Source organism: Spiribacter sp. 1M189 (genome assembly GCF_040838345.1).
Classification (GTDB): domain Bacteria; phylum Pseudomonadota; class Gammaproteobacteria; order Nitrococcales; family Nitrococcaceae; genus Spiribacter; species Spiribacter insolitus.
Genome location: NZ_JBAKFF010000001.1, coordinates 1,355,946 through 1,804,482 on the forward strand (window position 1 = coordinate 1,355,946; position 448,537 = coordinate 1,804,482).

Below are 448,537 nucleotides of genomic sequence, written 5' to 3' on the forward strand. Positions count from 1 at the left end.
GCATGCGTCCCGCCATCCAGCATGTCCACACGGCCACCCCGGTGCGCTCGGTCACGCGCCTGGCATCGGGCGTACGCCTGGCCGGGGATGCCGGCGAGCTGGGCGAATACGACGCCGTGGTCATGGCGGCGCATGGTGATCAGACCCTGGCCATGCTCGATCAGCCGAGCGAAGCCGAAGCGCGCCTGCTGGGCGCCTTCGGCTATCAGGCCAACGATGCCTGGCTGCATACCGACCCGGCCCTCATGCCAAAACGCCGGGCGGTCTGGTCATCATGGAACCATCTCACCGCACAAAGCGTCGACGGGAGACAGCCCGTTTCGGTGACTTACTGGATGAATCGACTGCAATCGCTTGCCACCGACACCGACGTGATGGTCACGCTCAACCCCTTGCAGGACCCGGCTCCGGAGACCGTTATCCGTCGCCAGCACTACGACCATCCGGTCTTCGATCAGGCGGCGGTGGCCGCCCAGACGGCGCTACCGGAGATTCAGGGCGTCGACCGGGTCTGGTACTGCGGCAGCTATCACGGCTACGGCTTCCACGAAGACGCCTTCAGCAGCGCCGTCCGCGTCGCCGAGCGGCTCGGTGCACCGCCGCCCTGGGCCGGCGACGCCAGGCCGATCGACTCGCAGGTCCCGCTGAACACGCCCGCACCGCTGGGGGCCGGGGCCACGCCCTGATGCAGGACGACGACCTCGTCATCTACACCGGTCGGCTGATCCATGAGCGTCGCGTGGCACCGCGCTATCGGTTTGCCTATCGCGTCTTCAGCCTGCTGCTGGACATTGACCGGCTCGACGAGGCCGACCGGCGATATCGGCTCTTTTCGCACAACCGCTTCAACCTGATCGGATTCCGTGACCGCGACCATGGCCCCAAGGATGGCTCGCCACTGCGCCCCTGGATTGATGACCAGCTGGCGGCCGCCGGGATTGATCTGGACGGTGGCCGTGTGCAGATCCTTTGTTACCCGCGGGTGCTGGGCTACGTCTTCAACCCACTGACGCTGTGGTTCTGCCGACACGCGGACGGCAGCCTGCGGGCGGTGCTCTGCGAGGTGCGCAACACCTTCGGCGACTGGCACGGCTATCTGCTGCATGACAACGGCACGGCGCTGCCGGAGCGTCTGCGCGACCAGGCCGGCAAGGTGTTCCATGTCTCGCCGTTCCTCCCCAAAGAGGGTCATTACCGCTTTCGCCTCCAGACGCCGGGCGAGCATTACGGCGCGACGGTCAACTGGCATAATGCCGAGGATCCAGACCAGCCGGCCCTGATCGCCGTGCAGTCCGGTGAACGTTGCCTGGGCGGCGATCGGGGCTTGCTCCGCGTGGCGCTCACGGTACCTTTGTTAACGCTGAAGGTGATCGCCGCCATACACTGGCAGGCGCTCAAAATCTGGCTCCGGGGCGGTCGATTCCATCGCCGACCGGCGCCGCCGGATTCGGAGATCAGCCAATGACAAGCACCCAGCAGGCGGTCATCGACCTGCCCTCTCCGCTGCCGCTCGCCGGACGCATCCTGCTCGGCTGGTTCAGCCGCCTCAAGCGCGGGCGCATGGAAGGTCAGATGCCCGGCGGCGAACCGTTTCTGATCCAGGGCGCCGAGGCGGGGCCAACCGGCGTGATGCGACTGCACCGCCCGGGCCGGATGGTTGCGCGCATCGCCACCCGGGGCTCGGTGGGCTTCGCCGAGAGCTACATGGCCGGCGATTGGTCAAGCCCGGACACCGCCCATCTGCTGGAGCTGATGCTGCGCAATGAGGACGCCTTCCAGCGCCGAATGGAGCCCTCATGGCTGCATCGGCTGCGACTCGCGCTTCATCATCGCGGTCGCCGTAATACCCAGCGCGGCAGCCGCCGCAACATCGCCGCACATTATGATCTGGGTAACGAGTTCTACCGGCACTGGCTGGACGACACGATGACCTACTCGGCGGCCATCTTCGAGCATCCCGACCAGCCCCTCGCCGAGGCCCAGCAGAACAAGTACGACCAGCTGCTCGACACCCTCGGCGCCCGGCCGGGCGATCACATCCTGGAGATCGGTTGTGGCTGGGGCGGGTTTGCCATGGCGGCTGCCCGGCGGGGCATGCGGGTCACCGGGCTGACCCTGTCCACCGAGCAGCTCGCCTGGGCACGACGGCGCATCGCCGAGGCCGGATACGCGGAGCAGGTGGAGCTGCGGCTGGAGGACTACCGCGACACCCGCGGTCGGTTCGACCATGCCGTCTCCATCGAGATGCTCGAGGCCGTGGGCGAAGACTACTGGCCGGCCTACTTCCGCATGCTGCACGACCGGGTGCGACCCGGCGGGCATATCGGCCTGCACGGCATCACCATCGCCGAGGAGCGGTTCGAGGAATACCGCCGGCGACCCGATTTCATCCAGCGCTATATCTTCCCGGGCGGAATGCTGCCCACGCCACAGCGGCTCGCTGATGAGAGCGAGCACGCCGGGCTCACTGTCATGGAGTCCACCGGTCTCGGTCAGCACTACGCCACCACGCTGCTGCAGTGGGATGCCCGGTTTGTCCGGGCGCTGCCGGAGATCCAGCGGTTGGGCTTCGACGAGCACTTCATCAACATGTGGCGCTACTACCTCGCCTACTGTTACGCCGGTTTCCGCACCGGCAGCATCGACGTCAAACGCGTCCTGCTACGCCGGCCGTGAGCCTCGGGCGCGGAACGATCCTCCTCTATGGTCTGCCGGCCATGCCGCTGGCCGTCATGGGCGTACCCATGTACATCTTTCTGCCCGGGTTCTATGGCGAGACGCTCGGCCTCGCGGCGGTGGGAACGGCACTGCTGGTGGCGAGGCTCTGGGATGTGGTGACCGACCCGCTGATCGGCAGCCTGGGCGATCGCCTGCATACGCGATGGGGCCGCCGCCGGCCACTGATCGCCGCCGGCATGCCACTGCTGCTGATCAGTGCCTGGGCGCTTTTCCGGCCGCCCGAGGCGGTTGGCATCGGCTATCTGCTGGGCTGGGGGCTGGCCGCGTACCTGGGCTGGACCCTGATGTCACTGCCCTACACAGCCTGGGGCGCGGAGCTCTCCGAGGACTACGACCGCCGCGCCAGCCTGACCGCGAGCCGGGAGGGGTTCATGCTCGCCGGCACCCTCCTTGCCATTGCCTGGCCCACCGTGGTCGGCGCGGGCCGCGCGGATGCCGCCACCCTGTCGGGACTCGCCTGGCTGCTGGTGCTGGTGCTGCCGCCGGTGGTGGTGCTGACGCTCTGGCGGGTGCCGGAATACCGCCTGCCCTCCCACGCGGTGGGCTGGCGCGAGGGCTGGCGGCTGTTGAAGCGCAACCGGCCGTTTATGAGGCTGCTGGCCGCCTATGTGATGAACGGACTCGCCAACGGACTGCCGGCCTCGCTGTTCACCCTGTTTGTTGCCCATGTCCTGCGTGCCGAGGGCTGGACCGGCCCGCTGCTGCTGGTCTACTTCGTGGTGGGCATCCTTGCCCTGCCCGGCTGGCTATGGCTGTCGCGGCGCATTGGCAAGCATCGGGCGTGGGCCATGTCGATGCTCTGGACCTCACTGGTGTTCGCCTGGGTGCCGTTCCTGGGGCCGGGGGACACCTGGGCATTCCTGCTGATCTGTGTGCTCTCGGGCGTCGGCGTGGCGGTCGATATGGCGCTGCCCGCGGCGATTCAGGCCGACCTGGTCGATCTGGACACTGCGGGCGGTGGGGGCCGTCGCACCGGGCTTTATTTCGGCATCTGGAACATGGCCACCAAGCTGGCACTGGCACTGGCGGTGGGCATCGCCTTTCCGCTGCTTCAGTGGTTCGGATTCGATGCCACACAGGTCGATGACCGCGATGGCACGCTGGCGCTGGCACTCTTCTACGGCGCCGTGCCGATCGCCTTCAAGCTCGCCGCGACCGCGCTGATGTGGCGCTTTCCCCACGACCGTCGCGCCCAGCAGGCGACCCGGGCCCGGGTGCACGACGTGGAGGGAGCGCCGGGCGAGGGGACGGCTCACTAACCACCGGAGTCTACGGCAAGGCGGGATCGCAACCAGCGCATCAGCCCGCCAATTAGCGGGAACTGTTCATATAACTCCCCGGCGGCGTCCCAGTAGTCGACATGCTCGCGCACCCGGCCGTCCTCGGCAAAAACCACCCGGGATACGCCTTCCAACGGCCGTCGCGCCGCCTTGTCGCGCTTGAGGCGGAAATGGAAACGCCAGCGCAGGTACCCCACCTGCCCATCGCCGACTGATTCCAGCACCTCGAAGCGGGCCTCGGCGCAGTTCGCGTACATATGCTCGAACACGGCACGAATACCGCCGATACCGCTGACCTCGTTGAACGGATCCCGGAAGCGCGCGTTCTCGACGAACACCGCATCCAGGCGGTCGAGGTCGTCGGCCTGCATCTCGGCGAAGAATTCGCCGTAGCGCTGCAGGGCCGTCACGCCTGCACCATCCGGCGGGTCAGCGCGAAGTAGAGCCGATAGGGAAGCAGCCGAAGGAGCTTCAGTGTCCAGGCGAAGCGCTTGGGGAAGATGATCTCGAAGCCGGCGTCATCGATCTCGCGATGGATGTAGTCGGCGGCCTGCTCCGGGGTGATGAGCTGAGGCATGTGAAAGCGGTTTTTCTCGGTGAGGCGCGTCTTCACGAACCCGGGATTGATCACCCGCAGGCTCACGCCACTGCCCGCCAGGGCCGGCCGCAGGGACTCGGCCATGTTGAGCACGGCCGCCTTGCTGGCACCGTAGGGTGCGGCCTGCGGCAGGCCGCGGTAAGCCGACAGACTGGCGGTGACAAGGATCTGACCACGGCCGCGGGCCCGCATGGGTCCCAGCGCGGCACCGACACCATTGACGGCCCCCAGATAGTTGACCTCGGCCAGACGCCGGAACAGCGCGGGATCGAACTCGTCCAGCGTCATGGGATCGTAGTCGCCGGCGTTGAGGATGACGGTGTCGATCTCGCCAATCTCCGCCTCCACCGCACTGAAGACCTGCTGGCAGGCCTCGGGGTCGGTCACATCGAGGGGATAGGGATGGAGCCGGTCGGCCAGGTCCGTGTATTCCTCACCAATGGCATGTAACGCCGCCTCGCGCCGCGCCGATACCGCCACCCGCCAGCCGTCGCGGGCCAGCTTGATGGCGAGCGCACGGCCAATGCCGGCACTCGCCCCCGTGATCAGCACCACCCGTCCGCCGTCTGTTGTCTCTGCCGCCATGGGCCATCCTGTGCCGTTGAGTTACCTGTGAGTACAATCTTACGGTCTGACCATCATGATCCGCCAACGACTCCGCGACTGCTACCAGGAGCGCCCGACATGGCCCCGGCCCTTTACTGGATACGGCGCGACCTGCGCCTCGCCGACAACCCGGCCCTCACCGCCGCCGCGCAGGGCGGCCGACCGGTGATCCCCGTCTACCTCCATGCCCCCGACGAGGCCGGTGCCTGGGCACCCGGAGAGGCCAGCAACTGGTGGCTACATCACAGCCTGGAAGCGCTCGCCGGTGACCTGGCAGCCCGCGGTCTGCCACTGGTGATCCGCCACGGCGACAGCCTGGCGGCACTGGAGTCGCTCATTGCGGCGACGGGTGCCGAGGCGGTGCATTGGAACCGGCTCTATGAGCCCGCACTCATTCGCCGTGACAAGGGCATTAAACAGCAGCTCAAGGCCCGCGGGCTCGAAGTGCACAGTCACAATGCCGCCCTGCTGCATGAGCCCTGGACGGTACAGACCGGCACCGGCGGCGACTACAAGGCATTCACGCCATTCTGGCGCGCCTGCCGCCGCCGCGCCGAGCCCGCGTCGCCATTGCCGGTACCCGAGCGTCTGCAGGCGCCTGCCGGTGTCGAACGGCTCGATGGCGCCGTTATGCCGCTGGACCCTGGCAACGGACCGCTGACCGCGCTGCAACTGCTGCCGCAGGTCGACTGGGCCGGCGGTCTGCGGGCGCGCTGGCAGCCCGGCGAGGGCGGCGCTACCCAGCGACTCGAGGCATTTCTGGAGGCGGCATTGGCCGCCTACGACGAGGGTCGTGACCTACCCGCCATCGCCGGCACCTCGCGCCTGTCACCGCATCTGCATTTCGGCGAGATCGGCCCGCGACAGATCTGGCAGGCGGTGCAGGCCAAGCTCGCCCGCCACGGCGCCGAAGGCTGGCTGGTGACTGGGGCGGAGTCGTTCCTCGCCGAGATCGGCTGGCGGGAATTTGCCCACCATGTGCTCTATCACCACCCTGACTTTCCGGATGCACCACTCAATCCCCGATTCGCCGATTTCCCATGGCAGGCGGACCCGGGTGAGCGGTTACTGAGCGCCTGGCAGCGCGGCGAGACCGGCATTCCTCTGGTCGATGCCGGCATGCGCGAGCTCTATACCACCGGCTGGATGCACAACCGCGTGCGCATGGTGGTGGGCTCGTTTCTGGTCAAGAACCTGCGACTGCCCTGGCAGGCCGGCGAGGGCTGGTTCTGGGATACCCTGGTGGATGCCGATCTGGCCAGCAACAGCCTTGGCTGGCAGTGGGTGGCGGGCAGCGGCGCCGACGCCGCACCCTATTTCCGGGTCTTCAACCCTGTGCGCCAGGGCGAGCGCTTCGATGCCAGCGGCGATTACGTTGCCCATTGGATCCCAGCCCTGGCCCGGCTGTCGGCAAAACACCGCCATGCACCCTGGCAGGCGCCGGACGGAGTCCTCGCCGACGCCGGCCTGACCCTGGGTGTGGACTACCCGCACCCCATGGTCGATCTCAAGGCGAGCCGGCAGGCCGCCCTGGCGGCCTTCGAGCAGATCAAGAAGCCGGGTTGACGCGACGCCCGGCCTGATATCATGGGGTTTTGCATCAGCGGCCGCCAGGAGTCCATCTTGCCCCCCGAGCGCCTTTACGAAAGCGAGATCACCAGCCTGCCCCTGCTCCAGCGCGGCAAGGTCCGGGATGTCTATGCCGTGGATGATGAGACCCTGTTGGTGGTGACCACCGACCGACTATCCGCCTTCGATGTCATCCTGCCCGACCCGATCCCCGGCAAGGGCGCCGTGCTGACCCGGCTGTCGGACTTCTGGTTCGACCGTCTGGGCGGAGTGATTGCCAACCAGTGCCTCGATGTGCCGCTAGAGGCGGTGCTGAGCGACCCGGAGGAGCGCGAACAGGTGACCGGCCGAGCCGTGGTGGTGCGCCGCCTGGCCCCACTGCCCTTCGAGGCCATCGCCCGGGGCTACCTGATCGGTTCGGGCTGGAAGGACTATCAGGCAAGCGGCCGTCTTTGCGGCATTGCGCTGCCCGCGGGGCTGTGCCAGGCGGATCGCCTGCCGGAGGCCCTTTTCACGCCGTCCACCAAGGCGGAAGTCGGTGGCCACGACGAGAACGTCGCCTTCGAGGCCGTGGTCAGCGAGCTGGGCCGCGACATGGCGGAACAGCTGCGCGATATCACCCTGACCCTCTACACCGAGGCCGCTCGCCATGCGCGGGATCGCGGCATCATCATCGCCGATACCAAGTTCGAATTCGGCCTGGATGCCGCGGGCGACCTGGTGTGGATCGACGAAGCCCTGACGCCCGACTCGAGCCGCTTCTGGCCGGCCGACGCCTATCGGCCGGGTCATTCACCGCCGAGTTTCGACAAGCAGTTCATCCGCGATTATCTCGAAACTCTGAATTGGGACAAGACACCGCCCGCCCCCCGCCTACCCGATGACATCATCGAGCAGACGGCGGGCAAATACCGAGAGGCGGAACAGCGGCTGCGTGGTTAGAGGATCTCGTTGACCCGGACCACCTTGAGGGCGTTGGTACCCCCCCGGACGCCAGCGAGGTCGCCCTTGGTGATGACCACCAGATCATCGCCGCTGACCACATCCCGGCTTTGCAGCTCGGCGACCGCCTCGCGGTTCACCGCGTCGTGCTCACGCTGGGTGGGGTCGAAGCTGATCGGGTTCACGCCGCGGTACAGCGTCACCCGGCGCCGCGTGCGCGGCTGCTCGGAGAGCGCGTAGATGGGAATATCCGTGCCGATGCGCGACATCCACATCGCAGTGGCGCCGGACTCGGTCATCGCCGCGATCGCCTTGGCCCCGAGGCTGTTGGCGGTGGTCATGGCGGTCTTGGCGATGGCCTCGTCGATCCGATCGAAATGCACCCCGGGCGCCAGACCGGCCATGGGCCGGGTTTCGTCGGCGTAGGTCTCGGCCCCCACGCAGACCCGCGCCATGGCCGCCACCGTCTCCGCCGGATACTGGCCCATGGCGGTTTCTTCCGAGAGCATGACCGCATCCGTGCCATCCAGCACGGCATTGGCCACGTCCAGCACCTCGGCGCGGGTGGGCATGGGGTTATCGACCATGGACTGCATCATCTGCGTGGCCGTAATCACTACACAGTCACGCTCGCGGGCCATGCGCATGATCCGCTTCTGCACGCCGGGCAGCTCGGCATCGCCAATTTCGACGGCCAGGTCGCCGCGGGCGATCATCACCGCGTCGGCGGCTTCCATGATCTCGGCCAGCGCATCAACCGCCTCATGGCGCTCGATCTTGGCGACGATGCCGCCATGCCCGCCGGCATCGCGCAGTAGCGAGCGGGCCTCGTCGATGTCCGCGCCATCGCGGGGGAAGGACACCGCCACGTAGTCGGCCTCGAGTTCCGCGGCGAGCTTGATATCCACCCGGTCCTTGTCGGTGAGCGCCCGCACCGAAAGTCCACCACCCAGCCGGTTGATGCCCTTGCGATCCGACAGCATGCCGCCCACCACCACGGTCGTGTGGATGCGCGTCCCCTCGATGCGTTCCACCCGCAGGCGGATCAGCCCATCGGCCAGGAGCAGGATGTCGCCCGGAGCGACGTCGTCAGGCAGCCCGGCGTAGGCGACACCGACACCCTCGGCACTGCCGGCATCGCTACCCAGGGCGGGGTCGAGGAAAAAGGCCGCGCCCTCTTCCAGTTCCGCCGGCCCGTTGGCAAAGCGCTCGACACGGATCTTCGGGCCCTGGAGGTCGCAGAGCATACCCACCACCCGACCGGCGTCCTGGGCCGCCTGATGCAGCGCCTGGGCTCGCCCGCGGTGCTCGTCGTGATCTCCGTGGGAGAGGTTCATGCGCACCACGTCGACACCGGCATCAACGATGTCGCGCAGCGATTCGGGACTGGTCGTGGCGGGACCAAGGGTAGCCACAATCTTTGTCTGACGGCTCATTACCGATCCTCCTTAACGATCCAGCACCGCCACGGCCGGCAGCTCGCGCCCCTCGAGAAACTCGAGGAAGGCACCACCCCCCGTGGAGATGTAGGAAATACGATCGCTCACGCCATACTTGGCCACCGCGGCGAGGGTGTCGCCCCCACCGGCAATGGAGAAGGCGGGAGACTCGGCAATCGCTTCGGCAAGCGCCCGCGTGCCGCCGCCGAAGGCGTCGATCTCGAACACACCCACCGGGCCGTTCCAGACGATGGTGCCGGCCTGACGCAGGCGCTCAGCATAGGCCGCCGCCGTTTTCGGGCCGACGTCGAGAATCATCTCGTCGTCACCAACCGCATCGACGTCACGCACCCGCGCCTCGGCGGTTTCGCTGAGCTCGTCCGCGACCACCAGATCCTCCGGGATCGGAATCTCGCCACCCGCCGCACGGGCCTTATCCATGAGCGCCCGGGCGGTATCCACCAGGTCGGCTTCGATCAGCGATCTGCCCACCGGATAACCCGCTGCAGCGATGAAGGTATTGGCAATGCCGCCACCGACGATCAACTGATCCACTCGGTCGGTAAGCTGCTCGAGCACGGTCAGCTTGGTGGAGACCTTGGAGCCGCCGATGATGGCCACCAGCGGCCGGGCCGGTGACTCCAGCGCCTTGCCCAGGGCTTCCAGCTCGGCGGCGAGCAATGGTCCGGCCACGGCGTCCGGTGCGAAGCGCGCGACCCCATGGGTGGAGGCCTGGGCCCGATGCGCCGTGCCGAAGGCATCCATGACGAACAGGTCGCAGAGCGCGGCCATACGGCGGGAGAGGTCCTCGTCATTATCCGTCTCGCCGGCATTGAAGCGCACGTTCTCGCAGAGCACGAGCTCGCCGTCGGCCGGCGCCGGATCACCGTCCAGCCAATCACGCACCACCGGTACGTCGCGGCCCAGGAGTTCACCGAGCCGCGCCGCCACGGGCGCAAGGGAGGCATCGGGGTCAAAGGCACCCGCCTTCGGGCGGCCGAGATGGCTCATCACCATGACCCGGGCGCCTGCCTCCAGCAGGCGCTGGAGGGTGGGCAGTGCCGCCCTCAGCCGTGCTTCGTCTCCAACCTCGCCATCCTTGAGCGGCACGTTGAGGTCTTCACGCACCAATACACGCTGGCCCGCAAGGACCACGTCATCCAGTGTCCGTACCGCCATTACTTGGCCTTCATCATGGCCAGGGCCGTATCCAGCATGCGGTTGGAGAAGCCCCACTCATTGTCGTACCAGGCGCAGGCCTTCACCAGCCGGCCGCTGACCTTGGTCAGGGTCGCGTCAAAGGTGGAGGAATGCGGGTCGTGGTTGAAGTCCACCGAGACGTAGGGGCCGTCGCTATAGCCCAGCACCCCCTTGAGCGGCCCCTCCGCGGCGGCCTTGACCACCTCGTTGACCTCATCCACCGAGGTATCGCGCGAGGCGATGAAGGACAGATCGACACTGGAGACGTTGATGGTGGGAATGCGCATGGCGTAGCCATCCAGGCGTCCATCAAGCTCCGGGAGCACCAGGCCGACCATGGCGGCCGCACCGGTCTTGGTCGGGATCTGCGACATGGTGGCGCTGCGGGCGCGGCGCAGATCCTTGTGGTAGACGTCGGTGAGCACCTGGTCGTTGGTGTAGGCATGGATCGTGGTCATCAGACCCTGCTCGAGGCCAATGGCGTCGTTGAGCGGCTTGACCATCGGTGCCAGGCAGTTCGTGGTGCAGGAGGCGTTGGAGACGATGGCGTCATCGGCACGCAGCACGTCATGGTTGACGCCGTAGACCACCGAGGCGTCGACGTCCTTGCCGGCCGGCGCGGAGATGAGCACCTTCTTCGCGCCACCCTGGAGATGGGCCGAGGCCTTCTCCTTGCTGGCGAAAAGCCCGGTGCACTCCATGACCACATCGACCCCAAGTTCTCCCCAGGGGAGCTTGGCCGGATCCCGCTCGGCGAGCACCTTGATCTCGTCGCCGTTGACCACCAGGTTGCCGTCGCGCACCTCGACCGTTCCGGGGAAGCGGCCGTGCGCGGTATCAACGCGGGTCAGATGGGCGTTGGTCTCGGCATCGCCGAGGTCGTTGACTGCCACTACCCGGATCTCGTCGCTACGGCCCGCCTCGTAAATCGCGCGCAGCACGTTTCGGCCAATGCGGCCATAGCCGTTGATTCCAACCTTGATCGCCATGTTGTCGACTCCTGATTATTGCTCTGATCTTCGCTGATCGTGTCGTGATGAACGCCGGCGGTTTCAGTTCGCCAGCTGTTGCTCGAGGGCCGCCACCACTGCCTCGGTGGTCAGCCCCATATGCTCATAGACCGTGCCGCCGGGTGCCGAGGCGCCGAAGTGACGCAGCCCGACCAGTCCCGATTCACTGGCCACCAGGGCCCGCCAGCTGTCGGGGGTGGCCGCCTCCACGGCCACCCGCGCCTGAATAGCGCTGGGCAGCACGGCCTCGCGGTAGTCCTTCGGCTGCGCCAGGAACCGCTCCAGGCAGGGAACCGAGACAACGCGGACAGCGTGTCCGCGCGCCTCGAGCGCCTCCGCGGCCGCCACCGCCATGCCCACCTCCGAGCCGCTGGCCATGACGATCGCCTCCGGAACGGCGCCGGGCTCACGCAGGACATAGCCACCGCGGCGAATGGCCTCGATTTCGTCGTTCTGACGCGGCTGATGCGGCAGCTTCTGCCGCGACAGCGCCAGTGCGCTGGGGCCGTCGGTCCGCTCCAGCGAGGCCTGCCAGGCCACCGCCGTTTCGGTGAGATCGCACGGCCGCCAGACATCCAGATTGGGGATCAGGCGCAGGCTCGGCAGCTGCTCGATGGGCTGATGCGTGGGTCCGTCCTCGCCCAGGCCAATGGAGTCATGGGTATAGACGATAATGCTGCGCACACCCATGAGCGCCGCCATGCGCACGGCATTGCGCGCATAGTCCGAGAACACCAGGAAGGTCCCGCCGTAGGGGATGATCCCGCCATGCAGGGCAAGGCCGTTCATGATGGCCGTCATGCCGAATTCGCGAACGCCGTAGAAGAGATAGTTGCCGTCGGCATCCTCCGCGCTCACCGGGGTGCAGTCGGACCACCAGGTGTTGTTGGAACCGGTCAGATCAGCCGATCCGCCGACCAGCTCCGGCAGGTACGGACCGAAACCGTTCAGCACCGCCTGCGAGTGCTTGCGGCTTGCATCGTCCTTACCCGTCGCCTGGGCCTTTTCGATGAACGCCCGGGCATGCTCGGCGAAGTGCGCCGGCAGGTCGCCGGTCATGCGCCGCTCGAAATCGGCGGCCAACTCCGGATGCGCCTCTCGATAGGCCGCCAGCGTCTCACGCCACTCGACCTCGGCAGCGGAACCGCGGGCGCGGGCATCCCAGCCCTCGTAGATGTCGTCGGGAATCTCGAAGGGGCCATGCTCCCAGCCCAGGAACTCCCGGCTTGCCTGAATCTCGTCCTCGCCCAGCGGCGCCCCGTGCACGCCATGCGTGCCACAGACATTGGGCGCTCCGAATCCGATGGTGGTTTTCGCGCAGATCAGCGAGGGCCGATCAGTCACGGCCCGGGTCTGCTCGATGGCGGCGCGCACGGCATCGGCATCGTGGCCGTCGACCTCCTCCACCAAATGCCAGCCGTAGGCACGGAACCGGGCCGGGGTGTCATCGGTGAACCAGCCCCGCACCTTGCCGTCGATGGAGATGCCGTTGTCATCGTAGATGCCGATGAGCTTGCCGAGACCCAGGGTGCCCGCCAGCGAGCAGGCCTCGTGGGAGATGCCCTCCATCAAGCAGCCATCGCCGAGGAAACAGTAGGTGTGGTGGTCCACCAGCATATGGCCGGGGCGGTTGAACTGGCCGGCAAGGATGCGCTCGGCGAGCGCCATGCCCACCGCGTTGGCCAGCCCCTGACCCAACGGCCCCGTGGTGGTCTCGACGCCGGGTGTGTCACCGACCTCCGGATGACCCGGCGTGCCCGATTCGAGCTGACGGAAGTTGCGCAGCGTATCCAGTGTCAGGTCATAGCCGCTCAGGTGCAACAGCGAGTAGATGAGCATGGAGCCATGGCCGTTCGAGAGAACAAAGCGGTCACGGTTGGGCCAGTGAGGGTTGGCGGGGTTGTGTCGAAGGAAGTCGTTCCAGAGGACTTCGGCGATATCGGCCATGCCCATGGGCGCGCCGGGATGGCCGGATTGGGCCTGCTGGACGGCGTCCATGGCGAGGGCGCGGATCGCGTTGGCGAGTTGACGGCGACTGGGCATGGGGCGGTTTCTCCGGGGCAGATGCAAGCGGTTATGTGGGCGGCAATTCTCCAGAACTTCCCGCATGCAGGCAACCGACTGTACAATCGTGCGAGTTTTTGTGCCGGCGACAAGGAGTGCACTGCCAGCAATGGGCAACCAGTATCTGTTCACCTCCGAATCGGTCTCCGAGGGTCATCCGGACAAGGTCGCGGACCAGATCTCCGATGCGGTGCTCGATGCCATCCTCGCTGATGACCAGTCGGCCCGGGTGGCCTGTGAGACCTTGGTCAAGACGGGTATGGTCATCGTCGCCGGCGAGATTACGACCTCGGCCTGGATCGATCTCGAGGACCTGGTCCGCCGGACCATTCTGGAGATCGGCTATGACAGTGCCGAGGTGGGTTTTGATGGCGCCACCTGCGCGGTGCTGAACGCCATCGGCAAGCAGAGCCCGGACATCAACCAGGGAGTTGACCGGGAGGATCCGGAAGAACAGGGCGCGGGCGACCAGGGCATGATGTTCGGTTATGCCTGCCGTGAGACGGATGTGCTTATGCCAGCCCCCATCACCTACGCACACCGGCTGGTCAAGCGCCATAGCGACATCCGCCGTCGCGGCGTACTGCCGTGGCTGCGGCCCGATGCCAAGTCGCAGGTGAGCTTCGTCTACGAGGACGGCGAGCCGGTGGCCGTGGATACGATCGTGCTGTCCAGCCAGCATGACGACACGGTATCCCAGGACGACATCAAGGAAGCGATCATGGAGGAGGTGATCCGGCCGGTGATCCCCGAGCACTGGATCAGCGACCGGACGCGTTTCTTCATCAACCCCACGGGCAAGTTCGTCATTGGCGGGCCGGTGGGTGACTGCGGCCTGACCGGCCGCAAGATCATCGTCGACACCTATGGCGGCATGTCGCGCCATGGTGGCGGCGCCTTCTCGGGCAAGGACCCGTCCAAGGTGGACCGCTCGGCGGCCTATGCCTGTCGTTATGTGGCCAAGAACATTGTCGCCGCCGGCCTTGCCGAGAAGTGCGAGATCCAGCTCGCCTACGCCATCGGCGTGGCCGAGCCGATGTCGATCTTCGTCGACACCTTTGGCACCGGCCGGGTCTCCGAAGCCCGCCTGGTGGAACTGGTCCGCGAGCACTTCGATCTACGTCCCTACGGCATCCTGAAGATGCTGGATCTGGTCCGCCCCATCTATCGGCCGACGGCCAGCTTCGGCCACTTCGGCCGCGAGGAGGACGGCTTCCCCTGGGAGCGGACCGACCGGGCGGAGGCCCTGCGCAGCGCCGCGGGCCTGTAACCGCCGCCATACCGGTCCGCGTGTCGAGGAGCGCTGCACTTCGCCGAGAGGCGGGGGAGGCTCGGCTCACGGACCCAACCGACAACGGCGCTCGACGGAACACATGGAGTTGAACCATGAACGCTGTCGTTGAAACCAAGCTCTCCGGCTCGATCATTGCCGATGCAAGCCTTGCCCCCTGGGGCCGGCGCGAGATCGAGATCGCCGAGACGGAAATGCCCGGCCTGATGGCCCTGCGCGAGAAGTATGCCGACGAGCAGCCGCTGAAGGGCGCTCGCGTCGCCGGGTCGATCCACATGACCATCCAGACCGCGGTACTCATCCAGACGCTGGAGGCCCTGGGCGCGGAATGCCGCTGGGCAAGCTGCAACATTTACTCCACCCAGGACCATGCGGCGGCGGCCATCGCCGAGGCCGGCACCCCGGTTTTCGCTTTCAAGGGCGAGTCGCTGGAGGAGTACTGGGAATTCACTCATCGTATCCTCGAGTGGCCCAACGGCGAACCCAACATGATCCTCGACGATGGTGGCGATGCCACTCTGGCCGTGACGCTGGGCGCGAAGGCCGAGCAGGATCCCTCCATTCTGGATAATCCTGGCAGTGATGAGGAGCGGGCGCTGTTCGCGGCCATCCAGCGACGGCTCAAGGACAACCCCGGTTTCTACGCCCGCACCCAGGCCGCCATCAAGGGCGTGACCGAGGAGACCACCACCGGTGCAAAGCGTCTGTACGAAATGCAGCAGACCGGAGAGCTGCCCTTCCCGGCGATGAACGTCAATGACTCGGTGACCAAAACCAAATTCGACAACCTCTACGGCTGCCGCGAATCGCTGGTGGACGGCCTGAAGCGCGCCACCGACGTCATGATCGCCGGCAAGATCGCCGTGGTCGTCGGCTATGGCGATGTGGGCAAGGGCTGTGCCCAGAGCCTGAAGGCCCTGGGTGCCAGCGTCTGGGTCACCGAGGTCGACCCCATCTGCGCCCTGCAGGCGGCGATGGAGGGGTACCGCGTGGTCACCATGGAGGAGGCGGCGGACAAGGCCGACATCTTCTGCAGTGCCACCGGCAACTACAACGTCATCAACCATGACCACATGGCGGCCATGAAGAACGAGGCCATCGTCTGCAACATCGGCCATTTCGACAACGAGATCGATGTCGCCGGGCTGCGTCAGTACGAGTGGGAGAACATCAAGCCGCAGGTGGATCACATCACTTTCCCCGACGGCAAAAAGATCATCCTCCTGGCACAGGGCCGGCTGATGAATCTCGGCTGCGCGACCGGCCATCCCAGCTTCGTGATGTCGGCGAGCTTCACCAACCAGGTGCTCGCGCAGATGGCGTTGTTCAACAATGATGGCAGCTACGGCAACGAGGTCTACGTCCTGCCGAAGCATCTGGACGAAGAGGTGGCACGGTTGCATCTGGAGAAGATCGGCGCCCACCTGACCACTCTGCGTGAGGAGCAGGCGAAGTACATCGGCGTTCCGGTGGAAGGCCCGTACAAGCCTGAGCACTATCGCTACTGATCACGCCACGCGCCTGCATGTAACAGGCATACCACCGGTCGGGGAGGTCATGGACCTGCCCGATGCGGTGGTTCGACATATCCAGGCCCGTCGTCTGCGCCGCAGCGACGGGCTTGTGCTTTTTGACGGTACCGGCGGCGAATACGCGGCCCGGCTCGAGACGCTCGAGAAGCGCCGGGCCCGGGCCTTTATCGAATCGTTCTCACCCCGCGAGGCCGAGTCCCCGGTGGCCGTGACCATCCTGCAGGGGATCAGCAAGGGCGAACGCATGGACTACTCGGTGCAGAAGGCCACCGAGCTGGGCGTCGCCCGCCTCATCCCGGTCATCACCGAGCGCTGCGTGGTACGGCTCGACGCCGATCGCTGGGCGAAGAAGCAGCGCCACTGGCAGGCCGTGGCGGTGGCCGCCTGTGAGCAGTGCGGCCGCAACCGGATTCCCCCGGTGGACATGCCCTGTGCATTGGAAGATGCGCTGACGGCGGTCGAGGGCCTCGCCGGCGTGATCTTTGATACCGAGGGCGATCGTGCGGCGCATGAGCTTGACCCCACCCCGCAGATCGCCACGTTGATCGGTCCGGAGGGCGGGCTGGCGCCCGCCGAGATCCAGCGCGTCGCCGATCTCGGCTGGCAGCGCATCCGCCTCGGCCCACGCATCCTGCGCAGCGACACCGCTCCGGTGGCGGCGCTTGCGGTCATTCAGACGGTGATCGGGGACCTGGGCTGAACCGGCCTCAAGGAGCCATGATGCCCCGGCTTGCCCGTCAGCCACTCACCGTCATCGTCATTGCCCAGCTGTTCGGCACCTCGCTTTGGTTCAGCATCAACGGTGTCTGGTTCTCGCTTGCCGGCGAGCTGGGACTGGCTGAGGCGGATCTGGGCCGGCTTACGCTGAGCATCCAGGCGGGATTCATTCTGGGTACGCTGGTGCTGGCCACCACGGGGCTTGCCGACCGGTTTTCCGCGAGTCGGATCTTTGCGACGGCGAGTCTCGTCGGTGCGCTCATGAACGCGGGATTCATCCTCGCCGCCACCAGTCCGACGCTGGCTGTTATGCTGCGCTTTCTTACCGGACTCTGCCTTGCCGGCATCTATCCGCTGGGCATGAAGATGGTCATCGCCTGGACGCCGTCGCACGCCGGCGCCGCACTCGCCTGGCTGGTCGGCATGCTGACGCTGGGCACCGCCACGCCGCATCTCATGCGCGGGCTTACGCTGGGGCTGCCTTGGGAAGGGGCACTGCTGGGGGCATCGGCGCTGGCACTGGTTGGCGGGGCGTTGGTATTGCGCCTGGGTGACGGGCCCCATCTGCCATCCACCGCCGGTCCCATCGCTCTGCGCGGCGGTCTCGAGGCCCTGCGCATGCCCGCTTTCCGGGCGGCGGCCGGCGGTTATTTCGGGCATATGTGGGAGCTCTACGCGGTCTGGATGCTGGTGCCGTTGCTGGTGGCCCGCGAGATCGACCGGATGGGGGCGACCACTAGTGTCATCCCCCTCCTTTCCTGGCTGATCATCGGCATCGGGCTGGTGGGCTGCGTCATCGGCGGGCATCTCAGTCGCCGCCTTGGCAGTGCCTGGGTAGCGTCCCGGGCACTCAGCGTCTCCGGCGGCCTGTGCCTTGGCTATCCCCTGCTGGCCGCCATCGGCACACCGTCGCTTATCCTGATCGCCCTGCTGTTCATCTGGGGGCTGACGGTGATCGCCGACTCGCCACAATTCTCGGCGCTGGCCTCGGCGAGCGCCCCCTCCCATCGGGTGGGCGCCTCGCTGGCCATCATGAACGCCATCGGCTTTGGCCTGAGCATCCCGGCCATCTGGCTGACCAGTCATTTCTGGGCGATCCAGGGCCCCTGGGTGGTTATCTGGCTACTACCCGGGCCGTTACTCGGCCTGTCCGCACTTCGTCATTTTTCCGCTGAGAAATGAAAGAATTCGTCGGTTAATTATTCATTACTTTACTGGATTTACCCCCCTTAAGTCGGTACAACATCGGGCGGTTCGAATCGGAACTTTTGCGGGAGAATGGACTCATGATGGTGTTACCCTTCCTGCTCGTCGCGATCGCGCTCGGGCTGGCCTTTTTCGAAAAACCCGGTGCGGGCTATGTCGTCTGGGGCGGAGGCGTTCTCTGGACCCTCTGGCTGCTGAACGTGCACGCCACCGACAAACTCAATCTCAACTTCTAGGGGGCGGAGATGACGGATTCACTCGCGAAAACGCTCAACGCCCTTGGTCTGCTGGCCATAACGACCGTGCTGACCTTTGCGTTTGCCGACCAGCTCGTCAAGGACGACCTGCCCTGCCCGCTCTGCCTGCTGCAGCGTGCCGGCTTCGCGCTCGCTGGCTTTGGTCTGGCACTGAATCTCTTCCAGGGGCAGCGCGCCCGGCACTTCGCCCTTGTCATTCTGGGTGCGGCGACCGGGTTCATGGTCTCGGTAAGGCAGATCTTTTTGCACATCGCACCGACCTCGCCGTACGGATCGGGCTACGGTGACACGTTCATGGGGCTGCACTTCTACACCTGGGCAGCGCTTTTGTTCGGGGTTATTATCATCGGCTCGGCGCTGATGATGATCTTTGACAACGGCTACAAGGCCGATGGCACGGATCGGGCCCGCAACACGGTGCGGCCGACCGGCCTCGCCCTGTTTGCATTCGGTGCTTTCAGCCTGCTGGTCATCGCCAATGCCGGCTCCACGCTGCTCGAGTGCGAGCTGGGGCTCTGCGCTGATAACCCGACCGCCTACGAGATGCTCGAAAACTCATAGCCCGGTCGCACTGAATCCGGGAAGAATGCTGGAGGCTTGAGCCATGCTGGAACTTGATCCTGTTATTCTTTCCCGGATTCAGTTTGCCTTTACGATCACGTTCCACGTCATCTTCCCGTCGTTCACGATCGGGCTGGCGGCGTGGTTGACCACGCTCGAAGGCCTCTCGATGGCAACGGGCCGACCGGTATACCGGCGGCTTTTCGATTTCTGGCTCAAGATTTTCGTGGTCGCCTTTGTCATGGGCGTCGTCTCGGGCATCGTCATGGCATTCCAGTTCGGCACCAACTGGAGCGAACTGGCTGCCCGCACCGGCCCCATTCAGGGCCCCCTGCTCGCCTACGAATCCTTCACGGCCTTCCTGCTGGAAGCGACCTTCTTCGGCGTCATGCTGTTCGGACGCCATCGGGTACCGCCTTGGTTCTACTTCGTCTCCTGCCTCATGGTGGCTTTCGGCACGTCGCTGTCGACCTTCTGGATCCTCGCCAATAACAGCTGGATGCAGGTGCCGGTCGGCTATGCGCTGGAGGGCCAGCAGTTCGTCCCCACCAGCTGGAGCGCCATTCTCACCAACGAGGTCCTCTGGGTCCGCTTCCCGCACATGCTGCTCGCGGCCTATCTCACCACGGCCTTCTGTGTCGCGGCGGTGGGTGCCTGGTACGCACTCCGTCGCCTCTACGCGGAGGACAGCCGGGTCATGCTGCGCATGGGGCTGGGACTGGCGGCGCTGCTGATTCCCTTCCAACTGGTGATCGGCCACCTCAACGGCGAATACGTCGAGAAACATCAGCCCAGCAAGTTCACGGCCATCGAAGGCCGCTGGGAGACCGAGCAGCCCGCCCGACTGCTGCTGCTGGCCTGGCCTGATGAGGCCGCCGAGCGCAACAGCTTCGAGATTGGCGTCCCGGTACTCGGCAGCTTCTTTGACAGCCTGACCTTCGATTCCAGAGAACCGGGCATCCGGACCGTGGCCGCGGATGAGCGGCCGCCGTTCCTGATTCCGTTTTACGGGTTCCGGGCCATGGTGGGCATGGGGCTGGTCATGCTGTTCATCTCCTGGACCGGGTCCGTTCTCGTCAGGCGCCGGCGAATGGATGCCGGTAAGCTGCCACCAAAATGGTTCCTCTGGGCCACCGCGCTGAGCTTCCCGAGCGGGTTCATCGCCGTGGTCGCCGGCTGGTTCACCGCCGAGGTAGGGCGCCAGCCGTGGGTGGTGTTCGGAGCGCTGCGAACCGCCGATGCGGTGACGCCGTCGCTGGGGACGGCCACGGCACTGACTTCGCTACTCATCTACATCGGCTTGTACTCGATCATCTTCCCGGCGGGCACCTACTACATTCACCGGACCATCCAGCGGGGGCCCGGTAACGAGACCGAGGCCGACGAATCCACCGCTGTGAAGGTCCATCGGCGGGTCCTCCCGCTCGGGCAATAACGCCCTTGCGACTGACCTGAGAAAAGAGGAACCCGGGTTTGGAAACCATCTGGCAATTTGATCTGGTGCATTTCTGGGCGGCCGCCCTGGCCTTTTCGATCCTGATGTATGTGCTGCTGGATGGTTTCGATCTGGGCGTCGGAATGCTTTTCGGCATCAGCGGTGACGCCGGTCTGCGCGACCGGATGCTGCGCACCATCGCACCGGTCTGGGACGGCAATGAGACCTGGCTGGTGGTGATCGGCACCGTGCTGTTCGGTGCCTTCCCGGCGGTCTATGCCATCTTCCTGTCCGCCTTCTACCTGCCTGTCGCCTTTCTCCTCGGCGCGTTGATCCTGCGCGGCGTCTCCATGGAATTCCGCGGCCGCAGCAGCGTCAGGCGGCGCTGGTTCTGGAACCTCGGCTTCAGTGGTGGATCCTTCGCCGCGGCATTCGTGCAGGGCGCCGCCGTTGGCGCGCTGGTCAAGGGCATCGACGTCGAAAGCGGGCAGTACGTCGGTGGCCCCTGGGACTGGCTATCGCCCTTCGCGGTTTTCTGTGGGTTGGGACTGGTGGCCGGCTACGCGCTGCTGGGTGCCAGCTGGCTCGTCATGAAAACCCGCGACGACCTGCGGGAGTGGAGCTACCACTGGCTGTTGCGCCTGCTCGCGGTCAGCATCGTCTTCATCGCGATCAGCTTTGTCTGGACCCTGCTGGCGCGGCTGAACATCACCGATCGCTGGTTTCAGGCGCCGATGCTGCTCATCGTCCCGACGTTATTACTCATTGCGGGCGTGGGAGGGTTACTCTGGAGCTGGCGTCAACGGCTGGACCGGCTCGCCTACCCGATGGCGGCGCTGATCTTCTTCGCGGCGTTCATCGCGTTCCTGCTCAGTTTCTGGCCCTGGGTACTGCCGGGCGATCTGCGCTTCGACCAGGCCGCGGCACCGCCCAAATCCCTCGAGTTCCTGTTCTATGGGGCCGGCATGATCGTCCTGCCGATCGTCGTTCTCTACACCGTCGGGGTATACTGGATCTTTAGAGGCAAATCCCGGCCGCTGGATGAATGAACCCCCGATCCTGGCGATTCTATCTGGCCGCCGCCCTGGTCGGCGCACTGGCTGGCCTGATCGGTGCGGCGTTTCACGCCATGCTCGATCTCGCGGTCAGCGAGCGGCCGGCCCTCGAACATTGGCTTGACACCCTCCCCGTCCCGTCATGGCTGTCACTCATGCTGCTCTGTGCGCTCATGCTGATGGGCGCACTATGGCTGGTCCTGCGTTTCGCCCCCGAGACCGCCGGTAGCGGTATTCAGGAAGTCGAGGCCATCCTCGGAACACACCGCCGCCTGCGCTGGCACCGGGTGTTGCCGGTCAAATTCACGGGTGGACTGCTGGCCGTCGGCTCGGGCCTGGCCCTGGGCCGCGAAGGCCCGACCATTCACGCGGGCGCCGCCTTCGGCCAGATGATCAGCGACTGGCTGGGGCGCGACCGCGCCGAGGCGCGTGCCCTGATCGCCGCCGGGGCCGGGGCCGGCCTGGCCGCCGCGTTCAACGCCCCGCTCGCGGCCATCATCTTTGTCACCGAAGAATTACGCGAGGAGTTCGACTACCGCTTCACCACGCTGCAGGCCGTTACCCTGGCCAGTTGTCTGGCGGTCATCGTCAGCGGCGCACTGATGGGGCAGGGGCCCCAGTTGCCGATTCCCCTCGCGGACGCCGGTCCGGTGCCCGTGGAGGCCCTACCGCTGTTCCTGATCCTCGGCGTGGTGGTGGGCATGATCGGCGTGTTGTTCAATCGTCTGCTCCTCGCCGGTGTGCGTTCCGTTCGTGCCCTGCCCACGAGCCGGCATTACCTGCTGGTCGGCGGAGTCGGCCTGGCTCTTGGTCTGCTGCTGTCGTATCTGCCCTCGGTGGTTGGCGAGGGGGACACGCTGGTCGCGACGCTGCTCCGGGATCAAACGGCCCTGCTGATCCTGGTCGGACTGCTGACGCTGCGCCTGATCACTACGGTCACCAGCTACAGCCTCGGGCTACCCGGCGGCATCTTCGCGCCCATGCTCGCGCTGGGCACACTGATCGGGGCGGCTTTCGCGGGCTTGATCGGCATTGTCGCGCCCGCCCTCGACCTCGCACCAACCTTCTTCGCCGTGGCCGCAATGGGGGCGCTTTTCGCCGCCACCGTGCGGGCGCCGCTGACGGGTATCGTGCTGGTCATCGAGCTCACGGGGGATGTCGCCCTGGCGCTGCCCATCATCGTGGCCTGCCTCACCGCCACGTTCACGGCACAGGCGATGGGCGGCCGACCGATCTATAGCGAACTCCGGGCGTTGAACTCGAACGCGGGCTGATAGACTACCCGCCGTCGGCACGTTGCAACGAGGAGCCTCCCATGGCCTATCGCCTCGGGGTCGTCATGGACCCCATCGAGGGCATTACCCCGTACAAGGACACCACGCTGGCGATGTTGCTGGAAGCCCAGCGACGCGGCTGGGAGATCCGCTATCTGACGCTGGCCGATCTCTCGCTGCGGGATGGCACGGCCTATGGCGATGGCGCGTTGCTCGAGGTTCGCGACGACAACCATGACTGGTTCAGCCTCGGCGAACGCGACGAGGAGCCGCTCGAGAACCTCGATGCCATTCTCATGCGCAAGGACCCGCCGGTGGACAGCGCCTATGTCTACGCCACCCATATCCTCGAGGTCGCCGAGCGCGCCGGCGTGCTGGTGGTCAACCGACCACGGGGCCTGCGCGATGTGCAGGAGAAGCTGTCCATCGCGCACTTCCCGCAGTGCTGCACGCCCACTGTTGTGGAAATGAAGGCCGAGCCATTGAAGGCCTTCATCAATGCCCAGGAACGCGCGGTGCTCAAACCGCTGCACGGCATGGGGGGCGAGGCCATATTCGTGGTGCACGCCGGTGATCCCAATACCAGCGTGATCATCGAGCAGCTCTCCGAGCGCGGCACGCGTTACGTGATGGCGCAGCGCTATCTGCCCGAGATCAGCGACGGCGACCGGCGCATCCTGGTGATCGATGGTCAGCCCGTGGACTTCGCCCTGGCCCGGCTGCCCGCCGCCGGGGAGAGCCGTGGCAACCTCGCGGCCGGTGGACGTGGTGTCGCCCGCCCCCTCACCGAGCGTGAGCACTGGATCGTCGAGCAGGTTCGCCCCCTGCTCGCGGAGCACGGCATCCTCTTCGCCGGTCTCGACGTGATTGGCGGCTACCTCACCGAGGTCAATGTCACCAGCCCGACCTGTGTGCGCGAAATCGACGCCCAGCAGGGGACGAACATCGCCGCGGAGCTTTTCACGGTGATCGAACACCGGCTCATGGGACGCCCCTGATCCAGCATGGACGATGCCACCCTCGCCCGCGATCGTCTGCTCATGGCGATCCTACTGTCGGTGGTGGTGCATATTCTGGTGTTGTTCGGGCCGTTGGGGCCGGGCAGCCTATCGAAACCCCGGATGAGCGCCGAGATGCCGCTCACCCTCGAGCTGCAGCGCTCGACCCCGCAACGCAGTCAACCCATGCGCCTGGTCACCGGCACAGCGCCCGACGCCTGGCAGACGATTGACGAACCACCCCGCGAGCACCAGCGGCATATCGACGGGACGACGCGTGACGAGCCAGCCGCACGGTATCTTCGCGAGTGGATCCTGCAGGCCGAGGCCGTGGGCAATCAGGCCTATCCACCGGCCCTGATCGAAGCGGATATCAGGGGTCGTGTTGTCATGGCGGTGACGCTCAATGCCGACGGCGAGATTCTCGCCACGAGGATGCTTGGGGACGGAGGGCAGCCTATCCTGCAACAAGCCGCGCGGCGCCTCGTCGAGGCCGCTGCGCCGTTCCCGGCGATACCGCCAGCCGTGCTGCAGGGTCGCGATGAGCTCGTCATCACGCGCACCTGGTCATTTGGGGAAACCACGCCATGAGCAAAGACGCCACCTACCTCGGCTTCGATGCCGGAGAGAAACGATTGGGGGTGGCCATCGGGCAGTCGATCACCGGCCAGGCCCGTGCGCTGGCTGTTCTGCCATGCCGCGCCGGCCGCCCGGACTGGTCGGCGGTGCAAGCCGTTGTTGACGATTGGCGCCCGGCGGCGCTGATCGTCGGTATCCCTCGCCATGCCGACGGCAGCGCCTCGGACAGCACGCGTCTTGCCGAACGCTTCGCGGGAGAGCTGGCCCGGCGCACCGGGGTCAGCGTCCATCGCATCGACGAGCAGCTCTCGAGCCATGCCGCCGAGGCCGCCCTGCATGAGCGCGGCGCGAGGGCGGACGTGATCGATGCCGAGGCGGCGCGTATCATTCTCGAAACCTGGATAAGCGAGCAGCCCCCGTGACGAGAGAATTGCCTGATATCGAACCGCTGCTGGCCAAGCTCACCGAGCAGGTGGCCACCCTGCTGTCGGCCGAGGGCCGGGAGCGCTGCGCGCTGGTGGGGATCCACCAGGGCGGCGCGTGGCTGGCACAGCACCTGCAGGCGCGCCTCGAACTACCCGGCGAGCCCGGCGCGGTGGACATCGCGTTCTACCGCGATGACCTGGCCCGTGGCGGCCTGCAGGCCGAGGTCCGGCCTACCCGAATGCCCATCGATATCGAGGACCGTGTCATCGTCCTGGTGGACGACATCCTCTACACCGGCCGGACCATTCGGGCGGCGCTTAACGAAATCTTCGACTACGGGCGCCCCGCCGCCGTGCGTCTCGCCGTCCTGCTGGATCGACCGGGACGCGAACTGCCCATCCAGGCCGATATCGCCGCCCACTACATCGATCTGCCACCGCGGCAGCGGGTCAAGCTGCGCGGCCCCGACCCCCTGCATCTGGTCATTGAGGAGGCCCATTCATGAGCGTCCAGCTGGATGACCAGGGGCGGCTGCGGCATTTTCTCACCACCGAGGGTCTCGATCCGCGGCTGCTCACGCGCATCCTGGATACCGCCGAGTCGTTTGCCGGTGTGATCGGCAAATCGGTCAAGAAGGTCCCGCTACTGCGCGGCCGGACCGTGATCAATCTGTTCTTCGAGTCGAGCACACGCACACGGACCACCTTTGAACTGGCGGCCAAACGCCTGTCCGCCGACGTGCTCAACGTCGCGGTGGACACGACGACAACAAAAGGCGAAAGCCTGCTGGACATGCTCCGCAACCTGCAGGCAATGCAGGCCGACATGTTCGTGATCCGCCACAACCAGAGCGGAGCGGCGGAGTACTTCGCCCGCCACGTCGACCCGGGCGTGGCGGTACTGAACGCCGGCGACGGCTGGCATGCCCATCCCACCCAGGCCATGCTCGATGCCTTCACCATCCGTCGCCATAAGGGCCCGTTCGAGCAACTGCGCATCGCCATCGTCGGTGACATCCGCCATTCGCGGGTGGCGCGCTCCCAGATCCATGCCTTCAATGGACTGGGCGCCGGCGAAGTACGCGTCATCGCACCCAACACGCTGCTGCCCTCGGACGTGGACACCCTGGGTGTGCAGGTCTATAACGACCTCAGCGCCGGGCTGCGCGATGTGGACGTGGTCATCGCCCTGCGCCTGCAGCATGAGCGCATGCAGGGGGCGCTCCTGCCGGGCGAATCGGAGTACTTCCGGCACTACGGGCTGACCGAATCCCGCCTGGCCAGCGCACATCTCGAGGCCATCGTAATGCATCCCGGACCCATTAACCGCGGCGTGGAGATCGATTCTGCCCTGGCCGACGGCCCGCGCTCGGTCATCCTCGATCAGGTGACCAACGGCATCGCCGTGCGCATGGCGGTCATGACCATGGTGCTCGGTGTCCAGGCGGACACGGCACGGGAGGTCTCATGAGTCGGATCCTCATCGTCAACGGTCGCCTGATCGATCCCGCCAGCGGCTTTGATGAAACCGGGGACGTCGCCGTCGCCGATGGACGCATCGTCCGGCTCGGGGGACAGATCGAGGACTTCACGCCGGATCAGCGCATCGACGCCAGCGGCCAATGGGTCATCCCCGGGCTGATCGACCTCAGCGCACGCCTGCGCGAACCGGGCGCCACCCGCAAGGCCGACATCACCAGCGAGAGCCGAGCGGCGGCGGCAGCCGGCATCACCACCCTGGTCATGCCACCGGACACCGCGCCGGTCATGGATACACCCTCCGTTGTGGAGCTGGTGACGCATCGGGCCGATGCCGCCGGCGCCGCCCGGGTGGTGCCGCTGGGTGCGCTGACGCAGAAACTGGCCGGCGAGCAGCTCTCCGGCATGGCGGGCCTGGCCGCCGCCGGATGCCCCGCGCTGTCCGACGGCAACCGGCCGATCCGGGATTCGCTGGTACTGCGGCGGGCGCTGGAATACGCCAGCACTTTCTCCCTGCCCTGTCTGCTCACACCGGTGGACTCGAGCCTGGCCCAGGGCTGCCTGAACGAGGGTCCGACGGCCACCCGGCTGGGCCTGCCCGGGATTCCCGCCGCGGCCGAAACCGCCGGGCTCGGCCGACAACTCGCGGTTGCCGGTGCCACCCAGGCCCGAGTCCACTTCGGACGGCTCTCCAGTGCTGATGGCGCGCGGCTGCTCACCACCGCGCTTGGCGAGAATCGCAAGCTGACGGCGGATGTGGCTATCCATCACCTGTTTCTGACCGATCAGGATGCGATGGAATACGACACGCGATTCCATCTGGAGCCGCCGCTGAGAGACATTATCGATCGAGAGGCCCTGCGGCAGGCCGTGGCCGACCGAGTGATCCGCATCATCTGCTCCGACCATCAGCCCCATGACCAGGATGCCAAGGATGGGCCGTTCGCCAGCACCGCACCCGGCGCCAGCGGCCTCGACACACTGCTGGCGCTGGTGCTGCGACTGGTCGAAGAGGAGGTGCTCCCACTGCATCGGGCACTGGCGACAGTGACCCTGGAGCCGGCCCGACTGCTGGGACTGGAGGGTGGCCGCCTTGATGAGGGCGCCGCCGCCGATCTGGTCGTTGTGGACCCGGTTGACCCGTGGTTCTGCAGCGAGGAGCGCCTGCGCAGCCGCGGCCTTAACTCCCCATTCCTCGGCTGGGAGTTCAGCGCCCGCGCCACGCATACCCTCGTGGCCGGACGGCTGGTCCATCAACCCGACGGCCCATGAAACCCGACCGCCTGATCGACGCGACACCGGTCATGGACGACTGGTGGCTCCTGCGGATTGGCTGGAATGCCGCCGCACCCGCGCCGGGCCAGTGGCTGTGGCTGGAGCTGGCGGGCCGACGCTGCTGTCTGCCAGTCCGTGATGCCGACGAGAGCGAAGGCTGGGTCGCCGGCATCCTGCCCCAGGGCTGCTTGCCCGCAAACATCGGGCCAGGTACCCCCGTCGTGGTCTCCGCTCTACAGGGCGAACCCATCGTGCCCGCATCCGCCGAGCGCCTGCTGGTGCTCGGCGAGGATCTCGGCATCGGCCCCGCCATGGCACTTGCCGAGCGCTATTCAGATCAGGTTCGCCTGCTGTTGCTGGGCGGGCATTACGGCCTGCCGGCCCGACTGATACCCTCGCGCTTTTTCATCCCCGCGCTCGCCGACAGCGCAATCGCCGGCATCGGCAGCCTGGAACAGGCCGGTGTGCCCGCCCGCGTCGCGCTCGATGATGACCGACCCGGTGTTTACGAGGGCAGTGTCATGGATCTGCTCGGCCGCTACCTCAGCGATACCCCCGATGCCGAACGCCAGTCGCTGCGACTGATCGCCTTTGGCCCGTGGGGCGAACTCCATCAATGCCGCCAGGGGCTCCGCGCCAGCGTCGGCGCGGTGGAGCTGGTGGAACTACCGGGGGTTCAGGAACGCGGTTGATGCAGGGATCGCCGTGCGGTGCCCTGTCGGTCCCGTCGCCTTGTCCCGGGCTCGCGCGGTGCGCGCGGCGCTTCACGCGGTGGATAACACACCGAAACGCGCCCCGAGGTCGCCCGGGACAAGGCGACGGGACCGACAAGCCATGACACACCACCAGATCCTGGGCTTATCGGCTCCCTACCTGTCCACCGGGCGATCTTGAGACGCCCGTCTGTGTGATATCCACCACGTTCCAGGCCCCGCGTCTCGCGTGAGCCCGGGGGACAGGTAGGGAGTCGATCCCCACCGCATCAAATTCGACGCCATCACACCTCCCGCCGTATCATTCCGAGGATGATCACCGAGCCGAAAGCCGAAATCGCTCAGCGCCTCGCCGCAGTGCGCCAGCGGATTCGTGATGCCGAGGTTGCCTATGGGCGTGAGGCGGGCAGTGTGAAGCTGCTGGCGGTGAGCAAACGCCAGCCCATCGAGGCGATCCGGGCGGCAATCGCCGAGGGACAGCATGCATTTGGCGAGAATTATCTGCAGGAGGGTGCGGAGAAACGCGAAGCCCTCGCGGGGGAGTCGGTCGAATGGCATTTCATCGGCGCCCTGCAGTCGAACAAGACCCGGGCAGTGGCGGAAGGCTTTGACTGGGTGCATACCATCGATCGGCTGAAGATCGCCCGGCGGCTGTCTGAGCAGCGTCCGGCGGACGCCGCGCCGCTGCAATGCTGTCTGCAGGTCAATGTCAGCGGCGAGGCCAGCAAGTCGGGGGTTGCGCCCGAACAGGCGCCGGATCTGGCCAATGAGATCGCCAGCCTGCCCAACCTGCAGTTGCGCGGCTTGATGACGCTGCCGGAGGCGGTCCCCGATTTTGAATCCCAGCGGGCTGCGTTCCGGCAGTTACGCGAGCTGCAGGCACGACTCGTTGCCGACGGACTGGCGCTCGATACGCTGTCCATGGGCATGTCCAATGATCTGGAGGCGGCGGTGGCCGAGGGGGCGACGATGGTTCGCCTGGGCACCGCCGTTTTCGGACCCCGACCGGAGAAAACGCCGTGAGCGAGAAGATCATTGCCTTTATCGGTGGCGGCAATATGGCCCGCAGCCTGATCGGCGGACTGATTGCCGATGGCCACCCCCATGCGGGTCTGCGCATCGCCGAACCGGATGCCCGGCGCCGCGAGGCGCTGATCGAGGACTTCGGCATTCAGGCCTTCGAGGAGAACGCCACCGCGATTCGCGGCGCCGATGCGGTGATCCTGGCAGTCAAACCACCGCTGATCGCGGATGTAATCCGCGATCTGGCCGGGCAGATCCGCGAGCAGGAGAGCCTCGTCATCTCTGTCGCGGCGGGGGTGCGCTGCGTCGATATCGCCTCATGGCTGGGCGGGGATGCGCCGGTGGTCCGGGCCATGCCCAACACCCCCGCCCTGGTCCAGACCGGTGCCACCGCCCTTTACGCCAACGAGGCGGTCACCGCCGGGCAGCATGACCTTGCCGAGAGCATCCTGCGGGCGGTGGGCATGGTGGTCTGGCTGCCCGATGAGCAGCAGATGGATGCCGTCACCGCCGTTTCCGGCAGCGGTCCGGCCTATTTCTTCCTGACCATGGAGGCCATGCAGGCGGCCGGCGAGTCGATGGGCCTGAGCAGCGAGACGGCTCGGCTGCTGACCCTTGAGACCGCCCTCGGAGCGGCCCGGATGGCCCTCGAGAGTAGTGAGGATGCCGCCTCCCTGCGCCAGCGGGTCACCTCCCCCGGCGGCACGACGGCGGCGGCAACGCAGGTCCTCGAGGACGGCGATCTGGCCGGGCTGTATCGTCGCGCCCTCCAGGCCGCGGCGCGTCGTGCCCACGAAATCGGCGACGAACTGGGAGATCAGTAAGCATGGGGCCGGGTTATCTCAGCAGTCCACTGGCTTTTCTGGTGGATACGCTGTTCAGCCTCTACATCATGGCGGTTATGTTGCGGTTTCTGCTGCAGTGGTCGAGGGCGGATTTCTACAACCCGCTCTCGCAGTTTCTGGTCCGGGTCACCCAACCGCTGCTACAGCCCCTGCGCCGCGTCATTCCCGGCTGGGGCGGCATCGACTTTCCGGCCATCGTTCTGATGGTGGTGCTCCAGGCGTTGGCGCTGGCACTCCTGATGATGATCGCCGGCGTCACGCCACGTATCGATTACCTGTTGCTGCGCACGCCGGCCGAGCTCATCAGCCTGCTGCTCAACGTCTACCTGATTGCGATCGTCGTGCGGGCGATCCTCTCCTGGGTCAATCCGAGCGACTACAACCCGGCCACCACAGTCCTGCTGGGGCTGACCGAGCCCGTGATCCGGCCATTCCGGGCGATCATCCCGCCAATCGGGGGCGTCGATCTCTCCCCGCTGGCGGCCATCATCGCCATCCAGATCCTGAAGATGCTGATCATGCCACCGCTCGACCGCATCGCACCGGCATTGATGATGTAACCATGGCCGGATCATTCGCTGACGATTCGGTGGGTCTGGTCACCCCTCGGACGGTCCATTTCGATGAATCCCTCGCCCTCGATTCGGGGCGGGTACTGCCGGGCTATACCCTCGCCTACGAGACCTACGGCGAACTCAACGCCGATGCCAGCAACGCCGTGCTGGTCTGTCACGCCCTGTCCGGCAATCATCACGCCGCCGGCTACAACGCGCCGGATGAACGCAAGCCCGGCTGGTGGGAGGCCTGCATCGGTCCCGGCAAACCCCTCGACACCAACCGCTTTTTCGTCGTCTGCAGCAACAACCTTGGCGGCTGTCACGGCTCCACCGGCCCGACGACCCATAATCCGGAAACCGGCGAGCCCTACGGCGCCGACTTTCCCCTGGTGACCGTCCGCGACTGGGTCCGCAGCCAGGCTCGGCTGGCCGATCATCTGGGCATTACCCGCTGGGCCGCCGTGGCCGGTGGCAGCCTGGGCGGGATGCAGGCGCTACAGTGGGCCATCGATCTGCCCGAGCGTCTGGCTCACGCCATCGTCATCGCCGCCGCCCCACGACTCTCGGCGCAGAACATCGCGTTCAACGAGGTCGCCCGACAGGCGATCCGCTCCGATCCGGATTTCCAGGAGGGTCACTACGCAACCACCGGGGATCGACCGCGCACCGGCCTGATGCTCGCGCGCATGCTCGGCCACATCACCTATCTGTCGGAGGCGGCCATGGGTGAGAAATTCGGCAGGGACCGGCGCGGCAAACCCAACGACTACGGCTTCAATTACGACGTGGAATTCGAGGTGGAGAGCTACCTGCGCTATCAGGGGCAGTCATTCGTGGATCGCTTCGATGCCAACACCTACCTGCTCATGACCCGCGCGCTGGACTACTTCGACCCGGCGGCGGCCTGCGAGGGCGATCTGGCGGAGGCCCTGCGTGGCGTCACCGCCCCCTGCTTCGTCGCCTCGTTCACCAGTGACTGGCGTTTCCCGCCGGCGGCCAGCCGCGAGATCGTGCGGGCGCTCCTCGACACCAACAAACGGGTCAGCTACGCCGAGATACGAGCCAGTCACGGCCACGATGCCTTTCTGATGCCGGTCCCCCGCTATCGCGAGGTGTTCACCACCTACATGCAGCGGGTCGCCGCGGAGGTCGGTGTATGAGCCCGCTTCGCGCCGACCTCGAGATCGTCGCCGACTGGGTCGGCGCGGGCGACCGTGTGCTCGATCTCGGTTGCGGTGATGGCCGGCTACTGCGCTATCTGTTCGACAGCCGTCAGGCGACCGGCTACGGGCTGGAGATCGATCCGGCCGGGATCACGCAGAGCATTGCCAACGGCATCAACGTCATTGAGAGCGATCTCGACGAGGGGCTCTCCGACTTCGACGACGATGCCTTCGACCAGGTCATCCTCACCCAGACGCTGCAGGCGGTGCAGCGCCCGGACCAGCTACTGCGGGAGATGCTGCGGGTTGGCCATACCGGAATCGTGACCTTCCCCAATTTCGCCTACTACCGCCTGCGCTACCACCTGGCGATCCGCGGGCGCATGCCCATGAGCGAGGCCTTATCGTACGCATGGTACGAGACGCCGAATATCCATTTCTGCACGATTCACGATTTTGAGGCGCTCTGCGACGAGCTGGGTATTCACATTCTGGAGCGCCGCGTGTTATCTCATGACTTCAAGCGGCCACTGCTGGCAAGCCTGATACCCAACCTCTTCGGAGAAGTGGCGCTTTACCGCATCTGTCGAGCCTGAAGGAGAGCATCATGCCGCACTGCCCACGCCGGATCGCTGGATGGATCGCCGGACTGCTGATGGTGCTGCCCCTGCTCGCCAGCGCCCAGCAGGCGGACCGTTTCGGCGACTATGAAATCCACTACAGCGCCATGCCCACCGGCATGCTCAATGCCACAGTGGCCGATGAATATCAGATCATGCGCAGCCGCACCCGCGGCATGATCATGGTGACGGTGCTGCGCGAGGGCCAGCCCGTGGGAGCCCGGGTGGATATCGTTGCCCGTGACAAGAATGACGATCTGGCCGAGATCGGTGCGCGACGCGTGCGGGACGACGGCTGGACATCTTATGTTGGCACCTTCCCGGTGGAAGATGGCGAAGCGCTGACCTTTGAAATCGAAGTCAACCCCCACCAGGGCGGTGGACCGTTCAAGGTCGCCTTCCGCCAGACCTTCTTCACCGGGGAGTAGGCATCGTGTCGACCTGGCTGATCACCCACCGCGACTGTCTGGCACACGACACCGGTAGCGACCATCCCGAGCGCATCGAGCGCCTCGAGGCCATCCTGACGGCGCTGGAGGCGCCGGAGTTTGCCGCACTGGTCCGTCACGAGGCGCAGGCGGCGCCCCGGGAGGCGCTGGAGCGGGCGCATGACACGGACTATATCGATGCCGTATTCGACGCCATCCCGACCAGCGGCCGCAGGCACTTCAATGCGGACACGGTGGTCTCTCCGGGCTCGGGCGAGGCGGCACTCCGGGCCGTCGGCGCCGCACTGCAGGGCGTGGATGCCATCCAGGCCGGCGAGGCCCGGCGCGTGTTCTGCGCCACAAGGCCCCCCGGCCATCATGCCGAGCCCGACGAGTCGATGGGATTCTGCCTGTTCAGCAATGCCGCGATCGCGGCACTGCACGCCCAGGCCGTTCACGGGGTACAACGCGTCGCGGTCGTCGATTTCGACGTCCACCACGGCAACGGGACGCAGAGCATTTTCAGCGGGCGCGAAGGGCTCTTCTATCTCTCTCTGCATCAGCATCCGCTGTTTCCGGGCACCGGAACCCGCAAGGACAACATCCCCGGCAACATCCTCAATCTCCCCTTGCCGGAGGGCACCGGCTCGGCCGCCTATCGGCAGCAATTCCATGGCGAAGCCATCTCGGCGCTCATCGATTTCGACCCGGAACTGCTGATCCTCTCGGCGGGTTTTGACGCGGCGGCCGAGGATCCCCTCGCCGGCCTTGAGCTGACAGCCGATGACTTCAGCTGGATTACCGACGAGCTGGTCGCCGTCGCCAATTACTGTTGCGGCGGCCACATCTGCTCGGTGCTCGAGGGAGGCTATGACCTCGAGGCCCTGTCACGCGGCGTGGCAGGGCATGTCGCCGGGTTGATGCGATAAGGCTTGACAGATTCGGTTATGCACATGGCATCCGCCAAAGCGCCTGCGATAGAGCCTGTAACTGACTGATTGCACGGCACAAATCGTAAGTTACTGATTGTTATAGCAATTAAGTCCTGATCAAGGATTCACCGATCCGGACACAACCGCACCATCATCGCTTCCGCGCCCCCGATCCCCCAGCTCCTCCACAAACTTATCCACAGGTTGTGGGGACAAACTCAGGGCCGATGGGGCATGGCGAGATACTCGTGGGACTGCATCTCCTGCAAGCGCGAGACCGTGCGACGGAATTCAAAACGCAGCCGCATGCCCCGATACAACCAATCGATATCGGCCATCGCCGAGATGAGGAGCTTGACGCCCCGGTCGTAGAACTCATCCACCAGGGCAATGAACCGGCGGGCGGCATCCTCGCGCTCACGATCCAGGATGGGAACGCCGGAGATGAGCACCGTGTGGAACTGCCGGGCGATCTCGATATAGTCATCCTGGCTCCGCGGGCCTTCGCAGAGGGCATCGAAGCCACACCACAGTACACCGTCGCCGACGCCGCGGGCCGGGATCTCGCGGTGATTGACCCGGAGCACCGGTTCAGCATGGTCCCGTTCCGGGGACAGCTGCTCGAAGGCAGCCGCCAGGGCCGCTTCGGCACGGGCATCCGGCGGCACATGATAGATGGGCGCCCGGCTGAGCAGCCGCAACCGGTAATCCGTCCCGCCGTCCACGTTCATAACCCGGGTATGCCGCTGGAGCAGGTCGATGGCGGGCAGAAAGCGCTCCCGCTGCAACCCGCCCTCGTAGAGCCCCTCGGGCGGCACATTGGAGGTGGCGACCAGTGCCACCCCCTCATCGATCAGCCCATGCAGCAATCCCGAGAGGATCATGGCATCGGCGATATCGCTGACGAAGAATTCGTCGAAACAGATGACGTGGGTATCGGCGGCCCACTCGGCGGCCAGGCGCCGAAGCGGATCGGGCTGATCACGCAGCACGCGCAGGCGCTCGTGGGCGGACTGCATAAACCGGTGGAAATGCGCCCGTCGCTTGCCTACCGTTGGCGGCAGACACTCGAAGAACATGTCCATAAGGTAGGTCTTGCCGCGCCCTACCCCACCCCAGAAATAGAGACCCGTCGGGCCGATGTCGGCGCCGCCGCGACGCCGAGCCCACCAGCCACGCAGACCACCGGGCGTCTCCGGCGTCTCGAGCAGCGTCTGGTAGAGGTCGTCAAGCGCCTCCACCGCAATCCGTTGTTCGGCATCATCGAGAAAGTCCCCGCTATCCAGGTCGGCCTGGTAGCGCTCACTTGGCGTTGTCACCGCAACTGCCCGTTATGTCGCCCGCTCCCGGGGGCAGAGTATGCCATGTTGTCGGCCGTTGACGATTGCCAGCCGGGCAGGAGTTTCGTATTTTGCTCCCCAAGTCCATTTAACTGACGACTCGAGGATTGAACATGGCCGACAACCGCCGCAGCCGCGTCGTGACACAGGGACTCGCCCGCACACCCAACCGCGCGATGATGCGGGCGGCCGGCTTCCGCGACGAGGATTTCGACAAGCCCATCGTCGGTGTCGGCAATGCGCACAGCACCATCACCCCCTGCAACATGGGCATCGGTGCCCAGGCCGAACGCGCCAGCGAGGCCCTGCGCGAGGCGGGCGCCATGCCGGTGAGCTTCGGTACGATCACCATCTCTGATGGGATCTCCATGGGCACCGAGGGGATGAAATACTCCCTCGTCTCCCGCGAGGTCATCGCCGACTCCATCGAAACCGTCTGCAACGGCCAGAGCCTCGACGGTGTGCTCGCCACCGGCGGCTGCGACAAGAACATGCCAGGGGCGATGATCGGTATCGCCCGACTCAACATCCCGTCGATCTTCGTCTATGGCGGCACCATCAAGCCGGGCCATTACAAGGGCGAGGACCTGACCATCGTCAGCGCCTTTGAGGCCGTCGGCCAGGCCGCCGCCGGCAACCTCTCCGATGAAGACCTTAAAGGCGTGGAGAAAAATGCCTGCCCCGGCGCCGGCTCCTGTGGTGGCATGTACACCGCCAACACCATGTCCAGCGCCTTCGAGGCCATGGGCATGAGCATCATGGGCTCGAGCACCGTCTCGGCCGTCGACGAAGAGGCGCACACCGTTGCCGCCCGCGCCGCCGAGGTCCTCGTGGACGCAATCCGGCATCAGCGCCTGCCGCGCGACATTATGACCCGCAAGGCGTTCGAGAATGCCGCCAGCGTCCTCATGGCGGTCGGCGGTTCAACCAACGCAGTGCTGCACTTCATGGCCATCGCCAGTGCCTGCGAGGTTGATTTCTCCATCGATGACATCGAGCGGATCCGTCAGCGCGTGCCCGTACTCTGCGACCTCAAGCCATCGGGTCGATACGTGACCAGCGAGTTCCATGAGGTGGGCGGAACGCCCCAGGTCATGAAGATGCTGCTGGCGAAAGGACTGCTGCACGGCGAGTGCATGACCATTACCGGTCAGACCATTGAGGAACTGCTGGCCGACGTGCCGGCGACTCCGCCCGCGGATCAGGACATCATCCGCGACTTCGACAACCCGGTGTATGCCGAGGGACACCTGGCCATCCTGCGTGGCAATCTGGCCGAGGAAGGCGCGGTCGCCAAGGTGAGCGGCATCAAGAAGCGCCGCATCGAGGGGCCGGCCCGGGTGTTCGACTCCGAGGAGATCGCCATGGAGGCGATCCTCAGCGACAGCATCCAGGCCGGTGATGTCCTCATCATCCGATACGAAGGGCCAAAGGGCGGCCCCGGCATGCGTGAGATGCTGGCGCCGACCTCGGCGATTATCGGTCGCGGCCTGGGCGACGCGGTCGGCCTGATCACCGACGGCCGGTTCTCTGGCGGCACCTACGGCATGGTGGTCGGTCACGTCGCGCCGGAAGCCGCGGTCGGCGGCAATATCGCGCTGGTCGAGGAAGGCGACACCGTGGTGATCGATGCCGACCATAACCTGCTTGAGGTCAAGCTGAGCGACGAGGCACTGGCCGAGCGTCGGCAGCGGTGGCAGCCGCGCCCGCCCAATTACCGTCGCGGTGTCCTTGGCAAGTTCGCGAAACTGGTGAGCTCGGCCTCCTATGGCGCCGTCACTGACAAGGACCTGTTCGAGGACTAGCTCCCGGCGATCCGCCGCAGGTCCGCGGCCATGGCGGCGACACTGTCGCTCGGGCGGAACAACGCCCGGGCGTCACCCTCGGCGTCGAACACGTACATGGCACTCGAGTGCGAGACGTTGTAATCGCCGAACTCATTGGGCTCGTCATAGCCAAAGGTGGCCCGATAGCGCTTGGTGAGTTCGCGCAGCGTCTCGACATCCGCCGTGGCACCAGTGACCCGCTCGCTGAAGAAATCCGTATAGCGGGCCAGCTTCCCGGGATCGTCCCGGCCGGGATCCACTGAGACGAACAGCACCCGCAGATCGCTGTCGAGCCCCTCACCCGCTGCCTCCGTCGCCGCAGCAATGCGGGCCATGGCGGTCGGGCAGACATCGGGACAGTGGGTGAAACCGAAGAACATCACCGTCGGCGCACCCGCGAGATCGGCCTCGGTCAGCGTCTCACCGTCCTCGCCGGTCAGCTGGAAGGCCAGATCCGGCAGCAGCCCCTCGATCCCCTTGGTCTGGTAGTCACGCCCACCACAGGCCACCAGCAGAAGACCCAGGGCCAGTACGAGCAGCCGCGGCAGGAGCCGCCGGTCAAGCCTTTTCATCATCCCTCTCCAGACGGAATGCCAGCACAATGATCGCGGCGGCGACACTCATCATGGCCGCCGGAATCCAGGTAATCAGCCCACCAATCTGCTGATCAAGCATCGGGTCGATGGGGAACGCTCGCCCGCAGACATCGTAGATCTCGAACAGGTTCTGACCACTGAAGGTGATATAGGCGCCCAGCGCGATCTGTGGCGGCATGATCAACGCCAGCACCAGAATACGACGCCCGGGGCTGAGCCGGGGCGTGATGCCACGATCGCCACGCTCGAAGATCAGCCACCAGAAAAGCAGGCCGTCCACCACCATTGTCCAGTTCATGAACCAGTAGAGGTCGATGCTGAGCATGGCGTCGAAGTGGATCTCCGGTGTGAGCCAGAAATAGATCAACCCCACGAAAAGAAAACCTGCAATGAACGGCTGCTGCAGGATCCGGTAGACCACCCGCAGCGCTCGAAACAGCGGCCGCAGCCGACCATCAGGCAGCCGCCGCACGGCGGCCGGAAGGCCCGCCGCCAGCACGGCAGTCGGCATGGACAGCGCGATCAGGAAGGGCCCCAGGTGATGCAGTATGAGATGCTGCAGGCGGTGGGCGGCGAACAGGAACTGCGAGTAGTAATCGTAATGGGTCTGGGTGACCGCATAGATCAGCCCCACGCCCGCAAAATAGGACAGCGCCGGCCAGAAGCCCGGCCGGGCACCGCGCATCATCCCCGCCGCATAGATCACCACCGCCAGCGCGCAGGCGATGAAAACCGGCGCCGAGGGCTCCCACGGCCGCAACCACTCCACCAGGGTGTTCATTGAGACTCAAGCCTAGCAACGCCCTGCATGCGGGCATAGGCCTCGGCGGTGATCAGCACCGCCACCCGACTGGCCGGATAGAGCGCAGCGGCTTCCTGCATGGCGCGCAGGAGTTGCGCCGATGCCGTATCACCGGGCTCGCCAATATCCACCACAAAGAAGTCCCGATCCTCTCGCAGTTCATGGCGGACGCGCTTGAAGGCGCGGAAAGCCGTGCCCTTGGCGACTCCGTTCATCCGATCAATCTGGCGCAGACCGAGCACGGATGCACCCCGGTACTCGAACGGCGGGTCGCTGGCCTGGTGGGTCATCCGGGACACCTCCAAAGGCTTACCTCGGGCATTGGCTCGCGTAAACTCTGCGGTTTGCAGTGATCCGCATTCGATCAAGGAGAATGCAATGGAGTTCATTCAGGATTATGCCCTGTTCCTCGCCCGCGTGCTTACCCTGCTGGTCGCCTTCGCGGTCATTCTGGGCATGCTCGGTGGCATGGCCGGCAAGCGCCGTGGCCGGCAGCGCGAACAGCTCGAGGTGGAGCCGCTTAACCGGCGCTATGAGGCGATGAGCCGCCGCATCGAGCAGGGCATCCAGACCGCCCGCCCCCGGCTGTTGCAGCGCCTGCGCGAGCGGCGTCGCGGGAAAAGGCGCGGCCAGGGGGGTGAGGGACGTCTGCCGCGGCTTTTTGTGCTCGATTTCGATGGCGATATCCGGGCCACGGCCGTGGATGCACTGCGCGAGGAGGTGAGCGCCATCATCGCCACCGCCAAGCGTGACGACGAAGTGCTGCTGCGACTGGAAAGCCCGGGCGGCATGGTGCCGGGATACGGATTGGCGGCCAGTCAGCTCGCGCGTCTGCGCGAGGCGAACATCCGGCTGACCATCGCCGTGGATCGCGTCGCCGCCAGCGGCGGATATCTGATGGCCTGCGTGGCCGACCGCATCGTCGCGGCCCCATTCGCCGTGATTGGCTCCATCGGGGTGGTCGGCCAGCTGCCCAATTTCCATGGCCTGCTCAAGCGCCACGATATCGAGTTCGAGCTGCATACCGCCGGCGAACACAAGCGGGATCTCACGGTGTTCGGCGAGAACACCGACGAGGGTCGGGCGAAATTCCGCGAATCACTCCAGGAGGTGCACGACCTGTTCAAGCACCACATCGGCCGCTACCGCCCGCGTCTCAAGCTCGACGACGTGGCCACCGGCGAACACTGGCTGGGAGAACGCGCCCTGGAGCTAGGGCTGGTGGATGACCTCGGCACCAGCGATGACTTATTGCTTGAGCGCCGTGAGCGCATGGAGCTGATCGGCCTGACCTGGCACCCGACACCCTCATTCCGCCGCCGGCTCTCGGTGGTGGTGGAATCGCTGGTCGCGCGGCTCAGCGGCCTTTCTCGAGCCAGAATGTAAAGACGCCTTCGCTTTCCTCGTGCTGCAACAACGTGGTGGTGCTGGTGTCACAGAAGCCGCGGAAGTCGATCACCGAGTGCGGATCGGTGGCACGGACGCGAAGGCGCTCGCCCGGGGCCATCTCACGCAGCGCCTGCTTCGTGCGCAGGATGGGAAGCGGACAGTTGAGCCCGCGCAGGTCCAGATCGCGATGGTCATCAACCTGTGAAACGGAGGCCATGGAGACGGTCCTGTTACGGCGCGTATACTGGACGCCAGTATACGTGAACAGCATCGGGAGACGCCGTCATGAATGATGAGCGCCAGGCGGAGGACACCCCCCGCGACGAACAACCATCGGAAACCCGGCCGGGGCACGATCCGCGACCAGTGAGCGATGCCCGCCTGCGTGAAGAGGTAAGCCGGGAGGAGGTCGAGGGCTATCGCAAGCAGGCCGACGAGGCGCATGCGAACTGGTTCTCGGTCATGAACAACCCTTACGGCAAGGACTGAGTCAGCAAGGAGCCCGAGATGTCCGAATTGAAGGGGATCCCTGTCGTGGTCAGTGGCCAGAAGGTCAGCAAACCCAATGGCGTGCGGGCCATCAAGAACGGCATCAAGACCCGGCGCGACACCGCCCCCGTTGGCCGCGGTGACAAGCCCGACTGGCTGCGGGTCAAGATCCCGACCGGTGAGACCTACCAGAAGGTCCGCCAGACCGTGCGCGAGCACAAGCTCGCCACGGTCTGCGAGGAATCCATGTGCCCGAACATGGGCGAGTGCTGGAGTGCCGGCACAGCCACCATCATGCTCATGGGTGATGTCTGCACCCGCGCCTGCCGGTTCTGCGCCGTCGACACCGGCAATCCGCGCGGCTGGCTGGACGAGAATGAACCAGCCGGCGCCGCGGAGACGGTGGAGCTCATGGGCCTGAAATACGTCGTGCTCACCTCGGTGGACCGCGATGACCTCGACGACGGAGGGGCGAGCCATTACGCCGCCTGCATCCGCGAGATCAAGCGTCGCAATCCCCAGACGGCGGTGGAGGCACTGACACCGGACTTCAACGGTCGGCATGAGGCGATCAACACGGTGGTCGACACCGGCCTCGAAGTCTTCGCCCAGAACGTCGAGACGGTCAAACGGCTGACCCATCCGGTCCGCGACCCCCGTGCCGGCTATCAGCAGACGCTGGATGTGCTCGCGCACGCCAAGCAGCGGCGGCCGGATGTCCTCACCAAGACCAGCCTCATGCTGGGGCTGGGCGAGACGGACGAGGAAATCATAGAGACCATGGACGACCTGCGCGCCATTGGTGTCGACATCGTCACTTTCGGCCAGTACCTGCGGCCCACGGTCAACCACCTGCCGGTGGACCGCTATGTCACGCCCGAGCAGTTCAACCGCTACCGCGAGATCGGTCTCGGCAAGGGCTTTCTGGAAGTGGTCTCGGGTCCACTGGTGCGCTCCAGCTACCGCGCCGACCGCGTACTCGAGAAAAACAACGTCGGCCTCGACCGCGCGGCTGGCGAGGGCTGAAGGCCGCTTAATAGCGGCCCTCGGCGCGCTCCTCCGGGGCGATATGCGGAATGGGTGTGCGCTGGGCCTCGCGCGCACCGCAGATGAGGTCCACCGCCCGGTCCGCCGCATCCTGGAACGGCTCCAGCACCGTATCAGCGCCACGGCGCTGCAGCTCCTCGGTCTCCAGGTCGTTGTGTGAGGCCACGGCGATCTTCCCGCCGAACGGCTCCGCCCGGATGATCTGCATCAGGGTGTGACGGCTGTCCTCATGGCTCAGCCCCGTGGGATGCCGGGGTACGGTGCTGACCACCCAGCGGGCGTTTTCGAGGGGCAGTGAGCTGATGAACTCGGGGTCGGTCGCATCCCCGTATTCGGCAGGCAGGCCGAGCTGCTTCGCGCGTCGGATTGCACTGGGGTTGAAGTCCACCCCCAGAACGGCAAACCCCCGTTGCTGCAGCCGAAGCCCCATGGCCGTCCCGAAACGTCCCATCCCGAAAATGAGGATATCGACGCCGCCCACATGCTCGTCGGCCTGTCCGCCGGGCTCACGCGGCGTCTCGGCGCGCTCGAACATCCACAGATGCCGTCCGAAATGGTCATAGAGCCAGTGCGAGTAGGTGATCATATAAACCGATACAGCGATGGTGACCAACCCGACCAGCGTCACCAGGCCCAGCGCTTCCTCTCCAACATGGCCCAGGGCGAGCCCCATGCTGATGAAGATCAGCGAGAATTCCGAGATCTGGGCGACCGTCAGCCCGGCCAGAAAGCCGGTTCGCCGCCGGTAACCCATGGCCCCCATGATGGCCAGGACGATCAGCGGATTGCCGATCAGCACGAAGGCGGAGAAGATCAGCGCCTCGCCAAGACTGTCCCCCAGCAACCCCAGATCGAGTGTGGACCCGAGGGAAATAAAGAAGAACAACAGCAGGAAATCCCGCAGCGGCGCCAGCCGCGCCGAGATGGTCTCGCGATAGGGCGTTGAGGCCAGTGAAATCCCCGCCAGCAGCCCACCGAGCTCCTTACCGAGACCGATGGCATCCGCCACCGTTGCGAATACCGTTGCTTGGGCAATGGCGAAGACCACCAGCAGCTCCGGCGCACGGGCCAGGCGGGCACTGAGCGGGTTGGCCACATAGCGCACGAACAGAATCACCAGACCGACCAGGGCGATTCCGGCCAGCAGCACCATGGCGATCTCTCCGGCGCCACCGCCGTCCGATCGGCCGCCAATGCCCACCGTGGACAGGACGATCATGGCCAGAACCACCACCAGATCCTGGACGATCAGAAAGCCCAGCGCGATCTGGCCGTGCAGCGAATCGATCTCGCGCTTGTCCGAAAGCAGCTTGACGATGATGATCGTGCTGGAGAAGGTAAGCGCTACGGCCACATACAGGGCGGTGACCGCATCCATCCCCAGGGCCAGGCCGATCAGAAAACCGATGCCGGCGGTGAAGGCCACCTGGCCGAGGCCGGTGACAAGGGCGACCGCGCCCAGGGAGCGAATGAGCTTGATGTCGAGCTTGATGCCAACAAGGAATAACAGCACGGCGATGCCGAGTGCCGAGAGCAGCTCGATCTGGGCCTCGGCATGGACGACATCCAGCATGGAGGGGCCCGCCATGATGCCCACCGCGATGAAACTCACGATCAGCGGCTGGCGTAGAAGGATACCGGCAAAGCCCACAACGGCCGCGAGCATGAGCAGAGCAGCAACCTCTGCAAAAGCGGAATTCAGCATCAAATCCATGAGCCCGCGCCTCTTGGCTGAATCGACGCCCCCCGACCGCTCTGGAAGGCCATCCTCGTGAGCCAAATCGTCCTTGCCACCGATCTGAGCGATCGCGCCGAGCGTGCCCAGCGGATGGCGCTGCTCATCGCCCGGGAGACCGGGTTCTCGCTCAAGCTGGTCTACGCCATTGATGCCGACCAACCCGCTGCGATGATCGAGGCCCAGCGCAACGAAGCAGACTCAATGTTACAGCGCCTGGCGGCCACGATCGAGAAGGCCGATCAGGTGGCCTGTTCGGCCGAGGTGACGACCGGCAGCGGCGTCGACGCGGCGATACAGGCCGCCGTGGATCACGGGACGACGCTCATCGTGCTCGGTAGCCATCGCAAGCGCCAGATCCGCGATCTGTTCCTCGGCGGCACCTCGGAACGGATCCTGGCCCACACCGATGTGCCGATCCTTGTCGTACGGGCGGCACCGGTGGCGCGTTATCGCAGGCTGCTGTTCGCGACGGATCTCTCGGATGCATCCCTGGAGGCCGCCAGAAAGCTGCCCACCCATCCGGTCACGGCTGGCGTGTCCACAACGATTCTGCATCTGGTCGGCACCGAGGAGCAGTCACCGGTGGCGCAGAATCAGATGAGTGACAGAGTCCGTGACGCGCTGTTGTCCAACGAGCAGGCCGTGGCTTTACAGCGGCTTGAGCGATTCGTCGACCGCGCGGGGCTGGATGTGGTCTCGCAGCGGGTTGAGGCGGACAGCCGGCCGACGGCCACTGCCCTCATCGAGTTGGCTTCGCGGGAAGGCGCCGACCTGATCGCTCTCAACCCGAGGCGGGCGACGGGCGTTGAAGGGTTCCTGCGCTACAGCGTGACCACCCGCCTGCTGAATTCATCACCGGTGGATCTGCTGCTTTTCTGATCAACCGATGAACGGTGCCAACACCACCGGCAGATAGGCATCCACAAGCAGAACCGCGAACAGGGCCATCAGATAGACGATGCTGTAGCCGAACGAGCGCATCGGCAGGGAACGATCCTCGGGTCGGGCCAGCAGGGCATAACCGAACCACAGATAACGCGCGCCCAGCGCCAGCGCCCCGATCAGATAGATGGGCCCGCTCATTCCGGTCGCAAAGGGCAGCATCGTCACGCCCACCAGCAATACCGTGTAGAACAGGATCTGCCAGCGGGTGTAGCGATCACCGTGGGTCACCGGAAGCATCGGAATATCGACGCTGGCATATTCCTCGCGTCGGTGGATCGCCAGCGCCCAGAAGTGCGGCGGTGTCCACGTAAAGATGATGAGGAACAGGAGCAACGCGTGCGGGTCGATGCTACCCGTCACCGCCACCCAGCCAAGCACCGGCGGCGCAGCGCCGGCGGCCCCGCCGATGACGATGTTCTGCGGGGTTGCACGCTTGAGAAAGAGCGTATAGACAAAGGCGTAACCCATGAGCGAGCCGGCGGTCAGCCACGCGGTCAGCGGGTTGACGGCAAAGTAGAGCAACGCAAGCCCGCTGATGCCGAGGGTGCCGGCGAAGACGCTGGCATGGGCGGTGCGCAGGTGGCCGGTCGGCAATGGCCGCCCCTGGGTGCGCTTCATTCGGGCATCCACGCGGCGATCGACCAGATGATTGATGGCGGCCGCGGAACCTGCCGCCAGCGCAATGCCGATATTACCAACAATAAGCGCGTTCCAGGGCAGGCTGCCGGGGCTCGCCAGCAGGTTACCCACCACGGCGGTGAACACCATCAGTGCCACGACGCCCGGTTTGGTCAGCTCATAGTAATCACGCCAGTGGTGCAGCAGATGCTGCAGCGGTGGCGCGTCATCGGCGGCCCGGGTTGTGCTCGCTTCCAGCGTGCGGCTCATGTTTCTGCCAGCGGTCGATTCACGTGAATGACGGTTACCAGTACGAGGAGTAGTACTGCAGCCCCGGCATTGTGCGCGACCGCCAGCGCCAGAGGCAAGCTGTAGACCACGTTGCCAATGCCGATCGCCAGCTGCAGCGTCAGCGCCAGCCCCACGGCGATGCCCAGTGCATGACCGATACCGCCGGCACGCCAAAGCCGCCAGGCGAGGAAACCGAGCACCAACGTCACCAGGATCGCGCCGACGCGGTGGACGAGGTGGATCGCCATGCGCGCGGGGTGGTCGAGCACCCCGAATTCATAGTTCACCCCGAGGCCTCGCCAGAGCACGAAACCCTCCGAGAAATCGGCGCGTTCGGGCCAGTATTCGCCCAGGCTGCAGGCCGGAAACTCGTTACAGGCCAGTGCCGCATAGTTCGTACTGGTCCAGCCGCCAAGCGTGATCTGTCCGACCGTGACCAGAACGGCGACCCCGATGAGCCCGCCAAGTCCCGCATTGCCGGCTAGTCGGCCGGTTCCCCCCAGATAATTGCAGCGCAGGGTGACCCACCAGAGCAGTGAGAGCGTCGTCAGGCCGCCCAGCAGATGGGCCGTGACCACCGCCGGCTTGAGCTGCCAGGTGACGGTCCATGCGCCAAGGATCGCCTGAAAGGTCACCAGCGCGACCAGAAACAGCGGAACCCGCCAGGGCTGCCCTGGCCGATGGCGCTGACGCCAGCCGAAAATGCCGAGGGCGAGAATCATCAGCCCCAGAATGCCCGCGAGGTAGCGATGCACCATCTCGCGCCATCCCTTGCCGATATGCACCGGCGTATCCGGGAAGGCCTCGTTGGCCGCCGCGATGGCATCCGGCGTATTGGGGACATCCCATTGCCCGTAGCAACCGGGCCAATCCGGGCATCCGAGGCCCGCATCCGTCAGTCGTACCCAGGCGCCCAGCACCACCACGCAGAGCGTGACGGCCGTCGTCAGAAGGCTCAGGCGGAAAAACCAGGGATGGGCTTTCATTGGGCTGTGGCCTCCTCAAGGGCACGGCGCTCCGCCTCTTCCTTGGCCAGGCGCAGGAGTTTTTCGAGATCGTCCAGGAGTCCCGAGGCATCCAGGGGCACCGGATAGCGCATCACCTGATAACCGCGATAATCGACAACCTGGGCGGCGATCGGTTCACCGTCGTGCACGGCGAGCCGCTCCACGATTGCCGCGGGCGCCGCGAGGTTAAGGATCCCGGCGGCCGGTTCCACCACCGGTTCGAGCTGGTCCTGCGGCTGCAGAACGATCAGGCGGACACGCTCGATATCGCGATCGAGGGCGACGCGCACACGGTTCAATTTGTCGAGACGTTGCAGACAGGCCTCTCCACAGGCCTGCATCTGCGGCATGACCACCAGCCAGTCGCCCGCCAGCGTCGGCGCCGCCCCTTCCACGGCCTGCCACTGCCCGGGTTCGAGCTGCACCGGCGGCTGGACCAGGTCGCCATTGTTCGTGAATGTCCCCGGCCGCCAGTCGCTGAACACCATCACCATGGCAGCCACTGTCGGCAGAATGAAAATCGCGAGCAGTACAATGAGCTGCCAGCGGCCTTTGACCCATCCCATCAGGCGGCGCCTCCTCGTTTTTCGCGTCGCGTGTTCACGATCAGCCAGATCAGGGTGAGCGCCCCGGCCAGTGAAAACCACTGCACCGCGTACCCCTCGTGCCGTTCCGGACCAAAGCGCCAGGCGTCGCGTCCGGTCCGCTGCGCCACCACTTCATTGGTCAGTGGCCCCGCCACCAGCAGATAGTCGCTGAGGGGGTAGTCGAGCGTTGACTGCATGTAGTCGAAGTCCATGTACTGAATGCGTCTTGGCCACTGCGTCGGCTGATCCGAAGGATCTCCCAGTCGCAGGCCCACCGAGGGACCTCGACCAACCCGCCCGGTCACCCGCTCCTGCGGCTCGACGGGCGGGAGATCCGGCAGCGTCTGTCGATCACCGACGATGGGGACGAAGCCCCGGTCGACGAGGACCGCGGCATCACGGTCATCCAGCCGCAGTGGCGTCAACACCCGATAACCGACCTGCCCGTCCTGAATACGGTTGTCGAGCAGGAACTGGTGGGCCTCATCGAACGTCCCACTGGCCGCTACCCGGCGATATTCATGGGTGCCCAGCGTCGCGGCCACCTCATTCAGATCCACCACCGGCGCCCGCGTTGCCGCCGCCCGTTCGGCCAGCGCGGTCCGCTTCTGATCGGCCCGGTCAAGCTGCCAGTTCCCGAGCGTGAGGAGCAGCACCAGCAGCACCAGATAGGCGACGGTCGGCAGCAGCCTCGGTGCGAAAACGTAGCCGGCAAAACGCATGCCTCTGGAAGCGGAGGCCAACTCGGTCAGCACCCCGATCTTGCTTTATACTCGCCCGACGCCGAAAAGGACTGCCCCATGGACCTCGCAATTCGTATCGCCATCCTGATCACACTCTTCGTCATCATTGCGAGCCTCGGTTCGGGTCTTTTCTACCTGATCCGGGACCGCGGTCAGTCCAGGCGCACCTTGAATGCGCTGACGCTGCGCATCACGCTCTCTGTCATCCTCTTCCTGTTGATCCTCATCGGCTACGCCACCGGCGTCATTACGCCCAACCTGACACCCTGAAACCGGGGCGCCATGGCTGGGCGAGGATCGATCAGAGGATGTAGACGAAGATGTAGAGCCCCAGCCAAACCACATCCACGAAGTGCCAGTACCAGGCGGTCGCTTCGAACCCGAAATGCGCCTCCGGCCGGAAATGGCCCTTCATGCATCGCACGGCGATGACACCCAGCATGAGCGTGCCGATCAGCACATGCATGCCATGGAATCCGGTGAGCATGAAGAACGTCGAGCCGTAGATACCGGTCTCAAGGCGGAGATTCAGGTGGGCATAGGCCTCGTAATACTCGTAGGCCTGCAGACCGATGAACAGCACACCGAGGGCGATGGTGGCCCACATATAGGCCACCAGCTTCTGGCGGTTGCCATCCTTCAGCGCGTGATGCGCCGTGGTCAGCGTGACACCCGAGGTCAGCAGGATCAGCGTGTTGATGGTCGGCAGCGGCCAGGGACCCATCGGCCGCCATTCCATGGCCGCATTGGCCGGCCCGGCCGTGGGCCAGGTGAGTGCCACCGAGTCCCAGATCAGACGACTGGTGGCCGGATCCTCGCCGGAGAGCCACGGCACGGAGAGCACCCGAGCGTAGAACAGCGCGCCAAAGAAGGCCGCGAACAGCATGACCTCGGAGAAGATGAAAAAGATCATTCCCCAGCGCAGCGACCGGTCGACCTGGTCGCTGTAGAGCCCCTTGAGGCCCTCCCGCACGACATCGCCAAACCAGCCCACCACCATCCAGAGTGTGATCAGCAGCCCGGCGCCGAGCACCCACGGACCGGCACCGATTCCCTCGAGGTAGAGCGCGATCCCCACCACCAGGGTCGTTACGCCCACGCTACCGATAATCGGCCAACTGCTTTGGTGCGGTACGTAGTAGCCGCCTTCTGCCTGCGCCATGCGCTGTCCTCTCTCTCCCTAGCCCCGACCGCTAGAGGCGGTCGAGGAAAACACCCAGGTAAATGCCCAGAACGAGCAGCACGAGCAGGAACACCGTCCAGCGGATGTTCCTGCGTGTGCGCCGCCCCACTTCACGATTGATCATGGATCAGCGGATGACCGGCGGGGTGTCAAAGGTGTGATGCGGCGCCGGCGACGGCACCTCCCACTCAAGCCCCTCGGCGCCCTCCCAGGCACGTGCCTCGGCTTCCTGGCCGCCGCGGATGCACTTGTAGAGCAGCCAGACGAAGATCAGCTGGGCAAACCCAAAGCCAAAGCCGCCAATGCTGGAGACCATATTCCAGTCGGCGAACTGCACCGAGTAGTCCGGGATGCGCCGCGGCATGCCCGCCAGACCCAGGAAGTGCTGCGGGAAGAACAGCACGTTCACGAAGATCACCGACAGCCAGAAATGCCACTGCCCAAGCCGCTCGCTGTACATATGCCCGGTCCACTTGGGCAGCCAGTAGTAGGCGGCGGCAAGAATGGCGAATACGGCACCGGTCACCAGCACATAGTGGAAATGCGCGACCACGAAATACGTGTCGTGGTACTGGAAGTCAGCCGGCGCGATGGCCAGCATCAGCCCCGAGAAACCACCGATGGTGAACAGGAACACGAACGCCAGGGCGAACAGCATGGGGGTCTCGAAGGTCATCGCCCCGCGCCACATGGTCGCCACCCAGTTGAACACCTTCACACCGGTCGGCACGGCAATCAGCATGGTGGCGTACATGAAGAACAGCTGTCCGGCCAGCGGCATGCCCACGGTGAACATGTGGTGGGCCCAGACGATGAACGACAGGAACGCGATGGACGCCGTGGCGTAGACCATCGAGCTGTAGCCGAAAAGCGGCTTGCGGGCGAACGTCGGAATGATCGTCGAGATGATGCCGAACGCCGGCAGGATGAGAATGTAGACCTCGGGATGCCCGAAGAACCAGAAAATATGCTGATACAGCACGGGGTCACCGCCGCCGGCCGCGCTGAAGAACGAGGTGCCGAAGTACTGATCCGTGAGCAGCATTGTGATGGCACCCGCCAGCACCGGCATGACGGCGATCATGAGGTAGGCCGTGATCAGCCAGGTCCAGACGAACAGCGGCATCTTCATCAGCGTCATGCCGGGTGCACGCATGTTCAGGATCGTGGCGATGACGTTGATCGATCCCATGATCGAGCTGATGCCCAGCACATGGATCGCGAAGATCACGAACGGGAATGCGGTGCCGGTCTGGAGCATGAGCGGCGGGTACATCGTCCAGCCACCCGCCGGACCACCACCCGGCATGAACAGCGTCGACAGCAGGATGGCGAAGCCGAACGGCAGCAGCCAGAAGCTCCAGTTGTTCATGCGCGGCAGGGCCATGTCCGGCGCCCCGACCATGAGCGGGATCATCCAGTTGGCCAGGCCGGTGAAGGCCGGCATGACCGCGCCGAAAATCATCACCAGCGCATGCATGGTGGTCATCTGGTTGAAGAAGTAGGGATCCACCACCTGGAGCCCGGGCTGGAAGAGCTCAGCTCGAATGACCAGCGCCATGGCGCCGCCGACCAGGAACATGGCCAGCGAGAACAGCAGATACATTGATCCGATGTCCTTGTGATTGGTCGTCACCAGCCAGCGCTTGAACCCGGTGGGCTCCTCGGCGTGATGTGCGTGATCCTGGGTTGTTGCCGTCATCTCAACCGTCTCCCCTGAATGATTCCCGCTTACCGCGCGGCCAGCTCTTCACCGGCCTCGGCTGCATCCGTACCCTCAGCCGTCGTGCCAGCCTCGCCACCGGCCTGCTGCTCGGCAAGCCAGGCTTCGAATTCGTCCTTCTCGAGCGCCTCGACGACGATCGGCATAAAGCCATGATCCCGACCGCAGAGCTCGGCGCAGCGGCCGCGGTACACACCCGGCTCCTCGATCACGGTCCAGGTCTCGTTGACGAAGCCCGGAATCGCGTCCTTCTTCCAGCCAAGGTCGGGCATCCACCAGGAGTGGATCACGTCCGCCGCCGTAATCTGGAACTTGATGCGCGTATCCACCGGCAACACCAGCCGCCGGTCGACGTTCTGCAGATAGTTGGGAACCGAGGCGGGGTTGATGCCGGAGTCGAGCCGCCGCGCCCGATCACTGTCGGTGGCCAGACGGCTGAGGAACTGCACATCCTCACCCATGTACTCATAGCCCCAGAACCACTGGTAACCGGTGATCTTGACCGCCATCTCCGACTCGCTGGTGTCGTCGAGATCGATCAGGACGCCGGTCGCCGGCACCGCCATCCCCACCAGGATGACGAGCGGAATCACCGTCCAGACGATCTCGACGGCGGTGCTGTGATGGAACTTCGCCGGCTTGACACCCCGCGACTTCCGGTGACGGAAGATCGAGTAGAACATCGCACCAAACACGCCAACACCAATCACCACGGTGATGGTGAAAATGGTCATGTGCAGGTTATAGATCTCCTGGCTCGATTCGGTGACACCGCGGGTCATGTTGATCAGGCTGAAGTCCGCGAATGCCGGTGTCGCCAGCAGCATAAGGGCTGCCAGCAAGCCGAAGCGCCCGAATCCCCTCATGGCGGTCATGTTTGTCATCCCGTTCTGTCTCCCAGACTGTGCGAGGGGCCGACGGAAGGCGCTGCCTGCGCTTCGTCGGCCGCGGTGGCCGAAACGATGCCGTCATCACCACAGCGCGCCATCGGCCCGATACAACGGCCGAGTTCCCGGGCCAGGCTGCGCCGCTCTTCGGCCTCCAGGAAATCGCCAATGATCAGTTCCTGGCCCCGCGAGCGCAGGAGAAGCTGCGTCTCTCCCCAGCGCCGCGGCAGCCGCCGCAGGACCACTTCGGTCCAGGCCCGGTTCAGGTCCCAGGCCTGCTCGACGCGACCGCGGCCCTTTTCCACGCGGACCGCATTGCCGTCCACGTGAATGATCTCGCGATCCAGCGACCGACGGGCCGACGTGTACAGCGCAATCCCCAGCGCGGTCAGCTCCAGGCCGGCGAAAGGCAGAACCGGCCAGAAGCCCATCCACGTGCAGACCAGGGCGATGCCCAGGCACACCGCGCTCAGGCCCGCGAAAATCCGCATCGTCTGACCCCAATCCGGGGCAATGTTGGGCGCCAGAACAAACTGACGTCCGCTGGATCCCTCGCTTGTGCTCCGGGTGCTCATGTCAACGCTCGCGGTCGCGCATCGAATTGACGACCATCAAGTTTAGATAACTCCGCGCCTGGAGAAAAGCAGAATTCCTGCTCATCGCGGTTTTCAGCGCGTCCGGCGTGGCACTGAAAGGGTATCGAGCGGCACTCGCACCTCCCCGCTTTCGGCCATCATCTGGGTCTGCGCGTCGGTGCCCCAGGCATGGCCATAGGCCACCTCCCAGGTGGCCGGCAGACGGCCGTCGGCATCCCGCAGGCCGTTATAGGCCGCCTCCATGGCCCGCCAGCGGCGGGGGGTAGTGAGCCCGCGATACCGGCCGACGAGCGCATTGCGCAGGCCCAATGCGTCCAGGTCGCCCACCAGATCCGCCACGGCATCGTAAGTGAGGGTGAAATGCTCCATATCCATCACCGGATCCGCGAGGCGGGCATTGACCAGCGCATCGCCGATGTCATGCATGTCGACGAAACCGTGCACATGGGGATCCACATCCACCGCCTGCCAGGCGCGCCGGAGCTCGTCGAGCGTATCCGGGCCGAAGGTGGCGAACATCAGCACACCGTCCGGTCGCAGGATGCGCTGCAGCTCCCGGGCCGTCGCGCTCAGGTCGGGAACGCGATGGAATGCCAGGCTGGAGAAGACCAGATCGAAACTGTCATTGCGGAACGGCAACTGCTCGAGCCCGCCACAGACACCGGGTGGACGGCGCCAGCGCCCGCCCCGGCGACGAGCCTGCTCGACCATGGGCAGGGCCAGATCCATCGCCACGAAACGGGCCTTGGGATAGCGCCTACGGAGTGCCTCGGTGTTGACGCCGGTGGCACAGCCTAGATCGAGGATGGCCTGCGGCTGGAGACGAATGTAGTCGAGCCGCTCCACGAGTCGTCGACCGACCTCGCGATGCAGAACGGCCGTCCCGTCGAATCGTGGCGCGGCGCGCTCCAGGCGGCGGCGAAGGACTCGTGGGTCAAGTCGAAGTGGATCGTCCTGAGCGTCTTTCATCCATTCATGCTGCCATATTCCGCCGCCGGTCGGCAGGCCGGCGCCCGGTGCTGGCGCCCTCCCGACCGTGGCGGCAGTCTGCGGCCGTGCATCGCATTCGACACGCCCGACCTCACCACTCGACCTGGCGCTCAACGACGCCGCTAGAACACTGGCTACACAATCTGCTGGACGGCCGCTGCCGGTTCTGCGCCGCGCGCAGCCTTCAACACCCCCTGTGTGCGGGCTGCCGCGAGGATCTGCCCTGGATCACCGCCGCCTGCCGGCGCTGCGCCCTGCCGCTGGCAAGTGGGGCAAGCCAGTGCGCCGGCTGCCTGAGTAACCCGCCGCCCTTCGACCGCACCCATGCGCTATGGACCTATACCCACGGGGTGGACCGGCTGATTCGCGCCTTCAAGCTGCGCGAAGACTTCTCCGCCGGGCGTCTGCTCACGAGCCTCGCGGCCAATGCCATGCGCGAGCGGAAAAAGCCCTGTCACGGACCGCTCCTGCCCATGCCGCTCCACCCGAAACGCTATCGCCAAAGAGGATTCAATCAGTCGGCACTGATTGCCGGCTGGTTGGGTCCGCCGGTCATCATGCGACTGGTCCATCGCCGGCGACATACGCCACCGCAACGCGGCCTCGATGCGGCCGCCCGACAGCGCAATCTCGAGGGGGCCTTTCGCCTGCAATGCCCGCCCCCGCGATCCGTGGTCCTCGTGGACGATGTGCTGACCACCGGGGCCAGCCTCGCGGAGTTGGCGAACTGCCTACGGGCCGGCGGGACCGAACGCATCGAGGTCATCGTCCTCGCCCGGGCAATCTAGCCGGCGATCAGATAGGACAACACGATCCCGACGAAGATGATTCCGCCGTAGACGTTGTTGTTGAGGAAGGCCCGAAAACTGCCCTCTCGACTGCGATCACGAATCAACCATTGCTGATAGGCGAATAGCCCCGTGGCCAGGGTGAGGCCAGCGAAGTAAACCACCCCGAACCCGGCACGCCAGCCAATCAGCGCCAGCAGCAGGGTCATCAGCACCTGCAGCACGCCGATCATCAGCCGGTCCTGACGGCCGAAGAGAATGGCGGTGGATTTGATGCCGATCTTCAGGTCATCATCCCGGTCGACCATGGCGTACTCGGTGTCATAAATCGTCGCCCAGACAACCGCCGCCGCGAACACCAGCCAGGCCATCACCGGAACCTCACCGGCCTGAGCGGCAAAGGCCATGGGCGCGGCCCAGCCGAAAGCAGCGCCCAGATGAACCTGTGGAAGATGCGTATGGCGCTTCATGAAGGGATAACTGGCGGCCAGTGCGACCCCGGCCAGAGACAGCAGGATGGTCAGACGATTCATGAGCAGCACCAGCCCGAACGCCAGCAGGCAGAGCACCACGAATAGCGTCAGCGCTTCTCGCTCCGTCACGGCCCCAGTGGTCAGCGGACGCTCGCGGGTCCGTTTGACGTGACGGTCGAAATCGCGGTCGGCATAGTCGTTGATGACACAGCCGGCGGCGCGCATCACCAGCACCCCCAGCACGAAAACCACCAGCACGCCCGGCCTCGGCCAGCCCTCGGCGGCCAGCCACAGTGCCCAGAGCATCGGCCAGAGCAACAGGAAATTGCCGATGGGCCGATCCAGCCGGGCGAGCCTTGCATAGAGCAGAAGCCGCTGGCGCAGATCAGTCGCTGGCATGGGAGAGCTCCTCGAGCAGGGGTTGCAGAAACACTTCGGTCACCAGCAGCGGCCGGCCGGCGATCCGGAAGACCGAACGACGGGCCCAGCGGGGGTCATCGCCGCGGGCTGCGGCGCGGGCGCCCAGGCGTGAGCGAGCGTCCAGCGGCGCCACTTCGATGGCGCCCCGGACCACGGGATAGCGGCCAAACAGCAAAGCGCCCAGGGGCTGGCGGCCCAGCGAACGCAGCCGGCGGAGCGGGCCGCGCAGGCTGGTGCCCGGAATGACGCTGCGCGCGTAGACCAGCGGCCGATCCGCCTGGCAGAGCAGCACCTCTCGCAGCCAGAACCACTCGTTGACGGGACGGCCCAGACGCCGGCGCTCATCCGGCCAGGCACGCCCCCAGCGCTCTTCCATCACGCGGACCCGAAAGGCTTCACCGGCCAGCGCTCGGAGGCGACGGGTGAGCGACCCGGGCTCGTCCAGCCAGTCACGCAGCGGTCCATTCCCCGGACGTGCACTCGGCACGCCCCGCGGGCGCCAGTCACGGAGCCCGGGCTCACTCATGCGTTCTTCGTCCTCATACCTGGGCGTATCGCTCGCCCTCCCCTACCCAGCGGCGGATCAGTTCGCTCACCGCCTCGGGATCATCACGCAACAGCCCCGGTGCGGCGGATTGCACCGAATCCAGCAAATCACCATCACGCAGCAGATCCGCGATCCGATAGGAAAGCGCACCCGTCTGCCGCGTGCCAAGCACCTCGCCCGGACCGCGTATCTCAAGGTCGCGCCGGGCGATGCGAAAGCCGTCATTGCTCTCGCGCAGGATGCCCAGTCGAGCCCGAGCGGTCTCACCGAGCGGGCCATGATACAGAAGCACGCAGCTGCTCCGGGTCTCCCCCCGCCCAACCCGGCCACGGAGCTGGTGGAGCTGCGCGAGGCCCAGGCGCTCGGCATTCTCGATGATCATCAACGAGGCATTGGGGACGTTGACGCCGACCTCGATCACCGTGGTGGCGACCAGCAGGTCGACATCACCGGACTCGAAGTGGCGCATGATCGCCTCTTTATCCGCCGCCGCCATGCGGCCATGCACGAGGCCCACCCTGATATCGGGGAGCTGCTCCTGCAGACGCGCCGCGGTTCCCTCAGCGGCCTCGGCCTCCAGCACATCCGAATCCTCCACCAGGGTGCAGACCCAGTAGGCCTGACGGCCCTCGGCGCAGGCAGCGCGGATGCGATCAATGACCTCCTCACGGCGGGTATCCGGCAGCGCCACGGTCTTCACCGGCGTTCGCCCGGGGGGTAATTCATCGATCACCGAGGTATCGAGGTCCGCGTAGGCCGTCATGGCGAGTGTGCGCGGAATGGGTGTCGCGGTCATCACCAGCTGATGCGGCTGGCTCTCACCATTGCCCTTATCGCGAAGGGCAAGGCGCTGATGCACCCCAAAACGATGCTGCTCGTCGATCACCACCAGCCCCAGGGCCCGGAACACCACATCGTCCTGGAACAGCGCATGCGTTCCGATCACCACCTGGATATCGCCGGAGGCCAGGCCCGCCAGCGTCTCGCGCCGTCGCGCTGCGGTACTGCGTCCGCTCAGCCAGCCGACGCGGATCCCCAATGGCTCGAGCCAGTTCCGGAAGCTGCGTTCATGCTGCTCGGCGAGCAATTCGGTGGGTGCCATGATGGCCACCTGCCAGTCGGCGGAAACCGCATGCAGCCCGGCCAGTGCGGCAACGACGGTCTTGCCCGACCCCACATCACCCTGCACCAGGCGGAGCATCGGTGCGGCCATTGATAGATCGGCCACCACCTCGTCGTGCACGCGGGACTGCGCCGCAGTGAGCGCAAAGCCCAATTGCTCCAGAAACCGCCGTGCCAGGGCAGTGTCCGCCTTGATGATAGGTGCCGGCGCCGACTGCCGCTGTACCGCACGCAACCGCAAAAGACTCAGTCGGTGGGCCAACAGCTCCTCAAAAGCCAGTCGGCGCACGGCCGGATGCTGGCCATCGAGCAGCGCCTGGGTATCGGCCTGCGGCGGCGGCGCATGCACTGTGGCAAGGGCGTCGACCAGGTCAGGCAAACCCATTGCGGCGCGCAATGTCTCGGGTAGCCATTCGGTCACCGCGCCGGGATGGGCCAGTGCGGCGGCGATGACGCGACGCAGGGCATGCTGGGTCAGCCCGTCCGTCGCTGGATAGACCGGCTTGAACTCGCCGTCCGACATCGGCGCATCGGCGTCGACACGCACCCAGTCGGGGTGGACGATCTGCAGCGTGACGGGGCCGTGCCGGGCCTCGCCGAAGACACGCAGCCGGACACCCCGCGCCAGCTGACGCTGCTGGTTGCCGTAGAAGTGAAAGAAGACCAGCTCCAGGCTACCGGTCCCATCGCTCAGGCGACAGACCAGCCGCCGCCTGCGACCGGCAACGACTTCGCTGGCGGTGACCTCGCCCTCAACCAGCGCGGAGGTACCGGGCCTCAGCTCGCCGATATTAAGGACCCGCGTGCGGTCCTCGTAGCGTAACGGCAGATGGAAAGGCAGATCCTCAAGTCGGACCAGCCCCAGCCGGGCAAGCTTCTCGGCGAGCCGGGGCCCGACCCCCGCGAGCCGGGTGACGGGCATACCCCCTGCGGCGGCGGCCTCGGCCACGGACTAGCCGGCGTCGGCCAGACTCAGAATGGCCTCGACCTCGACGAGGGCGCCTTTCGGCAACTCGGAGACGCCGATCGCCGCCCGGGCGGGATAGGGCTCGCTGAAATACTCTGCCATGATGCCGTTCACGGTGGCGAAATGCCCGAGATCGGTCAGGAAAATCGACAGCTTGCAGATCGATGACAGATCGCCACCGGCCGCCATGCAGACATTGTGCAAGTTATCGAATACCCGCCGCGTCTGGGTGTCGATATCCGCGCCCGCCATATCCATGGTTACCGGGTCCAGCGGGATCTGCCCCGAAATGAACACCAGCTCCCCCACCTGGACCGCCTGGGAGTAGGGGCCAATGGCGGCGGGGGCCTGATCAGTCTGAACGATTCGGCGGGTCATGGTGGCTCCTTGCGAGGTGCGGCCGGGCGTTCAGCCCCGCCGGCGGGTGATACGCAGCACGGCGGAGAGCCCGCGCAGGCGGCGCATGATTCGCGCCAGGTGGACACGACCGCGTACACCCAGCACCAGCTTCATGGTGGCAATCATGCCTTCCTTTTCCTCGATTTCAACGGCATCGATGTTCGAGTCGAGATCGGAGATCACCGCCGCCACACTGGCCAGGACCCCTCGCCGGTTCATGACCTCCAGATCAATCGCCACTGGGTAATCGCCCTCGGCCACCGCATCCCACTGCACATCGACCCATTTCTCGGGGTGATTACGGTATTCACGGATGTTGTTACAGGTCTGGTGATGGATGACCACACCCCGGCCGGCACTGGCAAAGCCGACGATGGGATCACCGGGAATCGGCCGGCAGCACCGGGCAAACGTGACCACGGCGCCCTCGTTGCCGCGAATGGTCAGCGCTCCGCTCGCCGTGGCATGGCGTGACTCGTCCGGCTGCTCTTCGGCACCGGCCAGGTACCGGGCCACCAGCCAGGGCATGCGACGCCCCAGCCCCACTTCCTCGAAGACCGCATCGAGGCCTTTCACGCCGAGAGATTCCAGCGCTTCCCCCACCTTGTCACCATCCAGGCTGGCGAGCGTGAGCCCCATGGCATTGAGCGCCTGTTCCACCAGTCGCCGACCAAGGTCCACGGCCTCGACGCCCTGCAGGCGCTTGAGGCTATGGCGAATCGCCGCACGGGCCTTCGCAGTCACCACGAAATCGAGCCAGGCGGGATTAGGCCGGGCGATGGGGGCGGTGATGATTTCTACCGTCTGGCCCGTCTCCAGCGGTGTCCGCAGCGGTGCCAGCCGATTGTCGATATTCGCGGCAATACAGGCGTCGCCGATCTCCGAGTGCACGGCGTAGGCGAAATCGACCACCGTGGCACCCTTGGGCAGCTCCATGATGTCGCCACCCGGCGTGAAGACATAGACCTCATCGGGCAGCAGATCGATCTTGACGTTCTCGATGAACTCGATCGAATTGCCGGCATTCTCCTGCATCTCCATCAGGCCATGCACCCATTCCCGGGCCCGGCTCTGGGCGACGCTGGTGGGCCCTCCGGCATCCTTGTAAAGCCAATGGGCGGCGATCCCGGCCTCGGCCACACGGTCCATCTCGGCGGTGCGAATCTGCACTTCCAACTGGATGCGCCGGGGTCCGAGCAGTGTCGTGTGGAGACTCTGGTAACCGTTGACCTTGGGGATGGCGATGTAGTCCTTGATACGACCGGGCAGCGGTTTATAGAGCCCATGACAATGGCCGAGCACCCGATAGCAGGTGTCCACATCGGCGACGACCACGCGAAAGCCGTAGACATCGAAGATGTCATCGAAACCCGCCTGCTTGTTGCGCATCTTCTGGTAGATGCTCCAGAGATGCTTCTGCCGGGCAATGACGCGGGCCTCGATACCGCCCTCAGCCAGACTGTCGCAGAGCTCGTCGCGGACGCTATCGAGCAGTTCACGCCGGGAGCCGCGCTGCTGGCGCACACGCTCCTTGAGCACGCGGTAACGCATGGGATAGAGCGCTGCGAAACCAAGATCCTCGAGCTCCACCCGGACGCTGTTGATGCCAAGCCGCTGGGCAATCGGTGCATAGATTTCCAGGGTTTCGCGGGCGATGCGTGCGCGCTTGCTCGGCGGCATCACGAAGATGGTGCGCATGTTGTGCAGGCGGTCGGCGAGCTTGATCAGGATGACCCGGATGTCTTGGGACATCGCCATGACCATCTTGCGGAAATTTTCCGCCTGCGCCTCGGCCTTGCTGCGGAAATTGATCTGCGTGAGCTTGGAGACGCCATCGACCAGCTGCGCCACTTCGGCACCAAAGGCCTCGGCGATTTCCGCCTTGGCGGTGGGCGTATCCTCGATCACGTCATGAAGGATGGCCGCGCAGAGGCTCTCGGCATCCAGCCCCATCTCGCCGAGCGTCCTGGCCACGGCAAGCGGATGCGTGATGTAGGGTTCTCCGGAGAGGCGGCGCTGGCCGTCGTGGGCGGCTGCGCCGAACTGGTAGGCCCGATAGACCTGCTGGACCTGGCGTGGCTCGAGGTAATCCTCAAGCAGCGAACAAAGGTCGGCCGCGCGGGTTGCGGAATCAGAACCCACTGCCTCCCGTTTCACCGCCGCCTCGCTGCTTGCCATGGATGCCGGGTCAGTCGGCCGGCTTCTCCTCGTCGGGGGTCACCCCGGGTGCATCGACGCCCGCTTCGGTGGGCATCGCAGCCGCGTCGGCGGCCTCGCCTGCGGCGGCCTCGGCGGCGTCGTCGAGCGCACCCAGCGCCTCGGCGGCTTCCGCTTCGACATTGAGGATCTCCGACGTGACATAGCCGTCGGCAATCTCGCGCAGCGCGACGACCGTGGGCTTGTCATTCTCCCAGGCAACAAATGGCTGGCTGCCATGGGCCACCTGACGGGCACGACGCGTCGCGGCCAGCACCAGTTCAAATCGATTGTCGATCGTATCGAGGCAATCCTCGACCGTCACTCGCGCCATGCCGGCAACCTCCAGATTTCGCTGAACTCTTTACTGCAGTGCAGTGTAGCGTGAAAGCCGACAACCAACCAAGCTTTATTGGGCTAGCGCCGGCAGGCGGTCCGTCGGCCAGGGCCTCCATCCATATCATGGACTGCCGACTGCGCCGTCGGTCAATGCCGCCAGGGCATCGGCGTTGACATCAATCTGATGGGCGAGCCCCAGGCGACGGGCACGGACAATGGCATCGAGATCGGCGAGTGCCGTAGCAAAGTCATCATTCCAGACCAGGTAGTCATATTCTCCGCAATGGCTCATCTCGCTTACCGCGGCGGCCATGCGCGAGGCGATCACCTCGTCGCTGTCCTGCCCACGGCCACGCAGACGTTGCTCGAGGGCATCGCGCGAGGGCGGCAGGATAAAGATCGACACCGTTTGCGCCATGCGCTCGCGGATCTGCCGGGCACCCTGCCAATCGATCTCCACGAGCACGTCGCGGCCGGCGGCAAGATCCGCCTCCACGGCGGCATAGGTCGTGCCGTAGCGGCGGTCGAACACCTGAGCGTGTTCCAGGAAAGCGTCTGCCTCGATCAAACGCAGGAATTCGCTGTCATCCACAAAATGATAGTCCCGGCCCGCCTGCTCGCCGGGGCGCGGCGCCCGCGTCGTGTGAGAGACCGAGATCACCAGCTTCGGATCTTGCTCCATGAGCGCGCGCAGTAGTGACGTCTTGCCCGCCCCGGAGGCCGCCGAGACGATGTAGAGCGTGCCTTTCATGCCCGTATTCATTCGGTTGATGCTACCCTGTGCGGTCTTTTTCCGTACTTTCGTGAATACTGCAGGAGAACGCAATGCGCCCCAGTGGCCGAGCCGCCGATCAACTTCGCTCCATCCGTCTTACCCGCGGCTTTACGCGACATGCCGAGGGCTCGGTTCTGGTGGAGTTCGGCGACACGCGGGTGCTTTGTACGGCCTCGGTGGAGGAGCGCGTGCCGCCGTGGCTGCGCAACAGCAACCGCGGCTGGGTCACGGCGGAATACGGCATGCTGCCACGTGCCACCGGCAGCCGGACCGACCGTGAGGCAGCCCGCGGACGCCAGCAGGGGCGAACGGTGGAAATCCAGCGGCTGATCGGTCGAGCACTGCGGGCGGTGGTTGACCTGGAGGCCCTGGGCGAGCGCCGGGTGGTCATCGACTGCGATGTCCTGCAGGCCGACGGTGGCACGCGCACCGCATCGATCACCGGTGGCTATGTCGCCCTGGCCGACGCGGTGGGCACGCTGATGAAGTCGGGCAAAGTCCGCCGCAACCCGCTACACGGCCAGGTCGCCGCGATTTCGGTGGGCATTCACCAGGGTACGCCGGTACTCGACCTTGACTATGCCGAGGATTCCGAGGCAGAAACCGACATGAACGTGGTCATGAATGACGCCGGTCATTTCATCGAGGTCCAGGGCACCGCCGAAGGCCATGCCTTCCGGCGCGCGGAACTGGACAGCATGCTCGATCTCGCCAGCGACGGCATCGAGCGACTCATTGCCGAACAGCGCACCGCCCTGGAGGGCTGAGATGGCACTGATCCCGCGTCTGGTCGTCGCCAGTGGCAATCGCGGCAAACTGGCGGAGCTCGAATCGCTATTGACCGGGCTGGTCGACGAGGTACTTCCGCAGTCCTTTTACTATGTGCCCGAGGCCGAGGAAACCGGCAGCACGTTCGTCGAAAACGCCATCATCAAGGCACGGAATGCCGCAGCACACACCGGCCTGCCGGCCATTGCCGATGACTCCGGCCTCGAGATCCCGGCGCTCGACGGGGCACCCGGTGTGCGATCCGCGCGCTGGGCTGGCGAGGATGCGGACGACGCCGCCAACAACGCCAGGCTGCGGGATGAACTGATCGATCTGGGCGACGCGGACCGCGCCGCCGCCTATCGCTGCGTGCTGGTGTTCATGCGGCATGCCGGGGATCCGGCGCCGATCATCGCCGAGGGCGTATGGCACGGCCACCTGGTCGACGAACCGACGGGAGACCAGGGGTTCGGTTACGACCCGCATTTCTTTCTGCCCGAAGCGGGCTGCACGGCGGCGCAACTCCCGGGCGAGACCAAGAATATGCTGAGCCACCGCGGTCAGGCACTGGCCTCGATGCGACGCCGCCTGGAGACGGAATGAGCGGTGTCCTGACCCCACCGCCACTGGGCCTCTACGTGCATCTGCCGTGGTGTGTCCAGAAATGCCCCTACTGCGACTTCAACTCCCATGCCCTGCGCGGCGATCTGCCCGAATCGGACTATATTGGCGCCCTGTTGCGCGACGCCGAAGGGGAGGCGGCGCGGGCGAACGGGCGCACGGTGGAGACGATTTTCATCGGCGGGGGCACGCCCAGCCTGTTCAGCGCAGAGGCGATCACCCGGCTGCTGCGGGGACTCGGCGAGCGGCTGCCCATCGCGGCGAATGCCGAGATCACCCTCGAGGCGAATCCGGGCACACTCGAGGCCGGCCGGTTCAAGGGATTTCTCGACGCCGGCATCAACCGCCTCTCCATTGGTGTTCAAAGCTTCGACGACGCACATCTCCGGCGGCTCGGCCGCATTCACGGCGGTGGCGAGGCGAGCCGCGCCGTCGAGGCGGCTCAACGCGCCGGTTTCGAGCGCATCAATCTGGATCTGATGCATGGCCTCCCGGCGCAGTCCGGCGGCGAGGCGCTTGCCGATGTCGAGCAGGCGTTGGCACTGGGCATCCGCCATCTTTCGCATTATCAGCTCACGCTGGAGCCCGGCACGGCCTTCCATGCCCGGCCGCCAACGCTTCCAGACGAAGACCGGCTGGCCGACATCGAGGCGGCCTGCGCGGAACGGATCGCGGAAAGACAGCTGCAGCGCTATGAGGTATCCGCCTGGGCGGTCCCCGGCGAAGAATGCCGCCACAACCTCAATTACTGGCGGTTTGGCGACTATCTAGCCATCGGCGCCGGCGCCCATGGCAAGGTCAGTCAGGCCGATGGCCGGATCCAGCGATACAGCAAACTGCGTATGCCCCGTCAATACCAGACACATGCCGGGACGCCGCCCGCAACGGCAGAGACGCGCCCGGTGACGATGGCCGAGCGACCATTGGAATATCTGATGAATGCCCTTCGATTGACCGCCGGCGTGCCAATGAACGAAGCCCTTGCCCGCACCGGACTGACGCGGGACGCCTTTGAGCCTGCTCTGAGCGAGGCACGGGAGCAGGCGCTGCTGGTGGATGACCCGGCCTGGCTGCAGGCGACTCCACACGGCCAGCGATTCCTCGATGATTTACTGAGCCGATTCCTCTACGTGGCCCCCGGCACTGCGGAGGTACGCTCCGGATGATCGAGACGCTTACCATCGAATGCCCGTACTGTGGCGAGGCGTTCACCACCGTCGTCGACTGCTCCGCCGGCGATCAGGCCTATATCGAGGACTGCGTGGTCTGCTGCCGGCCGATTGAATGCCGCCTCAGCGTGACCGAGGAAGGACCGGCACTCGAAGTCGGGCGCGACGACGACTGACCGCGCCGGAGCGCATGCCAATCAGAAGGGCAGCGGCGTCTTGTTGAGCGCCACCAGGACGATGTAACCGTACACCGCGAGTGCGCCAAAGAAGGCGCCGAAACGTACCGGCGCGGGACGGCCGCGCTTGAACACCATGAAACCAAGCATGATGTAGATGACCAGGGCGATGATCTTGGCGGTAATCCAGCCATGCAAATCAACCGGATAGCGCCAGCCGATCCAGGCCACGGCGAAACCGGTCAGCAGCAGCAGGGTGTTGATGATATGCGGAAGGATCCTAACCCAACGACGCTTCAGCATGCTGGAGCCGGCCACCAACCAACCGCCCCGAAGGATGAAAAGCAAGACGGTCAGTGTCGCCACCGTCGTGTGCAGATGCTTCAGCGCGATGTAGAGCATGAAACCTTCCCCTGGGCCCGAACCTTTGAATGCGGCGAATGTTACCGGGCCGGCCCGCGCCTGTCACAGGCCGCCAGGAGCTCATGCCTTGAATGCAGCGCAACATCGTCTCTTGTACCCATGGCCGCAAGCGCCTAAGATATCGCGGTTCCGAATCTAGCGTTTCGAGATACGCCATGAAGAAAGACATTCATCCCAATTATCGCCAGGTCGTTTTCCAGGATATTTCCTCGGATTTCTCGTTCCTGACCCGCTCGACGGTGCAGACCGATGACACGATCCAGTGGGAGGACGGCAACGAGTACCCGCTCGTGAAGGTGGAGATCTCCAGCGCCAGTCATCCCTTCTATACCGGTAAGCAGCGCGTCCTCTCCAGCGGCGGCCGCGTGGATCAGTTCCGTCGCCGTTACGGGGCGATGGCAAAGGGTGCCAAGGACTGAAACGCCCACGTCGGGCATTCCGCTGATCGGAGTGCCTTGACCTGACAATGCCAGCACCTGGCGCCACCAGGAGTCGTTTCATGGCCGACAAAACCGTCACCATCACCGATAACGCGACCGGAAAGCAGTCTGAAATGCCGGTCCGCGAGGGCACACATGGGCCCGACCTGATCGACATTCGCTCACTGCAGGGCGATCTGGGCTACTTCACATACGACCCCGGTTATAGCTCCACGGGCAGCTGCCAGAGTGACATCACTTTCATCGACGGCGATCAGGGCGTTCTGCTCTACCGTGGTTATCCCATCGAACAGCTCGCCGAGCAGAGCTCGTTCCTCGAGGTCTCGCGCCTGCTGATCCATGGTGATCTGCCGAACAAGGCCGAACTCGAGGCTTTCGAGGAGGCCATCACGCGGCACACGATGGTGAACGAAAGCCTGCGGATCTTCTTCAACGGCTTTCACTACGACGCCCACCCGATGGCTATGCTCACCGGTGTTGTCGGCTCGCTGTCGGCGTTCTATCACGACACCATCGATATCAATGATCCTGAGAATCGCCTGCTCTGCGCGCACCGGATCATCGCCAAGATGCCGACCATTGCCGCGGCAGCATTCAAGCACATGGTGGGTGAGCCGTTCGTGCACCCGCTCAACCGCCTCTCCTACACCGGTAATCTGCTGAACATGCTGTTCGCCCGGCCCAGCGAGGATTTCGAGATCAATCCGGTGGCCGAACGCGCCCTGGATCAGCTGCTGATCCTGCACGCTGATCATGAGCAGAACGCCAGCACCTCCACGGTCCGTCTGGCAGGCAGCACCGGGACGAACCCGTTTGCGGCCATTGCATCCGGCTGTGCCGCACTCTGGGGCCCTGCACACGGCGGCGCCAACGAGGCGGTTCTGCGGATGCTCAGCGAGATCGGTACGGTCGAGCAGGTACCGAAATTCATTGAGAAGGCCAAGGATAAGAACGATCCATTCCGCCTCATGGGCTTCGGGCACCGCGTTTACAAGAACTACGATCCCCGTGCCACCATCATCCGCAAGACCTGTCATGAGGTGCTGGACGAGTTAGGCGTTGCCAATGATCCGCAACTCGAACTGGCCATGAAGCTCGAAGAGATCGCCCTGGCCGATGATTATTTCGTGGAGCGAAAGCTCTACCCCAACGTCGACTTCTACTCGGGCATCATCTATCGGGCGCTCGGCATTCCGACCGAGTTCTTCACGGTACTGTTCGCCATCGGCCGCACGCCGGGCTGGATCGCGCAGTGGATGGAGATGCTCTCCGATCCGGAGCAGCGCATCGGCCGCCCACGCCAGCTTTATACCGGCGCCGCACGGCGCGACTACGTGCCACTCCACCGCCGCCGCTGATAAGCCGGTTCAGGCGCTGGCGCCCTCGGCGACCAGCGCCTCCACCTCTGCCCTTCCCGCCCGTTGCATGGGACGTCCGTCCACCGGACTGCGGGGTGGATGGTGCCGGTCCCGGCCAGTAAACACCGCCAGTTTTACCGGCGTATCCCCGGCCATGAAGTGGTGCACCGGCACGAACTCGTATTCATCATCAAACCGAAGGCGCTTTTCCTCGGTATCGAAGGGGATATCGTGATCCATCAGGAAAAACACGACATCCTCCGGTGTCTCCGCGAAGCAGTGGAGCTCGACCGCACTATCCAGACCCGCCGTACCATCCAGTACCTGCCCGACGAGACGGGGTCGGAATGCCGCGAAGAACTCCATGGCCTCCAGGGCCGCTCGACGCAGCGACTGGAGCGCCGACTGCTGACGATCGCCACCGAAGAGGCGCTGATAGTCCTGTAGCGCGGCCTGGATCTCGCGGTTCTGGGGCAGATTCGTCGTCCGGGGCGCATTGAGCTGGAGTGCCGCCTTGCGCTTGGCCTGGGAGAAATCCCGGATGCCCTCCACCGCCATGATGCGCGCCGCCTCCTGGACCAATCGCTCGCGCATCCGTGCGTCACGGCTTGCCTTTCCCCTTGCCATTGGAAAATGTCCCCCGTTCAGAAAATCGGTTGCTCGCTCGAGGCGCCGCCTCCGTCCACCCGACTGCTGTCCGCCGAGGCATTGCTACTGGGCAGATTGGCTTCCCGGAAGGTCTCAAAAATGGCACCCGGCGTATCCGCGCCGGCAAGCTCTCCACTCTCCGGGTCAATTCGCACCGTCACCAGCCCGTCCGGTCGCGGCCATTCCGACTCGGGCCGACTCTCCAGCGCCGCGCCCATGAAATCCGTCCAGATCGGCAAAGCGGCCCGGCCGCCCGTTTCATAACGGCCCAACGTCTGTAACTCGTCGAAGCCCACCCAGGCGGTCACCACCAGATCGCCGTTGAAACCCGAGAACCAGGCATCCCGCTGCTCGTTGGTGGTGCCGGTCTTGCCGCCCAGATCGCTCCGGCCCAAGGCGCGCGCGGCACGGGCTGTCCCCTCCTGAACCACGTTCTGCAGCATGGAGCGCATCAGCCAGGCGTTCTCGGCACTGATCGCCCGCTCGGCGGGCCGGGCCGCGGGGCGTCGGGGCCCCTCCGGGCCCGGTTCGGGCGGCTCAATGGCCTCGGCGGTCACGGCACGCGCCGGCCAGCTTTCGTAAACCACGATCCCATCGCCGTCCACGGCGCGCTCGATGTAGTAAGGGTTGACCCGGTATCCCCCGTTGGCAAACACGGCATAGGCCTGAGCGAGCTCCAGCGGCGTCACCTCCGCGGCGCCGAGCGCCAGGGACAGATTAGGTGCCAGACGGTCGGCGGGAATCCCGAACTGCTCGATGTGATCAATAGCGGTTCGCACGCCCACCTGGCGTAGCAGCCGGATGGACACCAGATTGCGGGAGTAGGTCAGGGCCTCGCGCAGCCGGGTCGGCCCGAAGATCCGTCCGCTGTAGTTCTCCGGCCGCCAGACATCCTCAAGCGAGGCATCCTCGAACACCACCGGGGCGTCGTTGACGAGGGTTGCAGGCGTAAAGCCATTGGCCAGCGCCGCGGAGTAGATCAGCGGCTTGAACGCCGATCCGGGCTGCCGGGCTGCCTGCGTAACCCGGTTGAACTTGCTCAGCGAGAAGTCATACCCCCCCACCAGCGCCTCGATGCGGCCATCATCCGGACTCAAAGCCACCAGGCCGGCCTGGGGCTCGGGCAGCTGTGCCAGCCGCCACTCCCCGTCACTGCGCCGGAGGTAGACCACATCGCCGGCCACCAGAATATCGGCCGCCTGCTCGGGCTGCGGCCCCATGGCGTTACGACCCAGCTGGGGACGGGCCCATTCGATGCCCTGCCAGCCCAGCTCCAGCGTTGAACCATCAGCGGTGACCAGCGTCGCGGAGCGCTCGTCAAGCGCCGTCACGACGGCGACCTCCAGATCGCCGGGCGTGTTGAAGTCGGACAGGCGTTCCGCCAGCACCGCGCGTTCACCCTCGAGCAGGGCGGGGTCGAGTTGCGTCAGCGGACCGCGGTATCCGTGCCGTTCATCGTAACCATGCAACCCTAGCCGCAACGCGTCACGCGCCTGATGCTGTCGTTCCGCCGAAATGGTCGTGTAGATCTCGTAGCCGCTCGTGTAGGCGGCCTCGGCACCATACCGCGCCACCGCCCAGGACCGTGCCATCTCGGCGATGAAGGGGGCGTTCACACTGCGACGCCGACGATGACGCTCCGCGGTAATCGGAGCGGCCATGGCCTGTTCATAACTGGCCTTATCGATGAAGCCGCTATCGAGCATGCGTCCGAGTACATAGGCTCGCCGCTGCAGTGCGCGCTCGGGGTCGGCCAGCGGGTTCCAGGCGGAGGGTGCCTTGGGTAGACCGGCAATCATCGCCTGCTGGGCCAGGGTGAGTTCCTGCAGGGGCCGGCCGTAGTAGACCTCAGCCGCGGCCGCTACGCCGTAGGCACGCTGGCCGAGATAAATCTTGTTGAGATAGAGCTCGAGAATCTTGTCCTTCTCGAACTGGCGCTCGATACGCAGGGCGAGGAGGATTTCCCGGAGTTTACGCAGATAGGTCCGCTCGGAACTGAGAAAGAGGTTCCGTGCCAGCTGCATGGTGATGGTGCTGCCACCCGGCCCCTTTTCGCCAGTGCGAACCAGGTACCAGACCGCCCTCGCAAGGCCTTGATAATCTACTCCCGGATGCTGACGGAAGCGCTGATCCTCAGCGGCGATAAAGGCCTGCTGCAGACTGGCGGGCACCGCCGAGAGGGTCACCGGAGTACGCCGCATCTCGCCGAATTCATCGATCAACTCGCCATCGGTCGTGTAGACCCGAAGCGGGACCTGCAGCTCGACGTTGCGAACGGCCTCGACGCTCGGCAGACCGGGGGCGAGCACGATGTAGGAGACGACCAGTCCGCCGACGGCAAGGAGGCCAAGCGCCGCGAGGCCGGCTAATGTCTGCAGGGAGCGCCTGATGATGCGTGACATGAAACCCCATAAGTGCAGGGACGCTGTCCTTACCGAGTATAGCACCGGGCGACGGGAGTTCCGCATGCGACGAAATTCGGACTTCTGACGCCATGTTCGGTCCGATAAGACGAGACCGGACGATACTGGGCGTCGACATCGGAACCACCGCCATCAAGGTGGCCGCCGTGCATTTCCGGGAAATGACACCCAATCTCAGCGGGTTTGCCATCGAGACCCGCCCGGCCGGCGCTGAGGCCTCGAGCGAGCTGATCCGCAGGGCGGTCGCTGCCAGTGCCCCGCATGGACGCATCGCCGCCACCGCCGTTCCGGCCGAGGCGGCCATCACCCGGGTGATTGAGCTTCCCCACGGCCTTGATGAGAATGCGTTGCGCGCCCGCGTCTGCCTCGATATCGAGGACTCCCTCAGACAGCCCTGCGATGGAGTCGCCCACGATTTTCGAACATTAGACGACGGCGAGAGCGGGGATAAACAATCGGTACTCGTGGTCGCGACACGCCGCGACGAGCTGCAGACCCGCCGGCAATTGCTTGAGGCCAGTGGACTGCGTTGCCGGCTGATTGATATCGATACCCATGCCCTGACCAGGGCAGCCCTGGCAGATGCCCGACTCCGCCCGCCGGACGCCAGCCACCCGACGGCGTTGCTCGACCTCGGCAGCCGTCTTCGCCTGACGGTGTTCGAGGGCCGGCGGATCCTCTATCAGCAGGACCATGGCATCAAAGCCGACGCCGGCACCGGTGAACGCCTGCAGGTCATCGAGCGCGCCTTCGCGGTGCATCACGGCAGCCAGGAATCGCGGATGCCGGCTGCCATCGCCCTCGCCGGAGGCGGCTCGGACCAGCAACTTGCCGAGACCCTCAGCGAGCAGTTCGACATCCCGGCCTACTGCGTTGACCCGCGTCCGGCAGTCGGTGTCGATGGAACGCTCGGCAATGACAGGCTCACCGCCCGGCTGCCCCGTCTGCTGACCGCCATCGGCCTTGCGCTGCATGCCGGAGATCGCAATGCCCATTGGCGTTAACCTGCTGCCCTGGCGTACCGAGCGCGACCGGCGCGAACGACGCCGGATGGGGTTGGCGATGCCGACCGCTACCTTGATCGGCCTGGGCATCATGCTGACCGCCGCCGTGATCGCGCAGGAAATGCGCCAGGAACTGCTGGACGCCAACAGGCAGGTGCGCCATCAGATCAAAGCGCTGGCAGACCGGCGGGCTGCCACTGAGCAGCTGGAGCGGACCCACAAGGTTCTGAGCCAGCGCATGACGGCCATGGAAGCGCTCCTGGAAGGCCGGACCCGAGCCCTTGATGAACTTGCGGGTCTGACCAAGGCACTGCCCACAGACGTGCGTCTCGTGCGCATTGAGCGTGGTGCGGAGCGCATGGTGATCGAGGGTGTTGCCCCCCAGGCCGCCTCGGTCTCAGCGCTGGTCACGGCACTTCGGGCGTCACCGCGGTTTCCGGACCTGCGATTCGAGCGCCTCGGCACCCGCGCTGCGCAGGGCGGGCACGGCGACCGTTTCCGCATCGTCGTTCGCAATGCGGTTGAGCGAACCGCGGAGGAACGCCGCGCACAGGGGGCGATGCAGTGAACGGTGGGGCATGGCGAGGTATCACCCTCATGCTGCTGGTGGGCCTGATCGCCGGATGGTTCGCGATCCTTCAACCCGCAATGAGCGAACGACAGGGGGCAGAGAATGAGGCGGAACGGCTTGCATCCCGCCTCGCGGCCCATCGCGCCGCGGCGGCGCGACACGATGAATGGCGTGATCAGGTAGAGCGTCTCAACCGGCAAATCCATGCGCACCCGATGCGACTGCCCCCTGAAGCCGATCTCTCCGGGCTGCTGGACCATATTGCCGGCGTTGCCACGGCCAGCGGCACGCGACTGATCGGCGTGGAGCCGGCGAGCCCGATCACCACAGCGGATTATCGGCAGCGCACGCTGACGGTGCGCCTCGAAGGGGACTGGAACGGGCTGGTCAGCTTGCTGACAAGGCTTGGCCATGAGACTCGGGCCGTTACGATGAACCGCTTGACCCTGGCGCGCCAAAACTCCGACGCCGAGGGTCTGCCACTGACACTCACGTTGACCATCACCGGTTACTGGCAGACCGGTGACGCCGACTCCCCGGCGACCGGAACCCATCCGATGGGCTGGGTGGCATCCGATCCAGTCACCGCCAACGATCAGCTCGCGGCCCTCGACCGCAATCCGTTCCGATCCGGAGCCGTCACGCCGGGCAGCGCGGCTTACGGATTGAGCTACCTCGGCCGAATCGAGGTCGGCGACCGGGTCTGGGCGCTGCTCCGCGACGCCGACGGCACCATCCACTCCCGTCTGACCGGCGCCATCCTCCCTGGCGGCGGAAGGCTCGAGCGGGTGACGCCGGCCGCCATCATCGTGCACCACCCCAGCGGCGATGAAGACCAGGGCAAGTCGGTCGTCCGGCAGCGGATTGCACTCGATAACTCAGGAGGATGATCATGCCGGCGGTCACCAACCGGTTGCGCCACCGCATCGCTGCCCTGATTCTGATGCTGGGCGCCATGGCAGCCCACGCGGCAGCGGATCCGCCGGCACCCGTGCGTCTGGATATCCGCGACATGACGCTGCCCGAGGTCATGAACCAGGTCCGGGCCGTGACCGGAGAAAACCCTTCCGTCCTGCAGAACGACGGCCAGTCGGACCGGCCACTTCCGGCCGACACCGATGAGCCCGGCTTGCTGCCCACGGTCTTCCTGCCGGTGAAATACGCCACGGCAGCGGACCTGGCCGACCTGATCCAGGCGCCCCGGGTCCGCGTGGACAGTCGTACCAATACACTGATCGTGGGCGGCACCCAAAGCGATCTGGAACGCGCCCGCGCGCTGGTGGAGCGGCTGGATGTGCCGGTACGCCAGGTGCTGATCGAGGCTCGACTCGTCATTGCCAGCGAGGACTTCAGCGATGAGATCGGTGTTCAATTCCGTGCCTCACGGCGCAATCAGGCCGGTGACAGTGTGATCATCAGCGGCGGCACCCTCGACGAGGAAGGCCTGATGGTCGATCTGCCGGTGGGCAACGCGGCGGGCTCGGCGGGCCTCGCCATCGGCAAGGTCGGCAGCTATCTGCTGCAGCTAGAACTCTCGGCCATGGAGAGTGAGAACCGCGGCGAGATCATCTCCAGCCCGCGGGTCGTCACCGCCAGCAACCAGCAGGCCGAAATCAAGCAGGGTGTGCAGATTCCTTTCGAGCAGGCGACCTCCAGTGGCGCCACCAGCATCGCCTTTCGCGATGCGGTGCTTGGCCTGACGGTCACGCCGCAGATCACGCCGGATGACCAGATTCAACTCGCTCTGGCGGTCAATCAGGACAGCCGCGGCGAGGAAACGCCTGAGGGCCCCGCCATCAACACTCAGTCCGTGCGCACTCATGTTCTGGTCGCCGACGGCGAGACCGTTGTGCTGGGCGGGGTCTTCGAGCAGACCCGACGCAATGGCGTGCGTCGGGTTCCCTTGCTCTCCGATCTGCCGGTGGTGGGCGGGCTTTTCGAGCGCCGCATGCGGGTCGATGACCGCAGCGAGTTGCTGATCTTCGTCACACCCCGCATTCTCGAGGCCCCGACGGCAATAACAAACACGGTAGAATCCGGCGGATGACAACCATTGACCGCGTCTTTCTCATCGGTCCGATGGGGGCCGGCAAGAGCACCATCGGCCGACGCCTTGCCGAGCGGCTTGGCCTTGCCTTCGTCGACCTCGACACCGCCATCGAGACCCGGACTGGCGTCGACATTCCGCGGATCTTCGACATCGAGGGAGAAGCCGGTTTCCGCCGCCGGGAGGCGGAGCTGCTGGATGAACTCACCCTACGCCATGACCTCGTCCTGGCCACCGGAGGCGGTGCCGTGCTCGACGAAGCGAATCGTCAGCACCTGGGACAGCGCGGACTGGTCGTCTACCTGCGTGCCGACGTCGCAACCCAGCTGGCCCGCACCCGAAACAGCCAGCGGCCACTCCTGCAGGGCGAGGACCCGGAAGGCCGACTACGATCCATTCTCGAGACCCGGGCCCCGATCTACGAATCCCTTGCCGATATCGCCATCGATACGGAAGATGGCATGCCCGATCGCATTGCAGAGCGCGTGGCGCACCAAATTCTCAATCCGGGGGTCATCCCATGAAACATGATCGGCGTCTGGTCGAGGTGGCCCTCGGCAATCGCAGCTACCCCATCCATATCGGCCGAGGGCTGCTGCAGGATGCCGCGCTGATACGCGAGAGCGTACCGGCCCGGCAGGTCATGATCATCAGCAACGAAACCGTCGCCCCCCTCTACCTCGCCGCCCTCAAGACGGCGCTGGGAGAGCGCCGCATCACGGCCGTGTCGCTGCCGGATGGCGAGCAGGAAAAATGCCTGGAATCGATGCTGCCGGTCTTCGACGAAATGCTGGTCAATGGCTTCGGCCGTGACTGTCAGGTGGTCGCCCTGGGTGGTGGCGTGATCGGGGATCTGGCCGGCTTCGTGGCGGCCACCTACCAGCGCGGTGTGAATTTCGTGCAGATTCCCACCACGCTGCTGGCGATGGTCGACTCGTCGGTGGGCGGCAAGACCGGCGTCAACCATCCGCGGGGCAAGAACATGATCGGCGCGTTCCATCAACCCCGGGCGGTCATCGCCGATCTTGAGGTACTCGGGACACTACCGGACCGCGAGCTGCGTGCAGGCATGGCGGAAGTCGTCAAATATGCCCTGCTCGGTGACCGCGAATTCCTCGACTGGCTGGACGGGCATGTCGATGCGGCCCTGGCCCGTGAACCGGACGCCCTCGCCTTCATCGTCGAGCGCTGCTGCCGGAACAAGGCGGCCATCGTCGCCGCGGACGAGCGCGAGGCGGGTCAGCGCGCCCTGCTCAACCTCGGTCATACCTTCGGCCATGCCATCGAGGCCGCCCGGGGCTATGGCGACTGGCTCCATGGCGAAGCCATTGCCGCCGGCATGTGCATGGCCGCTTGCCTGTCGGCCCGCCAGGGCTGGATCAGTCGGGAAGAGCGGGACCGGGCCGTGGATCTGATCGGCCGGGTCGGCCTGCCGACCTCTCCTCCAACCGACCTGGGCGCGGAGCGCTTCCGTGAGTTCATGGCGCGGGACAAGAAAAACCGGGATGGCGAACTGCGACTGGTGCTCCTGCGCGGGTTGGGTGATGCCGTGGTGACAGCGGACTATGACGAGGCCGCATTGACCGCAACATTGGAGGGCGAGGCGGATGACTGAGGTTCCGGTCGATCCGCCGGGCCTGGCGCACTATGCCTCTCGACCCTCGGCCAGTCGCGGTCGACGGCACGCCGATGATCGGCCCGACCTGCGTAACGCCTTTCAGCGAGACCGCGACCGGATCATTCACAGTTCTGCGTTCCGGCGGCTCGAGTACAAGACGCAGGTGTTCGTCAATCACGAAGGCGATCTGTTCCGCACCCGCCTGACCCATAGCCTCGAGGTGGCTCAGATCGCCCGCACCATCGCCCGTGCGCTGGGCCTCAACGAGGATCTCACCGAAGCGATCGCCCTCGCCCACGACCTAGGCCATACCCCTTTCGGCCATGCGGGCCAGGAGGCCCTGAACACCTGCATGTCCGAATATGGCGGCTTCGAGCACAATCTGCAGTCGCTGCGCGTCGTCGACGTGCTCGAGGGCCGTTACCCGGACTTCGATGGACTCAATCTCACCTTCGAGACGCGCGAAGGGCTGGTCAAGCGCTGCCCGCTGGAGCAGGCGGAACGCCTGGGTGAGATCGGAAAACGTTTTCTCGAAGGGACCCAGCCCTCGCTGGAGGCCCAGCTCACGAATATCGCCGATGAAATCGCCTACAACAGCCACGACGTCGACGATGGGCTGCGGGCCGGCCTCCTTGAGCTCAATGCCTTGCGCGAGGTCCAGTGGATCGACTGGCTGTACACCGATATCCAGGCCAAGCACCCGGGGCTGAGTGGACGACGGCTCGTCTACCGTATCGTCCGCGAGCTGATCGCCGGTCAGGTCAATGATCTGCTGGCAGTGAGCCGCGACCGGATCGGCGATGCCGATCCGGACGGGCCCGAGGCGGTGCGGACCCTTGAGCGTCCACTCATCGCATTCAGCCCGCAGATGCAGCAGCGCCATCGGGATCTCAAGGGTTATCTGCTCGAGCACCTCTACCGTCACTATCGCGTACACCGCATGACCACGAAGGCCGCCCACGTGATCGAGTCGCTCTTCGAGATCTTCATGGGCGATGTCCGGCTACTGCCGCCGCAGTTCCGTCAGGCCGCGGAAGAGCGGGCCCGGCGGGATGGTGAGCGTGGCCGGGCGCGGGCCGTGGCCGACTACATCGCCGGCATGACCGATCGTTTCGCCATCGACGAACATGAACGCCTGACGACACCGAAAAGGCTCACCTGAAGTTGCCGGAAAAAGGCCTGCGCGCTATATTGTCAGCCCATTTGCCCAGTGAAACGGGAGCGGACAGAGGCCAGACGGTCCGGCCCCGGGATCCCCGCAGCACCGAGGAGAGCACGCCGCCCGCAAGGTGGCGAGCACTCGGCGCGGCCCGCTCCCCGCAAACAATGGAGAGGCAGTTCGCGTGAGGCAACTACCCTTTAACGCCCCGACGCTTTACCGGCCAGAGTTTGAACGTGACAACTGCGGCTTCGGCCTCATTGCACACATGGATGGCCAACCGAGTCACTGGCTGCTGGAAACGGCCATCTCGGCACTCGCCCGTTTAACCCATCGCGGCGCCGTGGCGGCCGATGGCAAGAGCGGAGATGGTTGCGGACTCCTCATCAAGCCGCCGGTGGCCTTCCTGCGGCGCGCCGCGGATGCCGAGGGCGTCGAGCTCGCAGAGCATTTCGCGGCCGGCTGCGTCTTTCTATCCGAGGATGAATACATCGCCGGCCACACCCGGTCGGTGCTCGAGGAAGCCCTGGCGCACTACGAGGTGCCGGCGGCCGGCTGGCGGGAGGTTCCCGTGGACACCAGCGCATGCGGCGAGCAGGCGCTGGCGACGTTGCCGGCGATCGCCCAGGTCTTCGTCAATGCCCCGACGGGCATGGACGAGCCGGAGTTCGAGCGGCGGCTTTTCATGGCCCGGCGGCGGGCTGAAAAGGCGCTGGACGGCCATGATGAGGACTTCTATATCCCCAGCCTGTCGGGCCGCGTGCTGTCCTACAAGGGGCTGGTGATGCCGGAGAACCTGCCGGTCTTCTACAAGGATCTGCAGGATCCGACGCTGGAGACGTCGCTGGCGGTCTTCCATCAGCGCTTCTCCACCAACACGCTGCCGCAGTGGCGGCTGGCACAGCCGTTCCGGTATCTCGCCCACAACGGCGAGATCAACACCATCCAGGGCAACCGCAACTGGGCCCTGGCGAGGGCGTACCGTTTCAACACGCCCCTGCTGCCCGACATCGAGGCCATCCAGCCGCTGGTCAACCTCACCGGGTCCGACTCCTCCAGCCTCGACAACATGCTGGATGTGCTCATCACCGGCGGCATGGACATCTTCCGCGCGCTGCGGCTGCTGATCCCGCCGGCCTGGCAGAACGTTGAGACGATGGATGCGGACCTGCGGGCGTTCTACGAATTCCACTCCCAGCACATCGAGCCCTGGGATGGGCCGGCGGGCATCGTGCTCACCGATGGCCGGCATGCCGCCTGCGCGCTTGATCGCAACGGCCTGCGGCCGGCGCGCTGGGTGATCACGAAGGACCGGCATATCACACTGGCCTCGGAAGTGGGCGTCTGGGACTACGACCCCGCCGACGTGGTCCAGAAAGGCCGCCTGCGACCGGGCGAAATGCTGGCCGCCGACACCGAGACCGGCGAGCTCCTGCTGCCGGAGACCATCGACGAGCGTCTCAAGAATCGGGCCCCCTACAAGCGCTGGCTGGCCGAGCACTCCCGGGATGTGCCGTCACGCCTGAAGGCGGGTGCGGCGCGCGAGCCCATGGATCCGCACAGGCTGGACGTCTACCAGAAACAGTTCGGCGTGACTTTCGAAGAGCGCGACATCGTCACCCGGGCGCTGGCTCAGGGCGGCCAGGAAGCCGTGGGCTCCATGGGGGACGACACCCCCATGCCCGTGCTCTCGAAGCAGGTCCGCCCGCTCTACGACAACTTCCGCCAGCAGTTCGCCCAGGTCACGAACCCGGCCATCGACCCGCTCCGTGAGCAGATCGTGATGTCGCTGGAGACCGTATTCGGACCGGAGAAGAACCTGTTCGAGGAGGTCGAGGATCACGCCAGGCGCCTTGTGCTGGACTCCCCCATCCTCTCTGATGGCAAGTTCCTTGGTCTGCTCGACGAGCATGAGGACGCGGAACGGGTCCATCGCATCGACCTGAGCTACCCGGCCGACGGCGATCTGCGCGCTGCTGTCGAGGCCATCCGCGAGGAGGCCGCCAATGCCGTGCGCAACGGCGCCAGCCTGCTGGTGCTCTCCGATCGAGCGCTCAGCCGCGAGCGGATCCCGGTGCATGCCCTACTGGCCACCGGCGCGGTGCACCACCACCTGGTCCGCACGGGTCTGCGCTGCGACACCAACCTGGTGATCGAAACGGGCACGGCCCGCAACAGCCACGAATGCGCCGTTCTGATCGGTTATGGCGCCACCGCGGTCTATCCCTATCTGGCCTACGACGTCGTCCAGGACCAGCTGCGCACCGGTGAGATCAAGGGCGCCGAGCTGGCGGATCTGCTGCGGAACTACCGCAAGGGCCTGAACAAGGGGCTCTACAAGATCCTCTCCAAGATGGGCATTTCCACGATCACCAGCTATCGCGGGGCCCAGCTGTTCGAGATCGTCGGCATGAGTGATGATGTGGTGGATCTGTGCTTCAACGGCACGACATCCCGCATCCAGGGCGCAGACTTCGCCGACCTCGAGGAAGACCAGCGCACCCTGCACGAGAATGCCTGGCGCCGCAGTCAGGCGCTGACCCAGGGCGGCCTGCTCAAGTATGTCCATGGGGGTGAGTACCACGCCTACAACCCCGACGTGGTGGCGGCGCTCCAGGAGGCGGCCTATAGCGGCGATTACGAGCGCTACAAGGTCTACGCCGAAACAGTCAACACCCGGCCGGTGGCAGCGCTTCGCGATCTGCTGTGCGTCCGTGAGACCGAAGCCATTCCGCTGGACGAGGTCGAGCCGCTGGAGAACATCCTCAAGCGCTTCGACTCCGCCGGCATGTCACTGGGCGCGCTCTCGCCGGAGGCGCACGAGGCGCTGTCCATCGCCATGAACCGCCTCGGCGGCCGCTCCAACTCCGGCGAAGGCGGCGAGGACGCGCATCGCTTCGGCAACGAGCGCATGTCCAAGATCAAGCAGGTCGCATCGGGCCGGTTCGGTGTCACACCGCATTACCTGCGCAACGCCGAGGTCCTGCAGATCAAGGTCGCTCAGGGGGCCAAGCCCGGTGAGGGCGGGCAGCTGCCCGGCCACAAGGTCAATGAGATGATTGCCCGGCTGCGCTACTCCAAGCCCGGGGTCGCGTTGATCTCGCCGCCGCCGCACCACGACATCTACTCCATTGAGGATCTGGCGCAGCTCATCTACGACCTCAAGCAGGTCAACCCCGAGGCGCTGGTCTCGGTGAAGCTGGTTGCCGAACCCGGTGTCGGTACCGTGGCGGCCGGCGTGGCCAAGGCCTATGCCGATCTCATCACCATTTCCGGTTACGACGGCGGCACGGGTGCCAGCCCGCTGACTTCGGTGAAGTATGCCGGTACCCCCTGGGAGCTCGGGCTGACCGAGACCCACCAGACGCTGCGTGCCAACGATCTGCGCGACAAGATCCGGCTGCAGACCGACGGCGGCCTGAAGACCGGGCTGGACGTCATCAAGGCGGCCATCCTGGGTGCCGAGAGCTTCGGCTTCGGCACCGCACCGATGGTGGCGATGGGGTGCAAGTACCTGCGTGTCTGCCATCTCAACAACTGTCCCACCGGTGTCGCGACACAGGAGAAGGTGCTTCGCATGAAGCATTTCATCGGCACGCCCGAGCGGGTGGCGAACTTCTTCACCTTCGTCGCGATGGAAACGCGCGAATGGCTGGCGAGGCTGGGCGTGCGTTCCCTGGAGGAGCTCATCGGTCGGCTCGATCTGCTCGAGCAGCGTGAACCCGAAACCGCCCGTCAGGCCAAGCTCGATCTGAGTCCGATCCTCTCCGATGGCGGACTGGACACGTCACTGCCCACACACTGCATGACGCCGAGCAACGTTCCCTTCGATCGGGGCGAGCTGGCTGAGCGCATGGTGGCCGATGCCCTCCCCACCATCGAGGCGGCCACGGGGGGAGACTTCGAGTACTCGGTCCGCAATGACGACCGCTCCATCGGCGCTCGCCTCTCCGGCGAGATCGCCCTGCGCCACGGCAACCTGGGCATGAGCGGCTCGCCGCTGCGGCTGCACCTGAAGGGCAGCGCCGGACAGAGCTTCGGCGTATGGAACGCCGGCGGCCTGGAGATGTTCCTGCACGGCGATGCCAACGACTACGTGGGCAAGGGAATGGCCGGCGGCAAGCTGGTGATCCGGCCGCCGCAGGAGAGTCAATTCGCGAGTCATGAGACCACCATCATCGGCAACACATGCCTCTATGGCGCTACCGGCGGCAAACTGTTTGCCGCCGGCCTGGCCGGGGAACGATTTGCCGTGCGCAATTCCGGCGCGCATGCGGTCGTGGAGGGCGTGGGCGACCACGGTTGCGAGTACATGACCGACGGCGTCGTCTGCGTCCTCGGCTCCACCGGGCTGAACTTCGGTGCCGGTATGACCGGCGGAATCGCCTTCGTACTGGATATGGAGAACCAGTTCGTCGATCGCTACAACCACGAGCTCATCGACATCCGGCGCATCCAGACCGAGCCGATGACAGCGCACCGCGAATTCCTTCGCGAGACGATTGCCGAGTTCGTCGACGAGACCGGCTCCCGCTGGGGTCAGGAGATCCTCGATAACTTCCGCGATTACGTCGGCTGCTTCTGGCTCGTGAAGCCACGGGCCGCCGATATCAATGAGGTACTGAGCACGCTGCGCCAGGCAGCTTGAGCACGTTATGGGTAACTACTTCCAGTTCATTGACGTCCCCCGCCAGGACACCGAAAAAGAGCCGGCGCGGGCACGGGTCCAGAAGTTCACCGAAATCTACGGCGACTTCAGCAGCGAGCATGCAGCGGCCCAGGCGGACCGCTGCGTGGAGTGCGGCAATCCCTACTGCGAGTGGAAATGCCCGGTCCATAATTACATCCCCAACTGGCTCAAGCTGATCGCTGAGGGCAACCTCTTCGAGGCCGCCGAGCTCTCCCACAAGACCAACAGCCTGCCGGAGGTCTGCGGTCGCGTCTGTCCGCAGGATCGGCTGTGCGAGGGGGCCTGTACGCTCAACGACGGTTTCGGTGCGGTCACCATCGGTTCGGTGGAGAAATACATCACCGACGAGGCCTTCAAACAGGGCTGGCGACCGGACATGTCCGGCGTCGTGCCGACCGGGCGACGGGTCGCGGTTGTGGGCGCCGGGCCAGCGGGCCTCGGAGCCGCCGATATCCTGGTGCGCAACGGGGTCGAGGCAGTGGTCTTCGACCGCTACCCGGAGATCGGTGGTCTGCTGACCTTCGGCATCCCGCCATTCAAGCTTGAAAAAGAGATCATCGCCAAGCGCCGCGAGATCATGGAATACATGGGCGTGGAGTTCCGACTTGGCGTGAATATCGGCACCGATATCACCTACGAGGAGCTGGAGCGCGACTTTGATGCCGTTTTCCTGGGCATGGGGACCTACACGACCATGCGCGGCGGCTTCCCCGGCGAGGACATGGATGGCGTCTACGAGGCCCTCCCCTATCTGGTCTCCAACATCAATCGCCTGATGGGCTTCGAGAGGGATCCAGCCGATTACGTCGACATGGCCGACCAGCGCGTCGTAGTGCTGGGTGGTGGCGACACGGCCATGGATTGCAACCGCACTGCCCTGAGACAGGGCGCGGCCAGCGTGACCTGTGCCTATCGGCGCGACGAGCAGAACATGCCCGGCTCACGGCGCGAGGTTTACAACGCCCGCGAAGAAGGTGTCGATTTCCGCTTCAACCGCCAGCCGGTGGAGATTGTCGGCGATGGTCGGGTGGAAGGCGTCAAGGTAGTAGAAACCCGCCTGGGTGCGCCGGATGAGCGGGGCCGACGCCGGCCCGAGGCGGTCCCCGGCAGCGAGGAGATCATCCCCGCCGACCGGGTTGTCATGGCCTTCGGCTTCCGTCCGGATCCCCCCGAGTGGTTCGACGAGCATGGCATCGCTGTCGATGAGCGGGAGCGCGTCAAGGTCAAGAAGGGCGGCAAGCACCCCTTCCAGACCGACAACCCCAACGTCTTCGCCGGGGGCGACATGGTGCGCGGCTCCGACCTGGTGGTCACCGCCGTCTGGGAAGGCCGCGAGGCCGCCAAGGGTATGCTCGCCTACATGGGCGTATAGGACCGACGCCGGATGAGCGAACTGCAGAACGACCGATTCCTTCGCGCGTTGGCCCGCGAGCCGGTGGACCGCACGCCAGTCTGGATCATGCGCCAGGCGGGACGCTATCTGCCCGAGTACCGGGAAATCCGGGCTCAGGCCGGCAGCTTCATGAACCTGTGCCAGAACCCGGCGCTCGCCTGCGAGGTCACCCTGCAGCCACTCCGGCGTTTCGAACTGGATGCGGCCATCCTCTTCTCCGACATCCTGACCGTACCCGACGCCATGGGCCTCGGGCTCTACTTCGAGCCGGGTGAAGGGCCGCGTTTCGAGACCACCATCCGTGATGCGGCGGCCGTGGATGCGCTTCCGGTGCCCGATGTGGACAGCGAGCTTCGCTACGTCACCGATGCGGTCAGCCTGATCCGCCGCGAACTCAACGGACGGGTGCCGCTGATCGGCTTCTCGGGTAGCCCCTGGACGCTGGCCACCTACATGGTGGAGGGCGGCAGCAGCAAGGACTTCCGGCATATCAAGGCCCTCGCCTATGACCAGCCGGCGGTGCTGGAGCGCCTGCTGGGTAAAATTGCCGCTGCGGTGACCGCCTATCTCAACGCCCAGGTCGAAGCCGGAGCGCAGGCACTGATGATTTTTGACACCTGGGGCGGCGCGCTGGCCCACGATGCCTATCCGCGTTTTTCCCTGGCGTTCGCGCAGCAGATCACCGACGGGCTGATCCGGGAGCGCGACGGACGCCGGATCCCGGTCATTTTCTTCACCAAGGGCGGTGGGATCTGGCTCGAGCGCATCGCCGAATGCGGCGCCGATGCCCTTGGCGTGGACTGGACCCTGTCAATGACTGAAGCCCGCCGGCGGGTGGGTGATCGGGTCGCTCTGCAGGGCAATCTCGACCCCAGTATCCTTTATGCGGGTCCCGAGGTGATCGAGCGCGAGGTTGGCCGGGTACTAGCGGAATACGGCCATGGCAGCGGTCACGTCTTCAACCTCGGCCATGGCGTCCATCCGCAGATCCCGCCGGATCATGTCGCCGCCATGGTCGAAGCCGTCAAGAACCTGAGCCCAGCCTGGCATGGGTAGGAAAAAGCCGCGCATCCTCTCCGCCGGTGTCGTCATCGTGCGCGCCGAGGGCGGGGAATGGCGGTTCCTGCTGCTGCGGGCCTATCAGTACTGGGATTTCCCGAAGGGCCGGACAGAAGACGGGGAAACCCCTCTGCAGGCGGCCCGTCGCGAGGTGACCGAAGAGACCGGCATTACCGATCTGCAGTTCAACTGGGGCGAGGACTACACCGAAACCGGGCCCTACGCCCGTGGCAAGGTCGCGCGGTATTACCTGGCGGAGACCACCACACGGGAGGTCATCCTTGGAATCGCGCCCGAGCTGGGCACCCCAGAGCATCACGAATGGCGATGGGTTGACCGTCGCACGGCCTATCGACTCACCGCGCCCCGCGTACGCCAGGTGCTCGACTGGGCCCTGGAGCGGCTCCCGCCGACCCCCGCCAACTGATCTTCCCTCTTGGGCATGCCGCCTCCTCAGCGGCATACTGGCCCTTGTACTGGATTGGAGCAGGAGACCACCGTGAAGCACGATCCCGTCACCGGACTCGGTTACCCGGCGACTCGTCCGAGGCGCCTGCGCCGCGACGAAGCCACCCGACGACTGGTGCGAGAGAACCAACTGAGCGTCGATGATCTGATCCAGCCGGTATTCGTCATCGAGGGGACGGACCGAACCGAAGCGGTCCCCTCCATGCCCGGCGTCGAGCGCATGAGCATCGATCGGGTGGCGGCGGAAGCCGAGACGCTGGCCGGGCTCGGCATCCCAGCCATGACCCTGTTCCCGGTCACGCCTGACGAGGCCAAAAGTGACGATGCCGCCGAGGCCTGGAATCCGCAGGGGCTCGCACAACGCGCCGTCCGGGCGATCAAGTCACGCGTGCCGGAAATGGCCGTCATCACCGATGTCGCTCTGGACCCGTTCACCCGCCATGGTCAGGACGGACTCCTCGATGAAGCCGGCTATGTCGCCAACGACATCACGCTCGAGGCGCTGGTCCGCCAGGCCCGCTCGCACGCCGAGGCGGGAGCCGATATCGTGGCGCCCTCCGACATGATGGATGGACGCGTTGCGGCCATCCGCGCCGCCCTTGAGGCAGACGGCTATTCCGAGACCCGCATTCTCGCCTACGCCGCAAAGTACGCCTCGGCCTTTTATGGCCCGTTCCGTGATGCCGTGGGATCGGCCGGCAACCTGGGCAGCGGCGACAAACGCACCTACCAGATGGATCCGGGCAACGGCGCGGAGGCGCTCCGCGAGGTCGGAATGGACCTCGCGGAGGGCGCCGACATGGTCATGATCAAGCCCGGCATGCCCTACCTCGACGTCATTCGCCGGGTCCGGGAGCACTTCGACGTGCCGACATTCGCGTATCAGGTCAGCGGCGAATACGCCATGCTGAACGCCGCCTTCGAGCAGGGCTGGCTGGAGCGCAGGGCCTGCGTGATGGAGGCGCTGCTGGGTTTCAAGCGGGCCGGCGCCGACGCCATCCTGACTTATTTCGCGCGGGAAGTGGCCGGCTGGCTCGCCGACCGCTGAGACCGTCCACATACGGAGGTGAACATGGATCTCTATGCCGTTTTCGGCCATCCCGTCGGGCACTCCCTCTCGCCTCGCATCCACCGGATGTTCGCCGAGGAGACCGCCCAACAGATTGAATACGAGCGCCGCGAACCGCCGCTGGACGGATTTGCCGACGCCCTGCAAAGCTTTCGTGAAGAGGGCGGCCACGGGGCCAACGTCACGGTACCGTTCAAGGAGGAAGCCTGGTCACTGGCCGATCAGCGCAGCGAGCGGGCCGAGCGGGCTGGCGCAGTCAACACGCTGGTCTGCGGCGAAATCCTCTACGGTGACAACACCGATGGCGAGGGGCTGATCAACGACCTGCGTAACAACCTGGGCGTCGGGCTCGCCGGCAAACGCCTTCTCGTCGTCGGGGCGGGGGGCGCAGCGCGGGGTGTCCTCGGCCCGCTGCTTGCCGAGCAGCCGGCCAGCCTGGTGATTGCCAACCGGACTGCCGACCGGGCAAGGGTGCTGGCCAAGGCGTTCGATGACATCGGCAATATCGAGGGCTGCGGTCTGGATGCCCTCGAGGGCGAGCGCTTTGAGGTGGTGATCAATGCCACCTCCAGCGGGCTCGAGGGCGAAGTGCCCGACCTGCCCGAGAGCATCGTCAGCGACGGCGCCACGGCCTACGACATGCTCTACGGCGCCGAGCCGACACCGTTCCTGCGCTGGGCGGAGCGTCATGGTGCCTTTCGCGTCCGCGACGGCCTGGGCATGCTGGTGGAGCAGGCGGCCGGCGCATTCGAGCTCTGGCGCCGTATCAGGCCCAGCACGGAATCCGTGATCGAGACACTGCGCCACGACACCCGGCCCTGATCCCCATGGCCTGGGAGGCCAACGCGACGCCGGATGCGCTATTGGTGCTCCTGGTGGGTGGCGCCACCCTGCTCGCGGTCGTCCTCCGCCACCTCTGCGAGCGCATCAAGCTGCCGCCGCTAGTGGGCTATATCCTCATCGGTCTCGGCCTGCGTCTCACCGACGGCGTCCTGCCAATCCTCCAGCCGACCGTGCTGGCCGCCTTCGAACTACTGGCGGCACTCGGTCTGGTCGCCCTACTGTTCCGGGTCGGCCTCGGCAGTGATCCTTATCGACTGCTGGAAAAGCTGCCCGGCGCCAGCCTGATCTGGGCGGTGAGCGTGATGATCTCAGGTGTCGCCGGCTACACCGCCGCCCGCTGGGCCGGATTCGAGCCGATTCCGGCCTTGGTCGCGGGCGTCGCGCTGACGGCCACCAGCATCGGTGTTTCGCTACCACCCTGGCAGGCGGCTGGGGCCCTGCGTAGCGACCGGGGTTCGCTGGTGCTGGATGTCGCCGAACTGGATGACATTTCCGGCGTCGTGCTGATGGCGCTTCTCATCAGCCTTATCCCGACGCTGAGTGCGGGCGGTGCCATTGACTGGCCGGGCGTGGGCATGACCACCGTCAGCCTCCTGGCCAGCCTCGCCGCCTTCAGCGTCGCCTGCTGGCTTTTTGCGCACTGGCTTGAACCGCCGCTGGCACGCTTGCTTGCCACGCGCGAACGCTCGCCGGCGCGGATGCTCATTGTGGTGGCCATCGGCAGCCTGATCGCCGCCCTCGCCGGCATGCTCGGCTTCTCCCTCGCCGTGGGTGCCCTGTTTGCCGGATTGGTTTTCAGCAAGGCACCCCGCCGGGTTCGCCAGGATCGCGCCTATATCGTGCTCTACGACTTCCTGGCGCCGTTTTTCTTCATTGGTATCGGCATCAAGCTCGAGCCGGCGGCGCTGGCGGGGGCGCTGGGCGCCGGCGGCATTCTGCTGATCGCCGCGGTGGCGGGCAAATTCATTGGAACGGCCCTTCCGGCCTTATGGACGGCGCCCAAAGGCAGCGCCCTGGTCATTGGCATGAGCATGGTGCCGCGCGCGGAAATCGCCATGGTCATCGTCGACCAGGCCGGCCGTTATGGCGACGATGTCGTCCCACCAGCGCTCTACGGCGCGATGACCATGGTCACCCTGATCACCTGCGCGGTGACGCCCAGTATGGTCCAGCACATGCTCGAGAACGGGGGTGCCGGACGGGGTCAGTCCCGATCCTCGCGGTGACGATCCATCAGCCGCATGTAATGACTTGCCGAGTAGGCCAGTTGCTGGCGTTCCGTCTCCGTCAGTGCCCGGACTGGCCGCGCCGGACTTCCCAGGTAGAGTTGCCCGCCGGCCAGGTGCTTGCCCGGCGGCACAAGGGCGCCAGCGCCGAGGATGACCTCGTCCTCGACCACCGCCCCATCCAGCACCATCGCCCCCATGCCCACCAGCACCCGGCTGCCGATCCGACAGGCATGGATGACCGCGCGATGGCCCACCGTGACCGACTCGCCGACGATGGCGGGATAGCCGGACTGGTAGGGCCCCTCGTGGGCGACATGCACAATGCTGCCATCCTGAATGTTACTGCCCGCGCCGATCTCGATGCGGTGGACGTCGCCGCGCAACACCGCCGTTGGCCAGACCGATACGGAATCCCCGAGGGTGACATCACCGATCACCACGGCGCTCTCATGGACGAACGCCGACGCCGGGATGCCGGGGTAAATCCCCTGATAGGCCTCGATCATCGATTGTCTCCGTGACGCATCACGTCATGGTGACCAGCTCTTCGGCGCTGGTCGGATGAATGGCCACGGTGTCATCGAGATCCTGCTTGGTCGCGCCCATGCGAAGCGCCACCGCAAAGCCCTGCAGCATCTCATCACTGCCGACACCGAAAAGGTGGATGCCGACCACGCGCTCTTCTTCGCCCACGCAGACCAGCTTCATGGTGCTGCGCTGCTTCGCCTCGGCCGGCGAGAGCGCGAAGTCCATGGGCACGAAGCCGGTCTGATAGACACGCACGGCATCGCCGTAGCGAGCGCGCGCGTCGGCCTCGGTGAGGCCAACGGTCCCGATCGGGGGGTGGGTGAAAACCACCGTCGGCACATCGCGATACTCGAGCCGGCGATCGCTCTGCCCGCCCCAGAGCCGATCCGCCAGCCGGCGCCCGGCAGCGATCGCCACGGGCGTGAGCGGATAGGGGTTATCCGTCACGTCACCGAGCGCAAAGATATGCGGCTGATTGCTGGCCTGCCAGTCGTCCACCGGTATCGTGCCCTGCTCGCTCAGCCGCACTCCGGCCGCCTCCAGGCCGAGTCCGTCGGTATTGGGGAGGCGACCCACCGCCCAGATCACCTGGTCCAGTCCTTCCAGACTGCGGCCATCCTCGGCATGCAATGCATAACCGCCCCAGGCGGCCTCCAGGCCCACCGGGGTGAAATGATTCACCAGGGTGGGTCCATGCTGGCCGATGGCGTCGACGTAGGCGTTCTGAATGGCCTCGTCAAAGTCGCGCAGGGGGCGTTCCCGCCGCACCACCAGCTGGACGTCGCTGCCCAACTGATGCAGCACCCCGGCAAGCTCCACCGCGATATAACCGGCACCCACGACAGCCACTTTCTCGGGGCGGTCGGCCATCTCGAAGAACCCGTCGGAGTCGATACCGAGGTCACCGCCGGGGATACCCGGCCGACCGGGTACGCCACCGGTGGCGATCACAAAGCGCTCGGCTCGATAGCGCTCGCCGTTCACTTCCACGGTATGCGGGTCGACGAAGCGGGCATGACCGCGGATGGTGTCCACGCCGGAGTTGCCCAGGTTACGGTCGTAAATGCCGTTGAGGCGCTCGATGTAGGCATCCCGGGCCGCGACCAGCGCTGACCAGTCGAGACGGGGACTGACGCCACTGAAGCCGTAGTCGCCGGCGCGCTCCATGACCTCGGCGGCATGCGCCGCCTGCCACATGACCTTTTTCGGCACGCAGCCCACATTCACGCAGGTCCCCCCGAGACGGGCCGATTCGACGACCGCACAGCGGGCTCCGTGCGCGGCCGCGCGTCGAGCGGTGGCGATCCCGCCGCTGCCGCCGCCAATGCAGATCAGATCATACTGGTTTTGCTCGCCGCTCATTCCCGGCTCCTGCTGTCGATGAATGTCTCCGCCACCATTCTGGCAGAGCCACGTACGCGTGGCCTATCGACCGCAATCAATGCGTGCCGCCCTGGCTCAGGACTCCGCCCTCGGATCAGACAGCGGTGAGGCCATGGACATTATTAACGCCCGGAAGCGACCCCGTCGAACTTCCGCCCCGGGTTCCGGCTCGAATATCCTGATCCGCATCGGCTACCCTGCCGGTTATCGAACACGGGGAACTTCCTCACCGACGCACGGAGCACAACGGCATCATCATGACCAATCCATTGCTCGCTGAATCCGGCCTGCCGCGCTTCTCGGAGATTCGCCCCGAGCACATCCAGCCCGCCGTGGAACAGGTGCTTGCGGACAATCGCGCCGCCATTGACGAGATCACCGCCGATAGCGCGCCGCATACCTGGCAGAGCCTGGTCGCGCCACTCGAACGGCTTGAAGACCGGCTCGAGAAGGTCTGGTCACCGGTCTCGCACCTTAACGCCGTGATGAACAGCGAGGCCCTGCGCGAGGCCTACAACGCCTGCCTGCCGCTGCTGTCCGCCTATCACACGGAGATGGGTCAGAACGCGGCACTTTACGGCGCCTTTCGCGAGCTGCGCGAGAGCGACGACTACGAGCGCCTGGAGCAGGATCAGCGCCAGACCGTGGACAATGCCCTGCGTGACTTCGAGCTGGCTGGCGTCGCCCTTGAGGACAGCGCCAAGCGTCGCTACGCGGCGATCGCCGCGCGTCTGGCCGAACTCTCCTCGAAGTTCCAGGAAAACCTGCTGGATGCCACGGATGCCTGGCACCGCGACACGACCGATCGCGAGGAACTGGCCGGCATCCCGGAAAGCGCCCTGGGCGTGATGCAGCAGAACGCCCGGCAGGCTGGTGTCGACGGCTGGCGCATCAGCCTCGACATGCCGGTGGTGCAGGCCGTTCTGGCCCACGCCCATGGCCATGAACTGCGTCGCGAGGTCTACGAGGCCTTCACCACCCGGGCCTCGGATACCGGACCCCATGCCGGACGCTGGGACAACCACCCCATCATGGCGGAGATACTGGATCTGCGGCAGGAGCAGGCCGAGATCCTGGGGTATCCGAATTACGCGGAGCTCTCGCTGGCGCCGAAGATGGCGGATTCCGCCGCGCAGGTCGTCGCCTTTCTGGAGGATCTCGCGGGGCGCGCGAAACCCGTGGCGGAGCGGGAATACACGGAACTGCTCGCCTTTGCCCGGGAACGCGACGGCCTGGAGGTACTCGAGGCCTGGGACGTGGGCTATTACAGCGAACGGCTGCGCGAGGCCCGTTATCAGCTCTCACCCGAGGATCTGCGACCCTGGTTCCAGGCCGACCGAGTGATGGCGGGACTGTTCGCGGTGGTCGAGCGGCTGTTCGGTATCCATATCGTCGAGCGCGATGACGTCGAGACCTGGCACCCGGATGTGCGCTTCTACGAAATCCATGACGGCGAGGGAGACCTGCGCGGACAGTTCTACACCGATCTCTATGCCCGCGCCCACAAACGCGGTGGTGCCTGGATGGCCACGGCCCGGGGTCGGATGGCCCACGACGGGCGACTGCAGACGCCGGTGGCATTCTTGACCTGCAACTTCACGCCGCCCGTTGACGGTCAGCCGGCGCTCATCACCCACGGCGAGGTCGAGACGCTATTTCATGAATTCGGCCATGGCCTGCACCACATGCTCACGCAGGTGAATGCCGCCAGCGTTGCCGGCATAAATGGCGTGGCCTGGGACGCGGTGGAACTGCCGAGCCAGTTTCTCGAGAACTGGTGCTGGGAGCGGGAGGCGCTGGATCTCTTCGCTCGCCACCACGAGACCGGCGAGCCCATTCCCGAGGCGCTCTTCGCACGCATGACCGAGGCCCGCAACTTCCAGGCCGCCATGCAGATGGTGCGTCAGCTCGAATTCTCGCTGTTCGACCTGCGACTGCATGTCGAGCACGACCGGGCGGTTGGTGAACGGATCCTCGCACTGCTCGAGGCCGTGCGCGACCAGGTCGCCGTGGTGCGGCCACCGGCCTTCAACCGCTTTCCCAACAGCTTTGCGCACATCTTCGCCGGCGGCTATGCCGCGGGCTACTACAGCTACAAGTGGGCGGAGGTGCTCTCGGCGGATGCCTTCGCCCGCTTCACCGAAGAGGGCATCTTCAATCCCGTCACCGGCCGCGCTTTCCTCGAGCACATTCTCGAGCGGGGCGGCTCGGAGGATGCCGCCAAGCTCTTTCGCGACTTCCGGGGCCGCGAGCCGAGTATCGAGCCGCTGCTTCGGGCGAGCGGGCTTGCCGCCTGAGGACACCCACGATCAAAGCACCCGGCACTAGGGCGTGACCCACACGGCAGCCTCCTCCGGGCCGGGCACGGGCCGGAAACTGTTGCTGATCGGTGGCGGCCATAGCCATGTCGAGGTGTTGCGACGATTTGGCCGACATCCAGTCGCGGACATGGCGCTCACCCTGCTTTCGCGCGATCGGCATACGCCTTACTCCGGCATGCTGCCGGGGTATGTGGCGGGCCACTATCGCTGGGCCGATGTGCATATCGATCTGGCCCGGCTGGCCCGATTCGCCGGGGCCCGCTTCATCCAGGACACCGCAACGGGACTGATGCTTGAGGACCGGACCGTGCGTTGCGAGAGCGGGTATGTCCTCCCCTGGGACCGCCTGTCCCTCAATATTGGTTCGACCCCGAGTCTGGAGGCGACGGGGGCTGCCGAGCATGCCGTGGCTGTCAAACCCATTCATCGCTTCAACGACCGCTGGCTGGCCCTGCTGGCGCGGGTCCGTGAGGGCAGCAGGCGGCTGCGGATCGCCGTCGTTGGCGGTGGCGCCGGAGGCGTGGAACTGCTGCTCGCCATGCAGTATCGGCTGCGTCGGGAATGCCACGCGCTCGGCCAGGATCCGGACCGACTTGCATTCGCGCTGTTCACCCGCGGGCGGACGATCCTGCCCACGCATCCCACCGGCGTGCAGCGACGCTTCCTGCATGTGTTGGCGGAACGCGGCATCGGGCTGCATTGCGGCACGGCCGTCAGTGCCGTCGACGCGACCGGCCTTGAGACCGAGGACGGCCGGCATCATCGCGCCGATGAAGTGGTCTGGGTTACCCGCGCCGGCGGGCCCGAGTGGCTTTGCGAGACGGGGCTGGCGCTCGATTCCCAGGGCTTCATCAAGGTCCGTGAGAGCCTTCAGACCGTTACCGACCCGGACGTTTTCGCCGCGGGTGACATCGCCAGCATGGTCCGTCACCCGCGGGAAAAGGCCGGTGTGGTCGCAGTGCGTCAGGGCCCGCCACTGGCCGCCAACCTGCGCCGGTCGCTGACCGGTCGGCCAGTCCGGGCCTGGCGTCCGCAGCGTCATTGGTTGGCCCTGATCAGTACCGGTGATCGCTACGCGGTCGCCTCCCGGGGCTGGCTGGGTTTCGGCGGTCGGTGGCTGTGGCATTGCAAGGACTGGATCGACCGCCGGTTCATGCGGCGATACCGCACACGGGACGATTGAACCTGCGGCACGAACCGAGCGCTCGAGCGGCCCTGCACGCCGGGCCATCACCCAGTACAATCGGCGCACTGTTCGTCATGCCAACCGGAGAGCGCCCGTGAAGCTCGCCTCGTGGAACGTCAACTCACTCAATGTGCGTCTGCCGCAGGTACTGCAATGGCTTGAGACTGCACAGCCGGATGTCCTCGGGCTGCAAGAGACCAAGCTCATCGACGAGAAATTCCCCGCCGAGGCCATTCGGGAAGTCGGCTATGAGGTCGCTTTCTCCGGCCAGAAAACCTACAACGGCGTGGCCGTCCTGGCCCGCGCGCCGCTCCAGGAGATCGCCCTCGACATACCGGGTTTCGAGGATCCGCAGCGCCGCGTCCTCGCGACCACCATCGACGGGCTGCGTTTCATCAATCTGTATGTCCCCAACGGCAAGGCGGTGGGGACGGACAAGTACGACTACAAGCTGGCCTGGCTCGCCCATCTGCGGGAATGGCTGCGCGACGAACTCGACCGCCATGAACGCGTCGCCGTCGTCGGCGATTTCAACATCGCGCCGGCCGATGCCGATGTCCATGCCCCGGCCGAGTGGGAGGAGCAGATCCTTTGCTCCACACCCGAGCGAGAGGCCCTAGCCGCCATCCTCGAGCTCGGATTCACGGACACCTTCCGTCGCTTTGACCACCCCGAGGGCACCTTCTCGTGGTGGGATTACCGGATGAACAACTTCAAACGCAACCGCGGCCTGCGCATCGATCTGATCCTGACCAGCCCGGCGTTGACCCGGGCGCTGGAGCAAAGCGTTGTGGATGCCGTGCCACGAGGCTGGGAACGGCCATCCGACCATGCCCCCGTTGTTGCCGAGTTCCGCGCTGTCTGAACCGCCGGCACGTCCATCAGGAGCCCCCATGCAATACCGCGACCTGCGCGACTTCATTGACCAGCTCGAGGCCCGCGGCGAACTGAAACGGGTCTCGGCCGAGGTCGACCCGAACCTCGAGATGACCGAGATCTGCGACCGCACCCTGCGCCGAGGCGGCCCGGCCATCCTGTTCGAGAACCCCACCGGCCATTCCATGCCGGTGCTCGGCAACCTCTTCGGAACGCCGGAACGGGTCGCACTGGGCATGGGGGCCGAGAGCGTCGATGCCCTCCGGGAAATCGGCGAACTGCTGGCCTTCCTGAAGTCGCCGGAACCCCCCAAGGGCATGCGCGAGGCCTGGCAGAACCTGCCGGTGTTCCGCAAGGTGCTCGATATGGCGCCCAAGGTCCGGCGCAGCGCGCCATGCCAGAAAAACGTCATCGAGGGTGACGACGTCGATCTGGGGCAGCTGCCTATCCAGACCTGCTGGCCCGGCGATGCGGGCCCTCTCATCACCTGGGCACTGGTGATCACCCGCGGGCCCGGACAGAAACGCCAGAATCTGGGCATTTACCGCCAGCAGGTCATCGGCCGCAACCGGGTCATCATGCGCTGGCTCTCGCACCGTGGCGGCGCATTGGACTTCCGCGACTGGCAGCAGGCCCACCCCGGCGAGCCGTTCCCCATCACCGTCGCGCTGGGCGCCGACCCGGCCACCCTCCTCGGCGCCGTCACCCCGGTACCGGACAGCCTCTCCGAGTATGCCTTCGCCGGCCTGCTGCGCGGCAGCCGCACGGAACTGGTCAACTGCATGGGCTCCGACCTGCAGGTGCCGGCGTCGGCGGAGATCGTCCTCGAGGGCCATATCCAACCTGATGACATGGCCCCCGAGGGCCCCTTCGGCGACCACACCGGCTATTACAACGAGGTGGACGACTTCCCCGTGTTCACCGTCGACCGGATCACCCATCGCGACGATCCGATCTACCACAGCACCTATACGGGCCGGCCGCCGGACGAGCCGGCGATACTGGGCGTGGCGCTGAACGAGGTATTCGTGCCCATCCTCCAGCGTCAGTTTCCGGAGATCGTCGATTTCTACCTGCCGCCGGAGGGCTGCAGCTACCGTATGGCGGTGGTCACCATGCGCAAGCAGTATCCCGGGCATGCCAAGCGCGTCATGATGGGTGTCTGGTCGTTCCTGCGGCAGTTCATGTACACCAAATTCATTATTGTCACCGACGATGATGTGAACGCGAGGTGCTGGGAAGATGTCATTTGGGCGATGACCACGCGCATGGATCCTGCCCGGGATACGGTCTTAGTGGAGAATACGCCCATCGACTACCTGGATTTCGCTTCTCCGGTGTCGGGTCTGGGTTCGAAGATGGGCATGGATGCCACCAGCAAGTGGCCGGGCGAAACCGAGCGCGAGTGGGGCCGGGCCATTCAGATGGACCCGGCGGTCAGCGACCGAGTGGACCAACTCTGGCCCGATCTGGGCATTGACGGAGACAGCCGATGACGCACCGCGTACGTATCGCCGATAGCGATCATGCCTTCGACGTGGAAGAGGGTGAGAGCGTGATTGATGCCGCCTTGCGGGCGGGGCTCATGCTGCCCTACAGCTGCCGCAGCGGCACCTGCGGCACGTGCATGGGCGATATTGTGGAGGGCAGCATCACCTATCCCGACGGACTGCCCGCGGCGATCGACAGCGAACAGGACAGCAACGGCAAGGCACTCTTCTGCCAGGCTCGTCCCGCCAGTGACCTGGTCATCCGTGTCAATGAAGTCCACGACGCCGGCGACATCCGACCCCGGCGACTGCCGGCGCGGGTGGAGCGTATGGAGGAATGCGCCGCGGACGTGCGTCGACTGTTCCTCAAACTACCCCGCGACAAACGCCTGCCCTTCCTGGCCGGCCAGTACATCGACTTCCTGCTACGCGGGGGCCAGCGCCGGAGTTTTTCCCTGGCGAACGCACCCCACGACGATGAACTCCTCGAACTGCACATCCGGCACCTGCCCGGTGGTGTCTTCTCCGGCTACGTCTTCAACGAGATGCGCGAGGGGGCCCTGCTGCGTTTCGAGGGACCACTGGGCAATTTCTTCCTCCGCGAGGACAGCGACCGCCCCATGATCCTGATGGGGGGTGGCACCGGGTTCGGTCCGATCAAGGGTATCGTCGAGCATGCCCTCTACACCGGCGTGGAACGCCCAATGCATATCTACTGGGGTGCCCGTGCCTGGCCGGATCTCTACCTCGACCATCTGCCGAGGGAGTGGGCGGCGCAGCATCCGCAGATCAGCTACACGCCGGTCCTGTCAGAGCCGGCCGAGTCCGATGGCTGGAAGGGCGCGACGGGGTTCGTGCACCAGCAGGTCGTCAAGGATTACCCCGAACTCGGCGACTTCGACATTTACATGAGCGGACCACCACCGATGATCAACGCGGCCAGGACGGCATTCGCCGACGCCGGTCTGCCGCCGGATCGGCTATATTATGATTCCTTCGAGGCAGCACCGGAGTAGCCGTCATGACGGCGGCCCGGCAAGCGGAGCAACGTTCATGAACCTGTCCAGAACCATCGCCGTGCTGCTACTTGCCGCCTTGCTGGCGGGCTGCGCCAGTAGCGGCAACCAGGCCTCCAATGATCCCCTTGAGGGCTTCAACCGGGGCGTCTATGTGTTCAACGACGAGCTGGACAACTACGTCATCGGACCGGCAAGTCGGGGCTGGACCCGCGTGACGTCGCAGGATGTCCGAAACAGCGTCAGCAACTTCTTCCACAACCTGGAATCGCCGGGCTACATTCTCAACGACCTGCTGCAGGGCAAGCCGGGCGGTGCGGGTAAGGAAACCGTGCGCTTTGTAGTCAACAGCACGGTTGGCATTCTCGGCTTCTTCGATCCGGCGTCATCCTGGCTCGGGATTGAGGGCCGGCCCGAGGACTTCGGCCAGACCCTTGGCACATGGGGCGTCGACTCGGGCCCTTACCTCGTACTGCCGCTTTTCGGGCCCTCCAGTCCGCGGGATGCCACCAGCTATCCGGTGGCCTACTACACCAACGTACTCACCTACGTGGCGATCGACACACTGACGTTCGGTACCCTTACCGCCCTGAATATCGTCAACAGCCGGGCCGAACTGGAGGGTGCGGCGCGGTTCCGCGACGACGCCGCGATTGATCCGTACGTGTTCACGCGATCGGCCTATCGCCAGTACCGCCGCAACGCCATATATGACGGCAACCCGCCGATGGACGAGGACCCCTACTCGGATTTCCTAGAGGACATGAACGAGGACCCGGATATCTAGTGCGATTGCACCGTCGGGTCGTCAGCGCCGCTCGCGGCCAGGCGCTCCAGGCGCTGTCTGAGGGGGCTTCGGCGGGGGAAATGCGCGCGCAGGAAGGCCATCTGGTCCGCCAGTATCCGCCGTCCCTGGAGATAAACGTACTCGGCATGGGTTGGCGCAAAGGGCACTGCCAGTAGTTGCATCCCGGCCTGCTCCGGCGTCCGGTTGCCCTTGAGGTTGTTGCACCGCTTGCAGGCCGTGACCACGTTGGTCCAGGTGTCGACACCGCCGCGACTGATCGGCTTGATGTGATCCCGCGACAACTCCCGGACCCGCCGGCTCTCTCCGCAGTAGAGGCAGATATGATCATCACGCCGAAACAGCGTGGCGTTGTTCAGCGGCGGCCGGTAGCCGGGGTTGCCCTTGAGCGAGGCCTGCATGGCGCCGGCGGTGGCGATGATGGAGTTGACGTCGATCACGCTGCGGCGCCCGGTGCGGGCACTGTAGCCGCCGCGGATCCGGTACAGCCGCCGACCGCAGGTATAGGCCACCTGATCGAGATGGTAGAGCCGGACCGCATCCTGATAGGTGATCCACTCCAGTGGCATCCCCGATATATCGGTCCGCAGGATATGATGCTGCAGCGTTATCACGCCGTTAGCCCTCGTATCACGCGCCGCGATCGCGCACAGATCGATCAATCCAGATCATCCAGCGCTTCAGCCTGATGTGCAAGCATGACAGGATAATGACCGCGCGCGGGTGGATGACCCGACACAGGCAAGGGTGTTTTACTGTCCCTTTGTTGTAGAATCGCCGGTCCGCCGGTCGAGATAGACCGCCTAAGGACAGGAGAAAACCCGATGAGCATCACCATCGCCGTACCCAAGGAAACGGCCAACGGAGAGCGCCGGGTCGCCATCGTCCCCAGCGTCCTCAAACAGCTGGACAAGCTGGGCGCCGAGGTTCGCGTACAGCGGGGCGCCGGCGAGAGCGCCGGATTTACCGACGATCTCTACGAGGGGGTCAGCTGGGCCGACGGCGCCGAGGATCTCTACAAGGGCGCCGACATCGTGCTGCGCGTTCAGCCGCCGAGCGTTGAGGAGGCCGGAAAGCTGCCGGAAGGATCGCTGCTACTGGGTTTCATGAGCCCGCACGAAGGCGACAGCCGGATTCGTAACCTCAACAAGCGCAAGGTAACGAGTTTCGCGCTGGAGCTGGTGCCGCGAATCACCCGGGCACAGTCCATTGACGCACTGTCCTCCCAGGCCAACATCGCCGGGTACAAGTGCTCGCTCATGGCGGCGCACCTCTCGCCCAAGCTCTTCCCGATGCTCACCACCGCAGCCGGCACGGTCCGGCCCGCCCGCGTGGTCATTATCGGCGCCGGCGTGGCCGGTCTGCAGGCCATCGCCACCGCCAAGCGCCTGGGCGCCATCGTGGAGGCCTACGACGTCCGGTCAGCGACCAAGGAGCAGGTCGAGTCATTGGGCGGCAAGTTCATCGACACCGGCGTCAGCGCCGAGGGTGAGGGCGGATACGCCCGGGAGCTGACCGAAGAAGAGAAGGCTCAGCAGGCCGAGGTCCTCGCTCAGCATATCGCGCAGGCGGATGCTGTGGTCACCACCGCATCGATTCCGGGACGGCCGGCGCCGAAGATCATCGACAAGGCCACGGTAGAGCGCATGAAGGCCGGCTCGGTGATCGTCGACATGGCCGCGGAGACTGGTGGCAACTGCGAGTTGACCGAGGCCGGTAAGGAAGTCAACCATCAGGGCGTCACGATCGCCGGCCCCAGGAACATCCCCAGCATGGCGGCCACCCACGCCAGCGAGATGTATGCACGCAACCTCTGCAACCTGCTGGCGCTGATCATCAAAGACGGCGAAATCCAGCTGGACTGGGAAGACCAGGTGGTCGCGGACAGCTGTCTCACCCACGAGGGCGAAATCCGGCATGCGCCCACCCGCGAGCGCATGGAAGGAGACAAGTAATGGCGATCGAAGGCTTTGTCGCAATCTACATTTTCATGCTGGCGGGTTTCGCCGGCTTCGAGGTCATCAGTCGGGTTCCGGTCATCCTGCATACGCCGCTGATGTCCGGCTCCAACTTTGTTCACGGCATCGTCGTGGTCGGCGCCATGGTGGTGCTGGGCCATGCCGAGACCGTCGCCGAACAGGTGGTCGGCTTCATCGCGGTCGTGCTTGCCGCCGGCAATGCGGTGGGTGGCTACGTGGTCACCGAGCGCATGCTGGAGATGTTCAAGAGCAAGGATGAGCAGAAGAAGGGGGCGCAGGAATGAATTTCATCGTCCAGCTGAGTTACCTCCTCGCGGCCATCCTCTTCATCGTCGGCCTGAAGGCCATGAGCTCGCCGAGAACGGCGCGCAAGGGCATCATCTGGGCAGGCGTCGGCATGGTCCTCGCCACCCTGGTGACTTTCCTGCACCCGGCGGTCCATGGCGTGACCAACTATGTGCTCATCGTCATCGGCATCGCCGTGGCCGGCGCACTCGCCTGGTGGTCGGGGCGGCGCGTTGGCATGACCGAAATGCCGCAGATGGTCGCGCTCTACAACGGCATGGGTGGTGGCGCCGCCGCAGCTATCGCGGGCGTCGAGATGCTGCGCGCACTCCGTACCCTGCCGGGTGATCTGCAGAATCAGGCGCAGGCCCTGGCCGCTGATGCGGGCATCAGCGTCAACGCCGCCACTGCCGCCCTGCGTGCCGACGGCGCCGGCAGCGCCGGCGTGGCGGGCGCCCTTGGCACCGACGTGGCGATCCTCGCCATCCTCGGTGCGTTCATTGGCACCGTGGCCTTTTCCGGCTCCCTTGTGGCCTGGGCCAAGCTCGACGGGCGCATGAAGCGTAATCGCCTGGTGCCGGCGCAGCAGCTGGTCAATATCCTGGTGTTCGCGCTCGCGATCATCTTCGGGATCATGACCTTCTTCACCGACAGCCTGGCGGTCGTGGCGATCTTCTTCGCCCTCGGCCTGCTCTTCGGCGTGTTCGTGGCCGTTCCCATCGGCGGCGCCGACATGCCGGTGATCATCTCGCTGTTCAACGCGCTCACGGGCCTGGCGGTGGCATTCGAGGGTTACGCCATCGGCAACCCGGCCATGATCATCGCCGGTACGGTGGTGGGCGCCGCGGGCACGCTGCTCACGCAGCTCATGGCCAAGGCCATGAACCGGCCGATCACCAACGTCCTGTTCGCCGGCTGGGGTGCCGAGGAGGGCGCCACCAGCGAGGGGCCGGAAGGCGAGATGAAGGACGTCTCGGCCGAGGACGCCGGCATCATGATGGCCTATGCCGAACGGGTCATCATCGTGCCCGGTTACGGCATGGCCGTGGCGCAGGCGCAGCACAAGATCTGGGAGCTCGTCGAGCTTCTTCAGGACCGCGGTGTGGAGGTCAAATTCGCCATTCATCCGGTGGCGGGACGCATGCCCGGACACATGAATGTGCTTCTGGCCGAGGCCGGCGTGCCCTACGACATGATCTTCGACATGGAAGACATCAACGAAGAATTCGCCACCACCGATGTCGCCGTGGTGATCGGCGCCAACGACGTGGTCAACCCCGCCGCCCGGGACGATCCCTCCAGCCCGATCTACGGCATGCCCATCCTCAATGTGGATGAAGCCGAGAACGTGCTGGTGATCAAGCGTGGCCGTGGCACCGGATTCTCAGGGGTGGAAAACGCACTGTTCTTCGGTGAGAACACGCGGATGGTCTTCGGCGACGGCCAGAAGGTCGCCGGTGGCATGGTTCAGGCCGTCAAGGGCCTGTAAGAACAGCGGGAGCGAACATGACGGACGCGGAAACCCAGGAAACCATGGAACAGCTCACGGTGGATGCCGACGGGCTGTACCAGGAAGAAAACTTCACCGACCGCCGCGTCGGCAGCATCCAGCGGCTCACACCGGTCACCCGGGACGGCCGGCCGGACGAAAGCCGTCCGGTGCTCTACCTTGGCAACACGCAGGTGATGACACCCGTGGGAGGGCTGCCGCTCAACTTCGAGCTCGATGCCAGCAGTCTGGAGGAGGCCGTGGCGGCATTCCCGGCGGCCGCGCAGGCGGCGCTGGAACAGACCATGGAGCAGCTCAAGGAGATGCAGCGCGAACAGGCCTCCCGCATCATGACGCCGGACCAGATGGGCGGCGGCATGGGTGGCATGGGTGGTGGCGGCGCTCCCGGCGGTGGTGTGCCGGGCGGCGGCATCCAGCTGGGCTAATGCGGCGACGGCCCGGCGCGGTCGCCCGCCATCGCGTCGAGGAGGCACTGCAGCGCTGCCTCCTCGACGTCACTCCAGACCTCGACAAAGCGGGCCAGGTATAGCCTGGCCACGCTCTCCGCCGAACGCACCCGCTCGACATCGGTGGATACTCCTGCCATCCCGGTCACGTTGTGCAGAACGTCGGTGACGACGAGTTCCTGCTGCAGGCGCTCGGTCTCGATCTCCTGGTTGAGAAGTGCCCGCCGGACATCCCTTGCGGCCTTCTCAATCTCCGCCGGCGCGGCATCCGGAAGCTCGCGCCGCACCCCGCGCAGGGGGTCAATGACCCTCTCCTGCCAGGCCTCGGCCCTTCGCAAGACCCTGTCCATGGTGTGGGCATCTCTCACGGGGTAGCCCACGGCAGACAGCCCCATGAGTGCAAGAAGGTTACTGACGCCAACCCCGTGGCGATCCTGGAGCCCAATGCAGGCCGCCGCCACCCCCTCACCAGCGTAGGTGGCGAGTGTCAGCGACCAGACTTCAGCGGCGGTCTCTTTGCTCTGCCTCGACATACGCTGGATTCTAGCAGCCTCGATTATCGGGCTTGCGCCGAATCGGCAGGCGACGAACAATCCATGGCATGACCAAGACCATTCGCGTCGCTGTGCCCGGGCCCTTTCCCGAACCACTCGATTACCTGGTGCCCTTGCGTATGCCCCTGCCCCCGCGTGGCTCACGGGTTCGTGTGCCGCTGGGCCGCCGCGAACTGGTCGGTGTCGTGACCGCTGCGCCGACCACCAGCAACCTCCCGTCGGATCGTCTGAGAACAATCATCACGGTGCTCGACGACGAGCCGCTGCTCGATGAGGAGATGACGAGCCTGATCGAATGGGCGGCGCATTACTATCATCATCCCCCGGGTGACGCCTATCTGGCTGCCTTGCCGGTCCGCCTGCGACAGGGCCAGCCGGCCGAGCCTGCCATTGAGTCCGCTTGGGCGATCACCGCCGAGGGCCGGGAGATCAATCCGCACGCCCTGGAACGCCGCGCCCCGCGGCAGGCCGCACTGCTGGAGGCGCTACAGGCGGAGGGGAGCCTGTCGACGGCCCGGCTTGCCGGGTTTGACGGCGACGCCCGTGGCGCGTTGCAGCGCCTTGTCGAGCGCGGTCTGGCCTCGCTCACGCAGGCTCCCGACTATGGGCTGATCCTCGGCCGCGGCGAAGAATCGAACCTGACACTCAATGAGGAGCAGGTCGAGGCGGCTCGAGCGATTCAACCCGGTCCGGGTCACGAGGTCGTCCTCATCGACGGCGTCACCGGCAGCGGCAAGACCGAGGTCTATCTGGATGCCATCGCCCGCGCCCTGACCCAGGGTCTTCAGACACTGATCATCGTGCCCGAGATCGGACTCACGCCACAGCTCGTCCGCCGCTTCCAGCAGCGACTGTCGGGCCGTATCGCCGTACTGCATTCCGGACTGGGGGACGGTGAGCGCCTCAACGCCTGGCTCGCCGCGCGGGCCGGCGAAGCGGACGTCATCATCGGTACACGGTCGGCCGCCTTCGTACCGCTGCCACGGCCGGGCCTGATCGTCATCGACGAGGAGCATGACGCCTCGCTCAAGCAACAGGAGGGTTTCCGCTACTCGGCCCGGGATCTGGCCGTGCTGCGGGCCCACCGGCTGGATATTCCCGTTGTACTGGGCTCTGCCACCCCCTCGCTGGAGAGCCTCGAGAACGTGCGCCGGGGGCGCTACACGTGCTGCCGACTGCGGCAGCGAGCCGGTGAAGCACGGCCGCCGGTCATCCAGCTGCTGGACATGCGCGGTCAACCCACTCAGGACGGCCTGTCACGGCCGCTTGTCGAGCAGATCCAGCGACATCTGCAGGCCAACGGCCAGGTGCTTTTATTTCTCAACCGGCGCGGCTTCGCTCCCACGCTGATCTGTCATGAATGCGGATGGCTTGCGGAGTGTGATCGTTGCGACGCCCGATACACCTATCACCGCGGACGCCGGCGGCTGCAATGTCACCACTGCGATCGGGACCGCCCGGTCCCGCACCATTGCCCGAGTTGCGGAAGCGTCGACCTACGGCCGCTGGGCCTCGGCACCGAGCGCATTGAAACCGCGCTGCAGGCCGCCTTTCCCGACACGCCGCCCGCGCGCATCGATCGGGACAGCACCCGCCGACGGGGCAGTTTCGAGCGTCAGATGGAGGCGGCGAGGCGCGGTGAGACCCGGCTGCTTCTGGGAACCCAAATGCTGGCGAAGGGCCACCACCTGCCGGCGGTCACGCTGGTCGCCATCATTGATGCCGACCAGGGGCTCTTTGGCGCGGACTTCCGCGCGCCGGAGCGCCTCGCGCAACTCGTGGTTCAAGTCGCTGGCCGGGCAGGCCGAGCCGAACGGGCCGGCGAAGTGGCCATCCAGACGCATCACCCCGAGCATCCGCTTCTGCAGATGCTGGTCCACGGCGGCTACCCGGCGTTCGCCGAGGCCGCATTGGCCGAGCGCGAGGCCGCAGGCCTGCCGCCGGCACGGGCCATGGCCCTGTTAAGGGCCGAGGCGACCTCCCGAGAGGCACCGCAGGCATTCCTCAAATCCGCATTGGCCGAGGCCCCTCATGATCCGCGGGTTGAACGGCTCGGGCCCTACCCCGCGCCGATGGAGCGTCGTGCCGGGCGCTATCGCGCACAGGTCATGCTTCAGTCCGACCTGCGCGCCCCCCTTCAGAATCTCCTGACGCAGTGGCTGCCGGCACTGGGCAGCCTTCCCGAGGCCCGCCGCGTGCGCTGGTCGATTGATGTCGACCCGGCCGAGACGCTATAGCGCTTGAACCCCGAGAAAGAGGCCGGATAATGGGCGCTCTTTGCCAGCCGGATATCGAACCCGACCATGAAAGAAGAACTGGCCGATCTGCTTCGTCAGGCACTGCAGTCCCTGGCCGACAGTGAGTCACTCAGCCTGCCCGAGTCGGTGGATATCCAGCTCGAGCGGGGTCGCGGCAGCGGCCATGGGGATTACGCCAGCAATCTGGCGATGCGTCTTGCCAAACCGGTCGGTAAACCACCACGGGAGCTCGCTACGGCCCTGGTGGAGAGGCTGCCCGTCCATCCCCATGTCGATCGCGCCGAGGTCGCCGGTCCCGGCTTCATCAATTTCTTCCTGACCCAGGATGCCGCCAACGCCGTTGTCGAGCGCATCCACCGCGAGGCGGGGGAGTTCGGCCGATCCAATCACGGCGCTGGCGAGCGGGTCATCATCGAATACGTCTCAGCCAACCCCACCGGCCCGCTTCATGTCGGACATGGCCGCGGCGCCGCATTCGGCGGAGCCCTGGGCAACGTTCTGGAGGCGGCCGGCTATGATGTGCATCACGAGTACTACGTCAATGATGCCGGCCGTCAGATCCACATCCTGGCCGTGAGTGTACTGATCCGCTACCTGGAACATCGCGGCGAGGCGATCGAGTTCCCGGCCAACGGCTATCGCGGCGATTATATCCATGCCATCGCCCGTGATCTCGAGGCCGAGGCGGGAGAACGCTACCGTATCACCGCCTCGGAGCTGACCGATGGCCTACCCGCGGATGCCCATGCCGGCGGTGACAAGGAACGCTACATCGATGCCCTGACCGACCGGGCACGAACCCTTCTGGGCCCGACACACTACCGGGAGATCGTCGACGCCTCGATCGAGGCCATTCGGCACGACATCGAAGAGGACCTGGCCGCCTTTGGCGTTCGCTACGACCGCTGGTTCAGCGAGCGTGATCTGGTGGAGACCGGTGCCGTGGAGCGCGCCCTGCAACGTCTGCAGGCGGCTGGAACACTCTACGAACAGGATGGCGCCCAGTGGTTCCGCTCTACCGACTACGGCGACGACAAGGATCGTGTGGTCCGGCGGGCAGACGGACAGACCACCTACTTCGCCTCGGACATCGCTTATCATCTGGATAAGTTCGAGCGCGGCTTCGGGCGCGCCATCGATGTGTTCGGAGCCGATCACCACGGCTACATGGCCCGCGTGCGGGCCAGTCTGGCGGCATTCGACCATGACACCGCGCGCCTCGAGTTCCGGCTTGTACAGTTCGCGATCCTCTACCGTGGCCACGAGCGGCTGCCCATGTCCACCCGGTCGGGGGAGTTCGTCACACTGCGCGAACTCCGCGAGGAGGTTGGCAATGACGCTGCCCGGTTTTTCTACGTCATGCGCCGACCCGAGCAGCATCTGGACTTCGATCTCGAGCTGGCCAAGTCCCAGTCCAATGACAACCCGGTCTACTACATCCAGTATGCCCATGCGCGGGTCTGCAGCGTGCTGCGGCAGATGACCGACCGCGGCATCGATCATGACCTCGACAGGGGGCTCGGCGCCATTGACCGGCTCTCCGAGGATCACGAACAGCTCCTGCTGCAGACGCTCGGACGATATACCGAGGTGGTCGAGGGCGCGGCCATCAGCCACGAGCCCCATCAGATCGCCCAGTACCTGAGGGAACTGGCAGGCGGGTTCCATACCTACTACAACGCCCATACCTTCCTGGTCGAAGACGCGGCGCTGCGCGACGCCCGCCTGGCGCTGATTCAGGCGATCCGCCAGGTCATCCGCAATGGACTGGGGCTGCTGGGCGTGTCGGCGCCGGACCGGATGTAACCGTGGCGACCAAGGGCAAGACCAGCAAAAAACCGGCCCGCGGGAGCGGGCAGGCAAGCCGCAAGCCGAATGCCAGCGCCGGCGGGCGGCAGCGAAGCCCCGTCATATGGGGGATCACAGGACTCGCCATGGGCCTGATGGTGGCCCTGGTCGTTCATCTGGAGCATACGCGCCCGGACCGTCCCACAAGCAGTCGTACGGCAGACGGGGCCAGCGGCGAGCCGACAGCCAGTAGCGAGAGGGATCAACCACGCTTCGAGTTCTATCGTCTGCTAAGCGAGCAGGAGGTAGAAGTCGCCAGCCGCGATGCCGAGACCCTGGATAACGAGGGCGCCCTGCCCGACGCCAATGAGCCGGGAGGCGAACCGGCAACACAACCGCCCGAGTCAAACAGTGGCGATGCGGACACCTTGGAGACCACCGGCGGTGCCCGTTACCTGCTTCAGGCGGGCTCCTTTCGAAACGCATCGGATGCCGAATCGCTAAAGGCCAGCCTGGCCCTGCTCGGCATCGAAGCGCGTATCCAGGTCGTCGAGCTTCCCGGCGGAGAAACCTGGCATCGTGTGCGCATCGGTCCGTTCGCGGATCTGCAGCGCGTCAATGCCGCGCGGGAGCGCATGGCCGGCCAGCAGATCGACGCCATCCTGCTCCGGGCCGGCGGTTGAGAAACGAGCCTCAGAGGCTCTTGCGATTACCGGTTTCGAACAGTTGGCGCTTCAGCCGGTACAGAGCCGACGTGTCCTCTTCGCCGTAGCCCTGCTCGATCAGCCGCTCGTAATGCTTGATGGTCATTTCCACCATGGGCAGATTCACGTCCATGGACTGCAGCAGACGTCGGCATAGATTGAGATCCTTGTGGTGCAGCACCACGCGAAAACCCGGCTCGAAGTCGCCTGCCAGGATGCGACTCCCGCGACGCTCAAGCAGCCGACTGCCCGCTGCGCCACCAGTGAGCACCGGAAGCAACCGCTCGGTATCGAGCCCGCTGGCATCGGCGAAGGACAATGCCTCGCTGATCGCCTGGACGATACCAGCGACCATCACCTGATTGACCGCCTTGGCCCGCTGACCATAGCCGGCCGGCCCGAAATGCGTGGCCTGGCTGCCAATGGCGAGCATGGCCGGCTGGATCCGCTCAAGCACCTCGGGGTCGCCACCGACCATGATCTGCAATGTGCCGGCCTCGGCGCCCTCCGGGCCACCGGTCACCGGCGCATCCAGGAAAGCGACACCCTCCTCGTGCAGGCGTTCCGCCACGGTTTCCGCCGTATCCACGCCGACCGTCGAGGTATCGACGACCACCTTGCCGGCAGCCAGCCCCGGACGCAGCGCCTCGATGACCTCCAGCAGGTCCTCATCCGCACTCACGCAGGTGATCACGACCTCGCATAGACGAGCAAGCGCCGCCGGATCGTCGGCCAGGGACACATTCAGTTCTTCGGCCACGGCCTCTCCGCGTGACCGCGTTCGGTTCCAGACCCCGGCCAGCAGCCCGGCCGAGGCGAGGTTGCGGGCCATGGCCCGACCCATGACACCAAGCCCAGCGACTCCCACCTTCATGCGCTCTCCCTCCATCGGTTTGACCGAGCATTTGCCGGCAGTCTACCGCAGGCACTGCGGGGATCACACGCAAAAAAACGGGCGCCCGAAGGCGCCCGTCGTGGACTCCGAAACCGGATCGGAATTACTGGGTACGGGTGAACTCTGGATAGGCCTCCAGACCGCACTCGCCGACATCAAGCCCTTCGTACTCCTCTTCCTCGCTCACGCGGATACCCAGCGTGGCCTTGAGGATGCTCCAGACGATGAACGCCGAGATGAACACCCACAGGAAGATGGAGATGATGCCCAGCAACTGGCCGCCGATGCTCGCGGCGTCGTTGCTGAAGATCACGGCGATCAGGCCCCAGATACCGACCGTACCGTGGGCCGAGATGGCACCCACCGGATCGTCGATCTTGAGCTTGTCGAGGGTCACGATGGAGAACACCACCAGTACACCACCCACGGCGCCGATGAAGGTCGCCAGCAATGGCGCCGGGGTCAGCGGCTCGGCCGTGATCGCCACAAGGCCTGCGATCCCGCCGTTCAGCGCCATGGTGAGATCGGCCTTGCCGAACATCGCACGGGCCGTGAGCAACGCCGCGACAACGCCGCCGGCCGCAGCGGTGTTGGTGTTGACGAAGATTGCAGCCACCGCGTTGGCGTCGAGCACGTTCGTGATGACGAGCTGCGAGCCACCGTTGAAGCCGAACCAGCCCAGCCACAGGATGAATGTACCCAGCGTCGCCAGGGGCATGTTGGAGCCCGGGATGGCCTTGACCTCACCGTTAGCACCGTATTTGCCCTTGCGCGCCCCGAGCAGGATCACGCCTGCAAGCGCGGCGGCGGCACCGGTCATATGCACTACACCCGAACCGGCGAAATCCTGGAAGCCCGCGGCGTCCAGGAAGCCGCCGCCCCACTTCCAGAAGCCCTGGACGGGGTAGATGAAGCCGGTCATGACGATGGCGAAGATGAGGAAGCTCCAGAGCTTCATGCGTTCCGCGACGGCACCCGAGACAATGGACATGGCCGTTGCCACGAACACGACCTGGAAGAAGAAGTCGGACATCACCGAGTAGTAGGCATCGCCATCAACCACACTCGCGACCGTGTTGTCGGCCCCGATCAGCATGCCGAAGTTCGGGATGAACCCCGAGCCGCCGCCGTACATGATCTGATAGCCGCAGAGCAGGTACATGATGGAGGCGATGGAATACAGCGCCACGTTCTTGGTGAGGATCTCGGCGGTATTCTTGGCCCGCACGAGACCCGACTCGAGCATGGCAAAGCCGGCCGCCATCCACATGACCAGCGCACCGCTGATCAGGAAGTAGAAGGTATCCAGCGCGTACGCCAGTTCAATCACTTCATTCATCGGTCAATACTCCTGAAACGGGAATTAGAGTGCGTCTTTGTCGGTCTCGCCGGTCCGGATGCGGACGGCCTGCTCGACAGGCGAGACGAAAATCTTTCCGTCACCGATCTTGCCGGTGTTCGCCGCCTTGCTGATGGCCTCGGTGGCGCGCTCGACGAGGCCGTCCTCGAGAACCACCTCGACCTTCATCTTGGGTAGAAAGTCGACGACATATTCCGCACCGCGGTAGAGCTCGGTATGGCCCTTCTGGCGGCCGAATCCCTTGACCTCGGTAACGGTGACGCCCTGAACCCCGATCTCCGAGAGCGACTCCCGGACATCATCGAGCTTGAACGGCTTGATAATGGCGGTGATTAGCTTCATGCCTGATCTCCCCAGTAGGGCCCGGTATCAACCCTGTGCCCGTGAACGGTAAAAACTCGCCAGGGGAGAATGCAGGGATCGTGCCAGCCGTTGCATCGCAACATTTTCAGGCGGCCACCGATCGATGGCTGAGCGCATACGCCCGCCTGCACTCTACTAGTGCATGCTCCGCCCGTCGGATGCACCAATTCTGCGCAACCGTCGCATTGGGAAATCCCGGTCGAGCGCTTAAACTGGGAGCACAGCCAGAGAGGTGAAAACCATGCTCGATCCCAAACAGCTCGACGATATGGCCAAACGTTTCTCGGAGAGTCTGCCCAGCGGCGTGCGAGACTTTCAGCAGGAGGTCGAGAAGAATGCCCGGGTAGCGCTACAGAGCGCGTTCAGCCGTATGGAGCTCGTCACCCGCGAGGAATTCGACGCCCAGGCCAAAGTGCTGGCGCGCACCCGGGAACGCCTCGAGGCCCTCGAGGCCCGCGTCGCCCAACTCGAAGGCAGCCCCGGACCCGAGGATTCCACACCGGAGAAAGCCGGGGAGTGATTTGACCCGGCACTCTGCCTGATCAGATCTTCAGCTTCGCACAGGGAGGTGCGTCGCCATGTCACTGGCACTGATCCGGGCCCGCGCCGCTGTCGGTATCGACGCGCCGCGGGTCAGCGTTGAGGTTCATCTGGGCGGCGGGCTGCCGTCCCTCTCCATCGTCGGCCTGCCCAATACCGCCGTGCGTGAGGCGAGGGATCGCGTCCGCGGTGCGCTGACCACCAGCGGCTTTGAGTTCCCGCGGCGGCGCATCACCGTCAATCTCGCGCCCGCCGATCTGCCCAAGGATGGCGCGCGTTTCGACCTGGCCATCGCGCTGGGCATCCTCGTGGCATCGCGGCAGCTCCCGGCGCAGGGGCTGGAGGATGTCGTTTTCTGCGCGGAGCTGGCCCTCTCCGGCGACCTGCGTCCCGTCAACGGCACTCTGCCGATCGCACTGCGCTGCGCGGAGGCCGGTGAGTCACTGATCGTGGCACAGGCGAATGCGGCCGAGGCGGCACTGGCGAGCCAAGCCGTGCATGGTGCGCGCCATCTACGGGAGGTCTGCCGCCACCTGACCGGTAAGCGGCGCCTTGGCAGGGCCAGCCCCAGGCAATCCTCAGCGGCGCCGTCGATGCCCGATCTCGGGGATGTGATCGGCCAGCGCCGGGCCCGGCGCGCGCTGGAGATCGCCGCCGCCGGGGGCCACAGCCTGCTTCTATCCGGGCCTCCAGGCAGCGGCAAAAGCCTCCTGGCGGCCCGGCTGCCCGGATTGCTCCCCGCCATGACCCCGGCCGAGGCCATGGAGTCAGCGGCGGTCCACTCGGTGGCGGAGGGCGAGTTCGATCCGACGGACTGGTGCCGTCGGCCATTCCGACACCCCCACCACAGCGCCTCCGCTCGCGCACTGACCGGTGGCGGCGCCAGACCTCGACCCGGGGAGATCTCCCTCGCCCACCATGGCGTCCTGTTTCTCGATGAGCTGCCGGAGTTCCCGCGCGAGGCACTGGAGGCGCTGCGCGAGCCTCTCGAGACGGCCGCCATCAGCGTGTCTCGGGCCAGCGCGAAGATCCGCTTCCCGGCCCGATTCCAGCTGGTGGCGGCCATGAACCCCTGCCCGTGTGGCCACCTGGGCGACAAGGACAACGAATGCCGTTGCACACCCAGCCAGATCCAGCAGTACCGCAACCGCATCAGCGGTCCCCTGCTGGATCGCATCGATCTGCAGATCGACGTCCCGCCGCTTCCAGCCGAGGAACTGGATACCGCCGACGTCCCGGAGACCACCGAGACGGTGCGTGAGCGGGTGTGCGCGGCGCGTGCCCGACAGATGGACCGCGACGGCATGCCCGCAGCGGCGCTGAACGCAGCGCTCACCCGCCAGCGCTGTCGGCTCGACCAGAAAAGCCGGGGCCTGATGAAATCGGCGACCCGACAACTTGGCCTATCCGCCAGAGGGTGGCATCGGTGCCTGCGCATCGCCCGGACCATCGCGGACCTCGAAGGCCACGATCGGGTGACGTCCACGCATGTGGGCGAGGCGCTCGCTTACCGTGAACGCCTCAGACCGTCAGATATCGCTGCACGAGCGAATCATCCAGCTCGCCCATGACCCCCGCGGCTACCGAGCGGCCCCGATCGAGTATGGCGAACGTATCCGCCGTACGTCGGGCAAACGGCAGTTTCTGCTCGACGAGCAGCACGGTCAGCCCCTGTTCGCGATTCAGACGGCGGATGATATCGCCGATCTCCCGAACAATATTGGGCTGGATGCCCTCGGTCGGCTCATCGAGCATCAGCAGCGAGGGCTCGAGACAGAGCGCCCGTCCGATGGCCAGCTGTTGCTGCTGCCCACCCGAGAGATCACCGCCGCGGCGATGGCGCATCTCGTGGAGGACGGGGAAAAGATCATGGACGATCTCCGGGATGTCACGCCGCCCGATGGCGGCTCGGGCGATGCGCAGGTTTTCCTCAACAGTGAGCAGGGGAAAGATCTCACGCCCCTGGGGCACATAGCCGATACCCCCGCGGGCGCGCCGCTCCGTGGCATCGCCGTTGATCCGCCGACCATCAAAGCGGATCTCACCAGAGGCGGCCGGCAGCAGCCCCATGATGGTTTTCAGAACGGTGGTCTTGCCAACGCCGTTTCGACCCATCAGGCAGGTGCAACCGCCAGCAGGCACCTCCAGATCGACATCCCAGAGGGTATGGCTTTCGCCGTAGAATTGATTGAGCTGACTGATCGAGAGCACCGACTATTCTCCGAGATAGACTTCCACGACACGCGGATCGGACTGCACTTCATCCATGCTGCCCTCCGCGAGTACTCCACCCTGATGGAGCACTGTCACCTGTCGGGCAATCGAGCGGACAAACTCCATGTCATGCTCGACCACGACCACCGAATGCCGGCCAGCAAGTCGTGTGAGCAGTTCCGCCGTCCGGTCCATCTCCTGATGCGTCATTCCAGCCACGGGCTCATCGACCAGCAGGACACGCGGGTTCTGCATGAGCAGCATGCCGATCTCAAGCCACTGCTTCTGACCATGAGAGAGCTTGCCGGCCAACTCGTGGCCGGCCTCTCCGAGCCCGATCTCTTTCAGCACGCTGTCGATCCGGTCACGGGCTTCACCCGAGAGGCGAGCCCCCAATGCCGACCACACTCCCCGGGGACCGGCCATGGCGAGCTCCAGGTTCTCGACAACTCGGTGATGCGGAAACACGGTGGGCTTCTGGAACTTGCGGCCGATGCCGGCACCGGCGATTTCAGTCTCATCCATACGCAACAGATCCAGCCTCTGGCCGAACCAGGCCGCACCGTGATCCGGGCGCGTCCGGCCGGTAATCACATCCATCATCGTGCTCTTGCCCGCGCCGTTGGGACCGATGATGCAGCGCAGTTCGCCATCGTCGATATACAGAGTGAGCTCGTTGAGCGCGCGAAAGCCATCGAAGCTCACCGTCACATCCTCGAGGTAGAGGATTGGACCATGCCGCGTATCCAGCCCTGCAGAGACCGGTTGTGCCGGCCGCACCACATCAAAGACCTGGTCGCGGCGCATGACCTCGCGGGTAGCATCCAGCCACTTCATGATCCGTCACCCCGGCGGCGCAGCAGGCCAACCAACCCACGGGGGAAGAACAGGGTGACGGCAACGAAAAGGCCACCCAGAACGAACAGCCACAGCTCGGCCAGCATGGCCGTGAGCAACGTCTGTGCGTAATTCACCAGCGCACCGCCGAGTGCCGCGCCGTAGAGCGTACCGCGCCCACCGACGGCCACCCAGACGACGGCCTCGATCGAGTTGAGCGGCGAGAACTCGCTGGGATTGATGATGCCGACCTGGGGCACGTAGAGCGCACCCGCCAGACCCGAGAGCATTGCCGAGACGGTCCAGACCCAGAGTTTGTAGCGGTCGGTGCGATACCCCAGCGAACGGGTTCGCGGTTCGGCGTCACGGACTGCCGTCACCACCCGGCCCAGCCGGGAGCGCACGATCATCCGACAGATCAGATAACTCGCCGCGAGCGCCAGCCCCGAGGCCATGAAAAGTGCCACGCGCGTACCCGGCGCCGAAATGCTGAAACCCAGGATGTCCTTGAAGTCGGTGAGCCCGTTATTTCCGCCGAAGCCCATCTCGTTGCGGAAGAATGCCAGCATGAGCGCATAGGTCATCGCCTGACTGATGATCGACAGGTAGACACCCGTGACCCGCGAGCGGAAGGCAAGCCAGCCAAAGACGAAACCCAGGAGCCCGGGCACGGCGAGGACCATGAGGGCGGCAAACCAGAAGTGGTCAAAGCCGTACCAGAACCAGGGCAGCTGTTCCCAGCCCAGAAAGACCATGAAGTCGGGTAGTAACGGATCGCCGTAGACCCCTCGGTCACCGATCTGGCGCATGAGATACATACCCATGGCATAGCCGCCGAGGGCAAAGAAGGCGCCGTGGCCGAGGCTGAGGATGCCGCAGTAGCCCCAGACCAGATCCAGTGCCAGCGCCAGCAGGGCAAAGCACAGGTAACGGCCCATCAAAGTGACCGCATAGGTGGAGACGTGAAATGGCGAATCCGCCGGCACCATGAGGTTGAGCACCGGCACCACCACGATCATCGCCGCGAGGACGCCCAGCAGGATGCGCCCACCGAGATCGCCATGCAGGATACGCCGATGCGGCGCCTGTGGGATCAGCCGGGTTGCAGTGATTTCATTCGCCGCCATGGGTCAACCCTCCGCCGCGGCACGGCCGCGCTGCGGGAAAAGGCCCTGCGGGCGCTTCTGAATGAACAGGATGATGAACACCAGCACCAGTACCTTGGCCAGCACCGCTCCGGTCTGGGGTTCAAGGAACTTGTTCAGCACACCCAGCGACAGGCCACCCACCAGCGTGCCCCAGAGGTTGCCGACGCCACCGAAGACCACCACCAGGAAGGAGTCGATGATGTAGCCCTGCCCCAGGTTGGGCCCGACATTGGTCAGCTGAGAGAGCGCGACACCGGCCAGCCCGGCCACGCCCGCGCCGAGCCCGAAGGTCAGCGCATCAATACGCGCCGAGCTCACGCCAACCGCCCTCGCCATGGCCCGGTTCTGCGAGACGGCACGAACCCGCAGGCCCAGCGTCGTGCGCTTGAAGATCGCCATCAGCCCGAGGAATACGAGCAGCGCGAAGGCGATGACGTAGAGCCGGTTCAGGGTCAGGCTGAACGCGGCATTCACCTCGATGGAGCCGGCCATCCAGTCGGGCGTGCTCACGCGCCGGTTGAGCGGTGAGAACACGGTGCGCACCAGCTGCTGGAGGATCAGGCTGAGACCGAAGGTTGCCAGCAGAGTCTCCAGGGGACGGCCGTAGAGAAAGCGGATGATGCCCCGCTCGATGGCGACGCCAAAGCTGCCCGCTACCAGGAAGGCCGCCGGAATCGCCACCAGGATCGAGTACTCGATGTGATTCGGCATCAGCTGCTGGACCACATAGGTGGTATAGGCGCCCAGCATGATGAGCTCGCCATGAGCCATGTTGATCACGCCCATGACGCCGAAGGTGATGGCCAGCCCGAAGGCCGCCAGCATCAGCACCGATCCCATCGACAGGCCGAAGAAGACCTGTTCGGCCAGCCCCCAGAGTTCCCGACGGTCCTCGATGTTTGTCAGTATCTGTGCCGCCTCGGCGCGTACGGCCGGGTCCGGGTCATCGTTGGCAAGGGTACGGACCTCGTTCCGGACCCGATCCGCCAGGGAACCGCGGAGTGACTCCAGCGCCAGCAGCCGATCAGCGGGCGCCCCGGATTGCAGGCGGGACAAACCAATCACGAGCTCCATGTCACGCCGGATGTCCGCACGCGGCTCCTCGTCGATCAGCCCGCCAATCTGCTCGGCAATCGCGGGATCAGGGTTGTCCAGGAGCTGGCGGACCGCCTCACGACGGACAGACGGGTCATCGCTGGTCAGACCGCTGCGGGCCAGCAGGTCCCGGACTTCACCGCGAATCGCGTTATTGATCACGACCCGACGCACCTCGTACTGGGTGGCGGAGCCGGCCGCCTCTCCGGTGACCGGGTCGGTGAGCGCGAACCCCTCATCAGTCGCCTCCGCGAGCACCACGTCACCCTCGATCACCCGAAAGTAGAGGCTGCTGTCGAGCAGCGCCTGGAGAATGGTCGTCGCCCGTGGGTGGCCGCTCCCGGCAATCGCCCTCGCGGCGGCCGCCTTGTCATCGAAGCTACGCGCATTCAGCGCGGCGACCTGTTCGGCAAACGCCGCATCGTCAGATTGGGCCTGAGCGGTTGCGCAGACCGTGACCGCCAGAAACAGGCCGACAAGAAGCTGCCAGTAGCCCGGGTTTCGTTGCATGATTCCTTATCCTGAAAGGCATGCCCCGCCGGCCGACGGGGCATGCGTTCGCATCGAATCAGACTGGTCGGCTCAGTCGCCGTAGTCCTGACCGGAGCACTCACCGCTCTCGACGTTGTAGTTGCCGCAAAGCAGTGGCTCACGCCAGCTGGCGATGATGTTGGCGCTCTCCGGCAGATAGTCGGACCAGGCATCGCCCGCCACCTCGCCGGCCGTCTCCCAGACCACCGCGAACTGGCCATCGGGCTGGATCTCGCCGATCATGACCGGCTTGGTGACATGATGGTTGGGCATCATCGTGGCAAAACCGCCGGTCAGGTTCGGCACCGTCACGCCGATGATCGCCTCCTTGACCGCGTCCACGTCCGTGGTGCCGGCCCGGCGCACCGCCTCGACCCACATGTTGAAGCCGATGTAATGGGCTTCCATCGGGTCGTTGGTCACGGCGCTGGTGTCACCCTTGAACTCGTGCCACGCCTGGATGAACTCGAGGTTCTCGCGGGTCGGCGCACTCATGAAGTAGTTCCAGGCGGCCAGGTGCCCCACCAGCGGCTCGGCATCGATGCCGGCGAGCTCCTGCTCACCCACCGAGAAGGCCACCACGGGGATATCCGACGCCGACACACCCTGATTCCCGAGCTCGGTGTAGAACGGCACGTTGGCGTCGCCGTTGATCGTCGAGACGACAGCGGTCTTCTTGCCCTGGCTGCCGAATTCGCGGACCTCGGAGACGATGCTCTGCCAGTCGGAGTGCCCGAACGGCGTGTAGTTGATCATGATGTCCTCGGCGGCCACCCCGTGATCCATGAGGTACTGCTCGAGGATCTTGTTGGTGGTGCGCGGGTAGACATAATCGGTGCCGAGCAGGGCCCAGCGCTCCACCCCGACCTCGTCCATGAGGTAGTCCACCGCGGGGATGGCCTGCTGGTTGGGGGCCGCCCCGAGATAGAACACATTCTCGGACGACTCCTCACCCTCGTACTGCACCGGATAGAAGAGCAGCCCGTTGAGCTCCTCGAACACCGGCAGTACCGACTTGCGGGATACCGACGTCCAGGTGCCGAAAACCACGTCGACTTCATCATCCTCAAGCAGCTGACGGGCCTGCTCGGCGAAGCGCGGCCAGTCCGATGCCGGATCGACCACCACGGTCTCGAGTTCACGCCCGAGGAGGCCGCCCTCCTCGTTCTGCTCCTCGACGAGCATTTCGATGGTTTCCTTAAGCGCCGTCTCGCTGATCGCCATGGTGCCGGAGAGCGAGTGCAGCACACCGACCTTGATCGGGTCGTCCTGCGCGATCGCGTTACCACCGACCAGACCGCTCAGCGCCAGTGCCCCGGCTGCGGCCGACGTCACCACCCGGCGACGTAGCATACTCAGTTTCATCATTATTAACCCCCTGTGAGTGGAAGATTCGGGCCGCCGCTTTGCCGGCCCCCACTGCGGCTTTGCAGCATGCATGCCAACTCCCGAGAACCCAGTGCCATGTGCGATCGGCATGGTTGCGAAGAGAACGGCATCGGCCACGCTTCCCTTTACTGGTGCAATGCACCGCACCCCAGCACAAATCGGGTGCAGCTCAGGCCACTGCTGCGTTCAGCATTCCTTCACGCAGAATGAAATCGATGACGGCCTCCACCCCTTCGCCACCGACAATGCTGGTCATGAGAAACGGCGCCTCGCCCCGCATGCGACGGCTGTCCCGGTCCATGACGTCAAGGGACGCCCCCACCTGGGGCGCCAGGTCGGTCTTGTTGATCACCAGCAGATCCGAGCGCGTGATCCCCGGTCCGCCCTTGCGGGGAATCTTGTCGCCCGCGGAGACATCGATGACATAGATCGTCAGATCGGAGAGCTCCGGCGAGAAGGTGGCCGAGAGGTTGTCGCCACCACTCTCGATGAATACCACGTCGAGATCCGGAAACTGCTGCTGGAGATCTGCGACAGCGGTGAGGTTCATGGAGGCATCCTCACGAATGGCGGTGTGCGGGCAACCGCCCGTCTCCACGCCAACGATTCGCCCGGCGGGGAGGGCTTCATGGCGGGCGAGAAACTCCGCGTCCTCGCGCGTGTAGATGTCATTGGTCACGACGGCGATGGACAGGCGGTCGCGCAAGGCCTGGCAGAGCGCGAGCGTCAAGGCCGTCTTGCCCGAACCGACTGGCCCACCGATCCCTACGCGCAGCGGTGATGCGTGCTGTGTCATGGCTTGAAGCTCCGTATTCAGTGATTCAACTGCGGAAAAGTCGCGTGTACTGGGTCTCGTGCCAGCTGCTGGCCATTGCGAGGCCGGGTGTGGTGGCACCGATCTCCTCATCGGGCAGGGCAGCGGCTGCATTGACGGCGGCCGGGATGGCTTCGGAGATGCTGGCGAGTGCCCGCTGACCATCGCTCTGCCCCAACGGAATCAGCTTGACCGCCGCGGCCACCTGGTTCTCGCACCAGGCCCAGGCATAACCCCGACAGGCCGCATCGACCGGGATATCCCAGGCGTGCGCAGCCAGGGCGAAGGCGGTCGCGAGGCTGACGGCGTTGCCACGGTCGAGCACCGCTGCCGCTTCGACGCCAAGGCTGTCCAGCAGGCGCGCCAGCGCCCGACCGATATGGACATCCTCGGACCGCAATTCGGCGCTCTCCCGGGACGCCAGCAGGCGGGCGGTCCAGATCGCCACAGCACCGTGATCGTCGCGCGCCCAGGCCCGATGAAGGCGGCGCAGGATCGGCAGGTCCAGGCCGGCGAGTCCCGCCTCGAGCTGTCCGGCCACCCAATGCTGCAGGCTGTCGGCGTCGTTCACCCAACCCGACTCGATCGCGGTCTCCAGACCCGCCGAATAGGCATAGGCGCCCACCGGCAGCGCCGGGCTGATGAGCTGCCAGAGCCGCAGCTCTGCCATAACCGACACATCAGTCATGAGCGGTCACGCCTGCATGGCCATGCTCGTGGCTGTGGCCGTGGCCGTGGCCGTGCCCATGGCCCGAACCGTAGGCGCCGGATTCCGGCTGAAAGGGCGCATCCTCGTGCGTCACGAACAGACCCAGACCCATGACCATCTCGTCCAGCACATGATCACGCCGATAGCGCAGCCAGCCCGCCCCGATTTCCAGGGGCATATGCCGATTGCCCAGATGATAGGCCGCCCGTACCAGCTGCCAGGGATCATCATCGCGCACCGTGCTGACCGGCTCGGGTGCGGCCTCGATGCGAACCACTCGACCCTCGGCGTCGGCAAGCCCTTCGCCATGGCGAAGGGCGGGACCGCCGCGGGGCAGCATCACGCCGGCATCACGGCCATCGGTCAGCGTGGCACGAAACCGCGCGCGTTCACGCTGGGCGATGGTCAGCACCAGGATCCCCTCGATGGGCGTGCCCTCCGTCAACGCATCGAGGCGCGTTTCAAGCTGCAGCATGTCCACCCCCTAGAAAAGGAAATAACGCTGTGCCAGGGGAACGACCTCAGCCGGCTCACAGGTGAGCAGCTCGCCGTCCGCCCTTACCTCGTAGGTCTGCGCATCCACGCTGACCTCCGGCTGCCAGTCATTGAGCTTCATATCCTGCTTGCCCACGCTCCGGCAGCCGGCGACCGCGACGGCCCGCTTGGCCAGTCCCAGGCGCTCGGCAACGCCCGCCTCGACCGCGGCCCGGGAACAGAAGGTCACCGACGTCCGACCCACTGCACCGCCATAGGCGCCGAACATGCCCCGGTAGTGCACCGGCTGCGGCGTTGGAATCGATGCATTGGGATCGCCCATGGGCGCCGCCGCAATCAGTCCGCCCTTGACGATGACGCCGGGTTTGGCGCCGAAGAAGGCCGGCTTCCAGAGCACCAGATCGGCCAGCTTGCCCTCCTCGACGGAGCCCACCTCGTGCGAGATGCCATGGGCGATGGCGGGGTTGATCGTGTACTTGGCCACAAAGCGCCGGGCCCGGACGTTGTCGTTGCGATCGTTATCCTCGCCGAGGGGGCCGAACTGCACCTTCATCTTGTGTGCGGTCTGCCAGGTCCGGGAGATGACTTCGCCAACCCGGCCCATCGCCTGGGAATCGGATGCGATCATCGAGAACGCCCCGCGATCGTGGAAAATATCCTCGGCGGCAATCGTCTCGCGGCGAATACGCGACTCGGCGAACGCCACGTCCTCGGGAATCGCCGGATCGAGGTGATGGCAGACCATGAGCATGTCGAGATGCTCGTCGATGGTGTTGCGGGTGTAGGGGCGCGTGGGGTTGGTGGATGACGGCAGGACATTGCTCTCGCCGCAGGCCCGGATGATGTCCGGGGCGTGCCCACCACCCGCACCCTCGGTGTGATAGGTGTGGATCGTCCGTCCCTTGAACGCGGCGATGGTATCCTCGACAAATCCCGACTCGTTCAACGTGTCGGTATGGATGGCCACCTGGATATCATGCTCGTCGGCCACCGTGAGCGCGTTGTCGATCGCCGCGGGCGTGGTTCCCCAATCCTCGTGGAGCTTGAGCCCCATGGCGCCGGCCGCGATCTGCTCATGCAGGGAATCCGGCAGACTCGCATTGCCCTTGCCCATGAACCCCAGGTTCATTGGAAAGGCATCCGCCGCCTCCAGCATTCGCTCGATATTCCAGACCCCGGGTGTGCAGGTGGTGGCGTTAGTGCCCGTGGCGGGACCGGTGCCGCCCCCCAGCATGGTGGTCACTCCGGACATCAGTGCCTCTTCGATCTGCTGCGGACAGATGAAGTGGATATGGGCGTCGATGCCACCGGCGGTCACGATGCTGCCCTCGGCCGCGAGCACCTCGGTCCCCGGCCCGACCACGATATCCACACCCGGCTGTGTATCCGGATTACCCGCCTTGCCAATGCCGGCGATCCGGCCGTTGCGAATGCCGATATCGGCCTTGATCACACCGCGATAATCCAGGATCACCGCATTGGTGATCACCAGATCCATTGCGGCATGACCGGCGGCCTGGCTCTGGCCCATGCCATCGCGGATGACCTTGCCGCCGCCGAATTTCACCTCATCGCCATAGCGCGTGTGGTCCCGCTCCACCTCAATGATCAGTTCGGTGTCCCCCAGCCGTACCCGATCACCCTGGGTGGGGCCATACATCTCGGCGTAGGCGTCGCGTGGAATCGATGTCATGAAAGCGCTCCCATGATCTGACCGCGGAAGCCGTAGACCCGGCGCTCACCGGCATAGGCGACCAGCTGCACGTCGCGGGACTGGCCCGGCTCGAAGCGAACCGCCGTGCCGGCGGCGATATCCAGCCGATAACCGACCGCCGCCTCGCGATCGAAGGACAGCGCGGGGTTCACCTCGTGGAAGTGATAATGCGAACCGACCTGCACGGGCCGGTCGCCGGTATTGGCGACCCGCAGCGTGATTCGCTCGCGGTCGCGATTGATCTCGATTTCGCCGGGGTCGGTCAGAATCTCGCCGGGAATCATGACTTCACCTCCTGCAGAACGGGACCCGCCTCGGCGATGGGGTCATGGATGGTGACGAGCTTGGTGCCATCGGGGAAGGTGGCCTCCACCTGCACTTCCCGAAGTATCTCGGGAATGCCGTCCATGACCTGAGAGCGGTTCAGAAGGCGGGTCCCCTCACTCATCAGCTCGGCGACGGTACGACCGTCACGCGCCCCTTCAACAATGGCATTAGCGATATACGCCATGGCCTCGGGATAATTGAGCCGCACTCCGCGCTGCAGGCGTCGTTCGGCGACCATCGCAGCGGTGGCAAGCATCAGCTTGTCCTTCTCGCGTGGTGTCAGTTCCATGGGATCTCCTCAGGTATTCCAGATACGTGGCGGACAGGCCGGGCGATCGAGCAACCGAGGCCGCAGCAGTTCCCAGGCCCGGGCCCGGAGCTGATAGCCCTCCAGGGCGCCCGGGCCCCGCCAGCGCAGGACCAGCAGGTCATCGAAGCCGGTGACAGCCACCTCGCCCGGTAGACCGACCAACGCCTCGCGCAGGGCCTTGATATCGTCCGCGCCGGCCGGTGACGCCACCAGTGTGGCCATTGCCTGATGCCCACCAAGCCCCCAGGGCGCCGCCATGGCCTTGCCGCCGCCATCGAGGCGTGCATGCTCCAGGAGCACCGGCATATCGCCGCGCCAGACCTCCAGGCGTTGCCGAAAACGGCCATGATCGAATGGCCGGGTACTGGCCGGCCGGCCGAAGCAGTTCAGTTCCCAGCCGAGAAGATGGGCATCCGGCGCCAGTTCAAAACAGGTCCTTGACGAGACGATCGCGCCGGGGAAGGCAATCTGTTCCTGCGGGAGCCACTCGATCACGCCACCCGGTGCCACGCGGATCCGTTGTTCGACCCGGGCTTCACCGCCCAGACTGCGATAGAACTTGGTGGCCCCGGGACTCGTGATCACCGTCCAGGCCTTGCGCCCGACATCGATATCCACGTCCAGCCCATCGCCGCCAACAACACCGCCGGGCGGGTGCAGCAAGTAGCTGTGACAGGGTGCGCCTTCGGGGTGGAATGGCCGTTGAACGCGCAGTGGCCCCTCATGCCGTCGATCGCTGACCACCGTGCGATCATCATGCGCGGTGTAACCGAGCCGCAGGTGCGCCCGCCAGCCCGTCCGCTGGAGGCGGGCCGGCGCATTATTCACCGCAACGACGGCCATCAGACGATACCGGCGACCAGCCCGGCACCGGTCAGCGCCAGCGCTGCCGAGAGACTACCGAAGGTCAACAGCGCCGGCCGCGAGCGGCGAGCCACGAACCAAGCCACACCAGCGGCAAGTGACAGGCCCGCAAGCGCCAGCATCGCACTCCCGAGAAGAGAGGCCGGCACGCCCAGAACCAGCCCCGAGTCTGCGGCGTGCCAATGCAGTAGCATGGGACTATGGTCGCTGCCGCCCGTGGCATGGGCGACAGCCAGTCCCGGCGCTGCCAGCATGACCAGGGCCAGGAGAATGGATCGCAGCTTCATCGTCGTATCCCTTTTCGTTGCCTTATAACTCCTCCATCTCTTGAGCAAAGCCCGTGCCATGTTGGAAAGTTGGGGACGAAACAGGCGCTTGCACGGTAGCGGTGCGTTCCGCACCGAGAGCGGGCGAGCCTTATGCACCAACCTGGGTCACGCTCAGGAGGCGCCGCCCCAAACAGGAGCAGGCGCAAATTCACCGCGACTTTTCGAGGAGTCTGCGTGCAGATCACAGTGATTGGTGGCGGCCTGGTCGGTGTGACCACCGCCTGGTATCTGTTGGACGAGGGTCACTCGGTGACGCTGGTGGATCGGGCAGAGGAGCTGGCATCGGAGGCAAGCCATGCCAACGGCGCCATGCTGCATGCCAGCCATGCCGAGCCCTGGAACACGCCCCGCGCCATCGGCCAGCTCCTGCGCTGGATCGGCCGCGAGGACTCGCCCCTGCTGCTGCGCCCCCGGGAGATCCCGCACCTGGCGGGTTGGGGTCTGGGATTTCTGCGCTACAGCCGTCCGCACCATCACGCCCGCAATACAGCGGTCAATGCGCGACTCGCGGTGTATAGCCTCGCCCTGATGCGTGAGCTGGAGCAGCAGGTGGCCATCGACTACACCCAGCGCCACGAGGGCATACTGAAGATTTTCCGCAGTTTGGAAGAACTCGAGACGGCCCGAGCCGACAGCGCTCTGATGGCGGACGCCGGCGTGCGCCATGAGGCCTTGACGCCGGAGCAGATCATAGACCGGGAGCCCGCGCTGGCGGGCATCGAAAGCAGCCTGAGCGGCGGGTTTTTCTACCCCGACGACGCCAGCGGCGATGCGCGACTGTTCTGCCAGCGGCTGGGCGAGCTCGCATCACGGCGGGGGCTGGATCTGCGGCTGGGTGAATCCGTTCACCGGTTCGAATGCCGCGATGGGCGGGTCCATGCCGTTGAAACGGACAGGGGCCGCATCGAGTCCGATGCCTTTGTCCTCGCGACTGGCGCAGAGGCGCCACGCCTCGCCCGACAGGTGGGCATTCATCTGCCAATCCGGCCGGTAAAGGGCTACTCTGCAACGCTGTCGGTGGCCGGCCTGGAGAGCGCACCGCGCCTGCCCATCATTGACGACGGCCGCAAGGTCGTCATCACCCGACTGGGCGACCAGCTGCGCATCGCTGGAACAGCGGAGTTTGCCGGCTACGACAAGACCGTCCGGCCGAAACGGGTCGAAACCGTGCTGCACCAGGGCCTCGCCAACTTCCCCGCGCTCGCTGCGGAAGTGGACACGACAGAAGCGGAACGCTGGGCCTGTCTTCGGCCGATGACCATGGACGGACCGCCGATACTTGGCCCGAGTGGCACCCCGGGCCTCTATCTCAACACCGGTGCGGGTCATCTGGGCTGGACCTTCGCCGCCGGAGCCGGTCGGGTGGTTGCTGATATCATCAGCGGCCGGGAGCCGGCCATTGACCTGGCAGGGCTCACACTGGATCGCTACGGCTAGGACCGGGACGCGGGAGGGGCGCGCCGAACGACATGCACGGATTGCACAGTATTCTCATTCTGCTGGCCGCCTCCGTGGTGATCGTGGCCCTGTTCAGGCGCCTGTCCCTGCCACCGATCATCGGCTATCTGGTGGTCGGAATGGCCATCGGCCCGTCGGCGCTGGGCCTGCTCCAGGAGACGGAAGGCACCCACCTGCTCGCAGAATTCGGGGTGGTCTTCCTGCTGTTCACCATCGGCCTGGAATTCTCCTTCCCCCAGCTCCATGCCATGCGCTGGGCAGTGGGTGTGCTGGGCGCGAGCCAGGTGCTGGTCTGCCTGGCGCTGTTCGGTCTGGTCGCCTGGTGGCTCACTGGATCGCCGGAAATAGGCGTCGTGCTGGGTGGCGCACTGGCGCTGTCCTCCACGGCCATTGTCACCAAACAGTTGACGGAACAGCTCGAGATTCATACCCGGCACGGTCGTCGGGCCGTCGGTGTGCTGCTCTTCCAAGACCTGGCCGTCGTCCCGCTGCTGATTGCCATTCCGATTCTGGCCGGCAACAGCGATCACTCGCTGAGCGCAGAACTGGGAATATCGCTGCTCAAGGGAATCGCCGTATTCGCCGCGATGGTCTGGATCGGCCGCAAGGCCCTGCGGCCGATCTTCCACGAGGTAGCACAGGCGCGCTCCAACGAGCTGTTCACCCTGACGGTCCTGCTCATCGCCATCGCGGCCGCCTGGGCCACTTACCTCGCCGGCCTGTCACTGGCGCTGGGCGCGTTCCTGGCCGGAATCATGCTGGGTGAGACAGAATACCGGCATCAGATCGATGCCGACATTCGACCATTCCGGGACGTCCTGCTCGGCTTTTTCTTCATTACCGTCGGCATGGTCATCGACCTGCCGGTGCTCCTCACCGGGCTGCACTGGGTGCTGCTGATCGCCGCCGGGATGATGGCGACCAAGCTCGCGCTGGTCTACGCCGTCGCCCGAAGCGTGGATGCGCCGAGAGACGCCGGACGCACGGCCATCATTCTCGCCAATGGCGGCGAGTTCGGTTTCGCGCTGATCGCGCTTGCCATCAGCGACAATCTCATGACACCTCAGAACAGCCAACTGGTGCTCGCCGCGATCGTGGTCAGCATGGTCGCCGCACCGCTGCTCATCCGTCACAACGACCGACTGGTGGAACGGGTGCTCGGATCTCCCCGCAGCGCGGTGGACCCGGCCAAGGCCGAGTCCGATGTCACCCGGGTCGCAGACCTGCTGTCTGACCATGTCGTCCTCTGCGGGTACGGTCGGACCGGCCAGAATATCGGCCGCTTTCTGGACCAGGAGGGACTGCCCTATATCGCGCTCGATCTCGACCCGGAACGCGTTCAGGAAGCGCGCAGCGCCGGTGAACCCGTCAGCTACGGTGATTGCGAACGTCGCGAGATACTCGACGCAGCGGGTCTCGGCCGGGCGCGCATGGTGGTCCTGAGCTTCGACAGCCCCGGCACCACGCTCAAGGTGCTGGAGCGCACACGGGCCGAGCGGCCCGACATCCCGGTCCTGGTCCGAACCCGCGATGACCGCTGGATAGAGCGTTTCGAGGAGGCGGGTGCCACCGCCGTAGTGCCGGAAGTCCTCGAAGCAAGCCTGATGCTCACATCACACGTGCTAGCCCTGCTTGGCGTCCCCATGGCGAGGGTGTTCCGAAAGGTCCGCGAGGTGCGGGGCGATCGCTATCGACTGCTCAAGGGCTACTTCCACGGTGCCGAGCGGGTGGACATGGAGAAGGCCGGCCGCTTTCGGGAGCAGTTGCATGCCGTCACGCTCAACGGCAAGGCCAGTGCCATTGGCAGTCGGCTGGCCGACGTGCGGCTGGAGGATATTGGCGTGACCGTCACCGCGGTTCGTCGCGGCGGTATCCGCGGCCCCCAGCCTGACCCGGGGACGGTTCTACGGGATGGCGATGTGCTGGTTCTCTACGGCAACCCCGAAGCGCTCGAGCATGCCGAGCACATGCTGCTTGGCGGAGAGTCCGAGGCCGCCGCGGCGGGACGGGTCTGACACCGACCCGCCGGCTGTCGACCGATCAGGACTCGGGGATCTCCAGGCCGGTCTGATCCTCGATCATCCACTCGATGGCCGCGCGGATTTCCTCTTCGCTGGCCGCGCCGCCCTGGGCCGGCATGTTCCCGTAACCATTGACGACATTGATGGTCAGCGTTTCCCAGCCCTTGTCGATGCGCTCACCCCAGCCTCCGGTATCCCCAATGCCCGGGGCATTCAGGAAGTTGCCCTGATGACAGGCAATGCAGACCGCCTGCGTCACCTGTTCGCCGCTGCGCACCTCGGTGACGCCGCCGGCATCGGCCGGCTCTTCTGCCGAGGCGATGGCAGGTGCAGGCTCACCGCTGAGCCGCACCGCAAACGGACGCTCCAGGTTGGCCGCGGCCCGCTCCTCGGCGAGTTCCTGACGCGCCGGATCCTCATCACCGAACAGGGAGTTCGCGATTACGATGAGCAGTACGGTGACACCGACCAGGCCGGCGATCACCAGGGCGAAGTTACGAACGAAGACACTGTCCTGCTCAGCGCTCACTTGACTATCCTCAATTTTTCCAACTGGGGAGGAGTATAGCGGCATTGCCCGGACCGGCAAACTGGGGGTATGCCACTTCGTACGCAAGCGGTAAACTAGGATCAAGTTGCGCCCGTAGCTCAGCTGGATAGAGCGTCGGCCTCCGAAGCCGAAGGTCGCAGGTTCGACTCCTGCCGGGCGCGCCACCTTCCCATCCGAGCATATCCCGCAAGGCCACCGCGCTGGTAATCTGTCGACATCAGCAGCCAACAACCTTGCAGGAAACAGCCATCGTGAAAGCGTATTTCGACAGCCGTCAGGATCTCCATCACCCCCGCACCTATTTCACGCGGGGCCAGATGCGGGCGCCCCAGGAAATTCCTGAGCGCACCGGGCATATCCGTGCTGGACTGGAGCGTGCCGGCGTGCAGGTGGCGGATGTCCATGACCATGGCATCCAGCCGATCAGCCGCATCCATGACCTGGGCTACCTGCGATTCCTGGAATCCTGTCATCGCCGCTGGAAGGCCATGCCCGAGGACTGGGGCGACGAGGTGCTGTCGAATATCTTCGTGCGCTCGCCCAACGCGCTACGCGGGATCCTGGCCGAAGCCGCCCGGTATCTGGCGGACGGCAGCTGCCCGGTCGGGGAGCATACCTGGGAAGCCGCCTACTGGTCGGCACAGGGGGCGCTATCGGCAGCCGATGATGTCCTCGGCGGCGACAGCCTGAGTTTCGCCCTCTGCCGCCCGCCGGGCCATCACGCCCGCGTCGATGCCGCTGGTGGATTCTGCTATCTGAATAATGCGGCGATCGCTGCCGAGGCACTGCGTGAACGCTTCCCCCGGGTCGTCGTGCTGGATACCGACGTCCATCACGGACAGGGCATCCAGGAGATCTTCTACGAGCGCGATGACGTGCTCTATATCTCCATTCACGGGGACCCGACCAATTTCTACCCGGTGGTGACCGGTTTCGAGGAGGAACGTGGCGCGGGTGCCGGCTACGGCTACAACATCAATCTGCCACTGCCCCACGGCTCCGATGCCGAGGCCTTCTTCGGACGGCTTGATGAGGCCCTGGCCGCGATCCGGTTGTTCTCACCAGACGCCCTGGTCTTCTCCAACGGCTTCGATATCTACTACGAAGACCCGCAGGCCAAGATCGGTGTCCAGTCTGCGGATATCAGTACGCTGGGCTCGCGGGTCGGGGCATTAGGTCTTCCCACTGTGGTCATTCAGGAAGGCGGGTACCACTACGACAGCCTGGCGAAGAACACGGAGGCCCTGTTGGGCGGTCTATTGAAGGACGGGCGGTGAAAGCCGGCTTCGTTCAGGTGGTGGCGCTGACCAGGTAATCCAGCGTCACCAGCACCACAATGGCCGCCACCGTCGTGAGCAACGCCAGACGACTGTAGGGCGGGCGTTGACGGGCCATGTCAGTTGCTCATCCCGAACCGTGGGCGCAGTGCCACCCCCACGATGGAGCCGAGGAAACCGAAAGCGAACCAGATCCAGCCATGCAGGCTGCCCGAGGCGATGCCACTGAAGAAGGCGCCGATATTGCAGCCAAAGGCAAGGCGGGCGCCATAGCCCATGCACAGCCCGCCAATGACCGCTGCCGAGACATTGCGCGGCCCGAGCCGATTCTGGCTGCCGGCGTTGAAGCGTCCAGCAAGCCCCGCCGCGATCATGGCGCCAAACAGCAGACCCAGGGCCATGACCGACGTCACGTTGAGCAGGATGCTCTGCTCCAGTGCCTGCGCCGGATAAGGCCAGTTCCAGTAGGTGAACTGCGACATGTCGATTCCCGCGGCAGCCAATGCCTTGGCGCCCCAGATGGCGAAGGCGAAGGTGATGCCCCAGGGCGTGCCGGAGACCAGCAGCGTGAGCAACCCAAGCCCCGCCAGCGCGATCACGCCCCAGAGCAGTGGCCATCCGCCGGTGATCAGCGTCTGTAGCCAGCTTCTTTCGGGGCGAAGGGATAGGCTTTCGACGCTGCCATGACGGTCACGCTCCACCGCCGAGAGAACCCAGGCAAGCGCAAGGAGTACGCTCACCTGAAGCAGCACCCCGCCCAGCGGGTCCAGTGACGCCACCAGATCCACCGGGCCCAACCCAGGGCTGTCGAGCCACCAGGGCAGATGCAGGGTTCCCAGCACCGAGCCGCCAATGAACGCGATTAACGTGATCAGCATGCGCCGGTTGCCGGCACCCACGGTGAACAGCGTACCCGAACCGCAGCCGCCACCCAGTTGCATCCCGAGACCAAACAGAAAGCTGCCCAGCACGATGTAGCCGCCCACTGGCGCAATCGCACCGTTGGCATGACCACTCGCGATAACAGGGATGAATAACACCGACGCAGCGGACAGCAGAAGCAGCTGCGCCCGCAGGCCCCGGCTGCGCCTGCGGACGATAAAGTTGCGCCAGCCTGCGGTAAAGCCGAACGCCGCGTGATAGAGCGCCACGCCCAGCCCGGCGCCGATAACATACAGCCAGACGAGGCGCGGCGTGCCGACTTGCCAGATCAGGCCACCGAGTATAAGTGCCCCGACACCGGCCACGCTGATCACGTATCGGTCAACGCGGGGACGGCGCGGGTTATCGCCTACAGTCTCCCCGTTAATGGCCTCGGCGAGGGTACTCATCGACGGTCAGGCCTCACTGCAATAGCTGACTGAGTGCCTGCTGACCCTGAACAAGGGGCCTCGCCGGGTCCTGCGTCCACTCGGTCATCGAGCCATCGTAGAGCGCCACGTCCTCGAGCCCGCCCACCTCGGAGAGGGCAAACCAGGCGGTGGCTGCCCAGTGACCCGTGTTGCAGAAAGACACCACGGGGCCGTTCTGCTCGATGCCGGCCACCTCGATCAGGCGATTCACTTCATCGGTGTCGATGAAAGTTGCCGTGTCCTGCTCTACCAGTAACCGCTCTTCCAGGCTGGCCGCGCCGGGGATGGTGCCCGCGGCACGCGCTGCCGGGTGCTTCGCCTGACCGGCATACTGAGCCGCCGGACGGGCATCAACGAGCTGACTGCCACTCGAATCGGCATTGGCCACGTCGGCGGTATCGGCCAGCAGCTCGGGTTGCAACTCCGCGTTGAAGGTCGCCGGGGTCACCGATGCCTCGCCAGTGGCGACCTCACCACCGGCATCGACCCAGGCACGGTAACCGCCGTTGAGAATCGCGACGTCCTCATGCCCAAGGTATTTCAGGGTCCAGTAAACCCGGGCCGCGCTGCCGAAGTCCGTCGACCCGACACCCGCCGGCACGACGACAACCGTGTCGTCGTTGTCCACGCCGAGTGAGCCAATCAATGCCTCGAGCCGATCCACCGGAGGCAGCTTGCCGGGGACAGCTCCCTCGGCCACCCGCCAACCGGCACCCGTATAACTGGCGTAAGCCGCACCCGGAATATGTCCGGCTTCGAATCCTGCGGCATCCGTTCCGTCAATCGCCGAACGCACATCCAGCACGGCGACATCGGGATTCTCGAGATGCTCGGAAAGCCATTCCGGCTCAACCAGCGGTCCGACCTCGGGCCCGGCGTGTGCAGTGGTGGCGGCCAGCATACCCGCGAAGCCAGCGGCAATAATGGAATGGTGCGTGACGGACATGACGACACTCCGGTCAAGAATTTGTAAGTTGGCCAGCGTATCGGATTTTTTAGCAGCTTTAAGGACAGATTGGATTTATAGATAGAATATTGGGTTATAACCGGATTTAGTCCCCGTGTTCATAGGTGGTCATCCGCAATGGCTATTCCTCACCCGAAAGTTATTACTTACTATTATCGACAACGTCGGGCCAGGTGCCCGATACAGACTCTCCTCCTCTTGGCCGGCCACAGCGTCGGCTTTTTTTTGCCCGAATGACGGGCGACGTGCCGGCTAACCTACTCGAACCACGCGATCAGCCGGGGAAGGAATCGTGTCAACTCGCCGGTCATGATGGCGAAATCCGCGTCAAACCGCTCGGCTGGAGTCTCTGCCTCCCGGTCGTCGGCGTCGCTTTGGACTACGTCAGTGAACCTGAGCCGCTTAATCGACAGGTCGCTATCCAGCACGGCACTGATACGGCCGTCCCAGGTCAACGCCAGACGGCGTACGCGCTTGCCGGCCTTGATGTGACCACGAATCTCGCCGCTGCGCAGATCCTGGCGCTTACAGCGAATCTCGGCCCCCTCGGTCTTCGGATCCTCGAAGACGGCCTCTTCCCCGGGTTCAAGGTCTGACGGAAAGCGGTCATGCGCCAGCCATTCGGTCATCACCTGATGGGGTGCGCTATCAGTCTGCAGGGGTCGGATAGGCAGACTGCCCAGCAGGGCCCGCAGATCGTCGGTCAGCAACTCTGCCTCGCGCCAGGTCGCAGCGTCGACGATCAGCCAGCGGCCCTGCAGATCCAGGTAGGCATAAGCGCGCTTGCTGCGGGTGAAGGCTCTCGGCAACAGATCCAGCGTTACCTCTTCCTTCAACCGGGCCTTCTCACGGCGTCCAAGCGGTCTTCCCATCGACTCCTCACGCTCGGCAATGCGCGCGTCGACGTTTTCGCGAACCACCGCCGGAGGCAACACCCGGGTCTCGGTCTGCAGACAGATCATCAACCGCTGTCCTGATGCGTGCACGAGCTGCTCGCCGCCGGGCTCCAGTGGTGGGACCCAGCCGCGGGATTCGGGATCATGACCGCCGACCGGATGAAAGATACCGGCGCTGAGTCGGTCCTCGAGCTGTGCGGCGTCAAGACTGAAGGCATCGGCCAGTTGATAGACGCAGAGATTGCGAAACCACATTGTTCGTCGAAGTTTCCTTTATCAGGAGGGAGACAAGAGCGTTATTCGGCCTTCAACGCCGAGCGGGCCGCCACGACCCGGCGCATCGCATCATCGCGATGGTCACCGAATGCGGTCAGATGGCCCATCTTGCGGCCTGGGCGTGCGGCTGCCTTGCCATAGAGATGCAGATTGACAGCCGGATCGGCGAGAGCAGCGGCCCAGTCAGGCTCACCGCCCTCCCAGAGATCGCCGAGGAGATTGGCCATCGCAACCGGGGCCTTGCGAGTCGTCTCACCGAGTGGCAGACCACAGACCGCACGCAGCTGCTGGTCGAACTGACTGCTCGGGCAGGCCTCAATGGTCAGATGCCCGGAGTTGTGCGGCCGGGGCGCAAGCTCATTGACCAGGAGCTCGCCACCACGCGTGAGGAACAGTTCAACGCAAAGAACACCGACCACGTCGAGCTGCTCCATGATGGTTGCGGCAATTTCCCGCGCCCTGTCCGTCTGCGCCTCACCCACCGGCATGTCGGCGATCGACACGTCCAGGATGTGATTGGCATGACGGTTTTCGATAAGGCCGAAATCCACCAGCCCACCATCCAGCCCGCGGGCGGCGACTACCGAGAGTTCGGCTTCGAAATCCACCAAACCCTCGAGGACCGCCGGACCGTCGCCAATCGACCGCCAGGCCCACTCCAGATCCGTATCCGCGTCGAGGCGGACCTGACCCTTGCCGTCATATCCGAAACCGGCCGTTTTGAGGATGCAGGGCGTGCCGATCCGTGAGACCGCCACCGCGAGCCCCTGCCGATCATCCACCGCCTCGAACGGCGCCGTTGGCAGACCGGCCGCGGCCAGGGCCCGCTTCTCACGCAGTCGGTTCTGGGTAATGTGCAGCACCTCGCCACGCGGACGCACCGGCGCATGACGGGCCGCCACCTCGGTGGCAGCGGAGGCGACATTCTCGAACTCGAAGGTGACCACATCCACATCGCGGGCGAACGCGGCGATCGCATCCAGGTCGTCATAGTCGGCGACGAGCTCCCGCTCAGCGATCTGACCCGTGGGGGTATCGGTCCCGGGAGAGAGGGTTTCGACCCGATAACCCATGCGACGGGCCGCCTGGGCGAGCATCCGGCCGAGCTGACCGCTACCCAGGATACCGATCGTGGCACCGGGGAGAATCGGTGGGCTCAAGGCAGCTCGTCCTCAATCACCTTGCGGGCCTGTGCCTCGCGATAAGCCTCGAGCCGCTCCGCCAGCCCTTTATCCTCGCTCGACAGCATGGAGATGGCGAAAAGCGCGGCGTTGCGCGCCCCCGCCTCACCGATTGCGAATGTCGCCACGGGCACGCCACCGGGCATCTGCACGATGGAGAGCAGAGAATCCAGCCCCTTCAGTGCACGGCTCTGGACCGGCACACCAAGGACGGGAACAGTGGTCTGCGCCGCCACCATGCCGGGGAGGTGCGCCGCGCCACCGGCACCGGCGATGATGGCTCTCAGCCCGCGCTCCCGCGCCGTCGCGGCATACTCATTCATGCGCGCCGGCGTCCGGTGAGCCGACACGATCCGGCACTCATGCGCCACGCCGAACTCCTTCAGCAGGGTATCGGCATGGGCCATGGTTTCCCAATCGGAACGGCTGCCCATGATGATGCCCACTCGTGGCGCGTCATCAGCCATTGCTGGGCTCCCGCACATAATGACCCGGTGCATCCTCGATGGGCTTGAGCTTGCCATCGCCCGGGGTGCGCGCCGGCACTTCCCCACCACGCTTGGGCTGCAACCACTTCACCCAGTCCAGCCACCACGAGCCCTCATGATGCTTCGCGCCATCGAACCAGGCATCTGGATCCTTGGGGTTGCGCCCGTTGAGCCAGTAGCCGTATTTCTGCTTCTCGGGCGGATTGATCACTCCGGCGATATGGCCCGAGCCACCGAGTACGAACCGCGTGCGTCCGCCCAGCAGTCGCGACCCTCGGTAGCAGGCATGCCACGGCGCGATGTGATCTTCCTTGGCGGAGACGAAGTATGACGGCACTTCGACCTTGCCGAGGTCGATGGGCACACCATCAAGGGTGATGCCGCCCGGCTCCTTGAGCTTGTTCTCGAGGTACATGTTGCGAAGATAGAACGCATGCATGCGCGCGGGCATGTTGGTGGAATCCTGATTCCAGAACAGCAGGTCGAAGGGGAACGGATCCTCGCCCTTGAGATAGTTATTGACGAAGAACGACCAGATCAGATCGTTCGAGCGCAGGCTGGACATGGTCGAGGCCATTTGATTTCCCGCCAGATAGCCGCGCTCATTCATCTGCTTCTCAAGCGACTGCAGCTGCTCCTCATCAATGAAGACCTCGAGCTCGCCCGGGCTGTCAAAGTCGAGCAGGGTGGTCAGGAAAGTGGCGCTGTTCACGCCACCTTCGCCGCGCTCGGCCATCCAGGCGAGGGTCGAGGCCAGCAGTGTGCCGCCGAGGCAGTAACCAATGATATTGACATCGCGCTCGCCAATGGCCTGCTCGACGGCATCAAGAGCCGCCAGCGGCCCCAGTTTCATGTAGTCCTCGAACTGCTTTTCGGCCAGATCGGCATCCGGGTTGCACCAGGAGATGACGAACACCGTATAGCCCTGCTCCACCAGCCACTTGACCAGCGAGTTCTTGGGCCGGAGATCGAGTATGTAGTACTTGTTGATCCAGGGTGGCACGAACAGCAGCGGCCGCCGGGCCACCTGCTCGGTGGCCGGCTCATACTGAATGAGCTGCATCAGCTCGTTCTGATAGATCACCTTGCCCGGCGTCACCGCCAGATCCTTGCCGACCTCGAAGGCCTCGGGATGGGTCTGACGGATCTTGAGCGTGCCGTTGCCCCGCTCAAGGTCCTCAAGCAGCTTGTTCAGCCCGTCCAGCAGATTCTGACCGCGGGTCTCGACCGTGCGCTCGAGTACTTCCGGGTTGGTCGCCAGGAAATTCGAAGGCGATGTGGCGCTGATGAACTGGCGTGTGTAGAAGTCGATCTTGCGCTGGGTCTTCTCGTCGAGCCCCTCGACGTTGTTGACGGTGTGATGAAGATAATCCGCGGTCAGCAAGTAGGACTGCTTGACGAAATCGAAGAACGGATTCTCCTCCCAGCCCTCATGAGCGAAGCGCTTGTCGCCCTTCGCCGGCTCACGAACAGGCTCGCTGTCAACGCCCATCATCCGCAGCGTCTGGTTCTGCATCAGGGACATGTAGTCCTGCCAGAATGACATCTGCGCCTGCACCAGCTGGACCGGATCGGCCATCAGACGGGCATACAGATCCTGGAAGAGCTTGCTCATGTGCAATGCGTCATCCATGGAAAGCTGCTGGCCCGACTCCTGACGAGCCAGGAAATCCTTGACCAACTGCTGGCTGCGGCCGGCAATTTCGGTGAGTGAGCGCGTGAGCTCGTTGGGATCGACCTCCGGCACTCCGGTATTCTTGGATTCAGTCATGATGCGTATCGCCTCCGAGCGAACAGGTGAGAAAGATCATACGGCACTGCGACAAAGCGCCACAAACTTGCCGGACCCTTCCGCTGATCGCCACCGCTGACGCCGATCCGGCAAGCCTGCGCATCGTCGATGAGTGGCTGGCGACCGAGCCCGTCGACACACCGCCCCGGGACGGCCTCTATCTCACCGCTGACAGCAATGGCCTGGCGCTCTGCCGTGCCCTGCGTCCACCTGTCTGCATGCGAGCCGAATTCCTCCGCGGTGCGCAGGGATTCCGCATGGCCCGACAACGCCACCAACGTGAGGCGATTGCCCGTGCCTGCGGCGTTGGCGGTGGGTCTTGCCCGCGGGTCGTTGATGCCACCGCCGGATTGGGCCGTGACGCGTTCATCCTTGCCGCGACGGGGGCCCAAATCATCCTGCTGGAACGCTCTGCCGTGGTGTACGCCTTACTCGTCGACGGACTGCGGCGGGCCGCAGGCGGAGGCGCTGAGGATATCGTGTCGCGCATGACGGCCATCCACATCGAGGCTGTCGAATGGCTGCGCGGTCATGGCACCGACGAGAAACCGGACACGGTCTATCTCGATCCGATGTACAAGGGCCGGCGGCGTGCCGCTGCCGGCAAGGAACTGGCCCTGCTGCAGGCGTTGCTGGGACCGCCTGAGTCCGACGCCGAGCTGTTCGAGGCAGCCAGGACAGCAGCGTGTAACCGGGTGGTGGTGAAGCGCCATCGGCGAGCGCCAGCGCTGGCTGGCATTACGCCCGATTACCGACTCACCGGGCGCAGCACGCGTTTCGATGTCTACCGAGCAAACGGCGGCAAGGTAGGCTGATGGCGCGGGATGGTGACTGATGCTTCAACGGCCAGCATGCAGGACCATGGATCGATGGCTCGGGCCGGGCGGACCAGATCCGGCTGGCCGACGAGGCGCAGGCGCAGGTCACTGAAGCCATTACGGGCAAGTCGATTGACGGCGGCGGCCTGGGCAGACGCATCAGCCTCACCCGCCATCAGACCAATGAGTGTCGCGCCGCGCCTCCGGGCGGGCTCGAATTCGGCAAGCCGCAGACTGCGCAGACCCTCACCGAGAGCCTCTCTGAGCACCGGCCAGGCACCCTGCAATCTCTGCCGATGCGCACCGTTGAGCCTGGGCGTGGCCGGCATCGCGAGGCGCAACGCCTGCTCAACCAGCATCTCCGGGGGCCCGCCGCTCTGCACCATGGTTGCCGGGCTGCGCCCGCCCAGCCCTGGCTGAGGGCTGGTCCACCACTGACGCGCCCCACCTTCGCCGCCGGGATGTCGGTCAAGCAGTCGGTCGAGATAATCCCGCCTGCAACTCACCGCATAGCTGCCGGCGACCTCCCGCCGGGCGCCGGGACGACCACAGCGCTCACAGGTGACCGCCGCTGTCTCGCGAGCAGTGGCCACCAGCGGAGAGACGGATTCCCGTACACCATCGTAGGCCACCTCGATAGTGCCCTGTCGGGAACGCAGTCTTCGCCAGCGAAACCCACCATGTTCGGCGGCCGGCAGCGTCTGCTCAACCGCTTCGAAAAGGTGCTCGAGCAGCCCATACCAGCCAGGCGGCACATCCACGGCCACCGGGTCACTGTCCCCGGCACGGCCACGCTGACGGAACTGCCAGGGGTAGCGCAGCTGCGCCGCAGCCAGGAAGGCACGATGGCGGCGTTCGGCAGCGGTCGAATCCATACCCCCATTGTGACCTTGCCGAGCGGCCGGGGTCATCCCGGAACAGGTCTGTTCCTAAAAAAAGAAGGGCCCGATGCCGCGGACGGCATCGGGCCCCTGCAGATAAGGCCTGCGGTTACCAGGAGCGGCGCGGGCCACCTCCACCGGCGGGCTTGCGATCCTGCGCTTCATTGATGCGCAGTGTCCGTCCGCCCATTTCAGTCCCATTGAGGGCCTCGATGGCGGCATCCGCCTCGGCGGGCTCCATGCGTACGAAGCCGAAGCCGCGAGGACGACCGGTTTCCCGATCGGAGATCATCCGGACTTCCTTGACTTCGCCATGAGCGGCGAACAGGTCACGAACTTCGTCCTCGGAGGCGGAGAAGGGCAGGTTGCCCACGTAAATCGATTTCATCAGTCAGTCTCATCAAGCTCTGTCAGCCTTCCCGGCTTGACAGGTCAAACAAAGCGAAGGGCTCTTGCCCTCCTTCGGACGGCCCGATCGTCGGGCTGCCGGGCACCGGCCGTTCAGGTCAGCACCTGGAGTTGACAATACGGCACGCCGCTGTTCCACGCAATCGGAATTTTAGGCGTTATGCTGTCAGGACGACTGACGGGAGATTGCATTCATGAGCGCACCGCTCCAGAGCGGAGACGCCCTGCTGGATCGCCAGGCAGGACACCTGCATTGGCTGCTCCGGACACCGCTTGCACTGGTCATGCTCTACCACGGCATGGATCACTGGCTGGGCGGGCCGGCCGCATTCGCCGGCAACCTGGGCCTACCGATTGCCATCGCAGCCCTCGTGGCAGGGCTGGAGATCGTCAGTGGCGCGGCATTGCTGCTTGGCGCATGGCTCGGAGGCTGGGTCACCCGGTTGGGTTCACTGGCCGCACTGCCGGTGCTGCTTGGCGCCATTTTCATGGTGCACTGGGGACAGTGGCACTTTCTGCCATCGCCGAGTCACCCGCTGGGTGGGCTCGAATTCCAGGCCACACTGACATGTCTGGCGATTTACCTCCTGGTGCGTGGCAACGAGGTCTGAGGGAATATCGATGTCGCCCAAAGAAACCCAGCGCGAGCGACTCCGCCGTCAACTCTCCCGGGGGATCGCCTACACGACTCCCCTTCTGGTGGCGGTAACCGGCGCCGCGGCGATGCATGCGCTTATCTCGGATGCCACCGGTGACAATACCCCCGGCTCAGGATCGGGCGCGGTGCCCGAGGCCACTGCGCCGAGTTCCTCCTCAGCGACACCGGAGGGGATGCCGGAAGCCGCTCCTGAGGCGACGCCTGAAGCAACACCCGAAGCGATGCCCGAGGCAACACCGGAGGCCATGCCCGAGGCGACTCCAGAGGCGGGAAACCGCTAGTCAGCGGATTTCGATCGGCTGCCGTAGCGCCGCGTGAGGGCTTCCTGTACGCAGGGATGGACGAAACGGCTGACATCGCCGCCGAGTGCCGCGACCTCGCGCACCAGGCTGGATGAAATATAGGAGTATTGCTCGGCGGGGGTCAGAAACACGGTCTCCACCTTCGGCACCAGCTGGCGGTTCATGCTGGCCAGCTGGAATTCATACTCGAAATCCGATACCGCCCGCAGCCCGCGGAGGATGACGCGTGCCCCCTGTGATTCCACAAAATCCACCAGCAGGCTCTCGAAAGGAGTGACTTCGACATTGCTGTAGGGCTTGAGCACATGCCGCGCGAGCCTGACGCGCTCTTCGAGATCGAAGGCCGGATGCTTGCTGGGACTGGGGTAGCCGGCAACGGCAACGATCAAACGATCAAAGAATTTCGAGGCGCGCTCGACCAGATCGCTATGACCGTTGGTTAATGGATCGAATGTCCCCGGATAGACCGCGGTGACGGACATGCCCCCTCCTCCGTTGCAGCGCAGCATGCTATTCCCTGCGCGAGGAAGATGCCAGTCCCATTGCGGAATTACCAGTCAGCCTCCTGCCTGAAAGAGGCGATAACAGACCCCTCCGGCCGTCTTTTCCCGCCGGCATGACCAGTCATCGGGTGGACTCAGTGGTGTCTCCTCAATGCCGGACTCAACGTACACACTCGCTCCCGGCACCAGCCACCCCCCCCTCTGGAGCTGTTCCACCACCCCGGGCAGCAGCCCGACCCGGAAAGGCGGATCGAGAAAGACGAGATCGAACTGATGGAGGGGCCTCTCAAGGTAGCGCCGCGCATCCGCCATCACGACCTCGGCGCGGATCCCGGCCTCAAGCCGCCGGATAAGCGCCTGAAGAGACTGCGCCACCGGACGCCGCTTTTCGACAAAGACGGCGTTCTCGGCCCCGCGGGAGAGCGCCTCCAGCCCAAGCGCTCCGGTGCCGGCGAACAGATCGAGCACCCGAGCCCCCTTAATATCACCCTGCAGCCAATTGAACAGGGTTTCCCGATTACGGTCCGCCGTGGGTCTTAAGCCCGAGGCCTGGGCCACCGGAAAACGCCGGCCACGCCACTCACCCCCGATAATCCGGAGCTGCCCGGCCACGCCCGCTCATTCCACCCCGTTGATCGTTGCCTCGGGCCCGACCAGCACCGTGACACTGCGCGCCGGATCGAGATGCGTCTGCAGGGCCGACTGCACGTCATCACCATCAAGGCCGTCGATTCGATCCACGAAACGCTGCAGATAATCATGCGGCAGGTCATGGAAGCCGATGCTGGTGACGTACCCGAGCAGGTCGCGATTGCTGTCGAGCTGCAGCGGGAAACTACCCGTGATGTTGCGCTTTGACGCATCAAGCCGTTCCGCCGAAGGCCCCTGGTCGCGCAGCTCACCGAGGCTGCCGCGCATCACCTCGAGGGCCTCTCCCAGCGCATCGTTGCGTACCTGTGTGGCCATCTGGAAGCGGCCGCGGCGCGCACCGGAGGTGATCCTCGACGAACTGCTGTAGGAAAGGCCACGCTCCTCACGCATGCGCTCGGCGAGGATGGAGGTCAGGCCACCACCGCCGAGTATGTGGTTGCCAAGATAGAGCGGGTAGTAGGCATCACTGCCCTGGCGCACCGACGGCTGCCCGATGATGACATGCGTCTGCTCCGCCTCGAACGGCAGGCGGACGGTCTGCGCCGTTTCGGGCAATTTCACTTCGGGCAGCGGCTCGGGAGATTCGCCGTCAGGCAACGCCGCACTGAGACGCTCGGCAATGGCCTCGGCCCGGGCGCGATCCAAGTCACCGACGATGACGATGGTTGCATTATTGGCGGTGTAGTAGCGCCGGTGGAAATCCACCACCGCCTGCCGGTCGATGGCCTCCACCGACTCCAGCGTGCCGCCCGGCGGCGCGGCATAAGGATGATCGCCGTAAATGGCACGGGCAAAGGCCTTCTCGGCCAGTGACGAGGCAGAGGACTGCGCCTGCTGCAGTCCGAGCAGCATCTGCTGGCGGACGCGGTCCACGGCATCACCGGGGAAGTCGGCATTGGCGATCACGTCGGCCATGTTGTCGATGACCGGATCGAGCCGCTCCGCCTCGCTGAGGGCACGCAGGCTCACCTGCCCCGTATCCCGCCCACTATCGGTGCTGACTCTTGCGCCGTAGCGCTCGAACTCACGGGCGATCTCGCCGGCGTTACGCTCGGTGGTTCCCTCGAGGAGGAGGTTACTGGTCATGCGGGCGAGGCCCGCCTGGCCATCGTCCCGGGCGCTCCCGGCATCAAAGGCCAGCCGGACATCGACGATCGGCAGCTCGTGGCGCTCGACGAAAAGCACCTGACTGCCCGACTCGGTCTCCCACTCCTGTATGTCGGCTTCCATTGCGCCCCCAACGCCGCTGAAAAAAGTCAGAAGGATAGCGGGAATCAGACGTCTCATGCCTCATCCCCCTGATCCACCGGCTGCATGATCCCCACCGTCAGCATTTCGGGACGCAGATAGCGCTGGGCCGCGGCCTGCAGGTCCTCGGCCGTCAGTGCCCGGACGTTTTCCTCAAAGGCGCCCAGCGTCTCCCAGCCGGCCCCTGTGGTTTCCAGCATGCCGAGCTGCATTGCCTGGTAGAACACCGAATCAAGCTCGAACAGATGATCGGCAAGCAGCTGGCTACGGGCCCGCTCAAGCTCCTCCTCGGAAACCGTTTGACGCTGCAGGCGCCCAATCTCCTCGCGTAGCGCCTCCTCGACGGCATCCACATCGCCATCGGCAGGCACACCGAAGAGCGAGAACTCCCCGTCCAGCCGCACCATGGGGTTATAGCCGGCACCGGCCGCCGCCGCCACGCCACTGCCGCGCACCAGGGTCTCGGCAAGACGTGCGCCGTCGCCGCCATCCAGAATGGTCGCCAGCATCAACAGCGCGTAGGGGTCACGGGCCGCATCGGCGGTGGCGAAGGAGGGCACCTCATAGCCCATCCTGAGCTGCGGCACGCGGGCCTGCTCATCACGGTAAATGAGCCGGCGCTCACCCGGCGGATCCAGGTTCTCGGGGTCATGCACCACAGGCACGTCACGGGCCGGAATCCCGCCGAAGTACTCGCGGGCCAGTGCATAAACGGCTTCCGGCTCGACATCGCCGGCCACCACCAGGGTGGCGTTGGACGGGGTGTACCACTGCTGATACCAGCCTTCCAGGTCGTCCACCGTCAGCCCGGCGACATCATCCGCCCAGCCAATGATCGGGTGGGCATACCCCGTGCCCGGATTAGCAATCGCGGCGTAACGCTCTCCGAACCGCCCCTCGGGCCGATCCTCCGTCCGCAGCCGGCGCTCCTCCAGCACAACCTCGCGCTCGGTAGAGAGCGCCTCCGAATCAATCTGGAGGTTGGCCATCCGGTCGGCCTCCAGCTCCAGCGCGATAGGCAGGCGATCCGCCGCCATGATCTCGAAATAGGCGCTGAAGTCGCGTCCAGTGAAGGCATTCAACCGGCCACCCTCGCGGGAGATGATCTCCGAAAACTCCCCTTCGGCATATTCCTCCGTGCCCTTGAACATCATGTGCTCAAACAAGTGGGACAGTCCGGTGTTGCCACGGCCTTCGTAGGATGAGCCCACGCGATACCAGATCTGGGATACGACAACGGGCGCGCGGTGATCCTCTCGGACCAGCACCTGCATGCCGTTATCGAGGGTGAATTCGGTGACTTCCGAATCGGACTGAGCCGCCACCGGGGCGGCCATCAAAGCGGGAATGAGGGCGAAAATCGCATGTCGGGCTGTCATTCACTGGCCTCTTGACTGACGCATCGGGTCGCTCGGGCAATGGTAGGATACCCCTACCTTTGTTTAGACCGAACCCCGAGAGTTCCATGCTGCCTTTCCGCCGCAAGAAAAAGGCCGATCAGACCGAGTCGGCCACCGAACAAGCACCTCGCGAGGAATCCCGCCCGGGTCTCCTGCAACGCCTCCGTCGGGGCCTGAAGCGCACGGGCGGCGGCATTGGCCAGCTCTTCCTCGGCCGCAAGCGGATTGACGGTGATCTGCTCGATGAGCTGGAAACGCTGTTACTGATGGCCGATGTGGGCATGGAGGCCACCACCCGCATCATTGATGATCTGACGGCGCGCCTCAAGCGCAACGAACTCGCCGACACGGAGGCGCTGCATCAGGCCCTCCGTGAGGACATGCTCGACATTCTTCGGCCAGTGGCGCAGCCGCTGGAGATACCCGAGCAGGACAAACCGGTGGTCATCCTGACCGTCGGCGTCAATGGCGCAGGTAAAACCACGACCATCGGCAAGCTCGCGGATCAGTATCGACACCAGGGCCATCGCGTCATCCTCGCCGCGGGAGACACTTTCCGAGCGGCGGCGGTGGAGCAGCTGCAGACCTGGGGCGAGCGCACCGATACCCCTGTCATCAGCCAGCCTACCGGGGCGGATTCCGCCTCGGTGGTCTACGATGCCCACCAGGCGGCCATCGCCCGGGGCGCCGATATCCTCATCGCCGACACGGCGGGGCGTCTGCACACCCAGGGCAACCTGATGGAAGAGCTCCGCAAGATCCGGCGTGTGCTGGGCAAGCAGGACGACCAGGCGCCGCATGAAGTTCTGCTCGTTCTTGATGCCGGCACGGGGCAGAACGCCCTGGCACAGGCCGAGCAGTTCCGGCAGGCGGTGGACGTCAGCGGGATCGCCCTGACCAAGTTGGACGGCACGGCCAAGGGTGGTGTGATCTTCGCGATGGCCCAGCGCTTCGGTATCCCAGTGCGCTTTATTGGTGTCGGCGAAGGCGTCGACGACCTGCGCCCGTTTGATGCCGAGGCGTTCGTCGATGCACTGCTCGACCAGGCCGTCTCGGAGTCCGAGACGCAATGATCCGCTTTGAGGGGGTGGGCAAGCGCTACCCGGGCGGCAACGAGGCTTTACGTGGCCTTGACCTCGATATCAAGCAGGGCGAGCTGGTCTTTGTCACGGGCGCCAGCGGCGCGGGCAAAAGCACTTTTCTGCGGCTGATCCCGCTTCTGGAGCGACCGAGTCGCGGCAGCGTACTCATCGATGGCGTGAATCTCTCGGCGCTGCGTCGACGCCGCATTCCATTCCTGCGCCGTCGCATCGGCATGATCTTCCAGGATCACCGACTGCTCCACGATCGTACCGTTTTCGACAATGTCGCCTTACCCCTGGTCATCACCGGCCGCCCCCACCAGGACGTAGCGCGGCGCGTTCGGGCGGCGCTCGACAAGGTCGGTCTGCTGCGTCGGGAGCGCGCCTACCCGATCACGCTCTCGGGCGGGGAGCAGCAGCGGGTCGGCATCGCGCGGGCGGTCGTGACCCGCCCGCCGATCCTGCTGGCCGATGAGCCGACCGGTAATCTCGATCCCGCCCTGTCGCGGGAGATCATGCATCTTTTCGAGCAGTTCAATCAGGTGGGCGTCACCACCGTGATCGCCAGCCATGATCTGCCGCTAATCCAGGCCCTCGGGCATCGTCGCGTCCATCTGCACGAGGGGCGTGCGGCGTGAACCCGACGGAGATGCTGCGCATGTGGCTCGGCCAGCATGCGCGCGCCGCCATCAGCGCGCTCGGTCAGCTTCGGCGCAAGCCGGCCAGCAGCCTGATGACCACCGCCGCCATCGGCATCGCGCTGGCGCTGCCTGCGGGCTTTCTGCTCATCATGGACAACATCGAATCGGCCATGGGCGGCTGGGACGGCACGCCCAGCGCATCGGTCTTCCTCTCGCTGGACACCCCGCCGGACCGACAGACCGCCACTGCCGGGCGCATCGCAGCGCTGAACGGCATACAGGAGGTCACCCTGATCACGCCGGCAGAGGCACTTGCCGAATTCCAGGCCACCGCCGGTATGGATGAGACCCTGGCCCTGCTCGACGACAATCCGCTGCCGGCGGTGGTGGAAGCCCGGCTTGCAGGACGATTGGACGCCGCGGAGACCGAGAGCCTGATGAACCGGCTGCGGGCATTGCCCCAGGTCGAGGAAATCCGACTCGACCAGACCTGGATGCAGCGGCTCGATGCACTGCTCGATCTCGGCAACCGGATCGTCGCCATCATCGCGCTGTTACTGGGTCTGACAGTCATGCTGGTGATCGGTAACACCATCCGCCTGGATATCGAGAATCGCCGCAGCGAGATCGAGATCACCAAGCTCATCGGCGGCACGGATACCTTTGTCCGCCGGCCCTTTCTGTACACCGGGGTCTGGTATGGCCTTGCCGGTGGAATGGTGGCGGGCGCTATCCTTGTCAGCGGCATGCTGGCGGTCTCGGCACCGGCAGCACGCCTGGCGACGCTCTACCAGAGCGCATTCCAGCCAGCGGGTCCGGGACTGTCCGGCGTGCTGACGTTGCTGGGTGCCGGCCTGCTGCTGGGACTGCTCGGCGCCTGGCTGGCGGTGGGTCGCCATCTCGCCGCCATCGAACCGCAATAGGAACTATCCGGGGTCTTCGCGTTCCAACAAACATTGATAAAATCAACCGGATGAATACTCTGGAGGGCTCAATGGAAGCCAATACGGCGTTGGTGAGCACCGATTACAACCGGCTGCCGCTCCGTGCTGGCAGCGAGGATCAGTACATCCAGGCCGTGAATGCCATTCCGGCGCTGGATGTGGATGAGGAGCAGGCACTGGCGATCCGCTACCGCGACCAGGAGGACCTGGAGGCCGCGCGCTGGCTGGTGCTGTCGAATCTGCGGTTCGTCGTTCACGTGGCCCGCGGCTACTCGGGCTATGGCCTGCAGCTGGCCGACATCATTCAGGAGGGCAACATCGGCCTGATGAAGGCCGTCAAGCGCTTTGATCCTGACGTCGGCGTGCGGCTGGTGTCATTTGCCGTGCACTGGATCCGGGCGGAGATTCACGAGTACATCCTGCGCAACTGGCGCATCGTCAAGGTGGCCACCACCAAGGCGCAGCGTAAGCTCTTCTTCAATCTGCGCGGCTCCAAGAAGCGACTCGGCTGGCTCAACCGTCAGGAAGTCGAAGCGGTGGCGGCGGACCTCGGCGTGAAACCGGAAACCGTGCTGGAAATGGAGTCGAGACTTTCCGGGCAGGATGTGGGGTTTGACCCCGGACCGGAGACGGAGGACGAGGAGGGCTCGACACGCGCACCGGCGGCCTATCTGACCGACCAGTCCGTCGACCCGGCACGCGAGGTGGAAAGCGAAGACTGGGCCGACTGGCAGGACCAGGCGCTTCGGGAAGCGCTGGATTCGCTGGATCCACGCAGCCGTGACATCCTCAAGCGGCGCTGGCTTGGCGATAGCAAGGATACGCTGCACGCGCTGGCCGCCGACTACGGCGTCTCGGCGGAGCGCATCCGGCAACTCGAGAAGAGTGCCCTTGGCAAGCTTCGCGAAGGTCTTGGCGCCGGCGTCCTTGAGGCCTGAGACACCCCGCTAGAGGAGGCCGCGCTCGGCAAAACTGACCGGGCGCCCCTCACCCACCACAAAATGATCCAGAACGCGGATGTCGACGGTGGCCAGTGCATCGGCCAGCCGGGCCGTCATCCGCTCGTCCGCGTGGCTCGGCTCCGTGACGCCCGAGGGATGGTTGTGGGCGAGGATGACCGCCGCGGCATTCAGCTCCAGCGCCCGCCTCACCACCTCCCGGGGATAAACGCTCGCCGCGTCGATGGTCCCCCGAAACATCTCCTCGAAACCGATCACCTGATGCCGGTTATCGAGAAACAGGCAGGCAAAGATCTCATGCGGGAGATGTCGGAGCCGGGCCACCAGGTAGCGGCGCGTGTCCTCGGGCCCGGTCATGGGCTCTCCCCGCGCCAGCTGCGCCTGCAGATGCCGCCGCCCCATTTCGAGAACGGCCTGCAACTGCACGTACTTCGCCGGCCCCAGCCCGTGATGTCCGGAGAACGTCTCGGCATCGGCCTCCAGCAACGGGCGCAACCCGCCGAATGCGGCAAGCAGCTGGCGGGCCAGGTCCACCGCCGTCCGGCCGCGAACGCCCGTGCGCAGAAAGATCGCCAGCAGCTCGGCATCCGATAGCGACCCGGCGCCACGCTCCAGCAGCTTCTCCCGCGGACGTTCCTGGGCCGGCCAGTCACTGATTGCCATGTCGTACTCCATGAAGTTTTCATGCAATGAGCAACAGTGTAAGTTCCCGGGTTTGGGCCAACCTGCGAACACGTTCCTCAATGAGCCTTTCCGGTAAACGAATACTGCTCGGGGTGACCGGTGGCATTGCCGCCTACAAGGCCCCGGATCTGGTCCGACGTCTTCGCGACGCGGGAGCCGAGGTGCGGGTCGTTCTGACCGCCGGGGCCGAGGCATTCGTGACACCGCTGACTTTCCAGGCCGTTTCGCACCAACCGGTCCATACCGACCTGCTCGACCCTGACGCCGAGGCGGGCATGGGCCATATCGAGCTCGCCCGCTGGGCCGATCGCATCGTGATCGCACCGGCCACAGCCGACGCCATGGCACGAATCGCTCATGGCCTGGCCGATGACCTGCTGACCACGCTGTGCCTGGCGACCGAGGCGCCGATCACGCTCTGCCCCGCCATGAATCATGTCATGTGGCGGGCACCGGCGACCCGGGCCAATGCCGATCTGCTTCAGGCCCGTGGGATGGTCCTGCTTGGCCCGGCGGAGGGCCCACTGGCGGAAGGCGAGTCGGGCCCCGGACGCTTGATGGAACCCCGCGACATCGTCGATGCGCTGTCGAGGCCATCAGCGCTGCAGAATCAGTCGATCCTGATCACCGCGGGCCCGACCCGTGAACCCATCGATGCCGTCAGATTCATTGCCAACCGCAGTAGCGGCCGCATGGGCTTCGCCATTGCCGCCGCCGCCGCAACCGCCGGTTCGCAGGTCACGCTCATCGCCGGCCCGAGTGCCCTGCCAACACCGCCCGGCGTCACGCGGATCGACGTTGAGACGGCACTGGAAATGCACGCCGCGACACTGACCCGGGCGGCCGAGGCTGATATTTTCGTGGCGGCGGCGGCCGTTGCCGACTACCGGGTCGCCGAACCCGCCACCAACAAGGTCAAGAAGACCGACGCACCCTCGTCACTACCGCTCACCGCCAATCCGGATATCGTCCGCGATGTGGCGGCAATGCCCGATGGGCCGTTTACGCTCGGTTTCGCCGCGGAAACGGATGACCTCCTCGAGCACGCACGGGGCAAGCTGGCGGCCAAGGGACTGGATATGATCGCCGCCAACCAGGTGGGTGACGGTCTGGGATTCGACGTGGACGAGAATCGGCTCGAGGTGCTCTGGACCGGCGGCGGAGCCACGCTCGGGCCGATGCCCAAGAGGCGGCTCGCCGCTGCCCTGATCGAACTGCTGGGAGAACATTGGCATGCAGCGCGTTGAACTGCGCATTCTCGACCCGAGGCTGGGCAAGGAATTCCCCATGCCCGACTATGCGACCGACGGCTCGGCGGGCGTGGACCTTCGGGCCTGCGTGACCGAGCCCACCGAGCTCGCCGCCGGCGATACCGCGCTGATCCCGTCGGGCATGGCCGTTCATATCGGCGATGCGAACCACGCCGCCGTGGTCCTGCCCCGCTCGGGCCTCGGGCATAAACATGGCATCGTGCTGGGCAACCTGGTGGGGCTGATCGACTCCGACTACCAGGGTGAGATCTTCATCTCATGCTGGAACCGCGGTCAGGCGTCTTTCACGATCGAGCCCGGCGAGCGTATCGCCCAGCTGGTTTTCGTGCCGGTCGCCCGGCCGGCATTTACCACCGTTGAGGCCTTCACCGAGAGTGAACGCGGCGCCGGCGGTTTTGGCCACACCGGAAGACATTAAACAGGCAGGACGCCCCATGCAGATCGACCCCTCCATCCTTCGCGCGTACGACATCCGCGGCCTGGTGGATCATCAACTAACCAAGGACACGGTCCGCGCGCTGGGTCAGGCCATCGGCTCGGCGGCGGCCGATGCCGGACAGACCCGCATCGTCGTCGGCTACGATGGCCGCGAGTCCAGCCCCCGGCTGGCCGCCGCCCTGCGCGAAGGCCTGATGGCGGCGGGCCGGGAAGTGATCGATATCGGACAGGTGCCGACACCGGTCATGTACTTCTCTACACATCATCTGGAAACCGGGGCTGGCGTCGCCGTCACCGGCAGCCATAACCCCGCCGAATACAACGGCCTGAAAACCATCATCGGTGACCGTCCCCTCTGGGGAGAGGGGATTCAGGCGCTGGGCCGCCGGATCGAGGATGACGATCTCGTCGAGGGTACCGGCACGGAGCATTCGCTGGATGTCCTGGACGCCTACCGCGATCGGATCGCGGGTGACGTCCATCTCCAGCGCCGGCTGAAGGTGGTCGTGGACTGCGGCAATGGCGTACCGGGTGCCGTAGCGCCGGGCGTCCTCGAGACCATCGGTGCCGATGTCAGCCCGCTCTTCTGCGATGTGGATGGCCGCTTTCCCAACCATCACCCCGATCCGACGGTGCCGGAGAACCTGCAGGACCTGATCCGGACGGTCGTGGCGCAGAAGGCCGATCTTGGCCTTGCCTTTGACGGCGACGGCGACCGGCTGGGCGTGGTGGACGAGAACGGCCATGTGATCTGGGCGGACCGCCAGATGATGCTTTATGCCCGAGCCGTCCTGAGCCGACATCCCGGGGAAGGCATCATCTTCGACGTCAAGTGCAGCGGCAAACTGGCCGAGGTCATCCAACAGGCCGGCGGTGAACCGGTCATGTGGAAGACCGGCCATTCCCTGATCAAGGAAAAGCTCCGGGAAACCGGGGCCCCGCTGGCCGGCGAGATGAGCGGGCATCTGTTCTTCAACGACCGCTGGTACGGCTTCGATGACGCCATTTATGCCGCCGCCCGTCTGCTCGAGATCCTGGCCAATGATGGCCGCCGGGCGAGCGAGGTCTTCGGCGAGCTGCCCGAACCGGTGAGCACGCCAGAGATCCGCCTGGATCTGGAAGAGGGGCAGCCTCATCAGCTCATGAATGCACTGATGGCACAGGCCGAGGCATTTGATGATGCCCGGATCACCACCATTGACGGCCTCCGGGTAGACTTCGACGAAGGCTGGGGCCTGGTCCGCGCCTCCAACACCCAGCCCTGCCTGGTGATGCGCTTCGAAGGAGTTGATCAGGGGGCGCTGGCGAACATCCGCGAGCGCTTCGAGGGCCTGATTCGGGAGGCCGGACAGTCTGTTGGCATTTCAATTTGACCCCGATCAAGGATCCTCACGGTTCGGCTACCCAGGCATAAACTTCGGTTCTATCCTCGACTCAAACACATCCACTCGAGGAGCGTGAACCATGAAAGCCGTCCATTCACTCACCGCAGCCGTGGCACTCGGGCTGGTCAGCGGCGGCGCCGTCGCCGATGACGCCTTGCTTGAGCGGGCCCAGTTGCTGTTCAAGCCGATTCCGGAGAGCGCCGCCTCCTATCTTGAGGACCGCAATCCGATGACGCCGGAGAAGATCGAGCTTGGCAAGATGCTGTTCTTCGATCCGCGCCTCTCAGCCAGTCAGACCATCAGCTGCAATACCTGCCACAACGTCGGCATGGGCGGCGATGACAACATCCCCAGCTCGGTGGGCCACAACTGGCAGCGCGGTCCACGCAACTCGCCCACCATCTTCAACGCGGTGTTCAACGTCGCGCAGTTCTGGGATGGTCGCGCCGAGGACATGACGGAGCAGGCCAAGGGCCCGATCCAGGCGGGTGTTGAGATGAACAACACGCCGGCCGTGCTGGAGGAGACGCTCAACAGCATCGGCGAGTATGTCGAGGCGTTCGAGGGGGCCTTCCCCGATTCGTCCAACCCGGTCAGCTTCGACAATACCGCCAAGGCCCTCGAGGTCTATCAGGCCACGCTGATCACGCCGGATTCGCCCTTCGATCAGTACCTCAAGGGTGACAAGGACGCGCTCACCGAGCAGCAGATCGCCGGTCTGGACGCGTTCATGAACAAGGGCTGCGTCGCCTGCCACAACGGCGTCAACGTCGGCGGTCAGGGCTACTACCCCTTCGGCGTCATCAACCGGCCCGGAGCGGACATCCTGCCCGAGGGCGACACGGGCCGGGCTCAGGTGACGGAGACGGCGGCCGACGAGTATGTCTTCCGCTCCCCGTCGCTGCGGAACGTCGCGCTGACGGCGCCCTACTTCCACTCTGGCAACGTCTGGAGCCTTCAGGAAGCGGTGGCCGTCATGAACGACTCTCAGCTCAACAGCCTCCTGACGGACGAGGATGTGGTGAATGTGACGGCATTCCTGCGCTCGCTCACGGGTCGCCAGCCGGAGGTCGTGTACCCCGAGCTGCCGATCAGCACGGAGGCCACGCCGCTGCCGGACATCCCGGACTACCCGCGGCCGACGGGCTCGGAAGGCTAGACTTCCTCCCACCGCTTGCGCCCCGCCCCCCGGGGCGCGACCATTGGACCGCACCTTCGGGTGCGGTCTTTTTGTCTGGACAGAAGAAAAACATCAGCCGATGAGCAACGACGCTACACCACCCAGCCAGGTCGCCCATGTCCTCACCGAGGCGCTGCCCTATATCCGGCGGTTCCACGGCCGCACAGTGGTCGTCAAATACGGCGGAAACGCCATGGTGGACGAGGAACTCAAGCGCGGTTTCGCGCGCGATGTCGTACTCATGAAGCTGGTTGGCATCAACCCGGTGGTGGTCCATGGCGGAGGCCCCCAGATCGGGACCGTGCTGGAGCGCATCGGCAAGGAGACCGAGTTCGTTCAGGGTATGCGGGTGACCGACTCCGAGACCATGGACGTGGTCGAGATGGTCCTGGGCGGGCTGGTCAACAAGGAGATCGTCAGCCTCATCAACACCCATGGCGGGCGTGCAGTGGGGCTGAGCGGCAAGGATGGCGGCCTGATCCGGGCCCGACGGTTGACCCTGACTGGCACCGGGCCGGCGGAGAAGGCACCGGAGATCATCGACATCGGCCATGTGGGCGAGGTGACGGGAATCGATCCGTCGCTCATGTCGCTGCTGGACGGGGCCGATTTCATCCCGGTGGTGGCACCCATCGGTGTTGACGAGGCCGGCATTTCCTACAACATCAACGCCGACCTGGTCGCCGGTCACCTGGCGCAGACACTTCGTGCAGAGAAGCTGATCCTGATGACCAATACCGCCGGGATCCTCGATGATTCAGGCGGTCTGCTGACCGGGCTGGATGCCGAGCGGGTCGCGCAGCTCATCGACGATGGCACCATTCACGGCGGCATGCTGCCCAAGGTGGACTGCGCCCTGCAGGCCGTGCGCAACGGCGTCGGAGCGGCCACCATCATTGACGGCCGGGTGCCCCATGCGGTGCTGCTCGAGCTGTTCACCGACAGCGGGGTCGGCACGCTGATTCATGGCGAAGACGTCAACGGAGCGTCCGGCGCCTCGTGAGCGGATCCACCCGCATCGGCAGTATCGATACCGTCAAGCGGGCATCAGGCGCCATAACGGGACCGATAATCCCGCATGGCCGCCAGATCCTGCGGTCGATTGCCGGCACGCTCCAGATATTCCATCAGCGTATCCAGGGTCAGGATGGCGGTAACCGGTACACCATGCCTGGCCGCCACTTCCTGGGTGGCGGAGTGCTCATGCTGGCCCCGCTCCTGGCGGTCCAGCGCCACCAGAACCCCCGCCAGTTCGGCACCGGCCGCATCGATGAGGTCCACGCTCTCCGCCACTGACGTCCCGGCGGAGATCACGTCATCGACGATGAGCACCCGCCCCGCCAGCGGCGCCCCGACCACGACACCACCCTCGCCATGGTCCTTCTCCTCCTTGCGGTTGAAGGCCCATGGGCAGTCGATGCCATGGTCCGCGGCGAGAGCGATGGAAACGGCGGAGACGAGCGGGATACCTTTGTACGCAGGCCCGAAGAGCATGTCGAATTCCAGCCCAGCCTCCACCGCCCGCTGGGCATAGGCCGACCCGAGCCGCCGCAGGGCTTCGCCGGTGCTGAACAGCCCGGTATTGAAGAAATACGGACTCTGCCGCCCCGACTTGAGGGTGAACGAGCCAAAGCGAAGGACGTCGCGAGCCAGGGCAAAATCAATGAGCGCGTGCTGGTAGGCCTGCATGTCGACTAACCCGTGTTGCGCATCCCCGCGGCGATGCCGTTAATACAGATCATCAGCGCTTCGCGCAGATCTTCCTCGTGCCCATGCCGGACGCGGTCGAGCAGCTCCACCTGGAGGAGATTGAGCGGATCGACATAGGGGTTGCGCACACCCACCGAGCGCTGCACCACCGGCGCCTCGTCGAGCGGATTGTCATGCTCGCTGACGGCGAGCACGGCCTGGCGCGTTTCCTCATGGCGCGCGCGCAGGCCTTCCCCCAGTCCGCGCAGCGATTCGGGCACAAGCCGTGCGTCATACCAGGCCGCGACGGCCGGATCGCTCTTGGCGAGCACCATCTCCATCATGTCGATGAAGGCACGGAAGAAGGGCCAGGCTTCGTACATATGGTGCAGTGCATCCCGGTGACCCGACTCCAGGCCCTTCGCCAGCGCGCTACCTGCACCCAGCCAGGCGGGGAGCAACAGCCGGGTCTGCGTCCAGGCAAAGATCCAGGGGATGGCACGCAGGCTCTCGACACCCTGGGTTGGCTTGCGTCGCGCCGGACGGCTGCCGATGGCCAGATGGCTGATCTCGTGCTCCGGCGTGGCATGCCGGAAATATTCGATGAACTCCGGCGTCTCCCTGACCATGTTTCGGTAGACGTCGCAGGAATTTTCGGCGAGCTGGTCCATGATCTCGCGCCAGTCATTCTCCGGCGGTTTCGGCGGGACGAGGGTCGCCTCGGCAACCGCCGTAATATAGAGCTCGAGATTTCTCTCGGCGATGCCGGGCAGGCCGAACTTGGCCTGAATCACCTCGCCCTGTTCGGTGACGCGAAGCCGGCCATTCACCGAGCCGGGCGGCTGGGAGAGAATGGCGGCATGGGTCGGGCCGCCGCCGCGCCCGATGGATCCCCCGCGACCATGGAACAGCGTCAGCCGGATGCCGTGCCGGCGCGCGGTCTCCACCAGCTCCTCCTGAGTCTGATAAAGCGCCCAGGCGGCCGTCAGGTGGCTGGCATCCTTGCCGGAGTCGGAGTAGCCGATCATCACTTCCTGGATCCCGTCGATATGCTCCCGGTACCAGTCGATTTCGATCAGCTGCTCAAGACACGCCTGGGCACCCTGCAGATCGGCCAGCGTTTCAAAAAGCGGCACGACCCGCAGCGAGGAGGTCACGCCAGCCTCCTTCTGCAACAGCTTCACCGCGAGGATATCTGACGGTTTGGAGGCCATCGAGATCACGTAGGCGCCCAGGGAGTCGGATCCCATCTCTGCGATGACCCGGCAGGTATCCAGCACCTCCGTGACGTCCTCATCGGCCTCGAAATCATGAGGAATGAGCGGACGTCGATTATCCAGCTCGCGGATCAGGAAGCGCTGACGCTCGGCTTCGTCCCAGTCGGCATAGCTGCCAATACCGAGCGCCTGGGTCACGGCATCGAGTGCGTCGGTATGCCGGGTGGACTCCTGGCGGATATCCACCCGCATAAGCGTCAGTCCGAATACCGAGAGCCGTCGCAGAAGATCCTTCAGGCGTCCCTCAGCCACCACTCCGGCGCCGCTTTCGTGCAGCGACCGGTAGCAGATCATCAGCGGCTCGCGCAGATCCTCCGTCCGCCAGTAGATAAGGCCTTCGGCGGGCCGCCGACCGGCGAGCCGGGATTCCAGCCAGTGACGCGTTGCCAGAAGGCGATCGCGGACTGCCTTGAGCGCGGTTCGGTAGGGCTCCCAGGCATCGCCCACCCAGGCTCGCAGCTCATCGCTCGCGCATTGCAGAGAGAGCTCCTCGATGAGTTCATCAAGCTCTTTTTCGTAGAGCTCCACCGCTTTCCAGCGATTGAGCAGACAGACCTCCCGGGTCACCGTCGCCGTGACGCGTGGATTGCCATCACGGTCGCCGCCCATCCATGAACCGAAATGAATGGGCGCCGCGTCCAGTGCCAGCGGCTTGCCGGTCTGCCGCTGCAGGATGCGGTCAAGGCGGCGAAGGAAATGCGGGACGACGTCCCACAGGGTCTGCTCGATGACCGCAAGCCCCCAGCGAGCCTCATCCTGGGGAGCAGGCCGGCGGCGCCGGATCTCGTCGGTCTCCCAGGCCGCCGTGATCTCCCGCTTCAACGACTGGTGGACCTCCTCGATTTCTTCCGGCGTGGGGTCCAGACGATCACCCTGATCCAGAAGTTCGGCGATATGGTTGTACTTCTGCAGCAGGGAACGGCGCATCACTTCGGTGGGGTGCGCCGTGAGCACCAGCTCGATATCGAGGTTGGCGATCACGGCATGCAGATCCTCTCCGTTGCCGGTCGGCTTCATGCGCTTGAAGAACTCCTCAAGCGACCCCCGCAGCGGCCCCGTTTCGGTATCCCGGACCCAGGCCCGGCTGCGGCGCACCCGATGGTGCTGCTCGGCGATGTTGGCGAGGTTGAGGAACTGCGAGAAGGCGCGCACCACCGGCACGATCAGCTCGTCCGGCAATTCGCCCAGTCGCTCCTCGAGCGCCCGGGCGGCCTCGGTGTCACCGGCACGGGCCTCCTTGGCGAGCCCCCGGATTTCCTCCACCGTCTGGTAGACATGCTCGCCGGACTGCTCATGGATGGTGCTGCCGAGGAGCCCGCCCAACTGGCGGATATCCTCGCGCAAGGGCGCATCACTGCGATTTTCACTCATACCCGCGATCCCTCCCGGCGGACAAAAAAAATCCGAACGGCGCCAGCACCGCCCGGACTCTCCCCTGTAATATCAGGCATTCTGACCAAACGGGGTGGACTGATCAAGAAACGCACAACGGAACTGGGGCGCTGGAAAGAGGCACTCACGGTCTATCGCCGACCGAGTGTCGTGGCGATGCTGTTCCTGGGGTTTTCCGCGGGGCTGCCCTTTATGCTGGTGTTCGCCACCCTCACGGCCTGGCTGCGCGAGTTCGACGTGAGCCGGACGGCAATCGGCTTTTTCAGTTGGGTGGGCATCACCTACTCCATCAAATTCATCTGGTCGCCGGTCGTGGACAGGCTCCCCCTGCCGGGCCTGACGCGGTGGCTCGGGCGCCGGCGCGCGTGGATCCTGCTCGGCCAGATCGGCATCGCCGCCGGCCTCACCGGAATGGCGTTCACTGACCCGCAGGCCGCCCTCTGGCCGATCGCGTTGTGCGCGCTGCTGGTCGCCTTCTCCTCGGCCACCCAGGATGTCGCCATCGATGCCTTTCGCATCGAATCGGACATCGACCGTTACCAGGGCGCACTGGCCGCCGCCTATCAGATGGGCTATCGAATGGCGATCCTCGCGTCCTACACCGGCGCGTTGTACCTGGCCGAAATCCTGAACTGGCAACTGGCCTATCTGACCATGGCAGCGCTGGTTGGGGTCGGCATGGTCACGGTCATGCTGCGGCCAGAGCCACTACCCTGTGTCGACCGCATCAGTGCAGGCCGTGAACCGCGGGCGGCGGCTTTCGCTGAGCGCCATGCCGAGCTGCCCGGCTGGGCCCGACAGGCCGGGGCCTGGCTGGTTGGCGCAGTAGTCTGTCCAGTGACCGATTTCTTCGGCCGCTACGGACGTTTTGCGCTGATCATGCTGGGGTTGGTGGCGAGCTTCCGGATCACCGATATCGCCATGGCCAGCATGGCGAACCCGCTCTACATCGATCTGGGCTACAGCAAGGCCGTCATTGCCAACATCAGCGGCGCTTATGGCCTTGCCATGACGATCATCGGCGCCCTTCTGGGCGGCGCGCTGACGGCTCGTTTCGGACTGCTGCGACCGTTGCTCGCGGGCGCCATCCTTGCCGCCGCCACCAACCTTCTGTTCGCCTGGATGGCCGGCCAGGGTGGCGCTACCTGGGCACTGGTGCTGACCATCAGTGCCGATAACCTGTCCGGCGGAATCGCCGGTTCCGTGTTCATCGCCTGGCTGTCCAGCCTGACCAGCACCACCTACACCGCCACCCAGTACGCACTGTTCAGCTCCCTGATGACACTACCCGGCAAGTTCCTGAGCGGGTTTGGCGGCCTGGTGGTGGACACGCTCAACTATCCAGTCTTCTTCATCATCTCGGCGGTAATGGGCCTGCCGGCTATATTTCTAATAATGATCATCATGCGCTACGCGTCCCGCCGGGAGACGGTGGACGCTGAGCCGCTCCGCAATGGACAATGACGAAATACTTTTCACGGAGTCCGTCATGTCGGAAGCGCGTCACTGTCGTTTATTGATCCTCGGCTCGGGCCCTGCCGGGTATACGGCCGCCGTGTATGCCGCTCGGGCGAACCTCGAGCCCGTGCTGGTGACGGGGCTCGAGATGGGCGGTCAGCTGACCACCACCACCGATGTCGACAACTGGCCGGGGGATGTTTCCGGGCTACAGGGCCCGGAGCTCATGGAGCGCATGCGCCAGCATGCCGAGCGCTTCGGCACCGATATCGTATTTGATCATATCCACACCGCAGAGCTCGGCGCCCGCCCACTGCGGCTGATCGGCGACAGTGGCGAGTACACCGCTGATGCATTAATCATCGCGACCGGCGCGTCGGCGATGTACCTGGGCCTGGAATCCGAGACCCGCTTTATGGGTAAGGGTGTCTCGGCCTGCGCGACCTGCGACGGTTTCTTCTATCGCAACCAGGATGTCGCCGTGGTGGGCGGCGGCAATACAGCGCTGGAAGAGGCCCTCTACCTGTCCAATATCGCCCGGCATGTCACCGTCGTGCACCGCCGCGACCAGTTCCGTGGTGAGAAGATACTGCAGGATCAGGTCCTTCAACGCGCCGAGTCGGGCAATATCACCATCCGCTGGAACAGCACCCTCGACGAGGTGCTCGGCGATGAGACCGGCGTCACCGGCGCCCGGCTGCGCAGTACGGTGGACGACACCACCGACGATCTTGAATTGGCCGGTGTCTTCATCGCCATTGGCCATCGGCCCAATACCGAGCTCTTCCAGGGTCAGCTGGACATGGCCGGCGGCTACATCCGCGTGCAGAGCGGCCTGGATGGCAACGCCACCGCCACCAGCATCCCCGGCGTCTTTGCCGCGGGGGATGTCATGGATCACGTCTACCGCCAGGCGATCACTTCCGCCGGGAGCGGCTGCATGGCGGCACTCGACGCCGAGAAATACCTTGACGCCCTCGACATGGACCAGAAGCGAGCCTAAGCATGGAACAGCCCGCCCATCTCGCCCTCTATGAGCATGAACTCTGTGGTTTCTGTCAGATGGTTCGCCGCTCGACCCGGGATATTGACCTGGAGGTCGAGTCGCGCAACATCCTCCGCGAACCGGGTCGGCGCGAGGAGCTGATCGAAGGTGGCGGCAAGGGGATGGTGCCCTGCCTGCGCATCGAGTACCCGGACGGCCGGGTCGAGTGGCTCTACGAGTCCGCGGATATCATCGACTACCTGAAACGGCTGGACGCCGATCGCTAGGGGCAGCGGCCCGGGGTCAGCCGGGCCAGTCATAGTCGATGGTCAGCGGCGCGTGATCGGAAAACCGGTCAGCCCGATGGATCCGTGCGTCCTGAGCCAATGCCGCGATACCCGGCGTGGCGACATGATAGTCAATTCGCCACCCGGTATTGTTGGCCCACGCCTGACCGCGGAATGACCACCAGGTATATTCATCATCGTCGTCGTTGACCTCACGGAAGGCATCGACGAACCCCACCTCACCAAAGAGCCGATCCATCCACTCCCGCTCATGGGGCAGGAAGCCGGAGTTCTTCTGGTTGGAACGCCAGTTCTTCAGATCACGCCGGGTGTGGGCGATGTTCCAGTCGCCGCAGATCACATATTCACGGCCGTCATCCGCCATGGCCTTGAGCCGCTCCAGTAAAGGCTCCATGAAGGCATCCTTGACCCCCTGGCGATGCTCGCCGGAGCTGCCTGACGGCATATAGAAGGAAACCACGCTGAGGCGGCCGAAGCGGGCCTCCAGCCAGCGGCCTTCGCGGTCGATTTCGGGCATGCCGAGGCCGCGAACGTAAGCATCGGGCTCGCGCCGGCTATAGACGGCAACGCCGCTGTAGCCCTTGCGCTCGGCGTCGACGAACTCGGCATGATAACCGGACGGAAAATACGGCCCGCCTTCCAGCTGATCCCGCTGTGCCTTGGTCTCCTGGATGCACAGGACGTCCGGGCGCTGCGACTCGAGCCACTCGAAGAAGCCCTTGCGCTGGGCCGAGCGGATCCCGTTCAGGTTGGCAGTCATGATCGATAGCGTCATGGTGGGTCAGGATAAAGGAATTGAAAGGAGAATCGGCATGCGGCGAAGCTCGGACCTGGATGAGGTCTGCTACCCCTTCATTCACGAAAGCGGCCCATTGTGTGACTTCGAGGTGATCACCGACGAGCTCTGCGGCAATATCGGCGCGGCGATCTCCGGCTCTCCGGCGGACTGCAAGGATATTCGGGAGGACCTGGCCATGCTGCAGCCGCTCGCGTTTCACCTGAATGGTTCCCTTCGCGGCCGGCTTGCCGTCACCGAAGAAGACCTCGACTGCGCAAAACAGCGTCTCGCCGATTATCGCGATGAAGCGGCGGGCCGCGCGGCGGGGTTTGTTCTCCCGCGCGGCGAGATGCCCGTGCCCTTCCTGAACCTCTCGCGCTCCGGCGCCAAAAAGGCCATTCGGCAGATGGTGCGCATTGAGGAGTCCGGCCATGAGGTGCCTGATGTCCTGCCGCGTTTCTGCAACATCCTCTGCAATCTTTTCTTCGCGATGATCCTGGTGATCAACCAGCGCCGGAACACGACCGAGGTCGCTTTCGTCTCGAAGAGTTACGGACCGAGGACGCGAAGCGACTGATAGACAGGCCCGTACTCGGTCTCGCTCAGATAGGCCTCGATGTTGAAGATGCGGGCCAGATTATCCCGGCTCAGCACCCGGGCGGGAGGCCCATCGGCGACCACCCGCTGCTCGCCGAGGAGAACGAGCCGTGTGCAGTGTCGCGCGGCCAGTCCCAGATCATGAATGGAGAGCATCACCGTGCGGCCATCATCGGCCAGTGCGGTGAAGGTCTCCATCGTGCTTATCTGATGGGCCGGATCAAGCCCGGCGATGGGCTCGTCGGCGAGGATGAGCGAGGTCTGCTGCGCCAGCGCCCGGGCAATGAGCGCTCGGGTCCGCTCACCGGAGGAGAGCTTCGTGACGGCACGATGTTCGAATCCCTGAAGCCCCACCCGCCGGATCGCGTCGGCAACCTGCGTCCGGTCCTCCGGGCTCGGCCGCAGACCCGGGCCACGATGGGGCATGCGCCCCAGCATGACGAGGGCCTCAACACTGATGGGCCAGGCGACGGTGCGATCCTGGGGCATCCAGGCCATCGCCCGGGCACGCGACCCATCATCGAGATCGGCCAACGAGCAGTACCCCGTCGCAGGGATCAGGCCCAGAGCGGCCCGCATCAGCGTCGTCTTGCCGGCGCCATTGGGGCCGATGATGCCGACCAGCTCCCCGGGCTGTATATCGATACTGACATCGCGCAGGACCGGTTGGCCGGCGAGTGATACCGAGAAGTCGTGCAGGGCGAGAAGACTCATGCCAGCTCCCGCCGGGTCTGGTAGATCAAATGCAGGAACAGCGGCGCACCGATCAGGGCGGTGATCACACCCAGCTTGAGATCCGCCTCGGGCAGGACGCTACGGACAAGGATATCGGCGGCCAGCACCATGACGGCACCCCCCAGGGCGCTGGCGCCAAGCAGCCGCCCGGGCATCGCACCAACCCAGGGGCGAAGCAGATGAGGCACCACCAGCCCCACGAAACCGATGGTGCCGGCCACGGCCGTACTTGCCCCCACCACCAGGGCTGATCCGACAATGAGCTGCCAGCGCACGCGCGCCAGGCGCATTCCGAGTGTCTCGGCGGCGTCTTCCCCCAGCGTGATAGCGTCCAGTGGACGACCCAGCGTGAGCAGCAACGCGGCACCGGCGATCACAAAGGGCAGCGCCAGCCAGACATGCTGCATGGAGCGGTCGGCCAGCGATCCCATCATCCAGAAAACGATTTCGCTGGTGGCGAATGGATTGGGTGAGAGGTTCAGGGCCAACGAGACCATGGCACTCGCCAGGGCCGATATCGCGATCCCCGCCAGAATCAGGCTCAGCGTTCCACCGCGGCGGCCGGCCAGCAACGTGATCAGCAGAACGCCGGCAAAGGCCCCTGTCAGGGCCGATAACGGCAACCCGAGGGGAAATGTCGCCGCCAGACCGGTCTGGATAGCGATTACCGCACCCAGCGCAGCACTGCCGGAGATGCCCAGTAAGCCGGGCTCGGCCAGCGGATTACGCAGATAGCCCTGCAGCGCGGCCCCGGACAGCCCGAGACTCGCACCGACCAGCGTGGCCAGTATGGCCCGGGGCAGCCGGATTTCCTGCATGACCAGCGACAGGGGCGTATCACTGGCCGCAAACAACGCCTGCAGGCTTGCCAGCGGACCAATTGCCGCGGGTCCGACGATCAGTGAGACAGTAAACAGCCCCGCTGCCAAGGCCAGCAGAACCGCCAGCAGCCGGCTCATCGCGAGCCGACCAGCTCACCGCGGAGCGCGCCGATCCGCTCGATGGCGGCCAGTACCCGCGGCGTTCCGCATACCCACTCCCGATTGACCAGGCCGCGACGGGCGCCAAACCGGGCCACCTCATCCAGCACAGGATGCTGCATGATGGCCTGCGAGCGGGAATAGCCCCGATTGCGACTGCCGGTAATGACCAGCTCCGGCTCCGCCACCACCAGTTGTTCCAGGGGCAGATGCCCGCCGCCGGCAATACCCAGTCGCGAGGCAATGTTATTGAATCCGGCCGCGCGGACGATATCTCCCACCAGGGTGTCCTCCCCCCGGGTGTAGCCGTTGGGGAAGTATAAGGCCGCCTCCGGCGGATCCAGCGGCTCGCCGGAGAGCATGGTCATACGCCGGTCAAATGCCTCGACCAGCTCGCGGGCCCGCTCGGTTCGTCCCAGCAGTTCACCCATTCGAAGGAGGTTGCGGCGGACATCGTCCAGCGAGGTGGCCGGTTCGAACACCGCCACGGGGATGCCGAGCCGCTTCAACATGGCGACGGTGACACCGGCACTGAAACGCCCGGCAATCACCAGGTCCGGGTCAATCAGATGGATCTCCTCGGCCCGGCCGTGGTTGACGGGATAGGCCTGCGCCTCATCGGCCATCGCCGAGCTGATCGGGTCACGCGACAGTGCAGAGACGGACGCGAGCTGACTCTCGCCCGCCACCAGCATGGCCAGCTGATCGGTGCAGAGGTTCATCGAGACGACACGCTGGGGCGCAGATGACGCCACTGCGGATGCCTGGTGACTCAGCGCCACCAACACGATCATGACCCCAGCCAGAATCCAGTCCTGCCTGCCCAGCCAGAGCGGGACAACCGAAGAGAAGGTCACCATGACGCCGCCATGCCGATATAGCCCGCGCGCCCCCGGGTCGCATATCCCCATACCTCGGTGTAGTCCTCATCGAAGGCATTCGTTATGCGCCCGGTCAGGTCGATATGATCCGTGAGTGAATACCGCGCCGCGAAGTTAACCACGGTGAATGCCGGGATCTTGGCGAAGGGGTTGCCTTCCTTGTAGAACTGCTGGTCGTAGAGGTCGCGGACGTAGCGAAGGTCCCCGGAGAGTGTCAGTGGCAAACGGGAAGCCCGCCAGGTCGTGTTGAGGCCGAATTCGTGCATTGGACGCCGGCCCTCAACCGACCCCTCGTCATTGGTCGAGCGGGTATAGGTATAACTCAGACCGAAATCCACCGATTCGGCCGGACGAAATTCGGTCGAAATCTCTATGCCCTCGCGTCTGCTATCGCTCTGTCGATTTGTTGCCTGAAAGTAGGTTTTCTCGCCTGTTGACTTATCGGTTAGTTCTTTAGCGAAGATCTCGTCTTCCAGCGTCTCGTTATAATAGGTCAATGCGACCAGACCGCCATCATCGGGAAAAGACCACTCCAGACCGATATCAAAACCCAGATTCTTCTCGGGCTTTATGTCGCGATTCGGCTCATAGACCAGATTGAAAAAGGGAAAGTCGCCACCGTAGATATCAAAATACGACGGATAGACAACGGCACGACCCACAGAAGCATGAGCCCGCAAAGAGGGCTCAAAGTAATAGGAGCCTGCCAGGTTCCAGGTTACCGAATTGGAGAAATCATCACTGGTATCAAGCCTGACACCCGTCTGCGTGGAGAAGTCATCGGAAAGAAAGCCCCGATACTCGATCGCATAGGAGCGATTTTTTCGCTCATCCGTTGAACTCTTGGCGGAATCTTCCTTTGATTCCAGCAGCAGGCTCACGAGCTGATCGCTTGATGCGGTTGGTCTGTCATCCAAAGCGTACTGCCCACGATACTTGTAGATGCGTGTCGTCTGATCCCCGATCGCAGTATTCGCGGTCTGGTTGCCGATATCCTCCAGGGTCACCCGGCTAGTGGAAGCGCCGGTCGGCGAGGTGTAGTCGAGGAAAGCTTCGATCGAGCGCTCCAGAAGCTTGTTGGTCTTATCGATGTCATCAACAACGTAGGTGTCCTCACTGGTTGCGCCGAATGGCGCATCGTCCAGATCATATCGCCCATCAGCCAATCGGAAGGAAAATCCAGCATCGAGTTGCTCCGTCAGAGCGAGTCGCCCTTTTGAGGTGAAGCTCTCCCAGCTCGTCGAATCCCTCTCTCCGCCATCACCACTCAGGTCATAGCCCTTGTCATGGAGGTTATCCACCGTCACTGACAGATCACCACGCGGTACCCCGTAGGTGAGAAAAGCACTCTGCCGGTCGCCTTCGCCGAACTCGAAGCTCGCGCCCCGTGATACCCCCGCGGCAGGCCGGCGCGTAATGATATTGATCACGCCCGAGGCGGCGTCGGTGCCATATGGAACGGACTGCGGCCCTCTGAGCACCTCGATCCGGTCGATGTTCGCAATGTCGAAACTCCGCAGGTCATAGCCGCTGTCGCCTGCGGCGACACGCACCCCGTTGACGAGGATCAGCACATGGTTTGCCTCCCCGCCCCGGATACGGACCTGGCGGTCGCTTGGTCCGGTTCCGGTCACGGATACCCCGGGTTGCGCTTCCAGCGCCTGCTGCACCGTGACGAAGCCACGGTCCTCGATCTGCTGCCGGGTAATCACGGTATTGGATCGCCCGAACTCATCGGCGGCGACCGGCGAGATACCGCCGGAAACAATGATGGGTTCGAGCTCGGTGGTGCTGCTGGACTGGGCGTACACGTAGGTGGGCACGCCGGCGGCGATGGCCAGCGCGGTGGTGGCAAATGCCTTTTTCATGTTGTTGAGGCCTTTCTTTCCCTGGCGGGATGGCTCCCGCCGACAGACACACGAGGTCTGCGAAGGCCCTCATCGGACAGCCCACCGCAGACCGGCGACTGTCACCTCTGCGGTAGTGCCGCTTCCCTGGCGCGCCCCGCACCGGAAATGGGTGATCGCCTCGGCAGGTCTCCTGGCTCACGGGTCGTTGCTTGGCCCCGCCTTCCCATCGCATCCGCGACAGTGGCATCCGGGGGCTTCGCTCGCCGCTTACAGTTGCGGGGGCAGCCGCAGCTTTGCACTGCGTTCCCTTTTAATCCGATGCCTTGGCACCGGAACCGAAGTCACTAAAAGTGTGCAATGGATCGGACGGGGGTTCAAGTTGAGGGGGTGTGCCGCTGCAGGATCAGATCGAAGACATCATGGCCCTTGCGCACGCCACGGCGCTCAAATCGCGTGCCGGGGCGATCACCGGGGTCCGGGGCGTAGCCGCCGTGGGAGTTGTGCAGACGCGGCTCGGCGTCGGTGAGCTCCAGCATCCACTCGGCATACTCGGCCCAGTCGGTGGCCATGTGCAGAAAACCGCCGGGCTGAAGCCGGTCAGCCACCGTGGCCAGCCACGGCGCCTGGACCATGCGGCGCTTGTGATGCCGCTTCTTTGGCCAGGGATCGGGGAAGAAGAGCTGCAGGCCGGCCAGAGAGGCTGAAGGCACACCCTGACGCAGCAGCTCGCTGGCATCGGCCAGAAGGACTTTGAGGTTGGTGATGCCGTCGGCCTCAATGCGCCGAAGCAGCCGACCGGTACCGGCGCGATACACCTCAACGCCCATGTAGTTGCGCTCGGGGTGGGCAACCGCAATCTCGGCCAGTGCCTCACCATCTCCAAAGCCGATATCCAGCACCAGCGGTGCCGGCCGCGCGAACAGGGCGCTGATGTCGAGCAGCCCCGAGGCCGCCGTCCAGTCAATGCCGTACAGCGGATACAGCTCATCGAGGGCGCGCTGCTGGCCGGTGGTGAGCCGGCCCTCGCGACGGACGAAGCTGCGGATGGGGCGGTGCGTGGGTTGGCTCACGCGCCGCCTTGCCAGAAGGTGCCCTCCAGCGGCGAGCTGGCGGCGGCGAAACGGCGCATCGGCATACGGCCGGCCAGGAATGCCTCGCGCCCGGCCTCGATGCCCTTGCGCATGGCGGAGGCCATGCCGACAGGGTTCCTCGCCGCGGCGATGGCGGTGTTCATGAGTACGCCGTCGCAGCCCAGCTCCATGGCCACCGCTGCATCGGATGCCGTGCCAACGCCGGCATCCACGATAATGGGCACGCCGGCGTTCTCGATGATCGTCATCAGGTTGTAACGGTTCTGGATACCCAGCCCGGAACCGATGGGTGACGCCAGCGGCATGACGGCCACGCAACCCATCTCCTCGAGTCGCTTCGCGGCAATCGGATCATCGCTGGTGTAGACCATGACCTCAAAGCCATCGGCCACCAGCTTCTCCGCCGCCTCCAGCGTGGCGGGCACGTCCGGATAGAGTGTTTTCTGGTCACCCAGCACCTCGAGCTTGACGAGGTTGTGACCATCCAGCAGCTCACGGGCGAGCCGGCAGACGCGCACCGCGTCATCGGCCGTATAGCAGCCCGCCGTGTTCGGCAGAATGGTGAATTCGCTCGGGGGAATGACGTCGAGAAGGTTTTCCTCGTCGGCATTCTGGCCGATGTTGGTCCGGCGAATGGCGACGGTAACGATTCCGGCGCCACTGGCGCGAATCGCCTCGCCGGTCTCGGCCATATCCCGGTATTTGCCGGTACCCACAAGCAGCCGCGAGCGGAACTGACGGCCTGCAATGGTGAGGATATCCTGGTCGGTCATGTTGCCTCTTTCTGCTTCAGCCGCCGCCGATGGCGCGGATGATCTCGACCCGGTCTCCATCCTGAAGTCCGGTGGCCGCGTATTCACTGCGTGGCACCACGTCCTCGTTGTGTTCAACGGCGACGCGCTGACTGCCCATGTCCATGCGCTCGAGCAGTTCTTCGAGCGTGCAGCGGGCTGGCACGGTAAAGGGCTCGCCGTTGACGCGAATGGTGATGTCCGGTGCAGGGGAATTCATGTCGACATTATAACGCAGACGGGCTTATCCAATTCATCACAGGGCTTGCCGAAATTGATCAAAACCGGATACTAGGACTCCGACGCGGCTGTAGCTCAATGGTAGAGCGCTGCCCTCCCAAGGCAGTGATGCCGGTTCGATCCCGGTCAGCCGCTCCAGTTCTCCCGCGTCTCGATGACGTCGCCCGGCCGGGCAGGCGTCTGACAGGCCGCCGCCTCCCGGCCATTGATGCGCACACGGCAGCGCTGACACTGGCCAATGCCGCAGAACCAGTCGGGCGGAGTCACCCGGCCCTCGGCCACCGCGTCGGCGCAGAGCAGCGCGGCAAGAACGCTCATGCCGGCCGGCAGTTCATGTTCCACCCCGTCGATGGCGACCATGATGCGCTCGCCGGAATCACGCACCGGACGAAACCCCTGCCCACTCATAGGAAACGCCCCGGATGCAACCGACCGCCATAGGGATGAGTGATGCCCTCCGCCAGCGTCTCAGCCACGATTTCACCGGTTATCGCCGCCAGGCCGTGGCCCGCACCCTCATGTCCGGTCGCCGCGATGACACGCTCCGCGCCGGGCAGCGGGCCGATGATGGGCAGTCCATCCCGGGAGAAGGGCCGCAACCCGGCATAGGCGCGGATGACCCGCAACCGCGCCAGATCCGGCACAACCCCAACGCAGTCGGCCAGCAGCCGCTGCACCGTCTCCATGTTGACGGTCATGTCGAACCCGGCGAACTCCCGCGAACTCCCGCAGAGGATGGTCCCACTGCGGGTGGCCTCGATGATGGCCGCCGTCTGCACCGCCGTCCCGTCGATCTCGGTGCTCTCGGCCGCGGCCTGATAGCCGAAGTCGGCGATCTTGGAGTTGACCGCCACATCCCCGCGCTCCAGCACGGCAATATGGCCCTTGCGCGGTTCGATCGGCACGGAGAGCCCGAGCGGCTTGAGCACCTCGTTCGTCCAGATACCCGTGCACAGGCAGACGTGCCCGGCGGTCACCGTCTCCCCTCCGGCCAGTGTCACCACCACCCGATCATCGGTCGGCTCAAGTTGCTCGATTGCCTGATAGAAACGGTATTCCACGCCCGCCTCGCGCAGGTGCCGGGCGATCTGATAACAGGCGAGCATGGGCTGTACCTGGGCATCCCCGGGCCAGTGCCCTACGGCCACCGTATCGGGGCCCAGATGCGGCTCGAGTGCCTCCCAGCCCGATTCCAGGAAACGGCAGTCGATCCCGTCCGCCTGCTGGGCGCGGACCAATTCCGCCAGCCCTTCGGCCTCGGTCGGTGAGCGTGCCACCACGGTCGATCCCTTGGGGTCGAACTCACAATGATTGCCGTACCGCTCGGCAAAGCGGTGCCACGCCTGCAGGCTGCGATGAGAGAGCTCGAGCATGAGCCCGGGAGACTTGTCCGAGCAGAGCAGGTTACCGTCACTGCTGCGCGACGTCCCCGGCGCCAGACCGGCGCGATCGACGACCATCACCCGGAGGCCGCGCTCATGCAGGGCGAGCGCGACAAAGCTGCCGATGATCCCACTGCCGACCACGACGGCATCAACGTGGGCCATTCAATACCTCCGCCACGGACAGCGGGCGGGAAAATGCCCGTTGGTTCAACGCTCCGCGCGGTTCGAGCCCGGCTGCGCGGATGCGCTCACTGACCTGGGCCTCGCAGTAGCGGCCCTGGCAGGGCCCCATACCACAACGGGTGACGACCTTGATCGAGGACAGGTCGGCGAGACCCAGGGCGACCGCCTGATCAACCACCCGCACCCGGGCGCCTTCACAGGCGCAGATGACAGCGTCCGGATCCGGTGTCTGGCGGGCACGCCGCGCCTGGGCCCGCTCCAGGCCACGGGCGAAGCCGATCAGAAAGCGTCGCCGCCACTCCCCCGTCGGCCGAGCGGCCGCCCGCCCCGCCAGATCGCTCAGCACAGCCGGCGCGACACGCTCGCCGGAAAGCTGGGCATGCCGCCAGCCACGGATGCCCTGACCTTCACCAATCACGTAAATCCGGGGTTGGCTGCTGCGTCCAAGCGAGTCCGTCGCCACCGCCCAATAGCCACCGACTGGATCGTATTGGATCCGGCACCCTGCCGTCCGGGCAAGCTGTGTCTGCGGCACGAAGCGCTCGGTCAAGCCCAGATGATCGAAGGCGATTCGCTCATCGGCGTCGGTGAGCAGCTCGCCATCGCCTACGGCGGCAACCGCTGCGCCGTAGCGGATTGGCACCCCGGCCCGGGCGAGCCAGCGACGCTTTTGCATGAATTCGAGACTGTTGCCGGGGATTCCGAGCCCCCACGGCGCGAGGCGGGCATAGTCGCTGCGCCGCAGGCGGTCGATGACATGCGTGACCGTGCCGCCGGCCCGCACGACGCCGGCCGCCACCACCGTAAGGAAAGGGCCACTGCCGGCAATAATGATCTGGCCGCGAGGCATGATGCCATGACCCTTGCCAAGGGCCTGCAGGGCGCCGGCGCTCGTGACGCCGCGGGCCGGCAGCCCGGGCACGGGGTCATGCAGGTCGTAGGCGCCACAGGCAAGGACAACGGCATCGAATCTCGCCTGATCCGCGCCATCCCCGCCTTCGAACCAGACGCGGCCATCGGACTCGACCGACAGGACCCGGGTCCCCGAGCGCAGGATCAGCTCCGGGGATTCCGCCGCCAGGGCCTCCAGCGGTGTGGCTGGAGCCGTTGTCCGGATGCGGCTGATGTTTCCGCCGGTGCGGGGCTGTTCATCGAACACGGTCACGCGGGCACCGCGTGCAAGCAGTCCACGGATGGCCGCCTCTCCGGCCGGCCCGGTCCCTATAACCGAAACGCAGGGGGCAGGCTGTCCGGCACCACTCGACATCAATCCCGCTCACGCACCCAGGTAGGCCTGAACGATACTCTCGTCGGCCGCCAGTGCCGACGCTTCTCCCTGATTCCAGATTTCGCCATTCTCGAGCACATAAGCGTAGTGGGCGATCTTCAGCGCCAGTCGGGCATTCTGCTCCACCAGCAGGATCGTGGTGCCGGCCTCGTTCAGCTGTTTGACGATGCGCATCGTCTGCGTGACCAGTTTCGGCGCCAGCCCCATGGACGGTTCATCGAGCAGCAGTACGCGTGGCCCATGCATCAGCGCCCTGCCCAGCGCCAGCATCTGCTGCTCGCCGCCGGACAGCAGCGAGCCATCCTGATTGCGCCGCTCGGCCAGGATGGGGAAGCGCTCGTAGACATCCGCCAGACGCTCGCGACGCAGGCCATGATCCCGCACCGTAAAGCTGCCAAGCTCGAGATTTTCCTGAACACTCAGACCTTTGAGGATGTGACGCCCCTCCGGCACATGGACGACGCCGCGCCGGGCGATCTCGTGGGCCGGCAGACGCGTGATGTCGTCACCATCCAGCAGGACGCGGCCGGTCTGAGCCCGCACGATACCGGAGATGGTTCTCAGCGTGGTGGTCTTGCCCGCGCCGTTACTGCCCAGAACGGCGATAATCTGCCCCGGCGTCACTTCAATATTAATGCTGCGCAACGCCTGAATCTTGCCGTAATAGGACTCGACCTGCTCGACCCGAAGCACTGGCTCAGTCACAGGGCCATCTCCTCGTCTTCCTGTCCCAGATACGCCTCGATGACCTTCGGGTCATTCTTGACCTGCTCGGCGGTGCCCTTGGCGATGATGCGACCATAGTCGAGCACGTGAATATGCTCGGAGACCTGCATCACGAGGCCCATGTCGTGCTCGATGAGCAGCACGGCGACGTTGCGCTCGTCACGGATGCGGCGGATCAGCTCGACCAAAGCCGCCTTCTCGGTGCCGTTCAGGCCCGCCGCCGGCTCATCAAGCAGAATCAGTTGCGGCTGAGTCGCCAGGGCGCGCGCGATTTCCACCAGGCGCTGATAACCATAGGCCAGGTTCGTGGCCAGGCGGTCGGCATATTCGTCAATGCCGACGAACCGCATGCAGTCGTGCGCCACCTCGGCGATGTACTGCTCTTCCGCGCGCTGCCCGGGCGTGCGGAAAACCGCTCCGAAGGCCCCCGACCGCGTGCGGCAGTGCATACCGGCCATGACATTCTCCATGACCGACATTTCCCGGAACAACCGAACGTTCTGGAAGGTCCGGGCGATACCGAACTGGGTGACCTTGTGTGGCTTGCGGCGCAGGATCCGCTCGCCGTTGAATTCGATGCGCCCCTCCTGCGGGCGGTAGAAACCCGTGATCGAGTTGAAAAGCGAGGTCTTCCCGGCACCGTTGGGTCCGATCAGGCTCGCCAGCGAACCCGCCTCGACACCGAAATCCACCTTGTCGAGCACGGTGTTGCCTGCGAATCGCAGGGTGACCTGTTCTAGATCAAGCAGCATCTCTGTCCTCCCCTGCGCTAGTGACGCCGTTCCGGCCAGATGCCACTCGGCCTGAGCAGCATGATGAGCAGCATCACCACCGCGAACAGCAGCAGACGCAGCTCGCCGAGATCACGCAGCAGCTCCGGGCCGAGGATGATGATGAAAGCGCCGAGAATGACCCCGGGTATCTTGCCCATGCCGCCCAGTATCACCGCCATGAGAACGAGCACCGACTGCTCGAAGCTGAAACTCTCCGGGGAAATGGCCCCCAGATTGGCCGCAAAGAAAATGCCGCCAAAGGCACCGAACACCGATCCGGTCACATAGGCGGCGAGCTTCACACGTACGCGGTTAATGCCCATCGCCTCGGCCGCATCCTCATCATGCCGCACGTACAGCCATGCCCGACCGAGTCGGGAGTGATAGAGGCGATGGCTGGCGATGACCGCCGCAACCGCCAGCAACAGGAAAATGTAGTAGAAATCGACATAGCTGCTGATGACGTAGCCGAAGAAATTCGGCTCCGGGATATTCGACAGGCCAGTCGCCCGTCCGGTGATTTCCAGATTGCGTGCACCGAAACGCACGATCTCGCCGAAACCGAGGGTCACGATGGCCAGGTAGTCGCTTCTCAGCCGAAGTGTCGGCCCGCCGATGATGACACCAGCCAGACAAGCGGCCACCAGCGCCGGCGGTATCGCCAACCAGAAATTCCAGTCGAACTGCACGGTAAGGATGCCGATGCTGTAGGCCCCCACCGCAAAGAACGCTGCGTAGCCGAGATCGAGCAGGCCCGCATAGCCCACCACGATATTAAGCCCGAGGGCGAGCACCACATAGAGCAGCGCGTTGGTCATGATGGTCGTCATGTAGCGCCCCATCACGAGCGGTGCCAGTGCCATGACGGCGACGATCACCACCAGCAGCAGCGTCTGTCGGCGCGGGCTGTCGAAGAATGCGTAGAGCCGGTCAATGAAGTTTGCCGATCGGCCGGTTGATGTATTCATGGTCACATCCGCTCCACTTCTGACTTGCCGAGCAGACCGGTCGGCTTGAACACCAGCACCAGAATCAGGATCGCGAAGGTGAAGACATCCTTCCACTCACTACCGATCCACGGAATCTGGGTGCCGAAGGACTCGAGCATCCCCAGGATGAGCCCGCCCAGCATGGCCCCGGTAATACTGCCGATACCGCCGATCACCGCCGCGGTAAACGCCTTGAGGCCGATCAGAAAGCCCATGAAGTACCAAATGCTGCCGTAGTAGGCACCGGCCATGGTGCCGGCCGCCGCCGCCAGGGCGGAACCGATCAGGAAGGTAATCGCCACCACCCGGTTGACGTTGATGCCCAGCAGCCGGCACATGTCCTTGTCGATTGAGACCGCCCGCATCGCCCGGCCGTACATGGTGCGGCTGACGAAGAACTCCAGCGCGATCATCAGCACCGCCGCCGTCGCGACGAGCACAATGGCCTGATGGCTGATGAACAGGCGTCCGAATTCAAACCCGCCGAATCCAAGATCGGTGCGGAAAGCGGTGTATTTGCCGTCGGTCAGGCTGAGGGCGCCGTTCTGCAGAACCAGCGACACGGCCAGCGCCGTGATCAGGATGGAGAGTCTTGGCGCCGACAGCATGGGCTGATAGGCGACACGCTGAATGATCACTCCGAGGAAGCCCACTGCGACCATCGAGATGAGGATGGCGATGAACAGTCCGGTCCAGCCCGCGCCGAAGACGCCGGAAACCAGCGACAGCGCACCGAATCCGACAAACGCGCCGACCATGTACACATCGCCATGGGCGAAGTTGAGCAGTTTGATCACACCAAAGATCATGGTGTAACCGAGCGCAATGAGCGCGTAGAAAGACCCCAGCACCAGGCCATTGACGATAGCCTGGAGGAAGGTTTCCAAGGCTGGCATGCCGAGCCCCCCGTAACCGGCGTTAAACCTGACCGGTGCCGGCGCGGTTGACCCCGCCGGCACCGGCTCTCGGCATTATCAGTTCTCGGAGTACGTCCAGGCGCCGTCTTCACCCTCGAGGATGATGAAGTTGCTGCGCGCCAGGGTGTTCTCGTCGGTGAAGGTGATCGGACCGGTGAGCCACGATTCGCCATCGGCGCTGGCCAGCGCGTCGACCACCGCGGCCGGATCCGTGGTGCCGGCTTTCTCCATCGCCCAAGCCAGCAGCTTCAGACCGTCATAGTTGAGCGGTGCATACGGACCCGGATCCTGGCCGTACTCGGCCCGGTAGTTCTCGATGAAGCTCGCGGCCGCGGGCAGGAACTCGGCCGTGGGGTTCGAGAACGCATAGACGCCCTCGGCGGCACCGCCGGCGATTTCGAACAGCTGCGGGGAGTTGGACCCGTCACCCACGGCAATGATGTCGCGGTAGCCACCCTGACGAAGCTGGCGGATGAGCAGACCGCCGTCGGCATAGTAGGCCGTCCAGAAAACCGCATCCACGTCGTTGGAGCGCACATTGCTGACCACGGCGGAGAAGTCCTGCTCACCCTTGTTGACAGTCTCGCGCACCACCTCGTGGCCCATGGACTCCCAACGCTCGGCCGTCAGGTCCGCCAGATCCTGCGAGTAGGAGTCGCCCTGGTCGATGATCGCCAGCCGCTCGACACCCTGGCTCTCGAAGAAATCCACCGCCTTTTTCGACTGATCCGCTCCGGTGGAGTTGATCATGAAGGCATTACCCGGGTTGGCCGGGATGAGCTGGGTGGAGTTGGAAGCCGTGATGACGAAGGGCAGGCCCTCATCGCCGTAAACCTTGAGCGTCGGCATGGTGGCGCCGGAGCAATAGCCACCGACAATGCCCTGTACCCCTCGCGAGACCAGGTTACCAGCGGCGTTGACCGACTGCTGGGGATCGCAGGCGGAGTCGCCGTTGATGAGTTCGATGTCCATACCGAGGACGCCGCCTTCAGCGTTGAGCTCTTCGGCGGCCAGCTCCGCGGCGTTGTACATGTCCTGGCCGTAGGTGGCCTCGGAGCCCGTCGTGGGCACCTGGACACCGATCAGAATACTATCGTTCTGGGCCTGTACAGCCCCGCTGAGACCAAGGCCCAGCGCGACGGCCGAGGCCAGTGCAGTCATTCCGTTTTTCATCTGCTCAACCTCCAGATACAAATTTTATACACTTTGACAGGTTTAGACGATCCTGCCTTCGGGCGCAAGCACGCACTATGCTGCAGTGCGCCATACAGGGTCGCCCAGCACCCTGTAATCCAGTTCCAGCCCCAGTCCCGGTGCATCCGGCGCGGCCAGGCGGCCACCGCGACGGCGCGGCGCGCCCGGGGCGAAATCCCGTGTGACGTAGCTGTTGAAGTCGGTGACCGAGAAGCGCATCGCTTCCGGTGTCGAGTGCGCCAGATGGGCGATCGCGGCGGTCGCGACGTCGCCGCCCCAGGTATCTTCCAGCGTCATGCCAATTCCCGACTCGACGCAAAGGTCCCGCATTCGGTGGGCCCGTGTGAGCCCGCCAACCTTGGCGATCTTGATGTTCACCACATCCATGGCGCCATCCGACAGGGCACGCATGAGGGTGGCAAAACCGTCGATACTCTCGTCGAGCACGAAAGGCCGGGCCGTCGCACGCCGGATCTGAAGGCAGGACTCGTACCCGGGGCAGGGCTGCTCGATATACACATCGAGATCGCCAACCGCGGCAGCAACACGCATGGCGCCATGCTGAGTCCAGCCGGTGTTGGCATCCGCGACCAGCGTGTCGCCGGCACGCATCACCGCGGCGCAGGCGTGAATGCGCTCGATGTCGGTGTCCGGATCACCGCCCACCTTGAGCTGGAACCTGGTGTACCCCTCCGCCTGATACTGGCGGCAGCGATCGGCCATCTGCTCCGGGCCCTGCTGGGATATCGCACGGTACAGAGCGATATCATCGCCGTAGCGTCCGCCGAGCAGATGGCAGACCGGCTGTCCGGTCACCTTGCCGAGAATGTCCCAGCAGGCAATGTCCAGCGGTGACTTGACGTAGTTGTGTCCGCGCATCGCCTGATCCATGAAGTGGCTGATCTGCATGGGGCGGCACGGATCCATGCCCAGCAGCTGCGGCGCGAGTTCGCGCAGACCGGTTCTCGCGCCCTCGGCGTAGGCGGGCAGATAAGCCGGCCCCAGGGGGCAGACTTCTCCCGCCCCCGTCACGCCGGCATCGGTCTCCAGCTCGACGATGGTGGTGTCGAAAACGTCGACACTATTCCCGCCCGACCAGGCATAACGCCCCTCGTGCAGCGGCAGATCGAGCTGGTAGACGTTAATGGCGGTGATTTTCACGGGACTCTCCGTACTCAGCCCTTGCCGCGGCGTTCCGAGAGAAATTCCAGCAGATCGTCGCGGGCGGCCAGAATGTGCTCGGCCAGCAGACGCGTGGCCTCGGCGTTATCACGGTGCTCGCAGAGCGTGACCAGCCGATCATGCTCCTCGCGTGCCCTTGAGGTGTTGTGATCGGACAGATTGAGCTGCAGACGCAGGTAGCGGTCGGCGTTGCGATGCAGCTTGCGCAGGATATCCATGCTGCGATGACGGCCTGCCGGGGCATACAGGGCGCTGTGGAGGCGCCAGTTGTACTGCCCCCATTTGCCGTCTGATACCGGTTGGGCAAGGCTCTCGTCGAACTGGCGGAGCACCTCACGGGCCGAGGCGATGACCTCCGAGGTGATGTGCGGCAGGGCACGCTGGAGAAGATCCACCTCGATCAGGGCACGGAGATCAAAGATCTCGCGGATCTCCTCAAGGGACAGGACGCTGACGGCATACCCCTTGTGCGCGGTCTGCGTGACGAGCCCCTCGCCCTCAAGCTGCAGGAGTGCCTCGCGCAGCGGTATTCGGCTCACGCCAAACTCCGAGGCAAGACTGTCCTGGCGAAGTGGAACACCCTCCGGAAACTCGAGATTGAGAATCCGCTCGCGTAGCGCATCCACCAGCATGCCGGCGACGGTCTGCCGCTCCCCGTTCCCCTCCAGACGCATTGTCGTTGACCATCCCTATCCCGAACGCTAATTTTTATACAATATACGACAAGCGAGGGGAAACCCTCATTACAACAAGGAGAACCTTCATGACCCCTGACTGGCGCGGCATCTATCCCGCTGTCACCACGCAGTTCCGACCCGACTTCAGCCTCGATCTGGAGGCGACCCGGCGCGTGGTGGACAACCTCATCAACGACGGCGTCCACGGATTGGTCATGCTGGGAACCTGCGGCGAGAACACGTCACTCACCGCCGAGGAGAAACTCGACGTCATACGCGCGGCCTGCGAGGTAAGCAGCGGCCGCGTCCCCGTCATCACTGGCGTTGCGGAGTACACCACCGATATGGCGTCCAGCTATGTGCGCGACGTCGAAGCCATCGGCGCCGATGGCGTCATGATCCTCCCCGCCATGGTCTACAAGGCCGACCGCCGGGAGATCATCGCGCATATCGACACGGTTGCCCGGGCCTGCGGTCTCCCGGCGATGATCTACAACAACCCCGCCTCCTACGGCATCGACATCGATCCCGAGACACTCGTCGAACTGTCCCGGACGCCGAACATCGTTGCGGTGAAGGAGTCTTCCGAGGATCCGCGCCGCATCAACGACCTGATCAACCTCGATCCTGACGCACTGGCGATCATGTCCGGTGTTGATGATGTTGCCCTGGAGTGCATGGTGGTTGGCGCCATTGGCTGGGTATCCGGGTTCGCCAACGTCTACCCTCGCGAGAGCGTGGCGATTTACGATTGCCTGCAGGACGGCCGCATCGCGAAGGCCGTGACCATCTACCGCTGGATGATGGATTCCCTGCATATGGACACCCACCCCAAGCTGGTCCAGATGATCAAGCTCGCCGAACAGATCGCCGGACGGGGCAGTGAGACGGCGCGCCCGCCACGTCTGCCGCTTGTGGGCGAGGAACGTGAACAGGCCACCGCCATCATCGAAAAGGCCCTGGCCACTCGACCTGCGATCTAGGCGATGGCAAGACACACCTTTCATTGTGTTGACGGCCACACCTGCGGCAACCCGGTCCGGGTTGTCGCGGGGGGCGGCCCACAGCTGACCGGCAGCAGCCTGAGCGAATACCGGCAGGATTTCCTCGCCAACCACGACTGGATCCGGCGGGGACTCATGTTCGAGCCGCGGGGCCACGACATGATGTCGGGTTCGATCCTGTACCCGCCAACGCGCAGCGACTGCGACGTCGGGGTGCTGTTCATCGAGACCTCCGGATGCCTGCCGATGTGCGGGCATGGCACCATCGGCACGGTCACCACCGCGCTGGAGGAAGGTTTCGTCACCCCCCGTGAGCCGGGCGCCCTGCGACTGGATACCCCCGCGGGGGTGGTCGAGGTGAGCTATCAAAGCGACGGGCGTTTCGTAGAGTCGGTCAGCCTGCGCAACGTCCCGGCCTGGCTGGAGGCAACCGATGTCGAAGTCGAGGTGCCGGGGCTGGGGCCGCTGCGCTGTGACATCGCCTATGGGGGCAACTTCTACGCCATCTTCGATCCCCAGCCCGGCTTCGAGGGGCTCGACGCCCTTGCCGTCGACGATATCCTGCGCCTGTCACCGGAGGTCCGGCGGCGGCTGAATACCCTGATCGAGCCGGTCCACCCCGATGACGACACCATCCGCGGTATCTCGCATGTCATGTGGACCGGGCCGGCTCATGACCCGGCGGCCGATGCGCGCAACGCCGTTTTCTATGGCGACCGCGCCATCGACCGATCGCCCTGCGGCACGGGAACGTCGGCCCGGATGGCACAGCTGCACGGCCGTGGCCGGCTCTCGGTGGGGGATCGGTTCGTCCACGAGAGCATCATCGGCAGTCTGTTCACCGGAGAGGTCCTGGCGCTGGAGACCGTTGGCCCGCATCAGGGCATACGTCCGGGCATCACCGGCTGGGCCCGGGTGACGGGCTACAACACCATCTTCATCGATGATCGGGATCCGTTCGCCCATGGTTTCTCGGTGAACTAGACATGCAACAGCTCGACCGCGAACAGACGCTGGCACGGCTTGACTACCAGGCGGTAGCGGACGCCTGCGCGGAGGTTCTGAAGCTGGCCCGCACCGGCCAGACCGCATGCCCACCGCGTGGCTTCATGCCGCTGTCCGAGGACGGCACCCTGCTGCTCATGCCCGCAACCGATGGTGAGATCGCCATCACGAAACTGGTCACCGTGCATCCCCGCAATGGCGTAAAGGGGCGCCCGACGATCCAGGGCGAGATGGTCATCCTCGATGCCGCCACCGGCGAGCGCCAGCTCCTGGTGGATGGCGGTGCCGTGTCGGCGCGTCGGACCGCCGCCGTCTCGCTGCTGGCCGCGCAGCGGCTGGCACACCGAACCGACACACCATTACTGGTCTATGGCGCGGGCACCCAGGCACGGACCCACCTGGAGGCATTCCGGGATGGCCTGGGCACACGGCGGGCCTTCATTCACTCGCGGACGCGAAGCCGTGCCGAGGCACTGGCGGCGGACATGAACGAACAGGGCATGAACATCACGGTAATCGACGATCCGCGGGCCGTACTGGAGGAGGTGCGACTGATCGTGACGGCCACCACCGCGACCGAGCCCTTCCTGCCCGCATCGCTGCCGCAGGACACCTTCGTCGCCGCCGTGGGGGCGTTCCGTCCTCATATGGCCGAGATCCCAGCGGCCCTCCTGCAGCAGGGCAACATCATCGTCGACACGGCGGAAGGGGCGCGTGACGAGGCCGGTGACCTGATCCAGGCCCATGAGGCAGGGGCCTTCGACTGGTCGCAGGCCATCACGCTGGAATCCGTCATCGTCGATGGCCAGCGGCCAGCCGATGAAGGCCCGATGATATTCAAGAGTGTCGGTCAGTCGCTCTGGGACCTCGCCGCCGGCCGGGTCCTGGCCCGCTCAATCGACGCTTGAAAACAGATCAACAGGACAGAAGGCGACTATGGACATCGCAACCGATCAATTCATCGCCGGTCGGCACAGTGCCGAGGGCAGCCCATCCTTCCAGGCGGAAAACGCCATCACCGGCGAACCCCTCGAACCCCGTTTCCATGAGGCGACCCCTGAGGAAGTCGATCAGGCCTGCAGTGCCGCCGCGCAGGCCGCCGAGGCCTATGCCGGCGTATCACTTGAGATGCGCGCCGGTCTGCTCGAGCGGATTGCCGAGATGCTCGAGGCCAGCGCCGATGACTTCGTAGAGCGAGCCGGGGCAGAGACCGCGCTGCCAGAGGCACGAATTCGTGGTGAGCTGGCTCGCACCACCGGGCAGTTACGCCTCTTTGCCAAAGTCGTTCGCCGGGGCGACTTCCTCGGCGTTCGCATCGATCACGGTGACCCCCAACGCCAGCCGGCCCCAAAGCCGGATCTTCGCCAGTATCGAATTCCCCTCGGGCCGGTGGCCGTCTTCGGCGCGAGCAACTTTCCATTGGCGTTTTCCGTCTGCGGCGGTGACACCGCATCAGCGCTGGCCAGCGGCTGCCCGGTGGTGGTCAAGGCGCACCCCGCCCACCCCGGCACCTCGGCGATTGCGGCCCAAGCCGTGGAAAACGCTGTATCCGAACTGGGCCTGCCAGGCGGCGTTTTCTCCATGCTGCAGGGGGCCGGGCATGATCTCGGCGCGGCCCTGGTGCGCAATGCGGATATCCAGGCGGTGGGATTCACCGGCTCGCAGCGCGGCGGGCTGGCCTTGCAGCAAATGGCGGCGACGCGCCCCAGCCCGATACCGGTCTATGCCGAAATGGGCAGCGTCAATCCGCTTTTCATTCTCCCGGCCGCCCTGGAAGAGCGTCCGCAATCCATCGCCAGCGGCCTGGCAGGCTCTTTCACCCTGGGTTGCGGGCAATTCTGCACCAAGCCCGGACTGGTATTCGCGATCCGTGGGGCCGGCCTCGACGCCTTCTGCGAGACGCTGGCCGGGGCCGTCGAGGGCATGACGGCAACGCCAATGCTGCATGGCGGCATCCTCTCAGCCTACGAGGCCGGCTGCACCCGCCTGGAGGGCACTGTCGGGGTCGAGCGACTGGCTGCCGGCGGGTCCGCCGACCACCATGCACAGGCCCGCGCCTACCGGACGGACTTCGAGCATTTTCGCGCCGACCCGGCGCTCGCCGAGGAGGTATTTGGCCCGGTCACCCTGGTGGTGACCCTCGAGAGCATGGCGGAGTTGCAGGCAGCGGCGGACAACCTCCAGGGTCAGCTCACCGCCGGCATCCATGCCACCGAGGCGGAGGCGGCTGCCAATGGCACCCTGCTCCGGCTGCTCCAGCGACGCGCCGGGCGGGTGCTCTTCAATGGCTATCCCACCGGAGTGGAAGTGGGCGAGGCGATGGTGCACGGCGGCCCCTACCCCGCGACGACGGACAGCCGCAGCACGTCGGTGGGCACCCTCGCCATCGACCGGTTCCTTCGTCCCGTTGCACTGCAGGACATGCCGGACCCGGCACTGCCACCCGCCCTGCAGGACGCCAATCCGCTCGGCCTGCCGCGACTGGTGGATGGCGAGCCCGAGCCGGGCGCCAGTCGGTGACAAGCGCAGAGCGTCGCTATGCCTACACCGATCTGCATGCGGCGGGCGAGCCCGTGCGGATCGTCACCGGCGGTGCACCGGTACTCTCCGGTGCCACTCTGCTGGACAAGCGCCGCGATGCCATGCAGACACACGATGCGGTCCGCCGTCATCTCATGCTCGAGCCCCGCGGCCATGCGGATATGTATGGCGTCTGGCCCACGGAACCCGACCGATCGGACTGCGCTCTAGCCGTGCTTTTCATGCACAACGGCGGCTGGAGCACGATGTGTGGCCATGCAACGGTAGCGCTGGGACGCTGGGTCATTGACCAGGGCATCGTCCAGGCAACGCGACCCCTGACCAGCTTTCGACTGCAGTGCCCCTGTGGACCGGTGGATGTCCGGGTGGAGACCGATGCCACGGGCCGAACGGGACGGGTCAGCTTTGACAGCGTACCGGCATTCGCCGGCCAGCTGAGTCAGCCGCTTCAGCTGAACGGGCATGAGCGCATTGCGGTCGATATCGCCTATGGCGGTGCCTATTACGCCATCCTGCCGGCCAGTCGACTCGGCCTCGACCTGTACGGCAGCCCTTTTGACGAACTCGTCGCGGCCGGTCGCTCGATTATTGCGGCGGGTCGGGAGCAACTGGACATCCGCCACCCCGGGGAGGCCGATCTCGGATTCCTGTATGGCTGCATCATCACCGACGGAAGCGGACCGCCCGATTCCCTGATGACCCGCAACCTGTGCCTGTTCGGAGACGGTCAGGTGGATCGCAGTGCGACGGGGTCGGGGATCACCGCCCGGCTGGCCCTGGCCCATGCCCGCGGGCACCTGGCGCCGGGTGTCGCCTGCGAGTTCGCCGGCCTCAGCGGTGTACCGTTCGCGGGAGAGATCCGGGAGGCGCTGACGGATGACCAGGTGATCGTCACTGTCAGCGGACAGGGTTACTACAGCGGGGAAGGCAGCCTCTGCGTGGAATCCAAAGACCCGTTACGGGCGGGATTCGAGGTCCCGCGACGGCTCGCGGATCAGGCCGGGCGGAGCACCACCTGATTGGCCGCAACGCTGGCCAGACGATAGGGCACAGCACTGCAGGCAAATCGCTGGATGATGCGCTGAGCCTCTTCACGGGCCTCCCGGTCCGGTCCGCTGATCACGATCTCCCGATCCCTGTACTCCACGCGACAGTTCTGGCAAAGAGTCGCTGCCATACCCCGACCCCCAGCGGATTTTGGTGCAGTGCGAAAGCGCGGATTGTGAAGCGGGGGTTGAGGAGAGTAAAGGGCTAGACGTTCATTCCTGTCAATCAGGACCACCGAGCAGTTGAGGCCGGATCAATGCATGAACGCGGCGTCCGGGTGCCAGCCGCAGGGCCGCCGCTGACTGGCGACTCACCTCGGCCCACAGAGGAGCGCGACCGCCGGCGGTCAGTCGCACGAGAACAAGCCCGTTGCCACGACTCTCAAGCGACTCGACCTGGACCGGCAGCGCGTTGAGCGCGCTGCTGGCCAGGGGTGGCTCCAGCGTCAACACCACGTCACGCGCCGCGACCAGCAAGCGCAGCCGAACACCCGTGTTGAAACTGATGCCTGCCAGCCGCAGACGTCCGGCGTCCGAGGCCAGCGCGGTAAGGCCCCAATCATTATCCCGGGCGACGACTCTCGCGTCCCACACCACCGTTGGCTCGCTACCGCCGAGCGCCGGCCAGAAAGCCGGGGCCGAGAACATCTCGGCCACCGTGTCATGGGCAACGATCTCGCCCCGGTTCATCAACATGACCCGATCGGCCAGGGCAAGGACCTCGTCCCGGGTGTGGGTCACGTATAGAAGCGGCACGCCGAAGCGCTCCGGAATGGCGCGGACGAGCGGCATGATGCGAGCCCGACGGTCATGATCCAGTGCAGCCAGGGGCTCATCCATCAACAGCACGCGGGGACCTGCGAGCAGGGCCCGGCCCAGCGCGACCCGCTGGGCTTCGCCGCCGGATAACGCCGCAGGCATCCTGTCGAGGAGCCCTTCCACGCCCAGTGCTTCGACGACCTCCTGCTGATCGGGCCCTTCCGCTCGCCGGCGACGCCGCGCGAATTCAAGATTCTGTGCGACGCTCAGGTGCGTGAACAGACGGGTATCCTGAAATACCAGGCCAACGGGTCGGCGGTGCGGCGGCAGACGGGTAGATCGTGTCTGCCAGGCACTGCCGCCATGCCGAATGACGCCCTCACTGGCCTTCTCCAGTCCGGCCAGGCAACGCAGCAACGTCGTCTTGCCACAACCCGACGGACCGAAAAGCGCCGTGATGCCCGGTTCCAGGTGGCCCTCGGCCTGGAGCTCAAACCCCCTCCGGCGCAGTCGCAGATCGAACGTCAACAACCGCTCGCTCACACCAGCCCTCCGGTACGGCCGCGCCGGTTCAGCGTGTAGATCGCCAGCAGCACCAGGAAGGAGAAGAGCAACAGGCCGGCTGACAGGACATGGGCCGATGCGTAATCGAGGGTTTCAACATGCTCGTAGATGGCGATCGCCACCACCCGTGTCTCACCCGGGATACTCCCGCCCACCATCAGGATCGCCCCGAATTCCCCGAGCGTGTGCGCGAAGCCGAGCACGGCAGCCGTGAGAAACCCCCGTCCGGCAAGAGGGCAGGCCACCCTGAAGAAGGCATCGAGGGGGCGCGCGCCGAGCATGGCGGCCGCCTCCAGCGGCCCCGCCCCCACGGCGCGGAAGGCATCGCGGAGCGGCTGCACCACGAAGGGCAGCGAATAGAGTACCGAGGTCATCACCAGGCCGATAAAGCTGAAAGTGAGGGTGTCGCCGGTCACCGCGAACCAGGGCCCGCCGATCGGACCCTGCGGGCCAAGCAGCACGAGCATGTAGAAGCCGAGCACCGTGGGCGGGAGCACCAATGGCAGCGCCACCAGCGCATCCACCGGAACGCGCCATCGGCTGCGCCCAACGGCGAGCCACCAGGCAAGCGGTGTACCCAGGGCCAGCAGCACCACGACGGTGACGCTGGCCAGCTGAAGACTGATCCAGACCGGCGTCAGATTCATGGACGCGAGACCGCTGCCTGGTATCCAAAGCGCGTCAGGATTTCGCCGGCGACCGGCCCCTTGAGGAATTCCACGAAACGCTTGGCCCCCTCGGGATTGGCAGCCTGCTCGAGGATGACCGCGTCCTGCCGAACGGGATCGTGCAAGCGTGCATCCACCATGATCCAGTCGCCCCGGGGCGCGTTCTCAAGGCCCGTGTAGGAGGCGGCAACCAGGGCATGGCTGACATTGCCGGTGGCCAGATACTGGAAGGCTTGACCGACGTTCTGCGCCTGGATGATGTCTTCGGACAGCGCCGACCACTGGCTGGTGGCCTCCAGCGTCTGGCGCGCCGCCAGCCCGTAGGGCGCCAGCTCGGGGTTGGCAATGGCAAGGCGCCGCATTGGATGCCCGGCGAGCCCCGCCAGGCCGTCATCGGGAAGCGAGGCGTTCGCCCCCGCCCACAGCACCAGCCGCCCCACGGCATACGAAAAACGACTCTCGGGGCGCGCGTACCCTTCCACTGCCAGCCTTTCGGGCCGGGCCTGATCGGCCGCCAGCAAGACATCGTACGGAGCGCCATTGACGATCTGCGCGTAGTGCTGTCCCGTCGCGCCAGCGCTGATCTGAAGCGCCGCGCCCCCCTGCGCGGAATACGCATCCGCAATCTGCTCAAGCGGTGCGAGGAAATTGGATGCCACCGCCACGCGCACCGATTCGGCCATCGCCGGCGTCACCGCCAGCACAAGCATCCAGCCAACAATCCAGCGTGTCATCTCACCCGACCCCCGTACAGTCAGGCGATATGCTCTACTGGGTGGTGACAGGCGTCAATCGACGTCCATCAGGCGCCCGGCGGCTTTCGCGCCGGCAGCAATCCCTCGTCGGCGAGCTGCTCATGAATGCGACGCGGCTCCTGAGCGGTGAGGTCCTTCTGCACCTCGGTGAACTCCAGACCGGCGAACTGCCCCCTGGCCTCCCGCAGGTAACCCATCATGCGAGGGCTTGCACAGAGGATGTTCCGATCCGCGCCGTGTGACGCCAGATCAGCGAGGATGTCACGGGCGAACTGTCGCTCCACTTCGTCATCGTGGGCGTCACGATGCTCATCGTAGTTGTGTCCGCCACCGGCGACGGTCCGGTTGCGGCCAGTCACCTCGTCGCTGTAGATCGCCTGATCCCGTCCGGTGTGTTCAGGCGCCGCCAGTGAGGTGACCTCCTTGAGATCAGGGCCGCTCTCGAACTCCGGCTGTTGCGGATGAGTCAATTCAAACACTCGGGCGCGGGATCCATCCGCTACGACGATGCAGACTTCACTCATTCATGTTCTCCTTTCTGCCATCTGGCGTTTTCATCATTGCCCTTTACGAAGAGACAGACATCATGAGGTGGTTGTTCATTGCGTTCGGTGGGATTGCTGGCCTGCTCCTGGCAGCCATTGCTGCCGTGGTGCTCCTTTTCGACCCGAACGACTACCGCGATCAGCTGGCTGCTGCGGTAGAAAGCGAGACCGGGCGCACATTCACCCTGAGCGGCGACATCGGCTGGAGCCTGTTCCCGCGCCTCAGCATAGATCTGGGTGCGGTTCGGCTGGGCAGTGGCACCGGCTTTCCCGACAGGCCGTTGGTGAGCGCCGAGGGCCTGGGTGCGGGATTAGCCGTGATGCCACTGTTCGCCGGCCATATCGAGTTGGAGACGCTGGAGCTGCGACGGCCAACCATCAACCTGATCCGCAACGCGGAGGGTGTCGGCAACTGGCAACTCGATCGCAATGGCGGGCAGACAGCGACGGGGTCCGGCGGCATGACACCACCCCCGGAATGGCTCGCCGGGCTGAGTCTCGGTGGCATCGACCTCTCGGATGGCCGAATCCGCTACGAAGATCAGACCACGGGCGATGTGTTGACGGCGGACCCCATCAACCTCGATCTAGGCGCCGTGACCATCGGCCAGGCAACCTCGCTGACGCTCGAGGCATTGATCAGGCGCGGCGACGCGCAATGGGATGCGCGCCTCGCGGGCGACGTCACCATCCGCCGCGATGGCAGCCTGTCGCTCAGGGACACGACACTGACCGCCAACGAGCTGGAGATCAGCGAGATCAGCACCGATATCAGCCCGACCGCATCGGGCTGGCGGATCCACCCCCTCTCCGCGGTGTTCTACGACGGCGATTACAGCGGCGACATCCGCCTCCAGACCGAGGCGCAGAATATGCCTCTGCGCTTTGACGAGAGCCTCAATGGTGTCGCCATGGGCCCTCTGCTCGCCGCATTCACGGGCTTCGAACGGGTCACCGGCGAGGCCGGCATGGCGGCCAGCGGTGCGCTGGCGCTCTCCAGCGGCAACCCGCCATTGGCCAGCCTCACTGCAGACGGCGAGTTCAGCATCCGCGACGGCGCCCTGCGCGGCATCAATATCGCAAGGATCATCCGTCAGGCGCTGGCGCGGCTTGAAGGGCGGACCCCACCGCCTGACACCGCGACACCGGAGACCGACTTCACGAGCTTCACCGGGAGCGTATCCGTGCGCGACGGTGTGGCCAGCAGCGACGACATCAGCCTGGACTCGCCATTGCTCAGGGTTCGTGGCAGCGGCCAGAGCGATCTCGTCGAGCAGACCCTGGCGCTGAGACTGGATGTGAATATCGTTGGCAGCATCGAGGGACAGGGCGGAAAAACCCTGGAATCCCTTCGCGGTGTCGCGATCCCCCTGCAGATCGAGGGTAGCTGGGATCAGCCCCGCGTTTCCGTCGACGTTGCGCGAGTGCTCCAGGAAAGCCAGGGCACGCGCATCCGCGAACGCATCGAGGAGGAGGTCGATGAGCTGCGTAATCGTCTCGAGGGGCTGATGAACTGATGTCCGCCGCGGATCCTGCGCCGGCCGAAGACTTCGCAACCGCCGTGCTGGACTGGTTCGAGCGCCATGGGCGCCATGATCTCCCCTGGCAGCATCCGGCCACGCCCTACCGGGTCTGGATCTCCGAAGTCATGCTGCAACAGACCCAGGTGAGCACGGTCATCCCCTACTTCGAGCGCTTCCTAGCGCGCTTTCCCGACGTCGAGTCACTGGCCGCCGCCGATCGGGATGACGTTCTGGCCCACTGGGCCGGGCTTGGCTACTACGCCCGGGCACGCAACCTGCATCGCTGCGCGCGGATGCTGGTCAGCCAGCATAACGGCGAGTTTCCTCACGCACTGGATGACGTGGCCGCGCTACCCGGCATCGGCCGCTCGACGGCGGGGGCCATCCTGTCGCTTTCGCGCAATGCCCCACACGCCATTCTTGACGGTAACGTCAAACGCGTCCTGGCCCGCTATTACGCAGTCCCGGGCTGGCCCGGCCAGACCGCCGTCGCGCGCCGGCTATGGACCCTTAGCGAAGCGGTGACGCCGAGAAGACGTGCCCGGGATTTCAATCAAGCGATGATGGATCTGGGCGCGACCGTCTGCAACCGGCAACCGCAATGTCAGCGCTGCCCGCTGCGCAGTGACTGCCGGGGCCTCGCCGAGGGCGATCCGACCGTCTACCCGGGCCGCAGACCGCGCCGTCAAAAGCCCCTCCGCCAGACGACCATGCTCATCATCCATGGCCACGGCGGCATCCTGCTTGAGCGTCGGCCCGACACCGGCATCTGGGCCGGCCTCTGGTCGCTGCCGGAAGCAACCGGTGACCCCGAAACATGGGCCCGGGAGCAACTCGGTGCTGGAATCCAACTGCTGGAGGAATCACCGGCGACGCTACGCCACGAATTCACGCACTTCAGTCTGGAGATTCAGCCGGTCCGGGGCCGATTGATGGATGAGACCGTCGTAGCGGACAATGATCGGCTTTGGTATGACCCGCTGTCGGACGAAGCGCCGGGACTGCCCGCCCCCGTCCACCGCCTCATTCATCAAAAGGAGCCATCGGAATGACCGACACGGTCCATTGCGTGAAGCTTGGCCGCGAAGGCCAGAAACTCAAGCGCCAACCCTATCCCGGGGAACTCGGCGAGCGCATCCTCGAGAATGTCAGTCAGGAGGGCTGGCAGATGTGGCTTGGCCACCAGACCATGCTGATCAACGAGTATCGGCTCTCCCCCATGGACCCCAAGGCGCGGCAGTTCCTGGAGCAGGAGATGGAGAACTTCTTCTTCGGCGAGGGCTCGGCACCGCCGCCGGACTACCAGCCGGAGGGATGAGAAACATCAACCGCCATCCCCGCCCAGAGGACGGGCCCAGGATGGCCTCAGGGCCACTTCAGACCACGCACTCACGTCCGGTGCCGGGGGCGGGTCACCGAGCCACTGCCCAAGGCGCGCCGCCAGGGCATCGACATCACCCGCCGGATAACGATACGCGGGGGGATACTGCTCGGGGTAGACGAGTGCGTCGGGAACCAGCGGCGCTGCGCCGGCGCTCGCCGCCTCGAGCATCCCAAGCCCCTGGAATTCATGGATCGCCGTACTCACGGCGATGCCTGCGCGATGCAGGATCGCATCGTAGTCGGCCCTAGCCAGACAGCCATTGGCCACGATGCGCGCACTCCACCGCTCCTCCAGCGCCTGGAGGACAGCCGGGATTTTTGGTGCACGCGGACCGAGCAAGGCAAGACGAAAGTCATAGCCACGCTCCCCCAGACGATCCAGCGCCCGGGCAAAGACCTCGGGCGCCTTGTCGTATTCCCAGCGGTGATTCCAGACAATAAGCCGCGGGTCCCGATGCTCAGCGACCGGCCAGGCACGTTCGGCTATCGGCACGGGAAGGACCGCCGCATGACGGCCCAGTCGCGCGGCCACCCCCGCGGGAACCGCGTCGGGCATTCGCCCGAGCAGCCCATCAACACCGTCGAGAAAACTCCGCCGATTCCAGTCCGAGTTGAACAACAGATAATCGGCGGCGAGCGCGCCGTAGAGCTGCACGATCCGGGGCTCGATCGTGTGCCGCTGGCCCGGTCCGATGGGATAGGCAAACTGGTTTTCGTGGAAATAGTAAACCGTGGGAATTTGACCGAGGGGGGGACAGAGTCCGCGCAAAGTAGCCAGATCCACCATAGAGGTGGCCACGACCTGATCTATGTCCTCGCAGGCCGACTCGATCTGGTCCAGCCATGACAGGGGATTACCGCGGATACGCCACTTGAAATGGCGCCCTGGCAAGGTCAACAGCCGCCAGTCGATGGCCGGAAAAGCCTGCTGGAGCCAGCGCACCCACCAGGCATGGCTGTCGGACTGATAGGCGGAGAGCAAGAGAACACGTCGGCGCATACTCCCATTTTAGGGCGTTCAGCTTGACCCGTCCGGCCGCATCGGTTTGAATACCGCTCTCCGGCGGCCAGGTAGCTCAGTTGGTAGAGCAGACGACTGAAAATCGTCGTGTCGGGAGTTCGATTCTCTCCCTGGCCACCAAATAATCTGACTCCCTATGCAAACCGTTCTGCCACTACTCGGCGTCTTCGCCATCTTCTCCCCCGCCCTCATGCTGCCCGGACCGGACTTCGTGGCGGTGGTGCGCAATACCATTGCCCGGGGCAAGCGGGCCGGCATCCTGACCGCACTTGGCGTGAGTATCGGCATCACGGCCTACGCGGCATTGAGCGCGGCAGGCCTGTCCACGCTCATCAATCGCATTGACTGGTTTGAGATGGTGGTCCGTATCGGTGGCGCGGCGTTCCTGGGCTACCTGGGCATCGGCCTGCTGCTGACGCGCATGCCGGAGCGACACATCGAGCAGGAAGCTCCGACCGAGCCGGCGGGTCCGCGAAATCCCGTGTTGCTGGGGCTTTTCATCAACCTCACCAATCCCAAGGCCATCGTCTTTTTCGGCAGTATCTTCGGCACGGCCATCAAGCCCGGCACACCGGCCTGGGTTCTGGCTGCGGTGGTTGGCATTGTTGGTATCTGCGGACTGCTATGGTTTTCCACCGTCAGTCTGCTCACGGCCTCCACAGGGCTTCTGGTGCGGCTTGAGGATCATCAGCACTGGATCGAGCGTCTCGCCGGCATCGCTTTCCTCGGCTTCTCGGCCAAGATCGTCTTCGACCTCATCAGCGCCTGAAGCCCCGCAACGACTGCAAACGTCCGCTCAGGGGCCCAGCTCCTTGACCGCCTCCATGGCGACATAGGTGCTGGTCGAGGCCACATGCGGAAGACTGGAAATACTCTCGGCGAGCACTCGCCGGTAGGTCGCGATGCCCGGCGTACGCACCTTGAGCAGATAATCGAAGCCACCGGCAATCAGGTGGCATTCCTCGATCTCGGGTATATCCCGCGCCGCTTCGTTGAAGTCGCGCAGAGCAGCCTCGCGGGTATCCGACAGCTTCACCTCGACGAAGGCCACATGCGCCGCGCCGATGCCGATCGGGTCAAGAATCGCCCGGTAACCGCGGATGACTCGAGCCTTCTCAAGCCGTCGCAACCGGGCCTGCGTCGGCGTCTTGGATCGACCGATCCGCCGAGCCAGCTCGGCGATGCTGATACGGCCGTCTACGGAAAGCACCCGAAGTATCGCGCGGTCCAATCGGTCGAGGTTTTCGTTAGAGGATAGTTCGATCGACATGGATTTTCCCGAAAAAACAGTCTGAAAATATTCTGAAAAGCGCTTTTTCAAGACAATCTACCATTATTTCTCCGCTATCGTGGAGCTTATGGATACTCGAATCAGCGCACTCGACACCGAACGGCCCCTCCACCTGCCCGCGGGACTTACCCACGGCATGCGCCGGGCCGAGATACCCACCCTGCAGCAGATGGTCGATACAGCAGCAGTCGACCGGGAGCAGCGGCAGCGCATCGTGAGTGATGCCGCCGAGCTGGTCAGGCAGATCCGCAGCAGCGCACGGCCGGGCCTGATGGAGGTCTTCCTGGCCGAGTATGGCCTGTCGACCGACGAGGGCATTGCGCTTATGTGCCTGGCCGAGGCACTGCTCCGGGTACCGGATGCACCCAGCATCGACGCCCTGATCGAGGACAAGATCCGGCCATCCGACTGGGGCCAGCACATGGGGCATTCCAGCTCCAGTCTGGTCAACGCCTCCACATGGGCCCTCATGCTCACCGGACGCATACTCGATGATGAGGGCCGCGGTGTAACCCGGAATCTGCGCAGCGCATTCAAGAGACTGGGCGAGCCGGTGATCCGCACCGCCGTGGGGCGGGCCATGCGCGAGATGGGACGGCAGTTCGTGCTTGGCGAATCCATTCAGGCGGCCATGAAACGCGCCAGGGGCCTCGAGAAAAAGGGGTTCACCTACTCCTATGACATGCTTGGCGAGGCGGCCCGGACGGCCGCCGATGCCGACCAGTATTTCGAGGCCTACCGCGCGGCGATCCTCGCCATCAGTGGAGCGGCCGAGCATGATGACAGCCGGGACAACCCCGGTATTTCCGTCAAACTCTCGGCACTCCACCCACGCTACGAGCTCGCCCAGCGTGATCGAGTGCTGGCCGAGCTGGTGCCGCGGGTGACTGCACTGGCGCGGCTCGCCGCGGAGAAAGGGCTTGGCTTTAACATCGATGCCGAGGAATCCGACCGGCTCGCCCTCTCGCTGGAGGTTGCCGAGGCCACGCTGGCGGATCCGGCCCTTGCCGACTGGAACGGCTTTGGCATGGTCGTCCAGGCCTATGGCCAGCGGGCGGCCGATACGGTGGACTGGCTCTACCAATTGGCCCAACGCCTCGACCGCCGCATGACACTGCGGTTGGTGAAGGGCGCCTATTGGGATACCGAGATCAAACGCACCCAGGTGCTGGGCGTTGATGGATTCCCGGTATTCACGCGCAAGGCCGGCAGTGATGTCAGCTATCTGGCGGTATCGCGCAAGCTGCTGGGCATGACCGACCGCCTCTATCCCCAGTTCGCCACCCACAACGCCCACTCGGTGGCAGCCGTGCTGGCGATGGCGGACGAGATGGCGATCCCCCGCGAGGCCTTCGAGTTCCAGCGGCTGCATGGCATGGGCGAACGACTGCATGACATCGTCATGGAGCGCAACGGCACCCGCTGTCGCATCTATGCGCCGGTGGGAGAACACCGCGACCTTCTTGCCTACCTCGTCCGTCGACTGCTCGAGAACGGCGCCAACTCCTCATTCGTCAACCAGATCGTCGATGAAGCCGTTCCGCCGGAGGAAGTGGTCGCCTGCCCGTTCGAGGCGCTCGATGATGTCGTGCAGCCCGTCAACCCGGGGCTTTCCCGCGGGCCGGAGATATTCCTGCCCACGCGACGCAACGCGCGTGGTTTCGATTTGGGCGATATCGCCGATCTGGATTGCATCGAGGGGGCGAGGCGCCCCTTCCGCGACCGCGACTTCCGGGCCATGCCCATTACCGTCATCCCCTTGGATCCGGAGGCCGCCGAATGGCGCCCCATGATCAATCCGGCGGATCCGGACGACACCGTTGGTCTGGTCCGCGACGCCACCGCAACGGAGGTTGAACAGGCCATCACGGCGGCGACGCCCTGGGGCGCCAGTCCGCGCGAACGGGCGACCGTACTGGAACGGGCCGCCGAGCTCTATGAGCGGGACTTTGGGGAGATTATTGCGATTGTCGCCCGCGAGGCCGGCAAGAACCTGCTGGATGCCGTGGGTGAGCTACGCGAGGCCATCGACTTCCTCTATTACTACGCCCGTCAGGCGAAGTGCCTGGAACCCGCTCCGCGCGGCCGCTTCGCCTGCATTTCCCCATGGAACTTTCCGCTCGCCATCTTCACCGGTCAGGTCGCCGGGGCGCTGGCGGCCGGCAATGCGGTGCTGGCCAAGCCGGCCGAGCAGTCACCGCTGACAGCCGCCAAGGGCGTGGCTCTCATGCATGAGGCCGGCGTCCCGCAATCCGCTCTGCAGTTCCTCCCCGGTGACGGTGCCACTGTGGGAGCCGCCCTCACCGGCGATCCGCGCATCAATGGTGTCGCCTTTACCGGTGGCACCGACACGGCCCAGGCCATTCGGCGGAACATGAGCCAGCATCTGGCGCCAGGCACCCCGCTCATCGCTGAGACCGGCGGTCTGAACGCCATGATCGTCGACTCCACGGCATTGCACGAGCAGGCCGTCCGGGACGTTCTGGCGAGTGCATTCCAGTCGGCAGGGCAGCGCTGCTCGGCCCTGCGCTGCCTCTACATCCAGGAGGACGTCCGTGAAGACTTCATGGAGATGCTGCTGGGAGCCATGGACGAGCTGCGGCTGGGCGATCCATGGCGTTTGTCCACCGACATCGGCCCGGTAATCGACGCCGATGCCGCGGCCGACATCGCCGGTTACATCGACCGGGCCCGCGGCGCCGGGCGGCTGATCAAGCAGGTCAACGCGCCGGGGAGCGGCCACTTCATTGGCCCGACGGTGATTCAGGTGGACGGCATTGAGGATCTCGAGCGCGAGATCTTCGGCCCGGTTCTGCATGTAGCCAGCTACCGGGCGCAGGATCTGGACGCCGTGATCGAACGGATCAATGCCCGCGGCTACGGCCTGACCTTCGGCCTGCACACCCGGATCGAGGATCGGGTCCAGCACATCGTCGATCGGGTGCATGCCGGCAACATCTATGTGAACCGCAACCAGATCGGTGCGATCGTGGCGTCTCAGCCCTTTGGCGGCGAGGGGCTCTCGGGCACGGGCCCGAAAGCCGGCGGGCCCGACTATGTCCCGCGCTTTGCGGCGCCCGATACTCCGGCGGTTGCCGTGGAGACCCCCGCAGGAGACGCTGACATGTCCGCCATCCAGGCCGAAATCAATGCGCTGCCGGATCCGGCCATGCCGGCGGAGAGCATGGACATGCCCGGTCCCACCGGCGAGTCCAACCGCTTGTATCATGTCCCGCGACCGCCGGTCCTGTGCCTTGGCCCGGGCCCCGCCGCGGCGGCGGAGCAGCGACGCCAGGTGGAGGCACTGGGGGGCACGGCCGTTGAAGTCACCGGGCAGCTCTTGCCGGAGGCACTGGAGACACTGGAGGGCTTCTCCGGCGTGATCTGGTGGGGTGACGAGGCCAGTACACGGCCCTATGCGCTGGCGCTCTCGCGGCGGGATGGCCCCATCCTGCCGGTCATCACCGGCTGCCCGGACCGGGCGCATGTCAACCATGAGCGTCATGTCTGCGTGGACGTCACCGCATCGGGTGGTAACGCACAGCTGCTGGCGAAGGTTCAGTAAGCCGATCGATTGGCGCTATCAACTTTACTTCCCGCCTGTCTCTCCGCAGGATAGCGCCCTTTTTCCACTGCGGAGGCGACATGGCGGGATACCCGCATCAAGGGGCAGCGACGCGAAGCGGCAATGAACTGGGCGACCCATGGGTGCTGGGCATCAGCGCCGGGTTCATTCTACTGTTCATCGGACTTTCCGTTTACGACGTCGATCTGCTCTCGCAGCTGGTGGGTGCCGGGTTCACCTGGACGGCCAAGTATCTTGGGGCTTACTTCCAGCTCCTCCTGCTGCTGACCTTCGTGATCGCGATCGCGGTGGCCATCTCGCCGGCCGGTGGGGCGGTCATGGGCGACCTCGAAGAACCCGAGATGAGCACCTTTCGCTGGGTAGCCATCATCATGTGCACCCTGCTTGCCGGGGGTGGCGTATTCTTCGCGGCCGGTGAGCCGGTTTACCACTTCATCGCCCAGAGTCCGCCGGCCTTCGATGCGGAGCTTGGCACCCCGGAAGCGATCCAGGGTGCCCTCGCCCAGTCCTTCATGCACTGGGGGTTTCTGGCATGGGCCGTGCTCGGAGGGCTGACCAGTCTGGTGCTGGTCCATGCCCATTACGTCAACGGACAGCCGCTGCAACCCCGCACCCTGCTCTATCCCGTGTTTGGTGATCGCGTGATGCATGGCCTGTTCGGCGGGATCGTTGATGCAGTGTGCGTCATCGCCGTGGTGGCCGGCACCGTGGGGCCGATCGGATTCCTTGCCACGCAGGTGGCCTATGGCGGGAACGTCCTGTTCGGCCTGTCCGAGGGATACGGCACACAGCTCGCTGTCCTCTTCATTCTGGGGGCGATCTACGTGAGTTCGGCGGTCAGCGGAATCCATCGCGGCATCCAGCTGCTAAGCCGCTTCAACGTCTATCTGGCCCTGGCCATCGGTGCGGTCATCCTGATCCTTGGCCCGACGCTGTTTCTGGTCGATGCCTATACTCAGGCGCTTGGCGCCTATCTGGGCAATTTCCTGTCGATGGCCACCATGACCACGCAGACCGCCCCCGACTGGTGGATGAAGTGGTGGACGGTGTTCTTCTTCGCCTGGTTCATTGGCTACGGGCCGCTCATGGCGCTCTTTGTCGCGCGCATATCCCGTGGCCGCACCGTGCGTCAGATGATCCTCGCCATCTGCGTGGCCGCACCCATCGCCACCACGGTCTGGTTCACGCTGCTGGGTGGATCGGGGATCTACTACCAGCTGACCGGAACCATCGATCTTGCCGAAGCGCTGACCAACTTCCGTTTTGATGTTGCGACGCTGACCGTGGCCGAGGCGCTGCCGCTGGGGAGCCTGATGGCGGTCGCTATCCTGGTGCTGACGACCATTTTCGTCGCCACCACGGGCGACTCGATGAGCTATACCATTTCGATGGTAGCCACCGGGCACGACCGGCCGAGCACCCTGGTAAGGGCTTTCTGGGGTATTGCCCTGGCCGTGATGGCAGGCATTCTCCTCTACATGGGAGCAGGGCAGATCTCGGCGCTCCAGCAGTTCATCGTGGTGACCGCCATCCCGGTATCGCTGATCCTGCTGCCATCGTTATGGACCGGTCCGAAAGCCGCGTATGCCATGGCACGCCGTCAGGGATTGGTGCGGTGAGGCTGCCATCTCAGGCCAGGCCCCGAGCTGATCGGGGCCGGATCGCCATCAGCGCCGCTAGATGTCGATGCAGATCTTGCCGAAGTGGGCACCGCTCTCCTCGTGCCGGAAGGCATCGACCAGCTGATCCAGCGGGAAATGCCGGTCGATGACCGGTCGGATATCCGTGGCCTCCATCGCCGACACCATGTCCTGCTGATCACGACGGCTGCCAACCAGTACGGCCTGCAGACGCTGCTGCCTCAGCAGGGCCTGAATCAGGGGGAAGTCGCCCTTTACACCGGTGAGCACACCGATCAGCGAAATATGACCGCCTACCGCCGCCGCCACCATCGACTGCTGCAGCGTCCCTGGCCCGCCGACTTCGACCACATGGTCGACGCCCCGGCCACCGGTCAGTTCACGCACCGCCTTACCCCAGTCCGGCGTATCACGATAATTGATCACCGCTTCAGCGCCCATCGACTTGAGCCGCTCGAGTTTTTCATCGCTGGATGAGGTGGAGATCACTCGGGCACCCGCCGCCACGGCCAACTGGAGTGCGAAGATCGACACGCCCCCGGTCCCCAGGGTGAGCACGGTATGACCAGGCTGGAGATTGCCGTGGACGAACAGCGACCGCCATGCCGTCACGCCCGCCGTGGTCAGGGTCGCCGCCTCGGCATGGCTCCAGCCGGCCGGAATCCGTGTGAAGGCGGTCGCCGGGCGGGTGACCTTCTCCCGGGCATAGCCGTCGATGCCGTCACCCGGCGTCCCGCCAAAGCCTTCGAGCTCGGGATCGCCATCCAGCCAGTGGGGGAAGAACGTGCTGACCACCGCATCGCCCTCGGCGAAATCGGTCACTCGCTCGCCCACCGCGGTCACCTCGCCGGCGCCATCCGACAACGGGATGCGCGCCTCGTCCTTCGGCGCCATCGGGCCTTTCACCACGCCGTAGTCATGAAAGTTGAGCGAACTGGCGCGCAGTCGGACGGTGATTTCCCCCGGTCCGGGTGCTGGCGGCTCTCCGGCCTCCTCGATGCTCACCTGATCAAAGCCGCCCCCGGGGGCGAGTCTCAGTACGCGATTACCCATGCCGTCCTCCTCGAAAAGCGTTCTTCCGTTCAGTGCTGCCCATGCTGATCAGGCCGGGACGGCAATGCAAGCATGACGAGGCCAGGGCACTTCCCCTCATCGGGGCGGTTGGTCGACCGTCTCCAGCACCTCCGCCCTGACCTCGGCAAAGGCCTCGGCCACGCGCTTGGTGGGGCGCAGATGAACAAGACGTCGATCGTCCCCGTTGCGCGCCTTGATCACCCAGCCGTCGGCAACCAGCTGGGCGAGGTTGTAGCGAATACCGGTGACGGAATATGGCAGCACGGCAAGCAGCTGCTTGACGCTCAGCGGCTGATCGAGGTGATGGGCAATCGACACGACAACGAGGATATCCAGTGGGATCAAGGACGCCCCATGGGGTAGCGCGGGCGACAGCGCCTGCCGCAGTCGCTCGGTCAGGCGTGCATCCGCCAGCGCCTCCTGCCGCTCCATGGCAATCCCCTCTCTATCCGTAAAGCTCTGGACGCTATCCACGCCACGGACGGGTCGCAACGAATTTCGGCTACTAATTTAGTATCTGGCTGGAGGGGATTTCGTGACCGGTTTCCGCGCAGGCTAGCTCCGCCCGTCGGGCTGGCCACGGGCCACGGAGAGAATGTGGATCTGCATGAGATCGGAGGCCCGCTCGCCGTCGGCATTGGCCAGCGCATCGACGATCTCGGCGTGCTCGTCGAGGGCCTTGTCCATGGCAGCGCGCGTCAGTCCGTAGGTGCTGCGCGTGGATGTCGCGCCATGCAGGACCGTCTCCAGTGAACGCTGTAGCCGTCGGCTACCCGCCGCCACCAGGATTGTCTCGTGGAACTCGAGATTCAGCTCGCTGAGTCGCTCATGCGGTGGCCCGTCCTGCTGCACCAGGGCCTTCTCCTCGTCGACGATGGCGCGCAGCCGGGTCAATTGAGGCGGACGGATACGGGTGGCGGCACGCCGCGCTGCATACGCCTCCAGCAGCGCACGCAGCTCGAACACCTCATGGCTGTCCTCGCGGGTCCACTCGATCACCCGAGCCCCTCGGTAGGGAATGAGCTCGAGCCAGCCATCGGCGGCGAGACGCACCAGCGCTTCATGCACCGGAGCAACCGACGTGCGAAGCTCGTCCGCCAGCGCCTGCTCCTGCAGAAACGCTCCACCCGGGAACGCTCCGCGGAGGATGCGTTGGCGGATGGCCAGGCAGACCTGATCGGTGACGGTATCCATGCTAATGCCCGAGGCTGAGAAGTCGGTAGGTTAGTCAGGCATCATGCGCAAGGTGATATCGGCATGCAATGCCTCTCCCTCAAAGCTGCGCCAGGAAATCCGCCAATTGCGGCCATTGCACGGTCAACTCCCGACTCAGGTCGTGCCCACCTTCGAGCCAGACCAGTCTCGTGGTCGCCGGATCACCGGCCTGCGCAAGGGTCTCAGCATCCGCCGGCGGAATCACCTGATCGCGCCGGCCATGGGCAACGAGTACCGGCACATGGATGTGCCGGATGACGCTGACCGGGGCGATATCATCGAAACGATGCCCGATCACCCGTTCAACATAACGGAGCACGAGCCAGCCGATGGGCATGAACGGGATCCGCCGGGCGGCGAGCCAGCGTTTCATCATGAGCTCGGGGTGTACAAAACCGGAGAGACTGATCACTCCATCAATGTCGTTCCGCCAGGAGGCGGCCAGAAGGGTCGCCGCCGCGCCCACGGAATGGCCGATCAGCACCAGCGGGCCTTCACTGCCATCCTCCCCGCGCCGCATCCAGCTGGCTGCGGCGTCAATATCCTCCGCAAAGCGTGGCATCGACGAAAAGTTGTCGGCATCGCTGCTGCCATGGTTTCGCACATCAAAGAGCAATACCTGCCAGCCGGCGTCCTGCAGCGGTCTCGCCAGAGCCAGCATGAACAGCCGATTAACGCCCCAGCCATGGCAGATCACCACGCGACCCACGCGTGGGTCGCCATCCAGCAGCCAACCCGAAAGCCGACGCCCTCGCGCGGTGGGAATGGAGATCTCTTGGCCAACCACGCCGTGATCGGCAGGTTCACCGTTCACTGGCCGGCGAGGTGCGGCCAGACTCCAATGCAGCCATTTGCCCCCGCCCCATAGCAGCAGCAAAGTCAGCCCAAGCGCGGACAGGATCCAGAGCATCATGCTCAGGGCAGCATGTCGCTTAACAGCGGATTGGGGAAGCGACGCTCGCTGGTTACGGCATAAAACGCCTCGCTCATCGCCGGAAGACGATCCGCCTCGACCAGCTCGCCGCTGTCGAGCTCGTCACGAACAACGATCGGCGGAATGACGGCGAGCCCGGCGCCCTCCCGGGTCAGCAACCGCAGCATGGCCATGTCGTCGATTTCCGCTGCAATTCTCGGTTGCACGTCGATACCAGAGAGCACGGCGCGGAATGCCGTGCGCAGTCCGCTGGAACGGCTGGGCAGGAGCAGTGGCGCAGCGGATAGCCAGGTTTCGAGAGAGTCCCCCAGCGCGACCAGCGTCGGCGTGCCGATGAGACTGACCGGTTGCTCGGCAAGCCGGTGCGTGATGAACGGATGCAGTGCGTCGGCTCGTGGCGGCTCGTTGGTGAGCACCACATCCAGTTGCAGCGCCAGCAGGGCCTCGAACAGTTCGCCGGCGCTCCCGGCCCGCAGGATGACCTCCACGTCGGACCGGTCGAGAACCGGCCGCAGGAAAGCGAGCTGGAAATTTCGGGACAGAGTCGCGAGCGCGCCGACCCTCAGCGCCTGCCGGGGCTGGCCGGTCTGCTGAAGCGTCGCCACCAGCTCATCACCGGTCGCGAAGATGGTATCGGCATGATCCAGCGCGATCCGTCCCGCCTCGGTGAGATGCAACGCCCGCGCGCGGCGCTCGAAAAGCGGTTGCCCCAGACGATCCTCAAGCTGGCGGATCTGCGCGGACAGCGTGGACTGAGACACATTCAGCCGTTCCGCCGCCCGGGTGAGATGCCCTTCGTGGGCAACCACATGAAAGTAGCGCAGATGATGAAAATTGAGTATCGCCATATCGTTCGATACTACAGAACGACATGGCGAAAACCCAAAACGGAAACGATCAATGGCGGCCGGTCAGGCCGGCCGCCAAGGGCGGTTATACGCCGTACTGCTCGCGGGCGTAGTCGCCGAGGCCGAAGGCATCCAGCCTTGCCAGCGGCGCCAGGAAAGTCACCTGGATCACGCCCGGCGCACGGCCGATCTCGATGGCACCATTCACCGTGGCACGGTTACGCACCTCCGCCACCGTCATATCCAGCAGCCGGCCGGCACGCTCAAGTCCGTTGTCGATCGCATCATTGAGGTTGGCGGCTGTCCCGATCACGGAAATCGGTGCCATGGGGTCGAGGGTCTCCATGCCCCAGCGCCGGGCGAGCCGTTCGCCCTTTGCCTGCTCCTCGGCCGAGAACGGCCGCGCCATGGGCGGCAGATCCTCAACCAGCGGGAAAAGCACCGGGCCATCAATGGGGTAGTCCTTCACCACCTCCACCTGCAGGGTCACGCTGCCAGAGACATCCATCGTGTGGCCTGCAATTTCGCCATCGCCCTGGCCCGCATGCATGTCACCGAGGTAGAGGCCGCCACCCTTGACCTTGCATGGTGCGACGAGAATCGCGCCGGCCCGCACTGCGTCGATATCCATATGCCCGTCGGTCTTGTGCCGGGCCAGCTCCTCGGCGCTGATGGCATAGTCATGCGGAGCGCCCACCAGAAAAGCCCCGAAATCCCCGGCATTATGGCTATCCGGCATGGCGCGCGACGGGCAGCTACCGAGCTGCCCCAGGAACGGGCGCATCCGCACCAGCGCTCCCGGCATATCGGACGGCGCGTAGTTCAGGATCGAGTGCTGATGGCTGCCATCCGGCAGCGCCGCATAGTGGTCCGCCTCGTGGCCGACCTTTTCGGCGGCCTCCTTCGGCAGCGTCACGCCGACGCTGCGTGTGTCGTCGAAGGCCACCGTGTAGCCATGAACGATCTCGAAGGGCTTGACCGGGTTTCCGCAGACATCGCAGCGCACGGAATCCTGACCGATCCCCTCCACATGGGTTTCCGGCCAGACGGTATCGCAGGTCGGGCAGCGCGCGGCGACGTAGGGGTCGCCCACGCAGAATCCCTCGGGCGACGAATCGTGGCCCGACGCGGTGGCGGTGGCCGTCACGGTGATATCGCGGATGCGGATGGCGAGACCGTCACCAACCTCTGCACCGGCCACCTCCACCGGGCGGGTCACCTCGTGGCCTCCGCGCAGACTGGGCGTAATCATCGGCCCCCAGCAGCCAGGCGCGGTGTTGGCGATGACCGTGCCGCCATCCTCCACCGGTCCCAGCATCGGCCCGTCGGGATCCAGTACGGAATTCGTGAATTCGTTCACCACCAGGCTGCGCCTGGCCGGGTTCTTGGTCTTGTCCAGCATGCTCTCACTCCTCGGGAATCGTGATGTTTCGAGTATCCGGCGGAATGCCTCGAATGGCAATCGCCCTTGCCTGATGAGGACAGCACTGCGGATCCTCGGCAAGAGACGTGACTCGGGAGAACACCTCGGTCATGATCGGGTCAATCACAGAGGACATGGCAAGGAGAGTTTCGATGCAGATGATCCGGGAATGGAGAAGTGTCTGGCTCGCGATGGCGATGGCACTGGTGGTAAGCGCCTGCGCTTCGGTGAGCGGCAGCGGGGAGTACAACCGCAGTTTTGATTTCGCCAGTATCCAGCGCACGGCGGTTGTGTCGGTTGAGGGGGTCGGTGGACAGGCCGCCCGTGACCAGATCGCCAGCATGTTCAACCAGGCCCTGCTGCGCCATGGCTACAGCCCGATCGAGCGCAGCCAGATCAACGCGGTCCTTGAGGAGCAGGACTTTTCACGATCGCAGGTCACCACAGCCTCCGGAGCGGCCCGGGCGGGCCAGGTGCTGAACGTGGATAGTGTCGTTCTGGTGAACATTCCGGAATTCGGCGACGACATGAGCATGAGCGCCCAGATGGTGGACGTGGAGGACGGCACGATCCTTTGGTCCGCCTCCGGCAGCGCCCGGACGGGGGCCAGCATGACCCGCCGGGCTGGACAGCTGCTTGGCGCCATTGGCGGCGGCATCATTGGTGCCGAGGTGGGTGATGACACCGGCGCCGTTGTAGGCGGTGTAGGTGGCGCCGTTGGTGGCGGGATCGCCGCGGATGCGCTATCCAAACAGCGTCAGGAGCAGACGGCCATTCTCATCGACCAGCTCACGCAGAGTCTGCCCATGCGCTGAGCGCAGCATGCGCGAATGAACCCCTTGCGGAGAATCAGGCCGTGATACCGTTTTGACATCACGGCCTGCACGACAACCGGAGTCAAGCAATGAGCAACGATCTCCCGCATGGCGCGAATGATGTCGCCACCAACAATCCGGATGTCTGGGATGCCTACAGCGACCTGGGGCTGGCGGTGGCCGAATCGGGCCCGCTGGACGGCAGCGAGCGCCGGCTGGTGAAGCTGGCCCTGGCCATCGGCATCGGCAGCGAGGGCGCCACCCATTCGCATACACGTCGTGCCCTGGACGAGGGGTTCAGCGCCGAGGCCCTGCGCCAGGTTGCGCTGCTGGCCATTCCCACGGCGGGATTCCCGGCGGCAGTCGCCGGCCTCACCTGGATAGAGGATGTCCTCTCCGAAGACGATGAAGAAGCGGATGAGGAAGAGGACGACGAGGCGGATGACGACGTCTAATGTCTTGATTCATAGACTCTGACTATCGATCGTCATGCACCGTTGCATTTTCCCCAGCAGCGGTTCCGGCCTATCATTGGCGTTTTCTGTCGAATGCGGGACTGACCGACATGCCAATGTACAGCTCTAAGCCGAATGCCCACCACGACGATGTGCCGCGTCTGGGCGTGCTGGTCACCAACCTGGGAACCCCCGATGCGCCCACGGCGCCAGCCTTGCGACGCTATCTGGCCGAATTCCTGGGTGATCCGCGCGTCGTCGAGATCAATCGCCCGCTCTGGTGGCTGCTGCTGCATGGTGTCATTCTGCGCACCCGACCGAAAAAATCCGCCGCCGCCTACGCCGAAGTATGGGAAGAAGGCGGCTCACCGCTGCTCACCATCGGCAAGGAACAGACTGAGGGGATTGCTACGCGACTGGCAGAGCGGCTCGATGGCCCGGTCAGCGTCGAACTCGCCATGCGCTACGGCAACCCGTCCATCCGGGACGGGTTGCGCAAGCTTCGTGAAGCGGGCGCGGAGCGTATTCTGGTCATGCCACTCTACCCCCAGTACTCCGCCACCACGGTGGGGTCCACCTACGACGCCGTTTTCGACGAGCTCAAGAAGTGGCGCGTAATCCCGGAATTGCGACTCATCGGGCAGTACCACGACGACCCGCAGTACATCGAATCCCTGGCCAACACCATTCGCGAGCACTGGGAAGCCCATGGCAAGGCGGAGAAAATGCTTTTCTCCTTCCATGGCATGCCGCGGCGTTACCTGCTGAATGGCGATTTCTATCACTGCCAGTGCCAGAAAACCGCGCGCCTGGTAGCGGAGCGACTGGGCATGGACGACGGTGAATGGCAGGTCACCTTCCAGTCGCTTTTCGGACGCGAGGTCTGGTTGCAGCCCTATACCGACGAGACCGTCAAGAGCCTCGCCGAATCGGGGATGAAGAAGCTCGATGTGATCTGTCCCGGGTTCTCCGCGGATTGCCTCGAGACACTCGAGGAGATCGAGGGCGAAAACGCGGAGATCTTCGAAGAAAACGGCGGCGGCGAGCTGCGTTATATCCGGGCGCTCAACGCCCGACCGGACCACCTCGATATGTTGACCAACCTGGCCATCGACCATCTTCAGGGCTGGCCGGAAGCAAGCCCGGAGGTCCTGCGGAACCGGCGGGATCCCAAGGCGACCCGGGAGCGGGCCAAGGCCATGGGCTGCGACTACTGACCAGCGTATTCTTCACTGGCATGGCGATGGGCCTCGCGCTCATCGTCGCCATCGGCGCTCAGAATGCCTTCGTCCTGCGACAGGGACTGCTCGGCGAACATGTGTTCGCCGTCTGCCTGACCTGCGCACTGTCGGATGCCGCCCTGATCGCGCTTGGCGTGACAAGCTTTGAAGGGATCACGGCGTGGCTGCCCTGGATCGAGCCAACGGCGCGTATCGCCGGCGCGCTCTTTTTATTCGTCTTCGGCGCCAGGAGCCTCTGGTCCGCACTCCGCTCGCGCGGTGCACTGCATGCGGGTGAGGCGCCGAGCGTGGGCGCTGCCGGTAATCGCCTGGGGCGCACGCTGCTGGCCTGCCTGGCGATCACCTGGCTCAACCCCCATGTCTATCTCGATACAGTGGTGATGCTGGGGACGATCTCGACCCAGTTCGAAGGCGCAAGAACGGCGTTTGCCGGCGGTGCGATCACCGGATCGTTTCTGTTCTTCTTCGCCCTTGGCTACGGCGCCAGGCCGCTTCAGCCGTTATTCGCCCGGCCTGCCGCATGGCGGATACTGGAAGGAGGTATCGCCCTGATGGTCTGGGCGATCGCCATTGGATTGCTGACGGGCGGGTAACGTCCGGGAGATGGAATCCGGGACAGGCACGATGCCTGCCCCGGAAACTGCGGTTCTCGCCTACTGACCGATGACCAGCGAGCGATCACCGTCGAGGGTCCACTCATGCAGCGAACCATCGTAGAGGGCGACATCGGGCATTCCACCGATCTCGGACATACCAAACCAGGCCAGCGATGAGACATGGCCGGAATTGCAATAGTCGATGATCCGGCCCTCCACGCCCGGCAGCATCGCCGAGACGATGTCCCGGACCTGCTCGGGAGTGCGCCAGTAGACAACGCCCTCACGGGGTGCGACGAACAGGTTGAAAGGCACGGGCCTCGCCGCCGGCAGATGACCGCTGCCATCCACATAATCCTTGCTCATCACGCCGGTGAACTGCGGCAGGGGCCGGTTATCCACCAGCTGAGCGGCCTCATCCCCGGCGATCACCGCCGCCACTTCATCGGTGGTGGCGAGCAGCTCGCCACGCGGCGCTCCCGCCGTATAACTGCCACCCCCGGGCGACGCCGCCGGTGACTCGGACACCTCGCCACCGGCAGCATCCCAGGCAGCGACACCACCATCCAGGATAGCGACGTTGTCATGGCCGAAGTACTTGAGCTGCCAGTAGAGCCGCGAAGCGACCGTGGCGTCGCCGTAGACCGTGGTCCCCGCCGGTGCGATGACCACCATGTCACCGGCATCCACACCGAGACCCTGCATGACCGCCTCGAATTGCTCCGCGGTGGGTGCAAGGTAGCGGATCGTGTCCTTCAGCCCGGGACGCTCGGTGAGGAACTCACCCATCCCCACGAACGGTGCACCGGCGATAAAGCCGGTCTCGTCATAGTTAGACGGGCGACGGGAGACGTTGATCACCGTGGCCTCATCCTGGTGGTCGAGCACCCACTCGGCATCCACGACAGGACCGATATCGGCGATGGAGGTGCCGGACTGTGCGCCGGCCATGCCGGGGACGGCAATCGCCAGAGCGAGTATCAGGTTTCGCGCGAGTGTTCCACTTCGCATGGTGTCGTCCTCCGCGGCGATCAGAACGTGAAAAGACGGATGGCCGGATCGGCCACGAGCGCGCCAACAGCAGGCGGCTGGGCAACGCCGACACCATCGATAAGGTCTGCCTCGGTGTACTCGCGGTTGGGCAGATAAATGGCACAGACATCCACGGTCACACCGTTATTGACCAGGCCCTGGATCATCTGTGCGGGGCTCGCATCGGGGCCGCGCAGCGTCTCGGATTCGGCGACCTCCGAGCGGACGGCCAGGTCACCGGCGTCGTCACAGAGCAGCACCTGAGGTGACGCCCCTTTCTGCTGGGCCTGCATGGTCAGAATCAGGGCCATGGCCTGTGTCTCATCCTCATCACTGGTGATGATGGTGAGCATGTCGGCGTCGTTCTGCGCCATGGCGACACTGGAGAAGAGCGCCAGCAGCAGAATGCTGGCCAGAGATTTGATAGGTGTCATGACTGGACTCCTCATGGGATCAGCGTGTTACTGCTGGGCGTTGCGCCCACAGGTGTTTAGACCGAAAATGCTGTACGCGGGGCAATAGCTGACGACCGAGGTGGCCAATGGCACCAGGCCGATCCAGCCCCACGCCATACCCTGGCCAAAGACCGCCATGGCAATGAGGGCCAGTCCTACGATGGCGCGAACGATGCGGTCGGCAGAACCGACGTTTTGTTTGAACATGAAATGCACTCCTTTGACCCAATGCGATGGATGTCTCTGAACGTTTACCCCAGTAAGCGCGCCTACTCATCAGCCGATCAGTGATGAAGTCACATAACTTCGGACAGACCATGAATGAACATGATCCCCGTCATGTCCCGGATGCACGGCCACCTGCCTTCGCAGACCTGGACCAGGGCACCTGGGACGAGGTGAGACAGGCCGCGCAGCAGCTGACCCTGCCGGCGGGCACGTCGGTGTTCGGGCCCGGTGATGAATGTCAGGGACTGCCGCTAGTACTCAACGGCGAAATCCGTGTGCAGATGGTAGGCGCATCCGGGAACGAAATCGTCCTTTATCGGATCAAAGGGGGTGAACTGTGTCCGCTTTCGGTCGCATGTCTGCTCACACAGGGCAGCCATCAGTCGGAGGCGGTGGTTGAGGAAGACAGCGAGGTGCTGCTCATCCCGGCGGGTCTGACCGAGCGGTTGATGAACGACGCAGCCGGATTCCGGCAGGCCATCCTCGAGAGCTATGGCCAGCGTCTGCAGTCACTGATGCTGGTCATCGAGGAGGTCGCCTTCCGGCGCCTTGACCAGCGCCTGGCCGAGCGACTGCTTGAGCGTCAGCGCAATGGGCAGCTATCGATTACGCATCAGGATCTGGCGGTGGAGCTGGGAACAGCCAGGGAGGTCATCAGCCGTCTTCTGAAAGAGTTCGAGCGGCGGAGGCTGGTAACCCTGGAGCGCGGCCGCATCACCATCGTCAATCCGACGGCCCTATCTGACGTGGGGCGGGCGCAGGCCGGCAAGGCAAGCGCCTGAGGCGGTACGCAGCGTCATCAGGCGGCGCGGTACTGAGAACCGGGCGCGCACGGCGCGCCACAGACATGCAATACAGAGGCAGATGCCATGGAGTTCGATCCACTGCTGCTTTCGCGAATCCAGTTCGCGTTCGTTGTGTCCTTCCACGCGATATTCCCGGTATTCACCATCGGGCTCGCATCCTATATCGCGCTGCTTGAAGGACTTCACTTCAAGACCGGCAATCCCGCCTGGGCCCAACTCTCCCGGTTCTGGACCAAGGTCTTCGCCGTCGCGTTTGGCATGGGTGTCGTCTCGGGCATCGTGATGTCGTTCCAGTTCGGTACCAACTGGAGCAACTTCGCGCAGATGTCGGCGAACTTTCTGGGGCCGATCCTGAGCTATGAGGTGGTCACCGCCTTCTTCCTGGAGGCCGCCTTCCTCGGCGTGCTGCTATTCGGCCGTGACAAGGTGCCCCGGGGCACGCATCTGTTTGCCGCCATCATGGTGGCCCTCGGTACCTTTATTTCCTCGTTCTGGATTCTCGTCGCCAATAGCTGGATGCATACCCCCGCCGGCGTGGAGTTCCAGGACGGCATGCTGCATGTGCGCAGCTGGGCCGAGGCGATCTTCAACCCCTCCTTCCCGTACCGATTCACGCACATGGCCGTCGCCAGCTTCCTCACCGGGAGCTTCGTAGTGGCCGGCGTGAGCGCCTGGTACCTACTCAAGGGCCACATGGTCGAGGCCAATCGCAAGGCGCTTTCCATGTGTCTCTGGATGATTCTGTTCCTGGCGCCGGCGCAGGCGGTGATCGGTGACTTCCACGGCATCAATACGCTGGAGTACCAGCCGACCAAGGTCGCGGCCATGGAGGGCAACTGGGAGACGCAGGCCGGTGCGCCGCTGCTGCTGTTCGCCCTGCCTGACAAGGCCGCCCAGGAAAACCGCTTCGAAATTGGCATCCCCAAGCTCGCCAGCATCATCCTCACGCATGAGGCGGATGGCGTAGTGCCGGGGATCACCGAGGCCGCGCCGGAGGATCAGCCGCCAGTATCCATCGTGTTCTGGTCGTTCCGGATCATGGTGGGGATTGGTTTCCTGATGATCGCCTTCGGGATCTGGGGGCTGGTGCTGCGTCTGCGTGGACGACTCTATGAGCCGGGGCGCTTCCATCGCCTGTTGCCGCTGATGATCGCCGCACCGTTTGTTGCCGTCCTTGCCGGCTGGTTCACAACCGAGTCCGGGCGTGCACCATGGCTGGTCTACGGCATGATCAACTTCTCGGAAGGTGTCACCCCTTCGCTCACCGGCTGGATGGCCGTACTCAGTCTCGTGGGGTACATGTCCGTCTATGCAGTGGTGTATGCCTCCGGCGGGTACTACCTCTGGCGGCTGGTGAAGGGCGGCATGACCGATGTCGAGCCGGCCAGCACCGAGTCGGGAGCGCACCCCAAGCGGCCGCTGTCCGCGGGGGGCCCGATCGGTGATCACGCTCCCGCGGCACCGGTGAGGGGAGACTGGACATGATCGACTTCACCATGATCTGGGCGGTCATCATCGCCTTTGGTGTGATCATGTACGTGCTCATGGATGGCTTCGATCTGGGCGTCGGGATCCTCTATCCCTTCGCCCCGGACGAAGAATCGCGGGACGTCATGATGAACTCCGTAGCACCGGTCTGGGATGGCAACGAGACCTGGCTGGTGCTGGGTGGCGCGGGGTTGCTTGGCGCGTTTCCGCTGGTTTACTCCGTGCTTCTCCCGGCACTCTATCTCGGGGTTTTTCTTCTGCTGGCGGGCCTCATCTTCCGCGGTGTGGCCTTCGAATTCCGCTTCAAGGCAAGTCCGGAGAAAAAGGGGTGGTGGAGCGCGGCCTTCGCTGGCGGATCCACCGTTGCCGCGCTGGCGCAGGGTATTGTCGTCGGCGCGTATATCCAGGGCTTCCAGACGGAGAATCTCACCTATGTCGGGGGGGCCTTCGACTGGTTGACCCCGTTCTCCGTGCTCACGGGCATCGGCCTTGTGCTGGGCTATGCCCTGCTCGGCAGCACCTGGCTGATCATGAAAACGGAAGGCCCGGTGCAGGACTGGGCCTATCGGCTGACGCCGAAGTTGCTCGGCGGCGTGCTGGGTGTATTCCTGATCATCAGCTTCTGGACACCATTGGTCGACGAGTTCGTCCGTGACCGCTGGTTCAGCAATCTGTTCTCCATCTGGCTCCTGCCCGCGGGCGCACTGGGCTGCGCCTGGCTGATCATGCGATCCGTGCGCAATCGCTCCGAGGGCCTGCCATTCGTGGCGACCATGGGGCTTTTCATCTTCACCTATCTGGGGCTGCTGGCGAGTAAGTGGCCTTACGTGGTCCCGCCGGACTACACCCTCTACGACGCTGCATCGGCGCGCGAGTCGCAGATGTTCCTGCTGATCGGTGTACTGTTCGTCATACCGGTGGTTCTTGCCTACACGGCCTGGACCTACTGGGTATTCCGCGGCAAGGTGCGGCCCGGCGAGGGATACCACTAGCGAGATGACACCCGCCGCATGGCTCGCCCGGGAAGGCCGGGCGGTCACCCCCCGGTTGCGGCTTGCCGCTCTGTATGGGGTCATGGAGGGCCTGCTGATCATCGCCCAGGCGGGTCTGATCTCATGGCTCGTTTACCGGGTCGTGATGGAAGGCGCCAGCCTGTATGCCATGCTGGCGCCCGCCGCGATGCTGGTCCTGGTGGTCCTGCTTCGACCTGTCGCCCAGATCCTCCGTGCTCGGGTGTCCATCGAGGCCTCAGACACGGTGAGACAGCGCGTGCGTTCGCGACTGATCACTCACGCTGAGGCATTGGGTCCCGCTGGTCTTGCCGCCAGGGATACAGGCGAGACCGCCAGCCAGCTCACCGAGCAAATCAGTGCCCTGGATGGGTACTATTCCCGCTATCGTCCGCAGATGACCGTGGCCGTGGTGATTCCGGTCGCCATTGCCATCACGGCATTCACTCAGGACTGGATCGCCGCCTCCTTCCTGGTGGTATCCGCGCCGCTCATCCCGCTTTTCATGGCGCTGGTCGGCATGGGGGCGGAACGTCTCAACCGTGATCAGTTCGAATCGGTCGCCCGGCTGTCCGGGCAATTCCTGGACCGCGTTCGCGGCCTCACCACGCTGCGACTGTTCGGCCGGGTGCAGGACGCCACGGACGGGATTCTTGAGGGTTCTGATGAGTACCGGCAGCGCAGCATGCGGGTGCTACGGGTCGCCTTCCTGTCGTCTGCAGTGCTCGAGTTCTTTGCCTCCGTGGCGATCGCGGTGATCGCCATCTATATCGGTTTCGGTTTGCTGGGTTACATCGAACTCGGGCCGGCGCCGGAGCTGACGCTGTTCAGCGGTCTATTCGTGCTATTGCTCGCCCCGGAGTTTTTCCAGCCCCTGCGCACGCTCGCCCAGCATTACCATGACCGAGCCACTGCACTGGGGGCGGCAGAATTGCTGATGGAGTTCGAGGCCGAGGGCGAGACTGGGGATCAGGCCGAGGCTGCAGCCGAGGCCGAATCGGCATCCGTAGAGCCGCTACGCGAGGGAGCACCCGCTCCCACCGGTGGGACGCCGAACGGCGATAACAGCCTCTGCGCCATGGACCTGACGCTTCAGCGCCCTGGCCGAGGGGTTGTGCTGAAAGTCGCCAAGTTGGTGGCCCATCCCGGGGAGCGGGTGCTGATCGAAGGCCCCTCCGGGACCGGCAAGACGACATTGCTGCTGGCACTGGCCGGGTTACTGACGCCCGCCGCCGGTGTTATCCGGCGACCGTCGGCAGATGAGCGCACGGGCTGGCTTGGTGCACCACCTTTTATCGCCAATGCCACCCTCCGCGAAAACATCCGCCTGGGTTATCCAGACGCGGGCGACGAGGCACTGGAGTCGGCAGCCGATCGTGCCGGGGTCACCGAATTCTCCAGGCGCCTCCCGGACGGACTCGATACCGGGGTTGGCGAACGTGGCGTTGGGCTATCCGGGGGCCAGGCACAACGCGTGGCGCTGGCACGGGCGCTTGTCTCGCCGGCACCCCTGATCCTGCTTGATGAGCCAACGGCAGCCCTCGACGCCGAAACCGAGCGTTATGTCATCGATGGGTTGAGCGCCCTCGCCACCGAGGGCCGCATCATCGTGATCGCCAGTCATGACCGGGCACTGCGGGACAGCGCAGAGCGCCGTTACCGGATCCGCCATGCGTGCCTGGAGCCTGTCCTCGATGAATGAGCTGCGCCCTTATCTGAGCATGCTGCGTCCCTACCGCGGCCGTCTCCTCATCGGTGCCGCACTCATGCTGGTGACGGCGGCATCCGGGATCGGGCTACTGGCGCTCTCGGGCTGGTTCATTACCGCAACCGCTGTCACCGGTGCACTGCTGGCCGCCGGCATTGCGGCGCGGCTTGATATCTATGTACCGGGTGGCGGCATCCGCACCTTTGCCGTCACGCGCACCGTCGCCCGCTACTTTGAGCGGGTCTTCAACCACGATGTGGTGTTGAGGCTGCTGCGCGATCTGCGCGGACAGACCTTCTCGCGCCTGGCAAACCTCTCGCCGAGCGCACTGGGCGCGCTGCGGAGCGGCGAGCTGCTCAATCGGCTGACCACGGACATCGACCGACTCGACGGGCTTTATCTACGGGGGCTGGCACCGCCTTTGGTCGCCGGCCTCGCGATACTGATCACCGGCGCGCTCCTGGCCATCGGCTCGGTCACCGTGGCGTTAACCGCTGGTCTGATTCTGGCGACGGCGGGCGCGCTGATCGGACTTCGTGCCTGGTCTTTGGGACAGGCACTGACCAGACGCCTGGCGAGCGCCAACGCAAACCTGCGCGCTCAGCTGGTGGACCATCTCCGGGGCCTCACCGAGTTAAAGGCTTTCGGGAGTGTTGGTTATCACCGCAAACGCGTGGATCGTCTCGATGAAGAGGAACGCGCAGGCGAGAACCGGCTCGCCGCCGAGATCGCCACGGGCGAGGCAATCCTTCACGGCACCGTCCAGCTGGTCGTGGTGGGCGTCCTGCTCGCTGCCCTGAGTCTGTTCACAGCCGATCGGATCAGTGGTGCCGTCGCGGTGATGATGCCCCTGGCCGTCCTCGCCCTGCTTGAGCCACTGGGCGTACTGCCGGGATCCGGACTGCACCTGGCCCGTGCCCGTGCCTCGGCACAGCGCCTCGACACGCGGGAGCTCGACGCAACACCCTCGCGGCATGAGACCCGGGCGGGCGATGGCCATGGCGGTGGCGATCAATCCACTAAGGCAGTTCTGGGACAGGCACGATCGGGACAGGCACCGGATATCCGATTCGAGTCGGTCACCCTACGCCGCGGTGCCGGTGCAAAGGTCCTCGATGAGCTGAACCTGGTAGTCGGTGAAGGCGAGCATGTCGGCGTAATCGGCGCATCAGGCTGCGGAAAATCGAGTCTCGCCAACCTCGTTGCCGGATGGCTCGTGCCGGACAGCGGTCGGGTATCAGCAGGAGGGGAGCCGGTCGAAAAGCTGGTGCCCGCCAGTCATCTCGCTCGGCTGGGCTACCTTACACAGCACACCGATCTGTTCAGCGGAACAATCGCCGGCAATCTGCGGGTCGCCTGCCCGGACGCAAGCGACGCACGTCTATGGTCTCTACTGGAAGCGCTGGCGCTGGACGAATTCGTGGCCGGTTGCCCCAATGGAATAGATACCTGGATCGGGGAATCGGGCCTGGAAGTCTCGGGCGGGCAAGCCCGGCGGCTCGCCCTCGGCCGGGTGATGTTGCGAGAGGCGACGATCGTCGTGCTCGACGAACCCCTCAGCGGGCTGGATGAGGGCACCGCCGCCCACGTGAGTCTTGCCATCAAGCGCTGGCTCGCGGGACGCACGGCCATCGTCCTTGGACACGAGCCATCCGCGATTCCATCCGTTGAGCGGGTGTTGCAACTGCGCACGGGTCGTCTGACACCGGTTTGAGGATCGACCGGGTAGCCGGATATTCGGCACGCCTGCATATCCAGTCGCCCGCTGTGCCCGCGGACGCTTATCGGCTAGCATTGCAGTTCAAATATTGATCAGTGTGAAAGGTTCAGCATGACCCATCGAATCGCCCTCATACCCGGCGACGGTATCGGCCTGGAGGTTACCCCTGTCGGCGTGCGCTGCCTGGAGGCGCTTGCCAGGCGTCCAGGTCTTGATTTCGCGTTCACCGAGTTTCCCTACTCTTGCGAATATTATGCTGAACACGGGGCCATGATGCCGGAGGATGGCATCGAGCAGTTGCGCCCACATGACGCGATTCTGCTGGGTGCCGTCGGTTATCCCGGTGTGCCAGATCATGTCTCTCTCTGGGGACTGCTGCTGCCGATCCGGCGCGAGTTTCAGCAATACGTCAATCTGCGTCCCGTCCGCCTGCTCCGCGGCCTCACCTCGGCGCTGCGAGACAGGGGTCCGGAGGACATCAACTACTTGGTGGTTCGCGAGAACAACGAGGGTGAGTATTCCGAAATTGGTGGCCGACTTTACGATGGTCTGCCCGAGGCCATGGCAGTGCAGGCGACCGTCATCACCCGCAAGGGCAGTGAACGCATCCTCGATTATGCGTTCCGGCTGGCACAGTCACGATCGCGAAAGCGGCTTGCCTACGCCACCAAATCCAACGGCATCAAGCATACGATGCCTTTCTGGGACGAGCAGGTGGCGGCCATGGCCCCGAATTGGCCAGACGTGCAGGTGGATGGATACCACGTCGACATCCTCGCCGCTAACTTTGTCACCCACCCGGACTGGTTCGATGTTGTGGTCGGCACCAATCTGTTCGGCGACATCCTATCGGACCTTGGGCCGGCAACGGCCGGCGGAATCGGCGTCGCGCCATCCGCGAACATCAACCCGTCCCCCGATATGCCATCGATGTTCGAGCCGGTCCATGGCTCCGCCCCGGACATCGCCGGCCAGGATCTCGCCAACCCGATTGCGATGATCTGGACGGTGGTGATGATGCTCGAGGATCTCGGCGAGCAGGAAGCCGCCGATGACCTGATGGGCGCGCTCGAGACAGTGACGGCCGAGGGCCGCGTCCTCACCCGGGACCTGGGTGGCCAGGCAGGCACCCGCGAATTCGCCGACCGCGTACTCGCCGAACTGAAGGGCTGAGTGGATCGGGACAGGTGATTGGATGGGGACAGGCAATTCAGAGAACCTTGGGAGGATCTCCGTGATGTCGAGATTGATCACTGCCATGACGCTGTTGGGGCTGCTGGCGGTCAGTCAGGCCCTGCACGCAGAAATCGTTTCCGAATCAGTTCGTTACACGCATGACGATGCCGCTTTCGAGGGTTACGTGGCTTACAACCGGGCGTTGGGTGACAACCAGCCCACCGTTGTGATCGTGCATGACTGGGATGGTCTTGGCGAGTACGAACGCAAGCGCGCAAGGATGCTCGCCAGGGAGGGTTACACCGCTTTTGCCATCGATCTGTTTGGAGAGGGCGTCCGGCCCGAGAGTATTGAACGTCGCCGCGAACTGACCGGCGCACTCTACGCCGATCGCGATCGTATGCGTGCACTCGTCGATGCCGGGATGGACGCCGCATTCAATCAGCGCGCTACGGACATCGGCGAGATGGTGGCGATCGGCTATTGCTTCGGCGGCGCCGTGGTCCTGGAGATGGCGCGCGCGGGGTTACCCCTTGAGGGATTCGTCTCTTTCCATGGCGGGCTCGGCACGCCAGAGGGTCAGGACTATACCGATGTGCAGGGCGAACTGTTGATTCTGCATGGAAGCAATGACGCTGTTGCGCCCATGGAGGACATATCGTCACTTGCCGACCGTCTTGATGCCGATGGAGTGGATTATCAGATCGAGATCTACGGCGGGGCACGACATGCCTTTACCGACTGGGAAGCGGAGGACCGGTATGACCCGCAGGCCGATCTGAAGTCCTGGCAGGCGCTGCGGACCTTTCTAGGCGATACGCTGAACTGAACCGGATGCTCAATACCACAATGGGCACCCGGGGCATGATGACCGCTCCCCATCACATGGCGGCCGAGGCTGGCCGTGATGTGCTCCGCGAGAACGGGACAGCCACTGAAGCGATGGTAGCGGCAGCAGCGGTCATCGCCGTCGTCTATCCGCATATGAATGCGATTGGCGGCGACGGTTTCTGGCTGATCAGTCGACCCGGGGAGGCGCCGATTGGTGTTGATGCCTGTGGCCCGGCCGCCCGATTGGCTACCAGAGACTACTACGGCGAGCGCGGTTTGGCGGCCATTCCGACTCGGGGACCACAGGCCGCACTGACGGTGCCCGGTACGGTGGGAGGTTGGCAGACGGCACTATCGCATGCGACCAACGGCGGAGGCGGAGGCAGACTACCGCTATCCCGACTGCTCGAGCCCGCCGCAGCACTAGCGCGTGACGGCGTGCCAATCACCGCTGGTCAAGCGCTGGTTACGCGAGAAAAGCTCAACGAGCTCCATGATTTACCAGGGTTCGCGGAAACGTTTCTCGATGCCTATGGCCGGCCACTCGAATGCGGAGCACGGCTTCGTCAGCCAGCGCTGGCCGATACGCTCGAGCAACTGAGCCGTGTGGGGCTGGATGACTTCTACCGCGGAGATGTTGCCCGCAGCATAGCCGCTGATCTCGACACGCTTGGCAGCCCGCTCCGGCTGGACGACCTCTTGGAGTACAGACCACTTACGGTCGAACCACTGAGCCTTCGCGTCGGCAAAGCCCGCCTCTACAACATGCCTCCGCCCACTCAGGGACTCGCCTCGCTGCTGATACTTGGGATTCATCAAAGAGTGCCTGTCCCAAACATGGGCCCATTTGGACATATCCACGCGCTCGTCGAGTCGACCAAAAAGGCCTTCCAGGTTCGGGACAGGCACGTTGCGGACCCACGCTGGATGACCGTAAACCCGCAGGATTTCCTTTGCGGTCAGTGGCTGGAAACAGCTGCCAGTGAGATCGATATGACCCGGGCAGCGCCCTGGCCCTACCCAGGAGCTGCCGGCGATACGGTCTGGATGGGCGCCGTCGACTCGCAGGGCCAAGCGGTGAGCTTTATTCAGTCGATCTACTGGGAATACGGAGCGGGGGTCGTACTACCGGCGACCGGAGTCCTGATGCAGAACCGCGGGATCAGCTTCGGTCTGGATGCACAGAATCTTCAGGCCCTTGAGCCCGGTCGGCGTCCCTTTCACACCCTAAACCCGGCGATGGCCCGCTTCGATGACGGGCGCGATATGGTTTACGGGACTATGGGCGGTGAGGGACAGCCACAGACACAAGCTGCAATCTTCACCCGTTACGCCAATGACATGATGCCTCTTCAAAAAGCGATCAGTGCGCCGCGATGGTTGCTCGGTCGCACCTGGGGAAGTTCGAGTACAAACCTGAAGCTCGAGTCTCGATTCCCTTCAAGCCTTTCGGAGCAACTCCATGAGGCAGGGCATGCCGTTGAGATGGTTGGGAATTTCGACAGCATGATGGGACATGCCGGCGCGATAGTGCGTCATCCCGACGGATTGCTCGAAGGTGCCAGCGACCCGCGTAGTGATGGAGCCGTCGCCGCGAGCTGAGGCACAATCAACGCTGGCAACGCGGACAATAGACGGTCGAGCGCTGGGCGAGGCGGATTTCTTTCAAGCGCCGCCCGCAGTAACCGCATGGCTGGCCTCCTCGTCCATAGGCGTGGAGGGTTTGCTGGAAGTATCCGGGGACACCATCGGCACCGCTGAAATCTCGCAAAGTTGTGCCGCCCGCCTCGATCGCCTCCTCCAGAACTGCACGAATGCAGCCGACCAGATGGTCATAGCGCTGGCGGGCAATGCGCCCTGCGGGGCGCGTTGGATGGATACCGGAACGATAGAGCGCCTCAGTCGCATAGATATTCCCGACACCAACTACGACGTGGCTGTCCATTACCAGGTTTTTTACGGCAACACGGCGCCCCGCGGCTATGCGGTGGAGATATTCACCCTTGAATTCGCCACCAAGCGGTTCCGGGCCAAGCCGGGATAGCAGCGGATGCTGCTCCGGCGGATCTTCGGTGATATGGAGACTCCCAAAGCGGCGCGGATCGTTAAAGCGGAGTAGCTCGCCACTGTCGAGCTCGAAGTCGACATGGTCATGGGACTTTAGTGCCTGTCCCGGTCTGACCACACGCATATGTCCGGACATGCCCAGATGCATGAGGATCGTGGTACCTGCTTCGAGCCGAAACAACAGATACTTACCCCGCCGATCGAGGGAGTGGATGCGGGCACCGGCGACGCGAGGGGGGTCAGTCACCGGGACATGCCAACGCAGCCTGGGTTCTCGCACCCTCAAGCACAGTAATCGATGGCCCACGCAATGGGGTTCCAGGCCCCGGCGCGTCGTCTCTACCTCTGGCAACTCGGGCATGCAATCGGTTTTCCGGATGTCGCTTACAAAAAAGCCCGCTAGGGAGCGGGCTTTCGCGCTGAGATGGTAGCCAAGGCCTACTTGATCTTGGCTTCCTTGTAGATCACATGCTTACGCACCACCGGATCATACTTGCGGAACTCAAGCTTGTGGGGGGTGTTACGCCGGTTTTTGTCCGTCGTGTAGAAATGCCCCGTGCCAGCTGAAGAGACGAGCTTAATCTTGTCGCGCATGGTTTACCTCAGACCTTCTCGCCACGGTTACGCAGATCCGAAATAACCTGCTCTATACCGACCTTATCGATAATCCGCATGCCCTTGCTGGAGACACGCAGCCGGACCCAACGGCTCTCGCTGTCCAGCCAAAAGCGATGGTAGCGCAAGTTCGGCAGAAAGCGCCGACGCGTCTTATTGTTGGCGTGAGAGACGTTGTTTCCGGTCATCGGACGCTTACCGGTGACCTGACATACCTTGGCCATTGGGGCCTCCCGAAATTCATGTCCGAACGTGCGCGCCTAACCGCGCTCGGTGAACCGAGCTTTATACCAGTCCCGCCCAGAGGCTGCAATCCTCCTACGGCTGCTCATTGAATTCACTGCCAGTAGCCTCCATATCTTCAAGCGTGGCGGATTAGGACAGGCACCGAGGGGATATGGAGTTCCAGGACTACTACAAGACGCTCGGCGTAAACCGCGAGGCGTCCAAAGACGAGATCAAAAAGGCGTATCGTCGCCTTGCGCGCAAATATCATCCGGACGTGAGCCAGGAGCCAGACGCCGAGACAAAGTTCAAGCAGGTCGCCGAAGCTTATGAGGTCCTCAAGGACCCGGATAAGCGCAAGATGTATGACGAGCTCGGTGAGAACTGGCAATCGGGCCAGGACTTCCGGCCACCGCCGGGTTGGGAACAACAGACCGGCACACGCGGTGGTGCAAGCTACAGCGCCGGCTTTGGTGATTTCAGCGACTTCTTCGAGAACCTGTTTGGCGGAGGCCTGGGAGGCGGGTTCGGCTCAAGTGGTTTTGGAAAAGGCCCTGACGGGGACAGGCACACAGCCGGTCATGCAAGGGATTTCCGCGCTCCGGATACCACTGCGAAGCTGCAGATCGACCTTGAAGACGCTTATGCCGGCGCCACCAAGTCGGTGGATATCAGTGCTGGCGGAGAGTCTCCCAAGCGCCTTCGCGTGAAGATCCCCGAGGGCGTCACGAACGGACAACAGATTCGACTCAAGGGTCAGGGTACGCGCTCACCCATGAGTAGCGAGCCGGGTGACCTCCTCCTTGAGATTCATATCCGCCCCCATGACCGCTTCCATCTTCGCGGCAAGGATATCCACGTCGATGTGCCGGTTGCGCCGTGGGAGGCCGCGCTGGGAGGAACGATCCCGGCCCCAACGCTGGGCGGGACGGTCGAGCTTAAAATCCCGCGAGGCAGCCAGACTGGCACACGGCTGCGCTTGAAAGGACGGGGGCTTCCCGGTCGAAACAGAGGAAATCAATATGTTTCTCTGAAGATCGTCAACCCGCCGCTCGACAGCCAGCAGTCGGAAGACTTCTTCAAGTCGATGGCAGAGGCCTTTGACTTCGATCCACGTGCTTCGACGAGCTGAAACGAAGGCGTTCGCCGGCGCATCTGAAAAGCGCGGCGGCAAGCCGACGACCCCTAAAGTAGTGGCGGCCGAGAGAGACCGCCCATGATCGTAGACTATCGGGGTCACCCAGTACGGCCAGGCCATGCCCTCCGCCAGCGGCGACGAAATCTCCGAACATCTCAGAGCTAAGCCCCAATCGGCTCAGAACCGGCGGGATACCATCCGGCATCGCTGCGCCTTTGCCGGCGGCGACGGCCCGAGCGCTCCAATCGATGAGCTCGAGGTATTCGAGCAAGGTCAATGGAGGCGATGCTCCAGGGCCGTCGCTCTCTTCCGCTCCACCTGCGGGGAGCGCCATTAATTTGGGGCCTGTTCCAGGAAACGGTCGACCGGCCGCATGGGCAAATCGCTGGGCTACAGAGGCGTACTCCGCATCTTCAGGACGTTCGACGATGCCGGCTCTTAGAGGGTTCAGATCCACGTAGGTCATGGCAGTCATCAAAGCCCCTTCGTCCAGCAACGCCTGACAGCGGTAGCGGCCCTGCCAGAAATGGCCATTCACCTCGTCCTCCCGGTTCGCCCGACGGGCGATCGGTTCGTTGATACAGCGCATAAACCAGGAGAGGCTCATGAGACGGGAACGGTACATCGCCACGACGAGCGACATCGACGGATGCGACGCCATCCGATGGCCGGACTGCACAACCTCATGCATCCAAGCCGGCCCTTTGAAAAGCATGAGCCAGCGCCTCAAGACTTCATGCGGCGTCCACGATCTCGCGGTCTGTTCATCGATCCGTACGACCAAGTGATAGTGATTGGACATCACAGCATAGGCACAGACGTCGACGGCAAAGATCTGAACGAGTCGTTCTAACCTCTGACATATCCACCGACGCCTATGCGAGTAATCCTTGCCCGTCAGCGGATCATGGCCACATAAAAACTCGCGTCTTACGCATCGCGATACGAGGTGATAGTAAGGCGTTGCCTTGAGCGAGATCTGATTGCGACGAGGTTGCCCCATCCCTGGATAACCTTCTGACTTCAGTCCAAACAGTGGAAACAATTTCGGCATTGATGTGACAGCCGCCGGCATCCCGGCGTGGCATCCATTCCTTTACCGGCTTGCCGGCGGCTGGCCACAAGCTTAGTCTCGGAAAAGTGCTCCCGGATTTCCAGTATCCACGGGCCGTAACCGATGGGCGGTAGGCGTCTCAGGACGAACGGCTGCTCAACAGGGGGTTCTGCTGGCTCGACTACCCCATTGACTCGATTTGAATATCGGGCCGATCACAAGCCAAACGGGACCCGTCGGGCGAAAGAGGCGACCAGCCGCCAGCCCAAGCGATTTTTCAGCGTCCCTGCTGCCGTATCCGACGGGCCAGCGACTGGTCTGGGACAAAGTATCTACAACCGTGGCGACGAAAACTATCCCCCATATGTGGGGTATGGATGATGCTTGTCGCTCTGCGGCAAACGCCTTAACCTCTCATCTCGGGCGAGATTAAGGGACAGGCACTCGTGCGGGGATGCGTTCGGTACACGAGAGTGCGTACCGCCCGTAGGCCAAACCGGCCATTGAGATGGCCATCATAGAGCGGACCTCCATGACTGACGTGAATCTGGCTGATGCAAGGGAAAACATGATCGAGCAGCAGTTGAGGACCTGGGAGGTCTTGAACGGCCGCGTCCTCGATGCACTGGAGAAGCTGCCACGGGAAGCCTTCACGCCGCCCCAGTACGCCAACCTTGCGTACGCAGACATGCAGGTTCCGCTGGGGCATGGGGAGGTAATGCTCGAACCGAAGGTTGAGGGTCGGCTACTGCAAGCGCTGGACCCACAGCCCAACGAGCGTGTCCTCGAGGTCGGCACCGGCTCTGGCTATCTCACGTGTTGCCTTGCCCGCCTCGCATCCCACGTCACGAGTGTCGACATCTACCCCGACTTCACAGCGCGTGCCGAGGATTCCATTCGCCATGCGGGGGTACGGAACATCCGTTTGGAAGTGGGCGATGCAGCGCTGGGCTGGGATGATGGTCGACGCTATGACGTCATCGCCGTTACCGGCTCTCTGCCCCAGCTGCACCAGGGGTTCCATCGCAGCCTAGCCGAAGGCGGGCGACTGTTCCTCATTCTGGGACAGCCACCGATCATGGAGGCGGTTCTCATCACTCGAGTTGGCGAGGATCAGTGGTCGAGCGAGAGCCTGTTCGACACCACCGCGCCACCACTTTTAGGCTCGCCGGTCACTCGGGAATTCTCTCTCTAAGACAGCGAGGGCCGCATTCTGCACATGCAGAGCTTGACGCCACGGGAACTCCATCAAAAGATCAGATCGGGACAGGCACAAATCACAGTCCTCGATGTAAGGGAGCCATGGGAGACTCGAATTGCTCGGCTCGAAGGGTGCGTCTTTGCGCCCTTGAGCACCTTTGGCACCGAGATCGTTGATGATCTGCCCGACGACAGAGATGTCGTTGTCCTCTGTCATCATGGCGTTCGAAGTGCCATGGTGACCCAATGGCTTGAACAAAATGGCCGGGAACGGGTCTTTAATCTCAGTGGCGGGATCGATGAATGGTCCCGCACCATCGACCCGAGCCTGCCCAGGTACTGACGACAGGATTTGAAAATGCCTCGCCCGCAAACAGTGATCATCGGCCTGGCGGTTTTTGCAATCGCGACATTAGTGTCTGTCCCCAACCAGAAGGCGTCGGCAGAGGACCTTCTGGACGTCTACGAGCGGGCGCTCACCAGTGATCCGCAGTTCCAGCAGGCCATTGCTGAACGCCAGGCCCTGGAAGAGTCGCTCCCGCAGGCAAGAGCCGGTCTGCGACCTGATGTCTCAGTAACTTCGTCATTCAATGTCAACGACGAAAACGGCGACCTGGCCGGTGGGCAAGCGGACGGTCAGTATCGGCAACTGACCTATGGAGTCTCGCTGTCGCAGCCCCTCTACCGGTATTCGCAGGCCAAGGCCGTTGACCGTGCAGACGCGCAGGTAAGCCAAGCCCAGGCCCAATTCGCGTTCGCTGAACAGGCGCTTATCCTGAGGGTCGCGGAAAGATACTTTGATGTCCTGGACGCGAGGGAGGCGGTTGATGCCGCCGAAGCGAGTCTTGAGGCCATCGAACGCCAGCTCGAACAGGCGGAGCAGCGTTTTGAGGTGGGGGTCATCGCAAGGACAGACGTCGAGGAAGCCAGAGCGCGCGCGGACTTGGCCCGAGCTGAGCTGTTTCAGGCCAGGGATAACCTCCAGAATCGCCGGGAAGAGCTTCGGGAGCTGACCAATCAACCCCCTGGCGTACTCGAAGCCCTGGGAGCGGGCGTCTCACTGACGGCACCAGAGCCGTCCGACCTGGCTTCATGGAGAGAACAGGCACAGCAGGAAAATCGACAGCTTGCTGCTGCACGCTTCGCGGCTGAAGCGGCCATGGAAGGCGTCGACGTGGAGCGTGGCGTGCGCCGTCCTACGGTTGATCTTGTCGCCGGATATGACGGGCTCGAGCAGTATGGCCGTCAGGGCCGAGACACGAGCTCCGACCAGCTGAGCGCGGGCGTGCAGCTCAACCTACCGCTCTATCAAGGTGGCGGTATATCATCGAATATCCGCGAGGCGCAGTTCCGGTACACCGAGGCGCGAGAGGCATTGGAGGAAACTCGGCGGACAGTCACGCGCGACGCAGCGAATGCGTATCGCGGGGTTTTGACAGCACTGGAGCGCGTCCAGGCACTGGATCAGGCAAGGGTATCCACCCGATCCGCGCTCGAGGCGACCGAAGCCGGGTTTGATGTCGGCACACGAACGATCGTCGACGTACTCAATGCTCAGCGTGAAGTTTTTAATGCAGAGCGTGATTACCAGCAGGCCCGAAACGCCTATCTTCTCAACACGCTCAGACTTCAGCAGGCCGCCGGAACACTCTCGAAGGAGGATGTTGACCGCGTCAATGCACTGCTCGAAGAGGCGCCCTAAGACTTAACCTGATCGACAAAAAGTGTCCGATGCAGCGCACTTAGCGTACGCTCCGTCGCGCCCCTGTGCTCCTCAACAAGCCGTCTCGCGTTATCTCCCACCTCCGCCAGATAGTGCCTGTCCCCGAATAACGAAGTCAGTGAGTCTGCCAGCTCGGCCGCGCTATGAACCCGGATGCGGCCACCCCGATCTCCCAGCAGGCTATCGATCTGACGGAAATTGGTGACATTCGGCCCCATTAGAATCGCTTTGGCCAAGGACGCTGGCTCCAGGGGATTATGGCCACCGACCGGTGTAAGCGTACCCCCCACAAACGCGATGTCGGCGGCGGAGAGAAACCGGATCATCTCCCCGTATGTGTCTCCCAGCACGACGCTTGTTTCGGGGGCTATCGGTTCATTCTCGTACAACCCCGAAGCCATCAGAACATGCCTGTCCCAAACCGAGTCAGGCCAGGTGAACTGCTCAGGGTGTCTCGGCACCGCAATGAGGAGCGCATTCGTGTAACGCGCACGAAGCAACTCATGCGCCTCTTTCACGATCGGCGCCTCGGCCTGCCTGAGGCTCACCGCCACCCATACAGGACGATCGAGACCTATCTGCGAGCGCAAGAGGCGGCCCAGCTGGATCTGCTGATCATTGACCGATTGATCGAACTTGAGGTTGCCCGTGACTTCAATCCGCCGATCCGGGACACCCATCTTGCGGTACCGCTCCGCGTCGGCTTCGGTTTGTGCGCTGACGCAGACAACGCCCGCCAGGCACTGCTTCATCAAGCGGCCAAATCGGGCATAACGCCGGAAACTCGCCTCACTCAGACGAGCGTTGACGAGGGCGACGGGGATGCTTCTCCTTTCCAGCGCCACCAGCCGATTGGGCCATAGCTCCAGCTCGACGAACAAAGCGGCGGACGGCCGGAGCTTGTCGAGAAAACGCTCAACGGCATCTGGGACATCCACTGGAGGGAATCTCACCACGATCCCGGCGCCATAACGGCCCTCCGCGGTCTGACGGCCGGTTGGGGTGTTCGTGGTAATAAAAAGCGCACGGCCCTCCTCAAGCAGACGATCGATGAGGGGCTGGGCAGCGCGGACCTCGCCCACCGATGCGGCATGAATCCAGAGGGACCCTGAGGCGACCGCATGATAATCGCCTCGGCCCCACCGCTCGTTGATACCAAGTCGGTAGGCTGGATCTTTCCGACCCAGCCTCCGGAGGTAGGCATGTGCAAGCGGCCGCAAAAGCCGAGACAGGACCCGGTAGAAAGTGACCGTCATACGGCCAGCCGTTCCTTGGTCGGCGTCGACATCAATTCATCGAGCTTCGCGATCACCGCCGCTGGCTTGATCAGCTCCATGGCACGAGGATCTCTGACCCGTTTTCCCCAGCGAATATCGCCCACCGCTCGGCCCAGTGACTCCCGAACCGCCTGCGGATAGGCATTAACGACCCACCGCATGCCGAGCACGGGCCCCGTCCGCTCCGGATTGGAGGTCGCATAAAGGCCAATCGGCGGAGCGCCCGCAGCAACCGCCATGTGCAACGGGCCGGAATCCGGTGCGAGCACCACAGATGCCCGCTGCATCAGGGCAAATAATGTCTTGAGATCCGTGCGTCCAATGAGGTTCAGGATCGGGACAGGCACTTTCCGACCCGATGGATTATTCAGCGCAGCGAGTATCCGCTCTCCGTAGTCCCGCTCGACCTGGCTTCTGCCACCGGTCAGGACGATTCGCAGTCCATGTACCGATGCCGCGTAGCTGGCAACCTCCGCGTAGTACTCAGGCGCCCAGTTCCTGAAGTTACGGAACCGATCGCTGCTGCATGGGCTGATCAACAGGATTTTACGAGCCGCAGTCTTATCACCATCGGTACCGGACGTTTCCCCACCAAACCGCGCCAGCAGATCCTCCGATCGCTCTCTCGCACTGTTGGGAACGGGGATGTCCCAGCGCAAGTGACGCTCCTGAACACCGAGCGCCTCGCAGAACCCGAAAAAACCGTCGATGACGTGTCCGGGCGGAACATTCGGGATGCGTTCATTAATGAAAACGCTATGCCCATCTCTAGACCGGGACCTGTCGAATCCGATACGTACTGGTGCCTTAACCGCACGTGACGCCAGCCCCGCACGAAGGGCAACCTGCATGAGCAACAGAACGTCGAACGCCCGACCGGAGAGCTTGCGGCGGAGAGTGCCTGTCCCGGTTTTCTTGTCGTGAGTGATAATCTCTACACCATCAAGGTCACCGAGCAGGCCGGCTTCCGTCTGGCCCATGATCCAAGTAAGCCTGGTCTCTGGCAGATGCTCCTGAAGAGTCCGAACGATGGGAACCATGTTGCAGCAATCACCTATCGCCGAGAGACGGAACAGGCACAGTCGACGCGGAGCATTGGCGCTCACGGGTAATTGCTGATGGTGCATTTGGATGTCCGCGCTCAAGGTGCGACTTACTTTATCAGCCCGCCGATCACCTCGTCGCACGAGGTGTCTTCCAAACTTTTTAACCCGCAATGGCTTGAAGCGCAGGCGCTGATCGAAGGGACGGCGCAAGGCCGTGCGGCCGCCTGGTTCATCCGTTTAAAAGACGAACAACTGGTGCTTCGTCATTATCGCCGCGGCGGCCTGCCAGCCCGGTTCAGCAACGATCGATTCCTCTGGATCGGGCTGAGAAGGAGTCGTCCATGGCGAGAACTATCCGTCCTTTCGCGACTGCACGCCCTCGGCCTTCCGGTGCCTGTCCCAATCGCTGGCCGTGTCCAGAAGAAAACAGTCAGCTATACCGCGGACATCATTACTCGGCGGATCCCGGGGGCTCGATCGCTGGCAGATTTCATGCTCGCAAGTTATTTCGGGGACACCCACGATCAGAACGCTCGCGATGACATCTGGCGTGAAACCGGGCGGGTGATACGAGCGTTCCACGCAATCGGCGCCCACCATGCGGACCTGAATGTCCGCAATATCCTTATCGACGAGCAACGCAAAGTCTGGTTGATTGACTGGGATCGCGGTAGATTGAACGCGGGCGCCGCGATTCAGAGCCGAAGCATGGCACGACTTCGCCGATCCCTGTCCCGGGAGGCGGAGCTGGAGAGCATCGCCCGGCAGGGCTGGCCCCTGTTAATGAGCGCCTATTCGCGGGGTCCCTGAATCCGATCGATGATCGCGCTGGTCGACTCACCTTCGACGAAATCAAGGACGCGCACTTCTCCGCCGGCCGCGGTCACTGCGTCGTATCCGGCGATCTGCTCTGGCGAATAGTCGCCGCCCTTGACCAGCACATCCGGCAGAACTTCACCGATCAGCGCCGCCGGCGTATCTTCGGAAAACGAAATGACCCAATCGACGGCGTTCAAAGCCGCTAGCACCGACATCCGCTGGGCGAGCGGCATGACCGGGCGTCCCTCGCCCTTGAGCCTCTGCACCGACTCATCATCATTGACTGCCACCACCAGACGATCGCCAAGCCGTCGTGCCTGCTCCAGATAATGCACATGGCCCGCATGGAGCAGATCGAAGCAGCCGTTGGTCATCACGACCTTCTCTCCCCGCTTGCGTAGTGGTGCCAAGATAGCCTGGAGGGTCTTGGAATCGAGCACTTCGCGGTTGCCATGCATTACGCCCGCCGCCGCCTCCAATTCCGGGACAGCCACCGAGGCGGTGCCGACTTTTGCCACCACGAGGGAGGCCGCAAGATTCGCGAGCGAGGTGGCGTGCCGAAAATCCGCCCCGGCCGCGAGCGCAGCAGCGAGAAGTGCGATCACCGTATCTCCCGCACCCGTGACGTCAAAAACCTCGCGCGCATGCGCCGGCAGATGAAATGGGGGCTGATCACGATACAGCAGACTCATGCCCTCCTCGCCACGGGTGATGAGCATCCCGGCCAGCGATAGCTGCTCGATCACTTGGCCAGCCAGCTGCTCCAGCTGATGGCCGTCCCAATCGCCATTGCCATGCTGCGCCTGGTATTGCTGGAACTCGGTGAGATTGGGCGTCAGCAGCGTGGCTCCTGCATAGCGATCCCACTCCGTTCCCTTGGGGTCTACCAGGACTGGGACACCCACTCTCCGTGCGTCTTGGATAAGACCCTCAACCCCGCATAACGTCCCCTTGGCGTAGTCCGAGACCACCACCACATCGGCCTCGCGCAGGGCCTCGGCAAACCGGTCGGCAAGGCCGGCCGTCTCGGAAGGAGTGAACGGCCGCTCGAAATCGAGCCTCATCAGCTGCTGGCGCTGACTGATGACGCGAAGCTTGCAGATCGTCGGGTGAGTATCAACTCGCTGGAGTAGCGGTTGCACCCCAGCCGCGCGCAGCCGTGACTCAAGCAGCCGACCATGATCATCGTCTCCTATCAGCCCGATGATCCTGACCTGCGCCCCGAGGGTACCGAGATTCATCGCGACGTTAGCCGCGCCCCCGGGACGCAGATCCTCCTCGTCAACGCGCAGTACTGGGACCGGTGCCTCAGGGGATATACGCCCGGTTGGCCCGTGCCAGTAGCGATCAAGCATGACATCACCGACCACGAGCACTCGGGCGGCACCAAAATCCGGAACTTCAAGCTGCATCGAGGTCCTCGAGACGGTAAATTGTGAGAAGCAATACTCAGATTCTAGCAGCCACCATCACCAACGACGCCCTCACTCTGATAGAGAGCTTTGGCTAACGTGTCCGATCCGACAACTCGTCCCTCGTATCACCCGCACAACGCTGGCCAATGGCTAATGCTGGGGCTGCTATGGCTGATTGGCAGGCTTCCCCCCAAAGCGGCTTTTGGCATCGGTGAGTGGGCAGGTTTGCTTCTACGCCTGTCCAGACGACGTCGCCAGATCGCGCTGAGGAACCTCGAGCTTTGCTTCCCGGAGTTGGGACAGGCACAACGTGAGCATCTAGTCCGCGAAAATCTGTGCTACATGGGTAGGGCCATCGCGGAGACGGCGCTTGCCTGGTTTGGTGGAAAGCGCGTCGACGAGATCCCCTGCCAGGTTCGGGGGATCCATCACCTGCATGCCGCACAGTCAGACGGTAGCCCCGTTATTCTCCTGTCGGGACATTTCCTGTGCGTCGAGCTGGCCGCAAGGCTCATCGGACCACAGCTCAATATGGCTGTGATCTACAAGCCGTTGCGTAAAAAGCCACTGATGGACCGAGCAATGCTTCGCAGCCGATCCAGGACCCTGGCCGGCGCGATACCGCGGAATGATCTGCGAGGCATCATCCGGACCCTCAAGAACCGAACGCCAGTCTGGTACGCGGGTGATCAGGATTACGGCGTAAAAAACAGCGTTTTCGTCCCTTTCATGGGTGTCCCTGCCGCCACGATCACAGGACTGACGCGTCTAAGTAAGCTCGGAAAAGCACGGGTGGTACCGCTTTTCTTCAACGTCAACGCCACCGGTAATGGATACGAAGTAACACTCGGTAAAGCGCTGGAGGGTTTCCCAACCGGCTCCGATGTCCTTGATGCGCAATGGATGAACGCGGTGCTAGAGCGCGGCATTCGTGCACATCCGGAGCAATACCTGTGGGTCCATCGCCGGTTCAAGCATCCGCCCCCGGGTGAGCGGCCCGCTTATCGCAACTCACTGCAAAAATCCTACAACCGGGTCGCGGGTGCTCCATGGTGAGCGCAGTGACCGACTCAAGCGATGCGAATGCAATCCTGATCGTCGGGCCTGGCTGGGTGGGTGATATGGTCATGGCGCAGAGTCTATGCAAAGCGCTCAAGCAAGCGGCGCCGACTCGCCCGATCGATATGATCACTCCACCTTGGGGACAGGCACTGGTCGAACGCATGCCGGAAATCCGACACGCGATCCCGCTGGATGTTGCGCACGGGGAACTCGGATTGGGCAGACGCTGGAAACTGGGACAGGCACTGCGCGACCGGAATTATGCCCAGGCGTTCGTTCTCCCGCGCTCGGCAAAAGCAGCCTTGGTGCCATGGGTCGCGGGCGTCCCGCGCAGAACGGGATACCTCGGCGAGTATCGCTACGGCCTGCTGAACGATATCCGCCCGCTCAACCGGGAAATGCATTACCGCACGGTCGATCGTTTTGTGGCGCTGGCTGATCCGCCGGGACGCGGAGACGACCGTGAGCGATCAGGGACAGGCACAAACCCATCCAGCATCCCGCAACCCGCTCTCACGAGCTCGACCGCTCAAATAAATTCGGCAATACAAGAGCTTGGCCTATCAGGCGCTTGGAATTCAGCAGGCGCGCGATTCGGGACAGGCACTATCCTCACCCTCTGCCCAGGGGCTGAGTACGGGCCAGCGAAGCGCTGGCCGGTTGAGCATTTCGCGAGCCTTGCGAAGACATATATCGAAATGGGCTGGTCGGTGTGGATGTTGGGATCCAGCAAAGACACGCGGATCACCCGGGAAATTTCGGGACAGGCACTCGGTGTCGTGGATCTTGCAGGTCGCACGACGCTGAGTCAGGCCATCGATTTGCTCGCCGCCAGCACAGTGGTCGTGACCAACGACTCGGGGCTGATGCACATAGCAGCCGCGACGTCGACACCACTCGTCGCACTATACGGCTCGTCGGATCCTCAATATACTCCGCCACTTAGCGATAATGCGCAGATTATTTACAGGGACCTCGACTGCAGCCCCTGCTTTCAGCGTGAGTGCCCGCTGGGGCATCTCAACTGTCTCCGCGGCATCAACTCGCAGAGCGTGGCTGATGCAATCGATCGAGCTTTATCAGCGGACGCCGACAGCCGCTAATCGAGATTCTGAGCTATGCCCACACGCAATCATTTCCGAAAGACCTACCTCGTGACCGGCGGGGCTGGCTTCATCGGCTCCCACCTCTGCGATCGGCTCATTGAGGCCGGCCACGGCGTGCTCTGCGTGGACAATTACCTCACCGGGAGTCGGGATAACATCGCGCATCTGCTGGATCATCCGCATTTCGAGGCCATGCGACACGACGTCACCTTCCCTCTGTTCGTCGAGGTCGATGGCATCTATAACCTGGCCTGCCCGGCATCACCCATTCACTACCAGCGCGATCCTGTACAGACCACCAAGACGAGCGTGCATGGCGCGATCAATATGCTGGGCCTCGCCAAGCGGCTCAACGTCCCGATCCTCCAGGCGTCGACCAGCGAAGTGTACGGCGACCCGGAAGTTCACCCACAAACGGAGGATTACTGGGGACACGTCAACCCCATCGGCACACGCGCCTGTTATGACGAGGGCAAGCGCTGCGCCGAGACCCTGTTTTTTGACTACCACCGCGAGCACAGTCTCGAGATCAAGGTGGCACGCATCTTCAACACCTATGGCCCCCGGATGCATCCCAACGACGGCCGGGTCGTGTCGAATTTCATCGTCCAGGCACTGAAGGGCGAAAACATCACACTCTACGGTGACGGCGAGCAGACTCGCTCGTTCTGCTATGTGGACGACCTCGTCGACGGCTTGCATCGCCTCATGGAAACAAATCCCGATGTCACGGGTCCGATCAACCTCGGCAACCCCGGCGAATTCACCATGCGCGAGCTGGCACAGCAGGTGATTACAGAGACGGTTGCTGGAGTCGAGATGATCCACCACCCTTTGCCTTCGGATGACCCGCGGCAGCGACAGCCGGACATCTCACAGGCGCTGGAAACACTCAACTGGACACCGAACATAACGCTCGCCGAAGGACTGAAACCAACGGTCGGCTACTTTCGCGACTTGATTGAGCAGGGGCTTGCCTGAGTTGAGTACCGATAGGGGACAGGCACTTTCGGAGCTTGGTACGGGACAGCCACTCTCCCTCTCCGTTGCCATCATCACCAAGAATGAGAGCGACAACCTGCCGAGGCTCTTCGACAGTCTGGCGACCCTGAATCCCCATGAGATCGTCGTGATCGACTCTGGATCGACCGACGACACCGTGCGGATCGCTCGCGCCCGCGGCGCACAGGTCCACGTGACCGACTGGCCCGGACATGTCGAGCAGAAGAACCGGGCCCTCGATGCCTGTACTCAGCCATGGATACTGTCACTGGACGCCGACGAGCCGATCAGCGCTGAATTGGCGGCCAACCTTCGTGAACTCCTTGAAAATGGTGAGCCGGACAAGGACGGCTATGAGATCAGCCGCCTGACCTGGTACCTCGGTGACTGGCTCCTGCACATCTGGTATCCGGAGTGGCGACTCCGCCTAATCCGCAACGGCAAAGCCCGATGGGCGGGCTACAACCCGCACGACCGGCTCGAGATCGATGGCAGCGTCGGGCGCATTAAAGGGGACATCCACCACTACTCCTACGCCGATGTCGAAGATCACTTCCGGCGTAGCATCGACTATGCGCGCATCGGTGCGGAGACGCTCGCTGCCCGCGGCAAGCGGTTCCGCTGGCACAAGATTGTGCTCGCCCCCCTTGTCCGGCTTATCCGACTGATGGTCTTCCGTCAGGGCTGGCGGGACGGATGGCGGGGCTGGATCATCGCCTGGTCCTCGATGTTCTCGTGCTTCCTGAAGTACGCATTTCTCTATGAAATCCAGCGAAGCAAGCGATACCCAGCGAGCGGGGCAGACTCTGCCTCAAATCGGGACAGCCACGAATCAGGATCCGAGCGATGATTCGGGACAGCCACCAACCGAAGGTTCTCATCGCGGCCGGTGATGGCCACATCACCGAGATCGAGATGATTAAAGGACTGCGCCGGGAAGGCATTAATATCCACGCGGCACTCGAGTCCACTTCACCCCATCTAGAAGATTTAGAGGCCAGTGGCGTCCCAGTTCGGACACTGGATCTGCGGAGCAATATCGACCTACGGAACGCCCGTCAGATCCGCCGCTGGATAAAGCAAGAACACTTCGACATCGCCCACGGCCTGGCGAATCGCCAGGTCGCCAACTTCATCACCGCCAGCTATGGCCTGCCAAACAACGTCATTGCCTATCGCGGCGCCATCGGACACGTTTCCCGGTGGGATCCTAGCTGCTATATCAAATGGTTAAATCCACGGATCGATAAAATCATCTGCGTATCAAAGGCGGTTGAACGCGATCTTGCCGCCAACGGCGTGAGATCCGACAAACTCATCACGATCTACAAAGGCCACGACCTCGCCTGGTACGAGAAGCTGGATCCCCATGCCGCCCGCCGGTCAGTCAATGACGAATTCAGCATTCCGGATAGCGCCGTTTTAATCGGCATCGCAGCCAATATGCGGCCAGTCAAGGGGGCCGATCTCCTGCTGATGGCAATGCTCGAGCTCCCGGACCATGTCCATGCACTGCTCATCGGCGAGGCCCGCGACCCACAACTCGAAACACTTGCTGCCGATCCCCGTATCCGCGATCGAGTCCACTTCACTGGCTTCCGGAAAGATGCTCCGCGCCTAATCGGCGCACTCGACATCAACACCGCACCGTCCAGGGGTCGCGAAGGCCTGACCAAGACGGTGATTGAAGGTATGGCCCAGCAAGTCCCCGCGGTCGTCTCTACGGCCGGCGGCCTACCGGAACTCGTGGATGACGGAATAACCGGTCGTGTCATCGCGATCGACGACCTGAACGGGCTTATCGACGCGCTGCTATCGCTGGTTGAGTGCGGTGATCTTCGTCAGAGAATGGGGCTGGCCGCAAAGACCGTCATAAAAGAAAAAATTAATATAGAACGAACTATAAGTTCAACCGCAGAAATATATCGCACTATCGAGTCAAATGGAGCATCTAAATTTGACCGATAAGAAAATCCATATTGCTGCTGCAACTGACTCAAACTATGCCCAGCATATTTGCGTACTCTCGACATCTGTCCTTTGCAATTCAAAAGATCCCGGCAATATATTTTTCCATATCCTGGACTGCGGCATAAAAAAGGCCGAAAAAAACTTAATCGCTGACAATATAAGAGGTTTCTCCGGCAACGTTTATTTCCTTGAGGTTGACGCACACCAACTATCGGCACTGCCCAATACAAGGCATACTAAGGCATCTTATGCACGGTTGTTTGCACCCGACCTACTACCACGCGAGATCTCGCGACTAATCTATCTTGATTCGGATATCATCGTCCTCGACGATGTCTCGGGACTTTATACTTTCCCGCTCGACGGTAAAATAATCGCTGCTGCCAGGGACTTTTCCACATCCTCCGGCGAAAGGCTAGGTCTCGGGCATGGGAACTACTTTAACTCCGGCGTCCTCTTGCTGGATCTGAACCAATGGCGGGAAAGAAGTCTAAGCGATGTGATAAAAGGGCATTTGATAGAGGCTCCTAGTGCCTTTCACTTCGCTGATCAGGATGCCCTCAACATCACTTTCAGCAGCTCATGGAAGGAACTCCCCCCCCGCTGGAATACACAGCTTGGCGTCTATAATAGCCGTCGAGAAAAGTGGGCGGGGCTTGGATTCAAAAAGGACGATCTTGCAGCAGCATTGAGAAACCCAGCAATCGTTCACTACATCAATAACAGCAAACCGTGGCTATATAAATCAACGCATCCTTTAAAAAGTCTTTATTGGCACTACCTACAGATGACTCCGTTCCGCGACTATCGCTATCCGGACAAGAACATCCGCACCATGATTAAAAAATCCATCGACCTGAAGCGGATTGCAAAAGGAATCAGATGCCGAAGGGCGTTCGCGGGGAGAATATGAAGAAATTGGATGTTGTACTGAGCGCAGACGAGCGGTACGCCGAGCATCTTTCTGTCGTTCTAGTCTCTACGCTCATGAACTGTTCCGACCCGGGCCGAATCCGATTCACAATACTTGACGGCGGCCTTCATCCGGAAACCGCAGACCGGCTGTCTGCACTGGTGGAAGGCTATGGCGCCAACATGGTTCTCAGCTCCCAATCGCAGGCGCTTTATCAGAACTTTCCAGTGAATGCGGAGCGGATGAGCGTAGCGGCCTACTATCGAATCTCGATCGCGGAGATTTTACCCAGCGATGTCGCGCGAGCGCTTTATCTGGATTGTGACCTAGTGATTGAAAGGGACATTCTCGAACTAGTGACCTTCTCCATTGATCACGATATGGCGGTGGCGGCGGTCGAGGACATATCCAGGACGCCCGCATATCAGCGCCTCGACATCCCGCCACATCACTACTTCAACTCAGGGGTCCTGTTGTTGAACCTTCCTTACTGGCGACGCCATTCAATAGGGGAACAGGTGAGACAATTCAAGGACCGATTCGCGGAAAAGCTCACAACGAACGATCAGTGCGCGCTGAACGGGGTCCTCTGGGATCGATGGGTACGGATGCCCTTGTTGTGGAATCAGCAGTCCGGGGTTTACAGGCGGCGTATGCGGCGATCGGGCATCACCGGATACAGCGAGGCGGACTTTCGGCAGGCCATCAAATCACCGGGAATAATCCACTACGTCGGAGCACGGAAGCCATGGGGCGCAGTCTGCCCCCACCCGCTCCGTGACCGGTACCATTACTACCGGGCGCGAACACCGTGGCCATACCGCCGGAAGGCCTCCATGTCAGAATATTTAGTGCGCGTACGGAAGGCCCATCACTATTTAAAGGGAGCCTACTACCGCCGCCAGTATGTCGGTGGCGCAGGCGGAAGGGGGCAATCCCCGAACTGACCGCTATGTCTATCTGCGGCCGAGTCAATTCCTTTGGTAGTGTTCGATCAGCTTTCGCGCGTGTCCGGACATGGAGAACGCAGCTTCCACCCGTTGCCGCGCGGTTTCCTCCATCCGTGATCGGTCGTGCGGGTTGTCCATCAAATCGTTGATGGCGGCCGCCCAGGCGTCTGCGTCATCTGGACTGACAAGCCTTCCGCCGCCAGATCCGATAACCTCAGGGATAGCGCCGGTTTCGGCGCCAACAACCGCGGTACCTGCGGCCATTGCCTCTACAACGCCGAGACCGAAAGCTTCGTTGCGCGATGGCACGCAGACAACATCCATCGCTTTAAGCCATTCCAGGATATTTTTCTGGAACCCGAGGAAGTGGATATTCGCATCAACCTTTTGCTCGCTTATCTCCGACTGAAGCTGTCCAAGGAATCTGACATCCTCGCTGTTTCCAGTGTCGGTGGCGCCAATCACAACTGCAGTCCAGTCATCCGTGCTCCGTCGCCGGCGCAGCGCGCCCAACGCCCTGACCCATTCCAGATGACCCTTGTCACGACTTATACGGGCCGGCAACCCGATCACGAACCGTGACGGATCAATACCGATCGACCCGAGCAGCTGCTCGCGCGCCCCATCACCGAAAGGGAACTCAAAGTCCGTCAAATCCACCCCGGGGTAGAGACGCGATATCTTTTCCGGACAAACCGGAAACGCAGCGATATTGCGTTGATATGTCGCATCGCTAATTGAAAAGATCCGGTTCACCTTCCCGTACGCCCATCGGTGATAGACGTCTTTCTTGGGTTTAGTCACGCCCATATGATCGGTAAAGAAGAGCTGGAGCTCCGGATTCAGGGCAACGCATAGAGCCGCGATACGCATATCACCCGATTTGTGTGCATGGAGAACCCGGATGTTGTTGTGCTGTATGTAGTCGAGGACTCGCTTGATCCACAACGGTGCCAGTTTCATGCCTGGAATTTCCAGGCAAGGCAAGCCGGCGGAGACAAAGCTCTCAGCAACCCGCGATCCCCGGGCGGCAAGCCCATGGGCTTCCCAGCCCAACATCCGCAGAGCCTGGGCTGCCCGGGCCGGATACATTTCAAGACCGCCCCAGCTCCGGGACAGGCACATGTGGAGTACTTTCTCGGGGACTGGCTCGGTCATGAAATCGCCTACAGGAAAGCTCGACTGATGGCGACTGCAACCTCGGAGAGATCTATTTCCGCCATATCTGATTCACCCGCGCTCTGTGGCGGGGAAAAGGCAAGCCGCCGCGCCGCCTCATTGGTGGTCTGCCACCTTAAGGCCGTCGATGATCGTCGATTGGGGTAAAACCCAACCGTTCTGGCATTCAGCGCACCGGCAATATGCAATGGCCCGGTCGAACCGCTGATGAAAGCCTGACCCAATGCGATCAGCTTCGCAAAGGTAATCAGTCCGTCGCTCGAATCATGGTGCGCAACGCCCCGGCGGCGGACCCCGCGTACCACTTCGGCCGCAATAGATGACTCGCCGGGCCCACTCGTCACGAGCACAAAGACATCAGGGGCATCAATCGCGTCGATCAGTCGCGCATAAGCCGATGGACTGAGATTCGCTGCCGAACCTCCACTGCCCGGATGCACCAGGAGGAGCCGGTCTGAATCGGCAAACCCGTACTTGCGCTGGCACTGATGGCGAAGCCGCTCGAGTGCACTGCCATCAAAAGCCAGGAAGGGTGGGTCCGGCCGGTCCGGCAGTGGGATATGCCAGTCCTCTGCGAAGCGCCGGATCAGATCGCAGTTGTACTCGAACTCGGGCTTCAACGACTTGGACCGGCGCTGGATCAGCCGATCGGTCAGCCAGAGCTGGGCGAGTTTGCTGGCCGGTCCCAGCCGATAACCGATGCATCCCCTGACTAGCGCCCGCAGGGTAGGGGTATCGTTGTGCAAAACGATCGAGGCATCGAAACCGGCGGACTCGAGCCGTGTAGCCAACGCGACGCCGGGTTGGGCATCATCCACGATGACCTCATCGATGTGCGGGCAATGCGCCGCCATATCGGCAACTGCCCTCGAGACCAGAACACCGATCCGACCAGCCGGCATCATTTCCCGTAACCAGGCGAGCGCCGGCCACGCCAGCATGAAATCGCCGAGCTTGTCGTTACGGACAACCAGAACGCTCGGCAAGAAACCTCTACTCCTGCGCATGCTGACGCTGACGCTCAACCAGGCCACCGGTGATGACTGCCAGCCAGAAAGCATAGGTCATCACGCCATTATTTGAACCCAGGGCGTTATGAGCCATCCCGTAGGTCACGAAGTTGGTCACAAGCATCGCACCGGCTGTGGCCAGGATACAGGTCTCCCGATCAACACTCCGTATAAGCCTCTTCATGAAAAACGCCAGGGGGACGGCATAAACCGCAAAGAGCCAGATCGCACCGAACAACCCCTTTTTGGCAAGCACGTTGAGCCAGTCGTTATGCGCATGATTGAACGTTGCGATTTCTTCGGCAATCACATCCCGATCGGCCATTGATGCCATCTCGGACCGATAACCACTTTCTCCCCAGCCGAATAGGGGACGTTGCTGAAAAAGCTGTATGGCACCCGACCAGATCTGAAACCTCTGGCCGACCGAACCGGGCGATGTCCCTTGGGAATATGCCTCAAGATCCTGCGCGGTCTCGGTAACACGCTGAGCCACACCCGACTGCGGGATTACGGCAGCCGTTACGGCCAGCGTCAGCATTGCGAGCAGTAGGCCGCCAAGCAGGCGCTTATGCCCCAACCGTACCAGCGTGAAACCCGCGAGGACGAGCAGAGGCAGCAGACTAATCCAGCTGGAGCGGCTACCCGAGAGCAGCACCATGACCAGCGCCGAGAGACCGCCGATTGCAGCGAACAGCGCATGGACGTATCGACGCTCCACCGTCAGAAACCAGACCCCGCCTAGAACCGAGAGACTAAAGAAAAGCGCTCCTAGATTTCCCAGGTGTTCCGGGCCAACAAAACCTGTTGCCCTGGGCGCCCCCTCCAGCGCCGTTTGCCAGAGGGCAACAACACAGCCGCCGATCGACCCTAGTGCAATCCCGACCCATACCACTCCCCAGTCAAGCCGATACTTGGCGAGCGCAACGAGGCATAGGGAGGCGAAGAGCAACCGACTCGGCTGATCCAAGGCATCGATGCCACGACCCCTGAGCATGGCCTCAAGCATCCAGACAAGAGAGTAGGCCACCATAACGATGAAAACCCACGATTCGGCACTGCCGAGACGACGGAAATCCCGCCCCCTGACCCGGATAACGCTCACAATCAGCAGGAGCAGGGCGCCAATCGAATAGCCAGAGGGCAGAACAAGGGCCAAAGCGGCCATCAGGAAAACCGCGAGGGTAAGCCAGCGGGGGGCGGTGGATTGATGGAATGCGGCCAACAACCCGTTTACCTTCTCAGTCACTCCCGACCAGCCACTCCATGTAATCCCTGACTCCCGCTCGGACATCCCGAAACTCACCCGGATATCCGGCATCCCGCAACCGAGAGACATCCGCCTCGGTAAAGCTCTGATAACGGTCGCGCAGCTGATCCGGGAAAGGAATGTACTCAACCTCTCCCCGACCAAAGTACTCGATCACACCATGAGCGATGTGGTTGAAGGGTTCGGCTCGCCCCGTGCCGCAATTGAACACGCCACTCACCCCCGGATTCTCCAGTAACCAGCGCTTTACCGCGACCGTATCTTCCACGTAGACGAAGTCGCGCCGCTGTTCGCCATCGTCGTAGCCGTCACAACCCTCGAAAAGCCGTACTTTGCCGTCGGCGTGCAACTGCTGGTAGTGATGATAGGCAACACTCGCCATACCGCCCTTGTGCTGCTCGCGCGGGCCATAGACGTTGAAATAGCGCAATCCGGCCACCTGACTTCCGGCCCTCGGCAACCTCGCTTCGACATACTGGTCGAAAAGCGCCTTGGAATAACCGTAGACGTTTAACGGCCGCTCCTCGCCAATCCGCTCGCGGAAATCGTGACCGGCGCCATAAACCGCCGCCGATGAGGCGTAGATGAACGGAATGCGATAAGCCAGGCAGATATTCAGCGCCTGCTTCGAGTACTCGAAGTTGTTCTCCATCATGTAGCGGCCATCCCACTCGGTGGTATCCGAACAGGCACCCAGATGAAAAACCGCGTCAACGGCCTCGTCCCCGTTCTCCACCAACCAGTCGAGAAACTGATTCTGATCCAGGTAGTCGGCGACACCGGCATCGCGGATGTTGAGAAACTTTGTGCCATCGGTCAGATCGTCGACCACGAGCACATCGTCGCGACCCTCCGCATTGAGCCCATGGACAAGATTGCTACCGATGAAACCCGCACCGCCAGTTACAACAATCACGATTCACCTTCCTTCACTCATACGGATTCCCCCAACCCTCCGGCCGCCGCGAAAATCGCCGGTACGTCCACTGATACTGCTCCGGACATTCGCGCACAACCTTCTCTATCTCCCGATTAAGCGCCGTGGCGGCCACTTCCGGGTCTGCATCTCCGACCGGTTCCGTCACTCGTCGCCAGTGCAGTCGATAGCCAGCGCCATGCTCCAGCCGTTCCGCCCAACCGATGACCACCGGCGCATCGGTGCGCGCCGCCAGTTTGCCGAATAACGTCATGGTTTTCGCGCGGCGGCCAAAGAATGGAACGAACACACCCTCACCCGGCGGGGACTGATCCGGCAGCACGCCCACGGCTTCGCCAGCCTTGAGCGCCTTGAACAGGGCCCGGATTCCGGAGGGTCGTGCGGGCCAGAATATGGCCCCACTCCGCGATCGGCCGCGATTCAGCAACATCTCCAGATCGGCCCAGCGTGGTGGACGGTAGAGCGCATGGAGCCTGACGCGCTGCGCAAGCCACATCTGCAGCAACTCCCAGGCACCGTGATGCGGCGCGATGACCAGCAGCCCCCGGCCCTCGGCGAGCGCTCCATCCACTTCATCCGCGCCCTCCACCGAACGAATCAATCCCAGCACCCGGGGCACTGGCCATTTCCAGAGCGCAGCCAACTCAAACAACCCCTTGGCATTCTCACGCAACGCCGCACGCGCCAGCCTCTCGCGCTCCTCCACCGACAACTCGGGAAAGCAGAGCTCGACGTTGACCCGGGCGACATGCCGCTCCTCCCGGTGCAACCGCTCGCTCAACCAGGCGACGGCGCGACCCAGGCGATGCAATGCCGGCAGGGAGAGATGGGAGAACAATCCGAGAAGGCAGTCGATGGCCCTGCCACGACCACGCAGCGGCTGTTCCATATCCGCGTCAGCCGCTGCCGGGGAGGCGGGAGACGGCGGTTTCACTCCCGGCGGTGATGCTCGGCCAGCGCCGGATCGTCCGGATCAAAGTCACGGATGAAGTACTCGGCACCGCAATAGGGACACTTGCCTTCGCCGGTCTTGTGAACCGGAATATAGACCTTGGGATGGCTGTTCCAGAGGTACATGCCCGGCATGGGGCAGGAGAGCGGGAGGTCATCGACGGTGACCTCGTAGCGGTTCTCGCTATTCGGCTTGATCAGATCGGGGCGATCGTGAGTTTGCGGATCAGGCACGGCAGTCTCCTCGAATCAGTCTCCGGCCGCGTCAGGCGACGGGCGTCAGCCATTCATGATGGGCATCGGAACGCCCTTCCACCAGGGCGAAGAAGCGACTCTGGATATCCGTCGTGATCGGGCCACGTCGGCCCTCCCCGATAACCCGGCCATCAAGCTCGCGGATGGGCGTCACTTCGGCGGCTGTTCCCGTGAAGAACGCCTCGTCGCAGACATAGACCTCGTCCCGGGTAATGCGCCGTTCACGGACTTCGTAACCCGCCTCACGGGCCAGCGTCATGATGGCATCCCGCGTGACGCCGGCAAGCGCCGAGTGCAGCTCGGGCGTATGGATGACACCATCGCGGATCAGGAAGAAATTCTCTCCGGAACCCTCGGCCACGAAGCCTTCCGGATCCAGCAGCAGGGCCTCGTCATACCCACAGGCAACGGCTTCCTGGAGCGCCATCATGGAGTTGATGTACTGACCATTGGCCTTGGCCCGGCACATCGCGATGTTGACGTGATGGCGGGTGAACGAGGAGGTGCGAACGCGGATGCCCCGCTCCATGTTCTCCTCGCCCATGTATGAGCCCCAGCTCCAGGCGGCCACGATCAGGTGGGTCTGCAGATTGTCGGCCCGCAGGCCCATGCTCTCGGCGCCGTAGAAGGCCATCGGGCGGATATAACCGCTCTCGAGCCCATTCTCGCGCACCGCTGCGCGACAGGCCTCGATGACTTCGTCCTGCGACCAGGGGAGCGACATGCCAAGGATTTTGGCGGAGTCGAACAGGCGACGGACATGCTCAGGCAGTCGGAAGATGGCCGGACCGCGGTCCGTCTTGTAGGCACGGATGCCCTCGAACACCCCCATCCCGTAATGCAGGGTATGTGTGAGCACATGCACCTGAGCGTCGCGCCAGGGCACTAACTCACCGTCCATCCAGATCCAACCGTCGAGATCGGCCATGCTCATGCGCGGCTCTCCTAAGCGTTCTCGTCTGCCCCGGGTTCCATGACCGCGCCCCAGACCCCGGCGACCGCCGCCCGGGATTCGTCGACGGAATCAACCACTACGCGGGCCGGCTGCTCCTGGAGGGTCAGCCGGTGGACCATGCCCCGATAGTGTCGATAGGCATCCGCCAGCACCCGCGCCTGTTCGGTGGTGAACTCGCCCGCCCGCTCAAGCTCGTCGAGCAGGCGGATGTTGTCCGTGTAGCGCAGCAGGCCGGAATACCCATAGGCTCCGGCCAATACGCCATATTGAACCATGAATTCGATATCCGCGATACCGCCGCGGTCCTGCTTGAGATCGAACTCATTGCGCGCCGTCGAGCCCAGTTCGCGCCGCATACGCTCGCGCATGTGGCGCACCTCCTCTCGCAACTCGTCGCGGTCTCGGGGGCGGGTCAGGATCTCGCGGCGCAGCGCCACAAAACGATCACTCAGATCGTCGCCACCGACCACCATCCGGGCACGAACCAGCGCCTGATGCTCCCAGGTCCAGGCCCTTTCGCGCTGGTATTCGGCGAGGGCATCGATACTGGTGGTGAGCAGGCCGGACTGCCCGCTGGGGCGGAGTCGGGTATCCACCTCGTAGAGAATCCCACCCGGGGTAGGCGTATTCAGGATGTGGATCACGCGCTGGGCAAGCCTTGCGAAGAAAACCGCCGGCTCCACCGGCTTCTCACCGGTCGTGGCCGTGCCCGCAGGCACCGGATCGTGAAGGAAGACGATATCGAGGTCGGAGCCGTAACCAAGTTCCAGCGAACCGAGCTTGCCGTACGCGATGATGCCGAAATCCGCCACCTCTCCATCGGCACGCAGCGGTTCACCATAGCGCATGCTGACCTGCCGCCAACCCAGCGTGATCACCCGCTGGAGCACCACCTCGGCGATATCCGTGAGATAGTCGCTGACCAGCATCACCGGAATGGCGCCGGCGAGATCCGCCGCCGCGACCCGCAGCACCTGGGTCTGCTTGAACTGACGGAGAATCTCCATCTGTTGCTCAAGGTCGTCGGGATCGGCACTGGCCATCCGCGCGTCGACCTCGGCGGCCAGAGCTTCCCGGCTCAACGGTGCGTAGAGCGTGCGAGGATCCAGCAGCTCGTCGAGCAGCATCGGGTGCAGGGACAGGTAGCGGGCGATCCATGGGCTGCCGCCCACCAGGCGCACGAGCTGGGAGATCGCCATGGGATGCTCGTTGAGCAGTGCCAGATAGGCTGTACGGCGAACGATGCCGTCGAGCAGGGTCAGCAGACGCTCCAGGGCCGCATCCGGCGCATCACCGCCTACCACGGCGGCCAGCAGCATGGGCATCAGCCGGTCCAGCCGTGTCCGACCCTGTTCCGAGAGTGCCCGAACCCGGCTGCCGTCGCGGAATCGCTGGATCATGAGGTAGGCGGAATGCGGATCGGCAAATCCGGCATCCGCAAGGATCTCGCGGGCCATCTCCTCGTCCACGGTGTCGTACCAGACATCGGAGAAATCCGGTTCATCGGTGGTTTCCGCCTCATCCTCCTGCTGCGGAGCGACAAACACCTGATCGAAATGCCCCTGCACCCGACGCCGCCAGCTGTCGAGTTCCTCGCGCAGGCTATCCCAGTCCTCGGCACCCATCGCCAGGACCAGGCGCGCCTGATCAAGCGCGTCCGTCGGCAGATCGTGTGCCTGGCGATCGTGCATGGCCTGAATGCGGTTCTCGATGCGCCGCAGGTAGCGATAGGCCTCCGTGAGGTCGTGCTGGGCATGGGCCGGGATCAGCGCCTGCTCGGCAAGATACGCCAGCACCGGCTGCAGGCTGCGCTCCCGCAAGGCAGGCTCCTGCCCGCCGCGGATGAGCTGGAATGCCTGGGCGATGAATTCCACCTCGCGAATGCCGCCGCGCCCCAGCTTGACGTTATCCGCCAGCCGGCGACGGCGTACCTCCCGGGCGATCATCGCCTTCATCGAGCGCAGCGACTCGAGGGCGCCGTAATCGAGATACCGGCGATAGACGAACGGCGAGAGTGTCTCGAGCAGTGCCTGTCCCTCAACCTGATCGCCGGCGACGACCCGGGCCTTGATCAGCGCATAACGCTCCCACTCCCGGCCCTGCTCGAGAAAGTAGAGCTCCATCGCGGGGACGCTCATCGCCAGCGGCCCGCTGTCACCGTAGGGTCGCAGCCGCATGTCCACCCGAAAGCACTGGCCATCGGGTGTCTGCTGGTCGAGGGCGGCGATCAGCGAACGGCCCAGCTGCAGAAAGAACTGCTCGTTGGCCTTCGGTTGTTCGGCGTCGGTAAAACCAGGCTCAGGGAAAGCAAAGATGAGATCGATGTCGGACGAGAAGTTGAGCTCGCGACCGCCCAGCTTGCCCATACCCAGCACGATCATTCGCTCGGCATTACCGGCACTGTCACGGGGTGTGCCCATTTGCCCGCACAGCCGCTGGTAGAGCCACTCCAGCGCCTCGTCGATCAGTACATCGGCCAGTTCGGAGAGATCCTCGAGCACCTCGTCGAGCTCGGCGCGCCCACTCAGATCCCGCCACGCGATGCGCAGCATCTCGCGCGAGCGGAAGCGGCGCAGCGCACGATGCAGAGAAGACTCGTCACTGATGCGGTCGAGCTGGGACTGCAGTCGTCTACGGCAACCATCAACAGGGTAGGAGCCATGCAGATCGCCGGTTTGCACCAAATCTCGGAGCATCTCCGGGCTACGCAGACAGATACGACTCACGAACTCGCTCATTGCCCAAACGCTCGGCAATTCAGCCAGTACGCCTTCATCCTCGGGCAAGTCATCAGGCCCCGGAAAACGATCCAATGCGATAGTGACGGCGCCTCGGAGCTCTTCCGGTACGGCCTGCAGAGAGGTTTCAAGAGTGGAGGGGAGTTCGTCAGGACTCATAAACGCGCTCAGGACTACCTCGATTTTCCGTATTGCTCCGCAACCGCGGGATCAGTGGTGCCCGGCAACAGTTCATCAGGCTGGGCGCTCATATGGCGAAAGCTAGCGCAGGCATTGAGCACTCCGTTACGAGAACGGTGAAAAAATCGCGTTGTGCGGCTCCACCAGGGACCCTTTTGGGTGTGCCTATCACCAATCTGCGAGGCAAGAGGCTTCTGGCGAGGTCTGACAGCAAAAGGTTCGATCCCGTGGATCGGGACCCCATGCAGGTATTGATTACGCACGAAAACATCGACGGGATAGCTGAAGGTCTGGCTCGCGGTAACCAGCGCGCGGGCCGCTCGCGGCGTAATCTGGTAGGCAGTCAGACGCTGTGGAATCTTCAGGTAGCGCACAATCGACCGACCATCGCGCTGCCAGCACCGGATCGAGGGCTTTTTCCGAGTCGCTTCAAGCCGGATGAAATCGAACCGGCTGCTCAATTCCTCGGCAACGGCAAGGATGCCGCCGGCATCTCCCACGAACTCCAGGTCATCCTCCATGATGACCAGTGGCATCCCAGTCTCAATGCAGTGTTGCCACAACAGAAAATGACTTGCGTAGCAGCCAATTTCGCCCGGCACATGGGGACGTCCATGCTGGATGAGGAATCGGCGGGGGCTGAATCGGGCCACCACCGGGTTAGATATGTCACCCCCATCGACTGCATCGAAGAACCGAAAATCCCGCCCCAACCGCGCGAACTGTTCACGGACGGAGGCGCGACGTTCGAGTGAACCCTTCAGACTAATGACCCGAACTTCCAGCAATGCCTCTTCCTATCCTCCTAATTTTGCGTCGGATAATGCATGAAGCCCCGGGGATTTGAAAGCTGATCGCAAAACCCACAAAAAAGCCCCGCCGAAGCGGGGCTTTGCTGGCAGACCGGCTCGCAACGAGAGCCGGCGGGTCGCCGACGGCGTGATTACATCATGCCGCCCATGCCACCCATGCCGTCCATGCCGCCCATGCCGGCGCCGCCATCGTCCTTCTCATCCGGATGCTCGGCCACCATGCACTCGGTGGTGATCATCAGGCCGGAGACAGAAGCGGCGTTCTGCAGGGCCGTCCGGGTGACCTTGGTCGGGTCGAGGATACCCATCTCGACCATGTCGCCGTACTCCTCGGCCTGGGCGTTGTAGCCGAAGTTGCCCTCACCGTCCTCAACCTTGTTGACGACAACCGAGGCATCCTCGCCGCAGTTGAACACGATCTGACGGAGCGGCTCCTCAAGGGCGCGACGGACGATGTTCACGCCGACGTCCTGATCGTGGTTGTCACCGGTCAGACCCTCGAGACCCTTGAGGGTGCGCAGCAGGGCCACACCACCGCCGGGAACGATACCTTCCTCGACCGCGGCACGCGTGGCGTGCAGGGCATCCTCGACGCGCGCCTTCTTCTCCTTCATCTCGATCTCGGAGCCGGCACCGACCTTGATCACCGCGACGCCGCCGGCGAGCTTGGCCACCCGCTCCTGCAGCTTCTCGCGATCGTAGTCGCTGGTGGATTCCTCGATCTGGGTGCGGATCTGATCGACACGCGCCTTGATCTCGTCGGCACGACCACCGCCATTGACCACGGTGGTCTCCTCCTTGGAGACGTTGATCTTCTTGGCGGTCCCCAGGTCGTCGAGGGTCGCCTTCTCCAGGGTCAGGCCAACCTCCTCGGAGATGACGGTACCGCCGGTCAGCACGGCGATATCCTGCAGCATCGCCTTGCGACGGTCACCGAAGCCCGGCGCCTTGACGGCGGCAACCTTCACGATGCCACGCATGCTGTTGACCACCAGCGTGGCCAGGGCCTCGCCCTCGATGTCCTCGGCGACGATCAGCAGCGGGCGGCTCGACTTGGCCACGTTCTCCAGCAGCGGCAGGAGATCACGGATGTTCGAGATCTTCTTGTCGCAGAGCAGGATGTAGGGATCGTCGAGCTCGGCGGCCATGCTCTGCTGGTTGTTGATGAAATATGGGCTCAGGTAGCCACGGTCGAACTGCATGCCCTCGACCACGTCGAGCTCATTCTCGAGACCGCTGCCTTCCTCGACCGTGATGACGCCTTCCTTGCCGACCTTCTTCATGGCATCCGCAATGATCTCGCCGATGGCCTTGTCGGAGTTGGCGGAGATGGAGCCGACCTGCGCGATGGCCGTGTCGGTCTCACAGGGCTTGGAGAGCTTGTGCAGCTCCTCGACGGCGGCCGTCACGGCCTTGTCGACGCCGCGCTTGAGGTCCATCGGGTTCATGCCGGCGGCAACGGCCTTCATGCCCTCGCGGAGGATGCCCTGCGCCAGCACCGTGGCGGTCGTAGTGCCGTCACCCGCGGCATCGGAAGTCTGCGAGGCGACCTCCTTGACCATCTGCGCGCCCATGTTCTCGAGCTTGTCCTGAAGCTCGATCTCCTTGGCCACCGACACACCATCCTTGGTGACCGTCGGCGCGCCGAAGGACTTCTCGAGCACCACATTGCGACCACGCGGGCCCAGGGTGACCTTGACTGCGTTGGCCAGGGTGTTCACACCCGCAACCATGCGATGGCGGGCTTCATCACCAAAGCGTACGTCTTTCGCTGCCATTGTTTCTTTTCCTCTCGGTTCCGTTTCCTGTGGAAATTCCCTGCAGTGCGCGGGCGATTCAGCCCTCGATCACCGCCATGATGTCGTCTTCACGCATGACGAGGACTTCATCCTCACCGACCTTGACCTCGGTGCCGGAGAACTTGCCGAAAAGGACCTTGTCACCGACGTTGACGTCGAGGGCGCGAACCTCGCCGTTGTCCAGGCGCTTGCCATTGCCAACGGCGACCACTTCACCGCGGATGGGCTTTTCAGTGGCCGTGTCGGGGATGACGATGCCACCCGGGGTGGTGCGCTCTTCTTCCATGCGCTTGACGACGACTCGATCGTGTAGCGGGCGAAGATTCATCTTCTGTTCTCCCTCAATTGATTGATGTTGGACCTACGTGCCTTTGTTAGCACTCGCTTTAGGTGAGTGCTAATGATAGTTACGAAACCTTCCGCGTCAATACCTTGTCCTTGGCATGGGGACGATGGTGCTACGATTCAAGGTTTATGCGGCTTTTGCCCGAGGAGGGCCGGGTGTCCGAAAGGCTGGTTACACTGATCACCGCGCCGGAGAGAACGGTGGCCGATGCCATCGCCGACGCGCTGGTGGAAAGGCGGCATGCCGCCTGCGTCAATATCATCCCGGGACTGACTTCGGTCTACCGCTGGGAGGGCCGCATCGAGCGGGACGAGGAATGGCTTCTCGTTGCAAAGACCACCGAATCAGCCTATCCGGGGCTGGAGGCTTGTGTACTCGACCTGCACCCGGATGAACTGCCGGAGATCGTCGCCATGCCGATCGCCACCGGGCTTGCCGGGTATCTGGCGTGGATCGGCACAGAGACGGAACGGCAGGGATGACAAATAAGGCAATCGGCCAGCTCGCTTTCCTCGTCGGCCTGTGGCTGACGCTCGCGGCCAGCGCGGTCACCGCGCAATCCAGCCTGGGTGGGCTGTTTGGCAATGAAAGTCAGAGCCAGGACGTCCTCCCGGTCGAGGAAGCTTTCGAGCTCGACATCCGGCTGCATGACGATGGCCAGGCGACGATCGATATCGACGTACAGGACGGTTACTACGTCTATCGCGACAGCCTGGACGTAGAGCTCGACGGCGCTGGCGCGCAGCAAGAAGACCTCGCGTTCGATCATCCGCAGGGTACGGTAAAAGAAGATGCATTTTTCGGGCGGCAGACGGTCTATACCCGGCCGGTCAGCCTGCCACTCATCGGTCAGGCCGATTTCACCAGCGAAAGCGTCTTCAGCGTCGCATTCCAGGGCTGCTCCGAATCCGGTGTCTGCTACCCCCCTTACCGCGCCACCGGGACCCCCAGCGACCAACGTCTTGCCTATGCCATCAACCCCACCGCACCGACGCTGACCGCCGAATCCTCAACGGCCGGCGGACAAACAGCCGAGTCCGCCGCCACGGCCGCACCAAGCGGGGCATCGGCGGACACACCGCAGGGCGCCGGCGGGGGCGAGGCCGGACGGCTGGAGCGACTGCTGAACAACGCAAGCCTGCCGACGATCCTGGCAGGGTTTTTCGTTGCCGGGCTGCTGCTGGCCTTCACGGCCTGCCTTTATCCAATGATACCCATCCTGTCGGGCTTGATCGCCGGCGATCCGCACCGCAGCGGCAGCCTCCGCGCGCTGGGACTGTCATTGATTTATGTGGAATCCACGGCGATCACCTATGCGCTTGCCGGCGTGGCGGCGGGACTCACCGGGGCGGCTGTGCAGGCCGATCTGCAGTCACCCTGGGTGCTTGGCAGTTTCGCCGCCGTATTCGTCATCCTCGCACTGGGCATGTTCGGCGTCTTCGAGCTTCGTCTGCCCAACGGGCTGCAGACCCGACTGACGACCCTGTCCAACCGGCAGCGTGGTGGCACCGCCATTGGTGTCGCCATCATGGGTGTGCTCTCGACGCTAATCGTCGGCGCCTGCTCCGGACCGGCGCTGATTGCCGCGCTGGTGTTCATCGGCAGCACCGGCGATGCCTGGCTCGGGGGCCTCGCCCTTTTCACGCTGGCCAACGGCATGGGGCTACCTCTGCTGCTGATTGGCACGGCGGCCGGCCGCTGGCTGCCGCGCAGCGGCCCCTGGATGAACACGGTCCGCGCGATCTTCGGTGTGGGCTTCCTGGCCGTTGCGCTATGGACGCTGGAACGCTTCCTGCCAGGGCCAGTCACACTCGCGCTCTGGGGCGTGCTGCTGATCGGCTGCGGCGTATGGCTCGGTGTTTTCGAGCGGGTCGAGCCGCCGGTCAGCAATATCCGCCGGTTGGCGCGGACAATCGGCGTGGCGGCGATGCTCTGGGGTGCGGCCAGTCTACTGGGGGCGTCGGCGGGCGGTGGTGATGTCCTGCGACCCTTAACGGGCCTCTCCCTGTCCGCCGGCGGCGGGGGCGGAAGCGAACAGCAGGAGATGGCATTTCGTGACATCAACAGCCCCGAAGAACTGGAGACGGCACTCATGGATGCCCGCGCGGCGGGCCGCCCGGTGATGGTGGATATATACGCCGACTGGTGCGTCTACTGCGTACAGCTCGAGCAACGCACCTTTACCGATTCCGCGGTTCAGGATGCCGTTGCCGAGGCCATGCTCCTGCGCGCCGACGTCACCGACATGAACGCCGAGCACCGGGCATTGATGTCACGTCTCGATGTCTACCTGCCACCGGCCATCGTTTTCTATGGCCCACAGGGCCGCGAGAACCGGGACGCAAGGGTCGTCGGCTTCCTCGGGCCGGAGGCATTCATCGCCCGCGCCCGGCAGGGACTGGCGGGGCCGGCGCAATGACCGGCGGCATCCGAACCGCGCTGACCGTTCTGTTCGCCGCCGTGATCGGTGCCGGCGGCGGCATCCTCGCCGTGAGCTGGTTGCAGAGCGATCCGGAACCCACCATGAAGCGACCTGACTTCACGCTCCCGGCGCTGGACGGCACGCGCCGAAGCATCAACGAGTGGGATGGCGACGTCGTGGTGCTGAACTTCTGGGCCACCTGGTGTAGCCCCTGCCGCGAAGAGATCCCCCTGTTCTCGACACTGCAGGACGAGTTCGGAGATGACGGCATCCAGTTCCTTGGCGTGGCCATTGACGATCCGGAGCCGGTGCGTGGCTTCATCGCCGAGGTCCCCATGAGCTACCCAACGCTCTACGGCATGGAGTCGGCCCTGGATGTGGCCGCCGCCTACGGCAATGATCGTGGCACGTTGCCCTATACGGTCATCATCGGTCGCAACGGCGATATCCTGGAACGCTACAGCGGGCAGCTTCATGAACCGGACCTGCGGCCGCTGCTTGAGGATCTGTCCGACTGATAGCCGCGATCTGCGCCGATCCCGTGGCGAACTCCGGCGACCATGGACAAAAAGCTCCCCAATGAGCCAGAATCATGGTTTCTACTGACGGGGGAGCGCGACGTCATGAGCCGGTTACTGGTCCTCCATGGCCCGAATCTCAACCTGCTGGGGACGCGCGAACCGGCTATCTACGGTGACACCGACCTGAATCAGATCAACCAGCGCCTGACGCGCCAGGCGGGTTCGGCCGGCGTCGACATCGAGTGCCTCCAGAGCAATGCCGAGCACGTTCTCGTCGAGCGCATTCAGCAAGCGCCCCATGACAGGATGGGTGGGATCATCATCAACCCCGCGGCGTTTACTCACACCAGCGTTGCGCTGCGCGATGCGCTCGCGGCGGTGGCTATCCCCTTCATCGAAGTGCATCTATCCAACATCCACGCCCGCGAGCCATTCCGACAGCACTCGTATTTCTCGGACATCGCCCGCGGCGTCATCGCAGGATTCGGGCCGCTGGGCTACGAGCTTGCCCTGAGCGCCCTGCTAGCAAACACCGAACGGAACTGACCTGCCATGGACATTCGAAAGATCAAACGCCTCATCGAATTGCTCGACGAATCCGGCGTCAACGAAATCGAGATTCACGAGGGAGAGGAGAGCGTCCGCATCACGCGGGCCGCCGCTCAGCTCGCCGCCGCGCCCGCGCCGGTGGCGCCCGCACCCCCGGCACCAGCCCCGGCACAACCCGCGGCCACCGAGCCGGCTGCCCCCGCCGAGACGGATTCCCTGGAGGTCGGCGGGCATGCGGTGCGATCACCCATGGTGGGCACGTTCTACCGCGCCCCGTCACCGGACTCCTCTCCCTTCGTCGAGGAGGGCCAGAGCGTGAATGCCGGCGACACCCTCTGCATCATCGAGGCCATGAAAATGCTCAACCAGATCGAAGCCGATCGCAGTGGCGTGGTCAGAAGCATACTGCTGGAGAACGGACAGCCGGTGGAGTTCGATCAGCCGCTGTTCGTCATCGAATAGGGCCCACGCGATGATCGACAAGGTTCTCATCGCCAACCGCGGCGAAATCGCACTGCGCATCCTGCGCGCCTGCCGGACGCTCGGCATCGGCACCGTCGCCGTCCACTCCACGGCCGACCGGGACCTCAAACATGTTCGGCTGGCCGATGAGTCGGTCTGCATCGGCGGCGCCAGCTCGGCGGAGAGTTACCTCAACATTCCGGCCATCATCAGCGCCGCCGAACTTACCGACGCCGTCGCCATTCATCCGGGTTATGGCTTTCTCTCAGAGAACGCGGACTTCGCAGAACGCGTGGAGCAGTCCGGTTTCCGTTTCATCGGCCCGCGGGCCGAGACCATCCGGCTGATGGGCGATAAGGTCTCGGCCATCGATGCGATGAAGGCCGCGGGCGTACCCTGCGTGCCGGGCTCTGGCGGCCCGCTCACCGATATCGACGCCGACAACCTTCAGCTTGCCCGGCAAATCGGCTATCCGGTGATCATCAAGGCCGCCGCCGGTGGCGGCGGTCGCGGCATGCGGGTCGTCCACGGCGAGGGGGCGCTCCTGCACGCGATATCGGTGACGCGCACGGAAGCCGCCAACGCGTTTGGCAGTGACGTGGTGTACATGGAGAAGTACCTGGACAATCCCCGCCACGTCGAGATTCAGGTCATGGCCGACGAGCAGGGCAATGCGGTGCATCTCGGCGAGCGCGACTGCTCCATGCAGCGCCGCCATCAGAAGGTGATCGAGGAGAGCCCGGCCCCCGGGATCACCCCCGAGGAGCGCACCCGCATCGGCGAGCGCTGCGCCGAGGCCTGTCGCCAGCTGGGCTACCGCGGGGCGGGAACCTTTGAATTCCTCTACCAGGATGGCGAGTTCTACTTCATCGAAATGAACACGCGCATCCAGGTGGAGCATCCGGTAACGGAAATGGTCACCGGCCGCGACCTGGTTGCCGAGCAGATCCGCGTCGCCGGCGGCGAACCCCTTTCTTTCGCACAGGATGAAATCGAATTCCGCGGCCATGCCATCGAGTGCCGCATCAACGCTGAGGATGCAGAGCGTTTCATCCCCTCCCCCGGTCAGATCACCCTCTACCACCCGCCGGGCGGTCCCGGCGTGCGCGTCGACTCACATGTCTACACCGGCTATCACGTCCCGCCCCACTACGATTCCATGATTGGCAAGGTCATCACCTGGGGCGAAGACCGCAGCAGTGCCATCGCCAGGATGCGGACCGCTCTGAGCGAGCTCGTGGTGGAGGGCATTAATACCAATACGGCGCTGCACGAGGATCTGCTGCTCGATCGCGGGTTCGAGGAGGGCGGCACCAACATCCATTACCTGGAGAAAAAGCTGGGGCTCAGCTGAGGCCCACGACCGGCACCGCGCTCAGCCGGACAGCAGCAGCCGCAGGCCGACGAGGACGAGAAACACCGCGAAGGCACGGCGCAGCCAGACCGCCGGCAGGCGGGTCGCTACCTTCGCGCCGACCGGCGCCAGGAATACGCTCGCCACGGTGATCCCGCCGACGGCCGGCCAATAGATGTACCCCGTACTCCATGGTGGCAGCGCATCCTCCCCGGTGCCGGCGAGAATGAAGCCGATACTCCCGGCGATCGCAATACTCACGCCGGCCGCGGATGAGGTCCCCACCGCCTGACGCATGGTCACGCCCGCCCAGATCAGGAAAGGCACCACGAGCGTGCCGCCTCCGATGCCCACCAGGCTGGAGATGGTGCCGATCAGCGCACCGGCGACGACCACAATGGCAGGCCTCGGCATGAGACGCCCCGCCGGTGGCTGCAGGGCGAACGCCATGCGCACGGCAAGGGTCAGGACAAACACCGCGAAGATCACCCGCAGTATATCGCCGGGTAGTGCCGCGGCGAGGTGAGCCCCCAGCAGCGCGCCGGTCATCAGGCCGGCCACCAACCAGGGCAACGCGGAGAGCACCACGTTGCCCAGCCTCCAATGCGCCCGCGCCGAGGAGAGCCCAGTGACCACGATGGTCGCCAGCGAGCTGCCCACCGCCATGTGCATGGCCACGTCCATGCTCAGCCCCTGGGCCTGGAAGATGGGTAGCAGCACCGGCACGACAACCACGCCGCCGCCGATACCGAACAGCCCGGAGGCAAATCCGACCACCACGCCGGCGAGGACGTAGATCAAAAGATCAAGCACCCGCTGCTCCGTTGATGCAGATCGAAGCGTCCATTATGGCATTTGCTCTACAATGTCGGTATCGACAAGCGAATCAGGAGAGCGCGGGCTCATGCGCATCCAGACTGTCTGCATCCTGGGCGGCACCGGCTTCATCGGCCGCCAGATTGCCAATCGCCTCGCCAACACGGCGGTGCACATCAAGGTGCTCACGCGACGCCGCGAGCGGAACCGCCATCTGCTGCCCATCCCCAACCTCGAGCTCATCGAGGCCAACGTGCACGATCGGGAAGATCTCTTTCACCATCTGGAAGGCGTTGACGCGGTCATCAATCTGGTCGCCATCCTCAACGAGGAGAACAAACCGGGGCGCCGTTTCGAGGATGTGCACGTGCACCTGGTCGAAAAACTCCTCGGGGCCTGCCGCGATGCCGGCGTAAAGCGGCTTCTGCACATGAGTGCGCTCGGCGCCGATATCAACGGCCCCAGCCGTTATCAGCAGACCAAGGGCGAGGGTGAGCGGCTGGCACTGGCGGCCAATGGTGACGACCTGGCGGTGACGGTCTTCCAGCCCTCGGTGGTGTTCGGCCCGAGCGACAGTTTTCTCAACACCTTCGCCGGCATGCTCCGGCTCGCACCGATCATGCCCCTGCCGACACCCGGCGCCCGGTTCCAGCCCGTTTACGTGGATGACGTCGCCGCCGCATTCGAAGCGGCGCTCACCAACCGCGACACCTTCGGCCGGACCTATGCGCTCTGTGGCCCGGAGACCTACACCCTGGAGACGCTGGTCCGCTACGTCGCCGAGCTGATGGGTCTGAAGCGCGCCGTGATCGGCCTGCCCGACAGGCTTTCGCGACTGCAGGGTCGGATCATGCAGCGGCTGCCAGGCAAACCCTACACCTATGACAATTACCTCTCCGCCCAGGTGGATAATGTGTGCCATCACAACGGGCTGCCCGATCTGGGCATCCACCCGACGGCGCTGGAAGCAGTCGCGCCGGGGTATCTGGGTGGCAGACGCAGTCGCGACCGATATGACGAGTGGCGCCGCGAGGCCGGTCGCGACAACGAGTGAGTACCGCCGGCCTGGAGATTTACGAAGTCGGTGGCGCGGTCCGCGACCGACTGCTTGGCCTGCCGGTCCACGAGCATGACTGGGTGGTGGTCGGCGCAACGCCGGAGGCGATGACCGACCGCGGCTTCCGTCCCGTTGGTCGGGAATTCCCGGTATTCCTCCACCCGGAGACGGGCGAGGAATATGCCCTTGCCCGCACCGAGCGTAAAACCGCTCCCGGCTACCATGGGTTCGCATTCCATGCGAGCCCAGCGGTCAGCCTGACCGAGGATCTCGCCCGGCGGGATCTCACCATCAACGCCATGGCAGCGGCGCCGGACGGGACAATCATCGACCCCTTCGACGGCCGCGGCGATCTTGAGTCGCGTTGTCTGCGGCATGTCTCGGATGCCTTTCGCGAAGACCCCGTCCGCATTCTACGACTGGCCCGGTTCGCCGCACGATTCGCGCCACTCGGGTTTCGGGTGGCGGATGACACCATCGCGCTCTGCCGCGAGATGGTGGAAAGCGGCGAGGTCGATGCGCTGGTGCCCGAGCGGGTCTGGCAGGAAATGGCCAAGGCCCTCATGGCGCCGTCCCCGGATGCCTTTATCCAGACCCTCAGGGACTGCGGCGCACTGGCCGTCCTGTTGCCGGAGATCGACCGCCTCTTTGGAATCCCCCAGCCCGAGGACCATCACCCGGAGATCGATACCGGCGAGCATGTCCTGCTGGTCCTGAAACAGGCCGCGCGCCTCGACAGCGATCTGCCCGCCCGATTCGCCGGCCTTGTTCATGACGTCGGAAAGGGACTGACTCCCACCGCCGAGCTGCCGCGGCATCGAGGCCATGAGGCACGCGGTGTCCCACTGGCCGATGCAATCTCCGAGCGATTGCGGGTGCCATCGGAATGCCGTGACCTGGCCCGCGGCGTCACCCGCTACCACTTGCATTGCCATCGGGTCCGGACGCTCCGCCCGCAGACCCTCCTCGAGATGATGGAGAAGCTCGATCTGTTGCGGCGGCCGGCACGGCTGGAGAGCTTCCTGCTCGCCTGCGAGGCGGACTATCGCGGCCGGCTCGGACTGGAGAACTGCGCCTATCCACAGGCCGATTACCTGCCCGAGGCCCTGGCGCGCTGCCAGGCGGTGGACGCCTCACGGTTCGTCGAGCAGGGCCTGAAAGGCCCCGCCATCGGCGAGGCCATTCGTCATGCCCGCCTTCAGGCGCTGAAGGCCCTGCGTGCCGAAAAGGGCGATACGCCCGATTGAGGAGGCGGTCTCCTAAACCGCTTGTTGACCCGCGAACAGCCAGATGAGGATCAGACCAAGGCCGATTCGGTAGACGACGAACGGCGTCATGCCGACACGCGCGACGAGCGCCAGAAAGGCACCGATGCAGAGATAGGCGGAGACGCCGGCGACACCGACACCGACAGCAAACGCCATCCAGTCGACGGGAGCACTCGTGCCGACAAGCTGCAGGGCCTTCCAGCCACCGGCGAGCGCAATAGCCGGGATGGAGAGCAGGAACGAAAAGCGTGCGGCCGCGGTTGCCTCCAGCCCCAGCCAGAGCGCCGCCGTCATGGTAATGCCGGAGCGCGAGGTGCCGGGAATGATCGCGAGCACCTGCGCCGCCCCGATGAAAAGTGCCGCGCCCGGCCCGATGTCCCTTTCACTCCGTCGCCCCTGATGACGGGCCGAGACCCAGAGCAGGATGCCGAACCCGATGGTCGCCGCCGCAATGACGAGGGGCTGGCGCAGAACGGAGTCGGCGGCATCCGCAAGCACCAGCGCACCAGCCACCAGAGGCAGTGTGCCAATGACGATGGCCCAGCCCAGGCCGCTGTCGCCCACCCGCTCGCGCCGCCAGACGGACTGGAGCGTATCGGTCGTCAGCGGAACCAGCTGGCGACGGAAATGCAGCAAAACCGCCAGCAGCGTGCCCACATGAACGGCGACATCGAACGCCAGCCCCTGGTCGGGCCACCCCAGCAGTCGCGGCAGAAGGATCAGGTGTGCCGAACTGGAGATGGGCAGGAACTCCGTCAGTCCCTGGATCAGTCCCAGCCAGAATGCCTGGACAAGATCCATTCAACGCGGCTCGGCGCGATACAGTGCCATCGCCGGATCGACGCCGTCCGGCGCCGGCCCCTGCAGACGACGGAAGTGTCGCGCTGCTCCGTCGGACAGCGCCGCACGGACCGGGTCGCTGATCACCACATCACAGCCGGCGGCCCGCCCGGACAGCCTTGCCGCCACGTTGACCGTGTCTCCGACCGTCGTATAGATGAGACGGCTCTCAGAGCCGATGCTCCCCATCACGACATCGCCGCTGTGCAGGCCGGCACCAATCGGTACCTGATCATCCGCGCGGTTCAGCCCCATGCGGTCCGGTCGCTGCACGATCTCCAGCGCACAGAGACAGGCGTTTTCCTCTATCCCATATCCCTCAAAAACCGCCATCAGGCCATCACCGGTAAAGTTGTCCACATAGCCCCCATAACGCTCCACGGCATTCACCTGACGGCCTATGCAACGATCGACGGTGTCGATCAGCACGCCGGGATCCATACTTCTCGACAACTCGGTGAAACCGCGAATATCGGTGAACAGAATACAGGCATCGACGTGACGCGGTGATCGCAGGGCCCGTTCGGCGAAAGGGCCGGCATCGAGCAATTCCCGAACGGGTGGAGACAGATAGCGGGAAAACCAGGATTGTCGGTACGCATAAAGCGGGGTTGCGGGCCGGAATCGGTAAGAGCCGGGGGATTCCATTCTCTTCTCCCATTGGTCGCTTCCATGACTGACCCGAATGAGTACTAAATTAATCTTGTTTCACTGACAAGCGCGCCCGATGGTCGGTGAAGCCGAACCCCGGGAGCGGCTTTTCAAGGCCGCGTCCCAGGCCCAGCACCTTGAAACGCTCGCCCATCTCGTCCGGGAAGAGCAGCGGTTTGGCCTGCTGTGCCAGCTCGGCCGCCTGGTTGGGATCGCTGGCAGCCCGCTCCTCGATGATCCCCGGCAGGCCGGCACCAGCGAGGAAATTCCCCTGCGTTGCAAAACCAAGCACATCCAGCCCCGCGGCAGCGCCAGCCCGCGCTGCGGCGGTAAAATCCACGGAGGCGGTAATGTCCTGCAGACCCGGCCAGAAGAAGGGATCGTCGTGGGCGCGATGCCGGTAATGGCAGAGCAGCGTCCCGGTGGCACGCTGCGGATGGTAGAACTCGCGCCGCGGATAGCCATAATCGATCAGCAAAGCCGCACCGGCTTCGATGATGTCGCCGAGGGCGGCCACCCATGGCTGGAGCGACGGACACCACTCGGAACAGTAGCCTGGCGGCAATCGCCCGCCCAAATCCGATTCGATGTCGGACACCGCTGAGGTCAGCGCGTCATCGGCCGGCTGCGGCCGCCAGCAAAGCTCGCCGTCCCCGTCGACGCCGACCGCCAGATTGTGGATCGCATTCTCGGTTCTCTGGAAGCGTTGAACCGGCAGGGCATCGAGCACCTCGTTGGCCAGAACCGCCCCACGAAACGCCGCCGTCGGCAGCCGCTCAAGCCACTCCACGCGGTTGCGGACGGACGCCGGCAGCGTCTCCAGGGTGCGTGCCTGCTCCGCCCGCAGATCGGCACTCACCTCAATGATCAGGTATCGCGCCGGCAGGCGCTCCATCCGGTGGAGTTCCAGCAGCAGGTCAGCGGCCATCTGTCCTGTTCCCGCGCCAAACTCGAGCACTGTGTCGCCATCCGCCGCTTCAAGTATGCGGCGTACTTCATGCGCCAGGGTCTGCGAGAACAGGGCACTCATCAGCGGCGCGGTGGTGAAATCGCCACCGGGTCCAAAACGCGCTTGCCCGGCGCTGTAGTAACCCAACCCGGGGGCATACAGCGCCAGTGCCATGTAGTCGGCGAAGTCCATCGCCCCACCGGCCATCGCTATCGCGGCATCGATCCGCTCGCGCAACCTGCGGCTGTGATCCGCCGCGTTGGCATCCGGCGCCGGGGGCGACGGGGGTGCGCGCCGGGCCATGGTCAGTCGCCAGTCTCGGCGGAGAAATCGAGGGCAATGGGTCGCAGGCCGCCCTCGGCTTCGAGCTGCGCCCAGAGTTCAGCGTAGCGGCGACCATCCACGGGATGCCGTTCCTCCGGCGCGATGTCCATTAACGGTTTCAGGACGAAGGCATATTTGAGGATTTCATCCCGCGGCAGGATCGGCACATCCTCGCGGATGACATTGCCAAGCGTCAGCAGATCGATGTCCAGCGTCCGGGAACTGAAGCGCTGATCCGTGCGAAGCCGCCCCTGCGCGGTCTCGATCTCGCGACAGGCGGCTGCCAGATGCTCGGCCGAGTCATCGGTGTCGAGCCCGACCACCAGGTTGTAGAAATCATCACCGTCGAACCCCACCGCGTGCGTCTGGTAAACCGGCGAGATGATGAGCGGAGCGTATCGGTGGTGGAGCGCCGCCACGGCGGCGCGCACATGGCGCTCGGGTTCGATATTGCTGCCGATGCTGAGATAGGCGCGGTTCATGGGACCTCTGCTTGGCTTCGGACAAGTTTGACACCGACACTCTGGGCAGCCGGCAGGGCACCCGGCTTGCGCAGCACCAGTTCAACCTGGCGGATGGCGGGGTCGGTGAGCACCACGTCCACCAGCCGCGCGGCCAGTGTCTCGATCAACTGACAGTCGGCCTCCGCGGCCTGCCGAACCAGTCGTTCGCTCAGGGCGGCATAGTCCACGGCATCATCAAGCGCATCACTGGCGGCCGCGGCACGAGTGTCCACGCTCAGCGCCAGATCGAGCTCCAGCTGCTGGGCAAAGGCCCGTTCCCAGGCATGAACGCCAATCACGGAGCGCAATGACAGCCGCTCAAGGAATACGGTATCCATGGGCGACGGAGCATTTCATGTCACCGCAGGCAGCACAAGGTCTGCTTGACCAGACATCACCCAGGGGGTGCAATGCCGACATGACGGGATTTCTCATGGTCTTCATCGGCTATCTGGCGGGTTCACTGTCCGCCGGCATCATCGTGGCACGGCTGATGGGGCTGGGAGACCCCCGCGAGGACGGCAGCGGCAATCCCGGCGCCACCAACCTGCTGCGCCTGGGCGGACGGAACGCTGCGGCCGCCACATTGCTCGGCGACGCCCTGAAGGGGGTTCTCCCCGTGCTGGCAGGCCATGCGCTGGGGTTGTCGAGCGGTTTCCTGGCGCTGATCGGGCTTGCTGCCTTCCTGGGCCATCTCTACCCGGTCTTCTTTGGATTCCGTGGCGGCAAAGGGATTGCCACCGGGCTGGGGGTTTTCGTGGCCTGGTCCTGGTTGGTGGGGCTTGGCGTCATCCTCAGCTGGCTCGCCATCGCGGCGCTGATGCGGATTTCGTCACTCGCGGCGCTGGTGAGTTTTGCGCTGGCACCGCTCTATGCCCTGTTCATCACCGGCTCCCGGCCGCTCGCCGCAGCCGCTGCGGTCATGGCACTCCTCACGACCTGGCGGCACCGAAGCAACATCCAGCGTATCGCCCGCGGCGAGGAGCCGCGGATCGGCCGGCGCTAGTCAGCCGGCGCCGGCACCCGCAGTTCATCCATCGGCCAACGCGGCCGAATGTCCACGGGTCCGGGATCGCGCTCCCCCGCCCATAACCGCCGATATCCCGCATACGCGATCATGGCGCCATTATCCGTGCAGAACGCCAGCCGGGGGCAGGCCATGACCGCCCCCTGATCCTCTGCTACCTGACGGAGCCGGCCGCGCAGCGCCTGGTTGGCCCCCACGCCACCCGCCACCACCAGATGCCGCACGCCGGTCTGTTCAAGCGCCCGCCGCACCTTGATGGCGAAGGTATCCACCACGGCATCCTGAAACGCGCGGGCAATCGCGGCGCGGGTTGGCGCATCCTCGTCCGCCTCACGCACCGCATTGACCACAGCGGTCTTCAGGCCGCTGAAGCTGAAGTCCAGTCCGGGCCGGTCGGTCATGGGGCGCGGAAAGCGGAACGGTCCCGGCTCTCCCTCCCGGGCCAGGGCCTCCAGCTGCGGCCCACCCGGATAGGGCAGCCCGAGGAGCTTGGCGGTCTTGTCAAACGCCTCGCCTGCGGCATCATCCAGCGACTCACCCAGCACCCGATAGCGGCCGATGTCGGCGACTTCCACCAGCAGCGTGTGGCCACCGGAGACCAACAGCGCCAGAAAAGGGAATGCCGGCGGGTCCGGTTCGAGCATCGGCGCCAACAGGTGGGCCTCCATGTGGTGGACGCCGAGCACCGGGCAATCCAGTGCCCAGCCGAGGCCCTCCGCGACCGATGCTCCGACCAGAAGCGCCCCGGCGAGCCCCGGCCCACGGGCATAGGCAATGCCGCCGATATCGCCAGCGTCGAGGCCTTCCTCGGCCAGGCAGTCCTGCGCCAGCGGCAGCACCCGACGCACATGATCGCGGGAGGCCAGCTCGGGCACGACGCCCCCATAGGTGGCATGGGTCGCCACCTGGCTGTGCAGACGATGGGCAATCAGGCCGCGGTCACCCGAGTACAGGGCGATCCCCGTCTCATCACAGGAGGTCTCGATACCCAGAACGATCATGGCAACGGCACTACCGGAAGCTTTTGCATTTAAGGGCGGGCCGGCTTAGACTACCGGGCTCGATTGGTTTACGCCGATTCTACGACGTTTACAGCAACACGGTAAGGTTTGAGCTCTATGCCGAGTGTCAAGGTTCGCGAAAACGAGCCCTTTGAAGTGGCCCTGCGCCGCTTCAAGCGGTCCTGCGAGAAGGCCGGCGTACTTTCCGAGGTACGTCGCCGGGAGCATTACGAAAAGCCCACCCAGGAGCGCAAGCGCAAGCAGGCCGCGGCAGTCAAGCGCCACGCCAAGCGTCTGCAGCGGGAGAATCAGCGCACCCAGCGTCTCTACTGAACCGGACGTCCGCCGGTGAGTGATCTCAAAACGCAAGTTACCGACGCCGTCAAGGCAGCGATGCGGGCCGGCGACAAGTCACGCCTTGCCACCTTGCGGATGGTGAGCGCCGCCATCAAGCAGAAAGAGGTGGATGAGCGCCGGACACTCACCGATGCTGACGTGCTGGCCATCCTCGACAAGATGGTCAAGCAGCGCCGGGAATCGGTGGAGCAGTACGAGACCGCAGGCCGTGAAGAACTGGCGGCGGCGGAACGCGCAGAGATCGACATCATCGGGGAATTCCTTCCCCGGGCACTCGATGAGTCGGAGATCAGCGCCATGATCGCGGCGGCCATCGAAGAGACCGGCGCCGAGTCCATCCGCGACATGGGCAAGGTAATGGCGAAACTCAAACCCGAGGTTCAGGGCCGGGCCGACATGAGCACCGTCAGCGCCCGGGTCAAGCAGCAGCTGAGCTGATCCTTCGCCTCCTCTGGCCCGGCGGTTTGCCGTAAAGTGGCGACCATGGCCGGCCGAATCCCAGATACCTTCATCGACGAACTGCTCGCCCGAGTCGATATCGCGGATATCGTGGGCGAGCGGGTGCAGCTGCGCCGTTCCGGGAGCAACCACCTCGGACTCTGTCCTTTCCATGGCGAAAAGACCCCGTCCTTTACCGTCAGCGCGGACAAGCAGTTCTACCACTGCTTCGGCTGCGGGGCGCATGGCAGCGCCATCCGCTTTCTCATGGAGTATGACCGCCTTGAATTCCGCGAGGCCGTCGCTCAGCTCGCGCAGATGGCCGGCATGGAAATGCCCGAACAAAGCCGCGGCGAGGCGTCACAACCGAGCCAGAAACCGCTTTATGATCTCCTTGATCGGGCCAGTCGGCAGTATCAGCAGTGGCTGCGTCAGCACCCGCAGCGCCAGCGCGCCATCGATTATCTGCGCAGCCGCGGACTGAACGGCGAGATCGCCCAGCGCTTTGGCATCGGCTTCGCGCCGCCGGGTTGGGATAACCTGCTTCGTGAGCTTGCCAACACCGATCCGCTCAAACAGGCCGGGCTGGTCGTCGAGCGGGACGGCGGCCGGGTCTACGACCGTTTTCGTGACCGCATCATGTTTCCCATCCGGGATCGCCGTGGTCGCACCATCGGGTTCGGCGGTCGGGTGCTGGATGACGGCGAACCGAAATACCTGAACTCCCCGGAAACACCGGTCTTCCACAAAGGCGAGGCGCTGTATGGCCTCTATGAGGTGTTGCAGACCGATCGGCATCCGGGCGATATCGTCGTGGTCGAGGGCTATATGGACGTGGTCGCACTCGCCCAGCACGGCCTGCCGCGTGCCGTGGCGACGCTGGGCACGGCCACGTCAACGCGTCAGGTGGAGCGGCTGCTGAAAACAACCGGCGATGTCATCTTCTGCTTTGACGGTGACGAGGCCGGCCGCCGCGCGGCATGGCGCGCGCTCGAGAATGCCCTGCCTGCCATGCGCCAGGGCCGTCAGATCCGATTTTTGTTCCTGCCGGATGGTGAGGACCCGGACAGCCTGGTCCGGGAGAACGGTCGCGAGGCATTTGAGGCACAGCTTCAAGACGCCGCTCCCCTGTCCGACTATCTCATCGAACGACTGCAGCAACACACGGATATGCAGAGCATGGATGGCCGCGCCAGGTTCGTGGAAAAAGCCCGACCGCTCCTCCAGCGCCTGCCGCCGGATGTCTACCGGCACATGCTCATGGAGCGCGTGGCCGGCCTCGCCCGCCTCGATACGGATTACCTCGAGGGCGTTGTTGACGGCCGCGAGCAACTCGGGCGCGGGCAACGCGACAGCGAAGCGCGCCAGCCCGCCCCGGACGCAGGCAGTGTACGCCGGACACCAGTACGGCTTGCCGTGGCCCTGTTACTCCAGCGCCCGGCGCTGGCGCGTCAGGTCGAGGACGTGGCCACTCTGCGCGGCCTCGATGACCTCCCGGGGCTGCCGTTACTGGTCCAACTGCTTGAATTGAGCATCAATGAACCCCAGATCACTCCGGGAGCAATACTTGAGCGGTTCCGGGACACCGAGCACGAGAGCGCCCTCTGGAAACTCGCGACATGGGATCACCTGGTGCCGGAATCGGGACTGGAAGCCGAATTTGCGGATGCAATGAACCGGGTTCGTCGACTGTTGTCCGACCGGCGCCTGGAGCATTTGAACGACCGTCTGCAGGCCGGCGAACTCACCGCCGAGGAGTGGACCGAATGGACCCGACTCAAGAAGTAGAACGTTGTCGCAGCGCAGCGTTGTGAATTAGCCACGAAGTGCTAGTATACGCGGTTCAGCGTAAAACGCGGCCCGCCGAAACAACCCCAGCATCGGTAGCTTATGGCAAGCCAGGATCAGCAGTCCCAGATTAGAGAGCTCATTGCCCGCGGCAAGGAGCAGGGTTACCTCACTTATGCCGAGGTCAACGATCACCTGCCCGACGACATCGTCGAGCCGGAGCAGATCGAGGACATCATCGGCATGATCAACGACATGGGCATCCCGGTCCATGAAACCGCGCCCGATGCCGACACGCTCCTGCTGAGCGACGGCGCGGTCTCCACCGACGAGGACGAAGCCGAAGAGGCCGCGGCGGCACTGGCCGCCGTGGATGCCGAGTTCGGCCGCACCACCGACCCGGTGCGCATGTACATGCGCGAAATGGGCACGGTGGAGCTGCTCACCCGGGAAGGGGAAATCGAGCTTGCCAAGCGCATCGAGGACGGCCTCGACCAGGTGCTGCGGGCACTCTCCGCCTATCCCGAGTCGTCGCGCACGATGGTGGCGCTGCATCACGGCATTCAGAACGGTGAGTTGCGGCTGGCCGAGGTGGTCGCCGGATTCCGTGACGTCAACGAGCTGGTTGAGAACGTCCCGGAAGTGGTCGCCATCCAGCAGGCCGAGGCTGAGGAAGCCGCGCGCGAGGCCGAGGCCAGCGCCGCGGAATCCGGCGAGGACGAGGAGGCCCCCACCGCCGACACCGGCCCCGACCCGGAGCGTGCCGCACAGATCTTCGATCGCATCGAGGTGCGCCACAACGAAATGATCGAGGTACTGGAGCGGGAAGGCCCTGGCAGCAAGCAGCTGGCGGAGATCCGCGAAGAGATGACCGGGCTGTTCCTTGCGATCAAGTTCGTTCCCAAAGTCATCGAGGGCCTGGCGGGCAACCTCCGTAAGGCCGTGGAGCGCGTCCGCGCTGCGGAACGCGAGGTCATGCGCGTGGCCACCAAGCAGGGCGGCATGCCGCGCAAGGACTTTATCGCCAGCTTCCCGGGCCATGAAACGGATACCGCCTGGGTTGACGGGGTGATCACCGAGGGCAAGGCCTACAGCAAGCAGATGGCGGCGTGCCGGGAGGCACTGATCGAGCAGCAGTCGGAGCTCATCCAGATCCGGGCGCTCACCGGGCTGCCGCCATCCGAGATCAAGGAAATCAATCGCCGGATGTCCATCGGCGAGGCGAAGGCGCGTCGGGCCAAGAAGGAGATGGTCGAGGCCAATCTGCGCCTGGTGATCTCCATTGCCAAGAAGTACACCAACCGCGGCCTGCAGTTCCTCGACCTGATCCAGGAAGGCAACATCGGCCTGATGAAGGCGGTGGACAAGTTCGAATATCGCCGCGGTTACAAGTTCTCGACCTATGCCACCTGGTGGATCCGGCAGGCCATCACCCGCTCGATCGCCGACCAGGCGCGGACTATCCGTATTCCGGTTCACATGATCGAGACGATCAACAAGCTGAACCGGGTATCCCGGCAGATGCTCCAGGAAATGGGTCGTGAGCCGCACCCTGAGGAACTCGCCGAGCGCATGGAGATGCCTGAGGACAAGGTCCGCAAGGTGCTCAAGATCGCCAAGGAGCCGATCTCGATGGAGACGCCCATCGGCGATGACGAGGACTCGCATCTGGGCGATTTCATCGAGGATACCTCGGTCATGTCACCCGTCGACTCCGCGACCCGCGAGGGCCTGCGCGAGTCGGTACGCGAGGTGCTCTCCGGGCTCACGCCGCGGGAGGCCAAGGTCCTGCGCATGCGCTTTGGCATCGACATGAACACCGACCATACCCTGGAAGAAGTCGGCAAGCAGTTCGATGTCACCCGCGAGCGCATCCGCCAGATCGAAGCCAAGGCGTTGCGTAAACTCCGCCATCCGACCCGATCGGACGGCCTGCGCAGCTTCCTTGACGAGCAGTGATGCCCCACCCGGGGCATCCACTCAGATAATCGGGCGACTAGCGGCCCGCCTCACCTAATCCTACTGTTGCGGCTGCGCAACAAAATGGCCCTCTTCGGCCAACCGGAGAGGGCACCCACCCCGATGATCGACGAGTCAGCTGGCGGGTTTTCCGACCGCCGGCCGCGGTGGGTTATACCTATATCAGGGACTTGGCATCGAAACGTCAGGTGCTTATTGCAAAAAAAGGTTGCAACTTCGTGACAGGTGCGGATATTCTCTGTGTATCGGAAAAGAGACAGGTGTTGGCGTGACGCCACAGCCGCTTGATTACCGATGATTTTCAGGGGGCTTGACGGTTGCGGTGGCAACGGGGCCTGGCTTGAACAACATGTTGTTTCGACTGGCTTATCAAGGAGTCAATCATGAAAAAGATGACAATTCTGACCGCGGCAACCAGTGCGCTGGCCCTGTCCGCTGGCATCGCCTCCGCCCAGGAAGAAGCGGAGTCCATGGAAGTTGGTTCCACGACCAGCAGCTTCTACGGCTTCGTGCTGGCCGGTTTCAGTGACCAGGACGTCAACCAGAGCGGGAGCACCGTCGGCTCTGACGGTGGTAACGGCCCGAGCCGCTTCGGCTTCCTCGGCGAGACCGTTCTCGCTGACGGCATGACCGGTGGTGTGCAGATTGAGTACTCCGTGGCTAACGCCTCGGCAGCCTCTGGCGGCCAGACCAGCAACCCGGGTCTTCGTCAGGCCAACGCCTACCTCACCGGCGACTTCGGCCGAGTCGAGGTCGGCAGCCAGGACAACTCGATGTACGAGTGGACCACAGGGACCACCGACCTCTTCCTGACGAGTGCATTCCAGCAAGCGCGCGCTACTGACGTGATTTTCCGTCAGGATGGCGCCATCTTCTACACCACTCCAGACTTCGACGGCCTCCAGCTGCGTGCGGGCGGTACGCTTCAGCGCGGTGACAACAGCTCCGGCAACGAGAGCTCGGGCTTCGATTCATACACCGTCTCCGCTAAGTACAACTTCGAAGATCTGTACGCCTCGGTTTCTTACCTCAGCGTTGACCAGAGCCCGGACGATGCCACCAGCTTCGGTGCTGCCGTGAGTTACGATTATGGCGCCGGCGTCATCGCGGCCTCCATGACGGACAATGACCACATGACGTCCTTCTCGGGCACCAACGTTCAGGCGAACAACTTCTACACCGATAGCGACGGCAAGCCGTACGAGATCGTTGGCACCTACACGGGTGTGCCGAACTGGACGTTCAAGGTGGCTTACGCCGACGCTGATCGTGATGGCGGTTCCTCCAGCTCGGTCGCTGCTGAGGCTCAGTACAACTTTGCCAGCAACGTCGCCGTGGCCGTTGGTGCAACCAACCCGGATAAGAACTTCGGTGGAAGCAACAACTCCGAGGATATCCTCGCCACTGCACTGTATGTGGCCTTCTAAACTCTCCGCAGTTTAGTGCTTCATCAAAGGGCCTCTTCGGAGGCCCTTTTTTATTGTCCATGGGATTCCACCGCGGTACTGGTATCCTCCCGGTCTGGGCAGACGCTCGCATGACGGGCCCATAGCTCAATGGTTAGAGCAGAGGACTCATAATCCTTTGGTTCCAGGTTCGAATCCTGGTGGGCCCACCACATTCAATGAATTCGGCACGAGCATGGGCCGCTGGCCCCGAATATGCCCGACTACTCGACGTGCGTAGGAGAAAACCAATGGCCACTATTGAGCAGGTGGCAGTGGTCACCGGCGCCAGTCAAGGCATCGGCCGGGGCGTTGCCGAAGCGCTGTTGGCCGATGGTCATCGGGTGGCCCTGGTCGCCCGCCGCCGCGAGCCGCTCGAGGCAGTCGCGGCTGCCCATCCGGATCAGACGCTACCCATCGCCGCCGATGTGTCGGATCCAGAGGCGGTTGACCGGATCTACGAGCAGGTAGCCGGTCAATGGGGGCGTGTGGACGTGCTCTTTAACAACGCCGGCGCTTTCATGGCCTCGACCGAAACCGCCGATGTCAGCTGGGAAGACTGGCGGCGGGTGCTTGGCGTCAACCTGGATGGGGCTTTCCTGATGGCGCGGGGCGCTTTTCGGATGATGCGCGAGCAGGACCCGGCCGGCGGGCGGATCATCAACAACGGCTCGATCTCTGCCCATGCCCCACGGGTCAACTCCGTTGCCTATACCACCTCGAAACACGCGATCACTGGATTGACCAAGTCCATCACCCTGGACGGCCGACCCCATGATATCGCCTGCAGCCAGATCGACATCGGCAATGCCGAAACCCCTATGACCGCGCCCATGAAGGCCGGCATTGCGCAGCCCGATGGCAGCGTGATGCGAGAACCAGTCATCGATGTCGCGCATGTGGCCAACGCGGTGCGCTACATCATCGACCTGCCGCTCGAGGCCAATGTGCAGTTCATGACGGTGATGGCGACCAAAATGCCTTATCTGGGGCGGGGCTGAAGCCGCCGGGACATCCCGAGTCCTGCATCACCTGTCATATTTCTGTAATTCTTTATATCCGGATATGCGTATATAGTAATTGCTTACCCATTTGGATGAGTCTGAACCATGCCGCACTACAACGTCCTTTTCCTGTGCACCGGCAACTCGGCGCGCAGCATCCTCGCGGAAGCCCTGCTCAACAGCATGGGCAAGGGCCAGTTCACCGCCTACAGCGCCGGCAGCTTCCCCGCCGGCGAGGTGAACCCGCTCGCACTGCGGACCCTGGAGCAGATGAAGCTCCCCACCGAGGGGCTGCACAGCAAGAACTGGGACGTCTTCGCCACCGACGATGCCCCGCGGATGGATTTCGTTTTCACCGTCTGCGATCGCGCCGCGGCGGAGGCCTGTCCTATCTGGCCGGGACAGCCCATGACGGCGCATTGGGGGCTGCCGGACCCCGCCGCGGTCGAGGGCAGCGAAGAGGAGCGGATGCGTCGCTTTCGGGAGACCGCCATCGCCCTTCGCAGCCGCATCGGTCTGTTCACCAACCTGCCGATCAGCTCGCTGGATCGACTCAGGCTGCAGAAGGAGATCGATACCATCGGACGGCAGGATGATCCGGCGACATGATGCAGGCCGCGACCAGCCCATCGGACACCCGGCTCGATCCGGCCCGCTTTTTCCGCCTGCTGGGCGAGGAAACGCGCCTCCGTACGGCTGTCCTGCTGCACCGGCAGGGAGAACTCTGCGTCTGCGAACTCACCGAGGCGCTGGGCGTCAGCCAGCCGAAGATGTCCCGGCATCTGGGCCATCTGCGCGACGTAGGTCTGGTGGAGACCCGCCGCAGCGGCCAGTGGATTCACTACCGGCTGCGCAGCGATCTGCCCGCCTGGGCACATGATCTGCTCACCACGGTGGCCGGAGATCTGGCCGACGAACCGCCATTCTCCGGCGATACGGCCCGGGTACGCCGGGCGATCGCACGTAACCGAAGCGAGTGTGAACAATGAGCGTGCAGTGTGAAGTGACCGGCCGGCGGGCGGCCGGTGACGTCATGGGGATCTTCGAGCGCTACCTGAGCGTCTGGGTGGCGCTGGCCATCGTCGCCGGCATTGCCCTTGGCAAGTTCTTCCCGGGCGTCTTCGAATGGTTGAGTGGTCTGGAAGTGGCGAGCGTCAACCTGGTGGTGGCGGTGCTGATCTGGGCGATGGTCTATCCCATGATGATCAACGTCGACTTCAGCTCGCTGCGCCATGCAGGCGACAAGCCGAAGGGGCTCACCATCACGCTGGTGATCAACTGGCTGATCAAGCCCTTCACCATGGCGGGGCTGGGTGTGCTTTTCTTCCAGGGTGTCTTCGCTGGCCTGGTGCCGCCGGACGACGCCAAGGCCTACATCGCCGGCATGATCCTGCTGGGCGCCGCGCCATGCACGGCCATGGTGTTCGTCTGGAGCCAGCTTACCGACGGCGATGCCACCTACACCCTGGTTCAGGTGGCAATCAACGATCTCATCATGGTGTTCGCCTTCGCGCCGCTGGTTGCCCTTCTGCTGGGGGTGGCCGACGTGATCGTGCCCTGGCAGACGCTACTGCTCTCGGTCGGGCTGTATGTGGTCATCCCGCTGCTCGCCGGCGCACTGACGCGTCGGAGGCTGATGAGCCGCGGCGGAGAACAGGCCGTGGAGCGATTCACCGGACAGATCAAGCCGGTGACGATTATCGGTCTGGTCGTCACGGTGTTGCTGCTCTTCGCGTTCCAGGGCGAGCGCATCCTGACTCAGCCGTTGATCATCGTGCTCATCGCCATTCCGCTGATCATCCAGAGCATCGGTATCTTCGGGCTCGCCTACCTCTGGGCGAGAGGCTGGAGCGTGCCCATCGGCATCGGTGCCCCTGCCGCGCTCATCGGCACCTCCAACTTCTTCGAGCTCGCCGTGGCAGTGGCCATCAGCCTGTTCGGACTCAACTCCGGGGCGGCACTCGCGACCGTTGTGGGCGTGCTGGTGGAAGTTCCGGTGATGCTGGCGCTGGTCAAGCTCGTCAATGGCTCGCGCGCCTGGTACGAACGCCATATGGCCGGCGGAGCCAGTGCATGAGCAACGACGATACCTTCCCGAACCTGGAGGCCTCGGCGCTTCACGCCATCGACGACGGGCGGCTACTGGCAGGGCCCGGGGAGGAGCCACCCCGCATCCTGCTGCTGTATGGCTCCCTGCGGGCACGCTCGTTCAGCCGCCTGGCAGCTGAGGAGGCCGGCCGGATCCTGCGCAGGCTGGGCGCCGAGACCCGCTTCTTCGACCCGGCGGGACTCCCGCTGCCGGATGATGCCGATGCCGACCACCCGCGGGTACAGGCGCTGCGCGAACTGGCGAAATGGTGCGATGGCTTCGTCTGGTCCTCTCCGGAACGCCATGGATCCATGACCGGCATCATGAAGGCGCAGATCGACTGGATCCCCCTCAACCTTGGCGGGGTCCGGCCCACGCAGGGCAAGACGCTTGCGGTAATGCAGGTCTGCGGCGGCTCTCAGAGCTTTAATGCCGTCAATCAGCTCCGCCTGCTGGGCCGCTGGATGCGGCTGATCACCATCCCCAATCAGTCATCGGTCCCCAAGGCCTACCTTGAGTTCGACGATGATGATCGGATGAAACCGTCCCCCTACTACAACCGCATCGTCGACGTGATGGAAGAGCTGGTGAAGTTCACCCGTCTGACCCGAGGCTGCCGGGACTACCTGGTGGATCGCTATTCGGAACGGGTCGAGAGCACCGAGGCACTCTCGGCCCGCGTCAACCAGCGCTCCCTATAGCATCGGTAGCGGAAGGCGGCGGGTGCATGAACGCCCGGCTTCAGCCACAATCTGGTCTGGGAAACTGAGGAGGAGAAAAACCATGACCCCAGCACGCCGCTTGCGCGAACTCATGCAGAACGAACCCCCCGTGGTCGCCCCCGGCGCCTTTGACGGCCTCTCGGCCCGGCTGGTGGAACAGGCCGGCTTCCCCGCGGTGTATGCCACCGGCGGCGGCATCGCCCGCAGCAACGGGATCCCTGACCTCGGCCTGATGAGCCTTGACGAGATCGTCAAGCGGCTGGAGAGCATGGTGGAGGTGGTCGACATCCCGCTGATCGGCGATGCCGATACCGGGCACGGCAATGCCCTCAATGCACAGAAAACCGCCCGCGCCTTCGAGCGCGTCGGTGTCGCCGGCTTCCATCTTGAGGATCAGGTCTTCCCCAAGAAGTGCGGGCACTACGAGGACAAGTCCATCGTCCCGCAGAAGGAGATGACCCAGAAGCTGCGTGCGGTGAAGGATGCCTTCCACGATCCGGACACGGTGCTGATCGCCCGCACGGACGGCCTGGCCGTGGAGGGCTACGGTCCCACCATCGAGCGGGCCCATGCCTACATGGAGGCGGGCGCGGATGCGATTTTCGTAGAGGCGCCCACCTCGGAGGAGCAGATCGAGCAGATCGCCCGCGACCTCCCGCAGCCCAAGCTCATCAACATGTTTCATGGCGGCAAGACGCCACTCATGCCGGTGGACCGCCTTGGCGAGCTCGGCTACAGCCTTGTCATCATCCCCAGTGACACACAGCGGGCCGCCATCAAGGGGATGCAGGACACCCTCGAGGCGATCCGGCGCGATGGACACAGCGCGTCCATGCAGGAGCGGATGGTGACCTTCAAGGGTCGCGAGGAAGTGATCCGGACCGCCGATTACCTGGCGCTGGACGAGAAATACGGCGCCTGAACCGGCAGCGGAAAAAAAACCGGGGGCCGAGGCCCCCGTAAAAAAAGTGGGTGGCGATCACAACCCACTCAGGCAGTCGTTGAAATCAGCTGGTCTTGAACTGCTCCTCCTCGGTGGAGCCGGTCATGGCCGTCACCGATGAGACACCACCCTGGATGGTCTGGGTGACCTGATCGAAGTAACCCGCACCCACCTCGCGCTGGTGGCGCGTGGCGGTGTAACCATCCTTCTCGGCCGCGAACTCGGCCTGCTGGAGCTCGGAATACGCGGCCATCTGACGGCTCTTGTACCCACGCGCCAGCTCGAACATCGAGTAGTTGAGGCTGTGGAAACCGGCCAGCGTGATGAACTGGAACTTGTAGCCCATGGCGCCCAGCTCGTTCTGGAACTTCGCGATGGTGTTCTCGTCCAGCTTGCCGCGCCAGTTGAAGGATGGCGAGCAGTTGTAGGCGAGCATGGTATTTGGATGATCCTTCTTGATCGCCTCGGCAAAGCGCCGGGCGAAGTCGAGATCCGGCGTGCCGGTCTCGCACCAGATCAGATCGGCAAACGGCGCATAGGCCAGGCCGCGGCTGATGGCCTGGGCCTCGCCGGCGTTGGTACGGAAGAAGCCCTCCACCGTCCGCTCACCGGTGATATGCGGTGCGTCATACTCATCCACGTCCGAGGTGATGAGATCGGCGGCCAGGGCATCGGTGCGCGCCACCAGCAGCGTCGGCACGTCCATGGTGTCGGCGGCAAGACGCGCGGCAACCAGCTTCTGCACGGCCTCCTGCGTGGGCACCAGCACCTTGCCGCCCATATGGCCGCACTTCTTCACCGAGGCGAGCTGGTCCTCGAAATGCACGCCGGCGGCACCGGCCCGGATCATGCCCTTCATCAGCTCGAAGGCGTTGAGCACGCCACCGAAGCCGGCCTCGGCATCCGCCACGATGGGCTGCATCCAGTCGACGCTGTCGTCGCCCTCGGCGTGATGGATCTCGTCCGCCCGCAGCAGCGCGTTATTGATGCGCTCCACCACCGCCGGAACGGAGTCGGCGGGATACAGTGACTGATCGGGGTACATGGTGCTCGCGAGGTTGGCATCGGCCGCCACCTGCCAGCCGGACAGGTAGATGGCCTTGAGCCCGGCCTTGACCTGCTGCATGGCCTGGTTGCCGGTCAGTGCACCCAGCGCGTTGACGTAGTCCAGGTCGCCACCTGTCAGGTAACCCCAGAGCTTATCGGCACCCGATTCCGCCAGGCTGTGCTCAACCGGCACCGTGCCACGCAGACGGACGACCTCGGAGGCCGGATAGGGGCGCTTGACGTCGGCCCAGCGCGGGTTACTGGCCCAGTCCTTCTCGATTTCCGCAGCAGTCTTCAGATTTTTCATCACTCACGCCTCCTCTGGGCCTTGGTCGCAGACTCATCGACGCCATCGGTGTCGATGGATCGACCATATGCGGCGTTGCACCATTGCACAAGGTAATGTAAACAATACATAGCATTTAATTTACCTATACTGAGGCCGGTCGATGGCAGCGTCCCTTAACAAGGCCCCGAACTACCGTCAGGACCGTCTGCGGCAGCTGCGCGCATTCTGTTTCACGGCGGAGGCGGGCAGCATCTCCCGCGCCGCGGAGCGGCTCGACGTCACCCAGCCGTCTGTCTCTCTGCAGGTCCAGGCCCTGGAGCGGGACCTGGGCATTACCCTGTTCGAGCGCCGCGGCCCCAGGATCCGGCTGACCCCGGATGGCGAAGCGCTCTACGCCGAGGCGCACAAACTGGTGGAGTCCATCGACGGACTGGCGGGACGCTTCGCGGAGGGCAACCGGCCGCTGGATAGCGGGCGCCTCGATATCGGTGCCGGCGAATCCTCCACGCTCTATCTGCTCCCACCAACCCTTGAGCGGTTCATGGACCAGCATCCCAACGTCCAGGTCCGCCTGCACCATCTATCGGTGGGTGAGCTGATGGACGCGCTGCGGCAGGATCAGGTGGACTTTGCCGTGGGCGCCATCCTCGATATGCCCGATGAACTCCGCTACCGGGCGATCTACTCCTACGGCCTGTCACTGATCACGCCGCCGGATCACCCGCTCGCCCGGCGTGACGTCATCACCATGCGCGATCTCGCCGGCCAGGACTACATCATACCGCCCAAGAACATGACCACCTGGCGGCTGATCAATCTGGTCTTCCAGCAGCATGCGGTGCGCTATCGGGTCCGTCTCGAGGTAGGCAGCTGGGAGGCCGTCAAACGCTACGTGGGACTGGGGTTTGGTATCGCCATCGTCAGCAATGTCTGCCTGGCCGAGGATTATCCCGGCATCGTCGTCCGATCACTGCCCGAGGTCTTTCCCAAGCGCACCTATGGCGCCATGTCGCGCCATGGGCGGTTCCTCTCGCCACAGGCCCGTCGGTTTCTGGAGATGATGCGCCCGGATTTCTTCGAACCCGAGACCGACTCCGCCTCGCACCGGCGGGCTCGTGGCGAGACACCCGGCTTCATTGCCGCGGACGGCGTCGATGCCGTCTAGCCCTCGGCGGCGGGGAACCAGAGGGTAAAACAGCTGCCCCTGCCGGGCTCGCTCTCCAGCGCCACCCGGCCACCATGGACAGACATCACCTGGCTGACCAGATAGAGGCCGATCCCCATTCCCCGGGTGCTGAGATTGTTCGGCGCGCGGTAGTGCTTGTCGAAGGCCTGCGCCTGCTCCTCGGCGGACATACCAACGCCGTGATCGCAGACGCGGATGCCCACCTCGCCCCCGCTATGCAGCACCCGGATCTCGATGGGCTCACCCTCGGCCGAGTACTTCGCCGCATTGTCCACCAGGTTATGCACGGCATTCCCCACCAGGGCCTCGTCGGCCTCGATGACGCCGGCCAGCTCGCCCATTTCCAGCGGATGCCCGGTTCGCAGATTGCCCGGGCGCAGCAGCCCCGGCAGCCACTCCGCCAGGTCCAGCCGCACCGGCTCCAGCGCCGAGTCCCCCTTGGTGAGGCGGTCGCTCTCCAGCCATTGCTCGAACAGGAGCTGCAGCCGTCCGGCCGCCTCTTCGATGGCTTCGAAGCGCTTGAGCGGATCACCCACCGCCCGGTCACGCTCCATGCGCGCGACCTGTGCCTGACCGGCGATCACCGCCAGCGGATTACGGAATTCATGTGAGATCAGGCCCGCAAACTCCACATACTGATCCAGCATCGCTCGCTCCCGAGCCAGCGCTTTTTCCAGATCGCGGGTACGCTGTTGGACCACGCCCTCCAGGCGCTGCTCCGACGCCCGCAGTCCTTCCACCAGCTGGCGTTCCGCCTGCAGGGCCTCCATCTGCGCCTTTTCACGACCGCGGCGTTCGGTCTGGATCCGGTCGGCCAGCGCGAAGGAGAGCAGCAGCATTTCCAATAGCGATCCAATCTGCAACAGATTCCCGGTGATGACCGTGGTGGGGATCAGGGCGAAATTGCGAAGCGCCTGGACGAAGACCGCGACCAGCAGAAACGCCCAGGCCAGCAACAGATATCGGGCACCGGGATGCCCGCGGCGCCAACTGCGGAAACTGATCAGCAACAGGACCGGACCAGTGAGGCTGCCGGCGACGCTGATGGCCACCGACCCGAAACGCACCGGAACCTGGAGCACCGGCAGCAGCGCGATCACCAGGAAAACGCCGGCGAGCGCCAGCAGCAGCCCATCCAGTCGCGGCTGCTCGCTGCGGGTGGCAAGAAACTCCCGCACGAAAAGGATGCCGAAGATACCGGCCAGCGCGAACAGGCTGTTGGTACCCAGGGTGTCGGGCCAGCCCGGCCAGGCCAACAGCAGATAGGTCCGGAAACCGTTATGGACCGTCATGGCAACGCCAACGAACAGCAGGAAGGCGCAATAGAGCGCGTACTGCCGCTCGCGCAGCGAGAAGAACAGAAAGAGGTTGTAGAGCAGCAGGCCGAACAGCACGCCGAAGTAGATCATCAGCCCGGCGAACTGCAGCCGGTCCGAAATGACGAACGCATCGGACTTCCACAGCGTAAGCGGTACGGTCACCGAGCCATTGGATGATACCCGCAGGTAATAGGTCTGGTCTGTATCCGGCCGCAACGTGATCGGGAACAGGAAATGCCGGTGAGGTAAGGGACGCTCGTCCACCGCCTCGTTATATCCGGTGCGCAGTCCGGCGCCGTCTGGCGGATAGAAGCGCACGTCCACCAGACCGAAGTAACCCACCTCGAGCAGGTATTCGCTTACCGCCGGTGCCCGCGAGTCCAGCTCGAGTCGCAGCCACCAGACGGAGTCACTGAGCCCCAGATTGAGGGCCGCCGAATCATCATGGGATCGAAAGCGCCCGGCGTAGCGCCCGCTGCGCACCGCCTCCACGGTCAGCTCGCCATTCGGGTCTTCCAGGTACTCGACATCAGGGTTCAGGTTGACGGCATCCTCGTCGGTCACCACCACTGCCTTGGCGGGCAGGCACACTGCAATGCCCAGCAGCAGCCAGATGACCAGTCGGGTACACGGATTGCGGCGCACGTCTGCGGCTAACGGTTGCCAAGGCGCAGCTCGATGCGCCGGTTCCGGGCCAGCGCCTCGGGACTGTCGCCTTCGGCGATGGGTTGGTATTCACCGTAGCCCACCGCCGCCAACCGCTCTGGCGGGACCCCCTTGTCGATTAGAAAGTCGAGGATGGACTGGGCGCGTGCCGTGGAAAGCTGCCAGTTGGAGGGGAATTCCGGCGTGCTGATCGGGCGCCGATCGGTATGTCCCTCCACCTGCAGTACCCAGTCGATCTCCGCTGGAATACGATCCGCCACCCGTTGGAGAATGCTGGCCACCTGCTCGAGTCGTTCTTCACCACCCGGGCCGATTTCCGCGGAGGCAGTCTCGAAGAAGAGCTCCGACTGGAAGCGGAATCGATCGCCGACGATCTCGATTTCCTCGATATCGCCGAGCACCTCGCGGAGCCGGCCGAAGAATTCAGACCGGTAGCTGGAGAGCTCCTGTACCTCCTCGGCAAGGGCCACGTTGAGCCGCTCCACCAGCGTATCGATGCGCGTGCGCTGCTCGGCAACGGTGTCCTCTTCCACCCGCAGGGCCTCGGCAAGCGCACTGATCTGATCGCGCAGGGCGCGTATCTGCCGGCGCAGGGCCTCGACGCGTGCCTCAGCATCGGCGCTCAGCTGCGCCTCCTGCTCGAGCGCTCGCTGTCGGTCCTCAATCTCCGCCACCAGATCACGGATACGCATCTCGCGCGCCTCGATCTCCTCCTGGGCAAGCAGCGTGCGTTCCTCGGCATCCGCGAGCGCCGCCTGCAGCTCGCGGTTGCGGTCGCGCAGCGCACCGAGCTCCGTGCGCGTATCGGCCAGATCGGTTTCGGTCTGCTCAAGGCGGGTCACCAGCGCGCCGACCTGTGACTCCAAATCATCACGAACCGCCCGCAGTGCCGAGATCTCCTGCTGCAGCATGGCAATCTCCAGCAGGCTCGCCTCGAGATCAGACTCGCCGACCGCAATCCGCTCGCGGGCCGCGTCGAGCTCCTCACGCGTCAGCGCAAGCGCTTCCCGAGCCTCATCGCGCTGCGAGAGCGTCGCATGCAGTTCGGCGTAGAGATCAGACACCTGCTCCTCGAGCCGGGCCCGCTGACTGCGCTCCATGGACAGCGCGTCGGCCATGTCCGAGAGTTCGGCGCGCAATGACTCCAGCGCCTGGTTGCGGTCCGAGAGTTGGGTGCTGAGATAGAGCTGCGCCACCACGAACAGGAGTAGCACGAAGACGAAGGCGAGCAGTATGGTGGCCAGGGCATCAACGAACCCCGGCCAGATATTCACCGATGATCGGTTGCGGCGACTGCTCCCGAGCATCAGGTCGTCAGTCCATGCCGCCGTTGTTGAGGTGCGACACGGTGCGCGTCAGTAATCTGACTTCATCCCGCAGCTCGGTCATCAAGCGCTCGCGATCGGCCACCAGCTCCTGGCGGAGCTCTTGCAGCCCCTGAGCCATGGCCCGGAGTTGCTCGATCTGTTCCGTGTCGTGGCTACCACGCGTCTCGCTGACATCGGCCAGCCGGCCGAGCACGCCCTGCAACTCCGACTGGGTGCGGGTAAGCCCGATCAGCCCACGCTGTTCCGTATGGGACTGCTCGGCCAGACGCGACACCTCCTCGGTCAGCTCGATGATGCGCGCATCCACACTACGGCGTTCCTCGTCGCCGCGCGCCATGATCCGCTGGAGTTTATCGAGACTGTCGGCGGTATTCTCGAGCAGGGCTTGAATATAGGCGGGCACCGAGCCTTCGCCATCCCCCCCGAGGGCGCCACTGGACAGCCGCGTCTGACCGGATAGCCACTCCTCCAGGTCATTATAGAAGCCGTTCTGGGCATGAGAGGCCTGCAGATCCACAAACCCGAGGACGAGGGCGCCGGCCAGCCCGAACAGCGACGAACTGAACGCGGTACCCATCCCGGTCAGCGGCGCCTGCAGACCATCCCGGAGATCGGCGAAGATCTGTCCGGCATCGGTGCCGTCAACGCTCAGATTGGCGATCACGGCACCCACCGCACGAAGCGTATCGAGCAGCCCCCAGAAGGTGCCCAGCAGACCGAGGAACACCAGCAGGCCGATGAGATAGCGCGAGATGTCCCGAGACTCATCCAGACGGGTGCGGATGCCATCCAGCACCGTGCGCATGGACATGGCCGAGAGGCTGAAGCGGTCGCCACGCCGGCCGGTGAGCATACGCGCCATGGAGCCAAGCAGGCGGGTGCCGGGAAGCGACGGGGCGTCACCCTCTTCGGCATGGCGGAACCGCTCCACCCAGTCGACTTCGGGCTTTAACACCACGACCTGGCGACAGTTAATGACCAGGCCGATGAACAGCACGGCCAGGATCATGCCATTGAAAATTGGATTGGCGAGAAAGGCGTCACTGAGCGGCTGCAGAAGCATTCCGCCAACTGCCGCAACAGCGGCCAGGAAAACAACGATCCAGATCAGGACGCGATTGGGATTGCGCACACCATTTCCCCCGTTGGTATTCGCGTTCTTGCCCTACCTTATCGCGAATCCCCTCAGGATGTAGCCCCCCGGCTGCGTCCGCGCCCGCGCTGGGCTATCCTCGCGAGCATGAATGATGCAACGCGCATTTACCGAACCGGCCTCGGGCTCGCGCTGCTGGTACTGGCGGGCTTCCTGATTTACTGGTTACGTCCGATCCTGACGCCTTTCCTGGCTGGTGCGCTGCTCGCCTATCTCGGTGATCCGCTCGCCCGCCGGCTGCAACGTGTGGGACTGAATCGCACGCTTGCCGTCAGCCTCGTCTTCCTTGGCCTGACAGCGGTGGCAGCCGCCGTGGTCCTGATGTTCATCCCGCTCGTCGGCCGCCAGATCAATATGCTGCAGTCGCAGCTACCGGCCATGCTCGAGTGGGCGCAGTCACAGGCAATCCCCTGGCTGGAGCAGACACTGGGTGTCGACCCCGCCACGTTCGACCTTGCCGCCCTGCGCACCGCGGTCTCGGAGCACTGGCAGTCCACGGGCAATGTCGCGGCAGAGCTGATCCAGCGACTGACCCGCTCGGGCCTCGCCCTGGCCGGCGCCCTCGCCAGCCTTGCACTGGTGCCGGTCGTGGCTTTCTATCTCCTGCGCGACTGGGACCGGGTACTCGCCGCGGCGCTGGACACCCTGCCGCCGGCCTGGCGCAGGACCGCCGCCACTCTGGCGCGCGAGTGCGACGAGGTCGTCGGTGCCTTTCTGCGCGGCCAGCTGCTGGTGATGATCAGTCTCGGCATCTTCTACGGTCTGGGGCTCTGGCTCGTTGGCGTTCAGTTCGGTCTTCTGATCGGCCTGCTCTCCGGGCTTGCCGCGGTGGTACCCTATCTGGGGTTCATTGTGGGCATTGCCGCGGCCAGCGTCGCCGTCCTCTTCCAGTTCAATGACTGGTTGATTCCGTTGCTACTCGTCTGGGTCGTTTACGGGGGCGGACAGGTGCTGGAATCCGCCGTATTCACCCCGCTGTTCGTGGGCGACCGCATCGGCCTGCATCCCGTGGTGGTGATCTTCGCGGTGCTCGCCGGCGGTCAGCTGTTCGGCTTTGCCGGGGTTCTGCTGGCACTGCCGGTGGCGGCAGTCATCGCGGTTCTGCTCCGACACGCCCATGCCTTCGTCACGGGATAGCGCTGCGATGCGTCGAGACAACGAATTTCCTCCGCCGCCCCGCGAGCCGGATCTTGACGAGTGCTGTGGCAATGGCTGCGATCCGTGTGTGTTCGATCTCTACGATCAGCGGCTCGAGCGCTGGCGGAGGCGCTGCGACGCCCTGCGGGCATCGGCGGGCAATCGTCAGCAGTCGCGACCGGATCAGTCCGGCACAACCTCAACGGATGAGCCGGCATGATCCGCCTGATCAGCGCACTGCTCCTGGTGCTGTTCCTCGCCTTCATGCTCTCGTCCCGATTCCGCGGCTGGCTGAGAGCAAGGGCGCCGATGCTCATTCTCGGCTCGATCGCCGCGGTCGCCATCGCGCTCGCCGCCACCGGTCGTCTCAACTGGATCTTCGCGGCCGTCAGCGCAGCGCTACCCTTCATCTGGCGGCTGGCGTCACTGTTGCGATTCCTGCCCTGGATCGCACGGCTCACGGGACACGGGCGTGCCGCCTCTGCGGATGACAATGGCGCCGGGGCCAACCGCCCGGCCCGATCAGACGGCCGCATGAGTCGTGAAGAAGCGGCGGAACTGCTGGGGGTTGCGCCGGATGCCGAGCGCGAAGAGATCCTGGCTGCCCATCGACGACTCATGCAACGGCTGCACCCCGATCGGGGTGGCACCGACTACCTGGCGGCAAGGCTTAACGAGGCTCGCGACCGACTGCTGGGGAAACCACAGTGATCCCCGCTTTCATCGCCCTGGTCCTCCTTCTCCAGCTGGCCGGCGAAGCGCTGGTCAGGGCCCTCGGCATCCCCATCCCGGGACCCGTCATCGGCATGATCCTGCTGCTGGTGATCCTGATCTTCCAGGGCGGCCCGCCCAAACCCCTGCAGGCACTGGCGAACGGCCTGCTCAATCACCTGTCGCTGTTGTTCATACCCGCAGGCGCGGGTGTCATCAGCTATCTGGCCCTGCTCGCGGACAATTGGTTGGCCGTCCTGTTGACGATCAGCATCAGCACAATACTCGCGATCGTCGTGACGGCCTTTACCCTGAAATTCCTGCTAAGACGCATGAACCGGGAAGATTCCTGATGGACGACCTTTTCCAGATCTGGGTCTACCTTGCCGAACAACCCCTTCTCTGGCTGGCGGTCACGGTCTCGGCCTACGTGGTGGCGCAGCAGCTGTTCCAGCGCTCCGGCGGGTTCCCCCTGCTTAATCCTGTGCTGGTCGCGATCACCCTGGTCGTACTGCTGCTGCTCGCCACCGGCACCCAGTACAACACCTACTTCGAAGGTGGCCAGTACGTCCATTTCCTGCTCGGGCCCGCCACGGTACTCCTGGCCGTTCCGCTGTACGCCCAGCTTCACCGGCTGCGACGCCAGTGGCTGCCACTGAGTATCGCCCTGCTGGTGGGCTCCGTGACGGCCATCGGCAGCACGGTGGCCCTGGGCCTTGGCCTGGGTCTCGGCCCATCGACCCTGATGTCATTGATGCCGAAATCAGCGACGACGCCGATCGCCATGGGCGTCGCGGCGAACCTCGGCGGCGAGGCCGCGCTTGCCGCTGTGTTCGTGATGCTCAGCGGGATCACCGGCGCCGTGGCCGGCATTCCGCTATTGCGCCTTCTCGGCGAGCGGGACCCGGCCGTCAAGGGCTTTGCCGTGGGCGTCACCGCCCACGGGATTGCTACCGCACGGGCCTTTCAGCACAGTAACCAGGCCGGAGCGTATGCCGGCCTGGGCATGGGCCTCAATGGCGCGCTGACGGCGCTCCTCGTGCCGCTGTTCGCCTGGTTGTTCGGCCTCTGAGCAAAGGGAGTCAATGCCGTGATGATCCGCCACGCCCTCGCCGTGCTGCTGCTCGCGGTCGGTGTTCAGTCTGCCCCGGCGCAGCAGACCGCCGAACCGTCCCCCGCCATGGAGGGTGAACGAGCGCTGGAGGCCATGCCGCTGGAAGCCGGTACGGATGCCCTCACCAGCGCGACTGACGACCGTCTCAGCCTGCAGGTGCGGGTGCCTGCAGACGGCCCGTCCCTCATCGTGGAACAACGTGAAGTGGCACTGCTGGCGGGGCGCAACCGGATCCGCATCCGCGATCTGCCCCAGACCCTGCGTGATTTGAGTCTGCACTGGCAATTGGACGGGCCGTCAGAGCCGGTACGCCTCAGCCGGATCAGTCGGGATGCATCCGCCTGGGAGGCGGGCCTGTTCGTCGAGGCGGGCGGCAGCCGGCGCTTGACCCTGACTTATCTCGTCGATGGACTGAACCGGGGTGTCGACTATCGGATGGCCCTGCCGGCCCAGGACACCGAGACACCCGCACGGCTCACTGCCGCCGTCACCGTCGACAATCGGACCGGCACAGATCTCGACAACGCCCGCCTGTCCGTTGCCCTTGGCAATGGCGGCATGACCCATCTGGAGGCACAGGGGCCATGGCCGTCCAACACCCTACTGCGTATCCGGCCCAAGCCGCCGACCCGGGTTGCCGTCGAACAATCGCTGGTGACGCAGGCGCGTGGCGACTTGCCCGCCGAATCGCTCTGGCGCCCGGCCGTACAATACCTGCTCGAAATCGAGGCCCTTGAGCAGCCGCCCGCGCCAGACACCCCAGTCACCCTCGTGACAACTGACAATCCACCGCGCCCGCTGGGTGAGGGACGCTTCGCCACGACGGCCGAAGGCATGCCGGCTGTCATCGGCGGTAATAGTGACGCGGTCACGGTGCGTCGAGTCCAGGCCGCCTATCGCGACGAAGGGGAGGGCGAAATCGATATCGCCTGGCGCATCGCACTCCATAACCGCGACAACGAAGCCCATCGCATCACCCTGGTTGAGCGAATCGATGGCGGCTGGACCATCGAGGAGGGCGAGGATGACTGGCGGCGCACGCCGATCGGCCTGAGCCGGGTGGTAGACCTCGCCGCTGGTGAGCGTCGCGAAGTCGGATATCGTATACGACTGGTGCGCTGATCAGCGCTGTAACGTCAGGTCGACGACCACCCTGACCTCATGGCCGGCCACGGACGGGTCACGCCATTCACCCTGGCCAACACCGAAACGAACCCGGTCAATGGTGACGGCGCCATCCATTTCCGCCCGCTCACCCTCGGTCCGCCAGGTGAAGGGCAGAACAACCTCGTGGGTGTTATCGCGGATCGTCAGATCACCAACCGCCTCGTAGCCATCGGCGGTGGCACGGATTTCCCGGGTGACGTAATAGGCCTCGGGGAAGGCGTCCGTGTTGAACCATGCGGTATCCGGGAGATTGGAATCACGCTGGCTACTGCCGGTCTCTACACTTCCCGTCTCAATGGTCACGTCGAACCGACTGGCGGCGAGGTCATCCGCGGAGAATCGCATGTCCGCGCTGAAATCCTCGAACCGGCCCTCGAAACGCCCGCCTTGCTGAGTGGCCTCAAAACCGAGGCGACTCTCGTCATACACGATATTCCATTCGGTCGCGGCGGACGCCACCATCGGCAGCGCCGCGGCCATGAGCCAGAGCCTGGGGAAGAATCGGCCGGCTGGACGGCTCGTCATTCGAAACATGGATTCACTCCCTCTAATCAGCGGCGGCGGACTGGGAGCATGCGACGCAGGACGTCATCATGGAGCACGAAGTGATGCCGAAGGGCAGCGCCAATATGCGCCACGAGGACGGCGGCAAGGACCCAGAAAAAAGTGAGATGCATGACGCCCGCCACCTCCGCCAGCGTTTCGCTTTCGGGTGTCAGATTGGGGATCTGCACCACCCCGAAAACATTGAGCGGGAAGTTTGCCGCGGAATTCAGCACATAACCTGACAGCGGCATCAGCAGCATCAGTGCATAGAGGGCCATATGCCCGGCACCAGCGAGCTGTTGCTCCCGGGGCGACAGGGTACCCGGCATGGCGGGAACCACATTAATCCAGCGCCATACGATTCGCAGCAGCACCAGCGCGAGGATCGTGATCCCCAGGCTTTTGTGTAGTGCGTAGAGCTGGAACTTACCGGGGCTGTTGGGCAGGTTGACCATGATCCAGCCCAGCAGCATCGCGGTGGCGATGCCAGCGGCAATCAGCCAATGCAGCAGCTGCGCACCGGCGCCCCAGCCATCCCGTGTATTGCGAAATTTCATCATTATCTCTGGGACCCTGAATTGAGGGGAGGGGTTCAGCGCATGCCGCGCGATGCCTTGATGGTGTCGTAGGCCGCCTGGATTTCCTGGGCCCGCTCCTTGGCGATGCGCATCATCTCCTCAGGCAGCCCCTTCGCCACCAGTTTGTCCGGGTGATGCTCGCTCATGAGTTTGCGCCAGGCCTTCTTGACCTCGGCATCGCTGGCGTCGGCGGAGACACCCAGCGTGTCATAAGCGGCCTCCAGCTCCGACTCGGTGCCGGTCTGATTGGCCGCCTGCCCGCCCATCATGGTCTCGAGCCGGGCGTAGTCGGCTTCAGAGAGACCCAGGCCCAGGGCGATGCGGCGCAGGACCGCCCGCTCGGCCTCATCGAACTGTCCATCCGCCAATGCCGCCTGGATCTGGATTTCCAGGAACAGGCGTACCAGTTGCAGGTGCCCCCGGCAGTAACGCCGGAACTCCTGCAGTGTCTGCTCGAGATCGGCCTCGCCATCACGGCCGGCGCGGAAGTAGCTGATCGCCTCCTCGCGCTGTGTCGCATTGAGATCCATGCGCGCCATCACCTGTTCGGCGACACGGATCTCTGCCTCAGTGACCCGGCCATCGGCCTTGCAGACATGACCCATGACCACGAAGGCACTGCGGAAGAAGGCGGCATGGACCATCTGCCGATGGCCCGCGCCGCCTCGAAAGGCACCGCCCAGACCGCCCCCGCCCTTGCGGGCGAGGGCACGGTCAAAGAAGTTGCCGATGATGAGGCCGATGAGCGCACCGACCCATCCGCCGGCCATGCCGCCGAAGACTGCCCCGAGAATCTTGCCGATCCAGATATTCATGACGGCGAGGATGCCGTCACTGCACCCACAGGTCCATAAATTCGTTGACCGGCATGGACTCGAGTCGGTTCTGATCGCCACACGCGGCCTCGATATGCTGCGCCTGACGGGGCGCAAATCGCGTGGCCAGCGCCCGTTCGAACTTGCCGACCAGCTCGGGAATGCCCTCATCACGGCGCCGACGATGACCGATGGGGTAATCCACTGCGACACGCTCGGTCTGGCTGCCATCCTTGAAGAAGACCTGTACGGCATTGCCGATGGCACGCTTGTCCGGATCCAGGTACTCCTCCGAGAACACTGGATTCTCAACCACTTCCATCCGGTCGCGCAGGGCATCGATACGTGGGTCCGCCGCCACATCATCCTCGTAATCGGCGGCGGTCAGCCGGCCAAAGATCAGCGGAACCGCGACCATGTACTGGATGCAGTGATCCCGATCGGCCGGGTTATTGAGCGCACCGGTCTTGTCGATGATGCGTACGCCGGCCTCCTGGGTCTCGATGACGATCTTCTCGATCTCGTCGATCCGCCCGGCCACCTCGGGATGCAGTGTCATCGCTGCCTCGGCGGCGGTCTGGGCATGGAACTCGGCGGGGAAGCTGATCTTGAAGAGCACATTCTCCATGACATAGCTGCCGAGCGGCTGAGCGAGATTCACTTCCTCGCCCTTGAAGAGCACATCCTGGAAGCCCCAGGTCGGTGCCGACAGCGCTGCGGGATAGCCGATCTCGCCGGTACGGGTGATCAGCGCCAGACGCAACCCGCGGGAGGAGGCGTCACCGGCCGCCCAGCTCTTTCGGGGTCCGGCCTGCGGTGCATGGCGATAGGCCCGTAGCGCACCACCATCCAGCAGCGCATGGCTGGCCACCGTCATGACATCCTCGTGACTGCCGCCCAGCAGGGCGGTGCTGACACAGGCCGATGCCAGACGGACGAGCAGGACATGGTCCAGACCGACGCGGTTGAAGCTGTTCTCCAGCGCGATGACGCCCTGGATTTCGTGGGCACGGATCATGGCCGTGAGCACGTCACGCATCACGGGCGGTTCACGACCCTCGGCGACCGCCTTGCGGGCCTGCCAGTCCGCGAGCGCCAGGATGGCACCGAGGTTATCCGAAGGATGGCCCCACTCGGCGGCCAGCCAGGTGTCGTTGAAGTCGAGCCAGCGCACCATGGCGCCGATGTTGAACGCCGCCTGCACGGGGTCGAGCTGAAAGGGGGTCCCCGGGACCCGGGCGCCACCCGGCATGTCGGCGCCGTCGACCACCGGGCCCAGCAGCTTGGTGCAGGCCGGATACTCAAGGGCCAGCATGCCGCAGGCCAGCGTGTCCATCAGGCAGTAACGGGCCGTGCTGTAGGCCTCATCGGAGTTGATGGTCGTGCCGGTCACATAATCCGCCAGCTCCCGCAGCAGGGCATCCGGCTCGGGCCGCTCGGCGCTTCGCACTCGCACGTCACTCATGGTTCAACCTCTCTCCTCAATGGGCACCCAGGTCTGGAGCTCGGGGCCGGTGTAGTCGGCGCTGGGCCGGATGATGCGATTGTTCGCGCGCTGTTCCTTGACGTGCGCGGCCCAGCCACTGAGGCGCGACATCACGAAAATCGGGGTGAACAGCGGCGTGGGAATCCCCATGAAGTGATAGGCACTGGCATGGAAGAAATCCGCATTACAGAAAAGGCCCTTCTCGCGGGCCATCACCGCCTCGACACGCTCGGAGACGGGATAGAGTCGGCTATCGCCCACCTGCTCGGCGAGCTTGCGCGACCATTCCTTGATGATGGCATTACGCGGGTCACTCTTGCGGTAGACCGCGTGACCGAAGCCCATGATCTTGTCCTTGCGCTCGAGCATGCCGAGCAACTCGCGTTCGGCCTCATCCGGCGTCTGCCAGGGCTCGATCATGGCCATCGCCGCCTCGTTGGCACCGCCGTGAAGCGGCCCGCGCAGTGTGCCGATGGCCCCCGTGATGCACGAGTGAATATCCGACAATGTCGATGCGCAGGTCCGTGCCGTGAAGGTCGAGGCGTTGAACTCATGCTCGGCATAGAGGATGAGCGAGGCATGCATGACCTGGACATGCATCGGATCGGGGCTCTCGCCATGCAGCAGGCGCAGGAAATGCCCGCCGATGCTGGCCTCGTCGCTGTCGGTGTCGATCCGCACGCCGTCGTGGCTGTAGCGGTACCAGTAGGTGATGATCGCCGGGAAGGTGGCAAGCATCCGGTCGATATGCCAGTCCTGCTCACTGAAGTCGGCTTCCGTTTCAAGATTGCCGAGCATCGAGCAGCCGGTGCGCATCACATCCATCGGATGGGCATTGGCGGGTATCTGCTCGAGCACCGCCCGAAGCGCCTCGGGCAGGGCCCGCAGCGACTGCAGTCGCTCTCGATAGGCCCGTAGCTCGCTGCTGGTGGGCAGGTGCCCATGGAGCAGCAGATGGGCGACTTCCTCGAACTCTGCGTGCTGGGCAAGATCGTGGATGTCATAACCGCGGTAGGTGAGCCCCGTGCCCGCCTGTCCGACGGTACAGAGCGCGGTTTCGCCTGCGGTAATCCCTCTGAGCCCTGCGGTGTTTTCCGCCATGATCTCCTCCCTTGACCGACATGAAAAGGGCCACTTCCGTGGCCCCGTCTATCACCGTTAGTTGGCTTTGTGAATCGCGCGTTTCCCGACGGCGAGCGCGGCCTCATGGACCGCTTCCGACAGGGTGGGATGCGCATGGATGGTGCGCGCCAGATCCTCGGCACTGGCCTCGTACTCCATGGCCAGGGTCGCCTCGGCGATCAGCTCGCTGGTCTGCGGTCCCACCATGTGGACGCCAAGGATGCGATCCGTCTCGGCATGGGCGATGATCTTGACCATACCGTCGGCGCGGTCCATGGCGCGGGCACGGCCGGTGGCCGCAAACCCGAAGGTGCCACTGCGGTAGGGCGTTCCCGCCGCCTTGAGCTGGCTTTCGGTGCGCCCGACCCAGGCGATCTCGGGGTCGGTGTAGATGACCCACGGGATCGTCTCGTAGTTGACGTGCCCGGCATGCCCGGCGATGCGCTCGGCCACCATGACGCCCTCTTCCGAGCCCTTGTGCGCGAGCATTGGCCCGCGGACGACATCCCCCACGGCATAGACACCCGGGATGTTGGTCTCGCAGTCGTCGTTGACGTGCACATAGCCCCGCTCATCCGTCAGCAGGTCGGCATCCTCCGAGGACAGCCCATCGGTGTTCGGGCGCCGCCCGACCGAGACGATCAGGCGGTCCACCTGCAGGTTCTGCTTACCCTCGCCGTCCTCATAGTGGACGCTGACGGTCTTGCCTTTTCGGGTTCCGGTCACCCGGCAGCCGAGCTTGATGTCGAGGCCCTGTTTCTCGAACAGCTTGCGTGCCTCGCGGGAGACCTGCTGATCCACCGGCGAGAGGAACTCCTCCTGGGCTTCCAGCAGCACGACCTTGGATCCCAGCCGGTTCCAGACGCTGCCCATCTCGAGGCCGATCACGCCGGCGCCGATCACGCCCAGGCGCTTCGGCACCTCCTGGAATTCCTGGGCACCCGCCGAGTCGACGATCCGGTCGCCATCCAGTGGGGCCGCGCCGATCTCAATGGGACGTGAACCGGTGGCCAGGATGACGCTATCCGCGGTCAGCGTCCTGGCCTTGCCCTTGTGGGGGGTGAACTCGACCTGCCGTTCGGCGAGCAGCTTGCCGTGACCCTGCAGCCACTCGATGCGGTTGGCCTTGAAGAGCTGCTTGATCCCCCCGGTGAGGTCGGCGACCACCTTGTCCTTTCGCTTGATCATCTGCGGGACATCAAGGCTCGTGCCTTCCACCCGGATGCCGTGCCCGGCAAGTTCCGACTGCACGCGGTGGTAATGCTCAGAGGAATCGAGCAGCGCCTTGGAGGGAATGCAGCCGACATTCAGGCATGTTCCGCCCAGTGCCGCCTCACCATCCTTGCGCCGGTACTCGTCGATGACCGCCACGCTCATGCCAAGCTGCGCACAGCGAATGGCGCCGACATAACCGGCCGGGCCGGCTCCAATAACAATGACGTCGTAGGAATTCGCCATGATGACTCCTGAGTTCGGTTGGATCAGACCTCGAGCAGCAGACGCGCCGGGTCTTCAAGCATGTCCTTGATGGTGACCAGGAACTGCACGGCCTCCTTGCCATCGATGATGCGATGGTCATAGGAATGCGCCAGGTACATCATTGGCCGCACCACGACCTGGCCGTTCTCCGCCATGGGACGCTCCTGGATCTTGTGCATCCCCAGGATGCCGCTCTGGGGCGGGTTGAGGATCGGCGTGGAGACCAGCGAGCCGAAGATACCGCCATTGGTGATGGTGAATGTGCCGCCGGTCAGCTCCTCGATTTCGATCTTGCCCTGCTGGGCGCGCTGGCCGAAGTCGGCGATCGCCGCCTCAATCTCGGCGAACGACAGCTGGTCGGCATCCCGCAGCACCGGCACCATCAGGCCTCGGTCGGTGGAAACGGCGATGCCGATGTCGTAGTAGCCGTGGTAGAGGATGTCCGTACCGTCAATCGAGGCATTCACCGCCGGATATCGCTTCAATGCCTCGACCGCCGCCTTGACGAAAAACGACATGAACCCGAGCTTGGTGTCGTGGGCCTTGAGGAAGGAGTCCTTGTAGCGCCCGCGCAGGTCCATTACCGGCTGCATGTTGACCTCGTTGAAGGTGGTCAGCATGGCGGCATTCTGTTGCGCCTGCACGAGGCGCTCGGCGATACGCTGGCGCAGTCGGGTCATGGGCACCCGCCGCTCCTCGCGCTCACCGGCGGGCACGGCCGCCGACGGGGCCTGGGCCGGCGGCGCGCTGGAGGCCGGGGCGGGCTCGCTGCTCGGCGCAGGCGCAGGCGCCGGGGATGGAGCGGGAGCGGCTGCCGGCGGCTCCTCTCCACCCTGTTCCATGTAACGCAGCACATCCTCTTTGAGGATACGGCCGTTGCGCCCCGTGCCAGGAATACGGCGCGGATCCAGGTCATGCTCCTCGACGAGGTTACGCACCGCGGGGCTGAGCGAGGGCATCTCACCCTCGGCAGCAGGTTCCGCGGGCGCACTCGACTCCGCGGCCGGTTCCCCGTCAGTCTTCTGGTCGCCGCCGGCGGCTGCCGAGGTTCCTTCGCCGGCCGCGTTCAGCACCGCGACAACTTCACCGGCCATTACGGTCTCACCTTCGGGTTTGAGAATCTCGCCGAGGACGCCATCTTCCGGCGCCGGGACCTCCAGGACGACCTTGTCGGTCTCGAGGTCGACGAGATTTTCGTCACGCTCGACCTCGTCGCCGGGTTTTTTGTGCCACGTGACGACGGTGGCCTCACTGACCGACTCCGGCAGCGCGGGTACCTTGACTTCGATGCTCATCGACTCCTCGCTCTTTTTATCCGTGAATCTTGCCAAGCGCGTCCGCCACGAGGCGACGCTGCTGCTCATGGTGAACCTTGGCGTAACCCACCGCGGGGGATGCCGACGGATCGCGACCGGCATAAGTGAGTTTCTGCTCGCGGGTTACACACTGCGTGAGGTGATGGTAGATCTGGTACCACGCACCCTGGTTCTTGGGTTCTTCCTGACACCAGACCACCGACTTGGCGGTCTTGTAACGGCGTTTGAGCAGCGCGGAGAGCTGCGCCTCCGGGAACGGATAGAGCTGCTCGATGCGCACGAGGGCCACATCATTCCGCTCCTGCCGGCGACGCTCCTCGAGCAGGTCGTAGTAGACCTTGCCACTGCAAAGCACGACCCGGCGGACATTGCTGGCCTTGACGCCCTCGGTATCGTCGATGACCACCTGAAAATGCCCCCCTGAGAGATCATCGAGCACCGAGGTGGAGAGCTTGTGGCGCAGCAGACTCTTGGGCGTCATGACCACCAGTGGCTTGCGCCAGCGGCGCAGCATCTGGCGACGGATCATGTGGAAGAACTGAGCCGGCGTCGACGGGATGCACACCTGGATATTCTGCTCGGCACAGAGCTGTAGGAAACGCTCGATACGCGCCGAGGAGTGCTCCGGACCCTGACCTTCGTAGCCATGCGGCAGGTAAAGCGCAAGCCCGCAGAGCCGGCCCCATTTGGTCTCACCCGAGGCAATGAACTGATCGATCAGGACCTGCGCGCCGTTGGCGAAATCGCCGAACTGCGCCTCCCAGATCACCATGGTGCGGGGATCGGCCGTTGCATAGCCGTACTCGAACCCGAGCACCGCCTCCTCGGATAGCAGTGAATCGATGACCACGAAGTCATCCGCGCTCTCCGGAATGGTCTTCAGCGGTGTATGCGTGGAGCCATCGACGGCGTTATGGAGGACGGAGTTGCGATGGAAGAAGGTGCCTCGCCCCGAATCCTGACCGGTGAGCCTGACCGCATGATCTTCCTCGAGCAGGCTCGCGTAGGCCATGGTTTCAGCAAAGCCCCAGTCCATTGCCAGCGCGCCGGCAGCCATCTTGCGGCGGCTTTCCATGACCGTGGCAACCCGCGGATTCAGCTCGAAGCCCTCGGGTAGCCGCTGCAGTCGCTCCTGCAGGCTGCGAATACGCTCAACCGACACTGCAGTGTCCACGGGCTCGTCCCAGGCCGCGTCAAAATAGGGCGACCAGTCGACGGTAAAGTCGTTGTCCTGCTCCTCGAGCGCACCCGGCGCGACGACCTGCTCGGCGTCCAGGGCGTCGCGGTATTCGCGCTCCATGCCCCGGGCACGATCCTTGTCGATGACCCCCTCCGACATGAGCTGGTCGGCGTAGAGCCTGCGCACCGACGGCCGTGCCTTGATTTTCCGGTACATCATCGGCTGCGTGGCCGAGGGCTCATCCGCCTCGTTGTGGCCATGCCGCCGATAGCAGATAAGGTCGATGACCACATCGGAGTGGAAGGTGCGCCGATAGTCCATGGCCAGCCGGGTCACGAACAGCACGGCCTCGGGATCATCGCCGTTCACGTGGAATATCGGCGCCTGCACCATCTTCGCCACTTCGGTGCAGTAGAAGGTCGACCGGGTATCCAGCGGATTGGAGGTGGTGAACCCGATCTGGTTGTTGATGACCAGGTGGACGGTGCCCCCGGTGTAAAACCCCCTCGCCTGCGAGAGCTGGAAGGTCTCCATCACGACGCCCTGACCGGCCATGGCGGCGTCACCGTGGATGAGCACGGGAAGGACCGACTCGCCGGTCTCGTCGTCGCGGCGGCGCATCCGGGCGCGAGCCGAGCCCTCGACCACGGGATTGACGATCTCAAGGTGTGAGGGGTTGAAGGCCAATGCCAGATGCAGCGGACCGCCGGGTGTGTCGATGTCCGACGAGTAGCCCATGTGGTACTTCACGTCGCCGGCATTCGCGTGTTCGGGGGCATGCTCGCCCTCGAACTCCGCAAACAGCTCCGCGGGCGACTTGCCCATGATGTTGATGAGCACGTTGAGTCGGCCTCGATGGGCCATGCCCAGCACCAGCTCCTTGACCCCGTGAGCTCCGCCACGCTGGACGATCTCATCAAGCACCGGGATCGTCGCCTCACCACCTTCCAGCGAAAAGCGCTTCTGACCCACGTACTTGCTATTGAGATACTTCTCGATGCCCTCCGCGGCGGTGAGCCGGCCGAGCAGGGCCTGTTTCTGCTCATCATCGAGCTTCGGCTGTGCCTGGGGCTTTTCGAGGCGCTCCTGGATCCAGCGCTTCTGCGCCGTATCGGTGATATGCATGTACTCCGAGCCGATCTTGCCCGAGTACACCCGCTGGACCTGTTCGATAATCTGCCGAAGCGTGAGACGGTCGGGAGCAAACAGCGAGCCCGTATTGAACTCCGTATCCATGTCGGCTTCGGTCAGACCGTGGAAGGCGGGGTCCAGATCGGGAACCTCCGGATACTCCCGCAGATGCAGCGGATCGGTATCGGCGTGCTGATGGCCGCGGACACGATAGGCGTTGATCAGGCGAAGCACCGCCGCCTGCTTCTGGGCCGCCACAGCATCCATGCCTTCGCCGGCGAGCACCGCACGCCCACGGGCGCTGCTGCGTCCCATCTGCTCGAAGGCTTCGCGAATCGGGCCGTGCGGCACATCACGCACCCGCGCGGGATCCATGGACTCGAGGTCGCGGAAATAATCGCGCCAGCGGGGCTCTACGGAGTGGGGATCACTCAGATACTTCTCGTAGAGGGCCTCAATGAAATTCGCATTGGTTCCGTTGAGGTAGGAATGACTGAGCGCTTGCTCAAACGCACCACTCATGGCAGGTCACCTGCGTTTGCGGAGGGAGGACCTCGTTGAACGAGTTTCTGTAAAGATACCGTCGACCGGCTCTAAACACAACAGCGATGGGCACTTAGGGCATTTTTCGCACACTTGTTACGGCCTCACCCACCCAGACCCCTGTTTTTTCTGACGCCCAGGTCAGCAATTACCCCCGGGTAACCCCGGAAGTGATCATGAATTATCGGAATCGGGGCCTACCTCGACAGCCGACGGAGCCTCGAACCAGCGGGAGAAGAAGATACCCAATTCGAACAGCAGCCACACCGGCACGGCCAGCAGCACCTGCGAGATGACATCGGGGGGCGTCAACAGCATGCCGACCGTAAAGGCGGCGACGATCACGTAAGGACGCTTGGCAGCCAGCGCTCGCCGGGTCGTGGCGCCACTGCGAACCAGGAGGATGGTGGCGATCGGCACCTCGAATGCGGCGCCGAAGGCGAAGAAAAGCGCCATGATGAACGACAGGTATTCACCAATGTCGGTCATCATCGACACACCTTCCGGCGTTGCGGCCGCAAAAAACTGGAAAATCAGGGGAAAAACCGCAAAGTATGCAAACGCCATGCCAAGATAGAACAGCAGTATACTGGAGATCAGCAAGGGCCATATGAGCCGTTTCTCATGCCGATAGAGCCCCGGCGCGACGAACGCCCAGAGCTGATAGAGCAGGAACGGGATACTCAGGAAGAACGCGCCGACCAGCGCCACCTTGAGGGGGATCAGGAACGGCGTCGCGACCTGCGTCGCAATCATCGTGGCGCCCTCGGGCAGGACGGCCATCAGTGGGCCGGCCAGCGCCGAATAGAGGGCATCCCGGAAGGGGTAGGCAACGAGGAAGAGCAGCAGGACAACGGCTGCGGAACGAATAAGCCGCGTGCGCAACTCCAGCAGATGACTCAGGAGTGGACGATCCTCGTCCTGATAATCCGGGTCACTGGCAGGATCGGTCACCGGCCGTCTTCTCCCTCGCTTCTGTCGCTGCCAGCAGCCGGCTTGACCGGGCTCTGCTCCGGCGCACCCGCCGCCGGCCCTTCATCTGAGGGCGACGGCGTAGGACTCGCTTCGCCCTTCACGGCCTCGTCCACGTGGCGCTTGGCCTCATTGGCCTGCTGATCCACTGCACGCCGCGTCTCACGGAGCCCCTCGGCATTCACCTCGCGCTCCACCTCGTCACGAATGGACTGGAACGAGGCCCGGGCCCGCCCGGCCCAGAGACCGATCGTGCGCATGAGCCGTGGAAGCCTCTCGGGGCCAACCACCACAAGCGCGATCGCCCCGATGATGAGCAGCTCCCAGAAACTGACATCGAGCATCAGCGGCTACTCCCGACGCTCAGGAACCGCCGCCCGACTTTTCCTTTTCGTCCACCTGCTCCCGCTGCGCGGTCGAAGGCTGTTCCGCGTCCTCACCCTCGTCCTTCTCGAGGCTCTCCTTGCCTTCCTTGGCGGCTTTCTCACTCTCGCTCATGGCGCTCTTGAACCCCTTAAGCGCGCCACCCAGGTCGGAGCCCACGTTACGAAGCTTCTTGGTGCCGAAGAGCAACAGGACAATGACCAGGATCAGCAGCAGTGACCAGGGACTAATTCCACCAGGACCCATCTTGGACTACCTCCAGCATGTGCTATCGGGCGCTATCGCCCTTGTTGTCCCGCGCCGCTTTCTCGGTGACCCCGGAGAGCCCGAAGCGACGCTCGAGCTCTGCGAGTACGGCCTCGGAGTCGAGCCCGCAGTGGGAAAGCATGACAAGACTATGGAACCACAAATCCGCGGTTTCATAAACGATGTCGTCGCGATTGCCATTCTTGGCCGCGATGACGGTTTCGGTACACTCCTCGCCGACCTTGCGCAGGATGCGGTCGATGCCTGCCGCGTGCAGCCCGGCGACATAGGACTGTTGCGGATCGGCCGCCCGCCGGGCCTCGAGCACCTCATCGAGGCGCCGGAGTATCTCATCGCTCACTGTTGCTGCCCCCGTACATGGCCGCAGGATCCTTACGGACCGACTCGACAACCCGCCATTGACCGTCATCCAGCCGCCTGTAAAAGCAGCTGCGCCGCCCGGTGTGGCAGGCGACACCGCCGACCTGCTGTACCTGCAGAAGCAGTGTATCGCCGTCACAGTCCATCGCTATGCCCCTGACACGCTGAACATTGCCCGAGGACTCGCCCTTGTGCCAGGGCCGCTGCCGTGACCGGGACCAGTAAACGGCCTCCCCGGTGGTGAGTGTCGACTCCAGCGCCTGCCGATTCATCCAGGCCATCATCAACACCCGGCCATCATCGACATCCTGGGCAATCACGGGCACCAGGCCGTCGGCGTTCCAGGCTACCTCATCCAGCCAGCTCATCGGCGCACCTCGATACCCGCAGCCGCCATGTAATCCTTCGCCTCGGCAATCGTGTACTCGCCGAAGTGGAAGATGCTCGCCGCCAGCACGGCATCGGCATGCCCGTCGATCACCCCATCGACCAGATCCTGGAGACGACCGACGCCACCCGAGGCGATCATGGGCACACCGGCGCGATCTGAAATCGCTCGATTCAGCGCGTTGTCGAAGCCGATCCGGGTGCCATCGCGATCCATGCTGGTCACCAGCAACTCGCCTGCGCCGGCCTCGGCCATCCGCTCCGCCCATTCCACGGCATCGAGTCCAGTGGGCTTGCGTCCGCCGTGGGTGAACACCTCCCAGCGGGGCTCGGCCACGGTGCCGCCATGGCGCTTGGCATCGACGGCGACGACGATGCACTGCGAGCCGAATCGCTCGGCGGCCTCGCGGACCAGGTCGGGCTCGCGGATGGCCGCCGTGTTGATGGACACCTTGTCGGCACCGGCGTTGAGCATGCGCCGGACATCGGCCACCGAGCGGATGCCCCCGCCCACGGTCAGCGGGATGAATACCTCCGAGGCCACTGCCTCGACCATATGCACCAGCGTATCCCGTTCTTCATGACTGGCCGTGATATCGAGAAAGGTGAGCTCGTCGGCACCGGCGCGATCATAGCGACGGGCAATCTCGACCGGATCTCCCGCATCGCGGATGTCCACGAACTTCACGCCCTTGACAACCCGACCGGCGTCAATGTCCATGCAGGGAATGATCCGGCGCGCGACACCCATGTTCAATCGCCCTTCACAAGCTGGTCGGCCAGACCCTGGGCCTCCGCCAGATCAATGCTGCCTTCATACAGCGCCCGGCCGACAATGGCGCCGCTGATGCCGGCATCCGCCACGGCACATAGCGCGCGGACATCGTCGAGGTTGGTGACACCGCCGGAGGCAATGACGGGAATATCGATGGCCCGGGCCAGTTCAGCGGTGGCTTCGGCATTGGCGCCACGCATCATTCCGTCGCGTCCGATGTCGGTGAACACAATGGAGTCCACACCGGCATCCTCGAAACGGCGGGCAAGATCACTGGCAGCGGTCTCCGAGACGCTCGCCCAGCCATCGGTGGCGACACGACCCTCCCGGGCATCAAGACCGACGATGATATGACCGGGAAACTCCAGACAGGCGTCATCCACGAAATGCGGAGCACGCACGGCCTGGGTGCCGATGATCACATGATTGACGCCGACATCCAGGTAGGTCTGGATCACCTCGAAGCTACGGATCCCGCCGCCGACCTGAACACCCACCGCTGGGTGAGCTTCGGCGATCCGGCCGATGATGTCCGCGTTAATCGGGAAGCCGGCCACGGCCCCGTCCAGATCGACCAGGTGCAGCCGGCGGGCGCCGGCCCTGACCCAGCGGTCGGCAACGGCGAGCGGATCCTCGGAGAATACGGTCTCGTCATCCATGCGCCCCTGGCGCAGGCGGACACATTTGCCATCCTTGAGGTCAATGGCGGGGATCAGCTGCATGGCTCTCCATCCCAGGACAGGAAATTTTTCAGCAGTTGCAGCCCCGGCTGCTGACTTTTCTCGGGGTGAAACTGCGTGGCGAAGACGTTGGCCGCCCCGATGGCCGCCGCGAACGAGGCACCATACTCGCTCCGGCCCTGAACAATGGACTCGTCATCGGGATCGACATAATAGCTATGCACGAAGTAGAACCGTGTCTCATCGGCAATGCCGGCGAAAAGCGGATGCCGGCGTACCTGACGGAGACGATTCCAGCCCATATGCGGGATCTTGAGGCGGGGGTCATCGCCGGTCAGTCGACGGAAATGGCGCACGGTACCGGGGAAATGGCCAAGCGCCTCGACGCCCTCGTTCTCCTCGCTGCGGGTCATCAGCGCCTGCATGCCCATGCAGATACCCAGAAACGGCCGATCCCGCATCACTCGATCCAGCACATCGATGAGCTCATGGCGGTGGAGTGCACTCATGCAGTCGCGCACCGCGCCCTGGCCCGGGAACACGACCCGCTCGGCGGCATCAATCACGGCCGGGTCATCGGTCACGTGCACCTGCGGCGCCCCGACATGGACCAGCGCCCTCTCCACGGAACGCAGGTTACCCATGCCGTAGTCGATCACCGCGATGCTCATCGCCGAGGCCTCCCGTTCAATCCGTTCAGAGCGCCCCCTTGGTGGAAGGCAGTGCATCGCCCAGCCGCGGATCGGGTGAACAGGCCATTCGCAACGCCCGCCCGCCCGCCTTGAAAAGCGTCTCGGCGATGTGATGGGCATTTTCACCCTGCAGGGCATCCATGTGCAGCGTCACCGCCGCATGACTGGCAAAGCCCTGCCAGAACTCCCTCACCAGCTGGGTATCGAACCCGCCGATACGCTCGACCGGAAAGGCGGCACGAAAGAAGAGTCCGGGGCGGCCGGAGAAGTCCACCACCACCCGCGACAGCGCTTCGTCCAGCGGGCAGAAGGCGTGGCCATAACGTGCCACGCCACGCTTGTCGCCCACTGCGGCGGCGAAGGCCTGCCCCAGCGTGATGCCGACGTCCTCGACGGTGTGATGGGCATCGATATGCAGATCGCCCTCGGCGGCGACATTCAGGTCAAAAAGACCATGCCGGGCCAGCTGATCCAGCATGTGGTCAAAGAAGCCAACACCGGTGCGGCGCTCACCATCGCCACTGCCGTCGAGGTCGAGGCTCACGCGGATCTGTGTTTCCAGCGTGTTGCGCTCAATGGTTGCCTTGCGTTCGCTCATCGGTTGGATCGCCTCTCTGCCGTCGCGGCGCAGGATAGCATGCCGCCGTTACGGCCGTGAGCGGGGAGGAACCGTCAGCCAGAACGTGACCGGGCCGTCATTGCAGAGGCTCACCTGCATATCGGCGCCGAAGACGCCGGCGGCCACCGGCGAATGACACTCTCGGGCGGCTGCCTCCAGATCCACGAACCGAGACTGCGCCTCGGCAGGATCAGCGCCCCCGGAAAACCCGGGCCGCGAGCCCTTGCGAGTATCCGCCACCAGCGTGAACTGGGGCACCAGCAACAGACCACCTCCGGTATCGGCGAGGCTGCGGTTCATGCGCCCCGCGTCATCAGCAAAAACCCGGTAACCGAGCAGGCGCTCCAGCAACCGCCGTCCCGTCGCGGCGTCATCTCCGGCCTCCACGCCGACGAGCACGAGCAACCCCTGCCCGATGGCAGCCACCGACTCGCCATCGATGCGCACCTCAGCATGAGTGACGCGCTGTAGCAGCCCGATCATTCGCCTTCCAGTCGCTTCAGGCGCACCTCAAGCTCGCGCACGATCTGCATGTCCCCGCGACGACGTGCGGCCTCCAGCCCTTGGCGGAAGGTCGCTGCCGCGGCCTCGGTGTCACCGGCCTTCAGCTGCAGACGCCCAAGCGCCCGCCAGGCCGCCGAGTAGTCAGGGTCGAACTCGATGGCCTTGTGCAGGTGCCCAACGGCCTCCGCGGTATCCCCCTCCCGGGCCATGGCTTCACCCAGCGTCAGGCGGGGCATCGCCCCGTCCCGGCCACCTTCAATCATCTTCCGGAGTGCGTTGATATCCATGACGCAGAGACTAGCAATCCCGGCGTCACCGCCGCCAGAAGGCCGGCGTGAACAGCACGAGCAGCGTGAAGATCTCCAGTCGCCCCATGATCATGGCCACACACATCACCAGCTTGGGTCCGTCACCGACGCTGGCGAAATTGGCCGCCACCTCACCCAGCGCCGGACCGAGGTTGGCCAGCCCGGAGGCCACCGCCGAGAAGGCCGTTATCTGATCGAGCCCCATGGCGAGCATGATCAACATCAGCAGCACGAAGAGCAGCACATAGGCCGCAAAAAACCCCCAGACCGCATCGATCACCCGCTCGTTCACGGGGCGGTCACCCACCTTGACCGGTATCTGCGCCTGGGGATGGATCAGACGCAGGATCTCACGACCACCCTGGCGCCAGAGCAGAAGCACGCGGATCACTTTCAGGCCGCCCGAAGTGGAGTTGGCACAGCCGCCAACCACCGCCACGAACAGCAGGAGCACGGGCAGAAAGGCCGGCCACACATAGTATGAGGCCGTGGTATAGCCCGTGGTGGTCGCGAACGAGACGACCTGGAAGATGGCGTGATGCCAGGTCTCTTCCAGGGGCAGGTTGTGGGCGGCCTGATAGATCAGCAACCCGCCCAGCATGAGGAAAGTGACCACGGCAAGCACGGTCAGGAAGGTGACCAGCTCGGGGTCGGTCCGCCAGGGCTCCGTGCTCATCCGTCGCCAGGCCATGAAATGCAGCGAGTAGTTAAGCGCCGAAATGATCATGAACACCACCGCGATCATTTCGATCAGGGCGCTGTCGTAGTACCCCATGCTCGCATCGTGCGTGGAGAAGCCACCGGTGGCGATGGTCGTGAACGAGTGACCGATTGCATCGAACGCGGTCATGCCCGCCAGCCAGTAGGCAATGGCGCAGGCTACCGTCAGGCCCAGATAGATGTACCACAGGGCCTTGGCGGTCTCGGCGATCCTCGGCGTGAGCTTGGCATCCTTGACCGGGCCCGGAAGTTCGGCCCGATAAAGCTGCATGCCGCCAATGCCCAGCATCGGCAGGATGGCCACCGCGAGCACAATGATGCCCATGCCGCCAAGCCACTGCAGCTGCTGGCGGTAGTACTGGATCGACAGGGGCAGATCGTCAATGCCGACAATCGTCGTCGCGCCCGTGGTCGTCAGCCCGGAGATGCTCTCGAACAGGGCGTCCACCAGGGACAGGCTCACCGCGTTCTGGAGCACCAGCGGGACGGCGCCCGCCATACCAAGGACCACCCAGAACATCGCCACAACGAAAAACCCGTCGCGGGTGCGCAGTTCACGCCGCGAGCGGCGGACCGGCAGCCAGAGCAGGGCGCCCAGGGCAAGCAGCAAGCCGAAGGTGAGGAAAAAAGCCATGGCGACGCCATCGGCCATGGCTACGCCGATCAGCCCCGGCGGCAGCATGGTGATGCTGAAGACCATCAGCAGAACACCCAGCACGCGCTGAACGGCATCGGGATGCATGGATTACGCTCCTCCTAGAGGAAGGTGACGCCCACCGAGAAGAGCTTTTCGACGTCGGCGAGGCGGCTCTTGTCGACCAGGAACAGGATGACGTGATCCTCGGGCTCGATGACCGTGTCATGATGCGCCATCACCACCTCGTCTCCACGGACAATGGCGCCGATGGTCGTGCCCCTTGGCAGGCGGATCTGATCAATGCGCCGGCCCACCACTTCGGAACTGCCCGCATCACCATGGGCAATGGCCTCGATGGCCTCGGCGGCACCGCGGCGCAGGCTATGCACCGTGGCGACATCGCCGCGCCGGATATGCGCCAGCAGACTGCCGATCGTGGCCTGCTGTGGCGAAATGGCCACATCGATATCGTCGCTGGACTGGATGAGATCCACATAGGCGGCCCGGTTGATCAGTGCCATGACCGTCCGCGCGCCGCGCCGCTTGGCGAGCATGGCCGAGAGGATGTTGGCCTCGTCATCATTGGTCAGCGCGCAGAATACATCGGTGTTCTCGATATTCTCCTCGAGCAGCAGATCCTCATCCGCCGCATCACCATGCAGCACGATGGTCTTCTTGAGCTCATCGGCGATCATCCGGCATTGGGCCGGGTTCTGCTCGATGATCTTGACCTGGTAGCGCGTCTCAAGGGCTTTCGCCAGTCGCGTGCCGATATTGCCGCCACCGGCGAGCATGATGCGCTTGACCGGCTTGTCGAGCCGCCGCAGCTCGCTCATCACCGCGCGGATGTTCTTGCGGGCCGCCACGAAGAACACCTCGTCGCCGGCCTCGATGACGGTATCCCCCTCCGGGATGATGGCGCTGCCGCGGCGGTAGATGGCGGCGACCCGGGTCTGCACGCCCGGCACATGCTCGCGTAGCGTCCGCAGCTCTTGGCCAACCAGCGGGCCGCCGTAATAGGCCCTCACCCCCACCAGGCGGACCTTGCCGTCGGCGAAGTCCATGACCTGAAGCGCCCCGGGATGCTCGATGAGACGGCGGACGTACTGCGTGACCAGCTGCTCCGGACTGATCAGCACGTCGATCGGTAGGGCATCGGGGGCAAAGATCTGCGGATGTGACAGATACTCCACGGCCCGCACCCGGGCGATCTTGCTGGGCGTATGAAACAGGGTGGAGGCGATCTGGCAGGCCACCATGTTGGCCTCGTCCGAATCGGTCACTGCAATGATCATGTCGGCATCATCCGCGCCCGCCCGCTCAAGCACCGCCGGATGGGTGCCGTTACCGACCACCGTGCGCAGGTCAAGCCGATCCTGAAGCCCCTGGAGGATCTGTGCATTCCGGTCGACCACCGTAATGTCGTTGTCCTCATTGGTCAGATTGGTGGCAACCGTACCCCCGACCTGGCCCGCGCCGAGAATGATGATTTTCATGCCCGTCCCCCACTGGTCTCGCCACCTTCACGCGGATCGATGCCCAAAGACCGGAGTTTTCGGTACAGATGAGTCCGCTCCATGCCTGCCAGCCGGGCGAGCTGCGCCACACTGCCATCGGCACGCTGCAGTTGCTTCTGCAGATAGGCCCGCTCGAAATGCTCGCGCGCCTCGCGCAGGGGCAGATCCAGAGACAGGGCCGGCGGCCAGTCGCTCTCCGCGCTGTCCGCCTGGACGACCGAAAGGGCCGATTCCACTTCGTCGACGTCGATATCGAGCCCGTCGCCGAGCACCAGCAGGCGCTGGACGAGATTGCACAGCTCGCGGACATTGCCAGGCCAGTCGTGGTTGCGCAGCCGGTTCTGCGCCGCCACGGTGAAGCGTCGGTAATCGAGCTGCTCGGCATCCACGAGGCGGTCGACATAGAACGCCACCAGTTCGGGGATATCCTCGGCATGCTCCCGCAGTGGCGGGACTGACATCGGAATCACGCTGAGCGCATAGGCCAGATCCTGGCGGAATCGTCCGGTGACGGCCTCGGCGGCGGGATCATGGCGGGTGACCGCAATCATGCGCACGTCAAGCGGGATGCGCTGCGCCCCCCCTACACGCTGGAATGCACCGGCGTCGATCGCCGATGCCAGCCGGGTCTGCGCCTCATCGTCCAGGTCCATCGCCCCATCGAGGATCAGCGTGCCCCCGGCCGCCGACTCGAGCCGGCCGGGCGTCACCCGGCCACCCTCCTCCTGACCGAAAAGCTCCTCAGCCGCGGACTGACCGGCAATGGTGCCGGCGGCGACTTCCACCAGCGGGCCATTGCATCGAGGGCTGAGTTGGTGGATGTGGCGGGCGAGGCATTTCCGGCCGCTGCCCGGTTCCCCCGTGATGAGCACCCAGCTGTCGCTGGCCGCCACCCGTTCCGCCTGTTCGCGGAGATTGCGCATGGCCGTGCTGCGGCCGACCGGCTCAATGATCGTCGACGACCCACCCGCCTCGGCGGTTGCGGCCATCTGCTGCTGGAGGGCCTGTCCGACCGTGGCGATCAGCTTGCCCATCGATAGTGGCTTTTCGACGAAATCCACCGCCCCCTGGCGGGTTGCCTCGACCGCCGTTTCCACGGTGCCGTGCCCCGAGATCATCACCACCGGAAAGGCCGGTGTTCCGCCACCGGCCCATTCCCTGAGCAGCGAGATACCGTCCTCACCCGGCATCCAGATATCCAGCAGAACGAGATCCGGCTGACGGGCATGCAGCAGGGCACGCGCCTCCGAACCGCTCTCGGCGGTCGCTACCTCGTAGCCCTCGTCCTCCAGGATTTCCCGGACGAGTCCACGAATATCAGGCTCGTCGTCGACGACCAGTACATAGCCCTTGCTCATTGCTCGTTCCCTTGCCGGGCGTCACCCGGCATGACCCGGGGCAGGCGCACGGAGATCCGGGCGCCACCGTCAACGTTGCGGGCGCCTATCATGCCATTGTGCTCCTCGACAATCTTCTTGACGATGGCGAGCCCCAGCCCAGAGCCGCGCGGCTTGGTGCTGACATACGGCTCGAAGAGCTGATTGAGCATGGATTCCGCAAAACCGGGCCCGTTGTCCTGAACGTCGAGCTCGATCATGTCCGCGTAACGCCCGCTACCCTGGCGGGTCGCCACCACCACGCGGCAATGACCGGCTTCTCCGGCCTCGAGGGCATTGCGCAGCAGGTTATTGAGCAACTGCCTGAGACGCCCCGGATCCGCCTGCAGCCATGGCAGATCCTCGTCGAGGTCGAGACGGAATGCCGGTTGCTCCGGCTCACCCTGGTAGAGTTCCACCACCTCGCGCACCAGCGCATTGAGATCCACCGCCTGCGGCCGCAGTGCCGGCGGTCTGGCATATTCCGAAAATGCCTGGACCATCTCTTTCATGGCCTCGACCTGGTGGATGATGGTCTCAGTGGAGCGCTGCAGAAGCGCCGCCTCATCGCCCCCGAGCCGCGTACCCACCTTGTGCTGCAGGCGCTCCGCAGAGAGCTGGATGGGTGTCAGCGGGTTGCGGATTTCATGTGCCAGACGCCGGGCGACCTCACCCCAGGCGGCATCGCGCTGCGCCTGGATAAGCGTGGTCACGTCGTCAAAGACGATCACCTCGCCACCCCGTTCTCCTTCGCCCGGCAGCGTGGCACCGCTACAGATCAGCGCCCGTCGGCCCTCGCTGGTGTCAAGGCTGAGCTCGGCGCGCCATTCCGGTTCCGGCGACTGTCGATAGCCCGCGACCAGATCGACGAAGGGGCCGAAGTCGGGATAGCGGCTGACAAGGGCCGAGAGCGGACGACCGATGCCCTCGCTGAGCGGCACGGAGAGGATGGCACTGGCCGCCTGATTGTAGGTACGCAGGCTGCCGTCCGGCGCCAGGGCCAGCACCCCCGAGGACAGCCGCCCGAGTACGGTCTCCAGGTAGGCCCGCTGTGATTCCACCAGCTCCTGGCTGTGCCGGGCCGCGTCACGCACGTCCGCCACCCGCCGGCTCATGTCATTGAACGAACGCACCAGATAACCCAGTTCGTCATTGCCGCCGGGCGCCAGCTGGGTGCCATACTCGCCCGCCGCCATGGCCCGGGTTCCCTCGGCCAGCCGGCTGACCGGCGCCACCAGACGACGGGCAAGGTAGAAGGCGGACCAGACCGCGAACAACAGCGACAGAAGCAGCACCAGCGACAGCGTCAGGCTGAAACTGTCCTTCAACGGCCCGCGTAGATAGGCAAGCTCGCGATATTCACTGAATGCCGTCTCCACCTCTGCCGCGAGGTTGTCGATACGTGGCGAGACCTGGAAAAGCCCCTGCAATACGCGGTTACTGCCGGGCCCGCCGGGGCCGGGCGCCGGCACCAGGGCGCGGACATGGAGGCCTGCGTTTTCGATGGGATCGAGGCCCACATAGGGGCGGCCCTGGCGCAGCTGAAGGAGGATGCTCTCCTCCGGCCGGTGCGGCAGGATATCCGCGGTATCAACACTGCTCGCGGCGATGATGCGGCCGTTCTCGCCGAGCAGGGCCAGCTCTGAGGCACCGGTACGTGCACGCAGGTCACCCAGCGTGATGGGCGCCATCTCCTCAGTGACATCCGCCAGATCCCTGGCGGCGTCCTGCAGCCGTTGCTGCATGTCGCGCATGCGCTGATCGAGAGAGGCCTGGGAGAGTGCCAGCGCGTCATCGAGTGCGTTCTCGACGCGCACATCGAACCAGCTGTCCACCCCGCGCTGCAGAAACTGCATGGAAAAACCGTAAACCACCAGACCGGGCACCACCGCGAGGACTACGAAAAGCGCCATCAGCCGAAGGGTCAGGCGACTGCCCGTCTCGCGTGCCCGAACCGACCTCACCAGACGCCAGAGGTTATTGACGATCAGGCCGAGCAGAGCCACCAGAACCACGCCGTTGATCAGCAGCAGCCAGAGGTAGAGGCGGCCGAAGCGCACGGAGTTCTCAGTGGCGGCACTCAGAAGATAGAGCGAGAGGATCAGCAGGACACTCAGCAGAATCCTCACGATCGCCTGGCGGGGAAGCTGCATCATGGCGACAACTCCCTGTATATCGGCTCGCTGCGGAGCTGCCAGTCGGGATTGATCCACGCCACCATGCGCAACAGTCGGGGGAGCTTATCCACCTCCAGGCTCGTATCCAGGCGCAGGCGGTAGTCCCCGCCCTCATCGAGGCGGTCAACACGCATCACCGGCCATGCCTGGATCCGGCCCAGGCGCAGCAGCAAGGCATCGAGGCTGCGGTAGCTCCGGGATTCACCGCTCTCGAGCCAGGTGAGCACGTAGCGGCGACTGATGGCGTGATACTGGAGCCGGTAGCGGCGCTGCTGGCTGACGACAACGGCATCCCGCCACCACCAGCGAGCCTGCTGGAGGCGCAGCCGCTGCACGATGACCAGCGCGACCCCGTTCTCCAGCGCCTCGGTCGCCGTGCTGCTGAGCGCATAGTCGATGCGCGCGTCGGCCAGCATCAGCTGATCCTCCACGCGGATATCCAGCTCACTGACTTTGAACCCATCGGTCTGTGCGAAGACGGCCATCGCCATCAGCAGCAGAATGAATCCGATTGCAGCGCGCTCAGCGTTTTTCGAGGCAGGCATAGTAAAAGCCATCAACACCGGCATCGCCGGTGAGAATCTGTTGACCGTACCCAACCCGCTGGCCCACGGGAAGCGCCGGATCCACCGCCTGTGCATCCGGCGCGTCCTGCATGAACGCGGCGATCACGGCTTCATTCTCCGCCGCCAGAATGGAGCAGGTGCAATAGACCAGACGCCCGCCACGGGCCAGCAACGGCCACAAGGCATCCAGCAGGCGACGCTGATTGGCCTGTAAACGAGGCGGGTCGTCGGCGCGACGTAACCATTTGATATCCGGATGCCGGCGGATGACACCGGTTCCTGAACAAGGCGCATCGAGGAGTATCCGCTCAAATGGGCGGCCATCCCACCACTCATCCGTCGCAGCCGCATCCGCGACCCGGCATTCCGCCGCCAGCCCGAGGCGCTGCAGGGTGCCCGTGACACGCTGCAGACGCGCCTCATCCACATCCAGCGCAAGGAGCGCTGCGTCGGAACGCTCAAGCGCATGCGCGGCCTTGCCGCCGGGTGCGGCGCAGGCATCCAGCACTCGATCTCCCGCCGCCGGCGACAGCAGCTCGACGGCCAGTTGCGCGGCACCATCCTGGACCGAGCAGTCACCGTCCTCAAAGCCGGGAAGAAGGCTCACGGCAATCGGTTGCTCCAGGACCAGCGCATCGGGGAACCCGTCCAGGGTCCGCGCGGGCAGTCCCGCCTCCGCGAGTCGCTGCTGATAGCCGGCAACGGATTGACGTCGGCGATTGACCCGCAAGGTCATCGGTGCGCGGGTATTCTGGGCCTCGAGCAGTGAGTCCCAGGCGTCCGGCCAGTCATGCCTGAGCTGGGTCAACAGCCAGTCGGGTACCGAAGTCCGGACCGACGGCGCTGCATCAACCAGGGCCAGGCAGGCATCCCGCTCGCGCTGGAAACGTCGCAGCAAGGCGTTGATGAGCCGGGCGGCCCAATGCTTGCCCCGGCCACGGGCGACGGCGACCGTCTCCGAAACCGCGGCGTGGGCCGGAACATCCATGGCGACAAGCTGCTGCAGACCGATCTCCACCAGCAATGCCATGTCCTGGTCACGACTGCGTAATGATTTATGCAGAAGCCGGTCGCGAATGGCTCCAAGACGCCGATGATGACGCAGGACGCCGTAGGCGATCGCCCGGCAGAATCCGGCGTCCCGACTGTCTGCATCCGCCGGCACGTACTCGGCCAGGGCGGCATCCAGCGATCGCCCGCCGACGAGAACAGCGAACAGCACATCCAGCGCGGTATCCCGCGGGTTAAAGGAGGGTTTCGCCGACATGCACCGTATGTCCGCGCAGGAAATCGGCCACCGCCTGAGCCCGACCCCCGGACGCCTGCACCTGGAGCAGTCGAAGCACACCGTCGCCGGTCTGCACGTCGATGCCCTCCTCACTCACCGCGAGCACCTCTCCGGGGGCAGCGGTTGTGGCTGGATCAGGCATGGCCCATGCTGCCCATATCTTCAGTGGCGAATGATCGCGGTGACAACGCATCACCGGCCAGGGATTGAAGGCCCGCACCCGGCGGGCGAGTGAATCCGCGTCCATATGCCAGTCAACACGGGCTTCTTCGGTGGTGATCTTGTCGGCGTAGGTCACCCCTTCCGCCGGCTGGTCGCTGGCGCCGATCCGACCGGCCAGCCAGTCGTTCAGCGTGCTCGCAAGCAGCTCGGCGCCCATGTCGGCAAGCCGGTCATGCAGAGTTGAGGCCGTTTCCTCCGTGCCAATGGATGTGGAGCGACAGGCCACCACCGGCCCGGTATCCAGGCCGGCGGCCATTTCCATCAGGCAGACGCCACTCTCCTCGTCGCCCGCCTCGATGGCGCGCTGGATAGGCGCCGCCCCCCGCCAGCGCGGGAGTAGCGAGGCGTGGATATTGAGGCAACCCTGCGTGGGTATGGCCAACACCGCGGGCGGGAGAATGAGACCGTAGGCGGCGACCACCATGGCATCCGGCGCATGGCCGGCCAGGCGGGCCTGAGCCGCGGGATCACGGAGGCTTTCGGGCTGCTCCACCACGAGCCCGTGCTCAAGGGCAAGGGTCTTGACGGGAGACGCCCGCAGCCGCCGTCCCCGGCCTGCCGGCCGATCGGGCTGCGTATACACAGCGGCCACCCGATAGCCGGAGTCGATCAATGCCTCGAGCGCCGGTACGGCGAATGCCGGCGTCCCGGCATAGACCACCCGTGGCGCGTCGTGCGTGGCCGCGCCGGTCAGACCGAACCCGTCTTGAGCGTCTGCTCGGAGCGCTGGCGCGCCGCTTTCTCGTAGCGCCGCCGGAGTCGTTTGCGCTTGAGCTCGGAGAGATAGTCGATGAACAGTCGGCCGTCGAGATGGTCGAGTTCATGCTGGATGCAGCGCGCCATCAGACCCTCGGCCTCAATCTCGAAGGCTTCGCCCTCGAGGTCCTGAGCGCGCAGGGTAACGGCATCAACACGCTCGACGTTGTCCGCATAGCCGGGGATCGACAGGCAGCCTTCCTCGGCGATCTCCCGGGCGTCCGCGCGATGGACGATCTCGGGGTTGATCAGAACCATCGGTTCGCTGCCGTCTTCACTGACATCCATCACGACAATGCGCTCGTGCACATCGATCTGCGTCGCGGCAAGCCCGATGCCGGGCGCGTCGTACATGGTCTCGAACATGTCACTGACCAGATCCCGGATCCGATCGTTGATGGTTTCCACCGGCCGGGCCCTGGTTCGAAGCCGTTCGTCGGGGTACTGAAGAATTTCGCGTTTGGCCATGGGAGTGTCCGTTGAGGGCCGCAGCGCGTCGCTGCCAGCCTCGGTCTGCCGATTTGTCGACAGTATACCGAACCGCCGCGGCCCGGGACCAGCAAATGCCTGAAAGAACAAGGGTGTGTCATGCTCTGTACGAAAGCTGCGCTGCGACTCGGTGGGATGCTTGCCTGTCTCGTCTGTCTGCCGCTGGCAGCAGAGCCGCCGGCGATCTTCCCGTCCGAAACGGATCTACCGCGGGTGATCCTTGGCGAGGAGGGCCGACGCCTGAGTGCCGCGGGAGACGCGATTTATGTGGCCGGACTCGGCGGCCGAAGTGCCAGTCGCTATTATCTGATCCGCCCCGGACCGGCACTGGCGCATGAAAGAAATCGACGGACCGGCCGCAGCAGCATCTACCTCGGGCAGGCGCGGGTGGCGAGTGGCGGCGACCCGGCCGTGCTGACGATCGAAACGTCGCGCCGGGAAATCCGGCCCGGCGATTACCTGCTCGCCATTGAGGAGGGCGCGCGGCAGCGCCATGAATGAGGATACACTCGAAGCCTGGCTGACATTACTCCATCTGGACGGCATCGGCCCCCGAATGACCGCGGAGATCATCGACGCCTACGGCGAGCCGGCGACCTACCTGGCGGCCAGCGAGGCTGACCGGGCGTCGCATGGGCTGCCGGCACAGGTCATTACCGCCCCTCGCGGGCTGGCTTCGGCAAGGGAGGGTGTCGCGGCGGACCGCCGCTGGGCCGAGCAAAGGGAATGCCATATCATTACGCGAGCCGATCCTCGCTATCCGGCGCGGCTCGCGGAGATTCCCGACCCGCCGCCGGTGCTGTTCGTGCGCGGTGACCCGGCGGTTCTGGAAAACCCTCAGATCGCTGTGGTGGGGACGCGAAACCCTACACCGGGTGGCATTGAGGCGGCCGAGGATTTCGCCGGCCGCCTGGCAGCCAGCGGGCTGACGGTAACAAGCGGGCTGGCGCTGGGCATCGACACCGCCGCCCACGAGGGGGCCCTGGTCGCCGAGGGCGGCATCTCCATCGCCGTCATGGCCACCGGCCCGGACCGCCTCTACCCGCGCGAAAACCAGGCGCTGGCCCGTTCGTTGGTCACACGCGGGGCGATCGTGACGGAGATGCCCGTGGGCACACCCGTCAATCGAGGGCTTTTCCCGCGCCGCAACCGCCTCATCAGCGGCCTCGCACTGGGCGTTCTCGTGGTGGAAGCCGGCCGTCGGAGCGGTGCGCTCGGCACCGCCCACCAGGCAGTGGAGCAGGGACGTGAGGTCATGGCTATCCCCGGATCGATTCACAACCCCGTGGCCAAGGGCTGCCATCAGCTGATCCGCGAGGGCGCACGCCTGGTGGAAAAAGCCGATGACGTCATCGACGAAATACGCAAGCTGCCGGACGGATGGATGATGACGACCCCGGACGGACCAGCGGCCGGGACGGGCGAAGAAAACACGGCAGACACCCCCGCAGACAGCGCGCTCGATGCCGACTACAGGGCCCTGCTTGATGCCATGGGACACGACCCGATCGGCTTCGAAACGCTTGCTGAGCGCACTTCATTGACGCCCGATATCCTTTCCTCCATGCTCCTGAGCCTGGAACTTATGGGCCATGTTGCGCCCTGCAACGGTGGTCATTACATGCGAATCAGCAATCGGGCAGGCGGATGAAAGAGAACGTCTTCGATATCCTGATGTACCTGTTCGAGCACTATTTTCACGACGCCGTCGATGTCGATCCGAACCGCGTAGAAATCGAGTCGGAACTGCGCGGCGCCGGATTTGCGGAACCCCAGATCCACAAGGCACTCAACTGGATCGATGCCCTGGCCGACAGCCGGGACCTGCCGGTCGCCACCGACAGTCATGGCGCGCTGCGCGTCTACACCGAAGCGGAGATGGCGAGGCTCGATGTGGAATGCCGTGGTTTCCTGATGTTCCTTGAACAGACCGGGATTCTCACGGCCAGTAACCGCGAACTCGTCATCGAGCAGCTCATGGCATTGGACGACGGAGCGATCGAACTCGATCAGCTCAAGTGGATCGTGCTCATGGTGCTCTTCAGCCGGCCGGGTCAGGAAGAAGCCTGCGCCTGGATGGAAAACCTTCTCTTTGAACATCCGAATCCCACTGCACACTAACCCTACATGGCCCATCACCTCGTTATCGTCGAATCGCCCGCGAAGGCGCGCACAATCAACAAATACCTCGGCAATGACTTCGAGGTCATGGCCTCCTATGGCCATGTGCGCGACCTGATCGCGAAGGAAGGGGCGGTCGATCCGTCTCACGACTTCGCAATGCACTACAGCCTGGTGGAGCGCAACGCCAAACAGGTGGACGCCATCGCCAAGGCCACCCGCAAAGCGGACTCGGTCTACCTCGCCACTGACCCGGATCGGGAGGGCGAGGCCATCTCCTGGCATCTGCTGGAGCTGCTGCGTGAGCGCGGCGTACTCAGTGACAAGCCAGTGCACCGGGTGGTCTTCTACGAGATCACCCGCGATGCCATCCGTGATGCCATCGAGCACCCGCGCGGCCTGTCGGGCGACCTGGTCGATGCCCAACAGGCGCGGCGGGCGCTGGATTACCTGGTGGGCTTCAACCTCTCGCCCTTGCTCTGGCGCAAGATCACCAGCGGGCTTTCCGCCGGGCGCGTCCAGTCGCCGGCGCTGCGCATGATAGTCGAGCGCGAGAAAGAGATCGAGGCCTTCGTTCCGCGGGAGTACTGGAGCATTGAGGCCGATCTGAATCGGGCCGGCACGGATTTCACCGGACGGCTCCATCAGCTGGACGGCGATAAAGTCGAGCAGTTCACGATCAACAACAGCGAAACGGCCGAGTCTGCCTCACGGCGGATTCTCGAGGCCGCGGGCGCCGACGCCTCGGCAGCACCGGGCGAGGCTCTGGGCGAGGGCGCCCGGGGCGAACTGCGCGTCACCCGGGTCGAGAAAAAGCAGCGGCGGCGCAACCCGGCGGCGCCCTTCATCACCTCGACACTGCAGCAGGAAGCCTCCCGAAAGCTGCGCTTCTCCGCCCAGCAGACCATGCGGATTGCCCAGCAGCTCTATGAAGGGGTGGACACCGGCAATGGCACGGTCGGCCTGATCACCTACATGCGAACCGACTCGGTGAATCTCTCCCAGGAGGCCATCCAGGGCCTGCGCAGCCTGATCGAGGCCCGCTTCGGCAAGGACAAGCTACCAGCCACACCCAATCAGTACCGGACCCGCGCGAAGAACGCCCAGGAGGCGCATGAGGGCATCCGGCCCACCGATCCCGAGCGCCAGCCGGAGGCACTCAAGGGCCACCTGAGCGATGATCAGTACCGCCTCTATGACCTGATCTGGAAGCGCACCGTGGCGTGCCAGATGATTCATGCCACCATCGACACCGTCTCGGTGGACCTGGCGGCCGGCAGCACGGCGAGCTTCCGAGCCACCGGCTCGACCATCCGGGATCCGGGCTTCATGGCCGTTTACAAGGAAGACGGCGATGACCGGGCGGCCGACGCCAGCGAGCGGATTCTCCCGCCGCTGGAGGAGGGGGATGAGATCCCACTGCTGGCGTTGCGACCGGAACAGCACTTCACCGAGCCTCCGCCAAGATACTCCGAAGCCAGCCTCGTGCGGGCACTGGAGGAGTACGGCATCGGCCGGCCATCCACCTATGCCTCGATCATCTCCACGCTGCAGGCGCGCAATTACGTCACGCTGGAGAACCGGCGGTTCAGGCCGACGGATACCGGCCGGGTGGTCACCAAGTTCCTCACCGAGCATTTCGACCGGTACGTCGACTACGAATTCACCGCCCGGCTGGAAGACCGGCTCGACGCGATCTCACGCGGCGAGAGCGAATGGGTGCCGGTGCTGCGGGAGTTCTGGGATCCGTTCCACGAGCGGGTCGAGGAAAAGCAGCAGGTATCGCGCGGCGAGGTCATGAAGGCCCGTGAGCTCGGTACCGACCCGAAGAGTGGCCGGCCGGTGACAGCAAGGCTCGGCCGCTATGGGCCATTCGTGCAGATCGGCACACGCGAAGACGAGGAAAAACCCCGTTTCGCCAGCCTCCGGCCTGGACAGAGCATCGATACCATTGCGCTCGACGAAGCCCTGGCATTGTTCACGCTGCCACGTGATCTGGGAACCACGCCGGATGGTCTTCCGCTGAGCGTGAACATCGGCCGCTTCGGCCCCTACGTCCGCTTCGGTGATCAGTTCGCTTCGCTGAAGAAAGACGACGATCCCTACACGATCGAGCGCGATCGCGCCCTCGAACTGGTCGAGGAGAAAAAGGAGAACATCGCCAGACGCACCATCCAAAGCTTTGATGACGGTGCGCTCACGGTGATGAAGGGTCGTTTCGGCCCCTACGTGACCGACGGTCGCAAACGGGCGAAGGTGCCGAAGGATCGCGAGGCCGAGAGCCTGACTCGCGACGAGTGCCAGGCACTGGTCGACGAAGCGCCTGAGCCGAAGGGCCGCGGTGGCAAGCGCAAGACCGCGACCAAGCGCAAGGGTGGTTCCAGCAGTCGGCGTCAGTCCGCGGGCAGCTGACATGACCTGCCCAACGCCTCGCCTGCGCCACATCCACGATGTCGTGCTGGCCGGCGGCGTGGGCGCCTATCCCACCGAGGGCGTCTGGGGGCTCGGTTGCGACCCGCTGAATACGGAGGCCCTGGCGCGCCTGATACGGCTTAAGGGCCGCGGCAGCGAAAAGGGCCTGATCGTGATCGCAGCGGACCTGGATCAGCTTGAAGATCTCGTGCAGTGGCCCGAGCGGGATGCAGTGCGCAATGCCATGCTGAGATCCTGGCCCGGGCCGGTGACCTGGGTCATGCAGGCCGCCCCCGAATTGCCGGCACTACTCACCGGCGGGCGAGCCACCATTGCCGTGCGTGTAAGCGCCCATCGTCCGGTCATCGAACTGTGCCGCGCCGTGGGCATGGCGCTTGTCTCCACCAGCGCCAACCGCAGCGGTCATCCCGCCTGTCGGCGCGGCTGGCGCGTTCGCCGGGTGTTCGGCAACAATCTCGACTGGTTTCTACCCGGACCACTGGGCGGACAGCGCGGCCCCTCGGAGATCCGCGAGGCTGGTACCGGGCGGATACTGCGTGCGGCAGCCGGCTAGCCGCGCTATCGATGCCAGGCTCACTGATCGACGCACTCGGCGCCCGCAGCGGGATCGTCTGCGCCGTCGGGGCAGGCGGCAAGAAAACCATCCTGCATCGCATCCTTGCCGACCACCCCGGTCGCGTCGGCCTCACGGCCACCGTGATGTCGACGTTTCCAGACCGTGGCATCGTGGACGCGCGACTGATCACAGAGCCATCCGAACTCCGGCAGCGTGTGCCGGGGTCCGCCAGGCATCACCGACGAGTGGCCTTCGCCCGCCCTGGGCATAAACCGGGCCGGGTTGCCGGCCTCGATCCCGATCTGGTCGCTGAACTGCATGCCCGAAGTCATTTTGATGTCAGCCTGGTCAAATCCGACGGTGCACGGATGCGGGGCATCAAAGCGCCTCGTGCCGATGAGCCCGTGGTGGTGCGGGGCTGCACGACACTGATCAGCGTGGTGTCCGCGGCGGTGATTGGCCAGGCGCTGGACGAGCGGATCGCCCACCGGGTCGAACGGCTCGGCGAGCTGCTCGGTACACCAACCGGCACCCTGATCACCGCAGTCCATATTGGAGGCCTCATCAGCGATGAGCATGGCGGCCGACAACGACTCGGCACCGCCCGCCATATCGCGGTAATCACTCACGTGGACGATGGCGGGCGCCTGGTGGAGGCCCGCCGCGCCGCCCGAATCGCGCTGGACTCGGCGACGCCGCCGGAGCGCGTCATACTGGCATCAATGACCGCCGCTGACCCGATCGCCGAGGTTATCGAGCCACCGCCCGCCGGGGAGACCGCATCCTGATGGCTGAACCCACAGTCAGTGCGGTGATACTCGCCGGGGGACGCGGGCGCCGCATGGGATACCAGGACAAAGGGCTGGTGGAATGCAATGGCCAACCGCTGGTGGCTCATGTGATGGCCGCCATCGCACCCTGCGTGGGCGACATCGCGATCAATGCCAACCGCAATCTCGACGAGTACGGCCGACTGAGCCGCCCGGTGATCAAGGATCGGCACCCCGACTATCCGGGGCCCCTCGCCGGAATCGCGGCCGGCCTTGACTGGTGCCCCACAGAGGCGTTGTTCGTCGTCCCCTGCGACACGCCGGGCATTCACGGCTGCTGCGTCGAGCGCCTCCGCGCGGCGCTGGACGGGGCGGAAATCGCCGTTGCCCACGATGGCCACCGGTTGCAGCCCCTTCATGCCCTGGTTCGGCGGCGCTGCCGCGACAGCCTGACCCGTTTCCTCGCGGCGGGCGGCCGACGGGTCGATCAGTGGATCGAGACACTGGACTGGCGGCAGGCGGATTGCTCCGACCGCCCCGAAATGTTTTTCAACATCAACTCGCCGGAAGCGCTCCATGACTGACCCTTGTGCAACCACTCCGCTCACCGTCGCTGAGGCGCTGGAACATCTGCGTACAGCACTCACGCCAATCACTGGCCATCGCCGTGTCGCCATCCGGGAGTCTCTGGGGCAGGTGCTGGCCGGGGAAATCATGGCCGACACGCCGGTTCCCGCGCATGACAACTCAGCCATGGACGGTTATGCGGTCCGCAATGACGACGCCGGCACTGACAGCCTGCGCTGCGTCGGTACGGCCTTTGCCGGCCAGCCTTTTACCGGTGGGGTCGCCCCCGGCGAATGCGTCCGCATCATGACCGGGGGTGTTATCCCGGCCGGTGCGACGGCGGTCGTCATGCAGGAGCGGACCGAGGCCCGGAGCGACAACATCACCCTACGGCAATGGCCCGAAGCGGGCGAGAACATCCGACGCGCCGGCGACGATCTGCAGGCCGGCGATATCATCCTGCCCACCGGTCGCCGGATCACACCGGCGGACCTCGGCGTGATGGCCTCCCTCGGTCGAGCGGAAGTCGATGTCATCCGGCCGTTACGCGTGGCTTTCTTCTCCACCGGTGACGAGCTTCGAGGGGTCGGCGAGGCGCTCGGGGCGGGCGATATCTACGACAGCAACCGCTACAGCCTCTATGGCATGCTCACGCGGCTGCAGGTCGAGCTGCTCGACCTGGGCGTCGTCCCCGACGACCGGATGGCCGTGCGCGACGCCCTGGCACACGCCGCCGCCCAGGCGGACGTGGTGGTCACCTCCGGCGGTGTCTCCGTGGGCGAAGCGGATTACGTGGGCCAGATCCTGCGGGAACAGGGCGAGGCGCATTTCTGGAGCCTTGCCATGAAACCCGGGCGCCCCCTCACTTTCGGTCGTTATGCCGGTGCCTGGTTCTTCGGCCTGCCCGGCAATCCGGTCTCGGTAATGGCGACGTTCACGCAGGTGGTCGCCCCGGCACTGCGTCAGCTCGCCGGCGAGACAGCGCGACCGCGGCCGCGTTTCCGGCTCCCCTGCCGTAGCAACCTGAGCAAGAAACCCGGACGGCAGGACTTCCAGCGGGGAAGACTGGTGGTTGGGGAAGACGGCTCACTGGAGGTGGAGAGCGTGGGCCGACAGGGATCCGGCATGCTGCGGTCGATGAGCATGGCGGACTGCTTCATCGTGCTACCGGCAGACAGCGGAGACGTAACCGCCGGCGAATGGGTCACCGTCGAGCCATTCGCCGGCCCACTGATCTGAGCCCGATGGGCCTGGAGTGGCTCAGCCCCCGATGTAGGACATCTCGATCCGGCGGGTATCCACGGGTCGCGTCTCGTGGGTCCGCAGCTCGGAGTAGCGGTCGCCGCGCCGCGACCAGATATTGATCAGTGCCTCGCGAATGGCCTCGTCGCTCTCACCGGCCCGCAGACGGTCGCGAAGGTCATGGCCCGCTCCGGCAAAGAGACAGGTGAAGAGCTTGCCCTCGGCGGACAGTCTGGCCCGGCTGCAGGTGCCACAGAAGGGCTGACTCACAGAGCTGATCAGGCCCACCTCACCGGCGCCATCGCGGTAGCGGTAACGGGCCACGACCTCACCGCGGTAATTCGGCGAGACCGGCTCGAGAGGCCAGTGGGCGTCGATACGCGCCATCACCTCCCGCGAAGGCAGCACCTGATCCAGTTGCCAGCCATTGCTGTTGCCCACATCCATGAACTCGATGAACCGCACGATATGCGGGGTGCCGCGAAAGTGTGCGGCCATGGGGACGATGTCGTGATCATTGACCCCCCGCTGCACCACCATATTGACCTTGATGGGTGACAGCCCGGCACGCTCGGCGTTCTCGATACCTTCGAGCACACGGGCCACCGGAAAGCCGACATCATTCATGGCGCGGAAGGTGGCGTCGTCTATGCCGTCCAGGCTGATCGTCACCCGCTTCAACCCCGCCGCCCTGAGCGCCCTCGCCTTATCGATCGTCAGCAGTGAGGCGTTGGTGGTGAGGCTGATGTCCTCAATCCCCTCCACTTCAGCCAGCATGCCGATCAGCCTGTCGAGATCGCGTCGGATCAGCGGTTCGCCCCCGGTCAGCCGGAGTTTGCGAACCCCCAGGGGGGTAAAGAGTCGGGCCAGCCGCTGGATTTCCTCGAAGGTCAGCAATTCGCGACGTGGCATAAACGCATGATTGGCGCCGAACAACGCCTTGGGCATGCAGTAGCCACAGCGGAAATTACAGCGATCGGTCAGCGAGACACGCAGATCGCGCAACGGCCGCTGAAGCTGGTCCGTCACCGTCGCGTCCGTCGTGGTCATTCCCCGGCTCCGGGCAGCGTCTCGCCCTGCAGGTACACCTCCGTGCCATCGGCATAGGCCTCCCGCTTCCAGACCGGGGCGGTTTTTTTCAGGGTGTCGATAGCGAAGCGACCGGCCTCAAAGGCTTCGGCACGATGCGCTGCGCGGACCACCACCACCACACTCAGATCACCCACCTCGAGCTTGCCGGTACGATGCCGAATCGCGCAGGAGAGAATGTCGAAACGCGCCATGGCCTGCGCTTCGACCTCGGCCAGCGAGCGCTCCGCGAGCGGTTCGTAGGCCGAATAATCGATGGCCGTGACCGCCTTGCCATCATGGTGACGCCGAACCGTACCACCGAAGACCACCAGTGCGCCGGCGTCCGGTGAGTCGCTTTGGGCAAGCAGCTCATCCAGATCGATCGCGGCACTGTCCACACGCTCGGTCATCGCCATTCATCTCCGGGGTAGCCTTGGCCATCCAGGGCAACAGGGCCCAGACTATCGGCAGCCTTCTCCGATTCAACCCACAACATGCCGGGGTGCTCCCTGCCTGTCCAGACACCGGTCGGGGTAGCATTGTTCTACGCCGGAAGAGAGATAAAACGACCCATGCCCGATATTGATCCCACTGCCGTAAGAGCCTATCTGCTGGATCTGCAGGACCGTATCTGTGATTCCCTGGCCGGACTGGACGGCGCGGGCTTCTCCGAGGACGCCTGGGATCGCGCCGCCGGCGGTGGCGGCCGGAGCCGGGTCCTCGCGAATGGCAACGTCTTCGAGCAGGCCGGGGTCAACTTCTCCCATGTCTTCGGCGATGGCCTGCCGGCCGCCGCCAGCGAGCGCCGTCCCGAGCTGGCCGGACGCGGTTTTCAGGCCATGGGCGTGTCACTGGTCGTTCATCCTCACAACCCCTGTGTCCCGACCTCCCACGCCAATGTGCGCTTCTTCCTCGCCGAGGCGGAAGGCAAGCCACCGGTCTGGTGGTTTGGCGGCGGCTTCGATCTCACGCCCTTCTATCCGTTCGATGAAGACTGCCGGCACTGGCACGAAGTGGCGCGGGACGCAGTCTCTCCCTGGGGCGAGGATCTCTACCCCCGCTTCAAGCGCTGGTGTGACGAGTATTTCCACCTGCCCCACCGCAACGAGGCCCGTGGCATCGGAGGCCTGTTCTTCGATGACTACGATCGAGGCGGTTTTGAATCGGCCTTCGCCCTCATGCGCTCGGTAGGGGATGGATATCTCGATGCGTACATGCCCATCGTCAAGCGTCGCAAGGACACCCCTTATACTGATCGCGAACGGCAATTCCAGCTCTACCGGCGTGGCCGCTATGTGGAGTTCAACCTGCTCTATGACCGCGGTACCAAGTTCGGTATCCAGTCCGGTGGCCGGACGGAGTCCATCCTCATGTCCATGCCGCCCCTGGCACGGTGGGAGTACGACTACCAGCCGGCCGAGGGCACGCCGGAGGCCGCCCTGACGCGGGATTATCTCCGACCCCGGGAGTGGATCTGATCCCGCTCCCGGCCCGACATCCCGCCATCGCCGAACCCAAAGCGGTCATATCGCTGTGACTGAGATTCTTAAATCATGGGGCGACATCGCCGCCGGGGTCGGGTAGCGTGGCGGACCGCAATGGAAAGGATTTTCCGCAGCGCAACAATAACCTACGCTGCACCAGGGTCTGGTCACGGAGGAATCTCCCCGCTAGGCTGACGGACAGCGATGAATGGAGAGGTGAGCGATGGCAGCAAGAATGAAGCCCATGCCGAGCCCCGGCGACCCGGATCCGCAGGAGACCCAGGAATGGCTTGAGGCCATCGAATCGGTCCTCGAATACGAGGGGCCGGAACGCGCACAGTTCCTGCTGGAACGCCTGGTGGACGCGACCCGCCGCAGCGGCGGCCAGCTCCCCTTCAAGGCCACGACGGCCTACCAGAATACGATCCCGGCGCATCATGAGCAGCCCTTCCCGGGCGACCGCGCCCTGGAGTCTCGGATCCGATCGATCATCCGCTGGAATGCCATGGCCATGGTGGTTCAGGCCAATCGGGACCGGGACGGCATCGGCGGTCACATCGCCTCGTTCGCCTCATCAGCGACGCTCTATGAGGTCGGCTTCAACCACTTCTGGCGGGCGCCCGGCGAGGATCACGGCGGCGACCTGGTCTTCATGCAGGGGCACTCGGCACCCGGCATTTACGCACGCGCCTTCCTCGAGGGCCGTCTCAATGAGCAGGACCTGAACAATTTCCGCGCGGATCTCGCCAAGGAGGGCAAGCCGCTCTCCTCCTATCCGCATCCCTGGCTGATGCCGGATTTCTGGCAACTGCCCACGGTCTCCATGGGGCTTGGCCCGATCATGGGCGTCTATCAGGCGCGATTCCTCAAGTACCTGCATAACCGCGGCATCGCCGATACCTCCAACCGCAAGGTGTGGGTGTTCTGCGGCGACGGCGAAATGGACGAGCCGGAGAGCCTGGGTGCCATCGGTGTGGCGGCCCGGGAAGGGCTCGACAACCTCATCTTTGTCGTCAATTGCAACCTGCAGCGCCTCGATGGGCCGGTGCGCGGCAACGGCAAGATCATCCAGGAGCTGGAGGGCGAATTCCGTGGCGCCGGCTGGAACGTCCTCAAGGTGATCTGGGGCGCCGCCTGGGACAATCTGCTCGCCAAGGACCACCATGGCCTGCTCCGGCAGCGGATGGAAGAGGCCGTCGACGGCGAATATCAGAATTTCAAGGCCAAGGGCGGTGCATACACCCGGGAGCATTTCTTCGGCAAATACCCGGAGCTCAAGGCGATGGTCGCGAACATGTCCGACGAGGACATCTGGGGCCTCAAGCGGGGCGGGCATGACGCCGCCAAGGTATTCAACGCCTATCGCGCTGCCACCGAGCACGAAGGCCAGCCCACCGTCATCCTTGCCAAGACGGTCAAGGGCTATGGCATGGGCGAGGCCGGCGAGGGCCAGAACATCACCCATCAGCAGAAGAAGATGGCGGAGAACGCCCTCAAGGACTTCCGCGACCGCTTCCATATCCCCGTACCGGACGAGCAGGTGGCGGATGCGCCGTTCTACAAGCCGGCCGATGACTCGCCGGAGATCAAATACCTGCGCGAGCGCCGCGAGGCGCTCGGCGGCTATCTACCCGAGCGCAGGATTACCGCCGAGCCGCTGAAAATTCCGGCGCTCTCGGCCTTCGATGTCCTGCTCAAGGACAGCGGCGATCGCGAAATGTCCACCACGATGGCCTTTGTCCGGGCGCTGTCCATCATTGCCCGCGACAAGGGGCTGGCATCCCGCCTTGTGCCCATCGTCCCCGACGAGGCCCGGACCTTTGGCATGGAGGGGCTGTTCCGCCAGGTGGGGATCTACTCCCCGAAGGGTCAGCTCTATGAGCCGCAGGACGCCGATCAGCTGATGTACTACCGGGAGGACAAGAAAGGCCAGATCCTCCAGGAGGGCATCAACGAGGCCGGCGCGATGTCGAGCTGGATCGCCGCCGCCACGGCCTATGCCAATCACGGCGTCGAGATGATCCCGTTCTATGCCTACTACTCGATGTTCGGCTATCAGCGCGTCGGCGATCTGTGGTGGGCCGCCGGCGACATGCAGGCCAAGGGCTTTCTGATGGGCGGCACCGCCGGGCGGACCACGCTGAACGGCGAAGGCCTTCAGCACGAGGATGGCCATAGCCATCTGATGACGGCCGCCGTGCCCAATTGCCGGTCCTACGACCCGACTTTCGCCTACGAAATGGCGGTGATCATCCAGGACGGCATGAAGCGGATGTACGAAGACCAGGAATCGGTCTTCTATTACATCACCATGATGAACGAGAATTACCATCAGCCCGCCATGCCGGAGGGCGCCGAGGAAGGCATCCGCCGGGGCATGTACCTGTTCCGCAAGGGTGGCCGCGGCAAGAAGCGCGTCCAGCTCATGGGCTCGGGCACCATCCTCATGGAGGTCATTGCCGCCGCCGATCTGCTCAAGGAAGACTGGGGGATCGACAGCGACATCTGGAGTTGCCCGTCATTCACCGAGTTGCGCCGTGACGGTATCGACTGCGAGCGATGGAATCTCCTGCACCCCGAGCAAGAACCGCGGGCACCGTATGTCCGGCAATGCCTTGCCGACTATCAAGGACCGGCCATTGCCTCGACGGACTACATGCGCTCCTACGCCGACCAGATCCGTCCCTACCTCGACCGGGACTATGTGGTGCTCGGTACTGATGGCTACGGCCGCTCCGACACCCGAGAGAACCTGCGTCGCTTCTTCGAGGTGGATCGCTACTACGTGACCGTGGCAGCGCTGAAGGCGCTGGCCGACGAAGGCACGATCAAGCCCGAGCAGGTGGGCAAGGCGATCGCCAAGTACAACATCGACACGGAAGCCCCTAACCCGACCACGGTTTAGGGACCGCTCAGGGCGCAGGAGGAAATTGCGTGGCAGAGGTCAAGGAAATCACGGTTCCCGACATCGGCGATTTCGATGCCGTGGACGTCATCGAGGTACTGGTCGGACCGGGCGACAGCGTGTCGGCTGAGGACTCGCTCATCACGCTGGAGAGCGACAAGGCCACCATGGAGGTCCCCTCACCCGTCGACGGGACGGTGAAGGAGATGCTCATCCAGGTGGGCGACAAGGTCGCTGAAGGGACGCCGGTGGCTCGGGTCGAGGTGGCGGACAGCGCCGGTGATGAAGCCCCCGCGAGCACCGGGGATAGCGAGCCGGCGGCGGATACCGGGACTGAATCGACCGCCGAAACCCCGGCCGAGGAGTCAGCACCGCCCGCCGCCGAACCCGAACCGCCGACACCGGCGGCAAGCCCGGCAGAGCCAGCGGCCGCACCGGCGGACAGACCCCTGAGCGCGGACACACAGCGACTGGCCCATGCGGGACCATCGGTGCGGCGCTTCGCCCGCGAGCTGAGTGTCCCGCTGGACCAGGTCTCCGGGAGCGGCCCCAAGGGGCGCATCACTCGCGAGGACGTCCAGGCGTTCGTGAAATCCGTTATGGAGGGCGGCGCCGCCGCTGCCCCGGCCGCCGCAACCGGTGGGACCGGCATTCCACCCATCCCCGAGGTCGACTTCAGCAAGTTCGGCGAGGTCGAAGAAGTCGATCTGCCGCGTATCAAGAAGCTCTCGGGCCCGCATCTGCATCGCAGCTGGCTGAACGTGCCCCATGTCACCCAGTTCGACGAGGCCGACATCACCGAACTGGAAGCCTTTCGCAAAGCTGAGAAGGCGGCAGCGGAGAAGGCCGGGGTCAAGCTCACCCCGCTGGCGTTCCTGGTCAAGGCATCGGCACGGGCGCTGGTCGAGTTTCCGGACTTCAACAGCTCACTGCGCAGCGACGGTGCGGCGCTGATCCGCAAGCACTACATCAACATCGGCGTTGCCGTGGATACACCTCAGGGACTGGTCGTACCGGTCATCCGGGATGCCGACCGCAAGGGGATTTACGACATTGCCGGCGATCTGGCCGAGCTGTCCGGCAAGGCCCGCGACAGGAAACTGGGGCCGGCGGACATGCAGGGAGGCACATTCAGCATCTCGAGTCTGGGGGGCATCGGTGGGACGGCATTCACGCCCATCGTCAACGCGCCGGAGGTGGCCATCCTCGGCGTCTCCAAATCGGACATGAAGCCGGTCTGGAATGGCAGTGAATTTACGCCTCGACTGATGCTGCCCCTGAGCCTTTCCTATGACCACCGGGTAATCGACGGCGCGGCGGCGGCACGCTTCACCAGCTATCTGGCCGGCGTGCTCGGCGATCTTCGCCGGCTCATCCTATAACGCTCAAAGGACCGCGATTCATGTCACAAGCCAAGGAAGTCCGGGTCCCGGATATCGGCGATTTCGACGCCGTCGAAATCATCGAGGTGCTGGTCTCCCCGGGGGATACGGTCGAGGCAGAAAATTCGCTGATCACCCTGGAGAGCGACAAGGCCACCATGGAGGTGCCCGCTCCGTTTGATGGTCAAATCGAATCACTGTCGGTGAGCGTCGGGGACAAGGTATCCGAGGGTGACGTCATCGCCATGGCAGTACCCGCCGGAGGCGAAGCGGCGGACAGCGCCGAGGGCGCTGACGGGTCGGAAACCGACACGCCCGCCTCCGAGAGCCAGAGCGCAGTGGACGGTGGCGGCGGCACTCCCGCCCCGGCGCCGGCCCCCGCCAACAGCGAAGCACCGGCAGATGCCGACTGCGACGTGCTGGTCATTGGTGCAGGCCCCGGCGGCTACAGCGCGGCCTTCCGAGCCGCCGATCTGGGGCTGAAAACCATTATGGTGGAGCGCTATCCCAGCCTTGGTGGCGTCTGTCTCAACGTCGGCTGCATTCCGTCCAAGGCCCTTCTGCATGCCGCCAAGGTGATTGATGATGCCGAGTTCTTCGCCGATAACGGCATCGAATTCGGCAAGCCGAAAATCGACCTGAAAAAGCTCGAGGCCTGGAAATCCAGCGTGGTCGGCAAACTCACCGGCGGCCTGGAGGGGCTGGCCAAGCAGCGCAAGGTGGAGGTCGTCACCGGCCCGGCACATTTCGTGGACGATCACCACGTCAAGGTGGAGACCGCCGACGGCGAACGGCCGATCAGCTTCCGCAACGTGATCATCGCCGCCGGGTCCCGGCCGATCGCCCCGCCGGGGTTCGACCTCGACCACCCGCGGGTGATGGACTCCACCGACGCCCTCAAGCTCGAGGAAGTGCCGAAGCGCATGCTGGTCGTCGGTGGCGGCATCATCGGACTGGAGATGGCCTCGGTCTATCATGCGCTCGGCAGCGAGATCACCGTCGTCGAACTGGCCGACCGTCTCATGACCGGTGCCGATCCGGATATCGTCAAGCCATTCCGGAAGATCATCGACAAGCGCTATGCCAATATCTTCCTGAAAACCCGGGTGAGCGCCCTGGCGCCTGATGAATCCGGGGTCACGGTTCACTTCGAGGGCGGCAAGGCACCGGCCGAGGACCGCTTCGACCGGGTGCTCGTGTCCGTCGGCCGGCGACCCAACACCGACCTGCTCAACCTCGAAGCCACCGGTGTGCGGCTACTCGACAACGGCTGCATCGCCGCCGACGAGCAGATGCGCTCCAGTGTGTCGCATATCTTCGCCATCGGCGATCTGATCGGCCAGCCCATGCTCGCCCACAAGGCCGTCCACGAGGGCAAGGTCGCCGCGGAAGTGGCCGCCGGCGAGAAGAGCGCCTTTGACGCCCGCGTCATCCCATCGGTGGCTTACACCGACCCGGAAGTGGCCTGGGTAGGCGTTACCCAGGAGCAGGCGAAGGCCGAGGGCCTGGATGTGGAGGTCGGCAGCTTCCCTTGGGCGGCCAACGGCCGATCCCTTTCACTGGGCCGTGACGAGGGCATTACCAAGCTCATTTTCGAGAAGGGCACCGAGCGCATTGTTGGAGCTGGCATCGTCGGCCCCAACGCCGGCGACCTGATCGCCGAGGCGGGCCTGGCCATCGAAATGGGCGCGGATATGCACGATATCGGGCTGACGATTCATCCCCATCCCACGCTCTCGGAGACAGTGGGCATGGCGGCCGAGGCGGCTGCCGGGACACTGACGGATCTCTACATACCCAAGAAGAAACGCTGACCATCCATGAATCGAACCGCCACCGTCGTTGCCACGGGGCGCTACCTCCCGGAGCGCCTGGTGACCAACGACGAGCTGCGGTCGATCTTTGCCACCTCTGGCCGTGCCGAGATCATCGATGGCTTCGAAGCCCGCTCGGGTATCCTGCAGCGGTACCGTGCCGACCCCGGTCAGGCGACTTCCGACCTGGCCGTGGAGGCTGCCCGACAGGCCATGAGGCGGGCCGAGTGCCGGCCCGCCGACCTTGACCTGATCATTCTCGGCACCGACACACCCGATCACATCACCCCGGCCACGAGCGTCATCGTCCAGGCCAAACTCGGCGCTCTCAACGCCGGGACTTTCGATATCGGCTGCGCCTGCGCCTCGTTCCCGACCGCGCTCGCCACAGCGGCCGGCCTGGTGGCCGTCAACCCGGATATCCGGCGGGTGCTGGTGATCGGCGCTTATCTCATGCAGCGGCTGGCCGATCCCGATGACCCGATGTGTTTTTTCTACGGGGACGGCGCCGGGGCCGCCATCATCGAGCCCACTGAAGGACCCGGGCTGCTGGCCAGCGCTTTTCTCGCCGATGGCCGCTACGCCAACCACTGGAGCATCGCCGCCGGCGGAACGGCGGAACCGGCGAGTCACGCGGCGATCGACGCGGGGCGTACCCGCGTTCGGCTCACGCGACGCTATCCACCGGAGATCAACGAAGACGGATGGCCCCGACTGCTGGGCCGACTGGCCGCGCAGGGCGGGTTCACCATGGACGCAGTGGATATGGCCGTTTTTACCCAGGTCAACGCCGAGAGCATCAACAAGGTCTGCGACCGAGTGAACCTGGCCCGCGATCGCGCGCCAAAACTCATGGATCGTTACGGATACACCGGTTCCGCCTGTGTTCCAATTGCACTTGACCATATGATCGAACATGGCCTTGCTGGCCCGGGCGATCTGATCACCCTGCTCGGCTCCGGCGTGGGCTATAACATGGCAGGCGTAGCGCTGAGACTGGAGGAGAATCTGCCCGCATGACGGATGATGCCGCGACCCTGCGCCAACAACAGCTTGCAGGACTGGCGGCCCATGCCGCCCGCCGCTGGGACACCGCCGAACGGATCCTGATCGAGGATTTCCTGCATCACTACCACGGCGGCATGGCGACGGAGGATCTGTCCCATCGCGGCATCCCCACGCTTTACGGGGCGGCCGTGTCGCATTGGCGTCTCGGCGCCAGGCGACAGCCGGGCCACACGGCGCTTGCCATCTACAACCCTGATCCCGAGCAGAACGGCTGGGAATCCACCCACACCGTCATTCAGATCGTCACCGATGACCGGCCATTCCTGGTGGACTCCCTGTCCATGGCCATCAATGAACAGGGTCTTATGATCCACCTGATCGTTCATCCGGTGCTGGAGATTGCGCGCGACGCCAAGGGACAGGCGACCTCGGTGGGGGAGAGCTCAGCGAGCGACGGAGAGCCGGAGGCCTGGATCCATATCGAGGTCGACCGCCAGGCCGAGCGTCAGCAGCTACAGGCGCTGGAAACGGCGATCCGCTCCGCCCTTGAGGATGTCGACGTGGCGGTGGGCGACTGGCAGGCCATGCGTCAGCAGGCACAGCGCGCCCGGGCGGCACTCAAGCGCCGCGGCCCCGACAGTACCGATGATTACCTCGATGAAGTGGACAATTTCCTCGCCTGGATCCTCGATGACGACTTCACGTTTCTCGGTTATCGGCGCTACGACCTGCGCCGAACGCGGGATGGCGTGCAGCTCCGGGCCGTCAGGAACTCCGGGCTCGGCCTCCTGCGCGATGGTCATGATGCCGGGCGATTGTCGCAGAGTTTCGAGGCCCTGCCTCAAGCGCTGCGCGAGCAGGCCGCGGACCCCGACCCGCTCATCCTCACCAAATCCAGCCATCGCGCCACCGTGCACCGCCATGGCTACATGGATACCATCGGCATCAAACGCTTCAACGCCGATGGCGAGGTCATTGGCGAACACCGCTTTCTAGGCCTTTATACCTCCTCTGCCTATAGCCGCAATCCGCGAAACATCCCTCTGTTGCGGCGCAAGCTGGACGCGGTACTCAACCGGGCTGGCCTGAGAAGCAACAGCCATGCGGGCAAGGCGCTGGTTCATATCCTCGAGACCTATCCGCGGGACGAGCTCTTCCAGATCGACGTCGATAAGCTCTATGAGACAGCCAGCGGCATACTGCAGCTGCAGGAGCGCCAGCGTGTGAGGCTCTTCCTGCGTCATGACCGCTTCGGGCGTTTTGTCTCCTGCCTGGTCTACGCCCCCCGCGAGCGCTATGACACCGCGGTGCGCCAGCGCATGCAGAAAATCCTCATGGAGGCTTTCGATGGCGCGCATTCAGAATTCACGGTACAGCTGTCGGAAGCCGTTCTGGCGCGCATCCACTTCATCATCCATTTCAGTAGCGCTACGGCCCGGGACGTCGATGCTGACGCTCTGGAGGCACGACTGGCCGCCACCACACGGTCCTGGTCCGACGATCTGGCACAGGCACTGCTGGATCACTGCGGCGAAGCGCGCGGAACCCGACTTCACCATCGTTACGGCGAGGCGTTCAGTGCAGCCTATCGAGAGGATACCGGCGCACGAACCGCGGCCCAGGATATCGAACGTCTCGAAACCCTGAGCGATAATGAGGGCCTCGTCATCAGCCTCTACCGGCCCCTCGAGGCCCCCGCCAGCGTCCTGCGCCTCAAGCTCTATCAGGCCGGCGAGCCCATCAGCCTGTCCGATGTACTGCCGGTTCTTGAACATATGGGCGTCCGCGTCATCGACGAGCGCCCCTACGGCATTCGTCCGCTGCAGACGGAACGATGCTGGATCCATGACTTCGGGCTGAGTCATGATCCCGGCCTGGAACTCGACACGGGAATGCTGCGGGATGCATTCCAGAGCGGATTCGCGGCGATCTGGCGCCACCAGGCCGATGATGACGGCTTCAACCGCCTGATCCTGCTCGCCGGGCTGGGCTGGCGCGACATCGTTATCCTCCGGGCTTATGCGCAGTACCTGCGGCAGGCGGGCACCGCCTACAGTCAGCCCTATGTGGAAGCCACGCTCGCTGCCCATCCCGCGGTGGCCGCCCGACTTGTCCGGCTTTTCCATGCCCGCTTCTGCCCCGATACCGCTGAAGCGGAGCAGGCAGAACGCCTGGCCGCGGATATCAACGAACGGCTGGAGTCCGTCGCGAGCCTCGACGAGGATCGCATTCTGCGGCGCATGCTGGCGGCGATCCTGGCCACGGTCCGCACCAATTTCTTCCGCACGGACCCGCAAGGTCGGCACCGCGACAACCTGGCCTTCAAGCTACAACCCGAGGCGATTCCAGGCGTCCCCAAGCCGATACCGGCCTTCGAGATCTTCGTCAGTTCACCGCGGGTTGAAGGCGTCCACCTGCGCGGAGGGAAAGTGGCCCGTGGCGGACTTCGCTGGTCGGAGCGCCCCGAGGACTATCGCACCGAGATCCTGGGCCTGATGAAAGCCCAGATGGTGAAGAACGCCCTGATCGTTCCGGTCGGCGCGAAGGGGGGCTTTGTCTGCAAGCAACTCCCCCGGGAACGCAGTGCCCGCCAGAAGGAGGTCCTCGCATGTTACCGGCTGTTCATTCGTAGCCTGCTGGATGTCACCGACAACATCGTTGATGGCCGGGTGCAGCCGCCAGCGGAGGTAATCCGGCATGACGACGACGATCCGTACCTGGTGGTGGCGGCGGACAAAGGAACGGCCAGCTTTTCGGACGAAGCCAATGCGATTGCCGAGGAGTACGGCTTCTGGCTTCATGACGCCTTTGCCTCTGGTGGCTCGACCGGGTACGACCATAAGAAAATGGGGATCACCGCCCGGGGCGCATGGGTCGCCGTGCAGCAGCATTTCCGCGAACTGGGGCGCAATATCCAGACCGAGCCCTTCAGTGCCGTCGGCATCGGTGACATGTCCGGAGACGTATTCGGCAACGGCATGCTCCAGTCCGGCACCACCCGGCTGATCGCGGCGTTCGACCACCGGCACATCTTCATTGACCCTGATCCTGATCCGGCGGGCAGCTTTGCCGAGCGTGAGCGACTGTTCGCCCTGTCGCGATCGAGCTGGGCCGACTATGACGAGTCCCGACTCTCCGAGGGTGGCGGCATCTGGCCTCGCAGCGCCAAATCCATCCATCTGGCGGTCCCGGCGCGCCGGGTACTGGGCATTGATGCCGAACGACTGACACCAAACGAGCTGATCGCCGCCATCCTGCGGGCCCCGGTCGACCTGCTCTGGAACGGCGGCATCGGGACCTACATCAAGGCGGCCTCCGAGAGCCATGCCGAAGTGGGCGACAAGGGCAACGACCCGGTGCGGGTTGATGCCGAGGACCTGCGCTGCCGAGTGATCGGCGAGGGCGGCAACCTCGGCGTCACTCCCCTGGGAAGGGTCGCCTTCGCACTGGCAGGCGGGCGCATCAACAACGATGCCATCGACAACTCCGGTGGCGTGGACTGCTCCGACCACGAGGTCAACATCAAGGTCCTGATGAACGGCGTCGTCGACGATGGCGATCTCACCATGAAACAGCGTAACAGGCTGCTTGAGGAAATGACCGATGCCGTGGGCGCGCACGTCCTGGCCAATAACTACCGCCAGACCCAGGCCTTGAGTCTGATGCTCGACCGCGCCCCGGGCAGACTGCCCGAACAGGGCCGCTGCATGCGCTTACTGGAGCGGGAGGGTCGGCTCGACCGGGCGGTGGAGCAGCTGCCCGATGACGCGATGCTCGCCGAGCGCGAGCAGCAGGGCCGCGGCTTGACGCGACCGGAACTGGCCATCCTGCTTGCCTACAGCAAGATCCGCAGTTTCGAACAGCTCCTCGACTCGCCGCTGGTCGAGGGGGAAGAGAATCTCGACGAGCTGCTGGATTACTTCCCGAAGCCCCTGCAGGAGCGTTTTGCCGTGCGTATCGATGCGCATCCGCTACGCCGGGAGATTATCGCCACCAATCTGGCCAATCATGTTCTCAACCGCATGGGCGCGACCTTCCTCATGCGGGTGACTGAAGCAACCGGGGCCGATCTCCCCGAGGCGGTCCGGGCCTACCTCGCCGCCCGCGATATCTACGGCCTGCGCAAGCTGTGGCGGGAAATCGACGACCTCGACAACCAGGTGGCCGCGGCCGAGCAGCAACGACTCCTCCATCGCATCTGCGACCTGCAGGAACGCGCCACCCGCTGGCTGCTTCGTCATCAGCCGGCCCTCAGCAGCACCGGCATCGCCGTTGAGCGGATGCACACGGCGATCCGCACCCTCGACGGGGCCTTGCCTGAGCTGCTTCCGGAGCCTGCGCTGAAACGCCTCGAGCGCGACCGCCAGCGTCATCTGGATGCCGGCATTCCCGGTGAACTGGCCGATCGCATGAGCCGTCTGCCGCGGCTCTATCCGGCACTTGATATCAGTGCCGCAGCGGCGATGGCGGGTGCCGATCTATCGGAGACGGCACGCATTCATTTCCGGGCAGCGGATCAGCTTGGCCTGGGTGACCTGAACGAGGCCATCGCCGGCTTCAGTCCCGACAGCGACTGGCAAGCGAGGTACCGAATTGGCCTGATGGAGTCACTGCACCGGGAACATCGTCGGCTGACGGAGGCCATCCTCTGCAGCACGGCCGCTAATGACGCCGATACCCGGGTGACCGACTGGCTGGCCACCCGGGGCAATCGTATCGATTATCTGCGTGAGACCATCGAACAGGTCACTGGCGCGGCGCAGGCCGATCCTGCCATGCTAGGTGTGGCAATGCAGGAACTCCGCCACGTCGCCGCCAACCCGCAGGAGCAGAAGGCATGAGCGAGACCGTCGAACTCGCCGGCCAGGCTTCAGGCACGGGGCCAGCACTGGTTATGCTGCATGGCCTCTATGGTTCGGGAAACAACTGGCGGGGTATCGCTCGCCAGTTCGAGAAAAGCCATCGGACGTTGCTGCCCGACTTGAGAAACCATGGCCACTCACCGACGCATCCGGACATGGACTATCGGCAGATGGCCGCCGATGTGCTGGCACTGCTTGACCGGGAGGGCATCGACCAGGCGAGCCTCGTCGGACACAGCATGGGCGGTAAGGTCGCCATGGCACTGGCGCTGACGGCGCCGCAGAGGGTGGAGCATTTACTGGTAGTGGACATTGCACCGATGGCATATGACCACTCCGCCGAGCACGGCCGCATCATCCAGGCCATGCGCGAGGTGAACCTCGGCGCCGTGCGCAGCCGCGAGGATGCCGATGCGGCTCTGTCCGAAACGATTCCGCATGCCGCGGTCCGGCAGTTCCTGCTCACCAATCTTCAGCGTGAGGGCGGGCACTGGCAGTGGCGCATTCCGCTGGATATCCTCGCCGATCAGCTGCCGGTCATTCAGGGGTGGCCCACCGGGCTCGACACATTCAGCGATGCACCTGTCGAGTTCATCCACGGCGAGGCCTCCGGTTATGTCGACGACCGCGGGCGCGCCGCCATCTCGAGGCACTTCCCTGACGCGACGGTCCTGTCCTACGCAGGCGTCGGCCACTGGGTCCATGCCGAGGACCCCAAGCGATTCAGTACCGATTTGCACACCTTCTTGAGCGATAACAATAACCCGTGAGCACCCCGAGGAAGAGCCATGGCCGAGGACTTCAAGCAGAACGCACTCGATTATCACCGCTACCCCACGCCGGGGAAGATCGAGGTTTCGCCCACTAAACCACTTGCCAATCAGCGGGATCTGGCCCTCGCCTACAGCCCGGGCGTTGCCGCGGCCTGCGAGGCGATCGTCGAGGATGAGCGCGAAGCGGCCACGATGACCGCCCGCGGCAACCTGGTCGGGGTGATCACCAACGGCACCGCAGTACTCGGGCTTGGCGCCATCGGGCCACTGGCCTCAAAACCGGTGATGGAGGGCAAGGGTGTGCTCTTCAAGAAATTCGCCGGGATTGATGTCTTCGACATCGAAATCGCCGAAACGCAGGCCGATCAGCTGGTGGAGACCATCGCTCGGCTCGAGCCCACGTTTGGCGGGATCAACCTCGAGGACATCAAGGCGCCGGAGTGCTTCGAGGTCGAGGAAAAGCTCCGTGAGCGGATGAACATCCCAGTCTTCCATGACGACCAGCACGGCACGGCCATCACCGCGGCGGCGGCGATATACAACGGTCTGCGACTGGTCGACAAGCGCTTTGAGGACGTCAAGCTGGTCACTTCCGGCGCGGGCGCATCGGCCGTTGCCTGTCTCGACCTGCTGGTGTCCATGGGGCTGCGTCCGGAAAACGTGATCGCCACGGATCGGAAGGGCGTCATCTACAAAGGCCGTGCCGAGTACATGGACGAACGCAAGGGAGTCTACGCGACCGAGTCGCCGGCACGCACGCTGGGCGAGGCCATCGAGGATGCGGATATCTTCCTCGGACTCTCCGCACCGGGCGTTCTGTCACCGGACATGGTCAAGCGCATGGCCGACAAACCGCTAATCATGGCGCTGGCCAATCCAACGCCGGAAATCTGGCCCGAAGAAGCACTGGAAGCCCGGCCCGATGCGATCATCTCCACCGGACGCTCGGACTATCCCAACCAGGTCAATAACGTCCTGTGCTTCCCCTTCATCTTCCGCGGCGCACTGGACGTAGGCGCCACCACCATCAACGACGAGATGAAAAAGGCCTGCGTGCGGGCCATTGCCGATCTCGCCACCATGGAGTCATCCGACGTGGTCCGGGCGGCCTATGGCGGCAAACCGCTGTCCTTCGGCCCCGAGTATCTGATCCCCAAACCCTTCGATCCCCGGCTGATCACCCGGATCGCGCCCGAGGTCGCCCGCTCGGCCATGGAAAGCGGCGTCGCCAGTCGCCCGATCCAGGACTTCGCCGCCTATCGGCGTCGCCTGTCGACCTACGTGTTCCAGTCGGGCCTGCTGATGAAACCGATCTTCGAGCGGGCCACCCAGAACCCGCAGCGGGTGGTCTATGGAGATGGCGAAGACGAGCGCATCCTGCAGGCCGTGCAGCTGGTGGTGGACGATCGCCTGGCCCGTCCGATCATCATTGGCCGCCGGCGCGTGGTCAAAATGCGCATCAAGCGCCTTGGTCTGCGACTCGCCATCGATGGCGATTTCGAGCTCGTCGACCCCGAAGACGACCCTCGTTTCAAGGAATACTGGCAGCTCTACCACTCGCTGATGGAACGTCGTGGTATCACGCCCGACCGGGCACGGCAGATCGTGCGTACGCGCAACACGGTCATTGCGGCCCTCATGGTCCGCCGTGGCGAAGCCGATGCCATGCTCGCCGGGGCCGTGGGTAAATACCATCGTCAGCTCGACTACGTGAACGAAGTCCTGGGCCGGCGCACCGGCGTCCGCAATCTGGCGGCGATGAATGCCATCATCACCCCCAAGGGCACGCTTTTCCTATGCGACACCTATGTCAACCAGAACCCTTCAGCGCATCAGCTCGCCGAGATGACGGTGCTGGCAGCCGATGAAATCCGCCGCTTCGGCATGGTTCCCAAGGTGGCACTGCTTTCGCACAGCAACTTCGGCACGTCAGAGGCGCCGGAAGCGATCAAGATGCGTGAGGCCCTGCAGTTGATCGAGGATCGCGACCCGGCACTCGAGGTCGAAGGTGAGATGCACGGCGATGCGGCGCTCAACGAGGAAATCCGGCGTCGGATCTTCCCCAACTCGCGCCTGGACGGCGAAGCCAACCTGTTGATCATGCCCACACTGGATGCCGCCAATATCGCCTTCAACCTGCTGAAAACGGTGACCGATGCGGTCTCCATCGGTCCGATCGTGCTCGGCATGTCCAAGCCTGCGCATATCCTCACGCCATCGGTCACGGTACGCGGTGTCGTCAATCTGACGGCCCTCGCCGGCGTTGAGGCGGCCATGGCCGGCGGAAAAACGGAGAAAAAAGATGACTGAAGCCATCCGTGTCCACGAAGTCGGCGGGCCCGGACAGCTGCGGCATGAGTCAATCGAGGTCCCGGCACCCGGCGCCGGCGAGGTTCTCCTGCGTCAGACGCATATCGGTGTGAATTACATTGACGTCTACTTCCGCACCGGGCTTTATCAAGCCGGCAGCCTGCCCTTCACACCGGGCCTGGAGGGCGCGGGCGAGGTTATCGCCACCGGTGAGGGTGTAAGCACCGTCGAGCCGGGCCAACGGGTGGCCTATGCCGGCGGCCCGCTGGGGGCTTATGCCGCCGAGCGGGTAATGCCGGCGGACCGGCTGGTGCCGCTGCCGGAGTCCATCAGCAACGAACAGGCCGCCGCCATCATGCTCAAGGGCATGACCGCCCATGTCCTCCTGCAGCAGGTACATGCCGTACGTCGGGGCGAACGGGTCCTGATCCACGCCGCGGCCGGTGGCGTCGGCCTTTTGCTCTGCCAGTGGGCCAGCCATCTGGGCGCTACCGTGATTGGAACCGTGGGCAGCCCCGAGAAGGCCGAACTGGCAAGAGCCAATGGCTGCGACCATCCCATCCTCTACCGCGAGGAAAATGTCCAGGAAAGGGTAAGGGCACTGACCGGAGGCCAGGGCGTCGACGTGGTCTACGACTCCGTCGGTGCCGATACGCTGATGGTCTCGCTTGGCTGCCTGGCCCGCCGCGGCATGCTGGTGAGCTTCGGACAGTCCTCAGGCAAACCACCCGCCATCGAGGTGGGTCAGTTGGCGGCTGGCGGTTCGCTGTTCCTGACGCGGCCGTCGCTGTTCGACTACATCGCCACGGTGGAGGAACTGAAATCAGCCGCGGCAGCGGTTTTCGAGGTGGTCAGACAGGGCAGGCTGAACGTACGCATCGGCCAGCGCCTGCCGCTGGCCGATGCGGCCACGGCTCACCGGGCACTGGAATCCCGGCGGAGCACCGGCTCAACCATTCTCACCGTCTAGTGACCGGTGGACTCGATCTGCGGAAGGCTATTACCCAGCGGGTCGAGTCCCAGCGCCTGGCGGTAGGTACGGCGCGCCTGCTCCTCCTCGCCAAGCCGTTCATAGAGCTCGGCCAGCATGCGGGCCATGGCGGGATTGTTGCTCCGCTCAACGGCCGCCTCGAGATAACCGCGAGCCTGTCCCCAGAGCTCGCATCGGGCGGCCTGCCGCGCAGCCGCGTATAGCAACGTCGGATCTTCCGGCCGCTCGCGCAACCATTTGGTGATCCGGTCGTAGACCCGCTGCGGCGGATCCAGAGGCAACTCACCATAAACCTCGACCAGCTCCGGCGCCCAATGCTGACGCAACCAGCGACGCAGCTGCTGCTCGGCGGTCGCTGGACAATCCGCATCGACCAGTGCGCGGGCATAGCGAGCCTGCAATGCGGGATCACGCCGGCGCACCTTGGGCAGAGACTTCCAGATACGGCCCAGGCTGTCGGCATTGGCCTCGGCACCGAGCTCGTCGAAGCGCTGGCCCAGCGCGCGGTACTCGATTTCGGCAAGCGCCTCCTCGGGCAATGCCTTTTCCCGGCGCAGATCCGGCAGAAGATCGGCGAGCCCGGCATGATCATCCACCGCCTGCATCGCCCTCGCCAGAAACATGAGAACGCGATGGTTGCGCGGGGCCTTTTCCCTCAGCCAGCCCAGCGTAGCGAGGGCCTGTTCCCACTGCTCGGCCTCCACCTGCAACTGGGCCTGGAGCAGGCCCACCGCGACCCGCGCCCGCGGATTGGCGGCATCCGCCGCCGCCAGCAGGTCATCGCGGCGCTGCCACTCACCGCGGCGCTGCGCGGCAATGGCGGCCAGCAGATGATGCATGAGGGGCTGCACCGCCGCCCGGCTGGTTCCCTCCAGATGGCGCTCGGCCTCGGCATATCGGCCCTCAGCCAGTTCGATCAGCCCATCCACCAGCTCGCGCTGTGCCTTCTGCGTGCGACGACTCGCCCAGCGCACGCGAATGCGCCCCGGTGCCAGCAGCAGGCGCCGCGCCAGCCCGTAGATCAGCGTCACAACCACCCAGGCGACGATGAATGCGACGACCGCCACGAACAGGCTTGTCTGCACCGTCACATCGCCGACACGAAGCATCAGGAAGCCGCCCTGGTTGGCAAACCATAGTGCCGCGCTGACACTTGCCAGCAGCAGGACGACCAGCAGTATCAGCCGGCCCATCATGGTTCACTGCTCCCGTCCAGAACCGGCGACAGGACACCGGCGATGTCGGGCGCTTCGACTTTCACCGGCTCCTCGATAAGCCCGGCCAGTCGCTCCCGAACCGCCGATACCGCCGGCGAGGCCGAGTCGAAATAGGCGCCAACCCAGTCGTCCACGCGCCGCAGCGCGTCGCGGTAGGTTTCCGGCTCCCCACGCAGGGCCGCCAGTCGCGCCGATTCTAACTGCAGCAGCAGATTCTGCTGGAGCAGGAAACGTGACTCGGGTTCCGGGAGGGGTTCCACCTGGCGGTCGCGGCTCACCGTCACCAAGCCGCCAAGGCCTTCCAGCAGGCGTTGACGCGCCCGCTCAAGCCGGCTCTGCCAGTCACCGCTGGCTGCGGGATCGGCCCCATCCTCGCCTTCATCCGCGGCATCCTGCTCGAAGCGGGTGATGCCAGCCGCCAGGGGAAGCTCATCGAGCTGATCGGCGACGCGATCCAGACCGCGGTTGATGGCGACCATGTCCACCCGATCCACCGCGAGCAGACGATCCACGGCCTCGCCGATGGCTTCGCGGCGATCGATGCCCGTACCACCAAGTCCCGAGAGCAGAATATCTGCCGCCTCAAGCGCCTCGAGCGCACCGGCGATATCACCATTGAAACGGACCCGGTGTAAGGCCATGCGAGCGAGGTAACTCGCCTCGGCAACACGCCAGTCATCGGTTTCCGACTGCATGCGCCGATAGAGCTGATCGACCCGATCAGCCAGCTCCTTGCGGGCGGACACCTGGTCCGCCATGCGATTCTCTAGTCGCGCGAGCGATTGCAGGCGAGACTCCAGGGCCTCGTTGAGGTTGGTGATCCGTCCGTTCAGCTCACCCATATCGCTCTGCTGCCTGTCGGCCAGCGCCTGCAGTTCGCTGCGTTCCGCAAGCCCTGACTGGGCGTCGGCCAGTGACTGCATCTGGAGATACAGATAAACGCCGCCGGCGGCGGCCAGTACGGCGACGGCCAGCGCGATCATCAGGGCGCCACGGCCCGCGGAACGGCCCGTTGATGGCGGCGTCGGGGTTGGCTCAACCTTTTCCCCTTCATCCTCTCCATTACTGCCGCCACCGTTATTGGCCGACCGGGAGGCAGGCCCCGGATCGTCGGCAGCCCGAGCTTCCTCAGCATTTTCGCTGAGCGGCCCGTTCTCCGTGGTCAGCTCCTCGGAATCCTTGTCCTTTTCAGTCATTGGTTTTCTCTCTGCAGCGCTGCGCGGACGGTGCGGGTGATGGCGTCATCGTCCGCCCCACCGGCCACCAGCGGCCGATCAAATCCGGCGGCTGTCGCGGCCTGGGCGATACGATCGCTGACCGTGACCAACCGTCCCTGACGTACCCACTCTATCGCGCCTGGTTCCGCCATGCCGAGCAAATGCGCAAGTCCCGTCTGACTTGTCACGATTGTGCAGTCGAGCCGCCTGGCCTGCCACTCCTGCGGAATCGCCAGGGTATTGTCGGGTTTGATGCGCTCGTAGACCGCCATCTCACGGAGCTCGACATCCCGCGTCAGAAGCGCGGACTGAAGACGTCGACGTCCCTCCTTACCCCGAACGATCACGACGGTCTCCCCCGGCCCGGGATCGAACGCCGGCTCCGCGAGTAATGCGTCGGCGCCGCCGCCAGCAACCGGGGCAACGGTCACTGGCAGCCCCGCATGGCGCAGCCGGGCCGCCGTGCCCGGCCCCACCGCAGCCAGCTTTGTCGAACGACAGCGCGCCAGTGGCAGATGCGCCAGTCCGTAATCCACCGCATTGGGGCTGATAAAGACAAGCCAGTCTGGACAGTGACCGGTGACCCTGGAGTCCGGTTCGCAAGGGACGATCGCAAGCGTCGGACGGTGCAGCACCAGCGCACCGGCGGCTTCGAGCTGGCGGATCAATCCGTCGGCCTGACCCGCCGGCCGGGTCACCAGGATGCGGCGTCCGCGCAGGGGAGTGCTCAATGGACGTCGGCCAGTATTTCCGCGGCGCCCTGCGAGAGCAGATCCTCGGCGACGACGCCCCCCAGCTCGGTTCCCTCGTCACGGCGAGCCCGGCCTTCCGAGCGCAATACCCGCCGCCCGTCCCGGCTCGCCACCAGTGCGCGTAGCCACAGGTCGTCGCCCTCAAGCAGCGCATAGGCCGCGAGCGGCACGTGACAACTGCCGTCCAGCCTGGCGTTGACCGCGCGCTCGGCGGCAACCCGGTCATGCGTATCAGGGTCATCCAGGCCAGCAATCAGGGCCTCGACCTCCGGATCATCGGCGCGACACTCGATACCGAGCGCACCCTGTCCCACCGCGGGCAGGCTCTCCTCCGGCGGCATGACGCGGGTGATCTGGTCGGCCATCCCCAGTCGCCGCAACCCCGATGCCGCCAGCACGATGGCATCGAACTCCCCGGCATCCAGCTTGGCGAGCCTGGTCTGGACATTGCCCCGCAGCGACTCGACGACCAGATCGGGACGCCGCGCCCGAATCTGGCATTCGCGGCGCAGGCTCGCCGTGCCCACACGACCAGTGGCGGGGAGCTCAGCAATGTCACCATAGCGGCGTGACACCAGGGCATCGCAGGGGTCTTCACGATCGAGGATGACCGGCAAGCGAAAGGCCTCTGGCACCACCGCCGGCACGTCTTTCATGGAATGCACGGCAATGTCCGCCTTGCCCGCCAGCATGCCCTCCTCGAGCGCTTTGACGAACAGCGCCTTACCGCCAACGGCCATCAGCGGCCGATCGGTGATCTCGTCGCCGCGTGTGGAAAGGCGCACCAGCTCCACGTCGAGCCCCGGATACCGGGCTCGAAGCCGGTCAGCGACATGTTCTGCCTGCCAGACGGCGAGCGGGCTGCGGCGGGTGGCGATACGAAGATGCTCGATGGTCATAACTATCAGGGCCTGGCAGCGGCCGCGGCGGCCGGAATCGGTCTGCCGCAACCATACCGCCAGATCGTCATCAGGCAAACCGTCAGCCCGGACCGGCCGCGGACTTCAGCCACCGCCTGACCTGCGGCAGTCGACGCCGACTCACCGGCAGCCGCTCGTCACTGCCATCGACGAGCGCCTGTGTGCGCCCATCCAGATCCTTCTCCAGTCCGCGCAGGGCATCGCGGGCGATCAGGGCACTGCGGTGGACACGCAGGAAGCGCGGCTCGAACTCTTCCTCCAGCCGGCAGAGCGAATCCTCAATCAGATCCTCGCCTTCATCATGCTGGACCGTGACGTATTTCTGGTCGGCCATGAAATACCGCACCCCATCCACCGGAATCAGGCTCAGGCCGTTCCTTCGCCGGCAGAGGATATGCCGTCTTTCACCGCCGGAACCCGGCGCCTGGATTCGGGCAATCTGCTCGGCACTGAGCGGTCGTGCATCGTGGATGACCGATTTGAGCCTTGCCGGCTGGACATGCTCCAGGACATAGTCGACTCCACTCTGCTGGAGTCGGGGCAACATGGGGTCGGTCAGCGAACTGGCCAGCACCACCGCCGGTGCCGGGCGTTCGTTGGCCAGTGCCACGGCGACACGGAGGTCGGCCTCCTGTCGTATCCCGAGCACGACGACGTCGACCGGATCATTACCATGGGCTTGCGTTGCATCAGCCGGATCCTCGAGCACGGCGCTCACTGCGAAGGCGGGTGTGGATGCGACCAGGCGGGCGAGTCGCTGGCGCAATGATGACTGTTCACAGGCAATAACGATCTTCATCATTCACGTCCTCCCGAAAGCGTTGGTGGCTTGAAACACCGCCCGACAGAACGCCGGACGGCCCGATCAAGCTTGCAAAACCTTTCATGAAGAGACCGCCAACCGGTTCACAGAACCACGCATCCGGCGTCCAACACCGGCCGGCTGCTATACTGCCGCGCTCAGTTGACGGGGACGGAAGGGCATGAGCAAGTCAGACGCAAAGGGACTCTGGAGCGGCCGGTTCAGCGAGGCGACGGACGCATTTGTCACCGCCTTCAGTGCCTCCGAACACTATGACCGACGGCTCTACCGCGAGGACATCCGGGGCTCTCGAGCCCATGCCCGGATGCTGGCCGACTGCGGCGTCATCAGCCAGGCCGACGCCGCCGCCATCAGCGAGGGACTGGACGCCATCGCCGCCGAAATCGAGGCCGGCGACTTCCCATGGGATCCCGCCCTGGAAGACGTCCACATGAATATCGAAGCGCGGCTCACAGAGCGTATTGGCGAGGCTGGCAAGCGACTGCATACCGGACGCTCGCGCAACGATCAGATCGCCACCGACGTGCGACTCTGGCTGCGAACGGTGATTGACGAGACGATCGGCCTGCTGCGGCGTTTTGAGACCGGGCTCGTGGATCTCGCCGAGCGCGAGGCGGACACCGTCATGCCGGGGTTCACCCACCTCCAGGTGGCGCAGCCGGTGAGTTTCGGGCACCACATGCTGGCCTGGTACGAAATGCTGGTGCGCGACGAAGCCAGGCTTGTCGACGCCCTTCAGCGGGTCAACCAGATGCCACTGGGATCGGCGGCGCTGGCCGGTACGACTTTCCCCATCGACCGCCACCAGACCTGCACTGAACTGGGCTTCGACGCCCCGACCCGCAACTCCCTGGATGCCGTCTCCGACCGGGACTTCGCCATCGAATTCGTCTCGGCGGCGGCGCTGACCATGACCCATCTATCCCGGATGGCCGAGGAACTCGTGATCTGGGCCTCGCCACTGACCGGTTTCATCGATCTGCCCGACCGCTTCTGCACCGGCAGCTCGATCATGCCCCAGAAGAAGAACCCCGACGTCGCCGAGCTCGTTCGTGGCAAGAGCGCTCGGGTCCACGGTGCCCTTCATACCCTGCTTACCCTCATGAAGGGCCAGCCACTCGCGTACAACCGCGACAACCAGGAAGACAAGGAACCTCTGTTCGATGCGGCGGATGCGCTTCGCGACAGCCTGCGGGCCTTTGCCGACATGGTCCCGGCGCTGAGCGTCAACCGGGAGCGCACTCGTGCGGCGGCCCGCGAAGGCTTTGCCACGGCCACCGATCTGGCCGATTACCTGGTCCGCCAGGGCGTTGCCTTCCGCGACGCCCACGAAATCGTCGGCAAAGCCGTTGCCCACGGCGTGGCCGAGGGGCGCGACCTGGCCGAGATGTCGCTCGCCGAGCTGCAGCAGTTCTCGGAGGCCATTGGCGAGGACGTCTTCCAGGTGCTCACACTGGACGGATCACTGGCCGCCCGCGACCATGTGGGGGGTACGGCGCCGGCCCAGGTACGCATCCAGGTGGAAGCGGCGCGGCAGCGGCTCGCAACGGACTGAATGCCGCACCCCGGGTCAGCTGTCCTTAAGACTCGAGGGCAAGAACGCGCCGCAGCCAGCGGCCGATATCGTCGATCTCTTCACGGCAGACCTGGTGCTCCATCGGATAGTCGTGCCAGTCGACCGGGTACCCGAGGGCCAGCAAGGTATCCCGCGAGGCGATGCCCAGCTGGTGGGAGAGGACCGGATCATGGTGACCGTGGGCGAGAAAGACCGGCGTATCGCGGTTGGCTGCCGCTCGAGCCTGTGACAGGTGATCCGATAGCGGCAGATAGGTTGACAGGCCCATGATCCCAGCCAGTCCCGAGGCGTAGCGCAGACCGGTATGCAACGCCAGGGCTCCACCCTGGGAAAAACCCGCCAGGACCAGACGCTCAGGCGGCACGCCTCGCCGACCCTCGCGGTCGATCAGCGACTCGATCCAGCTGGCGGCGCGGTCGAGGCCCCGCTCGTCGGCGGGCGTCCCGGCCGTCAGTCCGTAGATGTCGTACCAGGCCGGCATCGACAGACCGCCGTTCAGCGTAACCGGCTGCTCCGGAGCGTGCGGAAACACAAACCGCACTGCACTGTCCGCCGGCAGACCCAGCTCGGGGACGATCGGTTCGAAATCGTGCCCGCTGGCACCCAGTCCGTGCAGCCAGATCACGCTGTGGCGCGCCTCCGCAGGCCCCTGTTCCACCGTCTTGAGCAGCTCATCCACCATGTTCCTCTCCCTCGGCATCACGTCTATTCGGAATCGCAGGCTAGCGGCTTTATACTATCGCGCCATTCAAAACGCCGAGCCTGCACCATCATGCGCATCCTGCCCTGCCTGTTGCTCGTCCTGCTGATACTGCTGACCGGATGCGGCGTGAAAGGCGATCTTTATCTGCCCGAGACCGATTCCTCCGCTGCCTCGGAGGAGACGGCATGAGCCTGTCCCGTGACAACGGCACCCTCCGCGTTGAGGATTGCGAAGTCCCGGCGCTTGCCAAAGCGTTCGGCACGCCCCTGTATGTCTACTCCCGAGCAGCCATCGAGGCCGCCTGGCGCGCCTACGACGAGGCCTTCGCCGACCGCGAGCACCTGATCTGCTATGCGGTAAAGGCCAACGGGAGTCTCGCCATACTCCAGTTACTGGCGCGCCTTGGCAGCGGTTTTGACATCGTCTCCGGTGGCGAACTGGCCCGAGTGATGCAGGCCGGCGGCGACCCCGGGAAAGTCGTGTTCTCCGGCGTCGGGAAGACCGAGGCGGAGATCGCTCAGGCGCTGGATGTCGGCATCCTTGCCTTTAACGTGGAATCGGAAGCGGAACTCGAGCGCATCGCCGCGATCGCCGTGCGAAAGGGGTTGGAGGCACCGGTATCACTGCGCGTCAATCCCGATGTCGATGCCCGTACACACCCCTATATCTCCACCGGGCTGAAGGAGAACAAGTTCGGTATCGACATCCACCGCGCCGAGGCCATCTACCGCCAGGCGGCGGCAATGCCCGGCATCCGGGTGACCGGGCTCGATTTCCACATCGGATCGCAACTGACCGAACTGGGTCCCCTGGCGGACGCACTGTCGCGAAGCCTTTCGCTGATCGATCGGCTCGGCGAGGCCGGGATCAGCCTGGCGCACCTGGATATCGGAGGAGGCCTGGGCATCCGCTACGAAGACGAAGAGCCACCGACGCCCGCCGACCTTGCCGAGCGCCTCGCTCCCCTGCTCGCCGGCCGCTCGCAGCGCCTGCTCATGGAGCCCGGCCGGGCGCTCGTCGGCGAGGCCGGCCTGCTGCTGACCCGGGTGGAGTACCTCAAGCCCGGTCACCGGGATTTCGCGATTGTCGACGCCGCGATGACCGACCTGCTCCGCCCGGCGCTTTATGACGCCTGGCAGCGCATCGAGACGGCTGCCCCGGTGGATGCCGAGCCACGCCTCTACGATATCGTCGGACCGGTCTGCGAGAGTGCCGATACGCTGGGCAAAGCCCGCTCCCTGGCCCTCGCCCCCGGCGCGCTGCTGGCCATCCATGGCGCCGGCGCCTACGGCTTTGTCATGGCCTCGCAATACAATGCGCGCCCGCGGCCGGCGGAGGTGCTGGTCGACGGGGACCAGGCCCATCTCATCCGCGAGCGTGAGCCGCTAGAGGCCCTGTGGCAGGGCGAGCGACTGCTGGAGACGCGATGAGCCTGGCATTCACCAAGATGCAGGGCCTCGGTAACGACTTCGTCGTGCTCGATGGCATCACCTGCGCGCTGGACATGACCCCGGAGCGCGTCCGGCGTATGGCCGATCGGCGCTACGGCATCGGTTGCGACCAGGTGCTGCTTGCCGAACCCGCTCATGCCCCCGAAGCCGATTTTCGCTATCGGATCTGGAACGCCGATGGTGCCGAGGTCGAACACTGCGGCAACGGGGTACGCTGCATGGCCCGCTTCCTCAGGGATCAGGGTCTGTCCGCATCCGACCGGATGACGCTGGAGACAATGAATGGACTGACCCACGTCGAGCTGATGACGGACGACAGGGTGCGTGTGGATATGGGGCCACCCGTGCTGACACCCTCGGATATCCCGTTTCTGGCGACAACCCAACGGCCGCTTTACTCACTCAGCGTCGGGCATCAGCAGCTGGAGGTCGCGGCTGTATCCATGGGAAACCCCCATCTGGTGTTACGGGTAGACGACGCGGACACGGCCCCCGTTGCGCGACTTGGCCCGCGACTGGAGGGTCACCCCGACTTCCCCAACCGGGTCAATGCCGGCTTCCTGCAGGTACTCGGCCGCGACCACGCCAGGCTTCGCGTCTACGAACGCGGTGTTGGCGAAACCCTGGCCTGCGGCACGGGCGCCTGTGCCGCCGTGGTCGCCGGTGTTCTCAATGACTGGTTCGATGCCCGGGTCACGGTGGATCTGCCCGGCGGCAGGCTGGTGATACACTGGGCCGGGACAGGGGAACCGGTGTGGATGACCGGCCCGGCGGTACCCGTATTCGAGGGCATAATGGCGGCGGGGGCGGAATGAGCAGGCAGACAACGGAATCGGCGGATACCGCCAGCGAACTCGACGAGCGGCAGGTCCTCGATTTCCTGCGCGAACACCCCGATCTGCTGCGTCGCCACCGGGACATCCTGGTGGAGCTGGACATCCCCCACGAGAGCGGTGGCGCGGTCTCCCTGATCGAATACCAGGTGTCCATCCTGCGCGAAGAGGCCCGGGAGCTCTCCCAGCGGCTCGATCAACTGCTCTACATTGCCCGTGACAATGACCGGCTCGCCGAGCAGCTGCATCGTTTCACCCTCGAGCTGCTGGCCGCGGAAGACCTCGAGAGCGTCCTGGTGGCATTGCGGGATGGCCTGCGACAGGACTTCCGCGCAGATGTCGTACAGGTCCTGCTGATCGGCGATGGCCTGCCCGGTGGCGGGGTTCCCGTGCTTGCCACCGACGACGCCGAAGCCGTGCAACTCGAAGAGCATTTCCCCGGTACCACACCGGTGCTGGGCAGCCTCGATGCCGAGCGTCTGGCGCTGATCTTCGGCGATCAGGCCGAGACATTGGCCTCGGCCGCCGTCATTCCGATGGACGAGACGCCCCTGCGGGGCTTTATCGCCATCGGCAGCCGCGACCCGGATCGCTACCACGACGAACAGGGAACGGTTTTCCTCGGCCAGCTCGGGTCCCTGGTGGCTCGGGTCCTGCGCCGTTCCCTGAACGGGGAGCCCGGTTGACTCCGGCCGGACTGCAGCCCGCCCTCGATACCTATCTCGCCCACCTGCGGGATGAACGCCGACTCTCGGCTCTGACCTGCCGACATTACCGCCGCGATCTTGAGGCCTTTGGCGATTTTCTGACCGATACGGATATCCCCGATTGGCGGGCCGTAAGCAGCGCTCATGTCCGGGCGTGGATCAGCGCCGGTCACCGCCGTGGACTCTCCCCACGCTCGCTGCAGAGGCAGCTCTCGGCAGTGCGCGGCTTCTATCGCTACCTGCAACGGGAGGGGCTGGCGCAGAGCGACCCCAGCGCGGACATCCGGGCACCCCGCGAGCGTCGGAGTCTGCCCAGGACACTGGATGTCGATGCCATCACTCATCTGCTCGACGCGCCGGACGCACCAATGCCGCGGAACGATCCGCTCGTGGAGCGCGATCATGCCATTTTCGAGCTTATCTACGGCTCCGGCCTGCGCCTCGCCGAAGTCGCCGCCCTCGACATCAGCGACGCCGCGGGTCAGCCCCGCGAGCTAAGGGTCCTCGGCAAGGGCGCCCGAACGCGTATCGTTCCGGTGGGCCGCAAGGCCCGGGAGGCGCTGGCGCGCTGGCTGGCCGTGCGGGACGAGCTGGCCGTGTCCGGCGAATCGGCACTGTTCGTCAGCCGCCGGGGTGGTCGTCTCTCCCATCGCGCCATTCAGACGCGTCTCGCCGAACTCGCCCGTGCCCAAGGGATGGATCAGCCGGTTCACCCGCACATGCTCCGGCACGCTTTTGCAACCCACCTGCTGGAATCCAGTGGTGATCTGCGCGCGGTGCAGGAACTCCTGGGCCACGCGGATATCGGTACCACACAGATCTACACCCATCTCGATTTCCAGCATCTGGCCGAGGTCTACGACCGGGCTCACCCGCGGGCGCGACGCCAACGGAAATAGCCCGGATACAGCGCGGCTGCGTTACCATAGGGAGCTCTGAATGCCTCTACAGCAACGCCCGGAGAACCGTCTTGCAGCAGTTTGATGGCACCACCATTCTCGCCGTGCGCCGCAATGGCCAGACCGCCGTCGGTGGCGACGGCCAGGTGACGCTGGGTGACACCGTTATGAAGGGCAATGCACGCAAGGTGCGTCGACTCTTCCACGATCGAGTCCTCGCCGGATTCGCCGGCGGCACCGCCGATGCCTTCACGCTCTTCGAGCGCTTCGAGGGCCAGCTCGAGCGCTACCGGGGTCAGCTCACCCGTGCTGCGGTGGAAATGGCCAAGGACTGGCGCTCGGATCGCGCCCTGCGGCGCCTCGAGGCACTGATGATGGTGGCCGATCGGGAGAGTCTGCTGATGATCTCGGGTAATGGCGACGTCGTTGAGCCAGAACGCGATCTGATGGCGATCGGCTCCGGGTCCGGGTTCGCCCAGGCGGCAGCCCAGGCGCTGATGGCCGAGACGGATCTGGACGCGGCGACTATTGTCGAACGGGCGCTCGGCATTGCCGCTGACATCTGCATCTACACGAACCACAACCTGACCATTGAAACCCTCGGCGACGGGACAGCCTGATGAGCGAAATGACACCCCGCGAAATCGTCCAGGAGCTGGATAATCACATCGTCGGCCAGGGCGACGCCAAGCGCGCCGTCGCCAATGCGCTGCGCAACCGCTGGCGGCGACTGCAGGTGGATGCCGGACTGCGGCCCGAGATCACCCCCAAGAACATCCTGATGATCGGCCCCACCGGCGTTGGCAAGACCGAGATCGCGCGGCGCCTGGCACGGCTGGCCAACGCACCGTTCATCAAGATCGAGGCCACCAAGTTCACCGAGGTAGGCTATGTCGGCCGCGACGTGGAATCAGTCATTCGCGATCTCACCGACAACGCCGTGAAGATGGTCCGGGAGCAGGAAATGGACCGGCAGGCGAACCGGGCAGAAGATGCCGCGGAAGATCGCATTCTCGACGCGCTCCTGCCCCAGGCACGCGGCGGCGAGGCGGACGAAAGCCTGGACAGTACCCGCCAGAAGATGCGCAAGAAGCTGCGCGAGGGCGAGCTGGACGACCGCGAGATCGAAATCGATGTCCGCGGGCAGCAACCGGGCATGGACATCATGGCGCCGCCGGGAATGGAACAGCTCACCAGTCAGCTCCAGGGCATGTTCCAGAACCTCGGCAACCAGCGCAGCGAGCGCCAGCGCATGCGTATTGCCGATGCCTGGCGCGTGTTGCGCGATGAAGAGGCCGCCCGGCTGGTCAACGAGGAAGAAATCAAGCAGAAAGCGATCGACGCCGTGGAGCAGAGCGGAATCGTCTTCATCGATGAGATCGACAAGGTCGCGCGTCGTAGCGAACAGGGCAGCGGCGGCGATATCTCCCGCGAGGGCGTCCAGCGCGACCTGCTACCCCTGGTTGAAGGCAGCACGGTCTCGACGCGGCATGGCATGGTCAATACCGACCATATCCTGTTCATCGCCTCCGGGGCATTCCATGTCTCGAAGCCTTCCGACCTGATCCCTGAGCTGCAGGGGCGTCTGCCCATCCGCGTGGAGCTCAACTCCCTCGCGGTGGAGGATTTCGTGTGCATCCTCACCGAACCGGATGCTTCCCTCGTCCGGCAGTATCAGGCGCTCCTCGCCACCGAAGGGGTGGAACTCGTCTTTACGGCGGAGGGCGTTGATCGGATCGCCCGCGTGGCCTGGGAGGTCAACGAGCGCACCGAGAACATTGGGGCGCGAAGGCTGCACACCGTTATGGAACGACTGCTGGAGGCGATCTCCTACGGCGCACCCGACCAGAGCGGCCAGGCGATCACCATCGACGCCGACTACGTGGATGCGCAACTCGCAGACCTGGCCGGTGATGAAGATCTCAGCCGCTACATCCTCTGAGGTCGACATGAAACGCCCCGCACGCCGCGAAACCGGCCACACGCCCACGGATATCCGACTCCACCGCCGCTCTCGGATGCTGGAGGTCCGCTTCGACAACGGCCGGCGGTTCGAGCTGGGCGCGGAATATCTCCGGGTCTACTCGCCGTCCGCCGAAGTACGCGGCCATGGCCCGGGGCAGGCCATCCTGCAGGTCGGCAAAGAGTCGGTGGGTATCGTCGGGATTGAGCCCGTCGGTCAGTATGCGCTGCGGATCGACTTTGATGACGGTCACAATACCGGCCTTTACTCATGGGATCTGCTCTACGATCTGGGCGAGAATCAGACGACCTACTGGCAGGACTATCTGGATGCCCTGGCCGATGCCGGCCACCAGCGCAACGGGGGTGAGGGCGCATGACCACAGTGGATCGCCAGAACGGCGAAGAGACCGACTTTGGCTTCCAGCGCGTACCGGTGGAAGAGAAGGCGCGCCGCGTCGGTGAGGTATTCAGCTCGGTGGCAGGGCGTTACGACCTGATGAACGACCTGATGTCGGCGGGCCTGCACCGGTTCTGGAAAAGCCAGGCGCTGCGGCTGATCGATGCCCGGCCGGGGCAGCAGGTGCTGGATTTGGCGGCTGGCACGGGCGATCTCAGCCAGGGGATGGCCAGGCAGGTCGGCCGCGAGGGCCGGGTGATCGTCTCCGACATCAACCAGGCCATGCTCGAGACCGGGCGCGACCGGCTGATCGATGAGGGCTATACCGGCAACCTCGATTACGTCATCGCCAATGCCGAACAGCTGCCCTTCCTGCCCCGCCAGTTCGATCGCATCAGCATCGGCTTCGGGCTGCGCAACGTCACCTGGATTCCGCGGGCCCTGCGGGCCATGCGCGAGGCACTCCGGCCGGGCGGAAGGCTGGTGATCCTCGAGTTCTCCTCGCTTTACCTCACCGCCCTTCAGCCGCTCTATGACCTCTACTCCTTCCGAATGCTCCCCCTGATGGGGAAACTGGTGGCGAATGATGCGGATAGCTACCGTTATCTCGCCGAATCCATCCGTCTCCACCCCGACCAGGAGACGCTGAAGACGATGATGGAGGAAGCCGGCTTCGAGGACGTCGACTACATCAACCTGAGCGGGGGGCTGGTTGCCCTCCACCACGGCCATGTCTACTGATTGGCTTCCCCTCGGGCTGATCGAGCAGGGCATCAACCGGATCCTGCAGCTGGACCCGGAGAGCACGCACCGGCTCGCACCGCTGGACGGCCGGGAGCTCGGCCTCAGGCTGACCGATCCGGCGCTGAGTCTGCGCGTGGCCTTCGAGGCTGAGGGCATGACCCTGATCAGCGACGACACCGATATGAGCGACTGCGATGCGCTGCTCGAGGCCTCACTGACCGGACTCACCGGTCTTATCCTGTCACGCGGGCGGCGCAGCCGTGATGTCGCTTTCCGAGGCGATATCGGCACCATCCAGGAGGTCCGCACCCTGTTCAGCGACCTTGATGTCGATCTCGAGGCGCAAATGGCCCGGCTGGTCGGTGAAGCCTCCGCTGCGCGGGTCACCGCCGGCCTGCGTGATGGGAGCGAATGGGGCCGGCGCAGCCTGGACACCCTGCTGCGCAATGCCGGCGAGCTTGCCACCGAGGAGCGACGCTGGCTGCCGGTGGCCCTGGAGGTGCGACATTTCCTGGCGGATGTCGATGTCGTTCGCGAGGATGTGGACCGCCTCGAGGCACGCATTCGGCGGCTGGAACGCCGCGGGGGGAGAGGATGATCCCGCGGCCCCGGTTGATTCTGCGCCTGGCCCAGATCAATGTGGTGCTGCTGCGCCATGGGCTGGACGAGGTGCTTTTCGCGACTCGGTGGTTCCGGCCATTCAGATTCCTGCGCCTGTTCATGCCATGGGCCTGGTTCCGGCGGCGACAGCAGCCGCGTGGTGAACGCATCCGCCTCGCGCTCGAGGATCTGGGCCCGATCTTCGTCAAATTCGGGCAGATCATCTCCACCCGGCGCGATCTGCTGCCGCCGGACATCGCAGCCGAGCTGGCTCGGCTGCAGGACAATGTCCCTCCGTTTCCCGGGAACCAGGCCCGCGGCATCGTCGAGGCGGAGTATCAGCAACCCATCGATGCCTGGTTCGCCCATTTCGACACCGAACCCATGGCGTCGGCCTCGATCGCCCAGGTCCACGCAGCGCGTCTGCACGACGGGCGTGATGTCGTGGTCAAGGTGGTCCGGCCGGGCATCGAGCGGGCCATCGCCCGGGATCTCGGCGTCCTCTACCTCTTTGCCCGTCTGGCCCAACGCTACTGGAGCGAAGGCTACCGCCTGCGGCCGGTGGAGGTCGTGCGCGAGTTCGACACCACCCTGCACGACGAGCTGGATCTGATGCGCGAGGCGGCCAACGCCTCCCAACTCAAGCGCAATTTCCAGGACTCGCCCCTGCTGTACGTTCCCGAGGTTTACTGGCCGGGCACGCGTCAGCGCGTCATGGTCATGGAGCGCATCCATGGCCTGCAGATCAGCGACATCGAAGGCCTGAAGAACGCGGGCGTCGACATGAAGGCGCTCGCCGAACGGGGCACGGAGATCTTCTTCACGCAGGTCTTTCGCGACAGCTTCTTCCACGCCGACATGCACCCGGGCAACATCTTCGTCGATGTCAGTGACCCGGCCGATCCGCGCTATGTCGCCGTGGACTTCGGCATCATGGGTTCACTCAGCCCCGTCGATCACCGCTATCTCGCCGATAACTTCCTTGCATTCTTCAATCGTGACTACCGCCGCGTCGCCGAACTCCACGTGGAATCCGGCTGGGTGCCGCCGGATACCCGGGTGGATGAGTTCGAGGCGGCCATGCGCACGGTCTGCGAACCGATTTTCGAGCGACCCCTGGGCGAGATTTCTCTGGGCGCACTGCTGATGCGCCTTTTCCAGACCGGCCGCCGCTTCAACATGGAAATCCAGCCCCAGCTGGTGCTGCTGCAGAAAACCCTGCTCGCCATCGAGGGGCTCGGCCGGCAGCTTTACCCCGAACTCGATCTCTGGGATACCGGAAAGCCCTACCTCGAGCGCTGGATGCGCGAGCAGGTGGGCGCCCAGGCCGTGCTCAAACACCTCCGCCGCGAACTCCCGCACCTCGCAGAGACACTGCCAGCGTTGCCACGGCGAGTGGACGAGGCCCTGGGTGAAGTCACCCGGACCCGGGAGCAGATCGACCGCCAGCAGGATCAGCTCAGAGCGTTACGCGAAGAGGTCCGTCAGAACGGCCGCCGTGGCTTTGCCACCGGTGTGGGTGCCGCTCTGGTGATCTCGGCATTCATCGTCGCCGGGCTCGACGGGCGCAGCCCGATGATGCTCGGCGACGCACCGCTTGTCAGCTGGGTGGTGGGAAGCCTCGGCGCGCTCATCTGGATAGCCGCCTGGCCACGCAACTAGCCATACCCACCCGCCGGTTCAGTTGCCCAGGATGTTCAGACCCTTGAGCAGGTTCAACGCCTCGGCAAGGGCGTAGTCCCGCGTGGCAAGACTCGACGCCGGCGGGGCCGGCTGATCGGCGGCGTTGGAGGGCTCACCGTCGCCTTGCAGATGCCGCGGGAGGTTCGATTCGCGTAATGCCTCGGCGCTGCGCTCGCGATCGCTGACACTCAGGTTGGCGATTTCCACATCGGGGATGATGCCCTCGGCCTGTATGGACCGCCCGTCCGGCGTGTAGTAGCGGGCCGTCGTCAGCTTGACCGCATTGCCGTTGCGCAGTGGCAGGATCGTCTGCACCGAGCCCTTGCCGAACGTCGGCTCTCCCATGATCACCGCCCGTCGCTGATCCTGGAGTGCGCCGGCAACGATTTCCGCTGCCGAGGCTGAGCCGGCATTGACCAGCACAACCAGCGGTGCGCCATTCAGGACGTCATTGGGAGTCGCCGTGAACTCGTTGCGGGAGCGCTCCACGCGTCCATCGGTGGAGACGATGGTGCCATTGCTGATGAAGGCATCGGCCACGCCGACCGCGGCATCCAGAACCCCGCCGGGATTGTTGCGCAGATCCAGCACCAGGCCGTCCAGCGATCCCGATTCATGATGCAGCTCATCCACCGCCTCGAGCACATCCTCTCCGGTACGCGACTGGAACTGACTGATCCGCAGATAACCGAACCCGGGCTCCAGCATCCGCGCGCGGACGCTTTCCACCTGGATGACATCGCGCTCCAGTGTAATCTCCATCGGCGCGTCCTCACCCTCCCGCAGAATGCTCAGCCCAATCTCCGTACCCGGATCCCCACGCATGAGCTCAACGGCCTCCTGCAGATCGAGGCCCTTCACCGACTGCCCGTCGATACGGATGATCAGATCGCCCGGTTCGATGCCAGCTGCATCCGCCGGCGTCCCATCAATGGGCGCGATGACCTTGAGGAAGCCATCCTCCATGCCCACCTCAATCCCCAGTCCGCCAAACTCTCCCTGGGTGCCCTCCCTGAGCTGCTGATACTCCGAGGCGGCCAGGTAGGCGGAGTGCGGATCCAGGCCCTGGAGCATGCCCCGGATGGCGTTCCGGATGAGCTCCTCGTCATCCACGGGTTCGACATGTTCGCTCTGAATCCGCTCATAGACCTCGGTGAAAACGCGCAGCTCCTCGAGCGGCAGTTCGTCCGCCGTCTGCGACTGCGCCGTCACCCCCTGTATATTCGCGAACAGCAACGCGAGCAGCGTGCCGGCTGTCAGCCCCTGGAGCATTCCGGGAAAACGCATCATGCCATCCTCAACCCTGGTTACCTTCTGCACGCAGCCATGCCAGTGGATCCACCGGCTTGCCATCGGCACGCAACTCGAAATAAAGCGCGGGTTCCGCACGACCGCCACTGCGACCCACGGTGGCGATCACGTCATCGACCTCCACCCAGTCTCCGACATCGGAATACAGCGCCTGGTTGCGTCCATAGAGACTGAGGTAACCGGCCCCGTGGTCAATAATGAGCAGCAACCCCAGGCCACGCAACCAGTCGGCGAATACGACCTGGCCCGGCGCCACGGGCCGAACCGGCTCGCCTTCATCACCGCCGATCAGCAACCCGGTCCAGCGCAGCCCAGCAGCCCGTTCACTGCCATAATGCGCCAGCAGCGGCCCACGGACCGGCCATGCCAGCGCCCCCTCCGACAGCGAAGGCCACTCGTCCACGGCCGGGCCCGCCGCCGCCAGCCGAGCCTGGAGATCCCTGATCAGCTCGCTGAGCGTCTCGGCTTCCTCACGTGAAGAGGCCAGGCGCGCGTCGTTTTCACGTATTCTCTGGCGCAGCCGGGCAAGCAGCTCATCCCGTTCAGCCAGACTACCCTGCAGTTCCGCCAGTCGGGAGGCGCGCTCCTCCCGCGCTGCCTGCTGTTCCGCGAGCAGCGCCTGCAGAGCCGCACGCTGCTCACTCAGCCGGCGCATTGCGGCTTCTGCGGCCCTCACCCGCTCGGCCCGCGCCTCACCCAAACGCTGCTGATAGACCAGCAGCCGCTGAATTCTGGCGGGGTCGTTTTCACCGAGGATCAATCCCAGCGGTGCCAGCGACCCGCGCCGATACGCCGAGCGCAAAGTCTCGGCCAGGTAGTCTCGATGCCGCTCACTCCGCGCCAGCTCGGCCTCCACGGCTGATTGAAGTTCATCCAGGCGATGCGTTCGGGCACGGATCGATTCATCCAGTGCCTTTAAATCGGCCCGCTCATCGCCAATGCGTCGCTCCAGTCTCGCCAGCTCGGCCTCGAGCCCGCCGGCCTGCTCGCGGTCAGCCGCCAGCCGCTCACCGAGTGCATTCATTTCGGTGCGAAGGGTTTCCAGTCGCTCCTGACGCTCCGCCAGCTCGCCCTCGTCGGTGGCCGCAAAGGTGAGGGCGGGAAGTACAAAGCAAAGGATTGGCAGGAATCGCGTCATCGGCAGGTCATCTCGGCTGGTATACTCCCGCGGCATTCAGTCATGCTAACAGCGCCGGGTCATGGACAGAGTCATAGAATTCAGTATCAATCATCCGCTGCTCATCGGGGCCCTGCTCGCCGTGGTGGCAGCACTGGTCGCCAGTGAGGTCATGAACTTCCGGCGCGGTCGTCACGCCATCGACACGGCGGATGCAACGCGGCTCTACAACCATGATGCCGCGGTATTCGTCGACGTGCGGAACGAGAACGCCTATCAGACCAGTCATCTGCCCGGGGCGATCAATATCCCCATGGAGCACATCGATAAACGCCAGGATCGGCTGAAGCGATTCAGCGACCGGACCATCGTGGTGTACTGCGATAGCGGCCAGCGTACGCTCAAGGCCGTCCAGGCGCTCCAGGGACAGGGCTGGTCCGAAGTTCGGCAGCTGCGCGGCGGGATCAACGCCTGGCGTGAGGCAAGCCTGCCGACCGAGGGACGTGACTGAGCCCGATCAAACAGTCGATTTACCGTCAAGGAGTCAACATGGCCGACACGCCGAACGGAAATGCCGCCGGAGGCCCCGGAGAAACCGTTGCACAGGGCGAAAACCCGCAGCAGTTCGCTATCCAGAAGGTGTATCTCAAGGACTGCTCGGTGGAGACACCCGGCGCTCCCGACGTCTTCACTCAGGCCTGGAAACCGGAAGCCCGCGTGGAGCTCAACACCCGCCGGACCACGCTGGGCGAAGGCCTGCACGAAGTCGTTCTCACCGTGACGGTGACGGCGACTGCGGAAGAAAAGCCCTCCTATCTCTGCGAAGTCCACCAGGCCGGTATTTTCACGGTCAACGGCTTCGAGGATAACGCCACCGACCAACTGCTGGGCGCCTACTGCCCGGGCGTGCTGTTTCCGTATGCCCGCGAGGCCATCAGCGATCTCACCGGCAAGGCCGGTTTCCCGCCGATGACCCTTTCACCGGTCAACTTCGACGCGCTTTACGCTCGCCAGCGCCAGCAGGATGCCGCCGGGGCCAGCGAGTCGGAAGCGGGCGCCGAGACGACGAATCAGGGTAGCGACAGCACGGGCTGAAGCGGTGAGCCGCCGATACGCCGTACTTGGGGCCGGGTCGTGGGGAACGGCCCTGGCCCTCGTGCTGGCGCGCAACGGTCATCATGTGCAGCTATGGGGGCATGACCCCGAGGCGATCCGGTCGATGGGCGCGACCGGATACAACCCGCGGTATCTCACCGAAATCCCGTTGCCTGCAGCCATCCAGCCGAGAATCGACCTGCCATCGGCACTTCAGGGCATTGATGCACTGCTCATTGCCGTGCCCAGCAGCGCCTTCGCGCAAACACTGCAGAAGCTCGCCGGACAGCTGCCGGCAGCGATCCCCGTCATCTGGGCGACCAAGGGCCTGGACGCCGCCAGCGGCGGGCTGCTGCATGAGCTCGCCCGACAATCGCTACCCGATCACCCGCTCGCGGTGCTATCCGGGCCGACATTCGCCAGGGAGGTTGCACGGGGGCTACCCACCGCTGTGGTGCTTGCCAGTCACGACCAGGCCATCGCCCAGGCGCTCAGTCGCGATTTCAATGATGAACGCTTCCGGGTCTACACCAGTGGAGACCTTGTCGGCGTCGAGCTCGGCGGCGCCGTCAAGAACATACTCGCCATCGCCACCGGCATCGCCGATGGCCTGGGCTTCGGCGCCAATACACGCGCCGGTCTCATCACCCGGGGGTTGGCCGAGGTCCGTCGCCTCGGCGCATCGCTTGGTGCCGAAGATCGAACACTGACCGGGCTCGCCGGAATGGGTGATCTGATCCTCACCTGCACCGATGACCAGTCCCGCAACCGGCGCATGGGACTCGCCCTGGGACGGGGAGAGTCAATCACCGCAGCCGCCGAAACCATCGGCGAAGTCGTGGAGGGTGTCCGCACCGCTGGCGAGGTGGGTGTGCTGGCCCGCCGACTGGCGGTCGAGCTCCCTATCTGTCAGGCCGTCGAGGCGATCGTGCTGGGCAGAGAGACCCCGATGGGGGCCGCGATAAGCCTGATGGAGCGGCAACCGGGCGCCGAGTTCGGCGACTGATACGGAATGATCGGCCGGCGCTAGACGCTACCGGCATACGCCATCTGCCGCCATGCCTCGTAAACGGTGACGGCCACACTGTTGGAGAGATTCAGGCTGCGGTTACCCGGTCGCATCGGCAGTCTGAGCCGCTGTGCCGCTGGAATCGATTCCATGACTCGGTCCGGCAGACCGGCGGTTTCGCTACCGAACAACAGTGCATCTTCCGGTCCATAGTCCGGCTGATCGAAGCGGATTCTGCCCCTTGTGGTCAGTGCCCACAAGCGCGCCGGCCTTACCGCCTCGACAAAGGACTCGAGGTCAGCATGCACCTGCATGGTGGCAAATTCGTGATAATCCAGGCCGGCTCGACGCAGACGCCGGTCATCCAGTACGAAGCCCAGCGGCCGAATCAAATGAAGCCGCGCGCCACTGTTGGCACAGAGGCGAATAACGTTGCCGGTATTCGGCGGAATCTCAGGGCTGTGCAGGACGACATGCAACGGCATGCACGCATCATACCTGCATCTGCAGATCCCGGATCTTGCGCGTCAGGGTGTTGCGCCCCCAGCCGAGCAGACGCGCGGCATCCTGACGGCGTCCCCCCGTGCGCTTCAGGGCTGACTCGATCAACACCCGTTCCAGCCGACTCTGAGCCGCAGCGAGCGCGCCGTCACCATCGTTCTCGGCCTGCCGGTCGGCCCAGCGCGCCAGTGCCGTTTCCCAGTCCACCGCCGGTTCCTCACCAGCGGACTGTTCGATGCCGGCCAATTCCGGGGGCAGATCCTCCATCTGCACCTCACGGCCACTGGCCATCACGGTCAGCCAGCGACAGGTATTTTCCAGCTCGCGGACATTGCCGGGCCAGGGCAGCGTCTGGAAACGACGCTCCACCTCGCGGGTAAGCTGTTTCGGTTCGACATTGAGTTCGCGCGCCGCCCGGTGCAGGAAATGGTCCGCCAGGGCTGGGATATCGGCGGATCGCTCCCGCAATGCCGGGCAGTGGATACGAATGACATTGAGGCGGTGGAAGAGGTCCTCGCGGAAACGCCCTTCCGCGACCCGCTGGTCAAGATTCTGGTGCGTCGCCGCGATGATCCGCACGTCGACGCGCATCGGCGTGTGCGCCCCGACTCGATAGAACTCGCCGTCGGCCAGGACACGCAATAGTCGGGTCTGGAGCTCCGCCGGCATATCGCCGATTTCGTCAAGGAAGAGTGTGCCGCCATCGGCCTGCTCGAAGCGGCCGCGACGGACCTGATGGGCGCCGGTGAACGCACCCTTTTCATGACCGAAGAGCTCGGATTCCATCAGATCCCGCGGAATGGCCGCCATGTTCAGTGCGATGAAGGGCTTGCCGGCGCGAGGGCTGTGACGATGCAGCGAACCGGCGACCAGCTCCTTGCCCGTCCCCGACTCACCATTGATCAACACGGTTATGTTCGAACGTGACAGCCGGCCAATAGCGCGGAACACCTCCTGCATGGCCGGCGCCTCGCCGATGATCTCCGGCATGTCCTCTCGACTGCTCTCGGACGGCGCGCTGCTGCGCGCCGCGGCGGCCGCGCGGCGCACCAGGTCAACCGCCTCCTCCACGTCGAAAGGCTTGGGCAGATACTCGAATGCCCCACCCTCGTAGGCGGATACCGCGGCATCCAGATCGGAATGCGCCGTCATGACGATCACGGGCAGCTCCGGCGCATGCTCGTGGAAGCGCCCCATCAGGGTCAGCCCATCGAGTCGGGGCATACGGATGTCGGTAATCAGCACGTCCGGCTGATCACGCTCCAGTGCCATGAGTGCCTCTTCGCCGGTCTCGAAATCGACGGCACTCAGCCCGTCACGTTCCAGCGCCTTTTTCAGCACCCAGCGAATGGAGCGGTCATCATCGACTACCCAGACGCTCGTCGAATCGGCCATCAAGCTTCCTCCAGCGGTAACCAGACGGTAAATACGGTGCGGCCGGGCTCACTGGTGCACTCAATCAGACCGCCATGCTGATTGACCAGGTTCTGGGCGATCGGCAGACCGATACCGCTGCCCTCGGCGCGGCCCGTGACCATCGGATAGAAGATTTGATCCTGGAGCTCGGGGGCGATGCCGGGGCCGTTGTCGATGACATTCACGCGTGCCACCAGTCGATGCTGCCGGTCGCCGATAGTGAACCGCCTGTGGGTTCGGGTCTGTAGGGTAATCCGCCCAGAATCCCCCACGGCCTGCATGGCGTTGCGCACGAGATTGAGCAAGGCCTGGATCAACTGGTCACCGGCCGCCGGCAGCAGGGGGATACTCGGGTCGTAGTCCCGCTGGATTTCGACACCGGCCGGCGCCTCGGCCGATGCCAGGTGCCGGACGCGCTCCAGTACCTCGTGCAGGTTGGTCGGCGAATGCTCGATCCGCGATTCCGGTCCCAGCAGCCCGTTCACCAGCGTTCGTAGCCGATCGGCTTCGCTGATGATGATTCGGGTGTACTCCTTCTGATCATCGTCCGAGAGCTCCGACTCGAGCAGCTGTGCGGCACCGCGCAGCCCGCCCAGCGGATTTTTTATCTCATGAGCCAACCCCCGGATGAGCTCGCGGATCGCCTGGTTCTGGGCGATGAGACGATTCTCTCGGGAAATCCGCAGATGGCGGTCAAGCTGCTCAAACTCGAGGAGCAGACTGGATGCACCATCGAGGGGCGTTATCGCGCAGTCGACCGTGATGGTGCGCTCCGGCCCAAGCGCCAGCCGCATCTCGCGTTCCGTATAGCTCGCGCCCTCGGCGAATGCCTGTCCAATGGGATCCGCGAGTACAGCCAGCGCCGGCAGTAACTGTGTGAGCCGCTCACCGAACGCCTGCCGGCTGCTGACATGCAGTAGCGACTCGGCGGCGGCATTCATCCGCGTAATCCGGCGCTCTCCGTCGATAACCACCACCGCGCCGGTGAGGCTGTCGAGAATCTCGCTGGCATCGGTCGTTGGCTGTTCAGTCATCATTGCACTCGCATAAAGCAAGAACCACGCCAGCCCACGCGGCCTATCGGGCGCAGGCATAACGGCGACTTCAGTGTAGGCGCTGCGGCGGAATAACGCACCATTATGGTGCGGTGCTATGCCGGCTCCGCCCCTTTCTCCGGACTCACGCGAGACGCGGGGCTGGGAACGCGGTGGATAACACACAGACGGGCGTCTCAAGATCGTCGGCGGGGTGGTGTATCGGCTCCCTACCCGTCCCCCGGGCTCACGCGAGACGCGGGGCGTGGAGCGCGGTGGATAACACACCGATCGGCGTCTCAAGATCGCCCGGTGGACGGGTAGGGAGCCGATAAGCCCAGGATCTGGTGGTGTGTCATGGCTTGTCGATCCCGTCTCCTTGTCCCGGGCGACCTCGGGGCGCGTTTCAGTGGGTCATCCACCGCGTGAAGTGTCTCGCGCACCGCGCGAGCCCGGGACAAGGAGACGGGAGCGACAGGGCACGGCCAGGGATCAACCCCGGCCCGAACAGCGGTCGATCCACGTCTTGGATGACTTGGGGAGCCGGGAGCCGGACTCCGCCAGAGATAAAAAACCCCCGCCGAAGCAGGGGTCTCTGATCGATTGGCGAATCGCCTCGACGCGGATCAGACGCTGTAGTAGAGGTCGAACTCCACCGGATGGGTCGTCATCCGCAGCTGCTGGACTTCCTCACGCTTGATCTCGATGTAGCCGTCGATGGCGTCATCCGTGAAGACCCCGCCGACCTTGAGGAACTCGCGGTCCTTATCGAGGCTGTCCAGGGCTTCCTCCAGCGAGAAGGCAACCTTGTCGATCTCTGCCTCTTCCTCGGGCGGCAGGTCATAGAGATCCTTGTCCATGGCATCGCCGGGATGGATCTTGTTCTGGATACCGTCGAGGCCGGCCATGAGCATGGCCGCGAAGCAGAGATAGGGATTGGCCGTGCTGTCCGGGAAGCGGACCTCGACCCGGCGTGCCTTGGGATTGGAAACCCAGGGGATCCGTACCGATGCCGAGCGGTTGCGGGCGGAGTACGCCAGCAGAACCGGGGCCTCGAAGCCGGGGACCAGCCGCTTGTAGCTGTTGGTCGACGCGTTCGCGAAGGCGTTGATCGCCTTGGCGTGCTTGATGATGCCGCCGATGTAGTAGAGCGCCGTCTCCGAGAGGCCACCGTACTGATCCCCGGCGAAAAGCATTTCCCCGGTCTTGCCGATGGACTGATGGACATGCATGCCGCTGCCGTTATCGCCGACCACCGGCTTGGGCATGAATGTGGCGGTCTTGCCATAGGCGGCGGCGACGTTGTGCACGACATACTTCAGGGTCTGCACCTCGTCGGCCTTCTTGACCAGCGTGTTGAAACCAACACCGATCTCGCACTGGCCGGCCGTTGCGACCTCGTGATGGTGCACCTCGGTCTCCATGCCCATGTCCGTCAGGCATTCCAGCATGGCCGAGCGCATGTCATGGAGGCTGTCCACCGGCGGAACGGGGAAGTAGCCGCCCTTGACACCAGGACGGTGGCCCATATTGCCGTCCGGATAGACCTTCTCGGTGTTCCAGCCGGCCTCTTCGGAGTCGATCTTGTAGAACGACCCGCTCATGTCAGTACCCCAGCGGACATCGTCGAAAACGAAGAATTCGTTCTCCGGGCCGAAGTAGGCCACATCGCCAATGCCGGTGGACTGCAGATAGGCCTCGGCGCGCTGGGCAATTGAACGCGGATCGCGTCCATAACCCTGCATGGTGTTGGGCTCAATGATCTGGCAGACGATGATCAGCGTTGAATCATCGAAGAACGGATCGAGAACCGCCGTCTCGGGATCCGGCATCATGATCATGTCGGACTCATTGATGCCCTTCCAGCCCTCGATCGAGGAGCCGTCAAACATCTTGCCCTCGGTGAAGAAGTCCGCATCCACGGCGTGAGCGGGCAGGGTCACATGCTGCTGCTTTCCCTTGGGGTCGGTGAACCGAAGATCCACGAAGCGGACCTCGTTCTCCTTGATCATCGCGAGCACATCATCGGCGGTCTTAGCCATTATTCGGCCTCCAGTGATATCAAACCAAAAGTTTTGCCTCCGTGAGGGAAGCAGTTTCCATGCCAACCTGAGCGAAGCGCACCAAAACAGGGTCTACCTTCACCGCTACAGCACCGCGATGGCAATATATGCACTAATAAAGTGCACATAAAAAGGAGAGCGCACCATAATCGTGCACCGCCTTGCTGGAGCCCGCCTGACAGCGACTACTTGGGCGGGCTATACTGCGCGGCATTTCGCGGATTCTCTGGAGAATCAATGACCTTTCAGGATCTCATCCTCGCCCTGCAGAGCTACTGGGCGCAGCGGGGTTGCGTATTGATGCAGCCGCTGGACATGGAGGTGGGCGCCGGGACATTTCACCCCGCCACCTTCCTCCGCTCAATAGGACCGGAACCCTGGCGGGCCGCCTACGTACAACCGTCGCGTCGTCCCACCGATGGGCGCTATGGCGAAAACCCCAACCGTCTTCAGCACTACTACCAGTTTCAGGTGGTGCTGAAACCCTCTCCGGCAGACTTCCAGGAGCAGTACCTTGGATCGCTGGAGGCGCTGGGTATTGATCCGCTCGTCCATGACATCCGTTTCGTGGAAGACAACTGGGAATCCCCGACGCTGGGCGCCTGGGGCCTGGGCTGGGAAGTCTGGCTCAATGGCATGGAGATCACCCAGTTCACCTACTTTCAGCAGGCCGGTGGACTGGATTGTCGGCCGGTCATGGGGGAGATCACCTACGGGCTGGAGCGAATCGCGATGTATCTGCAGGAGGTCGAAAGCGTCTTCGACCTCGTCTGGACCGAGGGCGTCGATGGGCCGGTCACCTATGGCGATGTCTATCTGCAGAATGAACGCGAGCAGTCGCGCTACAACTTCGAGGAGGCCGACGTGGAGAGCCTCTTCGCATGGTTTGACACCTGCGAGCGCGAGGCGCTGCGGCTCGTCGAGCAGGGCCTCGCGCTGCCGGCCTACGAAATGACCATGAAGGCCTCACATACCTTCAACCTGCTCGATGCCCGTCACGCGATCTCCGTTACCGAGCGCCAGGGCTACATTCTCCGGGTGCGGAACATGGCAAGGGCGTCGGCGAAGGCTTATTACGATGCCCGGGAAGCGCTCGGCTTCCCGCTCTGCCGATCGGCCGACAGTGACAGGAGCGTGGCATGAGCGAAGACCGCGCCTCGCTGCTGTTTGAGCTCGGCACCGAGGAGTTACCGCCCGGGGCCCTGGATCGATTGAGTGATGCGCTGGCGGCGGCCGTGACCGCTGGGCTCGATCGAGCGGGCATTACCTACGCGGGCGTCTCCGCGCTCGGTGCCCCACGACGGCTGGCCGTCGAAGTGGACGCCATCGCACGACACCAGCCCGACCGAGATTTCGAACGCCGTGGCCCCGCCGTTGCCGTCGCATTCGACGAGGACGGCAACCCGACTCGGGCCGCCGAGGGCTTCGCACGCTCCTGCGGCGTGGCACTGGACGCCCTGGACCGCATCGAAAATAGCGACGGTGCCTGGCTGGTCCATCGTGGAACCGAACCGGGTCAGGCCGTGGAGGCGCTGCTGCCAGGCATTATCGAACAAGCACTGCTCGGTCTGCCCATTCCCAAGCGCATGCGTTGGGGAGACGAGACCGCGGAATTCGTGCGCCCGGTCCACTGGGCTGTGCTGCTTCTGGATGATGCGGTGGTCCCGGCGCGCTTTTTCGGTGTCGATAGCAGCCGGGAGAGTCGAGGACATCGATTCCATCATCCACAACCCGTATCCCTCGACCACGCCACGGATTACCGATCGGCCCTTCGAACGGCGCATGTGCTGGTGGACCGGACCGAGCGACGCGATCGAATCCATGAGGCGGTGCGTGCGGAAGGCGAGAGGATCGGAGGTCATGCGGTTATCGAGGAGGCCTTGCTGGAGGAAGTCACCGCGCTGGTGGAGTGGCCGGTCGTCGTGTCCGGGAGCTTCGACGAGCGTTTCCTCCGAGTCCCGCCGGAGGCGCTGATCTCGAGCATGCAGGGTCATCAACGCTATTTCCCGGTGCGCGACGCCAGTGGAAACCTGCTGCCAAGGTTCATCACGGTAGCCAACATCGATAGTCGTGATCCGGCTCGCGTGGTCGCCGGCAACGAGCGGGTCATACGACCACGCCTGGCTGACGCGGCCTTCTTCTGGGACCAGGATCGCGCCCGCACGCTGGAGTCCCGGCTGCCGGATCTCGCGAACGTGGTCTTCCAGAAGGACCTTGGCAGCCTCGCCGACAAGACCGAGCGCGTCGCTGCACTGGCTGCCGCCTACGCGGAGCGGTTTGAAACCAACAGTACCGACGCAGCGCGAGCTGCGCGACTGGCCAAGACCGACCTGCTTACGCAGATGGTGGACGAATTCCCGGAACTCCAGGGCGTCATGGGACGTTATTACGCGCGCGAGGACATGGAGCGTGATGCCGTGGCAGTGGCGCTGGACGAGATCTACCAGCCCCGGTACGCAGGTGATGCGGTGGCGGCATCGCCGCTCGGTCGACTCGTGGCCGTCGCAGAACGTGCTGATACCCTTACCGGCATATTTGCCATCGGCAAGGCGCCGACCGGCGCCAAGGACCCCTTTGCGTTGCGGCGGGCCGCCGTCGGGCTGCTGCGCAGCCTTATCGAGGGGGAGCATGCCATTAACCTGGCTACACTGTTCCGCGACGCCGCCGAACGCCAGCCCCACGGACTCAACGCCACCAGTCAGGTCGAGTCGCTGGTGGAATTCAGCCTTGAGCGCCTGCGCGGCCTCTACCAGGAGGCCGGTTACGGCGCGGAGCTATTTGAGGCCGTACGCTCAGTCCTCACTCTGGAGGACATTGAACCACTCGATTTCGATCGTCGCCTGCGGGCCTGTCAGGACTTTGCCCGACTCCCTGCGGCCGGCAGCCTCGCCGCCGCCAACAAGCGGATTCGAAATATCCTGCGCAAGGCAGGGAACGAACAGGCTCATGACGTGGACGAGGGCCGTCTCATCGACGATGCCGAGCGACAGCTCCACGAGGCGGTCGAGGCCCGTGTATCACCGGTCCAGCAGCTAATCGAGGCCGGCGCGTACAGCGAGGCGCTGGCGCGATTGGCGGAGCTGCGGGAGCCGGTCGATCGATTTTTCGATGACGTCATGGTTTTGGCCGATGAGCCGGATCTGCAGGCCAACCGCCTCGCTCTACTGCGCCGGCTCCAGGCATTGTTTCTGGCCATTGCCGATGTATCCGCGCTTCCGGAGTCTGCCTAGAAAGTGCGCCCGCGATGCCTGCTGCTCGATCGCGATGGCGTGATCAACATCGACTCGACGGATTACATCCTCAGCGTCGATGAGTGGCAGCCCATCCCGGGCAGCCTGGAGGCCATCGCGCAACTGACGCATGCGGGAGTGAAAGTCGCCGTCTGCACCAATCAGTCGGCGGTGGGCCGGGGGATGCTCTCGGAAGAAATGCTGGAACGGATCCATCAACACATGCGTGAGGCCGTTACCGCGGCGGGTGGTCAACTCTCCGGTATCTTTTTCTGTCCTCATTCACCTGAAGCGCGGTGCAACTGTCGCAAGCCCGCGCCGGGGCTGATTCAACAGGCATTGCAGCATCTGGGTTGTGCGGAGGAAGCGGCCCTGTTCATCGGTGACAGCCAGCGCGACCTGGAGGCAGCCAGAAGCGCCGGCGTCGAGGCTTGGCTCGTTCGAACGGGTAATGGGCGGGAAACGGAAGCGTCGCTCGATGAAGCAATGGTCGTCTATGACGACCTCGCGTCGGCTGCCAAAAAACTCGTGAGTGGAGTGAATCGCTGGGAGCCGCCTGTATGAGTGCAAGCCAGTCCAGAAGTGCATCGTCCGGTAGTCTCGTGCGCGGTCTGTTCTTTCATGCCGGCCTGGTCACGACGGTGATCATATGGGCATTGGTAAGCCTGCCGAGCTTCCCGCTGCCGCTGCGCTTCCGCTACTGGTGGATAACACGCTGGTGCAGCATCGTCGCGTTCATGGTCCGTCACATTGCCGGAATTCGTATAGAATTCAGTGGCCTGAGTAATATCCCCAAGCGTCCTGGAGTGGTCCTGGCGAAACACCAGAGTGCCTGGGAGACGCTCAACCTCCTCCCCTTATTCTACCCACAGAGCTGGGTGCTGAAGCGCGAGCTGCTGAAAATTCCCGTCTTCGGCTGGGGCCTCGCCCGTCTGGACCCGATCGCCATAGACCGTGGCGCCGGGCGTGAGGCGCTTCGCCAAGTCATTGATCAGGGTCGTGAAAAAATCGCATCCGGGCGCTGGATCGTAGTTTTCCCTGAAGGAACACGAGTACCCCCAGGGGAAACCGGTCGATATCAGCAGGGGGGTGCCTTGCTGGCCTGTCGGGCGGGTGTGCCCGTCACACCTGTCGCCCACAATGCCGGCGAGCACTGGCCGCGACGGGGGCTTCGCATTAAGCCCGGCACGATTCACGTGGAAGTCGGCCCGCCCATTCCCACCGATGGTAAAAGCCCGGCGCAGGTCATCAACGAAACGTCGGCATGGATCGAGGAGGCCATGGGTCGGATCGGCCGAACGCATCCGGCCACCCGATGAAGCGCGTCAGACATCCAGGTTACTGACCTGAAGAGCATTTTTCTCAATAAAATCCCGCCGCGGCTCGACATGATCACCCATCAGTGTGGTGAATATATCGTCGGCGCCCACCACGTCCTCGATGCGTACCTGGAGCAGCCGACGGGTTTCGGGATCCATGGTGGTCTCCCAGAGCTGATCAGGATTCATCTCACCGAGACCTTTGTATCGCTGGACGGATAGGCCCCGCTTACCCTCTTCCATCAGCCATTCGACCGCAGCACGGAAATCCGTCACCGGTGCACTGCGTTCGCCCCGCCGGATCTCTGCTCCCTCACCGATCAGCGTCTGCAGTGATTCCGCCAGACGCCGGATGCTCTCGTATTCGCGAGACAGGAAAAACGCCGCCGGAAATGTATAGGGATAGAGTATTCCATGCATCCGCTTGGTAATGACGGCCTCCTGGAAACCACCGTCTGGTCCAGTCTGTACCTTGACGCGATACTCTGTCCCGGTAGGAAGCCCTTGGTTGATACGCTCGCCAAGCTCGTCGAACCAACGCTGAAGAACCGATCCATCTCGAAGCTGATCCTCGTCGAGCGGCGCCAGGTCGACCATGGCGCGCAGAATGACCGGATCCAAACGGCGACCCAGGTGATCGATCATCTCCATGGTGTCCAGATACTGCCGAATCAGTTTCTCGAGTGCCTCCGGACCGATCACCGGGGTATCGGTAGACGGCAGAAGACTGGAGCCCGACAGCGAGAGCTGTAGTAGATAATTCGTCAGCTCACGCTCGTCTTTGACGTAATGCTCCTGTTTGCCACGCCGGACCTTGTACAACGGCGGCTGGGCGATATAGACATGTCCACGCTCGACAAGCTCTGCCATCTGCCGATAGAAAAACGTCAGCAACAGCGTCCGTATATGCGAGCCATCAACGTCCGCGTCGGTCATGATGATGATGCGGTGATAACGGAGCTTGTCCGGATCGAATTCTTCCCGGCCGATCCCGCAACCCAGCGCGGTAATCAGCGTACCCACCTCGGCAGACGACAGCATTTTGTCAAAGCGCGCCTTCTCGACATTGAGAATCTTTCCCTTGAGCGGAAGGATGGCCTGGGTACGGCGATCCCGCCCCTGTTTCGCCGACCCACCAGCGGAGTCACCCTCGACGAGGTACAGCTCGGAGAGGCTCGGATCCTTTTCCTGGCAATCAGCGAGTTTTCCGGGCAATCCCGCGACATCCAGCGCGCCCTTACGCCGCGTCATCTCACGGGCTTTTCGGGCCGCTTCCCGGGCCCGTGACGCATCCACCACTTTCTCAACGATCGCTCTGGAGTCATTGGGGTTTTCGTACAGAAACGCATTGAGCGCTTCGGAGAGGGTGGACTCCACGACACCCTTGACCTCCGAGGAAACGAGCTTTTCCTTAGTCTGCGACGAGAACTTCGGATCCGGCACCTTCACCGAGATGACCGCAGTAAGCCCCTCGCGGATATCATCCCCGCTGGGTGCCACTTTGAGCTTCTTGGTGTAGCCCTCGCTTTCCATGTACTGGTTCAGCGTACGGGTCAGTGCGGCGCGAAAGCCCGACATATGGCTGCCGCCATCCTTCTGCGGAATATTATTCGTGAAACAGAAGATCGCCTCCTGATAGGAGTCGCTCCACTGCATGGCGACCTCGACCAGGATGTCATCCCGCTGCGTGCTGAGGTAGAACACCGAAGGATGCAACGGCGTCTTGTTTTTGTTGAGGTGCTCGACGAATGCACGGATGCCCCCTGCATACTCGAACACGTCTTCCTTGTCGCTGCGCTCGTCCTTGAGGACGATCCGCACGCCGGGGTTCAGGAACGAGAGCTCACGGAAGCGCTTTGCGAGGATGTCGTAGTTGAAGTCGATATTCGTGAAGACGTCGGCGCTCGGATGGAAAGTGATTCGTGTGCCCGTATCCTCGGTCTCGCCTGCCACCTTGAGCGGCGCGACCGGCTCGCCCGCCTGGTACTCCTGCATGTGGACCTTGCCGTTTTTGTTCACCACAAGCCGCAGGTGATCCGAGAGCGCGTTAACCACCGAGACACCGACCCCATGCAGTCCGCCAGACACCTTATACGAGCTGTTGTCGAACTTACCCCCGGCATGCAGCACGGTCATGATGACCTCGGCGGCGGACCGCCCCTCTTCGGGGTGAATATCCACGGGCACACCGCGGCCGTTGTCCTGGACGGAAACGGAGTTATCACCGTGAAGGATGACTTCAATTTCCGAGCAGTAACCTCCCAGCGCTTCGTCCACGGCGTTATCGACAACCTCGAACACCATATGGTGGAGACCAGTGCCATCATCCGTGTCGCCGATATACATGCCGGGCCGCTTACGGACAGCGTCCAGGCCCCGGAGTACCTTGATCTGGGAGGAGTCGTATTCGGTGTGTGCGCTCATGAGATTACCTTTTCAGTCAAGCGCTTAATTATACCCGATCTTGGCAAGCGAGACCTGCTGCAACGGCTCGGCCCTACTGCCTCACTCGCCCATGTTCCACGTGGAACCACATCGCTTCGCTCGTGGCCGGCAGCTGCTCCACATCGATGGCGGTCATGAATACCTGCGCGGGAACCCGCTCGAGCCGTCGCACCATATCGATTCGATGAGGGCCATCAAGCTCGGCGGGCAAATCGTCGATCAGCAACACGGGGCGTTGGGATGACCCCTCTCCCCAGTACTCAATTAACGCGATCTTGAGAGCAGCCACCAGGAGTTTCTGCTGCCCGCGACTCAGATGACCAGACGCATCAATACCATCTGCGGTAAGGCGGATATCCGCGCGGTGGGGGCCGTAGAGCCCGAAGCCCTGAGAAACTTCCCGCTCCCGCGCCTCGGCGAGCACATCCGCAAGTGACGCGCCCCTGCGCCACCCCGACCGGAACTGCCACTCCAGCTCAGTGTCTGGCAGCCAGGCGGCCGCGATCGTCAGAGCCTGCGGGAGCCATTCATCCAAAAACTCCCGCCGCCGGTGGTCCACCGCTTCTCCAGCGGCCGCCATCTCCGGCTCCCATACCGCCGCCAGTCTCCGATCACCCTGGCGTAACGCCGCATTGCGCTGCCTAAGGGCTCGCTGATAACGCCGCCACTCGTCCCTGTACTGAGGTTCCACGTGGAACACGCCCCAATTGAGGAATGCCCGCCGGGCGGTCGGGCCGTCCGTCAGAAGGCGCTGCGCTTCGGTGTTGAGGACCTGCAACGGGATGAGCCAGGCGGCCTCTGACAACACCGTGACATCCCGACCATCGAGTCGAACACGGGTCTCGCCGTTGCCATGGAGCACGCCAAGCCGGTGAACATTGCGCTGAGTCGCCACCCGTCCCCAGACCGTGGCCTGAGCCGCGCCGGTCTGAATGACACGGGAACTACGATGCGTCAGAAAGCTTTTTGAGCGCGCTAGAAAGTGAATGGCTTCAAGCAGCGTTGTCTTGCCGGCCGCATTACGCCCATGGATGACGTTAATGCCGGTGGCAGGCTCAATGGATGCTGTATCGAGATGTCTGAACGATTGCCAGCCAAGTTGAATTAACCCATTGGCATCAGCGGGTTCGTTCATCCCTAGAGCCGCATGGGCATAACAACATAGCGGGCATCCCGGTTCTTTTCACCCAATAGCAGCGCACTGCTGTTGGCATCGCGTACATGAAGATGCACGGTCGGCTCATCAATCGCCCCCAACGCATCCAGCATGTAGCTCGCATTAAAACCGATTTCCGTGGGCTCACCACTGAAGCTCGCAGGGACTTCCTCCTGGGCCTCCTCCTGCTCCGGATTATTCGACTGAATCCGCAGCTGATTGGCTTCGAAGGCAAAGCGGACCCCGCGATACTTCTCGTTCGAGAGGATGGAAGCACGCACCAGCGCCTTGCGCAGGGTTTCGCGATCAACCACTGCACAAGGGCCCTCCTCGTCCGGGATCACTCGCTGATAGTCAGGGAAGCGGCCATCGATCAGTTTGGAGGTGAAACGGATATCCGGCAGCGCAACCTGCACATGCCCTGTCCCGAGGACGACTTCCACTTCATCTTCGCTATCGTCCAGAAGCCGCAGCATCTCCTGGACTCCCTTACGCGGCACAATGACCTGTGTTGCCTCCTCAAGATCGAGCTCGGGAGCCAGTTCTGCCAGCGCGAGACGATGCCCATCCGTCGCGACGGCGCGCAAGTGCCGGGGTTCCAGTTCCAGAAGCAGGCCATTGAGGTAGTAACGGACGTCCTGCAGCGCCATTGCGAAGTGTGTTTTCTCGATCAGCCAACGCACCTGAGACTGCGGCAGTGTGACCCGGTGCGATGCCTCAACGTCATCCGCGGTAGGAAAGTCATCGGCCGGCAGAGTCGCCAGCGAAAATCGACTGGGCCCGGCCTTGACGACGATTCGCTCCTGCTCCTGGGCCAGATGAACGGCCGCATCCTCCGGCAGATTGCGGACGATATCCATCAGCTTACGGGCAGGAACCGTGATTCGACCGGGTTGACCACCCTCAAGCAGTCGTTCCGTTTTCAGCTCTACCTCGAGATCCGTTGCCGTCAACGAGACGCGGTCGGCGGTCTTCTCAATGAGGATATTGGCCAGAATCGGCAGGGTCTGCCGTCTTTCGACCACACCGATCACTGCCTGCAGTGGGCGGAGTAGTGCATCCCGTTCGATTTCGAATTCCATGGCCCGTCCCGTTGTTCTCTTATTACTAGAGTGTGTATTAAAGACAGTTGTAGTGACAAGGGCGCCCCAGATCGCTGGATAACTTATTCAAGCCACTGTCTTAAAAAGATTTTCTTTAACTTGTATCCTGTTGACGAGTGTTGCTTTCGCCGAGGACGGAGACTGGACAACCTGTGGACGAAATCACGGCCTTCTCTTGCCCACCGGTTATCCACATCATGATGACAGGGTTCTGGACAGGTTGTGATAGTCCTCGTCGAAGCGGGCGTCTGACTCACGGAGTTCCCGCACTTTACGGCAGGCGTGGAGCACCGTGGTGTGGTCGCGTCCACCAAACGCATCACCGATCTCCGGGAGGCTGTGGCTGGTGAGCTCCTTCGCGAGCGCCATTGCCATCTGACGGGGGCGCGCGATGGATCGGCTGCGCCGCTTTGAAAGCAGATCGGAGACGCGCACCTTGTAGTACTCGGCAACCGTCTTCTGGATATTCTCGGTGGTCACCAGCTTGTCCTGCAGGGCCAGCAGGTCCCTCAGGGCGGCCTTGGCGAAATCCACGGTGATCTCGGCACCCGTAAAATGGGCATTGGCCATCACCCGGCGCAGTGCGCCCTCGAGTTCCCGGATGTTTGAGCGTATGCGCTTGGCGATGAAGAAGGCCACCTCGGGCGGCATGTCGATCCCCGCCTGATCGGCCTTACTTAAGAGAATCGCCACGCGTGTCTCGAGCTCCGGCGGTTCGATGGCGATGGTCAGTCCCCAGCCGAAGCGGGATTTCAGCCGCTCCTCCAGCCCATTGATCTCTTTGGGATAACGATCACAGCTCATGACCACCTGCTGGTGGCCTTCGAGGAGCGCATTGAAGGTGTGAAAGAACTCCTCCTGGGAGCGCTCCTTGCCGGCGAAGAACTGAATATCATCGATGAGCAGGGCGTCCACGCCGCGGTAGTGACGCTTGAACTCGTTGATGGCGTTGTGTTGCAACGCCTTGATCATATCGGCGACGAAGCGCTCCGAGTGGAGGTAGAGCACCCGCGCATTCGGCCGCGACGCAAGCAGTGCATTACCAACGGCATGCATCAGATGCGTTTTGCCCAGGCCGACACCGCCATAGATGAAAAGCGGGTTGTAGGCGTCACCCGGGTTATCCACCACCTGCAGACTGGCTGCCCGGGCCAGCTGGTTGGATTTGCCCTCGACGAACGTATCGAAGGTGAAGTCGCGATTGAGATTGGCATTGTGCGGAGTCGACGCCGGTGCGCTGGTCTTCGCCCGGGACTCCCGCGCCTCGCCGGCCGGCACGCGCGGCGAGGCGGAATGCACGCCGATCTCCAGCACGAGCTTCGGTGGCGCATCCGGTCGCTGGCTCGCCAGAAGCTCTTCGATGCGTTCTGAGAAGTGTTCGCGCACCCAATCGAGGACAAAGCGATTGGGTGCGAAGAGTCGCAGTTGGTCACCCTGTTCCTCAGCCTGAAGGGGGCGAATCCAGGTATTCAGCTGCTGATCCGGGATTTCCCTCTCCAGGCGTTGTAGACAGCCCTTCCAGAGTAATTCGGCCAAGGGTGCGTTTCCTCCAGGTCGGGGACAGGCTCGGGCTGCGTAGTGTAGCCCGCAAAGGCAACATCCGAGTCTATCGCCTGCTCAGACCGGGTACCAGCCGGTCCGATCCGCGAGTGTTGGTCTCAATTGACACCTGGATAACGACCGCAGTACCCTTTCCGGCTGTTTATCCTTTGACTAATCGATAAGGCGGCTACGTCATGAAGCGGACGTTTCAACCCAGTGTGCTCAAGCGCAAGCGCAACCACGGCTTCCGTGCCCGCATGGCTACACGCAATGGCCGCAAGGTGCTTGCCCGGCGCCGTGCCAAGGGGCGCGCTCGACTGACTCCGTAGCGTTGGTTGAGGCGGCAGCGAGCGGCCATGGCTTTCCGCGTGCCGCCCGGCTGACCCGGTCGGCGGAATTCCGTGCCGTATTCGGTGATGCGCAGCGTCATGCCGATCGTTACTTCACGATCCTGGCAGGCCATGGCAGTGTGTCACACGCTCGACTGGGGCTGGCCGTATCCCGGCGGGCGGCGTCCCGGGCGGTTGACAGAAATCGACTCAAGCGGCTGATTCGAGAGACGTTTCGACAACAGCTCCCCGGCCTGCCGGCAGTGGATGTGGTCGTCATGGTGCGACCCATCGCCTGTCATACGGAAAACGCTAAACTGGCGGCCGCGCTCGACAGACTCTGGCAACGGATATCCCGCTCATGCGAAGCATCCTGATCGCCCTCCTACGCGCCTACCGCTATTGCATCAGCCCGTTGTTCGGGCCGTGCTGTCGTTTTCACCCCACCTGCTCTTGCTACGCCATCGAGGCCGTCGAGCGGCACGGCGCGTTCCGGGGTGGGTATTACGCCGTCCGGCGCATCCTGCGCTGTAATCCCCTCCATCCCGGCGGGCTCGACCCGGTACCGGGGAGCGAAACCGCGAGTCGCCACCGATGATGGATAACCAACGCCTTTTTCTGCTGGTCGCCCTGGCTCTGGTCATGCTGCTCATCTGGACGACCTGGCAGCAGGATTACGGTCCAGCGCCTGCGACACAGACCGCGGCCGAGGCACCGGTGGAGAGTACGCCGCCGGCAACGGGAACCGCGCCGGCCACTGATACCACGCCTCAGGCCAGCGCACCGGCGCGGGAGCCCGGCGGTGGCGCGGACGCCAGCGCCTTCACGGACGCCGAGGTGGTCAAGGTACAGACTGATTTGTTCGAAATCGCCATCCCGCTGCGGGGCGGCAATATCCGTGAAGCCCGGTTGCGTCAGTACACCGTCTCCGAGGACGACCCGGCACTTTTCCGGCTCCTGCGGCCGGCGGATCCCCTCTTTGTCGCGCAGAGCGGGCTGGTGGCTGACGGCGGTGAGGCGCCGGATCATAACGCCCGTTGGCAGGCGACGGCGGAGCAATACAGCCTGGATGCCGGTCAGGATGTGCTGGAAGTCCCGATTCGCTGGCAGAGTCCGGCAGGCGTCACGGTCACCCGTCGCTACATCTTCGAGCGGGACAGCTATGTCGTCCGGGTCGTCCAGGAAGTGGACAACGCCTCCGCCAGCGACTGGCGGGCCTACCAGTACAGCCAGCTCCGGCGCACGCCGCAGACTGAAGGGCCTGGGTTCCTTGGCGCGGCGAGCTATACCGGTGGCGTGATCTACAGCCCCGCGGAGAAGTACGAGAAAATCAGCTTCGGTGACATGGAGGATGAGAACCTCTCACGGGATATCACCGATGGCTGGCTCGCCATGATTCAGCATTACTTCCTCGCCGCGTGGGTCCCGCCGCGGGAGGAAAACCTGCGTTATTACAGCCGGGTGGATGATGGCGAGTATGTCCTTGGCCAGAGTTCGCCATGGCAGACCGTGGCCGCGGGCGAGAACGGGCGTTTTGAGAACCGGCTGTTCGTCGGTCCCAAGGAGCAGGACAGGCTTGCCGCGGTGGCCCCTGGGCTGGATCTGACGGTCGACTACGGTTGGCTGACCATCATCTCCAAGCCGCTTTTCATCGCCCTGAGCTGGATTCACGACGTCGTCGGCAACTGGGGCTGGTCGATCATCCTGCTGACGCTGGGCATCAAGCTGGTCTTCTACAAGCTCTCCGAGACCAGTTATCGCTCCATGGCGCGGATGCGCAAGCTGCAGCCGGAAATGCAGAAGCTCCGTGAGCGCTACGGCGATGACAAGCAGCAGATGAACCAGGAGCTCATGCAGCTCTACAAGAAGGAGAAGGTCAATCCGCTTGGCGGCTGTCTGCCGATCCTCATCCAGATTCCGGTATTCATCGCCCTCTACTGGGTGCTACTGGAGAGTGTCGAGCTGCGCCAGGCGCCATGGATACTCTGGATCCAGGATCTGTCGGTCCGCGATCCCTTCTTTGTGCTGCCGTTGCTGATGGGCGCGACCATGTTCCTTCAGCAGAAGCTCAACCCGGCGCCGATGGATCCGATACAGCAGAAAATCATGATGGGGCTTCCCTTCATCTTCACGATTTTCTTCATGTTCTTCCCGGCGGGTCTGGTGCTCTACTGGGTGACCAACAACAGCCTCTCGATCCTGCAGCAGTGGATCATCACCCGGCGTATTGAAGCCGGCGACAAGAAGGCGAATGCCTGAAGCGACCATCTGTGCCGTCGCGACCCCGTCGGGTCGCGGCGGTATCGGGGTCATCCGCGTCTCGGGACCGCAGACCGCGGAGATCGCCCGGGCGGTGGCGGGGCCTCTACCGCCTGCCCGTGAGGCTGCCTGGCGTCGCTTCCGCGGTGCCGAGGGTGAGACTCTCGACGAAGGCTTGATCCTCTGGTTCCCAGGGCCCGGATCGTTCACCGGTGAGGACGTCGCCGAGCTGCAGGGGCATGGCGGGCCGATCGTCATGGACCGGCTGCTTCAGCGCCTGCTCGGGCTGGGTGCGAGGCTCGCTGAACCCGGCGAGTTCAGTCAACGGGCCTTTCTCAACGGCCGCATGGATCTGACCCGCGCCGAGGCCATCGCCGACCTGATCGAAGCCGGCAGCGAGGCCGCCGCCCGGGCCGCGGTTCGATCGCTGCGGGGCGAGTTCGCCCGTACCGTCGATCAGCTTGTCGAGCGGTTGACCGGGCTGCGCGTCCACCTGGAAGCCGGGATCGACTTCGCCGAGGAGCCACTGGACGGTCTGGCCCTGGACGACGTGACCCATCGGATCACGGCGCTGGAGGGCGATCTGGCTGAGACGCGGCGCCGGGCTGCCCAGGGCCAGCAGCTCCAGGAGGGATTGACGGTGGTCATCGCCGGCCGACCCAATGCGGGCAAGTCGAGCCTGCTCAATGCCCTTGCCGGACGCGATGCCGCCATCGTCACCGAACTTGCCGGGACAACCCGCGACGTGCTCGACGCTCATCTGCATATCGATGGAATGCCGCTCCGCGTTCTGGATACCGCTGGCCTGCGTGAGGGGGGTGACGTGGTCGAGCAGGAGGGAGTCCGGCGGGCGCGGCAGGCCATGGCCGCCGCCGACCGCATTCTGCTGGTGGTCGAGGACGCAGCCGGCGGTGATGCCGATGATCAGAGCGGCGTGGCATCGATTGAGCGGGAGCTGCCCCCAGGCATTCCGATGACCCGCGTGATCAACAAGATCGATCTCACGCAGCGCCCGGCCGGTCTCGCGGGTGAGGCGGTCGCGGTCTCGGCCCTGACCGGCGCCGGCATGGACACGCTTCGCGATCATCTTCGAGGGCGTCTTGATGTGTCGGACAGCGAGGCCGTTTTCATCGCCCGGCGCCGGCATCTGCAGTCACTGGACCAGGCGGGCGCTGCGCTGGCCGAGGCCCACGCGGCGGCCGCTGATGAGCTGGGCGAGGAACTCGTAGCGGAGTCGCTGCGTCAGGCCCAGCAACATCTGGGCGAGATTACCGGTACCGTGACCACCGAGGATCTGCTGGGGCGGATTTTCTCCACCTTTTGTATTGGTAAATAGGTTCGCCAGCCTTGGCGCTTCCGATGCGGTCAGAGCCAGCCCCGGCGACGGAAAAACCAGAGTGGCCCGATCCCGGCGGCCACCATCGCGGCGATCGCCAGCGGGTAGCCCAATGGCCAGTCCAGACCGGGCATGAAGCGGAAGTTCATGCCGTAAATCCCCGCGATCAGCGTCGGCGGTAGAAACATCACCGCCGCGATCGAGAATCCCTTGTTGATCTGATTCTGCCGCACACCGATGAAACCCCGGGTGGAGTCCATGAGAAACTGGATGCTCTCCGATTGATAGGCGATATGCGAGGCCAGTGCATCGACGTCCTGCTGGATACCATGCAGGGCCGTCTGTTGCTCGACCTGCTCCCCTCGATGCCGCTGAAGAAAGGCCAGGCTCAGGCTGGTATCCAGCATGCACAGCCGCATTCTCCCGTTCTCGTCGTCGAGCCTGCCGAGACGGCGCAGTACGTCATCCCAGGTTTTTATGTCCGATTCGTGGATCTCGGTCCGCAACGCCGCGACCTCGCAGTGCATGGCCTCGACCAGATCGGCGTGTGTCTCCACCTTCTCCTCGAACAGCAGGACCGCGAGATCGGTGGTCGAGGCGATGGCAATCTGGCGGTCCGCGGCCTGCTGCTGCAGGCGATCGATTTCCGTAATGGCGTCGTAGCGAATGGTCACGACTCGCTCCATGCCGACGATGCAGGCCACCGAGGTCATCCGGCGCGCGGATTCTCCGGATCGCTGCTCCATGTAGAGCGAGCGCATGTGAATCCCCGCGTCATCGATAAAGCAGCGTGTCGAGGGCTCTATCTGCTCGACTTCCTCGCGGGCGGGCACGTGACTGGGCATGAGCGCCTCGACAATCGCCCGGTCCTGGTCGTCAGGATTATGGACGTCGAGCCAGATGGCCTGTTCGAAGGATGCGGCCGGCGCCGGGACAAGCAACCCGTCAACGCAGCTGAAAGCGCGGATCATGACTGAACCATCCGATTTTGGCCCGGGAGCCGAGGACGATATCATCGCCAATCTGACAATCACTATCTGTTGGAATCATGGACCTGGATCAAACGCATGATGTCATTGTGGTCGGCGGCGGCCACGCCGGTACCGAAGCGGCCCATGCAGCGGCCCGCATGGGGGCTCGGACGCTATTGCTGACGCAGAGCCTGGATACCATCGGCCAGATGAGCTGCAATCCGGCCATCGGCGGCATCGGCAAAGGCCATCTGGTGCGGGAGATCGACGCCATGGGCGGTGTCATGGGCCGCGCCATCGACCGCGCCGGGATCCAGTTCCGCGTGCTCAACCAGCGCAAGGGCCCCGCGGTGCGCGCAACCCGTGCCCAGGCCGATCGCTCGCTCTATCGTCAGGCCGTGCGCAGCATTCTCGACCAGACGCCGCTGTTGCAGCTTTTCCAGGACACCGTGCAGGACCTGATCGTGGAACAGGACGAGGTCCGCGGCGTGGTCACCGGCATGGGCCTGAGGCTCCACGCAGCGGCGGTGGTCCTGACCGTGGGCACTTTTCTCGGTGGGCGGATTCACGTCGGTGATCACAATCGCAGCGGAGGCCGGGCGGGGGATGCCCCCTCCATCGCCCTCGCGCAGCGCCTTCGCGAACTGCCGCTGCGGGTGGGGCGTCTGAAAACCGGCACCCCGCCACGCATTGATGCCAGCAGCATCGATTTTTCGCGCCTGGATGCGCAGCCGGGCGATGATCCGGCCCCCTACTTCTCCCGCTGGAGCCGCGGCGACGAACATCCGCGACAGGTCGCCTGTCATGTCACCTATACCAACCCGACCAGTCACGACATCATTCGCGGAGCGCTGGATCGCTCACCGATGTACAGCGGCGAGATCGATGGAGTGGGGCCGCGCTACTGCCCCTCCATCGAGGACAAGGTGGTCCGGTTCAGTGAGCGTGAAGGTCATCAGATCTTCCTGGAGCCGGAGGGGCTGGACACACATGAGGTCTATCCCAACGGTATTTCCACGAGTCTGCCCTTCGACGTTCAGATCGCCATGGTGCGTAGCATCGGCGGCCTGGAGAAAGCCCATGTGACGCGGCCGGGTTACGCCATTGAGTACGACTACCTCGACCCCCGCGATCTGCATCCCGGCCTGGAGAGCCTGCACCTGCCGGGTCTGTTCCTCGCCGGGCAGATCAACGGTACGACCGGCTATGAAGAGGCGGGTGCCCAGGGGTTGCTCGCGGGCATCAATGCCGTGGCGCGGGTCCGCGGTATCGAGCCATGGGTGCCGCAGCGGCATGAGGCCTATCTGGGCGTGCTGGTGGATGATCTGACCACCCGGGGCACCAGCGAGCCCTACCGCATGTTTACCTCGCGGGCCGAGTACCGGCTGCAGCTGCGCGAGGATAATGCCGACCTGCGACTGATGCCGGTGGCTCATGAATACGGCCTCATCGGCGATTTCGAGTGGCGTGCCTTCGAGGCCTACCGCGACGCGATCGATGCCGAGAGCCGGCGATTGGAGAAGACGCTGGTTCGTCCCGACGATCTGGGTGCGGACCGGGGCGCCGGCATTTTCGGCAAGCCCCTGCGCCGCGAGCAGACCCTCATGACCCTGTTAAAGCGCCCTGAGGTCGACTACGGGGCGCTCATGACGCTGCCGGGGGCGGGCCCGGGTGTTGCCGAACCGGCGGTGCGCCAGCAGGTGGAGATCGGTGCCCGGTACGCCGGCTACCTCAAGCGGCAGGCCGACCAGGTCGAGAAACAGGCGCGTCATGAGGATCTCCGGCTGCCGGTTGATATGGATTACCGGGCTGTCGCGGGCCTGTCGGCGGAAGTCAGCGAAAAGCTCTCCAGCCATCGCCCGGCGACCCTGGGACAGGCGGCCCGCATCCCGGGAATGACCCCGGCCGCCGTATCACTGCTTTTGGTCCACCTGCGCCGGGGTGATGCCCGCTGGAGCGCCTGAGTGAGCGGCGCCGAGCGGACCGGCGAAGTTGAACTGCGCCGCGGGATGGCGGCGATGGGCATGGATGATGCCATTGCCCCGGCGCTGCTGGCCTACCGCGACCTGCTGGCCCGCTGGAACCGGGTCTACAATCTCTCGGCGGTTCGTGATCCCGCGGAGATGGTCTCGCGCCATCTGCTCGACAGCCTTTCCGTATTGCCATGGCTGCCGCCGGGCGCACTGCTGGATGTCGGCACCGGCCCTGGCCTGCCGGGTATTCCCATCGCCCTCGCGCAACCGGATCGATTCGTTACCCTGTTGGAGACGAATGGCAAAAAGGTGCGGTTCATCCGCCAGGCCTGCCTCGAGCTCGGTCTGGACAATGTCGTGATCGCGCCCGGGCGCCTGGAGTCGTTCACGGCGACCGAGCCCTTTGAGGCGATAATCTGCCGCGCATTCACGGATGCCGCGGGTTTCTGGCATGGCGTCGCCCGGCTGCTGGCGCCAGGGGGCGAGGCCCTGGCCATGAAAGGCCGGCGGGAAACTGAGGAATTGGCGGCACTCGCGCAAGCCGGCGTATCATGCCAGTGGCAACCGCTTGTCGTTCCGGGACTTGATGCAGAGCGACATTTGCTCATCATGAGAGCGCAGAAACCTGCCACAGGATGATCCTATGACCCAGACACTGGCCGTCGCCAACCAAAAGGGAGGAGTCGGCAAGACCACTACCTGTGTGAATCTTGCCGCGTCGCTGGTCAGTAACGGTCGCCGTGTCCTCCTGGTCGACCTTGATCCACAGGGCAATGCCACCGTGGGCGCAGGGATCGACAAGGATGACGTCGGGGCGAGCAATTACGAATTGCTCATGGGCGAGGCGGCGCCCGAGGCGGTCCGGCATTGCCGAACCGGCGGTGGGTTCGATGTATTACCGGCCAATGGGGATCTGACCGCTGCCGAAGTCGGTCTCATGGAGGCAGGCGAAGGCCGCGAAAAGCGTCTGCAGCAGGCCTTATCCTCTGTGCGGGCCGAATATGATCACATCCTCATCGACTGTCCCCCGTCACTGAACCTGCTGACCATCAATGCCTTCGTAGCGGCGGATCAGGTGCTCATCCCGATCCAGTGCGAGTACTACGCGCTGGAGGGCCTGACCGCGTTGCTCAACACGATTCACCGGGTCCAGCAGACCGTGAACCCCTCCCTCGAGATCGAGGGACTGGTGCGCACCATGTTTGACGGACGCAACAATCTCTCCAACCAGGTTGGCGCACAGCTTCTGGCCCACTTTCCGGGTCAGGTTTACCGAACCCAGATTCCCCGCAATGTGCGTCTTGCCGAAGCGCCCAGTCACGGGCTGCCGGTTCTGCAGTATGATCGGGCATCACGGGGTGCCGTGGCCTATCTCGCACTGGCATCTGAGTTGCTGCGCCGGCAGCAGGCGGCGCCGGCCAGTGCAGGAGGGGTGAGATGAGCAATCGACGCAGAGGGCTGGGGCGCGGTCTCGATGCCCTGCTCGGCGAGGCGGCTGGCGGCGTATCCGAGGCGACCGCCGACGCGCTGCGCGACCTACCGCTGGAGCAGCTCGAGAGCGGTCGCTATCAGCCGCGACGGGAATTCGATCCGGCAGCGCTTCAGGAGCTGGCGCGCTCGATCCGCTCACAGGGGGTGGTCCAACCCATCGTTGTGCGACCGCTGCCAGGCGGCGAGCGTTATGAAATCGTCGCCGGTGAGCGTCGCTGGAGGGCGGCGCAGCTGGCGGAGCTCGAGCAGATCCCCGCTATTGTCCGCGACATCCCCGATGAGATGGCGGTGGCGGTCGCCCTGATCGAGAACATTCAGCGGGAAGATCTTAATCCCCTCGAGGAGGCCAGCGCGCTGAAGCGCCTGACTGAGGAATTCGGCATGACTCATCAGGCCATCGCCGATGCGGTCGGCCGATCCCGGGTCGGTGTGTCAAACCTGCTGCGTCTGCTCGATCTGGCACCGGCAGTGAAAACCCATATCGCCAATGGTGAACTGGAAATGGGCCATGCCCGGGCGCTGCTGGCGCTGAAATCGGCAGCGCAGGCAGAGGCAGCCGCCCGAGTTGTCGCCCGCGGGCTCACCGTACGGCAGACCGAAGCGCTGGTGCGGCAGATGCTTGAGGGGGGCGGTGGAGTGGCCGAAGAGCCGGCGGTGGACCCCAACATCCAGCGGCTTCAGGCGGATCTGGGCGACCGTCTCGGGGCGAATGTCCGCATCGAGCATGGGCAGCGGGGCAAGGGTCGGCTCGTGATCCGCTACAACAGTCTCGATGAGCTGGATGGCATTCTTGAGCATATCCATTGAAGCTTATGCCTGAGTTCATTATACTCCGCGCAATTTTGCGGACACCTGCCCCGGCATTATGACGCTGATACGGGTCGCTAGGCGGGTGATCTGGCTGCAGGCGGCCATCGGGTTGATTGCAGCCGGAATCTGGACATTGACGAACGGGGTTCAGGCAGGCCTCGCAGCAATGGCCGGAGCAGGCATCAGCGTATTCATGACGTTCTACGTCGCAATGCGCTGGTCGCTCAGAAGTGCGGCAGAGAGCGAACCCAGAGCCATACTGGGGGCCTTTTACCGCGCCCAGATGATGAAGCTGCTGCTCGGGACGGTGCTGATATTTGCGGCCGTCTATGCCTTCCGGGAGGAAGCGGGCGCACTGGTGATCACGCTGGCCCTGACCCTGGCTGCCTATGGCCTGGTGTTGTTGGGCGACATCGACTGAACGCGGACAGCACGGGACAGAAACGGATATGGCAAGCGGTTCAGCCACGGAATACGTCACGCATCACCTCGAGCATCTTGCGGTGGGCGATGGCTTTTGGACGTTCCACATCGACACGCTGGTCGTCTCCTGGGTGCTGGGTCTGATTTTCTTCGGCGTTTTCTACTCTGTCGCCCGCAAGGCCAGCACGGACGCGCCAAGTGGCATCCAAACCTTCATAGAAACCTGTGTTGAATTCATCGACAATCAGGTCAGTGAGAGCTTCCATGGTCCCAAGGGTTTCGTTGCCCCGCTGGCGTTGACCATCTTCGTCTGGGTGCTGCTCTGGAACCTGATGGATCTCATTCCGGTGGATCTCTTCCCGGAGATCATGAAGCTGTTCGGCGTAGAGTACGTGCGCATTCTGCCGTCCGCGGACATGAACGCGACGTTCGGCCTGTCCTTCAGTGTGATGATCCTGATCATCATCTACAGCATCAAAGGCAAGGGCGCGAAGGGTTTCGGCAAGGAACTGTTCTGCCACCCGTTCGGCGCCCATCCCCTTCTCTGGCCGGCCAATTTTCTGCTTAACATCGTCGAGTTGATCGCCAAGCCGATCTCCCTTGGCATGCGGCTATTCGGTAATCTCTACGCCGCCGAGATCATTTTCATTCTTATCGCACTGCTGCCGATCTGGGCACAGTGGATGCCAGGTGTTGCCTGGGCGGTCTTCCATATTCTGGTGATCCCCCTGCAGGCATTCATATTCATGGTGCTCACGATCGTGTATCTGAGCCTGGCCTACGAGGAACACTGATCGGCCGACCTGAAGCCGACCGATCGAGCGTAATCAACCCTTAAACGACCCCTGATTGGAGGAACCATGGAAGCTATCGCCCAGGTCCAGGCGTTTACCGCCATCACCATCGGACTGATCTTCGCCTTCGCGGCCGTCGGCACCAGCATTGGCTTCGGCATGCTGGGCGGCAAGTTTCTCGAGGGCATTGCCCGCCAGCCCGAGGTGGCCGGTGTGCTTCAGGTCCGCATGTTCATCGTCGCTGGTCTGCTCGACGCCCTGTCCATCATCGGCGTGGCCTTCGCGGCGCTTCTGATGTTCGCCAATCCGCTGCTTGGCGCGCTGGGCTGAACCAATCGGACGAAGCGACATTCTGCCAACCGGCAGTCATCGGAGAGTAGACCGTGGGCATTAACGCAACGCTATTCGGACAGATGATCACCTTCCTGGTGTTCATTCTGCTCACCATGAAGTTCGTCTGGCCGCCCATAAAGCAGGCCATGAGCGAACGCGAGAAGCGTATCGCGGACGGTCTGGCTTCCGCCGAACGCAGCCAGCATGAGCTGGAGCTTGCCAAGGAGCGGGCGGCCGAGCACATCCGCGAAGCCAAGGCGCAGGCGGCGGACATCATCGAAAAGGCCAACCGCCAGGGGGCCAATATCGTCGATGAGGCCCGTCAGGAAGCGCGGGTCGTCGCGGATCGCGAGAAGGCCGCTGCCGAGGCGCGGATCGAGCAGGAGGTCAGCCAGGCGCGGACCGAGCTGCGACGCAATGTCTCGGAGCTGGCGATTCTCGGCGCGAGCCGCATTCTCGAGCGCGAGGTGGATGCCAAGGCCCACCAGCAGATGCTCGACGAGCTGGCCGATCAGGTCTGAGGCAATAGGAATATGGCGCAGGAAACCACCGTTGCCCGTCCCTATGCCGAGGCCGCGTTCGACCTCGCTCGCGAGGCCGATGCGCTGGCGGCCTGGGCCGACGGCCTGGCGATCGCCGCGACGGTCGTCGCCGACGAGCGGGTCGATGCCGTGCTCGGCAACCCGCGGGTCGATGACGAGCGCAAGGCGGGACTGATCCTGGAAGTCTGTGGCGATGCGCTTGACTTGCAACAGCGGAATTTCCTCCGGCTGCTGGTCAATCGCGATCGGATCACGCTGCTTCCCGAGATCCGCCAGCAGTTCGACCTTCTGCGGGCCGATCACGAAAAAACGCTCCGCGCCGAGCTGATTACCGCCCAACCGGTGGACGACGCCGTACGGGACCGGCTGGCCCGGGCATTGTCGGAACGGCTCGAGCGCGACGTCAGCCTGGAGATTCGGCTCGACGAATCGCTCATCGGCGGCGCGGTGGTCCGCGCCGGCGACCTGGTCATCGATGGTTCGGTGCGCGGCCGGCTGGCCCGGCTGACCGGCGCCCTTAGCCGCTAAGAGGACAGATTAGATGCAACTTAATCCCACGGAAATCAGCGACCTGATCAAACAGCGCATCGAGAACTTCGAAGCGGTGGCCGAGGCCCGCAATGAGGGTACGGTCGTCAGCGTCACTGACGGCATCGTGCGTATCCACGGCCTCAGCGATGTGATGCAGGGCGAGATGCTGGAGTTTCCCGGCGACACCTTCGGAATGGCGCTCAACCTCGAGCGCGATTCGGTTGGCGCCGTGGTGCTTGGCGATTACTCCCACCTCAGCGAGGGTGATGCGGTTCGTACGACCGGCCGCATCCTCGAGGTGCCGATCGGCGAAGGTCTGCTGGGCCGCGTCGTCAATGCCCTCGGTGAGCCGATCGACGGCAAGGGTGCCGTACCGTCGGATTCCACCGCCCCGGTGGAGAAGGTCGCCCCCGGCGTGATTGCCCGCCAGTCCGTCGACCAGCCTGTCCAGACCGGTCTCAAGGCCATCGATTCCATGGTTCCGGTGGGCCGCGGGCAGCGCGAGCTCATCATCGGTGACCGCCAGACCGGCAAGACGGCCGTCGCCATTGACGCGATCATCAACCAGAAGGGCACCGGCATTAAGTGCATCTACGTGGCGGTGGGCCAGAAGGCCTCCTCCATCGCCAACGTGGTGCGCAAGCTCGAAGAATACGGCGCCCTGGAGCACACTATCGTCGTGGCCGCCTCCGCGGCGGAATCGGCGGCGCTGCAGTTCATTGCGCCCTATGCCGGCTGCACGATGGGCGAGTTCTTCCGGGACCGCGGCGAAGACGCCCTGATCATTTACGACGATCTCTCGAAGCAGGCCGTCGCCTACCGGCAGGTCTCGCTTCTGCTGCGTCGTCCGCCGGGCCGTGAGGCATTCCCCGGTGACGTGTTCTACCTCCATTCGCGCCTGCTCGAGCGCGCCGCCCGGATCAACGAGGCGGAGGTCGAGCGGCTGACGAATGGCGAGGTCAAGGGCAAGACCGGATCGCTGACGGCACTGCCGATCATCGAAACCCAGGCCGGTGACGTGTCCGCCTTCGTGCCCACGAACGTCATCTCCATCACCGATGGCCAGATCTACCTGGAGACCGACCTGTTCAACGCGGGTGTTCGACCGGCCATCAACGCCGGCCTTTCGGTCTCGCGTGTCGGTGGCTCGGCACAGACCAAGATCATCAAGAAGCTGGGCGGCGGTATCCGCCTCGCCCTGGCGCAGTATCGTGAGCTGGCGGCATTCGCGCAGTTCGCATCGGATCTTGACGAGTCCACCCGCAAGCAGCTCGAGCGCGGCCAGCGCGCGATGGAGGTGCTCAAGCAGGGTCAGTACGCGCCCCTGTCGGTCGCCTTCATGGCGATCTCGCTCTATGCGCTCAACGAGGGCTACCTCGACGAGCTGGAGCTCAAGAAGGTCGGTGACTTCGAGGCCGCGCTGCATCAGTACATGGCCAACAACTACGCCGATCTGGTCAAGCAGATCAACGACACCGGCGATTACAGCGATGACATCCAGTCCCAGCTCAAGAAAGCGATGGATGATTTCGTGGCGACGGGTACCTGGTAAAGGCATTTAAGGTAGGAACGGCATGTCCGGCGCAAAGGAAATCCGCACTCAGATAAAGAGTGTGAGCAACACGCAGAAGATCACCACGGCCATGGAGATGGTCGCGGCGTCGAAGATGCGTGGTGCCCAGCAGCGTATGCACGCTGCCCTGCCCTACGCCGAGAAGATGCGGCAGGTCATCGGCCATCTGGCCGAGGCGAACCCGGAATACCGGCATCCTTTCCTGGTCCGCCATGACGAAGTCAAGCGGATCGGGTACATCATTGTCTCCAGCGATCGGGGCCTCTGCGGTGGGCTGAACAACAATCTGTTCCGGGCCATCATCAAGGAACTCCGTGATCACGAGAATGCCGGTCAGGAAGCGCGGCTCTGCACCGTCGGGTCCAAGGCCATACAGTTCTTCGGCCGCCTGTCCGCCCCCATCATTGCCGAGGTGTCCCAGCTCGGTGACACGCCGCATCTGCAGGATCTTATCGGCACCCTCAAGGTGATGATGGATCAGTATGCGGACGGCGAGCTGGACCGGGTGGTCATCTGCTACAACCGCTTCGTCAATACGATGACGCAGACCCCGACCATCGAGCAGATCCTGCCGCTGCCGCCCACCGAATCGGAAACGGTCCGGGACCGTGCCCACAGCTGGGACTATGTCTACGAACCGTCGGCCGCGCAGGCGCTGGATCTGCTGCTCGAGCGTTATATCGAGTCGCTGGTCTACCAGTCCGTGGTCGAGAACATCGCCTGTGAGCAGGCCGCACGCATGGTGGCGATGAAGGCCGCCTCTGATAACGCCGGCAAGCTGATCGACGACCTTAACCTGGCCTATAACAAGGCCCGTCAGGCGGCGATCACCACCGAGCTTTCGGAGATCGTGGCCGGCGCCGAGGCCGTCTAGCGTGGACGGCCAACCCAAACCGAATACAACGCTTTCGCGAAGAGGAACCGCGCTATGAGTTCAGGAAAGGTCGTCCAGATCATCGGTGCCGTGGTGGACATCGAGTTCCCCCGCGATTCCGTGCCCAAGGTCTATGACGCACTCGAGGTCAAGACCAGGGATCTGGTGCTTGAGGTCCAGCAGCAGATCGGCGACGGAGTCGTTCGCGCCATCGCCATGGGCAGCACCGACGGCCTCCAGCGTGGTGTCGATGTGACCAACACCGGTGCACCGATCTCGGTCCCAGTGGGCGAGAAAACCCTGGGCCGCATCATGAACGTCCTCGGCGAGCCGGTGGACGATGAGGGCGAGGTCGGCGCCGAGCAGCGTTGGCCTATCCACCGCAAGGCGCCCTCCTATGAGGAACAGGCCGGTTCGACGGAACTGCTCGAGACCGGCATCAAGGTCATCGATCTCCTCTGCCCCTTCGCCAAGGGTGGCAAGGTCGGCCTGTTCGGCGGCGCCGGTGTCGGCAAGACCGTCAACATGATGGAGCTGATCCGCAACATCGCCATTGAGCATTCCGGTTATTCGGTTTTCGCCGGCGTCGGTGAGCGGACGCGTGAGGGTAACGACTTCTATCATGAGATGAAGGAGTCGGACGTCCTCGATAAGGTGGCACTGGTCTATGGGCAGATGAACGAACCGCCCGGCAACCGCCTGCGTGTCGCGCTGACCGGCCTGACCATGGCGGAGTTCTTCCGTGACGAAGGCCGTGACGTGTTGATGTTCATCGACAACATCTACCGTTACACGCTCGCGGGTGTGGAGGTTTCGGCGCTGCTGGGCCGCATGCCATCGGCCGTGGGTTATCAGCCGACGCTGGCGGAGGAGATGGGCGTCCTACAGGAGCGCATCACCTCCACGAGCAAGGGCTCGATCACCTCGATCCAGGCGGTCTATGTGCCTGCAGACGACCTCACCGACCCGTCTCCGGCGACCACCTTCGCTCATCTGGATGCCACGGTCGTGCTGGCGCGTTCCATCGCCGAGCTGGGTATCTACCCGGCGGTGGACCCGCTCGATTCCACGTCCCGTCAGCTTGACCCGCAGGTCGTCGGCCAGGAGCACTACGACACGGCGCAGGATGTCCAGCAGGTGCTGCAGCGCTATAAGGAGCTGCAGGACATCATCGCCATCCTCGGCATGGACGAGCTTTCCGAGGAAGACAAGCTCACCGTGACCCGTGCCCGAAAGATCCAGCGGTTTCTTTCGCAGCCGTTCTTTGTGGCCGAGGTATTCACCGGCTCGCCGGGTAAGTATGTATCTCTCAAGGAGACGATCCGCGGTTTCCGGGCCATCGTCGACGGTGAGCACGACGATCTGCCAGAACAGGCCTTCTACATGGTCGGCAGCATCGACGAGGCCGTAGAGAAGGCCCGCAACCTTTAAGGGGATGCCCCGATGGCCCTGACAATGCACATCGACATCGTGAGTGCCGAGGAGTCGATTCACTCCGGCACGGCGTCATTCATCCTGGCGCGCGCCACTGAAGGCGAAGTCGGTATCTATGCCCGGCATGTGCCGATGCTCGTCCAGTTGCAGCCGGGCGAGGTCACCGTTCGGGATGAGTTCGGCACCGAGGAGCACTACTATGTGTCCGGCGGCACGATGGAAGTCCAGCCACATGTGGTGACAGTGCTTGCCGATGCGGCCACCCGGGCGCACGATATCGACGAAGCCGCGGCGGAACAGGCACGACGCCGGGCTGAGGAGGCGCTTGCCAATCGCACGGGTGAAATCGACTATGCCCGAGCCCAGGCCGAGCTTGTCGAGGCCGCAGCCCAGCTGCGCACGATCCAGAAGCTGCGTAAGACCGCTAACCGGGGCTGATCCCACTCGGGCAGCCCTGTGCTGCTGCGAAGGAGCCCCATGTCCAGTCAACCACTCAGTGTCGTTGTCCTCGCCGCCGGTGAGGGCAAACGCATGCGTTCCACCCGGCCGAAAGTCCTTCAGACGGTGGCTGGGCGTCCCATGCTCGCCCATGTCCTCGATGCCGCCAGTGCGCTAAAGCCCGAGGCGATCCATGTCGTCTACGGTCACGGCGGCGATGCCGTTCAGGCGGCATTCGCCAATCGATCGCTGGCGTGGGCCCTGCAGTCCGAGCAGCTCGGCACCGGGCATGCCGTTGCACAGGCCCTGCCCGCCATTCCTGATGATCATCAAATCCTGGTGCTCTGTGCCGATGTCCCTCTGATTCGACCGGCCACGCTGGAAGCATTGGTGTCTGAAGCCAGCGGTGCCTTGTCGCTGCTCACCGTGGCGCTGCCGGATCCCACCGGTTACGGGCGAGTGTTGCGCGGCGAAGGTGGTGCCGTGGATGCCATCATCGAAGAAAAGGACGCCACGCCGGCGCAACGCGCTGTTACCGAGGTCAATACCGGCGTGATGTGTCTGCCCGCCCAACCGCTTCGGCGCTGGCTCGGTGCCCTCGACGCCGGCAATGCCCAGGGCGAGTACTATCTGACCGACTGCATCGCTATGGCGCGCCGCGACGGTTGGCCCGTGCATCCGCTCGCCTGTACTGACCCCTGGGAAGTGCAGGGCGTTAATGACCGCGCCCAGCTGGCCGCGGTGGAGCGAGCCGCCCAGCACCGTCAGGCGGTGGCCCTGATGCGTGACCAGGGCCTCGGGCTGGCCGATCCGGCGCGCTTTGACCTGCGTGGCGAACTGACGGTCGGCCGGGACTGTTCCATTGATGCCAGCGTCATCATCGAAGGGACGGTCACCCTCGGCGATGATGTTCACATCGGCCCTTTCACCCGTCTCTGCGACTGTCACATCCAGCCGGGCACCCGCGTGTTGGCACACTGTGATATCGAGGGCAGTGAAATCGGTCACGGCTGCCGTATCGGTCCGTTCGCGCGACTCCGCCCGGGCACGTCTCTGGCTGATCGAGTCCGAGTCGGTAATTTCGTCGAGACCAAGCAGGCGCATGTCGGCCTCGATAGCAAAATCAACCATCTCTCCTATATCGGAGACACCCAATTGGGTGCTGAAGTAAATGTTGGGGCGGGAACCATCACCTGCAATTACGATGGCCGGGAAAAGCATGTCACCCGCATTGGTGACCGGGTTTTCATTGGCTCGAATACGGCCCTGGTGGCGCCGCTGACGGTGGGCGAAGGCGTGACGATCGGGGCGGGGACGACCGTGCGGGAAGACATCCCCGCTGATACCCTGACGGTGGAGACCGGGCATTTGCGCCAGATCCCGGGCTGGCGATCCAAGGAAAGGGACTGACTCGATAAAAGGGGGAAGCCTGCATGTGTGGAATCGTCGGGGCGGTGGCGGAGCGCGAGGTCTCTGCCATCCTGCTGGAGGGCCTGCGGCGGCTCGAATACCGGGGCTATGACTCCGCTGGTCTGGCGGTGCGCGGTGACGAGGGTGTCCTCCATCGACACCGCGCGGTCGGCAAGGTCGGTGCCCTTGAAGACGCGCAGTCCGCTCGGCCGTACCGGGGTTCCCTTGGCATTGCGCACACCCGCTGGGCAACCCATGGCGCTCCCACCGAGGCCAACGCCCATCCCCATGTTGCCCGGGACGAGGTCGCCATCGTCCACAACGGCATCATCGAGAATCACGAAACGCTCCGTCGCCAGCTGACCGCCGCCGGCTACCGGTTCGACTCCGAGACCGATACCGAGGCGGTGGTCAATGCCGTCCATGAGCGGCTTGAGGCCGGGGACGACCTGCTGACGGCAACGCGTTCGGTGATCGCCAGGTTGGACGGCGCCTACGCCCTCGGTGTGATCTCGCGTCATGATCCGGATCGCCTGATTGCGGCGCGTCGGGGCAGCCCCCTGGTGGTGGGCGTGGGCATCGGCGAGCATTTCATCGCCTCGGATGTCGCCGCCCTGCTGCCGGTCACCCGCGACTTCATCTATCTTGAGGAAGGCGATGTCGCCGAACTCACCCGCGGGGCCGTGCGCATCTTTGATGCCGAGGGCAAGCCGGTCGAGCGGTCGGTACGGACCACTGAACTCACCGCCGACGCCGCGGAGCGCGGGACGTTCCGGCACTTCATGGCCAAGGAAATCCACGAACAGCCCCGCGCGGTGGCGGAGACACTCGAGGGCCGCATCGCCGAGGACCGCGTCCTGCCGGAGGCGCTGGGCCCGGAAGCCACGCGCATCCTCGGCGACGCGCAGCGGATCCAGATTGTTGCCTGCGGGACCAGTTATCATGCGGGTCTGGTGGCACGTTACTGGTTCGAGGCCATCGCTGGCCTGCCCTGCGATGTGGAAGTGGCCAGCGAATTCCGCTACCGGCGCCATGTGGTGCCACAGGACACCGTGTTCGTGACCCTGTCCCAGTCCGGCGAGACCGCGGATACGCTGGCCGCGCTCCGCGAGGCCCGGACCATGGGTTATCTCGCCATGCTCGCCATCTGCAACGTCCCGGAGAGTTCACTGGTGCGCGAATCCGACCTGGTCATGATGACCCGCGCCGGTCCGGAGATCGGCGTGGCCTCCACCAAGGCCTTCACCACGCAGCTCACCGCCTTGCTTCTTACCGTCATTGCCACCGGCCGCCTGCATGGTCTGCAAGCCGCCGAGGAAGCCCGGCTGGTCGCCGCTCTCCGCAGCCTGCCCCGGCAGATAGAGGATGTGCTGGCACTGGAGCCGGCAATCGAGGCGATGGCAGAGCAGTTCGTCGACAAGCATCACAGCCTCTTCCTGGGCCGCGGTACCCAGTACCCCATCGCCATGGAGGGTGCGCTCAAGCTCAAGGAGATCTCCTACATCCATGCCGAGGCCTATCCGGCGGGAGAGCTCAAGCATGGCCCGCTGGCACTGGTGGATGCCGAGATGCCGGTGGTCACGGTGGCCCCCAAAGACGACCTCGTGGAAAAGCTCAAGTCCAATCTCCAGGAGGTCCGGGCCCGCGGCGGCCGACTCTACGTGTTTGCCGACGCCGCCGCGGCGCCGGCCGCGGATGACGACTGTCAGGTCATGGTGCTGCCGCCGGTGGATGAAGTGGTGGCCCCACTGCTCTACACCGTTCCGCTTCAGCTGCTGGCCTATCATGTGGCCGTTCTCAAGGGCACCGACGTGGATCAGCCGCGTAATCTCGCCAAGTCAGTAACGGTGGAATAATCCCGGCACTGGATTTTTCCACCGCTGGCCGTGTCCGACAGAGCAGTGTCGCGAAGATTGTTCGGAGGCCTGCATGGAGGCAGCGCAAGCGTCGGCCCGATCGCTGACCGGAGAGGTCATCGGCGTCCACGGCAGTGTCGTGGACGTGCGGTTTGCTGGCGAACTCCCGGAGCGCCTTGATGCCCTGACGGCCGGTGAAGACGGCCGCATCGTTCTCGAAGTGCAGCGCCACGTCGGCGTGCATGCGGCCCGCTGCATCGCGCTTACCACGACCCGTGGGCTGGCCCGCGGCGATCGCGTCCGGGCTACCGGCGCCGGCCTGCAGACGCCAGTGGGCCGGCAACTCCTGGGCCGGATGCTGAACTGCTTTGGCGAGCCGGTCGATGGCGGCGAATCATTGGGCTCCGCTCCCCGCTCGCCCATCCATCGCGATCCGATGCCCCTCGAAGACCGGGTGACCAGCACCGAGGTCTTCACCACCGGGATCAAGGCCATTGATCTGCTCTCGCCCCTGGAACTGGGCGGCAAGGCCGGCCTGTTCGGTGGCGCCGGCGTGGGCAAGACCGTGCTGATCACTGAGCTGATCAACAACATGGTGCGAGACTATGAGGGCGTCAGTCTGTTCTGTGGCATCGGTGAGCGCAGTCGCGAGGCGGAAGAGCTCTACCGACAAATGCGGGACGCCGGCGTGCTGGATCAGACCGTCATGCTGTTCGGTCAGATGAACGAGCCGCCCGGGGCGCGTTTCCGGGTCGGTCACTCTGCCCTCACGGTCGCCGAGCATTTCCGCGACGCCGAGCAGCGAAGCGTGCTGTTGCTCATCGATAACATCTTCCGTTTTGTCCAATCGGGCATGGAGGTTTCGGGTCTGATGGGCCGGATTCCCTCGCGGGTCGGTTATCAGCCCACGCTGGCCACCGAGCTGGCGCAGCTCGAGGAGCGCATCGCAAGCTCGCGCAGTGCATCCATTACCTCGGTTCAGGCGGTCTATGTGCCCGCTGACGACATGACCGACCCCTCCGCCACGCATACTTTCTCGCACCTCTCCGCATCGCTGGTGCTTTCCCGCAACCGCGCCAGCCAGGGCCTGTATCCGGCGGTGGATCCGCTCGCCTCTGACTCGAAGATGCTCTCCGCCGAGGTGGTCGGACGCCGTCACTACGAGATTGCCCGGGCCGTGCGCCGAACGCTCTCGGAATACGAGGAGCTGAAGGACATCATCGCCATGCTGGGCCTCGAGGAGCTCTCCGCCGACGACCGCGCCACGGTCAGTCGGGCTCGGCGGCTGGAGCGGTTCCTTACGCAGCCGTTCTTCACCACCGAGCAGCTCACCGGGATGGAGGGGCGCAGCGTAAGCCTGGAAGACACCCTGTCGGGTTGTGAGCGGATCCTCGAGGACGAATTCGCGGACCATGGCGAACGCGCCTTCTACATGATCGGCCGGATCGACGAGGTGGCCAAGGGATGACGGCGGCAAGCCTGCACCTGCGGATATTCCTGCCCACCGGCGTTCTGCTGGATACCGAGACCGCCAGGGTGGTGGCGGAGTCGACGGCTGGCAGTTTCGGTGTGCTACCGCGGCACATCGACGGCGTGGCGACGTTGGCAAGCGGGATTCTCTGCTACGGCCCGTCCGGATATGCAGCGGTGGATGGCGGCACGCTGGTGAAATGCGGTGATGAGGTTCGGGTGTCGACTCCCCAGGCCATGCTCGGTGATTCGCTCGAGTCGCTCATGAGCGTGGTGACCGAGCGTTTCCGCGTCCGGGACGAAGCCGAGCGCCTGACCCGCAGTGCGCTGGCAAGGCTGGAGGCTGGAACCCTGCGGCGCCTTCAGGACATGGAGGGCTGGCCGGGATGAGCCGCCGGCCCGAAGAGCGCGAGCGTGATCGCCGTGAACGCGATCTGCAGTGGCAGGTCGCCCGGCGGGCGCGACGTCGCCTGGCCGCTCGGCGCGCGCGGGACGAAGGCGTCTGGTTCTGGCTGGGCATGTTTGGTCTGGTGGGGTGGTCGATCGCCATCCCCACCGTGGCCGGCACAGCCATCGGGCTCTGGCTGGATGGTCACTTCCCCGGACAGCCGTCGTGGACCATCACGCTGATGCTGGTGGGTGTGGTGTTGGGCTGTCTGATGGCGTGGCGCTGGATCCGGGAGGAACGCGTGGATGATGAGTGACGGACTCACGCTGTCATGGCCCGCACTGACGGGCGGTCTGGTGTTGGGCATGCTGCTGGCCGTGATCTACTTGATGGCACTGGCGCGCAGTGTGCGCGGACTGGTTGTCTCCCGGTATCCGGGTCGCCGCCTTCTGCTCGGGACTCTGCTCCGGCTGCTTCTGATGGGCGCGGTGTTCGGCGGCCTGCTCTATGCCGGTGACGCCCTGCAGGCGCTGGCGGCGGTGGCGGGCTTCGTGATCGTCCGCACGGCGGTTGTCCGTTGGCAGATGATACGGGAGGACGCATGACGATCAGTCCCGACCAGATCATTCTGTTCGAGCTTGGTTTCTGGACGATCAATGCCACCGTCGTGGTCACCTGGGGCATCATGGCGGCGCTTACGCTGGGTGCCTGGCTGATTACCCGCCGCATCTCGGATGCCACCGAGATCTCCCGCTGGCAGAACCTGCTCGAGGTCCTCGTGAGCGGGCTGCGCGACCAGATCGCGGCCGTCAGCCGGCAGCGGCCGGGCCGCTACCTGCCTTTTGTCGGTACGCTGTTCATCTTCATTCTGGTGTCCAATCTGCTGCATCTGGTGCCGGGCCTCATTCCGCCCACCGGTTCCCTTTCCACCACGGTGGCCCTGGCCCTCTGCGTATTCGTCGCCGTCCCGGTGTTCGGTATCGCTCACGAGGGCGTGACCGGTTATCTGCGCCAGTACATGCGGCCCACACCCCTCATGCTGCCTTTCAATATCATCAGCGAGCTTTCCCGCACGGTGGCGCTCGCCGTCCGGCTTTACGGCAACATCATGAGCGGGACGGTGATCGCCGGTATTCTGCTCAGCCTGGCACCGTTCGTCTTCCCCGTGCTGATGCAGTTGCTCGGGCTCATCACCGGCGTCATCCAGGCTTATATCTTTGCCATTCTGGCCATGGTGTACATCGCCTCGGCGAGTAGCGTCCGCCGCGGCCGCGAGCCAGCCAGCCAAACGGAGGAAAATGCCAATGGATAGCACCGCGCTCATCGCGATGGTTTCCATCTTCACTGCGGGAATAACGATTGCCGTCGGCGCCATCGGCCCGGCTCTGGGGGAAGGTCGGGCCGTGGCGCAGGCACTGGCTGCCATTGCCCAGCAGCCCGACGAGGCCGGCACCATTACGCGGACTCTCTTCGTCGGGCTTGCCATGATCGAGTCGACGGCCATTTACTGCTTTGTGGTGGCCATGATCCTGATCTTCGCCAATCCGTTCTGGAATCAGCTGGGCGCCGCTGCCGGGGGCTGATCATGGATATCGACTGGGTGACGGTGGCCGCACAGGTCGTCAATTTCCTGATTCTGGTCTTTCTGCTGAAACGCTTCCTCTACAACCCGGTGATCCAGGTCATGGACCGCCGGGAGCAGCGCATCAGCGATCGGCTTGAGCGGGCCCGTTCTCGGGAAGAGGAGGCCGAGTCGCTTGCCGAGGATTACGAGCAGGCCCAGCAGGCGCTGGCCGCGGAGCGTGACCGTCAGCTCGAGGCGGCGCGGCAGGAGGCGGAAACGACGCGGCAGCGGTTGATCGACGAGGCGCGCTCCGAGGTGGCGGCGCGGCGCCAGCAATGGCGTGAGGCGCTGTCCTTGGAGCAGGAACGGGTCGAGCATGCGCTGCATCGCCAGGTGGTGGAATCGGTCACCGATATCGCCCGCCAGGTGTTGGACGACCTCGCTGGCGAGTCGCTCGAGGACAGGATCCTCGAGCGCTTCATCGCGCGTCTGGAGGCGGACGGCGATGTCAGCCAGGACGATCTCGCCTCCCTGCTGGATGAAAAGGGCAGCCTGCTTGTGCGCAGTCGCTTCGAAATCGGCGAGGCGGCCCGGACACGGCTGTCCGAGGCGCTCGAAAACCGGCTGGGTCGGGCGCCGGAGCTTCGCGTCGAGACCGATGACTCGCTCATCTGCGGGATCGCCCTCGAGGGGCAGGGCCAGCGGATCGGCTGGTCCATCGACGGTTACCTGGACAGGGTCGACCGGCAGCTCGGCAATCTGCTGGAGCGGGTGATGACATGACGGCGCTCAGCAGTCTGCCATCCAGTCTCCAGCAGCTGGTCCATGACGCGCTTGAGCGGATCGAGCCGCGGCCCGGTCACGAGGATATCGGCATCATTACCGCCGTCGGTAATGGCGTGGCCCGAGTCAGGGGCCTGCACCACATCGCGGCGGAATCCCTCGTTGCCCTGCCGGGTGGCGTGCTGGGTATCGCCCTCGATCTTGACGAGGACGAACTGGGTGTCATCCTGCTGGGCGACGACGCCCATTTGAGTGCCGGTCAGGAAGTACGCGCCCTGGACCGGCTTGTTGACACGCCGGTGGGGGATGCGCTGCTGGGCCGGGTCCTCGATGCGTCGGGGACAGCGCGGGATGGTCGCGGCGCGATTTCAGCCGACACGCGCTGGCCGGTGGAGCGCGAGGCGCCGCCCATCATGGCCCGGGCACCGGTGGAGACGCCCCTGCAGACGGGCTTGAAGGCGGTGGATGCCCTCGTGCCTATCGGTCGCGGTCAGCGTGAGCTCATCGTCGGCGACCGCCAGACCGGCAAGACCGCCATCGCCATCGCCAGCCTGGTCAACCAGGCCGATACCGATGTCATCGGTATCTACTGCGCGATCGGTCAACGCGGAACCGCCGTCGCCCGGGTGATTGATGATCTGCGTGATGCGGGGGTCATGGATCAGACCGTGGTCATGGTCGCGGCCGGCGAGGATCCACCCGGACTGCAGTATATAACGCCCTATGCCGCCATGACGGTGGCGGAGTATTTCCGCGAACAGGGGCGGGATGTGGTGCTGGTGCTGGACGATCTCACCCGTCATGCCCGTGCTTATCGCGAGCTCTCGCTGCTGCTGCGTCGCCCGCCGGGGCGGGAGGCCTATCCCGGCGACATTTTCTATGTCCACTCGCGGCTGCTGGAGCGGGCGACCCACCTCCGTGACAGCCACGGGGGCGGTTCGATGACGGCCCTGCCGATCGTCGAAACCCAGGCCGAGGATATTTCCGCCTACATCCCGACCAATCTGATCTCCATCACCGATGGCCAGATCTACCTGTCCCCCCGCCTGTTCCGGAAGGGCCTGATGCCTGCCGTGGATGTCGGGCGTTCGGTCTCCCGGGTAGGCGGCAAGACCCAGCTGCCGGCCTACCGGGCGGTGGCGGGCGACCTGCGGCTGGCCTACTCGCAGTTCGAGGAGTTGGAAACCTTCTCGCGTTTCGCCACCCGACTCGACGAGGAGACCCGACAACAGATCACCCGTGGCCGGCGTGTGCGCGAGATCCTCAAGCAGGGCCGCCTGCGGACGCTGAGCGTGCCGGAGCAGATCATTGCGCTACAGGCGGCGAACCTCGGGATTTTCGACCCTGTGGACGTGGAGGCGGTCCAGGACCTTGCCGAGTGCCTCCGACAGCACGCCCTGCCACGCCTTGATGATCTGGCTGAGCGCATGGCGGCGGGTGAGTCGTTGGAGACGGATGACTGGGACAGGCTCGAGACGGTTCTGAGGGAGTGCGCCGAGCAGTGGCGCAATGGACGCGGGGCGGATTGATGGAGACCCAGGAAGCGCTCCGCCACCAGCTCGACTCTCTCGGCGATCTGCAGTCCATCGTGCGCACGATGAAAGCCTTGTCGGCGTCCAGCATCCGGGAGTACGAGCAGGCCATGGAGGCCCTGCGGCAATATGAAAACACCATCGAACTCGGTTTTGCCGCCGCCCTTCGCGACCATCCCGGCTGGCAGATGGACACCCGTCCCCCCAGCATTCATGGCCGTGATGGCGTCGCGGTGGTATTCGGTAGCGATCACGGGCTCTGTGGGCGGTTCAACGAGCAGATTGCGGCACATTTTGTCGATCGCATGGCCCACGCGGGCAGCCGGGCCCCGGAACATCCGCGCCTGCTGGTAGTGGGAGTGCGGCTTGCGCCTGTTCTCGGGGCGCATGGCTTTGAAGCGGATGAAGTGCTCGAACTCCCGGCGACCGTCGAGGAAATCACCGCGACGGTTCAGACCATCATCCAGCGCATCGATCGCTGGCAGCCCGCCGGACCTGCCCGGTCGGTGCATGTCTTCCACAACCGGCCGGGCCGACAGCTGCAGAGTCAGCCGACCGACCGGCGCCTGCTGCCGCTGGCACTGCAACGGCTACAGCAGATGGGACGCCGTGAATGGCCGGGCCCGCGGTTGCCGCGGGCATTCATGGCCGAGCCGACCCTGTTGTCCGCGCTGACCCGGGAATATCTCCTCGTGCGGCTGTTTCGGGCCTGCGCCGGCTCGCAGACCAGCGAACATGCCAGCCGACTGAGTGCGATGCAGCGGGCCGAATCGAATCTCGACGAGCGTATCGAGTCGCTCACGGGGCGCTTCCGCCGGCTGCGGCAGGATGCCATCACCAGCGAGTTGCTGGATGTGGTTTCGGGCTTCGGGGCGGTGCAGTCGGATTGAGCCTGGTCAATTCCATTAAGGAACGACCGGGCCCGCAACCGACTCGAACCCCGGACATGCCGACAAGCAACATCAATGGGGGTATCAATGCGTAATGCACTATTCGCACTGACGCTGACCGTCAGCGTAACGGCGACCACCGCAGTGGCCTCGGAGGGCGATGCACCACTGCCGCCCGGTGAGCGGTTCCTCGGTGTCTGGGACCTGAACGGAAACGGGACGGCCACCCTGGATGAACTCCAGACCATGCGGGGTCGGGTCTTCGATAGTTTCGATAGAAACGGCGACGGCGTGCTCGACGAAAGCGAGTATGTGGCCTTTGACGATGCGCGCGCCGGCGATGTCGAGGGTTATGAGGGAGAGAACCGTGAGCTGATGCAGCGGATAACCGATGGCATGAGCCTGTCCGTTTCCGATGCCGATGGTGACGGCGTTGTCCAGCGCGAAGAGTTCCTGGTCGGTGCCGAGGATTGGCTGCGGGATCTGGACACCAACGGTGACGGCGTGATCACTGCCGCAGACTTTCCCGGCTGAGGGTCGCCGCCACCGCTGCCTACGTCTTCACGGTCAGGACTTGCCGGCCGTGAAGCCGCCGTCCACCAGCAGATCGGCGCCGGTAATGAAGCTGGCCTCGTCGCTGAGCAGGAACACCGTCGCTGCCGCGATCTCCTCGGGCCGGCCCAGGCGTTTCATGGCATGAAACTGCTTCAGGCCTTCGATGGCCTCCTCATCCAGCACCTCAAGGATGGGCGTCTGGATATAGCCCGGGGAGATGCTGTTCACCCGGACGCCATCAAGGGCGGTCTCCACCGCCAGGGTCCGGGTGAAGTTGAGCACACCGCCCTTGGCCGCGCTGTAGGCGGGTGTCTGTGACTGGCCCAGGTGGCCCAGGATAGAGGCACAGTTGACGATACTGCCATGTCCCTGCTTCTGCATGATCTGCAGCGCCTGCCGGGCGACCTTGAAGACGCCGGTCAGATTGATGTCGATGACTTTCTGCCAGTCATCGTCACTGCACTCGGCGCTGGGCGTGATGGCCCCGATGCCGGCGTTGTTGAACACGCCATCGACACCACAGAAATCGGCAGTCGTCTGGAACAAGGCCTCGACGGCCTGCGTATCGGTGACATCCGTCTCCACGAACCGGGCCCGGTCGGCCCCCAGCTCCTTTGCCAGGGCCTCGCCCTGCTCGCGGTTCAGGTCGGCGATCACCGCACGGCCGCCTTCTTCGATGATCCGCCGCACGGTGGCCTCACCGATGCCGCTCGCACCGCCGGTGACGATGATTCCCTTGCCCTCGAGTCGCGTCATGCGGGTCTCCTTCAGCTGTCTGCGCTTCGATCCAGCAGCATGGCCATGCGCTCCGCCTCTTCGCGGGCCGTGACCAGCTTGCTGATGTCGTATTGGACGCCCAGGTAGTAGAGGAGTTTCCCGTGCTCGTCGCGCAGGGGCTGAATGGTCAACTGATTATGGAAAAGCTCACCGGTTTTTCGGTAGTTGCGCAGCGTCACCTCGGTGCGTGAACCGCTCTGCAGGGCGTCGCGGATCGTCTGCAGACCGGGCTGGTCGCGATCATCGCCATGCAGAAAGCGGCAGTTGCGACCGATGATCTCGTCCTGGCTGTAACCCGTCATCTCGGTGAAGACCTGGTTCGCGAACACGATCGGGTTATCGGGCTGGTCCGGGTCCGAAAGGGTGATCCCGTTCACACAGGTATCGAGGATCTGGGTCAGAACGCTGGGAATGATGCAGGGGTCTTTTTCTGGCTGGAATTCCATAGGCTTGCCCTGTTGTGGCTCAATCTGCCGGGGTCTCGGTTTCAATCAGTATCTTCAGGTTTCCGGTGACACGCTCGACACCGCCCTGCACCGCATGTTGGATCAGTTTTTCGAAGGGTCGGAAGGCAAGGCCGAGCCGACCGAGCTCGAACGAGAACACCAGGCGCGTGCGTTGGGGCGACTGAGGCTGTAGACGGAACTCGATGCCGTACGGATCCTTCAGGCCTCGGAAGGCGACATAGTGCGGGCGTTCCAGGCTGACAACCTGGAAGTCGGTGGCGGTTCGCCGACCCTGGTCCACTCGCACCTGGCGGGCTTTCCAGCCGGGCGTGAGGGGCCCTTCGCTCAGAGGCTTGAGGCTTTTCACCTCCGGCGACCAGCGCGGGTAGTTGACGAGGAAGTCCTCCACCACGAAGGCAAAGATGGCTTCGGGCGGCCGCTCGATCATCACGGTGGATTCGGTGCTGATCATGTTTCACTCGACACTGGACACCCCTGGGCGTTATCCCGCACCTTAACCCCTGCGGGGTGGATACCGAAATAGCGGTGACTACCCCCGCGCTCCGCAACAGGCCGGTCCGCCCGGCCGAGAGGGAGGCCAAGACCATGTCCTTTCACGGCGCCGATTCCATCCGTCATCCGGCGGGGCTTCTGCTGCTCGTCTGCGTACTGACCCTGTCGGTGGCAGGAGCGCAGGAAGGCCCCGCGGCGGACCGACTGCTTGAGCCCAGTCCCGAACGCTCGGCACGGGAAGTCATCACGATCCAGCTGGACGCACTCAGCGATAACGATCAGCCCGAAACCAATGCGGGTATCGAACAGGTGTGGGCGTTTGCTCACCCCCGCAACCGCGTGATCACCGGCCCGCTGTCGCGCTTCACCCGCATGCTCCGGGGGCCGGGTTACGGGATGCTCATCAATCACTTGAGTTATGAGATCACGGAGATCCGTCGGACCGGGCGGACGGCGGTCTACCAGGTCAAGGTCCTCTCGCGGGACGGCGGTTTCTATCGTTTCCGGTGGCGGCTCGAGAAGGCCGCCCAGCCGGGCGGCCCGGCGTGGATGACCACTCGGGTAACGCCGGCAGAACAGACCGGCGAGCAGCTCTCCTGAGCGGGGTATGCCGCAGTCATCCGGACGCTGCCCGGGCGACTGCAGCGATGCGGCAGGCTTAAGCGAGCGTCGTGGTGACGTCGATGTTGCCCTGCGTGGCATACGAATACGGGCAGACGACGTGGGCCTTTTCCACCAGCTTTTCCGCCTCGGCCGATTCGACACCCGGGAGCTCCACAGACAGATCGACGCCAATGGCAAACCCCTGGCCGTCGTCGCGCTTGCCTAGCGACACGGTGGCGGTCACCTTGGTTTCGGCGGGCACCTTGATACCCTCCTGGCCGCCCACGAACTGCATTGCCCCCAGGAAGCAGGCCGAATACCCGCAGGCGAAAAGCTGCTCGGGGTTTGTGCCCTCGCCACCCGGGCCGCCCAGCTCCTTCGGTGCGGTCAGTCTGACATCCAGCGAACCGTCTGCCGTCGCGGCATGGCCATCGCGGCCACCGGTTGCCGTTCCCGTGGTGGTATAGAGTACTTCCATCGTTCCGCTCCTCTTGCGTGACTGTTGCGCCTCACCATACACGGCGTTGGCCGCCGGCATCAGCCCTGCCATGATAGGGGTATGAAACGTGGAACCCGACTCGTGCATTCGGCACGACCGCCCTATGCGGACGGACGTCGTCCGGTGAACCCGCCCCTGGTTCGGGCCTCCACCGTGGATTTTGAATCCATGGCCGCCATGTCAGCGGCACAGCACCCTGGCATTGAGGGCGCGCAGTCTTTCACCTATGGCGTGCGCGGCACGCCCACCACGTTTGCTCTTGAGACACTGATTACCGAACTCGAGAACGGCGATGGCACCAAGCTTTATAGCTCGGGGCTCGAGGCGATCGCGGCGGTGCTGCTCGCCTTCCTGCGCCCCGGCGATCATCTGCTGGTGGTGGACACCGTCTACTCGCCCGTACGCCAGCTACTGGAGCGTTTCCTGCGTGAGCGGGGCGTCCACTTCGATTTCTACAGCCCGCGCGAATCGGATCTCTCACGCCTGATCAAGCCGGCCACGCGCATGATCTATACCGAAACGCCGGGTTCGGTCACGATGGAGCTGCAGGACATCGCCGCCATCGCCGAGACCGCGCGTCGCCATGGCGACATCCTTGTCGCCTGCGACAACACCTGGGCCTCGGGTTTCTGCTATCGGCCGCTGGATCACGGCGCCGATCTGTCCATCGTCGCGGGTACCAAGTACCTTGGCGGGCATTCCGACGTGCTGATGGGGTCCGTGACGGCGAGCGGGAACGCCTTCGAGACGCTGCACGAGACCAGCGTCCTGCTGGGCCTTGCCGTCTCCACCGATGATGCGGCGCTGGTGTTGCGCGGCGCCCGCACACTGCATATCCGCTATCCCGCCCATGCCCGTCGTGCCCTTGCCGTTGCCGAGTGGCTGGCGGATCGCGAGGAGGTGGCTGCCGTCCATTATCCACCCCTGCCGGAGAGTCCGGATCATGCCCTGTGGGCGTCACGGTTCGATGGGGCGGCAGGGCTTTTCAGCGTTGAGCTGACAACCGCCTGGCAGGATCGGGTGAGTGCCTTCGTGGATGGCCTGTCACTGTTCGGTCGCGGCGCCTCCTGGGGTGGCTTCGAGAGCCTTGCGCTACCCTGCAGTCTGAAAGGCAATCGCAGCGTGGATGACTGGAGTGGTCGCGGGCCGCTGGTGCGGCTGCAGATTGGCCTGGAGGATGCCGAGGATCTGATCGCTGACCTGGCGCAGGCACTGGACGGCGCCCGCGGCTGAGATCCGCCGAACCGCTCAGATGGCGCCGGTCACGTCGTGCTGGACCGCCACATAGTGGGTCGTTCGCCCGTCCTGACGGACCGGGATCACATTCCACTCGATAATGAACTCGTTGCCGTCCTTGCGGTAGTTCACCGTTTCGCCGTGGAAAATCTCCCCGCGACGGATCTGCTCGGCGAGACGCTGTAGCACGGCTCTTTCCGTGTTCGGCCCCTGCAGCATGCCCGGGCTCCGGCCCAGCACCTCGCTCGCCGCATAGCCGGTCATCTCCGTGAAGGCATCGTTGACGTAGATGATCGGTCCAGCGCCGCCATCCTCGGTGGCTTCCGTAATGGTGATGGCATTGAACGAGTGATCGGCGGCTGTCCGGAACAGCGTGTTGCCGAGTGCCTCGTCGATGTCTTTGTCGTCCATGTGAGAATCCCTGCCTGCTGGCCAGTGACGGGTCCGATAACCTCCCAGCCCCGTCAGCCCCTGTCAATCACGCGATCCGCCCCCTTCGACGCGGGCTGCCGTGTTCAGCACGGCGAACAGGATGGCCGCGACGCAGACGATGGTCGGGCCGGTGGGCGTATCCAGATTCCAGGATCCCCATAACCCCCCGAGTACCGAGATGATGCCAAGCCCCGCGGCGATGAGTGCCATCCGCTCTGGGGTGGCGCTGAATGGCCGTGCCGTGGCCGCCGGGATGATCAGCAGGGCGGCGATCAGCAGAACACCGACCACCTTGATGGCCACCGCCACCACGATGGCCAGGGCCACCGTCAGAATGAGGCTCTCGCGCCGGGGGTCATAGCCCTCGGCATGGGCGAGCTCCTCGCTGACCGTCGCCAGCAGGAGGGGCTGCCAGCGCCACAGCGTGAGCCCCAGGACCAGGAGCGAACCGCTCCAGATGATCCCGAGGTCGGTGCGCCCTACCGCCAGGATGTCGCCGAACAGATAGGCCATCAGGTCGATACGCACATCGGTCAGGAACGATACGGCCACCAGCCCGAAGGCGAGGGAGGAATGGGCCATGACGCCGAGCAGGGTGTCCATGGCATAACCGCGATGACTCAGCAGGGTGACCGAGACGGCCATCAGCAGCGATACGGCGAGGACACCGGCGAACACGGACATCGACAGGGCGAGCGACAGCGCGACGCCAAGCACGGCGGCATGGGCAGTGGCCGCACCGAAGAAGGCCATTCGTCGCCAGACCACGAAGCAGCCGAGCGGCGCGGCGGCCACCACGACGCCCAGTCCGGCGAGCGCGGCGCGCACCATGAAGTCATCCAGCATGTTCGTCCTCCCGTTCGTGCTCGTGAGGATGCTTGTGGGGGTCATGCCGGAAGATGGCCAGTGCCTCCTCGTCGTCCGTGCCGAACAGGGCGCGATATTCGGGCGCCGCCGTGACCGCCTCCGGGTGACCCTGGCAGCAGATGTGATGGTTCAGGCAAATGACCCGATCGGCGGCGCGCATCACCACATGCAGGTCATGGCTGACCATCAGGATGCCGCAGCCGAGCTGGTCGCGGATTTCCTCGAGCTGTCGGTAGAAATCGGCGGTACCGGTCTGATCAAGGCCCTGTGAGGCCTCGTCGAGCATTAACAGACCCGGCTCGTCCATCAGCGCTCGGGCCATCAGTGCCCGCTGGAACTGGCCGCCGGAGAGCGCCGACATGGCCGCGTCGGCCCGACCGGGAATGCCCGCCCGTGCCAGCGCCTGATCAATCGCATGCCGGCTATGCCGCTGGGGCAGATTGAGGAAACGCCGGACGCTGAGCGGCAGGGTCGGGTCGATGTGCAGGCGCTGCGGGACATAACCGACCCGCAGCCCCGGCGCCCGACGGATTCGTCCGCTGTCGAGGGGCATGGCGCCGATCAGCGCACGCAGCAGCGTTGACTTGCCCGAGCCATTGGGGCCAACCACCGTCACGATCTCGCCTGCAGACAGGCTGAGCTCGATATTCTCGAGGATATGCCGGCCACCGATGTGGACATTCACACCGGCGGCTTCAATCAGTGGTTGCTGGGGATTCGCCATGATGGGGCTGGACAGTGCCATAGCCGGGGCTTCTCGGAAAGCGGATTAATGGTGTTATGGTATAACATTCCATTACCGATCGTCTTCCCCGGGAGGTTGCCCATGCCTGATCAACGTTTACCTGCGTCCGTCCGCCGCCTGCGACTGACCCTCACCTTCCTGCTCCTTGCCGTCGCGCTCCCCGCGGTGGCGGTACCGAATGTCGCCACCGATGTCACGCCGGTGCATTCGCTGGTCAGCCAGGTCATGGAAGGCGTCGGCGAACCGCGGCTGGTGATCCAGCGCGGTGCCTCGCCGCACAGCTACGCGATGCGACCGTCGGAGGCCGCTGCCCTGGAGAATGCCAACGTCGTTTTCTGGGTGGGCGAAGAACTCACACCCTGGCTGGGCCACGCGCTGGGCAATCTGGCGCCCGATGCCAGGCAAGTGGCGTTGCTGCACGCCGAGGGAACGCTACGGCACGCCTTCCGGGAGCGCGTGCTGACCGAGACGGCGGGTCATGAAAATCACGACCATGCCGACGAGCATGGTCATGACGCCGAGGAACATGACACCCACGGCCATGACGATCATGCCGAGGAGGTCGATGATCATCATGGCCATGATCATGCGGGTCATGCCCATGGAGGCATCGATCCCCACGCCTGGCTCGATCCGGTCAATGCCCGCCGCTGGCTGGCCGTGATCGCCGAGACACTGGCCGAGGAGGATCCGGCCAATGCGCCGATTTACCGCCGCAATGCCGAGGCGGGCCAGGCGGAGATCGACGCCCTCCTGGAGCATGTCCAGGGTGAGGTCTCACCGGTGCATGAGCAGGCCTTCATTGTTTTCCATGACGCCTATCAGTACTACGAGCGCCGTTTCGACATGAACACGGTGGGGGCCATCTCTCTGAGCGATGCCACCGACCCGAGCCCGGCGCACCTTGCCGAAATCCGCGAAATCGTCGGCGAATATGACGTGCAATGCGTCTTTGCCGAGCCGCAGTTCAATCCGGCGCTGGTCGACACGGTACTGGACGGGACATCGGCGCGCACCGGCGTTCTCGATCCCCTGGGCAGCGACATTGCCACCGGGCCGGATTTCTACCCGACGCTGATCCGGCAGCTCACCGATCGGCTGGTGTCCTGCCTGGCGGGAAGTTGACGGGACGATCGGGCCATCCACCGGCAATGGGGCAGGCGGAGCCGTGGGCAGCAAGGTAGAATGTCGCCCTGATACGCTCCGCTGGCCCGATCATGCACATTGTTGCCTTACACAATCTCAAGGGTGGGGTCGGAAAGACCGCCGCCGCGGTGAATATCGCCGCCCAGGCCGCGGACGCCGGCGTCCCCACCCTGCTCTGGGATCTCGACGCCCAGGCGGCGGCGACCTGGTGCCTGGGCGGTAACGCCGGGCTTGCCCGGCCTCCCCGCAAGCTCTTCCGGCGCAAGGCACCGATCGGCCGCGAGGCGGTGAGAACGCAGTGGGACTATCTCGATCTGCTGCCCGCCGATGAATCCCTTCGACATCTCGACGATCTGGTGGAGAAGGGCAAGGATGGCGGACGCCTGCTGCAGGGCCTCCTGCAGCCCTTTTCTGAAAACTATGGGCTGGTCGTGCTGGACTGCCCGCCGAGCTTCTCCCGCCTGGCCGAGGCCGTGGTCCGCAACGCGGACCGTGTGCTCTGCCCGCTCATCCCCGCGCCGCTCTCGCTCAATGCCTGGCGGCAGATGGCGGGTCACTTCGACCGCAAGCGCTATGGCCGCGATAAGCTGCGGCCTTTCCTGTCCATGGTGGATCGGCGCCGCCGCCTCCATCGGACCTGGGCCGAGGCGCCACCCACCACGCTGAGCGGCTGCCTGACAACCTGGATCCCCTATGCCACCGACGTCGAGCAGATGAGCGTCCGGCGTGCCCCGCTGGCCGCCTTTGCGCCCCGTTCGACGGCGGCGGATGCCTATCGCCGGCTGTGGACCGAACTTGCCGAGGACCTTGATACCCGCCCATGAATCACATCAACTTTCGCGATCTGCGCTATCTCGTTGCCGTGGCGGATCACCAGCACTTCGGGCGCGCGGCCGCGGCCTGCTTCGTGAGCCAACCGACCCTGAGCACTCAGGTCAAGAAGCTCGAGGAATACCTCAACGTTCAGCTGGTGGAGCGGACCAGCAAGCGCGTCATCGTCACGCCCATCGGCCGCATGATCACCGAGCGGGCCCGCCAGGTGCTCAACGAAGTGGATGACCTGGTCAACGTGGCCCGCTCCGCCGGCGACCCCATGAGCGGTGATCTCCGGCTCGGTATCATCCCCACCCTCGGGCCGTACCTGATTCCGCACCTGTTCCCTGTGCTGCAGACACGCTATCCCAAGCTCCGTCTGCTTCTGCACGAGGAACGGACCCGAGGGTTGATTGAGCGGTTGCAGGAGGGCACGCTCGACGCCGCGATCATGGGCACTCCGATCCCCGACGAGGGACTTGTCTCGCAGTCCCTGTTCCAGGAGCCCTTTGAGGTGGCCCTGCCTGCGGGTCATCCGCTCGCCGGCCAGGAGTCCATCGATCGCGATGATCTGGATGCGGCGCCCATGCTGTTGCTGGAAGAGGGGCACTGCATGCGCGACCAGGCACTGGATTTCTGCTCGCGGGTCGGTGCTCAGCAGCAGCAGGACTTTCGGGCCACCAGCCTCGAGACACTGCGCCAGATGGTGGCCTCTGGCGCGGGCATCACCCTGCTGCCCATGCTGGCCGTTGAACCGGCCGGCTCGCATACCGAAGGGCTGGTGGTACGCCCCTTCGCGGGTCAGCCGCCGGTGCGCGAGCTGGCGATCTATCGGCGCCGTGGGTGTGCCCGCGAGCCGGTGGTCAGCGCCATGGCCGAGCTCATCCGCGACTTGCCGCCGGTCAAGGCACTGCCCGACAGCTAGCGCCGGGGCGCACTGATATAATCCGGCGTCATGGATGTCTCCGATCTGATCGATCCCCTCAATCCGGCCCAGCGTGAGGCCGTCACCGCCCCATTGGGCCATGCGCTGGTGTTGGCCGGCGCGGGCAGCGGCAAGACCCGCGTGCTGACCCATCGGGCAGCCTGGCTTGTGCGCGTGGAGGGCGCGACCCCCTGGAACCTGCTGGCGGTGACCTTCACCAACAAGGCCGCCGCCGAAATGCGCGGTCGCATCGAGCAGCTGCTCGGCGTGTCAGGCTCCGGCATGTGGGTGGGCACCTTCCACGGCCTCAGTCACCGCCTGCTGCGGCTGCACTGGCAGGAGGCCGGCCTGCCGCAGGGTTTTCAGATACTCGACAGCGAGGATCAGCGGCGCCTGGTCAAGCGGGTCATGCGCGATCTGGAGGTGGACGAGAACCGCTGGCCGGTCCGCCAGCTCCAGGGCTTCATCAACGCCCGCAAGGATGCCGGCGAGCGTCCCGAAGATCTGGATACCGGCGACCCCTACAGCGGTCAGATGGCGCGGGTCTACACCGCCTACGAAGCGGCCTGCCGCACTGCCGGCGTGGTCGATTTCGCCGAACTGATGCTGCGCACCGTCGAGATGCTGCAGAACCACCTGGAGCTGCTCGGCCATTACCGCCGACGTTTCCGGCATGTGCTCGTGGACGAGTTCCAGGACACCAACGGTATTCAGTACGAGTGGCTCAAGCTGCTTGCCGGTCCCGAGTCGGATGTCTTCATCGTGGGGGATGATGATCAGTCGATCTATGGCTGGCGTGGTGCCCGGGTGGAGAATCTGCAGCGATTCCGGGAGGACTACTCCAACACGCGTGTTCTGCGTCTGGAGCAGAACTACCGATCCACCAGCACCATCCTCGAGGCCGCCAATACCCTGATCGCGCGGAACAGTGACCGCCTTGGCAAGAAGCTCTGGACCGAGGGCGAGCAGGGCGAGCCCATCGCCCTGTATGCGGCGTTCAACGAGCAGGACGAGGCCCGCTTCGTGGTCGAGCGGCTGATGGCCATGGTCGAGGAGCACGGGCTGGCGCGGCGGGATATCGCCATTCTCTACCGATCCAATGCCCAGTCACGCACGTTCGAGGAGGCCCTGCTGGCCCGTCGCATTCCCTACCGCGTCTATGGCGGCCTGCGCTTTTTCGAGCGGGCCGAGATCAAGGATGCGCTGGCCTATCTACGCCTGATCGCCAACCGCGATGACAGCGCGGCGCTGGAGCGCATCATCAACACGCCCACCCGTGGCATCGGCAATCGCACGCTTGAGGCCATTCGGCTGGCCGCCCGCGATCAGGATGCGAGCCTCTGGGCGGCGGCCCGTGGCCTGGTGGAAAGCCGCGGCGTATTGCCGGCCCGGGCCGGCAACGCGCTGCGTGCCTTTCTGGAACTGATTGACGGCCTCGCCGCCGAGACCGCGGACCTGGATCTCGCCGACCGGCTCGAGACCGTGCTGGAGCGCAGCGGTCTGCGCGGTCATGTTGGCAAGGATCGTTCGGAACGCGCCCAGGACAAGCTCGAGAACCTCGACGAGCTCATTACCGCCGCGCACAGTTTCGAGCAGGACGGCACGGTCGATGAGGGCATGGACACGCTCACGGCCTTCCTTGCCCATGCGGCGCTGGAAGCGGGCGAAGGGCAGGCGGGTGCCTGGGAGGACTGCGTCCAGCTGATGACGCTGCACTCCGCCAAGGGCCTGGAGTTCCCAGTGGTTTTCCTTGCCGGGCTCGAGGAGGGGCTGTTTCCGCACCGTATGTCGGTGGAGGAGCCTGGCCGGCTGGAAGAGGAACGGCGCCTGGCCTATGTGGGCATCACTCGGGCCCGCCAGCGCCTGCTGATCACCTACGCTGAGCGCCGCCGGCTGCATGGCCGTGACGAATTCGGCATTGCCTCGCGCTTCATCCGCGAGCTCCCGCCCGGGTTGATTGACGAGGTAAGGGCGCGCTTCTCGGTGACCGGGCCGGATGCCGCCGGCGGCGGGTTGGGCGATGGCGTCATCCCCGAAGCGGAATTCAATCTCGGTGAGCGCGTGCAGCACAGCCGCTTTGGCGAGGGGGTGGTGCTGGACTGTGAGGGGAGCGGTCCCAACGCCCGCATCCAGGTCAACTTCGACGACGTGGGCGCGAAGTGGCTGGTGGCGGCCTATGCCAATCTGGAGCGCGCCTAGAGGTTGAGCAGGATCTCGCGCTCCTGCGGAGACGGTTCGAAATCCCGGTCGCGGTAGTGTGCGAAGATAGCATCGATCGCGGCCTGGGGTTCATCCAGCACCTGGAACAGCGAGAGATCCTCCGGGTCGGCATTACCCGCCCCGACCATTGTTTTTTCCAGCCACTGCGCGAGCCCCTGCCAGTAATCCGTGCCCATCAGGATGACCGGAATACGCCGGGTCTTGCCGGTCTGCACCAGAGTGAGGATTTCGGCGAGCTCATCCAGCGTGCCGAAGCCGCCGGGAAAGACGACATAAGCCGAGGCATACTTCACGAACATCACCTTGCGGGCAAAGAAGTGCCGGAAGTTCAGCGCGATCTCCTGATACGCGTTCGGCGTCTGCTCCCGCGGCAGCTGGATGTTCAGCCCGATGCTGGCCGATGCACCCTCCCGAGCGCCCTTGTTGGCCGCCTCCATGATGCCCGGGCCGCCACCGCTGACGACGGAAAAGCCGGCATCGGAAAGCAGGCGCGCCGTGGCCTCAGCGCGCTGATAGTCAGGATCATCCGGCGCCTTGCGTGCCGAGCCGAAAATGCTCACCGACGGCCCCACCGGGGAGAGGCGCTCGAAGCCCTCCACGAACTCGGCCATGATCTGGAAAATTCGCCAGGACTCCCGCGTCATCAGTGTCGGATCGAGGCCGGCGGCGCCATTGTCCCGGCCCGACCGCTGGCCATCGTGATGTGTCATGGTTGTCTCCCCCGGCCTGTGAATGCCGGCATTGTCGCATGGCCGTCGCCGCGGCCGTGCGCTGTCACTGCCACGAGCGCGGCGGTTATCATGGCGGGGTCGTCAGAAAGGAAGACCGCATGACCGATCCCGACAAGCGCCTGCTGCTGGTGGATGGCTCGTCCTACCTGTATCGCGCCTACCACGCCCTGCCGCCGCTCACCAATCCGGCCGGTGAGCCCACCGGCGCCGTCTACGGGGTCATCAGCATGCTGCGCCGGCTCATGCAGGACTACCGGCCGGTGCATATGGGCGTGGTCTTTGATGCCCCCGGCAAGACCTTCCGGGACGAGCTGTTCCCCGAGTACAAGGCCAACCGACCGCCGATGCCGGACGATCTCGCTACCCAGCTCGATCCACTGAAGGCGGTGGTTCGCGCCATGGGGCTGCCGCTCATCGAGGTAAGCGGGGTCGAGGCGGATGATGTGATCGGAACACTCGCCGTGCGGGGGCGTCGCGATGGGCTGTCGCTGCTGATCTCCACCGGCGACAAGGACATGGCGCAGCTGGTCAATGGTGGCGTGACGCTGCTCAATACCATGTCCAACACCGTGCTGGACCGTGACGGCGTGGTGGAGAAGTTCGGCGTGGCGCCGGAGTCCATCATCGACTACCTCGCCCTGGTGGGTGACACGTCGGACAACATCCCCGGCGTGCCCAAGGTGGGGCCGAAGACGGCGGCGAAATGGCTCAATCAGTACGGCTCCATTGACGGCATCCGTGAGCATGCGGATGCCATCGGCGGCAAGGTCGGCGAGAGCCTCCGGGACCATCTCGAGGCGCTGGATCTCTCCCGCCAGCTCGCCACCATTCACTGCGACGTCGATCTGCCATTGGAACCGCTGGCGATCCGCCTCGATCAGCCGGACCGCGGCGAGCTCGCCCGGCTCTACCGACGGCTGGGCTTTAATACCTGGTTGCGGGAGATTGAGGCCGACGGCGAGCGCAACGCTGACCCGGCGGCCGGAGAGGCCGTGGCGAGTCATGATCCGGCGGATCCACAGGCGGACTATGCCTGTCTGCAGGATGAGGCCGGCTTCGACGCCTGGCTGGAGCGGCTTGCCGCGGCCGAGCTCTTCGCCCTTGATCTCGAGACCGACAGCCTCGAGTACATGAACGCCGCCATCGTGGGCGTCTCGTTTGCCATTGAGCCCGGCGAGGCCGCCTATCTGCCACTGGCCCATACCGGCCCGGACCAGCCGGTGCAGCTTGACCGGGACGCGGCCCTGGAGCGACTGCGGCCGCTGCTGGAGGACCCCCAGGTCCGCAAGGTGGGCCAGAACCTGAAGTACGACATGAGCGTTCTGGCCAACCACGGCATCACGCTGCGCGGCGTGGTCCACGACACGATGTTGGAGTCGTATTGTCTCGATGCCACTGCATCGCGGCACGACATGGATTCGCTTGCGCAGAAGTACCTGAATTATCGGCCGATTGGCTATGAGCAGGTCGCCGGCAAGGGGGCGCGACAGATCACCTTCGATCAGGTCGCGCTGGATCAGGCCGTGGACTATGCCGCCGAGGACGCCGACATTACTCTGCGGCTGCACGGTGAACTCTGGCCGGCGCTTGCCGAGCGACCGGGACCGAAGTCGATCTACGAAACCATCGAGATTCCGCTGCTGCCGGTGCTCTCGCGCATTGAGCGAACGGGCGTCCGGGTGGATGCCACGTTGCTCGGCGCTCAAAGCGGTGAGCTCGCCGAGACCATGCAGCGACTTGAGGCGCAGGCGCATGCCTGTGCCGGTGGGCCATTCAACCTCGGCTCGCCCAAGCAGATCCAGGAAATCCTCTACGAGCGCCAGGGTCTGCCGGTACTGGCCAAGACGCCGAAGGGCGCCCCGTCCACGGCGGAATCCGTCCTCGAGGAGCTGGCGGCCCAGGGGCATGAGCTGCCCCGCCTGATTCTCGACTACCGCGGCGTATCCAAGCTGCGCTCGACCTACACCGAGAAGTTGCCGACCCTGATCAACCCGCGCACGGGTCGGGTCCACACCTCCTATCACCAGGCGGTGGCCGCCACCGGGCGGCTGTCATCGTCGGACCCGAATCTGCAGAACATCCCGGTGCGGACCCCCGAGGGCCGGCGTATCCGTCGCGCCTTTATTCCCGAGCCCGGCCATCGGCTCATGGCCGCCGACTACTCCCAGGTCGAGCTGCGCATCATGGCGCATCTGTCGGGAGATGATGGTCTGCGGCGGGCATTCGCCGAGGGGCTCGACATCCATGCGGCGACGGCGGCCGAGGTGTTCGGCAGCGCGGCGGACGCCGTCACCAATGACCAGCGACGGGCGGCCAAGGCCATCAACTTCGGCCTCATCTATGGCATGTCGGCCTGGGGGCTGGCCCGCCAGCTCGGCATCGAGCGCGGCGAGGCCCAGGCCTACGTCGATCGCTACTTCGACCGGTATCCCGGTGTGCGGGAATTCATGGATCGCACCCGCCAACTGGCCCATGAACAGGGCTACGTGGAAACGGTTTTCGGACGCCGGCTGTATCTGCCCGAAATCAACAGTCGCAACAACCAGCGGCGACAGTATGCCGAGCGGACGGCCATCAACGCGCCCATGCAGGGAACGGCTGCCGATATCATCAAGCGGGCCATGATCGCCGTGGACGGCTGGATTGCGGCCGAACATCCCGACGTCGCGCTCGTCATGCAGGTGCACGACGAGCTGGTGCTGGAGGTGCCCACAGGTGACGAGGACCGGGTTGCCGAGCGTATCCGCGGTTTCATGGAGGCGGCCGCGGAGCTGGACGTGCCACTGGAGGTGGAAATCGGTGTGGGGGAAAACTGGGAGAGCGCGCACTGAACTTCCCCCATGGTGCACTGTCCCATCAGGTGCGCCAGTGCCCGGCGCGGCCCGCTACTCCCTCCCTTACTAGCGGGCCAGCGAGGCCCGGCCGAGCCCCCAAGGCCGGGTCCACTGTCCCCGGAGACCACACCCCATGGGCTCCGGGGTTTTTTATGTCTGTAACCACTCGTCAAGCTGAGCCCGGGCCGCCTCCACGCCATCCCGGGTCTGCGCGGAGAAGAGCTGGGCGCTGGCTTCCGGGCACATGCGCGCCGCTGCTGATCGAACGGATTGCAGTGTATTGCCGGCCGGACCGCGACGCAGCTTGTCCGCCTTGCTCAACAGGATGTGCACCGGCAGCCCGGCGGCCTCGCACCACAGCAGCATCTGCTCGTCGAGCGGGCCAAGGGGGTGGCGCACATCCGTGATCAGGACCAGCCCGCGTAGGCTCTGACGGGTTTCGAGGTACTGTGGCAGCGCTTTCTGCCAGTGAGCCCGTAGCGCCGGCGGAGCCTTCGCATAGCCATAGCCCGGCAGGTCGATCAGGCGCCGGGCGCTGTCCGGCGCGCCGATCGGGAAGACATTGATCTGCTGTGTCCGCCCCGGGGTCTTGCTGACCCGCGCCAGCTGTTTCTGATCGGTAATGGCGTTGAGCGCGCTGGATTTACCGGCGTTCGAGCGACCGGCGAATGCCACCTCTTCACCGGCATCGGCGGGGAGCTGGGCCGGGTCAGCGGCTGAGAGAAGAAACTGAGCCTGACGGTAGTCAATTGACACGGCTTTGGCCTCGCGCGGAAATTGACCCCCGAAGGGGGCGTTGGTATAAAACCAGCGATTGTACTCGAGGTTTGTCGCTAATCATGATCGCCAAGACGCTTCCCGCGCTCGCCACGTTCCTGCTGGTCAGCTTTTCCGCCACGGCTCAGCTGGAGGATGCCGACCCGATGCGGGGCGAGACCTCGGCGGCGGTGTGCGCCGCCTGCCATGGTCAGAATGGCAACAGTATGTCGCCGGAGTGGCCGAACCTCGCCGGCCAGCATGCCGACTACATCTTCGAACAGCTGCAGTATTACAAGTCGGGCGAGCGCAACAACGCCATCATGCTCGGCCAGGCCGCCGGTCTGGATGAGCAGACCATGGCCGATCTCGCGGTCTACTACGAGGGCCTGGAAGCCGAGATCGGTGAGACGCCGGAAGAACTGCTCACCACCGGGCGAAGCATTTACATGGGCGGTATCGCCGAGAAGGGTGTCCCGGCCTGCGTGAGCTGCCATGGACCCGCTGGCATGGGCGTCCCGAGCAGCGGGTATCCCCGGCTGAGCGGCCAGAAGGTGCAGTACACATCGGATCAGCTCATGCTCTATCGCTCCGGTGAGCGCTCGGGTTACGGCCAGGCGGCGGTCATGAACGAGATCGCCGTCAACCTGACGGACGAAGAGATTCAGGCGGTGGCCAATTATGTCCGCGGGCTCTATCCAGCGGAGCTGGCCGCGGAGTAAGCGTCGGCGCGGCGGTCGATCGATCGGCAGGCAGGATTGATCCGGCGCAAGAATTTCCACGCGCTGTTGTGGTCAATTGGTTAACCCGTTCGGGTTAACCTGACGAACAGGCAGCGGCGATAGATACTTCAATGGCCCAGAGCGCAGCCACAATATCCACCGGTCAGGCACGGAAACGCGGCAACTACCGTCGCAGTCTTGGCGCTATTTGGCTCGAATTCCTCGGTTCGATGAATCTGGCCATCACCCTGCTGGTGGTGGTGAGCATTGCGTCGATCATCGGCACCGTCCTGCCGCAGAACAATCCCTACAGCGAGTACCTCATTCAGTTCGGGCCGTTCTGGTTCGAGGTCTTCCGCCTGCTCAACCTCTACGATGTGTACTCGGCCTGGTGGTTCCTGGCCATCCTCGGGTTTCTCGTACTCTCCACCGGCGTCTGCGTCAGTCGACACATCCCCGGCGTCTGGCGCGAGATCACCCGCTATCGCACGCATGTCCGGGAGAAATCCCTGCTGGCCCTCTCCCAGCACCGCCGCTGGCAGACGGCCAGGGACGCCGAGTCGGTCGAGGCGGTCGCCGAGACGGCACTGAAGGGGTTTGGATTCCGTACGCGCCGCGAGACGCGCGGCGATACGGTCGTCGTGGCCGGCATGAAAGGCGGGGCGACCCGCATGGGCTACGTGCTCACCCATGTCGCGGTGGTGGTGATTGCCCTTGGTGCGCTGGCAGACGGCAACATCAATCTCAAGATCCAGGAAATGATGGGCAGCCTGGCGGTGGAAACCCGTGATCTGCCTGTGTCTCAGGTGCCCGCCGAGAGCTGGCTGGGGCCGGAGAGCGGCTCCTTTCGCGGCAATGTGACCATCCCGGAGGAGACCAACAGCGGCGTGGTCTTCCTGCAGGTGCGCGATGGCTATGTGGTCCAGCAGCTTCCCTTCGAGATCTACCTCGAAGACTTCCGCATCGATCACTACCCTAACGGCATGCCCAGTTCCTACGAGAGCGATCTGGTCATCCACGACCCGGCCCTGGAAGAGCCCATCCGGCAGACGATTTCGGTCAACCATCCGCTGACTCACCGCGGCCATACCATCTATCAGGCATCTTTCACCGACGGCGGCACGGCGCTTGACCTCACCGGCCATCTGCTGGACGGGTCGGGCCAGACCATGCCCATCACCGGCCGCGTTTTCGAGAACCTGCGCCTGCAGCTCGGTGGCATGCAGCGCACCATGGAGATCGATGATTTCCAGCTGTTCAACGTGGATCGCGACCCGCGGGCCGTAGAGCGTACCGGCTCCCGCGACGAGTTCCGCAACGTCGGCCCCTCATTCAATTACACCATGCGTGACGAGGCCGGCCAGGCCCGTGAGTTCCACACCTACATGGCGCCTGTGCAGATCGACGACCGCTGGTATTACCTCCACGGCATGCGCAGCGGTGCCGCCGAGCCGTTCCGGTATCTCCATATCCCCGCCGATGGCAACGCCTCCATGGACACCTTCATGAACTTCCACGCGGCGCTGCATGATCGCGCGCGGGTGGATCAGGCGGCGCGACGGGCGGCCGATGTGCTACTGGCGCAGATGGGCGTGGCCAACCCCGAACTCGGAAACCGTGTGGCGGGAACGGCTGACGACATGATCGCCACGCTGGTCAATGGCGGCTTCGGGGCGGTCAACGCGCAGCTTGAGCAGCGGGTGGCGGGATCCAACCGCCCCGAGATGCTGCTGGAGTTCTCCCGCGCCGTGCTGCAACGCACGATGTTCGAGATCTACCGCGAGGAGCTCGCGGCCCGCCAGGGTGTCGCACTATCGATGGTCCAGCCGGACGCGGACCAGCGTGCCTTCTTTGAGGAGGCCATGAACGCGGTGTCGGCGGTGGCGGAATACGGCTCGCCGATCATCTTCGAAATCGATCACTTTGATCATCGCCAGGCAACGGGTCTGCAGATTACCCGCGCCCCGGGCAAGAACGTCGTCTACGCGGGCTCGGCCCTGCTGGTGATGGGTATCTTCATGCTCTTCTATGTGTCCCATCGCCGCGTCTGGGCGATGGTGATGCCCCGCGAGGAGGGTGGCACTGATCTCCTGATGGCGGGTACCAATCAGCGTCGGCCGGAGGAATTCGAGGCCGAGTTCGCTGATCTGGCCGACGCGGTCGAGAATCAGCTCGGTGTGGCCGGCGATATGCCGGGCCGCCGCCGCAAGGACGCGTCCGACTCCGCCGGACCGACAGAACAAACTGACTGAGGACTGGGCAATGGTTGCTTCCCGCGAAGACATGCTCCGAGAAATGCGTCGGCCGTCGCTCTGGCAGCGACTCACCGCCGGTGACTGGGCTTGGGCTGCCCTTGTGGTGTTCGCAACGGCGGGCACCTACTGGGTGCTCTGGGATGTGATGAACGTCTACGAGGTCGTCATCACATTCTTCACGGCAGCGACCATGATCGGTATTGGCTGGCACTGGCACGCTTCGCGCTGGTACATGGCGCTCGTCTGCCTGGCGAGCCTCTTCGCCATCACCCGCTATCCCGAGCTGGGCGCCGCGCAGAGCGACTTTTTCCTCAAGTACCTGCTCTCCAGCCAGTCGGCGATCATGTGGATGAGTGCCCTCTTCCCGGCGGCTACCGTCGTCTATGGCGTTGCCCTGTTCACGGGCAACGACTTCGCGGGCCGGGTGGCCTCGAAGCTGACCTGGATCGCCGCCGGCGCCGGCCTGGCGGGGCTGCTGGTGCGCTGGCACGAGACGCACCTCTATGCCGGCGGGATCGGCTATATCCCGGTCAGCAACCTGTATGAAGTCTTCGTGCTATTCGCCGTTATGACGGCGCTGATCTACCTGTACTACGAAAACGCCCAGCGCACCCGCTCCATGGGCTTTTTCGTGCTGCTGATCATCTCGGCGTCGATCGGTTTCCTGCTCTGGTATCACTTCGATCGCCAGGCCTATCAGATCGAGCCGCTGGTCCCGGCGCTGAACAGCTACTGGATGAAGATTCATGTGCCCACGAATTTCGTCGGCTATGGCTGCTTTGCCATCGCTGCCATGTTGGGCGTGGCCTATCTCATCCGGGCCCGGGTTTCCGATGACAGCCCCTGGGCCGAGCGGTTGCCCACGCTCAAGCAGATCGACGAGGTGAGTTACCGCGCCATCGCCCTCGGTTTTGCCTTCTTCACGGTCGCGACCATTCTCGGCGCGCTCTGGGCGGCCGAAGCCTGGGGGGCTTACTGGTCCTGGGACCCGAAAGAGACCTGGGCGCTGATTGTCTGGCTCAACTATGCAGCCTGGCTGCACCTGCGCTACACCAAGGGACTGCGCGGCAAGCCCATGGCCTGGTGGGCGATTATCGGGCTGTTCGTCACCACCTTCGCCTTCCTCGGCGTGAACATGTTCCTGTCCGGTCTGCATTCCTACGGGGAGCTGTAGAATGGGCGACGTTCAGGCAGTCATTCTCCGGAGTTCAATAATGCAGCATTCATCCGTCGCCCGTTTAGGCTGGATTGTGGCCATCGTACTCATGCTTGGTGGCCTGATCGGGCTCGGTCCGGCCCAGGCCCAGCAGGGCTACCAGGTACTGGATACCCCACAATCGACCGACGCCTCTGAGGGAGCCGTGGAAGTGCGGGAATTCTTCTCCTACGGCTGCCCGCACTGTGCGGACTTTGAGCCGCGGCTCAGTGAGTGGACCAGCGAGATGGGCGATCGCGTTGAAGTCGTTCATACGCCGGTCACCTTCGGCCGCGAAAGTTGGGCCGTGCTGGCACGCGCCTATTATGCCGCGCAAGCGCTGGATATCCTCGATCAGACCCATACGGCCCTTTTCGAGGCGATTCACGATGAGGGCCGCTCTTTCAGCAGCAATGAGGACGTCGCAGCGTTCTATGCCAGCGTGGCCGATGTCACCGAGGCGGACGTGCTATCGGCGATGAACTCCTTCGCCGTCAATACCCAGCTCAACCGTGGTGAACGCCTGGTCAACGCCTACCGGATACCCGGAACGCCCGCCATGGGGGTGGCTGGCAAGTATCTGATCGACGTCCGTGCGGCCGGCGGCCAGCAGGGCATGCTGGACATTGCCGAATCGCTGGTCGTCGAAGAGAACGGCGATCAGTAAGCGGTGAGCGACACCTCCACCCGGCTCGGGTGGCCGGCGACACCGACGCCGGCCGAAGAGGCGATAATTGAGCCGTCAGCCGCGCTCCCGGCGCGCTTGCGGCTCATGAGCTTCAATATCCAGGCCGGTATCCAGACCCGCTACTATCACCAGTACTTCACGCGCGGGTGGCGCCACGTGCTGCCGGACAGTAAACGTGTTCCCAACCTGCGGCGGATTGCCTCCCTGATCCGCGACTTCGACCTGGTCGGGTTGCAGGAGCTTGATGGCGGCAGTCTGCGCAGCGGGTTTGTCGACCAGACGGCCTTTCTTGCCGACACCGCTGAATTTCCGCACTGGTACTCTCAGACCAACCGCCCGCTGGGGCGTTTTGCCCAGCACAGCAATGGACTGCTCAGCCGGCTGTCGGCGCGCAGTGTCACCGAGCATCGCCTGCCCGGGCGTATTCCCGGGCGTGGCGCGCTGATCGTCCGCTTTGGCACCGAAGAGGCGGAACTCATGGTGGTTCTGCTCCATCTGGCGCTCAGCCAGCGTGCCCGGCTCACCCAGCTCGCCTATGTCGCGGAGTGCATCGGCAGCTGCGAGCATGTCATCGTCATGGGCGATCTGAACTGCCATTCACGCAGTCCGGAGCTGCAGTACCTATGCGCCGAAACCGGGCTTCGGGAGCCGTTCCACGACCTGCCGACCTATCCCAGTTGGCGTCCTGAAAAGAACATTGACCACATTCTGGTGAGCCCGAGCCTTTCGGTGGAAGCAGCGCAGGTCCTCGATGCTCCGCTCTCCGACCATCTGCCGATGACCATGGCGGTCAACCTGCCGGCGTCGTTGTGTGGTCGATAGCGGCTGGCCGTGGCTGACCGGCTAGCCTGTGGTGGAGCCGGAAACCATCGGTCCGAGCGCCTGCCAGATATTGTCGAGGATTCGCGGTTGCGCTCGGGTGTTGGGGTGAATGCCATCATCCTGCATCAGCGACGGCTGCTCGGCGACGCCAGCGAGAATCTTCGGCACATAGGCCACGTCGGTGTCTCTGGCCACTTCCGCGTAGACATTACGGAACCGTTCGATAAAAGCGCTGCCATAATTCGAGGGCAGGCGCACGCCGGCGAGAACGACACGTGCCCCGGCATCGCGCGCCATGGTGATCATCGCGTCGAGATTGTCACGGACTTCGCTCAGGGAGACACCGCGCAGTCCGTCGTTGCCCCCGAGGGCGATGACGACGATGTCCGGCGCATGGTTTTCCAGCGCCTGGGGCAGGCGTGCCCGGGCGCCAGCGGTGGTTTCACCGCTGATGGCCGCATTGACGACCTCGGCGCCGGCACCGAGCCGATCGGCCAGCAGGGCCACCCAGCCCGCCTCGGCGGGCATGTTGTAGGCGGCGGACAGGCTGTCGCCAAGAACAAGAATACGCGGTCCGGCGGTCTGTGCCGAAATCAGGCCCGGCAGCGCCAGACCGAACACAAGCAGTACAGTCAGGAGTCGAGTTCGCATGCCCGGTACCATGGATTCATCCTCAAACGGTTCGCCGGTTCTCGAAGCCCGCGGCCTGGCCATGCGCTTCGAGGCCCCGGAAGGCCGTATCAGTCTGTTCGAAAACCTCGATGTTAGCATTGCCGCCGGTGATTCTCTGGCGATTCTCGGGACCTCGGGGTCGGGCAAGTCCACCCTGCTCGGACTGCTGGCCGGGCTGGATCTGCCCAGTGGCGGGCGCGTCACCCTGGACGGGAACGACCTCACCACCATGGACGAGGATGAGCGCGCGGCACTGCGCAGCGGCCGGGTGGGGTTCGTCTTCCAGGCCTTCCACCTGCTGCCGGGCCTGACGGCGCTGGAGAATGTCATGCTGCCCGCCGAGCTGGCGGCGGAATCCGATGCGCGGGACAAGGCGAAACGAGCCCTTGAGCAGGTGGGGCTGGCGGGCCGTCTGGCGCACTATCCGGCCCAGCTCTCAGGTGGTGAGCAGCAGCGGGTAGCGCTTGCCCGAGCCTTCGTCAGTGAGCCGCGCATCCTCTTTGCCGACGAGCCGACAGGCAATCTCGACCACCGCACTGGCGAGCAGATCATCGACCTGTTGTTCGACCTCAACCGTGACTACGGCACGACGCTGGTCCTGGTCACCCACGACCAGGCAGTGGCCCGGCGCTGCGCCCATGTGCGTTACCTGCGCGAAGGGGCCCTGGCGATGGAGGCCGGCTGATGCTCTCGCTGCGTCTGCTCTACCGCGACTGGCGGGGCGGCGAGCTCCGACTGTTGGCGCTTGCGCTGGTGATTGCCGTGGCCGCGGTCACCGGCGTCTCCTGGCTGGCCGACCGGGTGGCCGGGGCCACCGAAGCGCGTGCGGCCGACCTCCTGGCAGCGGACCGGGCCGTCGAGTACCCGGAGCCCATCCCCGATGCCTGGCAGGCACGTGCCGAGGCCGATGGCCTGGCGACGGCGCGCATCGCCGTCTTTCCGACCGTCGTGCTCACCGAGACCGCCAACCGTCTGGTTTCCGCTAAGGCGGTCAGCGATGCTTATCCGCTCAGGGGCAGCCTGCGCATTCAGCCGGCGCCCGGCGCCGAGGAACAGCAGCCGCCTGGCATTCCCGAACCGGGGACGGCCTGGGTCGAATCCCGTCTTCTCGGGCTGCTGGATCTGGAGGTTGGCGAGACCATTACCCTGGGTGCCCGGGATCTTCGTGTCGCGGGTATTCTCAGTTTCGAGCCCGATCGCGGTCAGGGGTTTGGAAGCCTGGCGCCGCGGGTGATGTTCAATCATGCCGATCTCGATTCCACCGAACTGCTTGGCCCGGGCAGCCGGGTGCGGCACAAGCTGTTGTTGGCCGGTGATCAGGCCGTCGTCACGCAGTTCACCGATCGCCTGGCCGCCGAGCAGGGCAATGCCGTCGAGATCGAACGGCCCAGCGAACAGGGGCGCGGCGCCGCCGAGGTCATTGAACAGGCCAAGCGCTTTCTCGGCCTGGCCGCGCTGCTGACAGTGATTGTGGCCGGCGTTGCCGTCCTGCTCACCGTTCGCCACTACGCCGAGCGGCAGATCACCGATGTCGCGGTGATGCGGGCCATGGGCGCGACGCGTCGCCAGGTGCTGCAGCTCTTCATCGGCAAACTGCTCTGGCTGGGGCTTTTTGCCGGCGCCGTGGGTGCCGCGCTTGGCTATCTCCTGCATCTCGCGATGCTCTCGCTGGTGGCCGAGCTGCTCGGAGCGGAGCTTCCCCCGGCGGGAATCCAGCCGCTGCTGACCGGCTGGCTGACCGCGGCCGCGGCGTTGCTGGGTTTTGCCCTGCCTACCCTGGTGCGTCTCCGGGATGCGCCGCCCATGCGCGTGCTGCGTCAGGACCTCGGGAGTGGGCTGCTCCGCGCCGGCATGCCGTTGCTGATGGCGGCCGCCGTCATTCTCGGGCTGATGGCCTGGCAGGCGGGCGATGTCCGGGTGACGCTCAGCGTCTTCGGGGCGGTGGCGGCCACCCTCGCCATCCTGGCTACCGTGGCCGCCACCATCGTCCTGGGGGCGAGGGCCTGGTCGCGCCGTGGTGGGCAGCGACGACTCCTCTGGCTGACCGGTTTCACCCGCCGTCCGCTGACCGCGATCATTCAGATCGTGGCGGTGGGTGTCGGTCTCATGAGCCTGTTTCTGCTGGCGGTGGTCCGCAATGACCTGCTCAGCGCCTGGCAGGCCGAGATACCGCCGGATGCCCCCAACCAGTTCCTGATCAACATCCAGTCGGACGAGGTGGATGGCGTTCGCAATACGTTGGCTGACGCTGGTATCGAGACGGTCTTCTATCCCATGGTCCGTGCCCGGCTCACCGCGCTGAACGGCGAGCCGGTCCGCGCACAGGACTATGACAGCGCCCAGGCCCGTCGACTGGCGCGGCGAGAATTCAATCTGTCATGGAGCGCCCGGTTGCCGGGCGACAACCGTATCGCGGCCGGTGAGTGGTGGGGCCAGCAGCCCGACCCGACGCCGCAGCTGTCAGTAGAGACCGAGTTCGCTGAAGAGATCGGCGTCGAAATGGGCGACCGCCTCACCTTCAGTTCCGGCGGCGGTAGCGTCACCGCTCAAGTCACCAGCCTGCGCGAGGTGCGCTGGGAGAGCTTCAACGTCAACTTCTTCGTGCTCGCCTCCCCCGGCACGCTCGATGAGCTGCCGCGGACCTGGCTGACCAGTTTTTATCTCCCCCCGGAAAATACCGCGGTTCTCAACGATCTCATCCGCGAGTTCCCCAGCGTGACGCCCATCGATGTCAGCAGCGTCCTGCGGATCGTGCGCACCATCATCGACCAGGGCTCCAGCGTGGTCGAGCTCATGGCCCTGCTCACCCTGGCCGCCGGTGTTCTCGTACTGCTTGCCGCTCTGCAGATCACCGGTGAACAACGTCGCTTCGAAAGCGCCCTGCTCCGGGCCCTGGGAGCCAGTGGCCGGCGTATCCGGGCCATGGCCCGACTCGAGTTCTGGGTGATCGGCGCGATTGCAGGCGGCCTCGCCGGTCTGGCTGCCACCGCCGCCGGCGTCGTCGTTGCGGAAGTGCTCTTCGATCTCGATTATCCGTTCCGTCCCATGACCCTGCTGGCTGGTGCATTGGTTGGCCTGCTGACTGTCTGGGCGGCGGGTGCACTCGGCGCACGACGCTATTATCGGGCCTCGCCGATGCGGCTTCTCCGCGAAGGGGGATAACACACCGACGGGCGCCCCGAGATCGCCGGCGGGGGTGGTGTATCGGCTCCCTACCCGTCCCCCGGGCTCACGCGAGACGCGGGGCGTGGAGCGCGGTGGATAACACACCGATCGGCGTCTCAAGATCGCCCGGTGGACGGGTAGGGAGCCGATAAGCCCGGGATCGGGTGGTGCGTCATGGCCTGGCGATCCCGTCTCCTTGCCCCGGGCGACCTCGGGGCGCGTTTCCGTGTGTTATCCACCGCATGAAGCGCCTCGCGCACCGCGCGAGCCCGGGGCAAGGAGATGGGAGCGCCAAGCCCTTCATCGGTTAGCGGACCGGTGAGCCCGGCGAAGGGGGTCGAGCCGGCATTCGCACCGAGGGGAACCGACCGCCGCGTCCTAGAGCCCAACAGGGTGAATCCGCACGAAAGGAAGCGACATGACGCGCCTGGAACATGCCTTCGAGGAAAATGTGACCGAACCGGTGCCATGGGATCGGCTGCTTCATGCCACCCTTGGCCGAATGACCGGGGGCATCTCGCCGACCGCGTTGCAGCTTGCCTTTTTTGACTGGGCGGGTCATCTCGCACTCAATCCGGGACGCCAGAGTGCCCTGCAGGAGAAGGCGCTGCGTAAGGCGCTGCGGCTCGCGGCCTACTCCGGTCACTGCCTTGCCGGGGACACCGAAGGGCGTTGCATCGAGCCGTTGCCCAATGATCACCGCTTCGATGCGCCGGAGTGGGAGCGCTGGCCGTTTTCCTTCATCCATCAGGCCTTTCTGCTGCAGCAGCAGTGGTGGCATGTGGCAACCGCAGGTGTGCCCGGCGTTGATCCGCACCACGAGGAAGTGGTGAATTTCACGGTCCGGCAGATGCTCGATCTGTTCTCGCCGTCCAACTTCCTGCCCACTAACCCAGAGGTCCTGGAGCGGACCATCAGCGAAAACGGCTGGAACCTGGTCCGGGGCGCATCGAACTGGTTGGAGGACACGCAGCGGGAGATCGCGGGACGACCGCAGAAGGGTGGCGAGGACTACCAGGTGGGGCGTGATCTGGCGCTGACACCAGGCAAGGTGGTCCACCGCAATGCGCTCATGGAGCTCATCCAATACGAGCCCACGACGGAGACCGTGCACCCTGAGCCGGTGCTGATCGTGCCGGCCTGGATCATGAAGTACTACATCCTCGACCTGCAGCCGGGCCGGTCGCTGATCGAATATCTGGTCAACCAGGGCCATACCGTGTTCGTGGTCTCCTGGAAGAATCCAGGCCCCGAGGATCGTGAGATGGGTATGGCCGACTATCGGCGAATGGGTGTCAATGATGCACTGGATGCCGTCAACGCCATCGTGCCCGAGCAGAAGGTGCACGGCGTCGGCTATTGCCTGGGCGGCACGCTTTTTACCCTGGCCGCCGCGGCCATGGCCCGGGACGGGGACGACCGCCTGGCGACCCTGTCCTTGCTGGCGGCACAGACCGATTTCACCGAGCCTGGCGAACTGGATCTGTTCATCGACGAGTCACAGGTCTCGTTCCTGGAGGATGTGATGTGGGCGCGCGGTTACCTGGGCCGTGATCATATGGCCGGCGCCTTCCATCTCCTGCGCTCCCAGGATCTGGTCTGGTCGCGGCTCGTGCGTAACTACCTGATGGGCGAGCGCGAAGAAATGTTCGACCTGATGGCCTGGAATGCGGATGCCACCCGGCTGCCCTATCGCATGCACAGCGAGTATTTACGCGATCTGTTTCTGCATAACGACCTGGTGGAAGGCCGCTACGACATCGATGGCCGGCCAGTATCCGTCGGCGATATCGATGCGCCGATCTTCTCGGTGGCGACCCAAAAGGACCACATCGCACCCTGGCACTCGGTCTACAAGATCGTCCGGCTCGCGCGCACTGATGTCACCTTCCTGCTCACGCGGGGTGGGCATAATGCCGGCATCGTCAGCGAGCCCGGCCATCCGCGGCGCCACTACCAGATGAAGCACTTCCAGCCGCTGGGCCCGACCTATCCGGCGGAACGGTTTGAGCGCGAGAGACCACGCGAGGAGGGGTCCTGGTGGCCCGCCTGGCAGCAGTGGCTGGCCGAGCGCTCCGGTGAGCCTGTGTCACCACCGTCCATCGGTGTGCCCGAGCGGGGTTTCGTGCCCTATGCCGACGCGCCGGGCGAATATGTGCTCATGCACTGAGGCGCGATCGCGTGCGTCTCAGCGCTCGTCCACCGGCAGGCCTTGAAGGTATTCCGCCCAGCGCCAGTCGGGGTCGCCCAGGACGACGAAATTGGGGTTGAGGGTGGATTCCTTGGCGTTGTAGCGCAGTGGCACCCCATCGGGGCGCATGACGACGCCTCCGGCGGCCTCGACGACGCACTGGGCGGCGGCACTGTCCCACTCGGAAGTCGGCCCGAAGCGCGGATAGCAGTCCGCCGCGCCCTCGGCCACCAGGCAGAACTTCAATGAGCTGCCCATCGAGCGCGTCTCGAATTCGGGCAGCCGCTGGAGGAGTTCCTCCACGCGAGGATGCCGGTGCGAGCGGCTTACGACGACGGTCAGACGGTCGGTATCCACGCGGCGGGTACGGATATCGTGGCGGCCCTCGGCGTCGCGACGCTCGGCCCGACAGAGCTGGGTCCCGGAATCGCCGTCGGCAACGGGCCAGAGAATGCCCATCCAGGTGGTGGATAGAACCGGGGCATGGACGACCCCGATCGCCGGTGCCTGGTGTTCGATGAGCGCGATGTTCACGGTGAACTCGCCGTTGCGCTTGACGAACTCCCGCGTGCCATCGAGCGGATCCACCAGCCAGTAGCGCGGCCAGTCGCGGCGCGCTTCATACGCAGGGATGCCCCCCTCCTCCGAGATCACCGGGATATCCGGGGTCAATTCGCCCAGCTGCTCGACAATCAAGTGGTGGGCGGCGTTGTCCGCTGTTGTCAGCGGCGAGTCGTCGGCTTTCGCCTCGACCTCGAAGCCGCTCGCATAGATCGACAGGATCTCGCGGCCCGCCGACTCGGCAATATCAATGGCGGCCTCGCTGAGGCGATCGATGTCCGTTGTGTTCATGGGGCGTCAATATACACGCCAGAGCACGGAAGTTGACACGCCTCGCACAGGGGGATACGCTCCCCATCAGTGCCATTCAGGCCATACCCCCTATTAGGCCTCATGTATTCGCCAAGCGATCCATCCGGTCGTTTCAACTCCGACAAGCAACCTGCGTATCCCTGGAGGATTGTTTCGTGAGCGACAACATCGTCCACGTCTCCGACGCCAACTTTGAGTCTGAAGTCATCAACTCCGATCAACCGGTCCTGGTGGACTATTGGGCGGAGTGGTGCGGCCCCTGCAAGATGATCGCGCCGATCCTCGAGGAAGTGGCCGGCAGCTTTGAGGGTAAGCTCAAGATCGCCAAGCTGAACATCGATGAGAACCCGGAAACTCCGCCGAAGTACGGTATCCGTGGCATTCCCACGCTGATGCTGTTCAAGAACGGCGGTGTCGAGGCGACCAAGGTGGGTGCCCTTTCCAAGGCGCAGCTCTCCGCCTTCATCGACAGCAACCTCTAGCAATAGTGGAATCCCCGGGGTACGCCCCCTTTCCTACCAGGGTAATGGCCGTCCGCCGGGCGGCCTCGAAGCAGTAATGAATCTCACCGAACTCAAGCAGAAGCCAGCCGCCGAACTCGTCGAGCTGGCCCAGTCCCTCGGCATCGAGAACATGGCCCGCTCTCGTAAGCAGGATGTCATCTTCTCGCTGCTCAAGGCCCATGCCAAGAAGGGCGAAGACATCTGGGGCGACGGCGTCCTGGAGATCCTGCAGGACGGCTTCGGGTTCCTGCGCTCCACCACCAGCTCCTACATGGCCGGGCCCGACGACATTTACGTCTCGCCCAGCCAGATCCGCCGCTTCAGCCTGCGCACCGGCGACACCATCTCCGGGAAGATCCGCCCGCCCAAGGAGGGCGAGCGCTACTTCGCGCTGCTCAAGGTCGATCAGATCAACTTCGAGAAGCCGGAGGCGGCGAAGCATAAGGTTCTGTTCGAGAACCTCACGCCGCTGTTCCCCAAGGAACGGCTGACCCTTGAGCGCGGAAACGGATCCACCGAGGATCTGACCGCCCGGGTCATCGATCTGTCCGCGCCCATCGGCAAGGGGCAGCGTGCGCTGATCGTCTCGCCGCCCAAGGCCGGCAAGACCATGCTGCTGCAGAACATTGCGCAGTCCATCACGGCGAATAATCCCGAGGCTTACGTCATCGTGCTGCTCATCGACGAGCGCCCGGAGGAAGTCACCGAGATGGAGCGCACCGTGCGGGGTGAAGTAGTGTCGTCGACTTTCGACGAGCCGGCCAACCGCCACGTCCAGGTCGCCGAGATGGTGATTGAGAAGGCCAAGCGCCTGGTCGAGCACAAGCGTGACGTGGTCATCATGCTCGACTCCATCACCCGTCTGGCGCGGGCCTACAACACGGTGGTGCCGAGCTCCGGCAAGGTGCTGACCGGTGGCGTGGATGCCAATGCGCTTCATCGTCCCAAGCGTTTCTTCGGCGCCGCCCGCAATATCGAGGAGGGCGGCAGCCTGAGCATCATCGCCACCTCGCTGATCGAGACCGGCTCGCGCATGGACGATGTGATCTATGAGGAGTTCAAGGGCACCGGCAACATGGAGGTTCACCTCGACCGCCGTATCGCCGAGAAGCGCATCTATCCGGCCATCAACATCAATCGCTCCGGTACGCGCCGTGAGGAGCTGCTGATGACCCCGGAGGAGCTCCAGAAGGTCTGGATCCTGCGCAAGCTCCTGCATCCCATGGATGAGCTCGCGGCCATCGAATTCCTGCTCGACAAGCTCAAGGACACGAAGACCAACAACGAGTTTTTCCAGGCCATGAAGCGCTAGGCGTCAGATGATGCGGGATCTAATTGGATACGGCGGACGCTGTCGCGCGGTCAGCGATTAACCCGCACCCACGTCTCGAAATCCATCGGCCAGGCATGCTCGGCATCGACCGGGTGATGCGTGGTCTGTTGTAGGGCCCAGTCCGGGCCCTCGAAGGCCGGGAACCAGGTATCTCCCTCCAGCTCCGCGCGCACCCGGGTCAGCTCGATGTGGTCGGCGATGGGCAGGAAAGCGGCGTAGATCTCGGCGCCGCCGATGACCATCAGCTCCGGGGCATCGCCCGCCGCGGCGATCGCCTCGTCCAGGGTCCGGACCGCCTCCACGCCGTCGGCGGACCAGGTCGCATCCCGCGTCATGACGATGTTCTGCCGGTTGGGCAGGGGCCGGCCGATCGACTCGAAGTTGCGCCGGCCCATGACGATGGGCTTGCCGCGGGTCAGTGCCACGAAATGCCGCATGTCATCGGGCAGCCGCCAGGGCAGGTCGTTGTTGCGGCCGATGACCCGGTTCTCGCTCATTGCCACCACGAGCGTGATCTGCATGGCGTAAACCTCCTCTACACCGCCACCGGGGCGGCGATATGCGGATGTGACTGGTACCCCTCAAGGGCGATGTCCTCGAACCGGAAATCGAACAGGTTCGTGATGTCCGGATTCAGGCGCAGCGTCGGCAGCGGCAGTGGTTCACGTGCCAGCTGTCGGTCGGCCTGCTCCAGGTGATTCACATAGAGGTGGGCATCACCGAAGGTATGCACGAACTCGCCCGGCGCCAGCCCGGTGACCTGCGCCACCATGTGGGTGAGCAGCGCATAGGAGGCGATATTGAACGGCACGCCAAGGAACAGGTCGGCACTGCGCTGATAGAGCTGGCAGGAGAGCCGGCCACCGGCGACGTAGAACTGGAAAAGCACATGGCAGGGCGGGAGTCCCATGCGGTCGACTTCGGCCGGGTTCCAGGCGGTCACGATATGCCGGCGCGAATCCGGATTGTGCCGGATCTGTTCGATGACCTGGGCGATCTGGTCGATTTTCCGGCCATCTGGAGCGGGCCATGAGCGCCACTGCACGCCATAGATGGGCCCCAGGTCGCCATTTTCGTCGGCCCATTCATCCCAGATCCTGACACCGTTTTCCTTCAGGTAGCGGATATTGCTGTCACCCGCCAGGAACCAGAGCAGCTCGTGGATGATCGATCGCAGATGCAGTTTCTTGGTGGTGACCACCGGGAAACCCTCGGCCAGGTCAAAGCGCATCTGCCAGCCGAACACCGATCGGGTTCCCGTCCCGGTGCGATCGGATTTCTCGATGCCGTGGTCACGGACGTGGCGGAGAAGGTCCAGGTACTGTTGCATGCGTGCGGATGACTCCCGTGTTGGACCTGGGATTGTGGTGTCCGCCGAAGTCGACGGCAAGTCAGCGGCGACGCGCCGCCCAGGCCATCAGGCCGAGTCCCGCCAGGATCATCGGCAGGGAAAGCAGCTGACCCATGGTCAACCAGCCGCCCAGCAGGTAACCGATGTGCGCGTCCGGCAGGCGCACGAACTCCACGCTGAATCGGGCGACGCCGTAGCCGGCGAGGAACAGGCCCGTCACCATGCCGGTGGGCCGCGGACGGCTTGAGAACCACCACACCACCACGAAGAGCACGATCCCCTCCAGTGCCATTTCATAGAGCTGTGAGGGGTGTCGTGGGGAAGGCCCCAGCGGCGGATAGACCATGCCCCAGGGCAGTTGGGTCGGTGCGCCCCAGAGCTCGCCGTTGATGAAGTTGCCAAGCCGGCCCGCCGCCAGGCCCGGCGGGATGAGCGGCGCGACAAAGTCGCCCAGCGCCAGCGGACGGATCCCCTGGCGCCAGGCATACCACGCCATCATCAGGATCACGCCAATGAGTCCGCCATGGAAGGCCATGCCCCCTTCCCAGAGGCGGAGCAGCGAGAGCGGATCGTTCCAGACCGCCCCGCCGCTATAGAACAGCGCATAGCCGACGCGGCCGCCGACTACCACACCGATGGCGCCGAACAGCAACAGATCGTCCATCTGCGACGGCTTGATGGGTGTGTCCGGTCGACGTGCCCGCAGTCGCCCCAGCCACCACGCCAGCCCGAAGCCGACGGCGTACATGACGCCGTACCAGTGGATGTCCAGCGGGCCGAGTGAAATGGCGACCGGGTCGATATCGGGGTAATGCAGCATGGGGTTCATTGTGACGGAATGGCGCTGGAGCAGGAAGGCGCCGGGTGTCCAGTATCCGGGGCTTGAGCTAGACTGAATTCCAATCTTCGTTTAAGCGATTCATGACAGGAGTAGGCGTTCGTGCGGCGATGGGTACATGCGGCGGGCATGGTGGTGGTGATGGGTCTGGTGAGTCTGGCGCCGGCGGTCGCACAGACAACGGCCTATGTGACCGATGAACTCGAGATCACGATGCGCAGTGGCCAGGGCAATGACTACCGCATCATTCGGTTGCTGAGCTCCGGGGCGCAGCTCGAGGTGCTTCAGCGTGGTGACACCTGGACCCGGGTCCGGACCGGTGACGACGAGGGCTGGGTGCGCAGTATCTACCTGCAGTCCGAGCCCGGCGCCGCCACCCGGCTAGCCCGTGCCAGCGAACAGCTCGAGCGGCTGCGTCAGGAAAACGGACAAATATCCGACACCCTGGCCAGAGTGGAATCGGAACTGGAAACCGTGAGCACCGCCAATACCGAACTCGAGGCGGATAACCAGCGGATGTCCCAGCGCCTTCAGGAGGCTGATGAAGGATTGCAGCTCGCCGACGAGAACAAGGCCCTGCGCAAGCAGGTCATCGATCTGGAGCGTCAGGTTCAGGACCTCTCCCGCGAAGCCGAGCGCATGGCCGACCGCGAGCGCCAGGACTGGTTTATCGCCGGGGCGGGCGTGATCGTATTCGGCATGCTGCTGGGGATCCTCGTCACCCGCATCCGCTGGCGCAAGCGCAGCAGCTGGGGAGACCTCTAGGGGCTCTGGCGCATGAATGATTCCCTGGGCCATCTGGTGGACTGGTTCCGCCACAGCTCCCCCTTTATCCATGCTCACCGGGGGCGCACTTTCGTGGTCAGTGTCGGTGGTGAGGCACTGACTGAAGGGACGGCGGCCGGCCTGGTGCATGATCTGGCTCTGCTAAGTGGGCTCGGTATCCGCCTGGTGGTTGTCCCGGGGGCACGTCCGCAGATCGAAGAGCGCCTCAGCCATCAGGGTGCCACCATTCGTTACGTCAACGGCCTGCGGGTGACCGATGCTGACGCGCTCGCCTGCGTGCGCGACGCCGTCGGCAGCGTGCGGCTCGAACTCGAGGCGCTGTTCTCGATGGGGCTCGCCAATTCACCTATGGCTGGCCTGCGCCTGCAGGTCGCCAGCGGCAACTTCGTGACCGCGCGGCCGCTCGGAGTCCGAGACGGGGTGGACTATCTACAGACCGGTGAGGTGAGGCGTATTGATACCACGGCCATCCGCCAGCGACTCGACGATGGCGCAGTGGTGCTGTTGAGTCCGCTCGGCGTTTCGCCCACGGGGGAGCAGTTCAACCTTTATGCCGAAGATGTCGCGGTCGCGGCCGCTCGCGGTCTGCGGGCAGATAAGCTGCTGTTCCTGCACGAAGGTGAAGGGTTGGTGGATGCCCACGGCGAGGCCATCGGCGAGCTTACCGTCGAGCAGGCACGAGACTGGCTGGAGCCGGGGAATATGGCTGATTCGCCGGTCATCGCCCAGCTCGCCCGTGCCGTCGCCGCCTGCCGAGGCGGTGTCGCGCGGGTCCATCTGCTGCCGCGGGCCCGTGATGGCGCCATCCTCGGTGAGCTGTTCAGCCGGGATGGTGTCGGCACGCTGGTGACGCCCCGGGCGTTCGAGCGGCTGCGCACCGCCGGCGTTGAGGACATTAGCGGCATCCTGGCGCTGATTGCCCCGCTCGAGGCGGACGGTACCCTCGTGCGGCGCACCCGGGAGCGGCTGGAGACCGAAATCGGCGATTTTACGGTAGTGGAGCGCGAGGGAACGGTCGTGGCCTGCGCGGCGCTGCACCCGATCCCCGAGACGAATGCCGCGGAGGTTGCCTGCCTGGTGGTGCATCCGGACTACCGAGGCGGCCAGAGAGGCCGGCAGCTGCTGCGCAGACTGGAGGATGACGCCCGCGCCGCCGGTCGTGAGTGGCTTTTCGTGCTCACCACGCGAACCGCCCACTGGTTCCAGGAACAGGGCTTTGCGCCGGCGCCAGTGGATGCCCTGCCCGCGAGCCGCCAGGCCTTTTACAACCTCGGCCGCAGCTCGCGGGTGCTGAGTAAGCCGATCGGCTAGCGAAGGGCCAGGCGTTCCGGAATGTCCGAGAGCCGTGCATTGGCCACCGCCTGTTCCAGACCGTTGCCGCTGATCATTTCCCGGACTTCCTTTACATAGGCCCATCCACGCTGGGAATACTTCTCCAGCCCTGCGGTCATCTCGGTGGGTGTCATCTCCCGCCCCGCCTCGGCAGCTCGCGCCCGAAGCGAACGGAAGCGCTGGTAGGCCTCGTGGCTGTTGAGGTTGTTGAGATAGCTGCGCACGGAGTCGCGCAGGTCATCGAAGACCCGGACGTAATGGTCAGCCCCCTTGGCCCGGTCGCGGGGCTTCAGGCCTTCGCTGGCCTGCCAGGTCCACTCGCCGAACAGGTTGTTGCCCTGGCGTGCGAACCGCGATGTGCCCCAGCCGCTCTCAATCGCCGCCTGCGCCAGTGCCAGTGAGGCCGGCACGGTATCGATGCGGTTCATGAGGGTATCGGCCGTTTCCTTGGCGAGCGGATCGCCGTCGACGTCATATTCCCCGGCGAGGCGCTTGATGATGTTGACCCTGCGCTGTTCCGGCAGGTCCTCGTTGATGGCCTGCTTGAGTTCGCTGCGCTGCATTTCGATGCGGGTATTCTCCGCCAGTACCAGCGGAAGCAGCGTGCGGAAGAACAGCGACTTGCGGGTCTCGGTGGGGGTATCCGAGAGATCGTCCGGGAAATACTGCACCGTCAGGGGCGGCACCTGGTTAGCCGGCCAGAAGTAACCCGCCTGCGAGAAAACCGCCTCGAGTCGCTCCGCGCTGCTGGCGTAAACCGGCTCCAGTGGCGGCACCTTGCCGTCGCTATTGGCAATGCCGGGCCAGCCAAGCCACCAGAGGGCAAGGATGAGGGCGATTGCACCCAGTGGAGTCGCTTCAATGAGCGTTCGCAGAGGAGAGCTCTTTGTTTTGTCGTTATCCATTGTCTGACGTATCCCGTTGTTCCATTTCGAGGATATGGTCCCATTCCGATTCGCTTAACGGCATCACGGACAGCCGGTTACCGCGCTGGACGAGACGCATTTCAGACAGAGCGGGCTCCGCCTTGAGTTCCGACAACGGGATAATTCGGTCCAGATGTCTGATATAGCGCACATCCACCATCAGCCATCTGGGGTTGTCCGGATCGCTTTTAGGGTCATAGTACTTTTCGTCCGGGTCGAATGCGGTGTGATCCGGATAGGCCTCGCTGACTACCTCCATGATGCCGACAATGCCCGGCACTTTGGTATTGGAGTGGTAGAAGAACGCCTGATCTCCCGGCTGGAACTGATCCCGGAACATATTGCGCACCTGGTAGTTGCGGATGCCGTCCCAGTGCTCTGTTCCATCGGGTTCCGCCGCCAGATGATCGATGCCGTAGACATCCGGCTCGGACTTCATCAACCAGTAAGCCATGACGTTTCCAGAAAGCGGCTCGAATTGAATTAACCGCGCAGTTTAACAGAAAATCGTCTCGCAATCGGTGACACAGATATCCAGTGGCTGATCCCATGAATCGTGGGGAATGCTTGGCTGTTTCTGACAGGCATGGGCCAGACCGAGGCAGATCGGCCGGCGAAATCGGCCCCGAACGCCTAAGGTGCGATCATAGAAACCACCGCCCATGCCGAGGCGATGACCGGCTTCGTCAAAACCGACCAGTGGCATGATCAGCAGGTCGATGGCGGCCAGGGAGCAGGTGGGATGGGGGCGGCCGGCCGGCTCGGGAATCCCCAACAGGCCTGGATGCAGCGGCGTGTTGCGGTCATAGCGGCGAAAGATCAGATGTCCGCGCTGCCGGGCGGCCCGTCGCCCGCGCTCGCCCCGCGCGGGTCGGATGACCGGCAGATAGACCTGTTTACCAGTCCGCCATGCGGCCTTGACCAGCGGGTGTGGATCGATTTCACCGTCGGCCGCCAGGTAAACCGCAATGCGCCGGGCCCGCCGCCAGGCAGCCAGGCGCATCACCCGTATGGCGGCCATGCGGGCGGCCCATTGGGCGGTGCCGGCCTCGATGGCCTGGCGCTGCGCCCTCAGCCGGGCGCGCAGCGTCTGCTTGCGCTCGGTGGTGATGCTCATGGGATGGCAAGCGGTAAGTGAACGGGTCCCCGTGACGTCGTTCGGGCACGCCCTTGAACCCTTTGGTTCAGGTCGGGGAGGGCGAATGACCCCTTAGGCTTTCCGCTCGTGGCGGACCTGCACACCGGTGTCATTACCAGCGTCTCCCCTAAGGCGCATGATTGTAGGGTCAAGAATGCTAAAACCCGTTATCGAGCGCCACAGGGACCCGAGACACAGTCTGCATCCCTGCCCGCCTTTCGTCTAGCGGCGCTGCAGCTCTGCTGGCACCTCGACGCCATCGAGGTAGTCATCGATGCGTGCATCCAGGTCGCGCAGCCGGGTCTCGATCACCTCTGCGCCGGCTGCGTGATTCTGCGCCTGGAGCATCTCATGGGTGATGTTGAGGGCCGCCATGATCGCGATGCGGTCCATGCCGACGATCTTTCCGGCGTCGCGGATTTCGCGCATGCGGGCGTCAAGCTGACGGGCCGACTCCAGCAGGCCATCACGCTCCTCGGCGGGGGCGGCGACCATGAATTCGCGATCGAGGATGCTGACCTTGACCGGTTCGCTCATCCGTTATGCTCCAGTGCCTTGAGCCGACTGATCATGGCCTCGATCCGCGCTCTGGCGGTCTCATTCTTGTCCAACAGTGCCGCGCGTTCCGCGTTGAGCGATTCCTGGGCGCGGAGCAGTACGCGGTTCTCGTCACGCAGCTGATCGCAGAGCCGTATGAGCCGCTCCACGCGCTGTTCCAGTTGCATGACCTGTTCGCTAACGGAATCAACCACTTGAGATATCCCCGCGTAATCACTGCGAGTCTAGCACCAATGGTAGAATATGCCCATGAATGATTCCGAGCGCTATGACGAAGTAGCGGCTGCTCTGGCGGGTGTGGACGCCAACCTTTCGGCGGCCGAGGCACAGGGCATGCTCTGCGGCCTTTTCTGCAGCCCCGAGACACCGGAGGCGGCCCGTTGGATCGCGCAGGTGCTGGATGGCCTCTCGCCCAAGGGGGAACCGGCCAGGGAAGTACTGGAGGCGCTGTCCAATCTCTACCAGGACACCCGTGACCGGCTCGAGAACGACAGCCTCGAGTTCGATCTGCTGCTCCCCGACGACGAGCAGCCCATCGGTCGGCGCGCCACCGCCCTCGGCCAGTGGTGCGAGGGCTTTCTGTTCGGCCTTGGTCTGGCCGGGAGTCACGATCCAGCCAGGCTGCCGCGCGAGGCCAATGAGGTGATTAGCGATCTGACCGAGATCGCGCGGGTCGATGCCGACGCCGAGGCAGATGAGGACAGCGAAATCGCCTACACCGAGCTGGTCGAATACCTGCGTGCGGCCACGCTGCTCGTACGCGAGCATACGGCGCTGCCCTCTTCTGCGCGTCCCGCGGACAACGGCAGCCCCGCCGGACCGGATATTCTGCATTAGCGAGAAGGACCCCGACGGATGGATACCGCTGAACATGCCTGTCGCCGCGACATCCTCATGCGTCACGTCGGCGAGGATGGTATCGCCGTGCTGGCCTCTGCGCCGGAGCGGCCGCGCAATCGTGACGTCCACCACCCCTACCGCCAGGACAGCGACTTTCTCTACCTGAGCGGTTTCGACGAGCCTGACGCCGTGGCCGTACTCGTCCCCGGCCGGGATCAAGGGGAGTTCATCCTCTTCTCCCGCGAGCGCGATCCGCTGCGCGAGACCTGGGAAGGGCGCACGATCGGCCAGGCCGCCGCGGTAGAGGACTATGGCGCTGACGATGCCTTTCCCATCGACGACATCGACGACATTCTGCCGGGTCTCATGGAAGGTCGGGACAAGGTCTATTGCGCCATGGGGGCGGATGCCGACTTCGATCAGCGCCTGATCGGCTGGGTGAACGCCCTGCGCGCCCGGGCCCGCGCCGGCGTCAAGGCGCCGCTCGAGTATGTCTCGCTGGAGCATGTGCTGCATGAGATGCGGCTGATCAAGTCGAAAGCGGAGGTGGCGCGGATGCGTGAGTCGGCCCGCATCACGGCGGCCGCGCATGCCAGACTGCTCGGCGTGGTCCGGCCCGGGATGATGGAGTACGAGGTCGAGGCGGAGCTTCTCTACGACTTCCGGCGCCACAACGGCGGGCCCGCCTATCCGATCATCGCTGGCGGCGGCGCCAATGCCTGCGTCCTGCACTACATCGCCAACCAGGCGGCATTGCAGGATGGCGATCTGCTGCTGGTGGATGCCGGCATCGAGCTCGATGGCTATGCCGCCGACATTACCCGCACGCTGCCCGTGAACGGGCGCTTCAGCGGCGAGCAACGGGCGATCTACGAGCTGGTGCTCGATGCGCAGCATGCGGCCCTCGCCGAGGTGCGGCCCGGCCAGCACTGGAATGCCGCTCATGAGGCGGCGACGCGCGTTCTCGTTGAGGGCATGGTTGAACTGGATCTGCTCCGCGGCGAGGTCGACGAGCTGATCGAATCCGGCGACTACCGTCGGTTTTTCATGCATCGCACCGGACACTGGCTGGGCATGGATGTCCACGACGTGGGTGACTACAAGGTCGATGGCCATTGGCGTGAACTGGAACCGGAGATGGCGCTCACCGTCGAGCCGGGGCTCTACATCCCGCCGGGCAGCCCGGTGGACGAGCGCTGGCACGGGATCGGTGTGCGCATCGAGGACAACTGTGTGATCACCCGTGATGGCCATGACAACCTGACGGCGGCGGCACCGAAGGCCATCGACGAGATCGAGGCGGCCATGGTGGGATCATGATGGTGGATGAAGCGACTTTCGATGTCCTGATCGCCGGGGGTGGGCTCGTGGGGGCCAGTCTGGCGGTGGCGTTGCGCGATACCGGGTTCACCGTGGCGGTGGTCGAGCCGGTGCCCCCAAAGGCCGATCAGCAACCCAGCTTCGATGACCGGCAGACGGCACTGGCGCCCACCTCGCGGCGTTTCTTCCAGAATCTCGGCCTCTGGGATGCCATCGAGCCGGGGGTGGCACCGATTCGGTCCATCCACGTCTCCGATCGCGGACATGGGGGGTTCACCCGGCTCAGTGCCGATCAGGAAGGCCTGCCCGCGCTCGGCCATGTCGCGCCCAACCGGGTGCTCGGTGCCGCCCTGCGCCCGGCCATGGCGGCCGCTGCTACGCTGTTCTGTCCTGCGCACATCATTGACAGCCAGCCGGTTTATGACGGCGCGGCTGCCGGCGAGGCGCGGCTCGCGGCGCGCAAGGTGCGCATCGAGACCGAGGATGGCGAGCGCACGCTGACCACCCGACTGCTGGTGGTGGCCGATGGCATGCGCTCGGCCACCCGCGATGCGCTTGGGGTCGAGACCGACGAGCGTGATTACGGCCAGAGCGCCATCATCGCCAATCTGCGAACCGAACGTCCCCACGCCGGCGTCGCCTTCGAGCGGTTCACGCCCGACGGCCCGCTGGCCCTGCTGCCGGCGCCGGACAATGCCGTGTCGCTGGTCTGGACGCTGCCCCATGATGAGGCCCGCGACGTCGCCGAATCCTGGTCCGACGCGGCATTTCTAACGCGTCTGCAGGATGCCTTTGGGTGGCGTCTCGGGCGGCTCGAGGGCGTTGGCCAGCGGCATGTCTATCCGTTGGTGGCGGTCACCGCCGAGCAGTTCTCGGTGGAGCGGGCGGTGATCCTGGGCAACGCAGCGCATGCCCTGCACCCGGTGGCCGGCCAGGGCCTCAACCTGGCGCTGCGCGACGTGGCGGCGCTGGCCGGGGCGCTGGGGGGTGGGCCGGACTCGGCGGCCAGGTCGGGTTCGGCGGCGGAGCGAGGGAATCCTCCGCCGGATCCCGGTGAGCCGTCGCGGCTCGAGGCCTACGCCCGGTCCCGGCGCAGCGACTACCGCCGTACTTTCACCTTTACCGACGGTCTCGTGCGGCTATTCTCCAATGAATTCCTGCCGTTGGTGGCTGCGCGCAATATCGGCCTGACCGCACTGGATCTTCTGCCGCCGGCGCGGCGCCTGCTGCTCAAGCAGGCCACCGGGGCGGCCGGGGATGTGCCCGCGCTCTGTCGGGAGCCGTAACCCGGCGGCATCCGGAGGCCAGTGCGCCCAGGCACGCGCAACTGAGGCAACCGGCGTTGGGATTTTAGCGGCCGTACCGCTAACATCGCGAACGGGTGCCGCGTTGGGCGGTTCGAGTGCATTTTGCGTGGCAGAGGGAAACCGATATGAGCGAGATACCCACCGATCTTCGATACGCCGCTACGCATGAGTGGGTGCGGGATGAGGGCGATGGCACGGTGACGGTGGGTATCACCGATCACGCCCAGGCCTCGCTCGGTGACCTGGTGTTCGTCGAGCTGCCGGAGGGCGAGGGCACCACGGAGGCCGGGGCCGCATGCGCCGTGGTCGAATCCGTGAAAGCCGCCTCTGATATCTATGCCCCGGTGGATGGCGAGATTACCGCCGTGAACGATGCGGTCCGGGACGAGCCGGAGCTCATCAACAGCGACCCCTACGGCGAAGGCTGGCTTTTCCGCATGCGAATGGCCGATGCCGGCGCGCTGGGCGAGCTGCTGGATGCCGATGGTTACGCCGAGGTGGTAGAGGCCGAATCGTAAGAGGGTGAGTTGTCGGGCGGAGGGTCACGCGTCGCGGGGTCGGTCTGTGCGCAAGCCGGTGTGGTCGAAGTGGCCGGGGAGGGTTTGGTATGTCCTTTTCGGGCCCTGTTGACGTTGGATATCTTACGTAACGCGTCATGACGACATGAATCAGTGCAAACGGTGGCGACTGGCCGACAGACGGTCCCTGGAAGAGCTGGAATCCCTACGCATTACGTCTTGTGTCCCTGCGAGCTCTGTCCAGCGTTAACAGGGGTCGCAAAGAGGGTGTCGATCCCCTCGGCCGTGACATGACATCAGAGAGAAAATCCAAACCATGGATGGCGACGACCTGAAACAACTGCTGGAGTACGCACGGGCCTGGCGTGATGCCGACCCGGATCCGGAGACCCGCCGCGACCTGGACCAGCGCATTCAGCGTGCCGAGGCGGCACTATCCGGCGAGGCAGGGGCAGAAACCGATACAGGCCACATTGAATCCGACCCGCCGATTACTGCCCTTCGCAACTGCTTCGACCCAGCACTCGGGTTTGGCACCGCGGGGCTGCGGGGTCTCAAGGGGCCCGGGCCCGCGCATATCAACCACCGCCTCATCCAGCGGGTCACGGCGGTCATGGCCGATGTGCTGCGCGCCGAGGTGCCGGACGCCGCCGAGCGCGGTGTGGTCATCGGCTATGACGCCCGGCACGGCTCTACAGAACTGGCGGACACCGCTGCGCGGACCATCGCCGGCGCCGGGCTGGGGGTCCATGTCTTGGACGACTATGCTCCGACGCCGCTGGTGGCATTCGCCGCGCTGGAACTGCAGGCCGCCGCCGGGATCGTGCTCACCGCCAGCCATAACCCCCCCGAGTACCTGGGCTACAAGGTTTACTGGTCCAATGCCGCACAGCTGGTCTCGCCGATCGATCAGCGCATTGCCCAGGCGTTGAAGGCCCTTCCGGCGGGGGTGGAGATTCCGAAGATCGACGCCGCCGAGGCAGCACAAAGCGAAATCTGCCCCTACTGGAAAATTTACGGTGAAAGCCTCAGGACGCGCTATCTCGAGGCCATCCGCCAGCCCGGGAGCTCATCGTCGGGCGCCTGGCCGGCCGTCCCGTCGGACCCTGCGACCGCCGTGATCCGACCGACCGCCTCGGGCGTCTCACCGAGTGCAGACAACCTCAGCAAGGTCCGTCCGACCCTGCGCATCGCCTACAGCGCCATGCACGGCGTTGCCGGCGAACTGGTCAGGGCAGCGCTCGCCGAGCAGGGTGGCATCGATCTGTATGAGGTCACGGAACAGGCGGCGCCGGATGGCGGCTTTCCGACCGTGCGGTTTCCCAACCCGGAGGAGCCGGGAGCGCTCGACCGGCTGACGGAACTCGCTGCCGAGGTCGGTGCGGATGTGGCGCTGGCAACGGACCCCGACGGCGATCGTCTGGCAGTGGCCCTGCCTGATGAGCACGGGGACTGGCGAGTCCTGATGGGGGATCAGACCGGCGTGCTCATGGGCGACTACCTCATGGCCCGCCAGATGGCGGCGACAGGCAAAGATAAGCCCGGCGGCGGTCAATCATTTGTCATGAACACCGTGGTGAGCTCGCGCCTGCTCGGGCGGTTGGCAGCCCACTACGGCATCGACTTCGAACAGACACTGACCGGTTTCAAGTGGATCTGGTATCGCGCCCTGCAACGCGAGGCCACGGGCGATCGTTTCCTCTATGCCTATGAAGACGCCATTGGTTTCTGTCCCACTCGGCGGGTCCGGGACAAGGATGGCATTGCCGCGGCGGTAGTGATGGCCGAGCTGGCCCGCGACGCCCTCGCCGCCGGGACCACCCTGAATGCCCGCTTGCAGGCGCTGTATCAGCGGCATGGCCTGTCCGTTAACCGTCAGGTCAACATCAAGCTCACTGGCGACGGAGCCCGGGAACGCATGAAGGAAAGCCTGCAGGCATTGCGTGCGGACCCCCCCGGGCAGATCGCCGGGCTTCAAGTCACCCGGATCCATGACTATCAGGCCGCCGAGAGCCATCGTCCCGATGGCAGTGACCCGGAACCTATTCCACTGCCCACCACGGACCTCGTCCAGCTCGATCTTACGGGCGTGGACAGTGCCGAATCCGGCGCCGCGGCGGGCGCCTACCATGCCAGCATCCGGCCCAGCGGCACCGAGCCTAAGCTCAAGATCTACCTGGAGTATCTGGGCAGGCCCGACAGCCCGGATTCAGCGGCGGAAGCCGCCGAGGCCGAGGAGGGGCTGGGTAGGCTGGGTGAGGCGCTGCGGGAGCGGCTGGCCTAGGCTGGACCGATGCCCCGCGATTGCGCTGTCGTCTCGAGCGCGCTAAACCCCGTAGTAGTCCCGATACCAGTCAACGAAGCGCCGTACCCCCTCCTCTACCGGCGTTGAAGGCTGATAGCCCACCGCCGCGGCCAGATCGTCGGCGCTTGCCCAGGTATCAGGCACATCGCCGGGCTGGAGGGGCAGCATTTCCATTTCCGCCTTGCGGCCAAGGCATTCCTCCAGCACGCGGATGTAATCGAGCAGCTGGACGGGTCGGTTATTGCCGATATTGAAAATCCGCCACGGCACGTGACTGGTCGCGGGGTCCGGCGCGTCGCTGTCCCACTCCGGGTTGGCGGCGGCGGGTCTGTCACAGACGCGGATCACACCCTCGGCGATATCCTCCACAAACGTGAAATCGCGCTGATGATGTCCATGGTTGAATACCTGGATCGGCTCGCCGGCCAGAATCTTCCGGGTAAACAGGAAAAGGGCCATATCCGGCCGGCCCCACGGCCCGTAGACCGTAAAGAACCTCAGCCCGGTGCATGGCAGACCGAAGAGATGCGCGTAGCTGTGGGCCATCAGCTCATTGGCGCGCTTGGTGGCGCCGTAGATGGCTAGGGGGTGATCGGCCGGCTCGTGCTCGGTGAACGGCATCTGCGTATTGGCGCCATAAACCGAACTGGTCGAGGCGTAGACCAGGTGACCGACGTCGTTGTACCGACAGCCCTCGAGCACGTTCAGGAATCCGGTGACGTTGCTGTCGATGTAGGTCTGCGGGTTTTCGAGGGAATAACGCACGCCGGCCTGCGCCGCCAGATGGATGACGCGCTCGAAGCCTTCGTCGAAAATCTCCCGGATTCGGTCGGCGTCCGCCAGGTCCGTTTTACGGAAGGCAAAACGCCCGGGTACGGCCGGGTCGGCATCGCACTGCGCCAGGCGCTCCAGGCGGGCCTGCTTGAGCCGGACATCGTAGTAGTCGTTGAGGTTATCGACCCCCACGACCGTGTCGCCCCGGGCGAGCAACTGTTTGCAGGTGTGATAGCCGATGAAGCCAGCGACGCCGGTGAGCAGAATCCTCATGCCGCGAACGATACCCGCGCCCGCGATGACGGGCCAGTCCCCGCCGGACGCAGGGTTGTCATTGTATTGAATGGGGCGGCATTCTTGTGGGCGATTGTTCATGGGATGAACAGGATGCAACGGGACCGATGCCACATGTGGCGTCGCGGGAGGTTGAAGGATGAAACGCTGGTACGCGGTTTACTGCAAGCCCAGGGAAGATGAGCGCGCAGAGCTGCACCTTGATCGTCAGCACTTCGAGGTCTTCCGACCCAAGCATCGGGTTCGGCGCAAGCGTCAGGGCCGGATGACCACGCTGGTCGAATCCCTGTTCCCGCGATATCTTTTCATCCACCTCGACGATGTCGCCGAGAACTGGGCCCCCATCCGCTCGACGCGTGGGGTCGCCGGGCTGGTGCGCTGGGGCGACCGCATCCCGCCGGTGCCGGACGTGGTCGTGGACGGCTTGCAGAATCATGTCGATGAGCTCGGTTGCATCCCCACCCCACCGGCGGATTACCGCGTCGGCGATCGGCTGCGCATCCTCGAAGGCCCATTTGCCGGGCTCGAGGGCATGTTCTACAGCCGCAAGGGAGAGGATCGCGTCATGCTGCTGCTCGAGATCATGAAGCAGCCGCAGAAGATGACGTTCGCCGAGATGTCGCTGGCGCGGGCGTGAGTTTTGAGAGTTCTTCATGTTTACCGGCGCTATTTCCCCGATGCGCCGGGCGGGACCGCCGAGGCAATCCGGCAGATCGCCCTCGTACTGCAGGCGAAGGGGGTCGAAAGCCGGGTATTCGCACTGTCTCCGGCCAGGGAGACGGATCCCGTCGAACGTCCCGAAGGCCGGGTGGTCCGGTCCCGGTCCTGGTTGGCGCCCGCTTCGTGCGATCTCGGCGGCGTCGCGGCGCTTTTACGCTTCAGGCGTGAGGCCAATCGGGCGGATCTGATTCACTATCACTTCCCCTGGCCGTTTGCAGACCTTCTGCACTTCTCCACACGTCCTGAAAAACCCTCACTCATCACCTATCACGCCGACGTCGTTGAGAAGGGCGTGCTGGGAAGGTGCTACCGTCCGTTGCAGACGCGGATGCTGGCATCCATGCAGGCTGTCGTGGCCACTTCCCCGGCCTACAGGCAGACCAGTCCGGCCTTGCGGCGGGTGGAGGCCAGTTCGCCGGGCCGCGTGGAGGTGATTCCGCTCGGCGTATCGGAGTCAAGCTATCAGGATCATCTCGACGCAGCCGGTGAGATCAGCGTTACCGAGTCTTTCGGGCTGACGCCCGACCGCTACTTTCTTTTCATTGGGGCTGCACGTGCTTACAAGGCATTGCCTGTACTCGAGAAGGCGGCAGGCGGTGGCATGCTCCCCGTGGCCGTCGCTGGTCCGGGGACCTCGCCGGAAGGTGGGGCGCTTCACGCGGATGGCGACGCCGATCTCAAATACCTCGGACAGGTCAGTCCCGCGCAGAAAATGGCGCTGATCAGGAACTGCCGTGCACTCGTTCTGCCGTCGAACCGTCGCTCCGAGGCGTTCGGCATGGTGCTGGTGGAGGCGGCAATGTGCGGTCGCCCCCTGATCTCCACCGAACTCGGTACCGGGACGAGCTATGTGAACATCAATGGAGAAACGGGGCTTGTCGTCCCGCCCGATGATCCCGGCCGTCTCCGTGATGCCATGGAAAGGCTCGCATCGAACGACGAGGAGTCAGGGCGTATGGGAAGCGCCGCAAGGCAGCGTTACGAAAGGCTTTTCGCCGGCCGCCCCCTGGCCGAGGCCTATCACGACCTCTACCAGCGGATTCTGGCCAATCACGACAGCCATGGCATCCAGGAATAGATTGTTGATGCCCTACCGTATTGCCGTCACCGGCGCCAATGGGTTCATCGGAACGGCGTTATGCCCGGCATTGACGGCGTGCGGTCATCAAATCATTGCCCAGACGAGGCGATCTGATCCTCCGCGCCGCGCCACGGGCGGTGTCCAGTGGGTGGCGTTTGAGATATCGGATGCGGCGGAGACGCAATGGCGCTCACTCCTGGACGGTGCTGATGCCGTCGTCCATCTCGCCGCTCAAGCGCATGAGCGCGCGACCGGGCAATCTCTGCGCAGCCTCCGCGCGGCCAATGTCGAGGCGGTCGTGAACCTGGCCCGGCAGGCCCGTGAGGTTGGCATCAAGCGGCTTGTTTATCTGAGCTCGATCGGGGTTCTGGGCCAGTCCAGCTCGGCGCCGTTGGTTGAGACCGATGCACCGGCTCCGGCCGATCCGTATGCCTGGAGTAAGTATGAGGCGGAGAAGGCCCTCTGGGAGATCGTTTCCGGCACGGACATGTCCCTGACCGTCATCCGCCCGCCCCTGGTTCACGGGCCTGGTGCCCCCGGCAACTTCGGTCGGCTGCTCGGTTGGGCCCGAAAGGGCCGACTCCTGCCGCTTGGCGCGGTCACCGGCAATCAGCGGAGTCTCGTTGGGCGCCAGAACCTCGTGGACTTCATCCATCGAGCGCTGACGCACCCGCAGGCCGGCAATCAGACGTTTCATGTGGCCGACGACGAAACGGTTTCAACAACGGATTTGCTCCGGATGCTGGCGCATGCCGCCGGCCAGGATCCGAAACTCGTCGGTGTCCCGCCGGTGATTCTACGCACCGGCGCACGGCTCCTCGGTCGCCGGGCTATGATTGAGCGGCTACTGGGGTCATTGACCGTGGATACCCGAAAGGCCCGGGACCTGCTGGGCTGGCGTCCACCGCTGAGTCTAGAGCAGGGGTTGCGGGAGGCCGTTATCGCGCATCCGGATGCTGAGTCTGCCGCATGATTCGCCGATCAGTGATTCGCGGAATGGACCTGATCTTCGCCATCGTTGGTGGCTTTTTGCTGTTACCGGTCTTCCTTGGCGTTCTGCTGGTCGGATTCGCGGAGACCGGCTCGCCGCTGTTTCGCCAGCGTCGGGTGGGCCGCCATGAAAAGCCTTTCATCCTTGTGAAATTCCGCACCATGCGGCCCGGGACCCCGTCGGTCGCCACCCATCTCGCGGACCAGACGGCGGTCACTCGCCTTGGCGGCTTCCTGCGCCGCACCAAGCTCGATGAGCTGCCGCAGCTCTGGAATGTCGTGAAAGGCGACATGAGCCTTGTCGGTCCACGGCCCTGTCTGCCCGAACAGCAGGACTTGATCGATGCCCGGGCGGCGCGAGGCGTATTCCACCATCGGCCCGGCATCACGGGTCTCGCCCAGATTCATGGGATAGACATGTCCGATCCCGGAAAATTGGCTGAATGGGATGCCCGCATGCTGGCATCTTTCTCGATACCCGCCTATTTTCGCTACATAATGCGGACAATGAATGGCGCGGGCCGGGGTGATCGCATCCACTCAAAGGAATGAGTTTTGCGCGGTTCACGGGGGAATCAGTGACTGACCAGGGTTTCATTCGCCGTTTTCTGAACATGGGCAGGCCCAAGAAGCGTGTCACCATGATGATTGGCGATGCGCTGCTCATGGCCTTTGTTGTCTGGGCGGCCTTTGGGCTGCGCATGGGCGAGGGCTTTTCCGAGAAGTTCTACCAGTTCTGGTATCTGCACCTACTGCTGCCGGCGATCAGCCTGCCGCTGTTCTACTGGTCGGGCATGTACAACTCCGTACTGCGCCATATGGGGCCCTGGGACGTCTGGTCGGTACTGCGTGGCGTTTCCCTCTCGACGCTGGCGTTCATCGCCATTGTGGCGCTGGGCGGCCTGGATGCGGTTCCCAGGACAACCATCATCATTTACTGGCTGCTGGGCCTGCTTTTCGTCGGCGGGAGCCGCTTCATGGTGCGCGCCTGGCGTCAGCAATATGCCCGCTCGCGGGGTAACCAGGAGCCGGTGATCATCTACGGCGCCGGCTCCGCCGGGCTGCAGCTACTCAGCTCACTGATGGCCACCGGCGAGCACATCCCGGTCGCGTTCATTGATGACAACCGACAGCTGCACGGCACATTGCTGCATGGTGTGCCGGTGTATCCACCGAGCGAGCTCGACCGGTTGATCCGCCGGCTCGGCGCTCATTCCGTACTCGTCGCGTTGCCTTCGGTCTCGCGTCAGCGACGCCGCGAGATCATGGCGCAGCTCGAGCGTCACCCGGTGCATGTCCGCACGATCCCCAGCATGACCGATCTCGTCACCGGCTCGGCCCGGCTCAGGGACGTGCGGGAAGTCGACATCGAGGACCTCCTTGGCCGGGATCCGGTGAACCCGGATCAGCAACTTCTCGAGAGCTCCGTGAAGGGTCGGTCTGTCATGGTGACCGGAGCCGGCGGCTCGATTGGCAGTGAACTCTGCCGCCAGATCATCATGTTGGCGCCGCGGCGACTGGTGATATTCGAGCGTTCCGAGCTCGGGCTCTACCGCATTGATCGGGAGCTCAGGGCGCTTGCCGAAACCCACGGCCACGACTGCGAGGTGGTGCCCCTGCTCGGCTCCGTCGTGCACCGCAATCGCATGACCCACTGCATGCGCACCAATGGCATCGAGACCGTCTATCACGCGGCGGCCTACAAACACGTCCCGCTGGTGGAGTCCAATCCGCTCGAGGCGATCCGCAACAATGCCTTTGGCACCTGGCATACCGCCGTTGCCGCCCGGGATGCCGGAGTCGATACCTTTGTGCTGATTTCCACCGACAAGGCGGTCCGTCCCACCAGCATCATGGGTGCCACCAAGCGGGTGGCCGAACTGGGGCTGCAGGCGCTGGCCGCCGATTCGCCCCATACCGTCTTCAGCATGGTTCGTTTCGGTAATGTGCTGGACTCTTCGGGTTCGGTGATTCCACTGTTTCGGGAGCAGATCCGCGAAGGCGGGCCGGTGACCATCACGCATCCGGAGGTCACGCGGTACTTTATGACCATTCCGGAGGCGGCGAGTCTCGTCATCCAGGCTGGCTCCCTGGCGAAGGGGGGCGAGGTGTTCGTCCTGGACATGGGTGAGCCGGTCCGGATCCAGGAGCTTGCCCGGCGCATGATTCAGCTCAGTGGCTTTACCGTGCGGGATGAGGACAATCCTCTGGGTGACGTGCCCATCAAGTACATCGGCCTGCGGCCCGGTGAAAAGCTCTACGAGGAGCTTCTGCTCGGGGAGAACTGCGCGGCTACGGATCACCCGATGATCCAGCGGGCGCGCGAGGAGGGTCTCTCCGTCGAGCAGATCACCGATTGCCTGGAGCGGCTCGAGGCGGCCTGTCGGGGTCAGGATCCGCATTCCGCGGAGCGGGTGCTTGCCGAGTGCGTGGTCGGGTTCGACCGGCCGGGCCTGTCCCGTTCCATGGAGGGGGAGAAGCGTCGTCATCTGCGGGTCATCGCCGGGGGTGACAACCCCGGGAGCGATAAAACGGCTCCCCCTTCTTAAGCGCCGGCCAGAGGGGACCCCTCAGACCATGAAGCTACTTGTCACCGGTGCCAGCGGTTATATCGGCTCCCATGCAGTCCTCGAGCTCCTCGAGACAGGCCATGAGGTGCTTGGCGTCGATAATCTCAGCAATAGCTCGCGGGAGTCCCTGCGGCGGGTCGAGGCGCTCACCGGCCAGTCGGTGCCCTTCGTCGCGGCCGACATCCGGGACCGGGATACAATGGAGGCACTGTTGCGGGCGGACCGACCGGCCGTCTCGGCACCGCTTGATGGGCAGGACCGCCCCTTCGACGCCGTAATGCACTTTGCTGGCCTCAAGGCAGTGGGCGAGAGCACCGAGCAGCCCATCGCTTACTACGAGAACAATGTCGCCGGAACGCTGAGTCTGCTGGACGCTATGGAAGCCGCTGGCGTGCGGCGGATGATTTTCAGCTCTTCCGCCACGGTCTATGGTGACCCGGCAACGGTCCCCATTGCGGAGACCGCGCCGGTGGGCTCGCCCTCCAACCCCTACGGCTTCTCCAAACTCATGATCGAGCAGATCCTGCGCGACCTGGCCGCGGCGGACCCACGCTGGGCGGTGGCGCTGCTGCGCTATTTCAATCCGGTGGGCGCGCACTCGAGTGGTCGGATCGGTGAAGATCCCCAGGGGGTTCCCAATAATCTCGTGCCCTACATCAGCCAGGTGGCGGTGGGCCGGCGTGATGTCCTCTCGATATTCGGCGACGACTACCCGACACCGGACGGCACCGGCGTGCGCGATTATATCCATGTGGTGGATCTGGCCCGCGGGCATGTCCGGGCGCTGGAGTTTCTGGTGAACGCAGGCGTGGCTCAGACTGACCCATCAGGGCAGTCGCTACGGGCCATGGGCGATCAGGCATCTGCCAACTGCCAGGTCTGGAACCTGGGCACCGGCCGAGGCTACTCCGTGCGTGAAGCCGTTGCTGCGTTTGAAAAGGCCTCGGGGCAGACGATCCCGGTCCATGTGGCGCCGCGTCGCCCGGGTGACATCGCCGCGTGCTATGCCGACCCGACCCTGGCCCGCGAGCAGCTCGGCTGGGAGGCGGAACATGGCCTCGAGGCGATGATGCGCGATGCCTGGCGCTGGCAGCGGCAGAATCCGCAGGGGTACGAGGGCTGAGGCGATCGCCCGATGGCAGGCTTGCCTCGCAGGGAGGTTATACGTAAATTGACCAGAGTTATGGTCAATTTATGGCAAGAGAATGGATGATAAATCGGTATCGCTTGCTGACGCTAAGGCCCATCTGAGTGAACTCACCGAGCGCGCGGCGCGGGGTGAGTCCGTGGTGGTTACTAAGCATGGACGCCCCGTGGTCCGGTTCGTTGCAATCGAAACGCCGCGGCAGCCGATCGACTGTACTCGTCTGCGCGCATTGACTGATTCCATGCCGAAGACGGAGGAGGACGCGGGGCGGTTCATCCGCCGGGCGCGAGAGGGCGAGCGCTATTGATGCACTACCTGGACACAAGTGTGCTGGTGGCCGCCCTCACCAATGAGCCGCGTACTGCTGATGTCCAATCCTGGTTGATGGACCAGCCCGCCGGTGAACTGGCTATCAGCGACTGGGTCGTCACCGAATTCTCCGGAGCGATGTCGATCAAACTGCGCTCCGGCGTGCTTGAGGCCAACCACCGGGCGGATGCACTCGCCATGTTTCAATCGCTTTGTGAGACCTCGCTGATGGTGCTGCCCATTGAGCGCGCCGACTTCCGAACAGCCGCGCAACTGGCGAATCAGTATGAGACCGGCCTGCGTTCAGGGGATGCTTTACATCTCGCTGTAGTTTCCAACCACGGCATGCGGATTCAGTCACTCGATCGGGGGTTAGTCGCTGCCGCCCAGCGACTCGGCGTGAGTGCCCGTTTGATTTAAACCGATACCGATACCGCGGAGCCTATTAATGAAAGTCCTCATCACCGGCGGCGCCGGGTTCATCGGCTCGGCCCTGATCCGCTATCTGCGCGCCCGGCAGCTCGCCGAGGTGGTCAACGTCGATGCGCTGACCTACGCCGGTAATCCCGAGTCTCTCCCGGGCCTCGACGCAGATCCCGGTTACCGATTCGAGAAGGTCGATATCCGCGATCGCGAGGCCCTCGAGCGCGTCTTCCGCGAACATCGCCCCGACGCCGTCATGCATCTGGCGGCCGAGAGCCACGTCGACCGCTCGATCCTCGGCCCGGAGGTGTTCGTCGACACCAATGTGGTCGGCACCCAGAACCTGCTCGAGGTTGCCCGCGCCTATTGGGAGGCCCTGGATGACCGCCCGGACGCCAACGGGTCGAGCCCTCGCGGGCGCTTCCGCCTTCACCACATCTCCACCGACGAGGTCTTTGGCGATCTGCCACCGGAGGCCCCCGCCTTCACCGAGGCGACGCCTTATGCGCCGAGCTCGCCCTACGCGGCGAGCAAGGCGGCGAGCGATCATCTGGTCCGCGCCTGGCACCGCACCTACGGCCTGCCGGTGGTCATCACCAACTGCTCCAACAACTACGGCCCGTACCAGTTCCCGGAAAAGCTCATCCCGCTGATGATCCTGAATGCCATTGCCGGCAAGCCGCTGCCGGTCTACGGCGACGGCGGCCAGATCCGCGACTGGCTGCATGTCGAGGATCACGCCGAGGCGCTATGGACGGTTCTGCAGCACGGCCAGATCGGCCGGACCTACAATATCGGTGGAGATGCCGAGCGCACCAACCTTGAGGTGGTGGAGGCCATCTGCGGGGGCCTGGCGGCGCTGCGGCCGGCGGGGTCATCACCGGACAATGCCGGTGCCGCTGATCGGGCCCGGGCGTCCGCCAGCGAGGCGACAAGCCGCGGTGATGATGGCCGCGCCAACCCCTATCGTGCCCTCATCCAATCCGTCACCGACCGCCCCGGCCATGACCGGCGCTACGCCATCGACAGCACCCGTATCCGGCAGGAGCTCGGCTGGCGGCCGGCGCACAGCTTCGAGCAGGGCCTGCGCGAGACTGTGCAGTGGTATCTGGACCACCCGGAATGGGTCGCCCGCGTCCAGTCCGGTGCCTACCGCGAGTGGATCGAGGCCAATTACGGCGGTCGCGAGATGGCGCCATAATACGTACAATATGCTGTACGTAATGCGGAGGTTTTATGGACGCAATCAGCTATACCAAGGCACGGGCCAATCTCGCCGGCACAATGGAGCGGGTGTGTGAGGATCACGATCCGGTCACGATCACGCGCGGTCGATCGCCCTCAGTGGTGATGATGTCGTTGGAGGATTACGAGTCGCTGCAGGAAACGGCGTTGCTGCTTCGTGCGCCACGAAATGCCCGGCGGCTGCTTGAATCGGTGGCCGAACTGGAGGCTGGCGGTGGCGAGGTGCACCCGCTTGCCGAATGAGCGTGCTGCTTTCCGCAAACGCCTGGGAAGACTACCTTTTTTGGCAGAAAACCGATCGACGGACACTGCGACGGATTAATCAGCTCATCAAGGCGACCCAGCGCGAGCCGTTCGCGGGACCTGGCAAGCCGGAGCCGCTACGGCATGCCTTGGCAGGCTATTGGTCCCGGCGGATCGATTCCCAGCATCGCATGGTCTATAAAGTGGCCGATGGAACGCTGATGATCGCTCAGCTCCGTTATCAGTATTGAGGGACCGATCATGGGACTTGCACGCATCGCCGCACTGCTGACGGCCTTGATCACCGGAGGACTGCTCATGACATCCACGGCCCAGGCTTACGACTGGCTCGATCACGACATGCGCCGGCTGCATTCGAGCGAGGTCGTCAACGTGCAGGACCTTGCCGCCGATGCGCCGGCGGTGCTGTTGGTGAATACCGCCAGCCACTGTGGCTTTACCGGTCAGTTCGAGGGGCTCGAATCCCTCCATCAGGCATACGCCGACAAAGGGCTGAAGGTGATCGGCTTCTCGTCGGATTCCTTCAACCAGGAGGCCGATGACGAGGCGGCCGCCGCCGAGACATGCTTCGTGAATTTCGGGGTGACCTTCGACATGATGGCCACGGTCCCGGTGCGCGGCGCCAACGCCCATCCGATCTTCGCTGAGGCCGCCCGCCAGACGCGTGCGCCGCGCTGGAATTTCAACAAGTATCTCGTGAACCGCGATGGCGAGGTAGTCGAGGTGTTTGGCGCGCTCACCGGCCCGGAATCCGGCAAGCTGAAGCGAGCGATCGAGCGGCTTTTGTAGTCTCGATCCATGTTCTTTTTCACCAAACTGGCCGGCGCGCTCCTGAAGCCGCTGAGCCTTGTTGTCATTGCCCTGGTAGTGGGGCTGATCCTGGCCGCGTTCACGCGCTTTCGGCGCAGCGGCCTGGCGCTGATCGGGGTAACGACGCTGGCTCTGGCGCTGATCAGTTGGTGGCCGATCTCGAATACGCTGATGGCACCGCT

At 64.5% G+C, this 448,537-nt stretch carries 451 protein-coding genes, 4 tRNA genes, 1 other RNA gene and 2 riboswitches (2 of these 458 only partly in view); of the genes, 259 read left to right on the forward strand and 197 right to left on the reverse strand.

Features of this window, described 5'->3' with window-relative positions; genetic code table 11:
- The 4 genes in view from V6X30_RS06830 to V6X30_RS06845 are tightly spaced (each overlapping or abutting the next) and all read left to right on the forward strand, a layout consistent with a single transcriptional unit that may run on beyond the window.
- Nucleotides 1–686: the 3' portion of an NAD(P)/FAD-dependent oxidoreductase gene (locus V6X30_RS06830; protein WP_367983871.1), read on the forward strand. It extends 655 nt beyond the left edge of the window; 686 of the gene's 1,341 nt are visible here — the last part of the coding sequence; its start codon lies beyond the left edge, outside the window; its stop codon occupies nt 684–686.
- Nucleotides 686–1,465: a DUF1365 domain-containing protein gene (locus V6X30_RS06835; RefSeq protein ID WP_367983872.1), complete on the forward strand. Its 780-nt coding sequence runs from the start codon at nt 686–688 to the stop codon at nt 1,463–1,465. Before V6X30_RS06830 ends, V6X30_RS06835 begins: the two co-directional genes overlap by 1 nt.
- On the forward strand, nt 1,462–2,676 hold the full coding sequence (locus V6X30_RS06840; RefSeq protein ID WP_367983873.1) for a class I SAM-dependent methyltransferase: 1,215 nt from the start codon (nt 1,462–1,464) through the stop codon (nt 2,674–2,676). The genes V6X30_RS06835 and V6X30_RS06840 overlap by 4 nt, the downstream gene beginning before the upstream one ends.
- Nucleotides 2,673–3,998: an MFS transporter gene (locus V6X30_RS06845; RefSeq protein WP_367983874.1), complete on the forward strand. Its 1,326-nt coding sequence runs from the start codon at nt 2,673–2,675 to the stop codon at nt 3,996–3,998. The genes V6X30_RS06840 and V6X30_RS06845 overlap by 4 nt, the downstream gene beginning before the upstream one ends.
- Here the strand turns inward: V6X30_RS06845 and V6X30_RS06850 are convergent.
- A complete protein-coding gene (locus tag V6X30_RS06850; RefSeq protein ID WP_367983875.1) occupies nt 3,995–4,429 on the reverse strand; it encodes a nuclear transport factor 2 family protein in 435 nt (144 codons plus the stop codon). The genes V6X30_RS06845 and V6X30_RS06850 overlap by 4 nt on opposite strands.
- On the reverse strand, nt 4,426–5,202 hold the full coding sequence (locus tag V6X30_RS06855) for an SDR family NAD(P)-dependent oxidoreductase (RefSeq protein WP_367983876.1): 777 nt from the start codon (nt 5,200–5,202) through the stop codon (nt 4,426–4,428). The genes V6X30_RS06850 and V6X30_RS06855 overlap by 4 nt, the downstream gene beginning before the upstream one ends.
- A 99-nt stretch (nt 5,203–5,301) precedes the next feature.
- Here V6X30_RS06855 and V6X30_RS06860 point away from each other — a divergent pair, with 99 nt between their 5' ends.
- Both V6X30_RS06860 and V6X30_RS06865 read left to right on the forward strand, forming a co-directional pair.
- A complete protein-coding gene (locus V6X30_RS06860) occupies nt 5,302–6,789 on the forward strand; it encodes a cryptochrome/photolyase family protein (protein ID WP_367983877.1) in 1,488 nt (495 codons plus the stop codon).
- 57 nt (nt 6,790–6,846) lie between these two features.
- A complete protein-coding gene (locus V6X30_RS06865; protein WP_367983878.1) occupies nt 6,847–7,734 on the forward strand; it encodes a phosphoribosylaminoimidazolesuccinocarboxamide synthase in 888 nt (295 codons plus the stop codon).
- Here the strand turns inward: V6X30_RS06865 and pyk are convergent.
- The 4 genes from pyk to tkt all read right to left on the reverse strand — a co-directional run bounded on the left by pyk (nt 7,731) and on the right by tkt (nt 13,426).
- Complete coding sequence (gene pyk / locus V6X30_RS06870; RefSeq protein ID WP_367983879.1) at nt 7,731–9,170, reverse strand: pyruvate kinase; 1,440 nt, start codon at nt 9,168–9,170, stop codon at nt 7,731–7,733. The genes V6X30_RS06865 and pyk overlap by 4 nt on opposite strands.
- Before the next feature lie 12 nt (nt 9,171–9,182).
- A complete protein-coding gene (locus V6X30_RS06875; RefSeq protein WP_367983880.1) occupies nt 9,183–10,352 on the reverse strand; it encodes a phosphoglycerate kinase in 1,170 nt (389 codons plus the stop codon).
- Entirely contained in the window at nt 10,352–11,362 is a 1,011-nt protein-coding gene (gene gap, locus V6X30_RS06880) for a type I glyceraldehyde-3-phosphate dehydrogenase (protein ID WP_367983881.1), read from the reverse strand. Before gap ends, V6X30_RS06875 begins: the two co-directional genes overlap by 1 nt.
- A 63-nt stretch (nt 11,363–11,425) precedes the next feature.
- Nucleotides 11,426–13,426: a transketolase gene (tkt, locus tag V6X30_RS06885; RefSeq protein ID WP_367983882.1), complete on the reverse strand. Its 2,001-nt coding sequence runs from the start codon at nt 13,424–13,426 to the stop codon at nt 11,426–11,428.
- A 130-nt stretch (nt 13,427–13,556) separates the two neighbouring features.
- Between tkt and metK the strand changes: the two genes are divergently transcribed.
- From metK to V6X30_RS07000, 23 genes are all read left to right on the forward strand, one after another.
- Complete coding sequence (gene metK, locus V6X30_RS06890) at nt 13,557–14,717, forward strand: methionine adenosyltransferase (RefSeq protein WP_367983883.1); 1,161 nt, start codon at nt 13,557–13,559, stop codon at nt 14,715–14,717.
- A 19-nt stretch (nt 14,718–14,736) separates the two neighbouring features.
- Nucleotides 14,737–14,817, forward strand: a riboswitch (S-adenosyl-L-homocysteine riboswitch).
- 16 nt (nt 14,818–14,833) lie between these two features.
- Nucleotides 14,834–16,246 carry an adenosylhomocysteinase gene (gene ahcY / locus V6X30_RS06895; RefSeq protein WP_367983884.1) on the forward strand — a complete coding sequence of 471 codons (1,413 nt, stop codon included), beginning with the start codon at nt 14,834–14,836 and terminating at the stop codon, nt 16,244–16,246.
- 13 nt (nt 16,247–16,259) lie between these two features.
- Nucleotides 16,260–16,970: a 16S rRNA (uracil(1498)-N(3))-methyltransferase gene (locus tag V6X30_RS06900; protein WP_367984554.1), complete on the forward strand. Its 711-nt coding sequence runs from the start codon at nt 16,260–16,262 to the stop codon at nt 16,968–16,970.
- Nucleotides 16,971–16,990: 20 nt separating this feature from the next.
- Nucleotides 16,991–18,169, forward strand: coding sequence for an MFS transporter (locus V6X30_RS06905; protein ID WP_367983885.1), 1,179 nt, complete (start codon nt 16,991–16,993; stop codon nt 18,167–18,169).
- Nucleotides 18,170–18,273: 104 nt separating this feature from the next.
- Complete coding sequence (locus V6X30_RS06910) at nt 18,274–18,429, forward strand: DUF5993 family protein (protein ID WP_367983886.1); 156 nt, start codon at nt 18,274–18,276, stop codon at nt 18,427–18,429.
- 9 nt (nt 18,430–18,438) lie between these two features.
- Nucleotides 18,439–19,011, forward strand: coding sequence for a disulfide bond formation protein B (locus V6X30_RS06915; RefSeq protein WP_367983887.1), 573 nt, complete (start codon nt 18,439–18,441; stop codon nt 19,009–19,011).
- Nucleotides 19,012–19,054: 43 nt separating this feature from the next.
- Nucleotides 19,055–20,446, forward strand: coding sequence for a cytochrome ubiquinol oxidase subunit I (locus V6X30_RS06920; RefSeq protein WP_367983888.1), 1,392 nt, complete (start codon nt 19,055–19,057; stop codon nt 20,444–20,446).
- 38 nt (nt 20,447–20,484) lie between these two features.
- The gene (cydB, locus tag V6X30_RS06925) at nt 20,485–21,495 is read left to right on the forward strand and encodes a cytochrome d ubiquinol oxidase subunit II (protein ID WP_367983889.1); all 1,011 of its coding nucleotides are present in this window, start codon (nt 20,485–20,487) and stop codon (nt 21,493–21,495) included.
- On the forward strand, nt 21,492–22,775 hold the full coding sequence (gene clcA / locus V6X30_RS06930) for a H(+)/Cl(-) exchange transporter ClcA (protein ID WP_367983890.1): 1,284 nt from the start codon (nt 21,492–21,494) through the stop codon (nt 22,773–22,775). The genes cydB (V6X30_RS06925) and clcA overlap by 4 nt, the downstream gene beginning before the upstream one ends.
- Nucleotides 22,776–22,816: 41 nt before the next feature.
- Complete coding sequence (gene gshB / locus V6X30_RS06935; protein WP_367983891.1) at nt 22,817–23,773, forward strand: glutathione synthase; 957 nt, start codon at nt 22,817–22,819, stop codon at nt 23,771–23,773.
- Nucleotides 23,774–23,779: 6 nt separating this feature from the next.
- The gene (locus V6X30_RS06940; protein ID WP_367983892.1) at nt 23,780–24,364 is read left to right on the forward strand and encodes an energy transducer TonB; all 585 of its coding nucleotides are present in this window, start codon (nt 23,780–23,782) and stop codon (nt 24,362–24,364) included.
- Nucleotides 24,361–24,774, forward strand: a complete 414-nt coding sequence (gene ruvX / locus V6X30_RS06945; RefSeq protein ID WP_367983893.1) for a Holliday junction resolvase RuvX — start codon at nt 24,361–24,363, stop codon at nt 24,772–24,774. Before V6X30_RS06940 ends, ruvX begins: the two co-directional genes overlap by 4 nt.
- Before the next feature lie 8 nt (nt 24,775–24,782).
- The gene (gene pyrR, locus V6X30_RS06950; protein ID WP_367983894.1) at nt 24,783–25,283 is read left to right on the forward strand and encodes a bifunctional pyr operon transcriptional regulator/uracil phosphoribosyltransferase PyrR; all 501 of its coding nucleotides are present in this window, start codon (nt 24,783–24,785) and stop codon (nt 25,281–25,283) included.
- Nucleotides 25,280–26,248: an aspartate carbamoyltransferase catalytic subunit gene (locus V6X30_RS06955; RefSeq protein ID WP_367983895.1), complete on the forward strand. Its 969-nt coding sequence runs from the start codon at nt 25,280–25,282 to the stop codon at nt 26,246–26,248. Before pyrR ends, V6X30_RS06955 begins: the two co-directional genes overlap by 4 nt.
- Nucleotides 26,245–27,528, forward strand: a complete 1,284-nt coding sequence (locus V6X30_RS06960) for a dihydroorotase (RefSeq protein ID WP_367983896.1) — start codon at nt 26,245–26,247, stop codon at nt 27,526–27,528. The genes V6X30_RS06955 and V6X30_RS06960 overlap by 4 nt, the downstream gene beginning before the upstream one ends.
- The gene (locus tag V6X30_RS06965; protein ID WP_367983897.1) at nt 27,525–28,223 is read left to right on the forward strand and encodes a hypothetical protein; all 699 of its coding nucleotides are present in this window, start codon (nt 27,525–27,527) and stop codon (nt 28,221–28,223) included. Before V6X30_RS06960 ends, V6X30_RS06965 begins: the two co-directional genes overlap by 4 nt.
- A 333-nt stretch (nt 28,224–28,556) precedes the next feature.
- Entirely contained in the window at nt 28,557–29,267 is a 711-nt protein-coding gene (locus V6X30_RS06970) for a YggS family pyridoxal phosphate-dependent enzyme (protein WP_367983898.1), read from the forward strand.
- Entirely contained in the window at nt 29,264–30,091 is an 828-nt protein-coding gene (gene proC, locus V6X30_RS06975) for a pyrroline-5-carboxylate reductase (RefSeq protein ID WP_367983899.1), read from the forward strand. Before V6X30_RS06970 ends, proC begins: the two co-directional genes overlap by 4 nt.
- Nucleotides 30,092–30,093: 2 nt before the next feature.
- Entirely contained in the window at nt 30,094–30,672 is a 579-nt protein-coding gene (locus V6X30_RS06980; protein WP_367983900.1) for a YggT family protein, read from the forward strand.
- Between the two features lie 2 nt (nt 30,673–30,674).
- A complete protein-coding gene (gene metX / locus V6X30_RS06985) occupies nt 30,675–31,829 on the forward strand; it encodes a homoserine O-succinyltransferase MetX (protein WP_367983901.1) in 1,155 nt (384 codons plus the stop codon).
- Nucleotides 31,826–32,428, forward strand: coding sequence for a methionine biosynthesis protein MetW (gene metW, locus V6X30_RS06990; protein ID WP_367983902.1), 603 nt, complete (start codon nt 31,826–31,828; stop codon nt 32,426–32,428). The genes metX and metW overlap by 4 nt, the downstream gene beginning before the upstream one ends.
- Before the next feature lie 11 nt (nt 32,429–32,439).
- Nucleotides 32,440–32,880, forward strand: a complete 441-nt coding sequence (locus V6X30_RS06995) for a DUF4426 domain-containing protein (RefSeq protein WP_367983903.1) — start codon at nt 32,440–32,442, stop codon at nt 32,878–32,880.
- A 5-nt stretch (nt 32,881–32,885) separates the two neighbouring features.
- A complete protein-coding gene (locus tag V6X30_RS07000) occupies nt 32,886–33,809 on the forward strand; it encodes a histone deacetylase family protein (RefSeq protein WP_367983904.1) in 924 nt (307 codons plus the stop codon).
- Nucleotides 33,810–34,030: 221 nt separating this feature from the next.
- Here the strand turns inward: V6X30_RS07000 and zapE are convergent, their stop codons facing one another.
- The gene (zapE, locus tag V6X30_RS07005) at nt 34,031–35,131 is read right to left on the reverse strand and encodes a cell division protein ZapE (protein ID WP_367983905.1); all 1,101 of its coding nucleotides are present in this window, start codon (nt 35,129–35,131) and stop codon (nt 34,031–34,033) included.
- A gap of 134 nt (nt 35,132–35,265) precedes the next feature.
- On the opposite strand from zapE, the gene ilvD reads away from it, so the two are divergent.
- Nucleotides 35,266–36,957, forward strand: a complete 1,692-nt coding sequence (gene ilvD / locus V6X30_RS07010; RefSeq protein ID WP_367983906.1) for a dihydroxy-acid dehydratase — start codon at nt 35,266–35,268, stop codon at nt 36,955–36,957.
- On the opposite strand, the gene V6X30_RS07015 is transcribed toward ilvD, so the two are convergent.
- Genes V6X30_RS07015 through V6X30_RS07025 form a run of 3 tightly spaced genes read right to left on the reverse strand, consistent with a single transcriptional unit; the run spans nt 36,954 to nt 38,666 of the window.
- The gene (locus V6X30_RS07015; RefSeq protein WP_367983907.1) at nt 36,954–37,550 is read right to left on the reverse strand and encodes an SCO family protein; all 597 of its coding nucleotides are present in this window, start codon (nt 37,548–37,550) and stop codon (nt 36,954–36,956) included. The genes ilvD and V6X30_RS07015 overlap by 4 nt on opposite strands.
- Nucleotides 37,537–38,355, reverse strand: coding sequence for a cytochrome c oxidase assembly protein (locus tag V6X30_RS07020; protein WP_367983908.1), 819 nt, complete (start codon nt 38,353–38,355; stop codon nt 37,537–37,539). The genes V6X30_RS07015 and V6X30_RS07020 overlap by 14 nt, the downstream gene beginning before the upstream one ends.
- On the reverse strand, nt 38,352–38,666 hold the full coding sequence (locus V6X30_RS07025) for an ORF6N domain-containing protein (protein WP_367983909.1): 315 nt from the start codon (nt 38,664–38,666) through the stop codon (nt 38,352–38,354). The genes V6X30_RS07020 and V6X30_RS07025 overlap by 4 nt, the downstream gene beginning before the upstream one ends.
- Nucleotides 38,667–38,754: 88 nt before the next feature.
- Between V6X30_RS07025 and sohB the strand changes: the two genes are divergently transcribed.
- A complete protein-coding gene (sohB, locus tag V6X30_RS07030) occupies nt 38,755–39,762 on the forward strand; it encodes a protease SohB (RefSeq protein WP_367983910.1) in 1,008 nt (335 codons plus the stop codon).
- Here the strand turns inward: sohB and V6X30_RS07035 are convergent.
- Nucleotides 39,734–39,982, reverse strand: coding sequence for a sulfurtransferase TusA family protein (locus tag V6X30_RS07035; protein WP_367983911.1), 249 nt, complete (start codon nt 39,980–39,982; stop codon nt 39,734–39,736). The genes sohB and V6X30_RS07035 overlap by 29 nt on opposite strands.
- Before the next feature lie 68 nt (nt 39,983–40,050).
- Between V6X30_RS07035 and V6X30_RS07040 the strand changes: the two genes are divergently transcribed.
- A complete protein-coding gene (locus tag V6X30_RS07040; protein ID WP_367983912.1) occupies nt 40,051–40,254 on the forward strand; it encodes a hypothetical protein in 204 nt (67 codons plus the stop codon).
- 18 nt (nt 40,255–40,272) lie between these two features.
- Complete coding sequence (lipA, locus tag V6X30_RS07045) at nt 40,273–41,280, forward strand: lipoyl synthase (RefSeq protein WP_367983913.1); 1,008 nt, start codon at nt 40,273–40,275, stop codon at nt 41,278–41,280.
- 7 nt (nt 41,281–41,287) lie between these two features.
- Here the strand turns inward: lipA and V6X30_RS07050 are convergent, their stop codons facing one another.
- Nucleotides 41,288–43,006 (reverse strand): cation:proton antiporter, encoded by a 1,719-nt coding sequence (locus V6X30_RS07050; RefSeq protein WP_367983914.1) that lies wholly within the window; start codon nt 43,004–43,006, stop codon nt 41,288–41,290.
- Nucleotides 43,007–43,072: 66 nt separating this feature from the next.
- On the opposite strand from V6X30_RS07050, the gene V6X30_RS07055 reads away from it, so the two are divergent.
- Nucleotides 43,073–43,918 (forward strand): universal stress protein, encoded by an 846-nt coding sequence (locus V6X30_RS07055; RefSeq protein WP_367983915.1) that lies wholly within the window; start codon nt 43,073–43,075, stop codon nt 43,916–43,918.
- Here the strand turns inward: V6X30_RS07055 and cyoE are convergent, their stop codons facing one another.
- Genes cyoE through V6X30_RS07075 form a run of 4 tightly spaced genes read right to left on the reverse strand, consistent with a single transcriptional unit; the run spans nt 43,919 to nt 47,209 of the window.
- Complete coding sequence (gene cyoE, locus V6X30_RS07060) at nt 43,919–44,872, reverse strand: heme o synthase (protein ID WP_367983916.1); 954 nt, start codon at nt 44,870–44,872, stop codon at nt 43,919–43,921.
- Nucleotides 44,869–45,879: a COX15/CtaA family protein gene (locus tag V6X30_RS07065; protein ID WP_367983917.1), complete on the reverse strand. Its 1,011-nt coding sequence runs from the start codon at nt 45,877–45,879 to the stop codon at nt 44,869–44,871. The genes cyoE and V6X30_RS07065 overlap by 4 nt, the downstream gene beginning before the upstream one ends.
- The gene (locus V6X30_RS07070) at nt 45,876–46,466 is read right to left on the reverse strand and encodes a hypothetical protein (protein WP_367983918.1); all 591 of its coding nucleotides are present in this window, start codon (nt 46,464–46,466) and stop codon (nt 45,876–45,878) included. The genes V6X30_RS07065 and V6X30_RS07070 overlap by 4 nt, the downstream gene beginning before the upstream one ends.
- A complete protein-coding gene (locus tag V6X30_RS07075) occupies nt 46,466–47,209 on the reverse strand; it encodes an SURF1 family protein (RefSeq protein ID WP_367983919.1) in 744 nt (247 codons plus the stop codon). Before V6X30_RS07075 ends, V6X30_RS07070 begins: the two co-directional genes overlap by 1 nt.
- Before the next feature lie 78 nt (nt 47,210–47,287).
- Here V6X30_RS07075 and V6X30_RS07080 point away from each other — a divergent pair, with 78 nt between their 5' ends.
- Entirely contained in the window at nt 47,288–47,500 is a 213-nt protein-coding gene (locus tag V6X30_RS07080; protein WP_367983920.1) for a twin transmembrane helix small protein, read from the forward strand.
- A 31-nt stretch (nt 47,501–47,531) separates the two neighbouring features.
- Here V6X30_RS07080 and V6X30_RS07085 read toward each other — a convergent pair whose 3' ends face one another.
- From V6X30_RS07085 to bioC, 5 genes are all read right to left on the reverse strand, one after another.
- A complete protein-coding gene (locus V6X30_RS07085; protein WP_367983921.1) occupies nt 47,532–48,392 on the reverse strand; it encodes a cytochrome c oxidase subunit 3 in 861 nt (286 codons plus the stop codon).
- 148 nt (nt 48,393–48,540) lie between these two features.
- Nucleotides 48,541–50,115: a cytochrome c oxidase subunit I gene (gene ctaD, locus V6X30_RS07090; protein ID WP_367983922.1), complete on the reverse strand. Its 1,575-nt coding sequence runs from the start codon at nt 50,113–50,115 to the stop codon at nt 48,541–48,543.
- A gap of 29 nt (nt 50,116–50,144) precedes the next feature.
- A complete protein-coding gene (gene coxB, locus V6X30_RS07095) occupies nt 50,145–51,020 on the reverse strand; it encodes a cytochrome c oxidase subunit II (protein ID WP_367983923.1) in 876 nt (291 codons plus the stop codon).
- A complete protein-coding gene (locus tag V6X30_RS07100) occupies nt 51,017–51,598 on the reverse strand; it encodes a DUF2244 domain-containing protein (RefSeq protein WP_367983924.1) in 582 nt (193 codons plus the stop codon). Before V6X30_RS07100 ends, coxB begins: the two co-directional genes overlap by 4 nt.
- 93 nt (nt 51,599–51,691) lie before the next feature.
- The gene (gene bioC, locus V6X30_RS07105; RefSeq protein ID WP_367983925.1) at nt 51,692–52,588 is read right to left on the reverse strand and encodes a malonyl-ACP O-methyltransferase BioC; all 897 of its coding nucleotides are present in this window, start codon (nt 52,586–52,588) and stop codon (nt 51,692–51,694) included.
- Nucleotides 52,589–52,674: 86 nt separating this feature from the next.
- On the opposite strand from bioC, the gene V6X30_RS07110 reads away from it, so the two are divergent.
- Nucleotides 52,675–53,397 carry a ComF family protein gene (locus tag V6X30_RS07110; protein ID WP_367983926.1) on the forward strand — a complete coding sequence of 241 codons (723 nt, stop codon included), beginning with the start codon at nt 52,675–52,677 and terminating at the stop codon, nt 53,395–53,397.
- On the opposite strand, the gene ubiA is transcribed toward V6X30_RS07110, so the two are convergent.
- The 7 genes from ubiA to gmk form a co-directional block, all read right to left on the reverse strand.
- Nucleotides 53,394–54,254 (reverse strand): 4-hydroxybenzoate octaprenyltransferase, encoded by an 861-nt coding sequence (gene ubiA, locus V6X30_RS07115; RefSeq protein WP_367984555.1) that lies wholly within the window; start codon nt 54,252–54,254, stop codon nt 53,394–53,396. The two genes, V6X30_RS07110 and ubiA, sit on opposite strands and share 4 nt — an antisense overlap.
- A 1-nt stretch (nt 54,255) precedes the next feature.
- The gene (locus V6X30_RS07120) at nt 54,256–54,816 is read right to left on the reverse strand and encodes a chorismate--pyruvate lyase family protein (RefSeq protein ID WP_367983927.1); all 561 of its coding nucleotides are present in this window, start codon (nt 54,814–54,816) and stop codon (nt 54,256–54,258) included.
- A 13-nt stretch (nt 54,817–54,829) separates the two neighbouring features.
- Entirely contained in the window at nt 54,830–56,881 is a 2,052-nt protein-coding gene (gene recG / locus V6X30_RS07125) for an ATP-dependent DNA helicase RecG (protein ID WP_367984556.1), read from the reverse strand.
- A gap of 30 nt (nt 56,882–56,911) precedes the next feature.
- A complete protein-coding gene (locus tag V6X30_RS07130) occupies nt 56,912–57,304 on the reverse strand; it encodes a RidA family protein (protein WP_367983928.1) in 393 nt (130 codons plus the stop codon).
- Nucleotides 57,305–57,334: 30 nt separating this feature from the next.
- Nucleotides 57,335–59,503, reverse strand: a complete 2,169-nt coding sequence (gene spoT, locus V6X30_RS07135; protein WP_367983929.1) for a bifunctional GTP diphosphokinase/guanosine-3',5'-bis pyrophosphate 3'-pyrophosphohydrolase — start codon at nt 59,501–59,503, stop codon at nt 57,335–57,337.
- A 10-nt stretch (nt 59,504–59,513) separates the two neighbouring features.
- Nucleotides 59,514–59,855, reverse strand: a complete 342-nt coding sequence (gene rpoZ, locus V6X30_RS07140; RefSeq protein WP_367983930.1) for a DNA-directed RNA polymerase subunit omega — start codon at nt 59,853–59,855, stop codon at nt 59,514–59,516.
- A 126-nt stretch (nt 59,856–59,981) separates the two neighbouring features.
- On the reverse strand, nt 59,982–60,611 hold the full coding sequence (gmk, locus tag V6X30_RS07145; RefSeq protein WP_367983931.1) for a guanylate kinase: 630 nt from the start codon (nt 60,609–60,611) through the stop codon (nt 59,982–59,984).
- Nucleotides 60,612–60,685: 74 nt separating this feature from the next.
- On the opposite strand from gmk, the gene rph reads away from it, so the two are divergent.
- From rph to V6X30_RS07165, 4 genes are read left to right on the forward strand one after another with little or no spacing between them, the layout of a single operon-like run.
- A complete protein-coding gene (gene rph / locus V6X30_RS07150) occupies nt 60,686–61,402 on the forward strand; it encodes a ribonuclease PH (RefSeq protein ID WP_367983932.1) in 717 nt (238 codons plus the stop codon).
- Between the two features lies 1 nt (nt 61,403).
- A complete protein-coding gene (gene rdgB / locus V6X30_RS07155; protein ID WP_367983933.1) occupies nt 61,404–62,006 on the forward strand; it encodes an RdgB/HAM1 family non-canonical purine NTP pyrophosphatase in 603 nt (200 codons plus the stop codon).
- Nucleotides 62,003–63,190, forward strand: a complete 1,188-nt coding sequence (gene hemW / locus V6X30_RS07160) for a radical SAM family heme chaperone HemW (protein WP_367983934.1) — start codon at nt 62,003–62,005, stop codon at nt 63,188–63,190. Before rdgB ends, hemW begins: the two co-directional genes overlap by 4 nt.
- On the forward strand, nt 63,187–63,369 hold the full coding sequence (locus V6X30_RS07165; RefSeq protein WP_367983935.1) for a CPXCG motif-containing cysteine-rich protein: 183 nt from the start codon (nt 63,187–63,189) through the stop codon (nt 63,367–63,369). Before hemW ends, V6X30_RS07165 begins: the two co-directional genes overlap by 4 nt.
- A 21-nt stretch (nt 63,370–63,390) precedes the next feature.
- Here V6X30_RS07165 and V6X30_RS07170 read toward each other — a convergent pair whose 3' ends face one another.
- On the reverse strand, nt 63,391–63,771 hold the full coding sequence (locus V6X30_RS07170) for a SirB2 family protein (RefSeq protein ID WP_367983936.1): 381 nt from the start codon (nt 63,769–63,771) through the stop codon (nt 63,391–63,393).
- Nucleotides 63,772–63,947: 176 nt separating this feature from the next.
- Here V6X30_RS07170 and V6X30_RS07175 point away from each other — a divergent pair, with 176 nt between their 5' ends.
- Together V6X30_RS07175 and V6X30_RS07180 are read left to right on the forward strand one after the other, a co-directional pair.
- A complete protein-coding gene (locus tag V6X30_RS07175) occupies nt 63,948–64,211 on the forward strand; it encodes a type B 50S ribosomal protein L31 (RefSeq protein WP_367983937.1) in 264 nt (87 codons plus the stop codon).
- Nucleotides 64,212–64,291: 80 nt separating this feature from the next.
- Complete coding sequence (locus V6X30_RS07180; RefSeq protein WP_367983938.1) at nt 64,292–65,590, forward strand: citrate synthase; 1,299 nt, start codon at nt 64,292–64,294, stop codon at nt 65,588–65,590.
- Nucleotides 65,591–65,599: 9 nt separating this feature from the next.
- Here V6X30_RS07180 and V6X30_RS07185 read toward each other — a convergent pair whose 3' ends face one another.
- Both V6X30_RS07185 and V6X30_RS07190 read right to left on the reverse strand, forming a co-directional pair.
- The gene (locus V6X30_RS07185) at nt 65,600–66,217 is read right to left on the reverse strand and encodes a hypothetical protein (protein WP_367983939.1); all 618 of its coding nucleotides are present in this window, start codon (nt 66,215–66,217) and stop codon (nt 65,600–65,602) included.
- Nucleotides 66,218–66,234: 17 nt separating this feature from the next.
- The gene (locus tag V6X30_RS07190; RefSeq protein WP_367983940.1) at nt 66,235–68,640 is read right to left on the reverse strand and encodes a penicillin-binding protein 1A; all 2,406 of its coding nucleotides are present in this window, start codon (nt 68,638–68,640) and stop codon (nt 66,235–66,237) included.
- Nucleotides 68,641–68,732: 92 nt separating this feature from the next.
- Between V6X30_RS07190 and pilM the strand changes: the two genes are divergently transcribed.
- The 14 genes from pilM (at nt 68,733) to V6X30_RS07260 (ending at nt 85,808) form a co-directional block, all read left to right on the forward strand.
- Nucleotides 68,733–69,665: a type IV pilus biogenesis protein PilM gene (gene pilM, locus V6X30_RS07195; RefSeq protein ID WP_367983941.1), complete on the forward strand. Its 933-nt coding sequence runs from the start codon at nt 68,733–68,735 to the stop codon at nt 69,663–69,665.
- On the forward strand, nt 69,649–70,233 hold the full coding sequence (locus V6X30_RS07200) for a PilN domain-containing protein (protein WP_367983942.1): 585 nt from the start codon (nt 69,649–69,651) through the stop codon (nt 70,231–70,233). The genes pilM and V6X30_RS07200 overlap by 17 nt, the downstream gene beginning before the upstream one ends.
- Nucleotides 70,230–71,126, forward strand: a complete 897-nt coding sequence (locus tag V6X30_RS07205; RefSeq protein ID WP_367983943.1) for a type IV pilus inner membrane component PilO — start codon at nt 70,230–70,232, stop codon at nt 71,124–71,126. Before V6X30_RS07200 ends, V6X30_RS07205 begins: the two co-directional genes overlap by 4 nt.
- Before the next feature lie 2 nt (nt 71,127–71,128).
- Nucleotides 71,129–72,283, forward strand: a complete 1,155-nt coding sequence (gene pilQ, locus V6X30_RS07210) for a type IV pilus secretin PilQ (RefSeq protein ID WP_367983944.1) — start codon at nt 71,129–71,131, stop codon at nt 72,281–72,283.
- The gene (locus tag V6X30_RS07215) at nt 72,280–72,807 is read left to right on the forward strand and encodes a shikimate kinase (RefSeq protein ID WP_367983945.1); all 528 of its coding nucleotides are present in this window, start codon (nt 72,280–72,282) and stop codon (nt 72,805–72,807) included. The genes pilQ and V6X30_RS07215 overlap by 4 nt, the downstream gene beginning before the upstream one ends.
- The gene (gene aroB / locus V6X30_RS07220; protein WP_367983946.1) at nt 72,804–73,898 is read left to right on the forward strand and encodes a 3-dehydroquinate synthase; all 1,095 of its coding nucleotides are present in this window, start codon (nt 72,804–72,806) and stop codon (nt 73,896–73,898) included. The genes V6X30_RS07215 and aroB overlap by 4 nt, the downstream gene beginning before the upstream one ends.
- Entirely contained in the window at nt 73,891–75,063 is a 1,173-nt protein-coding gene (locus tag V6X30_RS07225) for a deoxyguanosinetriphosphate triphosphohydrolase (RefSeq protein WP_367983947.1), read from the forward strand. The genes aroB and V6X30_RS07225 overlap by 8 nt, the downstream gene beginning before the upstream one ends.
- Nucleotides 75,064–75,244: 181 nt before the next feature.
- Complete coding sequence (gene gltB, locus V6X30_RS07230; RefSeq protein ID WP_367983948.1) at nt 75,245–79,708, forward strand: glutamate synthase large subunit; 4,464 nt, start codon at nt 75,245–75,247, stop codon at nt 79,706–79,708.
- A gap of 7 nt (nt 79,709–79,715) precedes the next feature.
- Nucleotides 79,716–81,122, forward strand: a complete 1,407-nt coding sequence (locus V6X30_RS07235) for an FAD-dependent oxidoreductase (protein ID WP_367983949.1) — start codon at nt 79,716–79,718, stop codon at nt 81,120–81,122.
- A 12-nt stretch (nt 81,123–81,134) separates the two neighbouring features.
- Nucleotides 81,135–82,199, forward strand: a complete 1,065-nt coding sequence (gene hemE, locus V6X30_RS07240) for a uroporphyrinogen decarboxylase (protein WP_367983950.1) — start codon at nt 81,135–81,137, stop codon at nt 82,197–82,199.
- A complete protein-coding gene (locus tag V6X30_RS07245; RefSeq protein ID WP_367983951.1) occupies nt 82,192–82,629 on the forward strand; it encodes a bis(5'-nucleosyl)-tetraphosphatase in 438 nt (145 codons plus the stop codon). Before hemE ends, V6X30_RS07245 begins: the two co-directional genes overlap by 8 nt.
- Nucleotides 82,630–82,701: 72 nt before the next feature.
- Entirely contained in the window at nt 82,702–83,718 is a 1,017-nt protein-coding gene (gene hemB, locus V6X30_RS07250) for a porphobilinogen synthase (protein ID WP_367983952.1), read from the forward strand.
- A gap of 24 nt (nt 83,719–83,742) precedes the next feature.
- A complete protein-coding gene (gene aroE / locus V6X30_RS07255; protein ID WP_367983953.1) occupies nt 83,743–84,561 on the forward strand; it encodes a shikimate dehydrogenase in 819 nt (272 codons plus the stop codon).
- 5 nt (nt 84,562–84,566) lie between these two features.
- Nucleotides 84,567–85,808 carry a cation:proton antiporter gene (locus V6X30_RS07260; protein ID WP_367983954.1) on the forward strand — a complete coding sequence of 414 codons (1,242 nt, stop codon included), beginning with the start codon at nt 84,567–84,569 and terminating at the stop codon, nt 85,806–85,808.
- Here the strand turns inward: V6X30_RS07260 and V6X30_RS07265 are convergent.
- Together V6X30_RS07265 and gorA are read right to left on the reverse strand one after the other, a co-directional pair.
- Nucleotides 85,787–86,317: a gamma carbonic anhydrase family protein gene (locus V6X30_RS07265; protein WP_367983955.1), complete on the reverse strand. Its 531-nt coding sequence runs from the start codon at nt 86,315–86,317 to the stop codon at nt 85,787–85,789. The genes V6X30_RS07260 and V6X30_RS07265 overlap by 22 nt on opposite strands.
- A gap of 19 nt (nt 86,318–86,336) precedes the next feature.
- Nucleotides 86,337–87,701 carry a glutathione-disulfide reductase gene (gene gorA, locus V6X30_RS07270; protein ID WP_367983956.1) on the reverse strand — a complete coding sequence of 455 codons (1,365 nt, stop codon included), beginning with the start codon at nt 87,699–87,701 and terminating at the stop codon, nt 86,337–86,339.
- A gap of 278 nt (nt 87,702–87,979) precedes the next feature.
- Here gorA and prlC point away from each other — a divergent pair, with 278 nt between their 5' ends.
- The 6 genes from prlC (at nt 87,980) to V6X30_RS07300 (ending at nt 95,398) form a co-directional block, all read left to right on the forward strand.
- Entirely contained in the window at nt 87,980–90,019 is a 2,040-nt protein-coding gene (gene prlC / locus V6X30_RS07275) for an oligopeptidase A (RefSeq protein ID WP_367983957.1), read from the forward strand.
- Between the two features lie 34 nt (nt 90,020–90,053).
- On the forward strand, nt 90,054–91,226 hold the full coding sequence (locus V6X30_RS07280) for an FAD-dependent oxidoreductase (RefSeq protein ID WP_367983958.1): 1,173 nt from the start codon (nt 90,054–90,056) through the stop codon (nt 91,224–91,226).
- Between the two features lie 97 nt (nt 91,227–91,323).
- Entirely contained in the window at nt 91,324–92,094 is a 771-nt protein-coding gene (gene xth, locus V6X30_RS07285; protein ID WP_367983959.1) for an exodeoxyribonuclease III, read from the forward strand.
- 28 nt (nt 92,095–92,122) lie between these two features.
- On the forward strand, nt 92,123–93,601 hold the full coding sequence (gene ubiD / locus V6X30_RS07290) for a 4-hydroxy-3-polyprenylbenzoate decarboxylase (RefSeq protein WP_367983960.1): 1,479 nt from the start codon (nt 92,123–92,125) through the stop codon (nt 93,599–93,601).
- A complete protein-coding gene (locus tag V6X30_RS07295; protein WP_367983961.1) occupies nt 93,598–94,611 on the forward strand; it encodes a CDP-6-deoxy-delta-3,4-glucoseen reductase in 1,014 nt (337 codons plus the stop codon). The genes ubiD and V6X30_RS07295 overlap by 4 nt, the downstream gene beginning before the upstream one ends.
- Nucleotides 94,612–94,648: 37 nt before the next feature.
- Complete coding sequence (locus V6X30_RS07300) at nt 94,649–95,398, forward strand: MlaA family lipoprotein (RefSeq protein ID WP_367983962.1); 750 nt, start codon at nt 94,649–94,651, stop codon at nt 95,396–95,398.
- On the opposite strand, the gene V6X30_RS07305 is transcribed toward V6X30_RS07300, so the two are convergent.
- A complete protein-coding gene (locus V6X30_RS07305; protein WP_367984557.1) occupies nt 95,395–95,985 on the reverse strand; it encodes an HNH endonuclease in 591 nt (196 codons plus the stop codon). The two genes, V6X30_RS07300 and V6X30_RS07305, sit on opposite strands and share 4 nt — an antisense overlap.
- Before the next feature lie 255 nt (nt 95,986–96,240).
- Between V6X30_RS07305 and V6X30_RS07310 the strand changes: the two genes are divergently transcribed.
- The 4 genes from V6X30_RS07310 to V6X30_RS07325 all read left to right on the forward strand — a co-directional run bounded on the left by V6X30_RS07310 (nt 96,241) and on the right by V6X30_RS07325 (nt 99,615).
- Complete coding sequence (locus V6X30_RS07310; protein WP_367983963.1) at nt 96,241–97,371, forward strand: Re/Si-specific NAD(P)(+) transhydrogenase subunit alpha; 1,131 nt, start codon at nt 96,241–96,243, stop codon at nt 97,369–97,371.
- Nucleotides 97,371–97,679 (forward strand): NAD(P) transhydrogenase subunit alpha, encoded by a 309-nt coding sequence (locus tag V6X30_RS07315; protein WP_367967343.1) that lies wholly within the window; start codon nt 97,371–97,373, stop codon nt 97,677–97,679. Before V6X30_RS07310 ends, V6X30_RS07315 begins: the two co-directional genes overlap by 1 nt.
- Before the next feature lie 62 nt (nt 97,680–97,741).
- On the forward strand, nt 97,742–99,169 hold the full coding sequence (locus V6X30_RS07320) for an NAD(P)(+) transhydrogenase (Re/Si-specific) subunit beta (RefSeq protein WP_408022369.1): 1,428 nt from the start codon (nt 97,742–97,744) through the stop codon (nt 99,167–99,169).
- A 17-nt stretch (nt 99,170–99,186) separates the two neighbouring features.
- The gene (locus tag V6X30_RS07325; RefSeq protein ID WP_367983965.1) at nt 99,187–99,615 is read left to right on the forward strand and encodes a hypothetical protein; all 429 of its coding nucleotides are present in this window, start codon (nt 99,187–99,189) and stop codon (nt 99,613–99,615) included.
- Here the strand turns inward: V6X30_RS07325 and V6X30_RS07330 are convergent.
- On the reverse strand, nt 99,612–100,169 hold the full coding sequence (locus tag V6X30_RS07330) for a TIGR02444 family protein (RefSeq protein ID WP_367983966.1): 558 nt from the start codon (nt 100,167–100,169) through the stop codon (nt 99,612–99,614). The two genes, V6X30_RS07325 and V6X30_RS07330, sit on opposite strands and share 4 nt — an antisense overlap.
- A gap of 68 nt (nt 100,170–100,237) precedes the next feature.
- Between V6X30_RS07330 and V6X30_RS07335 the strand changes: the two genes are divergently transcribed.
- From V6X30_RS07335 to V6X30_RS07345, 3 genes are all read left to right on the forward strand, one after another.
- The gene (locus V6X30_RS07335; protein ID WP_367983967.1) at nt 100,238–102,427 is read left to right on the forward strand and encodes a primosomal protein N'; all 2,190 of its coding nucleotides are present in this window, start codon (nt 100,238–100,240) and stop codon (nt 102,425–102,427) included.
- 66 nt (nt 102,428–102,493) lie between these two features.
- Nucleotides 102,494–104,254, forward strand: coding sequence for an arginine--tRNA ligase (gene argS / locus V6X30_RS07340; protein WP_367983968.1), 1,761 nt, complete (start codon nt 102,494–102,496; stop codon nt 104,252–104,254).
- 2 nt (nt 104,255–104,256) lie between these two features.
- Nucleotides 104,257–104,919, forward strand: a complete 663-nt coding sequence (locus V6X30_RS07345) for an SPOR domain-containing protein (RefSeq protein ID WP_367983969.1) — start codon at nt 104,257–104,259, stop codon at nt 104,917–104,919.
- Between the two features lie 10 nt (nt 104,920–104,929).
- On the opposite strand, the gene V6X30_RS07350 is transcribed toward V6X30_RS07345, so the two are convergent.
- The 3 genes from V6X30_RS07350 to V6X30_RS07360 form a co-directional block, all read right to left on the reverse strand.
- Complete coding sequence (locus V6X30_RS07350) at nt 104,930–105,814, reverse strand: NAD(P)-dependent oxidoreductase (RefSeq protein WP_367983970.1); 885 nt, start codon at nt 105,812–105,814, stop codon at nt 104,930–104,932.
- Nucleotides 105,815–105,938: 124 nt separating this feature from the next.
- The gene (locus tag V6X30_RS07355) at nt 105,939–107,174 is read right to left on the reverse strand and encodes an ammonium transporter (RefSeq protein WP_367983971.1); all 1,236 of its coding nucleotides are present in this window, start codon (nt 107,172–107,174) and stop codon (nt 105,939–105,941) included.
- Nucleotides 107,175–107,198: 24 nt separating this feature from the next.
- Nucleotides 107,199–107,537 (reverse strand): P-II family nitrogen regulator, encoded by a 339-nt coding sequence (locus V6X30_RS07360; protein ID WP_367967353.1) that lies wholly within the window; start codon nt 107,535–107,537, stop codon nt 107,199–107,201.
- 262 nt (nt 107,538–107,799) lie between these two features.
- Between V6X30_RS07360 and ubiK the strand changes: the two genes are divergently transcribed.
- Together ubiK and V6X30_RS07370 are read left to right on the forward strand one after the other, a co-directional pair.
- Nucleotides 107,800–108,078: a ubiquinone biosynthesis accessory factor UbiK gene (ubiK, locus tag V6X30_RS07365; RefSeq protein ID WP_367983972.1), complete on the forward strand. Its 279-nt coding sequence runs from the start codon at nt 107,800–107,802 to the stop codon at nt 108,076–108,078.
- A gap of 58 nt (nt 108,079–108,136) precedes the next feature.
- On the forward strand, nt 108,137–109,669 hold the full coding sequence (locus V6X30_RS07370; protein ID WP_367983973.1) for a YifB family Mg chelatase-like AAA ATPase: 1,533 nt from the start codon (nt 108,137–108,139) through the stop codon (nt 109,667–109,669).
- Here V6X30_RS07370 and urtE read toward each other — a convergent pair.
- The 13 genes from urtE to V6X30_RS07435 all read right to left on the reverse strand — a co-directional run bounded on the left by urtE (nt 109,620) and on the right by V6X30_RS07435 (nt 120,832).
- Complete coding sequence (gene urtE / locus V6X30_RS07375) at nt 109,620–110,309, reverse strand: urea ABC transporter ATP-binding subunit UrtE (protein ID WP_367983974.1); 690 nt, start codon at nt 110,307–110,309, stop codon at nt 109,620–109,622. The genes V6X30_RS07370 and urtE overlap by 50 nt on opposite strands.
- A 3-nt stretch (nt 110,310–110,312) precedes the next feature.
- Complete coding sequence (gene urtD / locus V6X30_RS07380; RefSeq protein ID WP_367983975.1) at nt 110,313–111,149, reverse strand: urea ABC transporter ATP-binding protein UrtD; 837 nt, start codon at nt 111,147–111,149, stop codon at nt 110,313–110,315.
- The gene (gene urtC / locus V6X30_RS07385; RefSeq protein ID WP_367983976.1) at nt 111,146–112,276 is read right to left on the reverse strand and encodes an urea ABC transporter permease subunit UrtC; all 1,131 of its coding nucleotides are present in this window, start codon (nt 112,274–112,276) and stop codon (nt 111,146–111,148) included. Before urtC ends, urtD begins: the two co-directional genes overlap by 4 nt.
- 3 nt (nt 112,277–112,279) lie before the next feature.
- Nucleotides 112,280–113,902, reverse strand: coding sequence for an urea ABC transporter permease subunit UrtB (urtB, locus tag V6X30_RS07390; protein ID WP_367983977.1), 1,623 nt, complete (start codon nt 113,900–113,902; stop codon nt 112,280–112,282).
- A gap of 72 nt (nt 113,903–113,974) precedes the next feature.
- Nucleotides 113,975–115,291, reverse strand: a complete 1,317-nt coding sequence (gene urtA, locus V6X30_RS07395; RefSeq protein WP_367983978.1) for an urea ABC transporter substrate-binding protein — start codon at nt 115,289–115,291, stop codon at nt 113,975–113,977.
- 190 nt (nt 115,292–115,481) lie between these two features.
- Nucleotides 115,482–116,108 carry an urease accessory protein UreG gene (ureG, locus tag V6X30_RS07400; protein WP_367983979.1) on the reverse strand — a complete coding sequence of 209 codons (627 nt, stop codon included), beginning with the start codon at nt 116,106–116,108 and terminating at the stop codon, nt 115,482–115,484.
- 25 nt (nt 116,109–116,133) lie between these two features.
- Complete coding sequence (locus V6X30_RS07405; protein WP_367983980.1) at nt 116,134–116,814, reverse strand: urease accessory protein UreF; 681 nt, start codon at nt 116,812–116,814, stop codon at nt 116,134–116,136.
- Nucleotides 116,807–117,310: an urease accessory protein UreE gene (ureE, locus tag V6X30_RS07410; protein WP_367983981.1), complete on the reverse strand. Its 504-nt coding sequence runs from the start codon at nt 117,308–117,310 to the stop codon at nt 116,807–116,809. Before ureE ends, V6X30_RS07405 begins: the two co-directional genes overlap by 8 nt.
- Before the next feature lie 9 nt (nt 117,311–117,319).
- The gene (ureC, locus tag V6X30_RS07415) at nt 117,320–119,023 is read right to left on the reverse strand and encodes an urease subunit alpha (RefSeq protein WP_367983982.1); all 1,704 of its coding nucleotides are present in this window, start codon (nt 119,021–119,023) and stop codon (nt 117,320–117,322) included.
- The gene (locus tag V6X30_RS07420) at nt 119,020–119,328 is read right to left on the reverse strand and encodes an urease subunit beta (protein WP_367983983.1); all 309 of its coding nucleotides are present in this window, start codon (nt 119,326–119,328) and stop codon (nt 119,020–119,022) included. Before V6X30_RS07420 ends, ureC begins: the two co-directional genes overlap by 4 nt.
- Nucleotides 119,325–119,660, reverse strand: coding sequence for an urease subunit gamma (locus V6X30_RS07425; RefSeq protein ID WP_367983984.1), 336 nt, complete (start codon nt 119,658–119,660; stop codon nt 119,325–119,327). Before V6X30_RS07425 ends, V6X30_RS07420 begins: the two co-directional genes overlap by 4 nt.
- A 9-nt stretch (nt 119,661–119,669) precedes the next feature.
- A complete protein-coding gene (locus V6X30_RS07430; RefSeq protein WP_367983985.1) occupies nt 119,670–120,524 on the reverse strand; it encodes an urease accessory protein UreD in 855 nt (284 codons plus the stop codon).
- Nucleotides 120,524–120,832: a hypothetical protein gene (locus tag V6X30_RS07435; RefSeq protein ID WP_367983986.1), complete on the reverse strand. Its 309-nt coding sequence runs from the start codon at nt 120,830–120,832 to the stop codon at nt 120,524–120,526. Before V6X30_RS07435 ends, V6X30_RS07430 begins: the two co-directional genes overlap by 1 nt.
- Nucleotides 120,833–121,048: 216 nt before the next feature.
- Here V6X30_RS07435 and V6X30_RS07440 point away from each other — a divergent pair, with 216 nt between their 5' ends.
- Entirely contained in the window at nt 121,049–122,311 is a 1,263-nt protein-coding gene (locus tag V6X30_RS07440; RefSeq protein ID WP_367983987.1) for a D-amino acid dehydrogenase, read from the forward strand.
- A 32-nt stretch (nt 122,312–122,343) separates the two neighbouring features.
- Nucleotides 122,344–124,347 (forward strand): monovalent cation:proton antiporter-2 (CPA2) family protein, encoded by a 2,004-nt coding sequence (locus tag V6X30_RS07445; RefSeq protein WP_367983988.1) that lies wholly within the window; start codon nt 122,344–122,346, stop codon nt 124,345–124,347.
- A gap of 25 nt (nt 124,348–124,372) precedes the next feature.
- Here V6X30_RS07445 and V6X30_RS07450 read toward each other — a convergent pair whose 3' ends face one another.
- A complete protein-coding gene (locus V6X30_RS07450) occupies nt 124,373–124,882 on the reverse strand; it encodes a c-type cytochrome (RefSeq protein WP_367983989.1) in 510 nt (169 codons plus the stop codon).
- Nucleotides 124,883–124,990: 108 nt separating this feature from the next.
- Between V6X30_RS07450 and V6X30_RS07455 the strand changes: the two genes are divergently transcribed.
- Nucleotides 124,991–125,067: transfer RNA gene (locus V6X30_RS07455), tRNA-Arg, on the forward strand.
- A gap of 87 nt (nt 125,068–125,154) precedes the next feature.
- Nucleotides 125,155–126,180 carry a histone deacetylase family protein gene (locus V6X30_RS07460; RefSeq protein ID WP_367983990.1) on the forward strand — a complete coding sequence of 342 codons (1,026 nt, stop codon included), beginning with the start codon at nt 125,155–125,157 and terminating at the stop codon, nt 126,178–126,180.
- Nucleotides 126,181–126,299: 119 nt separating this feature from the next.
- On the opposite strand, the gene V6X30_RS07465 is transcribed toward V6X30_RS07460, so the two are convergent.
- The 6 genes from V6X30_RS07465 to V6X30_RS07490 form a co-directional block, all read right to left on the reverse strand.
- Nucleotides 126,300–127,511 carry a YeeE/YedE family protein gene (locus V6X30_RS07465; protein ID WP_367983991.1) on the reverse strand — a complete coding sequence of 404 codons (1,212 nt, stop codon included), beginning with the start codon at nt 127,509–127,511 and terminating at the stop codon, nt 126,300–126,302.
- Between the two features lie 13 nt (nt 127,512–127,524).
- Nucleotides 127,525–128,478, reverse strand: coding sequence for a sulfurtransferase (locus tag V6X30_RS07470; RefSeq protein ID WP_367983992.1), 954 nt, complete (start codon nt 128,476–128,478; stop codon nt 127,525–127,527).
- Nucleotides 128,479–128,756: 278 nt separating this feature from the next.
- The gene (locus V6X30_RS07475) at nt 128,757–129,650 is read right to left on the reverse strand and encodes a recombination-associated protein RdgC (RefSeq protein ID WP_367983993.1); all 894 of its coding nucleotides are present in this window, start codon (nt 129,648–129,650) and stop codon (nt 128,757–128,759) included.
- Between the two features lie 41 nt (nt 129,651–129,691).
- Nucleotides 129,692–130,831, reverse strand: a complete 1,140-nt coding sequence (locus tag V6X30_RS07480) for a 5-(carboxyamino)imidazole ribonucleotide synthase (protein ID WP_367983994.1) — start codon at nt 130,829–130,831, stop codon at nt 129,692–129,694.
- Complete coding sequence (gene purE / locus V6X30_RS07485; RefSeq protein WP_367983995.1) at nt 130,828–131,337, reverse strand: 5-(carboxyamino)imidazole ribonucleotide mutase; 510 nt, start codon at nt 131,335–131,337, stop codon at nt 130,828–130,830. The genes V6X30_RS07480 and purE overlap by 4 nt, the downstream gene beginning before the upstream one ends.
- On the reverse strand, nt 131,312–133,111 hold the full coding sequence (locus V6X30_RS07490) for a PHA/PHB synthase family protein (protein ID WP_367983996.1): 1,800 nt from the start codon (nt 133,109–133,111) through the stop codon (nt 131,312–131,314). Before V6X30_RS07490 ends, purE begins: the two co-directional genes overlap by 26 nt.
- 26 nt (nt 133,112–133,137) lie before the next feature.
- Between V6X30_RS07490 and V6X30_RS07495 the strand changes: the two genes are divergently transcribed.
- The gene (locus V6X30_RS07495; RefSeq protein ID WP_367983997.1) at nt 133,138–133,947 is read left to right on the forward strand and encodes a class I SAM-dependent methyltransferase; all 810 of its coding nucleotides are present in this window, start codon (nt 133,138–133,140) and stop codon (nt 133,945–133,947) included.
- On the opposite strand, the gene V6X30_RS07500 is transcribed toward V6X30_RS07495, so the two are convergent.
- On the reverse strand, nt 133,917–134,825 hold the full coding sequence (locus tag V6X30_RS07500) for a hypothetical protein (RefSeq protein WP_367983998.1): 909 nt from the start codon (nt 134,823–134,825) through the stop codon (nt 133,917–133,919). The two genes, V6X30_RS07495 and V6X30_RS07500, sit on opposite strands and share 31 nt — an antisense overlap.
- Nucleotides 134,826–134,940: 115 nt before the next feature.
- On the reverse strand, nt 134,941–135,219 hold the full coding sequence (locus V6X30_RS07505) for an RNA recognition motif domain-containing protein (RefSeq protein WP_367983999.1): 279 nt from the start codon (nt 135,217–135,219) through the stop codon (nt 134,941–134,943).
- A 214-nt stretch (nt 135,220–135,433) separates the two neighbouring features.
- On the opposite strand from V6X30_RS07505, the gene V6X30_RS07510 reads away from it, so the two are divergent.
- Both V6X30_RS07510 and V6X30_RS07515 read left to right on the forward strand, forming a co-directional pair.
- Complete coding sequence (locus V6X30_RS07510; protein WP_367984000.1) at nt 135,434–135,850, forward strand: DoxX family protein; 417 nt, start codon at nt 135,434–135,436, stop codon at nt 135,848–135,850.
- 10 nt (nt 135,851–135,860) lie between these two features.
- Nucleotides 135,861–136,178 carry a hypothetical protein gene (locus tag V6X30_RS07515; RefSeq protein WP_367984001.1) on the forward strand — a complete coding sequence of 106 codons (318 nt, stop codon included), beginning with the start codon at nt 135,861–135,863 and terminating at the stop codon, nt 136,176–136,178.
- On the opposite strand, the gene coaD is transcribed toward V6X30_RS07515, so the two are convergent.
- The 4 genes from coaD to V6X30_RS07535 all read right to left on the reverse strand — a co-directional run bounded on the left by coaD (nt 136,175) and on the right by V6X30_RS07535 (nt 139,980).
- Nucleotides 136,175–136,681, reverse strand: coding sequence for a pantetheine-phosphate adenylyltransferase (gene coaD / locus V6X30_RS07520; RefSeq protein WP_367984002.1), 507 nt, complete (start codon nt 136,679–136,681; stop codon nt 136,175–136,177). The two genes, V6X30_RS07515 and coaD, sit on opposite strands and share 4 nt — an antisense overlap.
- A 75-nt stretch (nt 136,682–136,756) precedes the next feature.
- Nucleotides 136,757–137,314 (reverse strand): 16S rRNA (guanine(966)-N(2))-methyltransferase RsmD, encoded by a 558-nt coding sequence (rsmD, locus tag V6X30_RS07525; RefSeq protein WP_367984003.1) that lies wholly within the window; start codon nt 137,312–137,314, stop codon nt 136,757–136,759.
- Nucleotides 137,315–137,320: 6 nt separating this feature from the next.
- Nucleotides 137,321–138,583 carry a M16 family metallopeptidase gene (locus V6X30_RS07530; RefSeq protein ID WP_367984004.1) on the reverse strand — a complete coding sequence of 421 codons (1,263 nt, stop codon included), beginning with the start codon at nt 138,581–138,583 and terminating at the stop codon, nt 137,321–137,323.
- A gap of 53 nt (nt 138,584–138,636) precedes the next feature.
- Nucleotides 138,637–139,980, reverse strand: coding sequence for a M16 family metallopeptidase (locus V6X30_RS07535; RefSeq protein ID WP_367984005.1), 1,344 nt, complete (start codon nt 139,978–139,980; stop codon nt 138,637–138,639).
- Nucleotides 139,981–140,066: 86 nt separating this feature from the next.
- Between V6X30_RS07535 and ftsY the strand changes: the two genes are divergently transcribed.
- The 4 genes from ftsY to rpoH all read left to right on the forward strand — a co-directional run bounded on the left by ftsY (nt 140,067) and on the right by rpoH (nt 143,606).
- Nucleotides 140,067–141,074: a signal recognition particle-docking protein FtsY gene (ftsY, locus tag V6X30_RS07540; protein WP_367984006.1), complete on the forward strand. Its 1,008-nt coding sequence runs from the start codon at nt 140,067–140,069 to the stop codon at nt 141,072–141,074.
- On the forward strand, nt 141,071–141,721 hold the full coding sequence (gene ftsE / locus V6X30_RS07545) for a cell division ATP-binding protein FtsE (protein WP_367984007.1): 651 nt from the start codon (nt 141,071–141,073) through the stop codon (nt 141,719–141,721). The genes ftsY and ftsE overlap by 4 nt, the downstream gene beginning before the upstream one ends.
- Nucleotides 141,718–142,647, forward strand: coding sequence for a permease-like cell division protein FtsX (gene ftsX / locus V6X30_RS07550; RefSeq protein ID WP_367984008.1), 930 nt, complete (start codon nt 141,718–141,720; stop codon nt 142,645–142,647). The genes ftsE and ftsX overlap by 4 nt, the downstream gene beginning before the upstream one ends.
- A 71-nt stretch (nt 142,648–142,718) precedes the next feature.
- On the forward strand, nt 142,719–143,606 hold the full coding sequence (gene rpoH / locus V6X30_RS07555) for an RNA polymerase sigma factor RpoH (RefSeq protein ID WP_367984009.1): 888 nt from the start codon (nt 142,719–142,721) through the stop codon (nt 143,604–143,606).
- A gap of 9 nt (nt 143,607–143,615) precedes the next feature.
- Here the strand turns inward: rpoH and radC are convergent, their stop codons facing one another.
- On the reverse strand, nt 143,616–144,290 hold the full coding sequence (gene radC, locus V6X30_RS07560; RefSeq protein ID WP_367984010.1) for a RadC family protein: 675 nt from the start codon (nt 144,288–144,290) through the stop codon (nt 143,616–143,618).
- Between the two features lie 80 nt (nt 144,291–144,370).
- On the opposite strand from radC, the gene coaBC reads away from it, so the two are divergent.
- The 5 genes from coaBC to argB all read left to right on the forward strand — a co-directional run bounded on the left by coaBC (nt 144,371) and on the right by argB (nt 149,588).
- A complete protein-coding gene (gene coaBC / locus V6X30_RS07565) occupies nt 144,371–145,558 on the forward strand; it encodes a bifunctional phosphopantothenoylcysteine decarboxylase/phosphopantothenate--cysteine ligase CoaBC (RefSeq protein ID WP_367984011.1) in 1,188 nt (395 codons plus the stop codon).
- The gene (dut, locus tag V6X30_RS07570; protein ID WP_367984012.1) at nt 145,545–146,000 is read left to right on the forward strand and encodes a dUTP diphosphatase; all 456 of its coding nucleotides are present in this window, start codon (nt 145,545–145,547) and stop codon (nt 145,998–146,000) included. Before coaBC ends, dut begins: the two co-directional genes overlap by 14 nt.
- A 16-nt stretch (nt 146,001–146,016) precedes the next feature.
- A complete protein-coding gene (locus V6X30_RS07575; protein ID WP_367984013.1) occupies nt 146,017–147,393 on the forward strand; it encodes a phosphomannomutase/phosphoglucomutase in 1,377 nt (458 codons plus the stop codon).
- A gap of 91 nt (nt 147,394–147,484) precedes the next feature.
- Nucleotides 147,485–148,564 carry a cytochrome-c peroxidase gene (locus tag V6X30_RS07580; RefSeq protein ID WP_367984014.1) on the forward strand — a complete coding sequence of 360 codons (1,080 nt, stop codon included), beginning with the start codon at nt 147,485–147,487 and terminating at the stop codon, nt 148,562–148,564.
- A gap of 100 nt (nt 148,565–148,664) precedes the next feature.
- Nucleotides 148,665–149,588: an acetylglutamate kinase gene (argB, locus tag V6X30_RS07585; protein ID WP_367984015.1), complete on the forward strand. Its 924-nt coding sequence runs from the start codon at nt 148,665–148,667 to the stop codon at nt 149,586–149,588.
- Nucleotides 149,589–149,632: 44 nt separating this feature from the next.
- Here the strand turns inward: argB and pyrE are convergent, their stop codons facing one another.
- Entirely contained in the window at nt 149,633–150,274 is a 642-nt protein-coding gene (pyrE, locus tag V6X30_RS07590) for an orotate phosphoribosyltransferase (protein WP_367984016.1), read from the reverse strand.
- Nucleotides 150,275–150,279: 5 nt separating this feature from the next.
- Entirely contained in the window at nt 150,280–152,922 is a 2,643-nt protein-coding gene (gene ppc, locus V6X30_RS07595; protein WP_367984017.1) for a phosphoenolpyruvate carboxylase, read from the reverse strand.
- Between the two features lie 99 nt (nt 152,923–153,021).
- On the opposite strand from ppc, the gene V6X30_RS07600 reads away from it, so the two are divergent.
- Genes V6X30_RS07600 through V6X30_RS07610 form a run of 3 tightly spaced genes read left to right on the forward strand, consistent with a single transcriptional unit; the run spans nt 153,022 to nt 155,673 of the window.
- Entirely contained in the window at nt 153,022–154,407 is a 1,386-nt protein-coding gene (locus V6X30_RS07600) for an AmpG family muropeptide MFS transporter (RefSeq protein WP_408022370.1), read from the forward strand.
- A 25-nt stretch (nt 154,408–154,432) separates the two neighbouring features.
- A complete protein-coding gene (gene trxB, locus V6X30_RS07605) occupies nt 154,433–155,404 on the forward strand; it encodes a thioredoxin-disulfide reductase (RefSeq protein ID WP_367984018.1) in 972 nt (323 codons plus the stop codon).
- 2 nt (nt 155,405–155,406) lie between these two features.
- The gene (locus tag V6X30_RS07610) at nt 155,407–155,673 is read left to right on the forward strand and encodes a glutathione S-transferase N-terminal domain-containing protein (protein WP_367984019.1); all 267 of its coding nucleotides are present in this window, start codon (nt 155,407–155,409) and stop codon (nt 155,671–155,673) included.
- Nucleotides 155,674–155,689: 16 nt separating this feature from the next.
- Here the strand turns inward: V6X30_RS07610 and V6X30_RS07615 are convergent, their stop codons facing one another.
- Complete coding sequence (locus tag V6X30_RS07615) at nt 155,690–156,454, reverse strand: exodeoxyribonuclease III (RefSeq protein WP_367984020.1); 765 nt, start codon at nt 156,452–156,454, stop codon at nt 155,690–155,692.
- A gap of 52 nt (nt 156,455–156,506) precedes the next feature.
- Here V6X30_RS07615 and V6X30_RS07620 point away from each other — a divergent pair, with 52 nt between their 5' ends.
- Complete coding sequence (locus V6X30_RS07620) at nt 156,507–157,049, forward strand: hypothetical protein (RefSeq protein WP_367984021.1); 543 nt, start codon at nt 156,507–156,509, stop codon at nt 157,047–157,049.
- Here V6X30_RS07620 and V6X30_RS07625 read toward each other — a convergent pair.
- The 7 genes from V6X30_RS07625 to thiS all read right to left on the reverse strand — a co-directional run bounded on the left by V6X30_RS07625 (nt 157,022) and on the right by thiS (nt 163,596).
- Nucleotides 157,022–157,783 (reverse strand): ABC transporter ATP-binding protein, encoded by a 762-nt coding sequence (locus V6X30_RS07625; protein ID WP_367984022.1) that lies wholly within the window; start codon nt 157,781–157,783, stop codon nt 157,022–157,024. The two genes, V6X30_RS07620 and V6X30_RS07625, sit on opposite strands and share 28 nt — an antisense overlap.
- Nucleotides 157,780–158,763 carry a FecCD family ABC transporter permease gene (locus V6X30_RS07630; protein WP_367984023.1) on the reverse strand — a complete coding sequence of 328 codons (984 nt, stop codon included), beginning with the start codon at nt 158,761–158,763 and terminating at the stop codon, nt 157,780–157,782. The genes V6X30_RS07625 and V6X30_RS07630 overlap by 4 nt, the downstream gene beginning before the upstream one ends.
- Nucleotides 158,760–159,644, reverse strand: a complete 885-nt coding sequence (locus tag V6X30_RS07635; protein WP_367984024.1) for an ABC transporter substrate-binding protein — start codon at nt 159,642–159,644, stop codon at nt 158,760–158,762. Before V6X30_RS07635 ends, V6X30_RS07630 begins: the two co-directional genes overlap by 4 nt.
- Nucleotides 159,638–161,533 carry a TonB-dependent receptor plug domain-containing protein gene (locus V6X30_RS07640; protein WP_367984025.1) on the reverse strand — a complete coding sequence of 632 codons (1,896 nt, stop codon included), beginning with the start codon at nt 161,531–161,533 and terminating at the stop codon, nt 159,638–159,640. The genes V6X30_RS07635 and V6X30_RS07640 overlap by 7 nt, the downstream gene beginning before the upstream one ends.
- Before the next feature lie 145 nt (nt 161,534–161,678).
- Nucleotides 161,679–161,870, reverse strand: a riboswitch (cobalamin riboswitch).
- A gap of 19 nt (nt 161,871–161,889) precedes the next feature.
- Nucleotides 161,890–162,585 carry a tRNA (guanosine(46)-N7)-methyltransferase TrmB gene (trmB, locus tag V6X30_RS07645; RefSeq protein WP_367984026.1) on the reverse strand — a complete coding sequence of 232 codons (696 nt, stop codon included), beginning with the start codon at nt 162,583–162,585 and terminating at the stop codon, nt 161,890–161,892.
- Complete coding sequence (locus V6X30_RS07650; RefSeq protein WP_367984027.1) at nt 162,582–163,379, reverse strand: thiazole synthase; 798 nt, start codon at nt 163,377–163,379, stop codon at nt 162,582–162,584. The genes trmB and V6X30_RS07650 overlap by 4 nt, the downstream gene beginning before the upstream one ends.
- A 16-nt stretch (nt 163,380–163,395) precedes the next feature.
- The gene (thiS, locus tag V6X30_RS07655) at nt 163,396–163,596 is read right to left on the reverse strand and encodes a sulfur carrier protein ThiS (protein WP_367978411.1); all 201 of its coding nucleotides are present in this window, start codon (nt 163,594–163,596) and stop codon (nt 163,396–163,398) included.
- Nucleotides 163,597–163,701: 105 nt separating this feature from the next.
- Between thiS and V6X30_RS07660 the strand changes: the two genes are divergently transcribed.
- Nucleotides 163,702–163,775, forward strand: a tRNA-Gly gene (locus V6X30_RS07660).
- On the opposite strand, the gene V6X30_RS07665 is transcribed toward V6X30_RS07660, so the two are convergent.
- The 10 genes from V6X30_RS07665 to V6X30_RS07710 form a co-directional block, all read right to left on the reverse strand.
- Nucleotides 163,764–164,045, reverse strand: coding sequence for a 2Fe-2S iron-sulfur cluster-binding protein (locus tag V6X30_RS07665; protein ID WP_367984028.1), 282 nt, complete (start codon nt 164,043–164,045; stop codon nt 163,764–163,766). The genes V6X30_RS07660 and V6X30_RS07665 overlap by 12 nt on opposite strands.
- A complete protein-coding gene (locus tag V6X30_RS07670; RefSeq protein WP_367984029.1) occupies nt 164,042–165,184 on the reverse strand; it encodes an NAD(P)/FAD-dependent oxidoreductase in 1,143 nt (380 codons plus the stop codon). The genes V6X30_RS07665 and V6X30_RS07670 overlap by 4 nt, the downstream gene beginning before the upstream one ends.
- Complete coding sequence (locus tag V6X30_RS07675) at nt 165,171–166,472, reverse strand: FAD-dependent oxidoreductase (protein ID WP_367984030.1); 1,302 nt, start codon at nt 166,470–166,472, stop codon at nt 165,171–165,173. Before V6X30_RS07675 ends, V6X30_RS07670 begins: the two co-directional genes overlap by 14 nt.
- Before the next feature lie 9 nt (nt 166,473–166,481).
- Complete coding sequence (locus tag V6X30_RS07680) at nt 166,482–167,198, reverse strand: ABC transporter ATP-binding protein (protein ID WP_367984031.1); 717 nt, start codon at nt 167,196–167,198, stop codon at nt 166,482–166,484.
- The gene (locus V6X30_RS07685; RefSeq protein ID WP_367967440.1) at nt 167,195–167,971 is read right to left on the reverse strand and encodes an ABC transporter ATP-binding protein; all 777 of its coding nucleotides are present in this window, start codon (nt 167,969–167,971) and stop codon (nt 167,195–167,197) included. The genes V6X30_RS07680 and V6X30_RS07685 overlap by 4 nt, the downstream gene beginning before the upstream one ends.
- A gap of 17 nt (nt 167,972–167,988) precedes the next feature.
- Nucleotides 167,989–168,960: a branched-chain amino acid ABC transporter permease gene (locus V6X30_RS07690; protein WP_367984032.1), complete on the reverse strand. Its 972-nt coding sequence runs from the start codon at nt 168,958–168,960 to the stop codon at nt 167,989–167,991.
- A 2-nt stretch (nt 168,961–168,962) separates the two neighbouring features.
- The gene (locus V6X30_RS07695; RefSeq protein WP_367984033.1) at nt 168,963–169,877 is read right to left on the reverse strand and encodes a branched-chain amino acid ABC transporter permease; all 915 of its coding nucleotides are present in this window, start codon (nt 169,875–169,877) and stop codon (nt 168,963–168,965) included.
- 78 nt (nt 169,878–169,955) lie between these two features.
- Nucleotides 169,956–171,071: a branched-chain amino acid ABC transporter substrate-binding protein gene (locus V6X30_RS07700; RefSeq protein WP_367984034.1), complete on the reverse strand. Its 1,116-nt coding sequence runs from the start codon at nt 171,069–171,071 to the stop codon at nt 169,956–169,958.
- A 75-nt stretch (nt 171,072–171,146) separates the two neighbouring features.
- Nucleotides 171,147–172,253 (reverse strand): cis-3-hydroxy-L-proline dehydratase, encoded by a 1,107-nt coding sequence (locus tag V6X30_RS07705; RefSeq protein ID WP_367984035.1) that lies wholly within the window; start codon nt 172,251–172,253, stop codon nt 171,147–171,149.
- A gap of 14 nt (nt 172,254–172,267) precedes the next feature.
- Nucleotides 172,268–172,948, reverse strand: coding sequence for a GntR family transcriptional regulator (locus V6X30_RS07710; protein WP_367984036.1), 681 nt, complete (start codon nt 172,946–172,948; stop codon nt 172,268–172,270).
- 89 nt (nt 172,949–173,037) lie between these two features.
- On the opposite strand from V6X30_RS07710, the gene V6X30_RS07715 reads away from it, so the two are divergent.
- From V6X30_RS07715 to V6X30_RS07735, 5 genes are read left to right on the forward strand one after another with little or no spacing between them, the layout of a single operon-like run.
- Nucleotides 173,038–173,934 carry a dihydrodipicolinate synthase family protein gene (locus V6X30_RS07715; RefSeq protein ID WP_367984037.1) on the forward strand — a complete coding sequence of 299 codons (897 nt, stop codon included), beginning with the start codon at nt 173,038–173,040 and terminating at the stop codon, nt 173,932–173,934.
- Between the two features lie 3 nt (nt 173,935–173,937).
- Nucleotides 173,938–174,939 (forward strand): 4-hydroxyproline epimerase, encoded by a 1,002-nt coding sequence (locus V6X30_RS07720; RefSeq protein ID WP_367984038.1) that lies wholly within the window; start codon nt 173,938–173,940, stop codon nt 174,937–174,939.
- 2 nt (nt 174,940–174,941) lie between these two features.
- Complete coding sequence (locus V6X30_RS07725) at nt 174,942–175,868, forward strand: delta(1)-pyrroline-2-carboxylate reductase family protein (protein ID WP_367984039.1); 927 nt, start codon at nt 174,942–174,944, stop codon at nt 175,866–175,868.
- A gap of 28 nt (nt 175,869–175,896) precedes the next feature.
- Nucleotides 175,897–177,480 (forward strand): aldehyde dehydrogenase (NADP(+)), encoded by a 1,584-nt coding sequence (locus V6X30_RS07730; RefSeq protein ID WP_367984040.1) that lies wholly within the window; start codon nt 175,897–175,899, stop codon nt 177,478–177,480.
- Nucleotides 177,477–178,520 (forward strand): proline racemase family protein, encoded by a 1,044-nt coding sequence (locus tag V6X30_RS07735; protein WP_367984041.1) that lies wholly within the window; start codon nt 177,477–177,479, stop codon nt 178,518–178,520. The genes V6X30_RS07730 and V6X30_RS07735 overlap by 4 nt, the downstream gene beginning before the upstream one ends.
- On the opposite strand, the gene V6X30_RS07740 is transcribed toward V6X30_RS07735, so the two are convergent.
- From V6X30_RS07740 to V6X30_RS07760, 5 genes are all read right to left on the reverse strand, one after another.
- On the reverse strand, nt 178,496–178,678 hold the full coding sequence (locus V6X30_RS07740) for a hypothetical protein (RefSeq protein WP_367984042.1): 183 nt from the start codon (nt 178,676–178,678) through the stop codon (nt 178,496–178,498). The two genes, V6X30_RS07735 and V6X30_RS07740, sit on opposite strands and share 25 nt — an antisense overlap.
- 91 nt (nt 178,679–178,769) lie before the next feature.
- The gene (modC, locus tag V6X30_RS07745) at nt 178,770–179,849 is read right to left on the reverse strand and encodes a molybdenum ABC transporter ATP-binding protein (protein WP_367984043.1); all 1,080 of its coding nucleotides are present in this window, start codon (nt 179,847–179,849) and stop codon (nt 178,770–178,772) included.
- A complete protein-coding gene (gene modB / locus V6X30_RS07750; RefSeq protein WP_367984044.1) occupies nt 179,846–180,517 on the reverse strand; it encodes a molybdate ABC transporter permease subunit in 672 nt (223 codons plus the stop codon). The genes modC and modB overlap by 4 nt, the downstream gene beginning before the upstream one ends.
- Entirely contained in the window at nt 180,514–181,272 is a 759-nt protein-coding gene (gene modA, locus V6X30_RS07755; protein ID WP_367984045.1) for a molybdate ABC transporter substrate-binding protein, read from the reverse strand. The genes modB and modA overlap by 4 nt, the downstream gene beginning before the upstream one ends.
- A 68-nt stretch (nt 181,273–181,340) precedes the next feature.
- A complete protein-coding gene (locus V6X30_RS07760; protein WP_367984046.1) occupies nt 181,341–181,817 on the reverse strand; it encodes a host attachment protein in 477 nt (158 codons plus the stop codon).
- A 62-nt stretch (nt 181,818–181,879) separates the two neighbouring features.
- Here V6X30_RS07760 and V6X30_RS07765 point away from each other — a divergent pair, with 62 nt between their 5' ends.
- The 3 genes from V6X30_RS07765 to V6X30_RS07775 are packed head-to-tail and all read left to right on the forward strand — an operon-like array spanning nt 181,880 to nt 184,679.
- Nucleotides 181,880–183,355 carry an AsmA family protein gene (locus tag V6X30_RS07765; RefSeq protein ID WP_367984047.1) on the forward strand — a complete coding sequence of 492 codons (1,476 nt, stop codon included), beginning with the start codon at nt 181,880–181,882 and terminating at the stop codon, nt 183,353–183,355.
- Nucleotides 183,355–184,413 carry an A/G-specific adenine glycosylase gene (gene mutY / locus V6X30_RS07770; protein ID WP_367984048.1) on the forward strand — a complete coding sequence of 353 codons (1,059 nt, stop codon included), beginning with the start codon at nt 183,355–183,357 and terminating at the stop codon, nt 184,411–184,413. The genes V6X30_RS07765 and mutY overlap by 1 nt, the downstream gene beginning before the upstream one ends.
- Nucleotides 184,410–184,679, forward strand: coding sequence for an oxidative damage protection protein (locus V6X30_RS07775; RefSeq protein ID WP_367984049.1), 270 nt, complete (start codon nt 184,410–184,412; stop codon nt 184,677–184,679). Before mutY ends, V6X30_RS07775 begins: the two co-directional genes overlap by 4 nt.
- A gap of 6 nt (nt 184,680–184,685) precedes the next feature.
- Here the strand turns inward: V6X30_RS07775 and V6X30_RS07780 are convergent, their stop codons facing one another.
- Nucleotides 184,686–185,744 carry a tRNA-queuosine alpha-mannosyltransferase domain-containing protein gene (locus V6X30_RS07780; RefSeq protein WP_367984050.1) on the reverse strand — a complete coding sequence of 353 codons (1,059 nt, stop codon included), beginning with the start codon at nt 185,742–185,744 and terminating at the stop codon, nt 184,686–184,688.
- A 65-nt stretch (nt 185,745–185,809) separates the two neighbouring features.
- Between V6X30_RS07780 and V6X30_RS07785 the strand changes: the two genes are divergently transcribed.
- A tRNA-Phe gene (locus V6X30_RS07785) sits at nt 185,810–185,885 on the forward strand.
- Nucleotides 185,886–185,901: 16 nt separating this feature from the next.
- Entirely contained in the window at nt 185,902–186,534 is a 633-nt protein-coding gene (locus V6X30_RS07790) for a LysE family translocator (RefSeq protein ID WP_367984051.1), read from the forward strand.
- A 27-nt stretch (nt 186,535–186,561) separates the two neighbouring features.
- On the opposite strand, the gene V6X30_RS07795 is transcribed toward V6X30_RS07790, so the two are convergent.
- Complete coding sequence (locus tag V6X30_RS07795) at nt 186,562–187,086, reverse strand: Lrp/AsnC family transcriptional regulator (protein ID WP_367984052.1); 525 nt, start codon at nt 187,084–187,086, stop codon at nt 186,562–186,564.
- A gap of 106 nt (nt 187,087–187,192) precedes the next feature.
- On the opposite strand from V6X30_RS07795, the gene putA reads away from it, so the two are divergent.
- Nucleotides 187,193–190,621, forward strand: coding sequence for a bifunctional proline dehydrogenase/L-glutamate gamma-semialdehyde dehydrogenase PutA (putA, locus tag V6X30_RS07800; protein WP_456242967.1), 3,429 nt, complete (start codon nt 187,193–187,195; stop codon nt 190,619–190,621).
- 80 nt (nt 190,622–190,701) lie between these two features.
- Complete coding sequence (locus tag V6X30_RS07805) at nt 190,702–192,261, forward strand: BCCT family transporter (RefSeq protein WP_367984054.1); 1,560 nt, start codon at nt 190,702–190,704, stop codon at nt 192,259–192,261.
- Nucleotides 192,262–192,318: 57 nt separating this feature from the next.
- Here the strand turns inward: V6X30_RS07805 and V6X30_RS07810 are convergent, their stop codons facing one another.
- From V6X30_RS07810 to V6X30_RS07835, 6 genes are all read right to left on the reverse strand, one after another.
- Complete coding sequence (locus V6X30_RS07810) at nt 192,319–193,335, reverse strand: zinc-dependent alcohol dehydrogenase family protein (RefSeq protein WP_367984055.1); 1,017 nt, start codon at nt 193,333–193,335, stop codon at nt 192,319–192,321.
- Between the two features lie 96 nt (nt 193,336–193,431).
- Nucleotides 193,432–193,788 carry a MarR family transcriptional regulator gene (locus tag V6X30_RS07815; RefSeq protein ID WP_367984056.1) on the reverse strand — a complete coding sequence of 119 codons (357 nt, stop codon included), beginning with the start codon at nt 193,786–193,788 and terminating at the stop codon, nt 193,432–193,434.
- A 123-nt stretch (nt 193,789–193,911) separates the two neighbouring features.
- Nucleotides 193,912–194,550 (reverse strand): GntR family transcriptional regulator, encoded by a 639-nt coding sequence (locus V6X30_RS07820; protein ID WP_367984057.1) that lies wholly within the window; start codon nt 194,548–194,550, stop codon nt 193,912–193,914.
- Between the two features lie 79 nt (nt 194,551–194,629).
- Nucleotides 194,630–195,484: an alpha/beta hydrolase gene (locus V6X30_RS07825; protein ID WP_367984058.1), complete on the reverse strand. Its 855-nt coding sequence runs from the start codon at nt 195,482–195,484 to the stop codon at nt 194,630–194,632.
- 2 nt (nt 195,485–195,486) lie between these two features.
- A complete protein-coding gene (locus V6X30_RS07830) occupies nt 195,487–196,353 on the reverse strand; it encodes a LysR family transcriptional regulator (RefSeq protein ID WP_367984059.1) in 867 nt (288 codons plus the stop codon).
- An 85-nt stretch (nt 196,354–196,438) separates the two neighbouring features.
- Complete coding sequence (locus V6X30_RS07835) at nt 196,439–197,755, reverse strand: acetamidase/formamidase family protein (protein WP_367984060.1); 1,317 nt, start codon at nt 197,753–197,755, stop codon at nt 196,439–196,441.
- 173 nt (nt 197,756–197,928) lie between these two features.
- Between V6X30_RS07835 and V6X30_RS07840 the strand changes: the two genes are divergently transcribed.
- From V6X30_RS07840 to V6X30_RS07855, 4 genes are all read left to right on the forward strand, one after another.
- Nucleotides 197,929–198,591 carry a CsgG/HfaB family protein gene (locus V6X30_RS07840; protein ID WP_367984061.1) on the forward strand — a complete coding sequence of 221 codons (663 nt, stop codon included), beginning with the start codon at nt 197,929–197,931 and terminating at the stop codon, nt 198,589–198,591.
- An 89-nt stretch (nt 198,592–198,680) separates the two neighbouring features.
- Nucleotides 198,681–199,046: a carboxymuconolactone decarboxylase family protein gene (locus tag V6X30_RS07845; RefSeq protein ID WP_367984062.1), complete on the forward strand. Its 366-nt coding sequence runs from the start codon at nt 198,681–198,683 to the stop codon at nt 199,044–199,046.
- 110 nt (nt 199,047–199,156) lie between these two features.
- Nucleotides 199,157–200,263, forward strand: a complete 1,107-nt coding sequence (gene hemH / locus V6X30_RS07850) for a ferrochelatase (protein WP_408022359.1) — start codon at nt 199,157–199,159, stop codon at nt 200,261–200,263.
- 20 nt (nt 200,264–200,283) lie between these two features.
- Nucleotides 200,284–200,880: a LysE/ArgO family amino acid transporter gene (locus V6X30_RS07855; RefSeq protein ID WP_367984064.1), complete on the forward strand. Its 597-nt coding sequence runs from the start codon at nt 200,284–200,286 to the stop codon at nt 200,878–200,880.
- Between the two features lie 60 nt (nt 200,881–200,940).
- Here V6X30_RS07855 and V6X30_RS07860 read toward each other — a convergent pair whose 3' ends face one another.
- From V6X30_RS07860 to V6X30_RS07870, 3 genes are read right to left on the reverse strand one after another with little or no spacing between them, the layout of a single operon-like run.
- Nucleotides 200,941–201,894: a sulfurtransferase gene (locus V6X30_RS07860; RefSeq protein WP_367984065.1), complete on the reverse strand. Its 954-nt coding sequence runs from the start codon at nt 201,892–201,894 to the stop codon at nt 200,941–200,943.
- Between the two features lie 20 nt (nt 201,895–201,914).
- On the reverse strand, nt 201,915–202,349 hold the full coding sequence (locus V6X30_RS07865) for a hypothetical protein (protein WP_367984066.1): 435 nt from the start codon (nt 202,347–202,349) through the stop codon (nt 201,915–201,917).
- 27 nt (nt 202,350–202,376) lie between these two features.
- Nucleotides 202,377–202,577, reverse strand: a complete 201-nt coding sequence (locus tag V6X30_RS07870) for a YgaP family membrane protein (protein WP_367984067.1) — start codon at nt 202,575–202,577, stop codon at nt 202,377–202,379.
- A 110-nt stretch (nt 202,578–202,687) separates the two neighbouring features.
- Here V6X30_RS07870 and V6X30_RS07875 point away from each other — a divergent pair, with 110 nt between their 5' ends.
- The 8 genes from V6X30_RS07875 to V6X30_RS07910 all read left to right on the forward strand — a co-directional run bounded on the left by V6X30_RS07875 (nt 202,688) and on the right by V6X30_RS07910 (nt 212,939).
- Nucleotides 202,688–203,380 (forward strand): Crp/Fnr family transcriptional regulator, encoded by a 693-nt coding sequence (locus V6X30_RS07875; protein WP_367984068.1) that lies wholly within the window; start codon nt 202,688–202,690, stop codon nt 203,378–203,380.
- 87 nt (nt 203,381–203,467) lie between these two features.
- Complete coding sequence (locus V6X30_RS07880) at nt 203,468–204,889, forward strand: cytochrome ubiquinol oxidase subunit I (protein ID WP_367984069.1); 1,422 nt, start codon at nt 203,468–203,470, stop codon at nt 204,887–204,889.
- Nucleotides 204,886–205,884 (forward strand): cytochrome d ubiquinol oxidase subunit II, encoded by a 999-nt coding sequence (gene cydB, locus V6X30_RS07885; protein ID WP_367984070.1) that lies wholly within the window; start codon nt 204,886–204,888, stop codon nt 205,882–205,884. The genes V6X30_RS07880 and cydB (V6X30_RS07885) overlap by 4 nt, the downstream gene beginning before the upstream one ends.
- A gap of 4 nt (nt 205,885–205,888) precedes the next feature.
- Nucleotides 205,889–207,604: a thiol reductant ABC exporter subunit CydD gene (gene cydD / locus V6X30_RS07890; RefSeq protein ID WP_367984071.1), complete on the forward strand. Its 1,716-nt coding sequence runs from the start codon at nt 205,889–205,891 to the stop codon at nt 207,602–207,604.
- Entirely contained in the window at nt 207,597–209,324 is a 1,728-nt protein-coding gene (cydC, locus tag V6X30_RS07895) for a thiol reductant ABC exporter subunit CydC (RefSeq protein ID WP_367984072.1), read from the forward strand. The genes cydD and cydC overlap by 8 nt, the downstream gene beginning before the upstream one ends.
- Before the next feature lie 117 nt (nt 209,325–209,441).
- Entirely contained in the window at nt 209,442–210,503 is a 1,062-nt protein-coding gene (locus V6X30_RS07900; protein ID WP_367984073.1) for a tartrate dehydrogenase, read from the forward strand.
- A 64-nt stretch (nt 210,504–210,567) separates the two neighbouring features.
- Entirely contained in the window at nt 210,568–211,335 is a 768-nt protein-coding gene (locus V6X30_RS07905) for a dienelactone hydrolase family protein (protein WP_367984074.1), read from the forward strand.
- Between the two features lie 5 nt (nt 211,336–211,340).
- Nucleotides 211,341–212,939: a gamma-glutamyltransferase family protein gene (locus V6X30_RS07910; RefSeq protein ID WP_367984075.1), complete on the forward strand. Its 1,599-nt coding sequence runs from the start codon at nt 211,341–211,343 to the stop codon at nt 212,937–212,939.
- A gap of 7 nt (nt 212,940–212,946) precedes the next feature.
- Here the strand turns inward: V6X30_RS07910 and mutM are convergent, their stop codons facing one another.
- From mutM to rpmB, 3 genes are all read right to left on the reverse strand, one after another.
- Nucleotides 212,947–213,765, reverse strand: a complete 819-nt coding sequence (gene mutM / locus V6X30_RS07915) for a bifunctional DNA-formamidopyrimidine glycosylase/DNA-(apurinic or apyrimidinic site) lyase (RefSeq protein ID WP_367984076.1) — start codon at nt 213,763–213,765, stop codon at nt 212,947–212,949.
- Nucleotides 213,766–213,842: 77 nt separating this feature from the next.
- On the reverse strand, nt 213,843–213,998 hold the full coding sequence (rpmG, locus tag V6X30_RS07920) for a 50S ribosomal protein L33 (protein WP_154295433.1): 156 nt from the start codon (nt 213,996–213,998) through the stop codon (nt 213,843–213,845).
- Nucleotides 213,999–214,006: 8 nt separating this feature from the next.
- Nucleotides 214,007–214,243 carry a 50S ribosomal protein L28 gene (gene rpmB / locus V6X30_RS07925; protein WP_367967499.1) on the reverse strand — a complete coding sequence of 79 codons (237 nt, stop codon included), beginning with the start codon at nt 214,241–214,243 and terminating at the stop codon, nt 214,007–214,009.
- 173 nt (nt 214,244–214,416) lie between these two features.
- Here rpmB and V6X30_RS07930 point away from each other — a divergent pair, with 173 nt between their 5' ends.
- Entirely contained in the window at nt 214,417–215,376 is a 960-nt protein-coding gene (locus V6X30_RS07930; protein ID WP_367984077.1) for a DnaJ C-terminal domain-containing protein, read from the forward strand.
- On the opposite strand, the gene V6X30_RS07935 is transcribed toward V6X30_RS07930, so the two are convergent.
- Complete coding sequence (locus tag V6X30_RS07935; RefSeq protein ID WP_367984078.1) at nt 215,324–216,436, reverse strand: transposase; 1,113 nt, start codon at nt 216,434–216,436, stop codon at nt 215,324–215,326. The two genes, V6X30_RS07930 and V6X30_RS07935, sit on opposite strands and share 53 nt — an antisense overlap.
- Before the next feature lie 532 nt (nt 216,437–216,968).
- Here V6X30_RS07935 and V6X30_RS07940 point away from each other — a divergent pair.
- The 3 genes from V6X30_RS07940 to V6X30_RS07950 are packed head-to-tail and all read left to right on the forward strand — an operon-like array spanning nt 216,969 to nt 219,338.
- Nucleotides 216,969–217,631 (forward strand): protein-L-isoaspartate O-methyltransferase family protein, encoded by a 663-nt coding sequence (locus V6X30_RS07940; protein WP_367984079.1) that lies wholly within the window; start codon nt 216,969–216,971, stop codon nt 217,629–217,631.
- A gap of 24 nt (nt 217,632–217,655) precedes the next feature.
- Complete coding sequence (locus V6X30_RS07945; protein ID WP_367984080.1) at nt 217,656–217,979, forward strand: rhodanese-like domain-containing protein; 324 nt, start codon at nt 217,656–217,658, stop codon at nt 217,977–217,979.
- Between the two features lie 15 nt (nt 217,980–217,994).
- A complete protein-coding gene (locus V6X30_RS07950; RefSeq protein ID WP_367984081.1) occupies nt 217,995–219,338 on the forward strand; it encodes a TolC family outer membrane protein in 1,344 nt (447 codons plus the stop codon).
- On the opposite strand, the gene V6X30_RS07955 is transcribed toward V6X30_RS07950, so the two are convergent.
- Together V6X30_RS07955 and V6X30_RS07960 are read right to left on the reverse strand one after the other, a co-directional pair.
- Entirely contained in the window at nt 219,335–220,615 is a 1,281-nt protein-coding gene (locus V6X30_RS07955) for a 3-deoxy-D-manno-octulosonic acid transferase (RefSeq protein ID WP_367984082.1), read from the reverse strand. The two genes, V6X30_RS07950 and V6X30_RS07955, sit on opposite strands and share 4 nt — an antisense overlap.
- Nucleotides 220,612–221,763: a glycosyltransferase family 9 protein gene (locus tag V6X30_RS07960; protein ID WP_367984083.1), complete on the reverse strand. Its 1,152-nt coding sequence runs from the start codon at nt 221,761–221,763 to the stop codon at nt 220,612–220,614. The genes V6X30_RS07955 and V6X30_RS07960 overlap by 4 nt, the downstream gene beginning before the upstream one ends.
- On the opposite strand from V6X30_RS07960, the gene V6X30_RS07965 reads away from it, so the two are divergent.
- Complete coding sequence (locus V6X30_RS07965) at nt 221,755–222,492, forward strand: 3-deoxy-D-manno-octulosonic acid kinase (protein WP_367984084.1); 738 nt, start codon at nt 221,755–221,757, stop codon at nt 222,490–222,492. The genes V6X30_RS07960 and V6X30_RS07965 overlap by 9 nt on opposite strands.
- On the opposite strand, the gene hldE is transcribed toward V6X30_RS07965, so the two are convergent.
- Entirely contained in the window at nt 222,474–223,913 is a 1,440-nt protein-coding gene (gene hldE / locus V6X30_RS07970) for a bifunctional D-glycero-beta-D-manno-heptose-7-phosphate kinase/D-glycero-beta-D-manno-heptose 1-phosphate adenylyltransferase HldE (protein WP_367984085.1), read from the reverse strand. The genes V6X30_RS07965 and hldE overlap by 19 nt on opposite strands.
- 99 nt (nt 223,914–224,012) lie before the next feature.
- Between hldE and V6X30_RS07975 the strand changes: the two genes are divergently transcribed.
- The 7 genes from V6X30_RS07975 to V6X30_RS08005 are packed head-to-tail and all read left to right on the forward strand — an operon-like array spanning nt 224,013 to nt 230,917.
- Nucleotides 224,013–224,972 (forward strand): LpxL/LpxP family acyltransferase, encoded by a 960-nt coding sequence (locus V6X30_RS07975; protein ID WP_367984086.1) that lies wholly within the window; start codon nt 224,013–224,015, stop codon nt 224,970–224,972.
- Complete coding sequence (gene waaF / locus V6X30_RS07980) at nt 224,966–226,081, forward strand: lipopolysaccharide heptosyltransferase II (RefSeq protein ID WP_367984087.1); 1,116 nt, start codon at nt 224,966–224,968, stop codon at nt 226,079–226,081. Before V6X30_RS07975 ends, waaF begins: the two co-directional genes overlap by 7 nt.
- A gap of 15 nt (nt 226,082–226,096) precedes the next feature.
- Nucleotides 226,097–227,065, forward strand: coding sequence for a UDP-glucuronic acid decarboxylase family protein (locus V6X30_RS07985; RefSeq protein ID WP_367984088.1), 969 nt, complete (start codon nt 226,097–226,099; stop codon nt 227,063–227,065).
- 1 nt (nt 227,066) lies between these two features.
- A complete protein-coding gene (locus tag V6X30_RS07990) occupies nt 227,067–227,936 on the forward strand; it encodes a glycosyltransferase family 2 protein (RefSeq protein ID WP_367984089.1) in 870 nt (289 codons plus the stop codon).
- Nucleotides 227,933–229,054 carry a glycosyltransferase gene (locus V6X30_RS07995; RefSeq protein ID WP_367984090.1) on the forward strand — a complete coding sequence of 374 codons (1,122 nt, stop codon included), beginning with the start codon at nt 227,933–227,935 and terminating at the stop codon, nt 229,052–229,054. Before V6X30_RS07990 ends, V6X30_RS07995 begins: the two co-directional genes overlap by 4 nt.
- Nucleotides 229,044–229,970 (forward strand): glycosyltransferase family 8 protein, encoded by a 927-nt coding sequence (locus V6X30_RS08000; protein ID WP_367984091.1) that lies wholly within the window; start codon nt 229,044–229,046, stop codon nt 229,968–229,970. The genes V6X30_RS07995 and V6X30_RS08000 overlap by 11 nt, the downstream gene beginning before the upstream one ends.
- Entirely contained in the window at nt 229,967–230,917 is a 951-nt protein-coding gene (locus V6X30_RS08005) for a glycosyltransferase family 8 protein (RefSeq protein WP_367984092.1), read from the forward strand. Before V6X30_RS08000 ends, V6X30_RS08005 begins: the two co-directional genes overlap by 4 nt.
- 24 nt (nt 230,918–230,941) lie before the next feature.
- Here V6X30_RS08005 and V6X30_RS08010 read toward each other — a convergent pair whose 3' ends face one another.
- From V6X30_RS08010 to groES, 11 genes are all read right to left on the reverse strand, one after another.
- On the reverse strand, nt 230,942–232,078 hold the full coding sequence (locus V6X30_RS08010) for a glycosyltransferase family 4 protein (protein ID WP_367984093.1): 1,137 nt from the start codon (nt 232,076–232,078) through the stop codon (nt 230,942–230,944).
- Between the two features lie 8 nt (nt 232,079–232,086).
- Nucleotides 232,087–233,085 (reverse strand): glycosyltransferase family 9 protein, encoded by a 999-nt coding sequence (locus tag V6X30_RS08015; RefSeq protein ID WP_367984094.1) that lies wholly within the window; start codon nt 233,083–233,085, stop codon nt 232,087–232,089.
- A 7-nt stretch (nt 233,086–233,092) separates the two neighbouring features.
- Nucleotides 233,093–234,334, reverse strand: a complete 1,242-nt coding sequence (locus V6X30_RS08020) for an O-antigen ligase family protein (RefSeq protein ID WP_367984095.1) — start codon at nt 234,332–234,334, stop codon at nt 233,093–233,095.
- Between the two features lie 16 nt (nt 234,335–234,350).
- Nucleotides 234,351–235,295, reverse strand: coding sequence for an ADP-glyceromanno-heptose 6-epimerase (rfaD, locus tag V6X30_RS08025; protein WP_367984096.1), 945 nt, complete (start codon nt 235,293–235,295; stop codon nt 234,351–234,353).
- A gap of 13 nt (nt 235,296–235,308) precedes the next feature.
- Nucleotides 235,309–236,205 carry a lysophospholipid acyltransferase family protein gene (locus tag V6X30_RS08030; protein ID WP_367984097.1) on the reverse strand — a complete coding sequence of 299 codons (897 nt, stop codon included), beginning with the start codon at nt 236,203–236,205 and terminating at the stop codon, nt 235,309–235,311.
- Between the two features lie 41 nt (nt 236,206–236,246).
- Nucleotides 236,247–236,501: a zinc-finger domain-containing protein gene (locus V6X30_RS08035; RefSeq protein WP_367967526.1), complete on the reverse strand. Its 255-nt coding sequence runs from the start codon at nt 236,499–236,501 to the stop codon at nt 236,247–236,249.
- A 31-nt stretch (nt 236,502–236,532) separates the two neighbouring features.
- Nucleotides 236,533–237,456, reverse strand: coding sequence for a branched-chain amino acid transaminase (locus V6X30_RS08040; protein WP_367984098.1), 924 nt, complete (start codon nt 237,454–237,456; stop codon nt 236,533–236,535).
- Nucleotides 237,457–237,467: 11 nt separating this feature from the next.
- Entirely contained in the window at nt 237,468–240,374 is a 2,907-nt protein-coding gene (glnE, locus tag V6X30_RS08045; protein WP_367984099.1) for a bifunctional [glutamate--ammonia ligase]-adenylyl-L-tyrosine phosphorylase/[glutamate--ammonia-ligase] adenylyltransferase, read from the reverse strand.
- A gap of 14 nt (nt 240,375–240,388) precedes the next feature.
- Nucleotides 240,389–241,183, reverse strand: a complete 795-nt coding sequence (locus tag V6X30_RS08050) for a glycosyltransferase family 25 protein (protein WP_367984100.1) — start codon at nt 241,181–241,183, stop codon at nt 240,389–240,391.
- 155 nt (nt 241,184–241,338) lie between these two features.
- The gene (groL, locus tag V6X30_RS08055; RefSeq protein ID WP_367984101.1) at nt 241,339–242,985 is read right to left on the reverse strand and encodes a chaperonin GroEL; all 1,647 of its coding nucleotides are present in this window, start codon (nt 242,983–242,985) and stop codon (nt 241,339–241,341) included.
- A gap of 58 nt (nt 242,986–243,043) precedes the next feature.
- Nucleotides 243,044–243,334 carry a co-chaperone GroES gene (gene groES, locus V6X30_RS08060; RefSeq protein WP_367967532.1) on the reverse strand — a complete coding sequence of 97 codons (291 nt, stop codon included), beginning with the start codon at nt 243,332–243,334 and terminating at the stop codon, nt 243,044–243,046.
- A 173-nt stretch (nt 243,335–243,507) separates the two neighbouring features.
- On the opposite strand from groES, the gene cutA reads away from it, so the two are divergent.
- From cutA to accC, 6 genes are all read left to right on the forward strand, one after another.
- Nucleotides 243,508–243,834, forward strand: a complete 327-nt coding sequence (gene cutA, locus V6X30_RS08065) for a divalent-cation tolerance protein CutA (protein WP_367984102.1) — start codon at nt 243,508–243,510, stop codon at nt 243,832–243,834.
- Nucleotides 243,831–245,771 (forward strand): protein-disulfide reductase DsbD, encoded by a 1,941-nt coding sequence (dsbD, locus tag V6X30_RS08070; protein WP_367984103.1) that lies wholly within the window; start codon nt 243,831–243,833, stop codon nt 245,769–245,771. Before cutA ends, dsbD begins: the two co-directional genes overlap by 4 nt.
- Nucleotides 245,768–246,292, forward strand: coding sequence for a TlpA family protein disulfide reductase (locus V6X30_RS08075; protein WP_367984104.1), 525 nt, complete (start codon nt 245,768–245,770; stop codon nt 246,290–246,292). Before dsbD ends, V6X30_RS08075 begins: the two co-directional genes overlap by 4 nt.
- A 105-nt stretch (nt 246,293–246,397) precedes the next feature.
- The gene (aroQ, locus tag V6X30_RS08080; RefSeq protein WP_367984105.1) at nt 246,398–246,841 is read left to right on the forward strand and encodes a type II 3-dehydroquinate dehydratase; all 444 of its coding nucleotides are present in this window, start codon (nt 246,398–246,400) and stop codon (nt 246,839–246,841) included.
- A gap of 6 nt (nt 246,842–246,847) precedes the next feature.
- Nucleotides 246,848–247,306 carry an acetyl-CoA carboxylase biotin carboxyl carrier protein gene (accB, locus tag V6X30_RS08085; RefSeq protein WP_367984106.1) on the forward strand — a complete coding sequence of 153 codons (459 nt, stop codon included), beginning with the start codon at nt 246,848–246,850 and terminating at the stop codon, nt 247,304–247,306.
- Nucleotides 247,307–247,316: 10 nt separating this feature from the next.
- A complete protein-coding gene (gene accC / locus V6X30_RS08090) occupies nt 247,317–248,660 on the forward strand; it encodes an acetyl-CoA carboxylase biotin carboxylase subunit (protein ID WP_367984107.1) in 1,344 nt (447 codons plus the stop codon).
- A gap of 21 nt (nt 248,661–248,681) precedes the next feature.
- Here the strand turns inward: accC and V6X30_RS08095 are convergent, their stop codons facing one another.
- Nucleotides 248,682–249,473, reverse strand: coding sequence for a sulfite exporter TauE/SafE family protein (locus V6X30_RS08095; RefSeq protein WP_367984108.1), 792 nt, complete (start codon nt 249,471–249,473; stop codon nt 248,682–248,684).
- 91 nt (nt 249,474–249,564) lie between these two features.
- Here V6X30_RS08095 and V6X30_RS08100 point away from each other — a divergent pair, with 91 nt between their 5' ends.
- Complete coding sequence (locus V6X30_RS08100; protein WP_367984109.1) at nt 249,565–250,530, forward strand: complex I NDUFA9 subunit family protein; 966 nt, start codon at nt 249,565–249,567, stop codon at nt 250,528–250,530.
- A gap of 11 nt (nt 250,531–250,541) precedes the next feature.
- Nucleotides 250,542–251,780, forward strand: coding sequence for a multifunctional CCA addition/repair protein (locus V6X30_RS08105; RefSeq protein ID WP_367984559.1), 1,239 nt, complete (start codon nt 250,542–250,544; stop codon nt 251,778–251,780).
- Nucleotides 251,781–251,792: 12 nt separating this feature from the next.
- Here the strand turns inward: V6X30_RS08105 and V6X30_RS08110 are convergent, their stop codons facing one another.
- Genes V6X30_RS08110 through folB form a run of 5 tightly spaced genes read right to left on the reverse strand, consistent with a single transcriptional unit; the run spans nt 251,793 to nt 255,406 of the window.
- Nucleotides 251,793–252,602, reverse strand: coding sequence for an undecaprenyl-diphosphate phosphatase (locus V6X30_RS08110; RefSeq protein WP_367984110.1), 810 nt, complete (start codon nt 252,600–252,602; stop codon nt 251,793–251,795).
- Nucleotides 252,603–253,289, reverse strand: a complete 687-nt coding sequence (locus V6X30_RS08115) for an adenylate/guanylate cyclase domain-containing protein (protein WP_367984111.1) — start codon at nt 253,287–253,289, stop codon at nt 252,603–252,605.
- A 49-nt stretch (nt 253,290–253,338) separates the two neighbouring features.
- Nucleotides 253,339–254,544 carry a class I SAM-dependent methyltransferase gene (locus V6X30_RS08120; RefSeq protein WP_367984112.1) on the reverse strand — a complete coding sequence of 402 codons (1,206 nt, stop codon included), beginning with the start codon at nt 254,542–254,544 and terminating at the stop codon, nt 253,339–253,341.
- A gap of 2 nt (nt 254,545–254,546) precedes the next feature.
- Complete coding sequence (gene folK, locus V6X30_RS08125) at nt 254,547–255,047, reverse strand: 2-amino-4-hydroxy-6-hydroxymethyldihydropteridine diphosphokinase (protein ID WP_367984113.1); 501 nt, start codon at nt 255,045–255,047, stop codon at nt 254,547–254,549.
- Nucleotides 255,044–255,406, reverse strand: coding sequence for a dihydroneopterin aldolase (gene folB / locus V6X30_RS08130; RefSeq protein WP_367984114.1), 363 nt, complete (start codon nt 255,404–255,406; stop codon nt 255,044–255,046). Before folB ends, folK begins: the two co-directional genes overlap by 4 nt.
- A gap of 17 nt (nt 255,407–255,423) precedes the next feature.
- On the opposite strand from folB, the gene plsY reads away from it, so the two are divergent.
- The gene (gene plsY, locus V6X30_RS08135) at nt 255,424–256,074 is read left to right on the forward strand and encodes a glycerol-3-phosphate 1-O-acyltransferase PlsY (protein WP_367984115.1); all 651 of its coding nucleotides are present in this window, start codon (nt 255,424–255,426) and stop codon (nt 256,072–256,074) included.
- Here the strand turns inward: plsY and tsaD are convergent.
- Complete coding sequence (gene tsaD / locus V6X30_RS08140; RefSeq protein ID WP_367984116.1) at nt 256,071–257,096, reverse strand: tRNA (adenosine(37)-N6)-threonylcarbamoyltransferase complex transferase subunit TsaD; 1,026 nt, start codon at nt 257,094–257,096, stop codon at nt 256,071–256,073. The genes plsY and tsaD overlap by 4 nt on opposite strands.
- Nucleotides 257,097–257,213: 117 nt before the next feature.
- Here tsaD and rpsU point away from each other — a divergent pair, with 117 nt between their 5' ends.
- The 12 genes from rpsU (at nt 257,214) to V6X30_RS08200 (ending at nt 267,841) form a co-directional block, all read left to right on the forward strand.
- A complete protein-coding gene (gene rpsU, locus V6X30_RS08145; protein WP_367959043.1) occupies nt 257,214–257,429 on the forward strand; it encodes a 30S ribosomal protein S21 in 216 nt (71 codons plus the stop codon).
- Between the two features lie 15 nt (nt 257,430–257,444).
- Nucleotides 257,445–257,891, forward strand: a complete 447-nt coding sequence (locus tag V6X30_RS08150; RefSeq protein WP_367984117.1) for a GatB/YqeY domain-containing protein — start codon at nt 257,445–257,447, stop codon at nt 257,889–257,891.
- A gap of 45 nt (nt 257,892–257,936) precedes the next feature.
- Nucleotides 257,937–259,679: a DNA primase gene (dnaG, locus tag V6X30_RS08155; protein WP_367984118.1), complete on the forward strand. Its 1,743-nt coding sequence runs from the start codon at nt 257,937–257,939 to the stop codon at nt 259,677–259,679.
- 102 nt (nt 259,680–259,781) lie between these two features.
- The gene (gene rpoD, locus V6X30_RS08160; protein WP_367984119.1) at nt 259,782–261,638 is read left to right on the forward strand and encodes an RNA polymerase sigma factor RpoD; all 1,857 of its coding nucleotides are present in this window, start codon (nt 259,782–259,784) and stop codon (nt 261,636–261,638) included.
- Between the two features lie 404 nt (nt 261,639–262,042).
- The gene (locus V6X30_RS08165) at nt 262,043–263,086 is read left to right on the forward strand and encodes a porin (RefSeq protein WP_367984120.1); all 1,044 of its coding nucleotides are present in this window, start codon (nt 262,043–262,045) and stop codon (nt 263,084–263,086) included.
- A 115-nt stretch (nt 263,087–263,201) separates the two neighbouring features.
- Nucleotides 263,202–263,277 (forward strand) — tRNA-Ile (locus V6X30_RS08170).
- Nucleotides 263,278–263,355: 78 nt separating this feature from the next.
- Nucleotides 263,356–264,105, forward strand: coding sequence for an SDR family oxidoreductase (locus V6X30_RS08175; RefSeq protein WP_367984121.1), 750 nt, complete (start codon nt 263,356–263,358; stop codon nt 264,103–264,105).
- Nucleotides 264,106–264,213: 108 nt separating this feature from the next.
- The gene (locus V6X30_RS08180) at nt 264,214–264,717 is read left to right on the forward strand and encodes an arsenate reductase ArsC (RefSeq protein ID WP_367984122.1); all 504 of its coding nucleotides are present in this window, start codon (nt 264,214–264,216) and stop codon (nt 264,715–264,717) included.
- Nucleotides 264,714–265,097 (forward strand): metalloregulator ArsR/SmtB family transcription factor, encoded by a 384-nt coding sequence (locus V6X30_RS08185; protein ID WP_367984123.1) that lies wholly within the window; start codon nt 264,714–264,716, stop codon nt 265,095–265,097. The genes V6X30_RS08180 and V6X30_RS08185 overlap by 4 nt, the downstream gene beginning before the upstream one ends.
- Entirely contained in the window at nt 265,094–266,185 is a 1,092-nt protein-coding gene (gene arsB / locus V6X30_RS08190) for an ACR3 family arsenite efflux transporter (protein ID WP_367984124.1), read from the forward strand. Before V6X30_RS08185 ends, arsB begins: the two co-directional genes overlap by 4 nt.
- Nucleotides 266,182–266,898: an arsenical resistance protein ArsH gene (gene arsH / locus V6X30_RS08195; protein WP_367984125.1), complete on the forward strand. Its 717-nt coding sequence runs from the start codon at nt 266,182–266,184 to the stop codon at nt 266,896–266,898. The genes arsB and arsH overlap by 4 nt, the downstream gene beginning before the upstream one ends.
- An 82-nt stretch (nt 266,899–266,980) precedes the next feature.
- On the forward strand, nt 266,981–267,841 hold the full coding sequence (locus V6X30_RS08200) for an isocitrate lyase/PEP mutase family protein (RefSeq protein WP_367984126.1): 861 nt from the start codon (nt 266,981–266,983) through the stop codon (nt 267,839–267,841).
- 85 nt (nt 267,842–267,926) lie between these two features.
- Here V6X30_RS08200 and aceA read toward each other — a convergent pair whose 3' ends face one another.
- Nucleotides 267,927–269,216 carry an isocitrate lyase gene (gene aceA / locus V6X30_RS08205; RefSeq protein ID WP_367984127.1) on the reverse strand — a complete coding sequence of 430 codons (1,290 nt, stop codon included), beginning with the start codon at nt 269,214–269,216 and terminating at the stop codon, nt 267,927–267,929.
- A gap of 142 nt (nt 269,217–269,358) precedes the next feature.
- Between aceA and V6X30_RS08210 the strand changes: the two genes are divergently transcribed.
- Nucleotides 269,359–270,363 carry a LysR family transcriptional regulator gene (locus tag V6X30_RS08210; protein ID WP_367984128.1) on the forward strand — a complete coding sequence of 335 codons (1,005 nt, stop codon included), beginning with the start codon at nt 269,359–269,361 and terminating at the stop codon, nt 270,361–270,363.
- Here V6X30_RS08210 and V6X30_RS08215 read toward each other — a convergent pair.
- The 3 genes from V6X30_RS08215 to V6X30_RS08225 are packed head-to-tail and all read right to left on the reverse strand — an operon-like array spanning nt 270,360 to nt 274,829.
- On the reverse strand, nt 270,360–272,348 hold the full coding sequence (locus V6X30_RS08215; protein WP_367984129.1) for a sensor histidine kinase: 1,989 nt from the start codon (nt 272,346–272,348) through the stop codon (nt 270,360–270,362). The genes V6X30_RS08210 and V6X30_RS08215 overlap by 4 nt on opposite strands.
- An 8-nt stretch (nt 272,349–272,356) precedes the next feature.
- A complete protein-coding gene (locus tag V6X30_RS08220; RefSeq protein WP_367984130.1) occupies nt 272,357–273,676 on the reverse strand; it encodes an OmpA family protein in 1,320 nt (439 codons plus the stop codon).
- Nucleotides 273,677–273,683: 7 nt separating this feature from the next.
- The gene (locus V6X30_RS08225; RefSeq protein WP_408022360.1) at nt 273,684–274,829 is read right to left on the reverse strand and encodes a flagellar motor protein MotA; all 1,146 of its coding nucleotides are present in this window, start codon (nt 274,827–274,829) and stop codon (nt 273,684–273,686) included.
- A 108-nt stretch (nt 274,830–274,937) separates the two neighbouring features.
- On the opposite strand from V6X30_RS08225, the gene V6X30_RS08230 reads away from it, so the two are divergent.
- The 6 genes from V6X30_RS08230 to V6X30_RS08255 are packed head-to-tail and all read left to right on the forward strand — an operon-like array spanning nt 274,938 to nt 278,934.
- Nucleotides 274,938–275,987 (forward strand): AI-2E family transporter, encoded by a 1,050-nt coding sequence (locus V6X30_RS08230; RefSeq protein ID WP_367984131.1) that lies wholly within the window; start codon nt 274,938–274,940, stop codon nt 275,985–275,987.
- 7 nt (nt 275,988–275,994) lie between these two features.
- Nucleotides 275,995–276,207, forward strand: coding sequence for an oxidoreductase-like domain-containing protein (locus tag V6X30_RS08235; RefSeq protein ID WP_367984132.1), 213 nt, complete (start codon nt 275,995–275,997; stop codon nt 276,205–276,207).
- Entirely contained in the window at nt 276,204–276,698 is a 495-nt protein-coding gene (locus tag V6X30_RS08240; protein WP_367984133.1) for a J domain-containing protein, read from the forward strand. Before V6X30_RS08235 ends, V6X30_RS08240 begins: the two co-directional genes overlap by 4 nt.
- A complete protein-coding gene (locus V6X30_RS08245; RefSeq protein ID WP_367984134.1) occupies nt 276,695–277,051 on the forward strand; it encodes a CidA/LrgA family protein in 357 nt (118 codons plus the stop codon). Before V6X30_RS08240 ends, V6X30_RS08245 begins: the two co-directional genes overlap by 4 nt.
- Entirely contained in the window at nt 277,051–277,770 is a 720-nt protein-coding gene (locus V6X30_RS08250; protein WP_367984135.1) for an LrgB family protein, read from the forward strand. The genes V6X30_RS08245 and V6X30_RS08250 overlap by 1 nt, the downstream gene beginning before the upstream one ends.
- 21 nt (nt 277,771–277,791) lie before the next feature.
- On the forward strand, nt 277,792–278,934 hold the full coding sequence (locus tag V6X30_RS08255) for a hypothetical protein (protein WP_367984136.1): 1,143 nt from the start codon (nt 277,792–277,794) through the stop codon (nt 278,932–278,934).
- Here the strand turns inward: V6X30_RS08255 and V6X30_RS08260 are convergent, their stop codons facing one another.
- From V6X30_RS08260 to def, 27 genes are all read right to left on the reverse strand, one after another.
- Nucleotides 278,935–279,513, reverse strand: coding sequence for a YceI family protein (locus tag V6X30_RS08260; protein ID WP_367984137.1), 579 nt, complete (start codon nt 279,511–279,513; stop codon nt 278,935–278,937).
- Nucleotides 279,514–279,530: 17 nt separating this feature from the next.
- Nucleotides 279,531–280,082, reverse strand: coding sequence for a cytochrome b (locus tag V6X30_RS08265; RefSeq protein ID WP_367984138.1), 552 nt, complete (start codon nt 280,080–280,082; stop codon nt 279,531–279,533).
- A gap of 35 nt (nt 280,083–280,117) precedes the next feature.
- Nucleotides 280,118–280,918 (reverse strand): co-chaperone DjlA, encoded by an 801-nt coding sequence (gene djlA / locus V6X30_RS08270; protein ID WP_367984139.1) that lies wholly within the window; start codon nt 280,916–280,918, stop codon nt 280,118–280,120.
- Nucleotides 280,919–280,934: 16 nt separating this feature from the next.
- Complete coding sequence (locus V6X30_RS08275; protein WP_367984140.1) at nt 280,935–282,383, reverse strand: bifunctional 2-methylcitrate dehydratase/aconitate hydratase; 1,449 nt, start codon at nt 282,381–282,383, stop codon at nt 280,935–280,937.
- Between the two features lie 3 nt (nt 282,384–282,386).
- Nucleotides 282,387–283,505: a bifunctional 2-methylcitrate synthase/citrate synthase gene (gene prpC, locus V6X30_RS08280; protein WP_367984141.1), complete on the reverse strand. Its 1,119-nt coding sequence runs from the start codon at nt 283,503–283,505 to the stop codon at nt 282,387–282,389.
- Nucleotides 283,506–283,562: 57 nt separating this feature from the next.
- Nucleotides 283,563–284,984: a dihydrolipoyl dehydrogenase gene (gene lpdA / locus V6X30_RS08285; protein ID WP_367984142.1), complete on the reverse strand. Its 1,422-nt coding sequence runs from the start codon at nt 284,982–284,984 to the stop codon at nt 283,563–283,565.
- Nucleotides 284,985–285,007: 23 nt separating this feature from the next.
- On the reverse strand, nt 285,008–286,300 hold the full coding sequence (odhB, locus tag V6X30_RS08290; RefSeq protein ID WP_367984143.1) for a 2-oxoglutarate dehydrogenase complex dihydrolipoyllysine-residue succinyltransferase: 1,293 nt from the start codon (nt 286,298–286,300) through the stop codon (nt 285,008–285,010).
- Nucleotides 286,301–286,316: 16 nt separating this feature from the next.
- Nucleotides 286,317–289,154, reverse strand: coding sequence for a 2-oxoglutarate dehydrogenase E1 component (locus tag V6X30_RS08295; protein ID WP_367984144.1), 2,838 nt, complete (start codon nt 289,152–289,154; stop codon nt 286,317–286,319).
- A 195-nt stretch (nt 289,155–289,349) separates the two neighbouring features.
- Nucleotides 289,350–290,129 (reverse strand): twin-arginine translocase subunit TatC, encoded by a 780-nt coding sequence (tatC, locus tag V6X30_RS08300; protein WP_367984145.1) that lies wholly within the window; start codon nt 290,127–290,129, stop codon nt 289,350–289,352.
- The gene (gene tatB, locus V6X30_RS08305) at nt 290,126–290,491 is read right to left on the reverse strand and encodes a Sec-independent protein translocase protein TatB (RefSeq protein WP_367984146.1); all 366 of its coding nucleotides are present in this window, start codon (nt 290,489–290,491) and stop codon (nt 290,126–290,128) included. Before tatB ends, tatC begins: the two co-directional genes overlap by 4 nt.
- 19 nt (nt 290,492–290,510) lie before the next feature.
- Entirely contained in the window at nt 290,511–290,777 is a 267-nt protein-coding gene (gene tatA / locus V6X30_RS08310; RefSeq protein ID WP_367984147.1) for a twin-arginine translocase TatA/TatE family subunit, read from the reverse strand.
- A gap of 22 nt (nt 290,778–290,799) precedes the next feature.
- Nucleotides 290,800–291,138: a phosphoribosyl-ATP diphosphatase gene (locus tag V6X30_RS08315; RefSeq protein ID WP_367984148.1), complete on the reverse strand. Its 339-nt coding sequence runs from the start codon at nt 291,136–291,138 to the stop codon at nt 290,800–290,802.
- Nucleotides 291,128–291,526, reverse strand: coding sequence for a phosphoribosyl-AMP cyclohydrolase (hisI, locus tag V6X30_RS08320; RefSeq protein WP_367984149.1), 399 nt, complete (start codon nt 291,524–291,526; stop codon nt 291,128–291,130). Before hisI ends, V6X30_RS08315 begins: the two co-directional genes overlap by 11 nt.
- Nucleotides 291,523–292,296, reverse strand: a complete 774-nt coding sequence (gene hisF / locus V6X30_RS08325) for an imidazole glycerol phosphate synthase subunit HisF (RefSeq protein WP_367984150.1) — start codon at nt 292,294–292,296, stop codon at nt 291,523–291,525. Before hisF ends, hisI begins: the two co-directional genes overlap by 4 nt.
- A gap of 2 nt (nt 292,297–292,298) precedes the next feature.
- Nucleotides 292,299–293,042, reverse strand: coding sequence for a 1-(5-phosphoribosyl)-5-[(5-phosphoribosylamino)methylideneamino]imidazole-4-carboxamide isomerase (gene hisA, locus V6X30_RS08330; RefSeq protein WP_367984151.1), 744 nt, complete (start codon nt 293,040–293,042; stop codon nt 292,299–292,301).
- Nucleotides 293,033–293,671 (reverse strand): imidazole glycerol phosphate synthase subunit HisH, encoded by a 639-nt coding sequence (gene hisH, locus V6X30_RS08335; RefSeq protein ID WP_367984152.1) that lies wholly within the window; start codon nt 293,669–293,671, stop codon nt 293,033–293,035. Before hisH ends, hisA begins: the two co-directional genes overlap by 10 nt.
- A gap of 25 nt (nt 293,672–293,696) precedes the next feature.
- A complete protein-coding gene (hisB, locus tag V6X30_RS08340) occupies nt 293,697–294,290 on the reverse strand; it encodes an imidazoleglycerol-phosphate dehydratase HisB (RefSeq protein WP_367984153.1) in 594 nt (197 codons plus the stop codon).
- A 48-nt stretch (nt 294,291–294,338) separates the two neighbouring features.
- Nucleotides 294,339–294,794 (reverse strand): D-aminoacyl-tRNA deacylase, encoded by a 456-nt coding sequence (dtd, locus tag V6X30_RS08345; protein WP_367984154.1) that lies wholly within the window; start codon nt 294,792–294,794, stop codon nt 294,339–294,341.
- Nucleotides 294,791–295,051, reverse strand: a complete 261-nt coding sequence (locus V6X30_RS08350) for a tetratricopeptide repeat protein (protein WP_367984155.1) — start codon at nt 295,049–295,051, stop codon at nt 294,791–294,793. Before V6X30_RS08350 ends, dtd begins: the two co-directional genes overlap by 4 nt.
- 76 nt (nt 295,052–295,127) lie before the next feature.
- Nucleotides 295,128–296,585: a TrkH family potassium uptake protein gene (locus tag V6X30_RS08355; RefSeq protein WP_367984156.1), complete on the reverse strand. Its 1,458-nt coding sequence runs from the start codon at nt 296,583–296,585 to the stop codon at nt 295,128–295,130.
- A 14-nt stretch (nt 296,586–296,599) separates the two neighbouring features.
- Complete coding sequence (trkA, locus tag V6X30_RS08360; RefSeq protein WP_367984157.1) at nt 296,600–297,976, reverse strand: Trk system potassium transporter TrkA; 1,377 nt, start codon at nt 297,974–297,976, stop codon at nt 296,600–296,602.
- Nucleotides 297,973–299,355 (reverse strand): sigma-54-dependent transcriptional regulator, encoded by a 1,383-nt coding sequence (locus tag V6X30_RS08365; protein WP_367984158.1) that lies wholly within the window; start codon nt 299,353–299,355, stop codon nt 297,973–297,975. Before V6X30_RS08365 ends, trkA begins: the two co-directional genes overlap by 4 nt.
- Entirely contained in the window at nt 299,352–301,529 is a 2,178-nt protein-coding gene (locus V6X30_RS08370) for a sensor histidine kinase (RefSeq protein ID WP_367984159.1), read from the reverse strand. Before V6X30_RS08370 ends, V6X30_RS08365 begins: the two co-directional genes overlap by 4 nt.
- Nucleotides 301,526–302,035 (reverse strand): DUF4390 domain-containing protein, encoded by a 510-nt coding sequence (locus V6X30_RS08375; protein ID WP_367984160.1) that lies wholly within the window; start codon nt 302,033–302,035, stop codon nt 301,526–301,528. The genes V6X30_RS08370 and V6X30_RS08375 overlap by 4 nt, the downstream gene beginning before the upstream one ends.
- A gap of 37 nt (nt 302,036–302,072) precedes the next feature.
- The gene (gene rsmB, locus V6X30_RS08380) at nt 302,073–303,383 is read right to left on the reverse strand and encodes a 16S rRNA (cytosine(967)-C(5))-methyltransferase RsmB (protein ID WP_367984161.1); all 1,311 of its coding nucleotides are present in this window, start codon (nt 303,381–303,383) and stop codon (nt 302,073–302,075) included.
- Nucleotides 303,361–304,287, reverse strand: coding sequence for a methionyl-tRNA formyltransferase (fmt, locus tag V6X30_RS08385; protein ID WP_367984162.1), 927 nt, complete (start codon nt 304,285–304,287; stop codon nt 303,361–303,363). Before fmt ends, rsmB begins: the two co-directional genes overlap by 23 nt.
- A gap of 29 nt (nt 304,288–304,316) precedes the next feature.
- Nucleotides 304,317–304,850, reverse strand: coding sequence for a peptide deformylase (def, locus tag V6X30_RS08390; RefSeq protein ID WP_367984163.1), 534 nt, complete (start codon nt 304,848–304,850; stop codon nt 304,317–304,319).
- A 120-nt stretch (nt 304,851–304,970) separates the two neighbouring features.
- Here def and V6X30_RS08395 point away from each other — a divergent pair, with 120 nt between their 5' ends.
- Genes V6X30_RS08395 through moeA form a run of 8 tightly spaced genes read left to right on the forward strand, consistent with a single transcriptional unit; the run spans nt 304,971 to nt 312,557 of the window.
- Complete coding sequence (locus tag V6X30_RS08395; protein WP_367984164.1) at nt 304,971–305,372, forward strand: hypothetical protein; 402 nt, start codon at nt 304,971–304,973, stop codon at nt 305,370–305,372.
- On the forward strand, nt 305,365–306,522 hold the full coding sequence (gene dprA / locus V6X30_RS08400; protein WP_367984165.1) for a DNA-processing protein DprA: 1,158 nt from the start codon (nt 305,365–305,367) through the stop codon (nt 306,520–306,522). The genes V6X30_RS08395 and dprA overlap by 8 nt, the downstream gene beginning before the upstream one ends.
- Nucleotides 306,519–306,992: a DUF494 family protein gene (locus V6X30_RS08405; RefSeq protein WP_367978344.1), complete on the forward strand. Its 474-nt coding sequence runs from the start codon at nt 306,519–306,521 to the stop codon at nt 306,990–306,992. Before dprA ends, V6X30_RS08405 begins: the two co-directional genes overlap by 4 nt.
- A gap of 6 nt (nt 306,993–306,998) precedes the next feature.
- Nucleotides 306,999–309,404 carry a DNA topoisomerase I gene (locus V6X30_RS08410; RefSeq protein ID WP_367984166.1) on the forward strand — a complete coding sequence of 802 codons (2,406 nt, stop codon included), beginning with the start codon at nt 306,999–307,001 and terminating at the stop codon, nt 309,402–309,404.
- 1 nt (nt 309,405) lies between these two features.
- Nucleotides 309,406–309,978 (forward strand): L-threonylcarbamoyladenylate synthase, encoded by a 573-nt coding sequence (locus V6X30_RS08415; protein WP_367984167.1) that lies wholly within the window; start codon nt 309,406–309,408, stop codon nt 309,976–309,978.
- An 11-nt stretch (nt 309,979–309,989) separates the two neighbouring features.
- Nucleotides 309,990–310,769, forward strand: a complete 780-nt coding sequence (gene yqeC / locus V6X30_RS08420; RefSeq protein ID WP_367984168.1) for a selenium cofactor biosynthesis protein YqeC — start codon at nt 309,990–309,992, stop codon at nt 310,767–310,769.
- Nucleotides 310,769–311,335, forward strand: a complete 567-nt coding sequence (gene mobA / locus V6X30_RS08425; RefSeq protein ID WP_367984169.1) for a molybdenum cofactor guanylyltransferase MobA — start codon at nt 310,769–310,771, stop codon at nt 311,333–311,335. The genes yqeC and mobA overlap by 1 nt, the downstream gene beginning before the upstream one ends.
- Nucleotides 311,328–312,557: a molybdopterin molybdotransferase MoeA gene (gene moeA, locus V6X30_RS08430; protein ID WP_367984170.1), complete on the forward strand. Its 1,230-nt coding sequence runs from the start codon at nt 311,328–311,330 to the stop codon at nt 312,555–312,557. The genes mobA and moeA overlap by 8 nt, the downstream gene beginning before the upstream one ends.
- Nucleotides 312,558–312,578: 21 nt before the next feature.
- Here moeA and moaA read toward each other — a convergent pair whose 3' ends face one another.
- Together moaA and V6X30_RS08440 are read right to left on the reverse strand one after the other, a co-directional pair.
- Entirely contained in the window at nt 312,579–313,610 is a 1,032-nt protein-coding gene (gene moaA / locus V6X30_RS08435) for a GTP 3',8-cyclase MoaA (protein ID WP_367984171.1), read from the reverse strand.
- Nucleotides 313,607–314,041, reverse strand: a complete 435-nt coding sequence (locus V6X30_RS08440) for a molybdenum cofactor biosynthesis protein MoaE (protein ID WP_367984172.1) — start codon at nt 314,039–314,041, stop codon at nt 313,607–313,609. The genes moaA and V6X30_RS08440 overlap by 4 nt, the downstream gene beginning before the upstream one ends.
- Before the next feature lie 162 nt (nt 314,042–314,203).
- Here V6X30_RS08440 and hemF point away from each other — a divergent pair, with 162 nt between their 5' ends.
- From hemF to V6X30_RS08485, 9 genes are all read left to right on the forward strand, one after another.
- Nucleotides 314,204–315,109, forward strand: a complete 906-nt coding sequence (hemF, locus tag V6X30_RS08445; RefSeq protein WP_367984173.1) for an oxygen-dependent coproporphyrinogen oxidase — start codon at nt 314,204–314,206, stop codon at nt 315,107–315,109.
- Between the two features lie 229 nt (nt 315,110–315,338).
- The gene (aceE, locus tag V6X30_RS08450; protein ID WP_408022361.1) at nt 315,339–318,020 is read left to right on the forward strand and encodes a pyruvate dehydrogenase (acetyl-transferring), homodimeric type; all 2,682 of its coding nucleotides are present in this window, start codon (nt 315,339–315,341) and stop codon (nt 318,018–318,020) included.
- 29 nt (nt 318,021–318,049) lie between these two features.
- A complete protein-coding gene (gene aceF, locus V6X30_RS08455) occupies nt 318,050–319,402 on the forward strand; it encodes a dihydrolipoyllysine-residue acetyltransferase (protein ID WP_367984174.1) in 1,353 nt (450 codons plus the stop codon).
- Between the two features lie 20 nt (nt 319,403–319,422).
- Nucleotides 319,423–321,216, forward strand: coding sequence for a dihydrolipoyl dehydrogenase (gene lpdA, locus V6X30_RS08460; RefSeq protein WP_367984175.1), 1,794 nt, complete (start codon nt 319,423–319,425; stop codon nt 321,214–321,216).
- Nucleotides 321,217–321,222: 6 nt separating this feature from the next.
- Entirely contained in the window at nt 321,223–322,236 is a 1,014-nt protein-coding gene (locus tag V6X30_RS08465) for a 3-oxoacyl-ACP synthase III family protein (RefSeq protein WP_367984176.1), read from the forward strand.
- Complete coding sequence (locus tag V6X30_RS08470; RefSeq protein WP_367984177.1) at nt 322,233–327,065, forward strand: NAD-glutamate dehydrogenase; 4,833 nt, start codon at nt 322,233–322,235, stop codon at nt 327,063–327,065. The genes V6X30_RS08465 and V6X30_RS08470 overlap by 4 nt, the downstream gene beginning before the upstream one ends.
- Entirely contained in the window at nt 327,062–327,856 is a 795-nt protein-coding gene (locus tag V6X30_RS08475; protein ID WP_367984179.1) for an alpha/beta fold hydrolase, read from the forward strand. Before V6X30_RS08470 ends, V6X30_RS08475 begins: the two co-directional genes overlap by 4 nt.
- Nucleotides 327,857–327,874: 18 nt before the next feature.
- Complete coding sequence (locus V6X30_RS08480; protein ID WP_367984180.1) at nt 327,875–330,169, forward strand: NADP-dependent malic enzyme; 2,295 nt, start codon at nt 327,875–327,877, stop codon at nt 330,167–330,169.
- On the forward strand, nt 330,162–331,139 hold the full coding sequence (locus tag V6X30_RS08485) for a quinone oxidoreductase family protein (protein ID WP_367984181.1): 978 nt from the start codon (nt 330,162–330,164) through the stop codon (nt 331,137–331,139). Before V6X30_RS08480 ends, V6X30_RS08485 begins: the two co-directional genes overlap by 8 nt.
- On the opposite strand, the gene V6X30_RS08490 is transcribed toward V6X30_RS08485, so the two are convergent.
- The 5 genes from V6X30_RS08490 to V6X30_RS08510 all read right to left on the reverse strand — a co-directional run bounded on the left by V6X30_RS08490 (nt 331,136) and on the right by V6X30_RS08510 (nt 336,068).
- Nucleotides 331,136–332,356 (reverse strand): heme biosynthesis HemY N-terminal domain-containing protein, encoded by a 1,221-nt coding sequence (locus V6X30_RS08490; RefSeq protein WP_367984182.1) that lies wholly within the window; start codon nt 332,354–332,356, stop codon nt 331,136–331,138. The genes V6X30_RS08485 and V6X30_RS08490 overlap by 4 nt on opposite strands.
- Nucleotides 332,353–333,573, reverse strand: coding sequence for a uroporphyrinogen-III C-methyltransferase (locus V6X30_RS08495; RefSeq protein ID WP_367984183.1), 1,221 nt, complete (start codon nt 333,571–333,573; stop codon nt 332,353–332,355). Before V6X30_RS08495 ends, V6X30_RS08490 begins: the two co-directional genes overlap by 4 nt.
- A complete protein-coding gene (locus tag V6X30_RS08500) occupies nt 333,570–334,325 on the reverse strand; it encodes a uroporphyrinogen-III synthase (protein ID WP_367984184.1) in 756 nt (251 codons plus the stop codon). The genes V6X30_RS08495 and V6X30_RS08500 overlap by 4 nt, the downstream gene beginning before the upstream one ends.
- On the reverse strand, nt 334,322–335,245 hold the full coding sequence (gene hemC, locus V6X30_RS08505) for a hydroxymethylbilane synthase (protein WP_367984562.1): 924 nt from the start codon (nt 335,243–335,245) through the stop codon (nt 334,322–334,324). The genes V6X30_RS08500 and hemC overlap by 4 nt, the downstream gene beginning before the upstream one ends.
- An 82-nt stretch (nt 335,246–335,327) precedes the next feature.
- Nucleotides 335,328–336,068, reverse strand: a complete 741-nt coding sequence (locus tag V6X30_RS08510; protein WP_367984185.1) for a LytR/AlgR family response regulator transcription factor — start codon at nt 336,066–336,068, stop codon at nt 335,328–335,330.
- Nucleotides 336,069–336,249: 181 nt separating this feature from the next.
- Here V6X30_RS08510 and argH point away from each other — a divergent pair, with 181 nt between their 5' ends.
- On the forward strand, nt 336,250–337,644 hold the full coding sequence (argH, locus tag V6X30_RS08515) for an argininosuccinate lyase (RefSeq protein ID WP_367984186.1): 1,395 nt from the start codon (nt 336,250–336,252) through the stop codon (nt 337,642–337,644).
- Nucleotides 337,645–337,669: 25 nt separating this feature from the next.
- On the opposite strand, the gene V6X30_RS08520 is transcribed toward argH, so the two are convergent.
- Nucleotides 337,670–338,347, reverse strand: a complete 678-nt coding sequence (locus V6X30_RS08520) for an alpha/beta hydrolase (RefSeq protein ID WP_367984187.1) — start codon at nt 338,345–338,347, stop codon at nt 337,670–337,672.
- A gap of 90 nt (nt 338,348–338,437) precedes the next feature.
- On the opposite strand from V6X30_RS08520, the gene lptM reads away from it, so the two are divergent.
- The 11 genes from lptM to ubiB all read left to right on the forward strand — a co-directional run bounded on the left by lptM (nt 338,438) and on the right by ubiB (nt 347,626).
- Nucleotides 338,438–338,557 (forward strand): LPS translocon maturation chaperone LptM, encoded by a 120-nt coding sequence (gene lptM, locus V6X30_RS08525; protein ID WP_367984188.1) that lies wholly within the window; start codon nt 338,438–338,440, stop codon nt 338,555–338,557.
- On the forward strand, nt 338,554–339,798 hold the full coding sequence (lysA, locus tag V6X30_RS08530; protein WP_367984189.1) for a diaminopimelate decarboxylase: 1,245 nt from the start codon (nt 338,554–338,556) through the stop codon (nt 339,796–339,798). The genes lptM and lysA overlap by 4 nt, the downstream gene beginning before the upstream one ends.
- Nucleotides 339,795–340,634, forward strand: coding sequence for a diaminopimelate epimerase (gene dapF / locus V6X30_RS08535; protein WP_367984190.1), 840 nt, complete (start codon nt 339,795–339,797; stop codon nt 340,632–340,634). Before lysA ends, dapF begins: the two co-directional genes overlap by 4 nt.
- Nucleotides 340,631–341,338 (forward strand): DUF484 family protein, encoded by a 708-nt coding sequence (locus V6X30_RS08540; protein ID WP_367984191.1) that lies wholly within the window; start codon nt 340,631–340,633, stop codon nt 341,336–341,338. The genes dapF and V6X30_RS08540 overlap by 4 nt, the downstream gene beginning before the upstream one ends.
- Nucleotides 341,335–342,258 (forward strand): tyrosine recombinase XerC, encoded by a 924-nt coding sequence (gene xerC / locus V6X30_RS08545; RefSeq protein ID WP_367984192.1) that lies wholly within the window; start codon nt 341,335–341,337, stop codon nt 342,256–342,258. The genes V6X30_RS08540 and xerC overlap by 4 nt, the downstream gene beginning before the upstream one ends.
- Before the next feature lie 71 nt (nt 342,259–342,329).
- Nucleotides 342,330–342,878, forward strand: coding sequence for an ATP-dependent protease subunit HslV (hslV, locus tag V6X30_RS08550; protein ID WP_367984193.1), 549 nt, complete (start codon nt 342,330–342,332; stop codon nt 342,876–342,878).
- On the forward strand, nt 342,878–344,200 hold the full coding sequence (gene hslU / locus V6X30_RS08555; protein ID WP_367984194.1) for an ATP-dependent protease ATPase subunit HslU: 1,323 nt from the start codon (nt 342,878–342,880) through the stop codon (nt 344,198–344,200). Before hslV ends, hslU begins: the two co-directional genes overlap by 1 nt.
- A 7-nt stretch (nt 344,201–344,207) precedes the next feature.
- Nucleotides 344,208–344,600 (forward strand): gamma-butyrobetaine hydroxylase-like domain-containing protein, encoded by a 393-nt coding sequence (locus V6X30_RS08560; protein WP_367984195.1) that lies wholly within the window; start codon nt 344,208–344,210, stop codon nt 344,598–344,600.
- On the forward strand, nt 344,597–345,361 hold the full coding sequence (locus V6X30_RS08565; RefSeq protein ID WP_367984196.1) for a class I SAM-dependent methyltransferase: 765 nt from the start codon (nt 344,597–344,599) through the stop codon (nt 345,359–345,361). The genes V6X30_RS08560 and V6X30_RS08565 overlap by 4 nt, the downstream gene beginning before the upstream one ends.
- Nucleotides 345,333–345,962 (forward strand): ubiquinone biosynthesis accessory factor UbiJ, encoded by a 630-nt coding sequence (locus V6X30_RS08570; protein ID WP_367984197.1) that lies wholly within the window; start codon nt 345,333–345,335, stop codon nt 345,960–345,962. Before V6X30_RS08565 ends, V6X30_RS08570 begins: the two co-directional genes overlap by 29 nt.
- Nucleotides 345,959–347,626: a ubiquinone biosynthesis regulatory protein kinase UbiB gene (ubiB, locus tag V6X30_RS08575; RefSeq protein ID WP_367984198.1), complete on the forward strand. Its 1,668-nt coding sequence runs from the start codon at nt 345,959–345,961 to the stop codon at nt 347,624–347,626. The genes V6X30_RS08570 and ubiB overlap by 4 nt, the downstream gene beginning before the upstream one ends.
- 18 nt (nt 347,627–347,644) lie before the next feature.
- On the opposite strand, the gene V6X30_RS08580 is transcribed toward ubiB, so the two are convergent.
- Both V6X30_RS08580 and V6X30_RS08585 read right to left on the reverse strand, forming a co-directional pair.
- Nucleotides 347,645–348,934 carry a S41 family peptidase gene (locus V6X30_RS08580; RefSeq protein ID WP_367984199.1) on the reverse strand — a complete coding sequence of 430 codons (1,290 nt, stop codon included), beginning with the start codon at nt 348,932–348,934 and terminating at the stop codon, nt 347,645–347,647.
- Between the two features lie 10 nt (nt 348,935–348,944).
- Complete coding sequence (locus tag V6X30_RS08585; RefSeq protein ID WP_367984200.1) at nt 348,945–350,096, reverse strand: murein hydrolase activator EnvC family protein; 1,152 nt, start codon at nt 350,094–350,096, stop codon at nt 348,945–348,947.
- A 61-nt stretch (nt 350,097–350,157) separates the two neighbouring features.
- Here V6X30_RS08585 and V6X30_RS08590 point away from each other — a divergent pair, with 61 nt between their 5' ends.
- Genes V6X30_RS08590 through V6X30_RS08600 form a run of 3 tightly spaced genes read left to right on the forward strand, consistent with a single transcriptional unit; the run spans nt 350,158 to nt 352,176 of the window.
- Nucleotides 350,158–350,586: a rhodanese-like domain-containing protein gene (locus V6X30_RS08590; RefSeq protein ID WP_367984201.1), complete on the forward strand. Its 429-nt coding sequence runs from the start codon at nt 350,158–350,160 to the stop codon at nt 350,584–350,586.
- A gap of 38 nt (nt 350,587–350,624) precedes the next feature.
- A complete protein-coding gene (gene secB / locus V6X30_RS08595) occupies nt 350,625–351,170 on the forward strand; it encodes a protein-export chaperone SecB (RefSeq protein ID WP_367984202.1) in 546 nt (181 codons plus the stop codon).
- Between the two features lie 4 nt (nt 351,171–351,174).
- Nucleotides 351,175–352,176 carry an NAD(P)H-dependent glycerol-3-phosphate dehydrogenase gene (locus tag V6X30_RS08600; protein WP_367984204.1) on the forward strand — a complete coding sequence of 334 codons (1,002 nt, stop codon included), beginning with the start codon at nt 351,175–351,177 and terminating at the stop codon, nt 352,174–352,176.
- Nucleotides 352,177–352,196: 20 nt separating this feature from the next.
- Here V6X30_RS08600 and trmL read toward each other — a convergent pair whose 3' ends face one another.
- The 4 genes from trmL to glnA all read right to left on the reverse strand — a co-directional run bounded on the left by trmL (nt 352,197) and on the right by glnA (nt 357,172).
- Nucleotides 352,197–352,664, reverse strand: a complete 468-nt coding sequence (gene trmL / locus V6X30_RS08605) for a tRNA (uridine(34)/cytosine(34)/5-carboxymethylaminomethyluridine(34)-2'-O)-methyltransferase TrmL (protein WP_367984205.1) — start codon at nt 352,662–352,664, stop codon at nt 352,197–352,199.
- A gap of 7 nt (nt 352,665–352,671) precedes the next feature.
- The gene (ntrC, locus tag V6X30_RS08610; RefSeq protein ID WP_367984206.1) at nt 352,672–354,075 is read right to left on the reverse strand and encodes a nitrogen regulation protein NR(I); all 1,404 of its coding nucleotides are present in this window, start codon (nt 354,073–354,075) and stop codon (nt 352,672–352,674) included.
- Nucleotides 354,075–355,130 (reverse strand): nitrogen regulation protein NR(II), encoded by a 1,056-nt coding sequence (gene glnL / locus V6X30_RS08615; protein WP_408022362.1) that lies wholly within the window; start codon nt 355,128–355,130, stop codon nt 354,075–354,077. Before glnL ends, ntrC begins: the two co-directional genes overlap by 1 nt.
- 626 nt (nt 355,131–355,756) lie before the next feature.
- Nucleotides 355,757–357,172, reverse strand: a complete 1,416-nt coding sequence (gene glnA, locus V6X30_RS08620) for a glutamate--ammonia ligase (protein ID WP_367984210.1) — start codon at nt 357,170–357,172, stop codon at nt 355,757–355,759.
- Nucleotides 357,173–357,430: 258 nt separating this feature from the next.
- Here glnA and glyQ point away from each other — a divergent pair, with 258 nt between their 5' ends.
- From glyQ to V6X30_RS08640, 4 genes are read left to right on the forward strand one after another with little or no spacing between them, the layout of a single operon-like run.
- Nucleotides 357,431–358,336, forward strand: coding sequence for a glycine--tRNA ligase subunit alpha (glyQ, locus tag V6X30_RS08625; protein WP_367984212.1), 906 nt, complete (start codon nt 357,431–357,433; stop codon nt 358,334–358,336).
- On the forward strand, nt 358,333–360,423 hold the full coding sequence (glyS, locus tag V6X30_RS08630; RefSeq protein WP_367984213.1) for a glycine--tRNA ligase subunit beta: 2,091 nt from the start codon (nt 358,333–358,335) through the stop codon (nt 360,421–360,423). Before glyQ ends, glyS begins: the two co-directional genes overlap by 4 nt.
- A gap of 3 nt (nt 360,424–360,426) precedes the next feature.
- Nucleotides 360,427–360,987 (forward strand): D-glycero-beta-D-manno-heptose 1,7-bisphosphate 7-phosphatase, encoded by a 561-nt coding sequence (gene gmhB, locus V6X30_RS08635; RefSeq protein ID WP_367984214.1) that lies wholly within the window; start codon nt 360,427–360,429, stop codon nt 360,985–360,987.
- Nucleotides 360,984–361,742 (forward strand): lysophospholipid acyltransferase family protein, encoded by a 759-nt coding sequence (locus tag V6X30_RS08640; protein ID WP_367984216.1) that lies wholly within the window; start codon nt 360,984–360,986, stop codon nt 361,740–361,742. The genes gmhB and V6X30_RS08640 overlap by 4 nt, the downstream gene beginning before the upstream one ends.
- 6 nt (nt 361,743–361,748) lie before the next feature.
- Here the strand turns inward: V6X30_RS08640 and gyrB are convergent, their stop codons facing one another.
- The 4 genes from gyrB to dnaA form a co-directional block, all read right to left on the reverse strand.
- Nucleotides 361,749–364,166, reverse strand: coding sequence for a DNA topoisomerase (ATP-hydrolyzing) subunit B (gene gyrB, locus V6X30_RS08645; RefSeq protein WP_367984217.1), 2,418 nt, complete (start codon nt 364,164–364,166; stop codon nt 361,749–361,751).
- 73 nt (nt 364,167–364,239) lie between these two features.
- A complete protein-coding gene (recF, locus tag V6X30_RS08650; protein ID WP_367984219.1) occupies nt 364,240–365,322 on the reverse strand; it encodes a DNA replication/repair protein RecF in 1,083 nt (360 codons plus the stop codon).
- Between the two features lie 2 nt (nt 365,323–365,324).
- The gene (dnaN, locus tag V6X30_RS08655) at nt 365,325–366,425 is read right to left on the reverse strand and encodes a DNA polymerase III subunit beta (protein WP_367984220.1); all 1,101 of its coding nucleotides are present in this window, start codon (nt 366,423–366,425) and stop codon (nt 365,325–365,327) included.
- A gap of 216 nt (nt 366,426–366,641) precedes the next feature.
- Nucleotides 366,642–367,982 (reverse strand): chromosomal replication initiator protein DnaA, encoded by a 1,341-nt coding sequence (dnaA, locus tag V6X30_RS08660; RefSeq protein WP_367984222.1) that lies wholly within the window; start codon nt 367,980–367,982, stop codon nt 366,642–366,644.
- Between the two features lie 200 nt (nt 367,983–368,182).
- Here dnaA and rpmH point away from each other — a divergent pair, with 200 nt between their 5' ends.
- Genes rpmH through mnmE form a run of 5 tightly spaced genes read left to right on the forward strand, consistent with a single transcriptional unit; the run spans nt 368,183 to nt 371,912 of the window.
- Entirely contained in the window at nt 368,183–368,317 is a 135-nt protein-coding gene (gene rpmH / locus V6X30_RS08665) for a 50S ribosomal protein L34 (RefSeq protein ID WP_367967674.1), read from the forward strand.
- 2 nt (nt 368,318–368,319) lie between these two features.
- Nucleotides 368,320–368,694 carry a ribonuclease P protein component gene (gene rnpA / locus V6X30_RS08670; RefSeq protein ID WP_367984223.1) on the forward strand — a complete coding sequence of 125 codons (375 nt, stop codon included), beginning with the start codon at nt 368,320–368,322 and terminating at the stop codon, nt 368,692–368,694.
- Entirely contained in the window at nt 368,679–368,915 is a 237-nt protein-coding gene (yidD, locus tag V6X30_RS08675) for a membrane protein insertion efficiency factor YidD (RefSeq protein ID WP_367984225.1), read from the forward strand. Before rnpA ends, yidD begins: the two co-directional genes overlap by 16 nt.
- Nucleotides 368,912–370,576 carry a membrane protein insertase YidC gene (yidC, locus tag V6X30_RS08680; RefSeq protein WP_367984226.1) on the forward strand — a complete coding sequence of 555 codons (1,665 nt, stop codon included), beginning with the start codon at nt 368,912–368,914 and terminating at the stop codon, nt 370,574–370,576. Before yidD ends, yidC begins: the two co-directional genes overlap by 4 nt.
- Nucleotides 370,569–371,912 (forward strand): tRNA uridine-5-carboxymethylaminomethyl(34) synthesis GTPase MnmE, encoded by a 1,344-nt coding sequence (gene mnmE / locus V6X30_RS08685; protein WP_367984227.1) that lies wholly within the window; start codon nt 370,569–370,571, stop codon nt 371,910–371,912. The genes yidC and mnmE overlap by 8 nt, the downstream gene beginning before the upstream one ends.
- 29 nt (nt 371,913–371,941) lie before the next feature.
- On the opposite strand, the gene V6X30_RS08690 is transcribed toward mnmE, so the two are convergent.
- Nucleotides 371,942–372,883: a CorA family divalent cation transporter gene (locus V6X30_RS08690; RefSeq protein ID WP_367984228.1), complete on the reverse strand. Its 942-nt coding sequence runs from the start codon at nt 372,881–372,883 to the stop codon at nt 371,942–371,944.
- Between the two features lie 77 nt (nt 372,884–372,960).
- Here V6X30_RS08690 and mnmG point away from each other — a divergent pair, with 77 nt between their 5' ends.
- The 25 genes from mnmG (at nt 372,961) to V6X30_RS08815 (ending at nt 394,526) form a co-directional block, all read left to right on the forward strand.
- Nucleotides 372,961–374,847: a tRNA uridine-5-carboxymethylaminomethyl(34) synthesis enzyme MnmG gene (gene mnmG, locus V6X30_RS08695; protein ID WP_367984229.1), complete on the forward strand. Its 1,887-nt coding sequence runs from the start codon at nt 372,961–372,963 to the stop codon at nt 374,845–374,847.
- Complete coding sequence (gene rsmG, locus V6X30_RS08700; RefSeq protein ID WP_367984231.1) at nt 374,848–375,495, forward strand: 16S rRNA (guanine(527)-N(7))-methyltransferase RsmG; 648 nt, start codon at nt 374,848–374,850, stop codon at nt 375,493–375,495.
- 4 nt (nt 375,496–375,499) lie between these two features.
- Nucleotides 375,500–376,297, forward strand: a complete 798-nt coding sequence (locus V6X30_RS08705; protein WP_367984232.1) for a ParA family protein — start codon at nt 375,500–375,502, stop codon at nt 376,295–376,297.
- The gene (locus tag V6X30_RS08710; protein WP_367984233.1) at nt 376,294–377,154 is read left to right on the forward strand and encodes a ParB/RepB/Spo0J family partition protein; all 861 of its coding nucleotides are present in this window, start codon (nt 376,294–376,296) and stop codon (nt 377,152–377,154) included. The genes V6X30_RS08705 and V6X30_RS08710 overlap by 4 nt, the downstream gene beginning before the upstream one ends.
- Nucleotides 377,155–377,239: 85 nt before the next feature.
- Nucleotides 377,240–377,578, forward strand: a complete 339-nt coding sequence (locus V6X30_RS08715) for an ATP synthase subunit I (protein ID WP_367984234.1) — start codon at nt 377,240–377,242, stop codon at nt 377,576–377,578.
- Between the two features lie 28 nt (nt 377,579–377,606).
- Complete coding sequence (gene atpB / locus V6X30_RS08720) at nt 377,607–378,374, forward strand: F0F1 ATP synthase subunit A (RefSeq protein ID WP_367984235.1); 768 nt, start codon at nt 377,607–377,609, stop codon at nt 378,372–378,374.
- A gap of 66 nt (nt 378,375–378,440) precedes the next feature.
- Nucleotides 378,441–378,704, forward strand: coding sequence for a F0F1 ATP synthase subunit C (gene atpE / locus V6X30_RS08725; RefSeq protein ID WP_367967692.1), 264 nt, complete (start codon nt 378,441–378,443; stop codon nt 378,702–378,704).
- A gap of 53 nt (nt 378,705–378,757) precedes the next feature.
- A complete protein-coding gene (locus V6X30_RS08730) occupies nt 378,758–379,228 on the forward strand; it encodes a F0F1 ATP synthase subunit B (protein WP_367984236.1) in 471 nt (156 codons plus the stop codon).
- Between the two features lie 12 nt (nt 379,229–379,240).
- Complete coding sequence (locus V6X30_RS08735; RefSeq protein ID WP_367984237.1) at nt 379,241–379,777, forward strand: F0F1 ATP synthase subunit delta; 537 nt, start codon at nt 379,241–379,243, stop codon at nt 379,775–379,777.
- A gap of 13 nt (nt 379,778–379,790) precedes the next feature.
- The gene (gene atpA, locus V6X30_RS08740) at nt 379,791–381,332 is read left to right on the forward strand and encodes a F0F1 ATP synthase subunit alpha (protein WP_367984238.1); all 1,542 of its coding nucleotides are present in this window, start codon (nt 379,791–379,793) and stop codon (nt 381,330–381,332) included.
- Between the two features lie 22 nt (nt 381,333–381,354).
- Complete coding sequence (gene atpG / locus V6X30_RS08745; protein WP_367984240.1) at nt 381,355–382,227, forward strand: F0F1 ATP synthase subunit gamma; 873 nt, start codon at nt 381,355–381,357, stop codon at nt 382,225–382,227.
- A gap of 54 nt (nt 382,228–382,281) precedes the next feature.
- On the forward strand, nt 382,282–383,658 hold the full coding sequence (gene atpD / locus V6X30_RS08750; RefSeq protein WP_367984241.1) for a F0F1 ATP synthase subunit beta: 1,377 nt from the start codon (nt 382,282–382,284) through the stop codon (nt 383,656–383,658).
- Between the two features lie 12 nt (nt 383,659–383,670).
- Nucleotides 383,671–384,099, forward strand: coding sequence for a F0F1 ATP synthase subunit epsilon (locus V6X30_RS08755; protein WP_367967700.1), 429 nt, complete (start codon nt 383,671–383,673; stop codon nt 384,097–384,099).
- A 39-nt stretch (nt 384,100–384,138) separates the two neighbouring features.
- On the forward strand, nt 384,139–385,509 hold the full coding sequence (glmU, locus tag V6X30_RS08760; protein ID WP_367984242.1) for a bifunctional UDP-N-acetylglucosamine diphosphorylase/glucosamine-1-phosphate N-acetyltransferase GlmU: 1,371 nt from the start codon (nt 384,139–384,141) through the stop codon (nt 385,507–385,509).
- A gap of 23 nt (nt 385,510–385,532) precedes the next feature.
- Nucleotides 385,533–387,365: a glutamine--fructose-6-phosphate transaminase (isomerizing) gene (gene glmS, locus V6X30_RS08765; protein WP_367984243.1), complete on the forward strand. Its 1,833-nt coding sequence runs from the start codon at nt 385,533–385,535 to the stop codon at nt 387,363–387,365.
- 73 nt (nt 387,366–387,438) lie between these two features.
- Nucleotides 387,439–388,833: a F0F1 ATP synthase subunit beta gene (gene atpD / locus V6X30_RS08770; RefSeq protein WP_367984244.1), complete on the forward strand. Its 1,395-nt coding sequence runs from the start codon at nt 387,439–387,441 to the stop codon at nt 388,831–388,833.
- Complete coding sequence (locus V6X30_RS08775) at nt 388,830–389,225, forward strand: F0F1 ATP synthase subunit epsilon (RefSeq protein ID WP_367984245.1); 396 nt, start codon at nt 388,830–388,832, stop codon at nt 389,223–389,225. Before atpD (V6X30_RS08770) ends, V6X30_RS08775 begins: the two co-directional genes overlap by 4 nt.
- Nucleotides 389,222–389,539, forward strand: a complete 318-nt coding sequence (locus V6X30_RS08780; RefSeq protein WP_367984246.1) for an AtpZ/AtpI family protein — start codon at nt 389,222–389,224, stop codon at nt 389,537–389,539. The genes V6X30_RS08775 and V6X30_RS08780 overlap by 4 nt, the downstream gene beginning before the upstream one ends.
- Nucleotides 389,532–389,828: an N-ATPase subunit AtpR gene (locus tag V6X30_RS08785; protein ID WP_367984247.1), complete on the forward strand. Its 297-nt coding sequence runs from the start codon at nt 389,532–389,534 to the stop codon at nt 389,826–389,828. Before V6X30_RS08780 ends, V6X30_RS08785 begins: the two co-directional genes overlap by 8 nt.
- Nucleotides 389,825–390,535: a F0F1 ATP synthase subunit A gene (locus V6X30_RS08790; protein ID WP_367984248.1), complete on the forward strand. Its 711-nt coding sequence runs from the start codon at nt 389,825–389,827 to the stop codon at nt 390,533–390,535. The genes V6X30_RS08785 and V6X30_RS08790 overlap by 4 nt, the downstream gene beginning before the upstream one ends.
- Nucleotides 390,528–390,806, forward strand: a complete 279-nt coding sequence (locus V6X30_RS08795) for a F0F1 ATP synthase subunit C (protein WP_367984250.1) — start codon at nt 390,528–390,530, stop codon at nt 390,804–390,806. The genes V6X30_RS08790 and V6X30_RS08795 overlap by 8 nt, the downstream gene beginning before the upstream one ends.
- Before the next feature lie 2 nt (nt 390,807–390,808).
- The gene (locus tag V6X30_RS08800; RefSeq protein ID WP_367984251.1) at nt 390,809–391,570 is read left to right on the forward strand and encodes a F0F1 ATP synthase subunit delta; all 762 of its coding nucleotides are present in this window, start codon (nt 390,809–390,811) and stop codon (nt 391,568–391,570) included.
- Complete coding sequence (locus tag V6X30_RS08805; protein WP_367984252.1) at nt 391,567–393,099, forward strand: alternate F1F0 ATPase, F1 subunit alpha; 1,533 nt, start codon at nt 391,567–391,569, stop codon at nt 393,097–393,099. Before V6X30_RS08800 ends, V6X30_RS08805 begins: the two co-directional genes overlap by 4 nt.
- Nucleotides 393,099–393,992 carry a F0F1 ATP synthase subunit gamma gene (locus tag V6X30_RS08810; protein ID WP_367984254.1) on the forward strand — a complete coding sequence of 298 codons (894 nt, stop codon included), beginning with the start codon at nt 393,099–393,101 and terminating at the stop codon, nt 393,990–393,992. Before V6X30_RS08805 ends, V6X30_RS08810 begins: the two co-directional genes overlap by 1 nt.
- Before the next feature lie 87 nt (nt 393,993–394,079).
- Complete coding sequence (locus V6X30_RS08815; RefSeq protein WP_367984255.1) at nt 394,080–394,526, forward strand: EF-hand domain-containing protein; 447 nt, start codon at nt 394,080–394,082, stop codon at nt 394,524–394,526.
- 33 nt (nt 394,527–394,559) lie between these two features.
- On the opposite strand, the gene V6X30_RS08820 is transcribed toward V6X30_RS08815, so the two are convergent.
- The 3 genes from V6X30_RS08820 to V6X30_RS08830 are packed head-to-tail and all read right to left on the reverse strand — an operon-like array spanning nt 394,560 to nt 396,242.
- A complete protein-coding gene (locus V6X30_RS08820; RefSeq protein WP_367984256.1) occupies nt 394,560–395,303 on the reverse strand; it encodes an SDR family NAD(P)-dependent oxidoreductase in 744 nt (247 codons plus the stop codon).
- A gap of 11 nt (nt 395,304–395,314) precedes the next feature.
- Entirely contained in the window at nt 395,315–395,770 is a 456-nt protein-coding gene (locus tag V6X30_RS08825) for a PAS domain-containing protein (RefSeq protein WP_367984258.1), read from the reverse strand.
- Between the two features lie 19 nt (nt 395,771–395,789).
- Complete coding sequence (locus V6X30_RS08830; RefSeq protein WP_367984259.1) at nt 395,790–396,242, reverse strand: SRPBCC family protein; 453 nt, start codon at nt 396,240–396,242, stop codon at nt 395,790–395,792.
- Nucleotides 396,243–396,376: 134 nt separating this feature from the next.
- Here V6X30_RS08830 and V6X30_RS08835 point away from each other — a divergent pair, with 134 nt between their 5' ends.
- Nucleotides 396,377–396,883: a DUF4864 domain-containing protein gene (locus V6X30_RS08835; RefSeq protein WP_367984261.1), complete on the forward strand. Its 507-nt coding sequence runs from the start codon at nt 396,377–396,379 to the stop codon at nt 396,881–396,883.
- 58 nt (nt 396,884–396,941) lie between these two features.
- Here V6X30_RS08835 and V6X30_RS08840 read toward each other — a convergent pair whose 3' ends face one another.
- Nucleotides 396,942–397,364 carry an organic hydroperoxide resistance protein gene (locus tag V6X30_RS08840; RefSeq protein ID WP_367984262.1) on the reverse strand — a complete coding sequence of 141 codons (423 nt, stop codon included), beginning with the start codon at nt 397,362–397,364 and terminating at the stop codon, nt 396,942–396,944.
- A gap of 81 nt (nt 397,365–397,445) precedes the next feature.
- Between V6X30_RS08840 and metC the strand changes: the two genes are divergently transcribed.
- Nucleotides 397,446–398,618: a cystathionine beta-lyase gene (gene metC / locus V6X30_RS08845; protein ID WP_367984263.1), complete on the forward strand. Its 1,173-nt coding sequence runs from the start codon at nt 397,446–397,448 to the stop codon at nt 398,616–398,618.
- A gap of 15 nt (nt 398,619–398,633) precedes the next feature.
- Here metC and V6X30_RS08850 read toward each other — a convergent pair whose 3' ends face one another.
- The 3 genes from V6X30_RS08850 to V6X30_RS08860 all read right to left on the reverse strand — a co-directional run bounded on the left by V6X30_RS08850 (nt 398,634) and on the right by V6X30_RS08860 (nt 400,665).
- Nucleotides 398,634–399,032 (reverse strand): PAS domain-containing protein, encoded by a 399-nt coding sequence (locus tag V6X30_RS08850; RefSeq protein WP_367984265.1) that lies wholly within the window; start codon nt 399,030–399,032, stop codon nt 398,634–398,636.
- Between the two features lie 63 nt (nt 399,033–399,095).
- Nucleotides 399,096–399,899 (reverse strand): metal ABC transporter permease, encoded by an 804-nt coding sequence (locus V6X30_RS08855; RefSeq protein WP_367984266.1) that lies wholly within the window; start codon nt 399,897–399,899, stop codon nt 399,096–399,098.
- Complete coding sequence (locus V6X30_RS08860) at nt 399,889–400,665, reverse strand: metal ABC transporter ATP-binding protein (RefSeq protein ID WP_367984267.1); 777 nt, start codon at nt 400,663–400,665, stop codon at nt 399,889–399,891. The genes V6X30_RS08855 and V6X30_RS08860 overlap by 11 nt, the downstream gene beginning before the upstream one ends.
- Before the next feature lie 81 nt (nt 400,666–400,746).
- On the opposite strand from V6X30_RS08860, the gene V6X30_RS08865 reads away from it, so the two are divergent.
- The 4 genes from V6X30_RS08865 to uvrD all read left to right on the forward strand — a co-directional run bounded on the left by V6X30_RS08865 (nt 400,747) and on the right by uvrD (nt 405,748).
- Complete coding sequence (locus V6X30_RS08865; protein ID WP_367984269.1) at nt 400,747–401,790, forward strand: zinc ABC transporter substrate-binding protein; 1,044 nt, start codon at nt 400,747–400,749, stop codon at nt 401,788–401,790.
- Between the two features lie 92 nt (nt 401,791–401,882).
- Nucleotides 401,883–402,635 carry a ParA family protein gene (locus V6X30_RS08870; protein WP_367984270.1) on the forward strand — a complete coding sequence of 251 codons (753 nt, stop codon included), beginning with the start codon at nt 401,883–401,885 and terminating at the stop codon, nt 402,633–402,635.
- Nucleotides 402,632–403,549: a LysR substrate-binding domain-containing protein gene (locus tag V6X30_RS08875; RefSeq protein WP_367984271.1), complete on the forward strand. Its 918-nt coding sequence runs from the start codon at nt 402,632–402,634 to the stop codon at nt 403,547–403,549. The genes V6X30_RS08870 and V6X30_RS08875 overlap by 4 nt, the downstream gene beginning before the upstream one ends.
- A 30-nt stretch (nt 403,550–403,579) precedes the next feature.
- On the forward strand, nt 403,580–405,748 hold the full coding sequence (uvrD, locus tag V6X30_RS08880) for a DNA helicase II (protein ID WP_367984272.1): 2,169 nt from the start codon (nt 403,580–403,582) through the stop codon (nt 405,746–405,748).
- On the opposite strand, the gene V6X30_RS08885 is transcribed toward uvrD, so the two are convergent.
- On the reverse strand, nt 405,745–406,479 hold the full coding sequence (locus V6X30_RS08885) for an LOG family protein (RefSeq protein ID WP_367984273.1): 735 nt from the start codon (nt 406,477–406,479) through the stop codon (nt 405,745–405,747). The two genes, uvrD and V6X30_RS08885, sit on opposite strands and share 4 nt — an antisense overlap.
- 119 nt (nt 406,480–406,598) lie before the next feature.
- On the opposite strand from V6X30_RS08885, the gene polA reads away from it, so the two are divergent.
- On the forward strand, nt 406,599–409,331 hold the full coding sequence (gene polA / locus V6X30_RS08890; RefSeq protein WP_367984563.1) for a DNA polymerase I: 2,733 nt from the start codon (nt 406,599–406,601) through the stop codon (nt 409,329–409,331).
- 153 nt (nt 409,332–409,484) lie between these two features.
- On the opposite strand, the gene yihA is transcribed toward polA, so the two are convergent.
- Nucleotides 409,485–410,090: a ribosome biogenesis GTP-binding protein YihA/YsxC gene (gene yihA / locus V6X30_RS08895; RefSeq protein ID WP_367984274.1), complete on the reverse strand. Its 606-nt coding sequence runs from the start codon at nt 410,088–410,090 to the stop codon at nt 409,485–409,487.
- Nucleotides 410,091–410,173: 83 nt separating this feature from the next.
- Here yihA and V6X30_RS08900 point away from each other — a divergent pair, with 83 nt between their 5' ends.
- From V6X30_RS08900 to V6X30_RS08920, 5 genes are all read left to right on the forward strand, one after another.
- Nucleotides 410,174–410,812 carry a c-type cytochrome gene (locus tag V6X30_RS08900; protein WP_367984275.1) on the forward strand — a complete coding sequence of 213 codons (639 nt, stop codon included), beginning with the start codon at nt 410,174–410,176 and terminating at the stop codon, nt 410,810–410,812.
- Between the two features lie 131 nt (nt 410,813–410,943).
- On the forward strand, nt 410,944–413,064 hold the full coding sequence (locus V6X30_RS08905; protein WP_367984276.1) for a cytochrome c biogenesis protein ResB: 2,121 nt from the start codon (nt 410,944–410,946) through the stop codon (nt 413,062–413,064).
- A gap of 10 nt (nt 413,065–413,074) precedes the next feature.
- Nucleotides 413,075–414,241, forward strand: a complete 1,167-nt coding sequence (gene ccsB, locus V6X30_RS08910) for a c-type cytochrome biogenesis protein CcsB (protein ID WP_367984278.1) — start codon at nt 413,075–413,077, stop codon at nt 414,239–414,241.
- Between the two features lie 40 nt (nt 414,242–414,281).
- Nucleotides 414,282–414,929, forward strand: a complete 648-nt coding sequence (locus V6X30_RS08915) for a thiol:disulfide interchange protein DsbA/DsbL (RefSeq protein WP_367984280.1) — start codon at nt 414,282–414,284, stop codon at nt 414,927–414,929.
- Between the two features lie 105 nt (nt 414,930–415,034).
- Nucleotides 415,035–415,772 (forward strand): endonuclease/exonuclease/phosphatase family protein, encoded by a 738-nt coding sequence (locus tag V6X30_RS08920; protein WP_408022371.1) that lies wholly within the window; start codon nt 415,035–415,037, stop codon nt 415,770–415,772.
- A 21-nt stretch (nt 415,773–415,793) separates the two neighbouring features.
- Here the strand turns inward: V6X30_RS08920 and V6X30_RS08925 are convergent, their stop codons facing one another.
- The gene (locus V6X30_RS08925; RefSeq protein ID WP_367984283.1) at nt 415,794–416,423 is read right to left on the reverse strand and encodes an arylesterase; all 630 of its coding nucleotides are present in this window, start codon (nt 416,421–416,423) and stop codon (nt 415,794–415,796) included.
- Here V6X30_RS08925 and V6X30_RS08930 point away from each other — a divergent pair.
- The 3 genes from V6X30_RS08930 to V6X30_RS08940 all read left to right on the forward strand — a co-directional run bounded on the left by V6X30_RS08930 (nt 416,422) and on the right by V6X30_RS08940 (nt 421,779).
- Nucleotides 416,422–417,129 (forward strand): ABC transporter ATP-binding protein, encoded by a 708-nt coding sequence (locus tag V6X30_RS08930; protein ID WP_367984284.1) that lies wholly within the window; start codon nt 416,422–416,424, stop codon nt 417,127–417,129. The genes V6X30_RS08925 and V6X30_RS08930 overlap by 2 nt on opposite strands.
- A complete protein-coding gene (locus V6X30_RS08935) occupies nt 417,129–419,606 on the forward strand; it encodes an ABC transporter permease (protein WP_367984285.1) in 2,478 nt (825 codons plus the stop codon). Before V6X30_RS08930 ends, V6X30_RS08935 begins: the two co-directional genes overlap by 1 nt.
- 421 nt (nt 419,607–420,027) lie before the next feature.
- Nucleotides 420,028–421,779, forward strand: coding sequence for a PHA/PHB synthase family protein (locus V6X30_RS08940; RefSeq protein ID WP_367984286.1), 1,752 nt, complete (start codon nt 420,028–420,030; stop codon nt 421,777–421,779).
- A gap of 18 nt (nt 421,780–421,797) precedes the next feature.
- Here V6X30_RS08940 and cysQ read toward each other — a convergent pair whose 3' ends face one another.
- Complete coding sequence (cysQ, locus tag V6X30_RS08945; RefSeq protein ID WP_367984287.1) at nt 421,798–422,652, reverse strand: 3'(2'),5'-bisphosphate nucleotidase CysQ; 855 nt, start codon at nt 422,650–422,652, stop codon at nt 421,798–421,800.
- A 176-nt stretch (nt 422,653–422,828) separates the two neighbouring features.
- On the opposite strand from cysQ, the gene trxA reads away from it, so the two are divergent.
- Both trxA and rho read left to right on the forward strand, forming a co-directional pair.
- Nucleotides 422,829–423,155 (forward strand): thioredoxin TrxA, encoded by a 327-nt coding sequence (gene trxA, locus V6X30_RS08950; RefSeq protein ID WP_367984288.1) that lies wholly within the window; start codon nt 422,829–422,831, stop codon nt 423,153–423,155.
- A gap of 76 nt (nt 423,156–423,231) precedes the next feature.
- Nucleotides 423,232–424,488, forward strand: a complete 1,257-nt coding sequence (rho, locus tag V6X30_RS08955; RefSeq protein WP_367967756.1) for a transcription termination factor Rho — start codon at nt 423,232–423,234, stop codon at nt 424,486–424,488.
- A gap of 50 nt (nt 424,489–424,538) precedes the next feature.
- Here rho and V6X30_RS08960 read toward each other — a convergent pair whose 3' ends face one another.
- From V6X30_RS08960 to lgt, 3 genes are all read right to left on the reverse strand, one after another.
- Nucleotides 424,539–425,030, reverse strand: a complete 492-nt coding sequence (locus tag V6X30_RS08960) for a dihydrofolate reductase (protein WP_367984289.1) — start codon at nt 425,028–425,030, stop codon at nt 424,539–424,541.
- 14 nt (nt 425,031–425,044) lie between these two features.
- On the reverse strand, nt 425,045–425,839 hold the full coding sequence (locus V6X30_RS08965; RefSeq protein WP_367984290.1) for a thymidylate synthase: 795 nt from the start codon (nt 425,837–425,839) through the stop codon (nt 425,045–425,047).
- 61 nt (nt 425,840–425,900) lie between these two features.
- Nucleotides 425,901–426,680, reverse strand: a complete 780-nt coding sequence (gene lgt, locus V6X30_RS08970; protein WP_367984291.1) for a prolipoprotein diacylglyceryl transferase — start codon at nt 426,678–426,680, stop codon at nt 425,901–425,903.
- Between the two features lie 120 nt (nt 426,681–426,800).
- Between lgt and V6X30_RS08975 the strand changes: the two genes are divergently transcribed.
- Both V6X30_RS08975 and argA read left to right on the forward strand, forming a co-directional pair.
- Entirely contained in the window at nt 426,801–427,463 is a 663-nt protein-coding gene (locus tag V6X30_RS08975) for a TIGR04211 family SH3 domain-containing protein (protein ID WP_367984292.1), read from the forward strand.
- Between the two features lie 12 nt (nt 427,464–427,475).
- On the forward strand, nt 427,476–428,795 hold the full coding sequence (argA, locus tag V6X30_RS08980; RefSeq protein WP_367984293.1) for an amino-acid N-acetyltransferase: 1,320 nt from the start codon (nt 427,476–427,478) through the stop codon (nt 428,793–428,795).
- On the opposite strand, the gene V6X30_RS08985 is transcribed toward argA, so the two are convergent.
- From V6X30_RS08985 to V6X30_RS09010, 6 genes are all read right to left on the reverse strand, one after another.
- Nucleotides 428,792–429,721 carry a glucosaminidase domain-containing protein gene (locus V6X30_RS08985; RefSeq protein WP_367984294.1) on the reverse strand — a complete coding sequence of 310 codons (930 nt, stop codon included), beginning with the start codon at nt 429,719–429,721 and terminating at the stop codon, nt 428,792–428,794. The genes argA and V6X30_RS08985 overlap by 4 nt on opposite strands.
- The gene (locus V6X30_RS08990; RefSeq protein ID WP_367984295.1) at nt 429,714–430,196 is read right to left on the reverse strand and encodes an EVE domain-containing protein; all 483 of its coding nucleotides are present in this window, start codon (nt 430,194–430,196) and stop codon (nt 429,714–429,716) included. The genes V6X30_RS08985 and V6X30_RS08990 overlap by 8 nt, the downstream gene beginning before the upstream one ends.
- A gap of 42 nt (nt 430,197–430,238) precedes the next feature.
- Nucleotides 430,239–430,859, reverse strand: coding sequence for a 5-formyltetrahydrofolate cyclo-ligase (locus V6X30_RS08995; RefSeq protein WP_367984297.1), 621 nt, complete (start codon nt 430,857–430,859; stop codon nt 430,239–430,241).
- A 22-nt stretch (nt 430,860–430,881) separates the two neighbouring features.
- Nucleotides 430,882–431,069, reverse strand: a non-coding RNA gene (ssrS, locus tag V6X30_RS09000) — 6S RNA.
- 33 nt (nt 431,070–431,102) lie between these two features.
- Nucleotides 431,103–431,417, reverse strand: a complete 315-nt coding sequence (locus V6X30_RS09005; protein ID WP_367984299.1) for a cell division protein ZapA — start codon at nt 431,415–431,417, stop codon at nt 431,103–431,105.
- Nucleotides 431,414–431,632 carry a TIGR02449 family protein gene (locus tag V6X30_RS09010; RefSeq protein WP_367984300.1) on the reverse strand — a complete coding sequence of 73 codons (219 nt, stop codon included), beginning with the start codon at nt 431,630–431,632 and terminating at the stop codon, nt 431,414–431,416. The genes V6X30_RS09005 and V6X30_RS09010 overlap by 4 nt, the downstream gene beginning before the upstream one ends.
- A gap of 55 nt (nt 431,633–431,687) precedes the next feature.
- Here V6X30_RS09010 and V6X30_RS09015 point away from each other — a divergent pair, with 55 nt between their 5' ends.
- The 5 genes from V6X30_RS09015 to V6X30_RS09035 all read left to right on the forward strand — a co-directional run bounded on the left by V6X30_RS09015 (nt 431,688) and on the right by V6X30_RS09035 (nt 437,707).
- Entirely contained in the window at nt 431,688–432,275 is a 588-nt protein-coding gene (locus V6X30_RS09015; protein WP_367984301.1) for a UPF0149 family protein, read from the forward strand.
- An 18-nt stretch (nt 432,276–432,293) separates the two neighbouring features.
- A complete protein-coding gene (locus V6X30_RS09020) occupies nt 432,294–433,598 on the forward strand; it encodes an aminopeptidase P N-terminal domain-containing protein (protein WP_367984302.1) in 1,305 nt (434 codons plus the stop codon).
- Nucleotides 433,595–434,884 carry a 2-octaprenyl-6-methoxyphenyl hydroxylase gene (gene ubiH, locus V6X30_RS09025; protein WP_367984303.1) on the forward strand — a complete coding sequence of 430 codons (1,290 nt, stop codon included), beginning with the start codon at nt 433,595–433,597 and terminating at the stop codon, nt 434,882–434,884. Before V6X30_RS09020 ends, ubiH begins: the two co-directional genes overlap by 4 nt.
- Nucleotides 434,885–435,030: 146 nt before the next feature.
- On the forward strand, nt 435,031–435,423 hold the full coding sequence (gene gcvH / locus V6X30_RS09030) for a glycine cleavage system protein GcvH (protein WP_367984304.1): 393 nt from the start codon (nt 435,031–435,033) through the stop codon (nt 435,421–435,423).
- Between the two features lie 316 nt (nt 435,424–435,739).
- On the forward strand, nt 435,740–437,707 hold the full coding sequence (locus V6X30_RS09035) for a phospho-sugar mutase (RefSeq protein WP_367984305.1): 1,968 nt from the start codon (nt 435,740–435,742) through the stop codon (nt 437,705–437,707).
- A 42-nt stretch (nt 437,708–437,749) separates the two neighbouring features.
- Here V6X30_RS09035 and V6X30_RS09040 read toward each other — a convergent pair whose 3' ends face one another.
- A complete protein-coding gene (locus V6X30_RS09040) occupies nt 437,750–438,775 on the reverse strand; it encodes an NAD-dependent epimerase (RefSeq protein ID WP_367984306.1) in 1,026 nt (341 codons plus the stop codon).
- A 160-nt stretch (nt 438,776–438,935) separates the two neighbouring features.
- Here V6X30_RS09040 and rfaH point away from each other — a divergent pair, with 160 nt between their 5' ends.
- The 13 genes from rfaH to V6X30_RS09105 form a co-directional block, all read left to right on the forward strand.
- On the forward strand, nt 438,936–439,433 hold the full coding sequence (gene rfaH / locus V6X30_RS09045; RefSeq protein ID WP_367984307.1) for a transcription/translation regulatory transformer protein RfaH: 498 nt from the start codon (nt 438,936–438,938) through the stop codon (nt 439,431–439,433).
- Nucleotides 439,434–439,436: 3 nt separating this feature from the next.
- Nucleotides 439,437–440,594, forward strand: a complete 1,158-nt coding sequence (locus tag V6X30_RS09050) for a glycosyltransferase (protein ID WP_367984308.1) — start codon at nt 439,437–439,439, stop codon at nt 440,592–440,594.
- Nucleotides 440,595–440,601: 7 nt separating this feature from the next.
- Nucleotides 440,602–441,570: an NAD-dependent epimerase/dehydratase family protein gene (locus tag V6X30_RS09055; RefSeq protein WP_367984309.1), complete on the forward strand. Its 969-nt coding sequence runs from the start codon at nt 440,602–440,604 to the stop codon at nt 441,568–441,570.
- On the forward strand, nt 441,567–442,139 hold the full coding sequence (locus V6X30_RS09060) for a sugar transferase (RefSeq protein WP_367984310.1): 573 nt from the start codon (nt 441,567–441,569) through the stop codon (nt 442,137–442,139). The genes V6X30_RS09055 and V6X30_RS09060 overlap by 4 nt, the downstream gene beginning before the upstream one ends.
- Before the next feature lie 26 nt (nt 442,140–442,165).
- The gene (locus V6X30_RS09065) at nt 442,166–444,136 is read left to right on the forward strand and encodes a polysaccharide biosynthesis protein (RefSeq protein WP_367984312.1); all 1,971 of its coding nucleotides are present in this window, start codon (nt 442,166–442,168) and stop codon (nt 444,134–444,136) included.
- 28 nt (nt 444,137–444,164) lie between these two features.
- Nucleotides 444,165–445,280: a UDP-glucose 4-epimerase GalE gene (galE, locus tag V6X30_RS09070; protein WP_367984313.1), complete on the forward strand. Its 1,116-nt coding sequence runs from the start codon at nt 444,165–444,167 to the stop codon at nt 445,278–445,280.
- An 82-nt stretch (nt 445,281–445,362) separates the two neighbouring features.
- On the forward strand, nt 445,363–445,611 hold the full coding sequence (locus V6X30_RS09075) for a type II toxin-antitoxin system Phd/YefM family antitoxin (protein WP_367984314.1): 249 nt from the start codon (nt 445,363–445,365) through the stop codon (nt 445,609–445,611).
- Nucleotides 445,611–446,033: a type II toxin-antitoxin system VapC family toxin gene (locus tag V6X30_RS09080; protein ID WP_367984316.1), complete on the forward strand. Its 423-nt coding sequence runs from the start codon at nt 445,611–445,613 to the stop codon at nt 446,031–446,033. Before V6X30_RS09075 ends, V6X30_RS09080 begins: the two co-directional genes overlap by 1 nt.
- 28 nt (nt 446,034–446,061) lie before the next feature.
- A complete protein-coding gene (rfbB, locus tag V6X30_RS09085) occupies nt 446,062–447,237 on the forward strand; it encodes a dTDP-glucose 4,6-dehydratase (RefSeq protein WP_367984317.1) in 1,176 nt (391 codons plus the stop codon).
- Between the two features lie 35 nt (nt 447,238–447,272).
- Nucleotides 447,273–447,524, forward strand: a complete 252-nt coding sequence (locus V6X30_RS09090; RefSeq protein WP_367984319.1) for a type II toxin-antitoxin system Phd/YefM family antitoxin — start codon at nt 447,273–447,275, stop codon at nt 447,522–447,524.
- Complete coding sequence (locus tag V6X30_RS09095) at nt 447,521–447,775, forward strand: Txe/YoeB family addiction module toxin (RefSeq protein ID WP_367984321.1); 255 nt, start codon at nt 447,521–447,523, stop codon at nt 447,773–447,775. The genes V6X30_RS09090 and V6X30_RS09095 overlap by 4 nt, the downstream gene beginning before the upstream one ends.
- A 67-nt stretch (nt 447,776–447,842) precedes the next feature.
- Nucleotides 447,843–448,334: a glutathione peroxidase gene (locus V6X30_RS09100; RefSeq protein WP_367984564.1), complete on the forward strand. Its 492-nt coding sequence runs from the start codon at nt 447,843–447,845 to the stop codon at nt 448,332–448,334.
- Nucleotides 448,335–448,343: 9 nt separating this feature from the next.
- Nucleotides 448,344–448,537: the start of an ElyC/SanA/YdcF family protein gene (locus V6X30_RS09105; RefSeq protein ID WP_367984323.1), read on the forward strand. Its footprint extends 634 nt past the window's final position; the window shows 194 of its 828 coding nt (coding positions 1–194); it begins with the start codon at nt 448,344–448,346; its stop codon lies off the right edge, out of view.

What these genes read in the sequence shown, in the direction of transcription:
- V6X30_RS06835 (WP_367983872.1), top strand. Translation starts at nt 686, where the DNA reads ATGCAGGACGACGACCTCGTCATCTACACCGGTCGGCTGATCCATGAG.
- V6X30_RS06840 (WP_367983873.1), top strand. Translation starts at nt 1,462, where the DNA reads ATGACAAGCACCCAGCAGGCGGTCATCGACCTGCCCTCTCCGCTGCCG.
- V6X30_RS06855 (WP_367983876.1), bottom strand. Translation starts at nt 5,202, where the DNA reads ATGGCGGCAGAGACAACAGACGGCGGACGGGTGGTGCTGATCACGGGG.
- V6X30_RS06860 (WP_367983877.1), top strand. Translation starts at nt 5,302, where the DNA reads ATGGCCCCGGCCCTTTACTGGATACGGCGCGACCTGCGCCTCGCCGAC.
- pyk (WP_367983879.1), bottom strand. Translation starts at nt 9,170, where the DNA reads ATGAGCCGTCAGACAAAGATTGTGGCTACCCTTGGTCCCGCCACGACC.
- V6X30_RS06875 (WP_367983880.1), bottom strand. Translation starts at nt 10,352, where the DNA reads ATGGCGGTACGGACACTGGATGACGTGGTCCTTGCGGGCCAGCGTGTA.
- gap (WP_367983881.1), bottom strand. Translation starts at nt 11,362, where the DNA reads ATGGCGATCAAGGTTGGAATCAACGGCTATGGCCGCATTGGCCGAAAC.
- tkt (WP_367983882.1), bottom strand. Translation starts at nt 13,426, where the DNA reads ATGCCCAGTCGCCGTCAACTCGCCAACGCGATCCGCGCCCTCGCCATG.
- metK (WP_367983883.1), top strand. Translation starts at nt 13,557, where the DNA reads ATGGGCAACCAGTATCTGTTCACCTCCGAATCGGTCTCCGAGGGTCAT.
- ahcY (WP_367983884.1), top strand. Translation starts at nt 14,834, where the DNA reads ATGAACGCTGTCGTTGAAACCAAGCTCTCCGGCTCGATCATTGCCGAT.
- V6X30_RS06905 (WP_367983885.1), top strand. Translation starts at nt 16,991, where the DNA reads ATGCCCCGGCTTGCCCGTCAGCCACTCACCGTCATCGTCATTGCCCAG.
- V6X30_RS06910 (WP_367983886.1), top strand. Translation starts at nt 18,274, where the DNA reads ATGATGGTGTTACCCTTCCTGCTCGTCGCGATCGCGCTCGGGCTGGCC.
- V6X30_RS06915 (WP_367983887.1), top strand. Translation starts at nt 18,439, where the DNA reads ATGACGGATTCACTCGCGAAAACGCTCAACGCCCTTGGTCTGCTGGCC.
- V6X30_RS06920 (WP_367983888.1), top strand. Translation starts at nt 19,055, where the DNA reads ATGCTGGAACTTGATCCTGTTATTCTTTCCCGGATTCAGTTTGCCTTT.
- clcA (WP_367983890.1), top strand. Translation starts at nt 21,492, where the DNA reads ATGAACCCCCGATCCTGGCGATTCTATCTGGCCGCCGCCCTGGTCGGC.
- gshB (WP_367983891.1), top strand. Translation starts at nt 22,817, where the DNA reads ATGGCCTATCGCCTCGGGGTCGTCATGGACCCCATCGAGGGCATTACC.
- V6X30_RS06940 (WP_367983892.1), top strand. Translation starts at nt 23,780, where the DNA reads ATGGACGATGCCACCCTCGCCCGCGATCGTCTGCTCATGGCGATCCTA.
- ruvX (WP_367983893.1), top strand. Translation starts at nt 24,361, where the DNA reads ATGAGCAAAGACGCCACCTACCTCGGCTTCGATGCCGGAGAGAAACGA.
- V6X30_RS06955 (WP_367983895.1), top strand. Translation starts at nt 25,280, where the DNA reads ATGAGCGTCCAGCTGGATGACCAGGGGCGGCTGCGGCATTTTCTCACC.
- V6X30_RS06960 (WP_367983896.1), top strand. Translation starts at nt 26,245, where the DNA reads ATGAGTCGGATCCTCATCGTCAACGGTCGCCTGATCGATCCCGCCAGC.
- V6X30_RS06965 (WP_367983897.1), top strand. Translation starts at nt 27,525, where the DNA reads ATGAAACCCGACCGCCTGATCGACGCGACACCGGTCATGGACGACTGG.
- V6X30_RS06970 (WP_367983898.1), top strand. Translation starts at nt 28,557, where the DNA reads ATGATCACCGAGCCGAAAGCCGAAATCGCTCAGCGCCTCGCCGCAGTG.
- V6X30_RS06980 (WP_367983900.1), top strand. Translation starts at nt 30,094, where the DNA reads ATGGGGCCGGGTTATCTCAGCAGTCCACTGGCTTTTCTGGTGGATACG.
- metX (WP_367983901.1), top strand. Translation starts at nt 30,675, where the DNA reads ATGGCCGGATCATTCGCTGACGATTCGGTGGGTCTGGTCACCCCTCGG.
- metW (WP_367983902.1), top strand. Translation starts at nt 31,826, where the DNA reads ATGAGCCCGCTTCGCGCCGACCTCGAGATCGTCGCCGACTGGGTCGGC.
- V6X30_RS06995 (WP_367983903.1), top strand. Translation starts at nt 32,440, where the DNA reads ATGCCGCACTGCCCACGCCGGATCGCTGGATGGATCGCCGGACTGCTG.
- ilvD (WP_367983906.1), top strand. Translation starts at nt 35,266, where the DNA reads ATGGCCGACAACCGCCGCAGCCGCGTCGTGACACAGGGACTCGCCCGC.
- V6X30_RS07015 (WP_367983907.1), bottom strand. Translation starts at nt 37,550, where the DNA reads ATGAAAAGGCTTGACCGGCGGCTCCTGCCGCGGCTGCTCGTACTGGCC.
- V6X30_RS07020 (WP_367983908.1), bottom strand. Translation starts at nt 38,355, where the DNA reads ATGAACACCCTGGTGGAGTGGTTGCGGCCGTGGGAGCCCTCGGCGCCG.
- V6X30_RS07025 (WP_367983909.1), bottom strand. Translation starts at nt 38,666, where the DNA reads ATGACCCACCAGGCCAGCGACCCGCCGTTCGAGTACCGGGGTGCATCC.
- sohB (WP_367983910.1), top strand. Translation starts at nt 38,755, where the DNA reads ATGGAGTTCATTCAGGATTATGCCCTGTTCCTCGCCCGCGTGCTTACC.
- V6X30_RS07035 (WP_367983911.1), bottom strand. Translation starts at nt 39,982, where the DNA reads ATGGCCTCCGTTTCACAGGTTGATGACCATCGCGATCTGGACCTGCGC.
- V6X30_RS07040 (WP_367983912.1), top strand. Translation starts at nt 40,051, where the DNA reads ATGAATGATGAGCGCCAGGCGGAGGACACCCCCCGCGACGAACAACCA.
- lipA (WP_367983913.1), top strand. Translation starts at nt 40,273, where the DNA reads ATGTCCGAATTGAAGGGGATCCCTGTCGTGGTCAGTGGCCAGAAGGTC.
- V6X30_RS07050 (WP_367983914.1), bottom strand. Translation starts at nt 43,006, where the DNA reads ATGCTGAATTCCGCTTTTGCAGAGGTTGCTGCTCTGCTCATGCTCGCG.
- cyoE (WP_367983916.1), bottom strand. Translation starts at nt 44,872, where the DNA reads ATGAGCCGCACGCTGGAAGCGAGCACAACCCGGGCCGCCGATGACGCG.
- V6X30_RS07065 (WP_367983917.1), bottom strand. Translation starts at nt 45,879, where the DNA reads ATGAAAGCCCATCCCTGGTTTTTCCGCCTGAGCCTTCTGACGACGGCC.
- V6X30_RS07070 (WP_367983918.1), bottom strand. Translation starts at nt 46,466, where the DNA reads ATGGGATGGGTCAAAGGCCGCTGGCAGCTCATTGTACTGCTCGCGATT.
- V6X30_RS07075 (WP_367983919.1), bottom strand. Translation starts at nt 47,209, where the DNA reads ATGCGTTTTGCCGGCTACGTTTTCGCACCGAGGCTGCTGCCGACCGTC.
- V6X30_RS07080 (WP_367983920.1), top strand. Translation starts at nt 47,288, where the DNA reads ATGGACCTCGCAATTCGTATCGCCATCCTGATCACACTCTTCGTCATC.
- V6X30_RS07085 (WP_367983921.1), bottom strand. Translation starts at nt 48,392, where the DNA reads ATGGCGCAGGCAGAAGGCGGCTACTACGTACCGCACCAAAGCAGTTGG.
- ctaD (WP_367983922.1), bottom strand. Translation starts at nt 50,115, where the DNA reads ATGACGGCAACAACCCAGGATCACGCACATCACGCCGAGGAGCCCACC.
- coxB (WP_367983923.1), bottom strand. Translation starts at nt 51,020, where the DNA reads ATGACAAACATGACCGCCATGAGGGGATTCGGGCGCTTCGGCTTGCTG.
- V6X30_RS07100 (WP_367983924.1), bottom strand. Translation starts at nt 51,598, where the DNA reads ATGAGCACCCGGAGCACAAGCGAGGGATCCAGCGGACGTCAGTTTGTT.
- bioC (WP_367983925.1), bottom strand. Translation starts at nt 52,588, where the DNA reads ATGAAAGACGCTCAGGACGATCCACTTCGACTTGACCCACGAGTCCTT.
- V6X30_RS07120 (WP_367983927.1), bottom strand. Translation starts at nt 54,816, where the DNA reads ATGAGTGAGCCCGGGCTCCGTGACTGGCGCCCGCGGGGCGTGCCGAGT.
- recG (WP_367984556.1), bottom strand. Translation starts at nt 56,881, where the DNA reads ATGCCCGTCACCCGGCTCGCGGGGGTCGGGCCCCGGCTCGCCGAGAAG.
- V6X30_RS07130 (WP_367983928.1), bottom strand. Translation starts at nt 57,304, where the DNA reads ATGACCCGCCGAATCGTTCAGACTGATCAGGCCCCCGCCGCCATTGGC.
- spoT (WP_367983929.1), bottom strand. Translation starts at nt 59,503, where the DNA reads ATGGCAAGCAGCGAGGCGGCGGTGAAACGGGAGGCAGTGGGTTCTGAT.
- rpoZ (WP_367983930.1), bottom strand. Translation starts at nt 59,855, where the DNA reads ATGGCGCGAGTGACGGTCGAGGATTGCCTCGATACGATCGACAATCGA.
- gmk (WP_367983931.1), bottom strand. Translation starts at nt 60,611, where the DNA reads ATGAAAGGCACGCTCTACATCGTCTCGGCGGCCTCCGGGGCGGGCAAG.
- rph (WP_367983932.1), top strand. Translation starts at nt 60,686, where the DNA reads ATGCGCCCCAGTGGCCGAGCCGCCGATCAACTTCGCTCCATCCGTCTT.
- rdgB (WP_367983933.1), top strand. Translation starts at nt 61,404, where the DNA reads ATGGCACTGATCCCGCGTCTGGTCGTCGCCAGTGGCAATCGCGGCAAA.
- hemW (WP_367983934.1), top strand. Translation starts at nt 62,003, where the DNA reads ATGAGCGGTGTCCTGACCCCACCGCCACTGGGCCTCTACGTGCATCTG.
- V6X30_RS07165 (WP_367983935.1), top strand. Translation starts at nt 63,187, where the DNA reads ATGATCGAGACGCTTACCATCGAATGCCCGTACTGTGGCGAGGCGTTC.
- V6X30_RS07170 (WP_367983936.1), bottom strand. Translation starts at nt 63,771, where the DNA reads ATGCTCTACATCGCGCTGAAGCATCTGCACACGACGGTGGCGACACTG.
- V6X30_RS07175 (WP_367983937.1), top strand. Translation starts at nt 63,948, where the DNA reads ATGAAGAAAGACATTCATCCCAATTATCGCCAGGTCGTTTTCCAGGAT.
- V6X30_RS07180 (WP_367983938.1), top strand. Translation starts at nt 64,292, where the DNA reads ATGGCCGACAAAACCGTCACCATCACCGATAACGCGACCGGAAAGCAG.
- V6X30_RS07185 (WP_367983939.1), bottom strand. Translation starts at nt 66,217, where the DNA reads ATGGCAAGGGGAAAGGCAAGCCGTGACGCACGGATGCGCGAGCGATTG.
- V6X30_RS07190 (WP_367983940.1), bottom strand. Translation starts at nt 68,640, where the DNA reads ATGTCACGCATCATCAGGCGCTCCCTGCAGACATTAGCCGGCCTCGCG.
- pilM (WP_367983941.1), top strand. Translation starts at nt 68,733, where the DNA reads ATGTTCGGTCCGATAAGACGAGACCGGACGATACTGGGCGTCGACATC.
- V6X30_RS07200 (WP_367983942.1), top strand. Translation starts at nt 69,649, where the DNA reads ATGCCCATTGGCGTTAACCTGCTGCCCTGGCGTACCGAGCGCGACCGG.
- pilQ (WP_367983944.1), top strand. Translation starts at nt 71,129, where the DNA reads ATGCCGGCGGTCACCAACCGGTTGCGCCACCGCATCGCTGCCCTGATT.
- V6X30_RS07215 (WP_367983945.1), top strand. Translation starts at nt 72,280, where the DNA reads ATGACAACCATTGACCGCGTCTTTCTCATCGGTCCGATGGGGGCCGGC.
- aroB (WP_367983946.1), top strand. Translation starts at nt 72,804, where the DNA reads ATGAAACATGATCGGCGTCTGGTCGAGGTGGCCCTCGGCAATCGCAGC.
- V6X30_RS07225 (WP_367983947.1), top strand. Translation starts at nt 73,891, where the DNA reads ATGACTGAGGTTCCGGTCGATCCGCCGGGCCTGGCGCACTATGCCTCT.
- V6X30_RS07235 (WP_367983949.1), top strand. Translation starts at nt 79,716, where the DNA reads ATGGGTAACTACTTCCAGTTCATTGACGTCCCCCGCCAGGACACCGAA.
- hemE (WP_367983950.1), top strand. Translation starts at nt 81,135, where the DNA reads ATGAGCGAACTGCAGAACGACCGATTCCTTCGCGCGTTGGCCCGCGAG.
- V6X30_RS07245 (WP_367983951.1), top strand. Translation starts at nt 82,192, where the DNA reads ATGGGTAGGAAAAAGCCGCGCATCCTCTCCGCCGGTGTCGTCATCGTG.
- aroE (WP_367983953.1), top strand. Translation starts at nt 83,743, where the DNA reads ATGGATCTCTATGCCGTTTTCGGCCATCCCGTCGGGCACTCCCTCTCG.
- V6X30_RS07260 (WP_367983954.1), top strand. Translation starts at nt 84,567, where the DNA reads ATGGCCTGGGAGGCCAACGCGACGCCGGATGCGCTATTGGTGCTCCTG.
- V6X30_RS07265 (WP_367983955.1), bottom strand. Translation starts at nt 86,317, where the DNA reads ATGATCGAGGCCTATCAGGGGATTTACCCCGGCATCCCGGCGTCGGCG.
- gorA (WP_367983956.1), bottom strand. Translation starts at nt 87,701, where the DNA reads ATGAGCGGCGAGCAAAACCAGTATGATCTGATCTGCATTGGCGGCGGC.
- prlC (WP_367983957.1), top strand. Translation starts at nt 87,980, where the DNA reads ATGACCAATCCATTGCTCGCTGAATCCGGCCTGCCGCGCTTCTCGGAG.
- ubiD (WP_367983960.1), top strand. Translation starts at nt 92,123, where the DNA reads ATGCAATACCGCGACCTGCGCGACTTCATTGACCAGCTCGAGGCCCGC.
- V6X30_RS07295 (WP_367983961.1), top strand. Translation starts at nt 93,598, where the DNA reads ATGACGCACCGCGTACGTATCGCCGATAGCGATCATGCCTTCGACGTG.
- V6X30_RS07300 (WP_367983962.1), top strand. Translation starts at nt 94,649, where the DNA reads ATGAACCTGTCCAGAACCATCGCCGTGCTGCTACTTGCCGCCTTGCTG.
- V6X30_RS07305 (WP_367984557.1), bottom strand. Translation starts at nt 95,985, where the DNA reads ATGCCACTGGAGTGGATCACCTATCAGGATGCGGTCCGGCTCTACCAT.
- V6X30_RS07310 (WP_367983963.1), top strand. Translation starts at nt 96,241, where the DNA reads ATGAGCATCACCATCGCCGTACCCAAGGAAACGGCCAACGGAGAGCGC.
- V6X30_RS07315 (WP_367967343.1), top strand. Translation starts at nt 97,371, where the DNA reads ATGGCGATCGAAGGCTTTGTCGCAATCTACATTTTCATGCTGGCGGGT.
- V6X30_RS07320 (WP_408022369.1), top strand. Translation starts at nt 97,742, where the DNA reads ATGAGCTCGCCGAGAACGGCGCGCAAGGGCATCATCTGGGCAGGCGTC.
- V6X30_RS07325 (WP_367983965.1), top strand. Translation starts at nt 99,187, where the DNA reads ATGACGGACGCGGAAACCCAGGAAACCATGGAACAGCTCACGGTGGAT.
- V6X30_RS07330 (WP_367983966.1), bottom strand. Translation starts at nt 100,169, where the DNA reads ATGTCGAGGCAGAGCAAAGAGACCGCCGCTGAAGTCTGGTCGCTGACA.
- V6X30_RS07335 (WP_367983967.1), top strand. Translation starts at nt 100,238, where the DNA reads ATGACCAAGACCATTCGCGTCGCTGTGCCCGGGCCCTTTCCCGAACCA.
- argS (WP_367983968.1), top strand. Translation starts at nt 102,494, where the DNA reads ATGAAAGAAGAACTGGCCGATCTGCTTCGTCAGGCACTGCAGTCCCTG.
- V6X30_RS07350 (WP_367983970.1), bottom strand. Translation starts at nt 105,814, where the DNA reads ATGAAGGTGGGAGTCGCTGGGCTTGGTGTCATGGGTCGGGCCATGGCC.
- V6X30_RS07355 (WP_367983971.1), bottom strand. Translation starts at nt 107,174, where the DNA reads ATGAATGAAGTGATTGAACTGGCGTACGCGCTGGATACCTTCTACTTC.
- V6X30_RS07360 (WP_367967353.1), bottom strand. Translation starts at nt 107,537, where the DNA reads ATGAAGCTAATCACCGCCATTATCAAGCCGTTCAAGCTCGATGATGTC.
- ubiK (WP_367983972.1), top strand. Translation starts at nt 107,800, where the DNA reads ATGCTCGATCCCAAACAGCTCGACGATATGGCCAAACGTTTCTCGGAG.
- V6X30_RS07370 (WP_367983973.1), top strand. Translation starts at nt 108,137, where the DNA reads ATGTCACTGGCACTGATCCGGGCCCGCGCCGCTGTCGGTATCGACGCG.
- urtD (WP_367983975.1), bottom strand. Translation starts at nt 111,149, where the DNA reads ATGAAGTGGCTGGATGCTACCCGCGAGGTCATGCGCCGCGACCAGGTC.
- urtC (WP_367983976.1), bottom strand. Translation starts at nt 112,276, where the DNA reads ATGGCGGCGAATGAAATCACTGCAACCCGGCTGATCCCACAGGCGCCG.
- urtB (WP_367983977.1), bottom strand. Translation starts at nt 113,902, where the DNA reads ATGCAACGAAACCCGGGCTACTGGCAGCTTCTTGTCGGCCTGTTTCTG.
- urtA (WP_367983978.1), bottom strand. Translation starts at nt 115,291, where the DNA reads ATGATGAAACTGAGTATGCTACGTCGCCGGGTGGTGACGTCGGCCGCA.
- ureG (WP_367983979.1), bottom strand. Translation starts at nt 116,108, where the DNA reads ATGACACAGCACGCATCACCGCTGCGCGTAGGGATCGGTGGGCCAGTC.
- V6X30_RS07405 (WP_367983980.1), bottom strand. Translation starts at nt 116,814, where the DNA reads ATGACTGATGTGTCGGTTATGGCAGAGCTGCGGCTCTGGCAGCTCATC.
- ureE (WP_367983981.1), bottom strand. Translation starts at nt 117,310, where the DNA reads ATGCTGCAGCTTGAAACGCGCCTCGATGCGTTGACGGAGGGCACGCCC.
- ureC (WP_367983982.1), bottom strand. Translation starts at nt 119,023, where the DNA reads ATGACATCGATTCCACGCGACGCCTACGCCGAGATGTATGGCCCCACC.
- V6X30_RS07420 (WP_367983983.1), bottom strand. Translation starts at nt 119,328, where the DNA reads ATGATTCCCGGCGAGATTCTGACCGACCCCGGCGAAATCGAGATCAAT.
- V6X30_RS07425 (WP_367983984.1), bottom strand. Translation starts at nt 119,660, where the DNA reads ATGGAACTGACACCACGCGAGAAGGACAAGCTGATGCTTGCCACCGCT.
- V6X30_RS07430 (WP_367983985.1), bottom strand. Translation starts at nt 120,524, where the DNA reads ATGGCCGTCGTTGCGGTGAATAATGCGCCGGCCCGCCTCCAGCGGACG.
- V6X30_RS07435 (WP_367983986.1), bottom strand. Translation starts at nt 120,832, where the DNA reads ATGAAGCTGCGATCCATTCTCCTGGCCCTGGTCATGCTGGCAGCGCCG.
- V6X30_RS07445 (WP_367983988.1), top strand. Translation starts at nt 122,344, where the DNA reads ATGCACGGATTGCACAGTATTCTCATTCTGCTGGCCGCCTCCGTGGTG.
- V6X30_RS07465 (WP_367983991.1), bottom strand. Translation starts at nt 127,511, where the DNA reads ATGAGTACCCTCGCCGAGGCCATTAACGGGGAGACTGTAGGCGATAAC.
- V6X30_RS07470 (WP_367983992.1), bottom strand. Translation starts at nt 128,478, where the DNA reads ATGTCCGTCACGCACCATTCCATTATTGCCGCTGGCTTCGCGGGTATG.
- V6X30_RS07475 (WP_367983993.1), bottom strand. Translation starts at nt 129,650, where the DNA reads ATGTGGTTTCGCAATCTCTGCGTCTATCAACTGGCCGATGCCTTCAGT.
- purE (WP_367983995.1), bottom strand. Translation starts at nt 131,337, where the DNA reads ATGTGCGGGAGCCCAGCAATGGCTGATGACGCGCCACGAGTGGGCATC.
- V6X30_RS07490 (WP_367983996.1), bottom strand. Translation starts at nt 133,111, where the DNA reads ATGACTGAATCCAAGAATACCGGAGTGCCGGAGGTCGATCCCAACGAG.
- V6X30_RS07500 (WP_367983998.1), bottom strand. Translation starts at nt 134,825, where the DNA reads ATGGATTCGACCGCTGCCGAACGCCGCCATCGTGCCTTCCTGGCTGCG.
- V6X30_RS07505 (WP_367983999.1), bottom strand. Translation starts at nt 135,219, where the DNA reads ATGAAATCGATTTACGTGGGCAACCTGCCCTTCTCCGCCTCCGAGGAC.
- V6X30_RS07510 (WP_367984000.1), top strand. Translation starts at nt 135,434, where the DNA reads ATGAGCGCACCGCTCCAGAGCGGAGACGCCCTGCTGGATCGCCAGGCA.
- V6X30_RS07515 (WP_367984001.1), top strand. Translation starts at nt 135,861, where the DNA reads ATGTCGCCCAAAGAAACCCAGCGCGAGCGACTCCGCCGTCAACTCTCC.
- coaD (WP_367984002.1), bottom strand. Translation starts at nt 136,681, where the DNA reads ATGTCCGTCACCGCGGTCTATCCGGGGACATTCGATCCATTAACCAAC.
- V6X30_RS07530 (WP_367984004.1), bottom strand. Translation starts at nt 138,583, where the DNA reads ATGGAAGCCGACATACAGGAGTGGGAGACCGAGTCGGGCAGTCAGGTG.
- V6X30_RS07535 (WP_367984005.1), bottom strand. Translation starts at nt 139,980, where the DNA reads ATGACAGCCCGACATGCGATTTTCGCCCTCATTCCCGCTTTGATGGCC.
- ftsY (WP_367984006.1), top strand. Translation starts at nt 140,067, where the DNA reads ATGCTGCCTTTCCGCCGCAAGAAAAAGGCCGATCAGACCGAGTCGGCC.
- ftsE (WP_367984007.1), top strand. Translation starts at nt 141,071, where the DNA reads ATGATCCGCTTTGAGGGGGTGGGCAAGCGCTACCCGGGCGGCAACGAG.
- rpoH (WP_367984009.1), top strand. Translation starts at nt 142,719, where the DNA reads ATGGAAGCCAATACGGCGTTGGTGAGCACCGATTACAACCGGCTGCCG.
- radC (WP_367984010.1), bottom strand. Translation starts at nt 144,290, where the DNA reads ATGGCAATCAGTGACTGGCCGGCCCAGGAACGTCCGCGGGAGAAGCTG.
- coaBC (WP_367984011.1), top strand. Translation starts at nt 144,371, where the DNA reads ATGAGCCTTTCCGGTAAACGAATACTGCTCGGGGTGACCGGTGGCATT.
- dut (WP_367984012.1), top strand. Translation starts at nt 145,545, where the DNA reads ATGCAGCGCGTTGAACTGCGCATTCTCGACCCGAGGCTGGGCAAGGAA.
- V6X30_RS07575 (WP_367984013.1), top strand. Translation starts at nt 146,017, where the DNA reads ATGCAGATCGACCCCTCCATCCTTCGCGCGTACGACATCCGCGGCCTG.
- V6X30_RS07580 (WP_367984014.1), top strand. Translation starts at nt 147,485, where the DNA reads ATGAAAGCCGTCCATTCACTCACCGCAGCCGTGGCACTCGGGCTGGTC.
- argB (WP_367984015.1), top strand. Translation starts at nt 148,665, where the DNA reads ATGAGCAACGACGCTACACCACCCAGCCAGGTCGCCCATGTCCTCACC.
- pyrE (WP_367984016.1), bottom strand. Translation starts at nt 150,274, where the DNA reads ATGCAGGCCTACCAGCACGCGCTCATTGATTTTGCCCTGGCTCGCGAC.
- ppc (WP_367984017.1), bottom strand. Translation starts at nt 152,922, where the DNA reads ATGAGTGAAAATCGCAGTGATGCGCCCTTGCGCGAGGATATCCGCCAG.
- trxB (WP_367984018.1), top strand. Translation starts at nt 154,433, where the DNA reads ATGTCGGAAGCGCGTCACTGTCGTTTATTGATCCTCGGCTCGGGCCCT.
- V6X30_RS07610 (WP_367984019.1), top strand. Translation starts at nt 155,407, where the DNA reads ATGGAACAGCCCGCCCATCTCGCCCTCTATGAGCATGAACTCTGTGGT.
- V6X30_RS07615 (WP_367984020.1), bottom strand. Translation starts at nt 156,454, where the DNA reads ATGACTGCCAACCTGAACGGGATCCGCTCGGCCCAGCGCAAGGGCTTC.
- V6X30_RS07620 (WP_367984021.1), top strand. Translation starts at nt 156,507, where the DNA reads ATGCGGCGAAGCTCGGACCTGGATGAGGTCTGCTACCCCTTCATTCAC.
- V6X30_RS07625 (WP_367984022.1), bottom strand. Translation starts at nt 157,783, where the DNA reads ATGAGTCTTCTCGCCCTGCACGACTTCTCGGTATCACTCGCCGGCCAA.
- V6X30_RS07630 (WP_367984023.1), bottom strand. Translation starts at nt 158,763, where the DNA reads ATGAGCCGGCTGCTGGCGGTTCTGCTGGCCTTGGCAGCGGGGCTGTTT.
- V6X30_RS07635 (WP_367984024.1), bottom strand. Translation starts at nt 159,644, where the DNA reads ATGGTGACCTTCTCTTCGGTTGTCCCGCTCTGGCTGGGCAGGCAGGAC.
- V6X30_RS07640 (WP_367984025.1), bottom strand. Translation starts at nt 161,533, where the DNA reads ATGAAAAAGGCATTTGCCACCACCGCGCTGGCCATCGCCGCCGGCGTG.
- V6X30_RS07650 (WP_367984027.1), bottom strand. Translation starts at nt 163,379, where the DNA reads ATGACCGACCAGGATATCCTCACCATTGCAGGCCGTCAGTTCCGCTCG.
- V6X30_RS07665 (WP_367984028.1), bottom strand. Translation starts at nt 164,045, where the DNA reads ATGAGTGGGCAGGGGTTTCGTCCGGTGCGTGATTCCGGCGAGCGCATC.
- V6X30_RS07670 (WP_367984029.1), bottom strand. Translation starts at nt 165,184, where the DNA reads ATGGCCCACGTTGATGCCGTCGTGGTCGGCAGTGGGATCATCGGCAGC.
- V6X30_RS07675 (WP_367984030.1), bottom strand. Translation starts at nt 166,472, where the DNA reads ATGTCGAGTGGTGCCGGACAGCCTGCCCCCTGCGTTTCGGTTATAGGG.
- V6X30_RS07685 (WP_367967440.1), bottom strand. Translation starts at nt 167,971, where the DNA reads ATGCTGCTTGATCTAGAACAGGTCACCCTGCGATTCGCAGGCAACACC.
- V6X30_RS07690 (WP_367984032.1), bottom strand. Translation starts at nt 168,960, where the DNA reads ATGAATACATCAACCGGCCGATCGGCAAACTTCATTGACCGGCTCTAC.
- V6X30_RS07695 (WP_367984033.1), bottom strand. Translation starts at nt 169,877, where the DNA reads ATGCCAGCCTTGGAAACCTTCCTCCAGGCTATCGTCAATGGCCTGGTG.
- V6X30_RS07700 (WP_367984034.1), bottom strand. Translation starts at nt 171,071, where the DNA reads ATGAAAAACGGAATGACTGCACTGGCCTCGGCCGTCGCGCTGGGCCTT.
- V6X30_RS07710 (WP_367984036.1), bottom strand. Translation starts at nt 172,948, where the DNA reads ATGCGTCTGGAGGGGAACGGGGAGCGGCAGACCGTCGCCGGCATGCTG.
- V6X30_RS07715 (WP_367984037.1), top strand. Translation starts at nt 173,038, where the DNA reads ATGACCCCTGACTGGCGCGGCATCTATCCCGCTGTCACCACGCAGTTC.
- V6X30_RS07720 (WP_367984038.1), top strand. Translation starts at nt 173,938, where the DNA reads ATGGCAAGACACACCTTTCATTGTGTTGACGGCCACACCTGCGGCAAC.
- V6X30_RS07725 (WP_367984039.1), top strand. Translation starts at nt 174,942, where the DNA reads ATGCAACAGCTCGACCGCGAACAGACGCTGGCACGGCTTGACTACCAG.
- V6X30_RS07730 (WP_367984040.1), top strand. Translation starts at nt 175,897, where the DNA reads ATGGACATCGCAACCGATCAATTCATCGCCGGTCGGCACAGTGCCGAG.
- V6X30_RS07740 (WP_367984042.1), bottom strand. Translation starts at nt 178,678, where the DNA reads ATGGCAGCGACTCTTTGCCAGAACTGTCGCGTGGAGTACAGGGATCGG.
- modB (WP_367984044.1), bottom strand. Translation starts at nt 180,517, where the DNA reads ATGAATCTGACGCCGGTCTGGATCAGTCTTCAGCTGGCCAGCGTCACC.
- modA (WP_367984045.1), bottom strand. Translation starts at nt 181,272, where the DNA reads ATGACACGCTGGATTGTTGGCTGGATGCTTGTGCTGGCGGTGACGCCG.
- V6X30_RS07760 (WP_367984046.1), bottom strand. Translation starts at nt 181,817, where the DNA reads ATGAGTGAAGTCTGCATCGTCGTAGCGGATGGATCCCGCGCCCGAGTG.
- V6X30_RS07765 (WP_367984047.1), top strand. Translation starts at nt 181,880, where the DNA reads ATGAGGTGGTTGTTCATTGCGTTCGGTGGGATTGCTGGCCTGCTCCTG.
- mutY (WP_367984048.1), top strand. Translation starts at nt 183,355, where the DNA reads ATGTCCGCCGCGGATCCTGCGCCGGCCGAAGACTTCGCAACCGCCGTG.
- V6X30_RS07775 (WP_367984049.1), top strand. Translation starts at nt 184,410, where the DNA reads ATGACCGACACGGTCCATTGCGTGAAGCTTGGCCGCGAAGGCCAGAAA.
- V6X30_RS07780 (WP_367984050.1), bottom strand. Translation starts at nt 185,744, where the DNA reads ATGCGCCGACGTGTTCTCTTGCTCTCCGCCTATCAGTCCGACAGCCAT.
- V6X30_RS07790 (WP_367984051.1), top strand. Translation starts at nt 185,902, where the DNA reads ATGCAAACCGTTCTGCCACTACTCGGCGTCTTCGCCATCTTCTCCCCC.
- putA (WP_456242967.1), top strand. Translation starts at nt 187,193, where the DNA reads ATGCGCCGGGCCGAGATACCCACCCTGCAGCAGATGGTCGATACAGCA.
- V6X30_RS07805 (WP_367984054.1), top strand. Translation starts at nt 190,702, where the DNA reads ATGGCGGGATACCCGCATCAAGGGGCAGCGACGCGAAGCGGCAATGAA.
- V6X30_RS07810 (WP_367984055.1), bottom strand. Translation starts at nt 193,335, where the DNA reads ATGGGTAATCGCGTACTGAGACTCGCCCCCGGGGGCGGCTTTGATCAG.
- V6X30_RS07815 (WP_367984056.1), bottom strand. Translation starts at nt 193,788, where the DNA reads ATGGAGCGGCAGGAGGCGCTGGCGGATGCACGCCTGACCGAGCGACTG.
- V6X30_RS07820 (WP_367984057.1), bottom strand. Translation starts at nt 194,550, where the DNA reads ATGGATACCGTCACCGATCAGGTCTGCCTGGCCATCCGCCAACGCATC.
- V6X30_RS07825 (WP_367984058.1), bottom strand. Translation starts at nt 195,484, where the DNA reads ATGATGCTCTGGATCCTGTCCGCGCTTGGGCTGACTTTGCTGCTGCTA.
- V6X30_RS07830 (WP_367984059.1), bottom strand. Translation starts at nt 196,353, where the DNA reads ATGGCGATACTCAATTTTCATCATCTGCGCTACTTTCATGTGGTTGCC.
- V6X30_RS07835 (WP_367984060.1), bottom strand. Translation starts at nt 197,755, where the DNA reads ATGCTGGACAAGACCAAGAACCCGGCCAGGCGCAGCCTGGTGGTGAAC.
- V6X30_RS07840 (WP_367984061.1), top strand. Translation starts at nt 197,929, where the DNA reads ATGCAGATGATCCGGGAATGGAGAAGTGTCTGGCTCGCGATGGCGATG.
- V6X30_RS07845 (WP_367984062.1), top strand. Translation starts at nt 198,681, where the DNA reads ATGAGCAACGATCTCCCGCATGGCGCGAATGATGTCGCCACCAACAAT.
- hemH (WP_408022359.1), top strand. Translation starts at nt 199,157, where the DNA reads ATGCCAATGTACAGCTCTAAGCCGAATGCCCACCACGACGATGTGCCG.
- V6X30_RS07855 (WP_367984064.1), top strand. Translation starts at nt 200,284, where the DNA reads ATGGCGATGGGCCTCGCGCTCATCGTCGCCATCGGCGCTCAGAATGCC.
- V6X30_RS07860 (WP_367984065.1), bottom strand. Translation starts at nt 201,894, where the DNA reads ATGCGAAGTGGAACACTCGCGCGAAACCTGATACTCGCTCTGGCGATT.
- V6X30_RS07865 (WP_367984066.1), bottom strand. Translation starts at nt 202,349, where the DNA reads ATGACACCTATCAAATCTCTGGCCAGCATTCTGCTGCTGGCGCTCTTC.
- V6X30_RS07870 (WP_367984067.1), bottom strand. Translation starts at nt 202,577, where the DNA reads ATGTTCAAACAAAACGTCGGTTCTGCCGACCGCATCGTTCGCGCCATC.
- V6X30_RS07875 (WP_367984068.1), top strand. Translation starts at nt 202,688, where the DNA reads ATGAATGAACATGATCCCCGTCATGTCCCGGATGCACGGCCACCTGCC.
- V6X30_RS07880 (WP_367984069.1), top strand. Translation starts at nt 203,468, where the DNA reads ATGGAGTTCGATCCACTGCTGCTTTCGCGAATCCAGTTCGCGTTCGTT.
- cydB (WP_367984070.1), top strand. Translation starts at nt 204,886, where the DNA reads ATGATCGACTTCACCATGATCTGGGCGGTCATCATCGCCTTTGGTGTG.
- cydD (WP_367984071.1), top strand. Translation starts at nt 205,889, where the DNA reads ATGACACCCGCCGCATGGCTCGCCCGGGAAGGCCGGGCGGTCACCCCC.
- cydC (WP_367984072.1), top strand. Translation starts at nt 207,597, where the DNA reads ATGAATGAGCTGCGCCCTTATCTGAGCATGCTGCGTCCCTACCGCGGC.
- V6X30_RS07900 (WP_367984073.1), top strand. Translation starts at nt 209,442, where the DNA reads ATGACCCATCGAATCGCCCTCATACCCGGCGACGGTATCGGCCTGGAG.
- V6X30_RS07905 (WP_367984074.1), top strand. Translation starts at nt 210,568, where the DNA reads ATGTCGAGATTGATCACTGCCATGACGCTGTTGGGGCTGCTGGCGGTC.
- V6X30_RS07910 (WP_367984075.1), top strand. Translation starts at nt 211,341, where the DNA reads ATGCTCAATACCACAATGGGCACCCGGGGCATGATGACCGCTCCCCAT.
- mutM (WP_367984076.1), bottom strand. Translation starts at nt 213,765, where the DNA reads ATGCCCGAGTTGCCAGAGGTAGAGACGACGCGCCGGGGCCTGGAACCC.
- rpmG (WP_154295433.1), bottom strand. Translation starts at nt 213,998, where the DNA reads ATGCGCGACAAGATTAAGCTCGTCTCTTCAGCTGGCACGGGGCATTTC.
- rpmB (WP_367967499.1), bottom strand. Translation starts at nt 214,243, where the DNA reads ATGGCCAAGGTATGTCAGGTCACCGGTAAGCGTCCGATGACCGGAAAC.
- V6X30_RS07930 (WP_367984077.1), top strand. Translation starts at nt 214,417, where the DNA reads ATGGAGTTCCAGGACTACTACAAGACGCTCGGCGTAAACCGCGAGGCG.
- V6X30_RS07935 (WP_367984078.1), bottom strand. Translation starts at nt 216,436, where the DNA reads ATGCCGAAATTGTTTCCACTGTTTGGACTGAAGTCAGAAGGTTATCCA.
- V6X30_RS07940 (WP_367984079.1), top strand. Translation starts at nt 216,969, where the DNA reads ATGACTGACGTGAATCTGGCTGATGCAAGGGAAAACATGATCGAGCAG.
- V6X30_RS07945 (WP_367984080.1), top strand. Translation starts at nt 217,656, where the DNA reads ATGCAGAGCTTGACGCCACGGGAACTCCATCAAAAGATCAGATCGGGA.
- V6X30_RS07950 (WP_367984081.1), top strand. Translation starts at nt 217,995, where the DNA reads ATGCCTCGCCCGCAAACAGTGATCATCGGCCTGGCGGTTTTTGCAATC.
- V6X30_RS07955 (WP_367984082.1), bottom strand. Translation starts at nt 220,615, where the DNA reads ATGACGGTCACTTTCTACCGGGTCCTGTCTCGGCTTTTGCGGCCGCTT.
- V6X30_RS07965 (WP_367984084.1), top strand. Translation starts at nt 221,755, where the DNA reads ATGGTGCATTTGGATGTCCGCGCTCAAGGTGCGACTTACTTTATCAGC.
- V6X30_RS07960 (WP_367984083.1), bottom strand. Translation starts at nt 221,763, where the DNA reads ATGCACCATCAGCAATTACCCGTGAGCGCCAATGCTCCGCGTCGACTG.
- hldE (WP_367984085.1), bottom strand. Translation starts at nt 223,913, where the DNA reads ATGCAGCTTGAAGTTCCGGATTTTGGTGCCGCCCGAGTGCTCGTGGTC.
- waaF (WP_367984087.1), top strand. Translation starts at nt 224,966, where the DNA reads ATGGTGAGCGCAGTGACCGACTCAAGCGATGCGAATGCAATCCTGATC.
- V6X30_RS07985 (WP_367984088.1), top strand. Translation starts at nt 226,097, where the DNA reads ATGCCCACACGCAATCATTTCCGAAAGACCTACCTCGTGACCGGCGGG.
- V6X30_RS07995 (WP_367984090.1), top strand. Translation starts at nt 227,933, where the DNA reads ATGATTCGGGACAGCCACCAACCGAAGGTTCTCATCGCGGCCGGTGAT.
- V6X30_RS08005 (WP_367984092.1), top strand. Translation starts at nt 229,967, where the DNA reads ATGAAGAAATTGGATGTTGTACTGAGCGCAGACGAGCGGTACGCCGAG.
- V6X30_RS08010 (WP_367984093.1), bottom strand. Translation starts at nt 232,078, where the DNA reads ATGACCGAGCCAGTCCCCGAGAAAGTACTCCACATGTGCCTGTCCCGG.
- V6X30_RS08030 (WP_367984097.1), bottom strand. Translation starts at nt 236,205, where the DNA reads ATGGAACAGCCGCTGCGTGGTCGTGGCAGGGCCATCGACTGCCTTCTC.
- V6X30_RS08040 (WP_367984098.1), bottom strand. Translation starts at nt 237,456, where the DNA reads ATGAGCATGGCCGATCTCGACGGTTGGATCTGGATGGACGGTGAGTTA.
- glnE (WP_367984099.1), bottom strand. Translation starts at nt 240,374, where the DNA reads ATGAGTCCTGACGAACTCCCCTCCACTCTTGAAACCTCTCTGCAGGCC.
- groL (WP_367984101.1), bottom strand. Translation starts at nt 242,985, where the DNA reads ATGGCAGCGAAAGACGTACGCTTTGGTGATGAAGCCCGCCATCGCATG.
- groES (WP_367967532.1), bottom strand. Translation starts at nt 243,334, where the DNA reads ATGAATCTTCGCCCGCTACACGATCGAGTCGTCGTCAAGCGCATGGAA.
- dsbD (WP_367984103.1), top strand. Translation starts at nt 243,831, where the DNA reads ATGACAAATAAGGCAATCGGCCAGCTCGCTTTCCTCGTCGGCCTGTGG.
- V6X30_RS08075 (WP_367984104.1), top strand. Translation starts at nt 245,768, where the DNA reads ATGACCGGCGGCATCCGAACCGCGCTGACCGTTCTGTTCGCCGCCGTG.
- aroQ (WP_367984105.1), top strand. Translation starts at nt 246,398, where the DNA reads ATGAGCCGGTTACTGGTCCTCCATGGCCCGAATCTCAACCTGCTGGGG.
- accB (WP_367984106.1), top strand. Translation starts at nt 246,848, where the DNA reads ATGGACATTCGAAAGATCAAACGCCTCATCGAATTGCTCGACGAATCC.
- accC (WP_367984107.1), top strand. Translation starts at nt 247,317, where the DNA reads ATGATCGACAAGGTTCTCATCGCCAACCGCGGCGAAATCGCACTGCGC.
- V6X30_RS08100 (WP_367984109.1), top strand. Translation starts at nt 249,565, where the DNA reads ATGCGCATCCAGACTGTCTGCATCCTGGGCGGCACCGGCTTCATCGGC.
- V6X30_RS08110 (WP_367984110.1), bottom strand. Translation starts at nt 252,602, where the DNA reads ATGGATCTTGTCCAGGCATTCTGGCTGGGACTGATCCAGGGACTGACG.
- V6X30_RS08115 (WP_367984111.1), bottom strand. Translation starts at nt 253,289, where the DNA reads ATGGAATCCCCCGGCTCTTACCGATTCCGGCCCGCAACCCCGCTTTAT.
- V6X30_RS08120 (WP_367984112.1), bottom strand. Translation starts at nt 254,544, where the DNA reads ATGGCCCGGCGCGCACCCCCGTCGCCCCCGGCGCCGGATGCCAACGCG.
- folK (WP_367984113.1), bottom strand. Translation starts at nt 255,047, where the DNA reads ATGAACCGCGCCTATCTCAGCATCGGCAGCAATATCGAACCCGAGCGC.
- folB (WP_367984114.1), bottom strand. Translation starts at nt 255,406, where the DNA reads ATGGATACCGTATTCCTTGAGCGGCTGTCATTGCGCTCCGTGATTGGC.
- plsY (WP_367984115.1), top strand. Translation starts at nt 255,424, where the DNA reads ATGTCACCGCAGGCAGCACAAGGTCTGCTTGACCAGACATCACCCAGG.
- tsaD (WP_367984116.1), bottom strand. Translation starts at nt 257,096, where the DNA reads ATGATCGTTCTGGGTATCGAGACCTCCTGTGATGAGACGGGGATCGCC.
- rpsU (WP_367959043.1), top strand. Translation starts at nt 257,214, where the DNA reads ATGCCGAGTGTCAAGGTTCGCGAAAACGAGCCCTTTGAAGTGGCCCTG.
- dnaG (WP_367984118.1), top strand. Translation starts at nt 257,937, where the DNA reads ATGGCCGGCCGAATCCCAGATACCTTCATCGACGAACTGCTCGCCCGA.
- rpoD (WP_367984119.1), top strand. Translation starts at nt 259,782, where the DNA reads ATGGCAAGCCAGGATCAGCAGTCCCAGATTAGAGAGCTCATTGCCCGC.
- V6X30_RS08165 (WP_367984120.1), top strand. Translation starts at nt 262,043, where the DNA reads ATGAAAAAGATGACAATTCTGACCGCGGCAACCAGTGCGCTGGCCCTG.
- V6X30_RS08175 (WP_367984121.1), top strand. Translation starts at nt 263,356, where the DNA reads ATGGCCACTATTGAGCAGGTGGCAGTGGTCACCGGCGCCAGTCAAGGC.
- V6X30_RS08180 (WP_367984122.1), top strand. Translation starts at nt 264,214, where the DNA reads ATGCCGCACTACAACGTCCTTTTCCTGTGCACCGGCAACTCGGCGCGC.
- V6X30_RS08185 (WP_367984123.1), top strand. Translation starts at nt 264,714, where the DNA reads ATGATGCAGGCCGCGACCAGCCCATCGGACACCCGGCTCGATCCGGCC.
- arsB (WP_367984124.1), top strand. Translation starts at nt 265,094, where the DNA reads ATGAGCGTGCAGTGTGAAGTGACCGGCCGGCGGGCGGCCGGTGACGTC.
- arsH (WP_367984125.1), top strand. Translation starts at nt 266,182, where the DNA reads ATGAGCAACGACGATACCTTCCCGAACCTGGAGGCCTCGGCGCTTCAC.
- V6X30_RS08200 (WP_367984126.1), top strand. Translation starts at nt 266,981, where the DNA reads ATGACCCCAGCACGCCGCTTGCGCGAACTCATGCAGAACGAACCCCCC.
- aceA (WP_367984127.1), bottom strand. Translation starts at nt 269,216, where the DNA reads ATGAAAAATCTGAAGACTGCTGCGGAAATCGAGAAGGACTGGGCCAGT.
- V6X30_RS08210 (WP_367984128.1), top strand. Translation starts at nt 269,359, where the DNA reads ATGGCAGCGTCCCTTAACAAGGCCCCGAACTACCGTCAGGACCGTCTG.
- V6X30_RS08220 (WP_367984130.1), bottom strand. Translation starts at nt 273,676, where the DNA reads ATGCTCGGGAGCAGTCGCCGCAACCGATCATCGGTGAATATCTGGCCG.
- V6X30_RS08230 (WP_367984131.1), top strand. Translation starts at nt 274,938, where the DNA reads ATGAATGATGCAACGCGCATTTACCGAACCGGCCTCGGGCTCGCGCTG.
- V6X30_RS08235 (WP_367984132.1), top strand. Translation starts at nt 275,995, where the DNA reads ATGCGTCGAGACAACGAATTTCCTCCGCCGCCCCGCGAGCCGGATCTT.
- V6X30_RS08240 (WP_367984133.1), top strand. Translation starts at nt 276,204, where the DNA reads ATGATCCGCCTGATCAGCGCACTGCTCCTGGTGCTGTTCCTCGCCTTC.
- V6X30_RS08250 (WP_367984135.1), top strand. Translation starts at nt 277,051, where the DNA reads ATGGACGACCTTTTCCAGATCTGGGTCTACCTTGCCGAACAACCCCTT.
- V6X30_RS08255 (WP_367984136.1), top strand. Translation starts at nt 277,792, where the DNA reads ATGATCCGCCACGCCCTCGCCGTGCTGCTGCTCGCGGTCGGTGTTCAG.
- V6X30_RS08260 (WP_367984137.1), bottom strand. Translation starts at nt 279,513, where the DNA reads ATGTTTCGAATGACGAGCCGTCCAGCCGGCCGATTCTTCCCCAGGCTC.
- V6X30_RS08265 (WP_367984138.1), bottom strand. Translation starts at nt 280,082, where the DNA reads ATGAAATTTCGCAATACACGGGATGGCTGGGGCGCCGGTGCGCAGCTG.
- djlA (WP_367984139.1), bottom strand. Translation starts at nt 280,918, where the DNA reads ATGAATATCTGGATCGGCAAGATTCTCGGGGCAGTCTTCGGCGGCATG.
- V6X30_RS08275 (WP_367984140.1), bottom strand. Translation starts at nt 282,383, where the DNA reads ATGAGTGACGTGCGAGTGCGAAGCGCCGAGCGGCCCGAGCCGGATGCC.
- prpC (WP_367984141.1), bottom strand. Translation starts at nt 283,505, where the DNA reads ATGGCGGAAAACACCGCAGGGCTCAGAGGGATTACCGCAGGCGAAACC.
- lpdA (WP_367984142.1), bottom strand. Translation starts at nt 284,984, where the DNA reads ATGGCGAATTCCTACGACGTCATTGTTATTGGAGCCGGCCCGGCCGGT.
- odhB (WP_367984143.1), bottom strand. Translation starts at nt 286,300, where the DNA reads ATGAGCATCGAAGTCAAGGTACCCGCGCTGCCGGAGTCGGTCAGTGAG.
- V6X30_RS08295 (WP_367984144.1), bottom strand. Translation starts at nt 289,154, where the DNA reads ATGAGTGGTGCGTTTGAGCAAGCGCTCAGTCATTCCTACCTCAACGGA.
- tatB (WP_367984146.1), bottom strand. Translation starts at nt 290,491, where the DNA reads ATGCTCGATGTCAGTTTCTGGGAGCTGCTCATCATCGGGGCGATCGCG.
- tatA (WP_367984147.1), bottom strand. Translation starts at nt 290,777, where the DNA reads ATGGGTCCTGGTGGAATTAGTCCCTGGTCACTGCTGCTGATCCTGGTC.
- hisI (WP_367984149.1), bottom strand. Translation starts at nt 291,526, where the DNA reads ATGAGCTGGCTGGATGAGGTAGCCTGGAACGCCGACGGCCTGGTGCCC.
- hisF (WP_367984150.1), bottom strand. Translation starts at nt 292,296, where the DNA reads ATGGGTGTCGCGCGCCGGATCATTCCCTGCATGGACATTGACGCCGGT.
- hisA (WP_367984151.1), bottom strand. Translation starts at nt 293,042, where the DNA reads ATGCAGCTGATCCCCGCCATTGACCTCAAGGATGGCAAATGTGTCCGC.
- hisH (WP_367984152.1), bottom strand. Translation starts at nt 293,671, where the DNA reads ATGAGCATCGCGGTGATCGACTACGGCATGGGTAACCTGCGTTCCGTG.
- hisB (WP_367984153.1), bottom strand. Translation starts at nt 294,290, where the DNA reads ATGAGCGAACGCAAGGCAACCATTGAGCGCAACACGCTGGAAACACAG.
- dtd (WP_367984154.1), bottom strand. Translation starts at nt 294,794, where the DNA reads ATGATCGGGCTGCTACAGCGCGTCACTCATGCTGAGGTGCGCATCGAT.
- V6X30_RS08350 (WP_367984155.1), bottom strand. Translation starts at nt 295,051, where the DNA reads ATGCCCCGCCTGACGCTGGGTGAAGCCATGGCCCGGGAGGGGGATACC.
- V6X30_RS08355 (WP_367984156.1), bottom strand. Translation starts at nt 296,585, where the DNA reads ATGCATCCCGATGCCGTTCAGCGCGTGCTGGGTGTTCTGCTGATGGTC.
- trkA (WP_367984157.1), bottom strand. Translation starts at nt 297,976, where the DNA reads ATGAAAATCATCATTCTCGGCGCGGGCCAGGTCGGGGGTACGGTTGCC.
- V6X30_RS08365 (WP_367984158.1), bottom strand. Translation starts at nt 299,355, where the DNA reads ATGAGCAAGGGCTATGTACTGGTCGTCGACGACGAGCCTGATATTCGT.
- V6X30_RS08370 (WP_367984159.1), bottom strand. Translation starts at nt 301,529, where the DNA reads ATGATGCAGCTTCCCCGCCAGGCGATCGTGAGGATTCTGCTGAGTGTC.
- V6X30_RS08375 (WP_367984160.1), bottom strand. Translation starts at nt 302,035, where the DNA reads ATGGCCGTCTTCGCACAGACCGATGGGTTCAAAGTCAGTGAGCTGGAT.
- rsmB (WP_367984161.1), bottom strand. Translation starts at nt 303,383, where the DNA reads ATGTCGGCGAAACCCTCCTTTAACCCGCGGGATACCGCGCTGGATGTG.
- def (WP_367984163.1), bottom strand. Translation starts at nt 304,850, where the DNA reads ATGGCCAAACGCGAAATTCTTCAGTACCCCGACGAACGGCTTCGAACC.
- V6X30_RS08395 (WP_367984164.1), top strand. Translation starts at nt 304,971, where the DNA reads ATGCTCTGTACGAAAGCTGCGCTGCGACTCGGTGGGATGCTTGCCTGT.
- dprA (WP_367984165.1), top strand. Translation starts at nt 305,365, where the DNA reads ATGAATGAGGATACACTCGAAGCCTGGCTGACATTACTCCATCTGGAC.
- V6X30_RS08405 (WP_367978344.1), top strand. Translation starts at nt 306,519, where the DNA reads ATGAAAGAGAACGTCTTCGATATCCTGATGTACCTGTTCGAGCACTAT.
- V6X30_RS08410 (WP_367984166.1), top strand. Translation starts at nt 306,999, where the DNA reads ATGGCCCATCACCTCGTTATCGTCGAATCGCCCGCGAAGGCGCGCACA.
- V6X30_RS08415 (WP_367984167.1), top strand. Translation starts at nt 309,406, where the DNA reads ATGACCTGCCCAACGCCTCGCCTGCGCCACATCCACGATGTCGTGCTG.
- yqeC (WP_367984168.1), top strand. Translation starts at nt 309,990, where the DNA reads ATGCCAGGCTCACTGATCGACGCACTCGGCGCCCGCAGCGGGATCGTC.
- mobA (WP_367984169.1), top strand. Translation starts at nt 310,769, where the DNA reads ATGGCTGAACCCACAGTCAGTGCGGTGATACTCGCCGGGGGACGCGGG.
- moeA (WP_367984170.1), top strand. Translation starts at nt 311,328, where the DNA reads ATGACTGACCCTTGTGCAACCACTCCGCTCACCGTCGCTGAGGCGCTG.
- moaA (WP_367984171.1), bottom strand. Translation starts at nt 313,610, where the DNA reads ATGACCACGACGGACGCGACGGTGACGGACCAGCTTCAGCGGCCGTTG.
- V6X30_RS08440 (WP_367984172.1), bottom strand. Translation starts at nt 314,041, where the DNA reads ATGACCGAGCGTGTGGACAGTGCCGCGATCGATCTGGATGAGCTGCTT.
- hemF (WP_367984173.1), top strand. Translation starts at nt 314,204, where the DNA reads ATGCCCGATATTGATCCCACTGCCGTAAGAGCCTATCTGCTGGATCTG.
- aceE (WP_408022361.1), top strand. Translation starts at nt 315,339, where the DNA reads ATGGCAGCAAGAATGAAGCCCATGCCGAGCCCCGGCGACCCGGATCCG.
- lpdA (WP_367984175.1), top strand. Translation starts at nt 319,423, where the DNA reads ATGTCACAAGCCAAGGAAGTCCGGGTCCCGGATATCGGCGATTTCGAC.
- V6X30_RS08465 (WP_367984176.1), top strand. Translation starts at nt 321,223, where the DNA reads ATGAATCGAACCGCCACCGTCGTTGCCACGGGGCGCTACCTCCCGGAG.
- V6X30_RS08470 (WP_367984177.1), top strand. Translation starts at nt 322,233, where the DNA reads ATGACGGATGATGCCGCGACCCTGCGCCAACAACAGCTTGCAGGACTG.
- V6X30_RS08475 (WP_367984179.1), top strand. Translation starts at nt 327,062, where the DNA reads ATGAGCGAGACCGTCGAACTCGCCGGCCAGGCTTCAGGCACGGGGCCA.
- V6X30_RS08480 (WP_367984180.1), top strand. Translation starts at nt 327,875, where the DNA reads ATGGCCGAGGACTTCAAGCAGAACGCACTCGATTATCACCGCTACCCC.
- V6X30_RS08485 (WP_367984181.1), top strand. Translation starts at nt 330,162, where the DNA reads ATGACTGAAGCCATCCGTGTCCACGAAGTCGGCGGGCCCGGACAGCTG.
- V6X30_RS08490 (WP_367984182.1), bottom strand. Translation starts at nt 332,356, where the DNA reads ATGATGGGCCGGCTGATACTGCTGGTCGTCCTGCTGCTGGCAAGTGTC.
- V6X30_RS08495 (WP_367984183.1), bottom strand. Translation starts at nt 333,573, where the DNA reads ATGACTGAAAAGGACAAGGATTCCGAGGAGCTGACCACGGAGAACGGG.
- hemC (WP_367984562.1), bottom strand. Translation starts at nt 335,245, where the DNA reads ATGACCATCGAGCATCTTCGTATCGCCACCCGCCGCAGCCCGCTCGCC.
- V6X30_RS08510 (WP_367984185.1), bottom strand. Translation starts at nt 336,068, where the DNA reads ATGATGAAGATCGTTATTGCCTGTGAACAGTCATCATTGCGCCAGCGA.
- argH (WP_367984186.1), top strand. Translation starts at nt 336,250, where the DNA reads ATGAGCAAGTCAGACGCAAAGGGACTCTGGAGCGGCCGGTTCAGCGAG.
- V6X30_RS08520 (WP_367984187.1), bottom strand. Translation starts at nt 338,347, where the DNA reads ATGGTGGATGAGCTGCTCAAGACGGTGGAACAGGGGCCTGCGGAGGCG.
- lptM (WP_367984188.1), top strand. Translation starts at nt 338,438, where the DNA reads ATGCGCATCCTGCCCTGCCTGTTGCTCGTCCTGCTGATACTGCTGACC.
- lysA (WP_367984189.1), top strand. Translation starts at nt 338,554, where the DNA reads ATGAGCCTGTCCCGTGACAACGGCACCCTCCGCGTTGAGGATTGCGAA.
- dapF (WP_367984190.1), top strand. Translation starts at nt 339,795, where the DNA reads ATGAGCCTGGCATTCACCAAGATGCAGGGCCTCGGTAACGACTTCGTC.
- V6X30_RS08540 (WP_367984191.1), top strand. Translation starts at nt 340,631, where the DNA reads ATGAGCAGGCAGACAACGGAATCGGCGGATACCGCCAGCGAACTCGAC.
- hslU (WP_367984194.1), top strand. Translation starts at nt 342,878, where the DNA reads ATGAGCGAAATGACACCCCGCGAAATCGTCCAGGAGCTGGATAATCAC.
- V6X30_RS08560 (WP_367984195.1), top strand. Translation starts at nt 344,208, where the DNA reads ATGAAACGCCCCGCACGCCGCGAAACCGGCCACACGCCCACGGATATC.
- V6X30_RS08565 (WP_367984196.1), top strand. Translation starts at nt 344,597, where the DNA reads ATGACCACAGTGGATCGCCAGAACGGCGAAGAGACCGACTTTGGCTTC.
- ubiB (WP_367984198.1), top strand. Translation starts at nt 345,959, where the DNA reads ATGATCCCGCGGCCCCGGTTGATTCTGCGCCTGGCCCAGATCAATGTG.
- V6X30_RS08580 (WP_367984199.1), bottom strand. Translation starts at nt 348,934, where the DNA reads ATGCGTTTTCCCGGAATGCTCCAGGGGCTGACAGCCGGCACGCTGCTC.
- V6X30_RS08585 (WP_367984200.1), bottom strand. Translation starts at nt 350,096, where the DNA reads ATGACGCGATTCCTGCCAATCCTTTGCTTTGTACTTCCCGCCCTCACC.
- V6X30_RS08590 (WP_367984201.1), top strand. Translation starts at nt 350,158, where the DNA reads ATGGACAGAGTCATAGAATTCAGTATCAATCATCCGCTGCTCATCGGG.
- secB (WP_367984202.1), top strand. Translation starts at nt 350,625, where the DNA reads ATGGCCGACACGCCGAACGGAAATGCCGCCGGAGGCCCCGGAGAAACC.
- trmL (WP_367984205.1), bottom strand. Translation starts at nt 352,664, where the DNA reads ATGCCGTTGCATGTCGTCCTGCACAGCCCTGAGATTCCGCCGAATACC.
- ntrC (WP_367984206.1), bottom strand. Translation starts at nt 354,075, where the DNA reads ATGGCCGATTCGACGAGCGTCTGGGTAGTCGATGATGACCGCTCCATT.
- glnL (WP_408022362.1), bottom strand. Translation starts at nt 355,130, where the DNA reads ATGACTGAACAGCCAACGACCGATGCCAGCGAGATTCTCGACAGCCTC.
- glnA (WP_367984210.1), bottom strand. Translation starts at nt 357,172, where the DNA reads ATGGCTAAGACCGCCGATGATGTGCTCGCGATGATCAAGGAGAACGAG.
- glyQ (WP_367984212.1), top strand. Translation starts at nt 357,431, where the DNA reads ATGACCTTTCAGGATCTCATCCTCGCCCTGCAGAGCTACTGGGCGCAG.
- glyS (WP_367984213.1), top strand. Translation starts at nt 358,333, where the DNA reads ATGAGCGAAGACCGCGCCTCGCTGCTGTTTGAGCTCGGCACCGAGGAG.
- V6X30_RS08640 (WP_367984216.1), top strand. Translation starts at nt 360,984, where the DNA reads ATGAGTGCAAGCCAGTCCAGAAGTGCATCGTCCGGTAGTCTCGTGCGC.
- gyrB (WP_367984217.1), bottom strand. Translation starts at nt 364,166, where the DNA reads ATGAGCGCACACACCGAATACGACTCCTCCCAGATCAAGGTACTCCGG.
- recF (WP_367984219.1), bottom strand. Translation starts at nt 365,322, where the DNA reads ATGAACGAACCCGCTGATGCCAATGGGTTAATTCAACTTGGCTGGCAA.
- dnaN (WP_367984220.1), bottom strand. Translation starts at nt 366,425, where the DNA reads ATGGAATTCGAAATCGAACGGGATGCACTACTCCGCCCACTGCAGGCA.
- rpmH (WP_367967674.1), top strand. Translation starts at nt 368,183, where the DNA reads ATGAAGCGGACGTTTCAACCCAGTGTGCTCAAGCGCAAGCGCAACCAC.
- yidD (WP_367984225.1), top strand. Translation starts at nt 368,679, where the DNA reads ATGCGAAGCATCCTGATCGCCCTCCTACGCGCCTACCGCTATTGCATC.
- yidC (WP_367984226.1), top strand. Translation starts at nt 368,912, where the DNA reads ATGATGGATAACCAACGCCTTTTTCTGCTGGTCGCCCTGGCTCTGGTC.
- mnmE (WP_367984227.1), top strand. Translation starts at nt 370,569, where the DNA reads ATGCCTGAAGCGACCATCTGTGCCGTCGCGACCCCGTCGGGTCGCGGC.
- V6X30_RS08690 (WP_367984228.1), bottom strand. Translation starts at nt 372,883, where the DNA reads ATGATCCGCGCTTTCAGCTGCGTTGACGGGTTGCTTGTCCCGGCGCCG.
- mnmG (WP_367984229.1), top strand. Translation starts at nt 372,961, where the DNA reads ATGGACCTGGATCAAACGCATGATGTCATTGTGGTCGGCGGCGGCCAC.
- V6X30_RS08705 (WP_367984232.1), top strand. Translation starts at nt 375,500, where the DNA reads ATGACCCAGACACTGGCCGTCGCCAACCAAAAGGGAGGAGTCGGCAAG.
- V6X30_RS08710 (WP_367984233.1), top strand. Translation starts at nt 376,294, where the DNA reads ATGAGCAATCGACGCAGAGGGCTGGGGCGCGGTCTCGATGCCCTGCTC.
- atpB (WP_367984235.1), top strand. Translation starts at nt 377,607, where the DNA reads ATGGCAAGCGGTTCAGCCACGGAATACGTCACGCATCACCTCGAGCAT.
- atpE (WP_367967692.1), top strand. Translation starts at nt 378,441, where the DNA reads ATGGAAGCTATCGCCCAGGTCCAGGCGTTTACCGCCATCACCATCGGA.
- V6X30_RS08735 (WP_367984237.1), top strand. Translation starts at nt 379,241, where the DNA reads ATGGCGCAGGAAACCACCGTTGCCCGTCCCTATGCCGAGGCCGCGTTC.
- atpA (WP_367984238.1), top strand. Translation starts at nt 379,791, where the DNA reads ATGCAACTTAATCCCACGGAAATCAGCGACCTGATCAAACAGCGCATC.
- atpG (WP_367984240.1), top strand. Translation starts at nt 381,355, where the DNA reads ATGTCCGGCGCAAAGGAAATCCGCACTCAGATAAAGAGTGTGAGCAAC.
- atpD (WP_367984241.1), top strand. Translation starts at nt 382,282, where the DNA reads ATGAGTTCAGGAAAGGTCGTCCAGATCATCGGTGCCGTGGTGGACATC.
- V6X30_RS08755 (WP_367967700.1), top strand. Translation starts at nt 383,671, where the DNA reads ATGGCCCTGACAATGCACATCGACATCGTGAGTGCCGAGGAGTCGATT.
- glmU (WP_367984242.1), top strand. Translation starts at nt 384,139, where the DNA reads ATGTCCAGTCAACCACTCAGTGTCGTTGTCCTCGCCGCCGGTGAGGGC.
- glmS (WP_367984243.1), top strand. Translation starts at nt 385,533, where the DNA reads ATGTGTGGAATCGTCGGGGCGGTGGCGGAGCGCGAGGTCTCTGCCATC.
- atpD (WP_367984244.1), top strand. Translation starts at nt 387,439, where the DNA reads ATGGAGGCAGCGCAAGCGTCGGCCCGATCGCTGACCGGAGAGGTCATC.
- V6X30_RS08775 (WP_367984245.1), top strand. Translation starts at nt 388,830, where the DNA reads ATGACGGCGGCAAGCCTGCACCTGCGGATATTCCTGCCCACCGGCGTT.
- V6X30_RS08780 (WP_367984246.1), top strand. Translation starts at nt 389,222, where the DNA reads ATGAGCCGCCGGCCCGAAGAGCGCGAGCGTGATCGCCGTGAACGCGAT.
- V6X30_RS08785 (WP_367984247.1), top strand. Translation starts at nt 389,532, where the DNA reads ATGAGTGACGGACTCACGCTGTCATGGCCCGCACTGACGGGCGGTCTG.
- V6X30_RS08790 (WP_367984248.1), top strand. Translation starts at nt 389,825, where the DNA reads ATGACGATCAGTCCCGACCAGATCATTCTGTTCGAGCTTGGTTTCTGG.
- V6X30_RS08795 (WP_367984250.1), top strand. Translation starts at nt 390,528, where the DNA reads ATGGATAGCACCGCGCTCATCGCGATGGTTTCCATCTTCACTGCGGGA.
- V6X30_RS08800 (WP_367984251.1), top strand. Translation starts at nt 390,809, where the DNA reads ATGGATATCGACTGGGTGACGGTGGCCGCACAGGTCGTCAATTTCCTG.
- V6X30_RS08805 (WP_367984252.1), top strand. Translation starts at nt 391,567, where the DNA reads ATGACGGCGCTCAGCAGTCTGCCATCCAGTCTCCAGCAGCTGGTCCAT.
- V6X30_RS08810 (WP_367984254.1), top strand. Translation starts at nt 393,099, where the DNA reads ATGGAGACCCAGGAAGCGCTCCGCCACCAGCTCGACTCTCTCGGCGAT.
- V6X30_RS08815 (WP_367984255.1), top strand. Translation starts at nt 394,080, where the DNA reads ATGCGTAATGCACTATTCGCACTGACGCTGACCGTCAGCGTAACGGCG.
- V6X30_RS08820 (WP_367984256.1), bottom strand. Translation starts at nt 395,303, where the DNA reads ATGACGCGACTCGAGGGCAAGGGAATCATCGTCACCGGCGGTGCGAGC.
- V6X30_RS08825 (WP_367984258.1), bottom strand. Translation starts at nt 395,770, where the DNA reads ATGGAATTCCAGCCAGAAAAAGACCCCTGCATCATTCCCAGCGTTCTG.
- V6X30_RS08830 (WP_367984259.1), bottom strand. Translation starts at nt 396,242, where the DNA reads ATGATCAGCACCGAATCCACCGTGATGATCGAGCGGCCGCCCGAAGCC.
- V6X30_RS08835 (WP_367984261.1), top strand. Translation starts at nt 396,377, where the DNA reads ATGTCCTTTCACGGCGCCGATTCCATCCGTCATCCGGCGGGGCTTCTG.
- V6X30_RS08840 (WP_367984262.1), bottom strand. Translation starts at nt 397,364, where the DNA reads ATGGAAGTACTCTATACCACCACGGGAACGGCAACCGGTGGCCGCGAT.
- metC (WP_367984263.1), top strand. Translation starts at nt 397,446, where the DNA reads ATGAAACGTGGAACCCGACTCGTGCATTCGGCACGACCGCCCTATGCG.
- V6X30_RS08850 (WP_367984265.1), bottom strand. Translation starts at nt 399,032, where the DNA reads ATGGACGACAAAGACATCGACGAGGCACTCGGCAACACGCTGTTCCGG.
- V6X30_RS08855 (WP_367984266.1), bottom strand. Translation starts at nt 399,899, where the DNA reads ATGCTGGATGACTTCATGGTGCGCGCCGCGCTCGCCGGACTGGGCGTC.
- V6X30_RS08860 (WP_367984267.1), bottom strand. Translation starts at nt 400,665, where the DNA reads ATGGCACTGTCCAGCCCCATCATGGCGAATCCCCAGCAACCACTGATT.
- V6X30_RS08865 (WP_367984269.1), top strand. Translation starts at nt 400,747, where the DNA reads ATGCCTGATCAACGTTTACCTGCGTCCGTCCGCCGCCTGCGACTGACC.
- V6X30_RS08870 (WP_367984270.1), top strand. Translation starts at nt 401,883, where the DNA reads ATGCACATTGTTGCCTTACACAATCTCAAGGGTGGGGTCGGAAAGACC.
- V6X30_RS08875 (WP_367984271.1), top strand. Translation starts at nt 402,632, where the DNA reads ATGAATCACATCAACTTTCGCGATCTGCGCTATCTCGTTGCCGTGGCG.
- uvrD (WP_367984272.1), top strand. Translation starts at nt 403,580, where the DNA reads ATGGATGTCTCCGATCTGATCGATCCCCTCAATCCGGCCCAGCGTGAG.
- V6X30_RS08885 (WP_367984273.1), bottom strand. Translation starts at nt 406,479, where the DNA reads ATGACACATCACGATGGCCAGCGGTCGGGCCGGGACAATGGCGCCGCC.
- polA (WP_367984563.1), top strand. Translation starts at nt 406,599, where the DNA reads ATGACCGATCCCGACAAGCGCCTGCTGCTGGTGGATGGCTCGTCCTAC.
- V6X30_RS08900 (WP_367984275.1), top strand. Translation starts at nt 410,174, where the DNA reads ATGATCGCCAAGACGCTTCCCGCGCTCGCCACGTTCCTGCTGGTCAGC.
- V6X30_RS08905 (WP_367984276.1), top strand. Translation starts at nt 410,944, where the DNA reads ATGGCCCAGAGCGCAGCCACAATATCCACCGGTCAGGCACGGAAACGC.
- ccsB (WP_367984278.1), top strand. Translation starts at nt 413,075, where the DNA reads ATGGTTGCTTCCCGCGAAGACATGCTCCGAGAAATGCGTCGGCCGTCG.
- V6X30_RS08915 (WP_367984280.1), top strand. Translation starts at nt 414,282, where the DNA reads ATGCAGCATTCATCCGTCGCCCGTTTAGGCTGGATTGTGGCCATCGTA.
- V6X30_RS08920 (WP_408022371.1), top strand. Translation starts at nt 415,035, where the DNA reads ATGAGCTTCAATATCCAGGCCGGTATCCAGACCCGCTACTATCACCAG.
- V6X30_RS08930 (WP_367984284.1), top strand. Translation starts at nt 416,422, where the DNA reads ATGCCCGGTACCATGGATTCATCCTCAAACGGTTCGCCGGTTCTCGAA.
- V6X30_RS08925 (WP_367984283.1), bottom strand. Translation starts at nt 416,423, where the DNA reads ATGCGAACTCGACTCCTGACTGTACTGCTTGTGTTCGGTCTGGCGCTG.
- V6X30_RS08935 (WP_367984285.1), top strand. Translation starts at nt 417,129, where the DNA reads ATGCTCTCGCTGCGTCTGCTCTACCGCGACTGGCGGGGCGGCGAGCTC.
- V6X30_RS08940 (WP_367984286.1), top strand. Translation starts at nt 420,028, where the DNA reads ATGACGCGCCTGGAACATGCCTTCGAGGAAAATGTGACCGAACCGGTG.
- cysQ (WP_367984287.1), bottom strand. Translation starts at nt 422,652, where the DNA reads ATGAACACAACGGACATCGATCGCCTCAGCGAGGCCGCCATTGATATT.
- rho (WP_367967756.1), top strand. Translation starts at nt 423,232, where the DNA reads ATGAATCTCACCGAACTCAAGCAGAAGCCAGCCGCCGAACTCGTCGAG.
- V6X30_RS08960 (WP_367984289.1), bottom strand. Translation starts at nt 425,030, where the DNA reads ATGCAGATCACGCTCGTGGTGGCAATGAGCGAGAACCGGGTCATCGGC.
- V6X30_RS08965 (WP_367984290.1), bottom strand. Translation starts at nt 425,839, where the DNA reads ATGCAACAGTACCTGGACCTTCTCCGCCACGTCCGTGACCACGGCATC.
- lgt (WP_367984291.1), bottom strand. Translation starts at nt 426,680, where the DNA reads ATGCTGCATTACCCCGATATCGACCCGGTCGCCATTTCACTCGGCCCG.
- argA (WP_367984293.1), top strand. Translation starts at nt 427,476, where the DNA reads ATGAATGATTCCCTGGGCCATCTGGTGGACTGGTTCCGCCACAGCTCC.
- V6X30_RS08985 (WP_367984294.1), bottom strand. Translation starts at nt 429,721, where the DNA reads ATGGATAACGACAAAACAAAGAGCTCTCCTCTGCGAACGCTCATTGAA.
- V6X30_RS08990 (WP_367984295.1), bottom strand. Translation starts at nt 430,196, where the DNA reads ATGGCTTACTGGTTGATGAAGTCCGAGCCGGATGTCTACGGCATCGAT.
- V6X30_RS08995 (WP_367984297.1), bottom strand. Translation starts at nt 430,859, where the DNA reads ATGAGCATCACCACCGAGCGCAAGCAGACGCTGCGCGCCCGGCTGAGG.
- V6X30_RS09005 (WP_367984299.1), bottom strand. Translation starts at nt 431,417, where the DNA reads ATGAGCGAACCGGTCAAGGTCAGCATCCTCGATCGCGAATTCATGGTC.
- V6X30_RS09015 (WP_367984301.1), top strand. Translation starts at nt 431,688, where the DNA reads ATGAATGATTCCGAGCGCTATGACGAAGTAGCGGCTGCTCTGGCGGGT.
- V6X30_RS09020 (WP_367984302.1), top strand. Translation starts at nt 432,294, where the DNA reads ATGGATACCGCTGAACATGCCTGTCGCCGCGACATCCTCATGCGTCAC.
- ubiH (WP_367984303.1), top strand. Translation starts at nt 433,595, where the DNA reads ATGATGGTGGATGAAGCGACTTTCGATGTCCTGATCGCCGGGGGTGGG.
- gcvH (WP_367984304.1), top strand. Translation starts at nt 435,031, where the DNA reads ATGAGCGAGATACCCACCGATCTTCGATACGCCGCTACGCATGAGTGG.
- V6X30_RS09035 (WP_367984305.1), top strand. Translation starts at nt 435,740, where the DNA reads ATGGATGGCGACGACCTGAAACAACTGCTGGAGTACGCACGGGCCTGG.
- V6X30_RS09040 (WP_367984306.1), bottom strand. Translation starts at nt 438,775, where the DNA reads ATGAGGATTCTGCTCACCGGCGTCGCTGGCTTCATCGGCTATCACACC.
- rfaH (WP_367984307.1), top strand. Translation starts at nt 438,936, where the DNA reads ATGAAACGCTGGTACGCGGTTTACTGCAAGCCCAGGGAAGATGAGCGC.
- V6X30_RS09055 (WP_367984309.1), top strand. Translation starts at nt 440,602, where the DNA reads ATGCCCTACCGTATTGCCGTCACCGGCGCCAATGGGTTCATCGGAACG.
- V6X30_RS09060 (WP_367984310.1), top strand. Translation starts at nt 441,567, where the DNA reads ATGATTCGCCGATCAGTGATTCGCGGAATGGACCTGATCTTCGCCATC.
- galE (WP_367984313.1), top strand. Translation starts at nt 444,165, where the DNA reads ATGAAGCTACTTGTCACCGGTGCCAGCGGTTATATCGGCTCCCATGCA.
- V6X30_RS09075 (WP_367984314.1), top strand. Translation starts at nt 445,363, where the DNA reads ATGGATGATAAATCGGTATCGCTTGCTGACGCTAAGGCCCATCTGAGT.
- V6X30_RS09080 (WP_367984316.1), top strand. Translation starts at nt 445,611, where the DNA reads ATGCACTACCTGGACACAAGTGTGCTGGTGGCCGCCCTCACCAATGAG.
- rfbB (WP_367984317.1), top strand. Translation starts at nt 446,062, where the DNA reads ATGAAAGTCCTCATCACCGGCGGCGCCGGGTTCATCGGCTCGGCCCTG.
- V6X30_RS09090 (WP_367984319.1), top strand. Translation starts at nt 447,273, where the DNA reads ATGGACGCAATCAGCTATACCAAGGCACGGGCCAATCTCGCCGGCACA.
- V6X30_RS09095 (WP_367984321.1), top strand. Translation starts at nt 447,521, where the DNA reads ATGAGCGTGCTGCTTTCCGCAAACGCCTGGGAAGACTACCTTTTTTGG.
- V6X30_RS09100 (WP_367984564.1), top strand. Translation starts at nt 447,843, where the DNA reads ATGACATCCACGGCCCAGGCTTACGACTGGCTCGATCACGACATGCGC.